Genomic DNA, 461,373 nt, shown 5'->3' on the forward strand with positions numbered 1-461,373 from the left:
TGGACGAGAGCAGCAAGCTCGGCAAATTGTTGCTGGGGCAGGGCGTCAGCAAGAAGGCCCTGGAAAATGCCATTAACAACCTGCGCGGCGAAGGTGCCGTGAATGACCCGAACGTCGAAGAGTCGCGTCAGGCGCTGGACAAGTACACCGTCGACCTGACCAAGCGTGCCGAAGAGGGCAAGCTCGACCCGGTGATCGGTCGTGATGACGAGATTCGTCGCACCATTCAGGTCCTGCAGCGCCGCACCAAGAACAACCCGGTGCTGATCGGCGAACCTGGCGTGGGCAAGACCGCCATTGCCGAGGGCCTGGCGCAGCGCATCATCAATGGCGAAGTACCCGATGGCCTGCGCGGCAAGCGCTTGCTGTCGCTGGACATGGGCGCGTTGATTGCCGGTGCCAAGTACCGGGGTGAGTTCGAAGAGCGCCTCAAATCGCTGCTCAACGAACTGTCCAAGCAGGAAGGCCAGATCATCCTGTTCATCGACGAGTTGCACACCATGGTCGGCGCCGGCAAGGGCGAAGGCTCGATGGACGCTGGCAACATGCTCAAACCTGCGCTGGCGCGCGGCGAGCTGCATTGTGTGGGGGCTACCACGCTCAACGAGTACCGCCAATATATAGAGAAGGATGCGGCGCTTGAGCGTCGATTCCAGAAAGTCCTGGTCGACGAGCCAAGTGAAGAAGACACCATCGCGATCCTGCGTGGCCTTAAAGAGCGCTACGAAGTGCACCACAAGGTCGCCATCACTGACGGCGCGATCATCGCGGCGGCCAAGCTGAGCCATCGCTATATCACCGATCGCCAGTTGCCGGACAAGGCCATCGACCTGATCGACGAAGCGGCCAGCCGTATTCGCATGGAGATCGACTCCAAGCCTGAAGTGCTCGACCGCCTTGAACGTCGCCTGATCCAGCTGAAAGTAGAAGCTCAGGCCCTCAAGAAGGAAAAGGACGAGGCAGCGATCAAGCGCCTGGAAAAACTTCAGGGCGAAATCGAGCGTCTTGAGCTTGAGTACGCGGATCTTGAAGAAATCTGGACCTCGGAAAAAGCCGAGGTCACCGGCTCGGCACAGATCCAGCAGAAAATCGAACAGTCTCGCCAGGAACTGGAGGCCGCGCGCCGCCGGGGCGATCTGAACCGCATGGCTGAGTTGCAGTACGGGATCATTCCCGACCTGGAACGCAGCCTGCAAATGGTCGACCAGCACGGCAAGCCGGAAAACCAGTTGCTGCGCAGCAAGGTGACCGAGGAAGAAATTGCCGAGGTCGTGTCGAAGTGGACCGGTATCCCGGTGTCGAAGATGCTCGAAGGCGAGCGCGACAAGCTGTTGCGCATGGAAACCCTGCTGCACAACCGGGTGATCGGCCAGGAAGAAGCGGTGGTCGCGGTCTCCAATGCCGTGCGTCGTTCGCGTGCCGGGCTTTCCGACCCTAATCGTCCGAGCGGATCGTTCATGTTCCTCGGCCCGACCGGCGTGGGCAAGACCGAGCTGTGCAAGGCGCTGGCCGAGTTCCTGTTCGACACCGAAGAGGCGATGGTGCGTATCGACATGTCCGAGTTCATGGAGAAACATTCCGTGGCTCGCCTGATCGGTGCGCCGCCAGGCTACGTCGGTTACGAAGAGGGCGGCTACCTGACCGAAGCCGTGCGTCGCAAACCGTATTCGCTGATTCTGCTCGACGAAGTCGAGAAGGCGCATTCCGACGTGTTCAACATCCTCTTGCAGGTGCTTGAAGACGGACGCCTGACTGACAGCCACGGGCGTACGGTGGACTTCCGCAATACCGTGATCGTCATGACCTCCAACCTCGGCTCGGCGCAGATCCAGGAACTGGTCGGTGATCGTGAGGCGCAGCGTGCTGCGGTAATGGACGCGGTCGGTACGCACTTCCGTCCGGAGTTCGTTAACCGGATCGACGAAGTGGTGATCTTCGAACCGCTGGCGCGTGACCAGATTGCCGGTATCACCGACATCCAGCTGGGCCGCCTGCGCAAGCGTCTGGCCGAGCGCGAGCTGTCGATGACCCTGACCCCAGAGGCGCTGGACAAGCTGATCGCCGTTGGTTACGACCCGGTCTATGGCGCACGCCCGCTGAAGCGGGCGATCCAGCGCTGGATCGAGAACCCGCTGGCGCAGATGATCCTCTCGGGCAGCTTCATGCCCGGCACGACCATCACCGGCAAGGTGGTCGACGACGAGATCACGTTTGTCTGACAGCGCTCGTCAACGCTCTATAGAAGGGCCCTCGAACCGAGGGCCTTTTTTTGAGGCGTGGTCAGCAGTAGAATCAGGCCCGAGAGGCGATCTGAAAAAAAATCGCAAATCATTGTCTTAAAAAGCAATTTATAGGGTTGACAGGTGTTTTTAAAATTGTAGAATAGCGCGCCTCAGAGACGTGAACGCAACGATACAAACGAAGCGCAAAGGTCGATGAGATTGAAATCAACGAGTTAACAGCAAGCTGGTTTCAAGGCAACAGGTTGTAAAGTTGAATCTGAAATCGATAGTTCCGCGATAGCTCAGTTGGTAGAGCAAGTGACTGTTAATCACTGGGTCCCTGGTTCGAGTCCAGGTCGTGGAGCCAGATTTCGCAAGGTTCAATGCAGTTTCAGTCGGGGTATAGCGCAGTCCGGTAGCGCGCCTGCTTTGGGAGCAGGATGTCAGGAGTTCGAATCCCCTTACCCCGACCATATTTGGGTCGTTAGCTCAGTTGGTAGAGCAGTTGGCTTTTAACCAATTGGTCGTAGGTTCGAATCCCACACGACCCACCATTTTTGGTTCCAAGGTTCACCTTGGAGCCGAATCTTAAAGATCTGATGCCACTCGTATCAGGTCGCAGGCAGCTGGTTGAGGTGCCTTGATTTACCGGGGTATAGCGCAGTCCGGTAGCGCGCCTGCTTTGGGAGCAGGATGTCAGGAGTTCGAATCCCCTTACCCCGACCAAACACTGTTGTGGCTGTATCTTTAGGACCTTGATGGGTGTTCATGTCTCAGTTTGAGGCAGGCTTTACCGTATGAGGGGTCTTATACCCAAACAAGCAGCCGTCTGTCGCGAAACATAGCGCCAGCAAGCTGTGATGTCAAATTGGAGCGCCCCGTACCGAGCAAAAGCTTGTGTACGGGGCGTTTTTTTTGGCAAAAAATGCTGTGCTGCGCGTGTATCGGCCCATATGAAGCAGTCATTAGGCCTGATAACTAAATAATCGGCAGTGCGAAGCATCTGCTGATAATGGCAGATTGAGTATTTTTGAGTTTTCTCTCAAGCCCAGCTCAGCATCCGAACACAGGTGAGCGTGCCAGTCAGCAAGCCTCAGTGCACCTACCTACCGAACTGTGCATGATTGACTGCCAGCATCCGCCCGCTATGCATACCACCATCCAAGCCATATGCTGCTTATATTCACGTCGGAGAGCAGAGGCGCTTCTGCAATAGAGGCTGCGAGGCTCTGCCGATCAATTATTTTGCATAGAAGTCTGTAACCTCTTACACCGGACGGAAGCAACAGCTCACCGGCGCAAGTCGCGCAGGCGCGATTAACACCACTCCCCCACATTACCTTGGCTTCATCATTGCTTAAAAGGATATCGGCATGGCGAGCATTCAGTCGGAGTACCATCGGTTCCTAACATATCTGTCCCAGCGTGAGGTGCACGACGACGTGCGCCGGCTCGCGCTCCTGGTGCTCAATCATCTTGAGCCACTTGCCGCGGTCGGTGCGGCACGCCGAGGGCGGTCTACACGTCTGGCACCTTTAGCTATTGCGCATTTGGCTGAGATGCCAGTCGCTTACGAGGAAAATCCTCGCGAGGCAGACGCTGTTTCAGAGCTTGGGCGTCTGCACCAGCTACAGGTCGGACCGTTCCGTGGTTTTATGCGTCCGGAGGCCTTCGACCTCAGCCACGACATTACACTGGTATACGGAGCCAACGGCACCGGTAAGAGCAGTTTTTTCGAGGCGCTAGAAGTTGCGATGCTAGGGTCCATCAGCGAAGCCCAAGTCAAGCGCCTAGACCAACGGCAGTATTGCAACAATGCTCGCTTACGTCGGCATATCCCACCGGTGCTCTCGTCCAGAGACGCAGACGGCGATAGGGTCGTGCAGCCCGATGAGGCGAAGTACCGTTTCTGCTTTATCGAAAAAAATCGCCTTGATGACTTCGCCCGCATAGCAGCACGCACTCCCGGAGATCAGCGCCAGCTTATCGCGACACTGTTTGGTATGGAGCAGTTCGCCGAGTTCGTTCGTGGCTTCAATCCTTCACTTGATCAGGATCTGATGCTTGTCGGCGCTCAAGCCTCTCAATTGACATTGCGTCGACTTCAGCTTTCTAGTTCTGAGCAGGGCATCGCTGCTTATCCTCAAAGAATTGCGGGCATCGAGGAGCAAGAGTGCTTGCTCGCGCAACGCATGTCGCCAGGCTCCACGTATTTGTCCTGTGTAGAATGGCTGCTTGGTACGCCCCAGAAGCAGGGGCGGCTGCCTTATGTTCAAGCGCAACTCAATGCCGTTTCGCCCACGGTCCATGGGATAAGCCGAGACAGGCTGCTCGCGTTACTTGCAGATTCATATCGCGCTCAGGACTTGTGGAAGGAGGCATCTGGCCAGCTCTCCGCTCGTGCAAGTGAGGTGTCATACGCCAAACTTTACGAAGCGGTGCTGGCCTTAGCCGAAGGGGCTACTACCTGCCCAGCATGCGGGACCGGGTTGGCCACGGTCGCCCAAAATCCTTTCACGAAGGCGCGCGCTGGCATCGAGCAACTCGCTCAACTCGCCACCCTTCAGCAGCGTGAGAGCAACCTGCGCGCTGAGTTTAGCGACGCAGTCCGAACGCTATGGGAAGAGATGCACAGGGTAGTAAGCGTCGCAGCAACCGTATGTTTACAAGATCTAAGCGCGCATAGTCTGCCTTTATTGCCCTTAGCTTTTGGCGGTTCCTGGTTGGCCGAATGGGTTGAGGGTGAGCAGCTCGCATGGAAGGGCTTACTTCGCATTGCCGAGATTATCGAGGGGCTTGATACCCAAGCTCGTGAAGCGAACGCGCAACGTATTGCACTTGCCGAGGAGCGAGAAAGGCTTGACCAGAATCGATTGGATGTCGAACGGTTAAGGACGTTGCGAGCAGCAGCTGACCAAGACTTGGCGGCCGCCCATCAGACCGTAGCCCAATTTGATGAAACGAACCTCGAACTGATCCAAGCTGCAACTCAAGAAGTGTCAGTTGTCGCGAAACATCACCGTATCAAAGCAGCCTATGACGGTTTTCTGCCGGTGATCCAGGAGTACGTGGCTGCACTACCGGGAGTTCTTCTTCAAGGGATGGGGGAGCAGACCCGAAATTTATACAACGCATTCAATCGTGGTGATTCGCCCGGTGATTTGCTGCATGCACTTTGGCTGCCAGTGGCAGAAAACGGCAGGATCGATGTAGAGTTCGGCTCCGAACCAGGCACCCGATATGACGCACTAATCGTTTTGAGCGAAGGTCACATCAAGTGCTTGGGCCTAGCGATTTTGCTCGCCAAAAATATCGAACAGCGATGCCCTGTTGTTATCTTCGACGACGTCGTCAATGCGATCGATGATGAACATCGCGACGGTATATGGCGCACTTTCTTCGAGGACGGTGTTCTAGATGGCAAGCAAGTCATCCTTACATCCCATGCCGAAGAGTTTCTGCACCGCATCCAACAAGAGCTTGGTGCTCGGCGTGCTTCGGCCATAAAGCGTTACAAGTTTCTTCCGCACCATGGTGAGCATCAGCTTCGCGTCGATAGCGATCCGCCGGTAAAGAATTATGTGCTGCTGGCCCAACAGGCGTTTGCGGCGGACGAAAAACGGGAGTCGCTGCGTCAGGCGCGCCCAGCGCTGGAGAGCCTGACTGACCGTATCTGGAATTGGCTTGGCCGACGCGCTGATGGTCGCATTGAGCTGAAGCTCGGAGGACCACGCGCGCAGTGGGAGCTTAACAATAAATGTACCAAGCTGCGGTCGGCTTTGACCCGCCTTGCGGGGCAGTACCCTGGCACCACAAATGTCGTAACCGCACTTGACCGATTATTAGGCGTGGGTGCGGGGAGCATTGAGTGGGGTTATCTCAACAGCGGAGTGCACGATTCGCAACGAGACCATGAATTTGATCGCGCTACAGTGCGAACAATTATCGAATCAATCACCGAGTTTGACCTCGCATTGGAGTTACTAATCGGTCGTTGACGGTTTTGCATAATCCCCCTGACGCGAAATCGCGCCGTAGCAACTCGTCCTATCCCGACGATAGTCTCGGCGCGGCACAGCCTGTCCGAATCACTGTGCTCTAAATAGTGGTTGATTACATAGACTCAAGTTCCTGACCTGCCGATCCATCCGGCCAATTCCAGCATTTCCGGGCGTAGATGCCGAGCATCCTGGCTTGGGACAGGTCTTTCCTCGATCACTGGTTCAGCACCAGCTCCTCCGCCGGCAATGTTGTTCTGTACCCACCTGGTGAGTTCCCCCAAGCTTCTCAATAGATCTTCTGGACTGGAGCAGCCTAACGGTAGCTGGCTGACTGCGGTGTCGCGGTCACTAGCGGGTGAGGGCGTTTCGTCGCGGTTCACTGTCCTGGTATCTGGAGCAGTTGACGGGCTCATTGTCGAGACCGGTGTAGGCAATGCGCGGGGCCTGGCCAAGGCCCGGCCAGCAGAGCTTTCGGCTTCTGCAGTTGTTTCGCGAGCCGTAGTCAACGGAGTCAAGTCCTTAACTGGAGCAGATATTGATCGGTGTCTATCAGCACGCAGGGTCGCATCCGGTTTTGCCATGTAGCTGATTTTGGCCGGCCGCTTTCCTCGTTCATTCATCACCTCCCGCATCATGTCGTAGTCGGGTTCGATGTAATCCATCGTGGTAGCTATATTCGAGTGGTTCAGCAATTTCTTGGTCAGATAGATGTTGCGCTCCGGTAGCGTCATCAGCTCACTGGCGATCGTGTGTCGGAAGCGGTGAGGCGTCATCCGTATACCGGTCATCGCAGTGAGTTTTTTATACATCGCCTCGACTTGGTTGGAGTTCATCTCATGGCGGCGGTAGTGGCCTGAAAATCTGTTTACGTTGAACAACTGGTCGCCAGGCTGGAACCTCAAGGCCTTCGCTGCGTGCATAAGCGTTTCTAGCTGAGCCATCAGACCGTCCGGGATAGGAATCAGGAACTCACGATGAGTCTTCTCCGTTTCGCCTCTAACTCTGATCAGCCGGTCGCGCAGGTATACATCCGCATATCTCAGGCATAGCAGCGCGTTGAGCCTGATCCCCGTGTAGTAGAACGTTTCGAACACGCTCAGCCAGAACCAGGCAGGTGTAATTTCCGTCCGTTTTGCGGTGGCACGCTCCTCTGCGGTCAGCATCCTCAACCAGTTACGGGCGCGGACGCTTGCGTCGTTCGCAACTGTCTTTTTTGGGCGCTTGGGCGGCATCACACGCGTGTTTTTAAGTGGGTTAACAACCAGATCCAGCAGACCGTGCTCGATTGCATAGCCGTATATGGTGCGCAAATGGCTGGAGTACGTGTTCCAGCTGCGCTTGGAGATCCGCTCGAGCTCAGACCTGCGCCAGTCAAGCATGTCGCGGTGGGTCGTCTCACAGGCAAGGCAGTCGCCGAAGAATCTGACGTAGGATTTTGTGGCAGCCCAATAGATCTTGACGGTGTCGGGCCTAAGGTCATGAGTGAGTATGTATTCCTGGGTCAGTTCCGGAAGCGTCATCGGTTTCATTCAGATGTGTCCTTGTCTACCAATTCTGCCAAGCTGATGACCGGGTTGTCATAGGGCACCTCGCTGAAAACGTCGGTAGGTTCTATGAGCAGATAACCCCGCAGTTGCTTGCTTTTTCGTGGTCCTTTGACCAGGCATGTCCAGATGTTCAGGCCTGCGCCAGTCTTGCGATGTTTTTTCAGCTTCTCAAAAGAACGCTGAACGACCTGCCAAGCTTCTAGATCTCGCTCTTTAGCCTCACGCTCTATGTCTGGGTGCTCAAGTGCGTAACGTTTGAATATGTCCGGGCTTACCAGGAACGCAGTGCCATCCACGGTATGCACACGTGCCTTGGCGTCATTGATGATGATCCTGTGGGAGATCACGCCCCCCTTCAGCCAGGTGAGGAAGTTCGAGCCGTGGCTTGAGCTACCTTCCGGCGAGACTTTTGCCGGCTCTTCGACTGGGGCTGTGTGGTTTTCTGCCTTGTTACCCACAAGCTGCCGAGGTTGGCTAAGACGGGTAGCTGCCGGAGGAGGGGGCAAAAACGGAATCTGGTCATCATCGCCCACCGGCTCGGGTGCTGGTTGAGTCGATGCTGTCGCTACCGGGTCCGGGAACAGATCGAGCAGCTCGTCCAGCGCATCAAAATCTTTTGCTGCAGCAGGTGCTTGCTTAGGTGCAGGGCGCGCTTCTGATGCTGATGCTGCAGGCGTATTTTTGCTGTTCACCGGTTGAGATTCGTCGCCTCCAGCAGGAACTTGCTCGTTGTCATCCGCCATTGGCGCAGATTCCACGGTCAGCGTGCCGGTATACGTCTCAGGTCTATCAGTGGTGTTTGGCCAGATCAGTGCCGGCGCTATTTTCAGCACTGTGAACGTGTTCTTCCAGCCGCGACCATTATCGATGCTGGCCTTCCAAATGGCTTTTCCCTCTCCGTTGGGCTGAATGATCGCTTGATCCTGGAGCAGATTAAACATTGGGGCGTTGGAGGTGGGGATGTGTTCGATACCCTGAGACAATAGAAGAGCTCTGAGCTGATCTACGGCTGGCTTGCTGACAAGCCACAAGCCTTCCTGAGTCAGCCATCCGTCCGAGGGGCCGTCGGGCTGGTTCAACTTGAATTTATCCGCCACGAGCATCCTCAAGCCTTCAGCCAACTGCCGTTGGATAGACTGTTTGGGCGCTGACATAGCCCTACCAGGATTGCCTCCGAGTTCCTGTGCCACGGAAGCCTGGTCTGCTTGGGAGACAATTTCACCAAGGATATCGGCATGCTCATACTGACCTGCGAACGCGAACACGAGTTGAGACCAGAGCTCGGGAAACCCGCTGAGCCAGTCCAGTGCCTTTGCCGGAATTACATTGGAGTAGATCAGCGACGAAGCGGCTCCATGTAACCGATAGTCTCGACCTTTCACGTACTTGAATCGGTATGGCTGATCCAGAGGCCCATGCCATGGATGCCAGATAGTGCCATCTGCGAGCTCAACCTTGACGTCTACTGCAATCTTGCCCAGGTCGTGGACGAGCGCACCATAGGCCGATGCTGCAGACCATGCTTCCGACTGGGCCGCCTGCGACTCGGGCGGTGCTCCGATGGGGAGCAAATACATTTGCCGTATCTTCAATGCGTAGGCGACGATTTCGAGACCGTGATCCAGCATGCCACTATGATATGCATGGTGGTGATTCTCAGAGGCAGGGAGATGCTGCACCAAGGCTGCATAGCTCTTGAATGCCTGCATGTAAAGGGTCTCGAACTGCTCACGCGGCAGAGAGGTCCGCTGCCAGATGTTTTCAATCAACTGGCGCCGTCGGGAAGTTGACAGCAACGCGTCGGGAGATTCTGGTTTGAAAAAGCCTGCAGCAGCATTGGACGATATCGGAGACGCTTTTCTTCGCGTGAAGAAACTGAGCATATAGGCACCCATGATGAAGTCATTGGTGGGCCTTTTGCTCTATATGGCTCAGCGTGACAAGTCGAAACCTATATCCGTCCTGGAAAGGTTATATGCATAAGACGCCACCTGATTGGGCGGGATCCAAGTAGTGTCAGTAATCGGATGTTGCCACGCTTGCGTGGAAAAATGTAGCCTCCAAGTATCTGTTAAGTAACATTTTTTATAAGGTTCATTTTTATGGAGGCCGCCTCTCGTACCCTTTTGGCATCCATTTCCGGCGGACTCGCCGGCCTTTTCGGGTAAGGCACTTACCCTTATTCCCCCATTCCATTCAAACCCTTCGCTTTGCCATTTGCTTCAGCCCATTTCGCCCCTTTCGGTGCGGACGACGTTCGGCAGACGAAGACGGACAGCCCCTGGTCGAGTCGAAGTCAAAGGCATGGGGCAGTCAAAGCCCGACAGGCTGGATGAGCTCCGGTCCTTGATTCCGCACGTTCCCCACTGCGCGATCAACCGGGAACCATTCAAAATCGTCAACAATCCTGCAGTGCTCTTTTGCCAACGCTTCGGCTTTCTGCGGTGCTGTTTCGGAATCAAGCCATGCCCGCGCATCTTCTGCTGTCAGTACCACCGGGCGGCGATCATGAATGTCCACCATTCCCGAGTCGCTTGCCGACGTGATGATGACGAACCCGTCACCATCATGCGGTTCAAGCCCTCTGTGCACCTGGGCCAACGCCGCGAAGAACATGGGCTTTTTACTCTTAAGGCGGATGAAGTAGGCCTGCTTTTTCTTGGGGTCATCCGGGTCCTTCACCCATTCAAACCAACCGTTCGCTGGTGCAACTGCCCGTCCGTTAGGCCATAGCTCCTTGAAGAATTTTCCCGTCATCACGGTTTCGACTCGCGCGTTGATTGGTGCTGGTCGTTTGCCTTTTGCCCAGAAAGGCTCCCACCCCCACCGAACCTTGTCGACACTCAGGCCCTCCTCGGTGGGACGGATGATCTCAACCCGGGTACTAGGGGCCACGTTGTAGCGCTCTATGGGCCTTAGGTCGTACCCATTGATCACGAGCTGCTCTGGGGCAAGCTCCTTGAGGTAGTGGTCCATGGATTCGTAGATCGAGTAGCGTCCGCACATGATGTCACCCCTAATGTCACTCGTCGAAAATGCCTTTCAGTACGATTGACCGCGCGCGGGCCAAAGAGTTAACTGTATATCTATACAGCTAGCTTATCGAAAGGTCTTCATCATGAGCGTAGTCATTCTTGGTCCGTTGTCTGAAGGGGGTATCAAGCTACCGCTCTACTCATTTCAGGTGCCAGCTGGGTTTGCTTCTCCCGCTGTCGATTACATCGAGAAGCACGTGTCTCTGGACGAACTGGCCGAGGTACGGGCACCGCATGTCTACCTGGCGAAAATTCTCGGAGACAGCATGATTGGGGCAGGTATTTTTGATAAGGATCTGATCGTCGTTGATCGCAGCCGCACTGCCGAGCATGGAGAGATCGTTGTGGCAGCGCTTAATAATTCGGAACCGATTTGCAAGCGGCTCTTCATGATGGATGGGGTTGTCAAACTTCAATCCGAAAATAGTGCCTACCCGTCCAAGCACATCCTGGAGGGTGACAACCTCGTCATCTGGGGCGTAGTGAACTACAGCATGCGCCGTCATGGAAAAGCATGAGGCTGTCTTCGCGCTTATCGATTGCAATTGCTTCTATGCCAGCTGCGAGCGTGTTTTTCGTCCAGATCTGGAGAAAACGCCCATCGTGGTACTCAGCAATAACGACGGTTGCGTCATCGCCCGTAGCTACGACGCCAAGCCATTTGTGAAAATGGGCGCTCCCTATTTTCAGATCAAAGAGGTGTTGCGCCGCAACGGCATCAAGGTGTTCAGCAGCAACTATGCGCTCTATGGCGACATGAGCGAGCGTGTCATGTCGATCATCGAGTCGATGGTGCCAGCCTCCGAGGTCTACAGCATCGATGAGGCGTTTGCAGACCTCACCGGCGTGCCTGGCGATCTCACAGCGTTCGGTCGACGCATCCGGGCGAACATTCTCAAATGCACTGGCATTCCTGTGGGTGTGGGTATCGGTCCTACGAAAACGCTCGCCAAGCTGGCAAACCACACTGCTAAGCGACTGCTATCCCATACAGGCGGTGTTGTAGACATTTGCGACCTGCATAACCGCAACTGGGTACTGCGTAATACGGCGGTCTTAGAGGTCTGGGGGGTAGGGAAGAAGATGAATGCCCACCTGGAGGCTATGAACATCCGCACCGCAATGGACCTTGCAACGGCCGACCCGCGTACTCTGCGCGACCGGTTCAGCGTGGTCATTGAAAAGACCGCACGTGAACTGGCAGGTACTTCGTGCCTGGAGCTGGGCGAAGCTGCACCACCCAAGCAGGAGATCTGTTGCAGCCGAATGTTCGGAAAACGGCTAACCACCATTCAGCCTATCAAAGAGGCTGTGGCCACCTACACTCAGCGTGCGGCCGAGAAGCTCCGTTCTCAAAACTCGCTGTGCAAGAAGATCCGCGTCAGCATCCGTACCGGCATGTTCAATCCGGAAAAAGCCAAGTACGCCAACGGCGCTTTGGTTGAATTGCCATATCCCACCAACGACGTGCGCTTGATGACCAGGGCGGCGACTGAGGCAGTGAATCGTTTGTTTCGACCGGGGTTCAAGTACAGCAAAGCTGAGGTTCTGTTGCTGGATCTGAGACAGCCTGGAGAATTTACGGATGACATGTTCGCTGCTTCGCAGCCAGCATCTTCGGAGAAGGTGATGGGAGTCCTGGATGAGATCAACACACGCTGGGGCAGAGGGACTTTACGAGCTGGGAGTGTTCCGTTCAATCCGGAATGGGCTATGCGTCGCGAGCTGATGAGTCAAAGTTATACAACCAGGCTCGATCAGTTGTGGGAGGTGAAAAGTCTCTAGTAGCTCTGTAAAGTGCGTAATCGCATGGACTTGACCACCCATTTGTATTCGACTTGACCAATTGTTTGCATCGGATCTGACCCGCGCAATGGGCGCGCCTTGACCGGCAGGAATCGGCCGATAGCAGCCGCTCTCTTCTTGAGGGACAATCCAGCGCATTACCTATTTGCCTCCAAGGAACGGACGTGGCGATAACTATCAGGATTTCCCCTATGACCCTGAATGGCCCGACCGCCTCCAGCAGACAAGTCACTCATTGCCTCAGCCTTTGGCGATGAATTTAACGACATCCACCACGTCAGGAGCACAGCTGTTCCAGGGCTCGCGGCCAAGCCTGGGATCGATGTTCTCATCGAGGATGGATTGCATCGCAATGAGCTGGCGCGAGACGAGTTTTTGTTGGCGTTGGGGTATGTTCGAGGCAGTGATCTATCGGAAGGGCATCATTTCTACCGGCGCAACGTGCATGGGGTCCGCACCCACAAGCTCCACGTTTCCAGGCGTGGACACCTTTCGATAAACCACATGCTGGGGTTCCGGGATTTGCTCAGGAACGATGCATTGATCCGCCTACTATATGAGGACTCCAGAGCACTGCCACGATGCGCGCAACATCACTCCTCCGGCTGCTCTTGAACCCCCAGATCTCGATACCTTTGCTTACCCCACACGCTAGGATCTGGAGTCACCTCAATCACCCTGGTCGGCGGAGTATTGATACGAAACCCAGGCTCCATTTTTGCCCGCATTTCGAGGTACTGGCCGAGGAAGGCGTCGTACGCCAGGCGGGGCGCGTACTGCACGTTTCCTTTCTGGTCCACCGCCTCGCCATGATAGAAAAAGTCCACACCCTGGGCGAGTGGCAGTGACAGACTGGCGATAGGCTTGTAGTCACCCTCATAAAGCGTGAGTCGCAACTTGGCCCCGGTCCCGTACAGCAGCCCCATCTGTTCGGCGAACCAGTTGATGTATCTGTCGCCGTTGATCCGTGTCGGTTCGACAGGCAATGTATAAGCACTGTCCAGGTCACGGTTTTTACGCAGGCGGCTGGCCATGCCATTCAGCTCCAACCCTTCACCGAACTTGATGTCGACCTGTTCTCCAGCCTCGATCTTGATTGGCTTGTTCACTGAAAGCGCAGGCCACAGCAAGTTTCTAAAGCCGAATGAGCCGCCGCCCTTGGACAGATTTGTCGCCTGCAATATCTCCCACTTGGCTGCTGTCAGGACAATGGGCGCCGCCGTGATGTTCGTCGCGCGCACGGACAAGAAAACCTGCTCGTTAACGGATTGCTTGTCACCGCCGGGTCGTCCGAATATCGGAGTCGGGCTAAGCCAAGCCTCTGCAACAAAGAGCCTGCGGCCCTGGCTCGCGGCAGTGATGTTGGTCAGGCGTTCCAACGCTTCTTTGGTGATACCGATGCAATAACTTGTCCCCGATGCGCCCGCACCGGTGACGATGGACGAGCATGGGCCCGTGGTCTGCATATTTGGTGACTGCGCCAGGGCCAGCGGATGCATCACCAGCACCGAAAGCATCATCGCCGCACGGCGAAGTTTAGCCCCCCTCATGGCCGGGTATCGACTGTGGACTTAACCACAGCGCCTTGCCCGGTAACGATCGGCGAGGCCGCTCCGTGGGTGGACATTCCGTCCTTTACAGGGGTTTGTGCATGCGCCGATTTAGTTGGCCCGGTGACGTGGACCTCGACCTTCGCGTCAGGTGCGGTAACGATGGGAGAGCCGGCGTTGTGGGTGGCAATAGAGGGGGCAGGTTGCTCCGCCGGATCGAGTTTCACGCCGACTCCATTGCCCTTTGCATCAATCTGTAGTCCGCGATTTTGAACCAGCGCTGCAGCGACCATTAGTGCGACCACAATGACCAGCGAGATAGTCACAATCGATCTCTTGCGGCTGCTCCGCCCGCGCGCGCGCGTTTTCTGCGAGAAGTTGTTCAACTCCAAACTCCTGTAAATGATGTGTGCGGTATCCGTACGGCCGCTGCACGCAGCGGCGGTTTCAAACTACTTACGAAGCTCACGAGTGTACATGAGCACACTCATTGGTGTTCTCTAAATCTTCATTGCTCAGCTTGCAAGCCTGCGGCCAGGAATTAGGCAGGATGGGTTATAAACAGAGGGCGAGAGCGACTCGTTGTCGCCAAACCTTTCTGATCGCGACCGACTGCTTCTGGCCGATTTCTGCCGGTCAAGGCGCGCCCATTGCGCGGGTCAGATCCGATGCAAACGACTGGGCAAGTCGAATGCAATTCTTCAGTAAAGGTAGGGATCAAGGTGCGGACGCACTTGGATTACTGGAACAGTATTTCATTTGAAAACACTGTCGAACCGAAGCGCTATACGGTTTGAAACAGTCGGCCGGCTGTTTGTCGGAAGGTTGATTTCTAAGGGAAAGTAGGTTGAATATGTGAGTTTATAGGTCTATAAATGATGTCAGAACGATATGTTGGTTGAGTCACGAGGTGGCTATGAGCACAGTTAAAGTACAAGGTAACGCTGCAATGCGGATCGGGCAGGGCCTGGGCCGTGGTGTGGCTGCAGTTTTGCGCCTGGAAAAAGCTTTGTGGTCATCGCTAGGCCGTGCCGGTATACCTGCATTCATTGTGACCGCTGTGAAGTGGAGTGCTCGGGCGGCTGTACTCGGTGCTGGAGCGCTGCTCGCAACTTGGGGCTTGCTACAGCTTCTTGGATTGCTTGCCATCATCGCGATCGGAATCGGTATCTTTAGCAGCCCTTCGATTCAGCAGGGGTCGCAGAGCGTCGACTTCGACCTGGATGCCAACAAGGCAGCGAAGATCGAAGTCCGTGAAGGCTTGGATGGTTATGGGACTTATGTTGGTAGCCACCGGGTCGAGTAAGTGCGCCAGGTAGCTGTTTCAAACCAGTACCACGCACATTTACGCAGTTGGTCAGATCTTCCCTTTGGCTGCTGACATAGCCAACTGTCCACCTTTCCCTCCAGCGTCCTGAGCCCCACTAGTGCCAGTAGCCAATCCGCTCATCAAGCTTCCTAGTTTTGCACCACTCCAGCCCAACGCGACTATCCAAAAGCTGGGGAGCACGATGAACATCGCTCCCATCACGAAGTCCAGCAGCAGATCTCCTTGCGCATTGCTCGCTCCAAATACCGGGTCAAAATTGGTGTGAGGAACGTTGCTGCCGATCCCGTTGCCGTAGAGGGCATCGAGAATCGTACTGTCTACCCATCGTGCGAGCTGGAACCAGAAGTCCACGAAAATCAAGGCAAATGCTGCGAAAGTCACCGTCATCACGACTTTCAAGTCGAACGCCCCAATCAGCAGTACAAACGGAATGCTAATGATGAGAGCCATCTTTAGGAAGGCCATCACCATGGGCGCTGCTTGCCTTACACTGTCCATGGCTGGATACATCACAAGAGATCCTGCTGCCTGACCAGCTGTAGCTGCAAGGCGTGTGAAGTCATTTAGCACAGAGCCACCGACTTGACCGCCATAGTCTGAATAAACCTGACCCTGGGTCAGTTGCTGCTTCCTCGGAGAGACCAGATCCCGGATGACCGAGTCGCTCACTTCGGTCTGGGTCATGAATTTTGCCCACTGAGCAAGCTTGCTCAGCAGATCTGGACTGACCTGTTCCAGCAGCCTGGTTCTGAGCCCGACGCTTTCATCCGACCACCATTGAGTGCATGTAGGAAACCCACCACCACCAGTGGTTTGTGGCAGGCCCGCGTCCCGGGTTGCGTCATAGGGCCATTTGGTTCGGGGAGTGTGTGACCTGAACCCAGAGAAACCATCGCTGTAATAGCCGGATGTTTGCAGAAAGAAGTGCGAACCGATCCAGTTGACGTCGTTGAGTTGATCATTGCTGAGGGTAGGCTGGGTCATGAACAGCTTTGCGCGCGCACGTGCGTAGCAATCGTTCGTGAAGTCAGCGACCTCCTGGGCAAGCAGCGGATCATTGATGCGGGCTTTGTTGACGTCCATCCGGACCTGTTGCAAGTCCACTCCACAGGGAATAGCTGCGACTGAGGCCGCAGTTGCTGCCTTGGACATCGCATGCACAAACAGCCACCAGACGGGCACTGTGGCGCTTTTACCGTTCAGCGTACTGAAGGATGTTTCCCAGCCTGTATCAGTTGGATTGGGTATTGAGTATTGGCATTGCTCTGAGCGGCTTCGGTCGAACTGGATGGTATCAATGCTGACGTTTACCAGAGGCATGCAAGCCAGGATGATGACTAGGATTGCCGTGTAGAACCGGTTTTCTACTCGGGCCAACGAGAGTACGCCCTTGTTGCCCTCATCAGCTCCCTCACCGCGGGCTCTGAGCCATTCGCTGATGACAATGGCGGCAAAGGGGGCTGCGAAGAGCCCGCTGTCCTCGATCATGTTCCAGATGCCGCCGTTTATGAGCCATCCGACCAACGTCAGGTAATACTCAAGGTAGTCATTCGTGTGCAAGATCATGGCAGGTCAACTCCCGCTACAGTGGCGGCGCGCCGAAGCTCGAAAAGGAGAATGACGAAGATGGCCATGACCTCGCAGCGACGAAGTCCCGATGGGAATAGATTTGTGTCTGATGCTCGCTGTTTAAGGGTGCGCCTTAGCCTGTACCAGCCGAGCCCTATCGCTGCATAAAGCGACAGCCGCCAGGCCAGCATGTAGTTGTAGTGTGCTTTTTGCCATTCCCTGAACTGCTCAACATCCCCAAAGAAATGTGCGATGGCTGTCATGAAAGTCACAGCCAGAACAATGGTCAGCAAGACCGGCCAGGTGAATGACACGAGCGCTTTCACGCCCCTACGCAGCCACCCATTGGCAACCGGCAATGAGTTCATAGTCAGTTACCTTTTGCAGGGTTCTGCAGCTGATCGAGGCGGTCGGGCGTTGGATCCCCTTGAAAGATACCTTTGGAGCTGTCCTTGCGGCTCTGAGCCCTCTGTAGGATGGCTGTCGGTGAGTTGCTGGCCAAGCTGCGACGCATATCCAACTCGGTCTTGAGGTTGTCAATTTCCTGTTGCAGGCTGCTGTTCTGCTGACTGACCGCCTGCAGGGCCACATCGTTGGCGGCAATGTTCGGTTCTTTGCTGCCGGTGAACATAGTGCGCTGAAGCAGTAGCGCTTTGCCGAGAACCTCAGATAACGCTACCTCTGAAGCAAGACGTTTTGCGAGAATGTCCTGGTCATGCTCAGTCCTGAGTGCCTCGACCACTCCACGGGTAACAGGCAGAGAATCGCTGCTCGCTGCAGTCAAGTTTTCTGAAGTGAGGGCCTTGCTGCCCGAGATCAATTCCTGCAGCGCCTTGAGCTTGGAGTCGTAGGATTCCTGTATGAGAGGTGTGAGGCCAACGCCGGCAGTGGAGGTTGTTTTGGTGCAATCCTCACAAGTGCGTTGTTGTTGCTCTCCCAGTACCCGATTGGCGAACGTGGTAGCTGCCTGAGGCGAGGACCAGGTGGAACACACCATGCCGTTGTTGCAGGCCGAAGGACTAATGGACGATGTATCGGCAGCGCCTCGTCCGTTCAGCAAGTTGTATCCCGCTCGGGTAACGTCGCCTACGACTTTGATAGGTTGCTGGCCAGATCCGCCGGCCTTATTCCCTCCGAGCCACGTAATACCGTCATTCCCTCCCTGCTTTTCGACCTGTGCAACGGCTGAGACAGCATCTGTGTTCCCGTTTTTCACCGCCTGACTCATAGCCTGGCCCTCGGCGATCTTGTTCCAGCCCATCTGTCCTCCGGCGACATCGAGCATCTTGTCAGCAATGGCACGGCAAGTGCCTTTGGAGCGGTCGAAGTCAAGACGACCCTGCAGAATGCCGTTGGTGAGCAGGTTGTACAAAGCCGGATTAGCCCGCTGGATAATCAGGCCTGGCAGTGATGAAACGGCGCTGGTAGCGTTTGAGATCATCGACCCCATGATCGTCTGAAATCCGGAAGTTGCTCCATTCAACTGATTTTGAAGCGTGTTGTTCATGCTCATGTTTCCGCAGACCAGATTGCTGTTCCAGCCTCCGCCGATGCTGATGCTATCCATGTTCCCCGCCGTACCCATAGTCACTGCGTTGCCGCCTCCGACGCTGTACAACACATCGTCACCGATCACACTGCCTGCCGAGCTTGCATTGATTCCCGGCGTCTCAGCGAAAGCACTGTGGGCTGCCAGAGTGCTCATGAATGCAATAGTCAGGAAAGCAGCGCGGCGCATAGTTGAAGTGCTCTTGATCATCATTGAAAGTCCGTACTGCCAAGAAAGGTTTGTCCTTCCCGCTTGCAGCAGGAATACGGGCGCCATAACGCCCAGGCGTAACCACCATCGGTTGCCTGCACACGGGACTGGGAGTTTGGAAATACCGCACAGCTTTGACTGAGGGTCGGCGTGAGCTCTTGCCACTTACCGGTGGTAGCGTCGGTCTCCATCAATTCTCCTGCAGGCCAGTAGCCTGGCTGGGGCTTTGCCAGGAGCGGTTGATAGACATGAACCTGACCGCTGCGAGTGACCACGTCACCTACACGCTGCGCGATCACTGATGCCGCCTTGTAATCGTCGGCTTGATGGATAAAACCACTGCGAGGGTAGACGCTTCCCCACATATCCCCCGACGTGAGACCACCCACCTCTCGACGGCCGGGAATCAGGGCTTCTGGATACACTGATTCTGGAACTCCGTAACGCCAGGCGACGGTGTCCAAGGTGCTCAGCAGGTAGGGCATATAGGGCGTTGCAGCGCCTTGACAGGCATAGCCCGAGGCGCTGGCAAACTTACTGAATGTTGCTCCCCCGGGGTGGCCTATGACGTCAGCGTTTTTGAATTTTGCCAGGCTATTCTCGTTATTGTGATTAGTGGTTCCGTCACCGCCATCCTGGGCGAATGAAGTGGGTGAGCTCAACGAAGAGACTTCCACCCAAGGGTTTTCACCGGTATTCGAGTAGCTTGAGACCACGGCGTCTGGAACGAAGTGACGAACCTTGGTCGACGTCTTCACCTTGCATCCAAACGGAGTGCAGAGCAGCCAGTAGCAGATCCCGACCACCTTGTACTCCAGGCAGTCAGGTGACAGGGTTGAGGCGACCAGGTTGGCAGATGTCACCGTGCCCGCTGCTGCCGGCCAGGTTGTGATCGACAGTGCCAGGGCTGCCCATGCTGGAGGCTTTGGCAAGTTCATCGCGGTGCCTCCCCCCGGCCAGTTGCATTTTGGTATTTGGCGGCGGCGCGCCACTGGGCAATCCGATATTCAGCGGCCGTAGCGTTGGTTTCCCCGTACACAACAAACTTGCGGTCGACCACCACTGCAGGGACCTTCGTTACCCCCATGCTCCAGGCGTCTACGAGGTTTTGTTGAGCCAAAGCCAGATCTCGTTGCAAGCGCTGTGCATCGCTGCTCATGAGGCGTTGCTGCATGATCGCGATGGCTTGTTGCTGGTTCGCCGGCAGTCCTTCCGACAGCTTGGCTTCGAGCCGTTCGGATTCGTCGAGGAGGATCAGCCGGACATGTGCCGGTGCCTGAACTGGGTGGTTCCGGTCGGTAACGATCCACGTCTCTGCGTTCGCGAGGGGGACCTGTATGGCCGCAATCAAGATCAGTAAGGCCATGCGGTTCTTGCCGCTGAGGCGGTAGGGGCTGGAGGGTGGCATTAGGCAGTACCTGCAAGTGGTGTCAGGTACAGAAAACGCGATTAATGAACTGTCGTCAGTAGGAAACCGTTATCGGGACGGTTGGGGTTTGGTGGCGCCTGTATGGACCGTGCGCCTGCCATCGAGCAGCAGGCACGGTAGTGGTGTCGGTAAACAGTGCAGCAAGCGGGCCTGCAAGCTTACGGTCGAGCTTTTGCTGCGAGCCGGTTATCATGGTGGAGGATGTTTCGGGTGCTGTCTCGCTGGACCACTGCACTGTTGTTACGGAGCACACAGTTGCATCGGAAAAGACCTTTCGCACCCAGTGCCGACCGCCAATCTGGCTGCCGCACAGCTTCACTCCAAACCTCGCTTCGTGCGGGGCTTGGCAATTAGAAATACACGACTTTTGCATCGAAAAGACAGAAGGAACGTCTTATGAAATTAGCAGTGGCTCAATTGATTGCGGTTTTGGCTTCTATAGGTCTGGGGGAAGCAGGGCAGCGCACTGCAGATCTGGCGTACAGCGAGGCATGTATTATTGCTCTGCTATTGGGGTTTGTTCTGATGATGGCAGCACTTGCGCGCGAGGTCTTTGAAGTGCTGCGTGAAAAGTCATTGATAGGTCAGAACAGAGCGGAAAATCTACGATGAAAGACAATGATCCAAGCGTCCAAATCATGGAACGTGCCCGTCAACGCATCGAGAACGTGGCCATAGCTGGCGACTTGGAGGTGATGCTCCATGTTGCAGCTCAAGCTCAGGGGTAGATCGGCGCTCTGCAGGCAGAGAGTTTGCTGGGTGAAGAACAGTGCGAAACGCTTGACGTAGAGCTGAAGTCTGCCGTTTCCAATTGGAATGGTGATCCAGCATAGGCCATATAAGCAGCCTATTGCCGCGAGGCCCCATCAGGATAGGAGATTTAGCCATGACCGATCTCAGCGGAGCTCTGCGCGCAACTGCCACTAAGTGGCGAGATCTCAACCAGGATCACCATGGCGGCATTGTGCTGATCTGGCAAGGCGAGGTATACGGTTGGAAGGATTCATTGCGTGACGCGAGCCATGAGCGCCCGGGTGTATTCGCTGTGGATGAAACTGGCCACATTTTCATCGCCGAAGGAGGTGATGAATATAATGGTGCAAAAGGCTGGGTAGCGGCTGACCTGGACAAACAGTAGGTAATGCGATGAAAACATTTCTGCTTTATTTATTGCTCATTTTTGGCGGTACGGCTGCGGTCGTAGCCGGTACGGTGGCTTTGGGGTATGACTCGCTTAGCGCATTGACCGGCTGGGACAGTAGAGGGACTCCGGAGCTCGTATTCATGGCGATCTGCGCTGTAAGTGGCCTTGCATGCTCAGTGAAGATTTGGAAAACCCACAAGCAACTTGGCTGGTACTAAAACCTTTCGAGGATAGCCCGGCGCTACCCATAAGGTAGGCCGGACGTTTTCAAGCCGCCATCACACCTGCCGGTGTGGCAGTTCTGTGCAGCTTCGTTATCAACTTTCCTACAGCGGCCGCTATCGCTTCGAAAGCGGTATAGATGACAGATTGACCCAGTATTTCGTGGGCTGTGGTGTTGGATACTCCTTCAACGATCTCAACCGGTATGGTTTTGACGCGAGCATGTTCGCTTACCGTCAGAAGCCTGCTGAGCGCCGGGTTTCTTGGGTGTCGAATAAATGGTTCTGTCGATCTTGCCTTCGCGTACCCACGCCCAATACAACCGCATGAGGTTGCTTCAGGTGTCAGTAATTGCCTGCGAAAGCCCTTGCCGCTAGCAATGTCGCGCTCCTCTTTACGTCCCAGGTAGTCATAACACTTCCAGCTTTCATCTGTTTCTGGCACAGCGTCCATGAGATCCTTGAGTGAGCGCTCTTTTGTGCGAAGAGGGGTGATCTGATCCAGTCTCAAAGGCTCAAAAGCCCCCTCCGTGTATGCAACCAAAGCCATCCTGGACCTGCTTTCGAAAGCCCCGAACACGGCACCGTCGAGGATGCACTCGAACAGCCGGTAGCCCAATGACTTCAACACAGATCTGATCACTTCCATCGAAGTGCTGGTCTGGTAATCAGGTACATTTTCGACGATTGCCATGACTGGGTTGGAGTACCGGACAAAGTCCAGAAAGTCTATGAATAACGAGCCCGCGGACGGATGTTGTTCGGCTGAATTGAGTTTGTTTTTGGCCTTGCCTGCACGGGAGGCTCCAGTACAAGGAATGCCCGCAACAACCAAATCACATTCTGGTGTGCCCGTGCCGCGCTGTACGTCCCGGACATCTGCACAGATTGCGAATGAAGTGTCTCGCCAAAGCATTGGGTTGTTGCGCAGGCTGGCGTCCAGGTACTGATCTTCAACCTCAATACCTATCCTGACAAACGTATCAATTCCTGAACGCGCCAGGCCGGCGTGTATCGCACGATCCAGCACGCCTCCACCGTGAAACAGACTGCATACCGCCAGTGGTTCTTGGGCATCGAGCTTGCGCTTCATTCGCGCCAGACGCTCTTCAATCCTCTTGTCATTGTCGAGGGGGGTGATGATGATCCTTCCCAAACGAATGACAACTCGGACTTTCTCTGCGGTCTTGAACAAGCTTCTGAGTAAGGCTGTCCGGATCTCGATGAGGGGTGTCGTGATTCCATTTTTAACCCGCCTGGAGACCGTGACATCGCCTGTGTTGAACTCTGGTGATGTGGCTGGCACGAGTTCCAGCCTAGTCTGTCCTTCTAGGCGGATGAGTGAAAAACGAGTTCCTATTTCGATGCCGGCATTTAAAAGCTTTTGGCCCTCAAGCCAAATACGTGGGACGCCGCGGGCTTCCCCTATCTTAGGGGTGATGAGCAGTGAGAAGGTATTCATGTAGGGTTCTCAAAAAGGGAACCCGGCCCAATGGGAGGATTCCCATTGGGTTGATGAAGTGAGGAGTGTGCAGCCACCAACGTCAGTTGGCCGCTCGCGCTTCCGGTTGCTTTGCGAGCTTTGGGGATGTTCACGCAGACAGCTGCGTCGAGGCCACTAGTAGGTAGCCCTCATTACGGGTTTGAAGCTGAAGTTACCTATCCAGGCTCTTACAAGTTCGCCAGTTGTGTCAAGGGCGGAATCGGTACGTTCGGCACCGTCTATCAACCCAGTTCATGAAACGCTGGCAAGGGCGCGCGCGTTTTTCTCCAAAGCTACGATGGTTTTCATGCGCAGCGTGCATGCGTCCGCTTTGGCCAAGCACCTGTCGCAAGGCTGCACATGCTCCCTACTAGCGTTATTCAATCGAGCCTTGCATAGTGCATCCGAATCTTGCTGTGCAATTCCACCCTGGCCAGCGTTTTGCTCGAAACCACAACTATAACGGGTGCTTCAAAGGATTGAATATGGACACGCAGGATCCGGAATTCGGCCCATACCAAGTGGATTATGGCTCATTACTAACTGAGATGGCGAAAGGATTCGGCCAACAATCTCTCGGTTCGCTAATGGCAGCTTGTTCGCCACTGCCTAAAAAGTTGGACGGTTTTTGCCCGGTGAAAAGTGCGGCGGCGTTCGGTGGGCTGCTGCTTCGTGCGGATTGCCAAAAACACTGTCTACGTATTGAGCTTTTGATTCACATGGCCATCGCGGCGGGCAATGGTAAACGATCGTTGCCTCCAGAAATGATGGTGCACGGTTTTCACGTGGCAGGTAGTGCGGTGGGTGTATTGGAGGATCCTCCGGAGGACGTACTGGTCCAGAACATCAGCTCCAGACGCGGTAACTACCGAATCCTCTCTGGCATCTGGGAGGGCGCAGGCTTTTATCTGCAACGTTTTGTCAACTTACTTGACGAGATGCCTGTCGAGGGGAATTTCAAAGTCATAGCCGATACGGGGCACGCATTGTTGAAGGTGTCGGATCTGCTCTGCTCAAGGGCGGGACTTAGCCGTAATCTGCGCGGCGCCGAAATGGGCCTCACTAGCCTGCCTTTGCGAATGGCGTCTAAGGCAGCGGAATTACGTAATGGGGTCGGACTTACTGCCGCAGACTTGCGGGCAATTGACGTAGATGTCGAAGATCTACGCCCATTCATGTTCACTCCCCAGCTCAGGCAGGGGCTGAGCGAGCAATCATTCGGCAATACTGATTTGGAGCGTCGCCCATTGGCAATGGTCGGCGATACCCTGTATCTCGTGTTGCCGACCGCAGTGTCTCTAGCCATCCGTTGGTGGTGTCTGCGCAGCTTTAGCGTTCCTTATTTGCGCGCATCGCTGCGATACAACCTGGCCATCGAATACGTCCAGTTACTACATGATGCCGTGCCGTTGACCTCCAGGCAGCCGCTGTCATTCACGAATGAACAGGCAGCGCCTTTGGCGCACCTGACTCGTATGGTAGACGCTGGCCGCTGGCTCAACATGGTGTTTGTGCTAGATAGCCTCCAGAATTTTGCCGATGGCGGTTTCGCCGGCGTTGACAAGATGACCGAGTTAGTCGCGCCCGATGTTTCTCGGATCGTGGAGCAAGCCCAGCAACGGGCGAGCGAGAGTGCGGGGTTTGAAAGCGGCATCACTTTGCTAGTTTGCTGTGGGGTCGGGCGTGGCATGGGCATGTCGTTCGTCGCACCGCCACGAGCGGACTGGAAGATCGAGGCGATCGCCATCCACGATCTTTGTACGCTGAGCCATATTAATGGTTTCAAGACACTGGATCTGTGGCGGTTGTGGGAATCTGAGATGCGGCTGCAGGGCAGCAACGTCTGGCTGCAGAACGCCAACGGACTCCTAAATATGTACGCGTGGACGGATGCGCTCAATGGCCACATGATTCCGCATGCCGAGATCCCGGTCGAGGCTAGTGTAACCAGCCTTGTGGTATCAATCACACAAAACGGTCTTCTGGATCTTCGTCATCGGGCGCTTCTTGCCACAGACGAACACGCGCGGGAATACGTGGATGGCTCCTGGTTTATCATCCGAAAAGAGGAGTCTAGCTACTTCGACGAGGATGACCTTCAACCGCTGTACGGTAGCGTCAATGCGCCAGGGCGGCCTAAAGGGGCGTTCTTGACTACCAAGCGCTGCTGGTGGAGTGAGTTAGCGTCTCCCATTGGGGGACCGGACACGGAAAGCTATGATCGCTGGAAGATGGTGGCCACCTGGTTGGTCCGATGCGCGCCGGTGCTGGAACGTGTGCTGGCGCAGCAACTTGGCCATGGGCCTATCTTATGGCGGTGCGTCTTTGTCTACCCGCCTCTGGCCGCAGATCTGTCCGAGTGGGGCAACGAAGCAGATGCCAAGGAAGCGATCACCTGTCGGCTGGACCCACAGTTGCGGACGGTCGAGCTGTTAATCGACCAAGGCCTCGATCAGGCTATCTACCATCCCGAGAACATCGCCGAGCGCGCATTGGTCCGGGCATTTGTAGAAGGCGTGGTCACCCTTGCCGGTGCGGCGTCTGAACTGGTCGAGTCACTTGTGGCACAGATCGTGCCGAACACTAAGGCGCGGCATGCCCATGTATTTCCGGTGCGTAGCTATCGCGATGCAATTACCGAGCTTGCAAGTCGTTCCCTGATCACTATTAGTCGGCTGGACGACGCAGCGGACTGCTTGGGTATGGGCTGGGCAGTGCGCGGGCGCGAGCTCGGCGGGCGGATAACAGGCAAGGCGGAGTGCCTTGCCTACTTTGGGCAGTTAGTCGGGCAACTGCAGCGAGATCTTTGTGAGCAATTACGACGCTTCGACAGGGAGAGCGTGGTGCGCGCAGTGCTAGAAAATCATGAGGTGGCGGGTGTTTCGCGGGATCGCTGGCACCGTACAGCCGCAGCAGTCCTGGCCTTGCGCGAGAACCAGACGGGGGCGTTGAGTGCTATGCGCGATCATGAGTACACGCTCAATGCCGTCTTCCAGCCAAGCCGAAACCTGCTGGAAATGGCGCTGTGCGAATCGCCTCTGGGCACGTGCAAGCCACTAGGCAAATTGGACTTGGCAAAATTGCTGGCTAAGGCGTCGCGGCTTTACCACATTGGAGGCTGGTCGGATTTAATCCGCTGGGACCTGATGAAGCCGATTGTGATCATCCGGCCGCTCGGCGATGTTCATGTGCAACAGGATTTTATCGACACGGTGATGGAAGGTTACGGCTCGGCAACCAGCGCCTATCGCTACCAGGCATCGGTGCGACGCTATGACAAGAACCTACAACAGCCAAAGGTCGCGGCAAGCGTGCAACAGGACATCGACACTCAGTTTAACCAAGCCTGGCTGGAGGAATTTGGCGTTGATCTGGATGCTTACCGGCGATTCTTAGATGCCCTCGAGGATTATGGGATCGACCAGCAGCAGGCAGTGCTGGATATACGGCGCTCGCAGGTATTGACCATGGCGGACTCGATCGAGACGGGGCTAACGATACTCGAGCACTTCGTGCTGGCTCCCCGCCGAGCCTGGGCCGATGTACCGCATGGGTACGATCAAAAGGATATCGATCCTTGGCGCTTCCGTCGGCGGCTAAGCGCATTACGTCGACCGATCTTCCAACTCGACCTTGAGGACGACCCTGTGCTGATCCTTGCACCCGGCCTGGTGCGTGAAGGGTTCGCCGCGACGGTGCAGAGCTACTACAGTGGCAGCTACCCAGACCGGCATTTGGGGAGCGCGATGAGACGCTACGCAGGCTATGCGCGTAATAGAGATGGCATGGCCTTCAATGCGAAGGTGCTGGCTCGACTGACGGAGCTAGGCTGGCAGACGGCAGCCGAACTCAAGCTTACCAAGATCCTGAAGCAAAGCCTGGACCGTGACTATGGAGATGTTGATGTCCTTGCCTGGAGCCCGGAGCAAAAGCGCGTCCTCATCATCGAGTGCAAGGACCTGCAGTTTCGTAAGACCTACGGGGAAATTGCCGAACAGCTAAGCGATTTTCGCAACGTAGAAGTAAACGGCAAGCGTGATCTGCTCAGAAAGCACTTGGACCGAGTGCGTGTACTGCGGGAATATCAGGGCCGAGTGGGTGCCTTTGTTGGCATCGCAGGAGATTTTACAGTGGAAAGCGTAGTTGTCTTCAGCTTCCCGGTCCCAATGCAGTTTGCCAGCGGGGCCATCCGCGAACTAGCTCAGCTGCATACCTATAGCTCCTTAGACGACCTCACAGAACGCTTACGGTAGTTTTGCAGGAGTTTTATCGGAAGGAATCAAACCAGCTTCAGGTATGGAATGTCCTGCCAATCTGCGTGGAACATCCAGTATCTGAACTCTTCAATGCTTTGACCACTTCTTGATTGGAGGTTGGCCAACCGTCCCGTCAAACGCTGGCACTGCGCCGGCTGATCCTCGTTATCTGGATCTTCCTCGCGCCACTCCAGCACATAGTCGCTATTGAAGCTGTCTGGATCGAATACCTTGTATACGTGGGATCTGTGCGCCCAGTTAAGGTAATCATGATCGCGCCATCCTTGGGGCAGTCGCATTGCGAAATCGCGACTGTCGGTGATTCCATAATAGTCGGGGTAGTTGCAGTCGCCGTTCCAGACGAAGCTCCAGTACACTCTACCTAGGACTGGGTGGCATGAGCTGACCAATACTTCGCTCTTAAAGACGTTTGTGTTCACTGGTGATCACCAGCGGCCGGCCTCGCAGCTAGCCAATCTATTGCGGAAAGAAGCACGTCACCGTCAGGTGCTCCCTGCAGCTTGATCGAGCGGCCAGATTGTTTGTCCTTGATGACTAGCGTAGGTGTGGCCGTGATGCCGTCCTGGCTTGCCTTGTGAGCCTGGCTAATGACTGCCTGTTGCACGGACGGGTTGCTCGCAGCACAGGTATCGATCAAGTGCTGTCGATCTTCAAGCCCGGGGATCTGCGGATTGCCCGCAGTTCCGTTACCGTTTGACCGAGTACGCTGATAAATGAGCTCGACTGCGAGCCAGAAGGCGTCATTGCCTCTCTCGATCCCCGCGCACTCGGCCCACCGAGCTTCATAGCTCGCTGCAGGCTCATGCATCGACAGGGGCAGATGGTGCCACTGAAGATTCACGTCCGAATGCTGATCAATCCAGGCTTTGAGGCGTGGGAAGTAATCCTTGCAGTAGGGGCATTCCAGATCTGCATATTCGACGATGGTGAAACGGGCCTCACGGCTCCCGTAGACCCATCCGCCACTTTGTCTTTTCTGATCGGCTGCCGGCGCCACGGGGCCACCTGTGACGCCAGGCTTATTCTGCAGCTCGGTCAGCAGAAAAGGTGAGATAGCCAAGGCGACCGCACCGATGCAGTAGAGGATTTGCCGGCGCGTCGGTCGCTTCATGCGGAGGCCTCTTTGTCGAGGAGCTGTTTTGCCAGCAGCTCCTGATCCAGCAGCGTCAGAAGAGCTTTCTGGGCGCTTACAGGCTGAGGGTGATGCTCAAGCCACTGATCCAAAGCTTTGTGCAGTTGAGACTGAATCTCTCGGCGATCTACCGCTACATGTTTGACGACTTGTAAGTGCTCGATCAGTACCGGCGCGCAGATTTTCAATGCGAGCAGGGAGTCTTCCTGCGGGCACTGAAGTATTTGAGTCAGACTGTCGATCAGGTTTTGAGTCAGGGCATCCATGGCTCTCATGCCAGGTTCTCCAATGCACGGGGTGTTGGGAATGTAATGTTCAGGGGTTCAATACCTCGTTTCCGGTCGAGATCTGCAGCTACTTCCAGGGCAGCTCCCAACTCGTCGACACCCATGGACTGCATCAGGTCGTAACGCTGTTTTTTCTCTTCCGGCTCGGTCATGGCCAGTGCCAGGTACAGGCTCGGCGGAACTGCGCGAAACAGGACTTCCATCGATTTCGAAAGAACAACGCCTTCGGTGTATTTACCGCTCTCTTTGCGTGCTGACAGCATCAAGCCCTTCTGGGCAGGTGTGAGCTCACGGAAACGGGAGATCTTTTCCACTTCGTCAGGCGGCATGTTCAAACAGATCCACCACTCGATCATGTTGAGCATTGGTGCAGTTGAGGGAGGAAAGTCATCCATGTTCTGTGTTGCCAGCCAGAACCAGGCTCCGAGCTTTCGCCACATTTTGGTGATCTTCATAATGTAAGGGGCGAGGAGGGGGTTTTTGGTAATGATGTGGCCTTCGTCTGTCACGTTGACCAGAGGACGGCCCTTGTACTGATCACGCTCCGCTATGTTGTTCACGGTGTTGATCAGTGAGATGTAAGCGATCGACAACTGGGCGTTGTAGCCCTCACGTGCGTAGGTGGCCAGGTCGACGATGGTCAGATCTGCCTCAGGCCAAGGCGTACCAGTACGGTTGAACATCTCCCCGTCGGCGCCCATGCAAAACATGTCCATGGCTTCGGCCATTTCAAGCATGCGATTGCGTCTCCCCTCAGGAATGGAGGTGTCTTCACCGGCCGCGCGCAACGCATTGCGGACATCTTCCGTCAGGACGGTGCGATCGGCGTCGGAACAAATTCTGGCCGCTGCAAGGATGCACTGTCGGATTACGCTGCGGTCAGCCCGGGTCAGCCGAGCTTCCTCTTTTTCCTCACCGCCGGTGATCATCAAGCGAGCTACGATTTCCATCTCGCCGAGGACATCCCGTTCATCATCGTCCTCATCGGGCTTGGCATTCATGTCCTCGTCAGAGCTTTCTAGGTCATCAGCGTCCAAGGTCTTGACCTGGCTCGGGGTGTTTACCAATCGAATAGCGTCGGCGAACGGAGCCAGGCTAACGCCCGAGTTCGGGGCCAGCTTGATCCTGTTGACCGTCAACCCAAGCTTTTTCGCGAAATCCCCTAAGAGGCCGAAACTGTTACCCGCCTCGACGATGAACAGGCGGGGAGCGTAAACCGCAATGAGCTGGTTGAGCAGGTTATTCAACGTGGCAGACTTACCTGCCCCTGTGGGGCCGAACAGAAACATGTGGGCATTCATCTGACGGTCCAGCTTGTTGAATGGATCAAATGTCAGTGGAGCCCCACCACGGTTGAATAGCGTGATGCCAGGATGCCCAGTACCACTGGAGCGACCCCACACCGGGCACAGGTTTGCAACATGCTGGGCGAGCATCATCTGCACGTACCAGTCCATGGCTCGCTTTTGATTGACGTCGAAGTTCCCGGGAAGCCAACGCAGGTAGCTGTTGAGCGGGGCCACCTCGTCGTCAGATGCTACGGGTTCCATACCGGCACCCAGCAATGCGTTGGTCAATTGCATGCTGCGCGCGGTGAGCTGTGCTTCGTCATTTCCCTTGAGGTAAAAGGCGATGCTGCCTCGGTACAGCTTGTGCTCACGACCGATCAGTTTCCTGGCATCGTTTACCGCTTCGCGGGTCAGTAGTGAAGCTTGATTGTCACCCACCGACTTGCGTGCCAGCTTTTCAAGATGAGCCTCCAGCACGTCCTGAGGGGTGATGACCAGGGTGATGGCCAACACAGTGTCCTCAGGCAACTTGTCGAACAGGGCATGCAAGGCATCACCGCCTTTACGTGTTTCGCCAGTCAGGTGGCCGGTCTTCGGGGCTTCGCGCAGCCGATCCAGCATGATGACTCTGTGAGGCTGGCCATCGAAGTACCACAAGCCTTTTTGACTGTCGGATTTTGGCTCTCGATAAAAGAGTCCCTGGGCGAAGTCGTCGCCAGTGACCAGTGGGAGATCCTCGCCGGCATCCTCTGTGCGTTTGTTCACCAGTTGAAAGAAGCGATCAAAGTCTTTGAGCGTCGTTCCCAGGTGATCGGGGTGAGGGTTGAACCACTGCAGGAGCCAGTGTCGGATGTCGTAGCCGTCCATCCGTTTGCTTTTAATGCCGGCGTTGGCCAGACCTCCTGTGAAACGCTGACAAATGTTGTCCAGGTGCATGGCAGGGGTTTGGCCACGGAACGCTGCATCACCGACTACCCGGCGATACACGACAACCCGCACGCGGCGTTGCTGGCCACGCCAAGGCAATTTTGAAACTGTGGTGTCTTCAAAAAGACCACCAGGTTTGGCGATTGCATCGAGGTGATGTTTGAAAAGATCCAGGTACAGCTCCGAGAACGGGCTGCCTTTAGCCTGTGGTCGGATGTATTCACGCAGGTTCCGAAGGTAGTCATCCCAGCTGGTTTCGTCCTTCGCGTAGAACTGTACAACCCAAGGTGAGGTATCGAGCTCGTCAAAACTGTTTTGCAGCGCGTTCTCCAAGGCATCGCGCACCTTGCGAAGCCATTCGGGATCACGGCCTTCAGTGCCGATCGGAGTCAGTTCGAAGAATGCTGCCAAGGATTTGCCATCCTCAAGCAGCATCGCTTGCTCAGCTGGCAGGTACTCAATCCATGGAAGGAGGTCGACAAAGCTCGGCTTGACGTCGTACAGCGCGGCGACGTCGCCAACTGTGGCAGGCTTCTGCTTCGGGTTTCTCCAATCGCCTGGCGCGGGTATGCCCTGATCCTCCAGTCGCTTCAGGTAACGTTCAAGGGCAGCATCCACATCGTTTTGATCTGAAGCTTTCAAATCCTCAACCAGATCACCCTCAGGCTGTTCAAGTTCGACCGCTGAAGGCTCGCTCAGCAGAGGGTCGCCCGCTATATCCGTCTGCGTAGCTGAATTGAGGGACGCGCGGCTTTTGAGCCGTTGAAAAAAAGTCATCAGTAGTCCTCGACCCGCTCGCCAGGCATGGCGTACTGCACACGCTGATAGAGAGGGAACACAGTGGTGTAGCCAGGGACTGGTGCTGGATCGGAGCCCGCAAGGTGCGGAAACACATACATGACAAGATCCGGATTGGGCAGTCGTTTGAACTGGCTGTAGATCTCGTTTTGAGCGGTACGGGTGTACGCCGCGCTGTCCTGCAAGGGCTGGGTAGCGCGTACATCGATTGGACGGCGCAACTCCGAACGCGCATCGAGCAACTGCCGGCCACTAGCGCTCCCGGCCGAACCGCTCGTGCCTTGATTCCAGGCGTCCATCATGGTGTTTTGACCATGTGGCAGCATTTGCTCTTTGTTTGTCGAGCATCCAGCCAGCAATCCCGCGGTGAGAACGCAATACAACAGCGCGCTGCGCGCTGACCCCAAGTGATCAATCCAGGTTGGCATTGGCATGGTTCGCTCCTGAGGCGTACTTGACCTTGCGGCCTTTGAGTTCGTAGTCAATTTCCAGCTCTTGATCGATGTGCAGCGAGACTTGCGCACCAGGCAGTACATAAATGGCCGCGAACGCTTGTCCATAGAGTTTGTTAACCCAGCTCGAAACGTCCGTGACTCCTTGGGTCAGGATCTTTCCCATCGCCTCGTTACCAGACAAACCGGTGCTACCCAGCGTCCCAGAAGCGTTCGAGACGTAAGAGGAGGTGCTTCCCTCGGTCTTGATCAACGATGCTGCTCCAGCACCGGCTGCGGTAATGAGGGCTTGTGAGCCGATGTACTGCTGAGCATTGCTGCGTCGCTCGCCCGCGATACAGGGAATGCCGTATGGATCACTGATCCAGCCCAGACCACCCTGGATGGGTTGTTGGTCTCCAGAGTTGTTCTGGTTGTTGTTCTGTTGATTCCCGCCCTGAACCGGTGCTGGCAGCGTGCGGACCGTGCCGTCGGTAAACACGAAGGTCAGACTTTTGATCTGCCCCCGCACGCATGAGAGGGTCCAGTCGCCGGATGCTGTACCGCTGGCCACGGCACCCGCTACGTCGGGAAGGTCGATGCCATTGGCGGTCAGGTTGTCGGGACCGATCAGGACCTTGAACGGGTAGGGGTCATTAACCGTCCCATCAACAGGGACTCGCCCAATCAGCGCTGACATGGCCACAGATCCCATCAACGTCGAGTTCTGAGGCAGGGTATAGGCACGACGTACCTTCTTACGTTCCTGTTGCTGGCCACCCATGTCATCGCGGACAGACTGAGCGCCTGTTGTGAGCGCTTTCTGGCCTCGGTCTACGGACTCGCCGAAGGCTGTAGGAAAGCTGTAGGCGCTGGCTGGGACGCTATTGCCGGCAGTGATCGGTTTACCGTTACTGTCCAGGGCCGTCGCGTCCTGTGGATCAATCCACACGATGTCTGAACCGCTTGTTTCCGATTTGAACTGTTGGCCATCACCAGGCTGAACACCCAAACCAATCGGTAGGTCCGAATTGGAATTACTGTTTTGTCCCATTCGGGTCAGTTCATCCATCTGTTTGCGCAAGCCCTCCAGCACGCTCTGCTGTTGCTGCTGACTATCCAGCTTGAACTGCTCCTGTGCGTTTTTAAGGCGCTGTTCGACGTTCTGGTCAACGTTTGCCAGTCGTTGTTTGAGCGTCTCGTTGTCCTGCTTGTAGGCATTGTTCTGCGCAATGACGTCTGTGATCTGTTGCTTGAGCTCGCGTCCTTCAGCGACGACCGTGCGCAGCGTGTCGCTCGGCGTGTCGCCTTCCACACCAAGAGCTTTGGCTTGCTCAGCCGTCAGTTTTGGAGCAGGGGTTTCGGTAATTGGTGCGGGGGCACTTCCCAGTGATTTGATGCCGACGAAAATCACAATCAGGAGGAATGGAATCACCAGGTACTTGAGCAGCGGATTACCTTTCATGCTTCGCTCCTTGCGCTGCACGCGGATCTGCTTGGGTCGCCGAGAATACAGCCGCCTGTGTCAGCCCGTGTCCTCGCGTGACCAAGTACAAGGTCGTGGTGTCACTGGCATCGCCGCGTGATCCAAGGTAAGGATGTTGAAACGCTGCAGTGACGAATTCACCCATGAGCTCGCGAGGGTCAAGCGTGATGCGCTGCGTCGTCTGATTCTGCAGCTTCACAGCAGTCACCCAATAATCATCCAGACGCCATGCACCTAAGGGTGTGGACTTCACAGGTAGAGTGGGAAGCAGGGTGGCCAGATCAAGGTTGCGCTCAACCTTCACCTGGGCGATGCCGTCTACAGGCTCAACGGTGCGCAATGGCGCATAGAGCATCTGGGCTGCATAGCGGGTGAGGGCGACTGGGACGGGAGTTTCTCGCTTGACCACTTCCTCTGGTTCATCGTCTTCATCGCTTGAACGGCTGGATGAGTCCGTGCTCTTCGTAGTGGCTTTGGCTGAGCGTGCTGTAGCAGCCCCTCCATAGCGTGCGGATGTTGTTTCACCTTCCACAATCTTCACCGGCTCCAGCGCTGGTTGGCCCGTAGGGGCCTCTGTAGCAGCGATGTCGACCAGAATGATCTCGCCGGTCTTGGCGTTCTGCAGCTGGAGCCGTGTGGGCTCAATCGCTTCCTTCGCAAACAGGTAGATCGCGCCGCCCGTACTCTGCACCCGCAGTTTTTCAGTCAGCGAGCGCGGGAGTCCAACACGAACATTCTGATCAACGAAGACGATGCGTTCCTGATTGATGCGCAGTGGAATGGCCAGTGGCAATCGCTCCCAGCGGAGAATCTCGACCGCCGAGGCGACTTGGGCGTTACCAGCCACCACCGCCAGTAATGTCGAGCATGTGATTACTCGCAAAACACTCATTTGAAGACTCCTTTCGACGGAGTTGCGGGAGCTTCAACATTGCCCTCGATGCGTTGTGGTGCGCCGTTGTAGCAGTCCCAGACCAAACCGAAGGGATTGGTTTCAGGGTCGACGTCCATACGTACAACGTGGAGCGGATATCTCGCGAGGGCACGCTTGACCAACTGCCCGCCGTAATACTCGTCTGCTGTGATATCGAGCGTGACAGTCCAATCGTCGATAGAGTTGGTCACTGTCCTGATCTCTGGCGAATCTCCATAGCCTCGACCTGGAATTTCGTACACGCCTCGCACGCGCTTGCGTAGCTCACCGCTAGACCTGCGCAGTTCAAAATCACTCTGCAGGTAATGCTTGCAAGATGGCGTGATGTAAGCATCCAGACGGGTGATATTTGCTTGGTAATCCTGCTCGCCGTCGACCGGCCACCGGTTCATCTGCTGAAAGATGTACAGGCCGAATGTGTATACAGATTGGGGAGGGACATCCCACCACATTCGCGTGCTTCCAGACCGCAGATCTGGCGGAACGTGAACGGTCAATTGCTTCGGCGCACTCCACCAGCCGAAACCAAGGCCTGCTGCCACCAGCGCGATCAAGACAATCGCTATCCTCAAGCTGTTGATGTGGGCACGCTGGGAGTCGGCCAACTTCAAGAAACGGCTCATTGTTGCTCGCTCCGGCGGCAAGTCCAGTTGCCTGATCGAAGGACCAGGTTGGCTTTGTTGAATGAGGTCGGGCCTAGCATTGCCGTCTGGAGCTGGACCCTGCGGTAGATCCATGTCTCCGGTCTACCGCGTTTGAGGCGTCGCAAGACCCGAGATGCGATGAGCAGTCCCAATACTCCTCCTATCAGGGCGCACACCACGGGCATTGATGGTGTGATGATGAAGGCCAGCGGCAGACCAATCACAAAGCCTATGCCGCTGCAGCCGAATACGGTTGCCCACATCTCATCAGCCGTAAGACCACCAATCACCACGGGCTGGTTATTCAAGCGACTGGGCAGAAAACGCAGGGTGCCGTCTTCATGCTGATCTTGCTGGAGCTCAGTCATGGGAGCCTCTGCGACTTAAAGGATGTTGGTAGCGGTGGTGACCAGGTAGATCGTGACGCCAATCAGGCAAACACCGACGACGGCGGTACTGCCCAAGTCAGCCCATTTGGCCTTGCCCATGTGGATTTCGTGGTAGACGCCCAGCGCATGTCGCCCCACCAGAACGATGCCGAACGCGCACAAACATAGACCCAGTAGCATGAAGCCGTCGTAGGCATAGTTTTGGAAGGTCTGAAGAAAGCTGGTCCCAGTGCCGCGCGTGGGGGCTTGTGCACCCGGTAGGGCCGCAAAACTACTGCCAGGGGTAGCGGCCATCAGCAGGGCCGAAAAAGGCCGGCGTTTCAAAAAGGCACGTGCCTGAGTGAACAATGAATGCAGCGTCATCTTTATCTCCTTGGAAAAAATCAACTCAACAACATGAAGGTCATGATCATGAACAGCACTGCCCAGCGAGCTGCGGAGGCAGCAGCAACCATTCGGTCTAGGTTTTGGGTCGCCCACCCCCGATAAATGCTTAGGAAGACCCAGACACCCCATAACGTGAGGATGCCCATAGCGATCCCCGTCCACAGCGTGTTGCTGTTGGCCGGTGAAAAGCCGGCAGCGGCCTGAAATGCACTGATTTGGGTGGAGGACATCGTCATGGCGTGTGTTCACCGCTGACGTTGTAATGGCCTGATAGCTCCACGGGGTCGCGGGGCTGAGCTCGGGAGGGTGACAGGTAGTCCTGCAGGCCCTGGCGGATGCGAGCTATGTCGCTGACTAACCTGGAGTAATCCAGGTGATAGCGCTGAGCCGATTCACTTGGCAGGTCAGCGCTGCGCTGCGCAACGGCCTCTAGCGCATTGAGCTGGCGAATCATGACTTCCACATTGGCTTGCTCGGAAGCCGTACCGGCTGCTCGGGCATGCGAGGAAAGCAGCGGTGTGCATATGAGGACTGCAGACAGGCAGATCTGCATGCTTGAAAACGCTGGTTTGATCGCGGGGAGTTTGATTTTCACGTCGCGGGCCTTGGAAGCTGTAGGAATCTATGCCCACAGCATGACCATCGGCCCGGATGGAATCAGTACGAAACCCTTTTTAGGTCTGAGGGGGTTTGTCCAATGAAGTTAAAGATGCAGTGCTGCGTTTGAAGAAGAACAAAAATCCGGTGCTGATCGCGTAACCGAACGCCCAGCCCTGTGCGTTTTGGTTGCCAATTTGTTCATGGCCACGATTGATCTGCTGAACGCTCACCAGCTCCCATCCTTCTCTACCGTGGCGATTCAGTACGGCCAGCGTTTCAGGGTTGCTCAAATATCCGTGGATGTCCGGTTCGGTAGTGTCGTCCGTCGACTTGAACATCAGCACGCCGCTGGTAACGGTTTTGTAGGGGAGTGGGACGAAGGTCTGGGTGTATTCAAAAGTGGTCATGGGTCAGCCTCACGCAGTGGCCGCGATTACGGATCGGTTGTCTTTGAAGCGCTGCATGATGTCGATCACCAGCGAGTTGACAGCCAGAATCTTCATGGCTCGTGTGACAGCTACGTACAGAAGGTTCAGCTCATCGTCGCGTTTGCCGGCGTCGATGTCAGGGGAAAGCGGATCAGCAGAAAAGTCGTCATAAAGTCCAACGAAGTCCCACTCCAGACCTTTGGCTCTGTGCGCAGTGGTAAGGGTCACGGTTGCATCGAGCTCGGACGACACAGACGCAGCACGCAGTTGCTCGATTCGTTGGGGCAGATCTGCATAGTTTTCGATGATTTTGATCGACCGCAGCATCTCAGGATCCTGCGTGGCCTTCGCGATCACGACATACTGGTCGTAATCGGCATAGTCGGTCAGCAATTTGCGCTGTTGGACCTGGTCATTCATATGCCGGCTGAAATAGAACAGGTCCTCCAGATCGCGCAAGGAATAGCTGTCGATCCCTCCGATCCACTGCATGCGGTGGTTTTGGTTGACCAGGCGCAGCGCGTTCTCGATCACACCGCTCACAGTGCGGTGCAGGTAGGTGCGGTGAGGGAGATCGTCCGGTAAGGCTCGTTTCACCAACGTCGGCTGTCCCAGGCCTTGCAGGGGGATCTTTTCACCCTTGAAGGAAAGGATGACGTTGGCCACGTAGGCAACAGCCGGTCCAAATCTGAAGCTCTGGGTCAGGAAGTGTTTCTCGGCGTCCTTCATCGCCGGGCTGTTTAAAGCATCCACAGCGCCTCTGAACCGATACAGCTGCTGATGCCGATCACCTACAGTGACTTGAGTTATTGTTTGGATCTGGACCAGGTTCGCGATCACCGGGTTCACGTCCTGCCCTTCGTCTAGCAGAATCGCACCGAAACGCTGGCTCAGATCTGGCTGGCTCATCTGGTACAGCTTCAGATAGCCATCGTGCGTCATAGGGACTGAGCGATCGTTGATATCGACCATTTTCTCCCAAACGTCTCTGGTCAGGTTGAGCGCTTTATTCATGTACTGCTGCTGGACCGACGTCAGTCTGCGGTTGCTCTGGAATCGCACAAAGTGATCCTCCAGCAGCTCCAGATCCTTGCTGGCCATAAAGGAATTGAGGGTCGAAACGATGTCTTTGGCCAGCTCCCAATCCTGCGTATTGATCGTCCTCGCAATGTCGGTCAAACGCAGATTGCCAGCCTGCTTGTGTTTGTACTGGCTGCCATAAACAGCGTAGGCCAGGCCGTGAGCTGTTTTGCAGGTCACGTTGCGTGGAAAACGGTTCTTTGCCGCGATCTCAACGGCTTTGTTGTAGCAGAGGTAAAGCATTTTGACCGACGAGTTATGCGTGGCGTAACCGACGAGTGTTGTTGTCTTCCCGGTACCGGCAAACGCCTGGACCAGTAGCTTCTTCGCGAAGGAGTGAATAGCTGGCAGTTGTTCTTCTGTCCATTGCATGGAGGGCACCTAAAGGTATTTTTTGAAGCTGGACGCCGTAATGCTGACCGCCAGGCCGAGCAGTGCCGCGCATGGCAGGAGCACTAGCAAAGGGCTCACGCTGAATGGCAGAGCCAGATAAAGGCTCCAGGGGATGATCACCAGCGGAACCATCGTTGCTCGAGCTTTGTGATACAGGTAGCTGGACTCGCGGCCGGCACCGAACCGCCGCAAATCTCTGCGCACCAGCCCGTCCACAAAACCAACAAACGCCGTCATCACAAACAACGGGATTGCGAGGGTCAGGATCACCAGGCGCACGCAAAACACCAGTGTCGTGTAGAGCGCAGCAAGACCGTAATCCTGAAACTTGCTGACTCCCACACCGAGCATGTAGCGCATATCGAAACCGCGTGATCGTTGTCCTGTCGCAGCATAATCTGAGGTGTGTTGAACCCAGTCCTGAAGCCCAGTCTTCACCACCAGCCAGTCATACATGGTTTGAACCAGCCATGTCGCTGTTCGGCCAGGCTCTTGAACAACCACACTCTGCAGGAACCCCTTGGAGAGCCAGCTGAGTTCATGATCGAGCATTGCACGAGCATGCTGCCAACCGGCCTCCGGCCAGAAAAAGTACATGCAGATCCATTCGACGATAATGGCTCCCCCCAGAGAGAGGAACATTACTGCCGCGAATCGGAAGGGCAGGGTGAATAGAGATCCTATGAACGACTGTTCGTGGTCTTGTTGCTGTTTCGCGCGATCGGCAACGTCAGCCATATCAGATGCCCCCTTGCCGATCGCTCAACCCGCCGAGAGTCATGCCGCATCCTCAGGTGCAACAGCGATTTTTTTGAAGTCGTCGAGCAGATCTGCAGGCAGGGACTCGTTGAGCGTCTGATAACCAGGCGCTGTCCACCAACCCGTGTCGTCGACCTTGCCCACCTGATAGGTCTGACGCATGCTTTCCGCCAAGGCCTGCAGATCTGCCGGCATCACCTCATCAGGATCATGCCCAGGCAAAGGCATTCTGACTTTCCACAGATTGCCGCCTTCCATGAGCGCAAAGCATTGGCCCTTGGGCAGGCCGACGACATGCGCTGGCTCAATCATTGGCACGCTGACCTGTTGCACCTGGTCATGACTGGAGGACGTGAACGCGGTATTGCCCGTTGCACTGTCATTCGCCGAGCTGGCCGGAGTGGACGTGAAAACCTGAACCTTGGGCAACTGGTTTGTCAGGAGCTCGGCGGTGGACGTTTCGCGGACGCGCAGCATGAACACGTTGTTGAAGTTGCCGATCACCTGGCCGGCCTTGGCTTTGTTGCCTATCTTTGCTTCGATATCGCTCATGGTCTGGGTGTACGCAGTCACCTGCATGCCGGCACCGCCGCCCTTGTTGATCATCGGAATGAATTCCTCACCCATCAGCTCGTTGAACTCATCGGCGTGGAGGTTGATAGGCACCTTGGTGCCAGGGACGCCGCCCGGTAGTCCGTCGTCGACGCCGAACTTGTAGATATGGCCTGCGACCGAGACCAGGTCGGAGAACATCGAGTTGCCGACGGCAGCGGCGACCTCCGTGTCCGACAAAGCGTCCAGGCCGATATAGACCACGGCCTTTTTGCGGACCACCTGCATCCAGTCAAAGATCGGTCGAGGATCGTTCACGTCCTGATAGTCCGGCGAGATCAGTTCCGCCATGCGGCCTGTTGTCAGCTTCTCAAGCAGTGGCAGCAGCGAGGCGACGATCTTGTCGAAATAGGTCTTGTCGTAGCGGACCGCGCTGCGCAGTCCATCCATCACTGGATCTGCCACGCGCGTCTGAGACAGGTATTGATCGATGGCCACCACACGGAACGGCCGGCCCTTCATGTTAAACGGTACGTTTTTTTCGTTGAGCTTGCCCTCAATAGCGACGATCGCCTCCCAGGCCTTTGGATCATATTCATCAAAGTATTTAGAGGCATACTCCTGGAAGATCCCTTCGATGTTGATCACGTGCTGCTGGATCTGCAGGTAGTCAGGTCGACGGCCCAGCGCGACGAGGGCTCTTGCGATGATGTTCACGAAACGCCAGGCGAATTCACGGAATGCTGCTGAGTTACCTTCCCCGGAGAGTTGCCCAGCGATCCTGGTGGCCACCTCCGAGATCCGCCCAAAACGCCCAACGGCGTTGTAGCGTGCCGAGTGATCCGGCCAGCCCAGGTGGAACACATAAAATTCGTTCAGGCGGCCGGCGCGTTTGGCTTCGAGATACATGCGCTTGAGCAAATCTGCATCGCCCTTCGGATCAAAGACGATGACGACCTCGTGCTGGCCGTGCTTTTTCCGCCGAATGTCCTGAGTGATGAACAATTCAGCCAGGCGCGTTTTTCCGACACGGGTGGTGCCCAGAACAATCGAATGGCCTACTCGCTCACCCAAAGGGAGGGAGACGTTCTCCTCGTACGGCTCGATGCCGTGCAGCCGTGGCAAGCCACCGACGGGTGGCAGAGGTCGCACAGGATTGATGGGCACGTCCCATGATGTGGCTCTGGCCAGAAGTCGGACAGGGTATGGGGCGAACTCAGCTCTTTCCTCAAAACGACGCGCTGCGCGGAACAGTGGGGTGGCTTCAACGTAGCTGGAGTACTTCGGCAGGTAAGTGTCCATCAGCCGCTGGGTATGGCGCTGCTGCCAGCGAAAGCCAAGACCGATGAACAGACGTTGATTGCTCACCGGCACTTCTTTACTGGTCATCGTGTAATGAGGCAGTCGACGGATGTTTCGACGATAGCGCAGCACCTGCCAAGCTTGTTTCAGACGCACTAAGCCCAAAGCGAGAAAGCCCGCGGACGTCACGATGCCGAACAGCGGAGTAAGCGCAAACGCCCAGGGAGCGAACACGCACAGGAATGCACCTGCAGCGCACACGTACACGGTGTACAGCTCTACGGCGGGTCTGAGAAGTGATTCAATGGCGTAATCCTGAGCCATAACCCGACCTCCTATTGCTCGATTGCGGTTGGGGTGATCAACACCGGATAGTGATTCAGGCCGAGTCGTTGAGAAAGCTCGTCACCTGATGCGGGGGACACGAGCGCGTCGGGCAACCAACTCCTGACTACGGCAAGTCGTTGTTGTGTGGCCACGTTGACCACCAGTCCTACGGCCTGCATCTGCTTCAGCACCGCACCGCGTTCTTGTAGCCATCGGCGTGAAGTTTCGTCGTCACCGATCAGGAACAAAGGCTGCAGGCCTGGCGCGTTGATGATTCGGCCCTGAACTGTCCCCGGAGTCATTCGAGTGGTGCGTACCGGCAAGCCCTGTGCTGCTACAGGATCCAGTTGCGAGGTCAGGTCATTTGAGACAGAAGAGGACGGCTCGGGATTGAGAGATCGATAGTAAGGCAGCGCTGAGTCACCACCTTTGTCTTCAACCACGGTGAGCTCTGCAGCTTGGCAGATCATAAATGGCAGGCAGAGCGCTGCGCCGAGGATCACTGATCGGGTCATGGATTGGTCACCAGCATTTGAATGCCGGTTACCCGGCTGAGATGTTTGGCAAAGGCCTTGCGGTAATTGGCGGCTGGAGCGCCGCCGGCAGGCCGGTGATAGCGTCCGGCTACGGTGATCCAGTCACCGCCAAGCGCGCGCAGTTCGGCGAGCATCTGTGCAGCTACATCGAGGTTCTTGTAGGGATTGAGCGCGTCGCACGGATTGCTTGATTTAAATCTCTGGCCGTTCCAGCCCATGTTGACCTGACCTAATCCGACGTCGACCCGCTTGGGACCCGCCTGCGCGAGTGCGATGATAAGTGCGGTGCAGGCATCGGCACGGGTTGCAAAACGATAACTAGCGCCGGCAACGTTCAGCGTCCAAGGCCACGGGACCAGTTGGCCCCGCAGTGGCGTCCCGCTTTCCTGCAGTGCCACCGAGTAGAGCACTTCCGACGGAATGTTCGCGGCGTGGGCAGCCAACTGATAAGCCGGTGGGGGAAGTTCGGCTGCATGGCTTGTCAACGCGAAGCACAGCAGGGCAAGGCCTGCCCACGTCACTGACGCAGCCATTGCCCATTCACCTCTCGCACAACGGCCGGTAACTCGCCACCCAAGCTCAGGCCAAGCCAACGTCCACCGTCATGGTTGAGGGTGATTTGTCGGGATCTGACATTCGCAGGGTCGATCCCCGAGACAATCGCCCAGTTGCGAATTCGCTCATCGTCGTTCTGGCTACCCACCATGTAAACGTCAAAAGGCTGCTTCTGAGCTTGAAGGGCCTTAACCCGAACTGAGCACTCCGGGCAATCGTCCTTGACGAACACTGCCAATCGGCCATTGCCCTGGTTAGCAGGGCTCGCGGTCGCCCCTTGAGATGCCGAACTGGCGATGGGCATCAGATTGGGATAGAGGCGTTTAAAGGCATCGTCATATGCGCGTTGATAAGCCAATTCTTTTGCCGTGCGCTGAGCCTCGGCTTTGACCTGGAGCTCTGCATACCGCCGGCGCTCTTCATCATTGCGGGCTTCGATACCCAACGCAGTCAGCGGATCCAGCCCGGGGGAATACACACCTCGTGAACCCTGCATCAGCGTTTGATAGCGCTGCCATTCTTGAGGGCTGAGGTTCCAATCTGGTGCCAGCATCTCGTCGCTCGATTGCGATTGGCTGTCTAGCAAGGCGCTCTGCTGCTCTCTACTGGTGGACTGCGCTGAACTATTGCTGGCGGCGTTGGCCATGCCAGTTGCTGAGAGCAGGATGACTCCCGTCAGTGTGAACATTCGCAAGTTGTAAATGGACATGTGAACCTCTAAGGGCGCAGGGGCAGAATGCGGGTGGAGCCGTTGATGCTGAACAGGGCGCGCGAGTCATCCAGGCTGTTGAGCTGCCAGTTGCTCCCCGCGACCACGTCGCCCGGGCGTACCAAGTTCAATTGACTCAGTTGAGTGCTGCCAAGCGGGGCAACTGACAAGAAACGTTCGCCCCCGCGATACTCCACACCCACGACCGAAAACGGTGGAGGTGCCTCCGGTGCTTTGGTTTGTGCTGTTGTTTTGCGGGAGGGTGGTGAAGTCTTTGGCTTGGCTGCCGTGACTTGAACAGATGCTGGTTTGGCCGCACGCAGGTCTTGGAGTTTCACCTGCAGCTCCTCGATACGAGCGCCCATGACCACAACTTCTTCCATTGTGGCACCCTGCTGGGCAGCGTCCTTCGCCGCCTCCTGCACCTGCTTCAGGAGGGCTTGAACGGCATCGATGCGGTTTGACAGCGCCTGCTGGGCGGCCCTGAAATCATCGATGGTTACGGACTTCAGCTGGCTGGCGGCATCGAGCCGGTCATCCACGCCATTAATGCGTTGGGTGATGGCGTTGACGGTTTCCAGGTTTGCAGCTGACTCAAAACCTGTTTTCAGGTGGAGAATCTGCCACTGCTGGTAGACCAGCATGCCGATCAGGACGATCAAGGCAAGGATTTGCAGTACGTTGAAGCGGGAAAGAGAAGGGCGCAGTGGCAGCTTCATGGAGGACCTCACTCAAGATGTGAGGCACGTTCGCAAAAAGTGTGATCAGAAGCAGTAGGAAACCGTTTTTCGATTGTGATGGGTTTCCGAGTGAGGAAATCTCAAGGATGACCTCAGGATTTCGGGCCGATCTACGAGGCTACTCAACCGGAAGGAGGTGAGTCTTGTTGCGCGAAAGTTTGTTAGGATGATATCGTACGATACAGCGCTACGCTCCACGCCTTCCGGGCTGCTGAATCCAACACGTTGGACACCGGCCTGGTCATCGACTGATGAATGCGTTGCCAATAGCTGGGAAAGCACCAGAAACGACTTGTTTCAGAGCAGCAATCTCTTCTATTGACGGTGAGGGTGGAATAAGCGATAGGCTGCAGGAAAGGGGAATCAATTAATTGATTCCCCTTTTTTTTTGCGATCAAAAAAAGTCGTTCATGAACATGTTCAAGTGCGATGTTTTAGTGACATCACAGCTCTCATTATGGCAATTTACAAATGCCCCCTTAATCGATGGGTTCCGCCCTGATCCGCGGTTCACGTTGAAGTGCCTGCGAGGATCATCCACTTTTCTGCCAAACCTGAATCTGCCGTTGAGGTCACAAGACTTGGTGTGAGGTTCTCCTGTTTCGAAGTGTGAGTGATGCTCGGGCCCATATAAAAAATGTTTATCATCATCATCTATAAAGAAATGTGTCCTGTCCTTGTTCTTACGCCTGGGTTTCCGCCTTTTTCTGCGAATGTCTGCCAGTAGAATTTCTACCTCTGGGATGAAAGTGTCAGTGTGTGTTTCACAACGCACTTTATTGAGGAGTTGGCGCCATTCGTCTGCATCAAAGTTCATGGCCGGCAGGATAGAGACAAGGTAGTTTTCACCTCTTGCGTTGAGCTGCTTGAATGCGCTGAAATGATTGAGCAGACGAGACAGGTGATGTTTCAGAAATGGGGTAGGACTCTCGACTCGCTTGGGAATGTCCAGTCTGTAGCTGAAAAGTGCCGTTGGAGTGAAATCGATTTTTGTTGCGCAAGCCTGATCCGTCAGTACAAGCAGCGCGTCATTGCAAGCTGATTTGGCGTGGAAATAGTCTTCTAGGGTCTCCCAATGCTCAACTTTTGGAGTACCCAGTTCAAGTTTTATCGCTTGTTCACTAAGGTTGGCGGGAAGGGCGACCCCATTGCGGAGCTTTAAGAATTCCTTTCGAAGAAAGTCGTTCGTGGTTGCCAGCGCAATGAAAACGTTCATGACATGCGGTGCAATTTTGCCAGCACAGAGACTGGTATATTAAGGTTTACTAAATCCTGATCATCAAGCTTGCTGAGGATGTCGAGCAGGCGGACTGCGTGGCTGTCACCGGAGAACTTCTGCTTTTGCTTCACAGCATTCTCATCTTGCAGAAAGTCGTAAGACTCTTCGGCAGGAATAAGCCCGATCTTTGCGCGGTGCTGCGGGTGAGTTACAACTTTGAGGTTGCCTTGGTTGGCTAAAGTGCTGACAAAGGACTTCAAGGAAATGTTTCCAAGGATGGACTTATAGTCTGCTATTCCTTTCTCAGAAAGAGAGTTGGGTAGGTTGCTCAGCAGCAACGGGCTGCCGCAGGCTGCCCAAAAATCTTGCGTCGCGTTGATCAAAGCTTCTTTGAGTTGGTCTTCGTTCATCGTAGGTCCCTCCAAATGAGGGCACATATTCTCCTTGTAGGATGCTTAAGGCAAGTGGCCATTTGGCATACCCCTCTAGATAAAGATTAGGAAAAGCGTCCGTTTACATGACTAGGGCCCCATGGCTTTTGGCATTGAGGCAGCAAGTGTGTTGGTTGGAAGCACCCGCAGGGTTTTAAAAAAAGGCCACCCGAAGGTGGCCATGGTCAAGCGTTGATGAGTTGTCTGGCGAGTGCCATCTCTACGGAATCACCATCCTGATTCAGCGAATCCAGTCCGGACTCTGGAACATCCCCTGAGGTACTCTGCGATACGGCGATCTTCTTGGCCATCAGCTGCAGGCAGGTGATCTGAGAACTGCCGATGTAGCCGAAAAAGATCACCCTGACGTCCTGCTTCTGTCCGATCCTCCATGACCGCCTCGCCGCCTGTTGCACCGTGTAGACGTTGTAACCCGTCTGCATGAACGCAATGGTCGGAAAGTCGAGCAGATCCAGACCTGTTTTTACGAGCTCCGGGTTGGTGATTAGCACGTCGACACCTCGATCAACCTGGTCGAGGATCCAGTCCTCGCGCCTGGCGGTGTCCACCGATGCACGCAGCACTGCCACCTTCAGTCCCGATTGCTCGAGCACCCGCTTCATGCGGCTCGTGGTGTCTCTGGTGCCCGTGTAAACCGAGTAGGCCAGAACCTTGCGGTTCCGGGCTTTTTCAGCAAGACATAGGTCCAGAAGGGCCTGTTCCTTCGGCATGAGCTCGTCGTCATCGAAGACCGACGGCACGAAAGCCAAAGTGTCTCTGGATCGAGGATGTTTCACGACTTCAGGTCGAAAGCAGCAATCCGGCCACGCCAGTAGCACGTTCAACACAACCCCTAGAAGCGTGGTGTCTCTTCTGGCCAGCGCCTGCCGAAGCTCGACGGTCAATGTCTGGGCAAGCTTACGGTGAGCCGCCTCCTGGTCTGGAGACATCGGTACGTCAATGAACTCCTCCCGGTAACCGGGTAGTACGTTGCCGCCGATATCCTTGAGTTTCAGGAACACAGTGAAGGGTAGAACGAAGCGGTGAATGCCTTTCGGGCCGAACCCCGGAGCTTTGACCGTCCGCACTGAGAGTTTCTTGCCTTTGGCTGTCTTGTGAGAACTGCCATCACGCTCGGTGTAGATATCCTTCAGTACCCCGTGATCCCGCATAAAAGACATCGCCGCCGGCGCCATGCTTCCTCGCGCGTTGGGCTGATAGCCGTCCTCGATCATACGTCTGGTGAGGATTCTGAACAGGAGGTAGAACAGATCGTCTGCATACCCGCCCATCAGAGTGCCGGTCAGCAGCACAGTCTTTCGTGCTTTGGCTGCGAGCACGCCCATAGCCTGACCTTGTGCCGATCCACTGTTTTTATACTCGTGCCCCTCGTCCACGACCAGTAGGTCGAAGCATCCATCAGGTAGGTAGCGTTTGATGAACTCGGTGGGTTGGTAACCCCCCTCGCCGAACCCGAACTCGATGTTGGCCATCGCACGCTCCATGCGCTTGGCCTGGCGGTCGCTGAAGATGAAATTGCCTTTGGCGTCCATCAGATTGATGAACTCAGAGACATTGTCCAGAAGCATCGAGGCGAGAAAGTCTTCGCCGAAGTCAGATAAAAGCCGTTCTGCACGAACAGGTCCGATCGTAGGGATGCGACACATCGACTTAAGGATCGTGTTACGGCGGCTGCCGCCATCCAATTTGCCCGGACGCATCAGCGTCCATAAAGCGGCATCACAGTGGTCGCAGCGTCGACGTCGCTCTTCACGCTGAAATTCCTCAGCGGTGATCAGATTGCCTTCCTGGTCCTGGAGCAGACGTCCACAATCTGGACACGCTGCCAGGCTCCTTCCACCGCCGGCGCGTCGTTGCCAAAAGGCCAGACGCCAGTGGAATCCCATCCGCATCCGTACACGGCCGAGAATAAAGAACTCCTGACGTCCGTCGTAGGTATCACCCAGTTGATCCCGCAGTTTCAGCAGCTTGACCAGGGTATCCGGTCCGTTGAGCACCCAGACGCGAGCGTCAGGGATGGTTTTGAGGATCTCGCGCCGCCACTTGTAGACCAGGTGCGGAGGCGCGATGACCATCGTCCTGCGATAACCAGCTCCATGCATGACTGCAGCGAGAGCGATGGCCATCATTGTTTTGCCGGTACCCATCTCGGCATTGATGATGCCAGCCTGCTCATTCTGATCGAGCAAAAGCGCGGCAATTGCCTGGACGACTTGAGCTTGGGCAGGGAAGGGCTGTCGTTTGAGGCCCTCCAGCACCCACTGCCGAGCCAGATTGTCGATGCCGGCATAGACCGGTGGATTGGAGCGGTTGAGTGACTCCAGGAGTTCGTCACCAAACTCCTCGATAAACTCAGTGAGCCCAATGTTTAAAGTTGGCGCACTAGGGTGGTCTACTGGAGCAGCCAAAGGCAGGTCGTTCATGATGTTTTTCCACTAATAGGTTAAACAGGGCATGCACGACACCACCAAGGGTATTGTTCATACCCTGTGGTGCGGTTAGATGAATAAAAGGTCTTTATAAAGTTTTGTTAGTAGTCAGATGGCAGCATCACTGTTGTTATTGAGCGATCAGACTCGGTGATGATCCAGAGCCTGGTCTCATCCTCAGCGTCGATGTCGTACCCGGAAAACAATCGGCCATCAGCACTCAGTGCTAGCTGGTTGCTGTCCCAGTCGTCTTTCGAAATCTCGCCCCAATCGCCCGCCGCGTGGCGCCATAGGTACTGCCTCACATCGAGAGAGCTGTTTTGGAGCAGACTTTGTACGCTGTGCGTGACCATCACACGGCCCAGTTCAAATGAAGCGTCCTGACTATGTGCAGCAGTGTTTGAGGTGGTTTCGTGTGCAGCTGGTGTTGTTGCATCCGAGCTGATGGTCAGTGCGCACCCTAGATAGGGTGAGCCTGGCGTCATATCCCATGCCCGAATCCTGGGCACAAAACGGTCAGTCAAGATCCGAGTCTCAAAAACGTTGCCGTCCTCGTCCTCGGTGAATTCGGTCTTGGGAACCTTATCCTTGTAAGTGTCGCCCTTGAGCACCAGGACACGTCCGGAACGAGAGGTGACTACACCTGTTATGGCTCCGGCAGCGAGTGCCAGTGCCAAGTGCCACCGTGAAAGTGCCTTCACGGGCGCGCGCGGTTGAGCGCCAGTCTGGCCAAAGTGCAGCGTGAAATCAGGCCATAGGCCTCTCAGACGAAGAACCTCTTCACTGAATTGCTCTGGTTCAAGAGTGATTCGGTAGAAGTGTTCCAGATCATTGGCGATCGGCAGGACAGCGTATTGCTCCCATGGCCAAGTGGCCGGTAGCAGATCAGCAGCTTGCTCCCCAGATCCGATTGCTCGCAAATGCTCACGCATTGCTGCCACTTCCCGGGGCCTTGCCAAATCCTGACGGCGTACCCTGATCCCGAATATAACGACCTGTTTGAACGTCCGGTCTACCGCGGCGCAGATCCGCAGCCCGGTAAAGTGATTGGTAAGCCAGCCAGACAGCTCGTCGTCCAGCACGTAGTGAGGAACGATGAATACCATCACCCCTCCGTACTGAAGCAACGGCAGTGACCTTTGGTAAAACGCCTTCTCAAGCCTTTTGCGCCCGCTACCCTGGTACTGTGAGGCGCCAGAGTGGTCAGCGACCAGATCCCCGTAGGGAGGGTTGAGCCAGAGCAGTCCGAAGGACTGTCGAGAGATCATGGTGTCCATCAAGTCACCCTGCAGCACTCGGTCCAGCAACGTTTTCGAGTGATCAGCGCGCTCTTTGTCGTACTCAACCGCATACGCCTCGGTTCGGTCGCGCTCCAAGCGGTGTGCGACCTCAGCCAAAGCCACTCCTTCTCCCGAGCACGGATCAAGAATCCGCATCCGTCCCGAGGTCGCCGGCAACAATGCCTGCAGAGTGCGCTCCAGAGTCAGTTCGTCAGTCGGGTAATAGCCGTTGCGTGCAAAATTACGGGCAAGCCGTGAGAACATCAAAGCCATGGTTGGCTCCTTAGACTGTAGGACGTGAATTACGCCGTAACTTCAGTGGTGAGTTTTCCTACGCGAATGAGTTCGCCCAGGGCTTTTTCGAGCACGTCCAGCTGCAGCGACAAACGCCAGGCAGTTACTGACCCAATAGCTCCTGGTAGCGGACGCAACATGTTGTGCGCAGTAAGGACCTCCATCACCGGCTCGCGCCAATGTGGAAGGAAGGGAAGCGGACAAGTATCTACGACCAGCGGCCACAATCTGTCGAACGGGTCGTGGGCTTGATTGATAAGTGCGTAAGCAGAGTGGTTTGCTCGATCCGGCTGCGAGCAACGCTGATCGAACAGCCATAAGTGCAACAGGCTGCCGAAGAGCGTTCCGCGAAGCTGGCGAGTGGTCCGTTTTTCCAACTGATCCGTATCAGGGAATACCGGGATGCGTTGGTTATTCATGACGATGTGAAACTGGTCCAGGCCGTTCTCGGTAGTCCCGAGTGTGAGTCTGGCCAGAAACTCCTGCATGGCCGTGTCGCGGCCCCAGGCAGAGAGGAATATCAGGTTTCTCTGCTCGTCACAGATGCACGCGTCGACATACAGATCCGGGCATTCTTCTATGCGAAAGAGTTGAGTGTGGTTGGCCATTATTGCCTCCAAAAATGGAGGGGAACCCACCCTAAGGGCGGTGAAGCCCCTCAGGATTTATTGTGTTTTATGGATAAAACTGGTTGCTCGATTGCCACCAGGAAATGATCAGTTTTGGAGCAGGATTAGGGTGTACTGAGATTCCAGATCTGTAGCTTGAAGTCCAGCTCATATCCGAGCTCGCCGAGGCGTACACATTGTTGCCTTAGTCGCTGACGGTCTACGGTTGTATCCAGCTTGACTGAACTTCCGATAGGCCAGATCGTGCCAAACAGATCTGCATCAGCTTCAAGTGTCGTGGATTGTTTCTTCGGCTCTGCTTTCGCCATTCCGAAGGGAGCGTCACTGTCAGTAGAAGGTGAACGTTTGGACGTTGTGTGAACGGTGCGACGAGTTTTGGCTGGAGATGAGTCTCCCGAAAGCTCTTCATCTATCGGGTCTGTTTCATTGTTGGACAGCCTCTCAGCCTCATCTGCGCTCAGGTTGGCAACATCTTCTAATGACATGCTGTCCAGCTTGGCACGGATTTCGACGACTAATCTGCCGCCGTTTGTGTAGTAGGAAGGACGAATTTCAGTGATAACGAAATCACCTCGATATTTACCTTCGTGATGCTGATCCAGCAGTGCGTCCTTGATAACGAACTCTCCTATGGACGTCGAAAGTCGTCCAACGTTGAATTCGCCGTTACGGCCGCTGATTGTACGTATGGCCAAATAGCCGGGCAGGGTGATCATGAGCTACTCCGGATTATCGGGCTGGCCGCGTATTTCGGTACCCGAAAAAAAGCCCGAAGATTCGGGCTTGTTCGTGGTTTCAGGTTGACGACTGGGTCAGAAGAGGTTGAGAGGCTGTTCAGCTCTAAGCGAAATGCAAAGGTAGGAATTGCCGTTCAGCGCATCCATCCGATGAAGTCTCAGTTCGAGCCAATGACGCCCCGAGCGGTCACCGTTGGGCAGAAAACGATAGATACCGAAGTCGATCTGAAGCTCATCGGGTTGCAGATGCAGCTCGCGATAGGCTTCGAGTACGACTTCGCCAAGACGAGTGCCGACCTCCGCAATGTGTGATGGTTGTTCCAAATGAACCGATTCTTTCCAGGCGGAAGGAGTCAGCACAACAGGCAGTTTCAGCAAAGTGGATGGCAAGTGATTTATGGTGATGGACATAGTAGTTCTCCAGGTGCGGGTAACCACCTGGCCCGACCGGGAGGTGAATTACCCGGTCAGGTTGGTTTTCGTTCTTGAGAACGTTTGGTTAGAGTCTTTCTGTTACAGCGGATGGGCTATCAGGATATATATCTATCCCGCACCATTCCCGAAGAGTCCAGTAAGACCTGAGGAGTGCAGCATCTTCAATATACGAGCTGTGGTCCGGTGTGAAATTCTCAACGTGGTCCAATAGGGCCAAGTCTTCGAGCTTGTCCAGTACATCCTCCCAATACAAACTGGAAAAGCGATCCGGCGGCGTATCTTTGTTCAAAACCTTTTGATAGATACTATCTTGAGTGTGTGCTTTTGAGATCAGCAAAGCGAGCTCAAGTCGCAAGGTTAGTCTATTAGTATTACTGTCCATAGGAGCTCCAATATAAGGGGCCCGGTCCCTTAAGGGTGGGGGCCTTAAGGGTAAAGTTGAAGGTTTTGTGTCAAGAAGTGATCACCATACCTGTCATTGCAAGAAAAGTGGCGACCAGTCCTCCTGCGCCGATCTGTGTCAGTAGTCGAGCGGAGAGCTGTTGTCCAAATTCCAGAAAAAATATGCTTAGCACTGTAAGCACGAGTGTAGCGATAGCGAATTTCATGAAGTCGTTACCTACTTTGTGGAGAAAAGAAAAGGCGCCTGCAGGGCGCCTTGAGGTTGTGAAAGATCTATCAAGCGGCTTGTTTATCCCCTTTTCCAGCGCGAGCGGGTTTCGCTCGTGTCGGCTTAGAGGGAGTAGCAGCTGGAGCAGCTGTTTCAAATTGCTCAACAGGGGCCGGGGCCTCAGATTGAACTACTGGTGCTGTCTCAGATGCTGTGCTTTCAGAAGAGGCAGATGCTTCTTCTTTCTGCGGAGCCTGGTAAACGTACTCACCTTCAACTTTGATCCAGGAAAGGTACAAGAGACGGCCTTTCAGGCTAGCACTTGTTTGCCCTTGCTTGGCACCACTGCTGTAGGTGAAAACATCAGCCCACATATCACCGATGCGGAAGTGCACAAGAACTTTCTTGCCGGCACCAACTGCTTCTTGGCAACGGCGAATCAGCTTGTCAGCTTCAGCGCCTACCACGTTGCAATCGATGTATGAATACTCAACAGAGTCTGTGCTGCCTTTGAGGGCAGCAATGGTGACAGCCATGAAAGGGTCACCCTTGCGAGGCTTCACTTCACGAATGCGGTTGAGATAGCCAATGCCGACGGTGTGCAGGTCGAAGTATTTGGTTTCGTTGGTAGAATTGCTCATGATGTATCTCCAGTTTTGAGTGTTCAAAGCGGAGATACACTTCGCCCAGGGGGAAGGTATTCCCCGCGTGGGTGGTAGAGCGAAATTTTACGACAATCAATGCATGAATCTGAACGCAGTAAGCATAACGCCTACAGCAGCAGTCAGCATGACAGCCATACGAATGGTGAGTTTCAGTTCGAGTCTAGACTCAAGATTGTCGATGTCGGCTTTTGTCGCGAGTTGCGTTTGCATATCCGACTCCAGAGCATCTACGACTGCAGTGGCGCGGTCTTCCGGAACATCGATTGAAATCAATGCTTGGTAAAGCGCAAGACTGCTTTTCATGAAGGTCTCCTGCTAAGCACGAGACCATCCCTACGGGAAAGGTCCCGATGGGTTGTGAGAATCATTATGCATCCATCAACCAGTCAAACTGGCCAACCGTTCGCGCTTCCGAATGCTTTGCGAACTTGGGGTTGGATTAATGCGTAGAACGCATCGTAGTCATGAAATCCAGACTACCTCGGGCATGTTGCTGACAACGTCAGCGGTACATGGCTTTAGAATCCTTCAAGGGAGATTCGCTTGTCAACCCTCCTGATAAAAAAAGCCCCTCAATGAATGAGGGGCTTGTCGGGGAGGGGAATATCAAGCAATGAGCTGATCCAAAGAACCCATGACAGGGTCCTTAACTGATGGTTCAGCATTCTGCTTTTTGGACGCCTCAGGCACCTTCGATGCGCGAGATTTACGGGGTTTCTTCACCGGTTTGGTCTGAGCTTCTTGCGTATTAGCCTCATACCAATCATGAAGATTGATCCCTTTGCGACGCACTATGGCTGGAACGCTGCAGTAGTTTTCGCACTCGTCGTGGGTCATCGCAGGTTCAGGCATTCTCCTGCACTGCGCTGTTACCACATGGACTGCTGAAGGTCTTGGCTTTTGGTTGACCGCACGGATGCATTCACGCAATGCAGTGCCGACCATCACGCCAAAACGAAAGCTTGCTGTACTCATGGTGTTTCTCCAGGGAAATTGCGGAGAACACCGCCCGAGAGGGGAGTGATTCCCCGCTGGGTGAGTGACGCGTTTAGTGTGCATCCATCGGCGTTTAAATCACCGATCGTTCGCGCCTCCGGAAGCTTTGCGAACTTTAGGTTGGATCAATGCATAGAACGCATCGTAGTCATGAGATCCAGACTACCTTCTGCGTGTTGCTGACAATCGCAGCGCCACATTCCATTGGTAAGATAGGTACGAGAGAAAACCCCGGATAAGCGTGGTTTTGGTATGGGTAGAGACCCACACCATTTTCGCTCCGCTAGGGCCCGAAATTTCTTGTATGACGAGGTCTGGATCATCTATCAGGTCACATTCCTGAGGTCCGTAGTCCTCATAGACCTCTAGACCCGTGAACTCAAAACAACCGCATGGGCAGGTGTCTTTAGTAAGGCCGTGGCTGCAGATGCCATGGCTTCGATTAACTTCCCTTGCCGCTATAATTTCTGAAGGCGAAAGATAATCATAGTCCGAGCGTGCATAGCTAAATGCATCTGCCGCTTCTGGCGCCAGTTCGCCATCGCCGAAAGTCTCAATCATCTGAGAGCAAAAATGCTCAAAGACCATTGTTTCGTATGTCGGAAATTGACCACATGCCTCGCCGTAAAGCATATCAACGCGTTTAGTGATCTCAGCATTTTGGGATGTTGAGTTTGCAGCCGTGTGATCCGACATAGTCTGTCTCCGTTCAAATTGCAGAAAACGGAGACACTTGTCCCTAAGGGAAAGTATTCCCCGAGGGCAGGTCAGTGATATGACATGACTCAGCCAGGCTGAGTGCAGCGTTGTGCGCGATGTTGAATATGCATCCATCGGCAATCGATACCGATCGTTCGCGCCTCCGGAAGCTTTGCGAACTTAGGGTGGGATCAATGCGTGGGGCGCATCGTAGTCGCGAGATCCTGACTACCCGGGCATGTTGCTGACAACGTCAGCGGTACATGTCTTGAGAATGTGAATTCTGTGAAGGCTTGTCAAGCACGAGCTGTCGGGTTTGGCCACGATCAGCGTGAGATGCTTGTTTCAGAGCTCTCTACGACAGTATCTCCCTTCGGCTTGACTAGGTTCGCAGGCAGCAATCACGGCATTTGTTGCATCGATCACGGACTGCAGTCGCCTGGTGATCATGGGGATTTCGTCATACTCCAAGGCTCCGCCTACCCTGAGAATGGCGGCGAGTTCTAACGCGGCCTGAGCTGCGTGGTTTTCAACTGTTTCTGGTCTTACTGGAGACTGCTTTGACGCCAGCTTAGTGACCACCCAGTCAAGCACTCCCTTCAATACACTCATGTTCATTCCTAACATTGACGAACGCTAGATCGAGCGTTCCTTACTGACTTAGCCCCGCAAAAGCGAGGCGTGCTTACAGCTTGTCTTATTCATATCGCTTAACTATCCGCTTGAGGATTTTGACGCGAGAAGGCATTTTGATCCGGCTGAAGCAACAATGCTTTTAGATAGTGGACTCTTTGGGAATCGTGCTGAGAACTATCGCATTCAAGGACAATAGCTCTCAGCCGATGTGTACTTTGCTACAACTTGTAAAGTTTGCCACCTGTGAGCGCTAGCTCAGCGAGGATCCCTGGGCATTGATCGCACGCGTTGCTACATCGACATCACCCGGCCCATTGTCGTGGCTGGGGCCAGTTATCAAAAGGCACGCATTCGCGCACAAAGGGAACCCGTTTTTTCACCGGTGGGCGCCGGCAGTGAAAAGTGGCTACCTCGGAAGGTAACCTGGTCATCCAGCGTTGCGAGATGACCAGGTTACCTGCCGAGAGAGTCGGAAGCGTTTTTAAAAAAAAGTGGACCGCAACACCAGTGCGGCCCTGAGACGATTATGCATCGAACCTTGTGTGAACTCTGTGTGCCTATGAACCCGCTTTCACGAGTTAGACGGCTGCGTGTCTGCTACTGAACAGGGAGACACAGGGAGAATTCACAACAAGATCTGTACGCCCCTCCCGATGCTTTGCGTACTTTGGGGGAGGAGAATGAAGGCAAGGCCGACTTCTCCAGGGTGTCACTGATGACCGTCAGTGACCAGCGGGGTGGAACTGGTAGTAGCCCCATTGTGGCACATCATTTGTAACCCCGCTATCACCAGCCTCTCAGCTGCTCTTGGCATTAGTGGCTTTGGGCTTGGCTGACTTGCCAGGTGATTTTTTCTTCCCTGTACCAATGTTCACCGTCCCTTTGCATTCGGGGTAACGGGAGCACGCCCAGAACACGCCTGAGGATCCTTTACGTTGCGAGGTTTTCGCGTTGCACAAAGGGCACTTGGGACCTTCGGGCACCTTGATAGACAAGGTGGTGCCTTTGTATTGGTCGACGAGCCTGGTGATCCAGCTCGATTGTCTGGCGATAAAATCATCGAGCGTCAGGCTGCCTTGCTCGATCATCGTAAGCGCTTGCTCCCATATCGCAGTTGTGCCGGGATCGGCCACTGCCGGCGGGACCGCATCGATCAGTGAGAACGCTGCTTCAGTGGCCCGCAGCGCGCTACCTTTTTTGATGAGTGATCCTCGGTCTATCAAGCCTTGAATTGTGCCTGCGCGGGTTGCTTCAGTACCAATACCGGTGGTTTCTTTGAGCTTTTGAGCCAGCCGTGGATCCTTGACCAGCTTGGCAATGGTTTTCATCGCTTTGATCAATGTACCTTCGGTGTAAGCCTTGGGCGGCTCGGTTTTCAGCGATTTGAGATGCAGGTCCTGAATGTCACACCGAGTGCCAATTTGCAGCACTGGTAGGATCTGAGAGCGCCCACCGCTTTCATCAGCATCCTCTTCGGACGATGTAGAAAAAAGAGCCTTCCATCCCGGGACCACAATTCGCTTGCCCACTGCTTGCAGTGAAACTGAGTTGGATTCGAAGTTGGCCACGGTCCGGTCGTACTCATGGGTAGGCAGGAACTGCGCAAGGAAGTGAGCGCGGATCAGTTCATAGACCTTGCGTTCCTTCTCAGACATGGCTGAAAGGTTTGCTGGTTCAAGCGTGGGGATTATCCCGTGGTGGGGACCAGTGATTTTTTTGTCATTCCATGCCCGGGAACGTTGCTCCGGGTCGATCAGTTGCAGCGTCTTGCCGATGGATGGATCAGTTCGGTTCAGAGCATCGAGGACCATCGGCACTTCATCAAACATGCTCTCCGGCAGGTACCCGCAATCGGTCCTTGGGTAGGTCGTCGCCTTGTGAGTTTCGTAAAGTGACTGTGCTACGTCCAGCGTCTCTTGCACACCCATCCCAAACTTTGCAGAGCACACCTCCTGCAGGGTGCTCAGATCGAACGGGAGCGGAGCTGGATCCTTGCCACGCTTTGTATCAACAGAAACAGTCGTTGCAGCTTGACTATTTTTCAGCGCGGCCAGTGCTGCAGCTGCAGCGGCTTGATCAAGGCAACGGCCTTCCTCATCTACCACGTACTCGTCTGCGACCCATTTCGCCAAGAACGATTGTCCTGCAGTCCAGAGCTGAACCTCGACACTCCAGAACGGTTTGGGTATGAAGTTTGAGATCTCCCGGTCGCGGTCCACCACCAGGCGCAGGGTCGGTGTTTGAACTCGGCCGACGGAGAGCACACCGGTATACCCGGCCTGCCGGCCCAGCAAGGTGAAAAGCCGCGAAAAGTTCATGCCGATGAGCCAGTCCGCTCTGGAGCGAGCGAGCGCGGAGAGATACAACGGATAGGTTTCAGAGCCTTGTCTGACGGTGTTGAGTGCCTGGCGGATGGATGCTTCATTGAGCGCAGACAGCCATAGCCTTTGAATCGGTCCCCGGTACCCACAATACTCGATCAGTTCGTGCGCGATCATCTCCCCCTCGCGGTCAGCGTCTGTCGCAATGACGAGCTCGGTGGCCTGCTTGAGTAGCTGCTTGACGATCTTGAACTGACTAGCGGTTTTCGGCTTGACGAGCACTTTCCATTCCGCAGGCAGGATTGGGAGTGTGTCCAAGCTCCAGTTTTTCAGGTGCTCGCCGTAGGCATCGGGCGGAGCTGTTTCCAGCAAGTGTCCAATTCCCCAGGTCACGGCCACACCGTTGCCTTTGATGCAGCCGTCACCTCGTGTCTTGGCTCCGAGAACGGCTGCGATGTCTTTACCCTGGCTGGGCTTCTCGCACAGATACAAACGCATAAGGCCTCCGATGAAAATCTAACTCAAAGGAGAACATTGCCTAACACGGGCAAGACATGCCTTAAAAAACCCGATATGGATCGTTTTGGGTTTAGTCGACCACGAGTAATTTCCGGCTACAGCATTTCTGTTGAGTCGATGGGCGCGCCAGCTACCCCCACCAAGGACACTTGCACCTTCGATGCGAAGATCATGTCTGCATTGCCCAAGTCTTGGGTCCAGTCACCAGTGAGGCCGATTTCGAATCGTTGGCCCTGGGCGTCCGCTTCCACATCCTTGAGGTAGGTGCGGTCTAGGTCGTGGTTGTAAACCGTCTTCAGCGTAGTCCCGTTGCCGCCTCCGAACCCCGTGTAACCCAGTGCCGGCCCGTCGATCTTGTCGTTGTTGTCGGCGAACCGGGTAATCAGATCCACAAAGCTCTGCCTGTCCGTGCGGTAGCTGTCAGTGGCCGCCACGAAAGCGCACTTTCACGTAACCAAACTGGCGTTTGATCACCCGAAATGGATGCTCGACCTTGGCCCGTGTCTGAGCTTTGCAGTACTCGATCTTGCGCTTGGCTTTGTAAAGCACAATGCTTTTATTCAGCTTGAAATACGTGCTACGGCGCGCTGCTATTTGCCAGATGACGTCACGATTTTCATGCTCTTCACAGTTTCTCGATGCCGGTATATCCAGCGTCTGCATAAACCGCGTTTTCTTCGCCGTGCTACAGCTCGGCCACCTGCGTGACATCGGCCACATTGGCGGCAGTGCTATGAACATGATGAACCAGCCTCGACTCGGCATCGGCGCCGATATGCTCCTTCATTCCGAAGAAGTATTGGTTACCTTTCTTCGTCTGATGCATCTCGGGATCACGCTTTCCTTGCTCGCTCTTGGTCAAGCTGGGGGCATGAATGATGGCGGCATCGACGATGGTGCCTTGGCGCAGGGGCAGGCCTTTTTCCTGCAAATAACCGTTGATTACCGCGAGGATCGCAGGGGCCAGTTAATGCTTTTCCAGCAGGTGCCGGAAGTTCATGATCATGGTGTCTTCAAGGGTCGGGGCGCTCAGGGTCAGGCGCGCGAACTGGCTGATGGGCGTGATTTCGTAGAGCGCTTCTTCCATGGCCGGGTCACTCAGGGAGAACCAGTTCTGCAGCAGATGAATCCGCAGCATGGTTTCAAGGGGATAAGGTTTTCTGCCGCCGCCGGCTTTGGGGTTGAACGGCTCGATCAGGCCCAGCAGACCTGTCCAGGGGCACGACTTGATCCATTTCGGCGAGGAAGCGTTCGCGGCGTGTCCGCTTGCGCTTGCCGGCATATTCGAAATCGGAAGAGCTCATCTGGCTCATGGGCGGCTCGAATCAGGTAATCAGACGTGTTTCATCACATTTGGGGACTTGTTCGGAGAATCCCTAGGAGTGCATGACTTGTGCGCGACCGCGGCGACCAGCGCCTTGGAACTTGAGGCCGATATCGCCAAGGCGCAGATGTGGGTGGTACACGCGAGCATCAGCACCACTCGCCTCTACGACCGGCTCGGTTAGCGGCCGGAGTATTTGCCAACTCTCAAGGGAAGTAAAAAGCTGACCCCAAACCTTAGATTAACAGCTCGCTCTCGAGCGTATATTTAAGCTGCGAGTTTGAAGTCAGCTCAAGGTGCGGTGTTATTGCGTCAGCCGATGGATGTCAGTCCCTCCAGTCTTGACAGACCAATACAGCGCATTTAATCAACGCAAAAAAATCACTAAGCTGGGAACCAAACTCATGCGATGCGCCACTTACTGCACAGGATCGCGACTATTCCGCTCGCGAACCACACACCACTACAACCTTCTATATAGTAGTAGCCATCATGCCAATCGTATCCAATGCTGCCTTAATCCAGCAAAATCCGGGCATCCGGGATGTTACCGCGCCTACCGGATTCACCTCAATCCCTTCCGTGGGCGAAAAGCTCGGAAGCGGAAGTCAAAAGGATGTTTATCATTCTCGGCAAGACCCAAGGCAATGCATATGCCTTATCCGGCCAGGCACGACCGGGATTATTTCCGAAGATGAATGGGCGGCCAAAGAGCTAAGGATGACAAAACACTTGATAAACCTTGGTTTTCCTGTCGTTAATGCGCATTTGTTAGTGAAATACGATAATAAGTTCGGGATAGCAAAAGACTACATTCATCATGCTCTGGACTCCGAAGACATCATTCATAACCGCAAACATATTCCTACTGACCTGGCTTTCAATAAAAACATTATGAAAGATTGTGATGACATCATTTTCCGACTCAAAACTCACAGTTTGCACGTTGAAGACTTACAGTTCCTGATCGATGAGTATGGTCGGGTGAGAATCAATGACCCAAGAGATGTAAAACGTTCTTCGCCAGAGAAAAGCATTTCTAAAGTTCGTGAGCTACGAGCCATTGCATTGAACAACCTATTGGACGATAGCGATTAAAAGCCGCTGAACAGAATAGTTTTGACACTTTTCTGTGGCCATCGGGAGGCTGTGAATTCCATTTTGGTCAGGAAATTGGCGGCAGATGGATTCGTTCGGACATTTTTTAACAGCCCGGGCCGTAGCAAGGTGCTCAGATAATGCTGATCGGCATTAGACAATGACAGTAGCGCTAACCGTAGGATTTTGGTTAATTAAAGACGGATTAGTAAAGCAGCATGGTGAGCACATTACTTCTATACTTTACGAATACCGAATTGGGCTACTTTAGCCGTCGATTCTTCGCGATTTTGAGGATAGGTTTTTGAGTGGGCGTTACAGGTCGTAAAGCGCCTGCAACCAGCTCTCATTCAGCTTCGCAGATCAAGTCGATGTGCATCGACACGTAAGCGGTGATTGAATATTAGATATCACTAATAATGCTTCCTACCTACAGGATCAAGGGGGGGCTGATGCTCAAAGGGATCAGCTGGCAACTAGCAAGCCACAGCTGTGCTTTGCTGTGCTGTTTTGGAGAATAGTATTGTTCTGGCGAACCATTCTTCGACGCCCATGAGTTTCGTGCTCGCATGGCCCCGGTGATCGCTAAACCAAAACCGTTGCTGAGAGCGCTGGTCTTGGATTAAGCCAGTGCTGAGGCTCAACTGCCTCATTTCTAAGCCTGCAGAAGTCCATTATGCGTAGTGATTTACTAGCAGGTCGTATGGGCATTGAAGTCTTAGCAACTGGGTCAATTTGGCACTGGCGCCAGCAATCCATGACAGCCGCGAGGTAACGTTATTTGCCTTGCACCCCTACGGAAGTGACGTGGCCACACCAGACTCGATCAGGCGGGGAGAGGGGACTGGCATCGAACTCCCGATTCAAATATTCGGAATCTCGGGCCGCTCCGCTGTCGCATTTTATAAGCATACTAGCCCGATTTATGCTGACAAATTCCAGTTCTAGCATCAGGCTTCGCACCTTTAACCGACCGATTTGCTAGCCGTGTTCCTACATCATCAACACGATACTACGGCTGTCGGCAGCGCTTCGACATTGTCCGAGCAGCTCATTGACCCGGCTTGGTAAACGAACCCGCTCGAAGTCCAGAGTCAGGCGCCGCAGGCAATAGTCGTAGTAGCACGAGCGAGGTATCTCGAACACTTCGCGTAGCAACTCGATTGCCATCCTTCGGCCGGAGGCTGGATGATGCCCCATCGGCGCATTGCCAAAGGCTCTGCGAATAACCTGGGGTAATACGGTAGAGCAGTTTTCGACTGGGGCTGTGAAAACGCAACGCAAGGAACTGGCTTCGCAGCGTTAGAGATTGACGACCCTCAAGGCTAGTGGGGAGATGCCCTCCCGGCCTTGATTAGTTGGTTAGATATCCATCCAGAGCAGTGGTTTCTTCTCATCGTCCATTTCGTACTTTCGAACGAATTCAAGCTTACCGTCTTCCTTGATCCTGAAAATGGCGAGGTTGGAGCGGATCTTTTTCAGCGTGTCGCCATCCTTGACCCACAGTGTCTTCTGATTCGCTACTACCAGCATTTTTCCAGATGGATCGACCTTCATCGTGCGTCCTTCAATGCCTTGGCCATCAATGATCTGGATTAATTGCGGCTCACCGGTTTTAGCATCGAGCTTGAACACCGCGACGTTGTTCTCCCCGCCAGCGCTGATCTGTTTCCCATCCTGTTCAACCGTAGCGTCTGCCCGATTGGTCACATACAGGTATTCACCGTTGGGGTTGACCTGAATCACTCCGCCTCGTTGGCGTGGGGTTTCAAGATTGGCCTTGTTTTCAAGGGTGTCTTTACGGAAAGCTGGTCTGGTCGCCAGGGTTCCACTGCTTTCCAACGGGTACATGTAGAGCTTGCTGCCGCGTTCCATGGACACATAGGCCCGAGGCTGGCTGGGGTGATAGGCCAGGTGGCGAGGCCCAACACCCGGATCGATGGCAGAGGTCATCAGCTTCGAAAGATGGCCCTGGTCATCGATAGTAAAGGTGTTGATGCTGCCTGGCTGATCAGGAATGTTGCCGACCGCATCATTGCCACGTGCCAACGCCACCACTCTCTTGTCAGTCGGCGTAAACGTCACCTGATGAGTAAAGATGCCGGCTTCCGGAACTTGATTCTGAGCCACAGCGGGGCTGACGCTGCCGTCTTCTTTAATCGGATGAACACTGAGCGTGGCGGATTGATTAAAAGCTACTACTGCGAAGTGGTTTTGGTGATCCAGCCCTAGGTTGATTGGCCGCTCTGGTAGCGCAATGGCCGCTCCGAACTGTTTTAGCGCGCCTGTTTTGGTGTCGATCCTGTAGCTGTTCAATACGTGCGTATCACCCTTGGCGCCTAATGTGCCGCTGCCTGCGTTGCTGGAGACAACGTATAAAACATCGCCAGCACTGTTTTTGACAGCGAACTGCACATTTGCCGGGGCAAGCGTTGCACCCAGGTAAGTAAGCGATTCACTCGCGGGGTCAATGCTGTAGCCCAGAAGTTTTTCTCCCACGCCGGCGAACAGCAACTTCGCATCCGTGTGTGGCGAGGGTGATGAGGTATCTGCCAAGGCTATGCCAGGGATAACAGCGGCGAGGAACAGAACGCGAAACGTCTTCTTCATAGTGACTTCTGCGGTGTGTGGTGTGGAGATAAGGGGGGCTGCAGGCAATGGGGGCAAACAACAGTCGGTCAGAATCCGTACAGGCGTGCCGGGTTCTCAACCAGGATCTGGTTGACCTCAGCTTGTGTCCGAGTCCAGACGCTGAGCAAATCCATCATGCCGGCGTCATCAGGCATGGGTTGACGTTTAGTTTGCAGGCTAGGGTGGGGCCAGTCGGTGCCCCAGATCACTCGGTTAGGCGCGAGTTCGATCATGGTTTGAGCTAGGGATTTCACGTCTTCGTAAGCAGGGCCGCCTAATACCGAGTCCTGATAAGCCCCAGAAATCTTGACCCAGGCTCGATCTCGCTTAACCAGGTCTGCGATGAGTGTGTAGGCGGGATGATTGATTCCAGCTGGGTGAGGGATGCGACCAAAGTGGTCAAAGACGATCTGAACGGGCAGATCCGACAGAACTTCTTTCATGCCAAGAAGCTCGTCAGCGCGCATGTGAATCTCCACATGCCAGCCTAGTTCTGCAATGCGACGGGCCAATGGCTTGATCATTTCGGGCGTGGTGACGCTTGCCACCCCCAGATTGAATCGCAGCCCGCGCACTCCAGCCGCGTCCAGTCTTTTTAGTTCCGCGATGTCAACTTTGTCATCCACGACAGCAATACCGCGTGACGTTGAGCCCAGTTCGGAAAGAGCTGCAACCAGGCAGCGATTGTCCGTGCCATAAGAGGAGGGTTGAATGGCGACGCTGCGACCAAGCCCCAGTCGGGAGCGCAACTTCAGGTAATCCGCGACGCTGGCTGTCGGCAGGTTGCGGTCATCCACATAGGGGTAGGCCCTATCGTAGATATGGTGGTGGCAGTCGCACGCCAGGGGTGGTGCTTTTAGCGTAGGCCGACCAGACCCCGCGCTAAAAGGGTATACCTCGTCGGCTCTGGAAAACGGCACATGAGCACCCGTCAGACCCGCACCTGCAATAACCGTCATTGCTTTCACAAAGGCACGGCGACTTATTTCCATACTGTTCATTTTTTATCCTTGTTATCAGTACGCTTCATTTCCCGATCCAGGCGAGACCCTGATACCGGGCCTCGCCTGCACCGACTAACTTTCCAGCCTTTTTCTTTGACTTGTCGTGCGCAGACGAATGTTCAGCGCTTCCACGGCCAGGGAGAAACCCATCGCGAAGTAGACGTAACCCTTCGGAATATGGAAGTCGAGGGACTCACCAATCAGCACTACACCCACGACGATCAGGAATGCCAACGCAAGCATTTTCAGGCTCGGATGCTTTTCGATGAAATCACTGATAGGGCCGGCGGCCAGCATCATGAACAGCACCGCAACGATGATGGCGGCGATCATGACCGGCACATGGGAAACCATGCCGACGGCGGTGATCACCGAGTCCAGCGAGAACACGATATCGATAATGGCGATCTGAACGATTGTGCTGAGGAATCCCGCGTGTTTTTTTGCTGGAGCCTCAGGATCATTCTCGGCGCCTTCTTCGTTCTGATAGATCTCCGTGCTGCTCTTCCAGATCAGGAACAGGCCGCCGAAAAACAGGATCAAATCACGCCCTGAAACCCCTTCGCCCATGACATGGAACAGATCGGCGGTCAGGCGCATGATCCAGGTGATTGAAAGCAACAACAGGATTCGGGTAACCATTGCCAGAGCGAGACCGAATAGTCTTGTCTTGGGCTGCATGGCCTTAGGCATACGACTCACCAGAATCGAGATCATGATGATGTTGTCGATGCCCAGGACGATCTCAAGCACGGTCAGGGTAACGAACGCGACCCAGATTTCTGGATTTGTAAGCCATTCCATAATGCACAAGTCTCTTGGTTGATGCGTTTAAAAAAACAGGCTTAAAGCCCAGAGGTGTCGAGAAAGAAAGGGCAGTCCGCAAATGCATATGCCCGGTGCTCAGTGGAGCAAACGACCGTGTATCAACATCGAAAAGCAGGGATAAAGACCAACAATATCGCCTGCCTGCCGGTGCTCTGACGACGCCAACTGTCGATCAGTCGAGGAGCAGAGATTGGCCCTCCATCTCTGCGGGAATGGGTAGCTTCATAAGGTGCAACAAGGTCGGAGCGATGTCGCAAAGTCTGCCATTACGAAGCTGGCAATCCTGCGCGCGATCGCTGACGTAGATCAGCGGGACGGGGTTTAACGTGTGAGCTGTGTGTGCCTGCCCAGACTCGGGATCCAGCATTTGTTCGACGTTGCCGTGATCTGCCGTGATCAGGCACTCGCCACCACTTTCGAGTGTGGCTTGCACGACCCGTTGCAAGCAATCATCCAGCGTTTCGACCGCTCTTATGGCGGCATTGAAATCCCCGGTGTGACCCACCATGTCGCCGTTTGCATAGTTGCAGACGATCATGTCGAAAGCGTCGCTACGAATTGACTCAACCAGCCGGTCGGTGAGCTCGATCGCGCTCATTTCCGGTTTTTGGTCATATGAAGCGACATCGGGAGAAGGGATCAAAATCCGTTCTTCTCCTGGGAATGGCTGCTCACGCCCACCGTTGAAGAAAAATGTAACGTGCGCGTACTTTTCTGTGGCTGCGATTCGCAGTTGAGTCTTACCCAACGTGCCCAGGTATTCGCCAAGGCTGTTGTTGATCGACTCTGGCGGGAACGCACACAAGCAGCCCAAATCCTGGGAGTACTGAGTCAACGTTAGAAACTGATCCTTGGCGACTGTTACCGGGCGAGAGAAGTGATCAAACACCGGATTGATCAGTGCCTGGCTCAACTCACGCGCCCGGTCGGGGCGGAAGTTCAAGAACACGACGCCATCCTCCGGCTCCATGTGCACCGTGTCGCCAATCACCGTTGCATTGACGAATTCGTCGGATTCATCTCGCTCATAGGCAGTCTGCAGCGCTTCGGCGGTTGAGCGGTACTGGTGCTGCGCTTCCCCACAACTGACCAGTTTGTAGGCGGTTTCAACACGCTGCCAGCGGTTGTCCCTGTCCATGGCGAAGTAACGACCGACCAGTGTCGCTACCCGGCCTGCACCCAGCGCGGCGAGCTCACGCTCAAGTGCTTCGATGGCTTGCGAAGCGCTGCGGGGAGGGGTGTCTCGGCCATCCAGAAAAGCATGAACGTAGAAGCGTTGAACCCCTTTTTGCGCAAGGATCTTGCAGGTTGCGATGATTTGGTCGACGTGGCTGTGCACGCCGCCAGGGGAGAGCAATCCCATCAGGTGTACAGCGCCTTGGCGCGCCTTTACACCGCTGAGCAGGGCGTTGAGTGATTCATTGTTGGCGAGTTCACCGTCGGCAATGGCTTTGTTGATCCGCGTGAAGCTTTGGTACACCACCCGCCCGGCACCCAGGTTCACGTGCCCGACTTCGGAGTTGCCCATTTGCCCTTCTGGCAGGCCAACAGCCATGCCAGAGGTGGCGATTTGCGCGTTCGGATATTGCGTGAGCAAAGCGTCGAATACGGGCGTGCGTGCCGCTGCGAAGGCATTGGAATCCTTCGCATCGCGCAAACCTACTCCGTCCAGAATAATCAGTGTGCGAGCACTCATTGTTTAGCCACTCAGAATATGTAATCAGTGGTCAGGAAGCTCGATTGCCGATTACGGATAATCTCGCTGATCAGCGCCTTGTTGCTTTCCTGAAATTTGGTAGCAATTAATGTACGAATCGAGAAGACCCGCAAGGCGTCGTCCACCGACAAGGTGCCTTCGGCCGAGTTTTTGCGGCCATTGAACGGGAAAGAGTCCGGGCCGCGCTGGCACTGGGCGTTGAGGTTGATGCGGCCTACCTGGTTGGCGAAGGCATCGATCAGACGGCCAACTTGCGCTGCGTTGGTGCCGAAAATGCTCAACTGCTGACCGAAATCAGAGTCCAGAACGTAATCGATCACGGTTTCCAGGTCGCGGTAAGGCACGATTGGGACAACCGGGCCGAACTGTTCTTCCTGATAAACACGCATGTCCGACGACACCGGGTACAACACAGCCGGGTAAAAGAACGATTCACGAACTGACCCGCCACCCGGATTCACAACCTTCGCGCCTTTTGCGACGGCGTCGGCAACCAGGCTACTCAGATAGTCGGTTTTGCCAAGTTCGGGCAGTGGCGTAAGGGAAACACCTGATTCCCACGGCATGCCGGGCTTGAGAGCAGCCACTTTGTTGTTGAACTTCTCAACGAATGAATCCACCACATCATCATGTACGAAGAGGATTTTCAGCGCGGTGCAACGCTGACCATTGAACGACAAAGAGCCGGTCACCGCTTCGTTGACGGCGTTGTCCAGATCGACTTCCGGTAGAACGATACCCGGGTTCTTAGCATCCAGGCCCAGTACTGCTCGCAGGCGATGAGGCGTTGGGTGCAGCTTCTTGAGTGCGCTGGCCCCCTTGTTAGTGCCAATGAAGGCGAAGATATCAATCTTGCCGCTCGCCATCAGGGCGCTGACGGTTTCGCGTCCACTGCCGTAGATGACGTTGATTACGCCGGCGGGGAAGCTGTCGCGGAACGCTTCCAGCAGCGGGCGGATGAGCAACACGCCGAATTTGGCAGGTTTGAATACCACGGTGTTACCCATGATCAACGCAGGAATCAGGGTGGTGAATGTTTCATTGAGTGGGTAGTTGTAAGGGCCCATGCACAGGGTGACACCCATCGGAACGCGCCGAATCTGGCCGAGCGTATCCTGTTCAAGCTCAAATCGGCTGGAACGTCGATCGAGCTCCTTCAGTGCGTTGATGGTGTCGACAATGTAGTCGCACGTGCGATCAAATTCTTTTTCTGAATCTTTGAGGTTCTTGCCGATTTCCCACATCAACAACTTCACGACGTCTTCGCGTTGAACGCGCATGCGCTGTAGGAACGCTTCGACATGCTGAATGCGCTCGGCAACGCGCATCAGCGGCCATGCGCCGTGACCGTTGTCGTAGGCTTTCACGGCGGCGTCCAGAGCGACCAGTGCAGTCTCGGCGTCCAGTTGTGGCGTGCTGCCCAGGATGACCGGCTCGTCACCGGTACGTGTGTTGATGAACACCGGGCTGCGCACCGAGGCCAAAGGGCCTTGCCATGTCTGCAGAACGCCGTCGACCAGATATTCACGCTGCTCAATGACTTCACCGAGTCGATATTGCTCGGGGATATCGGCAGCTGCCGGGAACAAATTTTCGAGAAGACTTACGGTGCTCATGCTGTGCCTCTTGGAGTTGTTCTTGCGGCATCACAAATGGAGATAAACGAGGACGCGTCCACAGAGGCTCCGCCTATCAATCCACCGTCAATGTCGGGCTGGGGGAAAAGGGGTTGGGCGTTGTCGGCTTTCGCGCTGCCGCCGTAAATGATCTGAAGATTGCTTGCCGCTTGCTGGTTGAATACAGCAATCACACGTCTGATGTGTTGATGCACGGCCTGGGCTTGTTCCGGGGTGGCAGTTTCGCCGGTGCCGATGGCCCAGACGGGTTCGTAAGCGATCACGCCACGTGTCAGCTTTACAATCCCGGAGTGCTTGATGACGGCTGTCATTTGGCTGGTCACGATGCTGTTGGTAATGCCCGCGCGGCGCTCCTTCAGTGTTTCTCCAACGCAAAGCACGGGAATCAGTCCCTGATCGAGGGCCGCCGCAAACTTCTGTGCAACGACTTCGTCGGTCTCGCCAAACAACGCTCGACGTTCGGAATGGCCGACCAATACGTAACGGCAACCGATATCGAGGAGCATGGAAGCGCTGACTTCGCCGGTGAACGCGCCGTAAGTCTCGGGGCTGAGATTCTGCGCGCCCAGTGCAATTTTGCTGCCTTGCAGGCGCGCCGCCGCCGATGAGAGGTACGGGAAGGGCGGGCACACCGCAACTTCGAGGTTTCCCTCGTCGCTCATGCCGGCAATGAGCGCGTCCAGTAATGCCTCGTTGGCCTGCTGAGCACCGTTCATTTTCCAGTTACCTATAACAAGGTTCGGCTTCATGGCATGAGCTCCTAAACGTTGCGCTTGAGCAATGGATCAGCGCTGTAAGGGGCGGCGTCCTGTAGGGCGTTTTCGATTCGCAGTAGTCGGTTGTATTTGCCGACCCGGTCAGAACGGCACAGCGAACCTGCCTTTATCTGGCCCGCGCAGGTGGCGACTGCCAGATCCGCAATCGTCGTATCTTCCGTTTCGCCGGAACGGTGGGAGATCACGGCGGTATAACCGGCGTCCTGCGCCATGCGGATTGCATCCAGCGTTTCGCTGAGGCTGCCGATCTGGTTGAATTTGATCAGAATCGAGTTGGCGATCTTTTTATCGATGCCCTCTTTCAGGATTATAGTGTTGGTCACGAACAAATCGTCACCGACCAGTTGAACCCGCGAGCCCAGCTTTTTGGTCAATGCCGCCCAGCCGGCCCAGTCGCTCTCATCCATACCGTCTTCAATCGAGATGATCGGGTACTTGTCGCAGAGTGATGCGAGGTAATCCGCGAACCCTTCGGAGTCAAACGTCTTACCTTCGCCGGGGAGCACATACTTGCCGTCTTTGTAGAATTCGGACGCTGCGCAATCCAGCGCCATGGTGATGTCTTTGCCTAGTTCATAGCCCGCGCGTTCAACGGCCTCTTTAATTACCACCAGCGCTTCTTCGTTCGAGCTCAGCGATGGCGCAAAACCGCCTTCATCGCCCACCGCAGTACTGAGGCCGCGTTCGGTCAGTACCTGCTTGAGGGTGTGGAATACTTCAGCGCCGATACGCAAGGCCTCTTTGAATGAAGGCGCGCCGACTGGCTGAATCATGAATTCCTGGATGTCGAAGTTGTTGTCCGCGTGCTCGCCACCGTTGATGATGTTCATCATCGGCACCGGCATGCTGAAACGGCCCGCCAGGCCGTACAGCGCCGCAAGGTGTTGGTAGAGAGGGATCGACTTGAACTCGGCAGCGGCCTTTGCAGTGGCCAGAGAAACAGCAAGCACGGCATTGGCACCCAGGTTGCTTTTGCTGTCCGTGCCGTCGAGCTCGATCATCGCGGCATCGACCGCCCGTTGGTTGAGGGCGTCCATCCCCACAATCTCATCACGGATGGCGGTATTCACATTAGCAACCGCTTTGAGTACGCCTTTGCCTTTGTAACGTGAACCGCCATCGCGAAGCTCCAGAGCCTCTCTGGAGCCTGTGGAAGCTCCCGAAGGCACGCTTGCCGTCGCCTTGATACCGCTTGCCAGCGTCACAACAGCTTCGACGGTCGGATTGCCGCGAGAGTCCAGAATTTCATGTGCAACGACATTTACGATCAGGCTTTTGTTAGTCATTTTTATCTTTACCTTGCAAAGGGATGTCGCGTTGCTGGGCTTCATCGACCATTGGAGAGAACTCAGCAGTCAGCAGCTCTTGTTGCTCGGAATATTCGGCGCGTATGTCGAACCCCCGGGGCTAGGTCTCGTGCTCTTGAGTATTCAGAGTGCTCTGGTTTTTCATAACCACACCTCTCAGCGGATCGCTTCGCCGACACGAACCACTCGCAGGGAGTTAGTGCCGCCCTGAGCGTTGGCGTAGTCACCCTTGGTAATCAGCACGTGATCGCCATCGGTGACGACACCGCGACGGATGAGCTCATCGACTGCGCGGTGATTCACTTCTTCGTTGGGGTAGTTGTCGGAGTCGAACGGGATCGTGGTGACGCCCCGGAACATCGTGACCCGATTCTGCGTGCGGGCATTTCTTGAGAACGCAAAGATTGGCAGGTGTGAACGGATGCGAGACATCAGGCGCGGAGTGTCGCCGCTCTCGGTCATGCAAATGATCGCTTTTACGCCGTGCAGATGGTTCGCCGCGTACATGGCGGACATGGCGATCGATTCATCGATCTTATGGAATACTTCGTCGACGCGGTGTTTGGAGCGGTGCGCCAGGGGGTGCTTCTCTGCGCCCATGATGACGCGGTGCATCGCATCAACCGTCTCGATCGGGTAGGCGCCGGCAGCTGTTTCGGCAGACAGCATGACTGCGTCGGTGCCGTCGAGCACGGCGTTCGCAACGTCGAACACTTCCGCTCGGGTCGGCATGGACTGGGTGATCATTGTTTCCATCATCTGGGTTGCAGTTATAACGACGCGATTGAGCGCGCGAGCGCGGTCGATGATCAGTTTCTGCACGGCAACCAGCTCGGCATCGCCAATTTCTACGCCCAGATCCCCGCGAGCCACCATGACTGCTTCCGACGCTTCAATGATGGCGTCCAGAACTCTCACGTCATTGACGGTTTCGGCACGTTCGATTTTGGCCACCAGCCCGGCTTCGCCACCGGCTTCGTGCAGCAGTTGGCGGGCCAGGTGGATATCAGCCGCATCCCGGGGGAACGACACTGCCAGGTAATCCACTTGCATCTTGGCAGCGGTTTTAATGTCGATACGATCCTTCTCTGTCAGAGCGGATGCAGACAGACCGCCGCCTTTGCGGTTGATGCCCTTGTTGTTGGAGAGCGGGCCACCGATGACCACCTCGCAGAGCAACTGGGTCTTTTCGACGCGCAACACTTTGAGCTCGATCCGGCCATCATCCAGCAGAAGGATGTCATCTGGACGGCTATCGGTAATCAACGCTTCATAGTCGATACCGACTCGGTTCTGGTCGCCAGCGTTTTTGTCCAGGGACGCATCAAGAACGAATTGCTCGCCTTTCTTGATGACTACTTTGCCCTCTGCAAAACGCGCAATGCGAATTTTTGGCCCCTGCAAATCCGCTAGGACGGAGACGAACCGACCGTTCTTGGCGGCCAATTCACGCACCAGCTGTGCACGTGCGATGTGATCCTCAGCGCTGCCGTGAGAAAAGTTAAGACGTACGACGTCAACACCGGCCTTGATCAGTCCTTCGATGGCCTCCCGGGTTTCGGTGGCTGGGCCGAGCGTGGCGACAATCTTGGTTCTTCTCTGCATTACGGGTTCCTTGAGGAATTTTGTGGGTAATGGTTTGAAATCAACTTTTACGCATAAATAGCCAGATTGATAATCTGGTGGCTAATTCGTCCTGGGCGTCGTCTTGAGCTGTTTTGAACGTTTTTATGGGTGTTTTTCTCAATGAATGCTTGGTTTCTTAGCTAAAGTAATACAGGCTTGGGCCGATCCGAGAATGACGCGGCAGAAAAAGATTCGCATATTGGCGTATAAAAATGCAATGTTATTTTGGTGGTGTAATAGGGTTTCTCCATATCTACTGCGTGACCGGTGGTGCGTGTACTGACATTGATCAGTGAGGGTTTTTCAGCGCAGCACGCCACCAAAGGGGCTAGCTTCAACATCAAAACAAGAAAGCGCGGCTTGAACGGCCAAGCGCACCTACTTCCAACACGGGGATGCAAAAAATGGTTATCGAGAAAATCTGTGGTGCCTGGTATCGGGATGCGGTTGAACCTTGTGGTGCTTTTTCCGATGCGCAGCTTCTCCTGCTGCTATCTGCCTCGAGTGTAAGCCCATGCTGCTAAGGAGAATCCGGATTGCACCCCGGGCGTTCATCGGGTTCGCAGCCATCGCGTTGCTCAGCGTGTTTCTGGGGTTGTTTGCGCTCAAACAAATCCGCGATGTGCAGACTCAGGCCGCCGATATTCAGGACAATTGGATGCAGCGGGTGCGAGCGTTGGGGGCATCGAACGCTTCGTTGAACCGGTACCGTATGGGCTCCATGCAGCACATCCTGTCGACGACTGAAGATGAGATGCAGTCCTACGAGGACAAAACCGCTGGGCGATTGAAAAACGTGCGTGAGCAGATGGCGGCCTATGCCAATCTGTTAACGACAGCCGAGGACAGGGGGCGGCTGGAGGCCTTCAACCGTAGCCTCGACACGTATGCCAGGAATCACCTTGAATTACTCAGGCTCTCTCGTTTGGGCGACAAGGCAGGTGCGCGCGCTTACCTCATGACGATCCGAGACTCCTACGATCAGATGACCAAAAACTTCGATGATTTGATTGATCGTGCAAACCAGGGCGCGGAGCTGGCGAGGCAGCACTCCGATAGCGCTTATTCAGATGCGGTCAATGGCATCAGTCTGGTCATCCTGCTCGTAGGTGTCGGTACGATACTGGTGGCGTTGCTACTCACGCGCAGCATTACCTTGCCCATCATGGACGCTGTCCGCGTCGCAGAAACCATTGCCAAGGACGATCTGACCAAGCCCATTAATCCCGATGGTAACGATGAGGCCAGTCGTTTGCTTGAAGCATTGGCCATCATGCAGGCCAGTCTATTGACCACCCTCAAACAGATCAGCGGTTCATCAACCCAATTGGCTTCTGCTGCGGAGGAGCTGAACGCCGTGACATCCGAGGGCAGCAGATATCTGCAACAACAGCATGGGGAAATCGAACAGGCGGCCACCGCAGTCACTGAAATGACGGCTGCTATCGAAGAGGTTGCGCGAAATGCCGCATCGACTTCTGACCTTTCCCAAGAATCTCGTGCTATTGCCCTCAAAGGGCAGCAGCGAATGTTGGAGGCAGTGGCTTCCATTCAAGGGCTCACGCGAGGTGTAGCGGTCAGCTCCGAGCAAGTAGGAGGGCTTGCAGATCAGGCTCAGGGTATCGGCAAGGTGCTAGATGTCATCCGCACGATTGCAGAGCAAACCAATCTATTGGCGCTCAATGCTGCGATTGAAGCGGCGCGTGCAGGGGAGGCGGGTAGAGGATTCGCGGTAGTTGCTGACGAAGTGCGCGCTTTGGCTCACCGCACTGCGCAATCGACCCGGGAAATCGAGGAAATGATTGGCAGCATTCAGAAAGGCACTGCCGATGCTGTTGGCACCATGCAGAGCAGCAGCAGCATGACCCAACAAACCCTGGAGCTCGCCGAACTCGCCAGGATTGCACTTGAGGAGATCGTCGCGGCGAACGACGAGATCAATGACCGTAACCTGGTCATCACTACCGCTGCCGAGGAGCAGGCTCATGTGGCGAGATCCGTCGACCAGAATTTGCTGAACATTAGGGAGCTTTCCATCCAGTCCTCTGAAGGTTCCAACCAAACAACGGCTGCGTCTCAGTCGCTGGCGAATCTGGCGTCAGAGCTTAATACGATGGTCAGGCATTTCCAGATCTGAAATGCGCCAAGAACCTTTCGCTGGCCGTATACTCCGGCAGTCGCTGTCTAAGCCAGCGAAGGTTTATTGTTCAGGTTTTTGACAAGTCAGTGAGTTGAGAATGGCTGCAAGCGCTTTAGTCCAAAGGATTGTTGCAGAAATCCGCCAGAAAATTCAGGTTCGCGAACTTGAAGTGGGCGCGCACATGAGCGCCCAGAAAGTGGCGGATGAGTTCAAGGTGTCGCGGTCTCCCGCCCGTGAGGCATTGCTCACGCTGGCCAATGATGGCTATCTGGAGCAGTTTGCCAATCGGGGGTTCTTTGTACTGGAGCGCGCGCACGAAACGGTAGCGCTCAATGATGAGGTGCGATCACTCGAAGAACCGGAAGAATATTATCGGCTCTCCGAAGACTGGCTGAACAACCTGATCCCTCAGGAAGTTACCGAGCAATTCCTGCGCACCCGCTACAACCTCACTAAAGTTCAGGTTATCGATATTCTCAATCGTGCGGCCAAGGTCGGTTGGGTCGAGCCCAAGCCTGGTTACGGCTGGCGTTTTCTGGATGTTGCGAAGACCCCGGAAACCCTGGAGCAGATTTATAAAGTCAGATCGCTAATCGAGCCTGCAGCCTTACTCGAACCGACCTATCAGCACGACATGGACATCCTGCGTCGCCTCAAGAAAGAACAGCAGGACATGCTGGACGGGGGCATCGATACATTGCCAGCAGATGTGCTGCTCAGGAACGGTATCCGTTTCCATGAGGAGTTCATCAAACTCTCCGGAAATCCGCTGTACCTGATGATTTTGAGGCAGATGAACAACATGCGCCGCCTGCTGGAGTATCGCTCAATGATCGATCGCAAGCGCCTGTACAAACAATGCGCCGAGCATATCCAGATGATCGAACTGGTGGAGCAGGGAAACAACCTCGAAGCGGCGCATTTAATGAAGCGCCACCTCAGCGGCTCGTTTGCCCATAAATCTCCGATTCTTCGGTTGCGAGTTGAAGATCAGCTAGCCGCACACGTCTGAGGGCACACCGCTGTGCGGAGTGCTCACAGGGACATTTGAAAACACCGGCCAAGGCCGGTTTTCACTTTAGGGGGCTGACTTTCAATCCACTTTTTCCCTTTCTGGAAGCGCACATCGCTTCACCCATCGATCGTGTATCGGCTCAGCGCAGAGCATCACCACCACCAAGCGCATGATCTGCATCGCTGTGACCAGACCGACCGCCAGGTGCAGGGCCTCGGCTGTGAGGTACATCTCGGTACTGCTGCCCGGCATCATGCCAAGTGCCAGGGTTGAGGTCGGGAGGTCGATGACATGGCTCAAAAGCCACGCGGTCAGAACCGTGAAGCCGATCATTGATAGGGTGAACGCCGCCACCTTGAGCAGGTAGGTCGGGGCTGACCTGAAGAATTGCCGGTCAAAATGGGTACCCAGTGCACAGCCAATCATCAACTGGCCGTAATGGCTGAGCTCTACCGGCAAGGCCATTTGCAGGTTGAACATGGCTGTGCAGAACGCGCAAAGGACCATGGGCCCGAACATCCAGGGATTTGGCCAGCCCAGACGCTTCCATCCCATCGCGACCAATGCGCCTCCCAGCAGCATAGGTGCCAGCCAATGCCAGTCCGCCGGCAGCCTTGCATAGGTCGCATTAGGCAGTACGTGGGCCAGATAAAACATCGTGGGCGGCACACATAAGACGATCAATGCCAGCCTGACGCTGTGTGCGGCTGCGATCTTGCCCACATCTGCTTTATGACGCATGCCCAACTGGATCATCTCGGCGAAGTTGGCTGGCATGAAGGCAAAGTAAGCAGTGGTGAGATCCATCCCTCGGCGGTGCATGAAGCTGATGCCAACCAGCGCGATGCCTAGGGGCAGGAACGCTACCAACAACATCATCGGAAAGCGTTGGATGATCTCGTCCAGTACCAGGGGTGTGAAGTGCAGGCCGATGGATGTGGCAATCATACATTGGCCTGAAATGCGCCCTTTAGGTATTTCGCCAATCCTCCAACCGATACACCGCACGGCGATCACCGCCAACATCGAACCGATGATCCACGGCAACGGCCAATGCATCCAGGTTGCTGCCATGGCTCCACATACTCCCACGATGGGGGTGCCCCACCAGGAGCGAAGTCCCTTTAGAAAGGATTTCATGCGCTGAAGTCGCGACGGTCAGCGAAAACCATGCAAACGGGGCTCCCTGTCTCGATAACCTGGCCTGTCGATTTCAGTCGACCTGTCTGTGAATCTACGGAAAACGTGACAATGGTGTCGGTGTCTTCATTGGCAGCGTAGAGAAACTGTCCGGACGGGCTCAGCGCGAAGAAGCGTGGTGTTTTGCCTTCAGTGGGGAAGGCTTCGACAAAGGTGAGCAGGCCGCTTTGCTGGTCGATGCTGAATAGCGCGACGCTGTCGTAACCGCGATTGGACGCATAGAGAAAGCGGCCGGTTTTATCAACTTCGATTTCTGCCGCCCGGCTGTTGCCGACGAAGCTCTCTGGCAGCGATGACAGTATCTGCAGGGGCGTCAGTTCGCCGGTTTCGCTATCAAAATCGTATGTCGTTGCGGTCGAGTCGAGCTCGTTGATCGCATAGAGGCGCGCAAGTGAAGGGTGGAAAGCAACGTGGCGAGGGCCCGAGCCTTCTCGCGCGACGACAAGCGGCACTTTGGCAGGCTTGAACGTGCCTGTTTGCGCATCGAATTCGAAACTGAAAATTCGATCCAGGCCTTTGTCAGGCACGATAACGAAGCGACCACTCGGATCAAACGGGTTGAAGTGTGGTTTCGGGATGGTTTGCTCTACCCGATGAGGCCCTATTGGCCCTTCCATTGTGGTGCACTGCAGCAGTTCACCCAGCGTTCCATCAGCCTCTATCGCTATCACCGCCATCGAGCCGCCTATGTGGTTGCTGACCAACAGATAGCGATTGTCAGGATCGATGGCCAAGTGAACCGGGTTCAGCCCGCCAGTCGTGACGGTGTTGAGCAACAACAATCGACCGTCGGCATTGACGGCAAAAGCACTGGCCTCTTCACGATCCCCGTGAACGCAGTACAGAAACTGCTGATCTTTGCTCATGGCGAGAAACGACGGGTTGGTCAGGCCTGCAACAAGCTGCAGATGGGTTAGTCTACCGGTCGCTTGGTCGAGTTTATAAACATTGATTCCATCGCCGCGAGCGTTTCTGTCTCGTGTCGTGCGACATCCTACGTATGCGTACATGCTCAGCTCTCTTGTTCCATAAAATCAGGCAATTAATCCTGCGTTCGACGCGTCCACGACGAGTACACCGTCTTCATCAGCCACCACCAGGTCGCCAGGCTGAAAAGTGATACCGGCGAGCGTGACGGCAATTCCCGCCAGTCCCTGGCCTTGTCGGTTTGAGCCTTTGGGCACAACCCCAAGGGCGCGTACTCCGATGTCCATCGAAGCAATGGTCGTCACGTCACGCAAACAGCCGTTGATGATCACGCCTTCCCACCCGTTATCCATCGCAATTTGGGCGCTCATATCGCCAAACACCGCACACCGCTCACTGGCGCCCGCATCGATGACCAGCACTTTTCCCTGGCCGGGAGTCGCGATGGCTTCTTTGATTCGCGAACTGTCTTCGTAGCATTTGACTGTGACGGCCTCGCCTCTGAATTGAGTGCGTCCACCGAAGCTTTGGAAACGAGGAGGGAGGAACCGGGCTCGATCCTTTAACTCATCGCAGATTTCAGTGGTGTTCATGGCTGGTAGCCTCCTTCAACGGTTTTGTCTGGGCCACAACCTTGCGCACGACGTAGGGAAGAATGCCGCCTTCGCGCAGGTATAGGGTTTCCTGGGTGGAATCTATTTTCAGGACAAGTTCGAAGACTCGCTGTTCGCCGTTTTGAGTAATCAGCATACGAATCGGGTTGACCCCCACAGCCAGACTGTCCAGTCCTTCGATATCAAGTTGCTCAGAACCGTCCAGGGCTAGATCTTCGGCGCTTTGGCCAGGTTTGAACTCGATGGGGAATACGCCCATGCCGATCAGGTTGCTACGGTGGATCCGCTCAAAACTCCGAGCCACCACGGCCTTGACCCCCAGGGTTGCTTGAGCCTTTGCGGCCCAATCGCGACTTGAGCCCGCGCCATAGTTGAACCCGGCGACGATCAATAGCGGGATCTTTTGCTCGACATAGGTCAGCGCGGCGTCATAAACCCGCATCACGTCGCCGGTAACGTTCTTCGCCCAGCCGCCTTCTGCCGGCTGCTCTGCCAGAAGCAGATTCCTGACTGACCGGTTCACGAAAGCACCGCGCATCATCACCTCGTGGTTGCTGCGGCGGGTCGAGTACTGGTTAAGATCGTCGATGGCCTCACCACGATCCAGCAACCATTGGCCAGCCTGACTTTCGCTTGGAATGGCACTGGCCGGTGATATGTGGTCGGTGGTGACGTTGTCACCTAACACCATGAGCGGACGAGCGCCTTTGATCGCCAGGGATTGAGCGGGCTCAGGATTGACGCCCTGCAGATAAATCGGGCGACGGAGGTAGGTCGATGCAGGATCCCAAGGGAACTGGACACTCCCCACTGCTGACAGTTGTTGCCAATGATGAGTGCCATCCCACAGTGTCGCATTGCGTTTGCGGAACAGCTCTGGCAATACCGTGCGCTCGACCAGTGCGTTGACTTCGTCCTCTTGCGGCATCAACTCGTGGAGGAATACATCGTTGCCTTCAGTATCCTGGCCTAGTGGCTGACGCTGAATATCCGTATCAATGGTGCCTGCAATGGCGTAAGCGACGACCAGCGCAGGTGAAGCCAGATAGCCGATCTGTACTTTTGGATTGACCCTGCCTTCAAAGTTTCGATTGCCAGAGAGCACGACAACGGTCTTCAAACCTTCGTCGGCAAAGGTTTCCATGTGCGGTTCTAGCTTTCCGGAGTTACCGATGCAGGTCATGCAGCCAAAACCTGCGAGGTCAAACCCGAGTGCCGAGAAGTCAGCCATCAGATCGGCATGTTCAAGGTAATCGGCAACCACCTGGGAACCAGGCGACAGCGAGGTCTTGACCCATGGTTTGCGCTTCAGGCCTCGGGCTCGGGCTTTACGTGCAAATAAGCCGGCCTGAATCATCTGGCTCGGGTTCGCGGTGTTGGTGCAACTGGTGATCGCCGCGATCGAGATCACTCCATGCGTAACAGGCTCGCCGAATGAAGGCTCAAAGAAACTCGCGGTCTTGTCGGTTGAGGTGGCAATGACTTGTGCACCTTCACCCAGGATGTCATGGCGGAAGGAGCTGGCTGTGTCAGCCAGCTTGCGCCATTGATGCGGCTGATGCGGGCCCGCAACGCTGAGTTCGATTGCATCCAGATCCAGCTCAATGACTTGTGTGAATTGAGGCTCAGGGTCGCTGTCATGACGCCACAGCGATTGCACGCCGAGGTAGGCGTCAATTCTCGCCAATGTTTCATCGTCGCGGCCGGTGAGACGCATGTACTGCATGGTCGTATCGTCGAATGGGAAAAACACCACCGTCGCGCCGTACTCAGGGGCCATGTTAGACAACGTGCCCCGAGCGGCCCAGCTCAACCCTGATAAACCCGGGCCGCAGAACTCTACAAATTTACCGACCACGCCACGGGCCCGCAGGATTTGAGTCATCCGCAATGCCAGATCGGTGGCCGTCACTCCGGGCCGCAACTTGTTTGTCAGGCGAATGCCGATGACTTCCGGAAAGCTGATAGGGATTGGCTCGCCGAGCATGGCTGCCTGGCCTTCAAGACCGCCAACGCCCCAGCCGAGGATGCCGATGGCATTGATCATCGGGGTGTGGCTGTCAGTTGCCACCATGTCGTCCGGGTGCAGCAATGGCTCATCGTCGGACGTGCGGCTTTCCCATACCACCTTGCCCAGTGATTCCATGTTGACCTGGTGAATGATGCCCGTGCCTGGAGGTACGACTTTGAAGTTATCGAGACTTTCCTGCGCCCACTTGATGAAGCGGTAGCGCTCGGAGTTTCGGCGGTAGTCGATATCCAGATTGCGCTCGACCGAGTCGGCGTGGGCGTAACTTTCCACGATCACGGAATGGTCGATGGTCAGAACAGCCGGAATCATCGGGTTCATGGTGGCAGACGCACCACCCATTTCGCTGACCATGTCGCGCATTCCGGCGAAATCTGCGAGCGCGGGCAAACATGTGGTGTCGTGAAACATCAGGCGATTAGGGAAGAAGGGCACTTCACAATCGGCACGGTTGGTTTCAAGGCATTCCAGAAAATCGGGCAGCGAGGCAGGGGAGCAGCGGGCTACGTTCTCCAGCAGAATTCTCAGGGAATAGGGAACGCTAGCCAACCGTTCTGCAGTAACGACTTTTTTGAGATCTACAAAAGCGTATTGACGGTTGCTCACATTCAGATGATTGAGAAACCGAGGGTCGATGGTTGAGATCATATGACCTTCAAGATGTGTTCGTGAGTCGAAGTGGCGGTTCCACTGCTTGATAGGATGATCCTAAGCAACCTCTGACCAGGCGAAAATTGATACTTGAAGAAAGAAACGTTCGCCTCAGGAGAACGTCAGGCAGTGAGGTGCCCGACAAAGGCCTTGGCGGTGGGAGCCAATGCCTCAAAACTGCGGGAGACGATGTTCAGTTGCCGATGCGCCCACGACTCCTCCAAGGCGATGGCATGCAGATGCAAGGGCTTGAGGTACCGTCTTAATACGTCGCGCGGGAGGATGCAGATCCCCAGATTGGCTGAGGCCATCTGGCACATGCATTCAAAACTGCTAACCCGGATCCGTTGGCGCACCGTCGTGCCCAGCTTGCCGGCGTGCTCAGTGAGCAAGTTGTGGACAGAGCTTTCCTGATGAGGCCCGATGAATTCGTAGCCCAAGGCCTGCTCGAATCTGACGCCCGTGAATTGCGCCAAGGGGTGGGTTTCCGAGACGGCTACGACCAACTCATCGGTTCGGTAGGCGATCGATTCAAGCCCCATGGCAGGTGTCTGCTCGGCAATGATGCCCAGATCGGCGCGCCCGTCTGCGACTGCTCTGACGATCGCGGCACCCACACGCTCTTCGATGTCGAATTTTATTTCAGGATAACTGTTCAGAAAGCGGCCGACGTCGATGGTGAGGTGCTGTGCCAATGCAGAAGTAATGGCGTGTAGACGAATATGGCCCTTGGTGCCCGAGCCATATTCTTCCAATTCCGAATCCATTTTGCCCAGCGTTTCCATGAGCTGCACGGTGTAGTGCCTCAAGGACTGGCCCGCCGGAGTCAACTCCATCCCGCGCGGATACCTGACAAACAAGCTGGCCCCGACCTTGGCTTCCAGTTCGCTGATGCGTTTGCTTACAGCAGACGTCGCCAGGTGGCAGCGTTCAGCTGCTCTGGTGAGGTTTCGCTGCTCAGCAACTGCCATGAATATTTCAAGGCTCAGCAGGTCGTGGCGCATTGGCTGTCTCGCTTAGCGCTGTGGATACCGTCGATGCAGATCGGCAATCTGATCGGGTGTCAGCGTCTTGAATTTATGTTGAAAAATCAGCAAGAAAAGCTGGGCTGTTGCTTCGAGCTCTTCCGTGGCATCCACAGCCGCGCTCAAATCAGAACCCGCGACAAGCGGCCCGTGGTGCGCCAACAGCATAGCGTGGTGTTTGCCGGAGAACGAACGCACCGCGTCCGCCAGCGCTGGATCACCTGGAGCGTAGTACGGAACGAGCGGCAGCTTGCCGACACGCATGGCGTAGTAAGCCGTGATAGCGGGCAACAAGTCGTCCGGATCCAGCCCATCGAGTACTGACACCGCAACCGAGTGGGTGGAATGCAGATGAACCACCGCACCACTGGTTGGCCGCTCCTCGTACATGCCGAGGTGCAGCAGTGCTTCTTTGGAGGGTTTGTCACCACTGATGTGGCGCCCGCTCCAGTCGAGCTTCGACAATCGCGCAGGGTCAAGTCGGCCCAGCGATGATCCGGTAGGGGTCAAAAGCCACCCATCGTCTACACGTGCGCTGATATTGCCTGTGCCGCCATGAGTCAGCCCACGGTCATACATGGACTTGCCCAACAGAACTATCTCTTCGCGAAGTTTGTTTTCGCTCATCGCACCCGCCCCAACGCCTTCTCGAAGAAGTCGACAGTCCCGAAATTGCCGGACTTCAAGGCTAGCGCAATCGGAATATCTCTAAGCCCGACCGTCCAAGGTACACCTGGATCAATGGTCGCCCCGACGCGAAGGGCCTCAAAATCAAGCGCTTTCACCACGGCACCGGAGGTCTCACCACCGGCAACAACCAGCTTCCTCACTCCGAGGTCGACCAAGCCGATTGCTATGCGTGAGAGGGCGTCTTCGACGATCTGGCCCGCAGCTTCCACGCCGAGCAATTCCTGGGCGGCTTTTACAGTTTCTGGTTTGGCACTGCCATAGATCAGGACGGGCTCGGTCTGGATCAGGCTTTTCGCCCACTCCAGTGCCTGTGCCACTTGATCTTCACCTTTGGCCAGGGTCAGAGGATCAATCTGGAAACTCGGCCTGCTGGTTTGCCAATGCTCGACTTGCGCGTTGGTCGCAACCGAGCAACTACCGGAAAGCACCGCCCCAAGACCACCGACTGGCGGCAGTTCGGAGGCTGCTTCGTTGCGCACCAGCAAACCTTTACGGCCGAAATTGTCCGGCAAGCCCAGGGCAATTCCTGATCCACCGGTGACCAGCTTGTGATCCTGGATGACGATGGAAATGGCCCGCAAGTCGTCGTCGGTGACGGCATCAACGATGGCATAGCCGCAACCGGATTCCTTCACTTGAGCCATGGTCTTCTTAAGCAGGCCGTTGCCCTTGGATACCGCGCTGTGAGGGATCAGGCCAACTTTCTTGTTGGTTTGCTGCTGCAATACATTGACCAGGTTTGAGTCGGTCATGGGAGTTAGCGGGTGATGACGCATGCCTGATTCGCTGAGCAGTACGTCGCCCACGAACAAGTGACCTTGGTAGACGGTGCGTTTATTTTCAGGGAAAGCAGGGCAGGCGATGGCAAAGTCGATACCGAGGGATTCCATCATGACATCGGCGACCGGGCCAATGTTGCCCTTGGGGGTGGAGTCGAATGTGGAGCAGTATTTGAAAAAATACTGGCGACATCCGAGCGTTTTTAGCCACTCCAAGGCCTCTAGCGACTCTTTGATCGCGTCATCAGCAGGCAAGGTGCGGGTCTTGAGTGCGACCACGACGGCCTCAATATCATCCGGGATTGGCGCCTTGGGAATGCCGATCACCTGCAGCGTGCGCATACCGCCGCGCACCAGTGTGCTGGCAAGGTCGGTGCCGCCGGTGAAGTCGTCGGCGATGCAGCCCAGCAACAATTTAGTCACTGTTAATCCTCCCCGATTCAAGCATCGCGATCGGTGCCTGCGATGTTGAACGTTGAATTCTTGTTGGTATGGAATTGCCTGGATACAGCAAAAAGAGCAGCACTAGGCGTGCTGCCCCTTCTTCAGTCAGCCCAGGATGACCTTGGCTACTGCTTCGCCGAACGCTTTGGTGCCTAATTTGCCACCCAGATCCGGGGTGCGTTGCTCCGGGTTTTCCAGCACGATGTCGATAGCCCGATCCATCTCGGCTGCGGCGGCCACGAGGCTGGAGTTGTTGCGTTGCTCGCCCATCCACTGCAGCAACATGGCCACGGAGAGGATCATCGACACCGGGTTGGCAATATCCTTGCCCGCGATATCCGGGGCCGAACCGTGCTGGGCCTGCGCCGCGCAGTGAACATCGCTGGCCATGATCGAGCCGGCCAAGCCGAGGCTGCCGGACAGCTCGCTGGCCAGGTCGCTGATGATGTCGCCGTAGAAGTTGGTCGCGACCAGTACGTCGAAGCGCTCCGGGCTACGTACCAAATGCGCAGTGGAAGCATCGACCAACAGATCATCCAGCTGAACTTCGGGAAAGTCCTTGGCTACGTGACGTACGGCTTCCAGGAACAAGCCATCGGTCATGTGGAAGCTGTTGGCCTTGTGGATTGCGGTCACTTTCTTGTTGCGCTTCATCGCCAGTTCAAAAGCGCGACGTGCAATACGCTCGCTGCAATGACGGGTGATTTTACGGGTCGAGAGTGCCATGTCCGGGCTAGGCATCACTTCGCCCCAGCCACGGCTCATGTTGCGGTCTGGATAGAAGCCTTCGGTGGCCTCACGCATGATCACCAGATCCATGGTCTTGCCTTCCTTCATGTTCGAAGTCAGGAAAGAGCGAGTGCGGGCAGGGCGCACGTTGGCGTACAGGTCGAGGCCGATACGGAAGCCGGCGGAGACGTTACGGCCGCCTTTTTCAGGAACCGGGTAGTCCGCATGAGACTGGGTGCCCAGGATGATGCCGTCGTATGTCTTGGCCTTGTCCAGAATCTCATCGCGCAGGGTAGTGCCGTGCTTTTCGAGGCTCTTGAAGCCGACGTCGTCATAATCGAACGTCAGGCCGAGGCTGAATTTTTTATTGACTGCGTGCAAAACCGACATCGAAGACTCGACGATTTCCGGGCCGATACCATCGCAGGGAAGAACAAGAATACGCATCACACTCTCCTAAATTTTTTATTCGAAGCTGAGGCAGGCCGTAGGGTTGCCAGAGATTTCATGTACCTCATCTGGGCGAAATACAATACCGTCAAGACGTTCACCTGGCCGTTACCGTCTGGCGACTGCATCGCGTTTCGGTCTCCAGTCGTCAATATGTCGCCCTGATAGATTGCATTTTATTGCATCAATATCCAGATTGTGCAACCTTTGTTTCCACAGTTTGCTATCTCCCCGACAGACCGGAGTGTTTATGTCTTACAAAACGACTGACCTATGCGACGAATTTGGCAACAAAGCCCGAGTGCTTGCGCCCATCTTTCAGGATCTTGGTGGCAGGAAGGACTTCACCGGCGAGGCAGTGACCGTCAAATGCTTCGAGGACAATTCGCGAATTAAAGAGCTGAGCGCTGAGGCGGGCGCAGGAAAAATTCTGGTCGTGGACGGCGGCGCGAGTGATCGCTGTGCATTATTAGGGGACGTCATTGCCGAAGATCTGGTGAACAGCGGGTGGGCGGGCGTGTTGATCTACGGCTATGTCCGGGATCGAGCTGTGCTTGAAAAACTGCCAATCGCGATCAAGGCGCTGGGTTCGTCTCCACGCAAATCGGTCAAGCGCTCCGAAGGCCAAGTAGGCGAGGCCGTGACCTTCGCAGGCCAGACAATCGCCAACGGTGATCGGCTATATGGCGATGACGATGGCGTGGTGATTCTCAACGAACCTGTGCATGTTGTTTAAGTCGCCGCCGAGGTCTCGATGATTTTCTGCTGCTCCAGCTCATCCCTGGCTTCCTTGGCTGTCTTCAGGCGGCCAACGATATCGAGGTGGGTGCGCAGAAAGTCAGCAGCTTCTTCGCGTCGGCCAGACTGGATGAGATCAAGCAAATGAATATGTTCTTTGCATTGGTTGATAAGACGCGGTCTGTCGACGTTGGCCTTATACCCCATGAAGCGTCTCAGCTGATTCTGACGCCGGATGGCTTCAAGGAAAAACGCATTGCCCGAGCAGCGAATAATCAGCTCGTGCAGTTGCGCCCCGACCTGAAAGAGCTGAGAGCGAGAGAGCTTGAATATGTCACCATTCAGCAGCTCCTGCTGGACTTGTCTGGCCTTGGCAAACGCCACCTCGTCCACCTTGTACCCAGGTTCAAGCAGGGCTGCCGGTTCAATGGCCATCCGAAACCGATAGCTTTGAATATGGGCATTGGAGTCGTGGAGAAAATTATTGATCTCCCATCCCTGGCCTGGTTTGCGTTCAATCATGGATTCGTTCGCAAGGCGGTTCAGCACCTTGATGAGCTGTCCGCGAGGCACTCCATAACGCCGGATCAGCTCTGCTTCAAAAAATGTGGTTGGAACGTCACCGCGCAGCACGTCATCCACGACGCGCAGGTAGAAATCCTCGAAAGGGTCGGCATCCAAAAGCAGATTGCTGATGTCGATCGCGCTGGCGTCACAGGTCAGGTAGTACCCGCGATTGGGTTCTTTGGTCGCCAGGCCAAGCTCTTCGAGCAAGGCAAAGCCGCGTCGGATGGGCGAGCGGGAAACGCCGAGCTCTTTAGCGAAGGCTTCTTCGCGCAATGGCTCACCTGCATGCATGGAGCGTGCACGAGCCATATCAATGATCTTTGGTGCCAGTTGCTCGGCAAGATCTTTTCTTATCACTGGCTTCATCGAGTGTTATCGCGCCTGAACTACACGTTGCGCAGTGTCATCGTGATTGCACTGCGTTTCACCAAAATACCATATCAACGCGTTCTGGCTACGGCACGGCCTTCTGATGGAATTGCCGTATCAAGAACGACAAAGCAGGTTTTTCCATGACAGCAAAAAGCATTTTTCTCATTCACGCTACGCCAGTCGCCATTGAGCCGATTAATCAGGCCTTTGCGAAATTGTGGCCCGAAGCACAATTGGCCAACCTGCTGGAGGATTCCCTTTCTAGAGATCTCGCAGCTGCAGGTTGTATTACCGAGGCACTGAAACTCAGATTCCTGGCCTTGGCTCACTACGCCGTTCAGGCAGGTGCTGACGCAATACTGTTCACCTGCTCGGCATTTGGCGACGCTATTGATCTGTGCAAAAGTGAGCTTTCCATTCCTGTACTCAAGCCTAATGAAGCGATGATTGACGAAGCCATATGGCAGGCGTCTCGCATCGCCATCGTTGCGACATTTGCGCCGGCTATTGAATCATTGGTCGACGAGTTCACTGAGGCCGGCAAGGCGGCCGGTCGTCCTCTTGAACTGAGCAGTTTCACCTGCCCCAAGGCGTTGGAAGTGTTGCGCTCAGGTGATGCAGAGCTGCACGACAAGCTGATTGGCGAGCTGGTAAGCGGTATCGAAGGTCAGGATCTGATTTGCTTCGCGCAATTCTCGATGGTGACGGCCGCCACTTCAGCCAAGCAAGCAACAACGCTAAACATTTTGACAACCCCTGACAGTGCGGTGCTGAAGCTCCGCGCCTGCCTGGAAGCCTGACGTCATCGTTTGCTTTTCTTCAGATGGTATGTAGATGCTCAATTTCAACGCGCACTTAGGTTTTCAGTTTACGGAGAAGACTTTTCTCAAACGGTTCGAAACGGCCGCATCGGCGGGATTTTCGGCCGTGGAGTTCCCCACACCCTATGACCATGAAGCGTCGCTTCTTTCGGACTTGCTGCAAGAGCACCAATTGACCATGGTGCAGTTCGCCGCTCCCGTCGGGTTGACCAAGGGGCTGGCCGCCGCAACATCACGAGACGCCGAATTCAAGGCAGGGCTCGCTGATGCAGTGGATTACGCGAAACAGCTCAAGTGCAGCAATGTTCACCTGATGTCAGGTATCAACATTCCTGGTGCGCTGAACACGGATGGGCAAACCTACCTCGGCAACCTCCGTTATGCCGTCGATTATTTGGCTGACAATGGTCTTAATGGCCTTGTCGAGGTCATCAGTGCGAGCGAGATGCCAGGTTACTATCTGAGCAACTTCGATTTGGCCGCCCCTGTACTGGACGCTATACCCGAGCTGGGGTTGATTCTGGACGTCTACCACGCGCAGTTAGTGTCGGGGGCCGGTTCAAGCCTCTTGAAACAGTGGATTGATCGAGTTCGGCACGTTCAGGTCGCGGATTGGCCAGGCAGGCATGAGCCCGGTACCGGGCATCTTAAGTACGCAGAAATCTTCAGTTTCCTTGAAAACGTGGGCTACAGCGGCTGGATTGGCTGTGAGTATCGACCGCTCATGGCCACCAATGAAGGGCTTGGTTGGCTTAACAAGTGGGGCGTCGTCCCTAAAAGTGGTTCGCGTTCTCCAAAGGAGAACAGCATTTAGGTGCATGTAAATGCAAGATTACCGAAAGTGCGAGTATCGGCAAATCTTATGGGTGATTGAGCCAGCGTTTCATGCGCTTTTACTCGAGTACTAAGCCAAACCTCGTTCATCGGGGTTGTTTTCCTACGAAAGCGTTGCCCTTTTACGAATTGTACCGCATCACATTGCAAAACAATTTTGAGTGGCGTCTAGTAGGTTCAGTGGCCAAATGGCCCGCAAGTCGTACTCCCAACAAAAAACAAAACAGGAGTGTTCGTATGTCTAAGCGTATTGCTTATGTGACTGCTGGTATGGGCGGTTTGGGTACTGCCGTATGTCAGCGTCTTGCCAAAGACGGCTTCACCGTCGTTGTGGGCTGCGGCCCCAACTCTCCGCGCAAAACTGCATGGCTCGCAGAGCAGAAGAAACTCGGTTACACCTTCATAGCCTCTGAAGGTAACGTTGCTGACTGGGAATCCTCAAAGCTCGCTTTCGAGAACATTACCAAAGATGTTGGCCCCGTTGATGTGCTCGTCAACAATGCGGGTACAGCCGTCAATGTGGTTTTCCGCGATATGCAACCAGGCGATTGGCAAACAGTCATTGATACCAACCTCAACTCGCTCTTCAACGTTACCAAGCAGGTCATCGACGGCATGGTTTCCCGAGGCTGGGGCCGGGTCATCAATATCTCGTCCGTCAATGCCCAGTTGGGCCAAGTAGGCCAGGTCAATTACTCTACGGCTAAATCCGCAATTCGTGGATTCACCCGTGCGCTGGCCAAGGAAGTGGGTTCGCGTGGCGTCACCGTCAATACCGTCTCCCCTGGTTATGTGGCAACTCCGAGACTCAAGTCCATTACCACTGTAGATGCGATGGATCGCATCATCAACGAAATTCCGTCCCGGCGTCTGGGTAACCCGGAAGAGATCGCGGCAATTTGCTCCTGGCTGGCATCTGAAGAGTCTGGTTACGCCAATGGCGCTGACTTCTCGATCAATGGCGGTTTGCATATGAGCTAACAGCCGTCGTCTCGGTACTAAATGACTGAACACTGCTGTAGCCAAACTGATTCTCGACAGCGCATACGCGCTAAATCATAAAAACAATTGTACTTTTAACCGAGGACATACAAATGCTGTCTTTGCTTGGTTACGGCATGATCGTGACCTTTATGGCCCTGATCATGAGCAAGCGGCTCTCGCCCTTGGTCGCACTTACGATCACTCCTATCGTCTTCGCCTTGATTGGTGGCTTTGGCCCCGATATGGGTGACATGATGATCGACGGCCTGAAGAAGGTCGCACCCACGGCCATCATGGTAATGTTCGCCATTCTGTACTTCGGGATGATGTTCGATACCGGGCTATTCGACCCCATCATTCGCACCTTCCTGAAAATCATCAAGGGCGACCCGGTCAAGGCCGTGATCTTCTCCACGCTGCTGGCGGGGATGGTTTCACTGGATGGTGACGGCTCAACGACTTACATGATCACGGTCACCGCCATGCTGCCGTTGTTCAAACGGCTGAGGCTTAACCCGCTAGCTTTAACCTGTGTGGTGATCCTGGCGGCGAGTGTTACGAACCTCTTGCCTTGGGGTGGGCCGTTGGCGCGTGCTGCCGCATCGCTGCAGGTGGATACATCGGATCTCTTCATCCCGATTATCCCGTCGATGATCGTCGGATTCCTGGGCGTGATGGCTCTGGCCTACTTCATCGGTCTGCGCGAACGCAGTCGTTTAGGCAAACTGGTGTTGCCTTATGATGCCGAGGTGGCAGTCTATGATGAGGATGTTACCGGCCTGCCCTCCATGTCGCAGGAAGACGAAGATCTGCGCCGTCCGAAGCTGTTCTGGCTCAATGCGATGCTTACCGTAGGTCTGATGACTGCGCTGGTCCTGGAGCTGTTGCCACTGGCCGTTCTGTTCATGGTCGCGTTCTCGGTAGGTCTGGTGATCAACTATCCGCATATGGCGGATCAACGTCGCCGTATCGCCGCTCACGCACCAACAGCCCTTAACCAGATCGCGATCTTCCTGGCTGCTGGTATCCTCGCTGGCATTCTTTCGGGTACCGGTATGGTGAGCGCGATGTCTGCAAGCTTTCTGGCTGCGCTTCCAGACACATGGGGCCCTTACATGGCGCCGATCACTGCGCTGGCAAGTATTCCGGGCACGTTCTTCATGTCTAACGATGCTTTCTACTACGGCGTGCTGCCGGTACTGGCAAAGGCTGCTGAAGTGTATGGCATTACCCATGCCGAGATCGGTCGCGCGTCCCTGGTGGGGCAGCCTGTCCACCTGCTGAGTCCTCTTGTGGCTTCTACTTACCTACTTTGTGGTTTGGCTGGCGTGGAGTTCAGCGACCATCAGAAGTACACCATGAAATGGGCATTTGCCCTCAGCTTCCTGATCATGGCTGCGATGATAGGATTCGGAGCGTTCCCGATAATCCCGGGTCAGTAAGACGCGTCGCATTAAAAAAACCGCCTCGGCGGTTTTTTTGCTTTGAAAAGTTTTTTGGCATGCCATCAGAAGCTTAATGGCCTGTCCTGTATTACCCGTTTCATTACCAGGGTCGACGTCAGTCGTTGCACATTGGGTAGTGTAGAAAGGCTCTCGTCGTAGAGCCTTTGGAAGGCTGGGAGGTCTGGAGTAATCACGTGCAGCAGATAGTCCGGCTCCCCAAACAGTCTTTGCGCATTCACCACTGGTTCTATGCCCGAAAGCGCTGATTCAAAAGCCTCGACTGCTTTTCTGTCTCCTTCTCTCAGAGTGACAAAGACTATTGCCGAAAAATTGAGGCCCAGTGCGCTGGGATCCAGTTGGGCTCTGTAGCCGAGCAAGACACCGGACTCTTCCAGAGCGCGCACTCGCCGGTGGCAGGGCGAAAGGCTCAGGCCCACCCGTTCGGCCAATTCAGTGACCGAAAGTCGACCGTCTTTCTGTAATTCAGAAAGAATCTTTCGATCAGTTCTGTCCATTTGGAAGGATCTCCCCATGATTGAGGTTTGAGTGGTCATCTTTGAAAGTAAATTCTAACAAAAATTCATTATTCTTCTTCGCAATTTTAACGTTCGCGGCATTACAAAAACACAGTGTTGCGCAAAGTTCTGAGGGTAAGAAATGCAAAAGTTGGTGTTTGCAAAAAACGAGAGGGGAGCAATGTGAGCCTGAGCGTTTTCGCTGCCTTCTGGGCAGTATCAATTCTGTTCGTTATTACGCCCGGGGCTGACTGGGCTTACGCAATATCGGCCGGCCTGAGAGGGCGTGTGGTAGTGCCTGCGGTGACTGGACTACTTTCTGGTCACTTGATTGCAACAGTGATTGTTGCCGCAGGCGTGGGCACCCTGATGACAAATCATCCGTTTGCACTGTCGGTGCTGACCGTCATTGGGGCGGGATATTTGCTGTGGTTGGGGATTAACATGCTTGCCCGACCCTCCACTCCGCATGCTGATGACACTCAGGCCACGGGCTCATGGGGTCATTGGGCCTTCAAAGGCTTTTGCGTAAGTGGCCTCAACCCCAAGGTGTTCTTGCTGTTTCTTGCGTTGTTGCCTCAGTTCACTGATGCTGCGGCTCCTTGGCCGGTGCCGATGCAAATGATCGCCCTGGGGCTGATGCATACTGTCAGTTGCGGGGTCGTTTACTTTATGGTCGGCTTCGGTTCACAAGCAGTTTTAGGCGCACGTCCCTCCGCCGCACGTCTTGTTAGTAGACTGTCTGGCGCGACAATGATTGTTATTGCGGCGATTTTGCTGATTGAGCAGCTACTGCGTTAATTCTTTTTCGGAGAGACTCTATCGATGAACGATCAACCTTCGCCCTACGGCAGCCCAAGTCAGGCTCAGCCAGTGACTCGGATCAGAATCCCTCATCTCAAACAGATGAAGGTGGAAGGTCGGAAATGGGCCATGCTCACTGCGTATGACATGTACAGCGCAGCTATTTTTGCAGAGGCGGGAATACCCGTCCTGCTGGTGGGCGATTCTGCCTCCAATAATGTCTATGGCCATGACTCAACGTTATCGGTCACCGTTGACGAACTCATCCCGCTGGTTCGTGCTGTTTCTCGATCTGCACAACGAGCGCTTGTGATTGCCGATCTGCCTTTTGGCTCTTATCAAGCCTCGGCAGAGCAGTGCTTCCATACAGCCGTCAGGTTTATGAAAGAGGGCGGTGCCCATGCAGTGAAGCTTGAGGGCGGCATCGAAATGCTGGCGCAGGTTGAAAAGCTTACCCAGTCAGGCATCCCGGTTATGGCTCACATTGGCTTCACCCCGCAGATGGAGCATCAGTTGGGGGGTTACCGTGTACAGGGGCGAGGAGAGGATTCGCAGCGACTAATTGAAAGTGCCATAGCATTCGAAGCCGCAGGTGCATTTGGTATTTTGATAGAGATGGTGCCCGCTGACGTAGGCCGAGCGATAACAGAAGCCGTTTCTATTCCCACGGTCGGCATCGGCGCAGGCAATCAATGTGATGCTCAGGTGTTGGTCTGGCAGGATATGGCAGGTTTACGCAACGGCCGGCTGCCCCGTTTCGTCAAGCAATACGCTGATCTGCGTTCGGTACTTAGTAACGCTGCCAAGGACTTTGCGTCCGATGTGAGCAATGGTTCTTTCCCGGGGCCGGAGCATAATTTTTAACTGTGGAGAGTGGGTGACGAGGAAGGCGGAAATCTGCTGGCCTGGTTCAGAAGCAACCCGACCGAAAAGCTGGTGCCATTTACTGTCTACGTAGCCACAACCTAAGTCCGAGAAATCTCAGCAGTTGGGGCAATCCTGCGTCAGCGGCCGCAGTCTGACTTCTGCCAGTCAGGGCCACACAATGTGCTGCTCAAATCCTATCTGAATGACGGGGCAAGTCGAATGCAAATGAGCGGGCAAGTGCAGCGTAAATGAGCGGGCAGGTGGAGAGCAATTACCCAGCAGGTGACAGCCAAGGCGACTTGTCACCTTTTCCTCAGTGGTAGGCGACAGCTGCTCCAGTTGGAACTGCCGCGGGCAGCGTGACCCCCACATACCCTGAGCTTGGTGTGAGCAGGCTACCGGAGGACGCGGTGCCGATGGCCAGGGAGCCCCCAGTCAAATTCATCATCTCTGAAACAAGACCAGGAGGAGGGGATCCGAAGAACGCGTAACTTCGTCCAGCATCGATCACTCCCTCCACCCCAGGGTAACGCGCGTACCAGCTGGGCAGTGCCAACTGGTTATCGGCCACCGTTCCTGATGCAGCTTTGTGAGCGTTGGCATACTTGGCCAGAGCATTTCTGTAGACGAGGACGTTATGAGCAATCAAGGAGATTTCTACGGTCTGGGAGCTCTGTTCTGCCTGGTGTGACTTCTCGTAAACCATTCCGAGCACTGCTGTAATCACCACCATTGCAAGCCAGTAAATGTTCACTCTACTTCCTCGATGACTGCTATGCGCCTGGTCAGAACTGGCAACAGAAAATGGTGGCGTAGTCGTTCTGGCCGACCACGATTCCTGGGGTACTGCTGAATCGTTGGCCGGAGCCGGCCGTGTCCCAACCAACTTTCGTGTAGCCGACTGGGCATGCATAGGTAGTGACGTCATTTGCGTCGTAGCCGGGGATGGTTTTTGCCGTACAGGTAGGGGCACTGGAGCCATTCACCACCCAGACCTGGTTATCACAAGAAAGCGATCGCCCCGTGTTGGTACGTCCAACCATACCGTTTGCAGCACAGGCTGTGCCGGCAGTTGCCACCCCATTGAGCTGCAGGTATTCACCGACGGTCGCGCGACCTTCCGAAGTCACTGTCCCTCCTCGGATGTTCCCGGCTGTGTAGACGTTCTTGTCGCCGTAGACCCGAACCCAGTCCGAGTCACTCATGTACCAGCCACCGCCCCATTTTTCGTTGTACCAGCCGGTGTCGCCCTGGGTGCGAAACCAACCGCCTGTGACAGTCTCTCCTGATATTCGGGCAGCAGCGCCCCTTAGGTTGGCCGAGGCATTCACCGACTGTGCGTATACATCGCCTGCAGCGACAACGTTGCTCTGGGCTGTGACGCTCCCCGACGCACTCACATTGCCCTGGGCTGTGACGGATCCCGACGCACTCACATTCCCAGTGGCGTTGACTGATCCAGCAGTGTCGACATTCCCTCCAACCGTCACCGCTCCAGAGGCGTTCAATGCAGCCACATCGTTGACATCGTTTCCTCCCATACTGAGCGCCGTGTTCATGCGATTGAGTTCAGGCTTTCCTGGGATGGCGTTGCGGTACAGGTAGTCGTTGGAGAGCGTGCCATCCTGGAGAAACAAGGCACTCGCAGTGTGGCCAACGCCTGGGTTGATCCCATAGTTGCTCAGGGCAAGTTGCCAGCCGCCTCGTACTCCTTGGATAACGCGGGTGTTGTTGAACGGGATGAAGCCACCCGGCGCACCCATATTTTCCGCAATCGTCCGGGTACCGATCTCATCGATAGCCTGTCCACCGGTAGTGATCACGATGGATTCGAGCTGGTTGACGTTGACCCTTCGGGCAAGCACCACGAAGCTCTGACCGAATGCATTTGTGTCACTGAAGCTGGCTGGCAGATAGTTGGTGTTGCGTAGCATCTGAGGGGTAATCGTAGCGGGTGTGGTTGTGCCCGCCGATCCATAGACCGTTGAGAAATTGTCCTTCAGGTATTTAGAAGCGGCCTCTGCGATCTGCTGCTGTTGCTGAGCTGCGATCTGATAGTTCTGCGCATCCATCCTGTCTGCGACCAGCGAAACGCCTATGGCCGACGCAATGGCAAAAATGATCAAGCCGAAGAGCAGCTCGACTACCACGAAACCGTTTTTTCTGGTCCGGCCGGGCTTGAGAAGATTCATCCCCAGAGGCTCCTGTTCGATTGTTGATCGACATCCTGGCTAATCATTGCTATTTGATTTGATCGGATCTTCTCGCGAATACCAGGGCCGTCAGGTCCAGTCAGTGAAAGGCTCTGGATCTTCAGATGTCGCATTTCGCCTTCACCTTCGAGGGCAAGCGCAGCTACAGCTACCAAACCCTGTGACAGAATTGATCGGACGTTGCTGATGGCCGGCTCCGCAAGCGTCGCTATTCGCTCGATCGCCTGCGGTACGGTTCCCGCGTGCACTGTGGTGATGATGAACAGGCCATTGATCGCAGCTCGCACTGCCTGAACTGCCGTCGGGGTGTCTCTGATCTCACCGATAAGCATCATGTCCGCGCCAGAGCGAAGTCCCCTCATCAGAGCCTCCTCATACCCCCCATTGCGTCTTGAAACCTGCATCTGGATGCAACGACCAGGTCCGTGACGACCGTTCAAATCTGTCTCAGCCGGATCCTCTGCAGCCAACGCGATCCCACCGCACGCAATTAGCCTGGCGATTATCAGCGAAGCCGCGCTTGAGGTTTTGCCGGTGCCCATCTCGCCGCAAAAGATCACCAAGCCGCGCACATGCTTCGTAAGCAACGATTCGACGAGGTCTTCCGGAAAACCCAGCTGGTCGAACTGCCGTACTTGCGCATTTGATTTGCGGACTACGAACACAGCCTGGCCGAAGGCATCTGGGATCTGAGTGACGCGAAGCACGGTTCCATCTTTGATCAACGAAAACTCAGGATCCTGATGCGCTTCAAAGTGCTTGGAGCATTCCTCTCGTAAAAGCTGGGCGCTTTCTCTCCAGCTTTCCGGAGCCTCGACACGTCCGCTTTGGCCGTCCAGGCCTTTAACGTCCGTGAAATCCGGCCCCAGATAGAGGTCCACAAAGGGCGTGTCGATAATTGGGCTCATTTTCAGTAGGCCGTCCAAGCCAACGTGTTGCTGTCTGTAGAGCAGCTACTGGTAGCAGCAGCTGAACTCACCTCGCCGCTCACAGCCGTGCCGCCATTGATCGAGGTGGTGACCTTCTGCCCGCGACCAATCTTCGTGGCCAGCGTCACACAGGCATCTTGGGGCAAGCCCGATTCGGTGACTGTGAAGGTCATACCATTGGCAATCACAGTGACCTGCCCACTCCAGGCGTTGTAAAGCTTGCCGCCGGAGAATGACATATTGGGAAGGCCTCTTATCGAGTTGAGCTGGGCGATCAGATCGGTCCCTGATGCTCCGTAACCGGCGCTGCCTTTGAGCTTGCGAGTGTTGGCGATCAGTTGACCGACGTTACCTTGCTCGTTGTTGACGTCCGAACTGCCTATCGCGCTCCAACCGTTGTAGAGGGCATAGCCCATCCCGATCAGGATAACGATGAGAGCGAATAACAATTCAACCGAGATATAACCGGTCTGGTTCGCCCGGGCCGAGTAGGTGGTGTTGTGCATGTGTGTAGTCCTGGGTATGTGGATTGCGGTGTCGTGTTCAGTGCTGCATGCCCTGAGTGGCATTGCCGGTCATGCTGTAGGCCCCGACCATGACCAGAATCATCAACAGGCCGATCAGAACCATGGATACGAGGGAGAGTGTCTTGGCGTAACGCTCGACCTGTTTCAGTGATATCTCCAACCAGCGAAGGCTGTAGCGGTGCACTGCAGCCGAGAAGCTCTGCGTGGTGGAGAGAACAATCAGAAATTGAATCGCTTCGTGGTCTGGAAACTCATGCCCGGAAAGATCCAAAGCCTCCCCAAAGTTTTTACCCATCCGAACCCCGTAATGGGCAGCTTCCAGGCGTTCACGCAGCCACGGATTTGCCCCACGCTTTAACGTGTCCAACGCTCCGAGCGGATCGATGTTTGCTCGCAGCATGACCGCGATATTGAGGAGGAACGTTGAGCCGTGGAGCGCTTTGTAGATTGACCAGGGAGGAAAGATCTCCAGCCGTGTCCGCCAAGGGCCACGGAAATAAGGCAGAGTGACGACACTGGTGACAACCAGGACCACCACAAGGCACAAAGTCAGAAGTCCCCAGTTGGTCACAAAGGTGGCGATCATGTGCAGAACCATGGGTGCGCCGGACCAGGCTTCTGGGTTGGATGAGCGGCTCATGGCCGGTACCACCCGGGTGGCGATTACGTTTAGCAAGTAGGCCATCAGGCTCCAGACAAAAACCGGGTACGAGGCCGTGGAGACCACCAGCTTCATCACTTTTTGCCGAGCCTCGATGATCCGCACGCAGTCGCTGAATGCCTGGATCAAGTTCCCTGACTTCTCGCCGGCGCTGATAACGGCGTGCTCCTGATAAGGCACCCAGCTAAGGCAGGCCTGGGCCAGGGTCTTGCCGCCGTCCACAGCTTTGCCTATGCCATAGCTGGCAAGCGCGATCGGATGTCGAGCACGTCGGCCTCCATCACTGTAGATCGATCCAATACGATCAAGAGCCAGGTCGAGCGGTACGCCGTTCTCCAGCAGAGCGGTCATGCTCTCGTACAGGCGGATACGCTCATTGCCTCCGAACTGGTTTCTGTAAAAACCATCTACAAGCCCAGACCAGGCATCCATCACCTTACTGAGCATGGACTTCTGCCTCAGGCGCTTCGGCATCCAGCATGTAGCTGTCAAAATCCAAAGGACCGACTACGGCCTCTGCCATGCGCGGGTCAATCAGCCCTGCATTGATCTTGATGAGCGTGTGGGCAACCTTCGTGATACCACCCATGTGCTTGACCCAATACTGGCGTGCAGCGCTTGGGCCATTCTTTCGGATCTCCTCCATGAACCGGTGGGTAGGGAGAAGAATCTCGGCGACAGCGGCCCTGCCGTTCACCCCGTCACGGCATAGAGAGCAACCCGGCCCAGCCAGATAGACCTGATCCAGCACGGTCATCTTTTCGAGCCGCTCGACCAGCTGCGGATCCAAGGTACTGATCTGGCTGCGCGCAGGCACGCGACACTTCTTGCACAGCGTTGGCAGCAGTGACTGGTTGATAAGGCCGACAATGAGTGTTGGGTCGGTGACCAGGCTTGTATCAGCCCCCATGTCGATCAGGCGAGGAATTGCTGCTACAGCGTTGTTGGTGTGCAGAGTCGATAAAACCAGGTGGCCGGTCATTCCCCCTCGCAGTGCCCCCTGAGCTGATTCAAGGTCTCGAATCTCCCCATACATCAGTATGTCGGGGTCGAGTCGCACGGAGTTTGTAATGGATTCTCCCCATGACTCATTGCTGCCAAGAGGGGACTGATTTGCACGCATCGGATATTCGGGCGGGTCCTCAACGGTCAGGATGTGTTTTGTGCCTTTACACTCTTCAGCCAGAAGGTTGATCTGCACCTGGAGCGACTTCGATTTCCCTGATCCAGTCGGACCGGTCAATATGATCACGCCGTAAGGAAGACTTCTAAGCCGCTTGAACAGCAAATTCTGTTCTGGCAGAAACCCCAGATCGTCGACGGACTGTTTCTCCTGATCGTCATAGATCAGCCGCAACACCATCAAAGGCCCTTCGACCAGAGGGCGCGTAGCGACACGGGCTCCGGACAGTCCCAATTGGTCGAGGAAGGTGCGAGCCATGCGCGCATCTTGTTTCAGTTCCGGTTGGTAGTAGCCCTCAGATTTGACGTCACACATCGAGTTGAATAGTGAAGAACAGAGCTCGTTTCCTACGGCGCTCTGGATCTGCCCGTACTCCCGCAAGAGACCGTCCTCACGAAACTTGATGTAGGTGATTTCGTGGCCAACGATGAAGTGAACGTCGGAAGCACGTCGTGCATGGGCCGCGCCGATGATACGAATCACCTCTTGTTGACGCTGGGTACTGTCTATAGATCCCGCGAAAGCTTTGCCCGCATTCTGATACAGCGACTTGATGTCGCTGAGCGTGCTGCTGATGGTTTGAAACGGCACGCCGGCTCGGTCCAGGCGGTCCATAAATGCCATCACATAAGGGTCGTGCATGTGCTGAGACGACACGAGCAATTCTGCTTCTTCAGCCTCTGGGGCAGGTGCTAACAAGGCAACGAGCTGACGCAACTCGCTGGTGATGTCCCCCCACCGCTGTCCCTCCGCAGTCAGGACGGCTCCGACCACGTCAGATTGCATGGCGATGGTGATCGGTTGCACGACTGCGGTCGGCCGGGCGACCTGGCGTGCCAACGGATCAGCCTCAATGTCTGGCTCAATTCGTACCGCGCCGCTCATCGCTGCAACTCCTGCGACACGCTGGACAGCGGACTCATAGCCGAGGGTTGCCCCGGAGCTACAGGCTTGAGTGTCTGCAGTGACATTTGGGGCGCGTCAACCGAGCCACTTGGTGCCCGGGTCGAGAAACCTAATGGATATCGGCGTCCGTCATGGCCCAGTACCACGCTATCGAGGGACACGCTGATTACCTTGAACCCTCCTGGCAGCTCAGAATTGCCCACTGATGCATCGACCTCGAAACCACTTCCGTACAGTAACGTTGCATACAGAGCGTTATTCATCCTGAACACGGTCTTGACCACCGGCAACTGCGGTGTGCTGTTGCTGGCCGGGGCGGGCGTCGTGTAAGCGCTCTGCGTTACCTGAACCGGCGCAGACGTAGATGTCGATGTAGACGTCTCGCCACCGTTCACGATGTCTTCCTTCGCACGAGCTCGCGCCGCCTGTGCTGTGAAGAGCAGGGTTTCACTCTGCACTTGGGACAACTCACCAATGTTGATCCGGCTCAGGTCGTTGGGAGATGGGTCGGCAGCGACGGCCATGTTGCCGGCAGCCAGGCACGACAACAGAAGTGTCAGCAAAATGGAGGCGCGAGTGTTAATGCACATAGAGGTCACCTATGACGTTCCAGGTTAATTTGCCGTCTTGAAAGTCGGTTTTGATTTCACGCAGGCGCATTCCCGTGCTTTCCACGCCTTGAAGAACAGTCGCTGGCGGTAACAGGCTCGTGTAGCGGATCTCGAAGTGTCGATAATCCGGAGGCGGTGGTGGTGGAGGGGCTGGCTGGCCAGGCAAAGCTGGTGGCTGGACAACCGTCACAGGTACTTCCGTGATCTTGGGCTGGACGTTCTGGGCTTGCAGCCATGAAGTGATGCTGTCCAAGGCCTGCGTTGCCGGGCTCAGAACGTCATCACCCGCCAGCGGCAGCTCGAAGGTGAGCTTCACCGCGGCCATGTTGCCTTCGTCGTAGAACGCGGGCGTATCAGCAAAGTAGCCCGCCGTAGCGGCGCTGAAAGCGAGCGTGGTGCTGTTGCCGGTGCGGTTGTAGTTGGCCGACATCAGCGTTCCGTCGCATTTAGCTGAGACGAATAGCCATCCTTCGATTGCCGGTGGTAACTGGTCAATTGCGCCGTTACAGCCTCTAAGAAATACTGGGACAGAAGGCTGTTTTACCCACGGATGTACAAGCGCCTCGATCACAACTGGGGAGTTTGTTCGCTGGTTCAGGGCATCCAATTCGGCTTGCCTTGCCGCCTCTGCCGCTTGCTGCGCATGACGAGCAAGTTGCAGCTTATGTTCATTCCACTGGTGCCACCCAATCAGGCCGGCCACGACCAAGGCACCAATCACCCCGGCTTTCAGCAGTTCCTGTCTGGACAGGCCGAATGCCAGCGGTGTCAGCTTGTATTCGCGCTTGAGATTAGATGGCTGCAACAATGTTTCAGCGTCGAATTGTTCGCCACCGCGACCAAACTCCGGCGGGAGAAAAATCTTGTCGAAGCTCATCGAGCGGCTCAGTTGCTGAGCCACCTTCTTTTTTATTTCCTCACTGCTGCCTACCAGGTCTGCACCGGGTATGACCGCACCTCGGTACACTGCGACCAAGGCGTATCTATCCTCGGCGTCCTCGATCTTCCAGGCCGCCAGCCACGATGCGCCCAGCTGCCCGGCGAGTGCAGCTGCAAGGGAATACATACCTTTGACGGCACCGTCATTCTGCGAAACAAATCCAGCCTGAATCACCGACTCGGTATGCCTGATGGCCACGATGTCCATTTGCTGGGTGCGACCAAACTGGCGTGCTTCCTTCATGTAGCCGGTAAGGCTACCCAACGGGTGCCACAGCAGGCCTGTAACGAAAGATCGCCCGTGATAAGTCAGAATCTGAACTTTGCCATCGCTGGGCGTTGGGGGGCGCGTAGCGCGGTTTCGTATCAGAGAGAGCAGGTTCGCCATGTCAGTTGGTCACAATCGGGGTGATCAGCACTACCAGAACGCTTTTTGACGAGGTGCGCTTACGCCCACCTCCAAGCCCGAAGAATCCGGGGGAACCTGTGCCGATCTTGTCCGTGTTGTCGCTGAGCTCCTCAAAGCCCGACAGGATCAATGTCTGACCGCTGCGCAGCTTCACCTTCGGTGACAAACTTTTCGCATCGTAGTTGGGGATCTGGACGCTGGAGCCGTTGCTCGTGAATGGCTCAAAGGTAGGTTTGGAGCTCATATTGATCGATACCATGAGCAACATCTCGTCATCGTCCATCAAGCGAGGCTGCAGTGTCATGTTGAAGCCAGAGGTGATAGTGCCCGGAGTAATTGCCGTGCTGGAGCCCACTGACGCCGTGGTGTTGGTCTGAACCGATGGGATGTAGCCTTGGACGTTGCCGATCTGCAGCGGAGCAGGCTGCAGATTCAATGTGGTCACAGACGGCGATCGAACATTCGAGATCCGGGCCTGCTCTGCGATTGCCTGGATGATCGCGTTGGAACCTGCCCAGGCGGAGTTGGCCGTATCGACAATGCCGACAGAGCCAGAGATAGCGCTGGAGCTGATGCCTGGCACAGTATTCGACAGAGACAGGCCCCACTTTGTGCTCAGAGAGTTGTAGACGGCCGCCCAGTTCAAAGCCAGTTGATCGGTGTCGGTCAGCGTCGCCTCAAACACCTTCACATTGAACAGCACCTGTTGGGTGATCGCGTGGTTGGTCTTGGCCAGATAGGTCTCAACGTTCGAAAGCACGTCTGGCCGGTCAGTCACGGTCAACGTCCCGGTCGACGGTGACAGATACATGCGACCAGGCGGCGAGGTACTCAGCATGGCACTCACGTTGCTCTGGATGTCAGTCAGGATCGATGTGTTGAGCGTGACGGTCGTGCTCTGGTTGCTGCCCGAGTCACCCGAAACGCCTGAAGAGCTGCTGCCCGACGACGATCCGCTCGACGAGCCACTTCCCGAACCTGAGGAGGTGGTCATACCGGATCTGACGGTGCTTTTGATTTCCTGCACGTCTCCAAATGCGTAGACGTCAAACACCTTGGTGTCGAAATAGCTGACCTGCACTGACCGTGAGGTGGGATTGAATCGATAGGTGAGTCCCAGCCGCGCGGTGACCTCATCCAGCAGGCCCGAGGCTTTCCCTGTGAAGCGCAACCCACTGACGAGGTTTGGTGTCAGCATGGAAGCGAAGTCAGAACTTCTCCCCTGAGAGGCCTGCGCCAGGTTGGAGCCGCCCGTAATACCTGCAGGCAGCAACCCGGCCAGGCTGTCAGGGTTGGGGGCCGTGCTGATTGGAGGCGCATGGTTGCCCTGAGCAGGTGCATTAGCGTTCAGCAGGCCAGGATTGAGCGCGTCCGGCGAGACTAGGACAGGGATCCCGCACTGCCTGGAAATGTACTGGGCAATTTCAGCAATTCCGACACTGCCAGCAGGCCGGTAGGCGACCTCACAGTCATACTTGGATGGGATGCCTCGTCTCGCAGCAACTGGCTGCGTTGAAACCCAGGGTTTGTCGCTGAATATCACTGTGTCCCGACGTTCCTGTTGCTGCTTGCTACGCTGGATAGCCGCGTAACGGCCGGCAGAATCGGCGGTAGCCTCTGCCCTTGCAGCGGCTTCATCCACCCGTTGGACTGAGCAGGCTGATGCCGATAGAACAGCGAGACTCAGAGCGGTCTGACGCATGAAGGGCATGCTCATTTTTTCCTCTCCGATACGTGCAGAACCTGCTGACCATTGCCCTCATTACCGTCCACCACAAAGGACCGTTTGGCGTTGTCGTACAGTGGGAATATCTGCCTGACCGCCGAGCTGAAGGATCCTGTAAAACTCAACGGTGCTTCGATGGGGTAGTCCAAGTCTTCCGGCACCCAGATCACCTGCCAGCCGGCCCGTTTAGCCCAGTCCTCGACCGATTGACGCAAGGTACTGCCCACAGGCGCGTTCCACGTTTGCTGTGGCGCAACGGTTGCTACGGGTTTCGCTGCTGGTTCAGGTTTCGTCGGAGCCTGGCTGGTCGAAGCGATGCTCTTGGTGAGGGTGGTCTGAGATGTGGCGTTCGCTGGAGCCGCGCTGACAGGAGTCGGCTTTTGCTGTGTAGGGGTGCCTTCCTTGGCGGGGGTGCTGATGGATGCAGCTGGTTGCGCTTTTGCCTGCGTGAGGACCGTGGTTTGCGGTTGCCCTGCAGGCAATGTGTTCTTGCTGAATGGGGTTCCGGTTGCCGGGGCCGTTACAACGGTAACGGCTGGGGAGGTGCTGGCTACCGAGGTTGATCCAGTGCTGGACGGTTGGGTAGGTTGAGCCAGTGCCACAGGCTTTGACGACTCCGGCAGTTGGTAACCAGGCCGCAGTACAAAACAGACACCGCGTGTGACTTCGTTGACCTTGACCTGCCATGCCGGACCGGCAAGGACCTGCAGCGTGTTGCGCAGGCTCATTGGCCCAAGCTTATACTGGGCAGCAGGAAGAGGGCGTGTGAACAAGATGTTTACGTGACCCGTGCTCGGTGGGCACAAGGTGTAGCCTGAGCGGCTGACCACATACTGCATTGCATCCTGGACGGACGGATGCATGTTTGCGGGAATGCTGACGTCGATGATTTGGGCCATCAGATCGCGTTGCTCAGCTTCCGGAGCAGTATTCACCAGAGCGTAGCGACCATAGCGCACCATCGGCTCCTGGCCGGCCTTTGCGCCACTTGAGTACAGGTCTGGCGAGAGCAGCTCAGGATTCTGGCTGCTGTCGAAAGCAGGTCCAACCGGTTTGTCCGCTACAGACGTGCATCCTGCGAACAGCGCGAGTATGGAAAGTGTGAAAAGCTGCCTGATCATGTGTGCCTTGACCCCATTTCTTGATGGTGGCCAAGGTGCCAGCGCTTAGATTGCAAAGCACTGCTAAACCCTTAACGGATCGCTTCAGGTTATCCATGGTAGAGATGCATGAGGACGGAAGCGGTCCTCAATTACGCGACAACTCCACAGCTCAATGCATGCCTGTACCCATGCAGCACTTTTTGTATTTTTTCTTCGATCCACACGGACACGGGTCATTACGTCCGACATCCGCGCCAGAATTGGATGTTTGGATCACTCTTTCTGAAACGTGATCGAGGATGTGTAAGGTCTTCATTGCATGCTGAGCCATCTTTCGGCCCTCGCTTGTGAGGGGAACACTCGCATCAACGGCGATGATTGTCTCAGATGCAACTTGGCTGCGTTTTGTGTCAGCTCCGAAAATCAATATTTCCCTCGCCTTCTGATATTTGTACATCGCCACGCTTGCGTACAATTGCATGCAATCCCTCCGTGCCTCACGGTATTCCTGATATGACGCAAAGCTGTCATCCCAAGGGAAGAACAGGAATATGTACAAACGGTCTGGCTTGGCAGTGGACGGTGCTGTTCGCGCAGAGCGCATGCCTTTGGGCACCTGGTTGAACTTCTCGAACAAGGAAGATGCTAGAAAGCTGCTTGAATATAGGTTCTCAGAAGCCAGGATTTGAAGAGCATCTGAATGCCCAAGCAAAGGAACATCCTTGGCCTCTCCCACACATGCACCAGTAATGGCATCAGCGAACCGAGCAATGATCTGGTTCCAGAGCTTTGCGTTTTTCTTGTGGGCATGGCGGAGCGCGTATGCAACAGTCTGCCTGTAATATTTCCATTCCCCTTCTGGGATCCTGAAGCAGTGGCCTTCATAGCCAGCTGTTACCCTGAGATCGCCGAAGCCGTGTTCACTTTCTTCTTGCAAATACGACGCGAGCGTCTCCTCCTCCCCAGCGCTGGATAATAAGGCTCCACTTCGGATAACCCGTTCCTTGGTGTCTAGGAAGTGGATGAAATCCTCCGGTGTACAAAGCTCCTCAAACAGTAGCTTCAGACCGCTTTCATCGAGTACATGGACAAATGTTTTTCGTGGATCAACATCTCCTACTAGAAACGGCTTCTTCAGCAAATAATCTTCATCTGCCTGGTAGCTATACACAAGTGTTCCCCTACTACCGGCCCCTAGTGAATCATAGTAACGCTGGGCGTGCTGACCAATCCCGCCAGTGACCGCTACCAGATGGATCTTCAACCCTGGTTTAGTCAAATCGAACGGGAACGGATCCTCCAGCTTACTGTTGAGAAAGAGCTTGTCGGGATGGTTTCTGACCAAACTCTCAGCCCCATGCAGCTGCTTTGCAGACTCCTTGACTGCAGCCCGGTACCAGCGGCTCCAGGCCAACTGGATATCATTGTGCTCCTGAAAGTTGACATGGCCTTTGTCCGAGAAAATGACGAGAGTGTTGTTGAAATAAATCGTCAGGTCGGCGAACTCTTTACCCTTGCCTGTTGAGCGGAACAGGCTCGGATAACACCAGAGACTGAAGAACGTATTTGACACAATGGCAGACAGGACCCTCTCACTCTCGTTGACACTGGGTTCTTTCAGAATTGGTTTCAGCACTCAGATCGTCCTTTTTCTTTGGCGCGCTTTGAAGGGGCATGGCATGTAACGACTCCACGCGGCTTGGCTAAGCAACATAGCTCGAAGTCATGGCCTCCTGCCACAGCCGATTAAAGAATCTCGGCAAGGGCTTTTTTGCTCGACTCCTCCGCTTCCGGATCGATCAGATCGCTGGCCAGGGCGCGCTTCTCCATAAGCATCTGCCACAGCTGCTGGTCGATGGTGTCCTCAGCTAGAGGGATTTTGACGACAACCATGCGCAACTGCCCGTTGCGATACGCTCGATCTTCAGCTTGGTCCTGAAGCCCCGGTGTCCATGGAAGCCCCAGAAAAAAGACATAGTTGGCCGCAGTGAGGTTGTAGCCTGTGCCGGCGGCCGACCTGGTCCCGATGAACACTCTGCAGTCCGGATCCTGCTGGAAAGCATCAATCGCTTTCTGTCGTTTCTTGGGCGAGTCACTGCCTACCAACGTCACGCACCCGACGCCCATCTTCATGCAGTGCTCACGCAATGTGGCTACAGATTCCTGATACTCGCAGAAGAGGATAACCTTGTCGTCGACGTCCAGCTCGGCCATCAGATCCGCCAGGATCCGTACCTTCACGCGTTCGAGCAGTTGACGCAGTGCGCCCAGCCTTGCGAATCGGTGCTGGTCGCTCCGCATGATCTGGTTGTACTCGTCACGTTCTACCTGGCTGAGTATCACCGGTACAGTCTGCCGCTGCTTCCCCTTCAGGTTGGGCAGCACATCCTTACGGCGACGAAGCATCCAGTCGGATATCTCATCTCTAAGCGTCTTGCGAAACTCAGGACTGCCGGCGAATCGCTCGCAGAACTCATTGAGGGGCAGTTGTCCGATTGGATGGCCTGAAAGCCTGAGGAGTGTGTGCAGCTCGGCTTCGCGATTGAGCACAGGCGTGCCCGTCAACAAGTAGCGGTTTTGTACCTGAGCCGCGATGTCGAAGCCGTGGCGTGTCCATGCTGCAGTGGGTTCCTTGAGTCGGTGAGCCTCGTCAATGACCATCACCGCGAAGCGATTCGCGTGCATGACAAAATCACCCAGCCTCTCGTAGTTCACGATGATCCAGCCAGCGTTCGCATCAAAAGTTTGCATTGCGATTTGAGCCTGTGGAAACACCATCAGGATCTCACGCTGCCAGTTGATGATCAGGCTGTTGAGCAAAATCACCAGAACCGGCTTACCTTGGGCCCGTATGCCAGCGGCAATCACCGCCTGGCGAGTTTTGCCCAGTCCCATGTCGTCGGCCAGTAGCGCGCTCGTGCGCTGCAACAGGTGCTTGATACCTTCTGGTTGATGATCCATCAGCGAGAATCCTTCCAGCGCCTCATCGATATCGCCACTGGTCAACTCGGTGTTTCTGATGGATGGGACAGATGCCAGGTAGATACCTGAATCTGAAACTTCCTCTTCGCTTTTGGTCGACTCCGGAGAGTGGCCACCCAGACTGATACTGGTGACCTCATTCACCGCCTTGACCGACCCGTCAGCGAGCAACTCCTGCAGCGTGTCCAGAATTTCGAACTGATCTTCGTCCAAGCCCAGTTCCAGAATCAGGTTGCTGCGAACCAATTCTGGTGTGCCCTGCACCCGCCAAGCTTTGCCCGCTGAGAGGAACACCCCACGCATGCGCTTGGCGATTGCTACCGCACCAGGATGAAAATCACCCGACAGGATCACACCACCTTCTGCCAGCGGCGCTAGCCGGAACTTCATCCCCCAGGTGAATGCTTCACGGTGCACGTCGGACTGGGCAGAGGTGATCCTGTCTCTGAATGCTTGCCAGCTCTCGATGTGTTTGCCGTCTGCGAGCTCTGCCAGCTCGCGGTACAGAACATCAAGGTCGTCGAGCAACTTGTCTTTGGGCACACGCCAAAACTGGTTCAGCGGGTGATCAGACCTTCGTATGAAAAAGCCCCTCCGGCGAAGCAAAAGCTTGTTGGCACCTTGGAGGTAACTGAGCGACAGCCCGAAGTCGTAGCCATCGAAAATGGCTTTGCGCAGCAGGACCGGTCGCTTGTTCATCAATCGAGGCGATCCCATCTTCAGAGCCCCCTGTCCAACAAGCTTTTAGCCCAGCCCACGATTTCCTCACCAAATCGGATGTTGAAGATCGAATTTTCGTCAGCATAACGCGCCATCTTCATCGCCATATTTGGCCATTGCAGGAGCACGGGAATACGACCGCTCCTGACTGCTGCCATGAACATCTCGAATGCGTTCATCACAGGCGAGTGAGCATCCGGAGTCGCGTTTTTGTGGTCTCTGATCTGAGTGATATGCAAATGCTGAAGTGTAAAGTCGCCATTCACTCGCTCATTACGGCCTGCTCTGAGTGTGAGCTCGACCGATGCCAGCGGCAGTTCGCCAGATCGGATGGATAAGAGTCGGCAGTTGCCCGAGTATGCACGGAAGTCGTATGTGTCGATGCAGTGACCCAGAGAGCGATGCTCCTGGTCTAAGTCTGCTGGGCAGCGTAATTCGACAATCTGCAAACCGGTCACACTGCAGGTGATTGGATCACTGCCCAGCAGCAGCCCCGGCCACCTTGTGAAACAGTCAGATGGCTCAGGTGGGTAATCCCGCTCCAGCCTCGCTCTGATGTCTGCGAGTGCTCCATGGAACGCATCGACTACATTGGAAATTTGGCGGAAGTTTAAACCGCTTAGGAACGCGTACAGCCGGCGCTTGGTGTTACGAGCCTCGCAACTTCCAGCGCGTTCTAGATTGTCGAACAGCTCTCTGAAATCAACAAGTTTGGCCGCCATGCCTGACCAGGCAGGGTCTGCCCAGTCGGTAGGGCAGCCCACCAAAAGATTGTTCATGTCACGCAAGGGTCGAAGTAATTGCCATGGAATAGCTGACCGGAACGCATAGAAAAAACGCCATTCTGCTTTCGTTCTCGGGCGACGATTGCCTAGCACAGAGCCCGCGATCAAATGCTCCCAGCCTGCCTCAAGGCCCTCAGAATTCAAACGCCTGAGCGCGCTGCCGGTGTCGTAGACCCGCTGCTGGCCAAGGAATCGGATCGCGGACGTCGGGACTGAGAACAACCATGCTAAGACCCTATTTAAAGGCAAGCCTGTGTCTACGGATCGCCCTAAGAACCCAGCCCCATCCATGACGGTTTCACCCTCCCATGAACAGCAAAACTCCTGAAGTTCGCGCCATGGGCATTCCTCCAGTAGTCCACCTGCAATCATGGGCCAAGGCATTCCAACCCCGACGATCAATACCGGCACCAACACCGGTTGTGCTTTCAAGGCCTGTAGTCGACGTGTGCGATCGCCTTGAGCGAGCCAGTTGTAAAGTTTGGCTGAAGGGCACTGTACGGAGCGCACTGCATGCAGCAGCTCCTGGTCGAGACTCTGACAAAACCTCTTCACTGCGGCGCCGATACTGGTGATGTAAAATCGGCCGCGTGGGGCGTAAAAACGTTTGTTCCTGCCCTCTGAACTAAGCGCGCCCAAATTGTACTTCGTCAGTGGTCTTATACTGAGTTCCGCTTCATCCCGCGCCAGATCCCGTGCTGGTTTGCAGAATGAAGTCAGAAGAGCATTAGCGCTATCATGGGTAATCAACTCATGAGCCAGCTTCAACGCTTGGCTTGGACTCGGTGCGCGGCCCGGGACTTTTCTCTGATCATCAAATCGTACAGCTGAAATCAGCTGGCCATCGAAGTATTGCAGCTGCCTGCCGAGCCGCGCCACAGTTGGACGTGCCACCGACTCCTCGTTGTGAAGAGCAACGCACCAGCATCGAGTTGATGAGGTGTGAGTCAGGTAGTGCAGTATGAACTCGTCACGCCCTTCCGCCGGTACGTCGAAATGATCAGCCCATGTATTGGCAACAGCACGATGACGCTCTGGGAATTTCGCAATATCGAGAAGAGTTTGGACGAAAGTTGTTTCGCAAATAGGCTCGGCGGTCATGAATCAATGAGCTCAAAGTGACTTGAGGCAGCACTGTCCTAGACCTGATCTGCGCTCGCCATGCGTAACCGTAAATGGGGGGGGAGGGGTTAATCGCCCTGAGTCAAAACTTGAAGCTTTGCTGTTGCTCCTGGGCAAACCCCTTTAGCCACGATGCGCGCATGGCTGGATGCCGGTAGGGGCATTCGTGGAGAGGGATGCCTTTAAGCGCCGCTTCAGCACCCGCGAGCATCACGGCATGGTGAGGGTTGTTGAATCGACGCCGATCCGAAGTCTCGTGCGTAGCTGTAGGGGCTGTTCTCACAACTGAGGATTCCCGTGGAGTAAATCGGATACATCCAAGGCTTCACGAACGAGGCGAATTTTTCAATCTTCAAGGTATTCAGCTGCCGCCAGCTCCCTAGCTTCCCGCCGGGCTTCTTGGGCATCCAGGTCGTTCATCCGTGCTTCAAACAGCTCATTGAGCGTAACTTCATCCTCTAGTGATTTTCCGGTCAACTCCCCTCCATTCCTGATAACCGCCTCATTCAATTCAGTAGTCAGAGCGGTCCTTGATGCGGTGTCGTCCGGCATGCGGATGACATAGGTTACAAAGTTGTTGAGAATCATCAGATTCGTCCTGTAAGAGATTTATCGTAATTAGGGATTCACGAGGTGTGACCTTGCCCCCGAGAAACGTATCCCTTAACCCGGCGTCGGGGTTGAGTATCTAAGGTTGTTGCCTTTGCCAGTTCTGCTCGTATTGCATCGGACTTACGTAATGAAGCGTCGAGTGCAGGCGCTCCTGGTTGTACCACAGCAGCCAGTTAATGACCTCGTCCTTGGCAGCGCGTCGGGTTTTGAATTTCAAGCCATGCAGACGTTCCACCTTCAACGAGCCGAACACGGTCTCGCTGCACGCGTTATCCCAGCAATTGCCCCGTCGACTCATCGAGCTGACAATCCCGTAGCCCTGAAGGACATGACGAAAATCAAAGCTGGCGTACTGGCTCCCGCGATCACTATGAAACAGCAGTCCGGAGGCCTTATGTGGATGACGCTTGAACCAGGCCATGCGCAACGCATCAATCACCAGGCTGCTTTTCATGCGCTCGTCCATCGACCAGCCCACGATCTGGCGACTGAACAGGTCTACCACTACCGCCAGAAACAGCCAGCCCTCATCTGTCGGGATGTAGGTGATGTCGCCCACCCAAGCTCTGTCAGGCTCCATCACGGCGAACTGGCGATCCAGCAGGTTCTCCGAAATGGGTAAGTCATGAGCGCTATCAGTGGTCACTTTGAAACGTCGTTTGCCCTTGCCGCAAATACCATGAAGCTGCATCAGCTTTTGCACACGCTCTTTGCCGACGCGAACGCCGTCAGCCAGCAAACCGTGCCAGATCCTGGGCCAGCCGTAGCTGCCACGACTGCGGGCATGAGCGGCGCGAATGTGGACGAGCAATGCTGCGTCGCTTAAACCTCGTTGAGGGCAATTAACTGCACAGCGAGCTTGGTGGCAATGAAAGCCGGTCGCACTGACGCCCAGCACCCGGCACTGCACACCGATAGGCCAGAGACGGCGATGAGTAAAGATGAACGCGTACTTCAGCTGGATGCTTTTGCGAAGTACGCCGTCGCCTTTTCCAGAATGTCGCGCTCCATCTTGACGCGTGCCAGCTCGGCTCGTAGACGGCTTATCTCCATCTGCTCGGGAGTGACAGACTTGATGTCAGCGCCGGTCAGCCTGCCTTGGCGATGCGCCTTGACCCAGTTGAACAAGGTCTGGTCGGATATACCCAGAGAGCGGGCAGCGGCAGCAAGCGTCAGGCCTGTATCGACCAGTCGCACGGCCTCAAGTTTGAACTCAAGGGTGTATTTAACGCGATCTGTCTTGGGCTTAGTCATGTCGTATCCTTGCGGCTATTGAGGCACCTGGCAAGGGATACGTTTTTCAGGGGCAAGGTCAGTGAGGCTTCTTTCACCAACTGATCCACGTAAAGGGCGTTTTTTTGATCCGGGGCGTAAACAGTTCAGAAGGAGCTGCTTGCTGGTGAAGAACGACGCTGATCAGTTTCGTTTCCACCAGCAGCATCACGCAGAGGGCGCGATTTTTTGGGGAGGCGTGCTACACAGGAATATCGTCGTCGAAATCCGGTGGTGCGTCGTTGCTGTTGTTCTGCGCCGGTTGCGCCGGCTGAGAACGCGTCGCCTGTTGAGGCTGGGACTGCGTTAAATGCACGGCTTCAATTCTGGCTGGAAGGATCGCCACGCGCGAAGCCTGCACCTTCATCGCCGAAAAATCCTCACCATCCTTGGTCCAGCTATCCATGATCGCCCGGCCTTGGATCAGCACCCTCATGCCTTTCTGATAAAGGTTGGCATAGTGCTCTGCTTCTTTGTGCCAGAACTCGACGTTGGCCCAGAATCCGCCCCGGTCCTCATAGCCTGATCCATCGGCTTTCGGAATCGAGTTGTCGAAGTAAACGTTCAGCCGTAGCAAGCGGCGTGGATCCTTGTTGCCGTTGGCAAACTCCTTGAATTCTGGAGCAGAGCCGATGTTGCCTTCCCAATCTACTGATGTGCCCATGTTAGGACTCCTTCTGGGTGTGTGGGGTAGTAGTGCCGCTGGATTGTGAGATCTGTTGCAGCCGTCCTGTGTAAACGGCATCTGATTGGGCCATCTTCTCGGCGCACTCTGCGGCCTGTCGGCCGATGGTATGGACCAGACTTATTTGCATGTTTAAAGCAACGCGCTGCTGTTCCATGGAGTGCAGATCCTGGAGCAGTGATTCGGGTGTTCTGGGATCGGCCAGCAAACTGGACCAGACATTGACTCCCATCTGCCGAGTGCCCATCTCCTGCCAGCGAAGAAAAACTGTGCCAGCGCTTGTGCGTTGCCGAACCATCCGCACAGGTAGAAGGGTGTAGGGATGCCTGTTCGCCTGGGCCAGCACTTGATCTTCAGCCAGCGCATTCAGATCGGCTTCAAGGGACCGGCATAACTCTGCCAACTGGAGCATCCCCCCCTTACCTTTAAAAGGTTTTAAAAGGCCTTTTAGGAAGGGTGCGTGTTGCAGTCCGATGAAGGCATCCTGTTGCAGGGGTTGGAAGGCACCCTGTTGCAGGCTGTGGCTCTCCTGAGTCTGGTGCGCGGTGTTGGCTGTCACGTTGCTCACTTGTCTGACTCAGGATCAGGCGTGTCTTGGTGCGGCAGGCCCAGGACGATGGCCTCCTCGAAGCCGCCCTCATGATCGTCATCATTGATCGTGCCAGTTGATGTCGCGGAGGGGGACGGCGCGAAGCTTGATTTGCGCGTTCCCTCCAAGATGTCCTGAGGGATCTCGCCAAACGATGCGTACATCTCACGAGCTTGCTCAGAGCGTGCGTTCTTGGCCGCAAAATCATCTCGGCTTGCTCCCGAGAATTTCCAGCGCTGACTCAGGCCGAAAAGACGACGTAGGATCGCAGCCCCCTCATCGAGCCACTGGCCTTTGGCATTGTTGTCTATCAGACCGACGTGGCTGGCCAGAAGAATGCGCCGTACCAGCTCGTCATAGGAAGTAAGCAAGAAGACCGCTTTGAACGCCAACGGCGTGGACAGGAAAAGCGGCAGTGTCACTGGCTGCACGGACAGGTTTTGACCTATCGAGAGCATCGGGGGCAGTGAGGCCATTACCTGGTCCAGCCTGGCGTCGATATCTTTCATTTCCTGTTCAGAGTCGGCGATCTTCTCTTCTATAAGGATCAGAAACCAGTCTGAATAAGGATCGTCCTGTTCGCAGCCACGCTTGATGCGATTGAGGATGTTGGCAAAGCCGCTCAGGCCGATCATGCCTGGCTTGCCTTCGGTGCGTTGACGCCCGAACCAGAGGCGCGAGGCATGGTGGGTGTGCAGCGTCAGGTTGACGCTGCTTCGCAATGAACCGAGGTTGAGCTGAAAGTTGTCAGCCATGCTGAGCGCTTCCTTTATAAGAAATGATTGATAGGGCGAGGCAAGACTGCCTGTGCGTACAACACAGGGTCAGTAACAAACCGTTTCTTGATCGGAATGGTTTTTTGACGGAGACCCTGATTTTCGTGGGCTTGCGTGTGGAATGATTCAGAGCGGTGCTGGAAGTGATTCCAGTGGAATCACCCCGATCGGCGCTGAAAGTGATGCCAGTGGCATCACCCCGGTCGGCGCTGAAATTGATGCCAGTGGCATCACCCAGACCGGTGCCGGTAGTGATTCCAGTGGAATCACCCTCATCGGTGCTGAAAGTGATGCCAGTGGCATCACCCCGGTCGGCGCTGAAATTGATGCCAGTGGCATCACCTTGGTCGGTGCAGGAAGTGATTCCAGTGGAATCACCCTGGTCGGTGCAGGAAGTGATGCCAGTGGCATCACCTTGGTCGGTGCAGGAAGTGATTCCAGTGGAATCACCCTGGTCGGTGCAGGAAGTGATGCCAGTGGCATCGCCCTGGGCGGTGCTCAAAGTGATTCCAGTGGAATCACCCTGATCGGCGCTGAAAGTGATGCCAGTGGCATCACCCCGATCGGTGTTGGACGTGACGCCAGAGGCATCTAAGTGCTTGCCCGGATGGCAGCATTCAGCTGAACTGTTCAACCCTGTGATCTCGGTCGAATTATCCGCTTGATGTCCATCATTGAGCTGCGCCCGGCAGCCAGTGAAGACTCGTCACGATTTTGCGGCGAGACTTTTTTGACGGGAGGCGGGGGAGTTGGCTTTGGTTGATCAGGCGCGTTGCTGAGATGTTTCGGCTTGGGGGAGTGCGCCTGTGAATTTTGAGCTGACGCTCTTGGAGCCTGCCACTGGGCGTTGAATTCCCCACTCAGGGCTTTCTGCATGCAGCTCAACAGATAACCGAATGGGTTTTTCACGGAACCGCTATTGCAACGATGGCGCCATTGATCAAGCAACGGTTCTCGCAGTGTTGGCTCGACGCTCTGCAATGCGGTCATCGCCCTGAAGCGTTGATCCTCAGTAAACCTTTCAAATCCTAGAGGTAGATCAACTGGAGCGCTCACTGCCTCGCGCGGTACAGAGCTTTTACATACAGATGTATTTGTATTCGTATACGTACTATATGAGTTCGGAATCCGAACTGTACCGTATGACGCTGATTTTAGACTGAGTTCGGATTCCGAACTCGGTGTATCGAGATTCACTTTCTCACTGATTTTGCTGAGTTCGGAATCCGAACTCAGTACCTCAGGCTCGCTTTCTTGCCGAGTTCGGATTCCGAACTCAGGTTGGTTTTCTTTGCGATCCACGGTGTTCGAAGCATCATGCCAACCCTGACTCCGCCATCTACTCTCAATGACATCAAGCCGCGTGGGCAGTACACCTGTCGATTGATTCGGGTCGGCTGCGAATTCTTTGAATGCCAAATCTGCCACGGTCCTGACAGCTTTATTCGCATGCTCGAGGGAATGGCCTACAAGCAGCAGGTAATCGCGATCAAGCTCCATGGCCTCAACACAACCGACCGGTTCGTCATGCAGGATGTAGACGTTCCCCTGCATTCGACCACTCAGTGAGTCTCTCACTCGCCGCCCGAGACTAAGCCAGCGCGTCAAGCGGAGCACCGTCAGCGCCTTCGCTACAGTCTCTCTGGATGCGAATTTTCCTGGGACTGAGCCAAGGTAGGGACGCAGTTGTTCATAAGTTGGAAAGGCTGTGATGCCGTCTGCGTTGATAAGCAGTCTGAAGACTTGCCAAGCGTTGCGTTCAAGCGGTGAAAGCCGATCATCAAGCAGGAGGCTTCGCGGCACTGTCTCATGTGGATTTCCACTGAAAACGATGCCGTCGAGTGTCTCTTCAGTTTCTGAGCCAGCAACCGACTTTCTATGATCTGAGCCAGGGTTCTGCTGTTGGGCCAGCTTTAATTGCTGGAGCAGCAGATGATTTTGTAGAGCCCCGGCAGCGGCATTAATGGCTCCCCCCAGAGAAGGGCGCCGGTTCATCCTTATCACATCCGGTCGCCTTCTACCTTGCCCACGGGCTTGTTGGTCTGGCTTTGACCTGGCCGGCTCCGATTAGCGTTTGCTTTCGACTGTTGACGAGACTCCCCCAGCATTACGAGGCTTGCCGATTTACGCTTCTTGCCAGTGGGGTATAGGTCCTGAGCCAGCCATCCTTGAATCTTGTTCCAGACGAGGCCCAGAGTGATCTGGTCCGGAGGCAGGCTGTGGGGCTCTTCAGGAGGTACGTTAATCTCCTCTGTCAGCATCATCGCGATATCAAGTAATGCGACACCGTCCGTATGATCCACGCTGTACTCTTCCATCAGCTGCACGAACCTATGCCAAAGAGGTGCGTCATCAGGAATGTCTCTGAATCGTCCAGGGCGTCCAGGAACACCTACCAGTACCCGTTGCAAAGACACTTCTTGAGGGGACATGCCGAAGAACTCCTGCAGCATTGGTGTAGTCGCCCCTAAGCGAAGCGCGCGCTGCACGATTCTGTTTTCCTGATCGGTGCGCTCCTTGTTCGCTAGCAGACGCTTCACCATGTCCGGATCAACTGCCACTCGGCACCAGATAACTGCAGAGTTAAGCAACACACTCTGTGATGAGGGATGCTGGAGCAGTGCCAGAATTTCTGGGTCCAGTCCCATATCAAGGCAACGCCTCACTTCACCATTGCGCAAATGATGCAGAATTTGCGCGACCATGGCTTCGTTGAGGGGGTTATGTTTTTTCGACATGACCAAACTCCTGTCTCACAACGTCGGAAAAAAACCTCACGGGGTCTGAACCACGCTGACGCTTCCCATTTCCAGCTCAACCAGCCGTCGGCCAAGGCGAATGAGTCGGAAGAGCTTCACGATGCAGGTATCGTCCAAGCGTCCCTGGAGAATTGCTTCACGGTCTTCGTATCTCGGGCTACCTAACAGCAACTGGGCCAGCGCGGCGGTGAACTGAAACTCGGACACATCCAGTGGTTGCTCGGGGGACTCTTTGATCAAGGCAATTGCGTACACCCCACTAATCGACTGGAGAAGGGTCAGTACGTTATTGGCCAGATCGCTGAGGTCTACATCTTCAGGAGGGTCTTGGCAGAGGAAGCCCAAACCACCTGGGACATCAATCACGCTGTCTGGATTGATGTCTGACAGGTGGGCGATTTCCCGGGCGAGCTGAGCGATTACCGGCCGCAATTCATCCGGCTGATCGAGGATACGTTCGATGTACCAGACGTCAGAGATAGGATGTAACCCACCCGCTTGGACGGGTATCGAAATCAGCGCATTTTTCTTGAAGTCGGGCAGATTTTCCCCATCGAGGGCTGCCAACTGCCGCTTTACATCCTGCACACGTTCAGTGGTGGATATCGGGCTAACGATATGTCCGGCAAGCCTTGCTGCGCGCTCCTCCTCGCTCTGTTCAGGAGCCTGAGGCGGCGGCTTGTCAGCTTCGTTTTTTGAGGACTTCGGTGATACGTCCTGTTTGCCCTTGGTTTTTTCAGCCTCAGATGGGGGAGCCTGAATGCCTGGTTCCTGTTGCTGATCGCTACCCGGATCGTTACCCTCAGGCGGAACACCCCCAGGCCGAGGCTGTTGAGCTGGGGTCAAACTCACTGGCGTATCGATCACAGATGAACGCCGTGCTTGGTTCTGATTTTCACTCAGTGTGAGCAGGAGCTGCTCGTAAGATAGCCCCGTTCCCGACTGCATGTGACTGATCAGCTCATCCTGAACCCGCTCGTATACAAACTCGCTTGCCTCTCCATCGAACAGCGAAAGTACGTCCTGGAACAAACCTTCGAAGTCAGGGATGTGTTCTTTCCCCTCTGTATGCGTGAGCCAGGTCTGGCCAGCAGCCTTGCGTAGCGAAAGGAGACGCTCGATCTGAGGCTTTCCTAAACCTGAATAAAGCGCACTGGGTATCACTGGAAGAAGGCAGCGAACTGTCTCTTGCATCTTGCTGATATGTGGCTGAGAAACCGGATAGCCGTCTGCAGTTAGTCTCCGAACCAGCTCTCTTTGAGAAATGGGCTCACCAGCTTCTTTCTCATAAATGGCACGAGCACTTTCTATACCCACCGCTCGTTCGATGAACATCAGAGAACCGCGAAGATCGTTCTCCGAAAGGTGACCTGTGAGCGCGATAATCTCCCCTCGTGCTGAGTCCCAAGGCCGGAACAGGACATTGTGCCGATAGAAGCGGTCTTCGCCGGTTTCGCTGTATAGCTCCCGGAGAATCTGCAGGCGTGTGTTGCCACCGTTGTTGATTGTGAATTTAATTTCGCCAGGTCGACGCGTAACTGTAGGGCGATGATCCAGGCCGCGCTGCCTGATGGAATCTTTGATCTCTTTGTACTTCGCATTGGTGACGGTGCGCGGGTTTTGCTCGAAAGCTTTCATCTCGTCCAGGGTGAGAACCATGGGCGTATCTACAATCGGATCCGGCAGCTGATCGACCGCGGGGCCAGATCGACTGAATGAGCCTTGTAACAACTTCCCTGATATTTGATCTGCTGTGAGTTTGTTAGCCATGATTATTGGCCCACCTCAGGAAGTTGGATGACGTTGCTGGTAGGTGTTCCGCCTTTGAGCAGTACATCGATCACAGCCGTAAGCCTCGCAATCTCCTGCTCGTGACGAAGCGTTGCTTCAATACGGCTTATGATTTCTGAGTTCATTGAGCGATGGTTTGCTTTCGCAGCCCCACGGACCCGGCCCCTCATTCCGGTAGGTAGGCGGATGACGAATTTCTCGTCTTTGTCGTCCTCACGAATATTCACAGCTTCGTTATTCAGCATGGCGATCTCCAATCTGGCTGTGGGTTTGTGCGCGGCGCAGTTGAGCGCGAGCATTGAGGCCGGCCCTGTGGTCGCTGGGTGTGAAAGAAGTGAAGATGGGTGAACACCCACCTTTGGTGAACTTGATATGCCCACCATGAGTGCGATGCACTGCCCATCCCTGTGAAATGGCGAATTCAGCCAAGTCCTGCAGGGACTTTTTCCTGCCTCGAAGAGACGTGGATGTATTGCTCATGACCGCGCCCTCGCTTTTGTAAAAGCAGCAGAGCGGAAGGGGATCTGATAGCGACGAGCTATTGCTTCACAACGTTTCCGTGTTTGATTGAGCGTCGCAGCGGCGGACGCCAGTGATGCCCCTGCTGTGCAGTGCGCTTTCAGCAGTCGCGCCAGCTCTGTGTCGGTCAGATCGTTTGTTTTTTTCCGCCCACGAGTGGTGGTATCCGCCTTCAACTGTGCGGTTTTTTCAGAATTGATAACGAACGAGCTGTCATTCGAGCGCTGGCTCGCTTCAACCTGGTTGATAGCGCCTCCACGACTTAAGTAATCAGCCATGGCCTTCTCGATATCGCTCCGGAGGCGCTCTTTTTCCCGGTCCGACTGGATCGGCAAATCTTCTTCAGTGGTGTGATAGGGCTGCATGTCACTGGCCTCCCGAACCGCTGAGCTTGTCACCCGACTGGATCTCGAGGATTTCAACCTCGTGGTCGGCAAAGGTGTCAGTGAGTTTTTTCATGAAAGCCTTTCTGGAAGTACCTGGGCTCATGCGGAACACGACGGTGTACTCCTTGCTGTCTGGTGCCTTACTGGAGGCAACGACGCTCCACTGTGGGTGCACCAGCTCCAGTTCGACGACTTCACCGCTGTGGCACGAAGGGCATTCGGGCGCACCTTTTCCTGCTGGCATGACCGCAGTGAAAGGGTGGTGGTGGTCGCAAGTGCGACACTCATGAGTTATGCAAAGAGGTTTATTGCGCGCGCTCATGATCAAGCTCCTTGCCATGCGGCGGCCGAGAGGTTTTCGAAGCGAGTGTGTTGGGGGATGAAGGCCGTTCGGACGGTGCCGAGCGCGCCGTTTCGATGCTTGCTGAGAATGAGCTCGGCGATCCCTTTTTGCTCGCTGTCGGGGTTGTAAACCTCGTCCCGATAAACGAATAGAATCAGGTCAGCGTCTTGCTCAAGCGCGCCAGACTCACGGAGGTCTGCATTGATAGGTCGCTTGTTCGGACGCCGCTCAAGTTCTCTGTTGAGCTGAGAGAGCGCCACGACAGGACAGTCGAACTCTTTGGCTAAAGCCTTGAGTGACCGAGATATCTCACTGATTTCATTGGTCCGATTTTCCTTACCTGGACATTTCATCATCTGCAGATAATCGAGCAATATCAGGGCTGGCTTACCGAAACGCCGTGCGCCTCTGCGAGCCCGAGCACGGATTGCCGAAGGAGTGAGGTCAGCTTGGTCATCAATTACAAGACGATCGCCATACGAGTTGATCTTTGCCACTGCCATGGTGAGCTTCGGCCAGTCCTCATCCTCCAACTGCCCACGTATCAACTTTTCCAGGTTCAGGTGCCCCAGGATCGAGATGAGCCTGTAAATAATCGCCTCGGCCGGCATCTCCAGGCTGTAGATCTGAACGGTGGACTCAGCATCTTTTTGAAGCGCAGCGTCCACCAAGTTGAGCGCCAGACTGGTTTTGCCCATGGAGGGCCTGGCCGCAATGATGATCAGATCCGCTGGTTGTAGTCCGCCCGTCAATTCGTCCAGATCGGCAAGACCAGTGGGCAATCCAACCACCGACTCCCCAGCGTTGAAGCGAAGATCTATCTTGTCTACTACCCGAAAAAGCATTTTGTTTACGTCTACAAAGTCAGAAGTCTGCCGACCTTGTCCCAATGCAAACAGCTGCTGCTCGATAATGTCCTGTACCTCAGACGCATTCGCTTGAGGATCTGACGCCTCCCGGGTGCATGCATAGCCATGTGAAATAATCCGGCGTAGATGAGCTCGGTTACTCACTGTTTCTGCATAAGCCTTGATATTGGCCACAGAAGGAGTGTTTTTGGCGAGCTCACTGAGGTAAGCCAAGCCCCCAGCAGCATCTATCGCCGCAATGGAGTCAGAAACCGTGACCACGTCAAATGGCCTGTTCGATTCAGCCAGCCCAGCAATGCTCTGGAATATCAGACGGTGCTCGGCTCGGTAGAAATCATCGGCTTTGATACGGTCTGCGATCAGGTCCCAGGACTCGTTATCAAGCATCAGTCCGCCAAGCACAGCTTGTTCAGCTTCCACGGAGTGGGGAGGTGACATATGAGAAATGTCCATCAAGCCCTCCCGATTCTTGCCGGGGACTGGGAGCGCTGATCGACGCCTCTGTGCAACGCGGCTCTAGAACCTTGCGTCCAGCCCTGATGTTGAGATTTCAGGTCGTGGCCCTTCACAGAGGTGGGCTCAAGATCTTTTTCGATCAAGGTCGGGTGATGCAAACGGAGGTAAGCGCTTATCGCTTGTTGAGTTTCAGCGTTTTGTCGACCGGCGAATTTGTAAACGTTGCTGGCCACCGCATTGATCCATGCTTCGGCAAAAATCCGTCCACGTCGTCTTTTGGTGGTTGGATTGCAGCGTTTGAGCTGCGATACGTGCTGACGACGCGCCGAAACAAGCTGCAGATGAAGCGCGGAATAGGCATAGCACGCCAGATCGGGCGAGACACCCAACCCGACGAACTTGAAATGCCAATCTCCAGGCCGTGAGGGGAAAGCAAAACAATCGCAGTCGAAGGCGCTCGCGCACGTGCCTGCCAGGCTGTGCAGCCAACTCGCTGGCGCTCGCTTTGTACCGGCAGATACTGACGCCTCGCGCGCGAGGTGGGCGTCCACCTCCAGCTCTTCGAGCTGGTACTGCTCCATAAGCTTGCGGCCTTGCCGCAGGGCTGTCTCAGCCTCATTAGGAGAGGCACCCGCAGAACGGGCCAGTGCGAAGCATTTGATGACTTTGTCGATTATCCGTTGGCGGTCAATGCTCATGGCCGTACCTCCGGTACTGCCTCAACTGCCAGAGCCTCTCTCCAGAGTCTGAGGGTCTCACTTTCATCAGCAGTGAGCTCAGCTTTAGCCCGCTCTTCCCGGGCTTTTGACTTCAGAGTGGCAAGCCGGTCCTCGACATCAGATCCATCGTCGTAAGAGATGTTATTAGTCAGAGCTTCAACGAGCTGGTGACGAAGTGAGTCCAGGCAACTCACTCGATAAGCTGTCAGGCTGGTCCAACCTATCAGTTGGCTAAACGGTGTCAGAAGATCGCGTCTGATTCTGCTATTGAGCTCGACTGTGGTGTAGAAACCGTCGTATGCACCGGTGCGGTTGAATAAAAGCACTGATTTAAGGAGATCAAGTTTCTGGTCCAGGCTCTCAGTGGGCAGAGGATATGTAGCAGCAATCAGTTGTTTCGCTCTTGCGTTTCGCGCGTCCTGCCGACGTTTGGCCGTTTTCTCGTCGCCGACACGTTTTTCCTTAGCATGCTCTACATGAGAGTTCACTGATTCAAGGAGCTGCGCGGCCTGTGCGAGCAGTTCACGCTGTTCCACGCTCAAGTAGTCACCCAGTCGGCTAGTCAAGCCGCGGGCCATCTTATGGCTGGAGCTTAAATTGCGGAGCTCACGTGACGTGTTCGTAAGCTTGGTCTGAGCGGCGCGCAGTTGCGATGAGTTGTACTGATCGTTGAGCTTGCCCATTAATTCAGGAGTAATGCCGGATGCGTCGGTGAGATGTGGCGTCCCCATTTCAGCGATCCTCTTTGACGATTTTCGCTACAGCCGACTCTGTCATAGCTTCAAAGAGGTCTTTCCATTGTGGGAAAGCCTCTATCGCCAGTTCACGGATGATCTGAAGCGCACTCGGGGCTCGACGGTTGGACGGTTGTTTGTATTCGATCCGGTGCGCAGACATACCCGACGTCGATGCCTGCCGGAAAACTACAGAAGCAGGGACGGTGCTTTGAAGTACCTCGATCTCTTTGCTATCAGCGAAGGTCACTCTGATTGCGTCATGGATCTGGCGAGCGTCAACGGTCTGGTCGAGGCAGTTGACTACAACCTTGATTTGAGGGACGTGCAGGCCAAGCCTCGAGTAAGGACGCAGTCCGTCAAGCATTTGCAGCGTCCCACGGTTAAACTCGCGGGCGCTGAGCATGTTCGGTGGCAACGGGGATACAGCAAGATCTGACGCTAAAACCACCATCTCCAACATGACGCTTCGTGCGCCCTGGGTGTCAATGAGAATCAGGTCGAATTGACCCTCGAAAGCTTTCAGCAGAGAAGCCAATCGCAGACGACCATCCGCAGCCTGAAGCAGGAGGCTAATCAACTGGTTGTTGGGGTCGTTCGACAAGATCAAGGACAGGTTCGGTATGCTTGTCCTCGATATGATTCGCTCTGGATCAGTCAGGTTATGTGCGATGAGGTCGAATATGCCACCGCTGACTTCCTGTGCCATTGGGTAATAGGAGGACAGTGAAGGCTGTACAGGGTCCATGTCGATGAGGAGGACCCTCAAGCCGGCGTCGGCGCAGAAGCCGCCGATGTTGGCAGCCAAAGTGGTTTTACCGACACCACCTTTGGTGGACAAAAGCGAGGTTATGTACATGATTTAAAGCCTCTAATGGGGACATTAGAGACTGCGGTTTGGGATACTGAACGATCTCAAGCGGGGTCCTGCCTCAGCGTTTCGACCAATTGGCTTTTAACCAATTGGTCGTAGGTTCGAATCCCACACGACCCACCATTTTTGGTCAGTTTGTATCTGGCTGGATCTTAGGGAGTGACGCCACAAGCGTCACCCAAATAGAAAACGCCTCCTCGGAGGTGTTTTTTAGCATCATCGGGGTATAGCGCAGTCCGGTAGCGCGCCTGCTTTGGGAGCAGGATGTCAGGAGTTCGAATCCCCTTACCCCGACCATTTTCGCCCAGCTGTATCAGGGTTGAAGATCAGGACTCAAGAACAGTCGTTTTGAGTCCAACAGAAAAGGCGTCCTTAGGGACGCCTTTTTTGTTGCGTGCATTTTCAGGTGAGACCACGCTCAGCCGCCGCCTGATGCGAAATATGGGTAAGCGCTCCATAAACCCCATCTTTAGCCAAGTGGGGTCTATGGAGCGCTTACGATTGATTCAGGTTATTCGCTGAGGCATTGGGAAGCAGGGAGTGGGAGGAGTGCCGTCGCGACAACCCTCCTGATCAAGGCTCCACGCCGGCTAATAGGTGATCGCTAAACCGGATGACGATGAAGGCTGGCAAAGTCAGCCTCCTTGGTTGTTATAAAGAACGACAGTCTTTTTTTGAGGTTCCGCGGCCAGGCACCTATTTTTGTCGCTTTGTTCAATTTTGTTAACACGTAGATAGTTTCGGCAAGAGCCTTTTTGCTCGACGCCTCCGCCTCTGGATCAATGGGATCGCTGGCCAAAGCGCGATTGTCCATGAGCATCTGCCACAGCTGCTGGTCGACGGTGTCTTCAGCCAAGGGTTGACGCCGTGCGCCCAGTCTTGCGAATCGGTGCTGGTCGCTGCGCGTGATTTGATTGCTCTCCTCTTGTTCTGCCTGGCTGAATATCACCGGCACAGTCTGCCGCTGCTTACCTTTCAGGTTACCCCGACCATTTTCGCCCAGCTGTATCAGGGTTGAAGATCAGGACTCAAGAGCAGTCGCTTTGAGTCCAATAGAAAAGGTGTCCTTCGGCAGCGCTATACATCGGCCGATAATGGCAGATTGAGTATGTCTACAAAGCTCTAACGCAGTTGATTAGCCTGACCTGCCGACCCATCCGGCCAGTTCCAGCATTTCGGGGCGTATATGTCGCATACATTCATTCTCAGCGAAGTGAGCAATGAGGATAGGTGGGCTTTATGATGTATTGCAATTGTCATATTAAAGCGCAGCTCTGTGGTAGCTCTGATGGACCACGCGGTTTCCTGATGCTACGCGATGGGCAATTGGCAGCCGCAGGCTGACTAGTTCATAAATGGTATGCAGTACATACCCGAAAATTGTAACATTGCCAACGTAGATAACCGTCTCAGTACGTTGACGCAACGTCATCCATAGAATCAGACGAGGAAAAGTGAAGTGAAATTAATCACAACAGTAACCACAAGTCTGCTACTGCTCATGAACGGTGCTCACGCCGAAGGACTGACCACCTCGGTAGATGGTAAAGAACTCACGGTTAGCTTCGGTCAGCCCACCATTAAGCAAGTGCTGCATTACCGTAAAATGTACGACAAAAAACCGTTCCCCGATGCCGAAATTTATTATTACGATAACGGCACCTACAAACTGATTTCGCAGGGTGAAAACCACTATGGCGTTTACTCCATAGAGGGCAATGTAGATGAGGAAACGTTCACTGTGCGTTTCATTTCTCTGCCTTCTAGCGACTGGGGGAATAAAACGGCCTTTCATCAGTTAACGTTCGTTCGTGGAGACAAGCAAAACATATTCATCCAGAACGCTATTGTTGATACCGGCGAGGCCCTTGCCCAGCAGAACGGCACTTATACCCAGGAAAAAAATACCGTCACGAATCCGGTGTCTACCACGTGGAAAAATAAATAATCTTCATGGAGCGTCTGGTCGTGGAGCTACGTCTATATCCAGCCGCCAGGAAAATTCACCATGACATCCGTTGCGCATCTCTCAAAAACGGAAACTTGAGGACGATTTCAACGAACGGTTGAGCCAATATTGCCTGTATTGAGCGGGCGAAATCCATTTTAAAAAAGCCTTATTATAAGGGCTTCCCCATTGCGCAGAAGCCCAACAAAAAATTAGACGTCGGCCCAGCGAAGCTTCAGGTAATCAACCACCTGCTGTGTCTGCGAAGCCCGCAGAAACATATGTCGAAAAAACATACACCCGGATACTTCAGCCAGAGAATCATTCAGGTCAAGCTGACGAGTCATTTCAGGCACGCCCCCCTCAACAGTCCAGTCGGGCTCGGCTGCTGATGCCGTTCCCACTTTATACAGAGCCATACCAATATATAACGCTGTGCCGGTACCCCTGACGGTATCCGCCCACCACTGGGTGATGACGTCATAGCGGGCAACCTCCCGGGCAAACGGCCAGTAGACCTGCGGGGCAATATAATCAATGATGCTGTCAATGACCCATTTCCGCGTGTCTGCATACGCGAAATCGTAATTAGGTGCACCGGCCTGCGTATCAGACCCCAGCGGGTCGTCAGATTTATTCCGCCAGACGCCTGCCGGGCTGATACCAAACAAGACATCCGTGTTAACGGCGGCTATTTTTTTATGACATGCATCAACCAGCGAATACGTGTTATTCCGTCGCCAGTCGGCCTTTGTGGTAAAGGTCGTATTGTATGTCTGGTAGGTCGCGTCATCATTGAGCAGGGAATCTGCGGATTCATAATAAAAATAATCATCGAACTGAATGGCATCCACATCGTATTGAGTGACAATTTCTTCAACAATACTACTCACCCACGCCTGAACTTCAGGTATGCCGGGATCGAGAACAAAGCGCTTCGCTGAAGTGCCTGTCCATTCAGGATGCAGTTTAAACACACTGGCCGGCGAGTCAGAGGATGAGTTACTCAGCTCTTCTATTGTGGCATCGCTGGTGTTCATTGATACGCGGTACGGGTTCACCCATGCGTGCAGCTCGATATGACGAGCGTGCGCCTGCTCAACGGCATAAGCCAGCGGGTCGAAGCCGGGATTTTCCCCAAGCGTCCCCGTCAGGTATTTCGACCATGGAAGCAGGTCTGATGCGTAGAATGCATCTGCGCAGGGAACAACCTGGAATATAACCGCAGTCATTTTCATGGCCACAATGTCATCAAGAATGCGGGTCAACTCTTCTTTCTGTGTACTGACACGTACAGCCTCATCAGTGATGGCCAGAGATGAGACTGACGGCCAGTCAAGATTCGTAACGGTTGCGACCCAGGTCGCCTTGAGATTTTTGTTCGCGGTCGCCATTGCGGTTTCTCCTGTGTGCAGGGTTCTGAGGAAACGAAATACGCTGTCCATGCATGGGCATTTTGAAATGCCTGTTCATTAACGAGTACGACACCTTCCAGGACGCTGGTAGGTAGCCATGGCCGAGCAGATCATCGCGATGAGCGAGTTGCTGGGCTGAACGCCTGAAGAGCGCCTGCTTGCACAGGCGTTCTTCAGGCATCGTACGTGGACGGCGTGTCAGCTCAGTTGCACGTCTTTCATCGCAGGAATGTAACCGTAGTCATATTCTTCCTGCACGAACGAGCGATCCCCCTTCAACAGGATTCTCACCGTCGGCGCCTCGGTGCCGCCGATACGATAATCCTCACCTTCGGTGGGCACGCTGTCGATGAATGAAGTCACCAGGCCGTTCGGCATGACGCAGTGGGAATACGTCTGGAAAGGCTGCTCGGGCGGATTGCCGAGCACCAGGCCGGAAGCGTTCATTGGCCGGTACGGGCCGAACAAATGTTCGCCGACAAAACCGTAGACACCGTCTGGTCCTGTAATACCATCGGCATACGTAAACTTGTGACTGATGGTGAACAAGTAATACTTGCCGTCCTGAAAGACATAGTGCGGACGCTCGGTCTGATCGTTCACGCCGACGGCTGTCACCAAGGGCGGAAGTATTTCCCACTCTTCACCAGTGAGATCTTTTGCGACCGCCAGGCCGATACAACCTACCTGGAATCTGGCCCCGCCCACGTCTTCATGACCTGGTGGCACAGGACCCAGCTCGACACTCCCTACTGTGTGCGAGCCGCGTTCACCGGCGACGTTGCCTTCAAACACCATGTACAACTTGCCGTCACGGGGGTCAATGAACGGGCTGGGGTCGCGAAAGTTCCAGCTCGAGTTCTGCGCTTCGGTTTGATAATAGGTGCCGTCGGCCTCGAACAGCTTTTTGACCTGGGTAAAGTCTTTCAACTCCACGCCCTGATCGGACGTCACAATACGACCACGTACTTTGGCGATCGCTGCGCCGGGCGTGACGCAGGTGTAATAAAGATCGATATCGCCTTTGTCATTCAACAGTATGGGTGTGCCCGCCCACTCTCGTGTGGTGGGCGATACCCCCTCGGCCATTACACGACCACCAAAGATCCAGTCCTTGCCGGTACGCGAGTACCAGTAGCACATGCGTGCGCGGCCATGACGATCTTCCCAGTCACGCTTGATGTCATAACGGCCATTGGCGTCGAGGTATTGCGGATCATTGGGGTGGCGGTCAGCCGTCAGGGTCAGGATGACCGACCAGCCGTTGACCGAAACCACCGTGCCATCCAGCTCGCGCAGCGGCATGGTGTCCCAGATGAATACCGTATCACTCATGACCGGGAAGTCCGCACTGACCAGTGGCTGCCTGGTGGTCGGGTCATTTTCATTGACCTTCAGCGCATCGGCCCGGGACCAGACAGTGGGTGCGTAGTTGATGTGACCTGCTAGAGGACTATTTTTGAGCTGGCTTACAGCAGAGCTGCTAGTGGACATAATTGATACCTTTAAATAGCTTTGGGAGGCAGCAGCGACGCTGCTGTACCTCTTTCGCTCAAAGGCGATAACTCAAGGCTCGCGGCCTTCACATGATTCAGCGTCCCGCAGCGGGAGCACTTGATTTGGAGTTCGGTGTAGTCACCCATGCGAGCCAGCAGCTTCTTGCACTGTCCGCATCGGTAGTCTTTCAACATTTGCACGGGTCTCCTTGTATTTCGCCCAATGAAAAACCCCGCCGAGGCGGGGTTTGGGGTGGATCGCAATGTATCGGTTGGCGCTGTTAGAAAGCCCGTATCCGATGGCTGCCCTGAGGCGCAAATCGCATATCGTGGTGTCTTTTTACCCGCATCCGGAAAGTCTGGAAAGAAGCCATTTCGGAGTGGGTCGAGTCTGGCCGGAGTTCAACAAGAGTTCGACCACAGCTGCGCAATCGACCCGGATAAACGGTGCGAGACAGCGCTTTGATTGGAGGCGCGGTGCTTCAGGCGTGTACAAAGTCAGTTGATTCCAGAGCACGGACGCAGCCATGAATGAAGCGACCAGCTTGAGGTGATTGGACGTTTGACGGGGGATAGATTTGCACTGGGAGGCGGGGACTTCTGCATCATCGAATCGGCAGTATGGCGCGTGGGGTGATGCTTCTGGACAAGGTGGGTGGTCAGGTTGTCTGCTCGAGCAGGAGCAGACAACCATTCCGGAAAACCTTAATCCACAACGCCGATACGCTGTTCATCCGGCCAGAATAACGCGGCTTGCCCGCACGCCTGGCCCTGCGAATTCAATAAGGTCCACACCACACCTGCGTAGATCATGAACGGTTGATCATTCGCATCCACTCGCCAGCCGCTGTAGCCCTCAGCGATGCCATTGGCGGTGACTTGCTCCAGCAATACCTGACGCTGAGCACGATCGAGCTCCGAGGCGCTGAAACGTGAGGGCATGCCGATGAAACTGTCGTGCGGGTACTTGAAGCATTGCAGCGCGCATTCGTTCACGTAGGTAAAGCGCGGATCCGCGGCGCCATCGTGGGCCAACAGGCTATAGGGAGCTTGTGTATGCAGCCAGGTGAGGCGTTGTTGCGAGTCCAGTTGCCGAGGGGACGGCAGTCCGTGACCGGTCCAATGTCGGTAGCTTTCATCGAGCATTTGTATGAACTGTTCTTGAGACACCTGTCACCTCGCAACGAGCACGCAAAGATGCTTTTATCAGAGACTTTATTTCTGAAATAGCACGCTATATCCAGGCGGCAATGGCAAGTTGATGCTGTTTTGCCATCTTGGTCGCCTTGCTTACATAAAAGGGTGCGTTACCGAAGAGCATATGCTCTGGGTTTACATCATAAGCTATTATGATATATTTAACGCGCATGATATTTAAAGATTGATAAATTAAATTTAATTATTATTTGTCGGTCAGTGAAGGTAGTCTGGTTTGACTTTTGCTAGAGGGCAAGAATCAGCGTTCTTGCGTCAAGCACACAGGAATTAATGTAATAAACTGCCCGCTAATATGAGTGACTGTCATGAGTGATATTCTAAACAAAATAAAACATTACAAACTTCAGGAAATAGAGGCGGCGAAAGCTGACTTGCCATTCAGCCGCCTCGAACAGCGTGCCCTCGAACAGTCCAGCCCACGCGGTTTTTATAAAGCACTGAAAGCAAAAGAGCAGCAGGGTCTGATAGGCTTGATTGCAGAAATAAAAAAAGCCAGTCCATCAAAAGGTCTGATTCGCGAAGACTTCAACCCGCCAGAGCTGGCGAAGGCTTATGAAACCGGTGGCGCTGCCTGTTTATCCGTTCTGACCGACACGCCAAGCTTCCAGGGCTCGCCGCAGTTTCTTATCGATGCGCGAAACGCTTGCGCCCTTCCTGTGTTACGAAAAGACTTCATGTTTGATACGTATCAGGTGTATGAGGCACGTGCCTGGGGCGCGGACTGCATATTGCTGATCATGGCCTCATTGAGTGATGACCTGGCTGCCGAACTTGAAAGTGCCGCCATGACGCTGGGGATGGACGTCCTTGTGGAAGTGCATGACGAACATGAAATGGAGCGTGCGCTTAAACTGTCTTCCCCGCTGCTTGGCGTCAATAATCGCAACCTGCATACCTTCGAAGTAGACCTCGGCACAAGCGAGCGACTGGCATCCATGGTGCCCGCAGGCAAACTGCTGGTCGGCGAAAGTGGTATCGGCAACCATAACGATTGCCTGCGACTCAAGAAGTCCGGCATCACTACCTTTCTGGTCGGCGAAAGCCTGATGCGCAAAGAAGATGTTGTGGCGGCGACAAGAACACTGCTGACCGGCAGTGCTGACTGACACGTATCAAGCTCCCGGGTCAGAGGGGCGGTTGTGCGCTCCTCTGATGCAGCCTGCGGATATTCCGGACGTAAGCAGTTGTTTGCTCTGAATGCTGTGGAATCACTATCCATAGCATCCCCAACGGTCCGACATGAAGCAATAGGCAACCTTTAAAGCGACAACGTCGCCACCAGCTTGCTCATCCCTATGGCCAGCGTTTCGAAGTTGAAAATCAGAACTCAAGAGCCGACGCTTTTATTGGGCTCGTCCCGCGTGACGACTCGATGCGTGGGCTATCTCGCGCAAGGCTTCATAACGATTCTCTGACCACCAGCGGGCAGTCCACAGGCTGGGAGCCCGACACTTCAATGCTGTCGATCAAGTGCCGGGCGGCGTTGCGACCGATCTCGTAATACGGCAGTTGCACCGTGGTCAGCGCAGGGATGAAAAGCTCGGCGATGCCGATCATGTTGTCATAACCCAGTACGGCGACATCGCCGGGGATTTTCAGGCCCTGGCCGAGCAGCAGCTGGTAGGCACAAAAGGCAATGCGGTCATTGCCGCAGATCAGAATGTCGAACTGTGGACGGCCATCCAGCATATGCCGGGCGAGGATGGCGGCGGTTTCCCAATAGGCGTCGTGTTCGGACAGGTTGTATTGCAAGAGTTCGTCGCGAGCCAGACCGAATGCCTCGCAGGCACGCTGCATACCCGCCTGGCGGATTTCCCAGGCCAGGCTCTGTTTTGGCAGGTTGATGAACAGCGGGCGTCGATAGCCCTTGCTGAACGCGTGGTGCAAGGCACGGTACTGACCCATTTCGTCGTCCGGCACATAACTGACAAGGCTGCTGTCATCGGCTACGCAGTTGGCGAGCACCAGCGGTTTGCTCTTCAAGCGCTGCGGGATACTCACTTTGCGCAAGCCCATGGCGCTGAAGATCAACCCGTCTGGGCGATGTGAGAGCATCAGGTCAATGTTCTGGTCGGTGGGCGGGTTACTCAGCAGGTTGAGGATAAATACGTTCCAGCCTGCCTGCTGCGCGGTCTGTTCGATGGACAGCAGCAGCTCGACCGCAAAAGGCGTCGTTGCGGTGTCCAGGGCGAATACGCCGATGGTCCGGGTCTGCAGGTTGTCGCCGCGTATCCGGCGAGCCGACAGGCTGGGTACGAATTGAAGCTCATCGATCGCGTTGCGCACTCGCTGATAAGTCTCCGGGCTCAGCTTTCCCGGATCATTGAGCGCCCGAGACACCGTCATCAGAGACACACCGGCCAGTTTTGCAACGTCTTTAACTGAGGTCATGCGGGTCGGGGCCTGTCGGGTTGACTGATGATTATCATGCTACAGAGAGCTGATTTTTTTCGCGACTTCAATGATTTACCTTACAGGTATCCGGAGGAGAGCTGCCATGCGTTGGCAATGCAGACTCGGCCTCCTGTGCCGTTGGCAACAAGCTTGACCCCCAGGCTGTCGGTCTGTGGATAAAGGCGGCTGCTGAAGCTGAAACTGCCGTTTTGCTCGAACACCTCAATGGACGAGCGATCAAGGAAGATCCGCAGTTCAAGCTGATTCTGTTGTGGATCTATCGCTACGCTGCGCTGACCGCTGACGTGGGTGCCCGACTGAGTACGGTCGAGGATCAAACGTTTTAGCGACGCATCGTAGCAAAGCAGAGTCTGCTCCTGGCCATCCTGACTGCAACGCAATGCCACGCCCAAGTGCCCTTCGATGCAGTCGAGCAGGTCCAGCTGCACGTGGATTTCCAGCATGTCGCCGTGTATGTCGGTCAGCCACTGGCTACCCGCGTCGCTCCACCAGGCAGTGCCTGGCAAGGCTGCGTTGCGCAGCGCTGTCAGTTCGCGTGCGGGCTGCACGCAAAGGCGATCGGCGCGCACTTCAAGTTCTCGCGGCAGGCCGAGCATGCCGCGCCAGTGATGCGCCTCGGTGGGTGTCGGGCTTTCCCACATGTCGATCCACGCCCACAGCAGACGTCTGCCATCTGCCGCCACCAGCGTCTGCGCCGCATAGAAGTCGTGGCCGCTGTCCAGCTCGATAAAAGGCCCGCCGGTGAACTGCCATTGACTGTCGACCTGGCCCACTCGATAGCCGGTGTGGAACCTGTTCAGTCGCTCGTAGCGCTGTGCCGGCATGCCCTGGGGGGAGTAAAGCAGTACGTCGCGTTCATTCAGGCCGAACAGGTCCGGGCATTCCCACATATAGCCGTCGCCTTCCTCGCCTGAGGACACATAGCTGACGAATTCCCACGCGTGCAGGTCCTTGGATCGATAGAGCGGCAGCAGCGGTTTGTCGCCCAGGCGTGCGCCGGCAATCAGGTACCAGTGGCCGTCCTGTCGCCAGACCTTCGGGTCACGGAAATGAATCATCCCGTCTTGCGGCGGGGTGTCGATAACGGCCCCGTGTTTGACGAAACTGATGCCATCGGTGCTGGTGGCCAGGCACTGCACCTGACGGATAAAACGCTCGTCGCCCACGTCACCCAGCCATGTGTGCCCGGTGTAGATCAGCGCCAGGGTGTCGCCACACACCACTGCACTGCCGGAAAAACAACCGTCCCGATCGAAGTCATCACCGGGTGCCAGGGCAATGGGCAGGTGTTGCCAATGGACCAGATCGGCACTCTTTGCATGGCCCCAGTACATCGGGCCCCATTTCGCGTCGAACGGGTGGTGTTGATAGAACACATGATATTCGCCACGAAAGAACACCACCCCGTTGGGGTCATTCATCCAGCCTGCCGGCGGGGCCAGGTGGTAACCGGGCCGATAATCGTGGATGAGCTGCGACAGGCCCTCTTCCAGCGCATGGTGCGCGCGTTCGAGGGCGGGGGACATCGGGTTGCTCATGGCATTCACGGAAAAACTCATAGGGTGCCTGCTTGTACGAGGTGCGGTGTGGTGCCGGGTGTCAGGTGTTGACTGGCGTCTGTGTGGCGCTTCAGGGCCAGGCCATCGGCGTCGAACAGGTGCAGGTTGCTGTCGTCGAATTGCAGCGCGACCTGGTCACCCACCTGCCAGCCAGCCTTGGCATCGCAGCGACAAATCAAGGGCTCGCTCGCCCCGGTAGCCAGGTGCACATAGACCTCGCTGCCCAGGTATTCGACACCGGATACCGTGACGCCAACGCCGTTGTTCGCAGCATTGAGGGTGATGTGCTCCGGGCGCACACCCAAGGCCAGTTGCGCATCCTCGGTCAGATTCGAGCTGTCGAAGGGCAGGGATTTCATGCCCAGTGCCGGGATATCGATCAGGCTGCTGCGACCCGGTGCCTGCAAGCTCACGGGCAGAAAATTCATTCTTGGCGAGCCCAGAAAACCGGCGACGAAGAGGCTGGCAGGACGCTCGTAGAGTTCGCGTGGTGAGCCGACCTGTTCGACCTGACCGCCGTTGAGTACGACAATCTTGTCCGCCAGGGTCATCGCCTCTACCTGATCGTGGGTGACGTAGATCATCGTCGAGCCCAGACGCTTGTGGAGGCGGGCGATTTCGTTGCGCATCTGAACCCGCAACGAGGCATCCAGGTTGGAAAGCGGTTCATCGAACAACAGGATGTCCGGTTCCCGCGCCATGGCTCGGCCCATGGCCACACGCTGGCGCTGCCCGCCGGACAGTTCCCTGGGCTTGCGCTGCAGCAGTTTGTCCAGTTGCAGGATCTGCGCGGTTTTCAGCACGCGTTCGCGCAGGCTGCTTTTTTCCGTCTTGGCCAGCTTGAGGCCGAAACTGATGTTGTCGTAGACGCTCATGTGCGGGTACAGGGCGTAGGACTGAAAGACCATACCGACACCACGCTCGCGTGGTTCCAGGTCATTGACCCGTCGTCCGTCGATCAGCAGGTCGCCAGCACAGATCGAATCCAGTCCGGCGATCAAGCGCAGCAGCGTCGACTTTCCGCAGCCCGACGGGCCGACGAACACAACGAACTCACCGGCAGCGATCTCCAGGCTGACGTCGCGCAGAATACGCGTGCCGCCCAATTGCTTGTTGATGTTGGCTAGCTTCAATTTCATCACGATGCTGTTCCTTGTCAGTTGTGTGCATCAACCTTTCAACGCGCCGGCGGTGAGGCCGGAAACGATGCGGCGCTGGAAGATCAGCACCAGAATCACCAGTGGCACGGTCACCAGCACCGACGCCGCCATCAACAGGCCCCAGGGCAATTCGTGGGAGCTGCCACCCGAAATCAGGGCGATGGCGACCGGGACCGTTCGCTGGGCGTCTGTCAGGGTGAAGGTCAGGGCAAACAGGAACTCGTTCCACGCGGCAATAAATGCCAGCAGGCCGGTCGTGACCAGGGCGGGCCACAGCAGCGGCAACAGCACGCGGGTCAGCGTGACCCAGGGCGATGCGCCATCCATGATTGCCGCTTCTTCCAGTTCATGCGGCAGTTGCCCCATGAACGTGGTCAGCACCCAGACGGTGAAGGGCAGGGTGAAAATCGTGTAGCTCAGGATCAGCGCCCATGAGGTGTTGTACAGACCCAGTGCGCGGATCACTTCAAACAGCCCCGACAGCACCGCGACCTGAGGAAACATGGAGACCCCGAGCACCATCATCAGTACCGTGCCGCGGCCTCGGAACTTGACCCTGCCCAAGGCATAGGACGCCGTCAGGCCGAGGAACAGCGCCAGCATCACCACACTCAGCGCAACCACCAGCGAGTTGGCGATGGCCTGCAGGAATGAAGCCTGGCTGAGGACCGCTGCGTAATTGGAGAAGTCGGCTTCGGTGATCCAGTAGCTCACTTCAAACAAGGCGCTGGACGGTTTCAGCGAGGTCAGGACGGCGTAATAGAAAGGGAAGATCGCGTACAGCAGCACGACCCCGACCAGGCCCCAGAAGGACAGGCGCAGCAGCGCTTTCTTCAGCGGGCGCAGGTTCATGAGCGCACCTCCAGCTGGCGACGTCCGAGGTACAGATAAAGCATGGCAATCACGGCCACGACCAGAAACAGCAGGGTGGAGGCGGCGCTGCCGTACCCGACGTCCTGGAACTCCACCAGGTGCTGGCGGGCATAGACCGACATGCTCATGGTGCTCGAAGAGTTGGAGGTCAGGACGTAGATGACGTCGAAGACCCGCAACGAGTCGAGGATGCGAAAGATTGCGGCGACCAACAACGCGGGCATCAGCAACGGCAAGGTGACACGCCAGAACACCCGCACCGGATGAATGCCGTCGACCCTGGCGGCTTCGTAGCAATCGCTTGGCAGCATCTGCAGTGCCGCGAGCATCAGCAGGGTGACAAAGGGCACGGTCTTCCAGACATCGACGATGATCACTGCCCACATCGACAGATCCGCATCTGCCGTCCAGGCCAGTGGCGCGTCAATCAGGCCCAGGCTCAGCATCATGTGGTTGATGATGCCGAACTGGTCATTGAGCATCCACGACCAGATCTTCGCCGAGACGATGGTCGGAATCGCCCAAGGGATCAGAATCAACGCACGGACCAGCGCGCGGCCGGTGAACTTGACGTTCAACAGCAACGCCACCATCAGTCCCAGGACCATTTCCAGCCCGACCGACACCACGGTGAAATGCAGGGTGTTGCGCACCGCGTTCCACCATTGCGGATCGACCAGAACGCCGGACCAGATGACGCCGTCGTAGAGCAGATAATTGCTCAGGCCCACGAATGAGCCACTGCCGGTATCCGACAGATCGGCGTCGGTCAGGCTGAACCAGAATGTGCGCAGCAATGGCCAGGCCGCCACCAGCACCAGGCACACCAGCATCGGCGTCAGAAACAGCCAGGCGGCGCGTAGCCTGCGACGTTGTACAGGCGTTTCCCGGGTGACGAGTTCGTCGTCTCCGGGGTAGTCGGTAGAAGAGACAGGCATGTTGATTTCCTTACGTGTGGCTTACCAGTTCCGGCGTTTGATGCGGGTCAGTTCGCGTTCCAGTTCGACCAGTGCCTGATCGACCGGAATATCGCCCGCCAGCACGCTATGCACCCGATCGAAGAAGGCGTTGGAGACGCGTGGGTAGCCGTTGGCCGTGATGGCGGCGGGGCGCATGACCCCATTGCTGAGGATGCTGTGCAACTGGGGGTAGTAAGGCATCGCCGCGAGCAACTCGGGGTCGGCATACAGCGACTCGATGACCGGGTTGTAGGCACCTGCCAGGGCACGCTGTTTTTGCTGTTGGGCGCTGGTCAGGTAGGCAACCAGTTCTGCCGCCAGCTTGGGGTTGCGGCTGTAGCGCGAAACCGCCAGCCCCCAGCCTCCGAGCGTTGAAGCATGGGTGCCGTTCGCGCCGCCGCTGGGGAGGGGCGCTACGCCAACCTTGTCTTTTATCGCGCTGTCCTTGCTTTGCACCAAGGCCCACACGTAAGGCCAGTTGCGCATGAACAGCGCATTTCCCGACTGGAACACGCCACGGCCTTCTTCCTCGGTGTAATTGAGGACGCCGGGCGGGGAGATGTCGCCGACCCAGCTTTTGGCCAGGGTCAGCGCGACTCGTGAGGCCTGGCTGTTGACCACGATGTCTCCGCGCGGGTTGACCAGTCCGCCGTCCGGCTGGCTGCTGATCCATTCCAGGGCGTTGCATGTCAGGCCTTCATAAGCGCGCCCCTGGAACACATAGCCCCACATCGTGGCGTTCCCGGCATCGCGCTCGGCTTTTTGCACTTTTTTGGCGGTAGCGGTCATGTCCTCCCAGGTCTGGGGGACCGGCTGTTGGTACTTGTCGAGCAGATCCTTGCGGTAGTACAGCAGCCCCGAGTCGGTAAACCAGGGCATCGACACCAGCCGGCCGTCGACGGTGGCGTTGTCCACCTGGGCCTGGAAATAGCCTTGTGTTGCATTTGCCGGAAGCAGTTCGCGCAGGTCCGTCAGGTGTTTGGCGAGCATCCCCGGCCACACCATGTCGATTTGAATGATATCGATGTCGGTGGACTGGGCACTGAGGATCTGCTGGTAGAACGACAGGCGCTCGGTCGCAGAGTTAGGCGTGGAAACCACCTGAACGTTGTTGCCGGTCTGTTTTGACCAGCTATCGACTGCTTCCTTGCACAGTTGCAATTCAGCACCGACGGCCCCGCACGAGATCGTCAGATTGGCGGCGTTCGACAGCGCAGGAAACCCTGCAGACAGGGTGAGCAGCGCGGCGGGAAGAAGAGATTTCAGCTGTTTCATAGAGCCCTCTTTATTTTTGTTTTTATAAAAGTTAACGTTAACATCGTCAATGTAGCAGCGTATTTTCGATGTGGCACCCTTTTTTCTTCGATTTGCACAATTTTGTGTTGAGGGAAAAAGGCCCGGCCAACGTCACGAAAACAATAAAAACAAAACAGGAAGTCCACATGCAGAACGCATCAAGATGGCTACTCGCAGGGGTACTCGGCACCTCGACAACCGTCTCTCAGGCCGCGACGCTGGAAGAACGGATGGCCGCTTTTGAAGCCCGTGCCAGCGCTGCGGAAAAACGTGCAGCCGCAGCCGAACAGCAAACCCAGGCGCTCGCCAGGGAACTGCAGCAACTCAAACTCGCCACCCCCGCTGCGCAGCCTGCCGCGCCCACTTCCGCGCCGACGGTGGCAGCCAGTCCACAGCCCGCTCTGGATGATCGCGTAGCAAAACTCGAAGCCCGCCAGCAAAGCATGGAGAAGCCAGGCGGTGTCGGACACCTCACCGACGGGTTCAGCTTCAAGGGCTATGCTCGCTCCGGCCTGTTGATCAACGACGGATTGGGCGGCGGTCGCGGCGGGCCTTATACAACGCCCGCGGGTTCAGTCGGTGGGGCGGTCGGGCGCCTGGGTAACGAAGACGACACCTACATGCGCTTCGATCTGTCGAAAGAGATCTACGCGCAGAACGGCACGCGCTCCAAGTTCACCGTCTCCATCGCCGATGGCGTTGAAAGCTATAACGACTGGACACCCACCGAAAGCAGCCTGAACGTGCGTCAGGTATTTACCGAACTCGACCACATCGCCGCCTTCAAGGGTAATTCAGTGTTCGAGAACTCCACCCTGTGGGCCGGCAAGCGCTTCGACAGGGATAATTTCGATATCCACTGGCTGGACTCGGACGTGGTCTTTCTGGCCGGGACCGGTGGCGGTATCTACGATGTGCAGATGACCAAGGACTGGCGCTCGAACTACTCCCTGATCGGACGTAACTACGGAGATTTCAGTGAGGGCGGCGTCGATGCCGATGTGGAAAGCTACATCCTGACCTCCAACCAATTTTTCGACAATGGTCAGTGGCAGTGGATGTTCAACGCCATTGGCGCAAAGAAAAACGACGTCGGTACGCGCACCAATCAAGCCGGTTTTGCACCCGCAGATTCAGGCCTGCACACCATGTTGGCCAATCACCAGAAAGACTTTTTCGGCCGCGAAGGCTTCTTCAAGACGGCTTTGCTCTATGGGCAGGGCCTGGGTGCACAGGTCAAGGATATTGGCGCCGATGGCGAACTGCTCGACGACGCCCGCGCGGTGCGTCTGGCCATGTATGGCGAGACGCCTATCGCGCCGGGATGGCGCATCGGCCCGAGCCTGCTGGCCGAGCAGAGCAAAGACCGCTATGTCAAAGGCGACGATTACCGCTGGCTCACGCTGAACATGCGCCTGGCCAACGAGATCAACAGCAACTTCGAGATGGCCTACGAGCTGAGTTGGCAAACCATGGACCTCGACCCCAAAGGCTACCTGCAACGCAATGCCGTCGACGGTAACTTCTGGAAGTTTACGGTGGCGCCGACCTTCAAGCCGGACATGGGTGACCTGCTCACACGTCCCGAACTGCGAGTGTTCGCAAGCCTCATGAACTGGTCTTCGGACCTGGACCGCTACAGCACGACCGGCAACTTCGGCAAAAGCGACTTCAATTCCGGTGGTGTTTGGCAGTTCGGTATCCAGATGGAGACCTGGTTCTAGACTCTGTACGAAAAGTGGCTGCGCTCGGTGATGCTTCGTTAAAAACAGGCTCGGATGCGAGTCCAATCGGAATGCTCATTTACAACACGTAGACTCCGCTTCCTCGCCTGTTTTTGCCTCGCCTGACCTTCGCTCGCCGACTTTTCGTACAGAGCCTAGGCATCGTATTCAAAGCCCGGCGCCGTGTGCCGGGCTTTGAATCGGTTTACTGCTACCCGATGAGCATCGGGACAGTCCGTCCTACTGACCAGCTACGCCCTTCATCACCTGCACCCTGAGCACCTTGTTGGCAGCGGTAATGTACGCCCAGCTTGCCTGCTCGCTGGAGCAGAATGTCAGGTTGCTGGTATCGGCCGCCGCGACCAGCAGTTTGCCCAGTGGCTTGCCTGCTGCGGAAAACACCTGAATACCTTCCTTGCTGCTGCTCCACAGGTTGCCAAGCGCGTCGACTTTGATCCCGTCAGGGATGCCGGGCTCAATGTCAGCGAACACTTTGCCGTTGATCAAGCGACCGTCGCGCACCTGATAAACCATGATGCGATGTGCCAGCTTCTTGTTGGTGAAGTCGTGGGCCATTTGTGAGTCGGCCACATAGAGCAACTGTTGATCCGGCGAGAAGGCCAGGCCGTTGGGCGAGTGGACTTCGGGTGTGTCGAGACGGGTGATCTGCCCGGTGTCGGGTACGTAACGATAGATGAACTCACCGCCTTGCTCGGGCTTGCCGCCATAGCCTTCGCTTTTGCTCAGCACCCCGAAGGTCGGATCGGAAAACCAGAGAGCGCCGCTTTTATCTGCCACGACATCGTTCGGGCTGTTCAGCCGTTTGCCCTGGTAGGTGTCGACCAACGTATGCCACTCACCATTGGGCTCCTGTCGCACGATGCCACGCTTGCCATGCGAGGCCGCCACCACACGGCCCTGGCCGTCGAGCGTATGCCCGTTTTGAAAGTCGGCCTTTTCCAGCCAAGTGGACACGCCATCCTTTGCCTGCCAGTTGCTGACCTTGTTGGCCTTGATGTCACTCCAGATCAAACGGCCATCGGCCAGGCACAGCGGGCCCTCTGCCCACTTCGCCTGATCGGTGAGCAGCTCGACGTGGGCCTGAGGGGCAACCAGTTGGCTGAAGGCCGGATCGATAACCACTTGCCGGACAGGGGCGACGGCGTCGGTTGCGCCTGCTGAACCTGCAGCCAGGAGCGCACCGCCCAATAACCATGAGGAGGGGCGCAGAAAGTGTTTTTTACGGGTCGGTTTCATGTGTTCAGGTCCGAAGGCGATCAGTAGGCACAGCTGCCGTTGGTACGTTTGTCAGCCGCACTTGGTTTAAGTTTGATGATCAGTTGAACATTGGGTTGATCACCCACGGTGCGTGTCAGGTGGCCTACACGCTCGTCATCCGGACGCGGCCGGGACCGGGTGTCGGCATTGAACTGCATCTCTCCCGGTCCTTGCACCAGCACACTGCCATCGGTGGTTTCCACTGACCATTGCCCCTGCAGGGTGATCACCCATTGTGGCCCCGGCGCGTGGTGCCAGTTGCCGACGTATCCCACTGGCAGCACCGCGTAGGCGATGCTTTCAATATCGTCAGGGGAGACGCCGACCCATTGCGGCGCGGCTGGCGGGGCATAGCTTTTGAACTCCAGGCCTTCCAGGCGGCAGTGGCCCACATGCGTGGCACCTTTTTCGTCAGCCCACAGCGTGGCATATGAAACAGGCGGTTGCAGTTGACCGTTGCTGTGAGTCATTTGCGTAGACTCTTTCGGCACCGATTGCACGTCGGCATGGGCACTCGCCATGCCCGCGCAGGCGGCGCAGGCCAGAGCCAGGGTGTATAGAGATTTCATCGGGTCACTCCGTTTACAGGGAAATTCCAGGTGCCGGTCGCAAGGCAGCGCGCTACTCAGACCGATTGGCTGTGAGGCAGCCAGCGCTGCTGCAAATCCCGCCGTATGACTTCGATCACCCACATCCACAGCAAGTGCCCGAACGTTTCAGATAACAACTCCGAGGCAGGCAACTCCCACAGCGGCGGTGCCCAATGGAACGCCGGCAGGATGACGCCGTGAAAACCCAGGGTCACCAACAGGCCGAAACCCAGACCCTGCCACAGGGCGGCGCGCGGATACCGGAGTACAAGCAGGCAATAGAACATGGCGAAGAAGATGGAAAAGCCATGGTGGACCAGGGCACTGCCGTAATTCACCACATGCTCTGAATACACATAAGTCAGTTGCTGAGCGTTGATGCCCAGCGAATCAAGCATCTCCACAGGCGGGACCGGGCGGTCCGGCGTGCGAGGCGGGAAGGGGATCTCTGTACCCCATTTGATGAAACTGGAAACATTGCCTCCAACAAAGCCGGCCAGTGCGGCGACACCATACGCTCGCGTGTTCAAATCAGCGCCCCTTCTTCATAGACCAGGCTGTGAGCGATCTCGCCCTAGCCGTTGAACCATGAAGTATGTGCAACGCTCATTTATTTGTAACATACTAATTTGATAGCTCATTGATACTAAAAAAATATCAGATGATTGATTTGAAATTGATGCGTCAGTACGTGGTGGTCGCTGAAACCCTGAATTTTCGCAAGGCCGCGCAACGCTTGAACATGTCACAGCCGCCCCTGAGCGTTGCGATTCGTCGTCTGGAAGAATGTCTGGGCGTGCAGTTGTTGCAGCGCAGTACGCGCTCCACGCAATTGACCGCTGCGGGCGTCGTGTTTCTGGCCGAGGCTCGGCAGACGTTATTGCAGGCCGAACGGGCCTGCGAAATGGCACGTCGCTCAGCGGCAGGCATGCTCGGTACGATTCGCCTGGGCTTTGTCGACAGCGTGGTCGATGGTTTACTGCCGGCGCTACTGCGTCGCTATCAGGCAGCGAACCCGAACGTCGATATTCAACTGCAGGAGGCCACCCCACCCGAGCAGCTTGAAGGCCTGCGCAATGACCGGCTGGACGTCGGCATTCTGGTGTTGCCGGTCATAGACCCCGGCAACATCCAGATCGAGCCGTTGTTCGAGGACCGCATGGTTGCGGTGCTGCCGCAGGATCATCCCTTGGCCGAGCAGACATCCATCGGTCTTGCGGCGTTGGCAGACCAACCGTGGATTCTGTTCGCCCCGCATCATGGCCCGGGCATGCACTCGCATATTCTGCTGGCCTGCGCCAGTGCAGGCTTTACCCCTCGGGTCGTGCAACAGCCTCGCCAGATGCAGACCACGGCTGCGCTGGTGGCTGGTGGAATGGGCGTGGCGCTCATGCCGCAGCGTTATGCCCGACGTCAGCCTGGACGGCTGGCGTGTCGGGAGATAACTGGGCCAGGCACACCTGTTGCCTATGTGCTGGCGCTGGCGTATCGCGAGTTGTCTCCGTGTGCGCAGTCATTGCGCGAAGTGGTCATGGAGCTGGTTCAGTCGCCGGCGTTCAGGCTGTCGTCCGCCGAGTCATGACGCCGTCGCCTCAACTCGGGCCGGAACCCGCAACTCGCCCCTCCCGGCAGGTGCCGGTTCAAATGCACTGAACGCCTTGCAACGGCCTGACTCCAAATCTTGCCCCGGCGCTCAAACCCATGCATCACGTCGATGGGTGTTCGAATCCTCTGCCAATCAAGGAATTCCCATGACCGATCCACGTAACGTCGCCCACGACAAAAAAGTCCAGCAAGAGAAAAAGAACCACGGCGAAGAAATCGCGCCGAATGCCGAGCACGCGCCTCAGCCAGGTATGAAGCCGGCACTCAAGCATGATGATGACGAGCAGGAAGAGCAGGCGTAAACCAGTGATCTGATCGTGACCTTTGGCGGTGCTGGCTGATGTCAGCACCGCCAGGTGGCGCATTCGATGCCATCACTTCAGGCACCCAGCCCGATGTGATCGGTAAAGATGTTCAGGATGTCGCCATGAAACTCTGCGCAGGTAAGTTTTAGCGCTGATTCCTCACTTGAACGGTATGACCGATATCTCGCCGTTCCTTTCAATGATCGCGTACCTGATGTCCTTCATCTCCACGATCCCTTGCGTGGTTCGTGCGGCCTCCATCACATCGGATTCACTGATGCGCGCCTCTCTCATTCGTTTGGTCAGTGGCTTGCCGTCTTCGACGATAACCGTGGGGCCGCCATCCAGAAATTTGGCCAGCCGCTTCGATCGGCGTTTGGCCAGGGAAAAGCCGACGTCTATGGCGATAAGGGTGGAGATGATCAGTATCGCGTTGGTCACCGAAAAATCATCGCCCAGCAGCGCTTGCTGAGTGGCCTCGCCAATGATCAGCAACAAGACGAAATCGAAGGTGGTGAGGTCGGTAAGGGAGCGGCGTCCGGCAACACGAAACAAGACCATCAAGACAAAATAAATCGCTGCTGCTCTGAGCACTGCATCCATAAATCGCTTTCTCTCTACGGGTAGATAAACCTGGGCATCGGCAGCGTTTCGCCACCCAGCATATGCATTTGCCCTCGGTACAGTCCCACCCCGTTACTGCGAACAGTCAGGTACAAAGTGGCTAAACCGTCCTTGTCAGCCTGCATCGGAATGACCAGATCACGGCCTTCGCTGCGAAGGGGCGCGGGCTGGGGGTTGAGGTTCTCGATCGATACGCCTTCGAGCAGTCCACTGCCGACGACCAGATAACGCATTTCGGAGGGGGCGCCTCTGGACGTGACAATCATATCGTCCTGACTGCCGTTGCGGCTGAAACGCTCGTAGCTCACCTGCAGTTTGCCATCTGCCGTTCGAGGCTCGACCTGGCTCAATGGCCCTTTGGAAAACAAACCGGCAAGGGTCAGCACTATCAGTACAATCAGGCCTGCCCAGCCGATGCGCTCAAAGCGCCAGACTCGACGCTGCTGCGCCATATCTTCCTGGACGGGATATGACCGGCTGCGGAACTCATGGTCGTCCGCTTCATCACCGCGTAGTGCCATTAACGTGCTGTCCATTAGGGAAATTTTGTAGGCACCTTATTACGCGTTCAACCCGTCCGCTGTCCAGAACGGTTTACATCCTTGTCATGGCTATGCACGTTCCAGGTGAGTGGCTGCCTTGCGCAGCCGGTTTGAATGTGAGCCAAACGAGTGCCGACGAGGAGGGCTATGAAGGGCTGGTGAGAGTATCTTGCGTCAGTCGTTCATCGGCGCGTGCATGACTGTCCAGTCTTCGATCAATCCGGCATACAGTTCGACGCATTGCTGAAGTTTGTCGACTTCACAATACTCATCGACCTTGTGCGCCATGCCGGGCTCTCCCGGGCCGAGAATAAGGGTGGGCGGATAGCCGATGGCGGGGAGCAGCACGGCAGCATCGGTAAAGTAGGGCACCGCCTTTTCCTCCAGGGGGGCGTCATGCAAGGCCTGACAGCGTGCAAAAACCTGTTGCACCCACGGCTCGTCGGGGCTGGCACAAATACCAGGCAGATCAATCAGGGTGCTCAGTTCCGCGCCGCTGCCCAGATGGGCCGCCAGTCGTCCGCGAATCTCGTCGTGGTCCAGATTCGGTGCAGTGCGCAGGTCCAGGGTGAACGCTGCGTAGTCCGGTACCGAGTTGATGTTCAGGCCGCCGCTGATAGTGCCGACGTTCAGCGTCGGCTTGCGCATGAGCGGATGCGCAGGGCCTACTTCAAAGGTCTGCGCGCGGCCAATGTGTTCGGCGGCCAGATAGATAGCGTTCACGCCTTCTTCCGGCATGGCGCCGTGGGCCGTCAGGCCATGGCTGGCGCAGCGCAGCCATAGCGCGCCTTTGTGTCCGAGTATCGGGTAGTTGGCCGTCGGCTCTCCGATCAGCAGTGCGCCCAGTTCACCGAGCAAATGGGGCGCGTCACTGCACAGGGCCTTGGCGCCGTCACAGCCGGTTTCCTCTCCGCCGGTGAGTATCAGGCGAACGCCGGGCCCGCGTCGAATGGAATCACGGCTGCGCTGGCAGGCCACGATGAAGGCGGCAATGCCCGCTTTCATATCGCTGGATCCTCGCCCGTACAGCCGGCCTTCGACAATCTCACCGGCAAACGGCGAGTGACTCCAGGTGGCATTGCCGAGTGGTACGGTATCCAGGTGGCCGGTGAACCCCAGCGGTTTGCCGGGGCCGTCGCCCTCAAGCCAGGCGACCAGATTGAAACGGCGCTCACCGAAACGCTGCAGCTCGCAGACAAATCCGTGGCGGGTCAGCTGTTCGGCAAGAAAAGCCGCACACGCTTCTTCATCGCCCGGCGGGTTGAGGGTCTGGAACGCCAGCAGGGCTCGGGTCAGGGCTATCGGGTCATCGAGCATCGGAGCCTCCGGTCAGGTACGGCGGGTCAGCCAGTCGAGGCTGTTGATCCAGAAGCGGCGATAGCCTTCCCAGTCGAGAAACACTTCCGGCAGCCAGTGTTCGGAAAGGTCGCTGGTCCACGCCAGCGTGCGTCCGGCACCGACTTCACGCGCGGCGAGCAGCGGGTGCCGAGAGCCTTCGACGGTGGCCAGCAATTGAGCTTCGGGATGTAATTCAACTTCGTTGTAGCCAAGCAGGTACGGCCATTCGCCGCCCAGGCCTTGCAGTATCGGGTGATCGCTGTGGATCTGCGGCAGAAAGCCTTCCGGCACTTCGACACGGTCGTCGTAAGGCAGGCAGCGCACGGGCAAGACTTCCTCGACAGGCGTTCCGCGATAGCGCGCGCCGCCGTTGATGCCTTGGAAACTGAAATAGCCACCGACCATCATCAATGCGCCGCCCTGCAAGACGTATTCGCGAAGGGCTTTGAGGCGGTTGGGCGTGCGCTTGCCACGCAGCCAGGTGTCGGGGTGCAGCAGCAGGGTATTGGCACCGATGTCGGAGAGGATCACCGCCTGATACTGACTGAGTGCCTCGACCGTGGCCGGAAAGTCGGTCTGGGCCTGATCGGCGCACATCTGCGTGATCTGATAGTCGCTGTCTGCCATCTCCGCGAGCAAGCGCCGCGCGCCATTGTGCGCAGTGACGCTGTCGAACTGATCGAAGCCTTTGATGTGGGTTGACGTGCTGACCCATGATTCGCCAGCCAGCAATACGGACTGTTTCATGACGTTGCATTCCTCTGCGATGAAAAAGGAGCCTGGAAGCCGCGCTGGAAGACCCGGCGCGGGTTGTCGATCAAAAGGTTTTCGAGTTGTTCGCCGGTAACGCCATGACGGCGCAGGCGCGGGACAAAGTGTTTCAGCAGGTAGCCATAACCATGACCGCCATAGCGAGTCAGCATGGTTTTCAGAAAGACGTCCTGAGACAACAGCACCTGCGAGCCGAAGCCGTGCTCGATCAGGGCGACGATGGCCCGTGCGTTTTCCTCATCGTTGGGCGACTGCGCGTGCTCGTCGGCGAAGTAGTAACCCATGCCGATCATGTCGTATTCCAGAAACGCGCCGCGTGCCGCCAGCGCATGCTGATACGCCGGATCGCTGTGGCTCGGGTTCATGTGGCACAGCACCGTGTGGCGCAGGTCGGCGCCTTCTGCCTCAACGATGTCCAGTACCCGGTGGCCGAGACGCTCCCAGCCTGGCAAGTGCACTGAAAGCGGCACGCCGGTCGCGGCACTTGCACGGGCTGCGGCGCGCAGTGATTTCTCTTCGTCAGCCGTGAACGCGGCGGAAACACCAATCTCGCCGATCAGGCCGGCAATCACCTCGGGCTTCTCTGCACCGCCGCCCACGTCATGAATGATCTGCTCCGCCAGCTGTTCCACCGAGCGTTCGTGCACGTAATGCGGGTGCGAGGGTTCCAGATAGAAACCGGCACCCATGATGATATTCAGGCCGGTCAGACGGGAAATTCGCTGCAATGCCTGCGGGTCGCGGCCGATGCCCAGATTGGTTGGATCGACCACCGTTTCCCCGCCCAGCGCCCGGTACTTCAGCAGTTCTTCGCACGCGAGGTCGACATCGAACAACTGACAATTGTCGCGGCTGACCAGCGGGTTCATGTGCAGTTCGCCAAGCAGCTCAATGCTCACCGGGCGCTCGGCCAGGTGTCGCTCGCCGCAGCAACTGGGTGCCACCCACTTGCCCGAAGCGTCGAGCAGAATGTGTTCGTGCATCAGGGTGACGCCAAGGCGCTCGACCGGCACCGGCCCCAGCACCGTCATGGCATGGCCGCTGTCGACCCCGAGGGGCAGGGGTGAAGGATGACGAAACAGGCTCATGCTCCAGCCCTCCCGAGTGGACGGCCGGTACGTAGAATGCGTGTGTTCAGCCAGATCGCCAGCAGTACGATCAGGCCCGTGGCGATTTGCGTGTAAAACGGTGAGACGTGGGCCAGAATCAGCCCGTTCTTGATTGCAGCCATGGTAAGCACCCCTAACAGTGTGCCGACAATCGTGCCGAAGCCACCGAACAGGCTGGTGCTGCCGAGGACCACGGCAGCAATCACTTCCAGTTCGAAACCTTCGCCCTGATTCGAGGAACCACTGCCCAGCCTGGCCGTGACGATCATGCCGGCCAGGGCGGCCGCCATGCCGCTGAGCATGTAGACCCGCAGCAGCACACCGCGATGATTCACCCCGGCGCGGCGCACGCTTTCAGCGTTGGCACCGATACCCGTGAGGTAGCGGCCAAAACGCATTTTGCCGAGCACCAGCACCCCGCCCAGCGTGACCAGCAAGGCCAGCCAGGCGGTCAGCGGCACGCCGAGAAACCAGCCGCGACCGAGGGCCAGAAACGCCGCTTCCTCGCGTGGAACGGGGATCGAATAGCCTTGCGTCAGCAGCATCGCCAGGCCACGAATAATGGTCAGGGTGGCCAGGGTGACGATAAAGGCCGGGATGCCCGCGTAGGCGATGAAGTAGCCGTTCAGCGCCCCGATCATCGCGCCGACCGCAAGCCCGCCGAGCAGAACCAACGGCCAGGGCAGGTGCCAGGCATTGAGCGCCATGGCCGCCAGCGCACCGACCAGCGCCAGGGTCGAGCCGACCGACAGGTCGATGCCGCCGGTGGTGACCACCAGCGTCATCGCCACCGCGACAATCAATAACGGCGCGTTTTGCCGGATAACGTTGAGCAGATTGGCACCGCTTAAAAAGTTATCGGTCACCAGTGCGAACAGCACAAAGCACAGGGCGAAAAACAGGCCGATGCTGACCACGCCGGGAAAATCATGCAGCAGGCGCTTGAACAGCGACTGCGGCAGAATGCGTTGGCGCGTGAGATCGAGCGTTTTCATGGCGTCACATCCTTTCAGGCGCTAGCGGAGCGGGCAGTGAATTTATGCCCGACGATGAGTTCGACGACCTCGTTGAGGTCGGTGTCGGCGATCCTTCGCTCGGCCAGATTGGCGCCGTCATACATCACCATGAGGCGGTCGCAGACCAGAAACAGGTCCTGCAACCTGTGGGTGATCAGAATCACGCTGACGCCCTGGCGGCTGATGGTGCGAATCAACTCCAGCACCGCTTCGACTTCGGCTACCGCGAGGGCCGCGGTGGGCTCGTCCATGATCAGAACCTTGGGCCCGAAGGCTGCCGCGCGGGCAATCGCAACGGCCTGGCGCTGGCCGCCGGAAAGGTGTCGTACCTGCGCGCGGGTATCCGGAATGGTGATGCCCAATGCTTCGAGAATCTGCCGTGCTTCGCGGTGCATGCGCGTCTCATCGAGCAACGGCACGCCGAGCACGCGGCGCATCGGTTCGCGGCCCATGAAGAGGTTTCCGGCCACATCGACGGTGTCACACAGTGACAGGTCCTGGTACACCATCTGGATATGGCAGCGCTGCGCATCTGCCGGGCCGTTGAAACTGACTTCCTCGCCATCGATGGCGATTCGTCCGCTGGTCGGTATCACGGCACCTGACAGAATCTTGGTCAGCGTGGATTTGCCCGCGCCGTTGTCGCCCACCAGCCCCAGCACTTCACCGGGCTGCAACAGCAGATCGACACCGCGTAACGAGGCTATCGATCCGTAGTGTTTGGTGATGGCACTCATCTGTACCCGAGGCACTTCGCCAGGCGTCTGCATGCTGAGCCCCTTATTTGAATTCGGCGCGATAGGCTGCCAGGTTGGCTTTGGTCACCAGCGTGACGGGAATGCTCTGTTCGCGAGCCACGGTCTTTCCGGACAACAGCGCCAGCGCCGACTCCACCGCCGTCTTGCCCATGGCCTGGGTATTCTGTTGCACCACCACCGCGACAGAGCCGTCATCCAGACCCTGCACTGCCTGAGAGGACAGGTCCCACCCGAAAATCCTGACCCGCTCGCCGGCACCTTGCGACACGCTCGCGGCAACCGAGCCAATCAGGGCGGGTTCGCCAGTGGCATAAATGATCTGCAGATCAGGGTTGGCGGTCAGCAGGTTTTCCGCCGCAGCCTGGGCGGTGTCCTGCACATTGTTACCGTCGACGGTATTGACGATCTTCGCCTGGCTGGCGGTCTTCGCCAGACCCTCGCGGAAGCCGTCCAGACGCAGATTCTGCACATAAGAGCCGAGGGCTCCGACAACGCCGATGCTGGCTTTGCCCGCCAGTTCGCGGTTGATGTATTCGCCGGTGTACTGGCCGATCTGTCGGGCTGCCTCACGGTTATCCACGCCGACCTGCACGGCATTGTCGCCATTAATTACGGCATCGATTGCCACCACGGGTATTCCCGCCTGCGCGGCTGCGGTGACTGCCGGCTTGATACCGTTGACGTCGATGGCGCAGACCAGAATGGCGTCGACCTTGTCCTGAATATAGGCCTCGATGGCGTCGTTCTGGGCTGACGGATTGTCGTTGGCGTTGAACACCACCAGCTCTGCTCCGGCAGCGTTCGCCGCCGCCTGTGCGCCTTGGGTAATCTGGGTGAAATACAGCGCCTGTTGGTTGACCTGTACCAGAGCCAGACGTTTGCCGGTCTGGGCCTGAATGATGGGTGACAACGCCAAGGCCAAAACAACGCCAAGGGTCAGGGTGAAACGCTTGCTCAAACGCAGCATTGCCATCCTCCTAGCCTGATCGCCGATGTGGCAAATCAGATCGGTAAACCGGTTTACCAGTCGTCTCAAAAAAAAGACAAATGAGCTTTGTCTTCAGGTTTGAGAACTAGAGAAAGCAGATTGTGTGCCATTTTTTTCACGGTGCCTGCCAGTGACCGTACAGCCTTGATGCGCCACAGTTTTCCGCAATCATCGGCTTTTCAGGAGACAAACGGCAGTGCACCGATTTAATGCCGGGTGTTACCTGTTGCCCCGCAATCAGTCACTGCGCGTTGCTACCGTGCCCCGGCAGACCAGCTCTACGGGTACGCGCATGACGTCCTGTGCACAGTCACCGCCCGTCATTCGCTGCAGCAGCTGCGCCACCCCGAGACGGCCAAGCTCTCTGGAGGATTGACGGATGGTACACAGCGGCGGGGTCAGCAGGCTGGCGTACACGGCGTCGTCGAACCCCACCAGCGACATGGCGCCGGGCACGCTGATAGTGCGCTCACGCAGGACATCGAGCACGCCCAGGGCGATGAAGTCACTGGCGGCGAAAATCGCCTCCGGAGGGTCGGGCAGGGTGAGTAGCTGTGCGGTCGCGATACGCCCGAACTCACGGCTGTAATCCCCAAAGCACAGGTATTCCGGCACCTCTGCGATGCCCGCCAGCGCGAGCGCTTCCCGGTAGCCGGCATAGCGCTCGCGAGCACTCATCAAGGCCGACGGCCCGGACACATGAGCGATGCGTCGATGGCCATGGCGGATCAGATAGTCAGTCGCCAGGCGACCGCCCTGATGGTTGTCAGCGAAGACTTTGGGCTGCGAGGTGCCGGGAACGTCTTCGTCGAGCAGAATGATATTGCGGTAGCTCATCAGCTGACTGGCCAGCGTGCCGTCGTCCGGACGGTTGCTGACCAGTAGCAAGCCATCGACGTTACGTGAATCCAGCCAGCGCACAAACGTACTTTCGCGCTCAAGCAGGTTGCGGGTGACACACAGCACCAGGTTATAACCGTGTGCGGACGCCTCTTCCTCGGCCGCGTCTGCCAGCTCGGCAAAAAACGGGTTGGCGATGTCCGGCAGCACCAGGCCGATGGTCTCACTGCCGCCTTTGCTCAGGCGCCGGGCCAGACTGTTGCCCCGGTAGTCCAGCGCCTTGATCGCCGTATCGATACGCTTCGCGGTCTCCGGCGGCAGGCTGATGCTTCGGTTCAGATAGCGCGACACCGCAGCCTTGGAAAGACCTGCATGGTTGGCAACATCCTTGAGCGTTACGGGTCTGGTCATGGCGGTCGGCTTTGTGGCCTGAAAAACGAAGTATTGAAGTGAGGTGCCGGTATCTTCTCATGCGTGCCCGAACAGCCCGACGATTTTCTCTGCGGGTGACGTCGAAAAAATCCAGGCCGGGCATTGGTCGGCCAGCTATCGTTGACCTTCTGCACGTTTGCGACACGCTCTGCTTGAGCGAATGTGTGCCGTCTTGAGCTGTTGGTACGTAACTAAATATGGTGCATTATTTATATGTTGTCGTATGACTTATGTCTGATCACTTCATCACACACCACGATCATGCAAGTAGTCCAGATATTCCTTGCATTGGCTCTAAGACATTCGCCACGAATGTCGATCACTTACAGTGATAATTGTCCATTAAAGAAGCCTCTCTTGTTTGCTTAATGGAACCGCACAGCACACTGCGACACTCATTTACTCCATTTTCCAGTAAATGCAGGCGATGGGTGTTTGCGATGAATGCCATTCAGCCAATTATAAGCTCGGCTTATTTTCAATACTCTCTCGGTGATAGCAATTGGCTGCTTTCTTGGGGCTCTTCATTATCAACAGGCGTTATCCATGATTGGATCAATCCGAAAAGTGGCTATTTGCCTTGCGAGTATCGGCTGATCGCGTTCGAGTCTGATAAAGGTCCTGATGCCTGTAATTCCAGGGACGAATGTTCATCGCGAGCCCCAAGACGAACGTTCAGGAGTGCTTAATGATAAATCCCGTAAAACACAATTTTAGTCACCTTGGGTTTTCAAACGCTCAAAGTACCTCGGCACTGGGGCCTGCCAGTAATAAAGTGCCCAACTTTGTTTCGCGAGGGCGAGGCAAGGGAGTTCCAGTGGAGCAATTCAATACTGCCGAAGAGTGTCGTTTGGCGGGTCGGCAGGACAGCGTACTGGATTCGATAGACGGCAAAGAGTTCATGCGACTGCTGCAGAAGTACACGGCCTCTGAAACAACCGAAGAAGAATTTGCGGACCTGAGAGCCTCCATACCGCGCTACTCCATTGAGTTGGCCAAGTCGGATCAGCCTAAAGTGCTTTATCGGGGGATATCTCTGGATGATGAGGCGGCGTCGCTGTTACTGAATACCTCCAAGGGTTACCGCAGTCGCGAAATAGCCCATGGTCTTATTCACGGCCTGCGCGTGGTTAAAGGCGTTTACACCGCGACCGGGGTGGCCAGTGCCTCGACAGTGTCAAACGTTTCGCAAGGCTTTGCGCTGGTGAACGCGAAGAGGAAAAAAGAAACACCGGTTCTTTTTGTACTGAAAGCGATTCCTGCCGTTCCCGCGCTCAACCACAGTGGTGCAAAGGGTGTGACACTCAGTGAGAGCCGGTTGCCGTTATCGGCGGCCAGCAAGAGTGAACACGAAGTCATTCTGGATATCACCAACCGGTACGAAATTACGCAGGCTCGCCGGAGCGGTGAGTTTATTGTCGTCGACATGACGGTTTTAGGGCGGTCCAAGAGGGGAGGTGAATTCGCCCTCGTCGAGACTGACAAATGGAAACAACTTTCTGGCGCCAAGGGCTCTAATCCAGGTGGATTGTTTCAAGCGCCCAATGGCGTTAAGTGGTATGTGAAAACCAACCCGTCTGCCAATAGACTTCGAAACGAGGTGCTTGCCTCCAGACTGTACCGTGCCGCAGGAATCGATGTTCCTGACATAGAACTGGCGTCCCGCAAAGGCAAGCCCGCACTGATTTCAAAACTGATAGTAGGGAACCCCAAAGACCTCGATACGCTGGCAAAAAATAGTCAGTTGAAGTGCGGCTTTGCTGTGGATGCCTGGCTGGCGAACTGGGATGTCATCGGTCTGACGGGGGACAATGTCATCTTCAATCACCGTAACAAACCCGTGCGCATCGACCTTGGCGGTGCGCTGGTCTTCCGCGCCCAAGGGGAGCACAAGGGTAATCAGTTCGGTACCACGCCCATGGAGCTGGTCACGATGCTGTCTCGTGAAGACAATTCGTCCAGTCGTGCCTTCCGGAAAATCGAGCGTAATGACATCCGCGAGGGTATTGCAGCGATAGAAAAAATACCGGATGCGCGTATTGCCGCACTTTGCGCAGAACACGGCCCTGGCAATCACAGCGAACGCATTGAGCTCGGCAAGAGACTGATCAGTCGGAAGAAGTGGCTTGTCGATATGAAGCAGACGCTTCCTTATATTCATCGCCGAAAGAACGAGCGCGGCGATGTTGTCACTGTTAAAAAACCCACGTCACCCAGTGCGGCGGATACGTGGCGTGATCGATACGCAACCGCCGTTTTTGTACCTCACAGCGCTGTCCGTGGCAGCATGAACAACCTGCCGTTCAGATCATTTACACCCCCAGACACGATGGATGGCTGGCGCCGATTTACAACCCGGGCGGTCAACTTCACAGAGCCGGAATTCAAGCGTTCTCAGCACCTTGCTCCCGCCAGTGGAGCGATCATTTTTGAGCCCGACGGCAGGGTATGGATCACCGAGCCGACCAATCACCCGTTCGGCGCAACGCACGCTTTTCCCAAGGGAAAGCAGGAAGCCGGTCTGAACTTGAGGACCAATGCACTCAAGGAAGTCTACGAAGAGACGGGGCTTCTGGTGGAATTCCACGGCTTTATCGGTGACTACGACCGAACGACATCCCGTACTCGTTATTACCTTGCCAAACGCATAGATGGCATACCGTCCGATATGGGTTTTGAATCTCAAAGCGTCAAGCTGGCAAACATTACCGAGGCCAAAAGACTGCTACCCAACGCCGTGGATATTGCCATCTTGCGAGACGCAGAACGGGCTTATCTAAAGGGCCCTTTCAAATGAATTTCATCTGCTTGAACGCGTAAAGACGATAAAGAGGATTTCTGAAACCCTGTACAAAAAACCGTTCACCCAAACGCGTTACCTCCACAAAAAAGGAGTAATGAAATGAGTATGAATACCTCTGTAAACAACAACAGCCCGGGGTGGTCGCCTGTCTCGTCGGGCAACCTGGCTCCGAGTCCGGACTATTCAGGTAAGTCGTCGAGCAATGCCGTGCACTTTCTTCCTCCGGAAAGTACCCAGCGCTCGCCGAACACGGTGAGTTGGGGGAATGGCGCGCCGACAACCGCCACCGCCGGGAATGGACAAGCACGAGGGGGCGATCAAAGTGACTTGATCGAGGCGTTGACGACGCTGATTCAGGCGCTGCTGAAACGCTTGCTCGGTGATTCTTCCGCAAGTAACTCTTCTGCAAATAACCCTTCCGAGAACCCGTCCCCTGCTTCGTCCGGGCCAGGTCGGGCTTCTGCTTCTCCCGGCGGTGCTGCCAGTTCGACGCCAGACTCAGGACTGTCTGAGCAGTCAAATCAAGCCCAACCGTTCAATAACACTGGCTTGGGTTCTCATGGCGGCGCGAATACGGTTCCTGACCGGATTGCGTCTCCTGAGGCAGCGCAAAAAATGGTCGAAGACGTGAAAAATGCCGGAGGGGGAACACTTCGCATCCAGATGACCCATGACCAGATCAATGACCCGGCGCAAATGGCCAAACTCAAGGCGATGGTCGATGCCGGCGACAAACAAGGGGTCAAGATTCAGTTTACGTTTCGTGACAACGCCAATGGCGGCGGTGGCAATGTCTTGTCCGGCGACAAGCTCCAACAAGCCGCCGACGATGTCAAAAACGTGGTTTCTGCCCTTGGAAACCATCCGAGTTTTGTACTCGATACGTTCAATGAGGGCGGCAAGAGTGCCACTCAGGGTTGGGCCGATATGCAGAGCACGTTGATCAAGTCAGCCCGCGACGCTGGTTACAAAGGCGACATCGTGGTGGAGGACAGCAATTGGGGTGGTGGTCTGACGGCCGGCGGGGAAAGCGGGCTGGTCAAATACGCTGATCAGCTGAAAGCCGCCAACGGCAGCAACAACCCTGGCCTGATCGGCAGCATCCATGAGTACGCCAGCGGTGCTGATGCCTCTTCGCGTTTGTCATCGGAGATCAAGGCGCTTACGAGCGCGGGCTTCAAGCCGCAAATCGGTGAAGTCGGTAACGCCAACTGGACCGGGGGCGGTAACTTCGAACAGCGCGACGGCGCCAACCAGGCCGTGAAAGACAACATGGGCGCCCTGAAAGCGGCCGGGGCCGATGTGCTGCCATGGATGGACCAGTTCGAGAACGGCAAGATCAAACACGATGTCGGGTTCTCGAAAGGCGATCAGTTTTCCTGATCCTGCTTCATGGAACCTGTTTTACCTGTCGACCGCTCAGCGGGCAGCTATCTGCGAGGTCGTCAACGAGCAGTGCAGAGCGGCGAGTTGAAGAGGTTGCGCAGATGCTGCGCTATCTGCGCAACCCCCTTTTTCATGACCGATAAGTAGCAGGTATAAAAGCTATGCCTATCAACAGACCCGCCTTCAATTTAAAACTCAATACGGCAATTGCCCAGCGGACTTGAAGAAGGATGCAGGTGCGCAATTGCGCCGTTTGAATCAGAGCGAAGTGCGTGCCAATACACCGACACGTTTCGCCGTTCACCATCGTGCCCCCACTTATGACGTCGCACAAAGCGCGTTGGGTGAAAATCACGGTGGCTGGACTGCCGCCAATCATTTCAAGATGACGGGGTCTGAGGTCTTCATCCATATGGATCGCCTGGAGCCGAACTGCAAGGGGGAGTTTGCCGGAGACAAGATCCACCTCAGCGTTGCACCTGAGGATGTACCGCATGCATTCAATACTGCAGGCGAGCGACAGTCCGGTTGACTCGTGGAAAGTGACTGACATGAAATGCCTGCAAGCAGAGATGCCGGCGGCAAAGCAGCGCGTGGCGCTGGGCGCTCAGTTCACGATCTACGCCAAGCCCGACCGTGCAGACAACACCTACAGCCCAGAGTACATGGGCAAAATGAGGGGGATGATCAGCAGTATCGAACAGGAGTTGAGCGCCGCCGGTGTAAGGCAGAGCAGCCATCGCCCGGACTCCGATGTCTCCCCGGGGCACTGGAGCTATGCGTCTTATCGCAATGAGCATAAAAGCAACAGATCAGGGACTTCCAATCAGCACAGGAACCTGGAGGCCGAGCTTTTTTTCCAGTTGGTCTCATTCTCTGATGGGGCTTCAGGGTCATCGAGGTCCAGCGCTGACCATCAGGCCTTGCTGCCGCCGCCGTGGGCCCGGTAAGGCTGTTTTTCTGAGCATTGCCGTGCGACCGGGGTTTGTGTCGTGAAACGTGGGTGTCGAAAGAAACGCTGGCTGCACGGCGACAGCTTCGGGTTCACCGGTGCAGGATCGCCTGATGAATCTCCTGCAGCGGAATGATCCGCTGCGCCGCGTTCAGTTTGATCGCTTCCTTGGGCATGCCGAACACCACGCAGCTGGCCTCGTCCTGAGCCACTGTCGCGCTGCCGGCGTCGAGCATTTCCTTGAGCCCGCGTGCGCCGTCGTCGCCCATGCCGGTCATGATGATGCCGGTGGCGTTCTTGCCGGCGAATTTGGCCACCGAACGGAACAGCACGTCCACCGAAGGACGATGGCGGTTGACCAGCGGGCCGTCGATGACCTGGACGTGATAATAGGCGCCGCTGCGCGTGACCATCATGTGTTTACCGCCGGGGGCGATCAGCGCGAGGCCGGGCAGGATGCGGTCGTTGTTTCTGGCCTCGCGCACCTCGATCTGACTCAGGCTGTTCAGGCGTTCGGCGAACGATGCGGTGAATTTCTCCGGCATGTGCTGGACGATGACCATGCCGGGACAGACGCGGGGCAGGGCAGTCAGCACCGCTTCGAGTGCCTGGGTGCCTCCTGTCGAGGTGCCGATGGCGACGATACGTTCAGTGGTCTGCGCCATGGCATGGCCGCTGGCAGCTGGCAAAATGGCATCGGCGGTCAGTTTGCTGGCTGGGGTCAGCACCGGGGCGGCGGTGCGCTTGCCGAGGTTTCTGACGTTGGAGTTGGCTGCTGCGCGTACTGCTGCAACCAGCTCGGCGGCCGAATCGATGAGGAAGTTCTTCAGCCCGGTGGTGGGCTTGGTGATGATTTCCACCGCCCCGGCAGACAGCGCCTGCAATGAGGTTTCGGCGCCTTTCTGGGTCAGCGACGAGCAGATCACCACCGGCGTCGGCCGCTCGCTCATGATCTTCTTGAGAAAGGTGATGCCGTCCATGCGCGGCATCTCCACGTCCAGCACAATGACGTCCGGCCATTCCTGAGCGAGCTTGCTCATGGCAAATATCGGGTCTGACGCCGCGCCCATCACATGAATATCGGGGGTGTCGTTGAGAATGGCCACCAGTACCTGACGAACTACAGCCGAATCATCGACCAGCAGTACGCTGATTTTTTTGTTTGGCATCTTTTTCCATTGCTTCCATTGGTTGGTGCCTGACCCATACGTTTCCGTCCCACAGGTCGAAGATGATGCTGCGATGGCCGGTGCTGCCCAGGTCCTGAGCCATCAGTTTCAGGCGGTTCTGTTCGGCCAGTGCAAGCGCCGCGTGAACGTTGCTGTCAGCGACGTTACGCATGTGCGGGTCATGGCGATGAGCAGGAAACATTTCGCCGCCGCCAAACAGCTTGACCTGATATTCCTCCGGCAGCGTGCCATTGGCCAGTGCATGACGAATGAGTATTTCCATCGCTTCGTCAGCGTACCTGCCGTCCAGTGGCTGATGCCGGCGTATGCGCCCGGGTAGCATGAAGTGGCACATGCCGCCAATACGCCGCCACGGGTGCCAGAAGGTAATCGCCACGCATGAACCCAGCAACGTGCGCAGGCGAGTCGGCCGGGTCTGAAAGACCACTTCGCCAGGCCCCAGCACTATTTCGGCTACACCGACAGGCGTGTTCATGGTTTGCGGTAAATCGAAGGGGAGACCATTTTCAACATGTCATTCACACCGTTCAGGCTTTCCGAGTGGCTGATGATGAAATAGCCTCCTGGCTTGAGACGCGGGATCAACCGCGCGACCACTTTGCTTTTGGTTTCCTGATCGAAATAAATCATCACGTTGCGCAGGAAGATTACGTCGAACTCGCCCAGATCCGGCAGGGTGTCATTGAGATTGACCTGCACGAAACTGACCCGGCTGCGCAACGACTTGTCGATCAGGAAGGTCCCTTCCTGGCGACCTGTGCCTTTCAGACAATATTTGAACAGCAAAGGTTGCGGCAACGTCTCGGTACGTTCCATAGGGTAGTGACCGCTGCGCGCCTTGCTCAGCACGCGGGTGCTGATGTCCGAGCCGACCACTTCCCAAGGGGCAGTACCCAGTTGCTCGGCCAGGGTCATTGCCAGGCTATAGGGCTCTTCGCCAGACGAACTGGCGGCGCTCCAGATGCGGAATACCTTGCCGGGTGTGACCTTGGTCAGCACCTGCTGACGCAGAAAATCGAAGTGCTTGGGTTCGCGGAAGAAATACGTTTCATTGGTGGTCAGCAGGTCCAGCGCCACTTGCAGCTCGCCGTTGCGCTGATCGTTCATGATTAGCTTGAAATACTCGCCATAGCTGTCCAGCTCGTAATGCTTGAGACGCTTGAACAGGCGGCCGGCAACCAGCGCTTTCTTGGCCAGCGTCAGTTTGATGCCCGCAGCGTTGTACAGCCAGTTCTGGAACTGGCCGAATTCGCGATCGGTGAGCGACGCTGTATCAGGCATGTGCAGACCTCACGTCGCGTCGACGTCGGGCGGCAGCGACTGGCCTGCTTCGGCAAGGCTGGACATTTCATCGATGGACAACACGCGGTCGACCTCGAGAACGATCACGAACTTGCCGTCGACCTTGGCCATGCCGCTGATGAAGTCGGCGCGAATTCGCGCACCGAAGTTCGGCGGCGGCTCGATCTGCGACGCCGGAATCTCCAGCACCGCCGAGACATTGTCGACCAGCAGGCCGATGTCCTGCGGCTGGCCGTCCTCACTGTTGGCCTCGATGATGATCACGCACGAGCGCCGGGTGATGGCCGAGTTCTGTCGCCCGAAGCGCGCCGACAGATCAACCACAGGCACCACAGCGCCGCGCAGATTGATCACCCCGCGCACGAAGGCGGGCATCATCGGCACCACCGTCAGGCTGCCGTACTCGATGATTTCCTTGATGCCCAGAATGCCGATGGCGAACATCTCGCCACCGAGCATGAAAGTCAGGTACTGCGCCTCTTCTTCGACCGTCGCTGCGGTCTGCCGAGTCGTGACCAATGAGCCCATGTCGTTCTCCCCTGGAGTCTCTATCGAAGCCGGCAATCAGAAACGGGTAAATTCCGATTCGTCCGGGGCGCCCGCCATGCTTTGCGCAAATGCCTTGCGCGGAGCCTGTTGCGGTGGCCGCGGAGGCTGACGGTTCGGGCTGTTGCGGCTGTCGAAAGTAGCGCTCTGTGCGACGGCCCTTGGCGATGCGTCGAGGGTGAAGAAACTCATGGCCTGTTGCAGTTGTTCGGCCTGGCTGCTCATTTCTTCAGCCGTAGCTGCCAGTTCTTCGCTGCTCGATGCGTTTTGCTGGGTGACCTGGTTGAGCTGGGTCATGGCGGTGTTGATCTGCGCTACACCGGCTGCCTGCTCTTCCGACGCTGCACTGATTTCCTGCACAAGGTCGGAGGTTTTGTTGATCGAGGGCACCATTTCGTCCAGCAGCTTGCCGGCCTTCTCGGCCATGTCCACGCTGCTCGACGACAGCTCACCGATTTCCTGCGCGGCCACCTGGCTGCGCTCGGCCAGCTTGCGCACCTCGGCGGCCACTACCGCGAACCCCTTGCCATGTTCGCCGGCGCGCGCGGCTTCGATGGCGGCGTTGAGAGCGAGCAGGTTGGTCTGGTAAGCGATATCGTCGATGATGCTGATGCGCTGGGCGATTTTCTTCATCGCCACGACGGTCTGCTGCACCGATTCGCCGCCATCGGTGGCTTCCTTGGCGGCCTTGCTGGCCATGCCATCGGTGACTTTGGCGTTCTCGGTGTTCTGGTTGATGCTGGCGCTCATCTGCTCGACCGATGCGCTGGTCTCTTCGACGCTGGCGGCCTGCTCGCTGGTGGCCTGGCTCATCGACTGTGCAGTGGCGCTGACTTCTTCCGAAGCGCTGGCCAGGTTGTCGGCGGCATTACGCACTTCGCCGATGATGTGCGACAGCTTGCCGACCATGTTGCGCATGGCGTTGAGCACCATGCCGGTCTCGTCCCTGGAACCGTGGCCGATGTGGGCGTTGAGATTGCCCTCTGCCAGTTGCTCGGCGGCCGTTGCGGCCTCTTTCAGCGGGCGGGAGATTATCCGGGCGATGAACAGCGCCAGACCCAGGCCGATCAGCAAGGCTGCAATCAGTACCACGATGATCGAGATGCGGGAGGTTTCGTACAGGCTGGTGCCTTTGTTGCCAGCGATAGTCGCGCCAGCTTCATTCAGCTCGACCATTTTTTGCAGCTGAGTGGTCACTTCATCGAAATGCGTCTTGGATTCGCCCTTGAGCAATGCCCGCGCCTGAGCCTCCAGGTTTTGGCGTGACTGATCGAACAGGTCGTTGCTGACCTTCAGGTAGGCGGCCCATGACGCGCTCACGCTATTGAACAACTGACGATCGTCATCACTGGAAATCAACTTGTCGTAAATGGCCAGGCGGGTTTCGAACTGTTTGCGAGAGTCCGCTGCTTCCAGCTCCATCTGCGCCTTTTCCTGGGCGGTGTCGGCTGCAATATGGCGGTTTTCCTTCAGGCGGTAATTGGCGGCGAAGAAGCGCATGCCCGCGGCCGCCCGCATGGACGGCATCCAGTTTTCCTTGATGTCCTGAGCGGCCTGGTTGACCTGGCCGAGCTGGATGATGGCAAAGACTCCCATGGCCGCGGTCAACGCCAGAACCACCAGAAACGAGGTAATCAGCTTGGTGGAAATCTTCAGATCGTAGAACCATTTCATTGAAGTAACTCCTTGGGAATTGCGAATCCGTCAGCGAGAAGTGGGCAGCAGGAATTGAGGCGCCTGGGTCGAGCGGGCCTCCATGTGTACGATCTGGTTGAGCAGGGCGGGAATGTCGAGAATCAACGCCACCGCGCCACTGCCCAGGATCGTCGAGCCGCTGATGCCGCGCAGTGCGCCGAACAGCTTGCCCAGAGGTTTGATAACGGTTTGGAACTCGCCCAGCAGGTCATCGACCACCAGCCCGGCCTTGTGCTCGGCGTAACGCACCACCACCACGTTCTGACGCCTGGCGGCCGGGCCTTCGTGATTGAAGTGGTCGCGCAGGTAGACCAGCGGCAGCACTTCGCCACGCAGGTCCAGGTAGCCGCTGTCGCGGGTCAACTGCCGGTTGTGTTCGTCCAGCTCGATGCATTCCTGCACCATGTCCAGCGGGATCACGTAAGTCGACTGATCGATACCGACCAGAAAGCCGTTGATGATCGCCAGCGTCAGCGGCAGGCGGATGCGCACGATGGTGCCCTGACCGGGCTGACTGTCCAGATCCACCGTGCCGCGCAGCAAGGTGATGTTGCGCTTGACCACGTCCATGCCGACACCACGCCCCGAAAGGTTGGTGACGGCCTCGGCAGTGGAAAAGCCGGGCTCGAAAATCAGGTTGTAGATTTCCTGATCGGTGAGGCTTGCGCCGGCCGCCACCAGTCCGCGTTGCTGGGCCTTGTCGAGGATGCGCTCGCGGTTGAGTCCGGCCCCGTCGTCGGCGATTTCAATGACGATGCTGCCCGAGTCGTGGTACGCGTTGAGGCTCAAATGACCTTTGGCCGGCTTGCCTGCCGCGCGACGTGCTTCGGCGCTCTCGATGCCGTGGTCCATGGAGTTACGCAGCAGGTGCATGAGCGGGTCGCCGATCTTTTCGACGACGGTCTTGTCCAGTTCGGTCTCCGCACCATTGATGATCAGGTCGATGTCCTTGCCCAGTTCCTGGCTGACATCGCGCACCACGCGGCGGAAGCGATTGAAGGTGTCGCCGATGGGGATCATGCGCAGGTGCAGCGCGCCATCCAGAATCTGCTCGACCAGCCCCGACACCGTCGAGCTGGCTTCCTGAAGCGGGTCGTTGTCGCACGACTTGGCCAGCAGGCTGGCGCCGGCGCTGGCAATGACCAGCTCGCCGACCAGATTGATCAGCTCGTCGAGCTTGTCGGCGTTGACGCGCACATAGCGGCCATCCTTGTTTTTCTGCTCGCTGGCCGAGACGGGGCGCTCCACAGCCGTTGCCGTTGCCGTTGCCGGCGTACGTGGCACTGCGCGCTGATCGCCCAGCAGTTCGCCGCTGGCCACCACATGGCTGTGCTCGGGCTGCGAGACCAGTTCGGTACCGGTAGGCCCGACGTGGTCTGGCGTCTCGTTCACCGGGGTGATTTCCACGGCGCAGTCTTCACGCACGAAATCGAAGACTTCGTTGATCGCGGCGTGACCGGCGGCCGAGCGGAAATCTATTTCGAAACCCAGGTGGCAGGATTCCGGGTCCCACGCCTCAACTGTTGGAATACTGTCAGTCAGCGTCGTGACCTGGACCATCTGCCCCAGGGTATTGAGGTAGCGCAGGAACGACAGCGGGTCCATGCCGTTGCGAAACACATCCACGCCAAAACGTAGCGAGATATGCCAGAGCACGTCGGCTGACTGTTCATCATCGCTGACGACCTGCGCACTTGCGATGTCAGCGGCGCTGGCGCTGGCCGGTGCCTGGAAGACCTGCAACGCCTGACGCAGCGCTGCCTCGCGCTCCAGTGCAGGTTGCTGCAGTTGCTCGCCACGGCTGGCGACCACGTCGATCAACTCAAGCATGTGATCGCCGGATTTGAGCAGCACGGCGATCAGCTCGGCGTTCACCGAAACACTGCCTTCACGCAGGCGATCCAGTACGTCCTCGACGATGTGAGTAAAACTGACGATAGGCGTCAGCCCGAACAGTCCGGCCGAGCCTTTGATGGTGTGCGCTGCGCGGAAGACCGCGCCGATCGCGTCCAGGTCGCCGGGCTCGCTTTCGAGTTGCAGGAGGGATTCCTCCATGGCCTGCAAAAGCTCTCGCGCTTCAACGATGAACGTCTGCTGTGCCTGATCGAGATTAATACTCACGATGACTTCCTTGATCGATCACTGGGCAGTACTGCAAATGGACGCGCTACAGCACGACACCCGGATTACATAACTCGAAGGTTTCACTGACTGCCTTGCTTTGCCCGGTCAGGTGCAGCGAAGTCCCGGTCTTGCCGGCTTCACGCTGGATCACTGCCAGCAGTTGCAGGCCGGCGCCGTCCATCTCGGTGACCTGTGAAAGGTCAACTTCCAGGCGTGCCGCAGCGCCGATCTGTGGCAATAGCCTGGCGGCCAGTTCGGTCACGGTGTAGATCGTCAACTCGCCGTCGATCTGCACGCGTGCAGTGTCGTTGGCGCTCTCGTCTGGCGTGGGCATGCTGGCCTCCAGGGACCTGGGTCTCAGGGCAGGATGAGCTTGGAAACCGCTGCGAGCATTTGTGCCGGCTGAAACGGTTTGACGACCCACGCCTTGGCGCCTGCGGCCTGACCTTCGGCCTTTTTCGATTCCTGGGATTCTGTGGTCAGCATGATGATGGGCGTGAACTTGTAGCTGGCCAGCTTCTTCACTTCCTTGACGAAAGTAATGCCGTCCATGTTCGGCATGTTAACGTCGCTGATGATCAGGTGCACTTTCTGCCCGGTGAGCTTGCCCAGTGCATCCTTCCCGTCACAGGCTTCGATAACGTCGTATCCGGCACTCTTCAGCGCGATACCGACGACTTGCCGGACGCTGCTTGAATCGTCGACCACCAATACACTCTTAGCCATGATTTACTCCTAGAAAAACGTGATTTCCTGCGAATCCTGCTGTGCTGCCGATTCACCTCGGTGAGTGCGACGTTGCTCGTCGGTCGCGTAGGTGGACTCCATGCGCGCCAGCCATTGCCGGGCGTCGATGGCGACCGCCTCATCAGGGGATTGGCTAGCCTGCAGAAGGTGCGCGTGCAGCGAGTCGATGTTGTCGCGTACGTGGGCGAGAATCTGGCTGACCCGGTCCTGAAACTGCAGGTTCACCAGGACCTCGGTCATTTCGTCGCGAATCCCGTAGCTCTCCTGCTTGAGCAGGTCGGCGGACTCGGCCAGACGACCGGTGATGCTCTGGAAGCGCTCCAGTACGTTCTGAATGCTTTGTTCGGAAGCGGCCACCGAATGGCTGTCCTGATCGGCACCGCTCGATGCGGCCTGCACCAGCTGGGTGATGGCGTTGTTGATGATGTCGACCTTGGCGGACATCTGCTGACCGGTTTCGCTGGACTTGCTCGACAGGCTGCGCACCGCGTCGGCCACCACGGCAAAGCCGCGACCCGCTTCACCGGCACGCGCCGCCTCGATGGCCGCGTTGAGGGCCAGCAGGTTGGTCTGTGCGGCAATCGCCGCAACGTCGGCGGCCATGGTGCGCAATTCGCCGGTGTAGGCGGTGAGGCTGCGCACCTGGGAGAGCGTCTGGTCGCGGCTGGCCTGAGTGGATTTGAGCGAGTCGATTACCCGGCTTAGTTCGCTGTCGCTTTGCGACAACACTTTCAGCGCACCATCGGCATTCTGACCGTCCAGCTCACCGGCAGCGTGCTGCGACGCCTGCACGGTTTCCTGCAGGCGCTCGGAAATGCCCATGAAACGCGTGCTCAATTCGACAATCGCGGTTTCGGTCTGCTGGCGCGAGCTCTCGACCTGCTTGGCCCAGATCGGCATGGCACCGAGGAGGATTTCATTGAACTGGACATTGGACGCCATTGCGCTGCTTTGAGCGCTATGCGCCTGGTGGTGATCCAGCGCCTGAGCCACGGCGCGGCGCACTTGGGTCTGTTGGGAGCGGGCGGCCAAGGCACAGGCGCCGAGACCGATCGCCAGCAGTGCAGCACACGCCACCAGATTGGCCGTACCCGTGCCGAACTGCGTGAGAATCCAGGCAATGGCGGGTATGACAGGAATGAGTGAGAACCAGATGAAACGCGGATGATTTTCTGCAGGAGCACTACTGTATTGATTCGACATCATGGGTTCGATCCCTGAACAGTGCAGCGTTGTACACGACTCAATGGTTATCTGCGCGCCGCAGACAAACTTGATACCAGTACGAGAGCCTTCCGTCCGGTCGCTTGGCGCACAACCCGATCCTGTTAAAAATAGCGGGTATTCGGGGCATCGCAAGTCGGCGCAGCGAACGCGTTGGCAGAACAGCCGGATTCACTAGGGAGAGGACGCAGAGCGTCCGGAAAGGCATGCGACGCAGAGCGCCGCACGATAGTGAGATGATCGTTCCGCACGCTCCAGCGTGTGAATGCAGTTCACGACGCTCCGCGTCGCAAGAGGACGCGGAGCGTCCGGAATGGCATACGACGCAGAGCGCCGCACGATAGTGAGATGATCGTTCCGCACGCTCCAGCGTGGGAATACGGTTCACGACGCTCCGCGTCGCAAGAGGACGCAGAGCGTCCGGAAAGGCATGCGACGCAGAGCGCCGCACGATAGTGGGGTGATCGTTCCTCACGCTCCAGCGTGGGAATGCAGTTCACGACGCTCTGCGTCGTCAAGAGGAGGCGGAGCGTCCGGAATGGCATGCGACGCAGAGCGCCGCACGATAGTCGAGATGATCGTTCCTCACGCTACGGAGCATGGGCACGATAGTGTTTTCCCGTACGCCTCTCGTCTGGTGTGGCTTAGTGCAGCTTCATCCGCGGCTCGGTGCCTTTACCGATCTTGCTGCCCAGCATCAGCATCAGGGTACGGAAGGTGCCGTACAGCGCCATCTGGTGCATGCGGTACAGCGACACGTAGAACATCCGCGCCAGCCAGCCTTCAAGCATCACGCTGCCCATCAGGTTACCCATCAGATTGCCGACGGCCGAGAAGCTCGACAGCGAGATCAGCGAGCCGTAGTCCTTGTAGGTGTACTCCGGCAATGTCTTGCCTTCAATCCGCAAGCGTAGCGATTTGACCAGCAAGGATGCCTGCTGGTGGGCGGCCTGAGCGCGCGGCGGGACGTTGCGGTCGGTGCCTTTTTGCGGGCAGGCCGCGCAGTCACCGAAGGCGAAGATATTTTCGTCACGGGTGGTTTGCAGCGTCGGCAACACTTGCAACTGATTGATCCGGTTGCTTTCCAGGCCATCCAGCTCATGCAGGAAGGCCGGGGCACGAATACCTGCCGCCCAGACCTTCAGGCTGGCCGGGATGACCTGCCCGGTAGCGGTGATCAAGCCATCAGCCGTCACTTCACTGACTGCTGCATTGGTCAGTACCGTCACGCCGAGCTTTTCCAGCGTCTTGTGCACCGGCGCGCCGATGCGCTCGGGCAGCGCGGGCAACACCCGTGGCCCGGCTTCGATCACCGTGATGCGCAGGTTTTCCGGCTTGATCTGACCCAGCCCGTAAGCCGCCAGCTCATGTGCCGCGTTGTGCAGCTCTGCCGCCAGCTCGACACCGGTTGCACCGGCACCCACGATGGCCACGGTGATTTCCTGCGCGCTGTCGGCCTGGCCGGCGTGGGCGCGCAGGTAGTGGTTGAGCAGTTGCTGGTGAAAGCGCTCGGCCTGTTTGCGGCTGTCAAGAAACAGGCAGTGCTCTGCCGCGCCCTTGGTGCCGAAGTCGTTGGTGGTGCTGCCCACGGCGATGACCAGCGAGTCGTAACCCAGGCTGCGTGCCGGAACCAGTTCTGCGCCGTTTTCATCCAGCGTCTCGGCCAGATGAATCTGGCGGCTGGCGCGGTCCAGACCGGTCATGCGCCCGAGCTGAAACTGAAAGTTGTTCCACTTGGCCTGAGCCACGTAGTTCAGCTCGTCCTCATACGAGTTGAGCGAACCGGCAGCCACTTCGTGCAACAGCGGTTTCCAGATATGCGTCAAGTTGGCATCAACCAGCGTGACACTGGCCGTGCCTTTCTTGCCAAGGGTCTTGCCCAGACTGGTAGCCAGCTCCAGACCGCCAGCGCCTCCGCCAACGATAACAATACGATGCGTCATAAGGATTACTCGGAAGGTTTAAGGAATTCGGGGGGAGCTCGATCTTCGCGAGCGCAAGGCAGCTCATAGCGTCAGAAGGCTCAATAAAGGGTTCATCACCACACTGCCCGGGTCAGGAGCGGCCTGCGCTCGACTGGATGCCGGTGTGCCTGAAGGTACTCTTCGACACACCTTTGCGGTTCCGGGTTCAGGTGTCTGCTCAATTTATCCCTTGTCTCAGGCGTGCTGTCGGGCAGGGGGCCAGGGATCGGTGATTTCCAGCGGCTCGACCTGCAGCGTATCGTCCAGGCGGATGATTCCGCTTTGTAACACTCGCGCAGTGATTCCACCATGCCCGCGCACCGCCTGGAACGTCCCGTGACCAAGACGCTGCTCAAGTCGCGCACACGGCTGACACCAGCCGGTGGTTTCGAAAATCGCCTGACCGATCCGGAAACGTCGATTCTTCAGGCTGAACAGGTTGATGCCGCTGATCACCAGATTGCGCCGCAAATCCTGCGGCACGATAGGGTTATCCGCCGCGCGGTTCAGCAACGAGCCAACCACTGCCAGATGTTCCCACTGGATCAACGTCACCTGCCGCGCATTGCGCGGGCCGGGCCGCGAGTGATCGCCGGTCAGACCTGCTTCACGACGTGCTTCCACGGCATCCAGCTCGATCATCTCGACCCGCGATTGCGGACGCACGCCGATCCAGCGCACACGACCTTGTTGAGGCACATCGGCCAGCAGTTCCTGCAAGGGGCTCATAAACTGATTCCAACATCGAAAACGACACTGCGCCCCAGATTGGTACGCAGAAAATCCGGAGCGCCCGGATGCGCGAACAATACCCGAGCGAAGGTCGGCCCCACCAGCGACAACGAGCGCCAGCCCTGACGCAAGTACTCGGTCGGTGGTGGAAAGTGACTGTTGAGGTCCAGCACCTCGCGCTTGAGGCTGGCGAAGGCGATGATATCCAGCCCGCCCAGATCAATGCCGCGTTCGCGATAGTTGGTGGATTTCTTGCGCAGGGTAGGGGCGAGTCGGTGCAGCAGGTCAGAGGCCGGAATCCGCTTGGGCTTGGCCTCCCGACGTACCAGTTGGCTCAACGAGAACGCGCTTCGTCGTCGCGCCAACTCCTCGCGCCACTCGTCATTAAGACGCCGCCCCTCATCCAGCACGAAAAACACCTCGAAGCGCCCGTCACGAAACAGCACATCCGGCGGCTCCTGAGTGGCAGGCGTGAAGTCCTCATTGCGATGGGCAATGTTCAGCCCCTGCAACAGGCGCTGACAAACCCAGCGCTCACGCTCCCACTTCCGCGCATTGGAAAGAAAGGCGTTGGCTTGTTCGGCCTGGATCGTCAACAGGCGCAGGTAGTCTGAGTCATCCATAGGGCCAAGCTTAGCGTTCAAGTTGCCATGACTGGAAGAGTGAATGCAGGGGTGTAGACTGGCAATTCATTTTTTGATCGCGTGCGATAAATGTCCGCAGGCGCTGCTTTTATCGAGGATCGACCTGTGAAGCTCCTGCCCATCCTGCTGCTGGCCTTGCTGCCCCTCACCGCCAATGCGCTGCAAGTCGGCGAGCGCCTGTCCTCCTGGACACTGCTCGATCAATACGATCAACCCTACACCCTGAACAACCAGACGCAAACCCTGCTGGTCGCACGCAGCATGGACGCCGCCAAGTTGGTGAATGCCGCCCTTCAGGACAAGCCAAAAGGCTTTCTGGAATCACGCCACACGGTGTTTGTCGCTGACATCCAGAAAATGCCAACCATCATCGCCAACATGTTCGCCATCCCCAAAATGCGTGACTACAGCTATCGCGTGATGCTTGATCGAGACGCGCGCATCGTGCCGCAGTACGCAGGCGATGACGATAAGGTGCTGTGGTTACAGTTGCGCGACGGGCAGTTGGTCAGTCAGCAGCAGTTTGGCAGTGCTGATGCGTTGACGGCTGCGTTGGACCGTAAATGATCGCGAGACATGAGCGTCGTGGGAGCGAGCTTGCTCGCGAAAGGGCCATCACAGGCGTCCTGAGATGCGGCTGAAAGATAGCCCTCGTAGTTGCGTATAAGCGAGTTGCTTCACATCGACCTGTTATCAATGCCCCCTGTGCGGAGCCTCCAGATCACCCGAGAACAACTCGTCCTCAGCATCCGGGCTAACCGGAATTGCATGCTCTTCAGAAGCCCAGGCTCCCAGGTCGATCAGTTTGCAGCGCTCGGAGCAGAACGGGCGGCTCGGACTGGCTGCGCTCCATTCCACCGGGGCGTCGCAGGTTGGGCATTGAACGGTCATTGGTTGGCTCATGATTGGCCTCCACGCAAAGTAAGGTAAAAGTGGTGCAGCCGCTCGACTTCGCTGCTAAGCCAGGCGTGATCGCGGTCGTTGACCAGCACATCATTGGCATGACGCAGGCGGTCTTCACGCTGGATCTGCACCTTGAGAATGGCTTCGACCTGCTCCTGGCTGGAGCTGTCGCGCAGCATGGTGCGTTCTATCTGCAGGTGCGCCGGAGCATCAATCACCAGCAGCCGCTGGACCATGCGGTATTGCCCGGACTCGACCAGCAGTGGCGAGACCAGAATGGCATACGGTGATTTGGCCTTGGCCAGATGGCTGACGATTTCCTGATTGATCAGCGGATGCAGCAGTGCTTCCAGCCAGCGCCGCTGCTCGGGGTTTTCGAAGATCAGCTTGCGCAGCGCGCCACGGTCCAGCTCGCCGCTGGTCTGCAACACGCCTTTACCGAAGTGCGCCGCTATCTGCTCCAGCGCCGGGCGCCCGGGCTCGACTACCCAGCGGGCGGCATGATCGGCATCCACAGTGTCGACGCCAAGGTCGCTAAAACACTTCGCCGCTGCACTTTTACCGCTACCGATGCCGCCAGTCAGGCCAAGAATCCAGGGTTTTTCATCAGGGTGAGTCATCTGAAACCGGCAAACTGCATGTAAGAGTCGGTTATTTGACCACCCCAGAGCAAAGCGATCCACCCCGCAATGGCCAGATAAGGACCAAAGGGGATCGGCGTACCGCTTTCGACCCTGCGCACACGCATCATGATCACCCCGAGCACTGCGCCCACCAGCGACGATAACAGGATGGTCAACGGCAAAATCTGCCAGCCGCCCCACGCGCCCAGCATGGCCAGCAACTTGAAGTCGCCATAACCCATGCCTTCCTTGCCGGTCACCAGCTTGAACAGCCAGAACACCGACCACAGCGCCAGATAGCCGGCCACCGCTCCCCACAGCGCATCGTTCAGCGAGGTAAACAGCCCGAAGGCGTTGACGATCAGGCCCAGCCACAGCAGTGGCAGCACCAGAGAATCAGGTAACAGCTGGTGATCAGCATCGATCAGACTCATCGCCAGCAGCCCCCAGCCCAATACCAGCATCGCCGCCGCCTGCCAGCCAAAACCGAAATGCCAAGCCACATAGGCCGACAACACTGCGCAGGTCAGCTCGACCAGCGGGTAGCGTTTGCTGATCGGCGCTTTGCACTGCGAGCATTTACCACGCAGCAGCAGATAGCTGATCACCGGCAGGTTCTCCCAAGGGCGGATTTTGTGTGCGCAATGCGGGCAGCTGGAACGGGGGCGGTTCAGATTGAAGACGGGTTGATCGGGTTCAGCAGGCAGGCCGAGCAGTTCTCGGGATTGGGCTTTCCAGTCGTGCTCCATCATTATTGGCAGGCGGTAGACGACCACGTTGAGGAAGCTTCCGATGATCAGGCCGAGGATGCAGCAGGTGGTGACGAAGGCCAGGGGGGAGCTGGCCAGGAGGTCGAGGAGGGGCATGTCAGACAATGCTTCCAAGTTTGAAGATGGGGAGGTACATGGCAATGACAAGGCCGCCGACGATCACTCCCAAAAAGGCCATGATCATCGGTTCCATCAGGCTGGTCAGGTTGTCGACCATGTTATCGACTTCATCCTCGTAATAGGTTGCTACCTTGTCGAGCATGGTGTCCAAGGCGCCGGATTCTTCGCCAATGGCTGTCATCTGGATCGCAAGGCTTGGGAATACTCCCGTAGATCGCATCGAGAAATTCAATTGCATACCTGTGGAAACGTCTTGCTTGACCTTGTTGACTGCATTTTTGAACACTACATTGCCCGTTGCTCCAGCAACCGAGTCCAACGCCTCTACAAGCGGTACACCAGCGGCAAAAGTCGTAGCAAGTGTGCGTGCATAGCGAGCTACCGAAGATTTGAAAATAAGAGGCCCGATGAGGGGGGCTTTTAGCAAAAGACGATCAAGGCCATCGCGAAATTTTTGAGATTTTTTGTAGGCCCGCTTAAATAAAAAAAAACCTGCAAACAATAAACCGACAATTATCAGCCACCATTCCTGAACAATGTTTGATAGACCAATAACCATCAGAGTAAACGCAGGTAAGTCAGCACCAAAGCCAGCAAATACGGATTGGAACTGCGGTACCACCTTGATCAACAAAATACCTGACACAATAATCGCTACGATCAACACGGCGATTGGGTACGTCATAGCTTTTTTGATTTTTGCTTTGAGTTTTTCGGTCTTCTCCTTGTAGCTAGCGACCCGGTCCAGAAGACTTTCAAGTGCCCCCGCTTGCTCGCCGGCATCTACCAGATTGCAAAACAGGTCATCGAAATATTCCGGTTTCTGTCGCAACGCCGTCGCAAAGCTGTTGCCTGCCGACACTTCCTGCTTTAACGAGCTCACAAGTGTACGCATGTTTGGGTTTTCAGCGCCCTCGCTGATGATGTCAAACGACTGCAGCAACGGCACGCCAGCCTTCATCATCGTTGCCATCTGCCGAGAAAAAAACGCGATGTCCAATGGCTTGATCTTCTTGCCTTTGCCGAAGATCGATGCGGACTTCTTGCGCACCTTGGTGGGGTTGATGCCTTGCTTGCGCAATTGGGCTTTTACGAGTGCCATATTATGGCCGCTCAGTTCGCCACTGGCTTTAGTGCCCTTCTTGTCCACACCTTCCCACGTGTAAACGATGACTTTGACTGCCTTGCTGGCCATGCTTAATCCTTGGTCACGCGGTTGACTTCTTCAAGGCTGGTGATGCCCTGCATGGCTTTTGACAGGCCCGAGGTTCGCAGATCATTGAAGCCGTCCTTGCGCATCTGCCTGGAAATCTCAAGTGAGTTACCTTCTTCCATGATAATGCGCTCCAGCTCCGCTGTTTTCTTGACCACCTCATAAATGCCGACTCGGCCTCTATAACCACCATTGCAATGCTCGCAGCCCATCGGCCCATAGATCTTGAACGTACCGATCTTCGCCTCTGGAAAGCCTTCTTTAATCAATGTCTCGCGAGGAATATCGAGCTCTTTCTTGCAGTGGCTACACAGCTTGCGCGCCAGTCGCTGCGCAATAATCAGGTTTATTGCGGTGGCAATGTTGAACGCTGCAACGCCCATATGATGCAGTCGAGTCAATGTTTCTGCTGCGCTGTTGGTGTGCAGCGTTGAAAGCACCATGTGGCCGGTTTGCGACGCCTTAATAGCGATTTCGGCGGTTTCCAGGTCGCGAATCTCGCCGACCATGATTACGTCGGGATCTTGACGCAGGAACGCGCGCAATGCCTGAGAAAAGTCCAGCCCTTGGCGCGGGTTGACGTTGACCTGATTGATACCTTCCAGGTTGATCTCTACCGGGTCTTCGGCTGTGGATATGTTGATGTCCACGGTATTAAGAATATTCAGGCCGGTATACAGCGACACTGTCTTGCCGGAGCCTGTCGGGCCGGTCACAAGAATCATACCTTGCGGCTGCTTCAACGCTTCCAGATACAACGCCTTTTGTTCTGGCTCGTAGCCCAGAGCATCGATGCCCATCTGTGCGCTGGTCGGGTCGAGGATCCGCATCACGATCTTCTCGCCCCACAATGTGGGCAGGGTATTCATACGAAAATCGATGGCCTTTGTTTTCGACACCCGCAACTTTACCCTTCCGTCCTGCGGTTTGCGTCGTTCCGAAATATCGAGGCTGGCCATGACCTTCAGACGCGCAGCAATACGGTTTGCCAAATGAATCGGCGGTCTGGCGACTTCGTGCAGGATGCCATCGGTACGCAAACGTACGCGGAAGATCTTTTCGTAGGGCTCAAAGTGCAAGTCGGATGATCCTAATCGGATGGCATCCATAAGCATTTTGTTGACGAAACGTACCACTGGAGCGTCATCCGCGTCGTTCTGCGCAGCGAGCGAGGTCTCCTTGCCATCCGCGGGCTCGATGTCCAGGCCCAGATCGACATCTTCCAGATTGCCTAGACCGGTATCACTGTCAAAAAAGCGATCTATTGCAGTGGTCAGCTTGTCATCTTCTACCAGAATCGCTTCGGTGTTCAGGCCAGTGCTGAACTGAATATCAGTGACTGCCTGATGATTCGTAGGGTCGGAAATCCCGATAAATAGCTTATTACCGCGTCGCCACAGCGGCAGGGCGTGATGCTGTCGAACCAGCTTTTCACTCACCAGGCCTTTAGGCAGGCTTTCCTTGTCCAAGCTGGCGAGGTCCATGAACGGCACGCCGAATTGATCGGAGGCCAATTCTGCCAGCGTCAGGCTTTTGACCAGTTTGTGCTGAACCAGATAGCTCACCAACGAAATCTTGTCGCGGCGCGCCTGCTGATACGCTTGCTGCGCAACAGGTTCAGTAAGTAGCTCGGCTAGGACCAATTGTTTGGCCAGGCCAGTGAGGACAGCATCAGTCATAAAACCACCAGACACGGACAATGGGTGGGTTATAGCGCAGTCGGGCGGTGCTGCCAAATGGCAGAGAGACATGTGACGAAAATTGTCAGTTTCTACGAATTTCTGAGCCTTCTGTAGTCGTGTATTTCGCATATTTTTGCTGCGATCAGGGTGGTGGTATTGTTGGCACGACCTATGCTTGCTCGTTTTCAAGGCACCACATAATTGACGCCTCGGAGAAGTAATAATGAAAGCACAAAAAGGTTTTACGTTAATCGAACTCATGATCGTAGTTGCGATCATCGGCATTCTGGCTGCCGTCGCAATCCCTTCATACAATACCTACACATTGAAAGCTAAGGTTTCTGAGGCCTCTGCAATTTCTGCTCCGGCGCAGCAAGCACTTGCGCTGGCTTTCAATGACGGTAGTCTATCGGCTGCAACAACAAATGCATCTTTAGGTTTGCCGGCTGCTGCTAGCATAACTAGTAAGTATGTTGCTTCTGTTACTGCTGTTGGTACGTCAGCAACGCAGGGGACTGTTACAGTTGTGATGCAAGCTACCGGTAGCGCTGACGTAGACGCAAAAACCGTGGTATATTCAATGATATGTGTTACAAGTGCTCAGTGCACATGGAGTGTTGGTGGTACGGTTACAGCCGCCTACCTTCCTAAAACTTAATGGTTAAATCCCCTTTTGTCAGGGGTATGGAATAGCCTAGCCGTAGGCTGGGCTATTCTTTGCGTGCCACACGCTATGAATTTTTAAATGCCATGTCTTGCTATAAGTATCCACGATAACTTACCAGATCTTACTTGGTGATAAAGGTTCTGAAGTGGTGTTGGTTGTTGTAATTGGCTCTTCGCGGTATCTTAGTTTCGCTATTGGCGTTTTCAGCTAGTATGATGGTCTTCTTGATGCTGACGTCACACTAAGGCCAGTCACTGTTTCAACTGTGGTTTACCACCTGCCAATTCAACCATTTCATTCCTCCGCTCCAACCTAAGTTTATACCCAATCTCCGCAATCGCCTCAATCGCAGGCAGCAACTCCAGCCCCAACTCCGAAAGACTGTACTCCGCAGAAGGCGGCGAAGTCGCCAGCACCGTCCGAACAACCACACCTTTCTCCTCCATTTCCTTAAGCCGTACCGACAGCATCTTTGCCGAAATGCCGGGAATATCAACGCGCAGTTCGCCAAATCGTCGAGGACCGGCACTCAAACTCCACAGTAGATTTGGAGTCCACACTCCGCCCAGCAGCCACATGCACGCCGCCACCGCGCATTCCGGGACGGGATGGTTGACTTTGCTTTTGCGCATTTTCAGGGACATGGTGGGTTGTTCCTTTGTCGAGTCGCGAGTTTCCAGCGCGTAACCATGTTACAGAATGGTAACCGGAGAATGAGAGTAACCTTAAGTTACCAGCTATACAAAAGTTATCTGGGTGCTAGGATCTGGTCATTCTCAACCACCGGAACAATCACCTATGAAGTTCTACTACTCTCCCGGATCCTGCTCGCTTGCCGCTCATATCGTGTTGCACGAAGCGGGTGTCGCTCACGAATTGGTCAAGGTTAATCTGCGGCAGCACACGCTTGAATCCGGCGATGACTATTACGCGATCAACCCCAAAGGTGCTGTTCCTGCGCTGGGGTTGGATGACGGTGCTGTTCTGACTGAAGGCGCTGCCGTGCTGCAATATCTGGGTGACCACTTCGTACCAGCGCTGGTGCCAGCCAACGGCACGCTGGAGCGTGCACGGCTGCAGGAGATACTCAATTATCTGGCTGCTGAGTATCACAAGGCCTGGACACCGCTTTTCTATCTGGCGAAGGGGGCTGATGCCACCGACGCTCAGCGTCCGGTCATCGCTCGACAAACCTACCTGAATGGCCTGCTGACGGATGGTCGTGATTACCTTCTGGGTAACGATTTCAGCGTTGCTGACACCTACCTGTTCGCGGTAACACGCTGGTCTGTCAATTTTGGCATTTCGCTGGAAGCGCAACCTGCTTTGCAAGCGTTCATGGCCCGAGTCGAAGCACGTCCATCCGTCAAGGCTGTACTGAAAGCGGAAGGTTTGCCCGAACTGTTCAACAAGGCCTGAGCCTGCTAGAGACTCAGGTTAGACTCACCTGTTGAAACGATAACGCCCCCGGCGGATGTGCTTCGTTGGGGGCGCTTTGATTCGATTGCTTGGTGTTATGCGATGGCATTGTAGGACATTTCAGCTTTTGCATTAGGTCACTTCCTGATCCGCTTCGGTTACCAAAACGTTCGTTGATTGATATCCGAATCAAGCCCAGAATTACCCACCTGATTACTCCACACATGAGAAGAGAGGGGCTATGAACACCACCGCATTACCCAGTCGCCTCCTCGGTGTGGGCCTATACACCCCAGCAGAAGCGTCCTCATACACTGGCATTCCGGCGAAAGACATTCGCAGATGGATGTTCGGCTATAGCGCGGCAGGTGTAGATCACCCCGGCCTCTGGACGCCAGAGGTCGCATTTCTGAACGACAAGCTGCTCGGCTTCCACGATCTGCTGGAAATTCGTTTTGTTCACGCATTTCGCCAGCACGGCGTCAGCTTGCAAGCGATCCGCAGCGCCTCGTTACAAGCCAGAGAAATGTTCGGTCAGCGCTACCCGTTTACGTGCAGACGTTTTCAGACTGACGGACGAGATATTTTTGCAACGGTTCTGGATGAGACGGGTGATGAGGCTCTGCTGGATCTGGTGAAGCGGCAATATGCCTTTAAACAGGTCATTACACCTTTCCTATATGAGGGCATTGATTACGCAGGTGAAGAGTCGGCAAAGCGCTGGTATCCGGTCAAGCGAAGCAAGGCAGTCGTTTTGGACCCGGCAAGGAATTTTGGCAAACCGGTGTTGGCAACAACGGGGATCGACACAGCAGCGATCTATCATTCTTATCTGGCTGAAGGTCAGAACGCGAAACGTGTGGCTTTACTCTATGAGATTCCGCCTGCGGCAGTGGAAGCCGCAGTTAATTTTGAGCACAGGATCGCGGCTTGAATTTTTTGATCGATAACAACCTGCCGCCCGCCATCGCCAGAGCGCTCAATGAGCTGACCAAGAGTGAAGGTCACTCAGTGGTATCGCTGCGTGAAAGATTCCCTGCCAACTCCGCTGATATTGAATGGGTGACCCATCTCAAAAAAGAGGGCGGTTGGGCGGTCGTGTCTCAGGACAAGTTTTCCAAGGGAGACGCTGAGCGTCGGGCATTCCGGGAGTGTGGGATGCCCATTTTCTGTCTTGCCAGGCAATGGGGGAAAATGACCTACTGGAACAAGGCAGAAAACCTGGTCAAGTGGTGGCCTTCAATTACCGAGCAGGCTTTGTTAATCGAAGGCGGCGCAGCCTTTCGTGTGCCATGGGCGTTTTCTACCGCCCGCAAGTTCCAGCAGCTCCATCTATAGCCCGATCATAGACCGGGCTTTTCGCAGTATCTAAAGTACGAAAGTTACCTCACAACCCCATCAACCCGCGCCCGCCCTTTAAACCTCCTCCTAACCCCAACCACAACCATCACCACCAGCAACCCCACCACCACAAAAAAGATCGTGTTAAAAATCGGAAACGGCTGATCACGACTCGTCACCGCTTCAACTTCGGTCACGTTGGGAAACATCGACAGGATGGTTATCCGCCAGCCGTAGTAGCGAATCAAAGCCAGTTGCTGGGAATCACGTGAGTAGCCTTGGGCTTTGGCCTGGATGTCGGCGGAGTCGAATTTGAAGTACCACGGGAAGCTCCAGCCGGTGTCTTCGTTGCGATAGACCACGACTTTCTTGCTGTCCGGGTCTTCGGTATTGATGAAGTACACATCGCGGGTCGGGCCGTCTGCCGGGTTTTCGGCGTTAATGACGCCGTCGGCGTCCATTCTTTTGACTTCCACGCCGGTGATCATCACGACATCATGGCGCGGCAGGACGTAGTAGAGGCTTAATGCGCCGATCCCCAGTGCAACGAATACCACAAGCCAAATCGACCTTCTCAGCCACTTCATACCAGCGTCCTCTGTTTAAAATTGCGTGACTTTGCCCTAATCCGAACATTTCGAAGCAAAACAGTTATTACAAAATTCGACAAGGCCGTTGCTGACGGCGTTGTCTCCTGGAGATTGACATGATTTGGTTCCTTGAAGGGCAATCCAGCCAGCGTGAAGTGATCATAGGCGCGCGCGATGCGCTGCCTGCGTCGGTGCAGATCATCGCTTCGCATCGCCAGCAACGTTCTGAAATCACCGGGCAGGCCGATGTGGCGCTGCAAGAGCCGGTCGATAACGAGGAACGTGTCGACTGGGTGCTGCACACCGCTCGCTCGCTGGGCGTCAAGATTATTGTCGCCGGGCGTATAGGCAGCTTCTACGAAGCGCAGCGTGACCGTTTTGTCGCTGAGGGGTTGGACCTCGTTACCGGCGGAACGTCCCTGCAGACCTTCATGGATGTCGATGACAAGAGTCGTTTCACGGCGGCGGCCGAGGCGGCGGGGCTGGCGTGTATTCCGGGGATTGCCGTCAGCAATGCCGAGGAGTTGCAGGCGGCTTACGATGCGTTGGCGGTGTCTGGCGAGGTGTGCATCAAGCCGGTGGTCGGGATTTACGGCCGCGGCTTTTGGCGCTTCAAGACCGACGTTGACGACTTTCGTTGTTTCGCCAACCCGGATGCGCGTGAGACGACCTTTCAGGCGTACCTTAATGCTTATCGTCAGGCTGATGATGTTCCCGCCATGCTGCTCATGCCGTACATGCCGGGCAGTGAGTGTTCGGTAGACATGGTCTGCGAGCACGGCAAGGCGGTTGCTTTCGTCGGGCGGCGCAAGGTGGGGCTCAATCAGACTTTCGAGCGTGACAGCGAAGCGGTACAGCTCGCGGTACGTGCGGCGGAGCATTTTGCCTGCGACGGGCTGATCAATGTTCAGACCCGCGACGACGCGGATGGCAAGCCGCGCTTGCTGGAGATCAACCCGCGTTATTCAGGGGGCATTGGCTACACCCGTGAAACCGGCATCAACCTGCCGGGTATTTTCGCGGCCCGGCGTCTCGGCTTGAAAGAACCGGAAACACATTGGCTGGAAGATATCCGCGTCAAGGCCATCACGGTCGCTGTACGGGCCTCGGTTTGATCGTGATAATAGATTTTTGCTATCACTAATCGCTCTTATCAGGGAGGATCGGGCATGAAGCTTCTTGCGCCAGGTGCAAACACTGCTTTAGCTAACGCCCACTGCCCCTGGAACCTGGAGAGCGGTAAGTCTTCGGTTTTTGGTGAGTACGCAGCGGTCGCCTTGCTGGCGGTCAACGACAAGCGCCAGCCGATGGGTGATCCGGCGCTGCTGCATCAGGAGCAGGGCTGGATGGAGTGGAGCGGCGGCCCTCAGGACGTTGGCTGCACGTTAAGGCTGGACAGGTTGCCGACAGGCAGTGATCGCGTGCTGCTGATGGTCTATGTCTATGCGGCCATGGGGCCGATCCGTGATATCGGCAGCCTGCACCTCAAAGTGGATAGCGACATCGAGCACCGCCTGGACCTGCGCGATAACGGCGAAGCGGCGATCATCATCGGCGAGTTTTACCAGCGCAATGAGCAATGGAAATTCCGCGCGCTGAGCGAAGGCTCGGCGTATGGACTGTCGGCATTCGGGCGCAAGATCGGACTGGACGTGGATGATCGCCATCCTCGTCGTCCGTCTGGCGGATCCTCGGGTGGTCCTCGGCATGAGTCGGCGACCGGCACGGCGTTCGTGGTCGGCCCGGCGCACGTCATGACCTGTGCGCATGTCATCGAAGACATGGGCGTGTTCTACATCACTTCACTTGAAGGCCGTTACAAGGCCGAGCCAGTGGTCATCGACCGTCGCAATGACATCGCGCTGCTGCGCGTGCAGGGTGCGCCGCCGTTGTCTCCGGTTACATTCCGGGACGGGCAGGGCTGTGAGCCGGGTGATACCGTAGCGGTTTTGGGCTATCCACTGGCATCCATTTCAGGTGGCGGGTTGCAGGTGACTCAGGGCGGTATCTCCGGTCTGTTCGGCCTGCACAACGATGCCAGCCTGTTTCAGTTCACGGCACCGATACAGCCGGGGTCCAGTGGCAGCCCGTTATTCGACAACGGTGGCGCGGTGATTGGCATGGTGACCTCAACCGTACCGGACGGGCAAAACATGAACTTCGCCGTGAAGTCCGCATTGCTGCTGGCCTTTCTGCAGGCGTGCCGCATCGACGCTGCGCATGCCCGCCCGGAAAGGTCGTACACCACCACAGAAATCTCGCGCACCGCTCAGTCGTCGTTATGGCTCGTTGAAGCCTCTCGCCAGTGAAGTCGGTGTTGCCTGCCTGATCCGCAGGCGTCAGGGGCTGCGGCCCCGTTAATCAGGAATTTATCGATGGACAGCAGCGCAGCTTTTTCCAACCCTACAAAGCTTCGTGCTGATCTGCTTCGTGGTCGCCTCGATGTCAGCGTCGATTCGTCGACCATCGCTCCGGATTCGCTGTTCGGCTTCGCTGAGCGGCGTAACCCCAAGCGCGCGTTTCTCTTCGTGTCCCGAGTGTTGGGACGCCACATCCCTGCGCGCCCGAGCGTGATGCTGAAAAGTTTTCAGGACCTGGCGCACAAGATCCCCGCAGATCTGCCCGGTCCGGTGCTGGTCATCGGCATGGCCGAAACGGCTGTCGGACTCGGCGCTGGCGTACACCGTGCCTACAGCGCAACGCGCGCGGATGCCTTGTACATGGTCAGCACCCGCCATCCGACCGGCAGCGCACTGTTCGCCCGCTTTGAAGAAGAGCACAGCCATGCCAGCGCTCATCTGATCCACCTGCCCGTTGATCCAACGCTACGCGAGATGATGCTCGGCGCGCGTTCGCTGGTGCTGGTCGATGATGAGGCGTCGACGGGCAAGACCTTCATCAATCTGCATCAGGCGCTGGTCGATGCCGGGTTGAGCAAGCTCGAGCGGGTGGTGACCTGCGTGCTCACTGACTGGTCGGCGGGCGCGGTCAGTACCTCGATGGGCGCAGTGGCAGAGCAGGTCTCGCTGCTGCAAGGCTCGTACTCCTTTGATGAAGACGCAAGCGCGCCGCTGCCGGAGATGCCGGAAGTCGGCACCGTCGCCATGGGTGACTGGCCGCTGGTCACGGCCAACGACTGGGGGCGCATGGGTGTGCTCTCGGTGGCCGATACGCTGGCACCCGGCATCACCGTCAAAAAGGGCGAACGCATTCTGGTAGTTGGCACCAGTGAATTCGTCTGGCGTCCGTTCCTGCTCGCCGAGCGTCTGGAGAAGGCCGGAGCCGACGTGCATTTCAGTTCCACCAGCCGTTCACCGATTGCACTCGGCCATGCCATCGACCATGCGCTGTCGTTCTCCGACAACTATGGCCTGGGCATCCCCAATTTCCTCTACAACGTGCGGCCGGGGCAGTTCGACCGGGTGCTGATCTGTACCGAAACGCCAAGGCAGGCCGTGCCTGCCGAGCTGATCGAAGCACTGAACGCCGAGGTCATCTGCGATGAGTAACGACCGCCCGCTGATCTTCGTCGATCTGGACGACACGCTGTTCCAGACCGCGCGCAAAACCCCGGCTGGCATTGAAAAGCACGTCGCAACCCTGGACATCACGGGTAAAGCCAACGGCTACATGACCAACGTGCAGAAGTCGTTCGCGCACTGGCTGCTGGCGCATTCCGACGTGGTGCCGGTGACGGCGCGCAGTGTCGAGGCCTACAGCCGGGTCAAACTGCCGTTCACCTCAGGTGCGATCTGCTCCCATGGTGGCGTGATGCTTGATGTCATGGGGCGGCTGGATCATGACTGGAACGAGCAGATGAAACGGACCCTGGCCAGCTACCAGTCACGCCTGCATGAGCTGTCGGCGACGACACTGGCGATCGGTCAGGAGCTGGGGTTTTCACTGCGCGGCTGGGTGGTCGAAGAGGCGCAGCTGTTCCATTACGTGGTGACCAAGCACAACGAGAGCGATGACAGCATCCTCGGCAAAGTACTGGCCGAAGTGCAGGCGCGGGGCTTGCTCGACGGTATGCATATTCACGGCAACGGCAACAATCTGGCCTTCCTGCCCGAAGGGCTGGCAAAGCGTTACGCAGTCCAGGAGTGGCTGCGGCGCGACAAGGCGATCAATGGCGAACGCCCGGTGCTCGGTTTTGGCGACAGCATTACCGATCTGGGTTTCATGGACGAGTGCCACTGGTGGGCGACACCTGCCCGCAGTCAGTTGGCGAAAATGTTTGTCGGAGCAGCGCATGAGTGATCCCGTTCACGGGCTCGATACGGTCGGCAGCGGCAGTTACCTGCATGACGACGTGCACTTTCTGCTGCGCGGCGTGGCGCTGCAGACCACCAGCGTCGAGGAGAAGGAGCGCCTGATTCAGACGCGACAGAAGCACTATTCGGAAATGATCAGCGAAGAGTCGGCCCCCAGCGCTGCCCATAAGGCGCTCTATGAGCGGGCGCTCGAGCAGAACGGCGCGCGCATGGCCGACGATGTACAGGTCCTGGCCCAGGCGCTCGCCCGCGAGTGCGCAGGTGCTGAAATCATTCTGGTGTCGTTCGTGCGCGCCGGTCTGCCGCTGGGTGTGCTGTTGCGGCGGGCGCTGATCGATCTGGGTCGCGAAGCGCACCACTACGGCATCAGTATCGTCCGTGATCGCGGCATTGATACGGTGGCGCTTGAAGCCATCATTCAGGCCCACGGTGCGCAGAACATCGTGTTCGTCGACGGCTGGACCGGCAAGGGCGCGATATCGGGTGAGATCCGTCGCAGTCTGGCGGGCGATACGCGCTTTCCGGATCAACCTCGGCTGGTGGTGCTGGCCGATCCGTGCGGCAGCGCCTGGCTGGCAGCGTCGGCAGAAGACTGGGTGATTCCGTCCGGCATTCTCGGTGCCACGGTGTCGGGTCTGGTGTCGCGCTCTATCTGGCCGACGGACGGCGGGCTGCACGGTTGCGTGGTGTACGAGCAGTTGCTGGACCACGACGTCACGCAGTCTTTTATTGAACAGATCGACAGCCAGCGTCGTCAAAACAGTTCTACGCTCACACTGACACCCTGGACGCTGCCTCAGCGAACCGAACTCAAGGCCGCCGCATCACAGGTGGTCGACCGTCTGGCCGAGCGCTTCAGGATCAATAACTTCAATCGCATCAAGCCGGGCATTGCCGAAGCCACCAGAGCGGTCATGCGCCGCGTGCCGGATCACGTACTGGTGCGCAACCTGGCTGACAGCGACGTGCAATTGCTGTTGCACCTGACCGAAAAAGCGGGGATTCCCGTCGAAGAAGTGGGCGATCTCCTGGGGCCCTATCGGGCCGTGACCATCATTCGGAGTCTGAGCTAATGGCCTTATTCTCGCCTTATGCGCTGGGGGCAACGCTGTACATGCCCGCGACCCGGGACGATATCGTCGATGTGGTGTTCGGTGAAAAGATTCCCGAGCTGCGTTCGCTGGTCGTCTGTCTGGAAGACGCCGTGGCACTGACCGATGTCGACACGGCACTGATCAATCTTCGTCAGGTACTCACCCGTATCCGCGATCATGGCGGTCGTCCGGCCAACGGTCCGCTGCTGTTCGTGCGTCCGAGAGACGCGGCGATGGCGCGAATTCTCAACGACTGGCCGCTGATGGCGCACGTCGACGGTTTCGTTGTTCCTAAGCTCTCGCTGAAAAGTCTGACGAGCTGGGAGCAGGCCGTCACCAACCCGGCGCTGGCGTTGATGCCTACACTGGAAACTCCGGAGGTGTTCAATCCGGCAGCAATGGTCGAGCTGGGGGAAGCCTTGAAGGCCAGCCTGTACGAGCGGATCATTGCGCTGCGCATCGGAGGCAATGACCTGATGGGCTGTCTGGGGCTGCGCCGCAATCCGGCCATGACCCTGTATTCGACGCCAATGGGGTATGTCATCCCCATGCTGGCAGGCGTCATGGGGGCGCAGGGCTTTGCGCTCACCGCACCGGTCTTCGAGCAACTGGCCACTCCGGACATTCTGCAGCATGAGCTGGCGCTGGATATTACCAATGGATTGGTCGGCAAAACGGCAATTCACCCCTCGCAGGTCAATATCATTCAGAATGCGCTACGCGTCAGTCTGGAGGACATGAACTCCGCCCGGATGATTTTGAACTCTGTGGCGCCCGCAGTGTTCAAGTACAACGATGCGATGTGTGAACCGGCTACCCACTATAAATGGGCAACCCACATCATGGAGCGCGCCAAATGGCATGGAGTGTTATCCGCACCCGCTTCGATCATGGATGCCAGCATTCGACTCGCTGAGGCAGTTAGCTAGATGATAGAACCTGACCTTCAAAACGCAGGACCCGATCTTGAGCCTGTAGGGCCCGACCTTGAAATCGAAGTGGAACAGCGCCTGCTGGCGGTCTTCGATTTCGACGGGACCATTACCCGCCACGACAGCTTTGTCCCGTTTCTCAAATTCGCTTTCGGGCAACGTGCCTTTTCGGTGCGCATGGCGCGGCTGGTGCTGCCCAGCATCGGCTACCTGGCCAAGCGCCTGACCCGTGATGAACTCAAGGGCCGTCTGATCAAGGCTTTTCTGAGCGGTGTTGAAGTGCAATGGCTGCAACAAAAGGCCGAAGCTTTCTGCCAATCGCACTGGAAGCGCCTGATGCGCCCCGCAGCGCTGGAGTCCATCGCCGCTGAAATCGAGAAGGGCGCCATTGTCACGCTTTGTTCAGCATCGCCTGCTATGGTCCTGCAACCCTTCGCTGATCGTCTGAAAGTAGAGCTGATCGGTACCAACCTGGAAGTGATCGACGGCAGGTTGACCGGTTTGATCGAAGGCAGCAACTGCCGTTGCGACTCGAAAGTTGCACGCCTGGAGAGTGTCTACGGGCCACTGACCCAGTTCCGGGTTCGCGCCTGGGGCGACACCCGGGGTGACCACGAATTGCTCGCCGCTGCTCAGGATGCGCACTGGCGTTTGTTCCATCCGACGTGGCGTCGAGGCCGCTATAAAGGCCCCGTTAACGCCAAGTTACACAATCCTGATGGCAAAGACGGGCCAACACGGTAAGGCTGTAACACTTTTATCCGAAATCCAACGTCACATGGAGCGAAAAATGGCACTCACTTTGGCAAAGAACCAGACGATCTCACTCGAGAAAACTGCTGGTACAGGCCTCAAGAAAGTCAGCATGGGACTTGGATGGGACCCTGAAAAAGCCAGCGGTTTCTTCGGAAAATTGCTCGGTGGTGGCGGTGGCGACATCGACCTTGATGCCTCGTGCATCATGCTTGACGCCGCCAAAGGGCGCCTCGATCTGGTCTGGTTTCGCCAGCTGCAATCGCTTGACGGTGCCATTCAGCATTCGGGTGACAACCGGACCGGCGAAGGCGCGGGCGACGATGAAACCATCAGCGTCGATCTGGAAAAACTGCCTGCCAACGTCAAATACCTGGTGTTCACCGTCAATTCGTTCACCGGTCAGAATTTCGAAAAAGTCGCCAATGCCTACTGCCGTATTGTCGATCTGGGCAGCCGTAATGAACTGGGCCGCTTTGATCTGTCCGAAAAAGGCCAGCACACCGGCGTTGTGATGTCCTACCTGACGCGCACGCCATCGGGCTGGGATTTCACCGCAGTCGGCCAGGTCACCAACGGTCGCACTGCTGATGATCTGGTCGAGCTGGCGATCGGGGCTATACGCGTATGACCCAACTTGTCCCGGGCGCCAACGCGCCGGTCGCTGCCGGTCCGCTGACGGTGGAAATTATTTACGCTCCGCTCGCGGACGCGGATATCGACGTGTCTGCGTTCCTGCTGACCAGTTCCGGCAAGGTCCGTGGCGATCAGGACATGTGTTTCTACGGCCAGAAAAGCGTGAACGGCGGTGCGCTGCAGCAGACGGAAGCCTCAGTCGGACGCGCGGTATTCAGTCTTGACCCGAGCCGTCTGGATTCGGTCATCGAGAAGGTTGCCCTGACGGCGACCATCTATGAGAACAAGGCCAGTTTCGGCAGCGTGTCACGCCTGGCATTGAGCATCACCGGCGGTATCGAAGCCGATATCCCGACCAGCGGCATGAAAGAAACCGCGCTGATTCTGGGCGAGTTCTACCTGCGTCAGGGGACATGGAAATTCCGTTGCGTGGCCCAGGGTTTTGCCGGCGGCCTTGAGCCGTTGGCGAAAAACTTCGGTGTTGAAGTCGCTGCGCCGCAGGATCAGCCTGCACCTGCACCTGCACCTGCACCTGCACCTGCACCTGCACCTGTTCCCGCGCTTGCACCGAAGTCGACCGTCAGTCTGAGCAAGATCACGCTCGACAAGACCCGTGCGTCGATCAGTCTGGAAAAATCCAGTGCCGGTTTCGGTGAGATTCGGGTCAATCTGAACTGGAACCGTCGTAACGACAGCAAGGGCGGCGGCTTCTTCTCTATGAAGAAGAGTAATGCCATCGACCTTGATGTAGGCTGCCTCTTCGAAATGCAGGACGGTCTCAAAGGCGCTGTTCAGGCGCTGGGCAACTCGTTCGGTTCGCTCAACACCGAGCCTTTCATCAAGTTGATGGGCGATGACCGTACCGGCTCGATCAGCGACGGTGAGTGGCTGCATATCAATGGCGCGCACTGGAGCAAGATCCGTCGCATTCTGGTGTACGCGTTCATCTATGAAGGTGCGCCGAACTGGAAGGAAACCGACGGGGTGGTCACCATTCACGCGCCGGGCCAGCCGCCCATCGAGGTTCGCCTCAATGAAGAGGGCGGTCGTCAGGGCATGTGTGCCATTGCCCTGCTGGAAAATGACAACGGTGCGGTCAAGGTGACGCGTCGCGTGGATTTCCACAACGGCCACAGCAACATGGATAAAGCCTACGGCTGGGGTATGCGCTGGGCTGCCGGTTCCAAGTAAACAATACCGTGGTATTTCTGGGCTGGCTGTGCCGCCTCATGGGAGATAGACATGCTGGACTGGTTGAAAACAAACGCAACAGCTGCTCGCGACAAGCTGGCTTCGGAAGTCTCGAAGTTCAAGAATCGCGAATTCATGGAGGCTGTGGTTTCCGGCTGTGCTCTGGTATCGGCCGCAGACGGTGATATCAGCTCCAGTGAAAAGCAGAAAATGGCCGGCTTCATTCAGAACTCTCAGGAACTGAAAGTTTTCGACATGAAGGACGTCATCCAGGGCTTCCAGGAAGCCTGCTCCAAGTTCGAGTTCGATTTTGAAATTGGTCGCGCCGAGGCCTTGAAAACCATCGGCAAGATCAAAAAGAAAGAAGATGCAGCCCGTTTGCTGGTGCGCGTCTGCTGTGCTATCGGTGGCGCCGATGGCAGCTTCGATGAGAAAGAGCGGGAAGTCTGCCGCACGATCTGTCGAGAGCTTGGCCTCAACCCGTCCGATTTCGACCTGTAATTTTTTACCCTAAGGAACGCAGTTAAATGGAAAGCACCTCTCTAGGCTTCCCTCCACTCACGATGGCGGTTTTCGTCGGTCTGGCCGTTACGGCCATGGCTATCGACATGTTTTCCCACCGGGGAAACAAGCCAATCACCCTCGCGCAAGCCTCGGCGTGGTCGATTTTCTGGGTCGCCATTTCGCTGGCGTTTGCCGGTTTCCTGTATGTCCAGCACGGCTCTGAAGTCGCCACGCTGTTCGTCACCGGTTATGCGCTGGAAAAAGTGTTGAGCGTCGACAACCTGTTCGTGTTCATGGCCTTGTTCTCCTGGTTCAAGATTCCGGATGGCCTGCGCCACCGCGTTCTGTACTGGGGCATCATCGGCGCCATCGTCTTCCGCGGCATTTTTGTCGCCATCGGTACCGGCTTGCTGGCGCTGGGTCCATGGGTCGAAGTGGTGTTTGCGGTCATCGTTGCCTGGACAGCCATCATGATGCTCAGAGCAGGCGATGACGACGACGAAGAAGTCGACTACTCGCAACACATGGCTTATCGCTTCGCCAAGAAGCTGTTCCCGGTGTGGCCAAAACTGCACGGCAGCAACTTCTTCGTCAGTCGCTCGGTGCTGGAGCAGGAAGTCAAAAAGCCTGAAAACGCCGGTATCACGCTGGCGGCCAAAGGCGCTCTGTTCGCGACCCCGCTGTTCCTGTGTCTGGTTGTGGCGGAAATCTCCGACGTGCTGTTCGCGTTCGACTCCGTGCCTGCAATCATCGCCGTAAGCCGCGAGCCGCTGATCGTATTCTCGGCCATGCTCTTCGCGATCCTCGGCCTGCGTACCCTGTACTTCGTTCTGGAAGCCCTCAAGCGTTACCTGGTGCACCTGGAGAAAGCGGTTATCGCCTTGCTGTTCTTCATCGCCGTCAAACTGGGCCTGAACGCAACCAACCACCTGTTCCATCACGGTTACGAGATCAGCGCCAACACCAGCCTGCTGGTTGTGGTCGTCGTGTTGATCATCGGTATCGTTGCAAGCCTGCTCTTCCCGGGCAAAGACGAATCCGCGGAAGAAAAAGCGTAAACACTGGATAAAGGAGATAAACGAATCATGGCTTTGACTCTGCAAAAAGGTGGCAACCTTTCGCTGTCGAAAACCGACCCGACCCTGACCAACGTATTGATCGGTCTGGGCTGGGATCCGCGAGCCACTGACGGACAGGATTTCGACCTGGACGCCAGCGCATTCCTGTTGGACGCCAATGGCAAGGTCCGCAGTGAAGCTGACTTCATTTTCTACAACCAGCTCAAGAGCGCCGACGGTTCTGTCGAGCACACCGGTGACAACCGTACCGGTGAAGGTGATGGTGATGACGAAGTGGTCAAGGTCGATCTGACCCGTGTGCCTGCTGACGTCGACAAGATCGCATTCGTGGTGACCATTCATGACGCAGAAAGTCGTGGCCAGAATTTTGGCCAGGTGAGCCGCTCTTTCATTCGCGTAGTGAATGAAAAGTCGGGCGCGGAAGTCGTCCGTTACGATCTTGCTGAAGATGCCTCTACCGAAACCGCAATGATCTTCGCTGAGTTGTACCGCAATAACGGCGAGTGGAAATTCCGCGCCGTTGGTAGCGGTTTCAAGGGGGGGCTGAAAGCATTGGCCAACTCTTTCGGCATGAATTTCTGATTCACGCCCAACCACTTTTCTGTAAAGGATCAAGAACATGGCAGTAAGTCTGAGTAAAGGCGGTAACGTTTCCCTGTCCAAAGAGGCTCCGGGCCTGACAGAAATCACCGTAGGCCTGGGCTGGGATCCGCGTGTTACCGATGGCACCGAGTTCGACCTGGATGCGTCGATCTTCATCGTTGGCGAAAATGGCAAAGTGCTGGACGACAACAGCTTCATTTTCTACAACAACAAGAAGTCGGCTGATGGTTCGGTCGAGCACCTTGGCGATAACCGTTCAGGCGCTGGCGAAGGCGATGACGAGTCGGTAACGGTCAAACTCACTGGCCTGGCAGCCGCAGTGAAGAAGCTGGTTTTCGCGGTCACCATCCACTCCGCCGAAGAGCGCAAGCAAAGCTTCGGCCAGGTTTCCAACGCTTACATCCGCGTTGTGAACAAGGCTGACGGCAAGGAAATCGCTCGCTACGACCTGTCGGAAGATGCATCCACCGAAACCGCGATGATCTTTGGCGAGCTGTATCGCAATGGCGAAGAGTTCAAGTTCAAAGCCATTGGCCAAGGCTTTGCCGGCGGTCTGAAGCCGTTGGCAGAAGCTCACGGCGTGGCAATCGGCTAAACCCGGGCAGCGCCCAATAAAAACCCCCGCCAGCGATGGCGGGGGTTTTTTATTGGGTGTTAGAGCGTCTCGTTCCTCAAGCTCCAGCGTGGGAGTTCAGTTCCCGACGCTCTGCGTCGCCAGAGGACGCGGAGCGTCCGGAAATGCATGCGACGCAGAGCGCCGCACGATAGTCGGGATTTCTCCAATCTAATGACGTAGTGCTGAGGTCAGCGTTCGCTTCTGCCTACGCCTGCCGGCCCTGCGGCCAGCATGCGCCCGGCCAGTCGAGAGAAGGGCAGGCTTTGCAGCCATACCGTGCCGGGGCCGGTCAGTCTGGCGAAGAATACCCCTTCACCGCCGAACAGCATCGACTTGATGCCGCCACCGACCATGCGGATATCGTAATCGACCGTCTGGGTCATGGCTGCCAGGCAGCCGGTGTCGACATCCAGCGCTTCGCCTGCCGCCAGTTCGATCTTGCGCACCGTGCCACCCATGTGCACGAACACCCAACCGTCGCCTTCCAGTTTTTGCAGGATGAAACCTTCGCCCCCGAACAGGCCGGTGAGGATTTTCTTCTGAAACTGGATACCGATGGAGACGCCTTTGGCGCCGGCCAGGAAACTGTCTTTCTGACAGATCAGCTTGCCGCCGAAGTCGCGCAGGTTGAGCGGCAGGATCGTGCCGGGGTAGGGCGCTGCAAATGCCACGCGGCCCTTGCCCGAACCCTGTTGCGAAAACACCGTGGTGAACAGGCTCTCGCCGGTCAGCATGCGTTTGCCAGCACCGAACAGCGAACCCAGCAGCCCGGACGATTGATTGCTGCCGTCGCCGAAGATGGTTTCCATCTGCACGTCGCAGGTCTTGTACATCATCGCCCCGGCTTCGGCGACGGCGCTTTCGCCTGGGTCAAGTTCCAGTTCGATGAACTGGGTTTCCGTGCCGTACAGTTTGAAGTCCACGCCATCGGTGGTCTGCGCCAGGCCATAGCCGCCCGAGGCGTTCGGATCAGGCGTAAACGAAGGGCGTCTGGCGGGTACAGAGGCCGGCGCGGGTATCGGGGCTGCCTGCGCGGGCAGCCCCGACGGCTTGGGCTGGATCATGTCCGGCGTCGGCTCAGGGAAAGGCGTCACACCGTCCTTCTTCATGGCGCGCACCTGCGGCACCTGATAGATCGGCTGCCAGTCCGGCATGCCTTGCTTCCAGCACCACGCACCGGGCGACTCACGGGCAATCAGCCGTGCAGCATCCGCGTCCATCGGGCCGAGTTGCTTGCCCGCGTTCATCACAAACCATTGTTCCAAAGTGTCTACTCCCGAGCGAATAGTGACAGTTGGCTGTGCGCGATGGGTCAGAGGCTCAGGCGCATGGACAGGTCCACGGCTTTCACGTCCTTGGTCATCGCACCGATGGAAATGTAATCGACACCCGTTTCGGCAATCACCCGCAGGGTATCGTCGTTGATGCCGCCGCTGGCTTCCAGACTGGCACGGCCCGCGGTGAGGCGCACGGCCTCGCGCATGTCATCAAGGCTCAATTCATCGAGCATGATGATGTCGGCGCCTGCGTCCAGCGCCTGCTTGAGTTCACCCAGGCTCTCCACCTCGACTTCCACAGGCTTGCCGGGTGCAATCCGGTGCGCCGCTTCCACTGCCTGGGCGATGCCGCCACAGGCTGCGATGTGGTTTTCCTTGATCAGAAACGCGTCGTACAGCCCGATGCGGTGGTTGTGACAGCCGCCGCAGGTGACTGCGTATTTCTGCGCCATGCGCAGGCCGGGCAGGGTCTTGCGGGTATCCAGCAGTTTGACCTGAGTGCCTGCGACCATGTCCGCGAAGTACTGCGCCCGCGTGGCCACTCCCGAGAGCATCTGCAGGAAATTGAGCGCGCTGCGTTCGCCGGTCAACAGCGAGCGGGCCGGGCCTTCAAGATGAAACAGGGCCTGATTCGGGCTGACTCGATCGCCATCGGTCACTTGCCAGTGCACGGCGACGCGCGGGTCCAGTTGCCGAAAGACCGCATCGACCCAGGCAGTACCGGCGATCACCGCTGCATCGCGGGAAATGATGGTGGCCTTGGCCAGTCGCTCTGCCGGAATCAATTGAGCAGTGATATCGCCGCTGCCGACATCCTCCAGCAACGCGCGACGCACATTGGCCTCGATCTCGGCGGTCAGGTCGGCAATTCGTAAATTCGGCATAGCGGGCTCCAGTAGCAAAGTCGTTCGAGTATAAGGCACCGCATCCCGCTTACCCACCTGCGCCAATGCCAGGGTGTTACCTCCGGGAACGTGCAGTTGGTCGGTTTGGCAAATTCGTTTGCGATGGAACGCGAATATCGCGGTCTATCGCTGCACATGAATGTCTTGCCGCTTCCTTTGCGAAAGTGAAAGAAAAGTCTGACTGGCGCTGATGACAAGTTTTGAAAGATAATCCGACTTGTAATTGACGCCATGGGTTTGACGTTGCGCAAGGCCAAGGGGGTCGCTTCACAGTGCGAGGGTAGCAAGCCACGTTTGTGATGGGGTTCAGGTTGTTTCCTGTCAGGGGGTGTAATGCCGAACGACGAAAAAGTAGTGCCGTTGAGCAAATCGTTCCCTTTACAGGGGGCGGGTACTCCTTTGGCCCGATTACCTGTTGTGTTGTTGCAGGTTCGCGACAAGGCTGCCCAGCAGCTCAAGGACGCATTGCAGGCGTTGTTCGATAACGCCGACGACACGCTGTTCGAAATGGCTGACCGCGCCCGCAGCAACACTGAGCAGAACATCTTTTTTGAAGCCATGCGTGACCTGCGCCTCAAGCGCAAAAGCATAGAACGGGGTTTCCTCGACAAGTTCTACGAGTCCTTTCTGGTCCTGGGTCAGTATCAGATTCAGGAACCCGTGCTTCCGGCCGCTGTGTCTTTCGACAAGCTGTCGCTGGTGCACAACGATGATCTCGAGAAGACCGTGGCCGTGGATGCCATGGTCAGCAAGGTCATGAGCCGTGACGCCCTCGCCCTGGGCCAGCTCACTGCCCGCCTGAACGTCCTCATTCCTCAAGCCATTGCCGAAGACTCCAACCCGCTGGGGCCGGCGATGCTCTGCAGATTCTTTCTGGAGGCCGGGCGCAGCCTTGGCGTCGAGATCAAGGTCAAGCTGATCATTCTCAAGCTGTTCGAGAAGTACGTCCTGGCCAATACGGACGATCTGTACAGCGAAGCCAATCAGTTGCTGATTGCCACCGGTGTATTGCCGGACATGAAAGCGTTGCCGGCCCGGCGCTCATCCGACCGGGCAGCGCCGAGAAGTCGCGTCGCCGAGATGTCCGACCCTGTCCTGAACGAAGCCGCCGACAAGCTCGACAAGGGTGTGCAGGAGGTTTTCTCGGCCTTGCAGGAACTGCTGCTGCACGTTCGCGGCAACCTCGCGCCGCGCCATGAACCCAACGCCGAAGTGCGTCCGATTTCCAGCCGGGACTTGCTGCGCCTGCTGTCTCACCTGCAGCAATATGTACCGTCGCAGGACACTGCAGACGATTTCGACCTGCGCAACCAGCTGGAACAGCTGCTGACGCGCGTCAACGTCAAAACCGGAAAATCCAGAATCGTCGGTGTCGGTGATGAGGATGTCATCAACCTGATCGCTATGCTGTTCGAGTTCATTCTCGATGACCGCAACCTGACGCCGTCATTGCGCGCTCTGATCGGGCGCCTGCAGATTCCGATGCTCAAAGTGGCGGTCATCGACAAAAGCTTCTTCAGCCGCGGCAGTCATCCTGCCCGTCGCCTGCTCAACGAAATTGCCACTGCCGCGCTGGGCTGGGGTGGTCGTGACGACTATCAGCGCGACTCGCTGTATCAGCGCGTCGAGCAGATCGTGCAGCGCCTGCTCAATGACTTTGTCGATGACCCGGCAATCTTCTCCGAATTGCTGGCGGATTTTCTGGCCTTCACCAGTGACGAACGTCGCCGCAGCGAGTTGCTCGAGCAGCGCACCCGCGATGCCGAAGAAGGCCGCGCGCGTGCCGAACTGGCCCGACAGCAGGTACAACACGAACTGAATCAGCGCCTGCTGGGCAAAACCTTGCCTGAGGTTGTTGTGCGGCTGTTGCAGGAGGCCTGGAGCAAGGTCCTGCTGCTGACCTGCCTCAAGCATGGCGAGGAGTCCAGCGAGTGGCAGGCCGGGCTGGAGACCATGGACGAGTTGATCTGGAGCGTCGAACTGCATGATGACCCGCACGCCCTGCAGCGCCTGCTGGATCTGGTGCCGGGACTGCTCAAGTCGCTGCGTGACGGTTTGACCAGTGCCGCGTTCGACCCGTTTGCCACCAGCGATTTTTTCAGCCAGCTGGAGTCGCTGCACGTCCAGGCGTTCCAGCACTTCTCGCGCTTGCAGGAAGGCGAGGGTGGCACCGCGCAAGGCGATACTGCGCAGGCAGACGGCCAGGCCGTCGAAGGCCCGCCGATGATGGCGGTGGTTGAAGAAATCGTCCTCATCACCCCTGAAGAGCAGATGCTCAATGAGCCGGTGGTCCAGTTACCTGACGATGACGCAGGCCTGCAGATGGTCGACAAGCTGCGGGTCGGTTGCTGGGTCGAGATTCAGGAAGATGAAGAGCACAAGCTGCGTTGTAAATTGACCGCGATTGTCGAGCCGACCGGGCGTTATGTGTTCGTCAATCGTACCGGCATGAAGGTTCTGGAAAAGACCCGCACCGGCCTTGCCGTCGAATTTCGTCGCGGCGCGGTACGTATTCTCGACGACGCGCTGCTCTTCGACCGGGCCCTGGAGTCTGTCATCAGCAATCTGCGCAAGCTCAAGGGCGCCTGATCGGCGGCTGTGCCTGTCGCCAGGCACCTGTTTGACTAAGGTGCCGACGCCCCGCGTCGGCTTGCAGTCCACGCCGCTGAGCCAAGGTTCCTTGCTGTCTACAGTGTGTTTCCTACATTGCGGATCCGTACCCAAGCCCCCACATCGGCTCCTGCCACGGGCATAATCAGCGCTACTTATTTTCCCCCGTTCAAGGAGCATTCATGCAACTGGACTCCGCAAGCGGCTGGTGCGACGGCGTGCAGCATTGTCCTTCGCCCAACTTCAATGCGCGACCTGAAGGCGAGATCTCGCTGCTGGTTATCCACAACATCAGCCTGCCGCCAGCGCAGTTCAAGACCGGCAAGGTGCAGGCTTTCTTTCAGAATCAGCTCGACATCAACGAGCATCCCTACTTTGTGGGGATTGCCGATCTGCGCGTTTCAGCGCATTTTCTGATCGAACGTGATGGCGAGGTCATTCAGTTCGTCTCTTGTCTTGATCGTGCGTGGCACGCCGGTGTTTCCAGTTTTCAGGGCCGGGAGGGGTGCAATGACTTCTCTGTGGGCATTGAGCTGGAGGGGACGGATGACCAGCCTTTCACCGATGCGCAATACGACGCGCTGATCGACCTGACGCGACAGTTGCGTCAGGCGTTCGAGGCGATCACCCCCGAGCGTATCTGTGGTCACAGTGACGTGGCGCCGGGACGCAAGACTGATCCTGGGCCCTGTTTTGACTGGGCCAGGTTTCGAGCGGCTTTGCTGGATTGATGTGAGGGACGAACAATGAGTTTTCTGGTGCTACTGCTGGCCGTTCTTATCGAAAAGTTTTCTGCGCTGCGTCAGCGCGTTCAGCGTGACGGACCGTGGCTGAAAGAACTGGCAAAACTCGAGGCCAGCCCGCGGACCTCGACACGTCCGTGGGTAATGCTGGCGCTGCTGGTGCTTGTGCCCGTGCTGATCCTGCAACTGGCGCTGACCATCGTCGGCTCGGTGGCCTATGGCTGGCTGCTTCTGCCCATTCACCTGCTGGTGTTGATCTACAGCCTTGGCCGGGTTGACCTGATTGCGGTGCTCGGGCCGTTTCGCGATGCCTGCCGACGTGGCGATGCGCAGGCGGCGGTGCATGTGGCGGAGCGCGACATGGGCGTGCAGGCGGACAACAGCGAGCAATTGCTGCAGGGTGTGCAGGGCTACCTGCTCTGGCAGGCGTTTCAGAGTTTCTTCGCCGTGATTTTCTGGTACTTCGTACTCGGCCCGGTGGCTGCGCTGGCCTACAGGCTATTGGCACTTGCTGCCGAGCACGGCAAGACACCCGCACTGGTGGAACGCGCAGGGCAGTTGCGTCATGCGTTCGACTGGGTACCGGTCAGGTTGCTCGCCGCCAGCTTCGCATTGGTCGGCAATTTTGTGGCGGTCACCCGGGTGATGCTGCATGAGCTGCTGAACTGGAACATCAGTGCTGCACAACTGATCACGCGCGTCGGCTGCGCCGCCAGCGAGGTTCCGCCGCCGATGATGGGCGCGCAGGGCGTTACCGGCCTCGACATGCTCTGGGAGCTGCTGGTACGTGCTGCGGTGGTCTGGTATGCGGGGTTCGCCCTGTGGACCCTTCTGCTCTGATTCGATACTGGCCGCGCAGGTTCAGGCATGTGACATCAGGTGTGTGACAGGCGAGGCCAGTCGAACAGTTCGCAGGCATTGTCCGTGCTCGCCTGGGCCAGGCGCGCGGGGCTGATCTTCATCAGCCCCGCGAGGGCCTCGCAAATGTCGGGCAGGTGCTGCGGGCTGTTGCGTTGATAGGGGTGCATGGCGGGCGCCATGTCCGGTGAGTCGGTTTCCAGCACCACGCTGTCCAGCGGCAGTTCGGCGATGACCCGATGCATGCGCAAAGCCTGCGGCCAGGTCGCGGCTCCGCCCAGACCCAGTTTGAACCCCAGCCTGATGTATTCGCGCGCTTCTTCGCGGCTGCCGGCAAAGGCATGAATGATGCCGCTGCGCTGTGGCTTGTGGCGCTTGAGCGTCGCGATCACATCGGCATGGCTGCGTCGCACGTGCAGCAAGGCGGGCAGGTTGAAGTCGTTCGCCAGCTGCAATTGCGCGTCAAAGAGCGCCTGCTGACGCACCTTGTCCGGCTGCTCGACGTAATAATCCAGACCGATCTCACCTACCGCACACAGCTGCGGATGGCCTTGCAGGCGCGTCAGCCAGTCGCCCAGCTCGGTCAGGTGTGCAGTGCGGTGCTCATCGATGTACACCGGATGCATGCCGAACGCTGCGTGCAGGGCGGGGTTGGCCTCGGTCAGCTCCCAGAGCCGCTGCCAGTTACGCTGATACACCCCGAGCACCACCAGGCGCTGCACGCCGAGCGCCAGGCAGTTTTCCAGCACCTGAGTGCGGTCGGCATCGAAGTCCGGAAAATCCAGGTGGGTGTGGGTATCGATCAGCGTCACATTCACGCCTCGTGAATACGTTGCTTGAAGGCCCTGGCAATCGCATGCACGCCTGGCTGGTAGTCATCCTTCTCGATAGCCGCCAGCGCCAGTTGCAGGGCCTTGTCGGCGATCAACTGGTGTTGCTGGGCCATGGCGTTGACGGGCAGCGGCAGGAAATCCAGCAATTGAGTATCGCCGAAAGTGCCCAGATGCAATTGGGTTGATTGCAGTGCCTGGCTCTGCAGTACATCGAACACGCCTTGCAGCAGCACGTAGGACGTGGTGATCAACGCGTCCGGAAGATGTCCCTGGCGCTGTAGCATCTCGGTCATCAAACGCTGACCACACTGGCGGCTGAACGCTTCGCCGTGCTCGATGATGGTGGCTCCGGTAAACCCGTCGAGTGCGTGTTCGAAGCCGGCGGCACGCGCGCGACTGATGCTCAGTTCAGGACGTGCGCTGATCAGGGCGATGTGTCGCGGTCGGGTTTGCAGGAGGCTGTGGGTCAGTTGCTGACAGGCGTCGTGGTCGTCGCTGACCACCGAGCAGAAAAACTCGGGATTCATTTCCCGATCGATGGCGATGATCGGCGTGCCCTTGAGCTGCAATTCGCGGTAGCTGTCGTCACCGGTCGGCAGGCAACTGGCGACCAGCAGTGCATCACAACGGCGTGCTCGGAACAGCTGCAGAAGCTGCAGCTCGCTGGCGGGGTCGTCATCGGAACTGGCGATAAGGAGTTGATAACCGAGTCTACGCGCGCCTTGCTCGAGCAATTTGGCGATACGCGCATAGCTGGGGTTTTCCAGGTCGGGCAGGATAAAGCCCAGTGTCTTGCTATGACGGCTGCGCAGGCCCGCCGCTTGCGGGTTGGGCCGGAAGTCGTGCTGCTCGACCACGGCTTTGACACGCTCGACCGTTGCCGGGCTGATACGCTGTTTTTCGGCCTTGCCATTGATGACGTAACTGGCCGTAGTGACAGAAACACCTGCCAGACGTGCGATATCGCTCAGTTTCACCCCGGAATTTCCTTTTATTAGGTACGCGGCTCAGGACAATCGAGTTATTTTTTTCATGGCGCTGATCTTTACACCAGACCGTAGGAAATTCCCAAGTACTTCACGTATTTTAGGAATTGTCCCACAGTGATCGCACCGTCCGGGCTTCAATGAATCCCCAGAATCGAGTAACGTGCCGGGCAATTCTAGATTAAACGATTCAGCACGCCTGTTGTCTGCTGCAATCGAGATGAAAGTGATGTCCGATACGATGCTCGGACAGATATCACCTTCATCCCCCCTACGCTGTCGATCACATGATCGCCATTAAAACAAGAATCAGGTGGCGCCTTGGCGCTGCACAGGAGTCAAGGCAATGCTCGAACTCACTCTGGAGCAAATATCCATGGCCCAGTCGGCTGTGGATAAAACTGCCGCACTTAAACTGATTGCCGACCACCTGGTCGCTGATGGTCTGGTTGCCGAGGGCTACCTCACCGGGCTGATGAACCGTGAGCAGCAAGGCTCGACCTTCCTCGGTCAGGGCATCGCCATCCCACACGGTACACCCGAAACCCGCGACCTGGTGTTTACCACCGGTGTGCGTCTGATGCAGTTCCCCGAAGGGGTGGACTGGGGCGACGGACAAATGGTTTACCTGGCGATTGGTATCGCTGCCAAATCCGACGAGCACTTGCGCCTGCTGCAACTGCTGACGCGCGCATTGGGTGAAGAGGATCTTGGCCAGGCACTGCGCGAAGCGAAGACCCCGGAAGACCTGCTCAAGCTATTGCAGGGCGCTCCGCAGGAACTGGCGCTCGACGCACAGATGATCAGCCTCGGCGTATCGGCCGACGATTTTGAAGAACTGGTCTGGCGCGGCGCACGCCTGTTGCGCAAGGCCGACTGCGTGAGTAACGGTTTTGCCGCCGTGCTCCAGCAAGTGGAAGCCTTGTCGCTGGGTGATGGCCTTTGGTGGCTGCACAGCGAGCAAACCGTCAAGCGTCCCGGTCTGGCGTTCGTCACCCCCGACAAACCCATGCGTTATCTGGGCCAGCCGCTGACCGGGCTGTTCTGCCTGGCCAGCCTCGGTGAGGCGCATCAGGCGCTGCTCGAGCGTCTGTGCCTGTTGCTGATCGAAGGCCGCGGCCACGAGTTGGGTCATGCCACCAACAGCCGCGCCGTGCTCGAAGCGCTGGGCGGCGAACTGCCAGCCGAGTGGCCGACCCGGCAGATTCAACTGGCCAACGCCCATGGCTTGCACGCTCGCCCGGCGAAGATACTGGCGCAGCTGGCCAAGGAGTTTGACGGCGAGATCCGCATGCGCGTGCTGGAAACCGGCGAGGCCGCCGTGTCGGCCAAGAGCCTGAGCAAGCTGCTCAGCCTCGGCGCCCGCCGTGGTCAGACGCTGGAATTCATTGCCGAGCCGACCATCGCCGACGACGCACTGCCAGCCCTGATCGCCGCCGTCGAGCAAGGTCTGGGCGAGGAAGTCGAACCCTTGCCCGCCGTCTCGCAGACCGAGGCAGCGCCAGCGCCGGCCCCGGCTGCTGCCAAACCGCTCAGCGCTCCGCCAGCAGGCAGCGTGTTGCAGGCTGTGTCTGCTTCACCGGGGATTGCCATGGGGCCGGCCCACGTTCAAGTGCTGCAAAGCTTCGATTATCCCCAACGGGGCGAGTCGGTGGCTGCCGAGCGCGAGCGCCTGCACAAGGCGATCGGCGAGGTGCGCAGCGATATCGAAAATCTTATTCAGCGCAGCAAGTCCAAGGCCATCCGGGAAATCTTCATCACCCACCAGGAGATGCTTGAAGACCCGGAACTGACCAGCGAAGTCGAAGCGCGCCTCAACAACGACGAAAGCGCGGCCGCGGCCTGGGCCACGGTTATCGAGACCGCTGCGGTTCAGCAGGAACAACTGCAGGACGCACTGCTGGCCGAGCGCGCCGCAGACCTGCGTGACGTCGGTCGCCGCGTGCTGGCGCAGATCTGTGGCGTCGAAACCGTTGCAGCTCCGGACGAACCCTACATTCTGGTAATGGATGAAGTCGGCCCGTCCGACGTTGCCCGTCTCGACCCGGCGCAGGTCGCCGGCATTCTTACCGCACGCGGCGGTGCCACCGCGCACAGTGCCATCGTGGCGCGTGCGCTGGGCATTCCCGCGCTGGTCGGGGCCGGTGATGAAGTGCTGCTGCTCAAGCCGGGCACCGTACTGCTGCTCGACAGCCAGCGCGGAAGGCTGACCGTCGCGCCTGACGAGGCGACCCTGCAGCGCGCAGTACAGGACCGTGACGCGCGTGAGCAACGTCTCAAGGCGGCCGCCGCAGCGCGCATGGAGCCCGCTGTGACGCGCGATGGTCATGCCGTCGAAGTCTTCGCCAATATCGGCGACAGCACCGGCACACCGGCTGCCGTGGAGCAGGGCGCGGAAGGCGTCGGTCTGCTGCGCACCGAGCTGCTGTTCATGGCGCATTCCCAGGCGCCGGATGAAGCCACGCAGGAAGCTGAATACCGCCGCGTGCTGACCGATCTGGGCGGGCGTCCGCTGGTGGTGCGTACGCTGGACGTCGGTGGCGACAAGCCGCTGCCTTACTGGCCGATCGCCAAAGAGGAAAACCCGTTCCTCGGCGTCCGCGGTATCCGTCTTACCCTTCAGCGTCCTGATGTCATGGAAAGCCAGCTGCGCGCCCTGTTGCGTTCGGCAGACAGCGGCCCGCTGCGCATCATGTTCCCGATGATCGGCACGCTCGAAGAGTGGCGTCAGGCGCGGGACATGACCCAGCGCCTGCGCGAGGAAATTCCGGTCAGCGACCTGCAACTGGGGATCATGATCGAAGTGCCATCGGCTGCGCTGATCGCCCCGGTGCTGGCGAAGGAAGTGGACTTCTTCAGCATCGGCACCAATGACCTGACGCAATACACCATGGCCATCGACCGCGGCCACCCGACACTGTCGGCCCAGGCTGACGGGCTGCACCCGTCGGTGCTGCAACTGATCGACATTACCGTACGCGCAGCGCATGCCAACGGCAAATGGGTGGGCGTGTGCGGCGAACTCGCTGCAGACCCGCTGGCGGTGCCGATTCTGGTCGGCCTGGGCGTGGATGAATTGAGTGTCTCGGCGCGCAGCATTGGCGAGGTCAAGGCTTGCGTGCGTGAACTGACCCTGAGCAGCGCTCGGGAACTGGCGCAAAATGCGCTGACGGCGGGCAGCGCCGCCGAAGTCCGCGCGCTTGTGGAGGCTGTGTAATGGCGAAGATTCTTACCCTGACCATGAACCCGGCGCTGGACCTGACTGTGCAGTTGGGGCAGTTGGAGCTGGGCCAGGTCAACCGCAGCACGGCGATGCTCACTCACGCCGCGGGAAAAGGCCTGAATGTGGCGCAGGTGCTGGCTGACCTGGGCCATGACCTGACCGTTGCCGGCTTTCTCGGCGTCGACAATCAGCAAGCGTTCGAAGCGTTATTCGAGCGTCGTCAGTTCGTCGACGAGTTTGTGCGGGTGCCGGGCGAAACGCGCAGCAACATCAAGCTGGCCGAAGGCAGTGGCCGTATCACCGACCTGAACGGCCCGGGGCCGCAGGTCAGTGAAGAGGCGCAGCAGGCGCTGTTTACCCGCGTCGAACAGATCGCACAGGGTTTCGACGTGGTGGTCGTGGCGGGCAGTCTGCCGCGCGGCGTCACCCCGGAGTGGCTGCAAAAACTGCTGCTGATGCTCAAGGACCTCGGTCTGAAAGTGGCGCTGGACAGCAGTGGTCTGGCCTTGCGCGCGGGTCTGAAGGCCGGGCCCTGGCTGATCAAACCCAATACCGAAGAGCTGGCTGATGCGCTCGACGCTCCGATCATCTCCATCGCGGCGCAAGCCGAGGCGGCCGCGCGTCTGCAGGCGCAGGGCATCGAGCATGTGGTGATCTCTCAAGGCTCCGAAGGCGTGCACTGGTTCAGCCCGAGCGTGGCGCTGCATTCGCTGCCGCCCAAGGTCACCGTGGCCAGTACGGTCGGTGCGGGCGACTCGCTTTTGGCGGGCATGGTGCATGGCTTGATCAGTGGCCAAGAGCCGCACAAGACCTTGCGCACTGCCACAGCGATTGCCGCCATGGCGGTGACCCAGATCGGTTTCGGTATCACCGATGCCGCGCAACTCAAACGGCTTGAAGGCGGCGTCACTGTACGCAGCCTTTCAGAACAATAAGAGAGGATCGTCATGAAGTTAGCCATAGTTACGGCCTGCCCGAACGGCAAGGTCAGCAGCGTACTCAGCGCACGATTGCTCGAAGCGGCGGCCCTGCGCCAGGGCTGGGAAACCAGCGTCGAAATCATCGATCCCAACAAGGCCGATCAGCAGTTGTCCGCCGAGGATATCGAAGCCGCCGATCTTGTCCTGGTGGTCAATACCGGTCCTGTGGACTTGAGCCGCTTTGTCGGCAAGCGTCTGTTTCAGGATTCGCCTGCGCATGCGTTGCAGGATGTCGACAGCTTTCTGCAGCGCGCCGAGCGAGAAGCGCAGGTGCATGCAGCGTCCGAAGCAGCGGCGCCTCAGGCAAGCGGTGGCAGCGGCGGGCAACCGCGCATTGTTGCAATCACGGCCTGTCCGACCGGTGTAGCCCACACGTTCATGGCGGCCGAAGCGATCCAGCAGGCTGCCAAGCGTCTGAATTACGACCTGCAAGTCGAAACCCAGGGCTCGGTAGGCGCGCGTAACCCGCTCAGCGCCAAGGCCATCGCCGATGCCGATGTGGTGCTGCTGGCGGCGGATATCGAAGTCAACACCGACCGCTTTGCCGGCAAGAAGATCTACCGTTGCGGCACCGGGATCGCGCTCAAGCAGTCCGAAGCGACTCTGAAAAAAGCCCTGGCGGAAGGGCAGGTGGAGTCCGATGAGGCCGCCGCCAAGTCACCTGCCAGACAAGAGAAGGCGGGCGTCTACAAACACCTGCTGACCGGCGTGTCGTTCATGCTGCCGATGGTCGTGGCGGGCGGGCTGTTGATCGCTCTTTCCTTCGTATTCGGTATCACCGCGTTCAAGGAGCCGGGCACGCTGGCTGCGGCACTGATGCAGATTGGCGGGGAAGCGGCGTTCAAACTGATGGTGCCGTTGCTGGCCGGGTACATCGCCTATTCGATTGCTGACCGTCCGGGGCTGGCCCCCGGCATGATCGGTGGTCTGTTGGCGAGTACGCTGGGGGCCGGGTTCATCGGCGGTATCGTCGCAGGCTTTCTGGCTGGTTACAGCGCTGCGGCGATCAACCGCTACGCACGTCTGCCGGCCAGCGTCGAGGCGCTCAAGCCGATTCTGATCATCCCGTTGCTGTCGAGCCTGTTCACCGGTCTGGTGATGATCTACGTGGTCGGCAAGCCGGTTGCTGGCATGCTCGAAGCGTTGACGCACTTCCTCGACAGCATGGGCACCACCAATGCGATCCTGTTGGGTGTGGTGCTGGGCGCAATGATGTGCGTCGACCTCGGTGGGCCGATCAACAAGGCGTCCTACGCCTTCTCGGTCGGTTTGCTGGCGTCCCAGAGCTACGCGCCGATGGCCACCGCCATGGCTGCGGGTATGGTGCCACCCATCGGTATGGGCATCGCTACGATCCTGGCTCGCCGCAAGTTCGCCCAGAGCGAGCGTGAGGCCGGTAAGGCGGCGTTCGTGCTGGGGCTGTGCTTTATTTCGGAAGGTGCCATTCCCTTTGCCGCCAAGGACCCGTTGCGAGTGATTCCGGCCAGTGTCGTGGGTGGCGCGCTGACCGGTGCGCTGTCGATGTACTTCGGCTGCAAGCTGATGGCACCGCATGGCGGCCTGTTCGTGATGCTGATCCCCAACGCCATCAACCATGCGCTGCTTTATCTGGTGGCGATCATCGCCGGTAGTGTGCTGACCGGCGTGATCTACGCGCTGATCAAGCGCCCGGAGCCCGCTGACATGGAAGTGGTGCCCGCAGCCGCCTGATGATGCAAGGCGCGGGCTGCCCCGCGCCTTCTTCCTGCTCTAGCGTTCGAGTGCCAGAGCAACCCCCTGACCACCACCGATGCACAGCGTGGCCAGGCCCTTCTTCACATCGCGCCTGATCATCTCGTGCAGCAGTGTTACCAGCACGCGGCAGCCCGACGCGCCAATCGGGTGACCAAGAGCGATAGCGCCACCATTCACGTTGAGCTTTTGCGGATCCAGCCCCAGCTCCTTGCCGACCGACAGGGACTGTGCAGCGAAGGCTTCGTTGGCTTCGATCAGATCAAGCTCGGCCAGCGACCAGCCAGCCTTGTCCAGGCAGCGACGCGTGGCACTGACCGGCCCGATGCCCATGATGGCCGGGTCGACACCGGCGTTGGCATACCCGGCAATGCGCGCCAGCACCGGCAGGCCCAGTTGCTCGGCTTTAGCGGCACTCATCAGCATCACGGCGGCCGCTCCGTCGTTCAGCGAAGAGGCATTGCCGGCGGTGACCGTACCGTCCTTTTTGAACGCGGGCTTGAGCTTGGCCAGCGTCTCGGCAGTGGTGCCGGCGCGGGGCTGCTCGTCTGTTGCAAAGGACAGCGGATCACCCTTGCGCTGCGGGATCAGGATCGGGGTGATCTCATCGACGAAGCGTCCGGCTTCAATCGCAGCCATCGCCTTCTGCTGAGACAAAGCGGCGAACTCATCCTGGGCTTCACGGCTGATGTCGTACTGCTGCGCGAGGTTCTCGGCAGTGATGCCCATGTGGTAATCATTGAATGCATCCCACAGGCCGTCAGTGATCATCGTATCGACCATGCTGGCGTGGCCCATGCGCAATCCGGTGCGCGCGCCCGGCAGCACGTAGTTGGACAGGCTCATGTTTTCCTGGCCACCGGCGATGATGATCTCGGCGTCGCCGCAACGAATCGCCTGGGTCGCCAGGTGCAGGGCCTTGAGGCCGGAGCCGCAGACCTTGTTCAGGGTCATGGCCGGTACCGAGAAGGGCAGGCCGGCCTTGATGGCTGCCTGCCGCGCAGGGTTCTGGCCAGCGCCTGCGGTCAGCACCTGACCCATGATGACCTCATCGACCTGCGCGCCGTCCACGCCGGTGCGGGCAAGCAGTTGACGAATGACCGCTGCGCCGAGGTCGACTGCGGCGACAGAGGCCAGTGAGCCCTGAAAACTGCCCACGGCGGTACGCGTGGCGGCGACGATAACGACGTCGTGCATGGTGCTGATCCTCATTGTTATTGAGTGCTCATGGTGGCACAGATAGGCAGGCAGGTTCCAACCGTGAACCGCCCGGTCACGGTTTGCCGAAAACCTTCATGTCACGTTCAAACGCCCATGCGGCGTCTGGCTCGTTGCGCCGATCCGTCGCGCACGGCCCAGCGCAGAATGGGCGCAGTATTGTTGACGCCCAGGCGGATCATCCGGCGCTTGAAGGGGCTTTGCGTGACGTCGAGCATGTCGCTGGCCCAGTCCGGCAGCAGCTCGATACCGGCGCGCATCATCAACACGCCAAAAGGCTTGGCCAGCCAGTTGGGTGCGGGCGCATCGAGCAGCAGGCGCAGCACTTCGCGGCTGCGCGCGTCACAGACCAGTTGGCCGCGTATGTCGGCCAGATAGTCAGCAATGGCCTGACGGGAGCGCGGAACGTTGCGCGCGCCGAGTCGCTCGGCGACCAGCGCCGTTTCCGCGTAGTACGCGTCCTGATCGGCGAGCGACATGTCCGGGTTGAGATAGCGCACATGCGCTGCGAGGAAGCTGCTGACTTCGGCCACATGCACCCAGGTCAGCAAATCCGGGTCGCTGGCGGCATACGGCCGGCCATCGGGCGCGGTGCCGACAATGTTCAGGTGAATGTTGCGGACCTTGTCGATCAGCCAGTTGGCATCCCGCGTAGAGCCGTAGGTGGTGCCGGACAGAAACTGCCCGGTGCGCCGCAGGCGGCCGAGCATGTCCTGACGAAAGTTGGAGTGGTCCCAGATGCCCGCCAGTGCCAGCGGGTGTAACGCCTGCAGCATCAATGCGCTGATGCCGCCGACCAGCATGCTGGTGAAATCGCCATGCACCTTCCAGCACACCGCCTGAGGGCCAAACAGACCCGGGTCGCCCTTGGGGGTCTCCAGATCCAGTTGACCCAGGGCCAGGCCGGTAAGGCTGATGACCTGGGTTTCGATGCGGGTGCGGATGAATTCCATGTCGGGCTCGGGCATCTGGGAGGGAAGTACGGCAAAGAGACTTTTGTGGTAACGGACCGTGCGACCCTTCGCTTGCTTGCGAAAGGGCCGGTACATCCGCTAAAGATGTATCACTCGAAATAAAGCTTTCGCGAACAAGTTCGCTCCTACAAGGAGAGCGTACATCCGCTGATGATGTACAGGGCTTCTGCCCGCAGGGCGTGGGAGCGAACTTGTTCGCGAAAGGGCCCTGTGCAGCCGCAGAAGTTTCTGCGTCTGACATAACGCCTTCGCGAACAAGGCGGATCGCCGCCCCGGTCGCTCCTACAAAAGCCCCGTTTCCCCTACTCATCAAGACTTCTGCGTAACGCTGAGCGCAGAGCGTGGGAACGAGAGGGAAACAATCAGCCGCGGTGACGGCCGCGGAAGTAGTTGATCAGGCCTTGGGTCGATGCATCGTCAGCCGGCTCTTCGGTGCCGCCGGTCAGACGCTGGTACACCGCCTTGCCCATTTCCTTGCCCAGCTCCACACCCCATTGGTCGAAGGCGTTGGTGCCCCAGATCACGCTCTGCACGAACACTTTGTGTTCATACATGGCCACCAGCGCGCCAAGACGACGCGGGCTGATGCGCTCGACCACCAGCGTGTTGCTCGGACGGTTGCCGGGGATGACCTTGTGCGGTGCCAGCTTCTGCACCTCTTGCTCGTCCATACCCTTCTCGCGCAGTTCTGCTTCGGCTTCTGCGCGGGTCTTGCCCATCATCAGTGCCTGGCTCTGCGACAGACAGTTGGCGTACAGCCACTGGTGATGGTCGGCAACCGGGTTGAAGCTGACGATCGGCACAATGAAGTCGGCCGGAATCATCTGCGTGCCCTGGTGCAGCAACTGGTGGTAAGCGTGCTGACCGTTGGCACCCACGCCGCCCCAGATCACCGGTCCGGTGTCGGTCGACGTCGGCGTACCGTCCTGACGGACGCTCTTGCCGTTGGATTCCATGTCCAGTTGTTGCAAGTGCTTGGTGATGTTGCGCAGGTAGTGGTCGTACGGCAGGATCGCGTGGCTTTGTGCGTTCCAGAAATTGCCGTACCAGACGCCCAGCAAGCCCAGTAATACCGGCATGTTCTGTTCGAACGGTGCGCTCTGGAAATGCTGGTCCATGGTGTAGGCACCGGACAGCAGTTCCTTGAAGTTGGACATGCCGATGGCCAGCGCGATAGGCAGACCGATGGCCGACCACAGCGAATAGCGACCGCCGACCCAGTCCCACATAGGGAAGATGTTTTCTTCACGGATGCCGAAGGCCACGGCCGCCGCGTTGTTGCTGGACACCGCGATGAAGTGGCGATGCAGTTCGACTTCCGAGCCGCCCTGCGCCAGGTACCAGGCGCGTGCAGCCTGCGCGTTTTTCAGGGTTTCCAGCGTATTGAAGGATTTCGACGAGACGATGAACAGCGTGGTCTCGGCACGAATCTTCATCGACAGCTCATGGAACTCGCTGCCGTCGATGTTGGCCAGGTAATGGCAGCGGACACCTTTGTGCGCGTAGGCCACCAGCGCTTCGGAGACCAGCTCCGGGCCGAGGAACGAGCCGCCGATGCCGATGTTCACCACGTCGGTGATCGGTTTTTCGGTATAACCGCGCCACAGGCCGTCATGGATGCGGCCGACCAGTTCGGTCATCTGATTGAGGACGCGGTGTACGTCCGGCATCACATCGACGCCGTTGACTTTCAACTTGTCGCCGACCGGGCGGCGCAGAGCGGTGTGCAGGGCAGGGCGGCCTTCGGATGAGTTGACCAGCTCGCCATCATACTGAGCCTTGATCGCGTCCTTGAGGCCCACTTCGCCCGCCAGGCTGACCAACAGGTCGCGGGTCTCGGTGGTGATCAGGTTTTTGGAATAATCGAGAAACAGACCGGCGCTGCTGAGGGTGAATTGGCTGAAGCGCTGCGGGTCGGTGTTGAACGCTTCGCGCATGCTGAAGTTCTGCATGGCCTGGCGGTGTTTGTTCAACGCTTGCCAGGCGGGCAGAGCGGTCACATCGGAAGGAGTGCGGTAGTACGCCATCGCTGCGGGTTTCCTTTAACTGGTTCTGTCTTTGGATATTCTTGGAGCGAGGTCGCAAGCTTTCTCACGGGCTACACATCGCAGACTACCCTTCGCGTACCTGTTTGTCTGCGCCTCGCCTTACATGACCCCGGTACTTTTTCACACACAGGCAACCGGGGCTTTGTCACGAATACGGTCGGTTGTGGTTCAGGCAACCTGTACCGGTATGGCATTGCCGGTGTGCCTTAGTTCATTGCCGGCGCACATCCTGTCAGCTTCTGGTCAGGTGCAGGTTGTCGATCAAGCGGGTTTTGCCCAGGAATGCCGCTGCGAGGATGACCACTTCGCGATTGTCGGCAGTCGCCGGACGCAGGCTGGTGGCATCGCGTATCTCCAGATAGTCGATGCGAAAACCGGCAGCCTCCAGTTGCTGCTTCTTGCTCGCCAGCAATGCGTCGAAATCCTGTTCGCCGGCACTGATCACGTCGGCGGTCTGGCGGATCGCTTGATACAGCGCGGGTGCCGCGGCGCGCTGATCGTCGCTCAGATACCCGTTGCGCGAGGACAGCGCCAGACCATCGTCAGCGCGTACCGTCGGTTCGCCGATGATCTGGATCGGCATGTTCAGATCACGCACCATGGCCCGAATCACGGCCAGTTGCTGGAAGTCTTTTTCACCAAAAATCGCCAGGTCAGGCTGCACCATGTTGAACAGCTTGCTGACCACGGTCGCGACACCTTCGAAATGGCCGGGACGGCTGGCGCCACACAGGCCTTGCGACAGGTGCGGCACGCTGACCAGTGTCTGGTCGGCCATGCCGTGCGGGTACATTTCTTCCACGCTGGGCGTGAACAGCAGATTGCAGCCGGCCTGCAGGAGTTTTTCTTGATCGGCAGCCAGCGTGCGAGGGTAGGTGGCGAGGTCTTCGTTGGGGCCGAACTGCAGCGGATTGACGAAAATAGTGGCGACCACGAAATCGGCACGCTGCGCCGCCTTGGTGACCAGCGCGGCGTGGCCGCTGTGCAGGTTGCCCATCGTCGGGGTCAGCGCGATCCGCTTGCCTTCGCTGCGTGCCCGCGCAACGGCGGCGCGCAGGTCCTGTACGGTTTTTACTGTGTTCATGCCGAGAATCCGTGTTCAGTGGCCGGAAAGCTGAGGTCTTTGACGGCGGCCACGTAGGCCCGGATAGCCGACTGGATATCGGGCTGGCCGGTCATGAAGTTTTTCACGAACTTGGGCACGCGCCCGGTGATGGACAGGCCGAGCATGTCGTGCAGCACCAGGACCTGACCATCAGTGGCGCTGCCTGCGCCAATGCCGATGACCGGGACCTTCACCGCCTGGGTGATTTCCTCGGCCAGTTCGCTGGGCACGCACTCCAGCAGGATCATCGCTGCGCCCGCCTGTTCCAGTGCGATGGCATCGGCGCGCATCTGCCGCGCCTGCGCCTCCAGCCGGCCCTGAACCTTGTAGCCGCCCAGCACGTTGACTGCCTGCGGGGTCAGGCCCATGTGCGCGCACACCGGAATGCCGCGCTCGGCCAGCAAACGGATCGACTCGGCCAGCCAGGCAGCGCCTTCGACCTTGATCATGTGGGCGCCCGCCTGCATCAGCGTCGCGCTGTTGATCAGGGTCTGCTCCAGCGTTGCGTTGGCCATGAACGGCAGGTCGGCGAGAATCATCGCGCCCTGGTTGCCGCGTTTCACACAGGCAACGTGGTACGCCGTTTCAGCCGTGGTAACGGGCAGGGTGCTGTCGTGACCCTGCAGGACCATGCCCAGCGAGTCGCCTATCAGCAGCACTTCGACACCCGCCTGGGAGGCCGTGTGGGCGAAGGTTGCGTCGTAGCAGGTCAGCATGGTGATCTTCTCACCCTTCTGCTTCATGGCCAGCAGCGACGTAACGGTTATGTTCGGCATGTAAAGTCCTCCATCAGGCGCTGTGAAGACGGGTGCTCAGCGCGTGAGAGTCATCCTGGAAAAGCAGGCACACCGTCGTGTCGCGGTGTTTTGCAAAGGCCTGTTTCGCGCCCGTTCGCCTGTGGTGTGGCGGCGGGAGGCCTATCTTCGTGAGGAGGGGGCGTGAAGTCAATTGAAGGTGTTACCTGTGCGTCGGAGCGGTTACACCGGCGCGGTGACAGACAGGCTTCATGCCTCGGCGGGCAGACGCTCAAGACCTGTGAACGGGCATTCATCGAGCAGACGATTCAGTGGGCGCCCGTCGGCCAGTGTCAGCCCCGGAGCCAGCTCTGCCAGCGGGTACAGCACGAATGCCCTGGCCTGCATGTGGTAATGCGGCACCTTGAGGCGTGGCTCATCGATAAGATGGTCGCCGAACAGCAGAATATCGAGGTCCAGCGTGCGTGGTCCCCAGCGTTCGTGGCGTTCACGGCCCTGGTCCAGTTCGATGGCCTGTAGCGCATCAAGCAGCGTCAGGGGCGCCAGAGCGGTGTCGACAGCCGCGACGGCGTTGGTGAAGCGCGGTTGGCCGGGCAGCAGCGAGTCGCTGATATAGAAGGACGACACGCCGCTCAACTGACAATCGGGTAACTGCGCAATGGCCTTGAGGGCGCTGCGCAATTGCTCGGCAGGGTCAGCCAGATTGCTGCCCAGACCGATGTACACGCGTTCAGTGGCCAACAGCGGTTCATTCACCGCTTTGCGCCTCGCCCGTGGTGCGCTTGCGTTTGGCGCCGCTGTTACGACGCCGCTTGCGCGGGGCTGTGCCGGCCGCCTCGGGCTTGTTGCTCAGGTCGCGAATCATGTCGCGGCGTTCGCTGTCGTTGCAGTCCTGATAATCGGTCCACCACTGGCCCAGGCCATCGGTTTGCTCGCCCGCCGTTTCACGCAACAGCAGGAAGTCGTAGCCGGCGCGGAACCGCGAGTTGTCGAGCAGCAGGTCGGCACGTTTGCCCGAACGGCGCGGCAGGCGCTCCTGCATGTCCCAGATCTCGCGGATCGGCAGCGTGAAGCGCTTGGGGATAGCGATGCGCTGGCACTGTTCGATGATCAGTTCGTGAGCGGCTTCCTGCATGGCTGCGATCGGCGGCATGCCACGTTCCTGGGCACGCAGCACCTTGGCCGGCAGCGCAGGCCAGAGCAGGGCAGCGAACAGGAACGCCGGTGTGACCGGTTTGTTCTGCTTGATGCGCAGGTCGGTATTGATCAGCGCATTGCTGATCAGCGTATGGGTGTAGGTCGGGTTGTATTCCAGGGCCTTGGAGCTGGCCGGGAACAACGGTTCGAACAGTTCCAGGTCCACCAGCATTTCAAAGGTGGGGGCGGCATGCCCGGAGAGGAACAGTTTGAGCACTTCCTCGAACAGGCGTGCCGACGGAATGTCACGCAGCATCGGCGCCAGTGCACGGATCGGCTGAGCGCTGTGCTTCTCGATACCGAAGTCCAGCTTGGCAGCGAAACGCACGGCACGCAGCATGCGCACCGGGTCTTCCTTATAACGCTGCTCCGGATCGCCGATCAGGCGGATCAGGCGATTGCGGATGTCGTGCACGCCATTGGCGTAATCCAGGACGCGTTCGCTGACCGGGTCGTAGTAAAGCGCGTTGATCGTGAAGTCGCGACGCTGGGCGTCTTCTTCAAGCGTGCCGTATACGTTGTCACGCAGGATGCGTCCGCTTTCGTTGCGCGAGGACTGGTTGCTGTCCTCTTCTTCGTCATCCTGGGGATGATTGGCGCGGAACGTCGCCACTTCGATGATCTCGCGACCGAAGTGGATGTGCACCAGCTTGAACCGGCGGCCGATGATCCGCGCGTTGCGGAATTCGGCACGCACCTGTTCGGGCGTGGCGCTGGTGGCGACGTCGAAATCCTTGGGCGTGATGTTGAGCATCATGTCGCGTACGCAGCCACCGACCAGATAGGCCTGGTAGCCGGCGTTCTGCAGGCGCTCGACGATATTCACGGCATAGCGGCTGAACTGACTGCGTTGCAGCGAATGTTGGCTGCTGTTGAGCACTTCAGGCGTGGTGCGCGTATGTTGCTGCGGTTTGCGCAGTGGGGAACGAAATGACTGGAACAACTTCTTCAGCATGGGATGCACTGTTTGAAGGAATATTCGGCCAAAAACGTGGAATGACCGCATGATGGGCGGGGATTCTAGCATTTAGTCGAGGGATGGTGTAGGAAGCTGTCGCGGAAGGGTAAACGATGGCGCGGATCAAGGCGGGGAAGCTACTGGGGGAGCCGAAGCTCCCCCAAAGTGTGTGCTCTTTATTATTGTTTTCTGCCTGGACTTCTTGTTTTTGTTGAGTGCCCATTCACGAGACCTGCGTCTGTGAAACCTCCCAGTCGGGAGTCAAGAGCAAACGGATTGCTTTGGTCGCTGCGTTGCAATGATCATTCGATCCAACCAGTTCAGGCGCTACCTAAGGGTAGTTTTTGTTGTTCTCGGCCTGGTTGCGGGGCAAGCCCCAAATACAACTCCTCTCCAAAAGAATCAGTTAGCTGCGCCTCCGCCGTGTTGTTCTTGTTATGCGTGAGTCGATTCGTATTGTTTTTATTGTGGGTGTCGTACTGCTTGTTGTTCTTCTTGTACTAAACATATAGCAGAAGCTGTGCCAACTTTTTCCAGGTCCCGTAAACCGGGGCTTTGCGGGAAGCAGGGCGTTTTTGCGCACACAAAAAAGCCGGGCCTGCGTTACCGTAAGACCCGGCTTTTGTTACGTGAAACGCTTGAGGTAACAGTTTGTCCCCGCCCTGCGCACCGCGTGCCAGAGCCCTGGGCCGGTTTTATGTCTCGCTGGCGACGCCCTTGCGCCGCGGGATGCCCAGACGCTGACGGCGTTCCCACAGACATTTGCGACTGACGCCCAGCTTGCGCGCCAGCTCGGTTTCAGTCATGTGATCCTGATGCTCCAGAACGAAGTGCTGAAAATAGTCTTCGAGTGACAGGTCTTCGGCGGGCTCGTTGCCCGACGAGCCGGAAGAGCCCGGTAACGGCGCCATGCCCATGTACTCGTCGTCATCCAGACCGTCGAGCTCGATGTCGATGCCCAGCAGGTCAGCGGTGATTTCCGGGTTCTCGCACAGAATCACCGAGCGTTCCACAGCGTTTTCCAGCTCGCGTACGTTACCCGGCCAGCTGTAATGGCGGATCGCTTGTTCGGCGTCGTGTGCAAATTTGAGGTCGTCGCGCCCGACCTTGCCGCTCTGGCGAACCAGGAACGCATGGGCGATTTCCAGGATGTCGTTGCCACGTTCGCGCAGCGCCGGGAGCTTCAGGGCGATGACGTGCAGACGATAGAACAGGTCTTCACGAAACTCGCCATTTTTGGCCAGCGTTTTCAGGTCCCGGTGGGTCGCGGCAATCAGGCGTACGTCGACCTTTTGCGATTGCACCGAACCGACCCGGCGAATCTCGCCTTCCTGCAATACGCGCAGCAGGCGAGCCTGGGCTTCCAGCGGCAGCTCGCCGATTTCATCGAGAAACAGCGTGCCACCGTCAGCAGCCTCGACCAGACCTGCGCGGCCTGCGCTGGCCCCGGTGAACGCGCCTTTTTCATGACCGAACAGTTCGGACTCGATCAGCGATTCGGGAATGGCCGCACAGTTGACGGAGATCATCGGCGCCTTGGCGCGGCGTGAGAGGTTGTGCAGGGCGCGGGCGACCAGTTCCTTACCGGTGCCCGATTCCCCTTGAATCAGGACGTTGGAATCAGTCGGGGCGACTTTGCGGATCTTGCTGTAAAGATCCAGCATGGGCGGGCATGAGCCGATGATGCCGATCTCGCCATTGTGGTTCTGTGCCGGGCCTTTTTCAGCGCTGCTGGTCCGGGCGGTGGCGCCGCGTTCGTCCTGAAGGTGCTTGACCGTCTGCCGATCACGCAGGATCCGCGAGACGGCCTGGAGCATTTCATCGTGATCGAAGGGTTTGGCGATGTAGTCCACCGCGCCCATCTTCATCGAATCGACTGCCGAGCGCAGGCTCGCGTAACTGGTCATGATCAGCACCGGTTTGCCCTCGCCGAGCTTGATCAGCTCGGTGCCGGGTGCGCCGGGCAAGCGCAGGTCGCTGACGATCAGATCGAACGACGGGATGCTGAAGCGTTCCTGAGCCTCTTGAACGGAGCCGGCTTCACTGACTTCATACTGGTTGCGTTCAAGCAGGCGACGCAGGGCTGAGCGGATAATCGTTTCGTCTTCGACGATCAAAATATGCGGCATTGATTCAGTTCTCTCGACGGTCTCAGTTCGCGGTGGACGTCGCGTCGACATGGCGTGGCAAGGTCACCCTGATTCGGGTTCCACGCTGCTGCTCGGGATCGGCCGGGCTGTCGATGGTGATTTGTCCATAATGCTCTTCAACGATGGAATAGACCAGCGCCAGGCCAAGTCCGGTTCCCTCGCCAGGATCCTTGGTGGTGAAGAACGGCTCGAACAATCGGTCCATGATTGCCTTTGAAATCCCACTGCCTTCGTCTTCGACGATCAAGTCCACAGTGTGCTCGGATACTTCGCTTCTGACCCTGACTGCGCTGCCTGCCGGGGAGGCGTCGCGGGCGTTGGAGAGCAGGTTGATCAACACCTGCGCCAGCCGTTGCGGATCGCCAACCGCCCAGTGCTCGGGGTTACACAGGTTGTAGAAGTGTACTTCGAAATTGCGCCGGTTCAGTGCCAGCAGACCAATAGCATCCTGAGCCACCACGGCCAGACAAACGGCTTCGTCGCTATGCTGATGAGCGCCCGCGTGAGCAAAGCTCATCAATGACTGGACGATGCGCGATACGCGTTTGGTCTGTTCGAGGATCTGGCTGCTGATTTCCTTGAGCTCGCCGTCTTCTTCACGTTCTTCGCGCAGGTTCTGGGCGAGGCAGGCAATGCCGGTGATCGGATTACCGATTTCGTGCGCCACACCGGCGGCCAGGCGGCCGATGCTTGCCAGGCGTTCCGAGTGCACCAGCTTGTCTTCGAGCATCTGCGTGTCGGTCAGGTCCTCGACCAGCACCACCAGGCCGCTGTTGCCCGGCGCCAGAGGCTCGTTGATGGCTGCCTTGTGCAGATTGAGCCAGCGTGTCTGGCCGTCCAGACCGAGCTTCTGCTTGTGCAAATGCTCATCGGGCAGGCTGGTAAAACCGGTCAGCAGGCTCTTCCACGGCTCGGCAATGGTTTCCAGTCGCGAGCCGACCACACGCTGCGCGACGATGCCGGTCAATTCTTCCATGGCCCTGTTCCACATCAGGATCTCCTGATCTTCGGCCAGCGAGCAGACGCCCATCGGCAGCTCCTGTAGGGTCTGGCGGTGGTAGCGACGCAGGGCATCGAGTTCGGCGGCAAGGCCGGTGAGGCGCGAGTGGTAGTCCTCAAGCCGGCTTTCAATGAAATGTATGTCTTCGGTGACGTATTTTTCGCTGCCTGATTTGTACGGCAGAAAGGTTTCCACCATGTCCTGGGCAACGCTCGGCCCCATCAGCCCGGACAGGTTGGCCTCGATGCGGTCGCGCAGGCGACGCAGGGCATAAGGGCGGCGCTCGTCGAAGGGCAGGTAGAGATCGCGCAGCGCTTGCTCGACCTCCTTCTGCGCGGCTTTCGCGCCCAGCGGCTTGGCCAGTTGGGTGGCGAACTCCTGCGGCGACACCGCGTGCAGTTCCCGGCGTTGCGGGCGGCGCACGTTGTCGACTGCGCAGGCCTCGGCGGCCCCGGCTTCTTCAGGGCTGGCATTGGTGAACAGCGAGATCAGGGTGAACAGCAACACGTTGGCGGCGAGCGAGGCGATGGCTGCCATGTGCCAACTGGTGTCGTCCAGCACATAGATCATGTTCAGCCAGGGAATGTAGAAGCCCTGCAGGTTGCCGATCAGCGGCAACAGCATGCTGACCGCCCAGACTGAAATGCCGGCCAGCAGCCCGGCGATGAAGCCGCGTCGGTTGGCGGTCGGCCAGTACAGCACCGACAGCACGCCCGGCAGAAATTGCAGGGTTGCAACGAAGGCGACGATGCCCAGGTTGGCCAGATCCTGCTGCGCGCCGAGCATCAGGTAGAAGCCGTAACCCAGCGCGATGATCGCCACGATCAGTCCGCGTCGTGTCCACTTCAGCCAGCGGTAGATATTGCCCTCGGCGGGTGGCTGATACAGCGGCAGCACCAGGTGATTGAGTGCCATGCCGGACAACGCCAGCGTGGTGACGATGATCAGCCCGCTGGCCGCCGACAGCCCGCCGATATAGGCGAGCAGGGCCAGAGACTTGCTGTTGGCGGCGATACCGATGCCGAGCGTGAAGTATTCCGGACTGGTGGTGGCGCCGAGTTTCAGCCCGGCCCAGAGGATCAACGGCACCGCGAGGCTGATCAACAGCAGAAACAGCGGCAGACCCCAGCTGGCGCTGACCAGCGAGCGCGGATTGAGGTTTTCGGTAAAGGTCATGTGATACATGTGCGGCATGACGATGGCCGAGGCGAAGAACACCAGCAGCAGCGTGCGCCACGGGCCTTCCTGCAAAGGCGTGTGCAGCGAGGCGAGGGCGGTCTGGTTCTGCAGCAGCCACAGTTCCAGTTGTTGCGGGCCGTCGAACACACCATACAAGGCATACAGCCCGACGCCGCCCAGGGCAATCAGCTTGATCAGCGATTCAAAGGCGATGGCGAACACCAGGCCCTCGTGTTTCTCGCGGGTCGCGATGTGCCGTGAGCCGAAGAAAATCGTGAACAGGGTGATAAGTGCGCAGAACGCCACGGCGACCCTGTCCTGCACGGGCTCGCGGGTCAGAATGCCGATGGAGTCGGCGACCGCCTGAATCTGCAAGGCCAGCAGCGGCAGCACGCCGATCAGCATGAATACGGTGGTCAGTGCACCGGCCCAGGTGCTGCGAAAACGGAACGCGAACAGATCGGCCAGTGATGACAGCTGGTAGGTGCGGGTAATTCTGAGGATCGGGTAAAGCAGCACCGGCGCGAGGAGGAAGGCCCCGGATACCCCCAGATAACTGGACAGAAAGCCGTAGCCATACTGATAGGCCAGACCGACCGTGCCATAAAACGCCCAGGCGCTGGCGTAGACGCCCAGTGACAGGGTGTAAGTCAGCGGATGACGAATGATCCAGCGCGGAATCAGGCCGTGTTCGCTGACCCAGGCTACACCGAACAGCACCAGCAGGTAGGCGGCGCTGACCAGCAGCATCTGCGTCAGACTAAAGCTCATCGGCATCTCGCTGGCTCTGCAGAATGAACGTCACCACAATCAGGATCAGCCACAACATGTAGGGCCGATACCAGGCACCGGTGGCATCGATCCACCAGTCCATGATGGCTGGAGAGAACAGATAAATGCCGACCACCAGAAGCAAAACCAACCGGTATATGTACATCTGGTCTCCCTGCGCTGGTAGATGAGGAGCGGCATGTTAACGGATGCCGGGCAACCTGCAAGTATCCTTGCGTCGCAGTTTGTGGCGACCGCTCTGGATCAGTCTATCCGGGCTTCTTCAATATTGCGCAGTCGGGGTATCAGGTCAGCGTTCCAGTGACGGATGCCCCAGGCAAGCACTTCCTGTGCAGGGCCGTCGGCCATGTGCGTATCGAGCGGTTGCCCCAATGCGCGCAAGGCCCGCAGCAGCAGCGGCGTGGCCTGATCGGCCGGCAGCGGTGGGGAGCGATAGGACTTGCCCAGCTTGTGGCCATCCGGCTGGGTGATCAACGGTACATGCAGGTAGCGCGGTTGGGGCAGGCCCAGCAGTTCCTGCAGGTACAGCTGGCGGGGGGTCGAGTCGAGCAGGTCGGCGCCGCGGACGATATCGGTGACGCCTTGCCAGGCGTCGTCAATGACCACGGCCAGTTGATAGGCATACAGCCCGTCGCGCCTGCGGATCACAAAGTCACCGCTTTCGCGGCCCAGGTGCATTTTGAAGGTGCCCTGAACCCGGTCGTCGAAACGATATTCCAGCTCCGGTACGCGAATGCGGATCGCCGCGTTGTCTGGCGAATGTCCGGCATTGCGGCAGAAACCCGGATAAATACCCTGAAAGCCTTCGAGCTGTTTGCGCGAGCAGGTGCAGGCGTAGGCCAGGCCATGATTGAACCAGCGCTGGAGGATCTCGGCGTAGGCGTCATGGCGCTCGCTTTGCCGGACCATCTGGCCGTCCCATTCAAAACCGTAGCGCTCGAGTGTCTCGAGAATCCCCGCCTGCGCGCCGGCCACTTCACGCGGCGGGTCGAGATCCTCCATGCGCAACAGCCACTGACCGTCTGCCGCGCGCGCATCGAGATAGGAGGCGAGGGCTGCGACCAGCGAGCCAAAATGCAGGTAACCACTGGGAGTCGGCGCAAAGCGCCCGATACAGGCCGGTTTTTTCATGGGCGGGATGTTACGGGTGACGGGCTTGGGCGGGCAAGTGGAACGCAGTGGGTGGTTATGCAGAGTCTTGTGCCAATGCTCCGCGTTGGCATGCAGTTCGTGACGCTCTGCGTCACACGGCGGTTCTGCGATTTCAGGTGGCTGGGGGTTCGACTCAAGTCACCTTTTCGCCCCTCGGCGACTCACTTTGAGGGACCAAAGTGAGCAAAGTCCCCGCTCCGGTTTCCGGCCCGACTTCGTCGGGTTCCTTCGCCCTGTCACTGATCCGGGGGTCGCCGCAACGCGCCATCCATGGCGCGGTGCGGCTAGCCTGGCGTCCTGCCAGGCTACCCCCGGATCAGTGGCAGGACTCAGCCGTCACTAACGTCGCACTCTGCGTCGTCAGTGCCATCGCGATCAAAGAGCGCATGGGAGTCAGTTGGGCTGTGGACAGCGATGAGCAAGGAGTGGGAGCAAGATTCGCTGTCATAGTGCTTCAACAGGCACAAAAAAAGACGCCGAAGCGTCTTTTCAGTCAAAGGCGGCCCCAGGTCATTTACCGACCTGTTTTTCCTTGATTTCTGCGAGGGTCTTGCAGTCGACGCACTGGTCTGCAGTCGGGCGAGCCTCAAGACGGCGGATGCCGATCTCTACGCCGCAGGATTCGCACCAGCCATATTCTTCGTCCTTGATCAGTTGCAGCGTCTTGTCGATCTTCTTGATCAACTTGCGTTCGCGATCGCGGGCACGAAGTTCAAGGCTGAACTCTTCTTCCTGACTGGCACGGTCGGCCGGGTCGGGGAAGTTGGCAGCTTCGTCCTTCATATGGTCTACCGTTCGGTCGACCTCTTGCATCAAGTCCTGCTTCCACTTGTTCAGGATCTTGGTGAAGTGCGCGCGCATCGGCTCGCCCATGTACTCTTCACCCTTCGTTGGCACGTAGGGCTCAAAGCCGCTGATTAGATGGTTCTGTTGCTTTTCTGGGGTGGGCATGTCTGGACCGCCTCTCACTCTTCTAATCTATTGCGCAGGATTGTTCCATCACCGACACCCGTCGGCCCTGCAGCTGCAAGCGGGCGAACTTACCAGATCAAATCGGAGTGCGCTACTCCCGGTTGTCGAGCATGACGACGCCGTCTTCTTATGGAGATGGCCATTTCGCATCTGCCCTGCATCTAAATGAACTCTAGTCGCTGCGCACCGTCGTAGCTTTCTTTTATTCAGCGTTTGGAGACCGCGCTTTTCAGTCCGCAAATGCACCGTCGGGCGGGTGGTTGGGTAGAATCATGGCGCGCCGTGATGACAATCATGTTTTAACATCCGCCCTTTAAAGGAATATCCATGAGCCAGCCTTACAGTGCGCGCAGTCGCGCCATAGAACCTTTTCATGTCATGGCGTTGCTGGCGCGTGCCAATGAATTGCAGGCGGCGGGTCATGATGTGATTCACCTTGAAATCGGCGAGCCCGATTTCACCACTGCAGAGCCCATCATAAAGGCTGGCCAGGCGGCACTGGCGGACGGCAAGACGCGTTACACCGCCGCGCGCGGTCTGCCGCAACTGCGTGAGGCCATTTCCGGGTTTTACGCTCAGCGTTACGGCGTCGACATTGATCCTCAGCGGATTCTGGTCACGCCGGGCGGTTCAGGCGCCTTGTTGCTGACCAGCAGTCTGCTGGTCGATCCGGGCAGGCACTGGTTGCTGGCCGACCCTGGCTACCCGTGCAATCGTCACTTTTTGCGCCTGATAGAAGGCGAGGCGCAACTGGTGCCCGTCGGTCCGCAACAGCGTTATCAACTGACCCCTGAGCTGGTGGCCACGCACTGGAATCACAACAGTGTCGGCGCTCTGGTGGCGTCACCGGCCAATCCGACCGGCACCCTGTTGAGCCGCGACGAACTGGCAGCCTTGTCTCAGGCACTGAAAGCCCGCAATGGCCACTTGGTGGTGGACGAGATCTATCACGGCCTGACCTACGGTGTGGACGCCAGCAGTGTGCTGGAGGTGGATAACGACGCTTTCGTTCTCAATAGTTTTTCAAAGTATTTCGGCATGACCGGGTGGCGTCTGGGCTGGCTGGTCGCGCCGCAGGATGCCGTGGCCGATCTGGAAAAGCTGGCCCAGAACCTCTACATCAGCGCGCCAAGCATGGCGCAACATGCCGCGCTTGCCTGCTTTGAGCCGCAGACACTGGCCATACTCGAGCAGCGGCGCGCCGAGTTCGGCCGCCGCCGGGACTTTCTGCTGCCAGCGCTGCGCGAACTGGGTTTCGGTATTGCCGTCGAGCCGGAAGGGGCCTTTTATTTGTATGCCGACATCTCCGCGTTTGGCGGCGATGCCTTTGCCTTTTGCCGGCACTTTCTGGAAACCGAGCACGTCGCCTTTACACCAGGCCTCGATTTCGGCCGTTTTCAGGCCGGGCACCATGTGCGCTTTGCCTACACGCAGAGCCTGCCGCGCCTTGAGCAGGCGGTCGAGCGAATCGCTCGTGGTCTGCGTAGCTGGGGTGTCTGATGCGTTTTTCTCCGCAGCTTGAACAGGGTCGTCTGCTGGTGCGTTACAAGCGCTTTCTCGCTGATATCGAAACCGATAGCGGTGAATTGCTGACCATTCACTGCCCTAACACCGGTTCGATGCTCAACTGCATGATGCCCGGCGGGCGCGTGTGGTTCAGTCGCTCGAATGACCCCAAGCGCAAACTGCCGGGCACTTGGGAAATCAGCGAAACCCCGCAGGGTCGCCTAGCCTGTATCAATACCGGACGGGCCAATACGCTGGTTGAAGAGGCCTTGCGCGCCGGGGTCATCAGCGAACTGACGGGGTTCACGGCGCTCAAGCGCGAGGTGGCCTACGGACAGGAAAAAAGTCGTGTGGACTTTCGTCTGGAGTACCCGGATGGCTATCTGTATCTGGAAGTTAAAAGTGTCACTCTGGGATTCGATGGTTCCAGCGTGGCGGCATTCCCCGATGCGGTGACCCAGCGCGGCGCGCGGCACCTGCGCGAACTGGCGACGCTGGCGCGCGAAGGCGTGCGCGCCGTGCTGTTGTATTGCGTCAATCTCACCGGTGTCGACGCTGTGCGGCCGGCGCAGGAGATTGATCCTGCCTACGCGGCGGCGTTGCGTGAAGCCATTGATGCCGGTGTGCAAATTCTCGCCTACGGTGCGCAACTGACGTCGGAAGAGATTTTTATCGACCGGCGCCTGCAGGTGCACGGGCTGGATTGAGGCGTCTGGCTACAGGCGGCTCAGACTTCGTCAGGCCTCCAGATGCAGCGACACCCAGATGCCCTCGGCGTCTTCACGGCTTTTGATGACGGTCAAGGATTGACCTTCGCAAGGCCCGGCAACGCATTCGCCATTCTCGATCAGAAACAACGCCCCATGCGTCGCGCACTGGATCAGGCTTGCACTGCCGTCCAGAAATTGATCGGGTTGCCATTCCAGTTGAATGCCGCGATGCGGGCAGCGGTTCTTGTAGACAAACACCTCGCCCTGACGACGCACGGCAAACAGCGCATGTTCGCCCAGCTCGAAGCCTTTGCTGTGGGCTTCGGGCAGGTGGCTTGAAGTGCAAAGGAATATCAAGAAGCCTCCATAGGCCCATTCTTCGGGTGCCAGTTGTCGGGTCGATGCCTGATCGGACAAGTCTGGCATTTTCTTCGGATTGATGCGCTGCGTTACGTTGAAGTCATCACAGGATGCGTCGGTTCTTTCCTGTCTTTTTGTAGCTTTCGTCTCTAAGCACGTCACTCGTGCCTGTAAGCGTGGCAGCCGTATATCGTCCGCTCATGTCTTGCAGAGCGGAAACACTATGAAAGAGATGACAGCAGATGATGAGCGGCTGGCGCGTCAGGTCATCGGGCTGCTTGAGCTGTTTGCCCTCAATACAGACGACACTGAGCAGCGCATTGTCGGCATCTGTCGGCGCGCATGCACGCCTGTGGGACCGGTTGCAGCGGTCAGCGTCCAGCAACGTTTCGTGTGTCTGGCACGCACCACGCTGGATCGCTTACAGGCTCGTCATATCAAGGTCGTCGCCGTGGTCAATTTCCCTCATGGCAGCAGCAATGTTCAGTCCGTCATCGCTCAGGTACGTGCTGCGCTGATGGCTGGCGCGGATGAAATCGACGTCGTGTATCCCTTTCGCGCGCTGCTCGGCGGAGACCGGCAGCCCGGCCTGGCGATGATCTCGGCGTGTTCGGCCTTGTGTGCCGGGCAGGTGAGGCTTACAGCGACGCTTGAAACCGGTGACTTGCGTGACTCGCAAATGATCCTCGACGCTTGCCGCGATGCGATTGTTTCGGGCGCTGACTTCATCAAGACCAGCACCGGCAAGGCCGCCAGGCATGTCACGCCGCAGGCTGCACGGATCATGCTGGAGTCCATTGCCGACGTAGGCGGGCAAGTAGGGCTGAAGGTTGCAGGCGGGATCCGTACGTTCGAAGAGGCGCGTGTTTACATGGCACTGGTCCGCGCGCGATTTGGCCTGCAATGGATCAACGCCGGGCGCTTTCGGCTGGGCGGCTCCAGCGTGCTGGACGACTTGCTGGCAAGGCTCGGCCTGCTCGAGTCGCATGGTGGTGGCGATGGCTTTTGAATGATCGATGGCTTTGCGCCGGACAAAAAAAGACCCGGCAAAGAGCCGGGTCAAAAACCGTGATTAGCCTGATGAGGAGATAATCTGAAAGTCCGAACCAAGGTCTTTCAGGCTACCGTCCAGTCTCGCGACCGGATGTGATAATCATAACGATTCTCATTTGTAAGTCAACATTTCTTTTGGTCGCACGCGTGCCTGTGCCTGCGGGTGATTCAGGCAGGATATTCATGGATTAAACGTGACGGAGTACAGCGTAGCCTCAGTGGCGAGCGGGTTGCGCATGCGAGGGAAGAAGGGGTGAAAGCAGGGCGCTACATCGCCAGCCTGCTGTGCATTGCGCGTGCAGGCTGCAACGTTTTTGCGGTATCAGTGGGTACGGTAGCGCAGGCGCGTGCCGAAATTCACCGACATCAGAATCTCGTCAGCCGAGAGTTCAGCCGGGAAGAACACGCCTGAAATCTGTGCATGAGCGATGCTCGCACCTTCCATCGGCGTATTGCGCAGGTCCAGGCCACGAAGGTCGGCAGAGCGAAAATAGGCGTCGGTGAAGTCGATATTGGCGGTGTCCAGCGCGCGCAGGTCCAGCCCCCTGAAGTCGCCCCCCACCATGTCGATGGTGCCGGTTCGCGGTTTCTCTTGATTGAAACCTTCGACGTCATCTTTGCGCAGCAGCATATAAAGCGGTGAGTCGATCTGTTTGGGGTGGCTCATGATGGCCTCCGACATGTCATTGCGTTGGAATTGTGGCGCCAGTATATCGCCATCATTGTAAGGCCGTGAAGCGCTAACCGCTCAACGGCCATGTGTCGTTTTACAGACCCGGCAGGCGCTGACGCAGGTTGTCGATAAGGCTGTCCAGATCGCTGCTGACGTTGGTTGCAACCTTCTTGCTGCGCAGGATTTCGTCGGCGCCGAGCGGCTCGCGACTGGCCTGCTGAGCCTCGATGACTTCCAGTGTCGCGTCAGAGGGGTCGTTGTCCTGTGCCTGACGCTGCGCAAGCCAGCCAGCGATCACCGCCTGCGGTGCTTCGCAATCCAGAATCAGGAACGGGACGCCGGTGTTTTCGGCAATCTTTGCCGCCGCATCGCGCTGCTCGCGCTTGAGGTAAGTGGCATCGATTACCACCGAGAAGCCTGCGCGCAGGGTTGCGGTGGCCAGCTCATGCAGGCGTGCATAGGTTGTGCTGCTGGCTTGCGCGTCATACAGATCCTGACCCTGGCCGGCAAACAGGCGCTTGCGCTCTACGTCCGAGCGCAGGCGGATGGCGCCCAGCGATTCCACCAGACGCATCGCCACGTGGCTTTTGCCAACGGCAGAGACACCGTGGGTGATCGTCAGAAACGGTGAAGGGATGGCGCTGTAGCTCTCGGCCAGATTGGCATAGTTGCGGTACTGACGAAGCGTCGCCGCGCGCTGCAAGCCGTCGGCATCGGCCGGCTGGCTGAACAGTGCCACCTTGGCGCGGACCATTGCGCGGTAGGCCTTGTAGAAATTCAACAGCTCCAGGCCCGCGTAGTCGCCGGTGACTTCCAGGTACTGACTGATCAAACGCCGTGACAGCGACTTCAGGCCACGGTCTTCAAGGTCCATTGCCAGAAAGCCGATGTCGGCATAGACATCGGTCTTGCGGAACGGCTCGTTGAACTCGATGCAGTCGAACAGCACGACCTTGCCATCAATCACCGTCGCATTGCCCAGATGAATGTCGCCATGGCACTCACGGATGAACCCATCGGCCTTGCGGTGGGCCAGCAACGGCTTAAGTCGCGCAAAGCTCGACTCTGCCCACGCGTGCAGGGCATCAAGCTGTGCCAGGTCGGATTTTTCGCTGATCAGCGGGCGAATCTGCTCGAAATTCTGTACCACCGGGGCCATCACGCTGTCAGCCGAGCCCAGTTCGCTTTCAGCTCCGACCTGCGGCGAGGTCAGGTGAAAACCGGCAATCTGGCGCGCCAGTTCGTCGATGTGCGCAGTCGTCAATTCACCGTTGGCCTGCAGCGTGCTCAGCAGGCCATCCTGCGAGAACTGTTTCATCTTCAGCGCGTATTCGATCGCTTCACCGTCGCCGCCCAGTTGCGGCGTGTCCTCTGTGCCAGTGATTGGCAGGACTTCGATGTAGAGATCGTCGGTCAGACGCTGATTCAGGCGCAACTCTTCTTCGCAGAAGTGCTTGCGCAGGGCCAGCGTGGTGAAATCCAGAAAGCCGAAGTTCATCGGCTTTTTGAATTTGTAGGCATACGGACCCGTCAGCAGCACCCAGGAAATGTGCGTTTCGATGACCTGGAAACTCTCCACCGGATGGGGGAAGAGGGCAGGGTTCTGCAGGGCAGCAATCAAAGACTGGCTCACGGTCGATCCTTCAGGAATGTGTTCAAAATGTAAGTACACGATGCCGCCATTATGGCCGCTTGGCGCGAGGCTGCAAACCGCTGACTCGGGCGTCTGTCGATCCTCGGTAAAGTGCGTATAATCCGCGCCCATGACTCGATCCCGCACCTCTCGTTCTGCAAAAAAACAACCTCCCCGCAGCCTTAACAAGTGGCTGGGCTGGGCGTTGAAGCTCGGTATTGTCGGCCTGGTTCTGCTCGGCGGCCTGGCCATTTATCTCGATGCAATCGTCCAGGAAAAATTCTCCGGCAAGCGCTGGACCATCCCGGCCAAGGTCTATGCACGGCCGCTGGAGCTGTTCGTCGGACAGAAGCTGAGCCGCGATGACTTTCTCATCGAACTCGACGCCCTGGGCTATCGCCGCGAAAGCGTGGCGAATGGTCCCGGCGCCGCTGCGGTGAACGGCAATACCGTCGACCTCAATACGCGTGGCTTTCAGTTTTACGAAGGCACTGATGCAGCGCAGCAGGTGCGCGTGCGCTTTTCCGGTGACTATGTAGCCGACCTGTCTTCGGGCAATGGTGCCAAGCTTGCGGTGGCACGACTCGAGCCCTTGCTGATCGGCGGCCTGTACCCGAAGAATCTGGAAGACCGGATCCTGATCAAGCTGGATCAGGCGCCGCCCTATCTGCTCGACGGGCTGGTAGCGGTCGAGGACCGGGATTTCTATCACCACTTCGGCGTGTCGCCCAAGTCCATTGCCCGGGCGATCTGGGTCAATACCTCGCAGGGGCAGATGCGCCAGGGCGGCAGTACGCTGACTCAGCAGTTGGTCAAGAACTTCTACCTGACCAATGAACGCAGCCTGACCCGTAAGCTGACCGAAGCCATGATGGCCGTTCTGCTGGAGATTCATTACAGCAAGCAGGAAATCCTCGAGGCCTATCTCAACGAAGTGTTCGTCGGGCAGGACGGCCAGCGTGCCGTTCACGGTTTCGGTCTGGCCAGCCAGTATTTCTTCAGCCAGCCGCTGTCCGAGCTGAAAATCCATCAGGTGGCGATGCTGGTCGGACTGGTCAAGGGGCCTTCCTTCTACAACCCGCGGCGCAATCCGGAGCGTGCTCTGGAGCGTCGGAATCTGGTGCTCGACCTGTTTGAGCAGCAGGGCGTCGCCACGCCGGAAGTGGTTGCCGCTGCGAAGAAAATGCCACTGGGTGTGACCAAGACCGGGACTCTCGCCGACAGCTCGTTCCCGGCGTTCCTCGATCTGGTCAAGCGTCAGCTGCGCGAAGACTATCGCGACGAAGACTTGACCGAAGAAGGGCTGCGGATCTTTACCAGCTTCGATCCGATCCTGCAGATGAAGTCCCAGGCGGCCATGGACGACACGTTCAAGAAGCTCGCCGGGCGCAAGGGCTCTGATGAAGTGGAGTCGGCCATGGTCGTCACCAACCCTGAAACCGGCGAAGTGCAGGCGTTGATCGGTGGGCGTGAGGCCGGGTTCTCGGGCTTCAACCGGGCGATCGACGCGGTGCGTCCGATCGGCTCGCTGGTCAAGCCGGCTATCTACCTGACGGCACTTGAGCGGCCAAGCCAGTACACCTTGACCAGCTGGATTGCCGACGAACTGTTCCAGGTCAAAGGCGCCGATGGCCAGATATGGAAACCGCAGAACTACGATCACAAGTCACACGGCAATATCTTCCTGTATCAGGGGCTGGCGCACTCTTACAACCTGTCGACCGCCAAGCTGGGCCTTGAACTGGGCATTCCAAACGTGTTCAAGACACTGGCCAAACTGGGTGTGACGCGCGAATGGCCGACCTATCCGTCGATGCTGCTGGGTGCGGGTGGCTTGAGTCCGATGGAAGTGGCCACCATGTATCAGACCATCGCCAGCGGCGGGTTCAATACGCCGATGCGTGGTATTCGCAGCGTGCTCACCGCGGAAGGCGAGCCACTCAAGCGTTATCCGTTCCAGATTGAACAGCGCTTCGATCCGGGTGCCATATACCTGGTGCAGAATGCGATGCAGCGGGTCATGCGCGAAGGTACGGGCAAATCTGTTTACAACGTATTGCCGAGCTCGTTGAATCTGGCAGGCAAGACCGGTACCAGTAACGACTCGCGTGACAGCTGGTTTGCCGGGTTCAGTCAGGACCTGCTGGCGGTGGTGTGGATGGGGCGCGACGACAACGGCAAGACACCGTTTACCGGTGCCACCGGTGCCCTGCAGGTCTGGACCAGTTTCATGCGCAAGGCCGGCCCGCTGCCGCTGGACATGGCGATGCCGGACAACGTCGTTCAGGCGTGGGTCGATGCGCAGACCGGTCAGGGGTCGGATGCAAGCTGCCCGAATGCCGTGCAGATGCCGTATATTCGCGGCAGTGAGCCCCAGCCCGGCGCGACATGCGGCGGCGCTCCGGCACCTGCCACTGAGGTGATGGACTGGGTCAAGGGTTGGTTGAACTAGGCAATCGAGGTTTTCAAGTGAATAAATGGTGGATTCCAGCTTTAACGGCACTGGCCTTGCTGAACGGCTGCGCCAGTGTGGAACGCGGCTCGATTCCGGTCGTGGATTCGAGCTCCAAGGTGTCCAATGGCGAAGGTGCGGCAGCGTCGCGTAACGGTACTTACCGGACCAACACGGCGCCTGTGCAACAGCAGCCGCAAGCCGTGCCGCAGGACTCGGGCGTCGTAGTGATGGTGCCGGGCGCGGGTGGCGCCGATGCAGGACAGAGTTACTCTGCGCCCGCCAGTCAGGCGCCGTTCAGTGTCAACACTCCGCCTGTCGATGCTGCGCCGGTCACCCAGGCCCCGGTCAGTCAGGCTCCTGCAAACAACAGCTACAGCATGCCAGCCGCTTCTGCCCCGACCGGGATCCCGTCCAGCGGTGGCGGTCTGTCGGAGGACGAGCAGCTAGACGGGCCTGTACTGGCATTGTTGACCACCGCCCAGCAACAGCAGACCAGTGGCGATCTCAATGGCGCGTCGTCCAGTCTCGAGCGTGCGCAGCGGGTTGCACCGCGCGAGCCGCAAGTGCTCTATCGTCTGGCTCAGGTGCGTCTGGCTCAGGGCGATGCGGCCCAGGCCGAGCAACTGGCACGTCGTGGTCTGACTTACGCCAACGGGCGTACCAGCCTGCAGGCCAGTCTGTGGGGATTGATCGCTCAGTCACGCGAAAAGCAGGGTGACGCGGCCGGTGCTGCCCTGGCTCGTCAAAAGGCTCGCTGATGGACGGACGTTTACCTGAGGTTGCCGAGCAACTGTTGCTGATAGAGCGCGAGTTGCGCGTGCTGGGCTGGTGGGATACCACGCCGCCCAGCGAGCAGGCGCTCGCCAGTCAGGAACCGTTCAGCGTCGATACCCTGGAGTTCGCCCAGTGGCTGCAGTGGATTTTCCTGCCGCGGATGAAGGTCATCCTCGAGCGCGACCTGCCGTTGCCCAATGCTTCCGGCATTCTGGAAATGGCCGAGATGGTCTATGCCGGGTGCATGAGTGAAACCCGGCAGCTGCAAGCGCACCTGGCGCGGTTCGACCAGCTGATCACAGCAGCGCGCTGATCGGCGCGCTTCTAGCGGCAGTATTCGCTGATCGCCTTGTTGGTTTCTTCGATACGCGTCTTGCGGTTCTCATCCGTAAGGCGCCTTGATTCTCCTCCAACCTGCTCGCGCACGCGCGGATTGTTTTGCAACTGCGCAAGATTGGTGCGCAGGGTCTCGCAATTTTCCGCGCGCTTGGCTTCCTGAGCCTTCACCTGGCTTTTGACTTTCTGGTCAATCTCGCGTTGTTGCGCAGCCCCGTCGTCCGCAGGCATGCCCGGCGCGGCGGCAGGTGGCGGAGTCTGCACATTGATTTCCTGCACCGGCTGGCCAGTGGGGGGCTGGGCATCAAAGTGCGTCACGCCCTGGGCATCCACCCACTTGTAGATCGAAGCGGCCTGGCTGGTTGCGCTGATGGCCAGCGCGGCGGCGAGAATCATCCAATGCATGTCGGGTCCTTGAAAGTCTGTGCATGCAGAAAGCTACCATAACAGTGCATTTCAGTCCGAAACGGTGCGATTTCACTTGTCGGGTGTCAAGAAAGCGCACGGATCGCTTGACTTGAAGGGGGGGAATCACAACAATCCAAAGTTCGCTGTAGAAGGACTGCCAGAAGCAGACCCTCTCGGTAGATCATGAGGCGCACACCCGCGCCGACCTGTAACACCCGCAACGCGTTACCTCGCGCTGGGTGGGAATGTTCCGCAACACTCAGGGACCTCCCAATACTTGCTCAGTCAGTGCTGACGTAGTCGGCGACCACCGTCGCTCATGCTCTGCTGGCAGTAAACCTATTAAGACCCGTCCCGGAGTGGGCGGTATTCTGGCGTTTTAGAGGTGAACAACGTGGAGCTTTTATCTGGCGCTGAAATGGTCGTCCGCTTTTTGCGTGACGAAGGCGTTGAGCATATCTATGGGTACCCCGGTGGTGCCCTCCTGCATGTCTACGATGCCCTGTTCAAAGAACCGGCGGTGAGCCACATCCTTGTTCGCCACGAGCAGGCTGCCACGCACATGGCCGATGGCTATGCGCGGGCTACCGGCAAGGCAGGTGTGGTGCTGGTGACCTCGGGTCCTGGTGCAACCAATGCCATTACCGGTATCGCCACGGCGTACATGGACTCCATTCCGATGGTGGTCCTGTCCGGTCAGGTAGCCAGTACGCTGGTGGGCACCGATGCGTTCCAGGAGACCGACATGATCGGTATCTCCCGGCCGATCGTGAAGCACAGCTTCATGATCAAGCACCCGTCGGAAATCCCGGACGTCCTGAAAAAGGCTTTCTACCTGGCACAGTCCGGTCGTCCGGGCCCGGTGGTCGTCGATATTCCGAAGGACATGACCAACCCGGCCGAAAAATTCGAATACGTCTTCCCGAAAAAAGCCAAGCTGCGCTCTTACAGCCCGGCGGTTCGTGGCCATTCCGGTCAGATCCGCAAGGCCGTCGAGATGCTGCTGGCGGCCAAGCGTCCTATCGTCTACGCCGGTGGCGGGGTGATCATGGGCAATGCTTCGGCGCAACTGACCGAACTGGCGCAACTGCTCGATGCACCGGTAACCAACACCCTGATGGGACTTGGTTGCTATCCGGGCACTGATCGCCAGTTCGTCGGCATGCTCGGGATGCACGGCAGCTACACCGCCAACCTCGCGATGCACCACACCGATGTGATCCTGGCCGTCGGCGCGCGCTTCGATGACCGAGTCATCAACGGCGCCAGCAAGTTCTGCCCGAACGCCAAGATTATCCACATCGATATCGACCCGGCTTCGATCTCCAAGACCATCAAGGCCGACGTGCCTATCGTCGGTCCTGTCGAAAGCGTGCTGACCGAAATGGTTGCCACCTTGAAAGAGATCGGCGAGACACCCGACAAGGCATCCGTTGCTGCGTGGTGGAAGCAGATTGACGAGTGGCGCGGTACGGGGGATCTGTTCCCGTACAACCGTGGCGATGGCACAGTCATCAAGCCGCAGGCCGTTATCGAAACGCTGTGCGAAGTCACCAAGGGCGACGCTTATGTCACCTCGGACGTCGGTCAGCATCAGATGTTCGCTGCGCAGTACTACCGCTTCAACAAGCCGAACCGCTGGATCAACTCGGGCGGCCTGGGCACCATGGGCTTTGGTTTTCCGGCAGCAATGGGCGTGAAACTGAGTTTCCCGGACGAGCACGTGGCCTGCGTGACCGGCGAAGGCAGTATCCAGATGAACATTCAGGAGCTGTCGACCTGCCTGCAGTACGGCCTGCCGGTGAAGATCATTCTGCTCAACAACGGTGTGCTGGGCATGGTCCGCCAGTGGCAGGACATGAGCTACGGCGCGCGTCACTCGCATTCCTACATGGAGTCGCTGCCTGATTTCGTCAAGCTGGTCGAGGCCTATGGTCACGTCGGCATGCGTATCACTGACCTGAAGGATCTGAAGCCGAAGATGGAAGAAGCCTTTGCCATGACTGACCGGCTGGTGTTCATGGATATTCAGGTCGATGTGACCGAGCACGTCTATCCGATGCAAATCAAGGACGGCTCCATGCGCGATATGTGGTTGAGCAAGACGGAGCGGACATAATCATGCGCCATATCATTTCCCTGCTGCTGGAAAACGAACCGGGTGCACTGTCGCGCGTCGTTGGTCTGTTCTCCCAGCGTAACTACAACATCGAAAGTCTGACGGTTGCGCCGACCGAAGACCCGACCCTGTCGCGTCTGACGCTCACCACCGTAGGTCATGATGAGGTGATCGAGCAGATCACCAAGAACCTCAACAAGCTCATCGAAGTGGTCAAGCTGGTCGACCTGTCGGAAAGCGCTCACATCGAGCGCGAACTGATGCTGGTCAAGGTCAAGGCCACCGGCGCGCAGCGTGCGGAGATCAAGCGCACCACGGATATCTTCCGCGGGCAGATCGTCGACGTGACCGCCAGCGTCTACACCGTGCAACTGAGCGGCACGAGCGACAAACTGGACAGCTTCATTCAGGCCATCGGCACCGCCGCTATCCTGGAAACAGTACGCAGTGGCGTAACGGGCATTGCCCGTGGCGACAAAGTGCTGAGCATTTAAATCAATTAAGCAAATGGCCTGCGTGGCCAAGATAACAGGGGATTTCCATGAAAGTTTTCTACGACAAAGACTGTGACCTTTCGATCATCCAGGGCAAGAAAGTCGCCATCATCGGTTACGGTTCGCAAGGCCACGCTCAGGCGTGCAACCTGAAAGACTCCGGCGTTGATGTCACTGTCGGCCTGCGTAAAGGTTCGGCCACTGTCGCCAAGGCCGAGGCTCATGGCCTGAAAGTGACTGACGTCGCTTCTGCCGTTGCTGCCGCCGACCTGGTCATGATCCTGACCCCGGACGAGTTCCAGTCCCAGCTGTACAAGAACGAAGTCGAGCCGAACCTGAAAAAGGGCGCAACACTGGCGTTCTCCCACGGCTTCGCGATCCACTACAACCAGGTTGTGCCGCGCGCTGACCTCGACGTGATCATGATCGCGCCGAAGGCCCCGGGCCACACCGTGCGTACCGAGTTCGTCAAGGGCGGCGGTATCCCTGATCTGATCGCGGTTTATCAGGATGCTTCCGGCAACGCCAAGAACGTTGCCCTGTCCTACGCTTCGGGCGTTGGCGGCGGCCGTACCGGCATCATCGAAACCACCTTCAAGGACGAGACTGAAACCGACCTGTTCGGCGAGCAGGCTGTTCTGTGCGGCGGTACTGTCGAGCTGGTCAAGGCTGGTTTCGAAACGCTGGTCGAAGCTGGCTACGCGCCGGAAATGGCTTACTTCGAGTGCCTGCACGAACTGAAGCTGATCGTTGACCTCATGTACGAAGGCGGTATCGCCAACATGAACTACTCGATCTCCAACAACGCCGAATACGGCGAATACGTCACCGGCCCTGAAGTCATCAACGCCGAATCCCGTCAGGCCATGCGCAACGCTCTGAAGCGCATCCAGGACGGCGAATACGCGAAGATGTTCATCAGCGAAGGTGCTACCGGCTACCCGTCGATGACTGCCAAGCGTCGTAACAACGCTGCGCACGGTATCGAAATCATCGGTGAAAAACTGCGCTCGATGATGCCTTGGATCGCGGCGAACAAAATCGTCGACAAGGACAAGAACTAAGCTTTTCCGGTTCACCGCCGGACTACAGCTGGTTTACAGGAAAAGGCGCGACCCATCGGTCGCGCTTTTTCGTTCTGGGTCAGGCTCTGGTATAAAGCTGCATCGTTTGCTGGCGAACCGTCGCCGCAGACCTGTGTCGAACCTTTTCATACCGCTGCAAGGTAATCTCCATGAGCGAACGTCCTGAAGAGCCCGTCAAGGCCTCTGACGCTGAAAGTCTGCTACCTATCGATGAACACGTGGAAGAGGGCCATGACGCCGAAGGCCGGCAGGTCCGGCATCGGGGTATCTACCTGCTTCCCAACCTGTTTACCACGGCGAATCTGTTCGCGGGTTTCTACTCCATCATCAGCTCCATGAGTGCGCAAAGCGCCATGAGCGCCGGTGATTTTGCCGGGGCAAGCAAGTATTTCGCATTCGCTGCGATTGCTATCTTCGTGGCCATGGTGCTCGACGGCCTGGATGGCCGTGTGGCGCGCATGACCAACACGCAAAGCGCGTTTGGCGCCGAGTACGATTCGCTGTCCGACATGGTTGCCTTTGGTGTGGCCCCGGCGTTGCTGGCATTTGGCTGGGCGCTGGGCGACATGGGCAAGGTCGGCTGGATGGTTGCCTTCATCTATGTAGCCGGCGCTGCATTGCGTCTGGCGCGCTTCAATACTCAGGTCGGCAAGGCTGACAAGCGCTACTTCATCGGCCTGGCCAGTCCGGCAGCGGCAGGTGTAGTGGCTGGCACGGTCTGGGCATTCAGCGATTTCGGGATTCAGGGCTCCAAGCTGTCGTTTCTCGTTGCGTTGCTGGTCGCGGCCGCCGGTATGCTGATGGTCAGTAACATCAAGTACAACAGCTTCAAGGAGCTGGACTTGAAGGGCCGCGTGCCGTTCGTTGCGATTCTGGCGGTGGTCTTGGTGTTTGCTGTCGTATTCAGCGACCCGCCGCGCATTTTGCTGCTGATATTTCTCGCTTACGCTCTGTCCGGCCCCATTCAGTATCTGCTACGTCGCCGCAAGGCCTAGTCAATGATCTAATTTCCACCATACTCCGTAGTCTATTGGTGCATCAGTTCCCTGGCCTGCGGAGTCATCATGTTAATCAAACTTCCTTCTGCGTCCGACTCCAAAGAGTCGGACGTCACGCCTGAATCCATTTATCTCTCGCGACGCACATTGCTCGCCAGCTCGCTTGCAGGTCTTGCCGTCACGGCAATGCCGCGCTGGGCGGGGGCCGCAGATGCTTCGCGGTATGCCGATGTAGAGCCAGGCAAAGCGCCAGGCTGGTTCGCGGAAAAACTACCCGCCACGAAATGGCAGGCGGTCAACGTCCAGGACGAGGCGATCACGCCGTTCAAGGACGCAACCCATTACAACAACTTCTATGAGTTCGGTACTGACAAGGGCGATCCTGCCAAGAACGCTGGCTCTCTGCAGACCGAGCCCTGGAGTGTCGTGATAGATGGTGAAGTCGCCAAGCCTGGCCGCTATGCGCTCGAAGACTTCATGAAGCCTTACCAATTGGAAGAGCGGATCTACCGTTTGCGTTGCGTCGAAGCCTGGTCAATGGTCATTCCGTGGATTGGTTTTCCGATCGCTGCGTTGCTCAAGCAGGTAGAGCCGACCTCCAAAGCCAAGTACATCCGGTTCGAAACGCTGGAGGACGCCAAGTCCATGCCGGGTCAGCGCTCGGACTTTGCCCTGATCGACTGGCCTTATGTAGAAGGGCTGCGTCTGGATGAGGCGATGAATCCTCTGGCGATTCTGGCGGTGGGCATGTATGGGCGTGAGCTGCCTAACCAGAATGGCGCACCGTTACGCCTGGTGGTGCCATGGAAGTACGGTTTCAAGAGTGTGAAGTCCATCGTGCGTATCAGTCTGGTCAGTGAGCAGCCGAAGACCACTTGGCAAAGCATTGCGGCAAACGAGTATGGCTTCTATGCCAACGTCAACCCGACTGTCGATCACCCGCGCTGGACGCAAGCCCGCGAACGCCGCTTGCCGAGCGGTCTGTTCAGCCCGAATCTGCGCGACACGAAAATGTTCAATGGCTATGAGGAAGAGGTGGGTTCCTTGTACGCCGGCATGGATTTGCGGAAGGACTATTGATGCGATATCCGTTTTTGCGTCTGGCTGTATTTCTTGCCGCTTGTATTGCGCCTGTGTGGTGGTTGTACCAGGCATGGATTTTTGCGCTCGGACCTGATCCCGGCAAGGTCCTTGTGGAAAACTTCGGAGTGGCGACGCTGGTCATGCTGCTGATCACGCTCTCCATGACACCGTTGCAGCGCCTTACCGGTTGGTCCGGGTGGATTGTGGTGCGTCGCCAGCTGGGCCTGTGGTGCTTTGCCTATGCGTTGCTGCACCTGAGCATGTACGCACTGTTCATTCTGGGGCTGGATTGGGGGCAGTTGGGTGTCGAGCTGGTCAAGCGTCCTTATATCATCGTCGGTGCGCTGGCGTTGCTGGGGTTGCTTGCGCTGGCGCTGACTTCCAACCGTTATAGTCAGCGCCGTCTGGGAGCACGCTGGAAAAAGCTGCATAGGATCATCTACGTAATTCTGGGGCTGGGCCTGCTGCATATGTTCTGGATTGTCCGGGCCGACCTTAAAGAGTGGGCGCTGTATGCGGGGATAGGTGCATTCCTGTTATTGCTGCGCATTCCCGTGTTTGCTCGGCGAATCCCGCGTCTGGGCGGCGCAGCGAAGGCCAGATCGGTAAAAGTTCAAAATAACGGTTGACGCCCTCGCTGAGGTGTCTATAATTCGCCCCACTTCCGGCGCAGACGGAAACGAAAAAGCCTTGTAGATCAATAGCTTGCAAGGATTTGGAGTGAAGAGTCAGCGAGGAAGGAGGTCGGGTCTGAAGTGATCGACAGCGGTGAGAAAAAAGAGTTTGACATGCGGTTGTAACGCTGTAGAATTCGCCTCCCGCTGATGAGCAACTCAAGAGTTGATCGCAGCGCAAGTGGTTGAAGTTGCAAAGGAAACTTTGAAAGCTTCTTGAAATAACCGCTTGACAGATACAGAGGACGCTGTAGAATGCGCGCCTCGGTTGAGACGAAAGGTCTTAACCCACCGCTCTTTAACAACTGAATCAAGCAATTCGTGTGGGTGCTTGTGGTGTCAGACTGAAGTCAAAAGATTATCAGCAACCCAAGTTACTCCGCGAGAAATCAAAGATGTAACCAACGATTGCTGAGCCAAGTTTAGGGTTTTCTCAAAACCCAGTTAGATGTTTGAACTGAAGAGTTTGATCATGGCTCAGATTGAACGCTGGCGGCAGGCCTAACACATGCAAGTCGAGCGGCAGCACGGGTACTTGTACCTGGTGGCGAGCGGCGGACGGGTGAGTAATGCCTAGGAATCTGCCTGGTAGTGGGGGATAACGCTCGGAAACGGACGCTAATACCGCATACGTCCTACGGGAGAAAGCAGGGGACCTTCGGGCCTTGCGCTATCAGATGAGCCTAGGTCGGATTAGCTAGTTGGTGAGGTAATGGCTCACCAAGGCGACGATCCGTAACTGGTCTGAGAGGATGATCAGTCACACTGGAACTGAGACACGGTCCAGACTCCTACGGGAGGCAGCAGTGGGGAATATTGGACAATGGGCGAAAGCCTGATCCAGCCATGCCGCGTGTGTGAAGAAGGTCTTCGGATTGTAAAGCACTTTAAGTTGGGAGGAAGGGCAGTTACCTAATACGTGATTGTTTTGACGTTACCGACAGAATAAGCACCGGCTAACTCTGTGCCAGCAGCCGCGGTAATACAGAGGGTGCAAGCGTTAATCGGAATTACTGGGCGTAAAGCGCGCGTAGGTGGTTTGTTAAGTTGAATGTGAAATCCCCGGGCTCAACCTGGGAACTGCATCCAAAACTGGCAAGCTAGAGTATGGTAGAGGGTGGTGGAATTTCCTGTGTAGCGGTGAAATGCGTAGATATAGGAAGGAACACCAGTGGCGAAGGCGACCACCTGGACTGATACTGACACTGAGGTGCGAAAGCGTGGGGAGCAAACAGGATTAGATACCCTGGTAGTCCACGCCGTAAACGATGTCAACTAGCCGTTGGGAGCCTTGAGCTCTTAGTGGCGCAGCTAACGCATTAAGTTGACCGCCTGGGGAGTACGGCCGCAAGGTTAAAACTCAAATGAATTGACGGGGGCCCGCACAAGCGGTGGAGCATGTGGTTTAATTCGAAGCAACGCGAAGAACCTTACCAGGCCTTGACATCCAATGAACTTTCCAGAGATGGATTGGTGCCTTCGGGAACATTGAGACAGGTGCTGCATGGCTGTCGTCAGCTCGTGTCGTGAGATGTTGGGTTAAGTCCCGTAACGAGCGCAACCCTTGTCCTTAGTTACCAGCACGTCATGGTGGGCACTCTAAGGAGACTGCCGGTGACAAACCGGAGGAAGGTGGGGATGACGTCAAGTCATCATGGCCCTTACGGCCTGGGCTACACACGTGCTACAATGGTCGGTACAGAGGGTTGCCAAGCCGCGAGGTGGAGCTAATCTCACAAAACCGATCGTAGTCCGGATCGCAGTCTGCAACTCGACTGCGTGAAGTCGGAATCGCTAGTAATCGCGAATCAGAATGTCGCGGTGAATACGTTCCCGGGCCTTGTACACACCGCCCGTCACACCATGGGAGTGGGTTGCACCAGAAGTAGCTAGTCTAACCTTCGGGAGGACGGTTACCACGGTGTGATTCATGACTGGGGTGAAGTCGTAACAAGGTAGCCGTAGGGGAACCTGCGGCTGGATCACCTCCTTAATCGACGACTCAGCTGCGCCATAAGCACCCACACGAATTGCTTGATTCATTGAAGAAGACGATTAGAAGCAGCTTTTGCTTTTGCACACCCTATTTTGGGTCTGTAGCTCAGTTGGTTAGAGCGCACCCCTGATAAGGGTGAGGTCGGCAGTTCGAATCTGCCCAGACCCACCAGTTACCTGGTGAAGTTGGTCAGAGCGCGTACGACACCCGGATACGGGGCCATAGCTCAGCTGGGAGAGCGCCTGCCTTGCACGCAGGAGGTCAGCGGTTCGATCCCGCTTGGCTCCACCACTTACTGCTTCTGTTTTGAAAGCTTAGAAATGAGCATTCCATTGATCCTGATGATCAGTGCCTGAATGTTGATTTCTAGTCTTTGATTAGATCGTTCTTTAAAAATTTGGGTATGTGATAGAAAGAAATATAGACCGGGCACCTCTTTCACTGGTGTGTGTCCGGGCTAAGGTAAAGTTTGTGAAATGCAAACTTTCGGCGAATGTCGTCTTCACAGTATAACCAGATTGCTTGGGGTTATATGGTCAAGTGAAGAAGCGCATACGGTGGATGCCTTGGCAGTCAGAGGCGATGAAAGACGTGGTAGCCTGCGAAAAGCTTCGGGGAGTCGGCAAACAGACTGTGATCCGGAGATGTCTGAATGGGGGAACCCAGCCATCATAAGATGGTTATCTTGTACTGAATACATAGGTGCAAGAGGCGAACCAGGGGAACTGAAACATCTAAGTACCCTGAGGAAAAGAAATCAACCGAGATTCCCTTAGTAGTGGCGAGCGAACGGGGACCAGCCCTTAAGTTGTATTGAGATTAGCGGAACACTCTGGAAAGGGTGGCCATAGTGGGTGATAGCCCTGTACGCGAAAATCCCTTTGCAATGAAATCGAGTAGGACGGGGCACGAGAAACCTTGTCTGAATATGGGGGGACCATCCTCCAAGGCTAAATACTACTGACTGACCGATAGTGAACCAGTACCGTGAGGGAAAGGCGAAAAGAACCGCGGAGAGCGGAGTGAAATAGATCCTGAAACCGTATGCGTACAAGCAGTGGGAGCCCACTTTGTTGGGTGACTGCGTACCTTTTGTATAATGGGTCAGCGACTTATTTTCAGTGGCGAGCTTAACCGAATAGGGGAGGCGTAGCGAAAGCGAGTCTTAATAGGGCGTCTAGTCGCTGGGAATAGACCCGAAACCGGGCGATCTATCCATGGGCAGGTTGAAGGTTGGGTAACACTAACTGGAGGACCGAACCGACTACCGTTGAAAAGTTAGCGGATGACCTGTGGATCGGAGTGAAAGGCTAATCAAGCTCGGAGATAGCTGGTTCTCCTCGAAAGCTATTTAGGTAGCGCCTCATGTATCACTGTAGGGGGTAGAGCACTGTTTCGGCTAGGGGGTCATCCCGACTTACCAAACCGATGCAAACTCCGAATACCTACAAGTGCCGAGCATGGGAGACACACGGCGGGTGCTAACGTCCGTCGTGAAAAGGGAAACAACCCAGACCGTCAGCTAAGGTCCCAAAGTCATGGTTAAGTGGGAAACGATGTGGGAAGGCTTAGACAGCTAGGAGGTTGGCTTAGAAGCAGCCACCCTTTAAAGAAAGCGTAATAGCTCACTAGTCGAGTCGGCCTGCGCGGAAGATGTAACGGGGCTCAAACCATGCACCGAAGCTACGGGTATCATCTTAGGATGATGCGGTAGAGGAGCGTTCTGTAAGCCTGTGAAGGTGAGTTGAGAAGCTTGCTGGAGGTATCAGAAGTGCGAATGCTGACATGAGTAACGACAATGGGTGTGAAAAACACCCACGCCGAAAGACCAAGGTTTCCTGCGCAACGTTAATCGACGCAGGGTTAGTCGGTCCCTAAGGCGAGGCTGAAAAGCGTAGTCGATGGAAAACAGGTTAATATTCCTGTACTTCTGGTTATTGCGATGGAGGGACGGAGAAGGCTAGGCCAGCCTGGCGTTGGTTGTCCAGGTTTAAGGTGGTAGGCTGAGATCTTAGGTAAATCCGGGATCTTAAGGCCGAGAGCTGATGACGAGTGTTCTTTTAGAACACGAAGTGGTTGATGCCATGCTTCCAAGAAAAGCTTCTAAGCTTCAGGTAACCAGGAACCGTACCCCAAACCGACACAGGTGGTTGGGTAGAGAATACCAAGGCGCTTGAGAGAACTCGGGTGAAGGAACTAGGCAAAATGGCACCGTAACTTCGGGAGAAGGTGCGCCGGTGGAGGTGAAGCATTTACTGCGTAAGCCCCTGCCGGTCGAAGATACCAGGCCGCTGCGACTGTTTATTAAAAACACAGCACTCTGCAAACACGAAAGTGGACGTATAGGGTGTGACGCCTGCCCGGTGCCGGAAGGTTAATTGATGGGGTTAGCGCAAGCGAAGCTCTTGATCGAAGCCCCGGTAAACGGCGGCCGTAACTATAACGGTCCTAAGGTAGCGAAATTCCTTGTCGGGTAAGTTCCGACCTGCACGAATGGCGTAACGATGGCGGCGCTGTCTCCACCCGAGACTCAGTGAAATTGAAATCGCTGTGAAGATGCAGTGTATCCGCGGCTAGACGGAAAGACCCCGTGAACCTTTACTATAGCTTTGCACTGGACTTTGAATTTGCTTGTGTAGGATAGGTGGGAGGCTTTGAAGCGTGGACGCCAGTCTGCGTGGAGCCAACCTTGAAATACCACCCTGGCAACTTTGAGGTTCTAACTCAGGTCCGTTATCCGGATCGAGGACAGTGTATGGTGGGTAGTTTGACTGGGGCGGTCTCCTCCTAAAGAGTAACGGAGGAGTACGAAGGTGCGCTCAGACCGGTCGGAAATCGGTCGTAGAGTATAAAGGCAAAAGCGCGCTTGACTGCGAGACAGACACGTCGAGCAGGTACGAAAGTAGGTCTTAGTGATCCGGTGGTTCTGTATGGAAGGGCCATCGCTCAACGGATAAAAGGTACTCCGGGGATAACAGGCTGATACCGCCCAAGAGTTCATATCGACGGCGGTGTTTGGCACCTCGATGTCGGCTCATCACATCCTGGGGCTGAAGCCGGTCCCAAGGGTATGGCTGTTCGCCATTTAAAGTGGTACGCGAGCTGGGTTTAGAACGTCGTGAGACAGTTCGGTCCCTATCTGCCGTGGACGTTTGAGATTTGAGAGGGGCTGCTCCTAGTACGAGAGGACCGGAGTGGACGAACCTCTGGTGTTCCGGTTGTCACGCCAGTGGCATTGCCGGGTAGCTATGTTCGGAAAAGATAACCGCTGAAAGCATCTAAGCGGGAAACTTGCCTCAAGATGAGATCTCACTGGAACCTTGAGTTCCCTAAAGGGCCGTCGAAGACTACGACGTTGATAGGTTGGGTGTGTAAGCGCTGTGAGGCGTTGAGCTAACCAATACTAATTGCCCGTGAGGCTTGACCATATAACACCCAAGCAATTTGCGTCGAACGACCAGATTGCGGTGACTGTGAAGATGACACGAACCGAAAGTTTGCGTCACGAACGACACCTGAAACAGCTTGCTATCACATACCCGATTTGCTGAAGCGCGCCGCAGGGCACGATTCGGTACCCGAATTTCTTGACGACCATAGAGCATTGGAACCACCTGATCCCATCCCGAACTCAGTAGTGAAACGATGTATCGCCGATGGTAGTGTGGGGTTTCCCCATGTGAGAGTAGGTCATCGTCAAGATTGAATTCCAGAAACCCTCTTCGCTTACGCGTTGAGGGTTTTTGTTTGTCTGGGGTTTATTGTTCGATGTGCGTTCCCTGCCTGACTCACCCCGCTGCAATGCAGCCAGAGACTCCGCGAGGTTTAGTGGAACGCCCCCATCCCTGCCAGTCTGCTGCCGGGTCGCAGGTGGAAGCTGCGCAGCACCGGCAGGCTTCCGTCTGACTGACGCGGCGCATCCCACCCCGTATCGGAGACATCCTCAAAGTCTGCGTCGGTTACCGGCGTTGGCAACGTCCAGGAGTTGTGTGCCATATCCAGTCCTTCGGTGTTAACGGTCAACCGTCCCTTGTAGGCGATATTGTTGGACAGGTTGCCGAGAGGGATCAGCGAACCATCCGGGGCGATACCTGCCATGTTGTAGTTCACGCCATTTGCAAAAGCCGTGTTGTTGATGAAGTCCAGTGCCAGGGTATGGTGATTGGCATAGAAACCAGCGGACTTATTGTCAAAGGCAACGGAATTACGGACGATGTGTTTCACGCCGTCAGGCACATACTTGCCACCGTATCCACCGGCTTTGATGCCATTGCCGTTACCTGCTTCAAGTTTTGTGCGCGTGCCAGGCAGGTAACCTTGCTGCCATGCCCATGAGCTTTCGATAGTGACTGGCGAGAAGGCATTGATCAGGTCAAAGCCGTCGTCGGAATTGGCCCATGCTCTGCAACCGCGGAATACATTGCCTGGATGGCCCGCTTTGATATGCGCGCCGAAGCCGTCTGCACTCTGACCTGCGCCGTTCGAGGTGTAAGGATCATAGTTGTGGTGGGAGTCGGTATTCAGTACCAGGTTATAGCCGCCGTTTTGAATGAACAGGCCGGGTCCCATGTTGTGATGCAGATTGAGTTGCTCGAAGGTATTGTGGCTGCCGCTGTTCCAGATGCCCCATGACTCGTGGTTGAGATGGTTTTCCGGTTGTTGCGGCATGCCGGTCACCTCCAGCCCCTTCAGGTGTAGCCAGCTACCGGTAACGTTGAAGCCTTTGACGCGACAATCGTCTTTCATGGCTGAGAAATCGAAAACCGGTGTTTCGCCTGGATAGGCCCAGTAGCGTATAGGTTTGTTTTCGCTGCCGCTGTTGTTCAGGGTGATGGCATTGACGGTGTCTGTACGGGTGGCGCAGCGGTTGATGCCGGCTGTGTAGGCATAGAGGCCGCCGCGAAAGTACACCGTGTCGCCGGCTTTTGCGGCTTGCTGTGCTTGCATGATGGTGCGTAACGGTGCGCCTTTGCTACCTGCAGCGTGATCATCGCCATTGGGGGCCACGTAGTAGTCAGTTGCATGCGCTGTTGCAGCACCGACCAGCAAGACCGTCAACAGTATCGTTCTCATGGGGTCACTCCAAGCCTGCCTGGTGTAATCGTATGCGTGTTTACTGCACCTCATTATGAATTCGATGAATAAAGAGTCTGCTCGCCTGAGGCCTGCAACAGGGCCTTCTCAATTCAAAGACAATAAAAAAGGCCGCACTCACATGCGGCCTTCTGATTACGTCAATCAGCCCTTAAGAGGCCAGTTCCGGAACCTCTGGTTTCACATCGTCACGACGCTGAATGTATTTCCAGTCCGCTTCATCAATGTAAATACCATTGGGTCCGCTGCCGCCTTCCAGGTCGATGGCGACGTGGGCCGAGACCTGTGGCTTCACACTGGCCAGAATTGGAACGAAGCCCAGTTGCAAACTCGTTTCCAGCAGGGCTGCCTGATTCTTCTCGTCGATGTCTGCGGCTTCGTCGAGGTAGTAAGGCAAACGCACCCGACCGGCCTGATCGCGATCCATCAAGTGCAACAGCAGGTACATGTTGGTCAATGCCTTGATGGTCATCGTGGTGCCGTTGGAGGCTGCGCCATCGATATCGGTGTGGATAACCGGCTGGCCATTGACCTTGGTGATTTCGAAGGCCAGCTCGAACAGGTCTTTCAAGCCCAATTGGTTGTGGTTGGCAGCCACAAGCCGCGCCAGATATTCCTTGGCTTCTTCGTTCTTGTTGTCCTGCTCTGCGCTCTGGCTCAGGTCAAAGACCGACAGCGTTTCGCCTTCTTCGTACTGCCCGGCACTGTGGATGATCTGGTCAATGTGCTTGAGCGCTTCCTTGTTAGGAGCGAGCACGATACGGAAGCTTGCCAGGTTCGAGACCTGACGCTTGTTGATCTCGCGGTTGAACAGCGCCAGTTGATGCTCAAGGCTGTCGTAGTCGCTACGGATGTTGCGCAGGGTACGTGCGATATCCGTGACCGCAGCGCGACGAGCCTTGCCCAGCGTAAGCGCTTCGTCGGTACGGTGCGCATAGGCATTGATCAATAACTGCAGACGACGCTCCATGTCGTCCTCGCTGTCGAACTTGGCCACACCCTTGAGGCGAACCTGTGCATACAGCGCTTCGATCTGCCCATCGCAGCGCAACAGACCCTGCCAACTGTCCTGATAGTCGTTGAGCAGCGGCAACAGGTTATCCATGGAATCATCGATAGGGTCCATGAACGGTGTGCCGAACGGCAGGTCTGCGGGCAGCAACTGACGGCGACGTAGCGCGTCGTCCAGCGTGCGTTGCTTGGATTCCATATCGCCGATCTGACGTGCGATCAATTGCAGCTTGGCGGACAGTTGCTGCACGCGCTCGGTGAACGCGTCGCTGGAGCGTTTCAGTTCATCCTGAGCGGCTTCCATCTGCGCCAGCTCTTCCAGCTTGGTGGATTCCTCTGCGCTCAAGGTCTGGCAACGGCGGAAGTCTTCAAGCGCCTTTTGCGCATCCAGCACCTGCTGATACAACGCTTCGGTCTGGGTCTTGCTCGCCGAACGGTCGGCAGCGACAGCCTGCTGGGTTTTCAGTTGTTTGAGTTCTTTCTCCAGTCGCTCTTTCTGATCGCGCAACGCGGCACGATCGGCCAGCGCCTGCAGGGCAGGAGGCTCGATGCTCGACAGGTTGATGGTCAGCCCCGGTACTGCAAACTGATCGCCCTTGAAACCGTCCAGAATGGTCTCAAGCGACTTGACCCACGCATCGCTATCATCCAGCGCAATACCTTGCTCACCCAACGGCAAGCTGAACAGTGCGCTATTGAACAGGCGCATCAGACGTTCTACATCCGGCTGGGAAAACTCTTCACGCAGACGGGCATAGCTGTTGTTGTCCGCATGGTCGAGCTGTTGCTTGACCGACTTGAGGCGTTTTTCCAGATCGCGCAGACGCTCGTCCAGGTCTTCGGCGCTGAACTGCCTGGACTGGGCCAGCGCACCGGCCAGCTCATCGTGAGCGTCCTTGGCGGCGAGCAGCTGTTGCTCCAGCACCTTGACGTCATCGACCAGTGCAAAACGATTCTTCAGTACCGACAGCTCGCCGACCCAGCGCTGGATGCTGCTGATCTCGCGCTCCAGGCGCATCAGCTCCTGAGTGCTGCTGCGCTGATCGTTCTGCATCTCATCCTGCTGGGTACGGTAATGCTCAGCCTGAATGACCAGCTCTTCCTTGCGCGCACCGGAGTAATCCGACCAGGTGCCGAGCAGTGAATCGAGGATCGGTGAGAGACGATGCAGCTTGCCGCGCAACACATCGCGCTGCTTGACGCCAGCGGCCAGCGCCTCGACCAGCGGACCGGCCAGCACCAGCGAGTTGTAGTCCTGCTCCATACGCCGCACATCGCGGAAGGCCTCTTCGCAGGCGGCAATGTAGTCGACGCTGCCCGAGCGCAGGCTGTGCTCGAAGGCATCCAGAAACAGCTGCTTGAGTTTGGCGGCCGTGATTTCGCGCATGTGCAGCAGGTTGATAAAAAGTGCGCGGAAGGTCTTGAGGCTCTGCTCGCTGGTGGAGCGCAGCGGGATCAAGGTCAGGTCCAGCGGAATCGACGTGTGACCGCCGACCAGCAGACGGCGCAGTTCGTCAGGCTTCAGCTCGTAGGCTTTCAGGCCCTGGCTTTCCAGGTTGCTGAACAGCTCTTTCTGACGCAGGCAGGTGTCGTTCTTCTGGTAATGACCCAGATCCAGCTCGCCGGCATAGGCGAAGAACTGGTGGCCGAAGCCGCCACCCGGACCGCGACCCACGACACCGATGACATGTGGGCCGTGGGGCAGGGAAACTTCCACCAGAATGTAGCTGGTGTCGGAGGCGAAGTAGAAGCGCCGCGACTGCTCCAGGCTGTACTTGCCGAAGCTCATGTCCGACATGCGCGCCAGAATCGGAAATTGCAGGGCGTTGATCGAGGCGCTTTTGCCGAGGTTGTTCGCGCCATACACCGACAGCGGGTTTTCCAGCGGGAACAGGCCGAGGCTGTAACCGGCAGTGTTCAACAGGGCAAAGCGGCGGATGCCATAACGTTCCTGGCTCATGTGTCCATCTCCTGTCGTTGCTCATCGGCGATTGCCCGGGCCAGCGCCTCTTCCTCGGTCTCTTCGCCGAATTCGGCCAGGTCCAGCGGGTCATCGGTTTCCAGCAGCTTCTCGTCGCTGTCGTCATCGATGAGCACAGGCGTTGGCAGGGGCAGGGCGCTATGCAGGCTGGCTGCCAGATCGCGGTCCTGTTGCACCGACAGGCACACATCGAGAAAACGGTGCATCGGCGGCAGGAAGCGGTAGATACCCACTTCCTCACTGGCAAAGCCCAACTGCGTCATGCGGCGCATGATCTTTTCTTCAAGCTCTTCAGGGGTCTGTACTTCAGCCTGGAGAAACAGGTCGCGGTACTTTTCCAGCATCGAAGGCAGCTCGTCGCGGCCCAGGCTGCCACCGTCGAGCACCGACATGGGGTCACGGCCCTGATCTGCCAGGTGTTCAACGAGGATGAAGGTGAACAGCGCCAGACGCTGGGCGGTCTTGTTGACCTGTGCGGCAGCCAGTTCAGGCACGAAGTAATAAAAGCCACGCGTGTCGCAGACCAGTTCGAAGCCCAGTGCCTTGAACAGCGTACGGTACTGGTCCTGGCAGTTGGAGAGCTGGGCGTACAGCTCCGGATCGCGGCGGCTGATGTGATAGCCCTTGAACAGCTCGCGAAAGATCGGCGCGAGCTGGGACATTTCGGATAGATCAAGATGCATGAACGGTGCTCTCGGAATGCTCGGCCTGCTCGTCTTTTGCAGCGAGCAGGGCAAAGGAGCGCAGGCTGACGCGGTGCTCCCGGGTGAAATATTCGCGACGCTCGAGGCGTTCACGGGCGAAGCGCTTGTCCCGCGACAGGCGCGAGAACCAGTAGAGCAGCTCGTCGGTTTCGCCGGTCGGCTCCTGCTCCAGCAGCCAGACCATCAGGTCAGGCATCGGCAAGGCGTCTTCACAGCGTTCGAGCATCTCCTTGACCGTCCGCGGTGCGCGTGGCGCCTGGCCCTTGCGGGTGCCGCTGGCCTTGGGGAATCTCGCGGGTTTGGGTTCAAAGCGCGCCAGCGCATACACGTAGGCCTCGACCTGACTGGCACTGCCCAGGAACGTGCTTTGCGGACGGGTGAACATCGGCATGGCAGCCTGCGGCACCGCATCCAGTCCCTTGCGGCGAATGGCAGACAGGGCCAGCGCTGCGCCGCGTGTCACCGCGTTATGGCGACGCGCTTCTTCACGCAGTGGCAGCAGCAGCTCGCGCGCATGGCGCAAGGTCAGTTGGGCGCTGGTCTGCATTTCCAGAATGCGCGCGTGGGTACGCAGCAGCATGTCGTCGTCGACCAGGTGACCGAGACGTTGTTGCTCGGTCAGCAGGCGCAGCAGGACGTTCTCGACCTTGCGCACGCCCTGTTCGAACGCGCCATCCGCGTTGACCAGCTGAATCATCGGCTCGACGTATTCGTCCCACGTCGCCAGCACTTCGGCATAACGCTGGCGCAACGGGATCTGCCGGTCGCTGGTCTTGGCCCGGTCGGCCACGGCGACCAGCGCCTGTTCGTCGTTGGCGAGCTTCTTGAGTACGTCGCGCACGCGCATGTCCAGCAGCCGCAGCTGTCTGGCCAGGTCGTTGGCGTCGCGAACCTCGAATGCGTCCTGAATGTAGCCGGCCAGTCGCTCCAGGTGGCGCAGGTAGGCCTCGATTTCCAGGCACAGGCCCAGACGGTGCTCGCGGCGCAGGTACGACAGGAAGTCATGGATCTGTGCGTTGAGCTCGAAACGGTTCGGGCTTTTCGCGACGGGCACCAGAATGTCCAGACGGATCCACACGTCCAGCAGATTGGTGATGTCTTGCGGAGTGCTGTCCTGCTGCTGAGCGCCCAATTGCAGGCGCAGCTCGCTCAGGCTCAACGTACCCTGGTCGAAATGTTCGCATAAGGGCTCAAGAAGCGCCCAATGCTCGGCAAGGGCGCGCAGAACGCGCTTGGGTTCGATCATCGTTAGGCCGACTGTTGGCAAGTGAAAAGCGGCAATTGTACTGCATCAGCCGACTGATATTTCACCTGCGGGCGATATGCTGCAGCGCAAAAAGGCGAACAACGCTAGAATTGCGCGCTTAACTTATCCACAGGTGGCTGACCCTTGCTCAACGAGTCCCGTCGCCGCGCTTATTTGACTGCCATGCAGGTGGTCAACTGGCTGCCGCGCACAGAACTGCCATTCGCCGCGCCGTCGCGTCCGCAACTGCTTGTGCCGTTGCCGCCGCCGGTCGAGGTGCAACTTGTCGCGCCTGCTGCTTCGCCAGCGGAGCACGCTGCGCCTGCCGAAACGTCGAACGTCGAGCCGATTGCCCGGCAGCCCGAGCGCCCGAGGGTCGAGGTGCCGCGCCCTTCACTGGCCAGCACGCGCACAGCGCCCCCGGCCGCCGAAGAAGCCGAGCCGGCGCCGCCCAAGGCGCCGGTGGTACCGCCACCGCGCTTTGCCCTGCAATTGTTGCGCGCCGGACGCTGCCTGTTACTGGTCGAACTGACCACCGGTCAACCGTTTCAGAGCCGTGATCCTTCCTACCTGCTGCTCAAGGACATGCTGCGCGCCGCCGGTCTGCCCGACAGCCCGCAGATCATCGGCGAGCCCGTGCGCTGGCCGTTGCTGGTCCGCGGCCAGATGGACCAGGGCCCGGAAGCGGCGCGTGATTTCGTGCAGGGCTTCGTCGGCGCGCGGCTCGAGGACGAGCCCTGCGCCTGCCTGTGGCTGATCGGTCTGCCGTCGATGAAATACGCCGGTGAAGCCGATGCCGAGTCTTACCACCGTGAACTGCAGATCGAGGGTCTGGGCACTGCCTGGGCGCTGCCAGGTCTTGAATTACTGATGGACGAGCCTGAGCGCAAGGCGGATGTCTGGAAAGCCATGCGTCGGCTGATGACGCGCTGGAAATCGATCGATGAGTGATGCCGTAACCTTCCGCCGTATGACCGAAGCCGACATGGACGCGGTGCTGAAAATCGAATACGCGGCGTTCAGTCATCCCTGGACACGCGGCATCTTTCTCGACGGGCTAAAGTCCTACGAGATCTGGTTGATGTTCGAGGGTGCGCAGCAGGTCGGGCACGGCGTCATTCAGGTCATCATCGACGAAGCGCACCTGCTCAACATCACGGTCAAACCTGAAAACCAGGGGCGTGGTCTTGGCCTGCTGCTGCTCGACCACCTGATGAAACGCGCTTACCAGCTCAATGCACGGGAATGCTTTCTGGAACTGCGTGACAGCAACCGTCCAGCCTATCGTCTGTATGAAAACTACGGTTTCAACGAGATAGGCCGGCGTCGTGACTACTACCCGGCATCCGACGGCGGCCGTGAAGACGCAGTGGTCATGGCCTGCACGCTTTTCGAGTAGTACAGCACTGTCAGCGCTGGGTGTTGCCGTCCAGCGGTTCGACAATGGCCAGTTCTTCTTCGTCCAGGCCGTTGCCACCGCCAATGTCATCTTCATCGACGACCGTAACATCCAGGTCGGCCGGGACGTCTTCGCCTGGCTCGTTCGGTGAGCGGGCGCCGTCTTCATGGATCAGGGTTTCCGGAGACAGATCATCGTCAGTCGAATGATGGTCATCCGTGGAAGCCCCCGTCAGGCCTGCCTCACGCACGCGTTGATCCGGAATTTCATGTTGCAGCTCGCCTTCAGGGATAAGATCGCCGATACGGCCCGGTTCTTCCTCGTCGAAATCGAGTGTTTCCATGGAGCCCATGCGGTCTTCGTTATCGTCGATGGGTTCCGGTTCGGTAGCACCGAAAGGGCGGCGTGAATCATTCATGGGAAATCCTCATTTCAGGTGGTCGTAAAAAGTGGACCGGCCATGACTTTGAAGATTCCTTTTTTGTTGACCGTGACTTGAAGGATCTGACACCAGTCCAAGGCTGGGCATCATTATCGAGGCGTCAAAGCATGAACGAGCTACAAGACCTGATTGATAACAATGCACGTTGGGCCGATGCGATAAAGCAGGAAGATCCTGAGTTCTTCGCCAAACTGGCCCGCCAGCAAACTCCTGAGTTCCTGTGGATCGGTTGCTCCGATGCACGCGTGCCGGCCAACGAAATCGTCGGCATGCTGCCGGGTGATCTGTTCGTGCACCGCAACGTGGCCAACGTCGTGCTGCATACCGACCTGAACTGCCTGTCAGTGATTCAGTACGCAGTGGATGTATTGAAGGTCAAACACATTCTGGTCACAGGCCACTACGGTTGCGGTGGTGTGCGGGCGTCCATGCAGGACCGCCAGTTCGGCCTGATCGACGGCTGGTTGCGCACGATTCGTGACCTGTATTACGAAAACCGCGAGTTGCTGGCCAAGCTGCCGACCGAGGAAGAGCGCGTCGACCGCCTGTGTGAGTTGAACGTGATTCAGCAAGTGGCCAACGTCGGTCACACCAGCATTGTGCAGAACGCCTGGCACCGTGGGCAGAGCCTGTCCGTGCATGGCTGCATCTATGGCATCAAGGATGGCCGCTGGAAAAGCCTCGACGTGACCATCAGTGGTTTCGAGCAATTGCCCCCGCAGTACCGTCTGCGTCCGCAGGACTGACAGCTGCTTATCGTCAGCCAGCCTGTGGCGCAGGCTGGCTGGCGAGTTTCAACCCATCACAGCACGAAACGCTGCACCATCAGGTTCAGATCAGTCGCCAGCATCGACAGTGCGTTACTCGCGACGGTGGTCTGTTGCGCGCCCGATGCGGTCTGGCTGGACAGGTCGCGAATACTGCTCAGGTTGCGGTCCACCTCAGTCGCCACCTGGGCCTGCTGCTCTGCGGCACTGGCAATCAGCAGGTTGCGGTCGTTGATGGTGGCGGTTGACTGGATGATCACTTGCAAGGCTTCGCCGGTCGAGGCGGCCTGTTCCATTGTCAGATTGGCCTGCGTCGCCGTGTGGCGCAGCGAGCTGGCGGTTTGTTGGGTGCTTTGCTGCACGCCGCTGATCAGCCCTTCGATTTCCGCGGTGGATGCACTGGTGCGCTGCGCCAGTGAGCGGACTTCATCGGCCACCACGGCAAAGCCTCGCCCGGCTTCGCCTGCACGAGCCGCTTCGATAGCCGCGTTCAGCGCCAGAAGGTTGGTCTGATTGGCGATTGCGCGAATCACATCGAGGATGCTGCTGATGCTCTGGGTACGTTCGGCCAGCCCTTCAGCCTGATGCGACGAATCCAGCACATTCTCGGTCAACGCCTTGATCGACAGAATGGTTGCCGACAGCTTTTCCTGCCCTTGTGCCGCCGCCTGGGTCGACGCCTCTGACTCGGTCACGGTATTGCTGGCGTTGCCTGCCACTTCGATGGCCGCCTGGCTCATCTGATTGACCGCGACAGCGGCCTGCTCGATTTCAGTGTTCTGCAGCTGCAGATTGAGCGCACTGGCTTCGGCGATGCTGCCCATTTCCTGAACCGACTGCGACAACTGCGTCGCCGCTGCGTAGATCTGGTCGATCGTACTGTGCAGGTTGGTACGCATGCGCCCGAGCGTGATCAATAATTGTGCGGTCTCGTCCTTGCCGTCCGGTATCGGGTGTTCGCTCAGGTCACCATCGGCAATGGTGCTGGCGATGTGTAAGGCCTGCCGCACCGGATGGATGATGCTGACGCTCAGGCGCCAGGCCAGCAACAGGGTCAGTACCAGAACCAGGCCGATGGCGCTCAGCGCGATGATCCGGGTCTGTTCATAGCTGGCACCTGCGGCCTCTACAGCGGCGGCCGCACTCTGCTTGTTCAGTTCGCGCAACAGCTGCACCTGCATGTCCATCAGGTCACCCTGCAGCGAGAGCACGGTGTTGGCCAGCGTCCTGGCCTCGTCCAGCTTGTTCTGCTCGATCAGCGCGATCTGATCCTGCAAGCCGGGCATGAAGGCCTTGTAGGCATCCTGCAACGCGACAATCGAGTCATGCTCAGTGCCCGACTGAACACGCGCCAGGTATTCCGAGAAGCCTTTCTCGACCTCGTTCCTGAGTTGTTCGACATTGATCTTGCTGTTGATAACGGCACCCGGATCGTCGGCGTTGGCGATCAGACGGGTGGTTTCGCTGCGCAGTTTGACCAGGCCGATGGCGATGGCATCGGCGGTGGCGATACTGGGCAGGGCGCCGCTCTCGACCGCCTCGCCCTGGGTGCGGATAGCCTGCATCTGCAACAGGCAGAATGCGCCAAGCGCGACCATCAGCAGGGAAGTTATAGCGAAGCAGATCACCAGGCGCAGCGTGATTTTGAAGCGGCGCAAGAGTGTTGGCGTTGTGGCTTGCCGACGTAGGAAACGAGGCAGAAATCTTTTCACGGCACACAACCCCTATAAACACACGGACCTTCTCGGAGAGCCGTTTATAGGGCAATTGTGTGATGTCTTTATGACATCTACTGAATGATGGGTAGGCAGCCGACGATTCATGGCTGAGGGGTCGCAACTTCCTCCATCAGCTCATCCAGGAAGCGCTTGAGCCGGTGGTGCCGGACTTTCGCCAGCTGTGCGCCGGTATCGGTCTGAAAACCGTCAGCCAGGTGCAGCAGCTTGGTGTGGAAATGATCGACGGCGAAATTCAGGTCGTCATAGGGGCGCCGGCTGGCATGCGGGTCATACGGGTCGTAGAGCGCTTTGCCGAGCCGCCCTGATACGTAAAATGTGCGTGCCACACCGATCATGCCCAGCGAGTCGAGGCGGTCGGCGTCCTGCAGTATTCTGGCCTCGAGGGTCAAGGGGGTGATCGCCGCCGAGAAGCTGTGCGCTTCGATGGCGTGGGCGACGGAGGCGATGCTTTGTTCATCCCAACCCATCTCGGTCAATAATTCGCTGGCCCGCGCCGCCGCCAGTCGCGATGCGCTGGCGCGAAACGGCGAGTCTTTCTCGACCGAAACGCAATCATGCAGCAGCGTCGCGGCAATCAGGACGCGGGCATCGCCGCCTTCACGGTCACGAATGGCGCAGACGTTCTTCCAGACACGCAGCAAATGCGAGACATCGTGCGAGCCGTCGATTTTCTCTGCATGAGTGTGGGGTATCAGCAGGTTGGCCAGATCCTCGAAGGGGGTGAAGCTGGCGGCGGTCATGCGGTGGTCCTCGGGCGTCTGGTCAGGCATCAGCATTACAGACAATGCCGCCCGATAAAACCCTGTCACTGATCAAGAATATGGCTGATCTGGCCGACAAGCAGCCCCGCACCCCGGGCGTTGAGGTGGTTGAAGTCCTTGTAGTACGAATGCAGGTCGCCGATCAGGCATTGCCTGTCCTTGCAGAACGCGTCATCCAGCGTGATCAGGCTGATGTGTTTCGATTGGCTGGCACGCAGGAACAGCTGGCGGGTGAAACGCTGCAACAGGTCGTGTTTGTCCATCGGCACCGACAGTTCGCTGACCCGCTTCAATGCCTGCTCATCGCTGTCCGAAGCGTCGCGCGCCAAGCGATAGTAGAGACTTTCAGGGTTGATCATTTGCTGCGGCACCTGCGCAACGATGAACACCTCGGCGCCGATACTGCGGTAGGCCTCGATCGTGTGTTCAAGGGCCTGGCTGAATACCCTGCGCGAGGTTTCCCGGCTTTTCTGCGGATCGGTGCGCGAGGTCAGGAAATACTTGCTCATCGTCCTCTCGCTGTAGTCGTCGCCGGTATACAGCGTCCAGCGCGCCACCAGCACGACCTTTTTGATCCGCTGCCGCTTCACGTAGTCGAATTCCCGATCGGCCAGCGCTTCGCAGACCCCGGCAGCGTAGTTGCCGTTGGCCACGTCCACGCCGAGCAAGGGCAGGCAGCCGCCCAGACCGATGTGCGCGAGGGTTCTGCCCTGATCCCGGGCGGCGGCGTCGAACGTCGATAACAGCGCTTCAGAATGGCTGTCGCCGAACAGCGCCATGTCCGGCGCGGCCTGATCGTCAGCGAGTCCGAACAGGCAAAAATCGACTTTGCCGCCTTTGCCGGCCAGTGGCTGGTCGCATTTGTCGCGTATCAACGGGTCGGCGAATGCCTGATGCAACTCCGGATCGACGGCGAAACGCTGGGGAAAGCCGTTATTCACATAGCCGAGCAGCCCCAGCGCGACAAAGAATGTGGAGGCGGCGCCTGCCGTGGTGAAAATCTGACCGCGATTGAAGGTGCCGGCCTTGCGAAACGGCTGCTCGACGAAACGCCAGCTCAGCCAGGCCAGCACCAGAGACACAAGGGTAAGCGCCAGCATGAACGGCAGGCCCGGCTCAGTCAGGTTGTACTGGCGGGCAAAGGCAAAGACGGGCTGATGCCACAGGTAGGCGCTGTAGCTGAGCATACCGATCGCGACGGGCACACGTGAACTCAGCGCTCTTCCAACCCAAGTCTTGCCATGGGCGAAGACGATGATCAACACCGCGCCCAGTACGGGCACCAGTGCATTAAGGCCGGGGAAGGGCGTGCTGCTGTCGAAACCGATCACGGCATAACCGATCAGCAAAAGCCCCAGTAAAGTCGCCGCCTGATCTACAGCGCTCGCGCGCCCGATGCTGCGCGGTCGCCATGCAAAATAGAAGGCGATAAACGAGCCCGCCAGCAATTCCCAGGCGCGTGCCGGCAGCAGATAAAACGCGTTGCTGGTGTCTTGATGGGCGCCCAGTTGCGCCAGCGCCAGGCTGGCCAGGGCGACGGCCATCAGCAGCACGATCAACCTCTTGCGGCCCAGGCCCCAGGCCAGCATCAAGAGCAGCGGGAAGAACAGGTAATACTGTTCCTCCACCGCGAGCGTCCAGGTATGCAACAGCGGTTTGAGTTCTGCCGTGGCGTCGAAATAGCCGCTTTCCAGCCAGAACAGCACGTTGGATGAAAAGGTCGGCACCGCCACCAGACTCTTGGCGAAGTATTTCAGATCCGACGGATCGAGCGTCAACCACGCGACAGGCAGGCAGATCAGCATCACCACGAACAGCGCAGGCAGGATGCGCCGCGCGCGTCGTTCATAAAAGTTGATCAGCGAGAACCGGCCTCTGATCTTCTCCGCGAGGATGATCGAAGTAATCAGATAGCCGGAGATCACGAAAAAGATGTCGACGCCCACGAATCCGCCGCTGAACAGCGGCAAGCCCGCGTGGAACAGAATGACCGGGATGACCGCGAGCGCGCGCAGGCCATCGATCTCGGGTCGATAGCCGAGTGCCGGGTTGTGAGGGATGCCCATGTGATGTGCTCATGCAGTAAGTGGCAAGAGACGGTAAATGCACGCTGCAATAGCTACCGCCAACGCGAGGCGCAGGGGTCGTGTACGAAGAGGGCGAAGGGGAGTTGCCAGACAGAGCGTGCTGTATTTTTTAGTTCAGGTCTTCGCTTCTGTCCAATGACTGAAGCAGGTTTATGACGACAGATCAGTCTCTTCCCACCTGAAACAGGAAAAGCCCCTTATAATGCATGGTTTTACCCCTCCTCGATGCGAGAACCATTGTGAGCTTACCGTCCTGCCCGAAATGCAATTCCGAATACACCTACGAAGACGGCAGCCTGCTGATCTGCCCGGAATGCGCCCATGAATGGTCTGCCGACGCCGCTGGCGCCGATGCATCCGACGACGTGAAAGTCATCAAGGACTCAACGGGCAACGTGCTGCAGGACGGCGATACCATCACCGTGATCAAGGACCTGAAAGTCAAAGGCTCCTCGCTGGTGGTCAAGGTCGGCACCAAGGTCAAGAACATCCGCCTGGTCGATGGCGACCATGACATCGATTGCAAGATCGATGGCATCGGCGCGATGAAGCTGAAGTCGGAGTTCGTCCGCAAGGTTTGATTCTGCCGGGTAATGGCTTTAGCCTGAACGCCTCGCCGGTCCTTCGACTGGCGGGGCGTTCATGTTTCCGGGCGCGCCAAGGCTGTTTTTCCTGAACAGGTGAATACCGTGCCGAAAACCCCCGCCCCCTATCTGAAGCCCGATGAATGTGTCGTGCTGTTCGATGGCGTCTGCAAGCTGTGCAATGGCGTGGTGAAGTTTCTGATTCGCCATGACCCGCATCAACGTCTGCGCTTGGCCGCAGTGCAGTCGGAACAAGGTCAGGCATTGCTGAAGTGGGCCGGGCTGCCACTGGACGATTTTCATACCATCGCGGTCATCGTCAACAATCGGGTGTTCGTGCGCTCGGATGCCTTTCTGCACATCATGGGGCTGTTGCCTGCGCCGTGGCCGCTGCTCAAGGTGCTGGGGATTTTTCCACGCTTTCTGCGGGACTGGGCCTACAACCGCATCGCGCTCAACCGATATCGCCTGTTCGGGCGCTATGATCACTGCCTGTTGCCATCACCCGAGGACCGGCGGCGCTTCCTGGGTGACTGACGACCGGCGGTCATTTGTAAAGTCTGTCAGGCACGCACGGGTTGTGATCCACTCTGGCGGTCCGTAGAATTCGAGTCATCTGGCTTCACTCCCCATATCCACAATAATCCACTTTGCACACTGCGCCCGATTCAGAAGGTCGAGCGGAGCGTTTTTGCGTTGGTTTTTCAGTGGGGCGAGCCGCGGTTTTGCATACAGGTGTCAGGCGTGGTGTTCATGCGTGGCGATCGGCCTTCGGGTCGGAACATTTTCAGGGCGTTGTGATTCTTGATAACTTCACCTCCAAACGAGCAGGCAGGTAGCTGGCTTGGCGTATTCGCGCTGGCCTTGGCGGCCTTCATTTTCAATACCACCGAGTTCGTGCCGATCGGTCTGCTGAGTAACATTGGCCAGAGCTTCGAAATGACCCCGGCCCAGGTCGGGCTGATGCTCACGATCTATGCCTGGGTCGTGTCGCTGATGTCGTTGCCGATGATGCTGGCGACGCGCAACATCGAGCGCCGCAAGTTGCTGATGTTCGTGTTCGGCCTGTTCGTGGTCAGCCACGTCCTTTCCGCGATTGCCCCCAGCTTCGCGATCCTGCTGGTAAGCCGGGTCGGTATCGCGTTTGCACATGCGGTGTTCTGGTCGGTCACGGCGTCGCTGGCCGTGCGCATCGCACCGCCCGGCAAGCAGGTTCAGGCGCTGGGCCTGCTGGCAACCGGTACGTCGCTGGCGATGGTATTGGGTATTCCGCTGGGCCGCGTGCTGGGTGAAGCCTTGGGCTGGCGCACCACCTTTCTGGGCATCGCCGCCATCGCTGCGCTGGTAGTCTTCCTGCTGGTTCGTGCGCTGCCCTTGTTGCCCAGTCAGAACTCAGGCTCGTTGCGCAGCCTGCCGATCCTGTTCAAGCGCCCACGGCTGATGGCGATCTACCTGCTGACCGCCATCGTGGTGACCGCTCATTTCACCGCCTACAGCTATATCGAACCGTTCACTCAGACCGTGTCCCTGCTCAGCGGCGAAATGACCACGATCCTGCTGCTGGTCTTTGGCGGGGCCGGGATCATGGGCTCGATCATCTTCAGCCTGTTCAGCGATCGCTTCCCCAACGGGCTGTTGATCACGGCCATTGGCACGCTGACCCTGTGCCTGCTGATGCTGTTGCCGCTCTCCGGTGATGCCGTGACGCTCGGCACGCTGACCATTATCTGGGGCATGGCGATCATGTGCTTCGGCCTGACCTTGCAGGCGCGCGTACTGTCGCTGGCACCCGATGCGACCGATGTGGCGATGGCGCTGTTCTCGGGCATCTTCAATATCGGTATCGGCGGCGGCGCGCTGCTCGGCAGTGTGGTCAGCAGCCATCTCGGGGTTGCCAATGTCGGCATCGTCGGCGGCCTGCTGGCCCTCGGCGGGTTGGGGCTGTGCTGCTACACAACGCATCACTTCGGCAAGGTCCGGCCTGCTGCCGAGATGCAGGCCGAGAGCAAATAGGGCACGCATAAAAAAGCTCGCTGACGCGCAATGCGTTCAGCGAGCTTTTTGGTCTGACTTGAGGGTCAGGCTTTAAGACGACCCAGCCACTCCAGCGACGTTCTCCAGATACAAATCCCCAGGAAATACGCCGACATCGCCAGCCACAGACCCATGACCACCGGGCCATTGTGCGGGTGGTTGATGATCAGCAGTGCGCTGGACAGCAACCATACGGTGGTCACCGCGATATTGAGCGGCATGAAGCGGCGCACGCGGAACGGGTGCAGGAACTTCATGCGGGTCATGGTCAGCAGCGCCAGGGCGATGATGGTGATGAACGTCAGCCATGGGGCCGGTGACAGAATGTACAGGCACAGTGCAACCACGTTCCAGGCAGCGGGGAAGCCTTGAAAGTAGTTGTCCTTGCTTTTCATGTCGACGTTGCAGAAACAGAACAGCGACGAAACCAGGATGACCGAGACGCTCAGCAGCAGCGTGTAATCCGGCACCGGTATGTAGCGGTAGATGAACAATGCCGGGATGAACACGTAGGTCAGGTAGTCTATGACCAGGTCCAGTACCGAGCCGTCGAAGTGTGGCAGTACCGACGTGGTGTTGACCTTGCGAGCCAGTGAGCCGTCGACTCCATCCACGATCAGGGCCGCGCCCAGCCACAACAGGCAGGCTTTGGGTTCGTTGTTGAACAAGGCAATGGTCGCCAGGAACGCAAGGACTACGCCGGTGGCGGTGAAGCCATGCGCCCCCCATGCGTTGAGTCTGGCTATGCGTTGATTGGTTATCACGGGGGCGCTCTCCAGGAAGTAATGCTTGCCAGGGTGTGCCGCAACCTGACCGGTAGCAACTATCGACCCGGCAATTGCCGATAAGTTTAGCGGTGACTATCCCTTGTTTCCCGGTTGTTTTCCAGAAAGCCACGCTCTGGGTCAGATCGCTGGTCTCTGTATTCTTCCGGTTCGACGAAACAGGTAGGCGCATCACCGTTGGCATTGAGTTGGTTGATCAGGGTCGGCTGGCCCTGTTCATTGAACAGTACCTGCCCGACACCCGCCGAGTTCCATAAGCGTTCACCGACCTTGCTGTGCTCGGGCGTGCGCGGAACAACCTTCATCAGGCGGCGCTTGGTGAACCAGTTAAGAGGTGAGCGGGGAGAGTATAACCAGCGATTCAGCCGATCAAAAGTGTCCAGCAGACGACGGGGGAATTCATTCTTGATGCCACTGCTGGTGATTTGCCAGATATGAGGCCCGCCACTGCGTTGGCGAATCAGGATTTCGTAGACGAACGAGTAATGCACATCGCCCGACAGAATCACGTAATTGCCCGGGGTTCTGGAATGGCGAAAGATGTTCAGAATCACGTTGGCGGCACCGCGATGTGCCATCCAGTTTTCTGCATCGACCAGTAACGGATAGCCGCACCAACTGAAGATGCGTTGTATCGCCTCGATCAACTTGACGCCGAACACCGGGGCAGGTGAGACGATGATCGCTGATTTATGGTCGATCAGCTCCTGCTGCAGTTCGCTGAGCGCTTCCCAGTCGAGCAGGCCGGACGGGTGATTGAAGTTCGACTCGCTGCGCCAGCGCCGGGTGCGGGTATCCAGTACCACCAGTGCCGGGCTGGTGGGTAACACGTAATGCCATTGCTGAAACTTCAACAACTGATCAATCAACTGGTCCTGGGCCTGGCTGTCCAGCCAGTTGTCGTTCGACACGGCGTCGGTGCTCAGGGCATGAGCCTGCTTGACCAGACCGTTGAGCGCATCCGGGTTATTGCCCCAGCCCTGGCACAGCAGGTAGGCGAGCAGGGCGTTGCCGATGATGCGTTTGGAGAATGGATGGCCGTACGCGGTTTGTTCCCAGTTCGCCGACAGGTTCCAGTCATCGGTGATGTCGTGGTCATCGAAAATCATCATGCACGGCAGATGCGCCATCGCCCGTGCCACGCCGCTCAGGCCGGCGGCAAACGCCTCGACCAGCTGCTGTTCCCTGGCGTAGCGCTCGACTTCCCCGTCTTCCAGTTGCGGCCTGCCGGGTTCGATCAGGGTCCAGGGCGTGGGTGACCAGACCAGCAGGTACATCGCCATGACTTCCGCCAGGGTAACCAGATGGTTATCCGCTGTGCTGCTGGTGAATACCGGTTTGCTGGTGCCGCCGAAGAAGCGCTCGCGCAGTGTGTCGTTGCTTTTCAGGGCCGGCAGCAGGTCGGCACGCTGGTAATAGCTGGCCGGATGCGCATAGAGACGAGGACTGTCATCGACGATGGCACCGTCGAGTCGCTCGTCGAACAACCCCAGCCGTTCGATCAAGACATGGATAGCGCGCAGCATCGGCCCGGCGACATCGTCGGCGTAGATCTGATCGCCGCTCATCATCAACAGCGCAGGGCGTTGCAGCGGTTCCTTGATATCAGCCAGCAGGCGGTCCACGCAGAGCAGACCTTCGGCTGCGCTGTGGTGCGGCTTGCGGCACGAGCCATGCAGCAGGTGATCGATGCTGCTGCGCACCACGAAGTTCGGGTAGCGTTTGCCCTCGTACAGCAGGTGCGGCGCCCACTCGGCAATACCGCCTTCGCCCTCCACCCGCAGGTCGTAATCGATCCAGGTGTCGCGGGGCAGTTCGGCTTCCAGTTGCAGGTCGATCAGGTGAATGAACGCCTGGCGCCCGACTGCAATGACCTGACATTGACTGTCGTCGAGTACGTAATCGTTGAAGCCCGCAGAGGGATCATCAGTAGCGGCATGGCGTAGGCGCACGGTAAGGCGCAACCGACGGGACCCTACCAGCCACAACACCAGGCGGCCGGCTTCCTGACGGCGCAATAACGGGCCGGCAAGGATGGACGGCAGCGAAGTGAGTTGTTCGATGGAAGAAGCGGACATCCTGGCTTATGGCTCTGGCGGGACACAGGCGGGGATGGTAACGCAACAGGCCCGGAAAGTTCTTGTTACACCACGCGAGCGCATGTTTCCGGACATTGCAGACAATGCGAAACGGTCCGCTCAGCCTTGCTCATATGAAGACTTTGTTAACCGCCTGCAGAGTGCTCTGAAAATGCCGATATACACCTATGCAGAGGGCATCAGAATTCCATAAAGTTTTATGGCGTTATGCCATATTCGCTTATGAGGGTTCCCGCTATGAAATGGTTTTACAACGCAAGGCTGTCCGCCAAGCTTTTCATGTCTTTTGCGCTGTGTGCGCTTTTCACCCTTGGGGTGGGCGTAATAGGCAGTCGCGGCATCAGTGCCTTGTCCAGCAGCCTGGATAACGTGTTTACCAACAGCCTGCTGTCGGTCACAAAATCCGGAGAGGTCACGGTCTCGGTCATTGCTCAGAACCGTGATCTCTATCGTTTATTGGCCGCCATGGCAGGCAATGCGCCGCAAAGCGTCAAGGACGATATTCTCGCGAGCATGAGCGTCAACAAGACTCAAGCTGAAAAAAGCTACGCCACCTACCGGGCTACGCCGCTTGACGATGATGAGCGCGCTGCCGGTGATCAGATGGACAGAGACTGGCCTGGCTATCAGGCACTCATCGAGCAAGCCAAAAGCGTTGCCCTGTCCGGGGATATTGCCGGGGCAAGAGCGATCATCGACGGTGATGTACGCAGCGGTTACCTGAAGGTCATGGATCAGCTGACCACCATCGTCAACTCCAATAATCGTCAGGCGGGCGAGGCCGCTGTGGCTTCTGACCAGACACAGAACTCTGCGCAACGAAACCTGTACATCGGCATCGGCTTGTCATTCTTTGCCGCGTTTGTGATGGGCCTGTTCATAAGTCGTGCCATCAGCACACCAATCAACACTGCGGTGACCAATGCCCGGCGAATTGCCAGCGGTGACCTGACCCTGCCGATTGCCAGTCAATATCACGACGAAGCCGGCATGATGCTGGTCGCTCTGAGCGATATGCAGGACAACCTGAAAAGCACGATCGGGCAAATATCCAGTGCTGCCGACCAGTTGGCCTCGGCTGCTGAAGAACTGAATGCCGTGACTGAAGAAAGCAGTCGCGGTCTGATCCGTCAGAACGATGAGATTCAGCAGGCCGCTTCGGCTGTGAACGAGATGACCGCTGCGGTCGAAGAGGTCGCGCGTAACGCCATGTCGACGTCGGAAGCGTCCCGCCAGACCAGTACCGACGCTGCCGCCGGTCGTGATCAGGCCCGCGATGCGGTGAATGCGATCAACACCGTCAGTGCCGAGATCAGCAGTTCGACCACCATGGTCGAAGAGCTTGCCGGGCGCGTCCGTGAGATCGGGCAGGTGCTGGACGTGATCCGTGGGATCGCCGAGCAGACCAACCTGCTGGCCCTCAACGCTGCCATCGAGGCCGCGCGTGCCGGCGAACAGGGGCGCGGCTTTGCTGTGGTGGCAGACGAGGTGCGGGCGCTGGCCGCTCGAACCCAGGCGTCCACTGGCGAAATCGAAACCATGATCGGCAGTGTTCAGGCCAGTGCCGATCAGGCCGTGCGGGCCATGGCCAACAGCCGCACCCTGACCAGCAACACGCAAACCCTGGCTCAGGCCACAGGGCAGTCGCTGGAGCGCATTGCGCAGAGCGTCGCCGAGATCAACGACCGCAACATGTTGATTGCGACGGCCTCCGAAGAGCAGTCCCACGTTGCGCGCGAGGTGGATCGCAACCTGGTCAACATTCAGGACCTCTCCGCCCAGACTGCCGCAGGTGCTCATCAGACCAGTGCTTCAAGCCAGGAACTGTCGCGTCTGGCCATTTCCTTCAACAATCTGGTAGGCAAGTTCAAGGTCTGACGTAAGTCTCAGGCCGTTGTGTTCGGCAGGCGCTTCTGGAAAAAGAAGCGCTTGTTGCCGGGTGGATAGTCGTCAATCTGGCCGAACTCGGTGTAACCGTGGCGGCGATAGAAATCGGGGGCCTGGAAGTCGAAAGTGTCCAGCCAGATCCCCGTGCAGCCCTTTTCGACCGCCAGATCCTCGGCCATCTGCATCAAACGCGAGCCCATGCCTTGCCCGCGGGCTTGTTCGGGAACGACCAGCAGTTCGATGAACAGCCACTCATAAAGAATGCGAGCGTGCAGCCCGCCGAGGACTTCCCGGGTTTGATCATCGCGAATGAACATCGCCACTTTCTCGGACTTGCCGTCGCCCGCCTGCTCGGCGTTGAAACGTTTCAGTGGTTCCAGAATCGCCAGACGATCCTCTTCCGTAGGGTTGGTGCTGACGTCAATGTGAATGCTCATGCGATGGCTCCCAGCCTGGGTGTGCGCCGAGATTAAAGTGGCAGGGGCGCGGCGTAAAGCAGGATCCTGCGGGGTGTCATTTCACGCGAAGCACACGCAATTACGTCCGGCGCGCTTGGCTGCGTAGAGGGCATTGTCAGCCGCGCCAATCAGGTTCTCGGCACTGGTCAGAGGCGCTGTCGCACAGGCCACGCCGAGGCTGATGGTGACCAGCGCGTTTTCGCCCAGCACCGGATGCGGCAACTTGAGCTCGGCAACCGCACTCTGCAGGGCCCCGGCCACTTCCCTGGCCTGCACGACATCGCCGATCATCAGCACCAGCACCTCTTCGCCGCCGAACCGGAACGCCACAGCACCATGGTCATGCGCGCTTTGCTGGAGTTTCTGACAGAGCAATCTGAGGCAGGTATCCCCTTGTGGATGACCGTAGTTGTCGTTGTAGGATTTGAAGTGATCGATGTCCAGCAGGATGATGGCCACGTTCGCCGGTGTATTGCGAGCGTGTTCCCAGACTGACGCCATCACTTCGTCTTGATAGCGTCGATTGAACAGTCGGGTCAGCCCATCGGTACGCGCGGACTCCATCAATTGCACTTGAAGCAGGCGTCCGCGAAGCGCAAACAGGTAGCTCATGCGGCTTGCTCGCTCCAGAAAGTAGGAGGCCATCAGCAACAGTGCCACTGTCGAAACAAACAACACGGCATTGGCCTGCCAGATCACAAAATCGGCGAAGTCGGCAATGTAGGTGGTCACCAACTGGATGATCAGCATGCATGACATGGCGACAGCGGCATGGCGCAACGGCAATTGCTGGATCATGGTGCAGTAGACCATGATCAACAGCATGCCGAGTTGATAAAAGATTTGATAAGGGCTGTCGCTGTGAATCATGACCAGCATTGGCATGAGCGAGCACACTACCGTGGCGAATGCTGCAATCGTTTCCATCGCCCAGCGCGTAGCAACCCGTTGGGCCAGCATCAGCAGCGCGATAAACATCGGCGTAATCAGGCACAGACGGCCCACCGCGACATAGGCAAAGACATCCCGCAATATCAACCAGTCGCTGATCAGAAACAGGTTGTAGACCAGACTGCCGCCAATCCCTACCGCCGTCAGGAACTCGCGCCGCGGCAGCCGGGTTTCTTCCTGATAGCGTTGCTCAAGAACACGGCTGAAGCGTAACGAGCCAACACCTGAAGTGATCGTCTGCTCGACCTCGGCAAGGAGTTGCGCATCTTCAAGGCTGGGACGTTCAAGGGCAGAAACGAGCATGTGACACCGGGACATTAACATCGAGAGACGTAAGACATCATGAGTGATGTCTTAGTGCTATCAATGTATCTTGCTGCCATACCAAAGTCGACCGATGGTGGCTGCTGCCTCTATGGGTAAGGCTGCAACCAGCGTTCTGCATCTTTGGTCATATCGTGCAGGAGAACGGTGGGTTTCTCGTCGCAACATCAGCCGGCAGCAGGGCGAGGCAGAGGTATCTGAAAAATGACTGCTTGCACTTCAGATTCCGCATCTATAGTGGTCTTATGCTTCGACTCAAACAAGGTGGGCTGCTTTCGAAGCGGGCGCGTCGGGATGCATGAATTTATCTCGGCATAATAAATGAAGCCAAGCGAACCCAGATCGAGCTCCTATTTATGAATACACCTGAAGAATCTGTAATTATCACGGGCATCACTGGCCAGGATGGCGCGTACTTGACTCAACTTCTGCTGGAGAAAGGTTATAAGGTTTACGGCACCTACCGCCGCACCAGCTCGGTCAATTTCTGGCGTCTCGAAGAGCTTGGCGTAGCCAGCCATCCGAATCTGCACCTGGTTGAACATGACCTGACTGATTTGAGTGCCAGCATTCGCTTGTTGCAAAAAGCCGAACCTACCCAGATTTACAACCTGGCGGCGCAGAGTTTTGTCGGTGTTTCCTTCGATCAACCGATAACGACTGCCGAAATTACCGGCTTGGGGGCAGTCAACCTGCTCGAAGCGATACGCATCGTGGACCCGAAGATACGTTTTTATCAGGCATCGACTTCCGAAATGTTCGGCAAGGTGCAAGAAGTCCCGCAGGTCGAAAGCACATCGTTCTATCCGCGCAGCCCTTATGGCGTTGCCAAGCTTTATGCCCACTGGATGACGGTCAACTATCGGGAGTCTTATGGGATTTTTGGTGCCAGCGGCATTTTGTTCAACCATGAGTCTCCGCTGCGCGGCAAAGAGTTCGTCACCCGCAAGATAACGGATTCTGCCGCACGCATTTCACTGGGTATGTCGCAACTTCTGGAGTTAGGTAACCTGGACGCCAAGCGTGACTGGGGGTTTGCCAAAGAGTACGTGGAAGGCATGTGGCGCATGTTGCAAGCCGACGAGCCCGACTCATTTGTACTGGCGACCCACAGATCCGAAACGGTTCGTGACTTTGTGGCAATGGCGTTCAAGGCTGTCGACATAGATCTGGAATGGAAAGGTAGCGCGGAGAACGAGCGGGGCATCAATGTGGCGACGGGCGAGACGCTCGTTCAGGTCAATCCCAGGTTCTACCGCCCCTCCGAAGTCGAGTTGCTGATAGGCAATCCGGAAAAAGCCAAGCGGGTGCTTGGTTGGGAAGCAAGCACTAACCTTGAGCAGCTCTGTCGGTTGATGGTGGACGCAGATCTGAAGCGTAATCAGCAAGGTAGATCGTTTTGAGCAACCCTTTCCATACTGTCCGACTCGAGCCTTAGGTGCTACTGATCACCACGGCACGTGCAACGGGGCCTGATGAATCAGGCCATTTCAGTTACCTCATCGCGCCAGTAATTCAATAGTGTTGCGAGCGTATCCTGCAGCTTGGTAGCAGGCTCCCAGTCAGTCGCCCTGCGGATAGCGGAGTTATCGCCGAACGCGCTGGGTATGTCGGACGGCCGCATTCGGTCAGGATCGTTGACCACCTCTATCGTGCTTGAGCTCAGAGCCGCGAGTTGATTGAGTATGGCCTCCATACGTATGGGCTCGCCGCGGCAAATATTCAGGCACCGAGGGTGGGCTTGTTGCGTGTCGGCCATTTTCAACAGGGCGACGTACGCATCGCACACATCACTTACATCGAGAAAGTCTCGCGCTGCTTGCAGGTTGCCGACTTTCAACTGTGGTGCCTGCCTGCCTGCTTCTATCAAGGCGATCTGACGAGCAAACGAAGCGGTTGCGAAGTCGGCTGATTGCCCGGCGCCAATATGATTGAAAGGGCGTACGACGATACCTCTCTGTCCGCGACGAAAGTTCTCGTGGAAGGCCGTTTCAGCAGCAAGTTTGCTGGCGGCATACGGGTTCATAGGCCTGCAAATGCTGTTTTCGTCGAGGGCAATACCCTGCTTGAATGCCTCGCCATAGACCTCCGATGAGCTCACAAACAGCACAAATGCCTGCGGAGTCTGGCGTTGCAATGCCTGCAGAAGATTCATACTTCCCATGACATTGGTTTGCCAGGTCATCAAGGGGTCCTCAAAACTAGTGGGTACGTGAGTGATTGCAGCCAAATGTACAACATGAGTGAGGTTTGATCGGGACACTGCACGCTCTAAGCCAGAGGCATCGCGAATGTCACAATGCAGCGATTCGGTAGCATGAGCGGACTCAGGAGACTCAGGACTCACCAGTGCAACCACATGATGTCCTGCCTGCTGTAGCTTTCGACACAGCATCTGCCCGACGAAACCGTTTGCACCAGTGATCAGAATGCGTTGCATCGTGTGGCCTCCTCATGGGCATGCTGCAAGTAAGTGAGTTTAGCAAGGGCGGGTCGATCCGTTTGACCTGCTGCGCATGCCCTTTGTTTCGCCTTCAAGGCGCTCTTCAGTAGGCTGGTATATTCCAGGGTTTTGCCGTTACAGCCCGCACGTGCCGGGACAACATACACCAACCCCATCTGCCACCATCAGACGAAATGCCTTAATCCCGTCTACGCTTGTGTCGATATATACGTACAACCTCACTATGGGTGCCGTCATGTTCAACACTCGCTTGAAAAAGGAATTACAGGCACAAAAGGCCGAGTTATCCATGTACCGGCAGATGCAGAAAGGGATGGATGCGCAAATGGTCTGTCTGACTCTGGACGCCAACCACCACATCGTCCACGCCAACGAGAACTTTCTCAATACGCTTGGCTACTCGCTCGAGCAATTGCTGGGTAAGGATCTGGACCACTTGGTGCCCACTTACGTCAAACAGCTTGATTGCTACCGCAGTCTCAAAGTGGCGGTGCAGAAGGGCGAGTCGGTCATCGACAGGTACCGTTTTCTGCATGCCGATGGCCGGCTGATATGGATTCGCGCCCTCTGGCAGCCGGTGCTGGATGAGCAGGGCAGACTGATGACGTTGCAATGCTACGGATCGGACATCACCCAGATCGTCGAGACCGCTGCCGAGAACTCTGCGTTTATTCAGGCATTGTTGCGCTCCACCGCCGTGATCGAGTTCAACCTGAGCGGCCAGGTACTGACTGCCAACGATCAGTTCCTGCGTGGCATGGGTTACAGCCTGGCGCAGATCAAGGGTAAGCATCACAGCATGTTCTGTGATCCGGCAGAAACCTCTCAGGCGTCGTACCGGGAATTCTGGGCGATGCTTAACCGTGGCGAGTTCGTGGCCGGACGCTTCAAGCGTATCGATAGCAACGGGCGTGAGGTCTGGCTGGAAGCAACCTACAACCCGGTCCACGATGCTCAGGGCAAACTCTACAAGGTGGTCAAGTTCGCCACGATGGTGACCGACCAGGTGGCGCGCGAAGAAGAGGTCAGTCAGGCCGCCAGCGTGGCGTTTGAAATCTCCCAGCAGACCGACGTCAGCGCCCAGCGCGGCGCGGATGTGGTGCAAAACACTGTCCAGACCATGCGCAAGATTTCCGAAGAAATGCAGACGGCCTCCTCGGGCATTGAAGCGTTGGGCAAACAGTCACTGCTGATCAATTCTATCGTGCAGACCATTGGTGGCATTGCCCAGCAGACCAACCTGCTGGCGCTCAACGCCGCCATCGAGGCCGCGCGTGCCGGTGAGCAGGGCCGTGGCTTTGCCGTGGTGGCTGACGAAGTCCGCCAACTGGCAGGCCGCACCAGCGCCGCAACCGAAGAAATCGTCAGCGTCGTGCAGCAAAACCAGACGCTGGCCGATGAGGCGGTACGCGGCATGGCCAACAGCCGCACTCAGGCGGAGCAGGGATTGGTGCTGGCCAACGAGGCCGGTGCAGTGATCGTCGAGATTCAGGAGGGGGCCAAGCAGGTGGTGGGCGCCGTGGGGCGGTTTGCCAATCAGTTGAAATGATCCTGCTGTGCCTCCGCTGCATGGCGCAAACGCCTAAGGCCCGTCAATGCGGGCTTTAGGCGTTTCAATGTTGACTCATGTTCAGGCGTCACACCGCAACAGCCCCCGCCTTGCCAGCCTCCACCACAAAACGCTTCAGCGTCGACAAGCTCGCCGCAGGGTCCAGCACATCCGACACCACTTGAAAGCGGGTCTGCATGTGCTGTTCGTTCAGGTCGACTGCCACTTAGCCGCGTTGACGGCTGTCGAAGAACTTCACGTGTGGGTTGAGGCCGAGAATGCTGTTGAAGGCGTCGAACGGTGGCCCGCTGGAGGTTACCGAAGTGCCGACGAATTCGGTGGCGACGATGGCTGAATCCGGATTGCCGGCGTCGGCGTGCAGGTCGGTGGTCCAGAACGAATGGATATCGCCACCCCAGAACACCGGGTTGCGGGTCTGGTGGCGTTGCAGGGAGGCCAGCACGCGCTCGCGGGTGGTCATGTAGCCGTCCCAGCCGTCGGTCCAGTGGCCCTGCGCCTGGGTCTTGAGATCGCGCTGTTCCAGTGGCGCGACCAGCAAATCCTGGGCAATGACATTCCACTGTCCGGGAGACTCGGCGAAGCTGCGGTCCAGCCAGGTTTCCTGTTCCCAACCGAGCATGGTGCGTTTCGGGTCACGCAGATCCGGGCAGTCGCTGGGCGCGACGTGACCTCGACGGCTGCCGTTGGCCTGGATGCAGGGTTGCTCGGAGCGGTACTGTCGACCGTCCAGCACGTGAAAACGTGCCAGACGCCCATAGTCGAGGTTGCGGTAGATACGCATTTCCTGTCCTTTGGGCAGGCTGCTGGCGCGCAACGGCATGTGTTCGTAAAACGCCTGGTAGGCGGCGGCCCTGCGGCGCAGAAAGCTGTCCACCGGCACGTCGGGGTCCTGGGACCACTGGGCGGCGTAGTCATTTTGCACTTCATGGTCGTCCCAGGTGGCGACGCTCGGCGCACAGGCATGCAGCGCTTGCAGGTCGGGGTCGGTCTTGTACTGCGCGTATCGGTTGCGATAGCCCGCCAGGTCCATGGGGTCAGGTGTCGCGTGGTGACGCGGGAACCGAGGGCTTTCCGAGGATACGTTCATCTCATAGATGTAGTCGCCAAGAAAGAACACCAGATCCGGGCGCTCCGCGGCCAGGTGTCGATAGGCGCTGAAGTATCCGGCTTCCCAGTGTGAACACGACACGAAGCCAAACCGCGCCGAGACCATCGCGCTTGCCAGCGGTGCAGTGCAGGCCTGACCGACAGCGCTTTGCGCCCCCAGGCTCTCGAACTGATACCAATAAGGACGCCCAGGCTGCAAGCCGCTTACTTCGACATGCACCGAATGGGCAAGGCGCGGGTGGGCGGTGGCCTGTCCTGTGCGGACTACGTGAACCATGGCCGCATCGCTGGCGATCTTCCAGCGCACCTCAACGGGTTTGTTCAGCCCGCCATCACCCGAGGGCGTCATCACCTTGGGGGCCAGGCGTGTCCATATCACGAAGCCGTCCGGCAATGGATCGCCAGACGCCACGCCGAGCGTGAACGGATAATCGACCCCCGCGCTGCGCGCAAACGGGCTGAGGATCGACAGCAATGTGGCACCGGCCACTCCGGTGATGATGCGTCGACGGTCCGGGTTGAAATCGGTCATGACGTGGCCTCCGATGATGCGTATTCGGAGCGCAACAGTCCGAACAGCAGCATGTTCTTGAACACACCGTTTTTCAGAAATGCCTCTCTGGTACAGCCCTCATACGATAACCCGCACTTCTCCAGGACCCTGGCGCTGGCCGGGTTGTCGCTGAAGCACTGGCCGGCGATGCGGTTGAGGTTCATGTCCGTGAAGCCATGCCTCAGCAAGCCTTTAGCCGCTTCGCAGGCATAACCCTGATTTTGGTATTGGATTCCTGTCCAGTAACCCAGATGGCCGCTGCGATGCGACAGCGAAAGGCGTAGCGAGACGATCCCGGTCAACGCTCCGCTTTCCTGAAGGTGAACCCCGAGGCTCACCGTCTGACCGGCGGCGTACTGGTCATGGGTCTGTGCGATGAATGCCCGCGCATGCTCAAGGGTGTAGGGGCTGGGCAGCGCAGAGGTCATGGCCGCAATGGTCGGTTCGTCGGCCAGGTGTGACAAGGTGAGTGCTTGTTCAGGCTGTAACGCAGCGAGCAGCAGACGCGAGGTTCTGATAGTGGGCAGCGGGTGACTCATCCGTATTTTCCGTCGGGTTGAATGCTCAAACGCTGGCGCGTTGTTATGGCATTTCCGTGACGGCCTCAAGAATCATTTAAGTGTCATGAGATGTACAGGTAACAGCCATGTAACAGTCATGTATCGGTCTTGTAAAACCAACCGATCGGTCATGTTCGGTTGCTAGATTCTCGGCCTCTAACAAGAAAGCGAGAGGCTGGCATGAGAACGTGGGACGAACCTAAAAAGCGCAAGGCGCACATCGAACTGATCCCCATGATCGACGTGATGATGTTCCTGCTGGTCTTTTTCGTATTGGTAAGCCTGAACGTGATTCCAGCGTTGGGGATGAAAACCCAGTTGCCGAGTGCCAGCAGTTCACAGCAGCTCAAGCCGCAGAACAAATCGATCCTGACGCTGGGGCTCAACGGCGAATTACAGCTCGACGGCAAGGCGACCACGGTCGACGCCCTGGTGCCTGCCTTGAAGGCGCTGGAAAAACCCGACAGCAAAACCACGATCATCGTTAACAGTGACAAGGGCGTGGAAGTCGCCCGGCTGGTCGAGATTATGGACACCCTGCGTCTGGGTGGCTTCACGTCAGTCTCCATCGCCACGCGCAAATCCTGACCATGTATTTTCTGTTTCGTGTACGTCAGTGGCTCGGCGGCCTGCCTGCGCTGGTGGCGCTCATCGCAATCGTGATCGGTGTGCAGACCCGTCCGCTGAAAATGGAGCCGGTCTACGACGAGTCGGCCGTGGAGCTGGCGCTGATCGAGCCCGAGCCGCCTGCGCCCGAGCCCGTCGTGCAGCCCGAGGCGCCTGCGGTACAGCCTGACGAGCCGCCACCTCCGCCACCTGTAGTCGAAAGCGAAGAAGCCGAACCGGCGCCACCTCCACCGCCGCCCAAGCCCGTTCCCAAGCCAAAACCCAAGCCGGAGATCAAGCCAGAACCCCGGCCTAAGCCCTTGCCCAAACCGGCAGTGGCAAAACCCGTCGAGCCGGTTCAGGCACCCAGTAAGCCGATCGCCAGCGCCCCGGTTGCGCCGCCGTCACCGCCTGCGCCACCCGCACCACCGAAGGTCGACACCCAGGGTATGGAAGGTGGCTACCTCAAGGGGCTGCGCAGTGAACTGGACGGTTACAAACAATACCCGACTGGCCGTCAGGCCTCACTGGAGCGCCCGAGCGGCGAGGTTGTGGTGTGGTTATTGGTCGACCGCCAGGGGCGAGTGCTGGACTCCGGCATTCAGACCCAGGCCTCCAGCATGCTGCTCAACCGTGCAGCCGCCAACAGTCTGCGACGCATCAAGCAGGTCAAGCCGTTTCCCGAGCAAGCCTTTGGTGGACGCAGCGAACAGCGCTTCACCGCCACCTTCAACTACAGCGTGCAATAGCACTGACAAGGAACAAAGTGATGAAGTTTTCCAGAATTCACCTTGCGTTGGTCGCCGCGGGCATGAGTCACGGCATGGTTATGGCCGACTCGAGTGGCAGTGACGTCGGCACCATTGGTGTGCAAGGCAGGGCGACGGTTGGGGGTGGCTACATGGTGCAGGAGGAGAGCATCAAGGCGCGCTCCACTGTCACCAAAGAAGCGCTCGACAAGCAGACCGCAACAGGTAACGCGATCGACAAGCTCAAGTACACACCGGGCCTGAACATCTCCAGCGAAGACGCCACGGGTCTGTCCGGCTTTCGCTTTACCATGCGCGGTCTCAACTCCGATCAGGTCGGCATGTCGGTGGACGGTATGCCGATCAACGACTCCGGCAACTACGCGCTGTACTCCAACCTGCTGGGGGACCCGGAAAACATCGATCAGATTTTCGTGACTCAAGGCTCTGCCGAAAGTGACGGCCCGCACATCGGTTCCAGCGGCGGCAACATCGGTATCGTCACCATCCGGCCCACCAAGGAAACCGGCGCATTCGTCAAGCAGGTGGCGGGCAGCAACGGCACTTACAAGACCTTCGCGCGACTCAACACCGGAGAAATCAACGGGCTGAGCAACTGGCTGTCGATGTCTCACACCGAAGGTCAGAAATGGCGCGGCGATGGCGCGGTGCGTGCCGACAAGGTGGAGTGGAACAGCTTCTTCGACATGGGCTCGGGCAATACCGCCAACCTGATCCTCAAGTACCACGAGCAGGACAACAACAGTTACAGCCAGCTCACCAAGAGTCAGTTCCAGCAGAACGGGCGCAAGTTTGACCCTTATCCTTCGACGCCTGCACTGGGCAGCAACGGCAAATTGTCCAGCTACTACGAGCTGGCGCAGAACCCGTTCCAGACGTTCACCGGCGTGCTCAATACCCAATTCAAGCTGGCCGACAATCTGTCTCTTTCAGTCATCCCGTATTATTTCTGGGGTAACGGCAGCGGCGTGAACAGTTCTTCCTATGCGCTCAATCGCGGCTCGAATCAGAACGGTGTGTTCGACCTGAGCAACCTGCCGACGGCGGCGGCTTATAACGCAGACGGGTCATCGACCACTGGCGTGTATTACCGGCCGTCGCGCACGCAGACCTGGCGTCCGGGCATCACCACCAAGTTGAACTGGGACGTCAACGACGAGCACAGCGTACAGGTCGGCTACTGGTATGAACGCGCGCGCCAGTCGCAGACTCAGCCGTTCATCCGCCTGAAGAGCAATGGCAAGCCTGAAAGCATCCAGCCGGATTCGGACTACATGGTCGATGCCAACGGCAACGAGATCCAGGGCCGTGACCGCTATACCGTGACGCCTGCACAAAAAGTCTGGGCTCAGGACACCTGGTATTTCGCCCCGGACTGGACGCTGGTCGGCGGCCTGGCCTTCATGAACGTCGAACGTGAAGGCACCAACCACGGCAGCCTGACCGAGCGGCCGGAAAAGCGCGACCAGACCTACAACAAGCTGTTGCCGAACCTCGGCCTCAAATACCAGCTGGATGAGCGCGACCAGTTGTTCTACAGCCTGTCACGCAACATGCGCGTGCCGCAGAACTACGTTCTGTATGACCCGGGCACCGGCTCCATCGACAGCAAGCCGGAAACCAGCTGGAACCACGAACTGGGCTGGCGCTACACCGAACAGGACATGACGCTGGCGGCCACACTGTTTTACCTGCAGTTCAAGGACCGTCAGGTGTCATCAAAAGACGTTAATGGCGACTTTGCCGACATCAATGCCGGTGCAGTCGACAACAGCGGTCTGGAACTGGAATGGAGTGGCCTGCTGCCGCACCATTTCAATTACTACACCTCGTACACCTACACCCGCGCCAAACAGAAAGATGACCTGACCGTCTTCAATAACGGTACCGCCATCGAACTGCCGACCAGTGGCAAGCAGTTTACCAACGTGCCGAAGAACATGCTGGCCGCCAACATCGGCTACGACGACGGCAGTTATTACGGGACCTTTGGCGCCAAGCTCACCAGCAAGCTGTATGGCGACCTGACCAACGACGAAAGCATTCCGGGGCGCACCATCTTCAATCTGGGCGCAGGTATCTACCTCCCGGTGGACAAGAAAATCGTCAAGGACGCCACCTTGCGTCTGAACGTCGACAACCTGTTCGACAAGGAATACCTGGACGGCGTGTACACCACCAAAACCAACGCGGGCACTTACAGCGGTTTCCGCGATGGCGACCCGGCCTACATCGTCGGGGTCGAGCGTACCGTCACCGTTTCTCTTGAAGCCAATTTCTAATTTCATTGACCAGAGGTCCGTGCCATGGACATGAATCAGCTTCACGACATCACCTTCTATGTGATGTACGCCGCCATCGCGATAGCGATCTTTGTCGCGATCGAACGAGGCATCTACTTCGCTTACGTGCGTCGCCAGTCGCGGGCGCTGCAAACGGCACTCGGTGCTTCGGTGCACAGTGAAAAGGATCTGCCGGAGACGCTGACACGCCGGACCAGCCTGCCACTGGAAATGGTCCTGCCGGTGCTTGCGCAAAAAAATGCGCAGGGCTCGCGCAGGGATCTGGATGACGTCATCGAAACCCAGTACCTGAGCACGCGCGCACCGCTGGCCCGTAGCCTCTGGCTGATCGAAACCATCACTACCGCTGCGCCACTGTTGGGCTTGTTGGGGACGATTCTGGGCATCATCGACACCTTCAAGGCCCTGGCCAGTGCCGGGGTCTCCGATCCCGGGCAGATTTCCGCCGGTATCGGTACAGCGCTGTTCGCGACCGGGCTGGGTATTGCCATTGCCTTGTTCTGCGTGGTCTTTCACAACTACTTTCAGGACAGCCTGGAACGCATCAACGACCAACTCAAGATCCTGCTGATCCGTGCTTCCAGCGGAGCACGTGTGCATGACGAGGCCGAGCATCCGGCTGTTTCGGCTCAACCGAAATACCGCACGGCCTGATCCAAATAGCGGCGCGTGCTCTGGCATGCGCCATCTTGTCTGTGTCTGGCGATGAGGCTCGCAATGCCCTTTTACCCTTCATATCGTCGACTGTCCCTGAGCTACCGCGCCGTGATCGCAGCGTTACTGCTGGGCAGTTCGTGCGCGCAGGCAGATTTCGCCATCCCGGGCTTCGAGCTGGTACATACCGTGCCGGTCGGGTCTGACCTGCAGACGCCTGACCTGCGAGCACCCGGCGAGGTCTGGCGCGAGCTGTTTGACGGGGCTCGCGAGCGTATCGACATCGAACAGTTCTATGTCGCAGACCACGCAGGTTCGGTCATGGACAAGGTGCTTGAAAGCCTGACGGCAGCCGGGCAGCGCGGAGTGAAAATCCGGTTTCTGCTGGAAGAAAAAGGCCTGAAACTTTCCGACCCGCAGACCCTTGAGCGACTGCGCGCGATCCCCAACCTCACCTTGCGCGTACTGCCCTACGCAAAACTCACGGGCAGCGGCATCATTCACGCCAAATTCCTGATCGTGGATGGCCGACAGGCGTTCATCGGCAGTCAGAACTTCGATTGGCGCTCACTGGAGCACATTCACGAAACCGGCCTGCGCATTGACGAGCCGACCGTCGTGGGCAAGACGCAGGCCATATTCGATCAGGACTGGCTTGCCCAGGCTGCCATTACCGAGGGCAAACCGGTGCCGTTGCCGCGCCCGATCAATAGCGCATTGCCTGACGGCAACTACCTGATCGCCAGCCCGCAGCGCTATAACCCGCCAGGGGTCGTCGACTCCCAGACCGAACTGCCGCGTTTGCTGGCGCAAGCCAAAAGCGAGGTGCGTGTCCAGTTGCTGGACTACGCGCCCCTGTCCTACGGGCCCGACAAAACCCGGCCTTACTATGCGGTCATCGATAATGCCCTGCGCAGCGCAGCCGCCCGCGGTGTGTCGATAAAACTCATGGTGTCCGACTGGAACACCGGCATGCCCGAAGTCGCCTACCTCAAGAGTCTGGCCCTGGTGCCCAACGTGCAGGTGCGCATCGTCACACTGCCGATGGCCGATCAGGGTTTTATCCCCTATGCACGCGTGATCCACAGCAAGACCATGGATATTGATGATCAGGTGGCCTGGGTAGGCACCAGCAACTGGCTGGGCGGCTACCTCGACAACTCGCGCAATCTGGAAGTGGTGATGCACGATAGCTCGATGGCCAGGCGCATCGGCCAACTGCACGAGCAGCTTTGGGATGGACCGTACGCCAAACCCATCGACATCAATCGCGACTACCCGGAACCGCATCCGGGCCAACCTTGACCGTAAGCAGATGGTTAGCCGAAAGGGTAGCGTTAGTGAGGGGGCTGACATGAGCTTGATCGTCCGTGCCATGGCAGACAGTGACTGGTCTTCGCTGGCTGATATGTTTGAACAACCGGTATTCCGTTGGTGGACGCTTCGCATGCCGTACCAGTCAATCAACGACATAAAAAAGCTTGTCGAAAGTCGAAGTGCTTCTGGGCTGTCCCTCGTTGCCGAGCGCGATGGCGTGGTTGTCGGCTGCGCCATGCTCTATCGTTTTCAGGGGCGCAGGCAGCACGTAGCTGATTTCTGGATGGGGGTTGCAGACAGTCATCATCGCCAGGGCATTGGTGACTTGTTATTGAACGAGCTCACCGCCACTGCCTGTCGATGGATGAATTTAAAGCGCCTGGAGCTTACTGTTTTCGTTGATAACAAGGCCGCTATCGCGCTGTATGAAAAGAATGGCTTTGTCATAGAGGGCACGCACAGGAAATTCGCCTATCGAGATGGCGAATACATAGACGCTTTCAGCATGGCAGCAGTCTACTGAGATCTTTTAAAAGAGCCTCGGAATGCAGCCTGTTTGTTATGAGGTCCGAAGTCGGGTCCGTGCAGCTCGTCCCTGACACTTAAAGCGGTGCGAACCAAGGGCGCCCATAAACCGTTTGAGCTATTCCACGCAGCACCGGCCCAACGCGTACCACTCATGAGCGCTGACTTGCTCGACTCCATCTTTCTCCTACGCCGCGTCTCCACATCATCCTGGCTGACTTTTCAGACAAACCCTAGGCCCCTCTGCCCGCTTCAGCCACAATGACACCTTTCACCCACCAGCCTGCTGCAGGCTGTAAACGGATTGGTGCTACTGATGATGCTCTCTTTCAAGCCATGGTTGCGGGGCCTGGCGCTGGTTTTGCCTCTGGCTGCGTTGCTGACCGCGTGTGACAAGTCCGACAAACCGGTGACGCCGTCTGCGCCGCCGCACACCACGTATAGCCAGGCTGGCTGGGACGCGCTGCCGGCGGTGTCGGACGCGGATTTGCAGGCCGGTTTTGCCTCGTGGCGCAGTGCGTGTGTCCGTTTGAAGGCCGATGCGGTGTGGGGGCCGACGTGTGCGGCGGCTGCGAGTCTTGCGGCTGCACCGGATGTTGCGCAGATCCGCACCTTTTTGCAGGAGCAGTTGCAGGTCTACAGCCTGCGCGCCGACGGGGGCAGTGCCGATGGTTTGATCACCGGTTATTACGAGCCTGTCTATCCGGGCAGTCTGACTCAGACCGCCACGGCCAATGTGCCGGTGTATGGCATTCCGGACGATCTGATCGTGGTCAATCTGGACAGCATTTATCCCGAGCTAAAAGGCAAGCGTCTGCGCGGTCGGCTTGAGGGGCGGGTGCTCAAGCCTTACGACGACGCTGCAACGATCAGCACGCAGGGCTTGAACGCGCCGGTGATTGCCTGGCTGACCGACCCGATGGATCTGCAATTCCTGCAGATTCAGGGCTCGGGGCGCGTGAGTCTGGAAGATGGCTCGCAGCTGCGTCTGGGCTATGCCGATCAGAACGGTCGTCCGTATCGCGCAATTGGTCGCTGGCTGGTAGAGCAGGGGCAGCTGAAGAAGGAAGACGTGACCATGGGCAGTATCGCGGCCTGGGCCAAGGCGCATCCGGAGCGGATCAACGAGCTGCTGGCGAGCAATCCCAGCTACGTGTTTTTCGCCCGTAACCCCGACAGTAATGAAGGCCCGCGCGGCTCGCTGAATGTGCCGCTGACCCCGGGCTATAGCGTGGCCATCGACCGCAAGGTGATTCCGCTGGGCAGTCTGCTCTGGCTCTCGACGACGCGGCCGGATGGCAGCAGCGTGGTGCGTCCGGTCGCTGCTCAGGACACGGGCGGTGCGATTGCCGGTGAAGTACGCGCCGACCTGTTCTGGGGGACCGGCGACGAGGCGGGCAAGCTGGCTGGCGACATGAAGCAGAAAGGCAATATCTGGCTGTTGTGGCCCAAGGGCATGCCGTTGCCTCAGTCCGCAGAAACAGCTCCTGCAGCCACCCCGGCTGCTGTCAGTCACTGAAATCCCTTCACCTCGATAGCTACCGTCCTGCTCAATGGATAGGTAGCTATCTTCTTCATGCACCCGTTTTCCTTCCAAATACGCTTGAGATAGCGAAATGCAATGGGGCGAGAGTGCTGCCAACAGCGCCGCCAGAGCCATCGGTTTGCAGGTGGAAAAAGCCGGCATTCAGGCCACTTCACAGCGTCAATTCCAGATTTAGACGTTACGCATTGCCGAGTGCCCCGGCGGACTCGACTGGTTGCCGTCGTCATTACAACCTGCGCCGTAAAGCGTGGCCGCCACGCAGATCACCGAGCTTGCCAATGAATCGACGGAGACAGCAAGCTGCCCAACGTCGCGCTGATCGGCACGTCGTTCTCGCGCAATTCGGGTTTTGTCGGTTTTCTACAGCGCGCACTCGGCGCCCCGATTGGCAACGTTGCCAAGGACTGCGGCGAGCTCTTGGCAACGTTGCCAACCTTTACTTTGACAACCCGGCCTTCCGCCAGACGCCGCCCAAACTGCTTATATGGGAAATTCCCGAGTGGGATCTGCAGACCATTTATGGGAGGGTCGACAAGTTAGATGTACCTGTAAAATAAAGCTCGGGCATACCCTGTTCGAGACAGGGTTACGATTATCAAGTCTCAGATGGAGGAACGCCCGGCTGAAGCCGGGCGTTCTTTAAATAGTGTAACTTTTATTCAAAAGAATATTTTTTTTCGGCGATGAAAGCGGGCTCCTTCCAGCTGGGTCCTTTAGACGTGCGACCATTTGCATCTAAAGCCAGAATGCCCTCACGGAAAAGTCGGGTGTAAGTTCCCCAAAGCTCACCGGACTGAAGCGCCTCAAATTTATAAGTGGTGTACAGTCTGTCTATCCGTGGTTGGGACGTAGTTAGAGCCAGGACTGCCAATACATCTGCCACGGTTTCGTTAATGATAATGTCTCTGATGTGGGTCATTTCATTGGCCTCTCAATGCGTCAGCATGATCTTGTTTGTCACCAGCCGATTGAGCCGCTTCGGTGTAAAGAAAATCACGATTTTCGTTAATTCTATAATCCTCAAGGGCTGCCGTATGAGCGTTATTCCATACGTTACCTTGCACGCCATCAGCCACCCCCAGTGCCCTGTAACGTTCTAATTCCCTGAGCTCGTGGGTGTAAAATCTTTTATCAGTATCCGTCACGGCTAACTCGCCGCGCAAAATTTTTTCCAGACGATCAATCATTATAGTATTTGCATCTGATGAGCCGAATCGGCCTGTGTGCAGCTTAACGAGATCAATGCCGTCCTGAGTGACTGAGGCGGTTGTCCAGTCAAGGTTTTGGGTGGGGCCGCCCGCTTTTTCAGGATCGTACATTCGACCGCTATGCTCTCCTTTGGTTGTTGCCCCTTCATAGGGGCTGTTGAACACCACATAGACCGGAGGCAAACCCGAATTTAACGGATAAACGTAAATGGCGTCCCGAATGTCCATCTGGCCGGTGGCGGGTAAAGGCTCGGCTTTCACCTCGATAGGTTCCAGTGTAATTCCAGCGTACGCCGGAGTTTCGACTGGTTGCGCCACCGTCGTCGTTGAGCTGTTTCCAGGTGCTGCGATTGGAAACGTCAAGGTGATGGGCGGGGTGTCCGAAGTGGTAAAGGTGTAGGCGTTGGCCACTGGGTCCAGTATCAGAGCCCTCACAGGCACCTTGGGAGAAAATCCGCCTTCGGCTTGTGTTGCCACGACTGAATACTTCGACTGATCGCCGTAAATTCTATAGGGCATATCGACCGTTCCACCCGTTGCCGCCACGTCATTCAAGGCGTCGGGCAGATCAGGCATCAGAACTCTGGCCGGAAGGTCCAGCATTCTTCCCGGTAACTCTCCATTGCCAAGCGAAGGGGAGTACAGCAACGTGCCGATGCCTACGGCTGTGGTAGAGCTGACAGCCGTGCCTGCGAGAGCCGTTAATATTTCGATAGCGGCTTGAACGGTAGCGTCCAGAAAGAGACCGGATCCTGCTGTAACGGAAATGACTCCTGCAACTGCACCCAACTGCGGTGTACCCGCTTCCGGGAGCCTGAGCGTCTTGCCCGCTTCTAGCGCTTGAGCTTCTGCCGTCACGCGCGCGTGCTCGTCAACGTCACGCTGGGCCTGCGTCTCTGCCTCCATACGAGCTTGTTCAGCCGCTTCGGCAGCTACTCGGCGAGCTTCTGCTTCGGCAGCAAGAAGAGCCTGCTCATCCGCTACTCGCTTGGCTTCAGCCTCCACTGCAACTCGGGCTTGTTCAGCGGTTTCGGCAGCAAGTCGAGCGTGCTCTGCAGCTTCAACGGCAAGCCTCGTCGACTCGGTTTCTGCCGCGATACGTGCGTCCTCCCTGGCCTGCGCCGCAGCAATAGCATGGCTCAGTGATACAGACCTCTCTGTGAGAATCCTGATTTTCTCTTCAAGAATTTTTGCTCTGTAGGCTGCTGTAACTGAGGCTTCCCAGCTTTTATAAACGTCAAGGGGAGAGCCCAAGTCTCTTCTTGTTTGAAAGATATTTAAAAAATCCACAGCGTTTTTTTTAATATCTACCGCCAATACATGCCTGCCAAAGAAAGCATGAGCGCCTTCGTTACTCTTGGCTAACTCAGCAGCGCGCTGTGAAATCAGGCTGTCCACCACGTTTTTTTCAATCGTAGACTTTTCTAACTCAGAGAAGGGGTAATCTCCTACGCCGGCAGAAATTTCCGCGTCAACGTCAGCCGGAAGGAGGGGCAAAAAGTCTATGTAAGACTGATGGATGTTTTGCTGTGTTGAAGAGGCCGTCACGATAATGGATATCGTGTACTGCTCGTTTCTTATACCCCTTTTACTGAAGAATGCATCCAGCTCATGGTTTGCAGGAATAGTGCCGTCCCATCGCAGCGGTCTGGCGATTACTCCGGCTCCTGACAGCGGGCCTAATGGCCTGGGCAACGGCTGGCCAGGTGTTACGATTGTGGGTGGAAGAGTAATGACGTTTTGCGGCATGTGCTTATCCTTAAGGTTTAAATCGCCCAATAATATCTCCTTGATATTAGGTAGTATTAATAGGCACGAAGTGCGGTACATAGGTATAGGTAGTTGTTTTTTTGTTCAGGCTTTCAGGCACGCAATTGAAACGCATGCTGGTGTAGGACTGGTCAGCGGCCGCACGTAGTGTTGCCGGTTTTGTAATCCATCGCAGTGTTAAGGCGTTACTTCTGGTGCTGAATGCATTGGTCGCGGCGTACGTTGCTTTGAACCCATGGGACAGCAAGAGCCCCCCATAATCGAGCTAACCGTTCAGCCAGTTCACCCCAAACGCGGATCAACCACAAAATCCAGCTCTTTGGCCGTCGCCACAACCGCCCTGAACTCCGGGTGCTGGACGTTGAGCAGGTAGTTGGACTCGCGCGGGATGATCACGCTGGGCACTGCCAGTGCCAGGCTCTGAGCGGAGGACAGCCAGTCGTCGCCGAACGAGGCGGTTGCCGGTGGTGCAGGCTCTTCGCGCCAGTCGCGGGGCAGGGTGTCCGGGCGTGCATTGAGGACGTGCTCCTCGGCAATCTGCAGTTCAAGCATCGTGTAGTGCTGAGCCACAGTCGCGTTGTTCAGGTGCACCAGCACTTCCAGCAGGGCCAGTGACTCGCTGCCCGCGCAGTACACGCAGGCGTTGCCCTTGCTGTTCCAGCGTCCGCCATAGAGCTTGGCGCCTTCGCCGTCGAAGGCCTGCGTCAGCCATTTGCGCTTGACCAGTCGATAGACCGCTATCACGCCACGACCCCGTGTTCCAGGCGGCCGATCAGGTCAAGCACTGCCTGAGCCTCTGCCGAGGTCGCGAGCATTTCCAGCGGCCTGCGAGTACCCAGCCCGTAGACCGGGTTGGCCAGCCACAGACGAGTCGCTTCGGCGTCGTTTTCGAACAGATCCAGCGCCGCCTTGTACACCGCTGCCAGGCGGAACAGCCGATCGCTTTCCTCGGCATTGAAGCGGCGCACCTTGAGACGTCGCTGCAAGGTCGCCGGAGCGATGCCCAGATGTTCGGCCAGGGTCGAGCGGTTCAGGTCGGTGTAATGCGCCAGACGTTCGAAGACTTCATACGGCAAGCCGTCATGCAGCGCCGAGTACAGCCGCGCGCCTCGTGCGGGAATGCCCAGGTGTTGCCAGAAATCGTCCTGCCGGGGCAGGGCTGGATGATAGTCGCGTATGGGCAGAGACATGGCACACCTGTCTATCGAGTGATTGCTATTAAATCTATCAATTGATAATAGGCACGTTTCCGACGTCGCGACAGTGATTTACAGCAACGGATAGCGAATAAAACTACAGAAACTCCAAAAATCACCGACTTAAGCTATAGGTTTAGTTTGAATGTTGCTGATCTCGCGTTATAGGCTCGAAGTCAGTCGCTTCCGATGGTGCCGTCAAACGTATACGTGCTGTCCGCCGTGGTCAGCCTGATTTTCCTGCAGTGAGAACCACAAGATGTCCACGCTTGCGCTATTGATATGCGATGACTCGAACATGGCGCGAAAGCAGCTGTTGCGCGCGCTACCTGAAGACTGGGATGTGTCGGTCACGCTGGCCACCCAGGGGCAGGAAGGCCTGGAAGCGATTCGTAAAGGTCAGGGCCAGGTGGTCCTGCTCGACCTGACCATGCCGGTGATGGACGGTTACCAGACGCTGACGGCGATTCGCGCCGAAAACCTCGACGCCAAGGTGATTGTGGTGTCGGGCGACGTGCAGGACGAAGCCGTCCGTCGGGTCATGGAGTTGGGCGCGCTGGCGTTTCTGAAAAAACCTGCCGACCCGGACGAACTGAAAAGCACGCTGGAGCGCCTGGGCCTGCTGGGCAAGCCTGCGGTGTCGCCGGTTGCACTGCCGGCCCTCAACAATAAGGGCGGGGTGATCAGCTTTCAGGATGCGTTCCGCGAAACCGTCAACGTCGCCATGGGCCGTGCAGCGGCGTTACTGGCCAAGGTACTGGGTGTCTTTGTGCAGTTGCCGGTGCCCAACGTCAACATGCTCGAAGTTGGCGAGCTGCACATGGCGCTGGCCGATGCGCACAGCGATCAGCGCCTGACTGCGGTGTGTCAGGGCTACATCGGTGGCGGTATTGCAGGCGAGGCGCTGCTGATTTTCCACGACTCGGAAATTTCCGGTATCTCGCAGCTGATGGGCGGCGATCACTCCGACAGTTCCGACATGGAGATGCTCCTCGACCTGTCCACGATCCTGATCGGTGCCTGCCTGAGCGGGATTGCCGAACAGATTGACATTGCCTTTTCGCAGGGCCACCCGCAATTGTTGGGCGCGCAGGGCGGCATCGACGAGCTGATTCGCATCAATCAGCAACGCTGGAAAAAGACCCTGGCGGTCGAAATCAGTTACAGCGTGGAAGGCCACAATCTGCATTTCGATCTGCTGATGCTGTTCACCGAAGATTCGGTCGAGCTGCTTACCAAAAAACTCGCCTACATGATGAGCTGACCCATGAGCAACGCTATTGAAATCAACGAGCTTCATTGGTTGCTGGCCGTCACGCAGAACATTGACGTAGGCATCGTGGTGCTGGACCTGAACTACCGCGTGACGGTCTGGAATACCTTCATGGAAAACCGCTCGGGTGTGGTGCCCTATGTGGCCATCGACAAGACTTTTTTCGAGATTTTCCCGGAGGTCAACGCGAAGTGGTTCAGCAAGAAAATCGATAACGTCGTGACCCTCGGCACGCCGGCGTTCACCATCTGGGAGCAGCGGCCGTATCTGGTGCGTTTCAAGAATTACCAACCGATTACCGGGCAGGAGGAGTTCATGTATCAGAACACCACACTGTTCCCGCTGCGGTCGACCACCGGTGCGATCAGCCATGTGTGTCTGGTGATCTATGACGTCACCGACGTCGCGGCCAACCGCAATCAGTTGCTGGCGGCCAACGACAAGCTGCAGCAACTGTCGGGCTCAGTGAAAAGCTGACCCGCGCCCGGGCTTGGCGATGAATGAAACCGGCACTGCGGGCTTGATCCCGCTCGTGCTAGGATCGCGATTTTTCCGCTGACGCTCAGGGACATCATGCGATCTCAAGCCACCCTCACTGTTTTGCCTGTCGAGCGCCCGTTGGTCGGGCGTGTCAGCCCGCCGGGCTCCAAGTCGATCACCAACCGTGCATTGTTGCTGGCCGGGCTGGCCAAAGGCACCAGCCGCCTGACCGGCGCGCTGAAGAGTGACGACACGCGCGTGATGTCCGAAGCCTTGCGTCTGATGGGCGTGCAGGTCGACGAGCCGGATGACAGCACCTTCGTGGTCACCAGCAGCGGGCACTGGCAGGCGCCACAGCAGGCGCTGTTCCTCGGCAATGCCGGAACTGCGACACGCTTTCTGACCGCGGCACTGGCCAACTTCGAAGGCGACTTCGTGGTGGATGGCGACGAATACATGCGCAAGCGCCCGATCGGCCCGTTGGTCGATGCCTTGCAGCGCATGGGCGTGGAGGTCAGCGCACCCAGTGGTTGCCCGCCGGTGGCCATCAAGGGCAAGGGCGGTCTTGAGGCCGGTCGTATCGAAATCGACGGCAATCTGTCCAGCCAGTATGTGTCGGCACTGCTGATGGCCGGTGCCTGTGGCAAGGGCGCTGTGGAAGTTGCATTGACAGGCAGCGAGATCGGCGCGCGTGGTTACCTCGACCTCACGCTGGCGGCCATGCGGGCGTTCGGTGCCGAGGTTCAGGCCATCGGCGACGCCGCCTGGAAAGTCTCGGCTACCGGTTATCGCGCTACGGATTTCCACATCGAACCGGATGCCTCGGCGGCCACCTACCTGTGGGCTGCGCAGGCCCTGACCGAGGGCGCTATCGACCTGGGCGTGGCCAGCGACGCGTTCACGCAACCCGATGCACTGGCCAGCCAGATCATCGCCAGCTTCCCGAACATGCCGGCCGTGATCGACGGCTCGCAGATGCAGGACGCGATTCCCACGCTGGCCGTACTGGCCGCGTTCAATCGTCAACCGGTGCGCTTTGTCGGCATCGCCAACCTGCGGGTCAAGGAGTGCGACCGCATCTCGGCACTGTCCAACGGCCTGTGCGCCATCGCACCCGGCCTGGCGGTCGAAGAGGGTGACGATCTGATCGTCACCGCCAACCCGGCGCTGGCAGGCACTACGGTCGATGCCTTGATCGATACCCACTCCGACCATCGGATCGCCATGTGCTTTGCGCTGGCGGGCCTGAAGATTGCCGGCATCCGCATTCTCGACCCTGATTGCGTCGCCAAGACCTACCCGGGGTACTGGGATGCGCTGGCTTCTCTGGGTGTGAGTGTTCAGCGCTGATAGATCAGGTTTATCGGCTCGGGAAGCCTGTAGGATTTCGAGACATCTTGAGCTGGCAGTCTACGGTTGTAGATACTATGTTTATACGTTGGGGTTGCATGCCTCGTGTGAGGTATCTACAGTATTGCTACGTTATGAGGTGTCTTTATGGAAGTGAAAATTCAGCAATGGGGCAATAGCGCTGCAATTCGTTTGCCCGCAAACGTGCTCAAGCAGATGAGCCTGTCTAGCGGCGATGTCCTTACGCTTGATGCGTCTGCAGAAGTCATCACGCTCAAACCCGCTAAAGCAAAGTTGCATTATCGATTGGCTGACTTGATGGCAAAATGTGATTTGAGCGCGCCTGAACCCACAGAATTGGCCGAATGGAACGCCATGCAGCCAATTGGACGTGAGGTTTGAAACGGGTCAAATTCAACCGGTCGGATATCGTGCGACTGAACCTGAATCCAACCGCAGGCCGTGAACAACAGGGCGATTTTCGTCCAGCGTTGATTCTGACGCCTGCGGCTTATAACGCATCGGGCCTTGTAATTATTGTACCCATCACGCAGGGCGGCGACTTCGCTCGGTATGCCGGTTTCGCGGTGCCTTTAAGCGGTTCAGGTACCGAAACGCAGGGTGTCGTTCTTTGCAACCACATTCGAACCGTTGACCTTGAGGCTCGTGGCGCAAAGCGTGTTGAGTCAGTTCCCGAGATGATAATCGACGATGTGCTGGCTCGCGTTCAAGCCCTTTTTGAATAGCAGGTTCTGCTAGTTGCCTGGCTCCTCAATCTGCTCGCAGCCGTTTTTCAAATCCCGAAAAACGGCTGCATCATCCGCGCCAGCAGCCCCTGAAAACGCAGCTTCGATTCAGTGGCCAGCACGCAAATGCATTCCCGGTCAGGGTAGGCAATGGGCTGGTGATGGATATGGCTGTCCAGATCGGCCACATCGTTGAGTCCGAACTCTCCCTGTACGTCGTAATACGCGCCCTTGAGGACCATGGTCATCTCGCCGCTTTCGTGGCTGTGCACCGGCATGCTCACGCCGGGGGCGATTTTCAGCAGCATCAGGTTGCCCTGTTCGATGCCTTCAGCGCGTACACGTTTTACGCCGGGGATCAGCGTCTTCCACTTTAATGTGCTCAGGTGTCGACCAAAATGCGCCTGCATGCAGACCGGCATCAGGTCCGGGTCCTGATTGGCCGCCGGCATCGAATGCATAGCGGGTACGAGCCCCGCTTGCTGCTCGTCAAGCCTCGCCAGCATGGCCGATCGGCCCTTGAGTGGCACCACACTGCTGGTGTGCTGCTGCATCAACACACCGCCAATGGCCTCGGCCTGCCTGAGCCGCGCCCGGCACTCGGCGCAGCGCTCCAGGTGCGCGGCAGTGACCAGCGAGATGACCTGCGACAGCGCCCCTGCGGCATAGCTGACCAGCGTGGCGTCGTCCGGATGATGTTGTGGGCCCATCATGATTCCTCTATCCGCGAGCGCAATTTTTGAAACGCCAGGCGCAGGCAGGACTTCACCGTGCCGAGCGGCATACCCAGGCGTTCGGAAATCTCCCGGTGGCTGAGCGCTTCGAAATAAGACATTCGCAACACTCGGGCCTGATCGGCGGGCAGGTTCTGGATGGCGATATTGAGTTGTTGCTCCTGGCGCTGGCTGTAATCGAGTGTTCGATCTACCGGAGCTTCCAGACGCTCGAGTTGTTCCAGCGAATTCTGCACCTGCACCCAGCCACGGTCCTTGCGCACACTGTCGATGTATAGGTTGCGTGCGATGCGAAACAACCATGTCCCCAGGCTGGCCTTGGCCGGGTCGAACGAGTCTGCCTTGTGCCACAGTTTGAGCAGCACTTCCTGCACCAACTCTTCGGCCTGACCTTCTGGCACATTCAGCCCGGTGAGGTAGCGCAACAGGCGCGGAGCGAAGTGATCGTAAATGCGCATGAAGCTGTCGCGGTCCCTCTGGCGGGCCACGGCGGTGACTTCATCGATCCAAAGTCGGGTGATTGTCGATTCGCTGTGAGAGGGGGACAAGTGACAGAAGGTCCTGAGACTGGCAGTTATGCGCATGATCCACCTTCTGATCACCATTGTGTGGGTTTGGTTCGCGATGCAGAGGTGTTACGTAACGGGGTGGGGGGTGGATCATAGGATGTGACGAGCGGCGTGGAGGCATTTTACAGGTGCGGCCATGACAATGACCACGGGCCGGTCATGCAGACGGTCACTGTCATTTCTGCCAGTAGCCCAATGAGCGCTGGCTGTTTAATGTGTGATCTGGATGTTATCAAGGTCAGGGAGACCATTATGGACACTCACGTTGCACATGCTTCATCTACGCTGGCCAGGCTGGCCGGTGTGCTGCTGGTCATCGTTAGTATGGGTTTTTTTGCGCCTGAGCGAGCTCAGGCTGAGGCTGTAAACCTGGTTGTCTGTACAGGAACTCACACTGGAACTTTTTCGCCAGGCCTGACCAACACCAGCCAGCCAATCAATGTGACGACGACAAGCAGCTGGGGGACTTGTGTGTTGCCTCTCGGCACAAGTGCGTCGTCCAGCCAAAGCTTTCAGGCGCCCTTATCCTGCAACGCTCTGCTGCAGAACACGACCGATGTAACGTGGATCATAAAGTGGGGTGATGGAGAGACCAGTACCTATAATTTCGACGCGACTTACAACGATACCGGTGGTCTGAACAAAACCGTAGTGGGTATCGGGGAAATTGTGGCTGGCCGTTACACGGGCTCCACGGCAATAACGACCTATGTGCTTTTCAATCTGGAGCTTAACGCGTGCGCCACGACCACGGGTGTCACCAGCTTGAGCGGCCCTTCTACATTGACGATTATTCAGTAACCTGTGGCTGGGGAGCGCATGGATAAAGCTTGCTAGATTTTTTTGTACTGCATACTGACCCTCAACCCCATCGACTCCCCCTGCCGCAACAGCTTCAACCCCGGATGCCCCGGCAAATGATGGGCATTGACCGGGTGGCTGACGGGCTCAAAACCAAGAGGCGTTGCAGATATAGCCTTGAGGTCATTGGCTTACCCAGTCTTCTACCCTCAGCCCCTCGACGCGTCGGAATTCACGCTGGTTGTTAGTGATGACAACCAAGCCTAGAGAGCGGGCGTGTCCTGCAATCATTTGATCGTACGGGCCGATCGGCGTGCCCGCTCTGGCCAGTTCGGCTCTGATCATGCCGGTATGAGCCGCCGCGTCGCTGTCGTAAGGGAGCACTTCAAGACGCGCCGTGAAACCCTCAACAACGGCAAGATTCCTTTCGGGGCTCAAAGACTTTTCTGCGCCGTATACAAGCTCCATCAATGTGATCGCGCTGATACATAGCTGTCCGTGATGGAGGTTGAAGGCTTCACGCACCGAAGCTGGCTTGTTTTTTATAGTGAAAATGCAAATGTTGGTGTCAAGCATGTACTTGAGCATCAGAGCGATTCGCGCTGCTGTTCGGCTGGTTGTCCGCGCTCTGCCATGAAATCATCACTGACATTTTCACCATCGAACCAGCTGTTCCACATTTCACCGGCAGGGGAAATAATGCGGGTTCTGCCCACGGCTACGACATCGACACGTTTCACGTCGTCGGGCAAGGCCACCGCTTTTGGCAGTCGGACAGCCTGGCTTCGATTGCTCTTGAAGACTGTGGATTGTTCCATGAGTGATTCATCCTTGGTTGATGTATCGGATGAATAAGAATATGTTTTTTTGGGGATATGTCAACGGGATATCCCAGTCCGTTCTGTAACTTGAAATGCGTCACCCGCACACTTATTCACAACCCCCGCTTCAGGTCCTTGTAACGAAGACTGAACTCCAGCGTCACTGACTCCCCCTGCCGCAACAGCTTCAACCCAGGATGCCCCGGCAAATGATGGGCGTTGACCGGGTGGCTGACGGGCTCGAAACAGAAGAAATCCAGCCCCGGCGGGCAGAACACCAGAAAGTATTCGCTGCCGGTGGCCTGGCAGTGCAATTCGTAGCCCAGGTCCGGCTGGCTGATGATGCTCTGGCCATCCCAGCCGGTGAAACCGTTGTCCAGACGTGTGTCGGGCAGCGCGTTGCCGTGCCGGAAGTCCCACTCGGCGGCCAGGTCCTGCAAGGCGCGGGGCAAACCGGCTTCGTCGCATAGCCAGACCTGTGCAGCCCTGGCCTGCAAGCGAGTGTGGGCGGTGCGTGGCAAGTACGGGTGCAGGCCCAGCCCGTGCCAGATGGCGCGGCTGTCCTGATGGGTGGTGCTCAGTTGGATGCTCAGCGTGCCCTCGTGCAGGGTGTAGCGCAGTTGCGCGCGGTAGGCGAAGGGTGTCTGGCTGTCGAGTTGCAGGCAGATCTGCCGAGGCTTCTGCTCGATGACCGTCCATGGCTGCTGCCACGCACTGCCATGGATCGGCAGCGGGTCGTTGGCGCTGTTTGGTTCCAGGGCCAGCCAGCCGTCTGGTGTCTCGAAACCGCCGTTGCCGATCCGGTTCGACCACGGCGCCAGCGGGTAGCAGGCCAGCCGACGGGGCGTCCCGGCCGCCAGAGCCTGTTCGTCGCTAGGGCGCAGCAGGGGTTGCCCGCTGGCCAGGACGCTCCAGTTGACGATACTGCCGCCGATGTCGGGGGCCAGTGTCAGGCGGGTCAGGCCATCTTCAAGGGTCAGTACGTTCGTGGACATGCTTCAAAGCCTTTCTGGATGATTGAGGGTCAGGCGACCGGGCGCGACGCCAGGTCAGCAGCACGATGCCGCTGACCACGATCAGCCCGCCGACCACCTGACCGCTGCTGAGCAATTGATCGAGAATCAGCCAGCCAAACAGCAGGCTGGCCACCGGCTCGATATTCATCACTGGCGCGTTGCGGGCGATGTCCAGACGCGCCATGCAGATGAACAGCAGCGAAAAGCCCAGCCCGTACAAAACCACCAGACTGGCCAGTGCGGTCCAGCCGACAGAACTCGTCGGCAGACCCACGCCGCCGGGCAGCACGCCGCTGCTGCCGGCGATGGCCGCGACGACGAACACCACGGCCATGGTCAGCATGCTGCGTACGCTGCCGCGCATGCCCGCCAGTTTGTTATCGGTAATCCACAGCGCAAAGGCGAACACCACCGCAGCGGTCGACGCGTAGGCGACGCCCTCCAGCCATTGCGGCTCGCTGCTGCCGGGGTTCGACAGGCGCTGTGGCACGTCCAGCGCCAGCGTCAGGCCAAACAGGATCAAGCCCATCAGGCCTGCTGCGCGCCGTGTCGGCCTGGCTCCCCCCAATGCCCAGGTCAGCAACGCCAGCAAGATCGGCGAGACATTGACCACCAGCAAGGCCAGGGCCACCGGAATACGTGCCACCGCCGAGTAGATGCAAAAGCTCTGAGTGGCGATCAGCAACCCCAGAAGCAGCTGCCAGCGCCAGGTGCTGGCGGGCAGACTGAGCCTTTCACGCTGCCAGAGCACCAGGCTGACCAGCACCAGCAAGGTGACGCCGGAGCGACAAAGGATGGCCAGCAGCAGGCCGGTGTCATGATCGAAGGCAATGCGCGCCGCGATGTGGTTGCCGGCAAACGAACAGGCCAGCAGCGCCAGGATCAGCACGGCAATGTGGCGCGGAAACAGGGCAGGGGCAGACATACGCAAACCAGCCTCCTTGGCTGGACAACAGAGGTGCATGCCGGAGCGCTTTCAAGCGCTCCGGCAGCCTTGCAGCTGGAGACGTCAGAGCACGACGCTCGGCAGCCACAACGAGATGGCAGGAATGTAGGTCACCAGCATCAGCACCAGGAACAGCGCGACATAGAACGGCACCAGTGCTTTTACCGTGGCTTCGATGGTGACCTTGCCCACCGCAGCACCGACGAACAGCACCGCGCCTACCGGCGGGGTAATCAGCCCGATCCCCAGATTGACCAGCATGATCATGCCGAAGTGCACCGGATCGATACCGACACCGACGATGACCGGCAACAGAATCGGGGTCAGGATCAGAATCAGCGGCGCCATATCCATGACCGTGCCGAGCAGCAGCAACATCACGTTGATGCACATCAGGATCACGTAGCGGTTGTCCGACAGGGTCAGGAACGCGGTGGTGATCTTCATCGGGATTTCCATCAGCGTCAGGATGTAACCGAAGCTGGCGGCAAAACCGATCAGAATCATCACGATGGAAATGGTGCGTGCCGCCCGGTGCATCAGTTTGGGCAGATCGCGCCATTTGTAATCGCGGTAGATGAACATGGTGACAAAGAACGCCCAGAGCACGGCAATCGCCGCCGACTCGGTGGCCGTGAAAATCCCCGACAGAATGCCGCCGAGAATAATGACCATGGCCATCATCCCCCAGAGCGCTTCACCGGCGATTTTCAGCGCCTGACGCAGCGGCACTACTTCACCCTTGGGGTAATTGCGCTTGCGCGCGAAGATCATGCACAGGCCCATCATCACCGCGCTGAGCAGCAGGCCCGGCAGGATCCCGGCCATGAACAGCGACGCGATCGACACCGTGCCGCCTGCCGCCAGCGAATAGAGCACCGAGTTGTGGCTGGGCGGAGTCAGCAGCGCCTGCACCGAGCCGCTGACGGTCACTGCCGTCGAGAAGTCGCGCGGGTAGCCGTTGCGTTCCATTTCCGGGATAAGCACCGAGCCTACCGAGGCCGTGTCGGCCACCGAGGAACCCGAGATCGCGCCGAAGAAAGTCGAAGCCACGATATTGACCAGCGACAGCCCGCCACGCACGAAGCCCACCAGCACCGCAGCAAAGGCGACCAGACGTCGCGACATGCCGCCTTCGGCCATGATCGCGCCGGCCAGCACGAAGAACGGAATCGCCAACAGCGAGAATTTGTTAACCCCGCCCGCAATCTGGATCATCAGCGCATCGGCCGGGATGTCGATCCACCAGGCGCCGATCAGGGCTGAAAGGCCCAGTGCGTAGGCCACCGGCATGCCGATCAGGATCAACGCGATAAAGCTGCCCAACAGTATAAAAGCGTCCATTTATGCAGCACCTTCGCTTTCTTCAATGACGTCGAAGCGCATCACTGCGCGATGACTCTGGTCACCCAGAAACAGTCTTTCCAGGACGAATACCAGCGTCACGAGGCCGCCAATGGGGATCGGCAGATAAGAGATGCCGACGCGCAGAAACGGCAGTTCGCCGACGAATTGATTCCAGGTGGTGGCGCACAGCTTGAAGCCCTTGAAAATCATGAACAGGGCGACGATCGCCATCAGGATCTGCACCACTACACTGGCGACTCTGCGCACCTGCTGCGGCATGCGGTCCACGGCCATCGACACGGCCATGTGCGCACCGGCCCGGTAACTGGCGGCGGCGCCGAAGAAGGTAAACACCACCATCAGCAGGATGGCGGTGGGTTCAGGCCAGCTGGAGCCGCTGCCGAGGATGTAGCGGGCAAAGATGCCCCAGGGAATGATCAGGGTCATGATCAACACCGACAGACCGGCAATGCCGATGCAGACCCGATAAAGCGTGTCGTTGATGCGCAATAGCGTATTTTTCATAAGGCTCACCACTGCGGCGGCGAACGAGCTGGTGCTCGTTCCCGCTGCGTAATCGGACAGGCTTATTGGGCCGCTTGGGGGTTGCTCGCCGCCAGTGCCGGATCGGTCTGGACCGCTCCGATGCGGTCGATCAGACCCTTATATTTCGCACCGTATTTGTCGCGTACCGGCTGGGTCGCGTCGTAGAAGGCTTTCTTCTGCTCGGGCGTCAGCGTGATGAACTCCACGCCAGCAGCCTTGAGCTTGGTCTCGGCATCGGCTGACGACTTGTCCCACAGCACGCGTTCTTCCATCTGCGCTTCACGTGCGAGCTTTTTCACCAGTGCCTGCTGCTCGGGGTTGAGCTTTTCCCACGTGGTTTTCGACATCACGATGGGCTCGGGCAGGATCAGGTGTTCGGTCATGGTGAAGAACTTGGCGTTCTGGTAGTGGTTATGCTGGAAATACGTCGGCGGGTTGTTTTCCGCACCGTCAATGACGCCGGTCTGCAGGGCGCTGAAGATCTCGCCGGTGGCCATGGCGATGCCGTTGCCGCCCATATCGTTAATGGTTTCGATAAACACCGGGTTGCCCTGAACGCGGATTTTCATGCCTTTGAGGTCGGAAATCTGGCGTACCGGCTTCTTGGTGTACAGGTTGCGGGTGCCGCCATCCATCCACGCCAGGGCGACCATGTTGAATTCGGAGTTGGTGATCTTGTCGAGAATTTCCTGACCGATCTGGCCATCGATGATGGTGCGCATATGCGCCTGATCATGGAACACGAACGGCAGGTTGAAGACGTTGACGTCCGGCACTACCGGGCCAACGATGCCGAGGCTGACGCGGGTCATCTGCACGGCGCCACTCTGGACCTGCTCGACGACTTCCTTCTCGGAGCCGAGCACACCGCCAGCGTACATTTTGAAACTGATCTCGCCCTTGGACTGTTCTTCGAGTTTCTTGCCCATGTTCTGCTCTGCCACGACCGGCGCATAGCCAGCAGGGTGAACCTCGGCGAACTTGATTTTGATGTCAGCGTGGGCCATGCCTGATACACAGAAGGCCAGCGGAAGTGCTGCGATGAGGAGCTTGCGTTTGAAATCCATGGATATCTCCGATTTTGTTATTTTTGGTCGAGCTACGGGATTTTCGGTAGGGCGCTGTCAGCCCTGAAACGTGGGTTCCTCCAGGCCCTGCACGCCAGGTCGCAGGGCGAAAACGCCACCGGCCAGCGGCTGATCGCCGATGTCGCCACCCGGGCGAATCGACGTCACGAACAGGGTGTCCAGATTGGGGCCGCCAAAGGCACACATGGCTGGCTTTTTCACCGGCACGACCAGCGAGCGGTCGAGTTTGCCGGTGGGAGTGAAGCGGTGAACCAGGCCTGCGTCGTTGCCACAGATCCAGTAGCAGCCGTCGGCGTCGATCGCTGCGCCGTCAGGGCGACCCAGGTGATGGTTCATGTCGACGAACAGGCGGCGATTGTGTGGCGTGCCGCTGTCGGTGTCGTAATCGAACGCCCAGATCTGCTGCACGCTGGGGTGCGAGTCGGACAGGTACATGACCTTGCCGTCGGGGCTGAACGCCAGGCCGTTGGGGACGATGAAATCCTTGAGCTGTGCGTCCAGTGTCTTCTGGCCGGCACTGTAGCGATACAACGCACCCACCCTCGCACCGGCGGCCATGTCCATGAACATGGTGCCCGCCCAGAACCGACCCTGTCGGTCGCAGCGGCCGTCATTGAAGCGCATGCCTGTCTGCGCGTGTTCGACGCCGGCCAGAAGCGTGCTGATCAGGCTGCCGTCTTCGCAGGGCTGCAAATGAAAGATTCCGTTCTCCATCCCCGCCACCCAGCCACCCCGGCTGTCGGCGGCGATACAGGCGAGCATTTGCGGCGCTTTCCAGCTGCGCGTGCTGTCCTGATTGAAGTCCCAGCGATGCAGCTCGCCCTTGGGAATATCCACCCAGTACAGCGCTTGATCACGCACGCTCCAGACCGGGCTTTCGCCGGTGGCGTTCTGTGCATCGACAATCAGTTCGGCATCCATGACGGTTCGTGTCTCCAGAGTGCTGCGAGAGGAAAGCGCTGCTTATTGGTCGCCGAACGGTCCTGAAGCGACAAAGGCACCGCCCTGGTAGAGCATTGCCGGGTCATCGGCTGCCGGCAGCGGCTGGGCGTCGACCTTCTCGCGGAACACTTCCGAGCTGTCCTTCGGGGTGTAATCCAGTTTGCTGGCCAGGCGGTTGTCCCACCACACGGTCTTGTTGTCCGAAACGCCGTAGACCACGGTGTGGCCCACGTCTGGCGTGTACAGCGAGCGTTCGATCAACTGGGTCAGGTCGCCAAAGCTCAGCCAGGTGCTCATCATTCGGCGGTTTTGCGGTTCGGCAAACGAGGAGCCGATGCGGATGCTGACGGTTTCGATGCCGTAGCGATCGAAGTAGAAGCTGGCCATGTCTTCGCCGTAGGACTTGGACAGACCGTAGTAGCTGTCCGGACGGCGAGGGGAGTGCGCGTCGATGGTCTCGGTCTGCTTGTAGAAACCGATCACGTGGTTGGAACTGGCGAAGATCACGCGTTTCACGCCGTGCCGGCGGGCCGCTTCGTAGATGTGGAACACGCCGCAGATATTGGCACCGAGGATCTCTTCGAACGGTCGCTCGACCGACACACCGCCGAAATGCACGATCGCATCGACGCCTTCGACCAGTTGGTGTACGGCATCCTTGTTGGCCAGATCGCAGACCTGAACTTCTTCACGGTCGTCGACAGCGGGTGCCATCTCGGCAATGTCGGAAAGCCGCAGCACGTTTGCGTAAGGGCGCAGTGTTTCGCGCAATACCTTGCCCAGGCCGCCTGCCGCGCCGGTCAGCAGGAGGCGATTGAAGGGAGTTTGAGTGGTATGAGCCGATGCCATGAGAGAAGTCCCGATTGTTATTTTTGTCATCTGTTGTCGTATGACTTGCCGGATTATCGGCACCGCATACGCTGATTGTCAACGCGGCCAAGGTCTAAAAACGGGCTGGGCACGCCCTTGGCCGGATACATTTGTAACAAGGCAAAACCTGCCGTCGCCGACAGGCTCTGCCACCGCTTTCAGAGCAACGAAATAGGGTAGCTGACGAACACGCGATTCTCGTCGAATTCGTTGGTGCTGAAATCGCGACGCAGGCTGGAGTTGCGCCATTTGACGTTCAGGTTCTTCAGCGCACCGCTTTGTACGGTATAGGCCAGTTCGGATTCCCGGCCCCATTCCTTGCCGTCGGTGATGTTGCCGGTGTGCACATTGTCGCCGCTGATGTAGCGGTTCATCAGGGTCAGGCCGGGTACGCCCAGCGTCGCGAAGTTGTAGTCGTGGCGCAGTTGCCAGGATTTCTCTTTGGCGTTGTCGTAGCTGGAGTTGTAACTGTCGTTGGCCAGCGTACCGCCACTGGTGCCGTTGACGCGCATCCACGCGGTGTCGCCGGTGAGTTTTTGCAGGCCGACATAGAAGGTGCTGCCGCCATAGCGGGCCGAGAGCAGCGCGTAGGCCGTCTTGTTATCCAGGTCGCCGGCCAGTTTGTTGCCGTCTTCCTTGCCGATGAAGTAACCCAGATTCGCGCCCAGGGTCCAGTCGCCGAGCGGCTGGCTGTGCAGCAGGTTGAAGAATTGCTGCTGGTAGATGTCCTGCAGTTCCGAGTACCAGACGCCTACCTGAGTAAGCTTGTCGTTGAAGACATACTCGCCGCCGCCGAAGTTGAAGCGGTCCGAAGTGAATGCGCCTCGCCCGTTCAGCGACATGTCTTCCATGCTCGCGTCGTTGCGCGGGCTGTTGCCGCGGAATTGCCCGCCATACAGGGTCAGGCCGTCGATCTCCTTGGACGTGACCTGACCACCGCGAAACGTCTGCGGCAAGGAGCGACCGTCATCGGAGCGCAGGATCGGCAGCACTGGCATCCATTCACCGACCTTCAGTTCGGTCTTGGAAAACCGCGCCTTGCCTGCCACGCCCAGGCGCCCGAAATCATCGGCCGGCCGCCCGTCGCTGTGGATCGGCAGCAACTGAGTGCCACCCGTACCCTTGCCGCCATCGAGCTTGACCGAGTACAGGCCCAGCACGTCAACCCCGAAGCCCACCACGCCCTGGGTGAAGCCCGACTTGGCGTCGAGAATGAAACTTTGTGTCCATTCCTCGGCCTTGCCCTGCGGCGCGGCGCTGCTGGGATAGGCAGGATTGGTGAAATTACGGTTGAAGTAGGCATTACGCAGGTTGAGCGTGGCCTTGGTGTCGTCGACGAAACCCTCGGCCATGCCGAGCATCGGGAAAATCAGCGTCATGCCGCCGACGCCCAGCAGGATGCTTGAGCGGGTAGTGTGAGATGTCATTATTGTTGTGCTCCCTTGTTTAGTGAAACCGTCCCCTTTCCTGGCCGCGCGCAAGCGGCGGCCGACACCTTCGAGGATTACGTGATGCCTGTCGCCAGGCATGGCCTCGACCTGCAGACGGCCGAGTACCGTTCGCTGTGTTTCAGCGAATGGTGTGAATCGAGAAGGGTGTCTGGTAGTGCGAGTGTTCAGTAAACAACGAGGTATCACCGATCCAGGCTTCGATGATTGAGCCCTTGCTGATCGAGCGGGCAGGCGCGGCGTGAGTGTTCATGATGGACAGGCCTCGGTGTTGTTTTTATTTTTGGCGTTATAGGTTGTCGTACAACTGCGAGGATTATTTGCAGACCATCGCCGCGTTGTCAACGCACCCATGGTCGAGGTTTAACGATTCATCAGTCATTTACAGCGCCACCGAAAGCAAAATCAAATGCGAGTGAACGCTGCAGGCGGGTGTGCAGTCCACCCGATAATCCCGTTCATTTTTAGGAGACTGCCGAATGAATCGTTTCACCCAGAAAGTCATCGTCGTCACAGGTGCCGGTTCCGGAATCGGCGAAGCGACCGCCAAACGTTTTGCCGAGGAAGGCGCAAGCGTGGTGCTGGTCGGCCGCAATCACGACAAGCTGGCCAAGGTGGCCGCGCAACTGAAGGGCGAAGGGCACTTGGTCAGAGCCACGGATGTGGCCGACCCGAGCGACGTGGAAGCGCTGTTCAAGGAAGTGGCGACCCGCTTCGGGCGCCTGGATGTTCTGGTCAACAATGCCGGCATCGTCAAGTCCGGCAAAGTGACCGAGCTGGGCATAGAGGACTGGAAAGAGCTGATGTCCGTGGACCTGGACGGCGTGTTCTATTGCACCCGCACCGCCATGCCGGCACTGATCGCCAGCAAAGGCAACATCATCAATGTCTCGTCGGTGTCCGGTCTGGGCGGCGACTGGGGCATGAGCTTCTATAACGCGGCCAAGGGTGCCATCACCAACTTCACCCGTTCGCTGGCCATGGACCATGGGGCTGACGGCGTGCGCGTGAATGCCGTTTGCCCCTCACTGACCCGCAGCGAGCTGACCGAAGACATGCTCGGCGACAAAGCGTTGATGGCCAAATTCATGGAGCGCATCCCATTGGGGCGCCCGGGTGAAGCCGAAGACGTCGGCGACGTGATTGCCTTTTTGGCCAGCGATGACGCGCGCTTCGTGACCGGCGTCAACCTGCCGGTAGACGGTGGCCTGTCGGCGTCCAACGGGCAGCCGCCGCAGGCCTGATTGTCACGGGTGCAGAAACAATCAAGCCCGGTAAAGACCGGGCTTGATGTCAACGCTGGGTGATCAGATGCGGAAGCGGCTGACCATCGTCTGCAGTTGCCCGCCCAGGCGTGCCAGTTCGACGCTGGACGCAGCGGTTTCTTCGCTGGCCGAAGCAGTCTGCTCGGACACATCGCGGACATTGACGATGCTGCGGCTGATTTCTTCAGCGACCGCGCTTTGCTCTTCAGCGGCGGCGGCAATCTGCTGGTTCATCGCCTGAATGCTGGAAACCGTTTGCGTGATGCTGCCCAGCGACGTACCTGCCTGACGGCTGAGGGTCACGCTGCTGACGGTCAGTTCGCGGCTGTTGAGCATGATGCTGGACACCTGGCGCGTACCGCTTTGCAGCGCAGCGACCAGTGTTTCGATCTCCACGGTGGACTGCTGCGTACGTTGTGCCAGGCCGCGAACTTCGTCGGCAACCACGGCAAAACCACGTCCGGCTTCACCCGCACGAGCCGCTTCGATGGCGGCGTTGAGCGCCAGCAGGTTGGTCTGTTCGGCCACCGCCTTGATGACGTCCATGACCTTGCCGATCTTGTCGCTTTCCTGCTCCAACTGAGTCATGGCATCGACCGAGCGGCCCACTTCATTGGCCAGACGCTCGATCTGGACGATCGCTTCACCCACCACCTTGTCACCGTCACGCGCTTCGCGGTCGGCGTTGGACGCGGCCTGCGAGGCCTGTTCGGCGTTACGCGCAACTTCTGCAACCGTCGCCGACATCTCGTGCATGGCGGTGGCGACCTGATCGGTTTCGACTTTCTGGCTGTTGACGCCAGCGCTGGTCTGTTCGGTAACCGCCGACAGCTCTTCGGCGGCACTGGCGATCTGTACGACGCTGTCGCGAATACCGCCAATCAGTTCGCGCAGAGTGGTGCCCATGCGCTGGATGCCTTGCTGCAGAACGCCGAGCTCATCACTGCGTGTCACCGCGAGGGTCTGGGTCAGGTCACCGGACGCAATACGGTCGACCACTGCCAGGGTTTCCCGCAGGGGACGGGTAATCTGCCGGGTGATGATCACTGCGGCGATAATGCCCAGAATGATAGCCAACAGGGTGCAGGTGATCTGCGTGGTACGTGCCTGTGCGCTTTCCTGATCGCGGCGATCCAGTTGCAGCTTGTACATGTCCTCGCTGATCTTGACGATATCCTGCCCTTGCGTGGTCATTTCCTTGCGCGCCTGGACAATCGTGCCCGTGGCGGCCTTGAAGTTCTGCAAGGTCGTCCGGTAGGCCATCAACGAGGTTTCCAGCTGCCTGAGCTGATCGGCCTGAGTGCCGCTGAAGGTTGTCTTGAGCGCGTCCAGATCCTTGATGGCCGCATCCAGTTTCGAAACAGCTGCCTGCTCGGTCTCGGGCGTGGCATTGGTGGTGTAGCCGCGCACTTCATAGCGTGCGAGTCTCAAGTCATCTTTGGCATCGGTGACGAGTCGGTACTGCTCGAACCGGTTGGCGTCAGCCGGGTCCATGTTTCTGACTTCAGTCACAAGCTGCTCGAACACCGCGAGGCTTTTGACCGCATGGGTCGTCAGCTCATCACGCGCAGCGGTGCTGGCCTTGTAGCCACTGCGCATGTTGTTGAGGGACTTCTGGTAGTCAGCGATCACGATGCCCAACTGATCGAGCATTTTCAGGTTTTCGGGACTTTTGAACGAGGCGCGCAGTTTTTCCTGATACGCCTTGAAGCTGTCCAGCGAGGTCTGCACGGTTTCGGCTACCTTCTCGTCGCCGTCGGCCACCATATATTGCAGGCGCGTCACGCGCAGTTTGGTCAACTGCGCATTGAGTGAAGTAATGTCACTCATCCAGTTACTGCGGTTGATCAGCCCGCTCATGCTGGTCCAGCCAGTCAGTGCAAGAATGGCTGTAAAAACAAGTACCAGACCGAAGCCGAGGGCCAGTTTCATATTCACGCTGATGTTTGCAAACCAGCTACTCATTGAATTCTCCAACAACTGCCATTGAAACGGTCTTATCCCTGAAAGGTATGGCATACAGGTCAGGGCGGGGTGAGGTATACAGACACTATCGGCAGGAACTGGCCAAGCTGAAATAAAAAATAAAGAAAGTTCCACGACGCCTGGAATATTTTTTCCAGGCATATCATTTGCGCCAGCACACCGTTATAAAGCACCGCCGAAGTCATTAAAGTAGAGCGCCGAATTCCAGAGGGAACGGCACACCGTCGGCAGTGTTTGCGAGACCAAAACCCTATCCGTTGCAGGTTCATTGTGTGTGCAGGGCATGACATTTTTTGTGTCGCGACTTGCTCTGGCCTCCGAGCCTTCTTCCAGCAGTCCTGTTGAGATGCCTTGTCATGAATTTAAAGTTTCGTCATAAGATTCTGCTGGCCGCGGCCGGTGTAGTGGTGCTGGCGTTCGCCTTGTTCACTTTGTACAACGATTACCTGCAACGTAAGACGATCAACCAGAACCTCGAGTCCTCCGTGGGTCAAGCGGGTCAACTGACTGCCAGCAGCGTCCAGAACTGGCTGAGCGGGCGCATTCTGGTGCTGGAAAACCTCACCCAGAACGTAGCCTTTCAGGGGGTCAATTCCGACCTCAGCGGACTGGTATCGCAGTCTGCGCTGGTATCGACCTTTCAGTTCACCTATGTCGGTGACAGCAAAGGCACATTCACCCAGCGGCCCAATGTGGACATGCCCGCGGGCTACGACCCTCGCCAACGGCCCTGGTACAAGTCCACCGTCGACGCAGGCAAGACCATTCTCAGCGCGCCGTATCTGGCTTCTGTGGGTGGCCTGGTGGTAACGATCGCCAGCCCGGTCAAGGCGGCGGGCCAGGTCACGGGCGTCGTCGGCGGCGACCTGAGCCTCGACACGCTGGTCAAGATCATCAACTCGGTTGAATTCGGCGGGCTGGGTTACGCCTTTCTGGTCAGTGGCGACGGACAGATCATCGTCAGTCCGGACAAGGAACAGGTGATGAAAAACCTCAAGGACATCTACCCCGGACAGACCATCAGCCTGGACGCGCGCCTGCGTGAGGTGACCCTCAATGGCCAGCAACGGCTGCTGTCATTTACCCCGATCACCGGGCTGCCCTCGGCTGACTGGTACATTGGCCTGTCGATCGACAAGGACAAGGCCTATGCGCCATTGAGCCAGTTTCGCAGCTCTGCGATGGTTGCCGTGCTGATTGCAGTGGCCGTGATTGCGTTGCTGTTGAGCCTGCTCATTCGTGCGCTGATGCGCCCGCTGACCGACATGGGTCGTGCTATGCAGGACATCGCCCAGGGCGAGGGTGATCTGACCCGGCGCCTGAGCATCCAGGGCAAGGACGAGTTCGCAGCGCTGGGTGGCTCGTTCAATCAGTTCGTGGAGCGCGTGCACGCGTCCATCGTCGAAGTGTCCTCCGCAACGCTTCAGGTGCATGACCTGTCGCAACGGGTGGTCAACTCCTCCAACTCGTCCATTGTCGGTTTCGATGAGCAGAGCGCCCGAACCAACAACGTCGCTGCAGCTATCAACGAGCTGGGCGCTGCAACCCAGGAGATTGCCCGTAACGCATCGGACGCCTCTATCCAGGCCAGTGAGGCCCGCAACCAGGCAGAAGATGGCCAGGTAGTGGTCGAGAAAACGATACATGCCATGAGCGCGCTGTCGGCCAAGATCAGTGATTCCTGCACGCAGATCGAGCAACTCAACGCCAGCACCGAAAATATCGGTCACATTCTTGATGTCATCAAAGGCATCTCGCAGCAGACCAATCTGCTGGCCCTCAACGCCGCCATCGAAGCCGCCCGCGCGGGGGAGGCCGGACGCGGTTTTGCGGTAGTTGCCGACGAGGTGCGCAACCTTGCGCATCGTACCCAGACCTCTGCCGACGAGATTCACAAGATGATTGGCAGCCTGCAGAGCGGCTCTCAGCATGCCGTACTCAACATGAATGAAAGCCAGACGTCGAGTCAGGAAAGTGTCGAAGTTGCCAATCAGGCGGGCAGTCGTCTGCGTGATGTGACACGGCGCATTGGCGATATCGATGGCATGAATCAATCCGTTGCTGCGGCGACAGAAGAGCAGACTGCCGTTGTAGAAACCCTCAATATCGATATCAATCAGATCAACACGCTTAATCAACAAGGTGTGGCCAACCTTAATGAAACGCTCAAGGACTGTGCTGCGCTTTCGCAACAAGCCGGGCGTTTGAAGCAACTGGTCGACAGTTTCAAGATCTGACCGTACATCCAGTAACAGAGGCCGGGCCACTTATACGTAGCCCGGTCTTCAAGAGTGAGGGCTTGCAAGGACCAGTGAGTGGGGGGGGGCAGCAAGCCCGCTGGACCGTCCAGCATCATCCGCCCATTAAAAAAGCCTGCTCGGTGGCAGGCTTTTTGGTCAGAGATCCTTTTTAACCTCTTTATCGATGTGCTTGTCAGCCTTGTGACGTTCCCTGTCGTCATGCTTAGCACCTTTGTCGACCTCGTCAGCGTCGTGCTTCACGCCCTTGTCCACTTCCTTGGCGTCATGATCGACGCCTTTATCCAGTTCACGGTTATCGTGTCGGACACCCTTTTCCAACTCACTCTCTGCAAAGGCGACGGGCGCTACAGCACCCGTCAGGAAGAGGGCGGCAGTCATTGAGAGTACGAGTTTACGCATGCTTTGCTCCTTCATGAGAAATGCTGGCTCTTCTTGAGCCATCACTTTCGAGCATAGACCAGGCATGCAGAGTGAAAAATGCAGTTCGTCGAAAGGCCGACCCGGATAACGATTCAGTCCAGCCCCGGCCTTCAAGCAACTGCTTTAACCAGAATGCTTTCGTCGATCTGCTCAATCGATGTCACCCCGGTCAACGTCATCGCCACATGCATTTCCCTGGCAAAAATATCCAGCATATTCTCGACGCCACGCTGCCCATCGGCGCCCAGCGCATAGGCCATCGAGCGTCCGAGCAACACGCCTTTGGCACCGAGGGCGAGCATGCGCACCACATCAAGACCCGAGCGAATGCCGGAGTCGGCCAGCACTGTCAGGTCACTGCCGACCGCCTGAACAATCGGCGGCAAAGCCTTGGCGGTGGACAGCACGCCATCCAGCTGACGTCCGCCGTGGTTGGATACGACAATGCCGTCCGCGCCAAAACTCAGCGCATCCCTGGCATCCTGCGGATCGAGAATACCCTTGATGATCATCGGGCCTTGCCAGAGCTCACGAATCCACTCCAGATCCTTCCAGCTGATGGACGGGTCGAAGTTGTTCGCCAGCCAGCCCACATAATCTTCCAGCGTGGTGGCCTTGCCCAGGTATCTGGAGATATTGCCCAGATCATGAGGGCGACCGAGCAGGCCGACATTCAGTGCCCAGTCCGGCTTGGTCATGGCTTGCAGAATGCGTCGAGGCGCGGCATAAGGCCCTGACATGCCCGAGTGCGCATCACGATAACGCGCGCCGGGCGTTGGCATGTCGACGGTAAAGACCAGCGTCGTGACGCCCGCCGCCTTGGCACGCTCCAGAGCGTTTTTCATAAAGCCACGGTCTTTGAGTACGTAGAGCTGAAACCAGATTGCCTGCTTGCTCTGCGACGCTACCTCTTCAATCGAACACACCGACACCGTCGACAGACAGAATGGAATCCGCTTGTTCGCCGCGGCCCTGGCTGCCTGCACTTCACCGCGGCGCGCATACATTCCGCTCAGGCCTACGGGGCTGAGGATAATCGGCATCGCCAGGGATTCGCCAAACAGTCTGGTTTCAAGACTCACGTTATCGACATTTTTCAGGACGCGCTGGCGCAGGCTGATATCGGCCAGGTCCGAACCATTGGCACGCAGCGTGTGCTCTGCATACGCACCGCCGTCAATGTAATCAAACAGAAAACGCGGGAGTTTGCGTTTGGCCGCTGCACGGTAGTCGGATGCCGAAGAAATAATCATGACGTTTTCCTGAGCGAATAAATCTACGAAGCGAGGCCGCCAAGGGAGAGCGGCAGATTCAGATTACGGAAAAACCGACTATGATCAAAACAACTAATACAACTTGAATTCAGTCGGAAATCGAATACTTGTGAACCTTCGAACATTACGCACTTTTGTCGAAGTGGTACGTCAGGGTAGCTTCTCCCAGGCCGCTGACGTGGTGTCGCTTACCCAGTCCACCGTCAGCAAAGCCGTCAAGACCCTTGAAGACGAATTGGGCACGCCGCTGTTGAGCCGCATTGGCCACCGCAGCGAACTGACCGCCGCCGGCGAAATCGTCTACCGCCGTGCTCTCATCCTGTTGGCAGAACGCAACGATCTGCTGACCGAGCTCAACGAGCTGCGCGGTTTGAAGGGTGGCGTGCTGCGCATCGGTCTGCCCCCCGTCGGCAGCGGTGCGCTTTTCGCCGCCATGTTCACTCAATACCGCGCCCGCTATCCGAATATCGATATTCAGCTCACCGAACACGGCGCGAGCAAACTGCATGAGTGCCTGGCTTCGGGAGAAGTCGAGCTGGCAGCACTGTTGAAGATGAACTCGTTCAGCGAAGAGTTCGATTACCAGGATGTGCGTATCGAGCCAGTGGTGGTGGTCATGGCAGAGAACCACCCGTTGGCCAAGCGCAAACGGGTCGTCATTGAAGACCTGGCCGAAACGCCGTTTATCCTCTTCGAGGCCGGATTTGCACTGAATACCATGATCAAACTGGCCTGCGACCGCAAGGGCGTGACGCCCAAAGTGACTGCACGCAGCGGTCAGGTCGACTTTATTGTGGATCTGGTCTCGGCAGGGCTGGGTGTCGCGTTCTTGCCGAGGATGCTGGCGCAGAAGCACTATCACGACGGGATTCGACTGGTTGCGCTGAACGAGCCGGATACCGATTGGCATATGGTGTTGGCATGGCGCAAAAACGCGCACTTGTCACCTGCGGCCGAGGCCTGGTTGGCGCTTGCCAGGGAAATCCGTCTCCCGACGACGTCCTGAAATCCCGGAGGCGTGCTTTAAGCACACGCAGGGGGGCTGGGAGGCATAAGAGGTGTGACAAAACAGGAAGGCCAGAAACAAGAAAGCCCGCACGAGGCGGGCTTCTTGTTGATTCACAGTGATCATAAGAAAACTGTGAATCGGTACTTGGTGGCTACACAGGGACTTGAACCCCGGACCCCAGCATTATGAATGCTATGCTCTAACCAACTGAGCTATGTAGCCAAGTGGCGCGCATTATTCTCGGAGAACGCATATGTGTCAAGCGTTGTTGTGAAAAATAATTGCGTGCGATCAACCGGTTAGGTGGCAGCCCTCGTCGGTACGTCGTTCCGGGCGCTTACCGGAACAGGGTGTCGAGCATCTCCAGGTCATCGAATTCTTCTGCCCTCTCCAGCATCTCGGCCATCTCCCTTCGCTCCCTGAGCCAGGCTTTAAGGCTTTTCGGGGTGGTCAGTGCCTGCAGTTCGTCCTGTTCCTCGTCGAGGTGCTCCCGTATGGCTTTGACCTGCCTGGCACACTTTGTGTTGGCGGTCTTGGGTTTGAGGTCCTCGTACGGGTCCATCAGGAAGCGTTCACGGATCAGCATCTTGCGGTCGTGGATCTCGTCCTCCAGCTCTCTGAGTTGTTCGCTCAGGATCCGGTTGAAATGCTTGAGGCGCTTGTCGGAGATGCTGTCGATGTGGCTCTGGTCGATTTGCTCGATCTCCATTTGCATCTTCAGTAGCGCCAGCAAGTCATCACCTTCGTACGCTTCGTTGACCCTTTGCATGAGCGCTGTCTTGCGATCGCGCTCATCGGCGTCCTGCTCGCGGTCCGGGTGCAGTGCGCTGGCCAGCTTGCGGTAGATTTCGCGCAAGGACTGGCTGCCTTCAGCCTCTTCCTGCTCACGACGCAGTTCGCTGGCCGTCGGCTTTTTCGGCTTCTGTGCGCCTTGCGCCTGCTCGGCCTGCTCTTTGAGCTTCTCTTCAATATGCCGAGTCACGTCCTCGAGGGAGTCCAGGTCGACATCGTCGTCCAGTTCCACGCCCAGATTTTCTTCCAGTGATGCTTTGAACTGCTGGTTTTGCAGGCGCTCCTCCTCGTCGTAGTCGTTGCCGGTGTATTTGAGGTAGAGCTGCTTCAGTTCTTCATCGTGTTCGCCGCCCATGAGTGACATGGTCAGGACGCAGATAATCTCGAGCACCGTATGTCTGTCTTTTTTGGCCAGGCGGAACTGATCGAAAGCCACGTCAAGCAAGCGCAGCTTGTTCATCTCGTTCGCTGCCTGCTCACGGAGCATCGGAACCAACTCTTCGATCCACAGCTTTTCGCAGGTTGCTGAAATCGCGAGCCACTGCTGCAAAAGCTTGCGCCTGGTTTCGAGCTTTTCCATCAGCGTGTTGAATTTCTTCTGACCGGCGCTCAAATGCGGCTTGGACGGTTGCGTGACGATGCGTGGCGAGGCGGGTGGGGTGGTCATGAAGACCTCCTTGATGGGGGAGCACTGCTGCGTAGTGATTGATTGTCGTTGGCCAGTTTACTTTTTCTGACCTTTTTGCGGGATGAATAAATGGCTGCCGTAAAGCACTTCTTCTTGTCTGCTGAGCGGTCCGCTTCTTGCTTGCATGTGCCTGATAGCTCGTTTGAGAAGCTTTTTGACGCCAAAAACAATGAATGGCGACACTTTGCGTACCAATCTGAGGCGATGTGTATCGCCATTGAAACAAGAACATGGCATTTTGCTGTTAGTGTTTTTCCAACAAAAGGCATCGCCTCTGTTTGTGCAGATCTGGCAGGTGTTCACCGGGAGTCGCAGGACATGAACAGTCTTTTGTCACCAGGCATGCGCCTGATGGGACATTTTGGTTTTGCTCGCAAGTTTCAGGTCTTGTTCCTGCTGTTCATGTTGCCGCTGGCGGGCAGCGCATGGGTCATCACCAAGGAATACAGCAACAAGCTCGATGTCATATCCGGGGAGCAATCCGGCGTGCGTCAACTGCTGGCCCTCGACGATCTGAACATCGAGTTGTCCGCCCAGCGCGATCATGCCGCACGCTGGAAAGCGGCCGACATTCTGCGCGAGCCAACCCCGGCGGCGAAGGCGGCGATGGCCAGCGTCGATGCAGGGATACCTCGAATTGCCAACGCGCTGCAGGGCGTTCAGGCCGTATTGGTTGAAGAGAAAGCTCCTGCCGACACCATGAACCGTTTCAAGGCGCTTCAAGCTGCGGTCACCGGTCTGGACACGGCATCATTGCGCACGGTGGGCTGGTGGCCTGATGGCTACGACCGCTTCACCACGGTGCTGAATCTGGTCCAGGCGCTGCGTGAGCAGATCGCGATGGACAGCGGTTTGATTCTCGACCCCTGGCTTGAAACCTACATGCTGATGCAGCTTTCCACCCAGCAAGTGCCGGACCTGATCGAGCGTATCGGTCGTCTGTCGAGTGTGGGGCAGACGTCGGTGGCATCGGGGCAGTTCAGCCTGCAGAGCCGCCTGCAAATGCGCGACCTGCGTGGCCGCATCGATGATTCCAAGGACCAGATGCAAAAGGCTGCCGGCCTGCTGCTATCCAAACTCCCTGAGCAGTTGCAGCCGTGGGCCGACAAGTACGCTGCGGTGATGCAAGTGCTGGAAGCACAGCTGAAGGTCATTGACGAAGGTGTTTTCGGCGGCAGCATCAAGCTCAAACCGGAAGAGTTCGAAAAGAGCATCGACACGCTGACCAGCAGCACGGCGGATTTGCGCAGGCAATCGCTTGACGCGCTCAATGGACGCCTCGATTACTACCACGAGAACTCCAACACGGAGTTCATCCCGATGGCGGTGGTCTTCTGTGTTCTGGTGATCATGGCGATCTATCTGTTCGCCTGTCTGCAATCCTCGATTCGCAACAGCGCCAGAGGCATCACCACGCTGGCTGAATCCCTGCGTGACGGCAATCTGTGTGTGGAAGTGGCTGTGCAGGGCCGTGACGAGCTGGCTGCCATCAGCCGCGCGCTGAACGTCGCGGTAGTGCAGCTGCGTACCAGCCTGCTGGGTGTCAATCAGGAAACCGTACGTGTCGGCGATGCGGTCTTGACGCTGAATGCCCAGTCCAGCGGGACGCTCACCGAAGTCGAAGACCAGCAACAACAGATCAGCCAGATCGCCGCAGCAGCCACCGAACTGGCTGCCACTTCCCAGGGCGTGGCCAGAAGCTGTGAGCAGGCATCGGAGAGCGCCAGGCAGACGCGTCAGATTGCTCAGCAAAGCAGCCAGGACAGCCAGCGCACCACTGACAGCATCCAGCAACTCAATCAGCGGCTGACCGAAACTGCCGCTGCGCTGGGCCGCGTCAGCGAGCAGGGCCAGCAGATCCAGTCGGTGGTGGATGCCATTCGCGGCATCGCCGAACAGACCAACCTGCTGGCCCTCAACGCAGCCATCGAGGCGGCGCGCGCCGGTGAGCAAGGCCGCGGGTTCGCGGTGGTTGCCGATGAAGTGCGCAGCCTGTCCCAGCGCACCCAGGCCTCGACCGCTCAGATCGCCGGCACGGTCGACAGCTTGCGCTCCACCGTGACGCAGGCGGTCAACCTGATGGAAGCGGCCTGCGGGCAAGCCGTCAACGATGCGCAGTCGGTAACCGGCCTGGGCATCCGCCTGGGCGAAATCGCCACGGCAGTGCAGGGTGTGACCGATACGCTGGCGCAGATATCGACCGCCGTGGAAGAACAGGCAACGACCGCTGATGAAGTGAGCAGTAACATCCAGCAGGTCGATCAGGCCGCAGGACGTTTGCTGGAAGGCGCCCGTGCGGTCAATCAGGCGGCGGATACCCTGAGTCAGGGTAGTAGGGCGTTGAATGACAATACGGCGCGGTTTCGCTTGGGGTGATTGGGCAGTTTGCCGCATCAGACCGAAGAACCGGCGTGGTGAAACCCGCCGGACTATCCGTTTTTGTGGGAGGACGTGTAAAAGTTGGATCAACGGATATACATTCAATCATTTGATAACTGACGGGAGTCGACACAAGGCGTAAAATGCGCGGTTTTTGCAGGCGAAAGGTTTCTTGAGAACGCAGCTCCCCGAAAAACACAGGGCAGACGGTGCCAGCCCGCTACGGCGTCGAGGTTTATCCGACGCGTCCGGCCGCCCACGCGTCGCCATTTTGATGTGCACGTACAACGGGGCTGTGTACCTTCGTGAGCAGCTCGAATCGTTTTTTGCTCAGACCTTTCGCAATTGGGTGCTTTATGTTTCCGACGATGCATCGACTGATGACACCGTTGGCATACTTTCCGAGTACCAGGCCCGCTGGGGGCGCGAGCGGTTAGTTATTTTCAGCGGGCCTTGCAAGGGCTTTGCGGAGAACTTTGTCTCGCTGGTTCGACGCCCTGAAATAGACGCCGACTATTTTGCGTTCAGTGATCAGGATGACGTCTGGTTCAGCGACAAGCTGGAGAGAAGCGTGGGGCGCCTTGAGCTATTGAAGCCCGATAAACCGGCGCTTTACTGCTCCAGAACCCGGCTGGTCGATGCGGACTTGAAGGTAATCGGGGTTTCTCCGCTGTTCAAAAAAGAGCCGTCTTTTAAAAACGCCCTGGTTCAGAGCCTGGCAGGTGCCAATACCATGCTGATCAACCAGGCGGCGCGAGATCTTTTGGTCAAATTGCCTGAACACGCCCCACTGATCGCCCATGACTGGCTGACCTATCTTCTTGTTACGGGGTGCGGTGGTCAGGTTTTCTATGATGCCGACCCCTGCCTCTACTATCGCCAGCACCGAGGAAACCTGATCGGGGCCAATGCGAGTACTCGAGAAAGGCTGGTACGGTTTCGTAAAATGCTCTCGGGGCGATTTGTAGAGTGGAACGATGCGAACGTGGCGATCCTCAAGGCCATGGAGTGTCTGCTCACTGAGGAAAGCCGCTATGTGCTGGAATGTTTTGAAAACGGTCGCAGGCAGCCTTTGTTCAAGCGTGTATCCACGCTTCGAAAGGCTGGCATCTACCGGCAGACTGTGCAGGGCAATCTGAGCCTGATCCTGGCGGCTTGTTTGGGCAGGGTTTAGAAGACGGAGAGTTTTTTGATGACCGTATGACCACGTCACTAGCGTGCTCAAGTGGTGCAGAACGAGTTTGAGAGTTCTCTATTGAAAGAGGACAGCGCCACGGTACGTCACTCACTCTTTACGCGTTCTCTCGCCCACCCGTTGCTCGTCAATATCTCAGGCTTGAATCTCTACACTTATATATTGAAGTCTGTTTTGGCGACAGGGTTTACAAGAAAAGAGGCTACGTTCGTTTATATGCGTTTAAGACAGGCTTAAACAAGCGCTCGGAGCGTTTCTCGCCTGTTTTAGCCTTGCCTGACCCTTGATCGCCCGAGGGGCGAAGGTCAAGAGACATTGTTGACGAGGCACCTCGCCAACAATGCGGGTGAACCAGAATATAACGTTGCGGTGATACCGAATGCTCGCGGGTTCAGTGCTCTGGTCGTGCTAATGAGCAATTAGCTAAGCTGAGGAATGAGTGAGGCGTCGTAAGAGTCTGCTTTCAGCCGGGTTTTTATGTGCTGAATATCTTGGCGGTTCGAGTTTTTAACGACTTCGAATTTCAGGAATGGGAAGCCTTCGTCTATTAGCTTTTCCCAATTAAAAATGGTGGCGTTATTTTCTCCTGCTTGCTGGAAAATGCAATCGGTGCTAAGTCCGCAGGACTGGAGTCTGCTGGTAAACGTTATTTCATAATCGCGAATGACTTTGCTTTTGTCGGCGTGGTTTATGACGGTTGACCAAAAGTTTTTAAAGTCTCTTGATTGAATTGCTTTCTCGCGAAAAACTAAAAAGAAACTTTGCAAGTGTCGAGCATGTTCATTGTTCTCAACCAGTCCGATGACGTCGGCATGACGTGAGCGTATTTTTTCCATAAGCCCTGATCCACTCATGCCGATAGGGCCAATGATGCTGTCATTTGTCAAAATTATTTCTTTGCAGTCCTGTATCCATGGATGTATTTTGATGGTGTGTGCCCATGCCGCGAAATCAAACCCAATGTTTTGTCTTGCGATGATATGAGCGCACGTAGCGTTAAGATTTTCGGGTATCACGACGTCGTTAGCGTCCGATGCTATTATCAGAAATACAGACAAACCGCCGAGCGTAAGCTCTGTTGCATAATTGTATACGTGCGGTTTGATTTTTCCATCGGGACTGTGTGTGACCAGCAAAGCAACTCGCTCGGAAGGACCTGAGTTTTTTAGCACAGTGATGGACGCCGACTCTACTTCTTCATGCGGTTGCAGGGGTTCCGCCCGCACTAAAGGAACGCCTGCCTGCATGCCCGTCCGCAGATAATGCTTCAGTGGATTTTCAGAACAACCTGTGGCCTTTATATAGGCTGCTGCATCGAATCTTGGCGAGGGATTAAAGCCTTCTTCGCCGTGTTTTATGAAATGTGCCAACGGCTCGTCAAAGCCGATTTGATCCTTGTATTTCGCCAGATAATACTCAGGCTCGAAGAAAGGGTTCGGCTCATACCCTATCCGACTGCCTATTTCCGAGTAGTGAAACAAACAGTTTTTGGGGTGTGATTTTGACTCCGGATGGCAATCCATATACCAGTCAGAGCGAAAGAAAACACTCGCCCATCGGCCTTCAGCACATCCGCTTGTCAAAAAATGCTCCGCTGGATCGAGACCAGCGTTGGCGACGTCGGGGTAGTGGCTCATGTAAAAGTCAGGATCAAAAATCCCCAGCCTCAACAGTTGCTGCTTGTCTACAGAAATATCTTGGTATTTCCGTCCCTCAGCGCGGCCATAATCCAGATAATGTTGGGCCGGGTGCATACCTGACGAGGCAACATCAGGATTCAAGCGTAGGTATTCTACGGCAGAGAAATCAAAAGGGAGGGTGCTCATAATCATCCTGTGACTGTCATTTATTTTCGGATGCTACACAGGCCGCTCCGTTCTTTGCAAGGCAGGAAGGGTGCAGGCTGTTGCAGAGTAGATCGACAGATGCAAAGGGTCTCGACCTGCGACTCAAGGGTAAAATTTGTCGCCACTGCCACCCTGTGGTGTCGGCTTTATACAAAAGATTACGTGTGTGAGGCCGCTTCCTAACCAACTTCCCATGGCTAAGAAAGGGTATGTGCTCGGATTCTAATGGTCGTCAGCTCTCGTGTTTGAAAGACGGTTTTCACAGTCAACACTTTTATCTTCTTTCATGCGATTCAAAAGCGGGCTCCGTCCAAAAAATGCGCAGCCAGCATCGTTTCCAACAATTACTTTTTGTGAAACTCGTTCACAGGTAGGCTTGTGTACAACCGTAAGAAAGCAGGGGCTGCTATCACCGTTCAATCTGTTACCCATGCCTTTGAACGCAGAAAATCAGTACGTAGCATCTCGAATGTCGGTCTTGATACTCTGCCTACCCATGGCGCTGTCATCGTAAGCGCGCCGACTGAACGCTCCGTTGTCTGCGCCTCTTTTGGTCAAGATGCGTTGCGATGAGTGCCATGGACAGCTGGATTGAATCTGGCACGTACCGATTGCAAGGGGCTATGCGCTTTTGAGGGGTTCAGTCATGCGCCTGTCGACGCCTCGGGTGAGTGAGTTTGATCAACGGCTTCCGTCCATGAAAATCGACTGATAATGCGCGCCCCAATGCCCGGACGCGGACGTTACTCGAAGCCTGTGAGTCATCTGAGCTTTTAAGGATCAAGCGTGGGGTGTGTACGATAAAATCACTTGGAATTTTTCGGGGATCATGAACGCGCGGCGTATTGGCTATGCTTGGTTTTGGGAAAATTTTGGATCAGGCGGGCGCATTCTCCTGTAGTGAGTGGGCACGCCAGAGGTTCGCAGTGCCGGTTTCCTCTCCGGTGCCATCTTGGGGCGGTGTCGATCAAGATCGCTTGAAATTCTGATGTTGTTGATAGGGTCTCATAAGCTAAACCGTCACAGACAAGTCGTGTAATATACGGAGTGTCGAAAGGAGTGCGAGTGACCGTATTGCCGTAAGAGCAACGTGGTGTATTCGGAAGAATTTAAAGAAATTACGAGGTCATCGAGTCATGCTTAAGCGTCTCCGCCACGAGAACTCGCTTCAGAAAAAGCAATCTTCTGCTGCCATAGAGAAGCTGCAGCGAGAGCTGGTTTTAGAGCAGCAAAAACTGGCCAGAAAGGAAGCAGTGTTCACGGCGGCTTTGATCGAGCGAGATACGCATATCCATAATCTGAATCTGACCATTATGGAGCTCCAAGGCTCGACCAGCTGGAAGATAACATCTCCGCTTAGAAAAATAGTTGCTGCCATTCGACGCGCGCGCAGCGGAGAGCAGGCAGCTGCGCCATTTCCTGCACATGGCTCGCTTCCGCATACCGTGGAGCCAGAAGAGACAGAGCTCATTCACTCTGAACACGTGCCAGATCATGTCGATACGTACACGCAATGGGTCGAAGAGTTTGACACCATTGACGATATTGATCGCCTTTGCATGTATGAGGAAATGGGAGCTTGGAAAACCAAGCCGCTGCTGTCGATCATCATGCCTGTTTACAATCCGCCTATCGACATGCTGAGAGAAGCCATCGAAAGCATAAAAACCCAAGTTTATTTCAACTGGGAATTGTGCATAGCCGACGATGCGTCAACCGATCACCGTGTTCGGCTGTTTCTTGAACAGAGTGTCAAATCAGACCATCGGATAAAAGTCACCTATCGTGAACAGAATGGTCACATTTCGAAGGCCAGCAATTCTGCACTCGACGTCGCAACAGGTGAGTTCATTGTCCTGATGGATAACGATGACACGCTTCCTGAGCACGCCTTGTTCTGGGTGGCCAAAACAATCAATAACCATCCTGATGCGGCTGTAATTTATTCGGATGAAGACAAGATAGACGAGCAGGGCATCAGATCGGCTCCCTATTTTAAAACCGACTGGAACCCTTACCTCTTCCGCTCGCACAACATGATCAGCCATCTTGGCGTGTACCGGAAAGAACTCGTTGATAGAGTCGGGGGGTTTCGGATCGGTATGGAAGGATCCCAGGATTATGATCTGGCGCTTCGTTGCGTTGAGCAAGTCGAGGCTGCCCAGATCATTCATATCCCTCGCGTACTTTATCATTGGCGCATGCATGCAGGCAGCACTGCAATGTCCACCGATGAAAAGCCCTATGCACAAAATGCCGGGCAAAAGGCACTTGATGAACACCTGAAAAGATCTGGAATAGCCGGGCATGCCGAGCTACTGGATTTTGGCATGTACCGTGTTCACTACGACTTGCCTGCTGTGAAGCCTTTGGTGAGTTTGATCATTCCGACGCGGAACGCTTACGCGTTGGTGAAACAATGCATTGAGAGCATTCGTCACAAGACGCTCTATCCCAACTACGAAATCATTCTGGTTGATAACGGTTCTGATGATCCGCAGTCGCTGCAGTATTTCGAGATGCTCTCACGCCTGACGGGTGTCACCGTGCTTCGTGACGACGGTGAATTCAACTACTCCGCACTGAATAACAACGCGGTAGAGCACGCCAAGGGTGAGCTTATCGGGTTGATCAACAACGATATCGAAGTCATCAATCCTGAGTGGCTGGATGAAATGGTGTCCCTGGCGTTGCAGCCTAACGCTGGAGCTATTGGTGCACGGTTGTGGTATCCCGATGAGCGGCTACAGCATGGTGGCGTCATCATGGGACCACTCACCCTTGCCGGGCATGCTCATAAAATGCTGCCCAGAGGGCATCATGGCTATTTCGGAAGAGCATCTTTGATTCAGGGAATGTCTGCGGTGACAGCAGCGTGCCTGGTCGTGAAGAAATCAGTCTTCCAGGAAGTAGGTGGGCTCAACGCCAAGGATCTGAAGATTGCCTTCAATGATGTGGACTTGTGCCTGAAGATCATGCAGGCCGGGTATCAGAATATCTGGACCCCGAATGCAGACCTTTACCATCATGAGTCCGCGACGCGTGGCTTTGAGGATACGCCTGAAAAAATTAAGCGGTTTATTAGCGAAGTCGAGTACATGCAGAACAAGTGGCGTGCGATTATCAAGCACGACCCTTACTACAACCCTAACCTGACTATATCTGCGGAAGACTTTTCGGTAGCGTTCCCGCCGCGTGTTACTGATCTGGCGGGTGGTGTGTAGCCTGCTAAGAGCTATGGTTGAGGCAGGTGGCGGTAGTCACCGACACCTGCCTCATACTGATCAAGCAAGACGTTTGTCCCGCCGTGACCATGCAGGTTACTGGCTCTTCTCGGCCTTGGCGGCGAACGCAAGTTTTGACAGGATGAACGTCACAGGCAGAGTTAATGCAATAGCGGCCAAAGGCGCAAGTCTTTCGTCAAACTGCAGCTTTTCGACCCAGCACCAGAGTATGACCAGACTCAAGCAATACTGAATCGCGTAAATAAGCGGCAGCAGGATCACAGAGCGCAGGCCCTGATGGCTCTTGAAGACAAAGAATCGATTCAGAACATAGGCCAGCAATATTCCGGTCACATAAGAAATCGTGTAACTGATTTTATAGGACAGGAACATCAACAGAATGAGATAGATTCCATAGGTCAGGGCGGTGTTGAAACCGCCTGACATCAGGAATCGAGCAAAATCCTGTTTTAAGAATTTTGAAAAAGCCCGATTCATCATGGTGCCGTTATTCAGCGTTTGCGATCAGGGATTTGAATTCTTCGTAGTTACGAATGTAGTCCCCGGCATCATAGTAATGCGATGCAAACACCAACAGTACGGCATCCTGTGAATAGCGATACTGAATACCCCAGGTCATCGGTGGCAGGTGGATGCCCTGATTCGGCTTGTCGAGAATAAACTCTTCACGATTGACACCATCATCCGCTACAACATGAACCGAGCCCTTCACTGCCACCAGAAACTGGTGACAGATACGGTGCGCGTGTTCGCCCCGCGTCTCGGCAGTCGGTACGTCGTAGACCAAGAAGTAACGTTCGGACTTGAAGGGTACCGAACGCTCGAATTCGCCCGCCGACAAACTACCGCGAATATCCGCGACTTCATTCATGGTGTGCAAGGTTACGTTCTTCACTGACGTGGCGGTTACGCCTGGCGCAGCCTTTTCCGGGCGTGTCTCGCTACTGGCGTTGACAGGCTTGGCGTCCACGTAACCAATGATCTTGGCCGGGTTACCTACGACTATAGCGTTAGGCGGTACAGAGCGGGTCACGACAGCACCTGCGCCGACCATGGCGTTGATGCCGATGGTAATGCCCGGAAGAATCGTGCAGTTAGCACCCAGTGAGGCGCCTTTTCTGATAATGGTACGCGCGAAACTCTGTGGATAGACTTTGCTGCGTGGGAACAGGTCATTAGTAAATGTGGCGTTAGGACCGATGAAGACATCGTCCTCAATGGTAATGCCGTCCCATACCTGTACACCGCACTTCAGCGTCACTCGATCGCCGATGATAACGTCGTTCTCGATGAATACGTTGTCGCACACGTTGCACTCACTGCCCAAGCGTGCGCCTGGCAGGATATGGGCGAACGCCCATATCCGCGAATCTTTCCCGATAGTCTCGGACTCGCACAGCGCATGACTGTGGACAAAGAAATCCTTACCGCTGCTCATGTGTTTCTCCAAATCCCTCGATTCGCATCGGGATGGCCAAGGGTCTATTCTTTGTATTTTCGTAAGTACGCCATGCATAAGAACCGACGATGCCCAATCCCAGCAGGTTCAAGCAGCCGAGGAAGGTAATGGCCAGCATGATCATTGCGTAGCCGGGTACTTCAATTCTGCCTTCGAGCTTGGCGATGAGTGTGAACACACCGAACAGCGCCGCAAATGTAGAGCCGAACGCGCCGACGCGGGTCAATATACGTATAGGCATATCCGTGAAGGAGAATACGCTGTCCATCAAGTAATTGACTTTTTTACGCAGCGTCCATGCAGACGTACCGTGAACCCGTTCCTGCCGGGTATAGGTAACTACTTCGCGGCGATAGCCCATCCAGAAGATCTGCGCGATGAGAGAGCTGTGACGCTCTTCAAGAGTCAGCAGAGTATCCCGAAAAGCCTTGTTGCAGGCGAACATATCAACGCCGCCTGGCGGTATTTCAGGGATGACATAGCGACGGTAAAAGCCCCAGAAAATCTTTGAAGCAGTCCGCGTTGCCCATGGGTCCTGACGACCTTCACGTACACCAACCACAACGTCGATATCGCCGCGCATCAGTACCGTATTCATTTCCAGAACCAGTTCCGGCGGCTCTTGAAGATCTGCAGCCATTACCGCAAAACGGTCGCCAGTGCCATGCTGTAAGCCCGTGCGGATCGCCATGAATGATCCGAAGTTTCTGGACAGCAGGATCAGCTTGGACTTGAACGATTGTGACGGTAGTTGTTCCCTGAGTAGTTCGTAACAGCGGTCAGGGCTGCCATCCACAACGAACACAACTTCCAGGTCGTGTCCGAGCTGCTTATCAAGCGCCGTCACAGCAACGAGCAAGTCTGGAAGATTGCTCTCGTTGCGATAGACGGGAATGACCAACGTCAGCAAAATCATATCTCCTTGGAAAAGTGCGCAGTGACCGCAGCGATGACGCGATCAACCTCGTCGTCACTGAGGCCTGGGAAGCAGGGCAGGGAGATGACGGTATCGCACGTACGCTCGGTTACGTCCAGAGCCACGGAAGGGACTGCCGAGTAAGCCGGCTGCTTATGGTCGGCAATCGGGTAGTGGATATCTGTGCTGATGGACTTCTCTTTAAGCGCAGCGGCAAGTGCAGTCCTGTCTTTCGCACGAATCACATACAAGTGCGCAACGTAGTCTTCCGACACCGAGGATGGAAGTTCAATGTCCAGACCGGCAAATGCTTCGTTGTAACGCTTGGCGATGGAGCGGCGCTGCTCGTTCCAAGTGTCCAGATGAGGCAACTTGATGCGCAAGATTGCAGCTTGCATCTCGTCGAGCCGGCTATTGCGACCGCCCGGGATAGCAATGCGGTACTTCTGGTCCCAGCCATACTGGCGAAGCTGGCGAATGCGCGCTGCCAGAGCGTCATCCCCGGTAACCACTGCGCCGCCGTCACCGAGAGCGCCCAGGTTTTTAGTCGGATAGAAGCTGAAGCAGGCGATGGTGCCAAAGCTGCCTGCTTGCTTGCCATTGCGTCGAGCGCCGTGGGATTGCGCGCAATCTTCAAGAACCGGAATGCCGGCGGCGGAGGCGATCTGAACGATCTCTTCGATGTTAGCCAGTTGGCCGTACAGGTGCGTAACAATGATGGCCGTCGGCTTTTCCTTGGCAATTACGGTTTCCAGAGAGTTTTTGCAAAGGGTCAATGTTGCAGGATCGACATCTGCGTAAACAGGCGTTGCGCCTACTGCGTGGATCGCTGTACTGCCATAGAAACCGGCATTTGCCACGGCGACAACCCGGTCGCCTACAACAACGTCCAGGCCTTTGAGGGCGAGTTCCAATGCATCCGAACCGTTAGCCACGCTGATGCAATGCTGCACACCTACGTAGGCGGCAAACTCTTCCTCGAACAGCTTCACTTCGTTACCCAAAACGTACCAGTGGCTGTCCAGCACGGCCTTCAACGGCGTCGCGAAATCAAGTCCTGCGTTAGCTTTGATGGCCGAGAAAAGCGGAATATTTTCCATTGGGGTTTCCATGATCAGTGAGACGAACGGCTGATGAACTCGCATACATCAGGCATTGCGAAAATTTTGAATGAAGAGCTGACAGTGTATAGCTTCAGGTCGCACTTGTCGGGTTGGGGCGCCACAGTTATAACGCCTTCGTAGCCGCTCCGAAGCGCCGCTTTGTCGGCGAGCGCATCAGCGACATCGGCCCGCTTTACCTCGACTTTAATAGCGCCGATTATCTTACCTGCCTCAGCCGCTATCACATACTCTGGTGACCCTCCGTTTGCAGGGGGGACGCTCCAACCTCTCAAGAACAAGCCATCAGGCGTTTGTCTGATTTCGTCGTACGTACCAGTTGCATTGGGCTGGCCGAGAGGAGCCTTGATAAAAAAATCACCATTGGTTATGGACAATCGTTCTGTCAGCTGCGCAGCACTAAAAGAGAGATTTCCTGTATTTTTGGTTGCGTCGCTTGTCATAACTGCTTCTGTCACGGAACGGCCGATAACCGACTTCTGAATATTCATTGGGCTCAAGGCGTTTTCTTTCCAGGCCACTAGGTTTGTCCACGCCATCCAAACAACTACCATAAGTAACCACTTCAAGTGAAATCGGCTTGACCTCGCATCTCTCGCAAATGATGCAGCGTTTTTGGCGCGAGCGTGGCTCATGCTGGCAAACGCCAAGAGTATTGATAAGAAGGGAATCGTTACAAATAGATAACGGCCCTGTGGTTGGGGTAATGAGTTTTGCGACGCCAGCAGGCTGAGTATTATGATCGAAGGAAATAGACCCAAAGTCATGATAAGCGGCAGCAAGTAGTTTAAGAAAAATAATCTTCTTTCATCACGTGCATAAGCTCGCCCTGTCTGTATTAGGCTGGCTATTACAAGCATAATGAATATTATAGCTGCACCCATATAATAGGTCGAAGGCAGAAATATATTCATCCAGCCGGAGGTAGAGAAATAACTCAGCAGTGTAAGGTTAAGCCAAGGCGTGATGGTTTCCATGTTGAATAGATACCCGGGACACCTTATGTAGCAGGTGCCAAATCCCGCGGCAGAATTATTTTTATGCAAGGCCACAAAATCAATCTGGCCGGAGATTCCAGTTATTTCGCCAAACTTAATGTAGGTGATAAGCAGCATGGGCACGCAAATAATAGCTGCAAAAATTATCATTGTTGTGAAATATGATGTAAGCGATTTGCGGCCAAGAAAATGATGCGCGGTCAGCATAACTGCAACAAAAACTAGTGCCGGCAATAGATAGAGTTTTGCTAGGAACATCAGCCCGATAGCGCACCCTAGGCAGATGGCCGTAAGTTTGTTAGTGGATCTCAAAAAGCCTAGAAGTGCACTGATCAGCAGTGCTACGCTCATCACTCCGAATGCATCACTGTTGAAATACGAGAATACAAAAGACACTTGCGGCATCAATGCAACCGCTAGAGCAGCCAGGGTCGCGGCTTTTTTGGGCATTCCCATGCGGTGTGCAATACGGAACAGCGCGCAGATAAAAACTGCGCCCAGTATCCAGTTGAAGCATCTGGCAGCAAGATAAGCCAGTTCAGACGGCAGCATCCAGCTGAAGCTGTATGATGTGACAAGTGCGCCGAGGACGTGAGGGAAAGGAAGCCCGTGATACCAAAAAGCACCTTGTTGCCAAGTATGACCTGAGATCGACCCTGTAAACGCTTGAACAGGCTCTGTCGCGTTTGGTATGGAGTGAAACGTCTTTATATATTCCAGTAGAAAGAAGTGAGTCGCTTCATCGGGGGCGCCGTTAAATGGAGTGCCTGCTGACCATATAGCCAAAAGTAAGAAATACCCCAAAGCCAGTATGAGCTGGTATGGGATGTCTTTTGCACCTGTTTGGCGGTGTGAGTAATTGTTCTCAAACACGTACAGCTCCTTGGCTCTTAACGTCCATTGTTTTCTTATGCGCCTTTTTGTAACTGAGCATTCTCAACTATTTGTCCTCGGAGGCCACGCCATACTAAAATCTTCATAATCCAGCGTCAGGTTCGGACTATAGGCATAGTCAGCTTGAATATCAGGCCAACGCGACTTGATGTATTCGATTTCTTTCGTGAAGCGTGCCTGTTTTTGCGGTGTGTCTTCCAGCCCACGCGTGGCGGACTCGTGATGGTAGAGCTCTGCAAAGGGCGTCCAGACGTTTACATAGCCTGCCTCTTTGACTTTCAGGCAGAAGTCCACGTCGTTGAAGGCAATTTTCAAATGCTCCTCTTCCAGACCACCGACCTGTTCAAAAGTCGATTTTCTGATAATCAGGCAGGCCGCCGTCACCGCTGACAGCTCCTGAATCAGCTCCGCCCTGCAAAAATAGCCAGGTGCGCCTTTGGGCAGATTCTTGTGGGAATGGCCCGCTACCCCACCCAGGCCGGTGATAACGCCGCCGTGCTGCAAGCGGTCATCTGGATACCAGAGACGCGCACCCACGGCGCCCACACCCGGTTGCAGGGCTATCGATACCATTTCGCTCAGCCACTCAGGCGAGCTGACCTCAATATCATTATTGATAAGCCCGATCAGTTCGCCATTCGCAATGCGTACCGCTGCGTTATTGAGTGCCGAGTAATTGAATGGGCCTTCATCGCGCATGACGCGAATGTTCTCTTCCTGATCAAGCTGAGCAAAATACTCAAGCGATTCTGGCTCGTCAGAGCCGTTGTCGATCAGAATGATTTCGTAATGCGTGTACGTAGTGAGTCGCTTGATACTGTCGATGCACTGTTTGACCAGTGCATGGGCATTTCGAGTCGGGATTACCAGGCTGACCAGCGGCTGGGAAGCCGGGAGCTTGTAGTGAACACGGTACATGCCCAGAGAGGAGAGCTCGGCAACGCCGACGTCCCCTTTACGTTGCAGGTGCTCATCCAGTGCCTTGACCCCGGCCAGCGCTGCATAAGGCTTTTCGTCACCTGCCATGGCGGTGCTGCCGGCGTGTATCCGCCAGTGGTAGAGCACGCGCGGGATATGAATAATCTGATTTCGCTCAAGCTTTTCTATGCAGCGCAATGCTAGGTCATAATCCTGTGCACCTTCAAAGCCGACCCGGAATTGCCCGACTTCGGTGACAAGATCTCGACGATAGGCGCCCAGGTGGCAAACCATGTTCTGCGAGCGGAACAGGAACTCATTCCAGTCTGACTTGAAGTGAGGCGAGCTGCGCGTACCGTCTGTGCTGATCTTGTCTTCATCGGAATAGATGAGCCCCGCGTCGGGATTCTCACGAATGGTGCGTGCCACCCAGTAGAGCGCATGCCTTGGCAGCAAGTCATCGTTATCCATCAACGCGACGAATTCGCCCGTGGCGACCTCCAGGGCCGAGTTACTGGCCGCGGATATATGTCCGTTGTGTTCGCGGAAGACGACTTTGATCCGCTCATCCTGAGCGCTCAGAGACTTCAGGTAGTCGATCACGCCCTGATCAGTCGAGGCGTCGTCAGCCAGGCAAAGCTCCCAACGCGGATATAACTGGGCGCAGACACTTTCTACCGCTTCACGCAGTAACTCCAGCGGCGGGTTGTAGACGGGCATGATGATGGAGATAACCGGCCCGCCACCCCAACCAACGATGTCGTCGTTGATACGACTGATTTTTGCATCGTCCAGGGTGTCGTACTTCTGAACCCAGAGTACGTAATCATGCCTGTTGCCGTGCAACGCTTGCGCTGCGTCACCTTTGGCCCATCGTGCTTGAGCAATGACGCCAGCAACCCCCCGCACCTGCCATACCTGATAGGCTTTCCTGGCGGTGCTGAGCAAACCACCACCGCGTCGAATGATCATCGGTAGCGAGGTGATGTTGCTTTTCGCTCTGTAAAGCGTCCTTGTCACTTTCCTGAGTGGCGCTGTTACCAGCCAGCTATAAGAGGACTGCATAGAGATGATATTCAGATTCAGGTTATGAACATGAGTATCTTTGGCTTCCAGCTCAAGCCGATGATTCTCCAACAACGTCAGGTTTTTGCTTTCAAGCCCCGTCAGTTCACGGCGCTGGTTCTGTTTCAGAGCCAGCGTTTCCGTTTCAAGGCTTGTCAGTGCCAGGTGATGGCTTTCTTTCAAGGACAGATTTTCGGCTTCAAGCTCCCTGATCGCGGTGTGGTGAGCGTCCAGCGCTGCCAAACGCTCGCCTTCGACCTCGATTAACTTGAATCGAAGATTTTCCTGCAGAGCGAGGTTTTGAGCTTCCAGATCCTCCCGCTCTTGCTGGTGAGCTTCTTGCGCAGCCAGCCTTTCAGCTTCAAGAGTCGCCAGCACCTGGCTATGACTCTCCTGAAGTGCAGCATTCGCAGCCTCGAGTTCCTGGACGGCCAGACGATAACTTTCCTGAAGCGTCGCGTTTGCGGCATCGAGCTCCATCACTTCCAGGCGATGGCTTTCCTGAATGGACAGGTTTTCATTTTCTATGTGAGCCAATGCCTGGCGATGGCTCTCTTGCTCGGCCAGATTTGCCGCCTCGATCGCTTCCAGCGCCGAGTGTTCCTTGAGGTTCTGATCCGCCGTCGTTTCAAGTGCCTGTTTGAGCTCTTCTTCCTGTTGAAGAAGTCGTTCAGCGACCTGACCTTCTGTGAGCAAGGTGAACGATATCTGGACTTTGAATGATTTACCGGTAATCAGCATATTGAGATCGGCAGGTAACATCACGTGCGGATCATCATTGAGCGCCATGAACAACGTGCCATTGGCATCGCTGGAAAATGCTGTGATACCTGCGGCGGCAAGGGGGGCATGCGTATTATCGTGCCACGCCCACAGTTCTGAGTTCGCGCTGTAGACCTTGATGACGCTGATCGAAAATGACTGTCTGACGTTCGTTGGATCGAAACGTAACGAGGCGCACCGGGCTGAAGCGGGGACGTCGAAAATAACCGTCTGAAAACCATCATGAACACGCTGGTTTTTTGTTCGGTCTTCAGAGAACGCGCCTGCGGTATCGCCCAGATAAAGCGTTGCCATTTTAGGCGTTTCGTTTAGTTGAGAACCGGTTTTCTGGATCGTCGCATCGGGCGCCCAGTTCAGAAAGCTGGCGGCCTCACGACCGGTGACCCTTTCCTGGAAGAGGGCTTCCAGCGCGGCAAAGCGATTGAGGTCTTGATCCGTCACAGTAAGGCCGACGCTGGCCATCAATTGAATGATGAAGTCGCGCCTGCTGATCATGGTTGCTGTGGGATGGAACGGAACTGCGCTGGCAATCAGCAGCAGCAAACCACGCATCAGCAAATGCCCCAGCTCCACACCTTCGACCATTTCCCATTCGATGTCGATCAGGTGCGGCTGGCCTTCGCTGTCAAGGATGATGTTCTGTGCAACGGCATCGATATAGTGGCCTGGCAGACGTTCGTCTACATGATCAAGTGCAAGATCATGGCCTTCTGATGCAAGCAGCCGTTTGAGGCTGTTTACATACAGTGAAAGGTACGGTGTGAAGGTGGCCACGTCCCAGTTGTGAGTTGACGCAGCTTCATAGAATTTCAGGCTGAGCAGCGAGCCTTTGGCGTAACCATGAGCGTCCGGCAGAATGAACCGATGCGCATCTTCCGGGCTTTCCGGAACCGGGTTATCACTAAGGCGGTGGTAGCGAACCTCGATACCTTCTGGCGTCTCGACGAACACGGTCGCTTTACAATATTCGGCATTGCGCCCTGTGCTGTAGTGGTACGCAAGGGTATTACCTGGCACTACCTGTTCCGGCTTGCATGAAGCGACGACGAGGAAAGAGTTGGCGAGGTCCATACCCAGATGGTTATCAATGACAACGGGCCAGGCTCTTTCCAGGTTGAACGTCGTGTTCGCAGGCAGTTGTGGATCTTTACGAGTGTTCTGGCAGGCCAGCGCAGCCGCGTCGAAGTCTTGAGACCTGAAGCCGCTTTCAGTAATGATCGAGTTCGGAATCTTGTAATCGGGGTAGGGCGATAGAAAGTCCGACGCCATGAACCCTGCGCGGGCAATAAGCGCTTGTAGCTCTTTACGGCCAAATGTTTTCGGCTGCCGGTCTACATACCGTCCTTCGATGCCATACATGGCGACGCCGACATGATCTTCCGGCGCGCCTGCAAAATATTTCAGACCCAGCTGGTTCTCGATGGCGATAAACAAATGGCCGTCGGGCTTCAGCAGTTTTCGAACGCGATTCAACATGCCGAAGGCTGGATCGGCATCTGCGCTGAACATACTGGCGTATTCAAGAACGCCGATGAGTGTTACGACGTCGAACTGCTGATCAAGCTTGAAATCATCAAAGCGTTCAGCCAGTACCGTAACGTTATCCAGATCTCTGGTTCTGCTGGAAGCAATCGCGGCGCGGCGCGGGCTACCCTCTAAAGACAGAACCGTGGCGCCTGCTTCGCCGAGGTAACGGCTGATTGCGCCGCATCCGGCACCTATTTCAAGAATCGATTTGCCTTTGATAAGGCTCTCGAAGGGGCGAAAGATATTTCCACGGCTGGAGGTCAGGTGATAAAGCTTCGGCCAATCGGTGCAATATTGCGGAAGCTCGCTTGACAGGACTGATACGTCCTTCGCCTCACGTACGATTTTCGCCAGTTCGTTCTCGGAGTTGTCGCCATCGCTATAGGCGATGCCCTGGTAATCGGAACGCACCCAGACACCTGTGTCCGCATCCAGGTTATAGCCGTATTTATCAAGCTCAAACATCAACAAGTACCGGTTCAATTTCCATGGAGGCGCCCAGGTCTATCAAGCCCAGAAGCTTCGGAGTAGGTTCTACGACGAAATGTATCGAATCATAGCGCCGGTCGTGAGGCACGATGTCTTCGCTTTGCCGAGAGGCGATACCGATGGAAATGAAGTAATCACCGGTCGCCAGCGCGTTTCTGAATTTCACTCGCGCTTTTGCCTGTTTGCCAGCGCTGCCTATCAGGCCTGCGCCCTCGCAATCCTGCATGTAAGAGTTGGTGCCGTATACGGTGACACCCTCTTTGGTCTTGATCGTAAAGCCGATAATCGGGTTGACCACAGTGCGATTGAATTGCAGGGCCAGATCAAGAACGATTTCCTCGCCTGATTCAACGCTGTTGGGAAACTCCCTACCCGATGCATTCATATGGAAGTCGAGCAGTGTTGCAGCTCCATCCCCCCAACGGTACTCATGAGGGTTGTAACCAGGCCTGCTGGCGTATACGTCTTCATCAAAACGCAGCGCTATCTTGTCGGTTTCGACTGGGGCGGTTTCCACTCGCTCTGCTTCGGCGAGGTCCAGGCTCTTGTCGGTGATAGGGCTCTTCTCACGCCCGAACAGAAGGTCCGTGTAGCGGTTGATGACCGGGCGCGATTCGCCAATCATCTCGATCCTGCTCTTTTCCAGCAAAATCGCGCGATTACAGTGGGTGACCACTTGTTCGCTGGAGTGCGTGACCAGCAGGATACTGGTGCCATTTTCTTTCAACTGCCTGAGGCGCTCAAAGCACTTGGCCTGGAATCGTGCATCGCCAACGGAAAGTGCCTCATCCACGACAAGGATTTCCGGATCGACCTGGGCCTGGACTGCAAACGCCAGGCGTACGGCCATGCCGCTCGAGTAGGACTTGACCGGCTGATCGAGGAATTCGCCAATGTCGGCAAAGCCGGCGATCGCGTCAAAGCGCTCGTCCACTTCGTCACGCGTCAGCCCAAGCACAGCTGCGTTCAGATAAACGTTTTCGCGGCCGGTAAACTCGGGGTTGAAGCCAGACCCCAGCTCCAGCAAGGCCGCTACCCGGCCACGTGTGTGAATCTCGCCGACAGTCGGGTTCAATGTTCCGCAGATGATCTGCAGCAAGGTTGACTTGCCTGAACCATTGCGGCCCACGATGCCGACTGTTTCGCCTTTGCCGACGTCGAAGCTGACGTCGCGCAGGGCCCAGAACTCCTTGCCATAAGTAGTGGTCGGCTGTCCTGACCAGCGCTGAATTCTAGGCACCAAGGCTTGTTTCAAGCGGTCGTGGGGCTTGTCGTACGTGTAAAAACACTTCGAGACGTTTTGTACGCTGATAACCGGTTGATCAGATGACATCAGCGAATCCTTTACGTGTTTTTTGGAAGAACCAGAACCCCATGGCAGCAATGACTGCGCCAATCACAATGGCGATACCCAGGCTGTCCCAGTGCGGGAGGTTGCCGAACAGCAGTACGCTACGGCTCTCTTCGATAATGTAGGTAAGCGGGTTCATCTGCAGCCAAGGGCGATAGACCTCAGGAAGCGCCGCCACCGGGTAAAGAACCGGCGACAGAAACAGCAGGACAGTGGTCAGAACCGTGATGACATGGCCGACATCGCGTAAGTAGACGCCCAGGGATGCGAGAAACCAGCTGATACCCAGTGTGCCCAAAATCAGCGGCACCAGAATCAGCGGGAACAACAGCGCCGTCCAGAAAAGCGTATGCGAGATCAGCAACTGTGCGATCACCAGCACTATCAGGCTGATGCAACTGTGGAAGAGCGCCGAACCCAAAGTGATAACCGGCAGAATCTCCAGAGGAAACACCACCTTCTTGACGTAATTGCTATTACTCATCACCAGCGAAGGTGCTCTGTTGGCACACTCTGCAAACAAGCCATGCACGATCATCCCGACGAACAGCAGAATAGCGAAGCCGCCTTTGCCAGTGTCGACTCCGACCCAACGCGCGCTGAAGATTTCAGAGAACACGAAGGTATATACCGCCAGCATCAACACCGGGTTGAAGAATGACCACGCCAGGCCCATCACCGAGCCACGGTAGCGCCCGATGACTTCTCGCTTGGTCATTTGCGAGATCAATGAGCGGTTGGTCCACAGGCTGCTGACGAGCCGCAAAGGGCCCGCCGAGGGGGTTTTATGAGGGTTCATTAAGCGAACACCTCGGCGTCTTCGAGTACGACGGCTTTCTGATCTTTAGCAGACAGGGAAGGTGCTTCGCCGAATGGCCAGTCGATGCCCACGGTGGCGTCGTTCCAGGCAAGGCTGCGTTCATGTTCCGGCGCCCAGTAATCGGTGGTCTTGTAAAGAAATTCGGCGCTTTCGGACAGAACAACGAAGCCGTGCGCAAAGCCTTCCGGAATCCACAGTTGTTTTTTGTTTTCGGCGGTGAGATGCAGTCCCACCCATTTGCCGAAGGTCGGGGAGCTCTTGCGCAGGTCGACCGCAACGTCAAAGACTTCTCCGACGGTGACTCGGACAAGCTTGCCCTGTGGCTGTTGAATTTGGTAATGCAAACCGCGAAGAACGCCCTTCACCGAACGCGAGTGGTTGTCCTGAACGAACTTCACAGGCCGCCCAACCACCTCTTCGAATGCCTTCTGGTTGAAGCTTTCAAAGAAAAAACCGCGATCGTCGCCGAAGGTCTTGGGCTCGAATACGATGACGTCTGGAATGGCGAGGCGTGTTGCATTCATAGGTAACGTATCTCCGGGATGCTCATCAGGGTCTGCTCATAAGGCCCTGGCAGGGGCAGGCATGTGTTGAAAAAAGCCTGCGCCATGGAATTTGATTGCGCCATTAAAACGCGTTTCACGATATCGAGGCTCATGGGCGTCGGGTGCGCCATAGGCTGTCCACCTGGGCGGAAAATGTCTGCGCTGGATAAGGGGGTAGTTCTGTTATGACTGTGGGGCGCGGGGCATGCATCGTCTATTTGTAGTTTTCCGACGTAGGTTCCGACGATGAGCAACACAAGGTCTTCATTGCAGGACGGTTTTACGAATTGAAGCGTGTCCGGTATCTGAGCTCATGGCCGTATGGGTGACTCAAACTCTGTCATCCTTGGTTGGGCGGTACAAGTGACCCCACCTTCCGAGGCTGGTTCCGCTCACCCCGGTTACACCGGCTTCTTTGTGCTTTTGATACCGAAAACAAAGGCCTGCACATTAACATAAGCCGCCGCCGGAGAACATTCGGTGCCCTGCGAAATTAAGCGGTTTCGGTACTGTGACCGATGCCCGGCCATGCGGCGGCTAAAGTTCTCTGTGGCTTTGGGCGCAGATGTTGAAAACCCGTATTTTCAGAAGGTTGCGATGCCTGATCATCGGTTTAATCAGGCAGCATCGCTGTGGCTGGGCCAGAAGGGCGCGAGTGGCTATCTGGCAGTCAACGCTTGCTTAGCATTGCTGTAAGGCAGGCAATAATGAAGAAGATCTTGTCTCTCGGTCTCCTGCGGCATTGCGCTGCCTTGAACGCGAGCTTCAGGAACGACAGCCGCGTACTCACGTGTTTCCCCGCAGGATGCAGTTGGCTGTCTCCGATCAACTGGCCAATCAGCACTACCTGCTCGGCCCACCAACCGTCAGCAATCTTTTTCAGTCGACTGATGAGTGAGGCAAGCCCGGTGTTGGCGCCAACCTGATTGTTGGCGTGTTGACGGTAGTCCATGCCGGGAACCGGATCGATAAGCCAGCGGAAGCCGTGACTGCGAGCAAATGCGTAACAGTACCAGTCGTGCAGGCTGACGGCCTGAGCTGCATCCCAGTGGGAAAGGAGGGACGACTTGAAGGCATCTGCAAGCCGGCGATTCATCACATAGGTGCAGCCGGGGCCCGCGGCTTCGAACAGATAGTCCCACTGGACCTGAGGCTGAGCCTTGTCCAGCAGTACACGCTGACCATCCGGCCAGAATGCGGTGACATTGCTGGAATAGGCATCATGATGACCCTGCGCCAAAGCCGCTACGGCGCGCTGAAGCTTGTCCGGATGCCAGATATCATCTTGATCGGAGAACGCTACGTAATCGAATGTCGAGAAGTCGACATCCCGGATCAAGCGAAAGAAGTTGCGTGACGCTCCGCCAAATCGTCCGGCAGGCGGCAGCAGGGAGATACTCGCATGGTGCTGAGCGTAGTCGGCACACCATGCTTCAGTGCCGTCCGTGGAGGTATCGACACTGATGAACACGCTGACGCAGACGTTTGTCTGCTTCAGGATTGAATCAAGTTGCGCCTCTATCCACGCCATACCGTTATAGGCTGCCAATAGCACGGCTACCTTGGGAAAAACAGATGACATACTGTTCGCAGCCTTGCGGTATGGGATAGAGGTTTGCAGTCTTAGAACGAGCCCAGATCCAGCAGCTTCTGCAGATACTGGCCGTAGCCGGTCTTCTTCAGCTTCTGAGCCTGTTCACCCAACTGAGCGGCGTTGATCCAGCCGTTGGTGTAGGCGATCTCTTCCAGGCAGGCAACTTTCCAGCCCTGACGCTGCTCGATGGTGTGCACGAAATGGCTCGCTTCCAGCAGCGACTCATGAGTGCCCGTGTCCAGCCACGCAAAGCCACGACCGAGAATTTCTACGGTCAGGCTCTTCTGCTCGAGGTAAGCACGGTTTACATCAGTGATTTCCAGCTCGCCGCGCTCGGAAGGTTTGATATTCTTTGCGATTTCGACGACCTGATTGTCGTAGAAGTACAGGCCGGTGACTGCATAGCTCGACTTCGGTGCTTCAGGCTTCTCTTCGATGCTCAAGGCGCGACCGGTTTCGTCGAACTCGACAACGCCAAAGCGCTCAGGATCGGAAACGTGGTAACCGAAGACCGTAGCGCCGCTGGTCTGCTGGCTGGCCGAGCGCAGGTTGTCGGAGAAGTGCTGACCGTAAAAGATGTTGTCGCCCAGAATCAGGCAGCAAGGATCTTCACCGATGAACTCTTCGCCGATGATGAACGCCTGTGCCAGACCGTCAGGTGTAGGTTGTTCAGCATAAGTAAGCTGAATACCGTACTGGCTGCCATCGCCCAGCAGTTTACGGAAGCTTGGCAAGTCTTCTGGTGTCGAGATGATCAGGACTTCACGCATCCCCGCCAGCATCAGCACTGAAAGAGGGTAAAAAATCATCGGCTTGTCGTAGATAGGCAGCATCTGCTTGGATACGCCAAGGGTGAGCGGGTGCAGACGAGTGCCCGAGCCGCCGGCCAGGATGATGCCTTTACGATTAATGGTGGTCATTTGTTCAAAGTTTCCATGAGCATTCGGGCTACACCACTTTGCCAGTCAGGCAGGTGCAGAGAAAAATTGTGGCGCAGCTTTTCTGTGTTCAGACGCGAATTCAGAGGGCGTTGCGCGGGTGTAGGGTATTCGATCGTGCCGATGGGATTGATCGTTTCCACCGCCAGGGGTTCCCCGTTGGCGCGGGCGAAATCAATCACATATTGCGCGTAGGCATGCCATGACACTTCGCCGGCCGGTGCCAGGTTGTAGATGCCACACAAATCCGGCTTCGCCAGCGTTTGAAGCAGGGCAGCCGTCGCTATGTCGGCCAGCAACTCCGCACCTGTAGGCGCTCCAATCTGATCGGCAATCACATTGAGCGCCGGGCGATCTTTTGCGAGGCGCAACATGGTTTTGGCAAAGTTGTTGCCACGTGCCGCGTAAACCCAACTGGTACGGAAGATCAGGTGCTTGCAGCCTGAGGCAGCGATAAGTTGCTCGCCTTCAAGTTTGGTCGCGCCGTAATAGTTGACCGGCGACACCGCATCGCTTTCTTTCCATGCGGTGTTGCCTGAACCGTCGAACACATAGTCGGTCGAGTAATGAACCAATAGCGCGTCCAGCGTGCGCGCTTCTTCTGCCAGGACCTGACTGGCCAAGGCATTGACCTTGTGCGCGAGCTCACGCTCGGTTTCGGCCTTGTCGACAGCGGTATAGGCTGCGGCGTTGACGATAACCTGAGGTTTAACGCTGCGAATGGTCTTGCGCAAGCCATCCAGATCAGAAAGATCGCCAGAAAGCTCGCCATAAGCCGTCGATACGCTATGGCGGTCAAGAGCGACAACTTCACCCACTACAGCGAGTGAACGTTGCAACTCCCAACCCACTTGGCCGTTTTTGCCCAGCAGAAGAATTTTCATCATTTATCGGCGCGCGCTGTGTAGTTCTTGTCGATCCATTGCTGGTAGCTTCCGCTCTTCACGTGAGCAACCCACTCCGGGTTATCGAGATACCATTGCACCGTCTTGCGGATGCCGGATTCGAAGCTTTCTTCCGGCACCCAGCCCAGCTCACGCTGAATCTTGCTGGCATCAATCGCGTAGCGCAGATCATGGCCCGGGCGGTCCTGCACATAAGTGATCAGGCTGGCATGCGGGCGATGGGCTGAGTCCGGACGCAGTTGGTCGAGCAGGGCGCAGACAGTGTTGACCACTTCGAGGTTCTGCTTCTCGTTGTGACCACCGATGTTATAGGTTTCGCCGATCTCGCCTTCGGTGACGACTTTGTACAATGCGCGGGCGTGGTCTTCTACGTAGAGCCAGTCACGAACCTGATCACCTTTGCCGTAGATAGGCAGCGGTTTGCCTTCAAGCGCATTGAGAATGATCAGCGGGATCAGCTTCTCTGGGAAATGGCACGGGCCGTAATTGTTGGAGCAGTTGGTCACCAGAGTAGGCAGGCCGTAGGTACGGCTCCAGGCGCGTACCAGGTGGTCAGAGCTGGCCTTGCTGGCCGAGTAGGGTGAGCTTGGCTGGTAAGGGGTGGTCTCGGTGAAGAGATCTTCCGGACCTTCCAGGTCGCCATACACTTCATCGGTGGAAATATGATGAAAGCGGAAGTTGGCCTTGCGTGCTTCGTCCAGTTGGCTCCAGTAGCCACGCGCAGCTTCAAGCAGCGTATAGGTGCCGATGATGTTGGTCTGGATAAACTCCGAAGGGCCTGTGATCGAGCGATCGACATGCGATTCGGCCGCCAGGTGCATCACGGCATCGGGCTGATGTTCTTTGAAAGCCCGATCCACGTCATCACGGTTGCAGATATCGACATGCTCAAACGCATAGCGCTCGCTTTGATCGGCTGACTGCAGCGACTCGAGGTTGCCTGCATAGGTCAGCTTGTCGACGTTAACGACGGAATCGGTTGTGTTGGCAATGATGTGCCTGATGACCGCCGAACCGATGAAGCCAGCACCGCCTGTTACTAAGATCTTCAAAAGAGTATCTACCTTGGGTTGTGACAAGGCTCTGCCCGGTCCGTGGAAACAATCGCTGATCGGCCTTCGTCTTTCAGACATCTGCTGCGTTAAACATGAATGTTTAAATGACGTGGATGAGCGATGGTTAAAAAACGACATTTTACATATAAAAACAGACATCCCCATCAAAAATTTGAGGGTGTCGGCGATAGTGTGGAGCGCTTGAGCATGGCGGTCCATAAAAACGCGAAAGCCCCGGATAATGGGGCCTTCGCGGTGATCGGAGCGCGCTCTTGCCGAGCGCCCTCTGGGTATGCGTGATGCTTACACGTTAAACCGGAAATGCATCACATCACCGTCCTTGACGATGTATTCCTTGCCTTCCAGACGCCACTTGCCGGCTTCCTTGGCACCTGACTCACCCTTGAACTGGATGAAGTCGTCATATGCCACCACTTCGGCGCGGATGAAGCCTTTTTCGAAGTCGGTGTGGATCACGCCTGCGGCTTGTGGTGCGGTGGCACCGACGCGGACGGTCCAGGCGCGGACTTCTTCGACGCCAGCGGTGAAGTAGGTCTGCAGGTGGAGCATTTCGTAGCCAGCGCGGATCACGCGGTTCAGGCCGGGTTCTTCGAGGCCCAGGGCTTCGAGGAACATGTCCTTCTCTTCGCCGTCATCAAGCTCGGCGATTTCGGCTTCGATCTTGTTGCAGACCGGCACCAGCATTGCGCCTTCTTCTTCGGCGATGGCGCGGACCACGTCCAGCAGCGGGTTGTTCTCGAAGCCGTCTTCGGCGACGTTGGCGATGTACATGACCGGCTTGGTGGTCAGCAGGTGGAAGCCACGGATGGTGGCTTTCTCGTCGTTGCTCATGCTCTTCATCAGGCTGCGTGCAGGCTTGCCTTCGCTGAAGTGTGCAATCAACTGTTCCAGCAGGCCTTTCTGGACCACTGCGTCCTTGTCGCCGCCCTTGGCGTTGCGGGTGACCTTTTGCAGTTGCTTCTCGCAGCTGTCGAGGTCGGCGAAGATCAGTTCCAGATCGATGATCTCGATGTCGCGCTTGGGGTCGACGCTGTTGGAAACGTGAATCACGTTCTCGTCTTCAAAGCAGCGCACCACGTGAGCAATGGCATCGGTCTCGCGGATGTTGGCGAGAAACTTGTTGCCCAGGCCTTCGCCCTTCGAAGCGCCTGCCACGAGGCCGGCGATGTCGACGAACTCCATGGTGGTCGGCAGGATGCGTTTCGGGTTGACGATGGCAGCCAGGGCCGCCAGACGCGGGTCGGGCATCGGCACGATACCGCTGTTCGGCTCGATGGTGCAGAAGGGGAAGTTCTCGGCCGCGATACCAGATTTGGTCAGGGCGTTGAACAGGGTGGACTTGCCGACGTTAGGCAGGCCGACGATGCCGCAATTGAATCCCATGGTGTTTCCCCTCGAGTGATGTCAGGCCTTCTGGCTGTGCAGGTTTTTCATCGCCCGGTTCCATTCACCGGCGAAGATATCCGGCAGCACGCCGAGGGCAAAGTCGATACTGGCGTCCAGTTTTTCCTGTTCGGCGCGTGGCGCTCGACCCAGGACAAAGCCGGATACCTTGCTGGCATCGCCCGGGTGGCCAATGCCAAGCCGCAAGCGATGGAATGTGTTCTGGTTGCCGAGCTGCGCAATGATGTCGCGCAGCCCGTTATGACCGCCATGGCCGCCACCCACTTTGAGTTTGGCAACGCCCGGAGGCAGGTCCAGTTCGTCATGCGCCACCAGAATCGACTCGACCGGGATGCGATAAAAGCCCGCGAGTGCCGCGACAGCCTGGCCGCTGCGGTTCATGTAAGTGGTGGGAATCAGCAGACGAACATCCTGACCCTGGTGCGTGAAGCGCCCGGTCAGGCCAAAGAATTTGCGCTCGGGAACGAGGTTAACTCGTTGCGCCGCAGCAATACGCTCAACAAAAAAAGCCCCTGCGTTATGCCGGGTCTGTTCGTATTCGGCGCCTGGATTTCCCAGGCCCACGATCAGTTGTATGGCGGTCACGACAGGGGCTCTTCCTTTGGAGTTGAGGGTTGAACCGCTGACGACAGCGGCAATGTGGGCGAAAACTGCTCATTTACCATGATGTAAACTCAGCGATCTCGCCCGCTTTGCCTGCTATCGCTCGCGATGTCTCCTGAGCAACTCCGACGTTACCAAGTAATGAATTACTCGGCAGCGCCTTCTTCAGCTTCACCTTCTTCTTCGTCTTTGACGATACGCGGTGCGTGGACGTTGGCGATTGCCAGGTCAGTACCGTGTGCCAAAGCGACGAACTCAACGCCTTTAGGGGCTTTCAGTTCGGACAGGTGAACGTTGTCACCTACTTCCAGCGCGCCCAGATCGACTTCGATGAACTCAGGCAGGTCTTTCGGCAGGCAGGTCACTTCCAGTTCAGTGGTAGTGTGCGAGATCTCGCCGCCTTTCTTGACCGGAGCTTCTTCGTTCAGGAAGTGGATCGGCACGATTGCGGTCAGTTTCTGGCCGGCAATAACGCGCACGAAGTCAGCGTGCATCACGTGGCCTTTGGCCGGGTGACGTTGCAGCGCCTTGATGATGACGTTTTGCTTCTTGCCACCAACGTTCAGCTCGATGATGTGGCTGTAGGCCGCATCGTTTTCCAGCAGTTTGGCAACTTCCTTGGCCAGCATGCTGATGGACTCGGGGGCTTTGTCGCCACCGTAGACGACAGCTGGAACCAGGCTAGCGAGACGACGCAGGCGGCGGCTCGCACCTTTCCCCAGGTCGGAACGCTGTTCTGCATTCAGGGTAAATTCGTTCATGTTGTATCTCCAAATTAACCACATCCACCGTTGCGTTTGCGACCAGCGCTCGGATGGTATGGGCAAAAAAGCCCCGCCCTGACCGGATGTCAGGGCGGGGCGCTTTTCGTCTGCGTGATGTCAGTTAACGGAACATCGCGCTGATCGATTCTTCGTTGCTGATGCGGCGAACCGCTTCGGCGACTACCGGGGCAATATCCAGTTGACGGATACGGCCACAGGCTTGAGCAGCGGCGGACAACGGGATGGTGTTGGTCACCACCAGTTCGTCCAGCACGGAATTTTCAATGTTTTCGATCGCCCGACCCGACAGCACAGGGTGTGTGCAGTAGGCGAAGACCTTGGCAGCACCATGCTCTTTCAGGGCCTTGGCCGCGTGGCACAGCGTGCCGGCGGTATCGACCATGTCATCGACCAGAATGCAGGTACGCCCTTCGACATCACCAATGATATGCATCACTTCGGAGTGATTGGCTTTCTCACGGCGTTTGTCGATGATACCGAGATCGACACCCAGGGATTTGGCGACAGCACGTGCACGCACGACACCACCGATGTCCGGGGAAACGATCATCAGGTTTTCGAAGCGCTGATCTTCGATGTCATCCACCAGAACGGGGGAGCCATAGATGTTATCTACCGGAATGTCGAAGAAGCCCTGAATCTGGTCAGCATGCAGATCAACCGTGAGCACACGGTCGATTCCCACTACGGTCAGCATATCAGCGACAACTTTTGCGCTGATGGCAACACGTGCGGAACGCGGACGGCGATCCTGGCGGGCATAACCAAAGTAGGGAATCACAGCAGTGATTCGGGACGCTGAGGAGCGACGGAAGGCATCAGCCATCACGACGAGTTCCATCAGGTTGTCGTTCGTGGGTGCGCAGGTCGGCTGAATGATAAAGACGTCTTTACCGCGGACGTTTTCATTAATCTCAGTGCTGATTTCGCCGTCGGAGAATTTTCCAACAGAAACATCACCCAGTGGGATATGCAGCTGACGTACTACACGCCGAGCGAGATCGGGGTTTGCATTCCCCGTAAAGACCATCATCTTGGACACGCGCAGTACCTAGAGGCTGAGGGTAACCTGGATGAGTATAGAAAATGGCAGGGGCGGCTGGATTCGAACCAACGCATGGCAGGATCAAAACCTGCTGCCTTACCGCTTGGCGACGCCCCTGTATTGAATCAATCGAGTGCCTGGCACTCAATTCCTGCTACAGAATTTGCAGCTTGCGATGCAACATCGAGATGTTGCTTCCTTTCGCTACGAACCCCGTAAGGGTCTCTGTAAGAAGGGCCGAGACTTTATCAGCTTCAGCTTTGTTTGGGAAGGCCCCAAACACACAACTTCCAGTTCCGGTTAATTTTGCTTCGGTAAATTTACCTAACAAATTCAAAGCGTTACGTACTTCTGGGTAACGCCTCTCTACAACCGCCTTACAGTCATTTCGACTGTTTCCCTTGGGAACGGGGCGCACTTTAATGGGCGGCGTGTCGCGTGTCAACAACGGATCTGAAAAAATTTCTGCTGTACTTACAGATACTTGCGGGACGAGCACCAAATACCAGGGTTCTTCCGGGTCAACCGGGGTGAGAATTTCGCCGACGCCCTCAGCAAAAGCGGCATGTCCACGTACGAAAACCGGTACATCGGCGCCCAGTGTCAGCCCCAGTTGCGCCAGACGATCCTCATCCCAGCCGAGCTGCCATAAATGATTCAGGGCCAGCAGGGTGGTCGCTGCATCCGAGCTGCCGCCGCCGATACCGCCACCCATGGGCAGGCGTTTTTCCAGCCAGATGTCCATGCCCAGTGTACAACCGGACTGTTGTTGCAGGGCACGGGCGGCTTTGACGATCAGGTTACTGTCATGCGGGACGCCGGGAACGTCGGTCTGCAGGTGAATCTCGCCATCTTCGCGAACGCTAAAACCCAGTTCGTCGCCGTAATCGAGAAACTGAAACAGCGTCTGCAGTTCGTGATAACCGTCAGGACGACGTCCGAGAATGTGCAGCATGAGGTTGAGTTTTGCCGGGGCAGGCAAAACCAGTTGTGGCGTGCTCATGCTCATTGCCCCAGTTTGCGAGGCTGCCAGTCCTTGATGACCAGCGTTACATCCAGATCCTGCCCGTGCAGCTTGACGCGCTCCGGCAGCCAATAGCCGCTCTGTTCGACGTAGCTGAGGTATTCCACCTGCCAGCCATCCTGTTCAAGGCTGGCCAGTCGGCTGTCGCCATCGAGTGTCACGTTGCTTTTGCTGTCCGGTGCCGGTAAACCGCGTACCCACCATACGAGGTGCGACACGGGCAGTTTCCAGCCCAGTTGATCCTGCAGCAGTGATTCTGGCGAGGTGGCTTCGTAGCGGCCCTGATTGGCGACTTCGAGCACCACGGCGCCTGGCCTGCCGGTGAGTCGCGCTGCACCACGACCGAGCGGGCCGGACAGGCGGATATCGTAGTAATCCTGGCGCTGCAGCCAGAACAGGGTGCCGCTGCCGGAATCTTTCGGCGCGCGGATACCGACCTTGCCGTTGATCTGCCAGCCATCGAGGCTGCTCAGTTGCTGTTTGTGCTCGCGCCATTGCGCGGGGTCACCCTTGCCCTGAACGGCTTCGCGGGAGGTGAGGCCGGCGCAGCCGGTGAGCAGGGCGATGAGGCTGAATACGATTACGTGGCGCAAAAACATAACGTCAAAGGGTCTCTGATCCGGTCAAGCGTCGCAATGTGCTGCGCAGGACGGTGCTGTCGGGTTGTTGTTCAAGGGCCTTGGCCCAGACTTTTTTGGCTTCGCGCTGCTCGCCCTTGGCCCAGAGTACTTCGCCCAGGTGGGCGGCCACTTCGTGGTCGGGGAAGCGTTCGAGTGCCTGACGCAGGTAGCGCTCGGCATCGTCCAGATTGCCCAAGCGGTAGTTCACCCAGCCAAGGCTGTCGAGCACTGCCGGATCGTCGGGGCTGATCTTGTGGGCTTTTTCGATCAGGTCGCGTGCCTCGCTATAACGCGTCGTGCGATCGGAAAGGGTGTAGCCCAGCGCATTCAGCGCCATGGCGTTTTCCGGTTCGCGCTTGATGATGGTGCGCAGGTCTTTTTCCATCTGCGCCAGATCATTGCGTTTTTCAGCCAGCATGGCGCGGGTGTACAGCAGGTTGGCGTCGTCCGGGTATTGCTTGAGCGCCTGATTCAGCACCTGCCAGCCACGGTCCAGTTGATCATTGCTGGTCAGGGTTTCGGCTTCGATCAGGTACAGCTGGATTGCATAATCGGGCTCTTCGGCGCGCGCTTCGGACAGCCGTTTGGCGGCTTCGGCACCGTTACCGTTGCTGACCAGAATATCGGCCTGGCGCAATTGCGCCGCCAGGAAGTCCGGGCCGGGACCGACCTGAGCGTATTCGTTGAGCGCGCTTTGCGGGTCATCGCGCTCTTCGTGGATGCGGCCCAGATTCAAATGCGCCGAATCGACATGCGCGCCACGGGCGATCAGCTCTTCCAGATAGCCCGCTGCTTCGTCCCAGGCCTTGGCTTCAAGACACACCAGGGCCAGCGAAAAGCGCAGCTCGTCGTCATCCGGATACTGCTGCAAGAGCGCGGAAAACTGCACTTTGGCATCTTCCATGCGGTTCTGCTCGACGAGCATGCGCGCATAGGTCAGGCGCAGGCGCTTGTCGTCGGGGTATTTCTTGATGCTTTTTTCCAGCAGGGGCACCGCTTCCTTGCCTCGATTCATGCTTTGCAGCAGGCGGGCGTGCAGCAGGATCGGCGCGATTTCACCTTCTTTCGGCGGGTTGTCTTCAAGCAGTTTCAGCGATTGTTCGGAATCGCCGTTCTGCTGCAGCAACAGCGCCTTGCCGAAAATCAGCTGGCCGTTGTTCGGGTATTTGCCCAGCAGTCGGTCAAAGCTCTTGAGCAGACCATTGCGGGTGTCCGAATCTGTTTCGGCCGCCGACAGGGCCAGAAAATCGAAGTGCGTGTCGCCCTGGCCTTGCAGAACTCTCTCCATGTACACAAGGGAATCGTCGTAACGCCCGGCGCGCGCCAGTTGAATGGCGGCAGCTCGTTGCGCTTCAAGATTGCCCGGCGCGTTCCTCGCCCAGATCAGTGCGGTATCCAGCGCCGATTGATCGGCACCCATGTACTCGGCGATCTGATAAGCGCGCTCCGAGACCCCCGGATCCTGAGTCTTGATCGCCTGGGTCACGTAGTTGTCCAGGGCGATGTCGAAGCGGTTGCGCTGGCCAGCCAGCTCCGCACTCAACAGGCTGACCAGGGTGTCCTGAGTGAACGAACCATAGACCTGTGGCTTGGCTTCAGGCGCTGGCGGGGCGTCCTTTTGAGCGGGCACAGGCTGTGACGAGGCGGGAGTCATGGACTGACAGCCACCCAGAAAGGCGAGAGCAAGGAACAACGCGGAGGATCTATTCATATATAAGAAGGGCGGCTTACCTGCGGTGGGAGCATCATGACACAAGGCTGTTGGCAAAACCCACAGCCGTCGGAAAAACTGATGCAATGCGTGTGTTTGCAGTGTCGCGGAGCCGAAAGCACGGTCTGCGACGAGCGATTGTAGTGGGACAATAATATGTGGTGGTTGTTCTGAGCTTATCGAAGTAGGACAATTACCGGCTTCACGTCACCACCTGCGACCCTGAATGGCCTTCCTTGCACTCGGTATCAACCATAAGACCGCCTCGGTCGACGTTCGCGAGCGTGTGGCATTTACCCCGGAACAGCTGGTCGAGGCATTGCAGCAGCTCTGCCAACTGACGGAAAGCCGCGAGGCTGCGATCCTTTCTACCTGCAACCGCAGCGAGTTGTACATCGAACACGAGCACCTTGGCGCGGACAGTATTCTTGCCTGGCTGGCCAATTATCATCACCTCAGTCTTGAAGAATTGCGTGCCAGTGCTTACGTGCACGAAGATGACGCTGCCGTGCGGCACATGATGCGTGTCGCCTCGGGGCTCGATTCGCTGGTGCTTGGCGAGCCGCAGATTCTCGGTCAGATGAAGTCCGCCTACGCGGTTGCCCGCGAAGCCGGCACGGTCGGGCCGTTGCTTGGTCGACTGTTTCAGGCGACGTTCAGCGCTGCCAAACAGGTACGTACCGACACTGCCATTGGCGAAAACCCGGTCTCTGTGGCCTTTGCTGCAGTCAGCCTGGCGAAACAGATTTTCAGTGACCTGCAACGCAGCCAGGCCTTGTTGATCGGTGCAGGCGAGACCATTACTCTGGTCGCCCGGCATCTGCATGATCTGGGCGTCAAGCGTATCGTGGTCGCCAACCGCACGCTGGAACGCGCCAGCATGCTTGCCGCCGAGTTCGGTGCGCACGCGGTGCTGTTGTCGGACATCCCGGCGGAACTGGTCAACAGCGATATCGTGATCAGCTCCACCGCCAGCCAGTTGCCGATTCTGGGCAAGGGCGCCGTGGAAAGCGCGTTGAAGCTGCGCAAGCACAAACCGATTTTCATGGTCGATATCGCCGTACCGCGGGATATCGAGCCTGAAGTCGGCGAGCTGGACGATGTTTACCTGTACAGCGTTGATGACCTGCATGAAGTGGTGGCAGAAAATCTCAAGAGCCGCCAGGGCGCGGCGCTGGCCGCCGAGCAGCTGGTCAGCGTGGGTGCCGAGGACTTCATGTCGCGCCTGCGCGAACTGGCCGCAGTCGACGTGCTGCGTGCCTATCGTCAGCAAAGCGAACGGCTGCGTGACGAAGAGCTGAGCAAGGCGCAACGTATGCTGGCCAACGGCAGCAATGCCGAGGACGTACTGATCCAGCTGGCACGTGGTCTGACCAACAAATTGCTGCATGCACCCAGCGTGCAGCTCAAGAAGCTGTCTGCCGAAGGTCGCGTCGATGCGCTGGCCATGGCCCAGGAACTTTTTGCCCTCGGTGAGGGCTCGACGGATAAACCCCCGCAATGAAAGCTTCACTGCTCAATAAGCTGGATGTGCTCAGCGACCGTTTCGAGGAACTGACCGCGCTGCTCGGCGACGCGGAAGTCATCAGCGACCAGACACGCTTTCGCGCCTATTCCCGTGAATACGCTGAAGTGGAGCCAGTCGTTGCGCTCTACGCGCAGTTGCTCAGGGTGCAGGGCGACCTGGAGGGCGCACAGGCGCTGCTCAAGGACAGCGATCCGGACATGCGCGAAATGGCCGTCGAGGAAGTTCGCGAAACCAAACAGCAACTGGTCGAGCTGGAAGCGCAATTGCAGCGCATGCTGTTGCCGAAGGACCCGAACGACGGTCGTAACGTGTTTCTGGAAATCCGCGCAGGCACCGGTGGCGATGAAGCGGCGATCTTCTCCGGCGACCTGTTCCGCATGTATTCGCGTTACGCCGAGCGGCGTGGCTGGCGCGTCGAGATTCTTTCCGAAAACGAAGGCGAGCATGGCGGCTACAAGGAAGTCATTGCACGTGTCGAGGGGGAAAGCGTCTACGGCAAGCTGAAATTCGAGTCCGGTGCGCACCGTGTGCAGCGTGTTCCGGAGACCGAATCCCAGGGCCGCATCCATACCTCAGCCTGTACGGTTGCGGTGTTGCCGGAGCCTGACGAGCAGCAGGCGATCGAGATCAACCCTGCCGACCTGCGTGTCGATACCTACCGCTCTTCGGGCGCTGGTGGACAGCACGTCAATAAAACCGACTCGGCGATCCGCATCACCCACTTGCCGTCGGGTATTGTCGTCGAGTGCCAGGAAGAGCGTTCGCAGCACAAGAACAGAGCCCGGGCAATGTCCTGGCTATCTGCCAAACTGAATGATCAGCAGACCAGCGCGGCGGCCAATGCCATTGCCAGCGAGCGCAAGCTGCTGGTCGGCTCGGGCGATCGGTCCGAGCGCATACGTACGTATAACTTCCCTCAGGGGCGAGTGACGGATCACCGCGTGAACCTGACTCTGTATTCGCTGGATGAAGTTCTGGCGGGCGGGGTCGATGCAGTGATAGAGCCGCTACTCGCTGAATATCAGGCTGATCAACTTGCGGCACTGGGTGAGTAAATGACCATCATCGCAAGTGTACTCAGAAGCGCCGAGCTTCCCGATTCACCGACTGCACGGCTTGATGCCGAGCTGCTGCTGGCGGCGGCGCTGGGCAAACCACGCAGTTTTCTGCACACCTGGCCCGAACGCATCGTCAGCACCGAAGCCGCCGTGGCATTCGCCGGCTACATGGAGCGCCGCAGCAAGGGCGAGCCGGTCGCTTACATCCTCGGCCAGCAGGGCTTCTGGAAGCTGGATCTGGAAGTCGCCCCACACACGTTGATCCCGCGCCCCGAAACCGAAATGCTGGTCGAGGCGGCACTGGAACTGGTGCCTGCCTTCGCACCCGCTCAGGTGCTGGACCTCGGCACCGGCACCGGCGCAATTGCGCTGGCGCTGGCCAACGACCGCCAGCAATGGAAGGTCACCGCGGTTGACCGTGTGCCAGAGGCCGTCGCCTTGGCTGAGCGTAACCGGCAGCGCTTGCAACTGAACAACGCCGAAGTCTTTGAAAGCCACTGGTTCGGTGGCCTGCAAGGTCGACAGTTCGACCTGATCATCAGCAACCCGCCGTACATCTCTGACGCAGATCCGCATCTGTCGGCTGGCGACGTGCGTTTTGAGCCGAGCAGTGCGCTGGTGGCCGGTTCCGACGGGCTGGATGACTTGCGCACGATCATCGAACAGGCGCCTGCACATCTAAATGCGGATGGCTGGCTGCTGCTGGAGCACGGCTACGATCAGGGACCTGCGGTGCGTGAGCTGCTGATTCGCCAAGGCTTCGAGCGTATTCAGACGCGCCGTGATCTGGGCGAGCATGAGCGCATCACGTTCGGATGCAAGCTGTGCTGAGTGATCAGGAGCTGCTGCGCTACAGTCGCCAGATTCTGCTGCAACATGTTGATATCAATGGCCAGCTAAGACTCAAGCAAAGTCGTGCGCTGGTCGTGGGCGTCGGCGGGCTTGGCTCGCCGGTGGCCCTGTATCTGGCCGCCGCTGGGGTTGGTGAGCTGCATCTGGCGGATTTCGATCACGTCGACCTGACCAACCTGCAACGCCAGATCATCCACGACACTCAGAGCATCGGGCAGGCCAAGGTAGATTCGGCCATCACCCGGCTCAATGCGATCAATCCCGAGATCACCCTTGTCGCTCATCGTACAGCGCTGGATACCGACTCACTGGATGCGGCGGTACAGGCTGTCGATCTGGTGCTCGATTGCTCGGATAATTTTGCCACTCGCGAAGCGGTCAATGCCGCCTGTGTCGCTGCCGGCAAGCCGTTGGTCAGTGGTGCGGCCATTCGGCTTGAAGGGCAGTTGTCGGTGTTCGACCCGCGTCGTGCGGACAGCCCTTGTTACCATTGTCTGTACGGGCATGGCAGCGAAGCCGAACTGACCTGCAGCGAGGCCGGTGTCATCGGGCCGCTGGTCGGCCTGGTTGGCAGCCTGCAAGCGCTGGAGGCGTTGAAACTGCTGGCCGGCTTTGGCGAACCCATGGTCGGTCGACTGTTATTGATCGACGCCTTGAGCACGCGTTTCCGTGAACTGAAGGTCAAGCGTGACCCGGCGTGCAGCGTCTGTGGTCCGGCCAGTGTGCAGGGCGAGCATGCGTGACGTGCATATGAGCCATGGCGGCGATGCACCGGTCGGAATCTTCGATTCCGGGGTCGGTGGTCTGTCGGTGCTCAATGAAATCCGCCAGCTGTTGCCCAGCGAGTCGCTGCTGTATCTGGCGGACTGCGGGCACATTCCCTACGGTGAAAAGACTCCCGAATTCATCATCGAGCGATGCCTGACGATTGCCGGGTTTTTCCGCGAGCAGGGGGCCAAGGCGCTGGTCGTCGCCTGCAACACGGCTACTGCCGCAGGTGTGTCGCATATACGTCAGCGCTACCCGGACTGGCCGATTGTCGGTATGGAACCAGCGGTCAAACCGGCTGCCGAGGCGACCCGCAGCGGCGTTGTCGGCGTGCTGGCGACTACCGGAACGCTACAAAGCGCCCGCTTTGCGGCCTTGCTGGACCGTTTTGCCAACGATGTGCGGGTCGTGACCCAGCCGTGCCCCGGGCTGGTCGAACTGATCGAAACCGGCGACCTGGTCAGTCCGCAAATCCGTCAATTGCTGCAGCATTATGTCGAGCCGTTGCTGGCAGCGCGCTGTGACACGATCATTCTGGGCTGTACTCATTACCCGTTTCTCAAGCCATTGCTGCGCGAAATGCTCCCCGAATCGGTCACCCTGATCGATACCGGAGCCGCAGTGGCGCGGCAGCTGCAGCGTCTTTTGGCGCGGTCCGGCCTGCTTGCCAGTGGTGTCGCCCGAGACACTGTGTATTGGTCTAGTGACATACCGGACAATTTCAGAAAAATCCTACCTTTTTTGTCGCAAAACGTCGGCAATGTGAGAAGCTTCCGTTTGTAAAAAAAACGTGAAAAAAAGCGCTTTTGGGGTGAACTTACGTCGCCTCCGCGGCTTCTATAAAAGCGGCTGATGAATTCCAACACTTTTCGTACAATTTAATATATTTAGGACGTTTCTCATGAAGAGACTCTTTTGCCTGGCCGTGATTGCGGCCGCTTTGGCAGGGCAAGCTTCAATCGCGCAGGCTGATGGTGTTGAGTTTTCGGTCGGTCAGACCGGCGAGTCGACCATGACTTATCGTCTGGGCGTGCAGTTTGATTGGGATAAAACCTGGCTGCAAAGCGACATCGGCCGTCTGACCGGCTATTGGGATGGCGCTTACACCTACTGGGATGGCAAGGACTACAAGGATAACCACAGCCTGTCGTTCTCCCCGGTTCTGGTCTACGAGTTCGGCAACGGCAACGTCAAGCCATACGTAGAAGCCGGTATCGGCGTCTCGGTGTTCTCCAACACTCAGGTTGAAGATCGCAAGTTCGGTTCTGCCTTCAACTTCGAAGACCGTATCGGTTTCGGTCTGCGCTTCGCGGGCGGGCATGAAGTCGGTATCCGGGCGACCCACTACTCCAACGCCGGCATCAAAGAGCCGAACGATGGTATAGAAAGCTACGCACTGCACTACAAGATGCCGTTCTGATAAAACAGCTGCCTCTCATGCCAGCGCCCCGCGTTGGCATGCATTTCGTGACGCTCCGCTCCGGACCATCCCCCCCCCCCGCAGAAGAGCCCGGGTGACGGCGCTTTCAGGCTTCTGCCCGCAGGGCGTAGGAGCGAACTTGTTCGCGAAAGGGCCGGTATATTCACCGAAAATACTTCGTCTGAACTGACGCCTTCGCGAACAAGCGAAGCGTCGCCCGGTCCGCTCCTACGGCCTTCGGCCAGAATCAAGAACAGATTTGTGTATAACGCTTAGCACAGCGCGTGGGGACGATAGTGATGAATCAAAGATAAGCCGTCGCAATCCCTTTGCGTTCGTTCAGGCAGTCTTCCGCACCCGCTTCGAATTCACGACAGATCAACGGGCGTTTCTCGTAGATCGTGCACATCATCGTGTTGCGATCCAGCGCAGCGCACCAGCCGTCATCCAGGCGCAACATGACCTCGCCACCCCACTCATCGGTATCGATGTAACGCTCAGGCACGCCCGTGTCGGTGATCAGCATCACTTCCAGTTGGCAGCAGCAGGCTGCGCAGGTCGAACAAGTGACTGCCGGTTCGCCGTGGACCTCGGCGAGCGGAATGAGTGTAGCGTTCAGAGCGTTTCTCCCGAGTGTCTGGCGGCGCGGGCTGCCAGCCATTGCAGCAGGGGAAATATACCCGCCCAGACCAGCCCCAGCACCAGCATGCCTGGCCACACTCCGAGGGGAAGGTGGACCTGGGCCAGTTGCGAGCCGGCATAGTACGACATCGGGCCGCCAATAGCGCCCAGCACGACTGCACGCCATAGCGGCTTCGCCGTCCAGGCCAGGCAATGATTGAGCGTGGTGCCCAGCACCGCCCACAACAGCGCCAGCCACAACGGCAAGAGGTAGCCGCCCGTGCCGAAATCAAAAACGCCGAGTGTCATCAAGGTACTGTCCAGCACGATACCGATCAAGGTCACCGTCAGAATCAGCCGGCCTTCCGCTGCCCATGAGCTGATCCACAGAAAATGCACCGCCAGCACGCCCACGGCGATCAGCAGCCAGAAGCTGTTGCCGCCCAGTACGCAGGCGAACCAGCCGATCTGAAACAACAGCGCGTTGGCAATGGATTTACGCATTGAAGCGCCCAAGCAGCGGTTCGCGCAGCGCTTCGGGCTTGGCGAGCAGCAGTTGCGCGGTGCCGATGGTCCGCTCCAGGAAGCCGCCTTCGCAGTAGCACAGGTAAAACTCCCACAGGCGCAGGAAATGCTCGTCGTAACCCAGCTCGGCGAGTTTGCCGTGGGCGTTTTTGAAGTTGTCGTGCCACAGGCGCAGGGTGCGCGCGTAGTGCAAGCCGAAATCTTCCATGTGCAGCAGGTTCATGTCGGTATCGCTGCCGACGATGTCGAGCATCTTCGCCACCGAGGGCAGGGCGCCACCGGGGAAAATGTAACGCTGGATGAAGTCCACGGTGCGCTTGGCCTGTGCGTAACGCTGTTCGCGGATGGTGATCGCCTGCAGCAGCATCATGCCATTGCTTTTCAGCAGGTTCGCGCATTGCTTGAAGTAGGTGGGCAGAAAGCGATGGCCGACCGCTTCGATCATCTCGATGGACACCAGCTTGTCGTACTCGCCGGTCAGATCCCGGTAGTCGGTCAGCAGCAGTGTCACGCGATCCTTCAGGCCCAGTTCGATCAGCCGTCGCTCGGTGTAGGCGAACTGTTCCTTGGACAGGGTCGTAGTGGTCACCCGGCAGCCGTAGTGCTGCGCTGCGTAAATAGCCATGCTGCCCCAGCCGGTGCCGATTTCCAGCAGGTGATCGGTGGGTTTCAGGGCGAGTTTCTGACAGATGCGCTCGAGCTTGTTCAACTGCGCCTGTTCCAGCGTGTCGTCTTCGCTGAGGAACTGTGCGGCTGAGTACATCATGGTCGGGTCGAGAAACTGCTCGAACAGCGTGTTGCCCAGGTCGTAGTGGGCCGCGATGTTTTTCTGCGAGCCTTCGCGTGTATTGCGGTTGAGCCAGTGCAACGCGTGAATCAGCGGGCGGGTCAGGCGCGCCATTCCGCCCTCCATCGCATCCAGCACATCCAGATTGCTGACAAACACCCTGATCACCGCCGTCAGGTCTGGTGTCGTCCAGTAGCCATGAATGAAGGCCTCGCCCGCACCGATGGAACCGTTACTGGCGACCATGCCCCAGGCTGCCGAATCGAGAAGGTGGATTTCAGCCTGAATCAGCGCGCCGTTCTTGCCGAACACATGGCGCTCACCCCGTTCGACAATCACCAACTGGCCGTTGCGCAGTCCGGCGAGTTGCCGCAGCACGCCTCGGCGCAGGAGGTTGGCAGTCAAACCATTGGTGCCCAGATTGGCAGAAAAACTACTGCTACTGCTTTTCATGGAGTGAGTCCTTGGATTGCGCGGCGGCAGCACGGTACTCGCCGTCAGCGGCCTGATGGGAAAAGATGGGTATGCGTTTGACCAACAGGCGCATGGCCTGCCAATAAATGGCCAGACAGGTTTTCGCGGTCATCCATGGATAAGCGATCAGATAGCGATGCAGCGTCTTGCGGTTGAGGTTCTGGCGAGTCAGATTGAGCGTGGCATCAAACATCTTCAGCTCGCCTTGCCAGTCAGCCATGTGTACACCGATCCGTTCGGCGGGCTGGCTGAAGCTCATGCGGTACTCGAGATCACGTGGCAGAAACGGTGAAACATGAAAGGCCTTGGCCACGGCGAAATGCTGATGGCCTTCGCCGGTGGCGGGCAGCACATAGCTGTAGCGCTCGCCCCACGGGGTATTGGTCGCTTCACACAGAATGCCGGCCAGTGTGCCGTCAGCCTCGTGGCAGTAGAAAAAACTCACCGGGTTGAACGAAAGGCCCCAGCTGCGTGCCTGGGTCAGCAGGCAGACGCGACCCGAGGGAATGCGCCCCAACGCTGTGCCGACCCGCTCGCGGACCGCCTCGATGAGCGTCAGTCCTTGCCCGGTCAGCTCTGGCAAATAGTCTCGCTCACGAAACGAGAACGGCGCAAAACGCCCCCGGCCTGCCAGTGGGGAGAGCCCCAGCACGCTGTCCTGTTCATCCAGATCCAGATAGAGCAGGCCTATCCGATAGGTGAACTCATGGGCGCGCGGTGCAAACCGCCGGTGGCTGATCCAGCCACTGTAAAGGGCGCTGTTCACAGCGTTTCACCAAAGGCCTGGGCGACACGCAGGCCGCTGACCACGCCGTCTTCGTGAAAGCCATTGGCCCAGTAGGCGCCGCAGTACCAGGTGTGATCGACACCGTTGATTTCCTCCCAGCGCGCCTGTGCAGCGATCGCATCGAGGCTGTATTGCGGATGGGCATAGCGGTAGCGGCCAAGGATTTTGGCCGGGTCGATGGCCGCAGTCTGGTTGAGGCTGACGCAGAACGTCGTGTCGCTCTCGATCCCTTGCAGAATGTTCATGTCATAGGTGACGGCGGCCGACTGCTGTTCGCCGCCGCCCAGGCGATAGTTCCAGCTCGCCCAGGCCAGTTTGCGCTTGGGCAGCAGTCGCGTGTCGGTGTGCAGCACCACATCGTTTTCGGCATAGCGCAGGGCGCCGAGAATCGACTGCTCGGCACTCGATGGCTGTGCCAGCAGGGCCAGGGCCTGATCGCTGTGACAGGCAAACACCACCTTGTCGAAACGTTCGCTGCCCATGGCGCTGTGCAGCGTCACACCTTCGCTGTCACGCTCGACACGTGTGACCGGGCAGGACAGACGAATGCGCTCGCGGAACGAGGCTGTCAGCGGTTCCACATAACTTCTGGAACCGCCTTCGATCACGCACCATTGCGGCCGATGAGTGACTGAGAGCAGGCCGTGATTCTTGAAAAAGCGCACGAAGAACTGCAGCGGGAAGCCGAGCATGTCGGCCAGCGACATCGACCAGATCGCCGCGCCCATGGGCACGATGTAATGATCGATGAAGCGCTGGCCATAACCGCCGTTCTTCAGGTACTCGCCCAGCGTGGTGTCTGCCGCGATGCGCTGGTTTTCCAGATCATCGACCGATTGACGATTGAAGCGCAGGATATCGCGCAGCATGCCCCAGAACCGCGGCGACAGCAGGTTGCTGCGCTGGGCGAACAGGCTGTTGAGGTTGTTGCCGTTATATTCCACGCCAGTACGCGGATCATGTACCGAAAAACTCATTTCCGCAGGCTGGAAGCCGACACCCAGCTGGCCTAGCAGGCGAATGAAATTGGGGTAGGTCCAGTCGTTGAAGACAATGAAACCGGTGTCGATCGCGTAGGCGCGGCCTTCGACCTGCACATCCACCGTGTGAGTATGCCCGCCGATCCAGTCCGAAGACTCGAACACGGTCACCTCATGCGCGCGGTTGAGCAGGTAGGCACTGGTCAGGCCAGAAATCCCGCTGCCAATGACTGCGATCTTCATTGCGCGTCCTTATTCGACGATTCGCTGCGCGCCATGCGTTTGCCGAGGGCCAGTCGGGCGCGTGCCGGGAGCAGGGCCAGTAAGCTCATGCTGAAGATGAACAGCGCCGGAAAGGCGATATCCAGCGGACGTTTGTTGCGCCCCAGTTTGCTGGCGATATGTTTGGCTGCCTTCTCGACAGGCCAGCGCATGGGCATGGGGAAATCATTTTTCTGCGTCAGCGGCGTGTCGACGAACCCGGGGCTGACCACTGTCACGTCGATGTTTTCGCTGGCCAGGTCCAGGCGCAGCGCTTCGAGCAGATAACGCAGGCCGGCTTTCGACGCGCCGTAGGCTTCGGCGCGGGGCAGGGCCAGGTAGGTCACCGCACTGGCCACGCCGACCAGGTGCGGCTGATGACCTTTGCGCAGCAGCGGCAACGCGTGCTCGATGCAGTAACTGCTGGCCAGCAGGTTGGTGCGTACCACGCGTTCGACCATGGCCGCTTCAAACTGTCGGGCGTCGATGTATTCGCAGGTGCCCGCGTTGAAGATGGCCGTGTCCAGGGCTCCCCATTGCCGGGCGATGTCGTCGGCAATCGCCTTGACTTGCTCGGGGTCGGTGATGTCACCGGTCACCAGCAGCACCTGCGTGGGATAAACGTTCGCAAGGTTCTGCAATGGCTCAAGCGTGCGGGCGGTCAGCGCCAGCCGGTGACCGGCGTTGAGCAGTTCTTTGGCCAGCGCCAGGCCAATGCCGCTGCTTGCTCCGGTCAACCAGATGCGTCGTGCAACAGGAGTGCTCATCCCAACCTCTTCTTCAACCAATGGATGACTCGACCCATGATGGGCAGATGTTCGTAGAGCAATGCACCGGCATCGAAATAGTCCCGGTGTCGATAAACCTTGTCGCGCCACTTCAGGTGCGAACAGCCTTCTACCCGAATCGTCCGGCCGGCGGCCAGACGCGGGTGCGAATAACTCATGGTCCAGACCAGATAGCCCTCGCCGGGGCGCACCTCGTCGAAGGCGTGGAAGTCGAAATGCAGGTCCTGGACGTTGGCGTACAGCTCGCCGAAATAGCGGCGCATGGCGGCAAGGCCATGGATATCGTGCATCGGGTCGCTGAACGACACATCTTCGCTGTACAGCTCGGCAACCTGGTCAAGGTTGTCCTTGTTCAGCGCGGCAAAACCCTCGGCGAAGCGATGCAGGAAATCAGCCATGTTCGACTCCTGCGGCCGGCTGTCGAGCCGGGAGCGCCTTGAACGCTGCCAGGGCGCGGGCGCGGCTCTTGCTCAGGTCGACGATGGGTTTCGGGTAGTCGGCAGCGCCAAACAGGTCACCGATTAACGACGGGTCGTGAATCTGCTTTTTATTCATATCCGCCAGTTCCGGCAGCCAGCGCTTGATGAACACGCCCTCGGGGTCGAAGCGTTCCGACTGCGACAGTGGATTGAAAATACGGAAGTAGGGCGCCGAGTCGGTACCAGTGGACGAGCTCCACTGCCAGCCGCCGTTGTTGGACGCCAGATCACCGTCGATCAGGTGGCGCATGAAAAAGCGCTCGCCCTCACGCCAGTCGATCAGAAGATTTTTGGTGAGAAACATCGCAACGACCATCCTTAGCCGATTGTGCATCCATCCGGTTTCCAGCAACTGGCGCATCGCTGCGTCAATGATTGGCAGCCCGGTCCGCGCTTCTTGCCAGGCGCGCAGTTCTTCTGGGGCATCGCGCCACTTCAACGCCTCGGTTTCCGGGCGAAAGGCGCGATGACGCGAGACGCGTGGGTAGCCGACCAGCGTGTGTTTATAGAACTCTCGCCATAATAGCTCGTTGATCCAGGTCACGGTGCCCACGTCGCCAGTCTCGAACTCACCCTGATTGCTGGCCAGGGCTGCGTGCAAGCACTGGCGCGGCGAAATCACCCCGGCCGCCAGATAGGCCGACAACTGGCTGGTGCCAGGCTTGGCCGGAAAGTCGCGTTCGGTCTTGTAGTAGCTGATCTGCTCGTCGGCGAAGGCGTCCATGCGCCGTCTGGCTTCCGCCTCACCGGCCGGCCACAGGTCACGCAAGGCTTTCGAGGGCGTGGCAAAGCCCTTGACCTGCTCGGGAACCACATCGCTTTTCATCGACTGTGCCGCCTGCGCTTGCGGGGTGCGCACCGGGTGCGGCATGGCCTCGTGCAGTCGGGTGTAGCAGACCTTCTTGAACTGGGTGAATACCTGAAAATAGTTGCCGGTCTTGGTCAGGATGCTGCCGGGCTTGAATAACAGCTGATCGAGGTAGCTGTTGAAGTGCACACCGGCTTTTCCCATTGCCTTCTGCACCGCCTGGTCGCGGCGGGTTTCGTTGATGCCGTATTCCTGATTGAGGTGCAGGCCCTCGACCTTGAACTGTGTGCACAGTGTTGCCAGCACTTCAGGCGCCTGATCCCAGGTATCCGCCTCGCGGATCAGCAAGGGAACATTCAACTCGCCCAGCGCCTTCTCGAGCTCGACCAGATTGCGCAGCCAGAAGTCTACCTTGCAGTCGGCATCGTCATGGCTGCGCCACTGCGCAGGACTGAGCAGGTAGACCGCCAGCGTCGGACCGCGCTCCATGGCGGCGGTCAGGGCAGTGTTGTCTTGAGCGCGCAGGTCGCTGCGCAGCCAGATCAGTTGCATGAGAAGTCCTTAGATAAGTCCGAGCTTGCCCAGCTCGATCTGAGCGCTGAGTACGTCGTGGGCAAGGGTCAGTCCAGATATCTCCTTGGCCTGTACGAGCAACTCGGCATTATGGATCTGCACCGTTGGTCCGCCCAGCACGACAGGGCAGGTGATATTGGCCAGCAATCGGGGCAGATGGAGCACGTTCAGCGACTTGCTGGAATACAGCACTATGCCGCGTGGCTTCAGGTATTCGGCTGCCAGCGCCAGCTCGCCGACCGGCAACGGCCAGTCGAACACCTCGACCGGGCAATCGGCGCTGCTCACCAGCCAGGCCGCCAGCCACAGGTGCGGTTCCAGCGGCAGATCGGACTGATTGACCAGCAGCAACGGGCTGCCATTGAGCTGACGATTGTTGTGGTAGATGCGTGCGCCAAACTTGCTGCGCAGCCAGGAGTAGAAAAACGTGCGCTCCAGTTGCGCGCCGAACTTGCCTTGCCAGCGCTGTTCCAGCTCGGCCAGCAGCGGCAGCAGCAACTGCTCACACAGCGTGCGCGGCGGGTACAGCGACATCGCCTGATTGAACACGTCATCGACCCGGCGTTCGGCCAGCTCGCCGATCGCGACCAGCAAGGTCTGACGCAATGCGTCCCAGTCGTTGGTCGGCGGCAGGGCGTCCTGGCGATTGTCATCGATCAGCCCCTTGACCTGACTGACCGACACACCGCGGTTGAGCCAAGTCAGAATCTTCATGACGCGCTGCACATGCTCGTCCGAATACAGCCGATGACCTTTGGCGGTGCGGTGCGGGACGATCAGCCCGTAACGACGCTCCCAGGCTCGCAGGGTGACGGCGTTGACGCCTGTCTGCCGTGCAACCTCGCGGATCGGCAACCAGTCGCCCGGCACCTCTGTGTCTGTTTCATTCATGAGTCAAATCGCATTGCGCAGGCTGAGGTTTTCCGGGTGGGGCTGCATGTACACCTGCAGCGCCACATACGGGTCCGGATGTTGGCGAAAATGATGCTTGAGCAGCGTCAGCGGCACGATCAGGGGCACGATGCCCTGGTGATACTGGGCGATGACCTGCTGGATTTCCTGCTTGTCTTCACTGGTAATGGTTTGTTTCAAATAACCACACAGGTGCTGCAGGACGTTGGTGTGAGTGCTGCGCGTGGCGCACTTTTTCAAGGCTGCCATCAATTGGCTGAAGTACAGCGGCGCGATTTCGTTCGGGTCGGTGCGGCCCATGCTGCCGAGCATCTTGCCCAACGCCTTGTATTGCACCGGGTCGTTGGCCATCAGCTGGTATTTGTAGCGCGAGTGGAATTCGGTCAGGGCGCGCCGGGTGACGCCTTCTTTCAGCAACTGTTGCCAGGCCGCGTAGGCAAACACGCGGGTGACGAAGTTTTCGCGCAGCACGGCATCGTTGAGCCGGCCGTCTTCCTCGACGGGCAGATCGGGGTGACGTTCGCAAAAGGCCTGCGCATAGATCCCGCGACCGCCGCCATCGACCGGGGCGCCGTTTTCGCGGTAGACCTTGACCCGCTCCAGGCCGCATGACGGGGATTTCTGCATGAAAATGTAGCCGCAGATATCGCCGAGCTCAGCGGCCATCTGTATGCCGTAATCCGCCAGGGCCTGGGTAACGTCCAGGTCACGATTGACCGTGCCAAGCGCCTTGGGATTTTCTGCGTCGCCCACCAGCCTGATCGGCTCGCGCGGGATGCCCATGCCGATAGCGACTTCAGGACACGCCTGGACGAAATCGAAGTACTTGCTCAACGCCTGCGTACACAGATGAGATTCCTTATGTCCGCCATTGAAGCGAACCTCGGCACCCATCAGGCAGGCACTGATGCCGAGTTTGGGTTTTTCGATTGCGGGCATGGGTATCAGTCACCTCTACAGAAGCCTTGTACAGATAGTTCATGCTGTACAACTTGTCTTCATCATAGGGGTGTAACTGTACAAGTCAAATTCTTTGTAGAGGGCGGTAAGGGCTGATTCCAGCTACTTCCAGCCCATCCGCCATGTATCTGACTGTTGCAGCACTTGCCACGGCAGTCGCTCGCTGCGCTGGGTCAGCACGGCCTGCAGCTCTATTTCCAGGACGGTGCCTTCTTCGTCCTTGAACAGCTCGGTGACCAGAAAGTGTTTTTCCCGGTTGAGCGGGGTGGCTGCTGTCCATTTCGACAGCAGCAGCTTGCGCGGGTTGATCTGATTCATTGCACGTGTTCCAGCAATCGACGCGCGGCTTCCTGACCACTCAGCCATGCGCCTTCCACGCGTCCGGACAGGCACCAGTCGCCGCACACGTAAATGCCCAGATCGGCATCCGACAGGGCGCCCCATTCGTGAGAGCCGGCAGGCCGTGCATACAGCCAGCGGTGGGCGAGGCTGAACACTGGCGCGGGCATGGTGCAATCGATCAATTCCGCGAAGGCGCCGTGCAACTGTTCGGTCACCTGTTCTCTGGAGGCGTCGATATTCTGCTGGCTCCACTGGCTGGTGGCGTGCAGTACCCAGGTATCGAGCGTGGCGTCGCGCCCGGGTTTGCTGCGGTTGCGGGCCAGCCAGTCCAGCGGGCTGTCCTGCACGAAGCAACCCTGCATGGGCGTCTGCAACGGGGTTTCGAAGGCCAGCGCCACAGCCCAGGTCGGGTCCATCTTCACGCCTGCCACGACGCTTGCCAGTTTCGGCGCGGCAGCCAGCAGGGCAGTGGCCTGAGGGGCCGGGGTGGCGATGATCACATGGCTGAAAGGGCCGTGGCTTTCGCCTTCGGCATCCAGCAGGTTCCAGTGTTGTTCGCCGCGAAACACTTCAGTGATCCGGCACGAGAACGACACTGGCAGATCGCCGCGCATCGCCCGGGTGATAGCGCTCATGCCAGGCGTACCCACCCAGCGCACTTGCTCATCCGGTGAAGGGCTGAGTCTGCCGCCATGAAAGTTGTAGAGCGAGGGTGTCCACTCGGCGACGTGGCCCTGGGTTTGCCACTGCTTGACTGCAGTGGCAAAGCGCCGGTCACGGGCGGTGAAATACTGTGCGCCCATGTCCAGCGAACCTGCGTCGCTGCGCTTGCTGGACATACGACCGCCGCTGCCGCGGCTCTTGTCGAAAAGGTGCACCTGATGCCCGGCGGCTGTAAGCGCCTGGGCTGCTGAGAGTCCGGCGATACCGGTACCGATGATTGCGATAGGGACAGTCATAGGGGCCTCGTTACCTTGTCTGTACAGACTACGCCGTAGTTAAAACCTGTACAATCTTCTTGTTTGGTATAACTTGCAGTGGTTTTGCAATTTAGCGATTGAGTCACACTGCCACTGGCAAGGTCGAACGGTTCAGCGACTCGGGCGAAGGCCTCGAGGCTGCGCTTCATTCTGCTGTGGCCTATGGTTCAGCTGACAGTTTCGTTTTCCGGACCAACGTCACGGACAGCGTCACTGGTAAAAATAAGACTACTCAATTGTCACCTACGCCACGCGAGGTTATCTGCCATGCACATATTGCTGACCGGTGGTACTGGTTTGATAGGACGAGCGCTCTGCCGTTTCTGGTCTGCTCAAGGCCATGAATTGACGGTATGGAGCCGAACACCCGCCGATGTCGTCGAGCTGTGCGGCCCCTCAGTGCGTGGCATTGCCAGCCTTGATGAGCTGGGCACGCAGCCGGTGGATGCAATCATCAATCTGGCAGGCGCGCCCATTGCGGATCGTCCCTGGACCCGCAAGCGCCGTCTGTTGCTGTGGGAGAGTCGCGTCGGCCTGACCGAGCAACTGCTGAAATGGCTGGGCACTCGCACGCAAAAACCTGCGCTGATGATTTCCGGTTCCGCAGTCGGTTGGTACGGCGACAGTGGCGAGCGCGAAATCGACGAAACCTCGCTGCCTGCCAAGGAAGACTTTGCCAGCCAGCTGTGCAATGCCTGGGAAGAAACCGCGCAACGTGCCGAGGCGCTGGGTGTGCGGGTGGTGCTGATACGCACGGGGCTGGTGCTGTCCGATCGCGCCGGTTTTCTGCAGCGTCTGTTGCCCCCTTTCAAATTCGGCATGGGCGGGCCGATCGGTAACGGCAGGCAGTGGATGCCGTGGGTTCACCTCCAGGATCAAATCGCCGCAATTGATTTTTTGTTAAATCTGAATGAAGCAAAGGGTCCTTATAATGTTTGCGCGCCTTCACCGGTGCGCAATCGTCAGTTTGCCAAGACCCTGGCCGGCATTCTGCACCGACCGGCGTTCATGCCGATGCCTGCGCTGGCCCTGAAGGTATTGCTGGGTGAGCTTTCGGTATTGCTGCTCGGTGGTCAGCGTGCGCGGCCGGAGCGTTTGCAGGAAGCTGGTTTTACATTCAAGTACACCGAACTCGACACCGCCCTGCAGGATTTGCTGGGTCGCCACTGAACGCTGTTGAAATGAATAGGATGTTGCATGACCGATCACGCTTTGTTGCTGGTCAATCTGGGTTCGCCTGCCTCTACTCAAGTGGCAGACGTGCGCAGCTATCTGAACCAGTTCCTGATGGATCCTTATGTGATCGACCTGCCGTGGCCAGTGCGCAGGCTGTTGGTCTCGCTGATTCTGATCAAACGGCCAGAGCAGTCCGCACACGCCTATGCGTCCATCTGGTGGGATGAAGGTTCGCCTCTGGTGGTGCTGAGCAAGCGTCTGCAGCAGGCGATGAAAAAGGAGTGGTCGCACGGGCCGGTCGAGCTGGCCATGCGTTATGGCGAGCCGTCCATCGAAACCGTGCTGACGCGCCTGGCAGAGCAGGGCTTCAAGAAGGTCACCCTGGCGCCGCTGTATCCGCAGTTCGCCGACAGCACGGTGACCACGGTCATTGAAGAAGCCAAACGTGTGGTGCGCGCCAAATCGTTGAAAATGCAGTTCTCGGTGCTGCAGCCGTTCTACGATCAGCCCGAGTACCTGAGTGCGCTGGTGGAAAGCGTGCGGCCGCATCTGGAGCAGCCTTACGACCATTTGCTGCTGAGCTTTCACGGTCTTCCCGAGCGGCATCTGCACAAGCTCGACCCGACCGGCAAGCATTGCCTGAAGGACGACTGCTGCATGACCGCCCCCGCCGAAGTGCTCGCCACCTGCTATCGCGCGCAGTGCATACAGTCGGCGGCGGCATTCGCCAAACGTATGGGCATTGCTGACGGCAAATGGTCGGTGTCGTTCCAGTCACGTCTGGGGCGTGCCAAGTGGATCGAACCCTACACCGAAGCGCATCTGGACGAACTGGCGGCGAAAGGTGTGAAGAAGCTGCTGGTCATGTGCCCGGCGTTCGTGGCTGATTGCATTGAAACGCTGGAAGAGATCGGTGATCGCGGTGCCGAGCAGTTCAAGGAAGCGGGGGGAGAGGAACTGATCCTGATCCCTTGCCTGAACGACGACCCCAACTGGGCGAAAGAGCTGAACAGACTGTGCGAGCGTGCGCCGTTGATGTTGTAGTGCTGCGAACGCCAGGGTGGTGATGATCGTTCCTACGCTCCGCGTAGGAATGCATTTCGTGACGCTCCGCGTCACAAATCTGCGCTGCACCGCACATTCAGGATCGGACGCAGAGCGTCCAGAACTGCGTGCCAACGCGGAGCGGTGGCACGATGGTCAAGCCCACTCCGGGCAGGATTACGGCAACTGATCATCCATTTGCTTGTTCTTCCAGCTGTCATTGCCCGGCAGGATCAGGTTCAGGGCGATGGCGGTCACGGCGCACAGGGCAATGCCCTTCAGGCCGAAATCGTTCGGGCCGTTGCCGGTGCCGATCAATACGCCGCCGATCCCGAATACCAGGGTGACCGAGACGATCACCAGATTGCGCGCTTCGGCCAGGTCGATCTTGTGGCGGATCAGGGTGTTCATGCCCACCGCAGCAATCGAACCGAACAGCAGGCACAGAATGCCGCCCATTACCGGCACCGGAATGCTCTGCAGCAACGCGCCGAACTTGCCAATGAACGCCAGCGTGATGGCAAAGAACGATGCCCAGATCATGATCTGCGGGTTGTAGTTCTTGGTCAGCATCACCGCGCCCGTCACTTCGGCGTAGGTGGTATTGGGCGGGCCGCCGAACAGACCGGCAGCGGTGGTAGCGATGCCGTCGCCGAACAGCGTGCGGTGCAGGCCCGGCTTTTTCAGGTAATCGCGTCCGGTCACACTGCCGACTGCAATCACGCCGCCGATGTGCTCGATGGCCGGGGCCAGGGCCACCGGAACAATGAACAGAATCGCCTGCCAGTTGAATTCCGGTGCAGTGAAGTGCGGCAAGGCCAGCCAGGCGGCGTCAGCGATTTTTTTGGTATCGACCACACCAAAGTAGAACGACAGCGCGAAGCCCACCAGCACGCCGGAGATGATCGGCACCAGACGGAAAATGCCTTTGCCGAACACCGCCACGATCAGCGTGGTCAGCAAGGCGGGCATCGAAATCAGCATGGCGGTCTGATAAGGAATCAACTGCACGCCATCGCCGGACTTGCCCATCGCCATGTTGGCTGCAATCGGGGCCATGGCCAGGCCGATGGAGATGATGACCGGCCCGATCACCACGGGAGGCAGCAGGCGATCAATGAAACCGGTGCCCTTGATCTTCACCGCCAGACCGAGAAAGGTATACACAAAGCCTGCCGCCATGACGCCGCCCATGGTCGCGGCCAGACCGAACTGGCCCTTGGCGAGGATGATCGGGGTGATGAAGGCAAAGCTCGAGGCCAGAAAGACCGGCACCTGACGCCCGGTGACGATCTGGAACAGCAGCGTGCCCAGGCCTGCGGTGAACAGCGCCACGTTCGGATCGAGCCCGGTGATCAGCGGCATCAGCACCAGCGCGCCAAAGGCCACGAAGAGCATTTGCGCGCCGGATAAAATCGTGCGCCACAGTGGATCGTTGAACTCCTGCTGCGTCATCGGGTTACGCGTCCTTCTGTTTGGTGCCGAAAATCTTGTCACCGGCATCGCCCAGGCCCGGAATGATGTAGCCGTGTTCGTTCAGGCGCTCATCGATGGAAGCGGTGTAGATCATCACGTCCGGGTGCGCCTTCTCTACGGCAGCGATGCCTTCGGGCGCCGCGACCAGAACCATGGCGCGGATTTCCTTGCAGCCGGCCTTTTTCAGCAGATCAATGGTGGCGACCATCGAGCTGCCGGTGGCCAGCATCGGGTCGATGATCATTGCCAGGCGCTCGTCGATTTCCGGGACCAGTTTTTCCAGGTAGGTGTGCGCCTGCAGGGTTTCTTCGTTGCGAGCCACGCCGACTGCGCTGACCTTGGCGCCCGGGATCAGGCTGAGCACGCCGTCCAGCATGCCGATACCGGCGCGCAGAATCGGCACGACAGTGATTTTCTTGCCCGCGATCTTCTCGACTGACACCGTACCGGCCCAGCCTTGAATGTCGTAGTTTTCCAGCGTCAGGTCGGCGGTGGCTTCATAGGTCAGCAGCGCGCCGACTTCCTGAGCCAGCTCGCGGAAATTCTTGGTGCTGATGTCGGCGCGGCGCATAAGGCCGAGCTTGTGGCGGATCAGTGGGTGACGGATCTCACGAATGGGCATGGGGAAAGGCTCCAGCGGGGCAAAAATCGGTCTAGGTTAATCTATTCAGCTGTTACTGTCTTAAAGCGCGTGCAGTATCGTCTCGAAGCTTCGACGTTCGCGGCTTTTGCAAGACACTCGCAACGTTAGTCCAGAATCACTTGCTCTGGCTTGAACGGATGCGTACCTTTGCCCGCTTTTCTCAAACTGCCTTACCTGGAGAGCGTCATGTCCGCTGATCTCGAGCATATCCGTCAAGTCATGCGCGAAGCTGACTGCCTGTACACCGAGGCCGAAGTGGATGCGGCCATTGCCCGCGTCGGCGCGCAGATCAATGCCGAACTGGCCGAGCGCAATCCTGTCGTGTTCTGCGTCATGAATGGCGGCCTGATTTTCTCCGGCAAGCTGCTCACCCATCTGAACTTTCCGCTGGAAGCGTCCTACCTGCACGCGACGCGTTATCGCAACGAAACCACCGGCGGCGATCTGTTCTGGAAAGCCAAGCCGGAAGTCTCGTTCATGGACCGTGACGTGCTGATCATCGACGACATCCTCGATGAAGGCCACACCCTGGGCGCCATCATCGACTTCTGTAAACACGCCGGTGCCCGCGCTGTGCACACGGCCGTGCTGATCGACAAGGACCACGACCGCAAGGCTCGCCCGGACCTGAAAGCCGATTACGTCGGCCTGCCGTGCATCGACCGTTATATCTTCGGCTTCGGTATGGACTACAAAGGTTACTGGCGTAATGCTGCCGGTATCTATGCGGTCAAAGGGATGTAAGGCATTCTGACGGCCGCTTCTGCGAACAGGGGCGGTCGTCGATTGGCAATTATATGGAAACCCTCAATGAAGCTACTGATTCCCGGCGCCGTGGCGTTGGTGCTGTTGTCTGGTCTGGCCGTTGCCGCACCTGCTGCGCCGGTATCGGCCAGCCCCATGCACGATCAATACCTGCCGCCTGACGACCTGAGCCTGCGCGATGGTGTGCCCGAGCAGCAACAGTTGATGCGGGTCACCGAGTACACCATCGTTGCCGGTAACCAGCGGCAGTCGAGTCAGCAGCCGATTCCGGTCACCTCGCCCTTGTCGCTGCGCCTCAAGGGCAAGTCGCTGAACAAGGGCGCATCCATCTCCCAGGTGCTCGTGCACTTCGATGGCGGTGATAGCAAAAGCCTTAAAAAGCCGACCTATGATGAGCCATCGCGCACGTTGACGCTGTATTACCCGCTGTCCCAGTACCGCGTGCTGGTGGACTTGCTGCGCAACGAGAAGGTCTATTGTCAGTTCCTCAGTTATGCCAATGGGCACATCTGGGCTGATCTGCACACCACCTCTGCACGTGCGCGTTGAGCGCGGCGCTCGCCGGAGGGTAAACTGCCCGCCCGTGAAAGTGTCTGCGACCTGCTGGAGCCTGTAATGCGTAAAGATAAGAAGCAGTTGATTGGCGATGAGATCGGCGATGAGCAGATCAAACTGTTCCTCGACTTCGAGCCGTATGATGCTACCTCGCCGTCGCTGCACAAGCTGATCAAGGCTTATCGTGGGCTGCGCATCAACGATTTCGAACGCTTTCTGGTGTTCTTCAAGGAAGCGGGCCATGACTTCGATGGCAAGGACGAGCACGGCAACGACTTCATCGCCCTGATCAAGGATCAGCGCAACGCTGACGAATACATCGAACTGATCGAAAAAGCCCGCAGTTGACTGTCGTGCCAATGCTCCGCATTGCCAGAGCTGGACGCAGAGCGTCCGGAACTGCATTCCCACGCGGAGCTCTCAGTCGTTATACACACGTCCTAGAGCGCCCGGAATAACGGGCTTCCGAGCTTCTGCCCAGAGGGCGTGGGAGCGAACTTGTTCGCGAAGACGGTGTTTTAGGCGATGCATTTTCGGCGATTATACGACCCCCTTCGCGAACAAGTTCGCTCCCACGGCCTTCGGCCAGAATCAAAAACAGACTTGCGTATAACACTGAGCGCAAAGCGTGAGGACGAACGCTGCAGTTATTTGCGCGCCTGATACGCCTTGCCGTAATGCCGCTCCAGTCGTGACTGCAACAACTCCAGCCCGATCGACATGATCCAGTACAGCACCGCCGCAGTGGTGAGCATTTCGATGTATCGATAGCTGGAGCGGCCGTAAGACTGCGCGAGAAACATCACTTCCCAGACGCCCATCACTGAAATCAGGGAAGAGTCCTTGAGCATGGAGATGAACTGGTTGGTGGTCGGCGGAATGATCGTGCGCATGGCCTGGGGCAGGGTGACGCGCCAGAAGATCTGCGTCGGGCGCAGCGCCAGGGCCAGTGCGGCTTCACGCTGCCCGACGGAGACACCGATGATACCGGCACGGAAAATCTCGCTCAGGTACGCCCCGTAGTTGAGCGACAGCGCGATCACTCCTGCCGTGATGGCTCCGGGCACGATGCCAAGTTGTGGCAGACCGAGATAGATCAACAGGATCTGGATCAGCAGCGGCGTGCCACGAAAGAACGAGGCGTAGAAGCTGGCGATGCCGAACGCCACCGCGCTGCTGGAAAGCCGCGCGAGTGCCGTGACAAAGCCAAGCACCACCGAGACCACGATCGAGCACACTGACACGAACAATGTCAGCGCCGCGCCCTGCAGAAAGCCGTTGGGGGCCAGATGCAGCCCGATCAGGTTCGGCAGCTTGTCGAGGATGATCGACAGCTTCAGATCGAAGCTCAGGAAGAAGCCGGCGAACAGCACGAACATGACCAGCCAGGTCAGGTAAAGCCGCGTACGGAAGCCGAAAACTCGCTTGAGCAGGCTCTGCTCGGCCTGCTCGGGTGGGCGCTGGGGCTGAAAGGAAGTCATTTGCTGATGTCAGCACCGATCCACTTTTGCGACAGCTTGCTCAGGGTGCCGTCGCTCTTGAGTTCGGCGAAGACTTCGCGAACCTTGGCGTCCCATTCCGGATCGTCTTTTTCGATGGCCACGGAATTGGGTTCCTCATACAGCGACTCGCCCGCCAGTTTGAAGCGCTTGTCCTGATCCAGACGCGGTTTTGCGGTCACCAGATTGGTCAGTATCGCGTCCAGCCGCTTGCCAGCGCCCAGCCCAAGGTCTTGAAAGGCCACGTTGTCGTTGTCGTACGGGGCGATCTGTACGTCTTCGAACGGGTACTGCAGGGGCTTGTCTTCGGCGCCATCGATGACCAGGTTCTTGTTCAGGTAACTTTCGTAGCTGGAGGCGCTGGTCAGGCCGACTTTCTTGCCGCTCAGGTCCTTGGCCGAATGGATACGATCATCCGAGGCGTTGACCACGATCACTGCAGGCGAGGCGTAGTACTCGACCGGGAAGTTGAACACTTCGGCGCGGGCCTTGCTCGGTGTCATCGAGCAGACGCAGATGTCATAACGTCCGCTCCAGTGGCCCGCGGCGATCACGTCCCAGGACGGTGTTTCGAGGCGCAACTTGACGCCCAGTTTCTGCGCCACGGCCTTGGCGACGTCGACATCGAAGCCGTCCAGTTCATTCTTGTCATTCAGGAAAGAGAAGGGCGGGTAACTTTCCATGAGGACGTTGACCAGCTCTTTGTTTTTCTGCACGCGATCCAGCGTGGCGCCGGCCAGAACTTGCGTGGAGGCTGCCAGAGTGACCAGGCCGATGCCCAGCAGAGCGCGATAATTCACAGATATCCCCTGAAAAAGTGTTTGTAGTTTGATGAAAGGGCCGTATTAAATACGTTATACAAGACTGACTCATAATGAGTTTTTTTCATATACATATAAGCAGATCACATATGACGCAAGGCACAACTGTAATTCTCGATGGCGGCATGGGCCGTGAACTGCAGCGTCGCGGAGCCCCGTTCCGCCAGCCTGAATGGTCGGCTCTGGCATTGAGTGAAGCACCCGAAGCGGTGAGTGCGGTACACGCCGCTTATATCGAAAGTGGTGCTCAGGTCATCACCAGTAACAGCTACGCCGTCGTGCCGTTTCATATTGGCGAAGAGCGTTTTGCCCGCGAGGGTCAGGCATTGGCAGCGCTGGCCGGGCAACTGGCGCGCGAATCGGCCGATGCTTCTGGCGGACGCGCCCGGGTAGCGGGCTCCATTCCGCCGCTGTTCGGTTCCTATCGCCCTGATCTCTATCAGCCGCAACTGGCTGCCGACGTTCTGAAACCACTGATTGCCGGGCTGTCGCCGTATGTCGATCTGTGGCTGGCCGAAACCCAGAGCTGCATTCTCGAAGCGCAGACCATCCGCGCCGGGCTGCCCAATGACGGCAAACCGTTCTGGCTGTCGTTCACCCTGCAGGATGAAGATACTGACGAGGTCCCGCGCCTGCGCTCAGGTGAGCCGGTCGCCGACGCCGCCAGGGCTGCCGCAGCAATGGGTGTCGCCACGCTGCTGTTCAACTGCAGTCAGCCAGAGGTGATCGGTGGCGCAATCGATGCAGCGCGTGAGGTGTTCACGTCGCTGAACGTCGACATTGCCATCGGCGCCTATGCCAACGCCTTCCCGCCGCAACCCAAGGACGCCACCGCCAACGACGGTCTGGATGAGCTGCGTGAAGACCTTGACCCGCAGGGCTATCAGCAGTGGGCGGCAGACTGGGTCAAGCGCGGCGCCACGCACATTGGCGGCTGCTGCGGGATTGGCCCCGAGCACATTGCCGTACTGTCCAGAAGCCTCTGACCGTCACCTGCAATAAACGCAATAAAAAGCCCCGTGGCTGGTAAAGGCTCACGGGGCTTTTTGTTACAGCACAGCAGCGACCGGATCAGGCGAAGCTGTGTTCCTGGCTGCTTTTCTCGACCAGTTCCAGCGCCTCGTCGTTCTGCGCGCTGATACGCTCGTAGAGCGGCGCATCGGTTTCGAGGATCTTCTCCCGGGCCGGGAAAATCTCTTCGAGCTTGGTCGCCCATTCCGTGCGGGTTTTCTCCGGGAAGCAGCGCTCGAGCAGCTCCAGCATGATCGACACAGTCACCGAAGCGCCTGGCGAAGCGCCGAGCAGTGCGGCCAGCGAGCCATCCTGTGCAGACACCAGCTCGGTGCCGAATTGCAGGACGCCGCCTTTTTTCGCATCTTTCTTGATGATCTGCACGCGCTGACCGGCGATTTCGAGACGCCAGTCTTCGGCTTTCGCTTCCGGGTAGAAGCGGCGCAGCGATTCCAGGCGTTGCTCCATCGACTGCATCACTTCGCTGACCAGGTACTTGGTCAGGTCCATGTTGTCGCGCGCCACCGCCAGCATCGGTTTGATGTTGGCCACGCGTACCGAGAGCGGCAGGTCGAGGTACGAGCCGTGTTTCAGGAACTTGGTGGTGAAACCGGCATAAGGTCCGAACAGCAGGGATTTCTTGCCATCGACCACGCGGGTGTCCAGGTGCGGCACCGACATCGGCGGCGAGCCCACGGCGGCCTGGCTGTAGACCTTGGCCTGGTGGTGCTTGACCACTTCCGGGTTGTCGCAACGCAGCCACTGGCCGCTGACCGGGAAGCCGCCAAAGCCCTTGCTTTCTTCGATGCCCGACAACTGCAACAGCGGCAACGCTGCGCCACCGGCACCGAGGAACACGAACTTGGCATCTATCTCACGCGTGCCGCCGCCATTCACGTCCTTGACGCTGACGGTCCAACCGGCGCCGTTGCGGGTCAGGTTGGTCACACGGCTGCGGTACTTGATCTGCGTGCCTGGAGCGCTGGTGAGGTGGCCGAGGAGTTGATTGGTCAGCGCGCCAAAATTGACGTCGGTGCCGTTCATCATGCGCGTTGCGGCAATTTTTTCGTCCGCAGGCCGGCCAGGCATCATCAGTGGCATCCACTCGGCCAGCTTTGCCTTGTCCTCGGTGTATTCCATCGAGGAGAAGGCGTGATGCTTGCTCATGGCTGCAAAACGGGTCTTGAGGAACGAGACGCCTTTTTCGCCCTGCACGAAGCTCAGGTGCGGAACCGGGTTGATGAATGAGCGGGCTGAACCGAAGGTGCCCTTGCGTGCCAGGTAGGCCCAGAACTGTTTCGAGACTTCGAACTGGGTATTGATGTGCACCGCTTTCTTGATGTCGATGGAGCCATCAGCCGCAGGCGGCGTGTAGTTCAGCTCGCACAGACCGGCGTGGCCGGTGCCGGCGTTGTTCCACGGGTTGGAACTCTCCGCAGCACCGGAATCCATCAGCTCAACGACTTCCAGCGTGATGCCGGGGTCGAGCTCTTTTAGCAATACCGCCAGAGTGGCACTCATGATGCCCGCTCCGACCAGTACTACATCGACTGCTTCGTTATGCGCCATTAACGCGTCTCCAAAATCTGCAGCACCAAATTGACGGCATACGATCCTGAGGCTGGTTGCCAGGTGTTCGCGGGCTGGATCAACTCTCTACCCTCGCTTGCCTGGCCAGGATCGCCTGACCGATTCTTCGCAATTTTTCGCATCCAAAGCGCAGGTCCCGGTCAGGCCCGGTCATGGTTCATCAATGCTTCATGAACGCATTTCCAGGCCCGCGAGGCCATTCGACCATCGTCAGGGAGCCCCTTGTGCAACGGGCTCCTGTCGATGGCGTCAGGCTCCGGTCATGGAGGCGCGGCTGCGGTCAGTCCTGTTCAAGAGAGCCGGTTCAGACGCTGATGGTGCATTTACAAACGCGTACCTATTCATTTGCTCGCCACACTCTTGTGAAGTAGTGAAACCCGTTTTTCACGTCCTTTTGGGAACGCGAACCAAACCTCGAAATGGCTGCGATGACAGCGCTGGCAGGTCAGGCGCATAAAGAGTGAGGCGCTGGCCGGCGAGAAAGGTTCGATACGATTCGAGCATTCTTCACCTTTCATCGAGCACACTCGTGCGCAAATGACCTGTGTGGGCGGCTCTCTGTGGGCATTACGAAGGCGCTAATACGGCGATTAGCAGTGCTGCGAGGCCCGATCAGGAGACGTCCTTATAATCGGGGGGAGATTATAGCGATGAAATGGCAGGAATTGATCGCTTTAAATGACTTTTATTCGCTCCCCGGTCAGGCGGTGAGCAACTGGCCGCGCGGTGAGCGTTCGCTACGCTGCGTCACGCGGGCGCTGGCGGGCAGGGGCTGATTCAGCCAGCTGAGCCGTTGCTCGGTCACTTCGACCCATTCCACGCCGGTCGGACGTTGCGCGCAGTGTTTGAACGCACGGCAGACGCCTGCCTGATCGATACGCGCGTAGTGGCGATGCTGTGGGCGTGCAGTGAACAGAGACCGGAACAGATTCATGGCGCAGCTCCTGTGACTTTAATGAGCGTCTGGGCGATGGAGGCGAGTCTGCCGCGTGGATGTGACGCCCTGATTACACCGTGCTGGATGAATCTTGCCCTGCGTTGCTGCGTGAACCCCGATGCGTGTCGAATGTCCGAGGCTTAACGGTCAGTGGCCTCTGGTTAGCGGCTGTTACAGGCCGCTATACTGCGGCACATTCAGTGTCTGGCCCATGGAGAAATGAGCATGCTGCGTCGCATTTTGTTCGGTTTGCTTGCTGTAAGCAGTTTGACCCTGGTGGGCTGTGCCCACAGTCCGCAACAACTCAGCCCCACGCCCAAGCTCAACGCGCAGCTGGCGGCCGTAGGGCGTGGTCAGCCTGTGGTGGTGCGTGTCGTCGACGGCCGTCCTGGGCCGACGCTGGGTACGCGCGGTGGCATGTACCCGGAAACCAGCGCAATCAGCGTCAACGGTGCCGATATCGTTCCCAAGCTTCAGGCACAGGCTGAAGCGGCCGTGCGCCTGCTGGGCTTCACGCCAACCCAGAGCGGCAACGCTCCACAGCTGACCGTGACCCTGGCAGACTTGAAGTACCAGTCGCCGAAGGAAGGTCTGTACGTGACTGAAGCCACCATCAGCTCGACGTTCCGCGCTGACGTGCGCAATAACGGTCGCACCTACAGTGGTCGTTACGCCGCATCGCTGGACCAGCGTTTCGGTATGGCGCCGAACCAGGAAACCAACACCAAGCTGGTGAGCGACGTGTTGAGTGACGCGCTGACTCGCGTCTTCCAGGACCCGACCATCGGTTCGACCCTGTCGCAGTAAGCCTCTAACCGTCGCGATAAAAAAAGCCCGGCCCTTGTTGAAGGGGCCGGGCTTTTTGCTGTTCAGGGTTTGCTATCAGGCTGCCTGCTGGTAGAAGTCCAGGAAACTCAACCCCGTATCCTGATCCAGATCCGGCAAATCATGATGAACATGCCCGCCCAGTGCGCAGTAGACCAGCCAGTGGCGGTCCTGAACATTGAAGGCCAGGCCATCGATCAACTCCTGCTGCTCATCGCTTGGGGCAATGAGATAAAGGCGATCCTGATTTTTTGCATGCAGCATGACAAGCTCCAAAGAGAGGGAAGTCCGTTTCTCGAGGAGCCACACAATGCAGGCGAAGTATGACGCTGGGGTGACAGCGGCAGAGAATTGTCATGCAGAATGTTTCGGAGGGCGTATGACCACGCGGAGCCTGAGCAGGATGCGTGCTCGCCCGCACACCTATCGTTCCTCATGCTGACGCGCCCACGACCGGAGGCAAAGCGCCCGCAACGGCGTACCCACGCGGAGCATGGGTACGGTAGGCATTCTCGCGCAGGTCTTAAAGCGCCAGCCCTGCCTTGACGCGGTACTGGTTGCGCACCGGTGTCGCGTATTGCTGAATCATGTAGGGGCGGTGCTCGATCGGCGTGCCTGCCAGACGACTTTCCCACTCCTCCCTGGCACGTTCGAGTTCATCGGCCGGGAACAGGGCTTCAGCCTTCGGCACTTCAAGCGCCGGATCGGCATCGCTCCACTGTGCGTACGCCAGGTAATGCACCGGGAACAGCCGATAGCCGCCGAGAATCTGCCGGTCCATCTCGATGGCCAGTTGCTTGGTGTCCTCGAAGTGCTCGGTGATCGGCGGTGCAAAGTTCACATGCACACGGCCTTTATAGCCGGTGATCCCCAGAGCAATGCTCACGTCGTCTTCGCCTGGCGTCTTGGTGTAGGCGCCGGTTGTCGCACGAATGTACAGCTCGCGGGCCTTGGCGCTGTCGCACGGATCATACTCATAGCTGATCGACACCGGGATCAGGTTCAGCGAACGAATCACGTCGCCAAACGGCTCATCCTTGCGGCTCATGTGGAACATCTTGAGGATCGCCGACTCGGTACGGTCGTCACCGTCCTTGGCGCGGCCTTCGGCCTGAGCGATCCAGATCGACTGGCAGTCCTGGGTGATCGAGTGATTGATGTACGCCGACAGCAATTGATAAGCCGCCATCTTCTCGCGCCGCCCGGTGATCGAGCGATGCACGATGAAGCTCTTGTTCAGGCGCATCAGGTCGCTGACGAATGGCTTTTGCAGCAGGTTGTCGCCGATTGCGATGCGCGGAGTGGGCAGGCCTGCGTGGTACACGGCATAGTTGACGAACGCCGGGTCCATGACGATATCGCGATGGTTGGCCAGAAACAGGTAGGCGCAACCGGACTTCAGCTGTTCGACGCCGGTGTAGGTGACCCCGTCGGTGGCGCGTTCGATGGTGTGATCGACATAATATTCAACCTTGTCCTGCAGCGTGGCGACCGAGTCGATACCGGCAAATTCGCGGCGCAGCTTGCGTGCCAGGGTTGGCTGCAGCAGCCAGCCGAATGCGCCCGCCAGGCGGGGAAAGCGGAACCGGGTCAGAATGGCGAGAAAGGCTTTGTCGCTCAGCAGACGTGCCAATACGGCGGGGACTTCTGCATCGTTGTAAGGTCGGATGGCATCAAATTCGCCCATCATGCTCTCTTGTTTGAATCGAATAGGGTAAAAAGAAGACGGATTTGTTAAAACTGCCTTCTGAAGAATGGGTCAATTATACGCATAACTGATCCCGGAGACCGTGATGCAGGAATTACAGAGTTACGACTGCCCTTATTGCGGCGAACCTGTCGAAGCCGTACTGGATATTTCCGGCGGCGATCAACAGTACATTGAAGACTGTCCGGTCTGTTGCCGCCCGATCGTTTTCGACCTGCAGACCGACGGCGAAGACTGGAATCTGGATGTTCGCAGCGAGAACGAGTGATGCAGAAGATCTACGAGCCCGAGAACCTGATGGAGGCCGAGTTGCTGCTGGCAATGCTTGCCAGCGAAGGCATCAACGCGCATCTGGCCGGTCGTGATCTGCTTGGGGCGATGGGCGAGCTGCCGGGGCTGGGGCTTCTGGCCCTCAAGGTCGAAGATGCGCAGGTCGCTCGCGCACGAGCGTTGATCACTGCGTACAATAGCGCCTCGCCCCTGTCTGGCGATGAGCCGGACGACTTCCCCGATGTACTGGTGTGCTGAGCACCTTCAAACGAGTCTGATTAGCCCCCATGTGTGGACGCTATGCCCTGTTTCGCTGGACCCCTGCCTTTGCCGCCTTGCCCGGTTTCCCTGCCGATCAGCAGGCGCAATGGAATATTTCGCCAGCCGACTGGGTGTTGATCATGCGTGCCGCCGACAACGCGGAGGGCATCGAGCTGGTGCGCGCGCGCTGGGGCCTGACGCCGGCCTGGCTCACTGACCTGTCGAAAACGCCTGCCCATGCCCGCGCTGAAACGGTGGCCGAGCAGCCGATGTTTCGCGATGCCTTCACCCATCGCCGCTGTCTGCTCCCCGCCAACGGCTTTTACGAATGGCGCGGCACGGTACGCAAACGCCCGTTCTGGCTGACGCCGGGGGAGGGCGCCGCGCTGTTTTTCGCCGCGATCTGGGAAGCCTATCCGGTGCAGGGGCATACGTACCTGAGCGTCGCAGTGGTTACCCAGGCCGCGGCAACCCAGCGCCGGCCATTGATTCTGGACGCCAAGGGCCAGAAAGACTGGCTGGCCGCCGACACGCCGCTGCCGACCCTGCAAGCGTTGCTGGCTGCCCCGCAGACGGCGCTGCGCGAGCGGCCACTGGCCAATCTGGTCAATGATCCCAAGCTCAATGCCCCTGAGTGCCTTACGCCTCTGAGCTAGTCGGGCCAGGCAAAAAACGCCGAATCGGACAAATCCGATATCCGCGTTGAAGTACATCTGATACAAACTGGACACACCTGCGGGAACCATCAGCCCCTGTGCAAAGACCAAGATGCCAGCTGGCCGGTATCTGGCGCAGAGGTCTGCCCCGGGAATGACCGTTTCATACACTAGGAGATACACCATGCGTCCTTCATTTGCCTTCTGTGCCTTGAGCGCTGCGTTGCTGCTCGGCGGGTGTCAGGCAGTCAATACCACGAGTGGCGACTCGGTCGGTGTGGAGCGCAAACAGTACATGTTCAGCATGCTCTCGACGGATGAAGTCAACAAAATGTACGCCCAGTCCTACCAGCAGACCGTTGGCGAGGCGACCAGCAAAGGGGTACTGGACACCACCAGCGCAAATGCCAGGCGGGTTCATGCAATCGCCGATCGACTGATTGCCCAGGCGCCCAAATTGCGACCTGATTCGGCGCAGTGGCAGTGGGAAGTCAACCTGATCAAGAGCGACGAGCTGAACGCCAACTGTGGTCCTGGCGGCAAGATCATTGTCTACAGCGGCCTGATCGATACCCTCAAACTGACCGACGATGAAATCGCTGCGGTCATGGGCCACGAGATCGCCCATGCGTTGCGCGAGCACGGGCGTGAAGCGATGTCCAAGGCGTACGGTGTTTCGATGGCCAAGCAGGGCGCAGGCGCCTTGCTGGGATTGGGTCAGGACAGCCTGGCGTTGGCAGATACCGTGGTCAACTACAGCCTGACGCTGCCCAACAGCCGCAGTAACGAGAACGAAGCTGATCTGCTCGGTCTGGAACTGGCCGCACGCGCCGGTTACAACCCTAATGCAGCGATCACCCTGTGGCAGAAGATGACCCAGAACTCCGGTGGTTCGCAGCCTGAGTTCATGAGCACTCACCCGGCCTCGGAAAGTCGCATCGCCTCGTTGCAGGCTGCCATACCGAAAGTCATGCCGCTGTACCAGAAAGCCGCTAAATCCTGAGTGGATGAGTCGCCCGTAGCGTTGCGAGTGTTTTCGCAACGCTACGGGCCGGCATTACACCCAGCCGCTGACCTGCATTGCCTTGTAAACCGCCACCAGCGCCAGCACGAAGAACGCGCAGGCAGCCAGTCGGCGGATCAGGGTCAGCGGCAGCTTCTCGGCGGCGAAATTGCCCGCCAGCACCACCGGCACGTTGGCCAGCAGCATGCCCACCGTGGTGCCCAGAATGACCAGCCACAGGTAGGAATACTGCGCCGCCAGCATCACCGTGGCGATCTGCGTCTTGTCACCGATTTCAGCGATGAAGAACGTGATCAGCGTGGTCATGAACGGGCCGAACTTGCGTGCCGTGCTGGCTTCGTCGTCGTCCATCTTGTCCGGAACCAGTGTCCACAGCGCCGTGGCGGTAAAGCTGGCGGCGAGGATCCAGTGCAGCACTGCGTCTGACAGATAACTGCTGAACCACGCACCCACTGCGCCGGCGGCTGCATGGTTGGCGAGGGTTGCGGCAACGATGCCGGCAATGATCGGCCATGGCTTGCGAAAGCGCGCGGCGAGAACGAGCGCGAGCAACTGCGTCTTGTCACCGATTTCGGCGAGCGCGACCACTGCGGTAGGGACTAAGAATGATTCCAGCATCAGGCTTCCTGAGGGGCGGGTCGACACGGCTATGACACGTACGACCTCCCCGCCCCGGGTAAGGTGTTCGTGTCATAGGTCTTGTCAAACCACCGATCCGTCTGAGCGGATTCCGGGTCGCACGTACCATGGTCTGAGGACCAAGTATGTTGATACGTGCCGGACGAGCATGGCGCTCGTGGGAGACTACTCCCCTAGGACGGAGCGGATTCTGCCTCCGCGAAAACGTTTCGGCAAGTGCTTATTTCAGGGGCGTTTGGCGCTGTAGATTTTGAAACCGTTACCCTGAGCCCTGACTTCGCACTGCCCGACATGCTCCTCGATCAGCGGCTGATAACGCAGGAAGTTATTCGCGACCAGGCGCAGTTCGCCACCTGATTTAAGATGTTGGCGTGCTTTTCTCAGCAGGTTTTCCGTTGCCATGTAATCGGTATGAACCCCGACGTGGAACGGCGGATTGCTCAGAATCGTGTTCAAGCCCATCGGCGCTGCGTCGATGCCGTCACCGGTCAGCACCTGGGCTTGCAGGCCATTGGCGGCAAGGGTCAGGCGCGAACTGGCGGTGGCGAAGGCATCGACATCGAGCATGATGACTTCGTTATGCGGGTAACGACGCTTGATCGCCGCGCCCAGCACGCCGGCGCCGCAACCGAAATCGAGCAGGTTGCCGCTGGGCAGCTTGTCAATGTTTTCCAGCAACAAGGCTGAACCACGGTCGAGCCGGCCATGGCTGAACACACCGGGCAGGCTGACGACGGTGAGCGGGCCGTCCTGCAATTCGATCTGGTAGGGCCTGGCGAGGCTGTCCAGGCTGACGGCTTGCGGTGCGTGCTCGACGGTGACCTGCCACAGTTGGCAGTGGCGGGCGCTGTCCAGCTTGCGCGCGCGGCCGAACGGGCTCAGTTGCTTGGCAGCCGCTTCGATGCCACCACGTTTCTCGCCGACCAGAAACAGCTCGCGTCCGGCCAGTCGCGAGGCCAGTGCATTGAGCAGGTAGTCGGTCAGATCACGTGCCTTGGGCAGGAACAGCACGGCGGCTTCGAAGCCAGTCTGTGGCGTCTCGACGCCGAAATCCACGCGCCCTTCAAAACGCGCATCCAGGGCCGTCTGATCACCGGCGTGCCAGCACCAACCACGCGCGTCCGGCAGTTTTCCGAGCAGGTCATCGGCGGGCAGCCCGACCAACAACAGCGAGCCCTGAAACAGCTCGGCCTGACGGAGTAACACTTCACTGCGCGGGTCCATGGAATGGCTCCTGAAAAAGCGCGCAGTCTAACAGGATATGGGCCAAGAGGACGCAGAGCGTCCGGAACGGCATGCGACGCGGAGCGTCGCACGATAGTTGCGATGATCGTTCCGCACGCTCCAGCGTGGGAACGCAGTTCTCGACGCTCTGCGTCGTCACGAGGACGCGGAGCGTCGCACGATAGTGGGGTTATCGTTCCGTACGCTCCAGCGTGGGAACGCAGTTCGCGACGCTCTGCGTCGCCAGGAGGGCGCAGAACGTCGCACGATAGTTAGAGCACGCCCAGCGCCGCGCCAATGCCGGCATCTGTTGCGAAGACATCAGACAGCGTAATCTGCCGGGTCAGACGTCAACCCTCCAGGAGGTCCCACATGTACTGGGCAGAATTTCTTACCGTTGCGCTGATTCACTTGCTGGCGGTTGCCAGCCCCGGTCCGGATTTCGCGGTGGTGGTGCGTGAGAGCGTCACTCATGGGCGCAAAGCCGGGACCTGGGCGGCGTTGGGCGTCGGCTCGGCGATCTTTCTGCATGTGGGCTATTCGCTGCTGGGGATCGGGATTATCGTCTCCCAGTCCATCGTGCTATTCAACGCGCTGAAATGGGCAGCCGCGGCCTATCTGCTGTACATCGGCATCAAGGCGTTGCGCGCCAAGCCGGCCGCTGCAACGGGGGATACCGCCATCAAGGCCACTCCCGGCGAGCGCACGGCACGCGGTGCCTACATCAGCGGTTTCGTCACCAATGGCCTGAATCCCAAGGCGACGCTGTTCTTCCTCTCGCTGTTCACCGTGGTGATCAATCCGCACACGCCATTGCTGGTGCAGGGCGGTTACGGCGTGTACCTCGCATTGGCGACGGCGGCGTGGTTCTGTCTGGTGGCGCGACTGTTCAGCCAGGCCCGGGTGCGCGCAGGATTCGCGCGCATGGGGCACTGGTTCGACCGGGCCATGGGCGGCGTGCTGATCGCGCTGGGCATCAAACTGGCGCTGACCGAAGTGCGCTGAAACCTGAGTTCAGTACGCCGCTAACCGAGCACATGCAGCAGTCCGGACGCCCCTTGCAGACAGCGCGGGGCGTCTCGAAAAATCATCCCTTTTACTGATTTCACTGGCAGCCCGAGGCCCTAGAGTGCATATTTTCAGCACGCTTATGGACTTTGAAAAAGGGCTTCATATGTTACAGACTCGCGTTCTTCCGCCCGCCGATGGCGCGTATCAGTGCCCTCTGTTGATCAAGCGCCTGCTGCTGTCGGGCGGTCGTTATGAAAAGACGCGCGAAATCATCTACCGTGATTCGGTCCGCTACACCTACGCCACCCTCAACGAACGCATCTGTCGCCTCGCCAACGTACTGACAGCGGCGGGCGTGAAGGCTGGCGATACCGTGGCGGTGATGGACTGGGACAGCCACCGCTACCTGGAATGCATGTTCGCCATCCCGATGATTGGCGCGGTCATCCACACCGTCAATGTGCGACTTTCTCCCGAGCAGATCGCCTACACCATCAACCACGCCGATGACCGTCTGGTGCTGGTGAATAGCGAGTTCACGGGACTCTATCAGGCGATGTCCGGACACCTGAGCACGGTCGAGAAGACCCTGTTGCTGACGGATTTGCCAGACAAGAGCGCCGAGCTGCCCAACCTGGTGGGCGAGTACGAGACCCTGCTGGCGGCGGCCAGCCCCGAATACGTGTTCGAGGATTTCGACGAAAACTCGGTCGCCACCACGTTTTACACCACCGGCACCACAGGCAACCCCAAAGGGGTGTATTTCACCCACCGCCAACTGGTGCTGCACACCATGGGCGTGGCGACCATCATGGGCTGTATCGACAGCACCCGGCTGCTGGGCACCGATGACGTCTACATGCCCATCACACCGATGTTTCACGTGCACGCCTGGGGCATTCCCTATGCGGCAACCATGCTCGGTCTGAAACAGGTGTACCCCGGCCGCTACGATCCCGAGTTGCTGGTGGAGCTCTGGCGCAGGGAGAACGTCACCTTTTCCCATTGCGTGCCGACCATTCTGCAAATGCTGCTCAACGCCAAGTCTGCCCAGGGCGTCGATTTCGGTGGCTGGAAGATCATCATTGGCGGCAGTTCCCTGACTCGCAGCCTGTATCAGGCCGCCAAATCCCGCGGCATCCAGCTCACTGCCGCCTACGGCATGTCTGAAACCGGACCACTCATATCCGTAGCGCACATCAACGAAGAGTTGAAAGCCGGCAGTGAAGACGAGCGCATCACCTACCGGATCAAGGCCGGCGTGCCGGGAATGCTGGTGGAAGCCGCCATCATCGATCAGCAGGGCAACTTCCTCCCGGCCGACGGCGAAACCCAGGGAGAGCTGGTGTTGCGTGCGCCCTGGCTGACCGGAAGCTACTTTCGCGAGCCCGAAAAAGGCGCCGAGTTGTGGGCGGGCGGCTGGCTGCACACCGGCGATGTGGCGACGCTGGACGGCATGGGGTTCATCGACATTCGCGACCGCATCAAGGACGTGATCAAGACCGGTGGCGAATGGGTTTCCTCGCTGGAACTCGAGGACTTGTGCAGCCGCCATCCGGCAGTGCGCGAAGTGGCAGTGGTCGGCATCGCCGATCCGCAATGGGGAGAACGGCCGTTTGCCTTGCTGGTGATTCGCGATGGGCACCAGCTCGACGCTAAGGGTTTGAAGGAGCACCTCAAGCCGTTTGTTGAGCAAGGTCACATCAATAAGTGGGCGATTCCCAGCCAGATCGCGCTTGTTACCGAAATTCCCAAGACCAGCGTCGGCAAGCTGGACAAGAAACGCATGCGCCTGGACATCGTGGAGTGGCAAAGCAGCAACAGTGCCTTTCTCTCGACCCTCTGACACCTCGGGCATGGCGTATCCGTTGGCGACGGCACGTGTCTGCGCTGCAGGTCCTGCTCTGTGACTTGCCAAATTTGCAAATTACGCCATCCTCCCCGCCACATGTTTTTTGGCGGCTTCCCGGAAACGGTCGGTCCAGAGGCGTTGGTCGTGCAAATCACACTTTAGAGGGATCTAGCGTCAGAGCGTGCTGGCTATAGTCAGCACCGGGAATGGCAAGAACGGACCTGGCGCGTGTGTTGATTCGATGACTGATTCGTTTCTGGATTTCCCCACCGCCATAACAATAAAACACAAGGAGTAGCGTCGATGACAAGCACATCCCCCTTCTGGCGTCGGGCCAGGCTGCCTCTGGCCGTCAGCCTTGCCTCGTCGCTCGCCGGCCCGGCCTTTGCCGTGACCTTCAATGTCGGCGAGATCGAAGGCAGTTTCGACTCGTCGCTGTCAGTGGGGGCGAGCTGGTCGACTGCCAATCCCGACAAGAACCTGATCGGCGCCAACAACGGCGGGCGTGGTCTGTCGCAGACGTCCGATGACGGTCACTTGAACTTCAAGCGTGGGGAGACGTTTTCGAAGATCTTCAAGGGCATTCATGATTTGGAACTGAAGTACGGCGATACCGGTGTGTTCCTGCGCGGCAAATACTGGTACGACTTCGAACTCAAGGATGAAAACCGCGAGTTCAAGGACATCAGCGACTCGGGCCGCAAGGAGGGCGCCAAGTCGTCCGGGTTCCAGCTGCTCGACGCCTTCGTCTATCACAACTATTCGATTGCCGATCAGCCGGGCGCGGTGCGCTTCGGCAAACAGGTCATCAGTTGGGGGGAAAGTACCTTCATTCAGGGCGGCATCAACAGCGTCAACCCGGTCGATGTTTCGGCCTTCCGGCGACCCGGTTCGGAAATCAAGGAAGGCCTGATTCCGGTCAACATGTTCTACCTGTCCCAGAGCCTGACCGACAACCTGTCTGCCGAAGGTTTCTACCAGCTGGAATGGGACCAGACGGTCGTCGACAACTGCGGCACTTTCTTCTCGCAACCCGATGTGATTGCCGATGGCTGCAACAACAACCTCGCGGTCTTGCGCAGCCGCAGCGGCCTGAACAGCTCGCTGACGGCGGCCGGTCTGCCAGCCGGGGCGCGCGGTGCGGTGTTCAATTCGCTGTCGCAGCAGGGCGTGGTGTTCGGCAACCCGGATGAGGGCGCGGTGGTGCGCCGAGGCCCTGACCGCGATGCGCGCGACAGCGGCCAGTTCGGTTTTGCCTTGCGTTACAACTTCGAACCGCTGGACACCGAGTTCGGCGCGTACATGATGAATTACCACAGCCGTGCACCGATTTTCAGCGGGCGCGGCGGCTCGGCTGCTTCGTTCAGCCCGCAAGGGCTGGTCGGTTCGCTGGTGCGCAACGGCATTCCTGCCAGCACTGCCGCCGCGCTGGCCCCCAGCCTGCTGCCGGTGGTGGTGGCGGGCAACTCCAGTTACTACGTCGAATACCCCGAAGACATTCGTCTGTACGGCCTGAGCTTCTCGACCACGCTGCCCACCGGCACGGCGTGGAGCGGCGAGATCAGCTACCGCCCCAACGCGCCGATTCAGGTCAATACCACCGACATCCTCTATTCGGGCATTTCGCCGCTCAATCCCAACGTGTCGCTGCTCAGCGGGCAGCCGAATACGGATCAAGCCGGTTATCGCCGCAAAGAAATCACCCAGATGCAGACCACATTTACCCAGTTCTTCGATCAGGTCATGGGCGCCGAGCGTCTGACGGTGGTCGGTGAAGTGGGCTGGACGCACGTGGGCGGGCTCGAAAGCACCTCCAAAATCCGTTACGGCCGCGATCCGGTGTACGGCCCCGGGCCGCTGCCTGGCGGTCAGTGCGCAACGTTGAACGCCGGCACGCTGACCGGTGCCGAGCAGAACAACCTGACCCGCTATTGCGAAGACGACGGCTTTACCACGGCCAACTCCTGGGGTTACCGCGCCCGCGCCATCTGGGATTACAACAGCGTGTTCGCCGGGGTCAACCTCAAGCCGAGCGTGGCCTGGTCGCATGACGTCAAAGGCTATTCACCCGGCCCAGGCGGCAACTTCGAAGAGGGGCGCAAGGCGGTCAGCCTGGGGCTCGATGCCGAGTACCAGAACACCTACACCGCGAACCTTTCCTACACCAACTTCTTTGATGGCAAGTACACCACGGTCGATGACCGGGACTTCGTGGCGCTGAGCTTCGGCATGAACTTCTAAGAACATGGTTTTCAGGATGACGATGAACATGAAAATAACAAAAAATCTGTTGCAGGTCGGGGTTCTGGGTATGTCGCTGCTGGCGACGGGTGTGATGGCGGCGGTGTCCGAGTCCGAAGCGGCAAAGCTGGGCACCTCGCTGACGCCGATGGGCGCGGAAAAGGCCGGTAATGCGGCCAACACCATTCCGGCCTGGAGTCCGATGCCGAAGAACGCCGGGGCGGTGGACAGCAAGGGTTTCCTTGCCAACCCCTACGCCAGTGAAAAACCGCTGTTCATCATCACCGCGGCCAACGTCGAGCAGTACAAGGACAAGCTGGCGCCGGGCCAATACGCGATGTTCAAGCGTTACCCGGACAGTTACCGGATTCCGGTCTACCCGACCCATCGCGGTGCCACCGTGCCGGATGATGTGTTCGCCGCGATCAAAAAAAACGCCACCACCAGCAAGCTGGTCGGTGGCGGCAGTGGTCTGGAAAACTTCGATACGGCCATCCCGTTCCCGATCCCGGCCAGTGGCGTCGAGGTCATCTGGAACCACATCACCCGTTACCGGGGCGGCAGCGTCAAGCGTCTGGTCACCCAGGCCACGCCACAGCCCAACGGCTCCTACAGCCTGGTGTATTTCTCCGATCAGTTCGTGTTTCGCGACAAGATGAGGGATTTCGACCCGAAAAATCCGGGCAACGTGCTGTTCTACTTCAAGCAGGAAGTCACCGCTCCGGCGCGTCTGGCCGGTGGCGTGTTGCTGGTACATGAAACCCTGGACCAAGTGGCCGAACCGCGCTCGGCGTGGCTGTACAACGCCGGTCAGCGCCGCGTGCGTCGTGCGCCGCAGGTGTCCTACGACGGCCCCGGTACTGCCTCCGACGGCCTGCGCACCTCCGATAACCTTGACATGTACAACGGCGCGCCGGATCGCTATGACTGGAAACTGATCGGCAAGCAGGAAATGTACATCGCCGCCAACAGCCACAAGCTGGACGATCCGACGCTCAAGTACGCCGACATCATCAAGGCCGGCCATATCAACCAGGACCTGACCCGCTACGAGCTGCGCCGCGTCTGGCACGTGACCGCCACCCTCAAGGAAGGGCAGCGTCATATCTATGCCAAGCGTGACTTCTTCATCGATGAAGACACCTGGCAGGCCGCCGTCATCGACCATTACGACGGGCGTGGTCAGCTGTGGCGCGTGGCCGAGGCGCACTCGGAAAACTACTACGACAAGCAAGTGCCGTGGTACGCGGTAGAAACGCTGTATGACCTGCAATCGGGCCGCTACGTGGCGCTGGGCATGAAAAACGAAGAGAAGAAGGCCTACGAGTTCGGCTTCACGGCCGGCACCAGCGACTTCACCCCCAACGCGCTGCGTCAGGAAGGGGTTCGTTGATACCTGACCGATACACGTTGTAGCGCAGCGACTGCCTCGTGCGCCTGAAAAGCCCCTTGATCGGGGCTTTTTCGGTTGTGGAAAGGGGCCTTATAAGCTGTAGGAATTTTGTTACAGTCTTTTCGGTGATGGCCTTTTAAAAGTAGCGATTTACCCGCTAGTCTCCGAACACCGCGATGCCGAAACAACGATTCCTACACGAGCCGGCCATGACTGATCTGTCCCGAATGCAAGGGTTTGCAGACGGCGCGATTCCTGCGTTGGAAGGGCGGTTTTTCCGTCCACCTCTGCCTGAGGGTTATGTTCCCCGTTCGCGCCTGTGTCAGCGTCTCGATGCCGGGCTTGGCGGCCGACTGCTGCTGGTCTGCGCCCCGGCCGGGTTCGGCAAGAGTTCGCTGGCTGTCGAGTTCTGTCAGGGGTTGCCGGACAACTGGCAAAACGTATGGCTGGGTCTGAGCGCGCGGGACAGCGACCCGGGCCGTTTTCTCGAGCGTTTGCTGGCCAGCCTTCAACAGTTCTTCCCGCAACTGGGCGTGCAGGCGATGAGCCTGCTGAAGATGCGCCAGCGCCACCAGCCGTTTGCCTTCGAGGAGTGGCTCGACGGCCTGCTCGACGAGTTGGCCATGCACTTGATGCTGAGCAAGCCGCTGTTGCTGGTGCTCGATGACTATCATCTGGCCCAGGGGCCGGTACTCGATCGTTGCCTGCAGTTCCTTCTCAACCATTTGCCGGCCGGGCTGGTGGTCATGGTGACCAGCCGACAGCGCCCGGACTGGCATCTGGCACGCTTGCGTCTGACGCGGCAGTTGCTGGAAATCAACGAACAGGACCTGCGCCTCACGCACGCCGAATCCATGGCAGTGCTGGGGCGGCACAGCGGCTCGCTCGACAGCGAGGTGTTGCAAAGCCTGATTCAGCGCAGCGAAGGCTGGGTCGCCGGGCTGCGCTTCTGGTTGCTGGCGGCGTCCGAAGCCGGTGATGAAAGCGCCTTGCCCCAGACGCTGCGCGGCAGTGAGGTGCTGATTCGCGAGTACCTGCTGGAAGAAGTGATCGACTGCCTGCCGGCCGATGTTCAGGCGTTTCTCTACGACACCGCCTGCCTGGAGCGTTTTTGCGCCGAGCTGTGCGACGCCGCGCGGGATGGTCACGACAGCGCCGAGATGCTGGGTTATCTGCAGGCGCATCAGGTCTTTCTGGTGCCGCTGGACGAGCAGGGCCACTGGTTTCGCTATCACCATCTGTTTTCCGATCTGTTGCGCGCTCGGCAGGCGGCCGGTGCACCACCGACCCGCCTGCACCTGAATGCCTGCCGCTGGTTCAGCGCTCAGGGCCAACTCGACGAAGCGGTCGAGCAGGCGTTGCGCGCCGGGCATCTGGATGTGGCCGCCAATCTGGTGCAGAACCTCTCCGAAGAACAGCTGCTGGCCGAACAGAATGTCGGCATGCTGCTGCGCTGGAAGATGGACTTGCCGGACGACCTGCTGACCAGCACGCCACGCCTGATCGTGCTTTACGCCTGGGCGCTGGGGCTGGCCTGCCAGCTGGATGCCGCCGAAGAGCTGGCCAATCAACTGAGCCGCTTTCTGCCGGCACCCTCGGCAACCGCTCAGAAATCCATGCTCGCCCAATGGCTGGCGCTCAGCGGCATCATCGCCCGTGGCCGCGGAGACAGTGAAAAGACTCAACATTATTGCACCGAAGCCCTGCTGAGCCTGCCGGAAAAACGCTATGGCCAGCGGCTGGTGTGCCTGTCGACACTGGCCAACCTCGCGGTCGCCAACGGTGATCTGTGGCGCGCCCGCGTGTTGAATCGCGATGCGCTGGAGCTCGCCCAGCGGGTCGCCAATCCGTTGTTCGAGGCGCTGGCGCATTACGACCGCGCCAGAGTTCTGCAGGCGCGTGGCGAAATTCTTCGCGCGCTCGAGGAAGTGCGGCAGGGGCAGCAACGCCTCAAAGGCTTGTCCACCGTTCGGCTCTACGCGGTCCGCGCGCGCCTGATGCTGTATGAAGGCTACCTGCTGACCCTGCGTCTGCAGATGGACGAAGGGCGGGTGTTATTGCTGGCCGGTCTGGCCGAGGCGCGCGCCTGTCGCGACATCAGTGTGCTGATCGGTCATTGCGTGATCGCCACCATGGAAGGCTGTGCCGGGCGGTTTGCCGAAGCCTTCGCCGAACTCGCCGAGGCCGAACGGCTGATGCACATCTGGGACGTGCCGCCGATCTACTACCTAGCGATGATTACCTTGGTCAAATGCGAGCTGTGGCTGTTGCAGGGGCGCATGGACCTTGCCGAAGCGTGGCTGCTGCGCCTGACGCAGACCTACAACGGCGGTCTCGGTGCTGCGGCCCCCGAGTGCCATCCGCAACTGCCGCAACACATTGAGTTGCAGCGTGCCGTACTCGAACGACAGCAGGGTGACGGCGTTGCCTGCGAGCAGCGCTTGCAGGCGCTCGAGCGGCGCGCTCAGGAGGTGGGGGCAAAACTGCTTGGGCTGATCGCCATGAGCCAGCAGATCGGCTTGCTGCTGAGTCAGGCGCGACGCGACGAGGCGCGGGCATTGTTGCTGCGCAGCCTGCCCGCAGCGTCCGGCGGTGCATTGATGCCGTTCAAGGCGCTGCTGGGCGAGCACCCCGAGTGGCTGCATGAGCAACTTGTGCAACTGCCACCCTGCCGGGTTCAAGCTGCATTGCTGGAAAAGCTTCCGGCCTGTTGCACGCCGTCGCCCGAGGCGGCACATGGCGGCGATTGCCTCAGCGTGCGCGAACTGGGTGTGCTGCAACTGATTGCACAGGGCTGTTCCAATCAGGAAATCAGCGAGCAGCTGTTCATCTCCCTGCACACCGTCAAGACTCACGCCAGTCACATCAACAGCAAACTGGGGGTCGAGCGTCGCACTCAAGCGGTGGCGCGGGCCAAGACACTGGGCTTGCTGGGTTGACGTCAACGGCGTTCACCGGGGCACTCAGGCCGGGCTGCCCGCCCACAGCGTATCGACTTCTTCCAGCCCCCAATCGGTGGTTTTTTCGATTCTGGCGATCCTGTCCGGGTCGGAAGGGCAGTCCAGGTCGATGACTTGTGCGGCGAACGTCTTGCCGGTGCGCGCTGACATGAAAACCTTCACTTTCGGTTTCAACAGCGACGCTTGACCTTGTTCGACCACCACGCCGAGGCGCCCGCTTTCCAGGCGTACCAGTGTGCCGATCGGGTAAATACCCACGGTCTTGACGAAGCTTTGAAACACCACGTCGTCAAAATGTCCCTGCCACGACGCCATCTCGCGAATCGAATGGGCAACGCCCCAGCCCTTTTTGTAGGGGCGGTCGGAGGTGATGGCGTCATACACGTCGCAGACCGCGCCCATGCGCGCGAAGATGCTGATCTGGTCGCCTTTCAGGCCGTGCGGGTAGCCCGAGCCGTCGACCTTTTCGTGGTGATGCAGGCAGACGTCAATCACCGACGCGGCCACGGGCTGCGTGTCCATGAGGATCTTCACGCCCAGTTCGGGGTGGGCCTTCATGATCTCGAATTCGTCGCGGGTCAGGCGACCCGGTTTGTTGAGCACCGCCGGGGCAATCATCATTTTGCCGACATCGTGCATCAGCCCGGCCACGCCAGCCTCACGGACCTGATCGTCAGGCATGCCCATGCGTTTGGCCAGCGCGACCATCAACGCGCAGACCGCCACCGAGTGCATGTAGGTGTACTCGTCGGACGTTTTCAGGCGTGACAGGCTGATCAGCGCGTGCGGATGGCGCAGGATCGAGTTGGAGATTTCCTCCACCAGCAACTGCACATTGTCGACATCCATGGCCCGGCCCATGCGCGCTTCGGTAAACATGCACATGACCGCATCCCTGGCCCGTCCGCAGATCAGCCTGGCGCGCAGCATTTCCTTTTCGAGGCTGGCCGGCGTTGTATCGTCGCTGGCCGATGGCGCTGAGGCCCGGGGGGCCAAGACGCGGCTTTTGCCGGTTTCGATCCAGACTTCTTTGGTACCTGATTGCTGAATGCGCTCGAGCACTTCAACGTCATCGAGCATGACTTCGACCAGGCCTATCCAGAATGGGTCATTGGTCCAGCGGCGGCAGATCTTATGGATGTACATGCCCAAGGCAAGATCAGCCACCGGTATTTTCTTCAGCATGCTCAGCCACCTGCGTGCGTAGGCATGCCAGGTGGCGGGTAAGCGCAACGAGCATACGATTGACTGCTGGCGGCTATCAGCAGAATGCAGGCGCTGTTGATCGACATGACTTCACCTCGTTGACTGCAAGGATTGTTCTGATCTCACAGTGCCAGTATACGGAGCTGTCGCAAAAAATCATGTCTATTTGGTACATTCCGGCGGGCTCATTCTGGCTGGTTCATTCTGCAAGTCTGCCAGTCAACCGGCAAAGCCCTCAGGCCGCTGGCGTTTCGCTCGGCAGGTGATGATAGCGACGGCCGAAGTAGACCAATGCATCTGCGCCGCTCTGATGCCTGATATCCACCACCTCGCAGAACAGAATGTCATGTGTGCCGACGCTGACTGACTGGCTCACTTTGCAGTCGAGCGCCAGTTTTGCACTGTCCAGGACCGGTGCGCCGGTCACGCCGGCCTCCCACTGCCCGCCGGCAAAGCGCTCCTGCTGGGAGCTCTTGCCGCCGAACAGGTTGGACAAGTCCTGCTGACCGTTGCCCAGCGTATTCACGCACAACGTGCCGTTCTCGATGAAGGCGTCATACACCGACGCACTGCGGTTGATACAGACCAGCAGCGTCGGCGGTTGATCCGTCACGCTGCACACGGCGGTCGCGGTAAAGCCGGCGCGTCCGCCAGGGCCGTCGGTGGTGATGAGGTTGACGGCGGCGGCCAGGCCGGACATCGCATCGCGAAACGCCAGCTGGCTGACAGCGGCGATGGGCAGAATGGCGGGAGTTGCAGAGGAGGTAGGCATTGGAAGAGTCCTTTCAGGGTTGTGTGTCAGGGTTGTGTGCTGAGAAAAGCACGCAGGGCGCGTTGGAAGGGCAGTGGATCGGTAATGTTCGAGGCATGGCCGCCATATTCCAGCAGCACCAGCGTTGCATTCGGCAGGGCGTTGGCCAGGTGCCGGGATTGCTGCCAGGGCACCAGCATGTCGTCGCGGTTGGCAATCAGCAGGGTCGGGGTGTGAATGCGTGAAAGCTCGGCCGCCACGTCAAAGGTTTCCAGCGCATGGATGCGCCGCAGCAGGTTGTCGGTGTCGGGGAAATGCGCCAGAGCGTGGGCTTCGTCGTCGGCCAGCCGCGGGCCGTTGGCGGCGATCCAGTCTGCCGGGTAGAGGAACAGCGCCTGAGCCTGTACGTAGGCCTCCGGTCCGCTGTTCAACAGCAGTTTTTTGCGCACTGAAAAGCAGCGCGCGCTGTGCGGGTTCGGACTGCTCCAGGCATTGATCAGTACCTGGCTTTGCAGCAGTTCCGGGCGCAGCAGGGCCAGTTCCAGACCCACCAGGCCGCCCAGTGCATGGCCCATGAAATGGCAGCGCTGGATATCGAGTGAGTCGAGCAGGGCCAGCAACTCGATAGCCATGTGCCGGATCGAGTAATCCGCCGGCAACACCGCAGGGCTGCGCCCGGTTCCGGCATGGTCATAGACGAGCACGCGGTAGTCGCGGGTCAGCAGTGCCAGGTCATCCGCCCAATAGCGGCCAGACCCGCCCAGCCCGGAACTGAGCACCAGGGTCGGTGCATCGGCATGCTGGCAGGCATGAAACTCATGGAACATGGGTTTTCTCCGGGTGGGCGTCAACTGCCCACGGTCGCGATTCAGCCGATGTGGGCGATGCTGGCGATTTCGATCAGCGCCTCGGGTTTGACCAGGCCGCACTGGATGCAGTAACGGGCTGGCTTCTCGCCCGCGAAATACTCGGCATACACCTCGTTGACCTTGGCGTAGTCGGCCCAGTCACGAATCATGATCATGTTGAAGGTGACATCGTCCAGCGTCCCGCCCGCGGTCTCGACCACACTTTTGATGGCTTCCAGCACGTGACGGGTCTGCGCAGTGGCGTCGCCGACGTGTACCACGTTGTTGTCCTTGTCGAACGGCAGCGTGCCCGAGACATAGAGCACGCCGTCGGCCATGGAGCCCGGTACGAACGGCGCGATGGGTTTGCTGGTGCCGGCAGGGATGATCGCTTTCTTGGTCATGCTGGTGTCCTCACGAAGGTTGCCCGACAGGGCTGAAAGTGGTGCAGAAGTCATCGACGCTGGAAACCCAGCCAAAGAAGGTTTCGATGTTGAACAGCGCGGCTTGCTGAGCGAATTCGGGGCCTGCCTGATGGGTCGCGTCAGCCAGCACCACGCCGAAATATTCCAGGTGAAAGCCGTCGCGCAGGGTCGACTCGACACAGACATTGGTGGCGATGCCGGTGAACACCAGATTGCGAATGCCGCGGCTGCGCAGCACGCTGTCGAAACTGGAGTTGAAGAAGCCGCTGTAGCGGATTTTTGGCACCACGATGTCGCCAGGCTGTGGCGTCAGTTCGTCTACCAGCTGGTAATCCCAACCGCCCTTGGCGAGCAGTTGCCCTTCGAGTTCCGGGCGCTTGCGCATGGTTTTCAGGGCGTTGGACTTGTGCCAGTTCGGTGAGCCGGGGCCTCCGGCTTCGACATAGGCCGGGTCCCAGCCATTCTGGAAAAAGATCACCGGAATGCCTGCTGCACGCGCGGCGGTACAGGCCTTGTTGATATTGGCGATAACCGGCCCGGTGCTGCTGACATCGAACCCGGCCAGGTCCAGATACCCACCGAGCGAGGCGTAGGCGTTCTGCATGTCGACCACCACCAGTGCGGTTTCGCCGGGTTTCATGCGCAGCGGCTCGGGACGGGCGGGCAGCTCGCGGGCGGGCTGCAGGTCCGGCAGGTCAACGCCTGCGACGGTTGTCGGGGTTGTCATCAGACCACCTCCCTGAGCTGCGCGATGTGCTTGCGGCTGGTCATCAGTGGCTGGATCTTCTCGCCGAAATCCTCGACCCCTTTGACGAAATCATCGAACGTCAGCATTACGCCCTGAGTCCCCGGCACACTGGCCACCTCGTCGAGCATTCTCGCCACCGTGGCCCACGAGCCCACCAGCGTGCCCATGTTGATGTTGACCGCCGAGGTCGGGTCGGCCATCTGTCGCAGGTTGGAGCCGGCACTTTTATCCGCCGAGCCTTTTTCGCTCAGCCAGGCAATGGCTTCTTCGTCGGCACCGTCCTTGATGTGCTCCCAGCGAGCGCGTGCGGCTTCGTCGGTATCGTCGGCGATGATCATGAACAGCACGCAGGAGGTGACATTGCGGCCGGTCTTTTCATTGGCTTCGAGCAGTTTCTGTGCGGTTGGCGCGAAGGCCGTGGGCGTGTTGACGCCTTTGCCGAAGCAGAAGTTGTAGTCGGCGTATTGCGCCGAGAACGCCATGCCCGCTTCACTTTGACCGGCGCAGATCAGCTTCATGTCGGCCTGTGGGCGAGGGCTGACGCGGCAGTCCTGCATGCTGAAATGTTCGCCCTTGAAGTCGCTGCTGCCGGTGGCCCACAGGTCGCGCAGAACCTGAGCGTACTCGGCCAGGTATTCATAGCGGGTGTGGAAGAACTCGTCGCCCGGCCACAGCCCCATCTGCTCGTATTCCGGCTTCTGCCAGCCGGTGACGAGGTTGATCCCGAAGCGGCCATTGGAGATCGAGTCGATGGTCGAGGCCATGCGCGCGGCAATGGCGGGCGGGATGGTCAGGGTGGCAACGGTGGCGAACAGCTGGATCCGGCTGGTGACTGCGGCCAGGCCGGCCATCAGCGTGAACGACTCCAGGTTGTGTTCCCAGAACTGCGTCTTGCCGCCGAAGCCACGCAGTTTGATCATCGACAGCGCAAAGTCGAAGCCATAGCCCTCGGCCTTCTGCACGATCTGTTTGTTCAGCTCGAAGGTCGGCATGTACTGCGGAGCATTGCTGGAAATCAGCCAGCCGTTATTGCCGATGGGGATGAAGATTCCAATGTCCATATGAGGCCTCTCTGCGTGGGTCGATGCGTGCCAAAGCGCGACTGGCGGCACTTGAATCGCCTTTCAATCGTCTCTCAATAAGCTTTTGCATTAAGCGGGCCATAAATTTTTATTGTTTTTATTCAATAGCTTGTGAATTTTTACTGTTTGTTTCAGACCATTTGGTCCGAATCAGAGCGCTTGGTTTGTGCGCGGCGCACGCAGATGGGGCAGGGCGGACGGCGCAGGCAATCCGTATCGACAAAACAGCTGCGCCCGTTAAGATGCCCGCTCATTTCGGCATCACTGGATGGATGTGCGTGAACAAGAAACCTCCCCTGGCTGACCCGGCGAACAAACGCGTACGCAAGGCCAAGCCAGAGACTGTGGTCAAGACGACCCGCGAACCCAGTGCGACGTCCCTGAAGCGGCGCATGCGCCTGATGGAAGGCAAGCGCACGCTGATTCTCGATGCGGCGCTGGAGATATTTTCCCGCTATGGCGTGCATGGCAGCAGCCTGGATCAGGTCGCGAGCCTGGCGGACGTCTCCAAGACCAACCTGCTGTATTACTTCAGCAGCAAGGACGACCTGTACCTGAACGTGCTGCGCCAGCTGCTCGAGGTATGGCTGAGCCCGCTGGTGCACTTCACCGCCGACAAGGAGCCGGTGCAGGCGATCAGCGCCTACATCAAGGCCAAGCTGGAGATGTCCCGCGATCACCCGGCCGAATCCCGGCTGTTCTGCATGGAAGTGATGCAGGGCGCACCGCTGATTCAGGGCGAGTTGCAGCACCCGTTGCGTGACACGGTGCAGGCCAAGGTGGCGGTGATTCAGCACTGGATCGACAGCGGTCAGCTGGCCCCCATCAATCCGCACCACCTGATTTTTACGCTGTGGGCGACCACCCAGCATTACGCCGACTTCCGTACTCAGGTCGAGGCCGTGACCGGCAAGACCCTGGATGATCCGGCGTTTTTCGACGAGGTGCTGACGAGCCTGCGCAGCATGGTTCTGGACGGGATCCTGCCGCGCAAGGCGTGAATGGACCTCGCCGGACCTGACCCGCGCACCCCGCTCGCGCAGTGCGCGGGCGTCCTGCACAAACCAAGTGCTCCGATTCAGACCATTTGATCTGCTTTCTTCATCTCGATGGCGTCAGGTCGTTGTTCCATAGCGCTTTTCCTGTACTGGCATGGATGCTGCTAATGCCTGCCTGTGCGGTCCTCATCGGCCATTACCCTCAGGAAAACGTCTATGTACAAGAAACTGTTGCCCGGGACATTGTGTGCGGCCGTAGCGTTGGGAACGGTCAGCCTTGCTCAGGCTGAAGGGTTGACCCTCGAAGGGAAGCCGAAAATCGCCATGGTGTATATCAGCCCGCGCAATGATGGCGGCTGGACTCAGGCCTTCGACGAAGCGCGCGTGAAGCTGGAAAAGGATCTGGACACAAAAATCCAGTACGTCGAGAGTGTGCCTGAGAACGCGGCAGCCATTACGCCGGTGGTCGACCGACTCATCGCACGCGGTGCCAACATCATCGTCGGCACTGCATTCGGCTATTCCGACACCTTTCTTGCACTGGCCAGGAAATACCCGAAAGTCGCGTTCCTGAATGGCTCGGGCACCACCAATGCGCCCAACCTCGAATCGTTTTACGGGCGTACCTACGAGAGCCAGTACCTGTGCGGTATGGCCGCAGGCGCGGCCTCGAAGACCGGCAAGCTGGGGTTTGTCGCCGCCAACCCGTTCGGCCAGGTCAACTGGACTATCAACGCCTATGAACTGGGCGCCCGGCAGATCAATCCGAAGGCCACCGTCACCGTGGTCTATACCGGTGCCTGGAACGACCCGGTCAAGGAACGCGCAGCAACCATGGCGCTGATCGACAATGGTGCCGACGTGGTCGGTCAGCACGTCGACAGCCCGACACCGCAGATCGTCGCTCAGGAGCGCGGCATTCATGGCACCGGCCACCATCGCGACCTGAGCGAGTTCGCCCCCAAGGCGACGGTCTGTTCTTCGCTGTGGGTCTGGGATCGCTTCCTCGGGCCTGAGCTGAAGAACATCATTGCCGGCAACTGGACGCCGCCCGCCAACGGCGCGCTGCTGTCGATGCAGCAGGGCGGTACCGATATCAAGCTGACTGCGGACACGATCATTTCCGATGCGGACCGCAAGAAGATCGAGGCCGAGCGCGCCGAGCTGCTGGCCGGCCGGAAAATCATCTACAGCGGCCCGCTGGCCGATCGTGACGGCAAGGAGCGGGTGGCGGCCGGTCAGCAGTTGTCTGACCCGGATCTGTGGAAAATGGACTGGTTCGTCGAAGGCGTGAAGACTCAGCAATGAGTCAGGTCAATGCGCTGCAACTCACCGGCATCAGCAAATCGTTCGATGGCTTCAAGGCGCTGATCGACGCCGACTTCACCGCCTGTTGGGGGGAAGTGCACGCGCTGCTGGGCGAGAACGGTGCAGGCAAGTCCTCGCTGATGAACATCGCCGCCGGGCTGTATGCACCGGAAACCGGCACCCTGCTGCTGGACGACAATCCGGTTCAGCTTCAGGGCCCGAGGGACGCCAGCCGCTACCGGATCGGCATGGTTCACCAGCACTTCAAGCTGGTGAAACCGTTCACGGTGGCGCAGAACATTCTCCTGGCACTGCCCGAGCAACCCGGTGAAGGCAGCTATCGCAAGCGGCTGCGTGCGCTGGAACAGGAAATTGTCGGCAAGGCCGAGACGCTGGGTTTTGCGATTGACCCGGCGCGCACCGTCGACAGCCTGTCGGTCGCCGAGCAGCAGCGCGTCGAGATTCTCAAGGTGCTGCTGGCCGGTGCGCGGATTCTGATCCTCGACGAGCCGACGGCAGTGCTGACCGATCAGGAAGCCGAGCGTCTGCTGCTGACCGTTCAGGCATTCGCCCGGCAGGGTGCGGCGGTGGTTCTGGTTACGCACAAGATGGCTGACGTCAAACGCTATGCCGACCGGGTAACGGTCATGCGCGGCGGGCGCACGATACAGACCCTTGATCCGCAGCGTGTCAGCGTCGAGCAACTGGTGCAGTTGACTGTGGGCGAATCGGTGCCGGTTGCCGAGCATCAACCGGCGACACCCGGTGAGGTGCGTTTGCAGGTCAAAGAGTTGCGCAGCGTCGGCAGCAGTACGCTCAACGGCGTCAACCTGACCCTGCACGCCGGGCAGATTTACGGCATCGCAGGCGTGGGTGGCAATGGTCAGGCCGAGCTGGCCAACGCGCTGATGGGGCTGGCGCAAGCGACCGAGGGTGAAATCCACATGGCCGGGTTTGGCGATTTGCGCGACGCGTCGGCCGATCAGCGTCGGCAGTTGCGCATCGCCTCGATCCCGGCCGACCGCTACGGCGCGGCGCTGGCCGGGTCGCTGTCGGTGGCCGAGAACTTTGCTATCGGCAATATCCACAGCGGGCAGTACGGCTCTTTCTGGCGTCTGGGCTACAAGCGCCTGAAACAGGATGCACAGCGCGCCGTGGCGGACTTCGACGTACAAGGCGTGCGCTCTCTCGATCAGAAAGCTGCGCTGTTGTCGGGAGGCAACGCACAGAAACTGGTGATCGCCCGCGAATTCAGCCGCGACCCGCAATTGGTGCTGGTGCACAGCCCGAGCCGCGGCCTGGATGTGCGTGCCACCCAAGCGGTGCACGCCCGTTTGCGAGCAGCACGGGACGCGGGTGCTGCGGTGCTGGTGATCAGCGAGGATCTGGACGAGGTATTGGCCCTGGCTGACCGTGTCGGCGTGATGAACGGCGGGCGCATCGTCGCCGAGTTCGCGCACCCTGCCGACCGGCAAGCCATCGGCAAAGCGATGGTGAGCCATGACTGAATCAGTACAACCGATGACATCCGCACGGCAACCCTTGCTGGCGCGGCGCTACACCCTGGAGCTTCGTCAGCAGACCGGCTGGCTATTGCAGGCGCTGATCATTGCTCTGGCGTTGCTGATCGGACTGACGATCTGCACCGTGATTCTGATTCTTGCCGGCGTGCCTGCTGACGAGCTGCTCAACGAGTTCGTCGTGCAGACGGTGTTCGATGCGCAAAACTTCAAGGCAGTGCTGTTTCAGGCATCGCCGATGATCATGGTCGGGCTCGCCGGGTGCATGGCGTTTCGGGCGCGTTTCTGGAACCTGGGGCTGGAAGGCCAGATGATCTGGGGCGCGATTGGCGCCACGGCGATTTCGCTGTTTCAGGTGGGCCCGGAGGCTTTGCGTCTGCCGCTGATGATGGCGGCAGCCGTGATCTGCGGATTGTTGTGGAGCCTGGGGCCGGTGCTGCTGAAGCTCAAGTGGCAGGTCAACGAGATCATCTCGACGCTGATGCTCAATTACATCGCCGCCAATTTCCTCCTGCACCTGGTGTACGGCAGTTGGAAGGACCCGCGCGACAACTTTCCCTATTCCCCCGCGTTCCAGAGCTTCGAGCGGCTGCCCGACCTGTTTGCCGGGTATAACGCGGCGATCCCTCTGGCGCTGCTGGTCACTGGTCTGACCCTGTGGTTCGTCGGTGTTTCGCGGGCCGGGCTGTACCTGCGCTTTGTCGATGCCAACCCGAAAGTTGCCGGAGCGGTGGGCGTACCGGTGCGCAAGATGATCATCGGCACCGTGCTGCTGTCGGGCGCGCTGGCCGGGCTTGCAGGTTTTGTCGTGACCTCGGGGCAGGAAGGGCGCCTTACTCAATCGTTCTATCAGGGCTACGGTTTTTCCGGGATTCTCATCGCCTTTCTGGCCCGCAACAACCCGGTGGCCGCCACCGTGGTCGCGTTGCTGATCGCCATGCTGTTCGTGGCCGGGCGCAACCTGCAGGTGTTCTATCAGATTCCGTTTTCGATGGTGCAACTGATCCAGGCGATTCTGGTGATCTGCGTCGCGTCGTCGGACTTTTTCATCCGCCATCGCCTGCGACGCATTCAGGCAGGAGAACGTTGATGGAGCTTATTTCCCACTGGCTGGGCAGCGCACCGGATTTTGCCGTGCCGTTCGCCCTGGCAGCGCTGGGCCTGATCCTCATCGAGCGCAGCGGTGTACTGGCGCTGGGCGTCGAAGGGCTGATGCTGGTCGGCGCACTGGCGGGCATCGGCATGCAGTTGAGCCTCGGCTCGCCGGGCCTTTCGCTGCTGGCGTCGATGGCGGCGGCAGGTCTGGTGTCGTTGCTGTTTGCGCTGATGGTGCTGGTGTTGCGGATCAACCAGGTGATCGCCGGGCTGGCGCTGGTGTTCTTTTGTCAGGGCTTGACCGGGCTGCTGGGCACGCTGCTGGGCTGGACCAACCGTCCGGTCAGCGGCCTTCAGGCGGTCGAGCTGTGGCCGTTGTCCGAGCTGCCCGTGGTGGGCCGGGTATTTGTGCAGAACCCGCTGGTGTACCTGACCGTGGTGATTTTCATCGCGGTGGTCTGGCTGCTCGATCGCACGCGCACCGGGCTGCGTTTGCGCGCGGTGGGCGAGAACCCGCAGGCCGCCGATGCCGCAGGTATTTCCGTGCTCGGTTACCGCCTGGCGGCGATTGTCGCCGGCTCCGCGTTGATGGGGCTGGCCGGCGGTTTCATTGCCGTGCTCAGCACCAAGATGTGGATCGCCGACATGACCGGCGGACGCGGCTGGATCGCGGTTTCACTGGTGATCTTCGCGCGCTGGTCGCCGTGGCGTGCGCTGGCCGGTGCCTTGCTGTTCGGCGGTATCGAGGCGCTGATTCCGCAGTTGGCGGCAACCGGCGTGCGCCTGCCTCAGTATTTCGTCTTGATGACGCCCTATGCGGTCACCCTGTTGGTCATGGTCTGGGTGGCGAGCGGCAAGCGTCAATCGAGCAGCCAGCCCGGTGCGCTGGGCGAACCCTACATTCGCGAGGAGCGCCGCTGAGCGCAGAAGCCCGCAAGACGGGCGGTTCAGCACGGGTTAAGGAATTTTTGATAGCGGGTATGCTCTAATCCGGTTACCAGCGTTCGTCAAAACCAGGAGCAACTGAATGTTTACCTCGCGTCGTTTGATCATTGTTGCCACCGCCGTAGCCATGCTTTCCGGCTGTGCAACATCCAATCCCTATGACAATCAAGGCCAGGCGCAAAGTTCCGGTGGTATGAGCAAAACGGCCAAGTACGGCGGACTCGGCGCATTGGCCGGTGCGGTAGCCGGCGCGGCCATCGATCACAATCATCGCGGCAAGGGTGCCCTGATTGGCGCAGCAGTGGCAGGTGCCGCATCGGCGGGTTATGGCTACTACGCAGACAAGCAGGAAGCTGCGCTGCGCGAGAGCATGGCCAACACCGGTGTCGAGGTACAGCGTCAGGGTGACCAGATCAAACTGATCATGCCGGGTAACATCACGTTCGCGACGGACTCTTCGGCCATTGCCAGCAGCTTCTATTCGCCGCTCAACAATCTGGCCAGCTCGCTCAAGCAGTTCAACCAGAACAACATTGAAATCGTCGGTTACACCGACAGCACCGGCAGCCGCCAGCACAACATGGACCTGTCGCAACAGCGCGCCCAGAGCGTCGCGACTTACCTGACCTCGCAGGGCGTCGATCAAGCGCACCTGTCAGTGCGCGGTGCAGGGCCTGATCAACCGATTGCCAGCAACGCCGACGTCAACGGCCGCGCCCAGAACCGTCGCGTAGAGGTCAACCTCAAGCCGATTCCGGGTCAGCAGTACTGATCGACACCGCTGCGTCCACCTGACAGCGGACGCAGAGTATCAGCACGATAGTTGAGATCATCGTTCCTCACGCTCCAGCGTGGCAATGCAGTTCGCGACGCTCTGCGTCGCAAAGAGGACGCAGAGCGTCCAGAACGGCATGCCAACGCGGAGCATTGGCACGATGGATGGCTGAAACGTCAGGCTTGCGGCGGCCTTGATGGCCTCTTCGCGAGCAAGCTCGCTTCCACTTCCCACAAGTCAATATCAATGCGGCGCCGGATACTGCTCATGCAGCCTGTCCAGCAGCCGGTCTTTTTCTTCCCACAACGCATTGATCCACTGCTGGAATTCCAGGCGGTATTCGCCGTCCTGGTCGTAATTTTTGCCGAGAAACTGTTGCGGGATTTTGATCTCTTCGAAGTGGGCGACCACTTCCTTCACGTTGCCGCACAGCAGGTCCCAGTAGCCGGGCTGCCCGGCCGGGTAGTGGATGGTCACGTTGACAATCGATTCCAGCTGTTCGCCCATCGCGTCGAGCACGAAGGCAATGCCGCCAGCCTTGGGTTTGAGCAGGTGGCGAAACGGCGAGTTCTGTTGCGCGTGTTTGCCGGCCGTGAAGCGCGTACCTTCTGCGAAGTTGAAAATCCCCACCGGGTTATGGCGAAACTTCGCGCAGGTGCGGCGGGTGGTTTCCAGGTCCTTGCCTTTCTTTTCCGGGTGTTTGGCAAGGTACGCCTTGGAGTAGCGCTTCATGAACGGAAAGCCCAGCGCCCACCACGCCAGACCGATCACCGGAACCCAGATCAACTCCTGCTTGAGGAAAAACTTCAAGGGGCGAATACGTCGGTTGAGCACGTACTGCAAGACCATGATGTCGACCCAGCTCTGGTGATTGCTGGTGACCAGATACGAGTGCTGGTAATCCAGCCCTTCCAGGCCGCTCAGGTGCCAGCGGGTGTGGCACAGCAGTCTGATCCAGGCATTGTTGTTGCCGATCCAGGTTTCATGGATGTGGCTCATCAGCCAGTCGGTGAAGCACTGTGCCGCAGAGAAGGGCAGGCAGATCTTGAGGATCGTGACCGCGAACAGCACCGTGCAGCAGACGATGGTGTTCAGCGCCAGCAACAGCGAGGCAATGACGCCGCGTAACGGGGCAGGCAGGAAATCCATTAGGAAGATGGCTCCGCAAGTTATCGGAAGCCGCAGACTGCTCTGCGGCACTCGGGTCAGGTATCAGGACAGCGTGTCGGCCTGTATGGCTGTCAGCGCGATGGTGTAGACAATGTCGTCGACCTGCGCGCCGCGCGGCAGATCGTTTACCGGTTTGCGCAGGCCCTGCAGCATCGGGCCGAGGCTCACACAGTCGGCACTGCGTTGCACCGCCTTGTACGTGGTATTGCCGGTGTTCAGGTCCGGGAACACGAACACGTTGGCGCGTCCTGCGACCGCGCTGTCTGGAGCCAGCTGCCGGGCGACCTGTTCGTTGGCGGCCGCATCATACTGCAGCGGCCCGTCGATCAATAGATCGCGGCGGGTTTCGCGTGCCAGTTGCGTGGCTTCGCGGACCTTCTCGACTTCTTCGCCGCTGGCTGAATTGCCGCTGGAGTAGCTGATCATCGCCACACGCGGCGAGATGCCGAACGCAGTGGCCGAGTCGGCGCTTTGCAAGGCAATCTCGGACAGCTCGCTGGCACTCGGATGCGGGTTCATGATGCAGTCGCCGTACATCAGCACCTGCTCGGGAAAGAGCATGAAGAACACTGAAGACACCAGCGTGCAGCCTGGCGCGGTCTTGATCAGTTGCAGGGCCGGGCGGATGGTGTTGGCGGTGGAGTGAATGACGCCGGACACCAGCCCGTCGACCTCGTCCAGCGCCAGCATCACCGTGCCGATGACCACCGGGTCTTCGAGCTGTTGCTCGGCCATGGGCGCATTCAGGCTTTTGCTTTTGCGCAGTTCCACCATCGGTGCAACATAGCGCTCGCGAATCAGGTCCGGGTCAAGAATTTCCAGCCCCTGCGGCAGCTCGATGCCGTGCGCCTGCGCAACGGCATGCACTTCCTCGGGCCTGGCCAGCAACACGCAACGCGCGATACCGCGCGCCTGGCAGATGGCGGCAGCCTGAATGGTCAGCGGTTCGTTGCCTTCAGGCAGCACGATGCGCTTGTTGGCCGCCTGCGCGCGCTGGATCAACTGATAGCGAAACACCGCGGGCGACAGGCGCAGCTCACGGGGTGTGCCGCAGCGCTGGTGCAGCCAGTTGGCGTCCAGATGACTGGCAACGAAGTCGGTGATGTTTTCCGCGCGCTCGCGGTCATCGATGGGGATTTCCTTGTTCAACTGATTCAGGCGATTGGCCGTGTCATACGAACCGCTGCTGACCGACAGCACCGGCAGCCCCGCCTGCAGTGCGCCGCGACACAGCTCCATGATGCGTGGGTCGGGCACGGTATCGCTGGTCAGCAGCAGGCCGGCCAGCGGTACGCCGTTGATTGCCGCAAGGCTCACCGCCAGGATGATGTCGTCGCGGTCGCCTGGCGTCACCACCAGCACACCCGGCTTGAGCAGTGGAACCGTGTTGAGCACGGTCCGCGCACAAATGATGATTCTGGTCATGCGGCGCTGATCGTAGTCGCCTGCGTTCAGCACCTGCGCGCCGAGCAGCTCGGCCACATCGCGGGTACGCGGCGCGTTGAGTTCGGCGCGATACGGAATGCAGCCCAGCAGGCGAAAGTCGCCGCTGCGCAGCAACGGGGAGTGCTCTTTCAGGCGCGAGGCGAAGACTTCCATGCTTTCTTCGGTGCGCACCTTGTTGAGTATCACGCCCAGCACCTTGGGATCCTTGGGGCCGCCAAACAGCTGGGCCTGCAATTCGACCCTGCCCGACAGATCGGCGAGCACTTCGTTTTCCGGAGCAGAGACCAGAATGACTTCGGCATCCAGGCTCTTGGCCAAATGCAGATTGACCCGTGCGGCATAGCTCGCGCTGCGGGTCGGGACCATGCCTTCGACGACCAGCACGTCCTTGCCGACCGCTGCCTGCTGATAAAGATTGATGATCTCTTCGAGCAGTTCATCCAGTTGACCATCACCGAGCATGCGCTCGACATGCGCCAGCCCCAGAGGCTTGGGCGGCTTGAGGCCATGGGTGCGAGCCATCAGTTCGGTCGAGCGCTCGGGGCCCAGATCGCCGGGATGTGGCTGGGCGATCGGTTTGAAAAAGCCTACTTTCAAGCCAGCGCGCTCCAGCGTGCGCACCAGTCCCAGGCTGATGGAGGTCAACCCCACGCCAAAGTCAGTGGGGGCGATAAAAAAAGTCTGCATACTGGCTTCTCGATTGAGCAGTGCAAGGGTCGCAGCACATAGGGAACCGCTGCCGACCGAAAAAGTCCGGAAACCGTCTAACGCGATTTCTCTGCCGCAAGACTATCGTTATCCGCAGCGTTCGCACACCAGCCGCAACGAAAGGCTTTACCGGTCATCTGTTGACGCTGTGCAGGATCCAGTACCCACGCGCGTGACTGCCAGGGAGGCTGATGACGCAGGTGCTGAGTGTGGCCGCAGGACAGTAGCGCAATCCAGTGCCCTTCTTCATCCTGGCTGAAACCGATAACGGTTGAACTTTCCAATCAGGGCCGTCCGTCAGAGTTGCGTTCGCTTTCGGGCGATTGCTTGGTTAAACTTGCCCGTTCTTCAATCTTAAGCAAAAGGTCTTGTCCCCATGCCGATCGCCGCCAATAAGGCTGTCTCCATTGACTATACCCTGACCAACGACGCTGGTGAGGTCATCGACAGTTCTGCCGGTGGTGCGCCGCTGGTTTACCTGCAAGGTGCAGGCAACATCATCCCGGGCCTGGAAAAGGCACTGGAAGGCAAGGAAGTAGGCGAGCAGGTGAAAGTCGCCGTCGAGCCCGAAGACGCCTACGGCGAGTACTCGGCCGAACTGGTCAGCACCTTGAGCAGCAGCATGTTCGAAGGCGTCGACAAGCTTGAAGTCGGCATGCAGTTTCACGCTTCCGGCCCGGATGGCGGTATGCAGATCGTGACCATCCGTGATCTGGATGGCGACGACGTCACTGTTGACGGCAACCATCCGCTCGCGGGTCAGCGCCTGAACTTCGACGTGAAGGTTGTGGCCATCCGTGATGCCAGTGAAGAAGAAATGGCTCACGGCCATGTTCACGGCGAAGGCGGTCATCAACACTGATTTGTGCTGCTAAGCTCAGGCACTGAAAAGGCGCCCTGGCTGTTCTGCGATGACGACTTTCGTTACGCGTGCGGTCACGGTGCCTTTTTTCGGGTTGTAGCCTGGGGCGACTTGTTTCAAAAGGGGTTCTCATGAGTGCTTTTCACGACATCAAATTGAAAGCGCTGGGTGGCCAGGAACTGCCGCTGGCGAATTTCAGAAAAAAAGTGGTTCTGGTGGTCAACGTCGCGTCCAAATGCGGGCTGACACCGCAGTACGCGGCACTTGAAAACCTCTATCAGCAGTACAAGGACCAGGGCCTGGAGATACTGGGTCTGCCGTGCAACCAGTTTGCCGGGCAGGAACCGGGTACCGAGCAAGAGATCGCCGAATTTTGCCAACTCAACTATGGCGTGACGTTTACGCTGGGTGAAAAACTCGACGTCAACGGCCCCAACCGGCACTCGCTTTACCGTTTGCTGGCGGGTGAGGGTGCCGAGTTTCCCGGGGATATCACCTGGAACTTCGAAAAGTTTCTGGTTGGCAAGAACGGCGGTGTAAGCGCACGTTTTTCTCCGCGTACCACTCCGGATGATCCTGCGGTGATCCAGGCCATCGAAAAGGCCCTGGCGCAAAGCTGATCGTAGAGCCGGGGTAGCATTTAGCATTCGCCCGGCTTTCTTGCGCGCTCGTCGCTTCTGAACTCAAATCAGCCAGATCAATAGTACTGGGCCACTGCTGACGCCCGGCGATATTCTGCGCGCCTGATGGCAATCGACCATTTCACAGGAGTTGCGCATGTCGGCAGAAGCCTTGTTCACGCCTTTCCGTCTGGGCAGCCTGGAGCTGTCCTCGCGTGTGGTCATGGCGCCCATGACCCGCTCGTTCTCGCCAGGGCACGTGCCTAACTCGAAGGTCGTTGAGTACTACCGGCGGCGCGCTGCGGCAGGCGTCGGGCTGATTATCACCGAAGGTACTACGGTCAATCACAAGGCCTCCAACGGCTATCCGAACGTCCCGCAGTTTTTCGGTGAAGCGCCACTGGCCGGTTGGCGCAAGGTGGTCGAGGCGGTGCATGCGGAGGGCGGCAGGATCGTCCCGCAACTCTGGCACGTCGGCGCAGTTCGTCGTCCTGGCACCGAGCCGGACGGCAGCGTGCCTGCCTACGGGCCGATGGAGAAGGTCAAGGACGGTCAGGTGCTGGTGCATGGCGTGAGCAAGCAGGACATCGATGAGGTCGTTGCGGCCTTTGCCCAGGCTGCCGCCGATGCCAGGGCGATTGGCATGGACGGTGTCGAAATTCATGGGGCTCACGGTTACCTGGTCGATCAGTTCTTTTGGGAGGGCAGCAATCAGCGTAGCGACGAGTACGGCGGCAGCCTCGCCAACCGCTCACGGTTTGCTCTTGAACTGATCAAGGCCGTGCGCGGCGCAGTTGGCCCGGACTACCCGATCATTTTCCGTTTCTCACAATGGAAACAGCAGGATTACACCGCGCGCCTGGTGCAAACGCCCGAGGCGCTGGGCGAGTTCCTGCAGCCTCTGGCTGATGCAGGTGTGGATATCTTTCATTGCTCTACCCGGCGTTTCTGGGAGCCTGAGTTTGAAGGCTCCGACCTGAACCTGGCGGGCTGGACGCGCAAGCTGACCGGCAAACCGACCATTACTGTCGGCAGCGTCGGACTGGACGGCGAGTTCCTGCAATTCATGGTCAACACCGACAAGGTCGCTCAACCGGCCAGCCTGGAAAATCTGCTGAAGCGGCTGGGCAACGACGAGTTCGATCTGGTGGCGGTGGGGCGCGCGTTGCTGGTCGATCCGGATTGGGCACTGAAAGTGCGCGAGGGGCGCGAGCAGGACATCCTGCCCTTCAGTCGAGACGCACTGACGACACTGGTCTGATTTTCTTGCTGGCTACCGACCTGATCTCTTTGACGCTTGCAGCGTTCTGGCTCGGGCAGGCCTCGCGCAATTGACGCTCGAACTGATCGATGACCGCTGTCCAGCCCTGGCGGCTGGCATGCTGCCGGGCGTTGAGACGCACGCGGCGCAGCGTCTCACTGTCCTCCAGCAACCAGCGTGCCGCGTCGATGAACGCCGCCTCGTCACCCGGCATGGCCAACGCACCGTTGTGGCCATGGCGGATATGCTGCCCGGCTGCGGCTTCATCGTAGGCGACCACCCCCAGGCCTGAGGCCAGTGCTTCGAGAACCACATTGCCGAAGGTTTCGGTGAGGCTGGGAAACAGAAACATATCGGCCGAGGCATAGTGCGTCGCCAGCACCTCGCCGCGCTGCGTCCCGCAGAAAATCGCCTCCGGAATTTGCTGCTCCAGCTGCGCGCGTTGAGGCCCGTCGCCAACGACTACCAATTTCAGATTACGCTGCGGGTAACTGTCCTTGAGCGCCTCGAAACAGGCTTTGAGCAGGCTCAGGTTTTTTTCGGGGGCAAGGCGGCCGACATGCAGGACCGCGACATCATCGGCTTGCAGACCCCAATTCTCGCGCAGAGGCTGCGAGCGTCTGGACGGGCTGAACAATTGGCTGTCGACGCCTCGCGACAACAGCTCGATCCTCTCAAAGCCACGCCGCTCCAGCTCGACCTTCTGACTGATGCTCGGCACCAGCGTCATGCGCGACCGATTGTGGAACCAGCGCAGGTAGTGCGTCAGCAAACGGGTGATGAAACCCATGCCGTACTGCTGCGTGTACTGTGGGAAGTTGGTATGGAAGCCACTGATCACCGCAATCCCCAGACGCCGCGCTGCGCGCAGTGCCGAGAGCCCCAGCGGCCCTTCCGTGGCGATGTACAGCACATCCGGCCGACGCCGCTGCCAACGCCGCAGCAGCTTGTGCATCGAAGACTGACCCCATTGCAACCCCGGGTAACCTGGTATCGGCCAGCCCCGGCAGAGCAGCAGATCCTCTGCAGTGCCCGCGCCGATCTCGTCGTTCTGACGTGGCCGGACCAGCTCGACCCGATGCCCGCGCAACCGCAACCCTTCACACAGCCGCCCCAGGGTATTGGCGACGCCGTTGATCTCGGGAGTAAAGGTTTCAGTGATCAGGGTGACATTAAGAATTTGGCTCATGAGAGCAGTGTCGACTGATTACATTTCGGTTATGTGGCGGTTGTGTGATGGATTGGTGATAGGGCGTCGGTAAGGTGAGCAAGTTGGCGTGAGACTGCGCGGAATAGTTAATAGGTAAACGCATAGGCTGTACAACCCAATGGGGTTACATTAGGAAATGGCGAAACATTGTCGGTATGGGTCATTTGAAAATCCCTCGCGCACGTTCCATTGCCGCAGGCATAGGCACGAAGTCTTTATCCTCCACACTGGATCTGCGTTGTTCGATAGTCATGCTATCCATGAAGCGAGTCGAGCGGGGCATTGCCGAGTGTTGCGGGTGCTGCGGCTGGAGGTTTTTTCTCTGTCTGTGTGATGGCATCGTTCAACAGGTTTGCAAACCGACCTGAACGGTTTTCCGGTAGTCTTTCGAGGGATGCCGGTCGGTAGGAGGAGAGTTGTTCTGCGACAGATTCTGTTTTTATTTCCATAGCGATTACTCCTGTTTTTTTTAATCAGGAGAGCAAGGATGATGCCATATTTAATATATTGCTTGTTCCTGCACCGTTGCGATCTTGTATTAGAGGTCGGGAAGATATGTCCTACGCAATATTCCTACGTGTAATGTTTTTTCATATCTCGGCAAACAGTGTCTGCTTGCGGCAAGCTGTTGCCGTTACACGGAATGGAGTTATATAAGCTGGTTGTGGGAATACTGATATATAGCTGTAAGAAGCCTCCCTTTTAACGCCGAAGTGCCGAACAGATAACTCGTTATCTGTTCGGCACGCTCTCAGGCGTAGTCGTCACTCAGCCGGTCAAGCGGGGCACTCAGCCCAGATCACGAACCAGTTGGCCGATCACTTCGCCCACTTTGGCCAGATCCGGTGCCGCCAGACGATGTTCATCGGCATACGAATACGCCACGGTGAACAGGCCGGCGGTGCGGGTGGAGTAGGCAGGGGCGTCTTTCTCGAAAACACGGTTTTCAGCTTCGGCAGTCAGCGAAGTGGAGCTGATGACGATGCGCTCTTCGGGGTCGTTCACACCGTTGATGTACACGTTGTCCGGGTTGATCGACCATTCGGCCAGTTCACTGACCAGAAAGGCGCGGATCTTTTCCTGAACGGTAGCGTTGTCAGCGGCCAGTGCAGCAGGATTTACTTGAGCATTCATGATTTAACTTCCTTGTTAAGTTCATGTGTCGCCTGGTTTCATGGAAGGTGGCTTCACATGAACGGGTTGGTTGAGGCCCCATTTAGCCCCAACTGGCAGGTTGAGTTGCGGTGCATATTTATATGTGTGTGATTTTTTTCTTCGGGTGTGCCGAACCGCATGGCGCGGTCCGGCATGTCTTCATTCAGCCGCGTGTCAGCCGCGTGCGTGAGTCACCGGCAACGCATCCGCGCCGCGCTCGCGCACCCAGAACAGCGTTGCACCGGCCACTGCAGCAGGCATCATCAGCAGGTTGACCACCGGGATCAGCAAGGCAACGTAGACGATGCCGCCGAAGCTCAGGCTCTGCCAGCGTTTGCTCTTCAGCCAGCCGAGCATTTCGTTCCAGCCCAGTTTGTGGTTATCGGCGGGGTAGTCGATGTACTGGATCGCCATCATCCACACCCCGAACAATAGCCATAGCGGGGCGGCGATGATGTTGGCGACCGGGATGAACGACAGGATGAACAGGCCGAGCATGCGCGGCAACATGTAGCCCAGCTTGCGTGCTTCGCGGGCCAGGGTGCGGGGCACCATGGCGACCAGTTCGGCCCAGCTGAAATCGGGCGATTCGTCTACGCCACGAACCACGGCTTCGACCTTTTCGGACAGAAACCCGTTGAATGGCGCGGCGATGATGTTGGCGACTACGGTGAAGGTGAAAAACACCATCAGCAGCACCAGCGCCACGAACAGTGGCCAGAGGATGTAACTGAGAAAGCTCAGCCAATGAGGCAGGGTCGGCATGAAGGTGTCGACCCACAGCTCGAACTGATGCACCGCCAGATAGATCAGGCCGCAGAACAACACCACATTGATGCTCAATGGCAGTAGAACGAACAAGCGCAAGCCTGGGCTGAGGACCAGTTTCAGGCCCTCTCTCAGGTATTGCGGGCCGGTAAGGGCGGGAGCGGGCATGGGAGTCTCCGAGTGCTTGAAAGGCGTGACCTTACCGGCTTTGTGATGGCCATGAAAGAGCTGAGCGCCGACGGTTTTTGAGCATGCCAGACTTGTGGCGTATCCTTGGCGAAGGAAGATTATCCGAATGGCTCGTCACCCATGCGCTGCTTTCAGGCGCCCACGCTATAGAAGTGACCTATAGGGTGGATTGTGAAACGATATTTCCTTAACCTCTGCGGCCCCGATAGGCTGTTCGGCAATCCAGGACCTGTCCTTCAGGTCAGAATTTTCAGGACCCGCCGAAGCAAATGACGCTTCCCCAAGCGTTTCGGTGGTCCTTTTTATCCAGCCGTCCCGACCGCGGCGTAAACGGTCGGTCGATAGGAGTGTGTCATGTCAGACGTACGTCATTCCCGAGTGATCATTCTCGGTTCCGGCCCTGCCGGTTACAGCGCTGCGGTCTACGCCGCTCGCGCCAACCTCAAGCCTCTGCTGATCACCGGCATGCAGGCTGGCGGCCAATTGACCACGACTACAGAAGTTGATAACTGGCCAGGCGACCCGCACGGCCTGACCGGTCCTGCACTGATGGAACGCATGCGTGAGCATGCCGAGCGTTTCGAGACTGAAATCGTCTTCGACCACATCAATTCGGTTGATCTGGCCGGCAAGCCGTTCAGCCTGCAGGGCGATAGCGCGACCTACACCTGCGACGCCCTGATCATTGCCACCGGCGCCAGCGCCCGCTACCTGGGCCTGCCTTCGGAAGAAGCGTTCATGGGCAAGGGTGTTTCTGCCTGCGCCACCTGCGACGGTTTCTTCTATCGCAACCGTGAAGTCGCGGTGGTCGGTGGGGGTAACACCGCGGTGGAAGAGGCGCTGTATCTGGCCAACATCGCCAGCAAGGTGACCCTGGTTCACCGTCGCGAAACCTTCCGTGCCGAGAAGATCCTGATCGACAAGCTGCACGCGCGTGTCGCCGAAGGCAAGATCGAACTCAAGCTCAATGCCACGCTGGACGAGGTCCTGGGTGACAACATGGGCGTGACCGGTGCGCGCCTGAAGAACAACGACGGCAGCAGCAGCGAGCTGAAAGTCGACGGCGTGTTCATCGCGATCGGCCACACGCCGAACACCTCGTTGTTCGACGGCCAGCTGGCCTTGAAGGACGGTTACATGGTTGTGCAGGGTGGCCGTGAAGGCAACGCCACAGCGACCAGCGTCGAAGGCGTATTCGCTGCCGGCGACGTGGCCGACCACGTGTATCGCCAGGCCATTACCTCGGCCGGTGCCGGCTGCATGGCGGCACTCGATGTCGAGCGCTACCTGGACGGGCTGGCTGACGTATCGTTCTGATCGTTGCCGTCTGATTCACTTCGTGCCAATGCTTTGCATTGGCACGAAGTTCGCTGCGTTCTGCTGGATATATCTGCGCCGCGCGACAAGGAGCAGCGGTGCTCAAGCTCTGATCAAGCCTTGCGCTTGAGCGGCTCGCCTGCAAACTTCACACCCGCCAGACCATTCGCCATCAGCGCACGGATATTGCCGTGGTCGCTGCCTTCAGGTGTGGCTTGCACCGAGCGGTAATGCTCGCCGAATGCCAGCAGTGCCTCTTCGTCAGTCAAGCCTTCCAGCAATGCCAGGCCCAGGGTCTTGCACGACCCTTCGTTTTGCCCGGCAGCATTGTCGACGTCGCCGTTTCTGAAGGCCTGAGGCTGATACTCATAGCCGTCGGCGATGAATGCCAGGGTGTCGGCAAACGCATGCTTGCCGCTGCTCAGGCTGGTGCGCAGGGAATTCAGATCAGTCATGTTGTTTGGTTTCCTTGACGAACGCCGCCTGTTGTTCGGCGTTCGCTTCTTTCTGGTAGCGGGCTTTCCACTCGCTGTACGGCATGCCATAAACCACTTCACGCGCATCATCGAGGCTGAGGTCGATCTGCTTTTCGTCAGCAGCGGCCTTGTACCACTTGGACAGGCAATTGCGGCAGAAGCCGGACAGGTTCATCAGGTCGATGTTCTGGACATCCTTGCGGCTGTCCAGATGCGCGACCAGTCGGCGGAAGGCTGCGGCTTCGAGTTCGAGGCGTTCTTGCTCGGTCATGACGGGCTCTTTTCAGTTGACGGTTGAGGTCATGATAAGAGTTTCAGCGTTGACCGGCGAGCGTGATCGATACGGATTCGGCAAAGCGCAGGGCATGCGGCTTGTCGACTTCCACTTCAGCGTAGGTTACCGCCTCGTGGCTCATCACCAGGTCCAGCACTTCCTGGGTCAGTCGTTCCAGCAGGGCAAAGCGATTACCCTCGACATGCTGGATGATGGCCTTGGTGATGGTGCGATAGTTGAGGGCATGCTCGATGTCGTTATCCCGCACGGCTTCCTGAGCGGCATACAGAATCGTCAGGTTGATCAGCACGTCCTGTTTGTTGAGGATTTCGTCCTCGTTGATGCCGATGAACGTGCGCAGGCGCAGGTCCTTGACGCGGATGCGTGCGGTGCCAGGTTCGAGTCTTGCCATTATTGTCTGCTCCGTCCGATCAATTGCAGAAACTCCATGCGCGTGGTGCTCGAGTCACGGAAGGCGCCGAGCATCACTGACGTATTCATGGTCGAATTCTGCTTTTCGACGCCGCGCATCATCATGCACATGTGCTGGGCTTCGATGACCACCGCTACACCGGCGGCTCCGGTGACTTTCTGAATCGCATCGGCAATCTGTTTGGTCAGATTTTCCTGAATCTGCAGACGGCGGGCAAACATGTCGACGATGCGTGCGATCTTCGACAGACCCAGCACCTTGCCGGTCGGAATGTAGGCCACATGCGCCTTGCCTATGAACGGCAGCAGGTGGTGCTCGCAAAGCGAGTACAACTCGATGTTCTGGACGATGACCATCTCATCGTTATCGGAGGCGAACAGCGCGCCATTGACGATTTCTTCGACGCTCTGGGTGTAGCCATGACACAGGTACTGCATGGCTTTGGAAGCGCGTTTCGGCGTGTCCAGCAGACCTTCGCGGTCTGGATCTTCACCAAGGCCGAGCAGAATGTCTCGATAGTGCTGGGGCAGGGACGAACTCATCAGAATGATCCTCGGGGCGGCTTACTTGACGTGCCGTCCGCCGTTTACGGTCAGTGTTGTGCCGGTGACATAGGTGCTGTCCAGAAGATAACGCAGGCTCTGGTAAATCACCTCTGCACCAGGCTCTATGCCCAGGGCCGATTTGGCCAGGGCGTTGGCGCGGTAGGCCGCATCATCCTTGGGTTGAAACATCAACAGCGCCGGTGCTATGCCGTTGACTTTGACAAGCGGGGCGAACCTGGCAGCGAAGGACAGCGTCAGGCTTTCCAGGCCGGCCTTGGTTGCGCAGTAGGCGATGTGCTTGCTGCTGCCCTTGCGGGTCACGTCATCGCTGATATGCACGATGTCAGCGACCTCACTGGCGGTCAGCAACGACTCGCAATGCAGGTTGATCAGGTAGGGCGCCAGCATGTGCACGTTGAACATGCGGGTGAAGTTGTCGGCTTCATCGCCCGGTGTTTCTGCCAGCCACTCGGAAGCATTGTGGACAATGGCCCGCAGGCTTGAGGTCTGGGTTTTCAACAGCTCGACAAAGGCCATGATCCCGGCCTCGCAAGAAAAATCCCCGTGGATGGCCACCGCTCCAGCCTGGCGCAATTCCGTCACACTTTCGTGCTCGGTGCGGTAACTGATGATCACCCGTTGCCCGTGTTCGAGCAGACGCAAGGCGCAATGCAGACCTACGCGCTGGCTGGCGCCGGTGATCAGGATAGGTGCAGAAGAGATTGCCATCGACAGCTCACGTATCGGTTATCGGGAGTGGACGGGGATTGTACGGTCGATTGTTTCTTCCGGTTTACAGGCAAAGTTATACCAGAGAATTTTTTTGTACAACCCTGGGCATCATGAAACTCGTCAAGCCAGCGCGCGCAGCCGCTGGGCACGGGATGGCCGGGGAAATGAGAGGGAGCGAGGAGCGACCAAGACCTGTACCGAAGGGTAGGGGGTGTACAGGTCTTTATGAGCTTAGCGAGGCGAAGGTGATTGCGTCGGGCGTGCCGGTGCCGGCGTGCTCTGTAGCCAGGGTGCCAGCAGGCGCGTGGACAGCGGGATGAACAGGTAGACCATCAGCGGGGTGAGCACCGCGGTGCTGATCATGATGCGCGGCAACAGGTCCAGATGATTGAGCAACGGGCCCAGCAGAAAGTTGAAGATCAGCGACACGGGGAAGAACGCCAGCCAGATCGCGACGGCCTGTTTCCAGCGTGGCGGGCGCTGATCGATTGCGCCGAACCAGCCGTCGATACCGCTGACCCGATGCTCCGAGGGTTGTGCGAAAAGACCGCTGCCGCGCACCAGCCAGGAGCGCCGAGAGGCGGAATGCTCCCAGGCGTGCATGGTGTGCTCATCGGTGAAGCGGAAAATGATCTGAAATTCGTCATCGCCGGGCGGGGGAGCCAGTACCCCTGAACCCAGATACCCCGGAAAGTCCGTGGCCAACTGTTCGCCTTCGTGCAGCCAGGCCATCATTTCATGGTAACGACCCTGCGCCACGCGGCGGGCAACCATCAAGGTGACGGGTGAGGTAGACATTGTATATCTCCGGTAGAGGCGTGAAATTCCCGGGTAGGGAGGTCACATGCCGCGATCCGGGATGGTGGATAGCGACAGCTTCACGTGAACAGCAAGCAAGGATTATTCCTGAAACGCTGAGAGACCGGTAGAGCGTTGCCGGGCAGGCGGGTTACTTGTGCAGGGACGGATGTTTGCGACGATGCTCTTGCAGGATGTACTGACGCAGGCGCTCGGCATCGTCCTTGCCATGCTTGCTGAAGTGATAGGCACCGACGTTTTGCCCGATCATTCGCTCCAGCTTGCCGCGCATTGGAATAGGCGCTTGACCCGGCGGGTTGAACCAGGCTGAAAAGTTTCTCGGCAGCTTGCCTTCCTTGCGGTACTCGAGCAGTACGCCCTTGAACGACAACTCGTGGACCCACAGCGCTCTCAGTGCGCCCTTTTCGGTTTCGAGAGGGATCGGCTCTTCCAGCACGAGTCGCCATGGGCGGATCTTCGGACCTTCTTCGAAGATACTCGGCGCGCCGAGCTCCAGATGCAGTGCGTGGAATTCGTCCTCGACCAGATGCAGAGGGAAATTCATCTGCTGATTCTCGAACTGCGCATGAATCGTGACCTGCTCATGAGCGGCCAGCTTTGTCAGCAGATCCTGAATCTGGATGCCGCCATTGACCAGCAGACTGCGCGTACTGTCACGTACGTTCAACTGGGGGTTGCGCTGCATGCTCTGGATAAAATCCAGCTCAGCCTGGGTGAGAAGTGAATCAGGTTGCATGGGCGGAGGCTCGGTCTAACCGGTTATTGAGAACACAGACCATTGATTCCGCAAAGTGTTCTGGCCATCCGTCATATTTTTTCATTCAAGTGTTTCAGCTCTGCTGTGCTTCTTCGGGCAGACCGAAGGCAGAATGGTCCGTAGAAAATTCAGACGGCATTCTAAGGCATAATGTTTCACTTTTTTAAGCTGCTGCAGGAATAACCATGAAAGTCGCCATCGTGTGTGGAACGGTCTACGGATCGGCCGAGGAAGTTGCCAGACACGCCGCCGCGCTGTTGCGTGCCGCCGGCCATGAGACCCTCGTCAATCCGCGCCTTATGCTGCCGGATCTGCTCGCCTTCGAGCCTCAGGCGCTCCTTGCTGTGACGTCGACCACCGGGATGGGCGAGTTGCCCGACAACCTCATGCCTCTTTATGCAGCGCTGCGCGACGGTCTGCCAGGCGAGCTGCGTGGATTGCCTGGTGGGGTGATCGCACTGGGCGATGCCAGTTACGGCGACACCTTCTGCGCAGGCGGTGAGCAGATGCGCGAACTGTTCGCTGAGTTGGGCGTTAGCGAAGTGCAGGACATGTTGCGTCTGGACGGAAGCGAAAGCGTCACCCCGGAAACCGACGCCGAGCCGTGGCTGGAAGCGTTCATCAAGCATCTGGGCTGAAAATATCGCGCTCCTTTATGGGGAATGATTCAGCACAGCAGGTGTTGATTGTGGCTGTGCAGGGCGTGGACGACACTCATCGCAACGTCTTTCTGAGGCATGGAGCCAGCGATGAGCGAGTCAGTGCGTTTTGACGATAAAGTCGTGATTGTGACCGGCGCAGGGGGTGGGCTGGGTCGGGCTCATGCGCTGCTGTTTGCGAAACACGGTGCGCGAGTGGTGGTCAACGATCTGGGCGGTTCTGCGCATGGCGAAGGGGCCAGCGCGTCTGCCGCCGATTGCGTCGTGGCCGAGATTCGCGCGGCAGGCGGCACTGCAATAGCCAACCATGATTCGGTGACCGAGGGCGGCCGCATTGTGCAGCATGCGCTGGACGCATTCGGGCGCATCGATGTGCTGGTCAACAACGCTGGCATCCTGCGTGACAAGACCTTCGCCAACATGGAGGACGTCGACTGGGACCTGGTCTATCGCGTCCATGTCGAGGGGGCCTATAAGGTCACCCATGCCGCCTGGCCTTATCTGCGCGAGCAGAATGACGGATGGGTGATCTTCACGTCATCGACGTCCGGTATCTACGGCAACTTCGGGCAAGCCAATTATGCGACGGCCAAGCTGGGGCTTTACGGGCTGACCCGCACCCTCGCGCTGGAAGGTCGCAAGCACCGCATCTTCGTCAACGCCATAGCGCCGACGGGCGGTACACGCATGACCGAGGGGCTGATTCCCGCCAATGTCTTCGAGCTGCTCAAGCCCGAGCTGGTCAGCCCGCTGGTGGTGTACCTGTGCAGCGCACAATGCCAGAGCAGTGGCGAGCTGTTCGAAGTGGGCGGTGGCTGGATCGGCAAGGTCCGCTGGCAGCGCAGTCAGGGAGCCTGTTTCGACCCGCAGGCAGGCTTCAGCCCGGAAGACGTCGCGGCGCAGTGGCAGGCGATGGGTGATTTCGCCAACGCAGCGCACCCTGCCGACACTGGCGAGGCGCTGAAGGAAATGATGGCCAACCTGCAGAAGTACGTTAAATGAACAGCCTCTGGCAGTTGCTGCAAGACCGCGGTTATCGGTTGCGCGTGCGCGCTTATTCACGCTGACGGCTTGATTATGTGTGAGAAGTTTCACCGAGTTATGTAAGTGCTGTCTTGTGGCACTGTAGGGCAGGTATGGATTTTTGCACGCCTATCAATCATGCCGTGCTGGCCCCGATATGAAGTTCGAACACATTCATATCTGGAGTGACACATGGCCAAATCAATATGGGGCGACTTTCCGCCGGTAAACATCGCGGCGCCTCCTGAACGCGTCAAGGTCAAGAAAGCTGCGGCACAGGTGACCCAGGTGCTTCAGGAGGTGGGCGAAAATTCGATTGCGCTCAATTCCCTGGCGATGGAAAAACGCAAGATGAAACCGCTGTTCAAGGGCTTCAATCCTGAACAGATAAGCCCCAAGGATCTCAACAGAGCGGGGATGATCCTGTACAAGTTCGGCATGATCGATAATCACACCGCTGAGTTGATGAGTCGCGCAGGCGACGAGTTCGACAAGAAAGGCAAACTGGTCGACCCCAGCAAGGAAATCAATGCGCTGGAGTTTTTTGCCAGTCGGATCATCGACATGAAAGAGAAAGCGCTGAGCGGTGATCCATACGCCAACGCGCTCTTGCCTGATTACATCAAGACCATCCATATCCTGCAGAATCTTCAGGTGTTTGCCGAGTCGGGTGACAGCTACGAGATGCGCAAGATCAAGGACATGGAAAGCAAGGGGCTGATCAAAAAAACGCCGAATGCCAAGGGCTGAGGCACGCAGTACGCATGAAGGCTGAAGGCGTTAAACCTGCAGGCAATAAAAAAGGCCGCTGCGCAGAGACCTGCACGGCGGCCAAACAAAACGCAGGATCAAGGGAGCTTGCAAATCCACGTCGATTTAACGCGCGCAGGTTAACCGCCATCACGCGTCTGAAAAATCCCCGCGCAGGATATGCAGCATTACCCGGCAGGTAACAATTCGCCGCGAATGAGCAGGATGCTCAATGAACGCGGTGGTTTACCGATAAATGGCTCAGGCGCTCGGCAAGCTGGAGTCTTTGCAGTGGGTCTTCACTGAGCAACAGCGCGCGTTCCAGATCGAAACGTTCGGCCTGCGGGCATTCAAGAAACTGATACAGACTGGCGCGAGCCAGGTGATCGCTGCTGGTGGCCTGGCCCAGTTCGACGATGCGGTCGGCATCCTTGAGCGCCGCGAGGGCATTATCGTTGATCTGGTGCAGGTGCCGCAGGTTGCGCGACAACCGTTGCAGCATGCTGGTCGGGGTGGCGCGTGTCATATGTTCGGCGCGCAGCTGCATGGTCGGGCCGAACTGCCGGATCAACAGCTCGCGGCAATCGGCGGGATAGAGCCTGCGCCCGCTGCAGGGGTCGAGCAGGTGATCGGCACCCGGCACGCGCAGCAGGAAGTGACCCGGGAAGTTAACGCCTTCCAGTGCGATATCCAGGCGCCGTGCGATCTCCAGCGCGATCATTGCCAGCCCCAGTGGCTGGCCTCGACGCTGCCGCACGATCTTGTGCAAAAGGGCCGAGTCGGGTTTGGGAGGGTTCCAGTCATCCTGCTGAAAACCCAGGGCGTTGAGATGCCGCAACAGCGGCTGGGCAAGTTCAGGCGCAGGCAGGACAGGCAGCGCTGAATTTATCTGGCGCTGCAACTGGTCCATTTCGCTCATCACCTCATGCCAGGCGAAGTGCGCGTCATGTTCGGTCGACACCCATAACGCAGCTTCAAACACCGCGGGCGGTGTCTGTTGCAGGCAGGCCAGGCAATGCTGACGTGGCGTCATTGACCACTCCGTGCGGCTCGAAATCCAGTACGAAGACTCTTTGTAGCCCTGTGCGCGAATTTCGTCCAGCGCCACTTGTTTCTACTTGTTCAGAGCTTCTATCAGGTCGGGTGTCACATAGTGCGGACCGTCGAACAGATACAGCGGATAGCCATCGAATGCGGCGATCTGCGGTTTCAGTTCGGCCGCCGTTGCCGGGCGGAAGCCGCCGCCTACCTGCGGACGAAAGGCTTCGACGATGATTCTTACGCGATTCTTGCCCAGCCTGTTGCGCAAGGCATCGGCATAGGTTCGGGCAACCGGGGCGGTGCGGGCATAAACACCCACACCATCCTGAAAGAACACGCCGATATCGTCCGGCAGCCAGGTTTTCAGCCAGTCTGCCGTGGCGGCGGGCCCGATATTGCCGCCATCGTAGACGCTGATCCATAACGGTCTGGGCAGTTTCGCCAACAGTGCGGGTAACTCCTTGGCCCGACTCCAGCTGGGATCGACCTCGGCGGGGAAGTACCAGCCGGTGACATTGAGCGGCGTTTTCACCTTGGCCAATTGCGCCGAAAGCACCGCCAGTTGCTCGATATTGTCCCGTGAGCGGGCTTCGCTGAAGTACCCGGCCAGCCCGAGGATCACCTCCTGCGCCCACGGCTCCTTGCCGATGCGTGTCCAGTCCGGCAACACGGGCACACTGGCCATCGGCGTGCCCGGTATGAACGCCTGATCATCGACCGCCGTCCACTGCACGAGCAATTGCCGTGCGCCGAGTCTGTCCCAGTTGCCGCTTATGCCTACGGTTGCGTTATCCGGTTGCCAGACGATGCCGACCACGCCCGGGCCCTTGGGCTGGATCAGCAGATACAGCTCGCTGGTGCCGAAGGCGATCGCCCCCACCAGCAGGGCGGCCACCGAGGTCTTGATCAATGTTGCCTGTCGCAGCAGTGCGGCCAGAGCCTTCAAACATTACTCCCTGATGGGTGACGGGCGCGGGTCACCACGAGAACGTCATGCGTGCGAAAACGCCTTCTGCGCGGTCATCGCCAAACACTTTCTCGCGATACTGCACGGAGAAGTCGACATACGACTGCGGCGCCTTGTACTTATCCTCGCGGAACCAGTAACGCACGCCCGTACCGACACCAAGCCCGCCAGCATTACCTGATGATGTGCTGCTACGGCCGAGACTGTCGACCTCACTGCGCATCTTCGAATCGTAGTCCACTGCGGCGACCACATGGGGAAACACCACCAGCCGCGGGCTGATGCTGTCCAGACGGAAGCTGCGTCCGACCTGCCACTCGCTGTTGAAATAGTTGCGCTTGTCCTGCAGATAGCGCCCGCCTTCAGCGTACAGCTGCGACGTCCACCAGCTCGGTACATCGACGCGCAGGTCGGTGCCGATGCTCGAGCCGTAGCCCAAGCGCACCAGCCAGTCGCCGTCGGCGTTCGAGTTGCCCAGCGGAAAGGTGCGTTCGAAGGCACCGATCACGTTGACTGCGCTGAACGGCTTGACCCGGATACCGAGCGCGCCCTGCAAAGCGTCCGCGCCTGTGTCGGAGTCGCCTTCCTTGCTCCACAGCGTGTCGGTGACGCGTCCGTAAAGCTCGACGAAGCGCGCATTGCGGTAACCGAAGGGTCGCCAGAACACTTCGGTGCTGTTCTGCACGCTGTCATTGCTGCCGCCGGGTGCGCCGCTCAGGCCGCTGCTGGTGCTGGCACCCCGATAAGTCGTGGTGTTGGTCAATCCCCATTCACGGGACAGATCAGAGACGGCGCGTCGGGTGTCGAACACCTGTTGCGCGGGCATCTGCAAATCGCCGGTCTGCTGATAATCGAGCACGCGTTTGAAGTAGGCGATGGCCTGCGCATCGTTCGACGTGCGCATCGCGCTGTAGGCGGCATCCTGCACTTCGCGTGGCTTGAGGCCGGACTGACGGTCAACACGCTTGAACGTATCCAGCGCACCTTGATCATCGCCCGCCTGGCTGAGGAAATAGGCTATCTGCACTTCATCGCCGGGTTGCAGTTCGCCCGCGTCGCGTGCTTTCTGCAAGCGTTGCAATGCCTCACTCGGCTGGCCCATGGCGGCGTACAACGAGGCCTGTTCACGCAGCGGCAGGTTGCCGACCGCCATGGCCTGGGCGAAGTCCTGACGCGCACCGTCCTGATCGCCCAGGCGCTGACGCATTTGTCCGCGCTGGACGAGCAGGGTGGCGTCGTTGCCATTCAGCGCCAGCGCTTCGGTGGCCGCAGAGCGCGCTTCGGCATACTGCCCTTGGGCAATCAGGGCGCTGACCAGTAATTTCCGGTAGGCCATCTGCTTTGGGAAACTGCGGACAGCCTCCCGCGCCTCGCTGACCGCGGTGTCGTTATCTCCGCGAGCCAGTGCCTTGTAGCCGGTGGCCGCCTTGTTGACCGCCACCTGCTCCTGAATCGCCTGCCGACGACGCGTCAGCACCTGTTGCGGCCCCAGTGCCTGCTCGGCATCGTTGATCGCTGCCTGTGCTTCATCCAGATGCTGCTGACGTTGCAGCGCCTCGATCAGCATCATGCGGTAATCGAGGTTCTTCGGTGCCTGGGCAATGGCCTTGCGCGCATGACTGGCCGAGCCGTCGTAGTCGCGGTTGGCGTAGGCGCGCAGCGCCTGATTGCCTTCCAGATAGCCAGGTTGCGGACGTGTCTTGTAAGCGCGTTGCGGATGATCGCGGCGGTACTTGTCGCGTTCGGCCAACGTAATGAGGTCACGCAACTGCTGAGCGTCACCGCGCTGACGCAACGCTTCGTTCGCTTTGGCGATGGCCAGGTCGTAATCCTTGCGGTTGTAGGCCATGTAGGCTTCGTTGGCGATGGCATACGCCGGGCCGGTCAACGGCAAAGGCAGGGTTTCTGCCTGGCTGAACGGCGAAGAAAGACTCAGGCCGGTCACCAGCAGCGACAGGATGAAGGGGCGCTTCATAGTGGCTGCTCCGTTTGATCGTCAGATCGGTAATGGTTGTGCTGACGTGCCACAGCCTGTTCGATGGTTTCTCTGGGCAGCACGCCAATGTCGACCAGGTAGTCGCCGATCCGGCCATGCACATGCGGGCGGTAGCCGAGCATGGCTTTCTGGAACACTTCGCGGTCCAGCAGGCCTTGCTCGATCAGCAGATCGCCCAGCAGTGGCGCTCTGGCTGGAAGCGGCTGACCCTCGACCACCTGAAGCTGACGCAACTGCGCGACGATGTCGCTTTCACGGGCAATCAACTGCACCGGCTCGGCACCCAGCTGTTCGCTAATCTGCTGCAGACCGTCAGGCGGCAGCGGGCTGGCCACTGCGATTTCCTGGCGGCCCAGCGCATTCATTTGCAACGGCACGACACGCCAGCGCAGGCAGAACTCATCCGCCAGCACACTGTTGTCGGCACGCTTGCTGGCGATGTCGAACACCCGCGGCAGGTCATTCTGGAAGGCGATGGCCTCAGCCAGGGTTTCATCGTCGAGCCAGCCGTGGCTAAGCAAAATCCTGCCCAGGGGCACCTGACGGGTTTGCTGTTCAGTCAGTGCGGTCTGCAGTTTTTCGTCGTTGATGGCTTGCCAGGACAACAGCACGCTGCCCAGACGGCGGGGCGCGACGGCAATCAGGTCGGAAGACGGGAAGTCGTGCATGGTCTTGTCCCAGACCAGCTTGCGGTTGAGCACCTTGCCCACCAGAAACATCCGCCAGGCCCGAGCCGCAGCCATGAAGTTGACGAAGTTGCCGACCACCATGCGCGGTATCGACAGCAAACCGTGCTGCCAGCCGTAAAGCACGGTGGTGAAGTAGCAGCGATGCAGGATCCGCCACAGCAGTGCGATGCCGTTGGCCACCAGCAGATACTGAATCAGTCCGGTGGTTTCAAACGGTGTCGGGAAGCTGGTATTCCACAGCCCGCTGGAGCGCAGAACGATCAGTGCCAGCAGCTGGATGAGGATCAGGTAGGCAATGATGCTGATAAACGATGTCACCACACCCTTGCGGTCGCGAAACAGCAGGTAACGGTTTGCCAGCGAGCCGGTCCAGCCCATTTGCTCCCAGCCTTGCAAGCCGATACCCAGCGTCCAGCGCGCTTTCTGGCGAAAGGCAGTGCGGAAGGTGTCCGGGAAGAATTCGCGCACGCACAGCGGCATTTCCAGCGTCGATTCGTAAGGCTTGCGGAACCACGATTTGCGCAGCACCCGAAATTGCACCGGGAAGCGTACGAAGATCGCCTGCATGCCGTACTTCGCCAGTCGCGCGCCGACGTCGTAGTCCTCGGTCAGGCTTTCGGTATTGAACGGCTGGTTCTGGTTTTCATCCGCCAGCACCATCAGCGCACGTCGCGAGAAGCAAGTGCCGACACCGGCCGAAGGCACGGTGTCAGTCATGCTTTCGCGTACCACCAGGTCCTTGCCGTGCCATTCGGCGAACTCGTCCATGTAGGTGCCGGCTACCCATTCGTACCAGTTGCGTTCCAGCGACACGACCGGCAACTGGATCATGTCCTTGCGCGGCAACAGGTAATTGAACAGGCGCAGTTCAAGCGGGTGCAGCACGTCTTCGCTGTCGTGCAGGATGGTCCCGGCGAACTGTACGGCGTGGGTCTTCTCGTACAGGAAAATCGCCTGGATCACCCAGTTCAGGCAGTCGGCCTTGCAGGTCGGGCCGGCGTGCGGCACCTCCACACGGTGCAACTGCTTGTAGCGGCGACGCATGCGCTCCACTTCATCGATGGTGCGCTGGTCGTTGATGTAAGTGCCGACGAACACCACGTAGTTCTGATAGTCGAGCGTCGACACCATGTTTTCGATCATCGGCGCGATGACGTCGTATTCCAGCCAGGCCGGGACCATGATTGCCAGCGGCTGCTCGTCACGGGCAGTCAACTGCTCGGCAGTCAGTGGCCGGTAGCGACGTTCGGCGGTGAACTTGCGGTACAGCCGGCGCGACCAGTACCAGATATCGATGAACAGGTCATCGATACTCGATACCAGGATGATCAGCCCGACAACGATCGTCGCGACTTCCAGCACGCTGTAGTAATGGGCCAGCCAGTAAGGCCAATAGAGCGACGTCATTGCGGCGGCCTGTTACGAGCGATTGCGACGGGCGCTACGGCCAGCCAGCAACAGAATGAGAAAAAGTACGATGCCGGCCGGGATCAGCCACAGCAGCGATGGTTTGCGCCAGGCCTCGATGCCGGTGCTTTCCTCCTCCTCGATCATCTGGCTGCCGGTCGGGTCCTTGGCGTCGAAGGTGGCGATCGGGCCGCTGTCAGCCAGCAGCGCGGCGTTGCCACGTTCCAGCAGTAGCGGACGTTCGAACACAGGAGCCTGACCGCCCAGCGAGCGATAGACCATGCCGTGCTGGCCGCCGGCTTCGATCACTTGCAACGAAGCCAGGTGGTTGAGCGACTTGAGGTCGAGCAGCGTCTGCTCTTTATGGTTGATCAGCAGATGCCCGTCGCTGCTGGCCTTGACCGACTCGGCGCCGTCCTTGACGGGCAGTTCGAAGGCCAGGAACGCCTTGGCAGGTGTCACGGCTACGCTGGCGTCATCGCTGACGCTGAGCTGTGCGCGCAGCGGCGAGACGCCGGAGGCGCTGGCGATGCGGATGACTTGCGGCAGGCTGCTGGCCGGGCGCTCGAGGTAGCCCTTGGGCACCATGATCTGCGTGTCGGTGGCGAAGCGTGCCGCCATGCCCGAGAAGTTTTCGTCAGGCGTGACCTTGTCCAGCACGATGTGGCTGGTCGGCAGTACCGAGATCGGGAACGCCTGCGGCGTTTCCAGGCACTGGTTGCTGACCGGCTGACGCTGGAAGGACACGCGCAGGACGTTCTGCGCCGCCAGTGCGTATTGCGGAATGCGGGCTTCGATGCGCTCTTTCTTGCCATCGGGAGTCAGTTGCATCGCACCGATCAGGTAATCGTTGAGGAACAACGTGGCAACCGGCGGGGTACCCGATGCACCGGGGGCGGCAGCGATATCGATCATCGCAGTCACCGGTACGCGACCGTCATAGGCAACGCTGCCCAGCGGGAACGAGGCGCTCCAGTCGGTTTTTGCCAGCACGTCCACCGTGCCGGGCTTGCCGCCCAGACGGGTCAGTGCGACACGACCGTCTTCGCTCAGAGGCATGGCGGCTTCTTCGCCAATGGTCAGCTGGCGATTGCGCGCCAGTTTATTCCACGCCGAGCTGAACAGGCCGATGGCTTTGTTGGCCGACTCCGGCTTGATCATCAGCAGCGCGCGATTGCCCAGCAGGGCCAGACTCACGTCATCCCCGGTGCTGTTGGCGAGCGGCTTCTTGATATGGCGTTCGCGCCATTGGCTCAGTGCGCTGGCCGCCGAAGCATCCAGACCCTGCACCTGCGCCTGGAGAGCGTCCATGGCGTCGTCGATAGCCTTGAGCAACTGCGGATCGCTGATCGCCAGGTCGGCCTGCAACGCAGGTGTCTGGCCGAGCATCAGCAATGCACCGATTTCCGCCGGGTCGCGCAGGGTGTACTGGCCCTTGCCTTCGAGCCCTGCAAACGCCGGAATCTGCTTGAGTTCCGCCGGAATAGTCAGGCCGCTCAGGTCTACGCTGTCCTGCACCGCAGGGAACGGCAGGATGCGTGCCTGCTTGCCGATGCGCTCCAGCGCTACGCCCAGACGCCAGGCGGCATCGTAGCTGGCGTTCGACAATGTGCCGGGTGCGACCAGCAGGCCGGGTTTGCCGGGCAGTGCGTTCCATACCGCGCCGACGTCCTGCAACTGGCTGGCGTCATAGCTGTAAGTGAGGCGTGTGTGCGGATCGATGCGCAACACGTTGCCGATCGCGCGTTCATCCTCGCAGAGCGCTTTCGAGATCACCGACGACCAGGCAATCCCCAGCCGCACCGAACCGCTTTCCCGCGCTGCCTTGTCGACGCCCAGCGTTGCACTGGCGTTGCCCTGTTCTTCATTGAGGCCCAGCGCACGTACCGGATAACCGTCCAGCGACAGCAGCAGCGTGTTGCGGCCGGCCTCGCCGTTCAGGTAACTGGCATCGAAATTCAGCGTGGCCTCGGTCAACGGCACATTGGCAGGCACCGGCAGATACAGCTCGCGGCGGGCATCGGAGGCATTGAGGATGATCGGGCGATCGATACCCAGCTCCCTCAACTCGATCACGCGCTCCTGGCGATTGTCGGCAGTGATTCGGTTGATCGCCTGGGTCAGCGGGCTTTCGGCAGCCAGGGCGAATGCAGGCATCAGCGCCAGCAGGCTCATCCCGCAGGCAAGTACGCCAAACGCGCCCATGTTTACGGCAACGGAAGATTTCATCGTGCAGATCTCGGTAAAGGCTCAAGGCCATTGGGTCTTGATACAGGCTGCCGGTCTGCTACAACGTTTTTCGGGCACTCGGTCTGAACCGGGTGCCCGTATCGTTTGCGGACTGCTTCCTGCGGATTTTTTTGGGGTTCGTTTGCGCTACCTGCGCGTCCTTTTGGCTAACTGGCCATCGAGCGCAACTCTGCATGTTCATGCTGGGGCTTGATTCGTGTATCCAGGTGTCTGTCCACCGGGTCCTGGCGCTGACGCGGCAGCTCGGCGACAAACTCATCCACCGGACGGCCCATCAGGGCATCGACGATCCGTGAACTGGCTTTGCCGTCGCCATAGGGGTTGGCTGCACGGGAGGCGTTCTGCCACAGCGCATCATCGTCAAACAGGGCGTTCACACCGCGAATGATGGCGTCCGTCTCGGTGCCCACCAGGCGCACAGTGCCCGCCGCGACCGCTTCCGGGCGCTCGGTGACATCGCGCATGACCAATACCGGTTTGCCCAGCGACGGCGCTTCTTCCTGCACGCCACCGGAATCGGTGAGGATGACGTGAGCGCGTTGCATCAGGCGCACGAACGACAGGTAGTCCAGCGGTTTGATCAGATGCACGTTGGGCAGGTCGCCCAGGTGCTCGGTCACCGGCCCCAGTACGTTGGGGTTCAGGTGCACCGGGTAGACGATCTGTATGTCGTCGCGTCTGGCAAGCTCGCCCAGCGCTTTGCAGATATTGAGGAAGCCGTCGCCGAAGTTCTCGCGACGATGACCGGTCACCACCAGCACCCTGCGCTCGGGCACCAGGAACGAAAACTGGCGATCAAGGGCATGGCGCAGCTGACGGTTGCTGTCGATTCGTTGCGCGGTCAGGTGCAGGGCGTCGATCACGGTATTGCCGGTCACGAACGAAATGCCCTGCAAACGCTCGCCCAGCACGTTGCGGCGCGACTCGGCGGTGGGAGCGAACAGGTGATCGGAAATCAGATCGATGCAACGACGGTTCATCTCCTCAGGCCATGGCTGACGGATGTCACCGGTGCGCAGACCTGCTTCGACGTGGCCGATGGGGATGCGGCGATGAAAGGCCGACATGGCCGCCACCATGGCTGATGTGGTGTCGCCGTGAACCAGCACCTTGTCCGGTTTCATCTCGTCCAGAATCGGGTCGATCGCCGCGTAAAGCGCAGCGGTCAGCGAGTTCAGCGTCTGATCCGGGCGCATCACATCAAGGCTGTAGTCGGCTTTGAGCTCGAACATGTCCAGCACCTGTTGCAGCATGCTTTGATGCTGCCCGGTAATGCAGATTCTTGAGTCGATACCTGGCTCTGCAGCCAGTGCTCTGACCAGGGGAGCCATTTTGATGGCCTCCGGACGAGTACCGAAAATGGAAAGGACCTTCATTCTGGGGTGCAGACCAGCCATTATTTCCTCCCGCGCCCTTAGCGCGTCGCACAGCAGCAAAAACCAGACTGAGAACAGCTTGGTCAGCTTGCGAGTTGATGAGTTTCTCGGGCGGAAAGATCGGAGTTTGTGGCTCGATGTTCACTTCAGTGTGAATGTAGCAATATGCCTTGTTACCCGGATTTGTCGGAATTATTAACAGAACAGGATAATAAAGCAAAACGTTTTATTAAGTATTTTTCAAAGTAACAATGAGTAGGAACTTTAGAATTTCACCACGGTCAGTACAGGGTTAAATTTTTTGAGAGCTGCCGTTTGGGTCAATGAATACGGGGTTTTCAAGGGCTTCTGAAACGCTTTTTCAGCTGTTTTGAATGCCGGCTCGCCACGCGTAGTTATGAGTGATGGCAAAAAGTTCCAACAAAACTAGCAGCGCTGAGGTGTGCGTCACTACAGCAGAATCCTGACGCCTGTTTAATGACAGGAAGAGAGAAGGGGTTCACAAAAATGACGCTGATATAATGACGGTTGGGAACTTTGATCATGTATCGAGTTTGACACGCTGACGGGAAGACGGGATGTTAGGAAAGGGTTTAGATGCTGTTCAAGTTGTGCGGCATATACAGTATTGAGTTGTAGCAGCAATACGGGTGATTGCCCAGCCATTAAATGAGAATGATTGGCGACCCCCTCGCAATGAGGGGAGTCGCAGCCCACAACGGAATCAGTCTTTCGCCTCGGCCGGCTCCGACAGTTCGCTGAGTGCGCTCGCGTTGTTCTTGAACGCCGCTGCGAACACGGCGCGATTCTTCGCCATGTAAATGCTCGCGTCCTCTGCATGCTTCTCCGAGATCCCCGGCACGTTCTTGATCAGGACGTCGGTGAGAAGCTCGGCCAGCTCGAGCATTTGGTCGTGCGCATCGGCGAGTTTACGGTCCACGAAAGTAGTCTCCAGATCGCGGGTACTGCGGTAAAGGGTTTCAACAGCCATTTTGGCCTCGTCGTCTTATCCAGTGTTGAAAGGGCTAGACCCGGACGTTCAGCGCTTTGTGCTCTGACCAGCGGGTATGCAAAGCATTGATCGTGCATGACCAGCGCGCCGGTCAGGTATAGCGGGGCACTGCGTGAAGGCCTTTAGGGAAGCTGGCCTGCGACGCAACAGCGAAAGCGATTTCTCGATTACTGTGTTTTTATACAGTAAAAGCCATGTGCCAATCAAGCCCCGCCTGAATAGTGGCGTTTACGCATCTTTTTTGCGCTGCAAATGTGCCTTGCGACAACCCGCCGCGCTCTCAACCATAGCCTATGGCCCTGTTCCTGCTTTAAAAAGCAGGCCACAACAGTGTCACGCGTACCCGGCATCATCCGGTCGGCATAAACGAAGGTTCAGAGGTAGCGCTTCATGGGAAACAAATGGGCAGTAAAGATAAGACACCGCGTGCATGCGCAGGCCGAGTCGCTGGGCAACCTGTGTGTGGAGAGCTTCCACTTTCTCGCCCTGTTCGCGATCGGCGCGATCACTGCATGGGCGTCAGTGGTTGCATTCCTGGGGATGGTCGAGAAAGGCAACGTCACGGTCGATGACATCCTGCTGCTGTTCATCTATCTCGAGCTGGGGGCGATGACCGGGATTTATTTCAAGACCAACCACATGCCCGTGCGCTTCCTCATCTATGTGGCGATCACTGCACTGACGCGGCTGCTGATTTCCGACGTGTCCCACCACAACCCGCCGGACATCGGCATCATCTACCTGTGTGGCGGCATTCTGTTGCTGGCGTTTGCGATTCTGGTGGTGCGCTATGCGTCTTACAAATACCCTTCAGCGAAGATTCCCGACTCGTCCAGCACCGTCAAAGGCGCGGTGACGGAAGAGAAGGGCGAAATCTGATCGAGGCAATGGCGGCATCTGTGCAAGATGCCGCCAGCACGCTGCTTATAGAAGAAGGCAATCAGTTCAGCCAGACCCCGGCACGCCAGTGCCAGCCATCACCAGCGCTTTCCCAGTGCGGATGCACATAGTGATAGCCGGGTCGCTCGGCTTCCCAGTGGCCATGCACCGGCACGAAACGCTGGCCGTTCCAGTGCCAGTAACCGCGTGCCCATATATAGCCGGGGCGAGGGGCCGGTTCCACCTCGACGACGCGTTCGGGTGGCGGTTGCGGCGCGATCACTTCTTCGACGTATTCATGATGGACGTGCGGTCGTTCATGGACCACACGCTCCTCGACACAGCCTGACGCGATCGCAAGTGATGCGATCAATAACCCATAACGTAAATACATGTTGCCTCCTCGGAATAACCCGCAGGTGCAGTGGCGCTGAACTCAGTGCCCAGTCGCTCGAATGTTTCTGCGCAAGGATTGTTGTAGCAGGATGTATCTGTACTTTTGCTGAAGAGGAGGGAGGGGGGAATGATAGCTAAAGGCCGGTTTTACGGGGGGAGGAGGTCATTCAAGCCGTCTGGAGACGATGGCGTGGCATCAACATATTCTGGCTCTGTGCAGCGCCATTAACGGCGCTGCACAGAGGGGAAGGGCAGGTGTCCATCAAGCTCCGGCATTCACCGTTGCCTGACTCTGCGGCCATGGACCATTGGCCGGGGCAGGTGTCTTTTTCAGGGTCGCGCCGTCGGTCAACGCCGCAAGGATCTTGATCGCGCTGTCGCCACGTTCGATGGCGATGCCAAATTGCACGCTTTCTATCAGCTTGCGCAGGCGTTGTGGGTCATTGCGTTGGGCGGCGCTGATCAAGCGCTTGGCAACGACGCCGCATTCGTTGGACAAGGTCAGCATGATGCTGCCGTCCAGCCCTTGAATGCTCAGATTCACCCGATAGTCGGGGTGAAACGTGTCCGTGATCATTTGAAAAGGATTGTCCATATCATTCACCTGCTCAATGGTCTGCATAAGTTGACCGGGTCGTAGTCCTTTTGGTTCTCGACGACTGATCAGCGGTTGCGTTACTCCTGCGCCTGCTGCTGACCGTTTTGCTGTCGTCTTTCGCGTTGATGACAGGTTCGTTTAAGACGCTTTAACGCACTCTCGACGTGAGTCAGCGCCAGGAAGTGGCCGTCCTGATGGCCTGCCTCGTGGTGCGTACTACAGGGCTTTGCATGGTTCGGGCCATATTGCCGGGGCGATACGCTAAAAGCTGCCGAGCGGGAGTGCTGCGCAGCCGCTTTCTGGCTTGCTTTGCGGCAAGACAAGCCAGTCAGTCCGGTTGAAAAAAGCGCTCTCCAAAACGTGCCGGGGGTGCGTCCCGGACATGATCTGGTTGTCTCGCGAATGACGTTTTGCAGGGTTTTTTCGAGTGATTGTCTGACACTCGGACAACCGATTCTTGACGCCAGAGATTCGTAACGGCGGGGTCGAAACCGTCCTCGCGTGCTGTTCAGGTTCCGGTGTTGAGCGCGGTGCTGCGGAACGGCGAGATGCATATTGAGCGCTTGTGGGGATGCATGGCTGACCAGCACACTCACAGAGGTGAGCGGCGTGCTTTTTTTGCTCGCCGATGGCTTTGCGGTGCCGCTCGACGGGCGCCTGGTGCGGCGTGTTAAATTCGATGGACGGCAACCGGCGATCGAAACGGCTGCAAGGCGAGCGGTGGATCAGGGTGGCCAAAGCTGTGCAGCGACCTTTTGTGGTGCGCACCGATTGGGGCATACAGACGTGTGTCGGCCACGCTGTCGGTGTGCACTGCGCTTGCCGGCCTATGGCGAACAAAAAGGGCGAACCGTTGCCGGTTCGCCCTTTTTTTGCAAAACGTGTCAGTGGAACATCAGGTCAGACGAGCGGCTTCTTTCTCCTGCTCTTTTTCCAGAAATTCTTCTTCGAGCAGCGCGTCCGGGCTGACCGGATCTTCATCCTGTTCGGCGATGGTCGGTGCGGCGCCTCGTTTGCCGCGCAGTTTGCCAAACAGATGCTCGAGGGCGTGATCGAGTTTTACAGCAGCGCCATCCACAGCCTGATCTACCGTATCGGCCTTGTGGGAAACAGAAATGGGTTGGTGTCCTTTGGGGCGAGCTTCCATCTGGCACTTGATGTCGTGTGGGCCAGGCTTGTCGCCGTTTTCATCGCGGATGTGGACTTCCACGCGGGTCAGGTTTTCATCGTAGTGTTCGAGCGTGCTTTCAACGGTGGTACGAACCCACTCCTCCAGTCGGATACTGCTTTCGATGTGATTATCGCTATTGACCTGGATTTGCATAGTTAATCCTTATTAGGGCTTGCTCGTGCGAGGCTGGACTGCATGATTCCTGTCGGAATCGTTTTCGTTTGCGCTCATTCACAGTGTTGGCGGCAATCGCCTGACAATTCAACCCCAATGTGTAAGAAATATTTCGCAGCAAAAAATTGCTTCCCTGGCGCGAGGTTACGAATCAGGAGCGGACGCAGAGCGTCCAGAACGGCATTCCCACGCGGAGCGTGAGGAACGAGAGGTGTCCGGGAGAACACTGCTCTCGCGCTCTGGCGTCCGAAACTAGAACGCGACCGATGTCTGTACGTACACCGTGCGTGGTTCGCCGACGTATTTGCCGCGGTTGTTGTCGTCGAACGAGCGGGTGTAGTACTGGCGGTTGAAGATGTTCTTCATCCCGACCGCAACGTTGAGGTCAGACAATTGCGGGCCGAAGTCGTAGTTGGCGCGGGTGCTGAACAGCATGTACCCAGGGATCTTGCCGGTGCTGCCGTCGGCGCTTTCAGCCGAGGTATTGGCGTTGTCGGCAAACTGGTCGCTCTGGAAGGCGCTGTCGAAATTGAGCTTCCACGGCCCTTCGGTGTAGCTGACGCCCATGGTTCCCTTGTGCTTTGACGAGAACGGCACGCGATTGCCCTTGTTCGGGCCGTCTTCGCGAATCGTGGCGTCGACGAAGGCGTAGGTCGCGTAGACATCGTAGCCGGCCAGCACCGGACTCAGGCCCTCCAGCGCATAGTTGACGCTGGTCTCGATGCCCTGATGACGCGTCTCGCCGCGTGCGATCACCGTGTCATTGGTCTGGTTGCTGTCGTACTGGTTGTCGAAATTGATCAGGAACGCGCCGATCTCGGCCCGCAGGTTGCCGTTGTCGTAGCGTGTGCCCAGTTCCCAGGTGCGGGCTTTTTCCGGTTTGACTTCATCGCCGGTGACGCGGTTGGGCATCTGGCTGTACTGCACACTGCCGAACGAGCCTTCGGTGTTGGCGTACAGGTTCCAGGTGTCGGTCAGGTGGTAAAGCACGTTCAACGCGGGCAGTGCGGTGCTGTAGTCGCCCTGGTAGCGGGCGTTGGTCAGGTTGTTGTTCTGCGCGGTGTCGATCATCTCGTAGCGAATGCCCGGCGTGATGGTCCACTTGCCGATATCGATGCGGTCGTCGATGTAGAACGCATGCGCTTCGGTCGCGCCGCGTGTGTCGCGGTCGTTGCGACTGGCGGTGGTTGGCAGCTCGCCCGTCACCGGTTCGCGATAGCGCAACTCATGACCGGCCTCGTTGACGTAGCGGTAGCCAACGCCGACTTCATGCCAGGTCTCGCCCAGCGCAAAGCCTTGCGAGAAGCGTGTTTCCAGGCCGCGCACCCAGTATTCGCGGGGCGACAGGGAAACGAAGCTGCCCTGATCCAGATAGCCGCTGCGCAAGGTCTTGGTGAAGAACGTGTTGGCGGTGAAGACGCGCGCGTCCTGCTCATAGCGATAGCCGAAGTTGAACAGGGTGCGACGGCCCCAGAACTTGTCCTTCAGGCGTGTCGACTGGTACGGGTCGGCATCGTAGTCCGCGACGCTGAGGCCTCCAGGCATCTGTGCTTCGCCATCGTAGTACTGCGCCATGGCGTTGAGGCTGTTGGCGTCGTCGATCTGGTATTTGCCCTTGAGAATTAGGTCGTCGATTTCGGTGTCGCTGTGCTCGCGCCAGTCGCCGCCGCGCACGCCGGAATACAGAATCGCGCCGCCCAGGCCGTTGTCCGCGGTACCGCCTGCCAGCAGGTTGCCGGTGGTCTTGAAGCCGTCGTGGCTGGACGACGGGCTGGTCTCGGTTTGTATGCCGCCCTTGAGAGTGGGGGCGTCGGGGATCGCGCGGGTCACGAAGTTGACGATGCCACCCACGTTCTGCGGACCGTAACGCACTGCGCCACCGCCACGTACCACATCGACTGCGTCCATGTTGCCCATGCTGATCGGCGCAAACGACAGTTGCGGCTGGCCATAGGGCGCGAACGGCACCGGGATACCGTCCATCAGCACGGTAGAGCGCGACGCCAGGCGTGGATTGAGGCCGCGAATGCCGAAGTTCAGCGCCATGTCATGGCTGCCGGTGCCGTTGTTGTCCGGCGCATTGACGCCCGGAATGCGATTGAGCACTTCACGCGCCGATGTCGCACCGACCCGCTCGAATTCCTCACGACGAATCACGTCACGCGCGCCCGGATGCTCGAAAACGTTGGTTTGCTGCGCAGCGCCCAGCCAGTCACCGACCACCGTAGAGACACCCAGTTCGATCGGCGCGCCAACGGTATTGGCCGGTTGCAGGGTAAAGCCGTTATTGCCATCGGCCATGGCCTGCAGGCCGGTGCCTTCGAGCAAGGCATTCAGGCCCTGCTCGGGCGTGTACTGACCTTCCAGGCCACGGCTTTTCAGGCCGCTGGTGATCTGCGAACCATAGGAAATCAGCACGCCAGACTCACGACCGAACTGGTTCAACGCCGCTTCAAGCTCGCTCGGCGCAATGTGATACACCTTGGGTGCGACCTCGGCGGCCTGCGCCATCGACAGGCTGCCGACCGAGAGGCTGGCGCCGAAAATGACATGGCGCAATGTACGCACCAGCGGCGAAAGTTGGGTAGGGCGGGCTGACATGCAGGAGTCCTTTGACCGGAAGGTTGAGAGAGGCTTTCCCTGTCTGTCACGCGAGGATCAAAAAACGGCTCACGCTTTTTGAAAAATTTTAGCCGGCCAGTGCAAATCTACCTGACATCCCCAAACCGCTGTGTGACGCAGAGCGTCACGAACGGCATTCCCACGCTGGAGCGTGGGGACGATAGTCAAAATCGCGTTCACTACCATCGAAATGCTTTTCGACCACGATGGCACTGACGACGCAGAGTGCGACGTAAGTGACGGCTGAGTCCTGGCGCTGATCCGGGGGTAGCCTGGCAGGACGCCAGGCTAGCCGCACCGTGCCATGGATGGCGCGTTGCGGCGACCCCCGGATCAGTGACAGGGCGAAGGAACCCGACGAAGTCGGGCCGGAAACCGGAGCGGGGACTTTGCTCACTTTGGTCCCTCAAAGTGAGTCGCCGAGGGGCGAAAAAGTGACCTGAGCCGAACTCCAATCTACCTGACATCGCATAACTGCTGTGTGACGCAGAGCGTCACGAACTGCATTCCAACGCGGAGCGTTGGAACGATAATCGGCGTAGTTTCAATCCTCTATCCGGGCTCTTCAGGACGCGTATGTCACCATGAGCACCGGGCGTGGAAACGAGCAATCACGATCAAACCCGCGCCTGCACGTTCACCCAATACCGCGTGAAGCGCTGCACGCGTACCGGGAGGGCGAGTTCGAGCATGTCGAGGATGCGCTCGCTGTCGGCCAGCGGGTAGCTGCCGGAAATCAGCAGCCCTGCAACCCTCGCATCGCAATTCAGACGACCGCGGCGGTAGCGACTCAACTCTGCGAGAAAATCCGTCAGCCTCATGCGCGACGCCACCAGCATCCCGTCCGCCCAGGCACCACTGCCTGCGTCCAGCGGACGAACCTTGTCCCAGGCATCGCGGCTGAACGTCACCTGCTGGCTGGCGCGCAGCATCAAGCCCGCTCCGCTCTTGCCGGCAGGGGCTATTTCAAGGGCTCCGGCAAACACGGCCAATTGCGTACGCCCATCCAGCTGACGCAGGTTGAAACGACTGGCGCCTGTCGACGCCCTGACCGTGCCTTCCGCGCTCAACAGGTTCAGCGAGCGCGTGTCCGCCGAGGCCGTCATGAGGATTTCGCCCTGCAGCAGTTCAATCAGGCGCTGCTGCGCATCAAAACGCACATCCACCGCGCTGGCAGTATTCAACTGCACCTGACTGCCGTCGCTCAACGCCACCTTGCGCTGTTCGCCCACACCACTGTCGTAGTCGGCCAGCAAAGGTTGCAGGGCAATCTGTTCGCGCAGGCTCCAGCCCGCTGCCGAGCCTGCGCCGAGCAGCAATAGCAGTTTGAGCGCATGCCGACGGCTGGCGGACTTCGGCGCATTGAGTGCCGCATGCGCCAGCGGCGAGGACAGTCCACTCAGGCGCTGGTTGACCCGCTGCATGTGCGCCCATGCCCGTTGGTGCTCGGCGTTGCCATTGAGCCACAGCTGCCAGGCGTGCTGACGGCGGGCATCCAGCGTGCCTTCCTGCATTTCCAGCAGCCAGCCAACGGCCTGCTGTGCCACGGCAGGCGAGATGTCGGATTTGTTCAGGGACTCGCTGTTCGGATTCATAGGGCGAAATAGCAGCGCAGGGCGGCCTTGTGCAGATGACGCTTGACCGTGGCGATGGAGATACCCAGTTCGGCAGCGATCCGGCCATGGCTCAAGCCGTCGACCTGCGACAGCAGAAACGCCCGCTTGACCAGTGCTGGCAGGCCGTCCAGCAGTTGATCGAGTTCGACCAGGGTTTCGAGAATGATCGCCCGCTCTTCTTCCGAAGGCGCCACGCGCTCCGGCAGTTCGGCCAGTGCCTGATAGTAGGCATGCTCCAGGTCCTGACGCCGGTAGTGATTGCACAGCACACGCTTGGCAATCGTCGTCAGAAAGGCTCGCGGCTCGACGATTTGCGCTGTATCGCGTGCGCCCAGCACCTTGATAAAGGTGTCCTGCGCCAGGTCCGCCGCGCTGTGCGGGCAGCCGAGCCTGCGCCGCAACCAGGTCGTCAGCCAGGCGTTGTGAGCCCTGTACAGGCCTTCGACAGTGTGATTGAGAGCGGAGTGGGCGACGGGCATCACGGGGAACAATCCACGGGGACTCATTGGTGGCGTGGATTCTGGCAGACTCTTTTGCGTATGAGAATATTTATCATTAATATTGCGGTTCATTTGTCCCGTTCAGGATCAATGGCGCATATCGCTGGGTTTCGTTGCGACCGGCTTCCCAGGTTTTCTGAATCAATGCAGGCCCGCTGATGGATGTCACCACCGCAAGCCGCCCGCTGCCGGAAAAATGCACGGCAAAAGCCAGAAACAGGTGCGTAATGCGGGGCGAGAGCAACTTCGGCTGGGCGGCAGTTGATGAGCATGGGCAGCGGCGAGCCAGCTATTGGCCTAAAGCCGTTCTGTACTCACCCGGTGTCGCCCCGGTGGCCTGACGAAAACGGTTGCTGAAATGGCTGGCGCTGGCGAACCCGCAAGCCAGCGCGATCTCGCCAAGCGGCTTGCCGGTACTGCGCAGTAACTGGCGCGCCTGCTCGATACGCCGCGCCAGCAGGTACTGGTGCGGCGGCAACCCGAAGCTTTCGCGAAACATGCGTGCGAAGTGGTATTCCGACAGCGCACACAGGCCGGCCAGTTGGCCAAGGCTCAGCGGGTCGGCGAGATGCATTTCGATGAAGTCCACCAGATGTCGGCGCAGATGCGGCGCCAGGCCGCCTTTCAAGCGCAGCCCGTCGCGCAGGCCTGCCTGATTGAGCAGCGCATGGCTGACCATCTCGTGCGCCAGGCTGCTGGTCAGCAGGCGCTCGCCGGGTTCTGCCCAGTTCAGGCGAATCAGCTGCCGGAAGCGTGCGGCTTGTGCGGGGTCTTCCAGAAAGGTGTTTTCCCGCAGTTGCATCTCGCGCGGCTCGCGATCCAGCAGGGTCACGCAGCCCAGTGCAAACTGTTCCGGGCTGAAATACAGATGCGCCAGGCGGATCTCGCCGTTCACTACCCAGGCGGACTCATGACCGGCGGGTAATACGCACAGCTTGCCCGGCGCGCCTTTCTGGTCGGGTCTGCCGCGGCGAAAGGTCCCGGTACCGTCCTCGATATAGCACGACAGGGTATGGTGGGTCGGTGCGTGATATTCCTGCGAGTCGTGCCGATTGTTCCACAACGCCGCCACCAGCCCGTCGCCCAGCGGCGCGCTCTGCTCCAGATTGGCATTGGGTGAACTGTTCAGGGCCTGAAAGACCTGGATGGATTCAATGGCGGACATGACGATTCCTCTAGGATTTGTATCCTACTCGCTGGCGACGCCGCTGCCAGTAGCGCTTGAATCAAATGCGCAAGATTGTGCAAGCGATGGCAGGCCGGCACGCCGCAGACTGATGGCTCATCAAGGAGCCTGCACCATGAACCTCTCGCTTTATCTGCTGACCGTGCTGATCTGGGGCACCACCTGGATCGCCCTGAAACTTCAACTCGGCGATGTCGCGATTCCGGTATCGATCGTCTATCGCTTCGCATTGGCGGCCTTGGTGCTGTTCGCGTTTTTACTGCTGAGCAAGCGGCTGCAACCAGTCAATCGTCGTGGCCAGTTGATCTGTCTGGCGCAGGGCGTGTGCCTGTTCTGCGTCAACTTCATGTGCTTCTACACGGCCAGCCAGTGGATACCCAGCGGCCTGATCGCGGTGGTGTTCTCGACCTCGACGCTGTGGAATGCACTGAACGCGCGGGTGTTCTTTCGCCAGAAAATCGCTGGCAACGTCATGGCCGGTGGCGCGATGGGCCTGCTTGGGTTGGCGTGTCTGTTCTGGCCCGAACTGTCCGGGCACAGCGCCAGCCGCGAGACCCTGATCGGGCTGGGTTTGGCCCTGCTGGGCACGCTGTGCTTCTCGGCGGGCAACATGCTGTCGAGCCTGCAGCAGAAAGCCGGTCTGCGTCCGCTGACCACCAATGCGTGGGGCATGTTCTACGGGGCGACGATACTGGGCATGTATTGCCTGCTGAGTGGCACGCCGTTCAGCTTCGAATGGAACACGCGTTATGTAGGCTCACTGCTGTTCCTGGTGATCCCCGGCTCGGTGATTGCATTCACTGCCTACCTGACCCTGGTAGGACGCATGGGCCCGGAACGCGCGGCTTACTGCACCGTGCTGTTCCCGGTCGTGGCGCTGAACATCTCCGCTTGGGTGGAGGGTTATCAGTGGACCTTGGCTGCCTTGTCGGGGCTGGTACTGGTGATGGTCGGCAACGTGCTGGTGTTCAGGAAGGTCAGACCGGTTGCCGTCGTGGTCGGCGGCAAACTGGCCTGAGTCGGTGGTGATCGTGCATTGCCTGCAGATCGGCAGAGGCGTGGCCTCAGCCTTTCCACACCTGCGGGTTGACCAGATCCTGCGGTCGTTCACCGAGCAGCGCACTGCGCAGGTTGCCGTAGGCGCGGTCGGCCATGGCCTGGCGGGTTTCGGTGGTGGCTGAGCCTACGTGCGGCAGGGTCACCGCGTTCTTGAGCTGGAACAGCGGCGATTCGCTCAGCGGCTCTTTTTCGTAGACGTCCAGACCGGCGCCGCGAATGGTGCCGTTCTGCAGCGCTTCGATCAGGGCGGGTTCATCGACGATCGGGCCGCGGGCGATGTTGACCAGGATGGCACCGGGCTTCATCAGGCTCAGTTCGCGGCGGCCGATCAAGTGCTTGGTCTTTTCGCTCAGCGGTACCACCAGGCAGACGAAATCCGCTTCGGCCAGCAACTGGTCCAGGCTGCGAAATTGTGCGCCCAGTTCCTGTTCGAGTTGGGTCTTGCGGCTGTTGCCGGCGTACAGAATCGGCATGTTGAAGCCCAGACGCCCGCGGCGGGCAATGGCTGCGCCGATGTTGCCCATGCCGACGATACCCAGCGTCTTGCCATGCACATCGGTGCCGAAGTGCGGCGGTTCGATGCTGCGCGTCCACTGTCCGGCCTTGGTATAGGCGTCCAGTTCGGCGACTCGGCGGGCGCTGCTCATGATCAGCGAGAAGCCCAGGTCGGCGGTGCTTTCGGTCAGTACATCCGGCGTGTTGGTCAGCAGAATGCCGCGCTCGCTCAGGTAGTCGACGTCGTAGTTGTCGTAGCCCACCGAGATGCTGGACACCACCTCCAGCCTGGTGGCGCTCTGCAGTTGTTCGCGACCCAGCTTGCGGCCTGCGCCTATAAGTCCGTGGGATTCAGGCAAGGCTTCTGCAAACTGCGCGTTGATATCACCCTGCTTGGGGTTGGGCACGATCACGTTGAAATCTTGCGCCAGGCGCTCGGCCATTTCAGGAGAAACACGGCTGAAGGCGAGTACGGTTTTTTTCATTGGGCAGTCACTCTCGAGCGGTTGAATGAGTAGCACGCTAACATTCCTCCCCGCTCTTTGGCAGCCGCTTTTTGCAGTTGTACGATGTCAGTACGAGGACTTGAGCGCCTGCACATGCAGATCGGCTTCGTCGGCTGCGAGAATTTCCGGCAACGAACCGCGCAGGTATTCAACCCAGGTTCTGATCTTTGCATCCAGATACTGGCGGGACGGGTAGATGGCGTACAGGTTCAGCTCTTGCGAGCGGTAATCGGACAACACGCGCACCAGGGTGCCGTTGCGCAGCCCCTCGATCGCCGAGTAGATCGGCAGGATGCCGACCCCCATGCCGCTGGAAATCGCGGTTTTCATCGCATCCGCAGAATTGACCAGCAGCGGCGAGCTGTTGATGGTGACCATCTCCTGACCTTCCGGGCCATCGAACAGCCATTTGTCCAGCGGGAACACCGGGCTCACCAGACGCAGGCATGCATGATTCAGCAGGTCGGCAGGCTTGTGGGCCATGCCGAAGGTTTTCACGTACTCGGGGGACGCGCACACGATGCTGTAGGTAATGCCCAGGCGCTGAGACACAAAGCCCGAGTCGGCCAGTTCGCTGGCGAGCACGATCGACACGTCATAGCCTTCTTCCAGCAAGTCCGGCACGCGGTGGGTCATGGTCAGGTCGAACGCCACGTCCGGGTGGTTGCGCCGGTAACGGGCAATGGCGTCGATCACATAATGCTGGCCGACGCCCGGCATCGAATGCATCTTGAGCTGCCCGGCCGGGCGGGCATGAGCGTCGCTGGCTTCGGCCTCGGCTTCTTCCACCGAGGCGAGAATCTGCTCGCAGCGCAACAGATAACGCTTGCCTGCTTCGGTGAGGGCAATGCGCCGGGTGGTGCGATTGAGCAGGCGCGTCTGTAAATGCGCTTCAAGGTTGGAGACCGCACGCGAGACGTTGGCGGTGGTGGTATCCAGCACGGCGGCGGCAGCAGTGAAGCTGCCCGCTTGCGCCACGCAGCTGAAGGCACGCATGTTTTGCAGGGTGTCCATGGGTACTTCTCTGAGTAGATGGCAAATTGTGACATGAAGTAACGGATGCATGTATCCAGACCAAAGGATTATCGCCGTTTCAGTAACAAAGATTCACAAATCTCCCTGCTTATCGCCGCATCGAGCGCCGCCTAGAATCGCCGCCATTCAAGGTGTGTCACCTTCTTTCGGGAACTTGCAGCTGTGCCGCGTCGCATCATCAGAGGGCTCTGGCCCGTCGGTATTCTGGCTTTTACGCTGGTCATCAGCGGCTGTATCGGAACACATGGAATCAAATCGCAGGGCAGTCTCCTGCACGCTGACAGCCTGGTCACCGATCAGGCGATTCAGAGCGCTGCCCTCGACGCCCATTGGCCCGCAGCGCAATGGTGGCGTGCCTACGGCGACGCGCAACTGGACTGCTGGGTCGAGATGGCGACGCTGGGCAGCCCGAGTCTGGCACTTGCTGCGGCTCGTGTGCGCCAGGCAAGGGCGATGGCGCAGGTCGCCGAGTCTGCCGAGTCCGTGCAGCTGCAGGGCAACGCCAGCCTGATGCGTCACGACTGGCCCGAGGATCAGTTTTATGGTCCCGGAGCGCTGGCCGATACTCGCACCTGGGACAACAATGCGTCGCTGGGCTTGAGCTACGCGCTGGACCTGTGGGGACGTGAACGCAACGCCAGCGAGCAGGCCGTTGATCTGGCGCATGTGAGTGCTGCCGAGCAGCGTCAGGCGCAGCTCGAATTGCAGGAAAACGTGGTCCGCGCCTATATCCAGCTGTCCCTCGACTACGCCCGACTGGATATCGCCGAAGCGGCCCTGGCCCAGCAGCAACAGATACTCGACCTGGCGCAGCGCCGCCTCAAGGGCGGGATCGGCACGCACTTCGACGTCAGTCAGGCCGAAACCCCGCTGCCTGAGGCGCATCGGCAGATCGATGCGCTGCAAGAGGCCATTGCCCTGAGTCGCAACCAGTTGGCCGCGCTGGCAGGCAAGGGGCCGGGGCAGGGCGCGGCCTTGCAGCGGCCTGCGCTGTCGTTGCACACCGCACTGACATTGCCCTCGGCACTGCCTGCCGAACTGCTGGGTCAGCGACCTGACGTGGTGGCTGCGCGCTGGCAGGTGGCGGCGCAGGCACGCGGTATCGACGTTGCACATGCCGGCTTTTATCCCAATGTCGATCTGGTCGGCAGCCTGAGTTACATGGCCACGGGCGGCGGCGTGCTGGAGTTTCTGACCGGCAGCAAGCTGGGCTACAAGGTCGGGCCGGCCATCAGCCTGCCGATTTTCGACGCTGGACGCTTGCGGGCGGAGCTGGGGCGGGCGTCGGCTGCTTATGATCAGGCCGTGGCGCATTACAACCAGACGCTGGTGATGGCGCTGAAAAGTGTCTCCGACCAGTTGATTCGGCGCGCCTCGATGGACAAGCAGCAGGCACTCGCCGCCGAGTCGGTGGCGTCGGCGCAAAAGACCTACGACATTGCCCTGATCGCCTGGCAGCGCGGCCTGACCGATTACCTGAACGTGCTCAATGCGCGCACGCAACTGTTCCGCCAGCAACAGGTTCAGCAACAGGTCGAGGCCGCGCGACTGGAAGCCTACGCCGGGCTGGTGGTGGCGCTGGGCGGTGACGGGTATGGCAATGGTCATTCCGCACACACCGCCGAGTCCGGGGGCGGGCAATGATCGCCGCTCTGCAACGCATCACCGACCTGCCGTGGCGTCGCGAATTGCACAGTTGGGCGCGCAGTGACGGAGTGACCTGGGTTTACATCTTCAAGGTGCTGCTCGCCGCGTTTCTCACCTACTGGCTGGCACTGCGCCTGGAACTGCCGCAGCCGCACACGGCGATGATCACTGTGTTCATCGTCATGCAGCCGCAGAGCGGACAGGTGTTCGCCAAGAGTTTTTATCGCCTGCTGGGGACGCTGGCCGGATCGGCGATGATGGTGCTGTTGATGGCCCTGTTTGCGCAGAATCCGCTGCCGTTTCTCGGCAGTCTCGCGCTCTGGGTCGGCCTGTGTTCGGCCGGCGCGGCGCGCTATCGCAACTTTCGCGCTTATGGCTTTGTGCTGGCCGGGTACACGGCAGCCATGGTCGGGCTGCCTGCGCTGGCGCATCCGGAAGGTTCGTTCATGTCGGCGGTGTGGCGGGTACTGGAAATCACCCTGGGGATCCTGTGTTCCACGGCCATCAGCGCCGCGGTGCTGCCGCAGAGTTCCAGCGCTGCGATGCGCAATGCGCTGTATCTGCGCTTCGGCGGGTTCGCGCGCTTCGTGGTCAACGGCCTGCGCGGCGACATTTCACGCGCTGAATTCGAAACTGGCAACGTACGCTTTGTGGCCGAAGCCATCGGCCTGGAAGGGCTGCGCAGCGTCACGGTATTCGAAGACCCGCACATGCGTCGCCGCAACGGTCGACTCAACCGCTTGAACAGCGAATTCATGACCGTCACCACGCGCTTCAATGCCCTGCACCAATTGCTCGAGCGTCTGCGTCTCGAACAGGCCGATCAGGTGTTGACGCATATCGATCCCGGCCTTGAACACCTTGCAGAGCTGCTCGACGGATTCGCCGACCGCGCCTTGACCAACGATGACGCGGCGCTGCTGGTCACGCGTCTGGAGTCGTACAGGGCGCAGTTTCCCGAGCAGGTCAGAAGCCTGCGCGCCGAACTGGAGCGCACCCTGCCGAGCGACGCCGAACGACTGGATTTTCACACCTCGTTCGAGCTGCTGTACCGGCTGCTCAGCGAGTTGCTCGACTACGCACGAACCCACGCATCGCTGGCCGACCACAGCCATGAGCGTGAACAGTGGAAGGGCTCGTTCGTACCGCGTACCCACTGGATGACCGCGCTGGCAGCCGGCGCCCGGGCGACCTGCGTGGTCGGGCTGATGAGTGTGTATTGGGTGCTGACGGCGTGGCCCAGCGGCGCGAGCATGGTCCTGGCCTCGGCGGCCACCGTGGCGCTGTCGTCGACCACCCACAACCCCAGGCGTATGTCCCTGCAGATGGCCGGCGGTACATTGCTCGGCGCGCTGTCGGGCTTTCTCGAAACGTTTTTTCTGTTCCCGCACATCGACGGTTTTCCGCTGCTGTGCCTGCTGTTGACCCCGATGTTCGTGCTCGGCGCGTACCTGGGCTCACGTCCACAGTGGACGGGATACGGCCTGGGGTTGCTGATTTTTTTCAGCCTGGGCTCGGTGCCGGACAACCTGACGGTCTACGACCCCTACACCTTCATCAACAATTACATCGCGATGGTCATCGGCATGCTGATCTGTGCCGCTGCCGGGGCAATTATCCTGCCGCCCAACAGCCGCTGGATGTGGCGGCGCCTGGAGCAGGCCTTGCGCAATCAGGTGGTGTTTGCGATCAGCGCGCCGCTCAAGCGTCTGGGCTCAAGCTTCGAAAGCCAGACTCGCGACCTTATGCATCAGGCGTACGGCCTGGCGATCGGCAAACCGCTGGTACAGCGCGAGCTGTTGCGCTGGATGTTCGTGGTGCTGGAAATCGGCCACGCCATTATCGAGCTGCGCCATGAACAGGCGCTGCTGCCGATTCACCCTGCCTACGCCGAGTACCAGCCCTGGCGCATCGCGCTGCGAGTCATGGGGCGCGCCTTGGTGCGGCTGTTCATTCAGCCTGATGCGGTCAATCTGCAGCGCTGCCTGTCGGCAGTCGACCAGGCCATCAAGCGGGTGCAGGAGGCTGATGAACCCTTCGCCTCGCATTTCGATACGTCGGTGCTGCGCCGGGTAAAAAGCTACCTGCACTTTATCCGCACGTCGCTGCTGGACCCGCAATCGCCGCTGGCCGCTTACAGCGTTGCGCGAACCGCTTCAGGAGTCGTCCATGCCGCCGCGTGAAATAGCCTTCCACGGCCTGTACATGCCGACCCTCACGCTGATCTTTCTGCTGGCCGTGGTTCTGGCATGGGCGCTGGATCGACTGCTGGCCGGTTTTGACCTGTATCGGCATTTCTGGCACCCGGCCCTGCTGCGTCTGAGCCTGTTTATCTGCATCTTCGGCGCGTTGGCGCTGCCCCTTTATCGTTGACGCCTGAGTCGGGAAAAATCTCTGGATGAAAAAGCTCTTCAGTCTGTTTGCCACGTTGCTGGTGCTGGCAATCGCGCTCTGGATCGGTCGCGCGTTATGGGTCGACTACATGGATACGCCCTGGACTCGCGATGGTCGGGTACGCGCCGACATCATCAACGTGGCTGCCGATGTGTCTGGCACCGTGGTCGATGTCCCGGTACATGACAACCAGTGGGTGAAACGTGGCGATCTGCTGATGCAGATCGACCCGGAGCATTACCGGATCGCCGTGAAGCAGGCGCAGGCGTTGCTGGCTTCACGCAAGGCGACCTGGGAGATGCGCAAACTGAATGCCAGGCGGCGTGCCGATATGGATGAGCTGGTCATCTCGGCAGAAAATCGTGACGACGCGAGCAACGTTGCCACCTCGGCCCTGGCCGATTACCAGTTGGCCCAGGCGCAACTGGAGGCGGCCGAACTCAACCTGTCCCGCACGCGGGTACTGGCGGCGGTGGACGGTTACGTCACCAACCTCAATGTGCATCGTGGTGACTATGCGCGCATCGGCGAAGCGAAGATGGCCGTGGTCGACATGAACTCGTTCTGGGTCTACGGCTTCTTCGAGGAAACCAAGTTGCCGCACCTGAAAGTGGGCGACCCTGCGGATCTGCAACTGATGAGCGGCGAGGTGCTCAAGGGCCATGTCGAAAGCATCGCCCGCGGCATCTACGACCGTGACAACCCGCAAAGCCGCGAACTGATCGCCGACGTGAACCCGACCTTCAACTGGGTGCGCCTGGCCCAGCGCGTGCCGGTGCGTATCCATCTCGATCAAGTACCGCAGGATGTGTTGCTGGCGGCGGGGATGACCTGCACGGTGATTGTCAGGCCGGTAGACGGCTGATACTTGAGGACGCAGAGCGTCCAGAACGGCATGCCAACGCGGAGCATTGGCACGATAGTGACAAGGCTCGGCTACAGATCAGCGTTCAGCCCAAAGCGTTTTCTCAGGCCCATATCCAGCAGCCCTTTGGGCAGCAACCACGCCATCAGCGGCAGCAGGCGTGAGCCGTTGCCCAGGCGCAGCAGGCGCGGCGGATGGGCGTGTTGCACGGCCTTGAGCAGGTCGCGAGCGAATTCGGTGACGGGAGTAGGATTGTCCAGAGAAGCCCTGGCGCGTGCACGAATGCCTTCGCGAATCGGCCACCACGGCGATTGTTCGCTGATCAACTGCTCGGCTTCGTGGCTGGCGTTCTGTGCAAAGCTCGACGCGATCGCGCCGGGCTGAACCTCCATCACCTGTACGCCGAACGGCGCCAGTTCCAGACGCAGTGCATCACTGAGCGCATGCACCGCCGCCTTGGAGGCGCAATAAGCCCCCGCGAACGGCGTGACCAGCACACCGGATACGCTGCCGATGTTCACCACCAGACCCTTGTTGCGGCGCAGTGCCGGAAACAGCGCCCGGGTCACCCCCACCACGGAAAACACATTGGTTTCGAACTGCCGCTGCAAAGCCCGCACACCGCCGTCGAGCAGGGGACCCATCGCGCCATAGCCCGCGTTGTTGATCAACACATCCAGGCCGCTGTGCTCCAGACCGGCGGCCAGTTGCTCCAGCGCCAGGCTGTCGTTGACGTCCAGTTGTACGGCGATGAAACCGGCTGCACTGAGTGCCGCGACATCGTCGGCCTTGCGCGCAGTGGCCCAGACTTCATAGCCGGTGGCCTTGAACGCGTCGGCCAGAGCACGGCCGATTCCGCTGGAACAGCCTGTAATCAAAGCGATGGGCATGGGAGATCCTTGTGGTCAGTCCGAGAAACTGCCTTGTAGATGTTCTGCGCGAAATTCCAGGGTTTGCGGGCGGTACCCGTTACGCAGTGCCGGCACCGGCACGCAATCCTGCCACGTGCCATTGGCCTGAAGTTCACCGGGGCCGCGATAGCGTGCGGACGCGTAGGTGTTGTCGGTCAGATTCACCGAATCCCCGGGCGCATAGGCCGCGATACGCCAACGCAGTTCCTGCAGGGTGACCTGATTGGTATTGGTGATGCTGACCTGCAACGGACGATCTGCCGGGCAGCCTTGCGGATCGTAACTCAGGCGGATATCCAGACGCTCAAGCTGGCGTGTTTCCCGACTGTCCTGCCAGATGACGATGGCCGCCACCGCGCCGAGCGCGACCGCCGCAGCCAGCGAGACGGGCAGGGCCTTCGCCGGATAACGGAGCAGAAGGATCAGCCAGGTGAGGATTAACAGGATGCCGATCAACATGCGGCGGGTCTCCAGCAAGATGCAATGTCAGAGATACTACAGACATTGGGCAGGCGTTGACCAATGGGCAAGGCATCGGCGCGGAGAGCGCTGCAGTCTGCCCTTGTTGTGCCACTGTCATAAGTGTCAGTAGGCGCTACGGCGCCACTTATCTAGAGTGTGGGACAGCGCGGAATCTTCCAGCTTCGTCGGACTTATGCAGGTGCCAGTCATGGTTGAACGCTCGATTGCCCTTCATCAGCACACGCCTGCATTACAGTTGGTGGACCCGCGCGGCTTGCCTGTGGCGTCGATTTTGCTGCATCGCTCGAGCATCGACCACGAGCCGGAACTCCGTACCAGCCAGGCGTCATTCGACCTTGCCAGTCGACCTGTCAGCCATTGGGATCCGCGCCTGTGGGCTGATCGGGCACCTGCCAATCTCAGCGTCATTCATTCGCTCGGCGGTCGGGTTCTGGCCAGCGACAGTGTGGACGCTGGCTGGCGAGTGTTGCTGGCGGGGGAGGCCGGGCAGGTAGTGGAAGCCTGGGACGCTCGGGGCGTTGTGCGACGTACCCAGTACGATGCGCTGCTAAGACCCACCGAAGTTTTTGAAGATGAGCTCTGCGTTGAGCGCTTGCTTTATGGCGGCGCTGATTCGACCGTGTATAACCAGTGCGGTCAGTTGATTCGTCATGATGATCCGGCAGGCACGCGGCTTGATGATGCGTACGGTCTTTCGGGAAGTGTTATTCGTCAAACGCGGCGCTTTCTGCACTCTGCCAATGAGCCTGACTGGCCCGAGTCGCTGACCGGGCGTGATGTCTTGCTGGAACCCGGCGACGGCGCAACCACCTGCTGGCACTACAACCCGTTGAACGAAACAATTCGGCAAATCGATGCGCAGGGCAATGTTCAGTTGCTGGATTACACCGTTGCGGGGCAGTTGAAAAACAGTCGTTTGCAACTGAACTGTCAGGCTGAACAGGTTTTGGTCAGTGCCATTCAATACGACGCGCAGCAGCGGGTGGTGTCGGAAACGGCTGGCAATGGTGTGATCAGCACGGCGCTCTATGCCACTGAAGACGGTCGTCTGCTGGCGTTGAGTGCCAGACGGGCCGATGGGCTGATGCTGCAGGACTTGCTGTACGACTACGACCCGGTCGGTAATGTCATCCGTATCGAGGACCGCGCTCAGTCAACGGCTTATAACCGCAATCAGCGCATTGATCCTGTTTCGGCCTATGGCTACGACACGCTGTACCAACTGATCGAAGCCACAGGTCGGGAATCAGCGGTCGTCAATCACGGTCCGGTGTTTCCGGGTTTTCAAAGCCCTGCCGACCCTGCGCAACTGGCCAATTACACCCAGACCTACCGCTACGACGCGGGTGGCAACCTGCAACAGCTTACCCATATAGGCGCGCAGTCCCATTCGCGAACGCTGGTGACTGCGCGTTACAGCAACCGCAGTCTGCCGGTGATCAATGACCATATACCCGATGAAGCAGAAATCGCTGCAGCCTTCGACGCCAATGGCAATTTGCTCGCCCTGCAAGCCGGGCAAAACCTGAGCTGGGACCGGCGCAACCAGTTGCAGCAAGTGCGTCCAGTGGTTCGCGATGACGCTGCGGACGACAGCGAACGCTATATATACGACGCCAGCGGCCAGCGCCTGCGCAAGGTGCGTACCACGCAAGCCAAAACCATTACCCATACGGCCGATGTGCGTTACCTGCCCGGTCTTGAAATCCGTACCGATACGGCCACTGGCGAAACCCTGCATGTTGTTGTGGCCCAGGCCGGGCGTAATAACGTGCGCGTGCTGCATTGGGCGTATGGAAAGCCCGACGCGCTTGAAAATGATCAGACTCGCTACACAGTGAACGACCACCTGGGGTCCGGCACGCTGGAACTGGACGGGCAGGCGCAGCGTGTCAGTCAGGAAAGTTACTACCCGTTTGGCGGAACATCATGGTGGGCAGGTCGAAATGCCATCGAAGCGAACTACAAGACCGTGCGTTACTCGGGCAAGGAACGCGATGCGACAGGGCTTTATTATTACGGGATGCGGTATTACGCGCCGTGGTTACAGCGCTGGATCAATCCGGACCCGGCCGGGCTTGAAGACGGGCTTAATCTATACGGTATGTTGAGAAACAATCCGCTCACCTTCATCGACGCTGCGGGAGGAGTCGCTGAAATCCCCAAGCATATTCATTACATCTGGTTGGGCGCTGCGGAACCACTGATGAAGCACCTGGGAGGGATTGAAAACACTTCTGTGCTGAACCCTGACTATCAATTGACGCTGCATCTGGACCTGCGAACGGGTGATGAAACGGAAATAGTTGCAGCGCTGCGCGGGCGAAGGAACGTCCATATTTCCGATCTCAGGGAAGAAGAATTTTTCAGAAAATTCCAGAAAACCCCGTCGTCCGAGATTTATAAGGATTTGTATGGGGATGACCCTCGACACTACTCGGCAGCCAGTGACGTGCTTCGCTACAGCTTGATCAACCATTATGGCGGTATTTATTCGGACACGGACGACATGTTCAAGCGCGGTGTCAGGGATACCGATTTCATTCCCAAGCCCAAGAGGATTTTCACGATGCGCCCGACGGACACACCTTGGAACCGGGATGAAATCGTGATTAACAATAATTCGTTCGCGTCACCTGCCAACAATCCGGTGCTGAGCACCTTGGAAAAGGAGATCGTCGACCGGTACAGCGTTTATCGTGAGACGGGCCTTGGCGCAGTGCTCAGTAGCACCGCCGATGTGAATGACAGGATGAGAATCGTTTCTGCTGTCACGGGGCCCAGGGTGTTCACAGAGGTATTGCTTAAAGAGGGGCGCGGGCTGAGCAAGCTGTTTTCAACGATGATCGATCACCATATTAAAGGTAAACCATTAAAAAACCCGAAGCGTTATCAGGCAGAAGCCCAAAAAAGAATGCCACTCTCGAACTTCATAAAAGTGGGAGGCAGCCACTCATGGAAATAGCGCCGGTGAGGCCGTATGAGCAACCTGAATATGAGAACCATCTGTTACAGGGCAATGATGGTCTGGATCTCACGATAAAAAGCCCTCGACAACACGTTGCGGGTAAGGCTACGCAACGTGTTGCCGAGGGCTGTTTCACTTGCAGCTAAAAGCGTCTGTCAGCGAGCGATAGTCTGGGTCTTCACACCCGCTTCAAGCGCGTTCGAACGACCATAGATGTCTTCGAAACGCTCGATGTCGTCTTCGCCCAGGTAGCTGCCCGATTGCACTTCGATGATTTCCAACGGGATCTTGCCCGGGTTGCGCAGGCGATGGACCGAGGCGATCGGGATGTAGGTGGACTGGTTTTCAGTGAGCAGGAACACGTTCTCGTCACAGGTGACCTGCGCAGTACCGGATACCACGATCCAGTGTTCGGCGCGGTGGTGGTGCATCTGCAGCGACAGGCAGGCGCCCGGCTTGACGGAGATACGCTTGACCTGGAAACGACCGCCCATGTCCACCGAATCGTAGGAGCCCCACGGACGGTACACTTCGAGGTGGTTCTGGGTCTCGGTGCGGCCCTGTTCGTTCAGGGTGGCGACCATCTGCTTGACGCCCTGGACCTTGTCCTTGTGGGCAATCATCATCGCGTCCTTGGTTTCGACGACCACAATGTTGTCCAGACCGATCACCGACACCAGTTTACCGTTGCCGTGGATCATGCAGTTGCGGCTGTCCTGGATGACGACGTCGCCCTTGGTGACGTTGCCGTTGGCGTCCTTGGCGTTGACTTCCCACAGCGACGACCAGCAGCCGACATCGCTCCAGCCGGCCGACAGCGGCACAACGCAGGCGCGCTGGGTTTTTTCCATGACCGCGTAGTCGATGGAGTTGTCCGGGCAGCAGGCGAAGGTCGAGGAGTCGATTTCAAGCGCGTCGCCGTCCTGCACGCTGCGCTCGAGGGTCAGCAGGCAGGTGTCGTAGATGTCCGGATCATGCTTTTTCAGCTCTTCGAGGAAGCGGCTGGCGCGGAACAGGAACATGCCGCTGTTCCAGTAGTAACCACCGGCTTCAACGAACTCCTTGGCGCGTTTTTCGTCAGGTTTTTCGACGAACTGCGACACGCGGCTGACGCCTTCCGGCAGCAGGGCATCGGCGGTGGACTTGATGTAGCCGTAGCCGGTTTCAGGCTTGTTGGCCGGTACGCCGAACAGCACCATTTCGCCGCGTTCTGCGGCGACGGTTGCCAGTGCCAGTGCACGTTGCAGGGCTTTCTGGTCTTCGATGACGTGGTCGGCTGGCAGCACCAGCATCAGGCCGTCATTGCCTTCATTGACCAGCTTCATGGCGGTCAGTGCAACGGCGGGTGCCGTGTTGCGGCCGAACGGTTCCATGAGGATCGCCTGGGTTTCCAGGTTCAATGCAGCGAGCTGCTCGTTGACGATGAAACGGTGGTCCTTGTTGCAGACCACGATAGGCTCCTGCATGCCCTCGAACACCAGACGCTCCAGGGTTTGCTGGAACAGGGTGTGCTCGCCGGTCAACGCCAGGAACTGTTTAGGGAATTGTTTACGCGAAAGCGGCCAGAGTCGTGAACCACTACCGCCTGACAAGATAACTGGAATCATTTTGTTTCTCCAAAAGCATTCAATTAGGGCTGTACGAGGTGTCTGTCGTTTCTGTCTTGTTCTTGTTCCGCGCGGGCCGGTTCAGTGCTGATGCCCTGAACCGGCCGGCATAATCCGTATTAGCGGGTTGCGACCGGTGGCTTGACCCACACTGGCGAGAGGCTGCTGCCACTGCCGGTGATGTAGAGCACGGCGGCTTCGCCACGCTCCAGCGCCACAGGTTTCACATCGGTGACTTTCTTGTCGCCGTCGTACAGCGCCAGGCTGACCTTGACCGGGTTGATTTCACGCTCGCCGATGCCTTTTGCCGCTACAGCCTTGACCACATCGGTCTTGCCGTCAGCGGTTTTCAGGGTCAGGGACTTGTCGCTCAGGTTCTGCACACGAACCAGGGATTTCTGCTTGTTCTTGAACGGTGGCTCTTCGACCAGCTGTGGTTTGCCGCTGGCGTTGTTGACGATGGTGTAATAGTGATCACCGGCCAGTTTCACCGGCAGGCTCTGGCTGCCCAGCTTGGCGGTGTAGTCGCCCTGCGGCATGAAGCTGAACGCAGTGCTGCCCAGTGGCGCCACTTCGTTGAGGTTGGTGTTGCCGACGGTGGCGTTGATTTCGGCGTTGCTGGCGTTGTAGACACGCACGAAGGTCGAGCCTTTTGGTGCGGTCGGGCCGTACAGGGCGGAGTCGCCGGCGAAAGCCTGCAGGGACATCAGGCCCAGACCTGCGGCCATTGCGCAGGTTTTGAACAGGCGTTTTGCGGCCGAACGGTTGGCAGTAGTGTTGAAAGTCATGAGTCAGTCCTCTCAGTTTTGCGCCCGGTTGGGCGACTCGGATTGTTTGGCGTTGAGCGCCACGTTTTCTTGGGTGTCACGCGATTTCTTCAGCTCGGCGATCCACTTCGGATCGAACTCGCCAAGATCGTTGTGTGCTGGCAGGTAGCGCTCCGGGAATTCCCAGATCACCACTTGCGGCGGGGTGTTCTTGAAGGCATCGGTCTGCAGGTACTTGAGCATCGGCAGGATCGGGCCATGGCCGTCTTCGGCGTAGTTGACGACATCGCTGCGCAGCGCTTCTTTCAAGGCGCCGACGAAGTTCCAGTTAGGGTTGGCGCTGTAGCTGGTGCCCACCAGACCCACCGGGATGTCGCTGTCTGCGAACAGCGCGTCACCGCCTGCCGCTTCGCCTGCTACCGGATCGGTACTGCGTTTCTGCAACTCGTCCGGCTTGGGCAGCATGTTGCTGAACAGCGGATCGAGCGGCAGGAATGTAGTCAGGTCACCCTTGTAGGCTTCGGTTCCCTTGGCTTGTGTGACGAACTGCTCAGGTTCGCCTTCCAGTGGCGTTTTCTGGGCAATCGCGGCGCTCAGTTGCTGCGCGGCGACTTCGGCACCCATTGGCGTCCAGTGCGTGTCGGTACGCAGGAAAACCTGGCCCTGTTGCTTGGCAGCCTGCAGCGGCGCCAGCAGGTCCGGGGCAAAGATCCCGGCCTTGGCGACCTGAGCGTGGAACTGCTGATACAGGTCGGCGTGCAGGCTGGCAGGCTTGCTGTCACCGATGTGCTCCGGGTACAGACGGGTCTTTGCCGGAACGATCGCCAGGACCAGCTTGGTGCCCTGTTTTTCCAGCGCGTCACGCACACCCTGAATGATCGCCAGGTTGTCGGCTTCGTTCTGCTCGCCGTTGGCAACCGCGTCGAACTCTTCGTCGGTGTACAGCCACTGGTCCTTGCCGAGCACCACGCCCGGACGACCTTCGTTGAACAGTTTGAAATCCAGCGCCGCCCAGAGGTTGGTGCCCAGGCGCTTGATCGGGAACTCATCGTCGTAATGAGTTTCCGCCGCCTTGGTCCACTTGCCGTTGAGCACAGTGGTTTCCGCCGACGTCGAGAAGGTGCTGAAACTGCGCAGCGACCAGATCCCCAGGACCAGCAGAATGCCCAGAAAGAGGGCGATATAGAGGATTCGTAATGAACGGGTCATGTCAGGCTCCTCAGAACTGGAAGTAAAGGAACGGCGAGAAGCTTTGCGCCGAAAGTTTGAGAATCGAAGCCACGAACAGCAGCAGGATCAGTGCGCGCATGGCGTAACGTGGCCAGTCGGCTTCCCAATAGGCCGGTTGCACTTGAGCTTCGCTGCCCACGGTGTAGCCAGGCATATGCAGGCTGCCAGGCGCGTCGCCAGGAACTGCCTTGATGGTGCCCGGTTGAGCGGTTGCAGGACCGTCGGCCTTGGTGCTCTTGCCGGTGTCTTTTTCGCGGTTCTGGTAGAAGTCGCGCAGACCGAAGAACGCCAGCGTCAGATAAGCCACCACCAGCGTTGCCACTTGCAGACCGGTCAGGCTGGCGCGGTTCAGTTCCGACAGCTGCCATTCGCCGAAGCTGAACATGGCGCCGTACATACGACCGGCAACGTGCAGGTTTTCAGCGCGGAAGATGACCCAGCCGATGATCACCAGCAGGAAGGTCAGTGCCCAGCGAATTACATTGAAGCTGTAAGGCTTGGTGTTGATACCGACCGCTTTTTCGATCGCCAGCCACATGCCGTGCCAGGCACCCCAGATGATGTAGGTGACGTTGGCACCGTGCCACAGACCGCCGAGCAGCATGGTCAGGAACAGGTTGCGGTAGGTCGCGACCTTGCCGCCACGGTTGCCGCCCAGGGTGATGTACAGATAGTCACGCAGCCAGGTGGACAGGCTGATGTGCCAGCGACGCCAGAACTCGGTGATCGACTGGCTGATGTAAGGCTGTTTGAAGTTTTCCATGAAGCGGAAACCCATCATCAGACCCAGGCCGATGGCCATGTCGCTGTAACCGGAGAAGTCGAAATACAGCTGCGCGGTGTAGGCCAGCGCCCCCAGCCAGGCATCGCCGGTGGTCGGGTTCTGCAGGGCGAAGCAGTGGTCGGCGACCACGGCCAGGGTATCGGCGATGAACACTTTCTTGATGAAGCCCTGCATGAAGCGCGTGGCACCTTCGGAGAACTTGTCCAGCGTGTGGGTACGGTTGTTGAACTGGTCGGCCAGATCACGGAAACGCAGTACAGGGCCGGCGATCAGGTGCGGGAAGATCGCGACGAATGCAGCGAAGTCGATCAGGTTGCGCGTGGCCGGGGTGTCGCCGCGGTACACATCGATGATGTAGCTGATGGACTCGAAGACATAGAACGAGATACCGATCGGCAACAGTACGTGAGTCAGGATGAACGGTTCCAGACCCATCGAGGTCATGGCTGCGTTGATGCTGTCCACGCCGAAGTTGGCGTATTTGAAGTAGCCCAGAATGCACAGGTCCACAATCACGCCAAGCAGCAACCACTTCTGTGCCGGCTTGGTCCGCACGCCTGCTGCGCCCACCTTGAGACCGATCCAGTAGTTCCAGACGGTCACGCCGATGAACAGCGCCAGAAAGTCCACTCGCCACCAGGCGTAGAAGATATAGCTGGCAATCAGCAGCAGCAGATTGCGATAGCGTTGCCCGCTCAGATAGTACAAGCCGAGGAAGATCGGCATGAACAGGAACAGGAACACGTTGGATGAGAAAACCATCCTTATCTCTCCGTTTGTCCAACATTCAAGGGCTCAAAGCCCCCCCAAACCCCCCGTTGAAATTGGGGGGTAAAACACGTCGCGTTACGGCTTGTCGGTGAAGCAGCTCAGGCGAGGTCCGGTCTTACGGATTTAGCGCCTGGGCGTGCCTCTTCGCGAGCAAGCTCGCTCCCACAAAGAACTCTGTGAATCACGAACCGTCGTTATCGCCCTTGTCGCCTTTCTCGTGCGAGGGGTCGTAGACCTTGGTCAGGTCACCGCCCAGGCGGAACGTCTTGAACGGCTGCTTTTCGTGTTTCTCTTCCAGCACATCCGGGCTGCAGGTGTAGAGCGAGCAGTACGGTTCGAGCCAGGCGAATTTCGGATCTTTCTTCAGGTCCGTCATGTCTTGTTTCTCGCCGTTGTGTTCAGCGAATATCGAAGGGTCTTTGACGCCGGCCAGAACCCGGTCACCCAGACGCTTCAGGGCGCCATTGTTTTCCGGACGCAGGTCCACGCCGTTGGCCTGGGCGAAGCTGGCAATCATCGCGAGCGGTGGCAATGCGTAGTTGTGATACGACAGTGCACGCTGACGACGCTTCATCTCGTTGGGCAGGAAACCGTCCTTGTCCACTTGATTGGCAGCGACCTTGTATTCCTTCACGGCCCAGTCGAACAGGTCCTGACGATTGGTGGCGACAGCGGTTGCCATCACTGACCAGGCAGCCCAGTACGAGTGGTTGTTGATCTTGTCCAGCGGCAGATTGCTCCAGTCGCTGACCACCTGATCGGCCAGCTTGCTGAACCAGGCTTCGATGATCTTCGCGTCCTGCTGACGATTGGCGAGCGGGTGCGACTCGGAGAACTTCAGGCGCAGGTAGGCGGAGGACATGCTGCCCAGAGCCCATTTGCGCATGGATTTACCGGTGTGGTTGAACTCGCGCGACTCCAGCGCATCGGCCTTGGCCCAGGTGGTCATCATGTTCAGCGCGCAATCGAGTTGTTCCGGACGACCGTCGCGCATGTACTGCATCACGACTTTGCTGACGCCACGCTCAAGGGTGGTGATGTCCTTGGTCGCATCACGGAACGCTTCTTCGGATACCGCATTGAGCGTTGCGCGTGCCTTGTCCGAACCCTCGTACTTGCTGCGGAACACCAGCTTGTCGGTGTAGGGCTTTGGAATGGCTTCACAACTGAAGTTGTGATCGCCAGTCTTGATTTTTTCGATCGGGGCGTCATAGCCCTTGGGTGGAACCAGTGCGGCGGATGCGCCCGTGGCCCAGGCCATCGATGACAGGATTGCCATCGACAGCAGGGTAGGGCGTATCAGTTTAGGAGTCTGCATAAGTCACCTCATAGTCCGGCTTGAGCGGTGTGTGTCGCAGCGCTCGGGAACACGTTGCGTTTGCATACTTTGGCTTCGACTTTTTGTGGTGCCGTGCCTGCTTCCGGTCCCTGGATTTCCAGCGCCAGCAGTTGCTGGTTGGCCCAATCCTCATCCTCGCGCAATTCAAAGGCGAAGCGTCCATCGGTGTCTGACGTTTCCGGTTTCTCGATTTTCAGATCCTCGTGGCGACCGTTCATGTACCAGAGCCTGGCCTGAAGGACTTTCACCGAGGTGTCGTCAAACTTGATGTCGATCTGATTGCTGCCGTTGCGAATGTCCTTGATGCCATTCTTGCCGTTGACCAACACTTCGTTGGTGCCCGGCTTGAGGGTGGTGCTGGCGCTCATCACGGCAGGCTTGCCTTCACAGCCGTTGTCCAGCAGCGACATCATCTGGCGATAGATGGTCTCCTGATCCAGGCGATACAGCGGCGAGAATTCCCAGATGAGAATTTTCGGCGGACGCTTCTGGAAGTCTTCACTGCCCAGGTACTGGAGCATCGAACCTTCCAGGCCACCACCAGGGAACGCCACGTTCAACACGTCAGCGCCCATGTATTCCTGGAGGAAGCCAGCGAAGTTGTAGTTCTTGCCGCTGTGGCTGGTACCGACCAGGGTGATTTCCGGGTTACCGGAATCGCCGAACAGGTCGCCGTCGCCCGCCTCACCCTTGGGCTCGGTGGTGAACTGGTCCATGTACTGGATCGCGTAGCTGGTGCCGCACAATTGACCCGCCATATTGTGCAAAGTGCCCGTCTTGCCCATGCGCCCGGAAATATGGCTTTCGAACTCACGCTTGGGGATGTCGCTATAACCCGGAACTTTCTTCACGGTTTCGGCAACGATCTTCGCCGTACGCTGCGCGCCATACGGCGTCCAGTGCTGGTCACCGCGGAAGTAGAAATCATGCGCCTGCTGCTCGTTGGTCAACGGCGACAGGTCAGGCACCCAGTAGCCCATCTTGCTGAAGCGGCCGAGCATGGCCTGATAGTTTTTCAGCGCCTTGTCGTAGTCGAACTTGTCGCGTTCGGCCGGGAACAATTTGTTGCGATCCACCAGACCACGGGTTGGCTGATAAACCACGACCAGTTCGACGCCTTTGCTCTTGAACGCATCGTGCAGTTCTTTCATGCGGCGATAGCCGGCAGGCGTGGTATCGAACTCGGTGCGCAGGTCTTCCTGAGTCCGGAACAGCCAGTCGCCCTGAGCCTGGACCAGCGTGGTGAAGTTCTGCTGATAGCGCGTGGTGTAGTTTTTCGCGTCATGCGCGGCCGGGCACAGCGAGCAGCAAGGCTCGGCCTTGAACGTCGGCGCTTGCGAGTCGTCTGCCCGAGCGACACCCGCGGCGGCCATCAAGGCGGCGGTGAGGCTGGACAGGCTCAACAGCTTGATCAGATGTGCGTGCATAACAATACCCTTCCTCATTCCCGCAGCTCGGTCTGGCTTTCGACGGGGTCGATCAATACGGCTTTTTTCTGGCGTACCAGCAGGTCGAGGATTTCGTCCTGGCGCTCACCGAGGACGCCGTTGAGGCTGATGCCGACTTCTTTGGTAGGCATCAGCATCGAGACGCGATACAGCTCGACACTCAGTGGCGAGTCGATGGACAGCGGGCCGGAGCCATTGCTGGACAGTTCGCCGCCAACCATGATCAGCGATACCTGAGCGTCGAACGGGTCAAGCTCGATGTCGCGGTCGGTGTCGCTCAAGTCCTTGATGTGGCCGTAAACGCCCATCAGGCCGTTGCCCATGGCGACGTTCTCGTACAGCTTGATGTTCACACTGTTACGTACGCGGATACCGTGGCGGCGGTTGGCGATCACGCGATTGCCCCACAGCAGGTTGTTGCCGCTTTCGTACAGGGTGATGCCGTCGGTGTGGTTCTGGTAAATCTCGTTGTAGGCGACGATGTTGCCGACGCTGTTACGGTCCAGAACCACGCCGGACAATTTGTTGTTGTGGCTCTTGTTGCGGAAGATGAAGCTGTTGTCCACTTCCCGGGAAATGATGATGCCGTGCTTCTTCTTGGTCCCGTAAACGTCGTTTTCGGCGATGATCAGACCGTGCGAACGGTCGTGCGGGTCAATGCCGTAAATGATGTTGTCGCGGTAGGTGTTGCCCTTGACCACGAAGTCGCGGGTTTCATAGCAGTAGAAGCCGTACCACATGTCCGAGAATTCTGAATCGATGATCCAGCCGGTCGGTTCGGGACGCTTGAGCACCTTCGCGGTGTTGGGCGTGTACTGGGAAATACTGATGCCGTAGGACTTGCTCTGGTCGTAGCCCAGGCTCGCCATTTTGGTGTTGGCGATCCAGGTTTCCGAGCCACCCCAGGTCAGCAGGAACGGGCGAAACTCGTCAGGCTTGCGATAGGTCGCCAGGCTGTTGCGGGTTTCACTCCAGGCGTTGACCTGGGTGTGAGTGATCAGCATCTTGCCTTCACTGACGATGAACGAGCCCTTTTCCTGAGACAGACGCAATTCCTTGGTCTTGCTGTCGATCTCGAAGGTCCCGGTTTCCTTGATCAGGATCGGCAGGCGCGCCACGTAGACACCTGGCGAGACTTCGTTGAGGAACTGCTTGGGCACCTTCCTGGCCAGGTCCTGCAGGTTCACGTAGCCGTCGGAAATCATGATGGCCTGGGGGATACCGCGCTGACGGTTGACCCATTCGGCCATCTTGTTGTCACCGCCGATGAATTCCTTCAGGCCGGTTTCTTCCATCATCCGCGAAACAGTGACCTTGCCCGGCTTGTTGCGCACGATCTTTTTCAGCGCCGCTTCAGCGGTATAGCCCTTGAGGTCGGGCAGTACCGGCTTGGCCATTTCCAGCGGCGCGGTGGGCGGGCTGGTGATGGTGTAGGTCTTGGCCTGGTGCAGCTCCTTGACCACCGCCTTCTGTGTGTCGGGTACGACAGGCGCGTTGGCCAGCGCCACACCGCTGGCCAGCAGCAGGGCGCTGGTCAGCAGTGCGCTTTCGAGCAGGGCGTGCGGCCAGTGCCGGCTGCGCCCGTTGCTTGTATGACTGTTCATCTCTGGCACTCCTTTGGCGGTTCGCATCAGAAGCGCCAGATGACGTCGACAACAGCGCGGTGCATGTAGCTGTCCACGTTGTTCTGATACGCGTCGCCTGGCTTGAAGACACCTGCGCGCAGGCGCACCAGTGCCGAAGGTTCATCGAACGACTGGCTCAGCGAAGCCGGCAGCAGGCCTTGCTTGAAGTACTTGGTCACGACCAGGTCCATTTCCTGACCCAGGTCCTTGCTGCCGTCTTCCAGTGGCAGCGAGCTGAACGTACCGTCCTGGTTGTCGTTCACCGCGTTGATGCCCGAGCCGCCGATACCGGTGTTGCCGTCCACGCGACGGAACTTGTGGTAGATCAGCGATGCGTCGTATTCCTCGTTCATCTGCCACGAAGCGAACAGCGAGCCGGTTTCCACGTTGGCCATTTCGCCCTGGAAGGCCTCGCCGAAGCGATGGATGCGCGAACGCGTGCCGGTCCAGTTGGAGCGGTTACTTTCCAGACCGTTCTGGACGTAGTCCTTGCTGGCGCGCGAGTAGGCGGCGCCGACTTGCCATTGCGGGTCCAGGCGCAGGCGCAGGCCCAGGTCGGTGGCCCAGCCATTCATGTCACGGCTGTTCTTTTCGCCGGCGATGAACTGGTCGTTGGGAGCAGAGGTCACGCCGATTTCGTCGCGCGTTCCGTTCAGCCAGGTCAGGCTGCCCCAGTAGTTGAGCTGATTGGTGTTGCTGCGATAGTTGTAGGCATCGCTGTCAGCCTGCAGGCCGACCCAGGTCAGATCGCCATTGGAGGTCTTGTCCAGATCATCCAGCACCTGGCCCTGCGACTTGAGCTTGCCGTCGTCAGCACTGTGGTGAGCGCGGATACCGGCCCAGTTGCCCGGTGTCCACTGATAGCTGACCGAGCCGAACAAGTGCTTGCGATCTTCGTCGTCAGGTGCCAGTTCGGTCAGGTCGGTGCGGTATTCGCTGAAACGCTGGGCAGCACCCAGTTCAGCGCGCAACAGTGTGGTATCGAACGACCAGTTGATGGCCTCGATGTTGGTGTCGTGCCATTGACCGTCGTCGTTGCGCAGACGCTGACGACCGACTTTCAGGATCTCGCCAGGGTAGGGTGTGAAACCGCTGTAGCCGATCCAGAACTCACGCAGTGCCGCGTAGGTCTTGTCGGCTTCGCGCTCGCTGGCAGTGCCACGCGAAGTCTGGGTGCCGCTGCCGTCGCTGTTGCTCTGCTCCAGCGGGTCGGTCTGAATGATGTCGGTGGCGGTGACCACCTGGCCCATCGCGTAACCGCTCCAGTCGCCGCGCTCGCCATAGACCCAGGGACGCAGGTCCAGGCCCACACCGTTGACGTCGCCGCCCGAACGGGTGCCCAGATCGCGATCATCCTCGGCCTGCGCCGTGGCTTTGATTTCGATACCGAAATTCTGCGGTTGTTCGGTCAGCGCTGCCAGCGTCGGGCAGGCCCACAACAGGGTGAAGCCAAGGCCCATGCCGGCGGCCATCAGGGGATTCAACTTCATAATGCTTCCTCACCGTCTTTTTCTTCTTGCAGGGCCTGCAATGCCATCGCGTTCTGAGTGGCAGTAGCGCCCCGGACTTTTTGCTCGCGTGCCAACAGGTCTTTGGCGGTGGCGAGCTTTTCAGGCGGCAGTTGTGTGTTGAGGGCCTCGGCAAGCTCGGTCGCTTGCGGGGTCTGACTGGCCAGCGCCAGTTGCGCGAACACCCAGGCGTTGACCGGGTCGGGCATAGTGCCCTTGCCCTGCGAGAACAGCTGCGCAAGGGCGAAGTCGGCGCTGTTCTGGCCACCACGGGCGGCGGTCAGCAGCTCGTCCACGGCTTTTTGCGAGTAGACCTGGCCCAGGTAGCCGCGACGGTAGATCTGACCCAGGTAGTAATGGGCAGAGATTTCCGTTGCGGTGGCTTTCTTCAGGTGCTCCTCGGCCTTGACGGCATCGGGCGTGACCCATTTTCCCTCGTAGTACAGGCGTCCGAGCAGCAGCTCTGCGCGTGGCTGGTCCGCCGCGCGGCCGTTGTTCAGGTATTCCATCATCTTGTTGACGTCGCCCAGTTCGGGGAAGTCGTAAAGCAGTTTGGCCAGCGTGACCCATGAGATCGGGTAGCCCGGCGCAACGCTTTCCAGCAATTGCTGAGCGGTCTTTTCGTCCGGCGTACCGATGGTGGAGTCACCCAGTACGCGCGCGACGCTGTCCACTCGTTGTGCATTGACGCGGCCAGCGGCGTATTCGCTCTTGAGCTTTTCGATCAAGGCCGTGCGTTGCTCGGCCTGGCCGCGTGTCTGGTAGACAGTGGCCAGTTCGACGTAGCAGATATCCGTGGCCGACAGTGCCTGTTTGCAGATGCTCTCGACCTCGTCGAGGTGTTGAGCATAAGTGCCCTGGGTGCGATACAGCAGCACCTGAGCCAGACCTGCTTCCGGATAACCGGCGGCGCGCCACTCGCTGATCTTCTGCTGCGCATTCACTTCAGGGAAGGTGTGCGGGTATTGCAGATACAGCATGGCCAGCGGGATCAGCGTGCCGGATTCGCCATTGGCGAAGGCCTTCTTCAGCAGGCCTTCGGCTTCGCGGTGTTCGGCTTCGGTGGCATCGGGCTTGGCCGCCAGCAGACGGCCCAGGCGCGACTGCGCACGAGGCGACGTCTCTGCTGCAGCACGATAAGTGGCCTCGGCCTGCTTGAGCTGAGCGGGGTCGCGAGTCGCGACCTGAATATCGGCCAGGCCGACTTGCGCGTCGCTATAGCCCAGGTCCGCCAGCTGCCGATAGTTCTGCTCCGCCAATGCCGTGTCGCCGTTTTTCAGGGCTTCATTGGCAAGGCGTTGATCAGGCAGGCCGGCACAGCCGCTCAGGCCGAGCGCGACGGCGAGGCTCAATAGCGTGGGGGTCGACAGGCGTCGTAGTGGGCTGTTCATGGTTACAGACCCGCAGCCATGGCTTTATCGATCAGCCAGTTCACGGACGGGCCGCGATCGCTGACCACTTCGACAGGGCGACCGGCAAGCGAGCTGCTCAGGCTTTCGTCAGGCTTGATCTGCACGCGGATGTCGGTAGACAGGTCGGCGTCGCTCAGGTTGGTGCTGCTGACGATCTGGCCGGTGCGCAGTTTGTCTTCGCCAGCGATCTGGAAGCTGACACGTGTGCCTGGCTTGACGTCGTTGAACTGGCGATAGGTGAAGCGTGCTTCAACCGTGGCCGGCGCGTTGCGTGGCACCAGTTGGAAGATCACCTGACCCTTGGACGCGAACTGACCGTCGGCCACCAGTTGGCGAGCCACGACGCAATCGCACGGGCTGGTCATGGTGCCGCTCATCTGCTTGCCATACAGCTCTTCGATCTTGGCTGGCTGCAGGTCTTCACCGGTCAGGCTGCCCTTGAGCATTTCCAGCATGCTGGTGTTGAAGGACGCCAGTGGTGCGCCTTTGGCGGCTTCGCCGTTCGGGGCGACCAGGCTTTGCACGGTACCTTCACGCGGCATGGTCACGTCCATGCTTGGAATGGTGACCAGGCCGGCCGATGCATGGCTGACGAAGTACAGGCCATAGATTGTCTTGAAGATGAAGCCGAAAGCGGCCAGACCGACAATGAACACGCCCAGGCTGAACGTTACGGCGCGCAGGCGACCCATGGCGCTCATGCCGCCGTCCTTGCCCTTGACCTTGCGTGCCTTGGTGAAGTTGTCGCGCTGCAGCGTGGCCAGCACTTCGCCCAGGGTGACGACTTCGCCGGACAGGTGCGAGGTGATCAGGTGGCGCAGGGTTGCGATGTCCTGAGGTTCCAGGTTCTGGAACTGGCAACCGATGCGGTTGCTGGCGTTGTCGATCGAGCGCACTTGCAGATCGACGTCCATGGCCAGGCCAAGGTTGTCGATGATGAATTGCAGGCGTCCCTTGACGATCTGACCTTCGCTGAATTTCTGCCCGGATGGAGCAACGAAGCTCAGGCCACCGGCCGACAGGTCTTCGACACGTACCAGTGGCGCGTTGGGCTGATCATTCAGCAGGCGCAGCTTGGCAGGGATCTTGATCCGCGCGTGTTGGCGCTGGGCTTCGGATTCATGTACGACGTTCGCATTCACGGCTGTATTCATGGCTATTTTTCCTATTTAAGCGATTAATCCGTTGGCCCGGTCAAACCATCGTCAACAGCACAGCGACGAAGATGGTGCCAGCCGAGAAAGTCATGGTTCGGGACGACCACGTGTTGAACCAGCCCTGAAAGCTGGCCATGTCGCGGCTTAGTTTGGTGTCCTGGCGAGTCCAGGACTGGCGGTCCAGGCGGAAGAAGACATAGATCTTCATCAGCGCACCGACGATCTGGTTGTAATAGAGAATGATCGGGTAGGCAGGCCCGATCCTGTGTCCCGAGAGGGACAGCAGCAGGGTGAGGATCAGGCGGGTCATGCCGATCCACAGCAGATACATCAGCAGGAACGCGCCGCCATACTTGAAGCTGGCGATCAGGGCGACGGTCAGACCGAGAATGGAGGTCCACATCGACACACGCTGGTCAAACAGCACGATGCTGGTGAAGATCCCCAGGCGACGTACGCCCAGACCCAGTGCACGCGAGTTCTGACGCAGGTTGTTGCCGTACCAGCGATACATCAGCTTGCGGCTGGCCTTCAGGAAGCTCTTCTCGGGCGGGTGTTCCACGGTGTTGATCGCTGCGTCCGGCACGTAGAACGTGTCGTAACCCAGGCGCATCAGGCTGAACCAGCTGGACTTGTCGTCGCCGGTCAGGAAGCGGAAGGTGCCCAGACGCCAGTGATTGAGCGAGTCGCTTTCCACGTCGGCAATGAACTCGGGGTCGGTTACCACGGTTGCGCGGAACACCGACATGCGACCGGTCATGGTCAACACGCGTTTGGACAGGGCCATCGAGCACATGTTGATGTGACGCTGAGCGAAACGCAGCTTGTGCCACTCGCTCATGATGTAGCCGCCACGCACTTCACAGAACTCGTTGGTGGTCAGGCCGCCGACATTGTCGAACAGCTGGAACCACGGTACGGTCTTGGCGACCACACCTTCGTTGAGCACGGTGTCGCCGTCGATCACCGCAACCACGGCACGGCTGTCAGGCAAGTGCCGCGAGATGGCACGGAAGCCATAGGCCAGGCCATCGCGCTTGCCGGTGCCCGGGATACGTACGAAGTCCAGCTTGACGCGCTCCGGCGGATTGAACTTGGCCCACATGCTCTTGACCAGCAGCTCATCGGACATTTCCACCAGCGAGCAGACGATCGTCGTCGGCAGGCCGCAGTCGATGGCTTCGCGGATAACCGAGTTGTAGACCTGTGCGGTGGTCAGCGCGTCGATACGAAAGCTGGTGACCATCAGAAACACATGGGACGGGTCTGCTGCGCTGCCCAGCTTGCGAACCTTGCGGCGCAAGTGCGGGTAGACGATGTACAGGAAAATCATCCCGCGCACGAAGTGCGTGATCCCCATCGAGTAGCGCCAGATGCCAACGGCGCCAATCAGGAATATAAAGTTCTTCGACTGTGAGTCGAAGATACTGGTAGGCAATGCCGCGGCAAGGCCCATGAGTAAACTTAAATAGAACAGCCAACCTGCGGCCTGTAACAGGCCGTGCTTGAGCCTCTGCATAATCGTATCCCTAAGTCAGTTGCGAGCCTCAAGCCCCAGGCTGCAAGCACATTGCTTGAGCCTGTGGCCTGGAGCCTGGCGCTTGTGGCTTGCGGCTGATTTACCAGCAGATACCTTCGGCACGACCGTCTTCGCTGGTGGCGTTGGCCATGAAGCCCACCAGATCGATGACGCGCTTGCCTTCAGGGGTCTTGTTGGCGAGGGCGCGGAAACGCTCATCGCGGTTGCCGAGGATAATGACGTCGGAGTCATTGATGACCTGGTCGAAGTCCGAGTTCAGCAGCGAGGAAACGTGCGGAATCTTGGATTCGATGTAGTCCTTGTTGGCACCGTGAACGCGTGCATATTCAACGTTGCTGTCGAAGATGCTCAGTTCGAAGCCCTTGCCGATCAGCATTTCGGCCAGCTCTACCAGCGGGCTTTCACGCAGATCGTCAGTGCCGGCCTTGAAGCTCAGACCCAGCAGTGCAACCTTGCGGGTGTCGTAGCTGGCAACCATGTCGAACGCGTTCTGCACTTGCGAGGTGTTACTGCGCATCAGCGAGTTGAGCAGGGGGGCTTCAACGTCCAGGCTGCTGGCGCGGTAGGTCAGGGCGCGAACGTCTTTCGGCAGGCACGAGCCGCCGAATGCGAAGCCAGGGCGCATGTAGTACTGGGACAGGTTCAGCGCCTTGTCCTGGCAGACCACGTCCATCACTTCACGGCCATCGACGCCGACAGCCTTGGCAATGTTGCCGATTTCGTTGGCGAAAGTAACCTTGGTGGCGTGCCACACGTTGCAGGTGTACTTGATCATCTCGGCAACGGCGATGTCCTTGCGGATGATCGGTGCATCGAGTTCTTCGTACAGCGATTGCAGAACGTCGCCCGACGCTTTGTCGAACTCGCCGATGACGGTCATTGGCGGCAGGTCGTAGTCCTTGATCGCAGTACTTTCGCGCAGGAACTCAGGGTTGACGGCGACACCGAAGTCAACACCGGCTTTCTTGCCGGAGCAGTCTTCCAGAATCGGGATAACGACGTTGGCAACAGTGCCCGGCAGTACGGTACTGCGAACCACGATAGTGTGGCGGGTGGCTTTGTCACGCAGGACATAACCGATTTCGCGGCACACCGACTCAATGTAATCCAGTTCCAGATCGCCGTTCTTCTTGCTCGGCGTACCGACGCAGATCATCGACAGATCGGTGGCGCGAATGGCTTCGGCGAAGTCTGTAGTGCCGCGCAGTTTTCCGGTAGTGATACCTTTCTGCAACAGCTCTTCCAGACCCGGTTCAACGATAGGTGATTTGCCGTTGTTGATCAGGTCGATCTTGGTGCTGGAAATATCCACACCCACTACTTCGTGACCGCGGGCAGACAGGCAACCGGCACAGACTGCACCGACATAACCCAAACCAAATATGCTGATACGCATCGTATTCTCCTCGATTTTTCACGCCATAGATTGGCTGGATATTAATTTTGGCCAGCAGATGTCACGCGCTATCCCTTACGGCTAACAACGCCGTAGAACTAACGCAGGCATATTTAATGAGTGAGTGCCCAAAACAAGTAAGGCGAACTCAAATGACACTAAGTGCAAGCGGCAAGTAACCTGTCCTTTCGGTCAGGGCCCTGCTCTCCTTGGATGCAGTAAACCACTCCTTGTTGGACGATTGACGGCGGACCTCTGTGAGACTGCCTCTGGCGCTAGCCAGGGCCGTCCTGTTCGAATCCTGCGCGTCGCACCGGGCCGGCGCTTCGCCTGTCTACAACATCAACTAGTGATGTGAGTTTAGTTCTGGTACCTGACACCAGGGTCACGTGGACCTGGCTTCCTTGT

The 461,373-nt window shown here is 57.9% G+C and carries 411 protein-coding genes, 9 tRNA genes, 3 rRNA genes, 16 pseudogenes and 1 riboswitch (1 of these 440 running past the window's edge); of the genes and pseudogenes, 148 read left to right on the forward strand and 291 right to left on the reverse strand.

Going from position 1 to position 461,373, the window contains the following annotated elements; translation table 11 throughout:
* The 6 genes from clpB to AC54XV_RS03765 all read left to right on the forward strand — a co-directional run.
* Positions 1–2,219: the 3' portion of an ATP-dependent chaperone ClpB gene (gene clpB, locus AC54XV_RS03740; protein WP_058399559.1), read on the forward strand. 346 nt of this gene lie to the left of the window's left edge; the window shows 2,219 of its 2,565 coding nt (coding positions 347–2,565); the start codon falls outside the window, past its left edge; it ends in the stop codon at positions 2,217–2,219.
* A gap of 294 nt (positions 2,220–2,513) precedes the next feature.
* Positions 2,514–2,589: transfer RNA gene (locus tag AC54XV_RS03745), tRNA-Asn, on the forward strand.
* A 29-nt stretch (positions 2,590–2,618) separates the two neighbouring features.
* Positions 2,619–2,695: transfer RNA gene (locus AC54XV_RS03750), tRNA-Pro, on the forward strand.
* A gap of 5 nt (positions 2,696–2,700) precedes the next feature.
* Positions 2,701–2,776, forward strand: a tRNA-Lys gene (locus AC54XV_RS03755).
* Positions 2,777–2,871: 95 nt separating this feature from the next.
* A tRNA-Pro gene (locus AC54XV_RS03760) sits at positions 2,872–2,948 on the forward strand.
* Between the two features lie 647 nt (positions 2,949–3,595).
* Positions 3,596–6,220, forward strand: a complete 2,625-nt coding sequence (locus tag AC54XV_RS03765) for an AAA family ATPase (RefSeq protein WP_496717915.1) — start codon at positions 3,596–3,598, stop codon at positions 6,218–6,220.
* A 125-nt stretch (positions 6,221–6,345) separates the two neighbouring features.
* Here AC54XV_RS03765 and AC54XV_RS03770 read toward each other — a convergent pair whose 3' ends face one another.
* The 3 genes and pseudogenes from AC54XV_RS03770 to AC54XV_RS03780 all read right to left on the reverse strand — a co-directional run bounded on the left by AC54XV_RS03770 (position 6,346) and on the right by AC54XV_RS03780 (position 10,776).
* On the reverse strand, positions 6,346–7,752 hold the full coding sequence (locus tag AC54XV_RS03770) for a site-specific integrase (RefSeq protein ID WP_496717917.1): 1,407 nt from the start codon (positions 7,750–7,752) through the stop codon (positions 6,346–6,348).
* Positions 7,749–9,560, reverse strand: a pseudogene (gene mobH, locus AC54XV_RS03775) (MobH family relaxase); the annotation flags it as partial. The pseudogene mobH and the gene AC54XV_RS03770, both read right to left, overlap by 4 nt.
* A gap of 523 nt (positions 9,561–10,083) precedes the next feature.
* The gene (locus AC54XV_RS03780) at positions 10,084–10,776 is read right to left on the reverse strand and encodes an SOS response-associated peptidase family protein (protein ID WP_103736482.1); all 693 of its coding nucleotides are present in this window, start codon (positions 10,774–10,776) and stop codon (positions 10,084–10,086) included.
* Between the two features lie 112 nt (positions 10,777–10,888).
* Here AC54XV_RS03780 and AC54XV_RS03785 point away from each other — a divergent pair, with 112 nt between their 5' ends.
* From AC54XV_RS03785 to AC54XV_RS03795, 3 genes are all read left to right on the forward strand, one after another.
* A complete protein-coding gene (locus tag AC54XV_RS03785; protein ID WP_003318766.1) occupies positions 10,889–11,323 on the forward strand; it encodes a LexA family protein in 435 nt (144 codons plus the stop codon).
* Positions 11,310–12,590, forward strand: coding sequence for a translesion error-prone DNA polymerase V subunit UmuC (umuC, locus tag AC54XV_RS03790; protein ID WP_496717920.1), 1,281 nt, complete (start codon positions 11,310–11,312; stop codon positions 12,588–12,590). The genes AC54XV_RS03785 and umuC overlap by 14 nt, the downstream gene beginning before the upstream one ends.
* A gap of 222 nt (positions 12,591–12,812) precedes the next feature.
* A complete protein-coding gene (locus tag AC54XV_RS03795; protein ID WP_496717922.1) occupies positions 12,813–13,226 on the forward strand; it encodes a GrpB family protein in 414 nt (137 codons plus the stop codon).
* Here AC54XV_RS03795 and AC54XV_RS03800 read toward each other — a convergent pair.
* Both AC54XV_RS03800 and AC54XV_RS03805 read right to left on the reverse strand, forming a co-directional pair.
* Complete coding sequence (locus AC54XV_RS03800; protein WP_240035494.1) at positions 13,205–14,131, reverse strand: hypothetical protein; 927 nt, start codon at positions 14,129–14,131, stop codon at positions 13,205–13,207. The genes AC54XV_RS03795 and AC54XV_RS03800 overlap by 22 nt on opposite strands.
* A gap of 26 nt (positions 14,132–14,157) precedes the next feature.
* Complete coding sequence (locus tag AC54XV_RS03805; protein ID WP_496717924.1) at positions 14,158–14,547, reverse strand: hypothetical protein; 390 nt, start codon at positions 14,545–14,547, stop codon at positions 14,158–14,160.
* A 530-nt stretch (positions 14,548–15,077) separates the two neighbouring features.
* Here AC54XV_RS03805 and AC54XV_RS03810 point away from each other — a divergent pair.
* On the forward strand, positions 15,078–15,467 hold the full coding sequence (locus AC54XV_RS03810) for a DUF3742 family protein (RefSeq protein WP_122529218.1): 390 nt from the start codon (positions 15,078–15,080) through the stop codon (positions 15,465–15,467).
* Between the two features lie 51 nt (positions 15,468–15,518).
* On the opposite strand, the gene AC54XV_RS03815 is transcribed toward AC54XV_RS03810, so the two are convergent.
* The 5 genes from AC54XV_RS03815 to AC54XV_RS03835 are packed head-to-tail and all read right to left on the reverse strand — an operon-like array spanning position 15,519 to position 20,227.
* Positions 15,519–17,057 carry a conjugal transfer protein TraG N-terminal domain-containing protein gene (locus AC54XV_RS03815; RefSeq protein WP_496717926.1) on the reverse strand — a complete coding sequence of 513 codons (1,539 nt, stop codon included), beginning with the start codon at positions 17,055–17,057 and terminating at the stop codon, positions 15,519–15,521.
* A complete protein-coding gene (locus AC54XV_RS03820; protein ID WP_496717928.1) occupies positions 17,054–17,428 on the reverse strand; it encodes a hypothetical protein in 375 nt (124 codons plus the stop codon). The genes AC54XV_RS03815 and AC54XV_RS03820 overlap by 4 nt, the downstream gene beginning before the upstream one ends.
* 2 nt (positions 17,429–17,430) lie before the next feature.
* The gene (locus tag AC54XV_RS03825; protein WP_496717930.1) at positions 17,431–18,822 is read right to left on the reverse strand and encodes an integrating conjugative element protein; all 1,392 of its coding nucleotides are present in this window, start codon (positions 18,820–18,822) and stop codon (positions 17,431–17,433) included.
* On the reverse strand, positions 18,819–19,757 hold the full coding sequence (locus AC54XV_RS03830; protein WP_496717932.1) for a TIGR03756 family integrating conjugative element protein: 939 nt from the start codon (positions 19,755–19,757) through the stop codon (positions 18,819–18,821). Before AC54XV_RS03830 ends, AC54XV_RS03825 begins: the two co-directional genes overlap by 4 nt.
* A complete protein-coding gene (locus AC54XV_RS03835) occupies positions 19,754–20,227 on the reverse strand; it encodes a TIGR03757 family integrating conjugative element protein (protein ID WP_496717934.1) in 474 nt (157 codons plus the stop codon). Before AC54XV_RS03835 ends, AC54XV_RS03830 begins: the two co-directional genes overlap by 4 nt.
* Before the next feature lie 417 nt (positions 20,228–20,644).
* On the opposite strand from AC54XV_RS03835, the gene AC54XV_RS03840 reads away from it, so the two are divergent.
* The 3 genes and pseudogenes from AC54XV_RS03840 (at position 20,645) to AC54XV_RS03850 (ending at position 21,386) form a co-directional block, all read left to right on the forward strand.
* Complete coding sequence (locus AC54XV_RS03840) at positions 20,645–20,860, forward strand: hypothetical protein (protein WP_087672712.1); 216 nt, start codon at positions 20,645–20,647, stop codon at positions 20,858–20,860.
* Positions 20,857–21,081 (forward strand): annotated as a pseudogene (locus AC54XV_RS03845) (hypothetical protein). The gene AC54XV_RS03840 and the pseudogene AC54XV_RS03845 overlap by 4 nt, the downstream one beginning before the upstream one ends.
* Before the next feature lie 53 nt (positions 21,082–21,134).
* Positions 21,135–21,386, forward strand: coding sequence for a hypothetical protein (locus AC54XV_RS03850; protein WP_176394376.1), 252 nt, complete (start codon positions 21,135–21,137; stop codon positions 21,384–21,386).
* Positions 21,387–21,659: 273 nt separating this feature from the next.
* Here the strand turns inward: AC54XV_RS03850 and AC54XV_RS03855 are convergent, their stop codons facing one another.
* Entirely contained in the window at positions 21,660–23,075 is a 1,416-nt protein-coding gene (locus AC54XV_RS03855) for a DNA cytosine methyltransferase (protein WP_496717936.1), read from the reverse strand.
* 506 nt (positions 23,076–23,581) lie between these two features.
* Here AC54XV_RS03855 and AC54XV_RS03860 point away from each other — a divergent pair.
* Positions 23,582–27,349 (forward strand): anti-phage protein Upx-like protein, encoded by a 3,768-nt coding sequence (locus AC54XV_RS03860; protein ID WP_496717938.1) that lies wholly within the window; start codon positions 23,582–23,584, stop codon positions 27,347–27,349.
* A 26-nt stretch (positions 27,350–27,375) separates the two neighbouring features.
* Here the strand turns inward: AC54XV_RS03860 and AC54XV_RS03865 are convergent, their stop codons facing one another.
* The 35 genes and pseudogenes from AC54XV_RS03865 to AC54XV_RS04035 form a co-directional block, all read right to left on the reverse strand.
* Positions 27,376–27,792: a hypothetical protein gene (locus AC54XV_RS03865; RefSeq protein ID WP_103392881.1), complete on the reverse strand. Its 417-nt coding sequence runs from the start codon at positions 27,790–27,792 to the stop codon at positions 27,376–27,378.
* Positions 27,789–28,484: a DsbA family protein gene (locus AC54XV_RS03870; RefSeq protein ID WP_496717940.1), complete on the reverse strand. Its 696-nt coding sequence runs from the start codon at positions 28,482–28,484 to the stop codon at positions 27,789–27,791. Before AC54XV_RS03870 ends, AC54XV_RS03865 begins: the two co-directional genes overlap by 4 nt.
* Entirely contained in the window at positions 28,481–28,780 is a 300-nt protein-coding gene (locus AC54XV_RS03875) for a hypothetical protein (protein WP_496717942.1), read from the reverse strand. Before AC54XV_RS03875 ends, AC54XV_RS03870 begins: the two co-directional genes overlap by 4 nt.
* Positions 28,777–31,785, reverse strand: a complete 3,009-nt coding sequence (locus AC54XV_RS03880; protein WP_496717944.1) for a conjugative transfer ATPase — start codon at positions 31,783–31,785, stop codon at positions 28,777–28,779. The genes AC54XV_RS03875 and AC54XV_RS03880 overlap by 4 nt, the downstream gene beginning before the upstream one ends.
* Positions 31,785–32,240, reverse strand: a complete 456-nt coding sequence (locus AC54XV_RS03885) for a TIGR03751 family conjugal transfer lipoprotein (RefSeq protein ID WP_496717946.1) — start codon at positions 32,238–32,240, stop codon at positions 31,785–31,787. The genes AC54XV_RS03880 and AC54XV_RS03885 overlap by 1 nt, the downstream gene beginning before the upstream one ends.
* Positions 32,218–33,702 (reverse strand): TIGR03752 family integrating conjugative element protein, encoded by a 1,485-nt coding sequence (locus AC54XV_RS03890; RefSeq protein ID WP_148193545.1) that lies wholly within the window; start codon positions 33,700–33,702, stop codon positions 32,218–32,220. Before AC54XV_RS03890 ends, AC54XV_RS03885 begins: the two co-directional genes overlap by 23 nt.
* A complete protein-coding gene (locus AC54XV_RS03895; protein WP_148193546.1) occupies positions 33,692–34,615 on the reverse strand; it encodes a TIGR03749 family integrating conjugative element protein in 924 nt (307 codons plus the stop codon). Before AC54XV_RS03895 ends, AC54XV_RS03890 begins: the two co-directional genes overlap by 11 nt.
* A complete protein-coding gene (locus AC54XV_RS03900) occupies positions 34,612–35,280 on the reverse strand; it encodes a PFL_4703 family integrating conjugative element protein (RefSeq protein ID WP_148193547.1) in 669 nt (222 codons plus the stop codon). Before AC54XV_RS03900 ends, AC54XV_RS03895 begins: the two co-directional genes overlap by 4 nt.
* Positions 35,277–35,669: a TIGR03750 family conjugal transfer protein gene (locus AC54XV_RS03905; protein ID WP_003435722.1), complete on the reverse strand. Its 393-nt coding sequence runs from the start codon at positions 35,667–35,669 to the stop codon at positions 35,277–35,279. The genes AC54XV_RS03900 and AC54XV_RS03905 overlap by 4 nt, the downstream gene beginning before the upstream one ends.
* Positions 35,670–35,684: 15 nt before the next feature.
* Positions 35,685–36,053: a TIGR03745 family integrating conjugative element membrane protein gene (locus tag AC54XV_RS03910; protein WP_003435724.1), complete on the reverse strand. Its 369-nt coding sequence runs from the start codon at positions 36,051–36,053 to the stop codon at positions 35,685–35,687.
* 20 nt (positions 36,054–36,073) lie between these two features.
* Positions 36,074–36,313 (reverse strand): TIGR03758 family integrating conjugative element protein, encoded by a 240-nt coding sequence (locus tag AC54XV_RS03915; protein WP_005895397.1) that lies wholly within the window; start codon positions 36,311–36,313, stop codon positions 36,074–36,076.
* Positions 36,310–36,672, reverse strand: coding sequence for an integrative conjugative element protein, RAQPRD family (locus AC54XV_RS03920; protein WP_003435727.1), 363 nt, complete (start codon positions 36,670–36,672; stop codon positions 36,310–36,312). The genes AC54XV_RS03915 and AC54XV_RS03920 overlap by 4 nt, the downstream gene beginning before the upstream one ends.
* Before the next feature lie 79 nt (positions 36,673–36,751).
* Positions 36,752–37,084: a DUF4177 domain-containing protein gene (locus tag AC54XV_RS03925; RefSeq protein ID WP_060400885.1), complete on the reverse strand. Its 333-nt coding sequence runs from the start codon at positions 37,082–37,084 to the stop codon at positions 36,752–36,754.
* Between the two features lie 9 nt (positions 37,085–37,093).
* A complete protein-coding gene (locus tag AC54XV_RS03930) occupies positions 37,094–38,557 on the reverse strand; it encodes a UvrD-helicase domain-containing protein (protein ID WP_496717951.1) in 1,464 nt (487 codons plus the stop codon).
* A 9-nt stretch (positions 38,558–38,566) separates the two neighbouring features.
* Entirely contained in the window at positions 38,567–39,316 is a 750-nt protein-coding gene (locus AC54XV_RS03935; protein ID WP_496717953.1) for a TIGR03747 family integrating conjugative element membrane protein, read from the reverse strand.
* A 39-nt stretch (positions 39,317–39,355) separates the two neighbouring features.
* The gene (gene traD / locus AC54XV_RS03940; protein WP_496717954.1) at positions 39,356–41,515 is read right to left on the reverse strand and encodes a type IV conjugative transfer system coupling protein TraD; all 2,160 of its coding nucleotides are present in this window, start codon (positions 41,513–41,515) and stop codon (positions 39,356–39,358) included.
* Between the two features lie 11 nt (positions 41,516–41,526).
* A complete protein-coding gene (locus AC54XV_RS03945; protein ID WP_496717956.1) occupies positions 41,527–42,033 on the reverse strand; it encodes an integrating conjugative element protein in 507 nt (168 codons plus the stop codon).
* Positions 42,030–42,587 (reverse strand): lysozyme family protein, encoded by a 558-nt coding sequence (locus AC54XV_RS03950; RefSeq protein WP_016567471.1) that lies wholly within the window; start codon positions 42,585–42,587, stop codon positions 42,030–42,032. The genes AC54XV_RS03945 and AC54XV_RS03950 overlap by 4 nt, the downstream gene beginning before the upstream one ends.
* Complete coding sequence (locus AC54XV_RS03955) at positions 42,572–43,318, reverse strand: TIGR03759 family integrating conjugative element protein (RefSeq protein ID WP_496717958.1); 747 nt, start codon at positions 43,316–43,318, stop codon at positions 42,572–42,574. The genes AC54XV_RS03950 and AC54XV_RS03955 overlap by 16 nt, the downstream gene beginning before the upstream one ends.
* Before the next feature lie 8 nt (positions 43,319–43,326).
* Positions 43,327–44,037 carry a hypothetical protein gene (locus AC54XV_RS03960; RefSeq protein ID WP_496717960.1) on the reverse strand — a complete coding sequence of 237 codons (711 nt, stop codon included), beginning with the start codon at positions 44,035–44,037 and terminating at the stop codon, positions 43,327–43,329.
* 415 nt (positions 44,038–44,452) lie between these two features.
* Positions 44,453–45,274 carry a hypothetical protein gene (locus AC54XV_RS03965; protein ID WP_496717962.1) on the reverse strand — a complete coding sequence of 274 codons (822 nt, stop codon included), beginning with the start codon at positions 45,272–45,274 and terminating at the stop codon, positions 44,453–44,455.
* A complete protein-coding gene (locus AC54XV_RS03970; RefSeq protein ID WP_496717964.1) occupies positions 45,271–45,687 on the reverse strand; it encodes a hypothetical protein in 417 nt (138 codons plus the stop codon). The genes AC54XV_RS03965 and AC54XV_RS03970 overlap by 4 nt, the downstream gene beginning before the upstream one ends.
* A 206-nt stretch (positions 45,688–45,893) precedes the next feature.
* On the reverse strand, positions 45,894–48,152 hold the full coding sequence (locus AC54XV_RS03975) for an SNF2-related protein (protein WP_496717966.1): 2,259 nt from the start codon (positions 48,150–48,152) through the stop codon (positions 45,894–45,896).
* 107 nt (positions 48,153–48,259) lie between these two features.
* The gene (locus tag AC54XV_RS03980; RefSeq protein WP_496717968.1) at positions 48,260–49,711 is read right to left on the reverse strand and encodes a DUF6094 domain-containing protein; all 1,452 of its coding nucleotides are present in this window, start codon (positions 49,709–49,711) and stop codon (positions 48,260–48,262) included.
* Positions 49,712–49,740: 29 nt separating this feature from the next.
* On the reverse strand, positions 49,741–50,340 hold the full coding sequence (locus AC54XV_RS03985) for a hypothetical protein (protein WP_129449942.1): 600 nt from the start codon (positions 50,338–50,340) through the stop codon (positions 49,741–49,743).
* A gap of 125 nt (positions 50,341–50,465) precedes the next feature.
* A complete protein-coding gene (locus tag AC54XV_RS03990) occupies positions 50,466–51,077 on the reverse strand; it encodes a DUF3275 family protein (RefSeq protein ID WP_003435748.1) in 612 nt (203 codons plus the stop codon).
* Positions 51,078–51,173: 96 nt separating this feature from the next.
* Positions 51,174–51,509, reverse strand: a complete 336-nt coding sequence (locus AC54XV_RS03995; protein ID WP_164990108.1) for a hypothetical protein — start codon at positions 51,507–51,509, stop codon at positions 51,174–51,176.
* Positions 51,510–52,211: 702 nt separating this feature from the next.
* Positions 52,212–52,784, reverse strand: coding sequence for an STY4534 family ICE replication protein (locus tag AC54XV_RS04000; RefSeq protein WP_003435755.1), 573 nt, complete (start codon positions 52,782–52,784; stop codon positions 52,212–52,214).
* Positions 52,785–52,880: 96 nt separating this feature from the next.
* Positions 52,881–53,111 (reverse strand): hypothetical protein, encoded by a 231-nt coding sequence (locus AC54XV_RS04005; RefSeq protein ID WP_003435757.1) that lies wholly within the window; start codon positions 53,109–53,111, stop codon positions 52,881–52,883.
* 303 nt (positions 53,112–53,414) lie between these two features.
* Positions 53,415–53,783 (reverse strand): hypothetical protein, encoded by a 369-nt coding sequence (locus tag AC54XV_RS04010; RefSeq protein WP_032609819.1) that lies wholly within the window; start codon positions 53,781–53,783, stop codon positions 53,415–53,417.
* Positions 53,784–53,966: 183 nt separating this feature from the next.
* Complete coding sequence (locus tag AC54XV_RS04015) at positions 53,967–54,500, reverse strand: regulator (protein ID WP_129449938.1); 534 nt, start codon at positions 54,498–54,500, stop codon at positions 53,967–53,969.
* A gap of 348 nt (positions 54,501–54,848) precedes the next feature.
* Positions 54,849–55,115, reverse strand: a complete 267-nt coding sequence (locus tag AC54XV_RS04020; RefSeq protein ID WP_096105437.1) for a hypothetical protein — start codon at positions 55,113–55,115, stop codon at positions 54,849–54,851.
* Between the two features lie 821 nt (positions 55,116–55,936).
* Positions 55,937–57,958, reverse strand: coding sequence for a DNA topoisomerase III (locus AC54XV_RS04025; protein WP_187598725.1), 2,022 nt, complete (start codon positions 57,956–57,958; stop codon positions 55,937–55,939).
* A gap of 116 nt (positions 57,959–58,074) precedes the next feature.
* Positions 58,075–58,413 (reverse strand): hypothetical protein, encoded by a 339-nt coding sequence (locus AC54XV_RS04030; protein ID WP_496717973.1) that lies wholly within the window; start codon positions 58,411–58,413, stop codon positions 58,075–58,077.
* Positions 58,409–59,292: pseudogene (locus tag AC54XV_RS04035) on the reverse strand (IS5 family transposase); the annotation flags it as partial. The gene AC54XV_RS04030 and the pseudogene AC54XV_RS04035, both read right to left, overlap by 5 nt.
* A gap of 503 nt (positions 59,293–59,795) precedes the next feature.
* Between AC54XV_RS04035 and hopBF1 the strand changes: the two are divergent.
* Positions 59,796–60,401: a T3SS effector protein kinase HopBF1 gene (gene hopBF1 / locus AC54XV_RS04040; RefSeq protein WP_129449203.1), complete on the forward strand. Its 606-nt coding sequence runs from the start codon at positions 59,796–59,798 to the stop codon at positions 60,399–60,401.
* Positions 60,402–61,181: 780 nt separating this feature from the next.
* Here hopBF1 and AC54XV_RS04045 read toward each other — a convergent pair.
* The 9 genes and pseudogenes from AC54XV_RS04045 to pyk all read right to left on the reverse strand — a co-directional run.
* Positions 61,182–61,574 (reverse strand): annotated as a pseudogene (locus AC54XV_RS04045) (transposase domain-containing protein); the annotation flags it as partial.
* Positions 61,575–61,763: 189 nt separating this feature from the next.
* Positions 61,764–63,011 carry a lactonase family protein gene (locus AC54XV_RS04050; RefSeq protein ID WP_368984559.1) on the reverse strand — a complete coding sequence of 416 codons (1,248 nt, stop codon included), beginning with the start codon at positions 63,009–63,011 and terminating at the stop codon, positions 61,764–61,766.
* Positions 63,012–63,079: 68 nt separating this feature from the next.
* Positions 63,080–64,033 carry an amidohydrolase family protein gene (locus AC54XV_RS04055; protein ID WP_129449199.1) on the reverse strand — a complete coding sequence of 318 codons (954 nt, stop codon included), beginning with the start codon at positions 64,031–64,033 and terminating at the stop codon, positions 63,080–63,082.
* Between the two features lie 75 nt (positions 64,034–64,108).
* The gene (locus tag AC54XV_RS04060; RefSeq protein WP_187598803.1) at positions 64,109–64,840 is read right to left on the reverse strand and encodes a TerC family protein; all 732 of its coding nucleotides are present in this window, start codon (positions 64,838–64,840) and stop codon (positions 64,109–64,111) included.
* Positions 64,841–65,036: 196 nt separating this feature from the next.
* A complete protein-coding gene (gpmI, locus tag AC54XV_RS04065) occupies positions 65,037–66,560 on the reverse strand; it encodes a 2,3-bisphosphoglycerate-independent phosphoglycerate mutase (protein WP_129449154.1) in 1,524 nt (507 codons plus the stop codon).
* 11 nt (positions 66,561–66,571) lie between these two features.
* Positions 66,572–68,197, reverse strand: a complete 1,626-nt coding sequence (locus tag AC54XV_RS04070) for an NADP-dependent glyceraldehyde-3-phosphate dehydrogenase (protein ID WP_129449152.1) — start codon at positions 68,195–68,197, stop codon at positions 66,572–66,574.
* On the reverse strand, positions 68,194–68,967 hold the full coding sequence (tpiA, locus tag AC54XV_RS04075; protein WP_496717977.1) for a triose-phosphate isomerase: 774 nt from the start codon (positions 68,965–68,967) through the stop codon (positions 68,194–68,196). The genes AC54XV_RS04070 and tpiA overlap by 4 nt, the downstream gene beginning before the upstream one ends.
* An 11-nt stretch (positions 68,968–68,978) precedes the next feature.
* A complete protein-coding gene (eno, locus tag AC54XV_RS04080) occupies positions 68,979–70,280 on the reverse strand; it encodes a phosphopyruvate hydratase (protein ID WP_129449148.1) in 1,302 nt (433 codons plus the stop codon).
* Positions 70,281–70,457: 177 nt separating this feature from the next.
* Entirely contained in the window at positions 70,458–71,906 is a 1,449-nt protein-coding gene (gene pyk, locus AC54XV_RS04085; protein WP_187598735.1) for a pyruvate kinase, read from the reverse strand.
* A 535-nt stretch (positions 71,907–72,441) separates the two neighbouring features.
* Between pyk and AC54XV_RS04090 the strand changes: the two are divergent.
* The 3 genes and pseudogenes from AC54XV_RS04090 to AC54XV_RS04100 form a co-directional block, all read left to right on the forward strand.
* Positions 72,442–73,206 (forward strand): annotated as a pseudogene (locus AC54XV_RS04090) (MCP four helix bundle domain-containing protein); the annotation flags it as partial.
* Entirely contained in the window at positions 73,201–74,064 is an 864-nt protein-coding gene (locus tag AC54XV_RS04095; protein ID WP_420850705.1) for a methyl-accepting chemotaxis protein, read from the forward strand. The pseudogene AC54XV_RS04090 and the gene AC54XV_RS04095, both read left to right, overlap by 6 nt.
* Before the next feature lie 100 nt (positions 74,065–74,164).
* Complete coding sequence (locus tag AC54XV_RS04100) at positions 74,165–75,079, forward strand: GntR family transcriptional regulator (protein ID WP_129451613.1); 915 nt, start codon at positions 74,165–74,167, stop codon at positions 75,077–75,079.
* 81 nt (positions 75,080–75,160) lie between these two features.
* Here AC54XV_RS04100 and AC54XV_RS04105 read toward each other — a convergent pair whose 3' ends face one another.
* The 8 genes from AC54XV_RS04105 to AC54XV_RS04140 form a co-directional block, all read right to left on the reverse strand.
* The gene (locus AC54XV_RS04105) at positions 75,161–76,156 is read right to left on the reverse strand and encodes an AbrB family transcriptional regulator (RefSeq protein WP_496717980.1); all 996 of its coding nucleotides are present in this window, start codon (positions 76,154–76,156) and stop codon (positions 75,161–75,163) included.
* 62 nt (positions 76,157–76,218) lie between these two features.
* Positions 76,219–77,292: a lactonase family protein gene (locus AC54XV_RS04110; RefSeq protein ID WP_129450608.1), complete on the reverse strand. Its 1,074-nt coding sequence runs from the start codon at positions 77,290–77,292 to the stop codon at positions 76,219–76,221.
* Between the two features lie 24 nt (positions 77,293–77,316).
* Positions 77,317–77,802: a ribonuclease E activity regulator RraA gene (gene rraA, locus AC54XV_RS04115; protein ID WP_129450606.1), complete on the reverse strand. Its 486-nt coding sequence runs from the start codon at positions 77,800–77,802 to the stop codon at positions 77,317–77,319.
* Positions 77,789–80,500 carry an aconitate hydratase AcnA gene (acnA, locus tag AC54XV_RS04120; protein ID WP_129450604.1) on the reverse strand — a complete coding sequence of 904 codons (2,712 nt, stop codon included), beginning with the start codon at positions 80,498–80,500 and terminating at the stop codon, positions 77,789–77,791. The genes rraA (AC54XV_RS04115) and acnA overlap by 14 nt, the downstream gene beginning before the upstream one ends.
* Before the next feature lie 125 nt (positions 80,501–80,625).
* On the reverse strand, positions 80,626–81,507 hold the full coding sequence (locus AC54XV_RS04125) for a LysR family transcriptional regulator (RefSeq protein ID WP_129450602.1): 882 nt from the start codon (positions 81,505–81,507) through the stop codon (positions 80,626–80,628).
* 12 nt (positions 81,508–81,519) lie between these two features.
* The gene (gene otnC / locus AC54XV_RS04130; protein WP_496717984.1) at positions 81,520–82,155 is read right to left on the reverse strand and encodes a 3-oxo-tetronate 4-phosphate decarboxylase; all 636 of its coding nucleotides are present in this window, start codon (positions 82,153–82,155) and stop codon (positions 81,520–81,522) included.
* Positions 82,152–83,420 carry a 3-oxo-tetronate kinase gene (gene otnK, locus AC54XV_RS04135; RefSeq protein WP_496717986.1) on the reverse strand — a complete coding sequence of 423 codons (1,269 nt, stop codon included), beginning with the start codon at positions 83,418–83,420 and terminating at the stop codon, positions 82,152–82,154. Before otnK ends, otnC begins: the two co-directional genes overlap by 4 nt.
* 126 nt (positions 83,421–83,546) lie before the next feature.
* Complete coding sequence (locus AC54XV_RS04140) at positions 83,547–84,617, reverse strand: isocitrate/isopropylmalate dehydrogenase family protein (protein WP_129450595.1); 1,071 nt, start codon at positions 84,615–84,617, stop codon at positions 83,547–83,549.
* 253 nt (positions 84,618–84,870) lie between these two features.
* Between AC54XV_RS04140 and rraA (AC54XV_RS04145) the strand changes: the two genes are divergently transcribed.
* Positions 84,871–85,356 (forward strand): ribonuclease E activity regulator RraA, encoded by a 486-nt coding sequence (rraA, locus tag AC54XV_RS04145; protein ID WP_129450593.1) that lies wholly within the window; start codon positions 84,871–84,873, stop codon positions 85,354–85,356.
* Here the strand turns inward: rraA (AC54XV_RS04145) and AC54XV_RS04150 are convergent.
* Complete coding sequence (locus AC54XV_RS04150) at positions 85,353–86,282, reverse strand: GntR family transcriptional regulator (RefSeq protein ID WP_129450613.1); 930 nt, start codon at positions 86,280–86,282, stop codon at positions 85,353–85,355. The genes rraA (AC54XV_RS04145) and AC54XV_RS04150 overlap by 4 nt on opposite strands.
* 155 nt (positions 86,283–86,437) lie before the next feature.
* On the opposite strand from AC54XV_RS04150, the gene AC54XV_RS04155 reads away from it, so the two are divergent.
* From AC54XV_RS04155 to AC54XV_RS04170, 4 genes are all read left to right on the forward strand, one after another.
* On the forward strand, positions 86,438–87,097 hold the full coding sequence (locus tag AC54XV_RS04155) for an aspartate/glutamate racemase family protein (protein WP_129450591.1): 660 nt from the start codon (positions 86,438–86,440) through the stop codon (positions 87,095–87,097).
* 34 nt (positions 87,098–87,131) lie between these two features.
* On the forward strand, positions 87,132–87,932 hold the full coding sequence (locus AC54XV_RS04160; RefSeq protein WP_187598743.1) for a hydroxypyruvate isomerase family protein: 801 nt from the start codon (positions 87,132–87,134) through the stop codon (positions 87,930–87,932).
* 257 nt (positions 87,933–88,189) lie between these two features.
* On the forward strand, positions 88,190–88,933 hold the full coding sequence (gene phbB, locus AC54XV_RS04165) for an acetoacetyl-CoA reductase (protein WP_129450587.1): 744 nt from the start codon (positions 88,190–88,192) through the stop codon (positions 88,931–88,933).
* A gap of 113 nt (positions 88,934–89,046) precedes the next feature.
* Positions 89,047–90,378, forward strand: a complete 1,332-nt coding sequence (locus tag AC54XV_RS04170) for a CitMHS family transporter (RefSeq protein ID WP_129450585.1) — start codon at positions 89,047–89,049, stop codon at positions 90,376–90,378.
* Between the two features lie 65 nt (positions 90,379–90,443).
* Here the strand turns inward: AC54XV_RS04170 and AC54XV_RS04175 are convergent, their stop codons facing one another.
* Positions 90,444–90,896, reverse strand: a complete 453-nt coding sequence (locus AC54XV_RS04175) for an Lrp/AsnC family transcriptional regulator (RefSeq protein WP_129450583.1) — start codon at positions 90,894–90,896, stop codon at positions 90,444–90,446.
* A gap of 183 nt (positions 90,897–91,079) precedes the next feature.
* Here AC54XV_RS04175 and AC54XV_RS04180 point away from each other — a divergent pair, with 183 nt between their 5' ends.
* The gene (locus tag AC54XV_RS04180; RefSeq protein WP_129450610.1) at positions 91,080–91,697 is read left to right on the forward strand and encodes a LysE family translocator; all 618 of its coding nucleotides are present in this window, start codon (positions 91,080–91,082) and stop codon (positions 91,695–91,697) included.
* Positions 91,698–91,721: 24 nt separating this feature from the next.
* Positions 91,722–92,564 (forward strand): 3-methyl-2-oxobutanoate hydroxymethyltransferase, encoded by an 843-nt coding sequence (gene panB / locus AC54XV_RS04185; protein ID WP_129450581.1) that lies wholly within the window; start codon positions 91,722–91,724, stop codon positions 92,562–92,564.
* 316 nt (positions 92,565–92,880) lie between these two features.
* Here the strand turns inward: panB (AC54XV_RS04185) and pilM are convergent, their stop codons facing one another.
* The 19 genes from pilM to AC54XV_RS04280 all read right to left on the reverse strand — a co-directional run bounded on the left by pilM (position 92,881) and on the right by AC54XV_RS04280 (position 113,296).
* Positions 92,881–93,321, reverse strand: a complete 441-nt coding sequence (pilM, locus tag AC54XV_RS04190) for a type IV pilus biogenesis protein PilM (protein ID WP_496717991.1) — start codon at positions 93,319–93,321, stop codon at positions 92,881–92,883.
* A gap of 31 nt (positions 93,322–93,352) precedes the next feature.
* Complete coding sequence (gene pilV / locus AC54XV_RS04195) at positions 93,353–94,759, reverse strand: shufflon system plasmid conjugative transfer pilus tip adhesin PilV (RefSeq protein WP_129450576.1); 1,407 nt, start codon at positions 94,757–94,759, stop codon at positions 93,353–93,355.
* Positions 94,756–95,688, reverse strand: a complete 933-nt coding sequence (locus tag AC54XV_RS04200) for an ATPase, T2SS/T4P/T4SS family (RefSeq protein ID WP_116893350.1) — start codon at positions 95,686–95,688, stop codon at positions 94,756–94,758. Before AC54XV_RS04200 ends, pilV begins: the two co-directional genes overlap by 4 nt.
* 2 nt (positions 95,689–95,690) lie before the next feature.
* The gene (locus AC54XV_RS04205) at positions 95,691–96,215 is read right to left on the reverse strand and encodes a type 4 pilus major pilin (RefSeq protein ID WP_054988318.1); all 525 of its coding nucleotides are present in this window, start codon (positions 96,213–96,215) and stop codon (positions 95,691–95,693) included.
* 37 nt (positions 96,216–96,252) lie between these two features.
* Entirely contained in the window at positions 96,253–97,344 is a 1,092-nt protein-coding gene (locus AC54XV_RS04210; protein ID WP_496717993.1) for a type II secretion system F family protein, read from the reverse strand.
* Positions 97,334–98,965 carry a GspE/PulE family protein gene (locus AC54XV_RS04215; protein ID WP_129450572.1) on the reverse strand — a complete coding sequence of 544 codons (1,632 nt, stop codon included), beginning with the start codon at positions 98,963–98,965 and terminating at the stop codon, positions 97,334–97,336. Before AC54XV_RS04215 ends, AC54XV_RS04210 begins: the two co-directional genes overlap by 11 nt.
* The gene (gene pilP, locus AC54XV_RS04220; protein ID WP_129450570.1) at positions 98,962–99,576 is read right to left on the reverse strand and encodes a type IV pilus biogenesis protein PilP; all 615 of its coding nucleotides are present in this window, start codon (positions 99,574–99,576) and stop codon (positions 98,962–98,964) included. Before pilP ends, AC54XV_RS04215 begins: the two co-directional genes overlap by 4 nt.
* The gene (gene pilO2 / locus AC54XV_RS04225) at positions 99,566–100,924 is read right to left on the reverse strand and encodes a type 4b pilus protein PilO2 (protein WP_129450568.1); all 1,359 of its coding nucleotides are present in this window, start codon (positions 100,922–100,924) and stop codon (positions 99,566–99,568) included. The genes pilP and pilO2 overlap by 11 nt, the downstream gene beginning before the upstream one ends.
* Before the next feature lies 1 nt (position 100,925).
* On the reverse strand, positions 100,926–102,662 hold the full coding sequence (gene pilN, locus AC54XV_RS04230) for a PilN family type IVB pilus formation outer membrane protein (protein ID WP_129450566.1): 1,737 nt from the start codon (positions 102,660–102,662) through the stop codon (positions 100,926–100,928).
* Positions 102,659–103,792, reverse strand: a complete 1,134-nt coding sequence (gene pilL2, locus AC54XV_RS04235; RefSeq protein WP_129450564.1) for a PFGI-1 class ICE element type IV pilus protein PilL2 — start codon at positions 103,790–103,792, stop codon at positions 102,659–102,661. Before pilL2 ends, pilN begins: the two co-directional genes overlap by 4 nt.
* Positions 103,793–103,943: 151 nt before the next feature.
* Positions 103,944–105,410 carry a YecA family protein gene (locus AC54XV_RS04240; RefSeq protein ID WP_129450562.1) on the reverse strand — a complete coding sequence of 489 codons (1,467 nt, stop codon included), beginning with the start codon at positions 105,408–105,410 and terminating at the stop codon, positions 103,944–103,946.
* A 110-nt stretch (positions 105,411–105,520) separates the two neighbouring features.
* The gene (locus AC54XV_RS04245; protein WP_496717997.1) at positions 105,521–107,473 is read right to left on the reverse strand and encodes a DEAD/DEAH box helicase; all 1,953 of its coding nucleotides are present in this window, start codon (positions 107,471–107,473) and stop codon (positions 105,521–105,523) included.
* 2 nt (positions 107,474–107,475) lie between these two features.
* Positions 107,476–109,362 (reverse strand): hypothetical protein, encoded by a 1,887-nt coding sequence (locus tag AC54XV_RS04250; RefSeq protein ID WP_129450557.1) that lies wholly within the window; start codon positions 109,360–109,362, stop codon positions 107,476–107,478.
* Positions 109,363–109,465: 103 nt separating this feature from the next.
* A complete protein-coding gene (locus AC54XV_RS04255) occupies positions 109,466–109,666 on the reverse strand; it encodes a CrpP family ICE-associated protein (RefSeq protein WP_074594578.1) in 201 nt (66 codons plus the stop codon).
* A gap of 62 nt (positions 109,667–109,728) precedes the next feature.
* Positions 109,729–109,971, reverse strand: a complete 243-nt coding sequence (locus AC54XV_RS04260; protein WP_129450555.1) for a hypothetical protein — start codon at positions 109,969–109,971, stop codon at positions 109,729–109,731.
* Positions 109,972–110,071: 100 nt separating this feature from the next.
* Positions 110,072–111,249 (reverse strand): IS3 family transposase gene (locus AC54XV_RS04265; protein WP_162886835.1). Its coding sequence is split into 2 segments (ribosomal slippage): positions 110,072–110,979 and positions 110,979–111,249, totalling 1,179 coding nucleotides; the frame shifts between segments, so codons are not numbered across the junction.
* 220 nt (positions 111,250–111,469) lie between these two features.
* Positions 111,470–111,931, reverse strand: coding sequence for a single-stranded DNA-binding protein (locus AC54XV_RS04270; protein WP_129450553.1), 462 nt, complete (start codon positions 111,929–111,931; stop codon positions 111,470–111,472).
* 1 nt (position 111,932) lies between these two features.
* Positions 111,933–112,520, reverse strand: a complete 588-nt coding sequence (locus AC54XV_RS04275) for a DUF3158 family protein (protein WP_129450551.1) — start codon at positions 112,518–112,520, stop codon at positions 111,933–111,935.
* A complete protein-coding gene (locus tag AC54XV_RS04280; RefSeq protein WP_129450549.1) occupies positions 112,517–113,296 on the reverse strand; it encodes a PFL_4669 family integrating conjugative element protein in 780 nt (259 codons plus the stop codon). Before AC54XV_RS04280 ends, AC54XV_RS04275 begins: the two co-directional genes overlap by 4 nt.
* 142 nt (positions 113,297–113,438) lie before the next feature.
* On the opposite strand from AC54XV_RS04280, the gene AC54XV_RS04285 reads away from it, so the two are divergent.
* Positions 113,439–113,912 (forward strand): mucin 17-like protein, encoded by a 474-nt coding sequence (locus AC54XV_RS04285; protein ID WP_496718000.1) that lies wholly within the window; start codon positions 113,439–113,441, stop codon positions 113,910–113,912.
* Positions 113,913–113,947: 35 nt separating this feature from the next.
* On the opposite strand, the gene AC54XV_RS04290 is transcribed toward AC54XV_RS04285, so the two are convergent.
* The 11 genes from AC54XV_RS04290 to AC54XV_RS04340 are packed head-to-tail and all read right to left on the reverse strand — an operon-like array spanning position 113,948 to position 122,752.
* A complete protein-coding gene (locus AC54XV_RS04290) occupies positions 113,948–115,312 on the reverse strand; it encodes an STY4528 family pathogenicity island replication protein (RefSeq protein WP_496718002.1) in 1,365 nt (454 codons plus the stop codon).
* Between the two features lie 5 nt (positions 115,313–115,317).
* Positions 115,318–116,055, reverse strand: a complete 738-nt coding sequence (locus AC54XV_RS04295) for a DUF2857 domain-containing protein (protein ID WP_016567507.1) — start codon at positions 116,053–116,055, stop codon at positions 115,318–115,320.
* 36 nt (positions 116,056–116,091) lie between these two features.
* Positions 116,092–117,846, reverse strand: a complete 1,755-nt coding sequence (locus AC54XV_RS04300; protein WP_496718004.1) for a ParB family protein — start codon at positions 117,844–117,846, stop codon at positions 116,092–116,094.
* A gap of 2 nt (positions 117,847–117,848) precedes the next feature.
* Positions 117,849–118,112 (reverse strand): Arc family DNA-binding protein, encoded by a 264-nt coding sequence (locus AC54XV_RS04305; protein WP_080266280.1) that lies wholly within the window; start codon positions 118,110–118,112, stop codon positions 117,849–117,851.
* Positions 118,102–118,347 carry a hypothetical protein gene (locus AC54XV_RS04310; protein WP_081019329.1) on the reverse strand — a complete coding sequence of 82 codons (246 nt, stop codon included), beginning with the start codon at positions 118,345–118,347 and terminating at the stop codon, positions 118,102–118,104. Before AC54XV_RS04310 ends, AC54XV_RS04305 begins: the two co-directional genes overlap by 11 nt.
* Positions 118,344–118,751 (reverse strand): hypothetical protein, encoded by a 408-nt coding sequence (locus tag AC54XV_RS04315; RefSeq protein WP_129450541.1) that lies wholly within the window; start codon positions 118,749–118,751, stop codon positions 118,344–118,346. Before AC54XV_RS04315 ends, AC54XV_RS04310 begins: the two co-directional genes overlap by 4 nt.
* Position 118,752: 1 nt before the next feature.
* On the reverse strand, positions 118,753–119,094 hold the full coding sequence (locus AC54XV_RS04320) for a hypothetical protein (protein ID WP_129450539.1): 342 nt from the start codon (positions 119,092–119,094) through the stop codon (positions 118,753–118,755).
* Between the two features lie 2 nt (positions 119,095–119,096).
* Positions 119,097–120,437 carry a replicative DNA helicase gene (gene dnaB / locus AC54XV_RS04325; protein WP_187598747.1) on the reverse strand — a complete coding sequence of 447 codons (1,341 nt, stop codon included), beginning with the start codon at positions 120,435–120,437 and terminating at the stop codon, positions 119,097–119,099.
* Positions 120,437–121,138, reverse strand: a complete 702-nt coding sequence (locus AC54XV_RS04330) for a DUF2786 domain-containing protein (RefSeq protein WP_187598750.1) — start codon at positions 121,136–121,138, stop codon at positions 120,437–120,439. The genes dnaB and AC54XV_RS04330 overlap by 1 nt, the downstream gene beginning before the upstream one ends.
* Entirely contained in the window at positions 121,135–121,890 is a 756-nt protein-coding gene (locus tag AC54XV_RS04335) for a hypothetical protein (RefSeq protein WP_496718008.1), read from the reverse strand. The genes AC54XV_RS04330 and AC54XV_RS04335 overlap by 4 nt, the downstream gene beginning before the upstream one ends.
* A gap of 1 nt (position 121,891) precedes the next feature.
* Positions 121,892–122,752, reverse strand: a complete 861-nt coding sequence (locus AC54XV_RS04340; protein ID WP_016567513.1) for a ParA family protein — start codon at positions 122,750–122,752, stop codon at positions 121,892–121,894.
* Positions 122,753–122,987: 235 nt separating this feature from the next.
* On the opposite strand from AC54XV_RS04340, the gene AC54XV_RS04345 reads away from it, so the two are divergent.
* Positions 122,988–123,064 (forward strand) — tRNA-Pro (locus AC54XV_RS04345).
* Positions 123,065–123,371: 307 nt separating this feature from the next.
* Here AC54XV_RS04345 and AC54XV_RS04350 read toward each other — a convergent pair.
* Positions 123,372–123,626: pseudogene (locus AC54XV_RS04350) on the reverse strand (hypothetical protein); the annotation flags it as partial.
* Between the two features lie 600 nt (positions 123,627–124,226).
* Here AC54XV_RS04350 and AC54XV_RS04355 point away from each other — a divergent pair.
* Positions 124,227–124,715 (forward strand): hypothetical protein, encoded by a 489-nt coding sequence (locus tag AC54XV_RS04355; protein WP_024641445.1) that lies wholly within the window; start codon positions 124,227–124,229, stop codon positions 124,713–124,715.
* A 212-nt stretch (positions 124,716–124,927) separates the two neighbouring features.
* Here AC54XV_RS04355 and AC54XV_RS04360 read toward each other — a convergent pair whose 3' ends face one another.
* The 4 genes from AC54XV_RS04360 to AC54XV_RS04375 all read right to left on the reverse strand — a co-directional run bounded on the left by AC54XV_RS04360 (position 124,928) and on the right by AC54XV_RS04375 (position 128,772).
* Positions 124,928–126,109: a glycoside hydrolase family 10-like protein gene (locus AC54XV_RS04360; protein ID WP_058398835.1), complete on the reverse strand. Its 1,182-nt coding sequence runs from the start codon at positions 126,107–126,109 to the stop codon at positions 124,928–124,930.
* 219 nt (positions 126,110–126,328) lie between these two features.
* Positions 126,329–127,624: a glycoside hydrolase family 68 protein gene (locus AC54XV_RS04365; RefSeq protein ID WP_058398836.1), complete on the reverse strand. Its 1,296-nt coding sequence runs from the start codon at positions 127,622–127,624 to the stop codon at positions 126,329–126,331.
* Between the two features lie 11 nt (positions 127,625–127,635).
* Positions 127,636–127,821, reverse strand: coding sequence for a Com family DNA-binding transcriptional regulator (locus AC54XV_RS04370; protein WP_003403367.1), 186 nt, complete (start codon positions 127,819–127,821; stop codon positions 127,636–127,638).
* 510 nt (positions 127,822–128,331) lie between these two features.
* On the reverse strand, positions 128,332–128,772 hold the full coding sequence (locus AC54XV_RS04375; RefSeq protein WP_024641376.1) for an MEKHLA domain-containing protein: 441 nt from the start codon (positions 128,770–128,772) through the stop codon (positions 128,332–128,334).
* Between the two features lie 377 nt (positions 128,773–129,149).
* Here AC54XV_RS04375 and trpC point away from each other — a divergent pair, with 377 nt between their 5' ends.
* On the forward strand, positions 129,150–129,950 hold the full coding sequence (gene trpC, locus AC54XV_RS04380) for an indole-3-glycerol phosphate synthase TrpC (protein WP_003423144.1): 801 nt from the start codon (positions 129,150–129,152) through the stop codon (positions 129,948–129,950).
* Positions 129,951–130,242: 292 nt separating this feature from the next.
* Here trpC and AC54XV_RS04385 read toward each other — a convergent pair whose 3' ends face one another.
* The 6 genes from AC54XV_RS04385 to AC54XV_RS04410 all read right to left on the reverse strand — a co-directional run bounded on the left by AC54XV_RS04385 (position 130,243) and on the right by AC54XV_RS04410 (position 137,085).
* Positions 130,243–131,235, reverse strand: a complete 993-nt coding sequence (locus tag AC54XV_RS04385; RefSeq protein ID WP_011266608.1) for a LacI family DNA-binding transcriptional regulator — start codon at positions 131,233–131,235, stop codon at positions 130,243–130,245.
* Positions 131,236–131,315: 80 nt separating this feature from the next.
* Entirely contained in the window at positions 131,316–132,818 is a 1,503-nt protein-coding gene (locus tag AC54XV_RS04390) for a glycoside hydrolase family 32 protein (protein WP_024651682.1), read from the reverse strand.
* Entirely contained in the window at positions 132,815–133,960 is a 1,146-nt protein-coding gene (locus AC54XV_RS04395) for an ABC transporter ATP-binding protein (protein ID WP_275086861.1), read from the reverse strand. Before AC54XV_RS04395 ends, AC54XV_RS04390 begins: the two co-directional genes overlap by 4 nt.
* Before the next feature lie 27 nt (positions 133,961–133,987).
* Entirely contained in the window at positions 133,988–134,830 is an 843-nt protein-coding gene (locus tag AC54XV_RS04400; protein WP_058398838.1) for a carbohydrate ABC transporter permease, read from the reverse strand.
* Positions 134,827–135,789: a carbohydrate ABC transporter permease gene (locus tag AC54XV_RS04405; RefSeq protein ID WP_024659753.1), complete on the reverse strand. Its 963-nt coding sequence runs from the start codon at positions 135,787–135,789 to the stop codon at positions 134,827–134,829. The genes AC54XV_RS04400 and AC54XV_RS04405 overlap by 4 nt, the downstream gene beginning before the upstream one ends.
* Before the next feature lie 21 nt (positions 135,790–135,810).
* The gene (locus AC54XV_RS04410; protein ID WP_003403356.1) at positions 135,811–137,085 is read right to left on the reverse strand and encodes an ABC transporter substrate-binding protein; all 1,275 of its coding nucleotides are present in this window, start codon (positions 137,083–137,085) and stop codon (positions 135,811–135,813) included.
* A gap of 167 nt (positions 137,086–137,252) precedes the next feature.
* Between AC54XV_RS04410 and AC54XV_RS04415 the strand changes: the two genes are divergently transcribed.
* Entirely contained in the window at positions 137,253–138,830 is a 1,578-nt protein-coding gene (locus tag AC54XV_RS04415) for a carbohydrate porin (protein ID WP_058398839.1), read from the forward strand.
* A 240-nt stretch (positions 138,831–139,070) separates the two neighbouring features.
* Here AC54XV_RS04415 and AC54XV_RS04420 read toward each other — a convergent pair whose 3' ends face one another.
* From AC54XV_RS04420 to AC54XV_RS04430, 3 genes are read right to left on the reverse strand one after another with little or no spacing between them, the layout of a single operon-like run.
* Positions 139,071–140,087, reverse strand: coding sequence for an SMP-30/gluconolactonase/LRE family protein (locus AC54XV_RS04420; RefSeq protein WP_058398840.1), 1,017 nt, complete (start codon positions 140,085–140,087; stop codon positions 139,071–139,073).
* A gap of 20 nt (positions 140,088–140,107) precedes the next feature.
* Positions 140,108–140,677 carry a cupin domain-containing protein gene (locus AC54XV_RS04425; RefSeq protein WP_024638563.1) on the reverse strand — a complete coding sequence of 190 codons (570 nt, stop codon included), beginning with the start codon at positions 140,675–140,677 and terminating at the stop codon, positions 140,108–140,110.
* 56 nt (positions 140,678–140,733) lie between these two features.
* On the reverse strand, positions 140,734–141,228 hold the full coding sequence (locus tag AC54XV_RS04430) for a YagU family protein (RefSeq protein WP_003403346.1): 495 nt from the start codon (positions 141,226–141,228) through the stop codon (positions 140,734–140,736).
* A 131-nt stretch (positions 141,229–141,359) separates the two neighbouring features.
* On the opposite strand from AC54XV_RS04430, the gene AC54XV_RS04435 reads away from it, so the two are divergent.
* Positions 141,360–142,280 carry a LysR family transcriptional regulator gene (locus AC54XV_RS04435; protein ID WP_003403345.1) on the forward strand — a complete coding sequence of 307 codons (921 nt, stop codon included), beginning with the start codon at positions 141,360–141,362 and terminating at the stop codon, positions 142,278–142,280.
* A 169-nt stretch (positions 142,281–142,449) separates the two neighbouring features.
* Entirely contained in the window at positions 142,450–142,605 is a 156-nt protein-coding gene (locus AC54XV_RS04440) for a hypothetical protein (protein WP_003317799.1), read from the forward strand.
* Between the two features lie 162 nt (positions 142,606–142,767).
* Here AC54XV_RS04440 and AC54XV_RS04445 read toward each other — a convergent pair whose 3' ends face one another.
* From AC54XV_RS04445 to AC54XV_RS04485, 9 genes are all read right to left on the reverse strand, one after another.
* Positions 142,768–143,211, reverse strand: coding sequence for a DUF421 domain-containing protein (locus AC54XV_RS04445; RefSeq protein ID WP_003317797.1), 444 nt, complete (start codon positions 143,209–143,211; stop codon positions 142,768–142,770).
* 14 nt (positions 143,212–143,225) lie between these two features.
* Entirely contained in the window at positions 143,226–143,753 is a 528-nt protein-coding gene (locus tag AC54XV_RS04450) for a hypothetical protein (RefSeq protein WP_058398841.1), read from the reverse strand.
* 195 nt (positions 143,754–143,948) lie between these two features.
* Positions 143,949–145,091, reverse strand: a complete 1,143-nt coding sequence (locus tag AC54XV_RS04455) for a M20 family metallopeptidase (protein WP_058398842.1) — start codon at positions 145,089–145,091, stop codon at positions 143,949–143,951.
* A gap of 12 nt (positions 145,092–145,103) precedes the next feature.
* The gene (locus AC54XV_RS04460; RefSeq protein ID WP_058398843.1) at positions 145,104–145,859 is read right to left on the reverse strand and encodes a glutamine amidotransferase; all 756 of its coding nucleotides are present in this window, start codon (positions 145,857–145,859) and stop codon (positions 145,104–145,106) included.
* Positions 145,856–146,971, reverse strand: coding sequence for a phosphotriesterase family protein (locus AC54XV_RS04465; protein ID WP_058398844.1), 1,116 nt, complete (start codon positions 146,969–146,971; stop codon positions 145,856–145,858). Before AC54XV_RS04465 ends, AC54XV_RS04460 begins: the two co-directional genes overlap by 4 nt.
* Entirely contained in the window at positions 146,968–147,987 is a 1,020-nt protein-coding gene (locus AC54XV_RS04470; protein WP_003371220.1) for an ABC transporter permease, read from the reverse strand. Before AC54XV_RS04470 ends, AC54XV_RS04465 begins: the two co-directional genes overlap by 4 nt.
* Before the next feature lie 14 nt (positions 147,988–148,001).
* Positions 148,002–148,778, reverse strand: a complete 777-nt coding sequence (locus tag AC54XV_RS04475; protein WP_024638556.1) for an ATP-binding cassette domain-containing protein — start codon at positions 148,776–148,778, stop codon at positions 148,002–148,004.
* A gap of 10 nt (positions 148,779–148,788) precedes the next feature.
* A complete protein-coding gene (locus AC54XV_RS04480) occupies positions 148,789–149,733 on the reverse strand; it encodes a substrate-binding domain-containing protein (RefSeq protein ID WP_024638555.1) in 945 nt (314 codons plus the stop codon).
* 258 nt (positions 149,734–149,991) lie between these two features.
* Complete coding sequence (locus AC54XV_RS04485; RefSeq protein WP_058398845.1) at positions 149,992–151,005, reverse strand: LacI family DNA-binding transcriptional regulator; 1,014 nt, start codon at positions 151,003–151,005, stop codon at positions 149,992–149,994.
* Between the two features lie 709 nt (positions 151,006–151,714).
* Here AC54XV_RS04485 and AC54XV_RS04490 point away from each other — a divergent pair.
* The 3 genes and pseudogenes from AC54XV_RS04490 to ospF all read left to right on the forward strand — a co-directional run bounded on the left by AC54XV_RS04490 (position 151,715) and on the right by ospF (position 156,165).
* Positions 151,715–153,823: an NUDIX hydrolase gene (locus AC54XV_RS04490; protein WP_181134016.1), complete on the forward strand. Its 2,109-nt coding sequence runs from the start codon at positions 151,715–151,717 to the stop codon at positions 153,821–153,823.
* 105 nt (positions 153,824–153,928) lie between these two features.
* Entirely contained in the window at positions 153,929–155,212 is a 1,284-nt protein-coding gene (locus AC54XV_RS04495; RefSeq protein ID WP_011266625.1) for a cellulase family glycosylhydrolase, read from the forward strand.
* A 164-nt stretch (positions 155,213–155,376) separates the two neighbouring features.
* Positions 155,377–156,165: pseudogene (gene ospF / locus AC54XV_RS04500) on the forward strand (type III secretion system effector phosphothreonine lyase).
* A 94-nt stretch (positions 156,166–156,259) separates the two neighbouring features.
* Here the strand turns inward: ospF and AC54XV_RS04505 are convergent.
* From AC54XV_RS04505 to AC54XV_RS04560, 12 genes are all read right to left on the reverse strand, one after another.
* A complete protein-coding gene (locus AC54XV_RS04505; RefSeq protein WP_003423093.1) occupies positions 156,260–157,336 on the reverse strand; it encodes a protein-glutamate methylesterase/protein-glutamine glutaminase in 1,077 nt (358 codons plus the stop codon).
* Entirely contained in the window at positions 157,299–157,832 is a 534-nt protein-coding gene (gene cheD / locus AC54XV_RS04510; protein WP_003403301.1) for a chemoreceptor glutamine deamidase CheD, read from the reverse strand. The genes AC54XV_RS04505 and cheD overlap by 38 nt, the downstream gene beginning before the upstream one ends.
* A complete protein-coding gene (locus AC54XV_RS04515) occupies positions 157,829–158,638 on the reverse strand; it encodes a CheR family methyltransferase (RefSeq protein ID WP_024641241.1) in 810 nt (269 codons plus the stop codon). The genes cheD and AC54XV_RS04515 overlap by 4 nt, the downstream gene beginning before the upstream one ends.
* A gap of 9 nt (positions 158,639–158,647) precedes the next feature.
* Complete coding sequence (locus AC54XV_RS04520; RefSeq protein ID WP_003403299.1) at positions 158,648–159,187, reverse strand: chemotaxis protein CheW; 540 nt, start codon at positions 159,185–159,187, stop codon at positions 158,648–158,650.
* A gap of 36 nt (positions 159,188–159,223) precedes the next feature.
* A complete protein-coding gene (locus tag AC54XV_RS04525; RefSeq protein ID WP_024638550.1) occupies positions 159,224–160,879 on the reverse strand; it encodes a methyl-accepting chemotaxis protein in 1,656 nt (551 codons plus the stop codon).
* A 30-nt stretch (positions 160,880–160,909) separates the two neighbouring features.
* Complete coding sequence (locus AC54XV_RS04530; RefSeq protein ID WP_496718021.1) at positions 160,910–163,021, reverse strand: chemotaxis protein CheA; 2,112 nt, start codon at positions 163,019–163,021, stop codon at positions 160,910–160,912.
* Positions 163,022–163,067: 46 nt separating this feature from the next.
* Entirely contained in the window at positions 163,068–163,358 is a 291-nt protein-coding gene (locus tag AC54XV_RS04535; protein WP_003403294.1) for an STAS domain-containing protein, read from the reverse strand.
* 23 nt (positions 163,359–163,381) lie between these two features.
* Positions 163,382–163,750, reverse strand: coding sequence for a response regulator (locus AC54XV_RS04540; RefSeq protein WP_002553206.1), 369 nt, complete (start codon positions 163,748–163,750; stop codon positions 163,382–163,384).
* Positions 163,751–163,759: 9 nt separating this feature from the next.
* Positions 163,760–164,977 carry a methyl-accepting chemotaxis protein gene (locus AC54XV_RS04545; RefSeq protein WP_011266630.1) on the reverse strand — a complete coding sequence of 406 codons (1,218 nt, stop codon included), beginning with the start codon at positions 164,975–164,977 and terminating at the stop codon, positions 163,760–163,762.
* Positions 164,978–165,639: 662 nt separating this feature from the next.
* Complete coding sequence (locus tag AC54XV_RS04550) at positions 165,640–166,938, reverse strand: NAD(P)/FAD-dependent oxidoreductase (protein ID WP_003392712.1); 1,299 nt, start codon at positions 166,936–166,938, stop codon at positions 165,640–165,642.
* Between the two features lie 216 nt (positions 166,939–167,154).
* Positions 167,155–167,688 carry an MOSC domain-containing protein gene (locus AC54XV_RS04555; RefSeq protein WP_003317783.1) on the reverse strand — a complete coding sequence of 178 codons (534 nt, stop codon included), beginning with the start codon at positions 167,686–167,688 and terminating at the stop codon, positions 167,155–167,157.
* A complete protein-coding gene (locus AC54XV_RS04560; protein WP_060400845.1) occupies positions 167,685–168,314 on the reverse strand; it encodes a DUF1780 domain-containing protein in 630 nt (209 codons plus the stop codon). Before AC54XV_RS04560 ends, AC54XV_RS04555 begins: the two co-directional genes overlap by 4 nt.
* Positions 168,315–168,440: 126 nt before the next feature.
* On the opposite strand from AC54XV_RS04560, the gene AC54XV_RS04565 reads away from it, so the two are divergent.
* Positions 168,441–168,902: a hypothetical protein gene (locus tag AC54XV_RS04565; protein ID WP_164990145.1), complete on the forward strand. Its 462-nt coding sequence runs from the start codon at positions 168,441–168,443 to the stop codon at positions 168,900–168,902.
* Between the two features lie 126 nt (positions 168,903–169,028).
* Here AC54XV_RS04565 and yacG read toward each other — a convergent pair whose 3' ends face one another.
* Genes yacG through pilB form a run of 5 tightly spaced genes read right to left on the reverse strand, consistent with a single transcriptional unit; the run spans position 169,029 to position 173,643 of the window.
* The gene (yacG, locus tag AC54XV_RS04570; protein ID WP_002552020.1) at positions 169,029–169,238 is read right to left on the reverse strand and encodes a DNA gyrase inhibitor YacG; all 210 of its coding nucleotides are present in this window, start codon (positions 169,236–169,238) and stop codon (positions 169,029–169,031) included.
* Positions 169,235–169,858: a dephospho-CoA kinase gene (coaE, locus tag AC54XV_RS04575; RefSeq protein ID WP_004415092.1), complete on the reverse strand. Its 624-nt coding sequence runs from the start codon at positions 169,856–169,858 to the stop codon at positions 169,235–169,237. The genes yacG and coaE overlap by 4 nt, the downstream gene beginning before the upstream one ends.
* The gene (locus AC54XV_RS04580; RefSeq protein ID WP_129450350.1) at positions 169,855–170,727 is read right to left on the reverse strand and encodes a prepilin peptidase; all 873 of its coding nucleotides are present in this window, start codon (positions 170,725–170,727) and stop codon (positions 169,855–169,857) included. The genes coaE and AC54XV_RS04580 overlap by 4 nt, the downstream gene beginning before the upstream one ends.
* 1 nt (position 170,728) lies before the next feature.
* Entirely contained in the window at positions 170,729–171,946 is a 1,218-nt protein-coding gene (locus tag AC54XV_RS04585; RefSeq protein ID WP_024652511.1) for a type II secretion system F family protein, read from the reverse strand.
* A 2-nt stretch (positions 171,947–171,948) separates the two neighbouring features.
* Positions 171,949–173,643, reverse strand: a complete 1,695-nt coding sequence (gene pilB, locus AC54XV_RS04590; protein ID WP_024652512.1) for a type IV-A pilus assembly ATPase PilB — start codon at positions 173,641–173,643, stop codon at positions 171,949–171,951.
* 226 nt (positions 173,644–173,869) lie between these two features.
* Here pilB and AC54XV_RS04595 point away from each other — a divergent pair, with 226 nt between their 5' ends.
* Entirely contained in the window at positions 173,870–174,304 is a 435-nt protein-coding gene (locus tag AC54XV_RS04595; RefSeq protein ID WP_103378519.1) for a pilin, read from the forward strand.
* Between the two features lie 260 nt (positions 174,305–174,564).
* Here AC54XV_RS04595 and AC54XV_RS04600 read toward each other — a convergent pair whose 3' ends face one another.
* On the reverse strand, positions 174,565–174,957 hold the full coding sequence (locus tag AC54XV_RS04600; protein ID WP_103378520.1) for a winged helix-turn-helix transcriptional regulator: 393 nt from the start codon (positions 174,955–174,957) through the stop codon (positions 174,565–174,567).
* Positions 174,958–175,111: 154 nt separating this feature from the next.
* Between AC54XV_RS04600 and gstA the strand changes: the two genes are divergently transcribed.
* From gstA to AC54XV_RS04615, 3 genes are all read left to right on the forward strand, one after another.
* Entirely contained in the window at positions 175,112–175,732 is a 621-nt protein-coding gene (gene gstA / locus AC54XV_RS04605; protein WP_129450346.1) for a glutathione transferase GstA, read from the forward strand.
* Between the two features lie 241 nt (positions 175,733–175,973).
* The gene (locus tag AC54XV_RS04610) at positions 175,974–176,666 is read left to right on the forward strand and encodes a DUF433 domain-containing protein (RefSeq protein ID WP_032636592.1); all 693 of its coding nucleotides are present in this window, start codon (positions 175,974–175,976) and stop codon (positions 176,664–176,666) included.
* Positions 176,663–177,070: a PIN-like domain-containing protein gene (locus AC54XV_RS04615; RefSeq protein ID WP_024652517.1), complete on the forward strand. Its 408-nt coding sequence runs from the start codon at positions 176,663–176,665 to the stop codon at positions 177,068–177,070. The genes AC54XV_RS04610 and AC54XV_RS04615 overlap by 4 nt, the downstream gene beginning before the upstream one ends.
* 44 nt (positions 177,071–177,114) lie before the next feature.
* On the opposite strand, the gene AC54XV_RS04620 is transcribed toward AC54XV_RS04615, so the two are convergent.
* Positions 177,115–177,660, reverse strand: a complete 546-nt coding sequence (locus tag AC54XV_RS04620; protein ID WP_003317774.1) for a DUF1523 family protein — start codon at positions 177,658–177,660, stop codon at positions 177,115–177,117.
* 119 nt (positions 177,661–177,779) lie between these two features.
* On the opposite strand from AC54XV_RS04620, the gene AC54XV_RS04625 reads away from it, so the two are divergent.
* The 13 genes from AC54XV_RS04625 to AC54XV_RS04685 all read left to right on the forward strand — a co-directional run bounded on the left by AC54XV_RS04625 (position 177,780) and on the right by AC54XV_RS04685 (position 189,324).
* On the forward strand, positions 177,780–178,778 hold the full coding sequence (locus AC54XV_RS04625) for an ATP-grasp domain-containing protein (RefSeq protein ID WP_496718028.1): 999 nt from the start codon (positions 177,780–177,782) through the stop codon (positions 178,776–178,778).
* A gap of 54 nt (positions 178,779–178,832) precedes the next feature.
* Positions 178,833–179,972, forward strand: coding sequence for a trypsin-like peptidase domain-containing protein (locus AC54XV_RS04630; protein ID WP_011266639.1), 1,140 nt, complete (start codon positions 178,833–178,835; stop codon positions 179,970–179,972).
* Positions 179,973–180,038: 66 nt separating this feature from the next.
* Positions 180,039–181,172: a phosphoribosyltransferase domain-containing protein gene (locus tag AC54XV_RS04635; RefSeq protein ID WP_057456876.1), complete on the forward strand. Its 1,134-nt coding sequence runs from the start codon at positions 180,039–180,041 to the stop codon at positions 181,170–181,172.
* The gene (locus AC54XV_RS04640) at positions 181,165–181,923 is read left to right on the forward strand and encodes an HAD family hydrolase (RefSeq protein ID WP_011266641.1); all 759 of its coding nucleotides are present in this window, start codon (positions 181,165–181,167) and stop codon (positions 181,921–181,923) included. The genes AC54XV_RS04635 and AC54XV_RS04640 overlap by 8 nt, the downstream gene beginning before the upstream one ends.
* Positions 181,916–183,010, forward strand: coding sequence for a cysteine protease StiP family protein (locus AC54XV_RS04645; RefSeq protein WP_024643083.1), 1,095 nt, complete (start codon positions 181,916–181,918; stop codon positions 183,008–183,010). The genes AC54XV_RS04640 and AC54XV_RS04645 overlap by 8 nt, the downstream gene beginning before the upstream one ends.
* Positions 183,010–183,960: an HpcH/HpaI aldolase/citrate lyase family protein gene (locus AC54XV_RS04650; protein WP_011266643.1), complete on the forward strand. Its 951-nt coding sequence runs from the start codon at positions 183,010–183,012 to the stop codon at positions 183,958–183,960. The genes AC54XV_RS04645 and AC54XV_RS04650 overlap by 1 nt, the downstream gene beginning before the upstream one ends.
* Entirely contained in the window at positions 183,961–184,707 is a 747-nt protein-coding gene (locus AC54XV_RS04655; RefSeq protein ID WP_011266644.1) for an HAD family hydrolase, read from the forward strand.
* Positions 184,708–184,753: 46 nt separating this feature from the next.
* Positions 184,754–185,347: a TerD family protein gene (locus AC54XV_RS04660; RefSeq protein ID WP_003406588.1), complete on the forward strand. Its 594-nt coding sequence runs from the start codon at positions 184,754–184,756 to the stop codon at positions 185,345–185,347.
* On the forward strand, positions 185,344–186,543 hold the full coding sequence (locus AC54XV_RS04665; protein ID WP_496718032.1) for a TerD family protein: 1,200 nt from the start codon (positions 185,344–185,346) through the stop codon (positions 186,541–186,543). The genes AC54XV_RS04660 and AC54XV_RS04665 overlap by 4 nt, the downstream gene beginning before the upstream one ends.
* A 51-nt stretch (positions 186,544–186,594) precedes the next feature.
* A complete protein-coding gene (locus tag AC54XV_RS04670; protein WP_003371299.1) occupies positions 186,595–187,044 on the forward strand; it encodes a tellurite resistance TerB family protein in 450 nt (149 codons plus the stop codon).
* 26 nt (positions 187,045–187,070) lie between these two features.
* Complete coding sequence (locus tag AC54XV_RS04675) at positions 187,071–188,105, forward strand: TerC/Alx family metal homeostasis membrane protein (RefSeq protein ID WP_024643081.1); 1,035 nt, start codon at positions 187,071–187,073, stop codon at positions 188,103–188,105.
* A 27-nt stretch (positions 188,106–188,132) separates the two neighbouring features.
* Positions 188,133–188,708 (forward strand): TerD family protein, encoded by a 576-nt coding sequence (locus AC54XV_RS04680; protein WP_011266647.1) that lies wholly within the window; start codon positions 188,133–188,135, stop codon positions 188,706–188,708.
* Positions 188,709–188,745: 37 nt separating this feature from the next.
* Positions 188,746–189,324, forward strand: coding sequence for a TerD family protein (locus tag AC54XV_RS04685; RefSeq protein ID WP_003317757.1), 579 nt, complete (start codon positions 188,746–188,748; stop codon positions 189,322–189,324).
* A 209-nt stretch (positions 189,325–189,533) separates the two neighbouring features.
* Here the strand turns inward: AC54XV_RS04685 and AC54XV_RS04690 are convergent, their stop codons facing one another.
* Positions 189,534–190,610, reverse strand: coding sequence for a TIGR00266 family protein (locus tag AC54XV_RS04690; protein ID WP_181015060.1), 1,077 nt, complete (start codon positions 190,608–190,610; stop codon positions 189,534–189,536).
* 47 nt (positions 190,611–190,657) lie between these two features.
* Complete coding sequence (gene nadC / locus AC54XV_RS04695) at positions 190,658–191,506, reverse strand: carboxylating nicotinate-nucleotide diphosphorylase (protein WP_024641527.1); 849 nt, start codon at positions 191,504–191,506, stop codon at positions 190,658–190,660.
* Between the two features lie 354 nt (positions 191,507–191,860).
* Between nadC and AC54XV_RS04700 the strand changes: the two genes are divergently transcribed.
* From AC54XV_RS04700 to ampE, 3 genes are all read left to right on the forward strand, one after another.
* Positions 191,861–194,116 carry a DUF1631 domain-containing protein gene (locus AC54XV_RS04700; RefSeq protein WP_032654562.1) on the forward strand — a complete coding sequence of 752 codons (2,256 nt, stop codon included), beginning with the start codon at positions 191,861–191,863 and terminating at the stop codon, positions 194,114–194,116.
* A gap of 203 nt (positions 194,117–194,319) precedes the next feature.
* A complete protein-coding gene (gene ampD, locus AC54XV_RS04705; RefSeq protein WP_496718036.1) occupies positions 194,320–194,868 on the forward strand; it encodes a 1,6-anhydro-N-acetylmuramyl-L-alanine amidase AmpD in 549 nt (182 codons plus the stop codon).
* 15 nt (positions 194,869–194,883) lie between these two features.
* Positions 194,884–195,720 carry a regulatory signaling modulator protein AmpE gene (gene ampE, locus AC54XV_RS04710; protein ID WP_496718038.1) on the forward strand — a complete coding sequence of 279 codons (837 nt, stop codon included), beginning with the start codon at positions 194,884–194,886 and terminating at the stop codon, positions 195,718–195,720.
* Between the two features lie 35 nt (positions 195,721–195,755).
* Here the strand turns inward: ampE and AC54XV_RS04715 are convergent, their stop codons facing one another.
* A complete protein-coding gene (locus AC54XV_RS04715; protein WP_024639798.1) occupies positions 195,756–196,556 on the reverse strand; it encodes a TatD family hydrolase in 801 nt (266 codons plus the stop codon).
* A complete protein-coding gene (cra, locus tag AC54XV_RS04720; RefSeq protein WP_003406606.1) occupies positions 196,553–197,548 on the reverse strand; it encodes a catabolite repressor/activator in 996 nt (331 codons plus the stop codon). Before cra ends, AC54XV_RS04715 begins: the two co-directional genes overlap by 4 nt.
* 355 nt (positions 197,549–197,903) lie before the next feature.
* Here cra and ptsP point away from each other — a divergent pair, with 355 nt between their 5' ends.
* From ptsP to AC54XV_RS04735, 3 genes are read left to right on the forward strand one after another with little or no spacing between them, the layout of a single operon-like run.
* Positions 197,904–200,774, forward strand: a complete 2,871-nt coding sequence (ptsP, locus tag AC54XV_RS04725) for a phosphoenolpyruvate--protein phosphotransferase (RefSeq protein ID WP_496718040.1) — start codon at positions 197,904–197,906, stop codon at positions 200,772–200,774.
* Positions 200,774–201,715: a 1-phosphofructokinase gene (gene pfkB / locus AC54XV_RS04730; RefSeq protein WP_003406610.1), complete on the forward strand. Its 942-nt coding sequence runs from the start codon at positions 200,774–200,776 to the stop codon at positions 201,713–201,715. Before ptsP ends, pfkB begins: the two co-directional genes overlap by 1 nt.
* Positions 201,716–201,727: 12 nt before the next feature.
* Positions 201,728–203,470 (forward strand): PTS fructose-like transporter subunit IIB, encoded by a 1,743-nt coding sequence (locus tag AC54XV_RS04735; protein ID WP_024659553.1) that lies wholly within the window; start codon positions 201,728–201,730, stop codon positions 203,468–203,470.
* Between the two features lie 39 nt (positions 203,471–203,509).
* Here the strand turns inward: AC54XV_RS04735 and AC54XV_RS04740 are convergent, their stop codons facing one another.
* The 12 genes from AC54XV_RS04740 to dksA all read right to left on the reverse strand — a co-directional run bounded on the left by AC54XV_RS04740 (position 203,510) and on the right by dksA (position 218,970).
* Positions 203,510–204,688: an acetyl-CoA C-acetyltransferase gene (locus tag AC54XV_RS04740; protein ID WP_003406614.1), complete on the reverse strand. Its 1,179-nt coding sequence runs from the start codon at positions 204,686–204,688 to the stop codon at positions 203,510–203,512.
* Between the two features lie 107 nt (positions 204,689–204,795).
* Positions 204,796–205,662 (reverse strand): oxygenase MpaB family protein, encoded by an 867-nt coding sequence (locus tag AC54XV_RS04745; protein WP_024651889.1) that lies wholly within the window; start codon positions 205,660–205,662, stop codon positions 204,796–204,798.
* 383 nt (positions 205,663–206,045) lie between these two features.
* The gene (gene pgi, locus AC54XV_RS04750; protein ID WP_024639805.1) at positions 206,046–207,710 is read right to left on the reverse strand and encodes a glucose-6-phosphate isomerase; all 1,665 of its coding nucleotides are present in this window, start codon (positions 207,708–207,710) and stop codon (positions 206,046–206,048) included.
* Positions 207,711–207,963: 253 nt separating this feature from the next.
* Positions 207,964–208,815, reverse strand: a complete 852-nt coding sequence (gene panC / locus AC54XV_RS04755; protein WP_096127323.1) for a pantoate--beta-alanine ligase — start codon at positions 208,813–208,815, stop codon at positions 207,964–207,966.
* A complete protein-coding gene (gene panB, locus AC54XV_RS04760) occupies positions 208,812–209,612 on the reverse strand; it encodes a 3-methyl-2-oxobutanoate hydroxymethyltransferase (protein WP_058399304.1) in 801 nt (266 codons plus the stop codon). Before panB (AC54XV_RS04760) ends, panC begins: the two co-directional genes overlap by 4 nt.
* A 228-nt stretch (positions 209,613–209,840) precedes the next feature.
* Positions 209,841–210,347, reverse strand: coding sequence for a 2-amino-4-hydroxy-6-hydroxymethyldihydropteridine diphosphokinase (gene folK / locus AC54XV_RS04765; RefSeq protein ID WP_024639808.1), 507 nt, complete (start codon positions 210,345–210,347; stop codon positions 209,841–209,843).
* Positions 210,340–211,743, reverse strand: coding sequence for a polynucleotide adenylyltransferase PcnB (locus tag AC54XV_RS04770; RefSeq protein ID WP_003345072.1), 1,404 nt, complete (start codon positions 211,741–211,743; stop codon positions 210,340–210,342). The genes folK and AC54XV_RS04770 overlap by 8 nt, the downstream gene beginning before the upstream one ends.
* Positions 211,744–212,441: 698 nt before the next feature.
* Positions 212,442–213,875: a sigma-54-dependent transcriptional regulator gene (locus AC54XV_RS04775; protein ID WP_024639810.1), complete on the reverse strand. Its 1,434-nt coding sequence runs from the start codon at positions 213,873–213,875 to the stop codon at positions 212,442–212,444.
* Positions 213,876–213,897: 22 nt separating this feature from the next.
* Entirely contained in the window at positions 213,898–216,852 is a 2,955-nt protein-coding gene (locus AC54XV_RS04780) for a sensor histidine kinase (protein ID WP_011266662.1), read from the reverse strand.
* On the reverse strand, positions 216,836–217,012 hold the full coding sequence (locus AC54XV_RS04785; RefSeq protein ID WP_002552060.1) for a hypothetical protein: 177 nt from the start codon (positions 217,010–217,012) through the stop codon (positions 216,836–216,838). Before AC54XV_RS04785 ends, AC54XV_RS04780 begins: the two co-directional genes overlap by 17 nt.
* Positions 217,013–217,110: 98 nt before the next feature.
* Entirely contained in the window at positions 217,111–217,998 is an 888-nt protein-coding gene (gene gluQRS / locus AC54XV_RS04790) for a tRNA glutamyl-Q(34) synthetase GluQRS (protein ID WP_496718048.1), read from the reverse strand.
* Between the two features lie 531 nt (positions 217,999–218,529).
* A complete protein-coding gene (gene dksA, locus AC54XV_RS04795; RefSeq protein WP_003406657.1) occupies positions 218,530–218,970 on the reverse strand; it encodes an RNA polymerase-binding protein DksA in 441 nt (146 codons plus the stop codon).
* Positions 218,971–219,318: 348 nt separating this feature from the next.
* On the opposite strand from dksA, the gene AC54XV_RS04800 reads away from it, so the two are divergent.
* A complete protein-coding gene (locus AC54XV_RS04800; protein WP_060400833.1) occupies positions 219,319–220,491 on the forward strand; it encodes a pyridoxal phosphate-dependent aminotransferase in 1,173 nt (390 codons plus the stop codon).
* Positions 220,491–221,204: a DNA/RNA nuclease SfsA gene (sfsA, locus tag AC54XV_RS04805; RefSeq protein WP_024651885.1), complete on the forward strand. Its 714-nt coding sequence runs from the start codon at positions 220,491–220,493 to the stop codon at positions 221,202–221,204. Before AC54XV_RS04800 ends, sfsA begins: the two co-directional genes overlap by 1 nt.
* Positions 221,205–221,234: 30 nt before the next feature.
* On the opposite strand, the gene AC54XV_RS04810 is transcribed toward sfsA, so the two are convergent.
* Positions 221,235–221,564, reverse strand: a complete 330-nt coding sequence (locus tag AC54XV_RS04810) for a Rieske (2Fe-2S) protein (RefSeq protein WP_162496742.1) — start codon at positions 221,562–221,564, stop codon at positions 221,235–221,237.
* A gap of 226 nt (positions 221,565–221,790) precedes the next feature.
* Between AC54XV_RS04810 and deoC the strand changes: the two genes are divergently transcribed.
* Positions 221,791–222,576 carry a deoxyribose-phosphate aldolase gene (deoC, locus tag AC54XV_RS04815; protein WP_024660967.1) on the forward strand — a complete coding sequence of 262 codons (786 nt, stop codon included), beginning with the start codon at positions 221,791–221,793 and terminating at the stop codon, positions 222,574–222,576.
* Positions 222,577–222,942: 366 nt separating this feature from the next.
* On the opposite strand, the gene AC54XV_RS04820 is transcribed toward deoC, so the two are convergent.
* A complete protein-coding gene (locus tag AC54XV_RS04820) occupies positions 222,943–223,287 on the reverse strand; it encodes a pentapeptide repeat-containing protein (RefSeq protein WP_003371360.1) in 345 nt (114 codons plus the stop codon).
* 100 nt (positions 223,288–223,387) lie between these two features.
* Complete coding sequence (locus tag AC54XV_RS04825) at positions 223,388–224,926, reverse strand: bifunctional aminoglycoside phosphotransferase/ATP-binding protein (protein ID WP_003406690.1); 1,539 nt, start codon at positions 224,924–224,926, stop codon at positions 223,388–223,390.
* Positions 224,927–225,056: 130 nt separating this feature from the next.
* Here AC54XV_RS04825 and mrcB point away from each other — a divergent pair, with 130 nt between their 5' ends.
* From mrcB to AC54XV_RS04840, 3 genes are read left to right on the forward strand one after another with little or no spacing between them, the layout of a single operon-like run.
* Positions 225,057–227,378: a penicillin-binding protein 1B gene (gene mrcB, locus AC54XV_RS04830; protein ID WP_003427455.1), complete on the forward strand. Its 2,322-nt coding sequence runs from the start codon at positions 225,057–225,059 to the stop codon at positions 227,376–227,378.
* A gap of 17 nt (positions 227,379–227,395) precedes the next feature.
* The gene (locus AC54XV_RS04835) at positions 227,396–228,139 is read left to right on the forward strand and encodes a tetratricopeptide repeat protein (RefSeq protein ID WP_050427267.1); all 744 of its coding nucleotides are present in this window, start codon (positions 227,396–227,398) and stop codon (positions 228,137–228,139) included.
* A complete protein-coding gene (locus AC54XV_RS04840) occupies positions 228,139–228,468 on the forward strand; it encodes a YqcC family protein (protein ID WP_003406693.1) in 330 nt (109 codons plus the stop codon). Before AC54XV_RS04835 ends, AC54XV_RS04840 begins: the two co-directional genes overlap by 1 nt.
* Positions 228,469–228,479: 11 nt before the next feature.
* Here AC54XV_RS04840 and AC54XV_RS04845 read toward each other — a convergent pair whose 3' ends face one another.
* Positions 228,480–228,896 carry a DUF4124 domain-containing protein gene (locus AC54XV_RS04845; RefSeq protein WP_003406694.1) on the reverse strand — a complete coding sequence of 139 codons (417 nt, stop codon included), beginning with the start codon at positions 228,894–228,896 and terminating at the stop codon, positions 228,480–228,482.
* 397 nt (positions 228,897–229,293) lie between these two features.
* On the opposite strand from AC54XV_RS04845, the gene AC54XV_RS04850 reads away from it, so the two are divergent.
* The 11 genes from AC54XV_RS04850 to rrf all read left to right on the forward strand — a co-directional run bounded on the left by AC54XV_RS04850 (position 229,294) and on the right by rrf (position 241,050).
* Positions 229,294–231,018: an acetolactate synthase 3 large subunit gene (locus AC54XV_RS04850; protein ID WP_003406695.1), complete on the forward strand. Its 1,725-nt coding sequence runs from the start codon at positions 229,294–229,296 to the stop codon at positions 231,016–231,018.
* Between the two features lie 2 nt (positions 231,019–231,020).
* Positions 231,021–231,512, forward strand: coding sequence for an acetolactate synthase small subunit (ilvN, locus tag AC54XV_RS04855; protein ID WP_002552075.1), 492 nt, complete (start codon positions 231,021–231,023; stop codon positions 231,510–231,512).
* A 47-nt stretch (positions 231,513–231,559) separates the two neighbouring features.
* The gene (ilvC, locus tag AC54XV_RS04860) at positions 231,560–232,576 is read left to right on the forward strand and encodes a ketol-acid reductoisomerase (RefSeq protein WP_002552076.1); all 1,017 of its coding nucleotides are present in this window, start codon (positions 231,560–231,562) and stop codon (positions 232,574–232,576) included.
* Positions 232,577–232,746: 170 nt separating this feature from the next.
* Positions 232,747–233,592 carry a CDP-diacylglycerol--serine O-phosphatidyltransferase gene (gene pssA, locus AC54XV_RS04865; protein ID WP_003406703.1) on the forward strand — a complete coding sequence of 282 codons (846 nt, stop codon included), beginning with the start codon at positions 232,747–232,749 and terminating at the stop codon, positions 233,590–233,592.
* Positions 233,593–233,661: 69 nt separating this feature from the next.
* Positions 233,662–234,675, forward strand: a complete 1,014-nt coding sequence (msrP, locus tag AC54XV_RS04870; RefSeq protein WP_003406704.1) for a protein-methionine-sulfoxide reductase catalytic subunit MsrP — start codon at positions 233,662–233,664, stop codon at positions 234,673–234,675.
* Positions 234,675–235,307, forward strand: a complete 633-nt coding sequence (msrQ, locus tag AC54XV_RS04875; protein ID WP_057457682.1) for a protein-methionine-sulfoxide reductase heme-binding subunit MsrQ — start codon at positions 234,675–234,677, stop codon at positions 235,305–235,307. Before msrP ends, msrQ begins: the two co-directional genes overlap by 1 nt.
* Positions 235,308–235,806: 499 nt before the next feature.
* Positions 235,807–237,345: ribosomal RNA gene (locus AC54XV_RS04880) — 16S ribosomal RNA — on the forward strand.
* Positions 237,346–237,442: 97 nt separating this feature from the next.
* Positions 237,443–237,519 (forward strand) — tRNA-Ile (locus AC54XV_RS04885).
* Positions 237,520–237,563: 44 nt separating this feature from the next.
* Positions 237,564–237,639, forward strand: a tRNA-Ala gene (locus AC54XV_RS04890).
* A 243-nt stretch (positions 237,640–237,882) separates the two neighbouring features.
* Positions 237,883–240,776 (forward strand): 23S ribosomal RNA (locus AC54XV_RS04895).
* 158 nt (positions 240,777–240,934) lie between these two features.
* A 5S ribosomal RNA gene (rrf, locus tag AC54XV_RS04900) occupies positions 240,935–241,050 on the forward strand.
* Together the 16S, 23S and 5S rRNA genes with 2 tRNA genes alongside form the textbook arrangement of a ribosomal RNA operon.
* 123 nt (positions 241,051–241,173) lie before the next feature.
* Here rrf and AC54XV_RS04905 read toward each other — a convergent pair.
* The 4 genes from AC54XV_RS04905 to mksB form a co-directional block, all read right to left on the reverse strand.
* Positions 241,174–242,421, reverse strand: a complete 1,248-nt coding sequence (locus AC54XV_RS04905) for a right-handed parallel beta-helix repeat-containing protein (protein ID WP_058398311.1) — start codon at positions 242,419–242,421, stop codon at positions 241,174–241,176.
* Between the two features lie 172 nt (positions 242,422–242,593).
* Positions 242,594–245,413 carry an Mks condensin complex protein MksF gene (mksF, locus tag AC54XV_RS04910; protein ID WP_058398312.1) on the reverse strand — a complete coding sequence of 940 codons (2,820 nt, stop codon included), beginning with the start codon at positions 245,411–245,413 and terminating at the stop codon, positions 242,594–242,596.
* The gene (gene mksE / locus AC54XV_RS04915) at positions 245,410–246,117 is read right to left on the reverse strand and encodes an Mks condensin complex protein MksE (protein WP_003319438.1); all 708 of its coding nucleotides are present in this window, start codon (positions 246,115–246,117) and stop codon (positions 245,410–245,412) included. The genes mksF and mksE overlap by 4 nt, the downstream gene beginning before the upstream one ends.
* The gene (gene mksB, locus AC54XV_RS04920) at positions 246,107–247,384 is read right to left on the reverse strand and encodes an Mks condensin complex protein MksB (RefSeq protein ID WP_003404706.1); all 1,278 of its coding nucleotides are present in this window, start codon (positions 247,382–247,384) and stop codon (positions 246,107–246,109) included. The genes mksE and mksB overlap by 11 nt, the downstream gene beginning before the upstream one ends.
* A 144-nt stretch (positions 247,385–247,528) precedes the next feature.
* Here mksB and AC54XV_RS04925 point away from each other — a divergent pair, with 144 nt between their 5' ends.
* Positions 247,529–248,335, forward strand: coding sequence for an energy transducer TonB (locus tag AC54XV_RS04925; RefSeq protein WP_496718057.1), 807 nt, complete (start codon positions 247,529–247,531; stop codon positions 248,333–248,335).
* A complete protein-coding gene (rimI, locus tag AC54XV_RS04930; RefSeq protein WP_058398313.1) occupies positions 248,328–248,783 on the forward strand; it encodes a ribosomal protein S18-alanine N-acetyltransferase in 456 nt (151 codons plus the stop codon). The genes AC54XV_RS04925 and rimI overlap by 8 nt, the downstream gene beginning before the upstream one ends.
* Positions 248,784–248,793: 10 nt before the next feature.
* On the opposite strand, the gene AC54XV_RS04935 is transcribed toward rimI, so the two are convergent.
* On the reverse strand, positions 248,794–249,201 hold the full coding sequence (locus AC54XV_RS04935) for a hypothetical protein (RefSeq protein ID WP_003404712.1): 408 nt from the start codon (positions 249,199–249,201) through the stop codon (positions 248,794–248,796).
* 131 nt (positions 249,202–249,332) lie between these two features.
* Between AC54XV_RS04935 and can the strand changes: the two genes are divergently transcribed.
* Entirely contained in the window at positions 249,333–249,971 is a 639-nt protein-coding gene (can, locus tag AC54XV_RS04940) for a carbonate dehydratase (protein ID WP_003345939.1), read from the forward strand.
* A 56-nt stretch (positions 249,972–250,027) separates the two neighbouring features.
* Here can and AC54XV_RS04945 read toward each other — a convergent pair whose 3' ends face one another.
* From AC54XV_RS04945 to AC54XV_RS04960, 4 genes and pseudogenes are all read right to left on the reverse strand, one after another.
* On the reverse strand, positions 250,028–250,891 hold the full coding sequence (locus AC54XV_RS04945) for a methyl-accepting chemotaxis protein (RefSeq protein WP_374935935.1): 864 nt from the start codon (positions 250,889–250,891) through the stop codon (positions 250,028–250,030).
* Positions 250,886–251,704 (reverse strand): annotated as a pseudogene (locus AC54XV_RS04950) (MCP four helix bundle domain-containing protein); the annotation flags it as partial. The pseudogene AC54XV_RS04950 and the gene AC54XV_RS04945, both read right to left, overlap by 6 nt.
* Positions 251,705–251,811: 107 nt before the next feature.
* Entirely contained in the window at positions 251,812–252,471 is a 660-nt protein-coding gene (locus AC54XV_RS04955) for an HD domain-containing protein (RefSeq protein WP_024652551.1), read from the reverse strand.
* Between the two features lie 65 nt (positions 252,472–252,536).
* The gene (locus tag AC54XV_RS04960) at positions 252,537–254,558 is read right to left on the reverse strand and encodes an acyltransferase family protein (protein ID WP_058398315.1); all 2,022 of its coding nucleotides are present in this window, start codon (positions 254,556–254,558) and stop codon (positions 252,537–252,539) included.
* Positions 254,559–254,815: 257 nt separating this feature from the next.
* Here AC54XV_RS04960 and AC54XV_RS04965 point away from each other — a divergent pair, with 257 nt between their 5' ends.
* The 3 genes from AC54XV_RS04965 to AC54XV_RS04975 all read left to right on the forward strand — a co-directional run bounded on the left by AC54XV_RS04965 (position 254,816) and on the right by AC54XV_RS04975 (position 257,176).
* Entirely contained in the window at positions 254,816–255,160 is a 345-nt protein-coding gene (locus tag AC54XV_RS04965; protein ID WP_032656664.1) for a zinc ribbon domain-containing protein YjdM, read from the forward strand.
* Positions 255,161–255,268: 108 nt separating this feature from the next.
* Positions 255,269–255,700 (forward strand): thiol-disulfide oxidoreductase DCC family protein, encoded by a 432-nt coding sequence (locus AC54XV_RS04970; RefSeq protein ID WP_496718061.1) that lies wholly within the window; start codon positions 255,269–255,271, stop codon positions 255,698–255,700.
* A 267-nt stretch (positions 255,701–255,967) separates the two neighbouring features.
* Complete coding sequence (locus tag AC54XV_RS04975; RefSeq protein WP_003404729.1) at positions 255,968–257,176, forward strand: sugar transporter; 1,209 nt, start codon at positions 255,968–255,970, stop codon at positions 257,174–257,176.
* A 65-nt stretch (positions 257,177–257,241) separates the two neighbouring features.
* Here AC54XV_RS04975 and pcsA read toward each other — a convergent pair whose 3' ends face one another.
* Positions 257,242–257,961: a phosphatidylcholine synthase gene (gene pcsA / locus AC54XV_RS04980; protein WP_003404730.1), complete on the reverse strand. Its 720-nt coding sequence runs from the start codon at positions 257,959–257,961 to the stop codon at positions 257,242–257,244.
* A gap of 86 nt (positions 257,962–258,047) precedes the next feature.
* Positions 258,048–260,060: an alkaline phosphatase D family protein gene (locus AC54XV_RS04985; RefSeq protein WP_032656650.1), complete on the reverse strand. Its 2,013-nt coding sequence runs from the start codon at positions 260,058–260,060 to the stop codon at positions 258,048–258,050.
* 258 nt (positions 260,061–260,318) lie between these two features.
* Here AC54XV_RS04985 and AC54XV_RS04990 point away from each other — a divergent pair, with 258 nt between their 5' ends.
* Complete coding sequence (locus AC54XV_RS04990; protein ID WP_058398316.1) at positions 260,319–261,959, forward strand: methyl-accepting chemotaxis protein; 1,641 nt, start codon at positions 260,319–260,321, stop codon at positions 261,957–261,959.
* A gap of 8 nt (positions 261,960–261,967) precedes the next feature.
* Here the strand turns inward: AC54XV_RS04990 and AC54XV_RS04995 are convergent, their stop codons facing one another.
* Complete coding sequence (locus tag AC54XV_RS04995; RefSeq protein ID WP_003404734.1) at positions 261,968–262,405, reverse strand: GNAT family N-acetyltransferase; 438 nt, start codon at positions 262,403–262,405, stop codon at positions 261,968–261,970.
* Between the two features lie 81 nt (positions 262,406–262,486).
* Positions 262,487–263,680, reverse strand: a complete 1,194-nt coding sequence (locus AC54XV_RS05000) for a GGDEF domain-containing protein (RefSeq protein ID WP_058398318.1) — start codon at positions 263,678–263,680, stop codon at positions 262,487–262,489.
* Positions 263,681–264,057: 377 nt separating this feature from the next.
* Between AC54XV_RS05000 and gmd the strand changes: the two genes are divergently transcribed.
* Positions 264,058–265,104: a GDP-mannose 4,6-dehydratase gene (gene gmd, locus AC54XV_RS05005; RefSeq protein ID WP_003404737.1), complete on the forward strand. Its 1,047-nt coding sequence runs from the start codon at positions 264,058–264,060 to the stop codon at positions 265,102–265,104.
* 77 nt (positions 265,105–265,181) lie between these two features.
* On the opposite strand, the gene AC54XV_RS05010 is transcribed toward gmd, so the two are convergent.
* Positions 265,182–266,141 (reverse strand): GDP-mannose 4,6-dehydratase, encoded by a 960-nt coding sequence (locus tag AC54XV_RS05010; protein ID WP_058823303.1) that lies wholly within the window; start codon positions 266,139–266,141, stop codon positions 265,182–265,184.
* A gap of 349 nt (positions 266,142–266,490) precedes the next feature.
* Here AC54XV_RS05010 and AC54XV_RS05015 point away from each other — a divergent pair.
* A pseudogene (locus AC54XV_RS05015) lies at positions 266,491–267,129 on the forward strand (PAS domain-containing protein); the annotation flags it as partial.
* A gap of 150 nt (positions 267,130–267,279) precedes the next feature.
* Positions 267,280–267,714: pseudogene (locus AC54XV_RS05020) on the forward strand (methyl-accepting chemotaxis protein); the annotation flags it as partial.
* A gap of 88 nt (positions 267,715–267,802) precedes the next feature.
* Here AC54XV_RS05020 and AC54XV_RS05025 read toward each other — a convergent pair.
* Together AC54XV_RS05025 and AC54XV_RS05030 are read right to left on the reverse strand one after the other, a co-directional pair.
* Positions 267,803–269,374 (reverse strand): annotated as a pseudogene (locus AC54XV_RS05025) (alkaline phosphatase D family protein).
* Positions 269,371–269,934 carry a GNAT family N-acetyltransferase gene (locus tag AC54XV_RS05030; protein WP_024660594.1) on the reverse strand — a complete coding sequence of 188 codons (564 nt, stop codon included), beginning with the start codon at positions 269,932–269,934 and terminating at the stop codon, positions 269,371–269,373. The pseudogene AC54XV_RS05025 and the gene AC54XV_RS05030 overlap by 4 nt, the downstream one beginning before the upstream one ends.
* A 201-nt stretch (positions 269,935–270,135) precedes the next feature.
* Between AC54XV_RS05030 and AC54XV_RS05035 the strand changes: the two genes are divergently transcribed.
* From AC54XV_RS05035 to AC54XV_RS05070, 8 genes and pseudogenes are all read left to right on the forward strand, one after another.
* Positions 270,136–270,543 (forward strand): ExbD/TolR family protein, encoded by a 408-nt coding sequence (locus tag AC54XV_RS05035; RefSeq protein ID WP_003345964.1) that lies wholly within the window; start codon positions 270,136–270,138, stop codon positions 270,541–270,543.
* A 2-nt stretch (positions 270,544–270,545) separates the two neighbouring features.
* On the forward strand, positions 270,546–271,310 hold the full coding sequence (locus tag AC54XV_RS05040; RefSeq protein ID WP_032656645.1) for an energy transducer TonB family protein: 765 nt from the start codon (positions 270,546–270,548) through the stop codon (positions 271,308–271,310).
* A 20-nt stretch (positions 271,311–271,330) separates the two neighbouring features.
* Positions 271,331–273,613 carry a TonB-dependent receptor gene (locus AC54XV_RS05045; protein ID WP_003404752.1) on the forward strand — a complete coding sequence of 761 codons (2,283 nt, stop codon included), beginning with the start codon at positions 271,331–271,333 and terminating at the stop codon, positions 273,611–273,613.
* A 24-nt stretch (positions 273,614–273,637) separates the two neighbouring features.
* The gene (locus AC54XV_RS05050) at positions 273,638–274,288 is read left to right on the forward strand and encodes a MotA/TolQ/ExbB proton channel family protein (RefSeq protein WP_003404753.1); all 651 of its coding nucleotides are present in this window, start codon (positions 273,638–273,640) and stop codon (positions 274,286–274,288) included.
* 63 nt (positions 274,289–274,351) lie between these two features.
* The gene (locus tag AC54XV_RS05055) at positions 274,352–275,593 is read left to right on the forward strand and encodes a phospholipase D-like domain-containing protein (protein WP_024660596.1); all 1,242 of its coding nucleotides are present in this window, start codon (positions 274,352–274,354) and stop codon (positions 275,591–275,593) included.
* 49 nt (positions 275,594–275,642) lie between these two features.
* Positions 275,643–276,128 carry a GNAT family N-acetyltransferase gene (locus tag AC54XV_RS05060; protein WP_024641693.1) on the forward strand — a complete coding sequence of 162 codons (486 nt, stop codon included), beginning with the start codon at positions 275,643–275,645 and terminating at the stop codon, positions 276,126–276,128.
* Positions 276,129–276,446: 318 nt separating this feature from the next.
* Positions 276,447–277,649 (forward strand): murein transglycosylase A, encoded by a 1,203-nt coding sequence (mltA, locus tag AC54XV_RS05065; RefSeq protein ID WP_060409472.1) that lies wholly within the window; start codon positions 276,447–276,449, stop codon positions 277,647–277,649.
* Positions 277,650–277,740: 91 nt separating this feature from the next.
* Positions 277,741–278,233: pseudogene (locus tag AC54XV_RS05070) on the forward strand (alginate O-acetyltransferase AlgX-related protein); the annotation flags it as partial.
* Between the two features lie 363 nt (positions 278,234–278,596).
* Here AC54XV_RS05070 and AC54XV_RS05075 read toward each other — a convergent pair.
* The 3 genes from AC54XV_RS05075 to parS form a co-directional block, all read right to left on the reverse strand.
* The gene (locus AC54XV_RS05075; RefSeq protein WP_496718069.1) at positions 278,597–280,633 is read right to left on the reverse strand and encodes an S-type pyocin domain-containing protein; all 2,037 of its coding nucleotides are present in this window, start codon (positions 280,631–280,633) and stop codon (positions 278,597–278,599) included.
* 303 nt (positions 280,634–280,936) lie between these two features.
* Positions 280,937–281,398 (reverse strand): RES family NAD+ phosphorylase, encoded by a 462-nt coding sequence (locus tag AC54XV_RS05080; RefSeq protein ID WP_024660600.1) that lies wholly within the window; start codon positions 281,396–281,398, stop codon positions 280,937–280,939.
* Positions 281,395–281,844 carry a type II RES/Xre toxin-antitoxin system antitoxin gene (gene parS, locus AC54XV_RS05085; RefSeq protein WP_011266691.1) on the reverse strand — a complete coding sequence of 150 codons (450 nt, stop codon included), beginning with the start codon at positions 281,842–281,844 and terminating at the stop codon, positions 281,395–281,397. The genes AC54XV_RS05080 and parS overlap by 4 nt, the downstream gene beginning before the upstream one ends.
* Before the next feature lie 265 nt (positions 281,845–282,109).
* Between parS and AC54XV_RS05090 the strand changes: the two genes are divergently transcribed.
* The 5 genes from AC54XV_RS05090 to AC54XV_RS05110 all read left to right on the forward strand — a co-directional run bounded on the left by AC54XV_RS05090 (position 282,110) and on the right by AC54XV_RS05110 (position 285,699).
* The gene (locus AC54XV_RS05090; protein WP_003421645.1) at positions 282,110–283,114 is read left to right on the forward strand and encodes a response regulator; all 1,005 of its coding nucleotides are present in this window, start codon (positions 282,110–282,112) and stop codon (positions 283,112–283,114) included.
* A 3-nt stretch (positions 283,115–283,117) separates the two neighbouring features.
* Positions 283,118–283,600, forward strand: coding sequence for a PAS domain-containing protein (locus AC54XV_RS05095; protein WP_003404789.1), 483 nt, complete (start codon positions 283,118–283,120; stop codon positions 283,598–283,600).
* A gap of 96 nt (positions 283,601–283,696) precedes the next feature.
* A complete protein-coding gene (gene aroA, locus AC54XV_RS05100) occupies positions 283,697–284,953 on the forward strand; it encodes a 3-phosphoshikimate 1-carboxyvinyltransferase (RefSeq protein WP_024643175.1) in 1,257 nt (418 codons plus the stop codon).
* Between the two features lie 147 nt (positions 284,954–285,100).
* The gene (locus tag AC54XV_RS05105; protein ID WP_003404793.1) at positions 285,101–285,355 is read left to right on the forward strand and encodes an AbrB/MazE/SpoVT family DNA-binding domain-containing protein; all 255 of its coding nucleotides are present in this window, start codon (positions 285,101–285,103) and stop codon (positions 285,353–285,355) included.
* Positions 285,352–285,699 (forward strand): type II toxin-antitoxin system ChpB family toxin, encoded by a 348-nt coding sequence (locus AC54XV_RS05110; protein WP_024643176.1) that lies wholly within the window; start codon positions 285,352–285,354, stop codon positions 285,697–285,699. The genes AC54XV_RS05105 and AC54XV_RS05110 overlap by 4 nt, the downstream gene beginning before the upstream one ends.
* A gap of 47 nt (positions 285,700–285,746) precedes the next feature.
* Here the strand turns inward: AC54XV_RS05110 and AC54XV_RS05115 are convergent, their stop codons facing one another.
* Together AC54XV_RS05115 and AC54XV_RS05120 are read right to left on the reverse strand one after the other, a co-directional pair.
* On the reverse strand, positions 285,747–286,409 hold the full coding sequence (locus tag AC54XV_RS05115; RefSeq protein WP_011266695.1) for a ChrR family anti-sigma-E factor: 663 nt from the start codon (positions 286,407–286,409) through the stop codon (positions 285,747–285,749).
* The gene (locus AC54XV_RS05120) at positions 286,409–286,921 is read right to left on the reverse strand and encodes a sigma-70 family RNA polymerase sigma factor (protein WP_003345995.1); all 513 of its coding nucleotides are present in this window, start codon (positions 286,919–286,921) and stop codon (positions 286,409–286,411) included. The genes AC54XV_RS05115 and AC54XV_RS05120 overlap by 1 nt, the downstream gene beginning before the upstream one ends.
* A 240-nt stretch (positions 286,922–287,161) precedes the next feature.
* Here AC54XV_RS05120 and AC54XV_RS05125 point away from each other — a divergent pair, with 240 nt between their 5' ends.
* On the forward strand, positions 287,162–287,803 hold the full coding sequence (locus AC54XV_RS05125) for a hypothetical protein (protein ID WP_235592047.1): 642 nt from the start codon (positions 287,162–287,164) through the stop codon (positions 287,801–287,803).
* 32 nt (positions 287,804–287,835) lie between these two features.
* On the opposite strand, the pseudogene AC54XV_RS05130 reads toward AC54XV_RS05125, so the two are convergent.
* From AC54XV_RS05130 to AC54XV_RS05185, 12 genes and pseudogenes are all read right to left on the reverse strand, one after another.
* Positions 287,836–287,955: pseudogene (locus AC54XV_RS05130) on the reverse strand (aldose 1-epimerase); the annotation flags it as partial.
* Positions 287,956–287,986: 31 nt separating this feature from the next.
* Positions 287,987–288,391, reverse strand: coding sequence for a type II toxin-antitoxin system tRNA(fMet)-specific endonuclease VapC (vapC, locus tag AC54XV_RS05135; protein ID WP_024643178.1), 405 nt, complete (start codon positions 288,389–288,391; stop codon positions 287,987–287,989).
* Complete coding sequence (gene vapB / locus AC54XV_RS05140) at positions 288,391–288,621, reverse strand: type II toxin-antitoxin system VapB family antitoxin (protein ID WP_024640185.1); 231 nt, start codon at positions 288,619–288,621, stop codon at positions 288,391–288,393. The genes vapC and vapB overlap by 1 nt, the downstream gene beginning before the upstream one ends.
* A 116-nt stretch (positions 288,622–288,737) precedes the next feature.
* Positions 288,738–289,619, reverse strand: coding sequence for an aldose 1-epimerase (locus AC54XV_RS05145; protein WP_024643180.1), 882 nt, complete (start codon positions 289,617–289,619; stop codon positions 288,738–288,740).
* Positions 289,594–290,565 (reverse strand): EamA family transporter, encoded by a 972-nt coding sequence (locus tag AC54XV_RS05150; RefSeq protein WP_116866145.1) that lies wholly within the window; start codon positions 290,563–290,565, stop codon positions 289,594–289,596. Before AC54XV_RS05150 ends, AC54XV_RS05145 begins: the two co-directional genes overlap by 26 nt.
* Positions 290,566–290,649: 84 nt before the next feature.
* Positions 290,650–291,930 (reverse strand): TRAP transporter large permease, encoded by a 1,281-nt coding sequence (locus AC54XV_RS05155; RefSeq protein WP_003404808.1) that lies wholly within the window; start codon positions 291,928–291,930, stop codon positions 290,650–290,652.
* The gene (locus AC54XV_RS05160; protein WP_003404809.1) at positions 291,931–292,458 is read right to left on the reverse strand and encodes a TRAP transporter small permease; all 528 of its coding nucleotides are present in this window, start codon (positions 292,456–292,458) and stop codon (positions 291,931–291,933) included.
* A gap of 62 nt (positions 292,459–292,520) precedes the next feature.
* Positions 292,521–293,546, reverse strand: a complete 1,026-nt coding sequence (locus AC54XV_RS05165) for a TRAP transporter substrate-binding protein (protein WP_024652567.1) — start codon at positions 293,544–293,546, stop codon at positions 292,521–292,523.
* A gap of 57 nt (positions 293,547–293,603) precedes the next feature.
* Positions 293,604–294,488, reverse strand: a complete 885-nt coding sequence (locus tag AC54XV_RS05170; protein WP_011266702.1) for a glucurono-1,5-lactonase — start codon at positions 294,486–294,488, stop codon at positions 293,604–293,606.
* A 42-nt stretch (positions 294,489–294,530) separates the two neighbouring features.
* Positions 294,531–295,358, reverse strand: a complete 828-nt coding sequence (locus AC54XV_RS05175; protein WP_003404814.1) for an NAD-dependent epimerase/dehydratase family protein — start codon at positions 295,356–295,358, stop codon at positions 294,531–294,533.
* A gap of 179 nt (positions 295,359–295,537) precedes the next feature.
* Positions 295,538–296,806 (reverse strand): OprD family porin, encoded by a 1,269-nt coding sequence (locus AC54XV_RS05180; RefSeq protein WP_096126465.1) that lies wholly within the window; start codon positions 296,804–296,806, stop codon positions 295,538–295,540.
* A gap of 142 nt (positions 296,807–296,948) precedes the next feature.
* Positions 296,949–297,080: a hypothetical protein gene (locus AC54XV_RS05185; protein ID WP_257207041.1), complete on the reverse strand. Its 132-nt coding sequence runs from the start codon at positions 297,078–297,080 to the stop codon at positions 296,949–296,951.
* A gap of 226 nt (positions 297,081–297,306) precedes the next feature.
* On the opposite strand from AC54XV_RS05185, the gene budC reads away from it, so the two are divergent.
* Entirely contained in the window at positions 297,307–298,071 is a 765-nt protein-coding gene (gene budC / locus AC54XV_RS05190; protein ID WP_003404822.1) for a meso-2,3-butanediol dehydrogenase, read from the forward strand.
* 63 nt (positions 298,072–298,134) lie between these two features.
* On the opposite strand, the gene AC54XV_RS05195 is transcribed toward budC, so the two are convergent.
* Positions 298,135–298,998: a methyl-accepting chemotaxis protein gene (locus tag AC54XV_RS05195; RefSeq protein ID WP_370661162.1), complete on the reverse strand. Its 864-nt coding sequence runs from the start codon at positions 298,996–298,998 to the stop codon at positions 298,135–298,137.
* A 39-nt stretch (positions 298,999–299,037) separates the two neighbouring features.
* Positions 299,038–300,219 (reverse strand): annotated as a pseudogene (locus tag AC54XV_RS05200) (methyl-accepting chemotaxis protein); the annotation flags it as partial.
* Positions 300,220–300,434: 215 nt separating this feature from the next.
* Here AC54XV_RS05200 and AC54XV_RS05205 point away from each other — a divergent pair.
* A complete protein-coding gene (locus tag AC54XV_RS05205; RefSeq protein WP_011266705.1) occupies positions 300,435–302,315 on the forward strand; it encodes a methyl-accepting chemotaxis protein in 1,881 nt (626 codons plus the stop codon).
* Positions 302,316–302,474: 159 nt separating this feature from the next.
* Here the strand turns inward: AC54XV_RS05205 and AC54XV_RS05210 are convergent, their stop codons facing one another.
* A complete protein-coding gene (locus tag AC54XV_RS05210) occupies positions 302,475–302,738 on the reverse strand; it encodes a hypothetical protein (RefSeq protein WP_011266706.1) in 264 nt (87 codons plus the stop codon).
* A gap of 131 nt (positions 302,739–302,869) precedes the next feature.
* On the reverse strand, positions 302,870–304,012 hold the full coding sequence (gene lldD / locus AC54XV_RS05215; protein ID WP_496718077.1) for an FMN-dependent L-lactate dehydrogenase LldD: 1,143 nt from the start codon (positions 304,010–304,012) through the stop codon (positions 302,870–302,872).
* 130 nt (positions 304,013–304,142) lie between these two features.
* Between lldD and AC54XV_RS05220 the strand changes: the two genes are divergently transcribed.
* Positions 304,143–305,039, forward strand: coding sequence for a LysR family transcriptional regulator (locus tag AC54XV_RS05220; protein ID WP_496718079.1), 897 nt, complete (start codon positions 304,143–304,145; stop codon positions 305,037–305,039).
* Positions 305,040–305,187: 148 nt separating this feature from the next.
* On the opposite strand, the gene AC54XV_RS05225 is transcribed toward AC54XV_RS05220, so the two are convergent.
* Positions 305,188–305,264 (reverse strand) — tRNA-Met (locus tag AC54XV_RS05225).
* A 115-nt stretch (positions 305,265–305,379) separates the two neighbouring features.
* Positions 305,380–306,501 carry a J domain-containing protein gene (locus tag AC54XV_RS05230; protein ID WP_024641307.1) on the reverse strand — a complete coding sequence of 374 codons (1,122 nt, stop codon included), beginning with the start codon at positions 306,499–306,501 and terminating at the stop codon, positions 305,380–305,382.
* A 1,371-nt stretch (positions 306,502–307,872) separates the two neighbouring features.
* Here AC54XV_RS05230 and AC54XV_RS05235 point away from each other — a divergent pair.
* Positions 307,873–308,898: a methyl-accepting chemotaxis protein gene (locus tag AC54XV_RS05235; protein WP_373605093.1), complete on the forward strand. Its 1,026-nt coding sequence runs from the start codon at positions 307,873–307,875 to the stop codon at positions 308,896–308,898.
* A 277-nt stretch (positions 308,899–309,175) separates the two neighbouring features.
* Positions 309,176–310,075, forward strand: coding sequence for a glycosyltransferase family 2 protein (locus AC54XV_RS05240; RefSeq protein ID WP_496718917.1), 900 nt, complete (start codon positions 309,176–309,178; stop codon positions 310,073–310,075).
* Between the two features lie 440 nt (positions 310,076–310,515).
* Here AC54XV_RS05240 and AC54XV_RS05245 read toward each other — a convergent pair whose 3' ends face one another.
* The gene (locus tag AC54XV_RS05245) at positions 310,516–311,922 is read right to left on the reverse strand and encodes a rhamnan synthesis F family protein (RefSeq protein WP_003404882.1); all 1,407 of its coding nucleotides are present in this window, start codon (positions 311,920–311,922) and stop codon (positions 310,516–310,518) included.
* A gap of 1,157 nt (positions 311,923–313,079) precedes the next feature.
* On the opposite strand from AC54XV_RS05245, the gene AC54XV_RS05250 reads away from it, so the two are divergent.
* Positions 313,080–315,167 carry a glycosyltransferase family 2 protein gene (locus AC54XV_RS05250; RefSeq protein WP_496718082.1) on the forward strand — a complete coding sequence of 696 codons (2,088 nt, stop codon included), beginning with the start codon at positions 313,080–313,082 and terminating at the stop codon, positions 315,165–315,167.
* Between the two features lie 96 nt (positions 315,168–315,263).
* Here the strand turns inward: AC54XV_RS05250 and AC54XV_RS05255 are convergent, their stop codons facing one another.
* From AC54XV_RS05255 to AC54XV_RS05355, 21 genes are all read right to left on the reverse strand, one after another.
* Positions 315,264–315,668, reverse strand: a complete 405-nt coding sequence (locus tag AC54XV_RS05255; protein ID WP_024652604.1) for a GtrA family protein — start codon at positions 315,666–315,668, stop codon at positions 315,264–315,266.
* A gap of 7 nt (positions 315,669–315,675) precedes the next feature.
* Positions 315,676–316,626, reverse strand: a complete 951-nt coding sequence (locus tag AC54XV_RS05260; RefSeq protein ID WP_496718084.1) for a WxcM-like domain-containing protein — start codon at positions 316,624–316,626, stop codon at positions 315,676–315,678.
* Positions 316,613–317,563, reverse strand: coding sequence for a glycosyltransferase family 2 protein (locus AC54XV_RS05265; protein WP_003404893.1), 951 nt, complete (start codon positions 317,561–317,563; stop codon positions 316,613–316,615). The genes AC54XV_RS05260 and AC54XV_RS05265 overlap by 14 nt, the downstream gene beginning before the upstream one ends.
* Positions 317,560–318,663: a DegT/DnrJ/EryC1/StrS family aminotransferase gene (locus tag AC54XV_RS05270; protein WP_003404897.1), complete on the reverse strand. Its 1,104-nt coding sequence runs from the start codon at positions 318,661–318,663 to the stop codon at positions 317,560–317,562. Before AC54XV_RS05270 ends, AC54XV_RS05265 begins: the two co-directional genes overlap by 4 nt.
* A 14-nt stretch (positions 318,664–318,677) precedes the next feature.
* A complete protein-coding gene (locus tag AC54XV_RS05275; protein WP_053275740.1) occupies positions 318,678–320,555 on the reverse strand; it encodes a DUF2142 domain-containing protein in 1,878 nt (625 codons plus the stop codon).
* A gap of 63 nt (positions 320,556–320,618) precedes the next feature.
* The gene (locus AC54XV_RS05280) at positions 320,619–325,334 is read right to left on the reverse strand and encodes a glycosyltransferase (protein ID WP_496718087.1); all 4,716 of its coding nucleotides are present in this window, start codon (positions 325,332–325,334) and stop codon (positions 320,619–320,621) included.
* Positions 325,327–326,691, reverse strand: a complete 1,365-nt coding sequence (locus AC54XV_RS05285; protein WP_198699966.1) for an ABC transporter ATP-binding protein — start codon at positions 326,689–326,691, stop codon at positions 325,327–325,329. Before AC54XV_RS05285 ends, AC54XV_RS05280 begins: the two co-directional genes overlap by 8 nt.
* Positions 326,681–327,508 (reverse strand): ABC transporter permease, encoded by an 828-nt coding sequence (locus AC54XV_RS05290; protein ID WP_003404908.1) that lies wholly within the window; start codon positions 327,506–327,508, stop codon positions 326,681–326,683. Before AC54XV_RS05290 ends, AC54XV_RS05285 begins: the two co-directional genes overlap by 11 nt.
* A complete protein-coding gene (gene rfbC, locus AC54XV_RS05295) occupies positions 327,508–328,053 on the reverse strand; it encodes a dTDP-4-dehydrorhamnose 3,5-epimerase (protein ID WP_024660558.1) in 546 nt (181 codons plus the stop codon). Before rfbC ends, AC54XV_RS05290 begins: the two co-directional genes overlap by 1 nt.
* A 691-nt stretch (positions 328,054–328,744) precedes the next feature.
* Positions 328,745–329,656, reverse strand: a complete 912-nt coding sequence (locus tag AC54XV_RS05300; RefSeq protein WP_024660559.1) for a glycosyltransferase family 2 protein — start codon at positions 329,654–329,656, stop codon at positions 328,745–328,747.
* Positions 329,657–329,697: 41 nt separating this feature from the next.
* A complete protein-coding gene (gene rfbA / locus AC54XV_RS05305) occupies positions 329,698–330,588 on the reverse strand; it encodes a glucose-1-phosphate thymidylyltransferase RfbA (protein WP_024660560.1) in 891 nt (296 codons plus the stop codon).
* Positions 330,585–331,490 (reverse strand): dTDP-4-dehydrorhamnose reductase, encoded by a 906-nt coding sequence (gene rfbD, locus AC54XV_RS05310; RefSeq protein ID WP_024660561.1) that lies wholly within the window; start codon positions 331,488–331,490, stop codon positions 330,585–330,587. The genes rfbA and rfbD overlap by 4 nt, the downstream gene beginning before the upstream one ends.
* Positions 331,490–332,563 (reverse strand): dTDP-glucose 4,6-dehydratase, encoded by a 1,074-nt coding sequence (rfbB, locus tag AC54XV_RS05315; protein WP_058398332.1) that lies wholly within the window; start codon positions 332,561–332,563, stop codon positions 331,490–331,492. The genes rfbD and rfbB overlap by 1 nt, the downstream gene beginning before the upstream one ends.
* Before the next feature lie 306 nt (positions 332,564–332,869).
* Positions 332,870–333,970, reverse strand: coding sequence for a redox-regulated ATPase YchF (gene ychF / locus AC54XV_RS05320; RefSeq protein WP_003404927.1), 1,101 nt, complete (start codon positions 333,968–333,970; stop codon positions 332,870–332,872).
* A gap of 21 nt (positions 333,971–333,991) precedes the next feature.
* Entirely contained in the window at positions 333,992–334,576 is a 585-nt protein-coding gene (gene pth, locus AC54XV_RS05325; RefSeq protein WP_003317127.1) for an aminoacyl-tRNA hydrolase, read from the reverse strand.
* Between the two features lie 164 nt (positions 334,577–334,740).
* Complete coding sequence (locus AC54XV_RS05330) at positions 334,741–335,355, reverse strand: 50S ribosomal protein L25/general stress protein Ctc (RefSeq protein ID WP_003317126.1); 615 nt, start codon at positions 335,353–335,355, stop codon at positions 334,741–334,743.
* A 124-nt stretch (positions 335,356–335,479) separates the two neighbouring features.
* Positions 335,480–336,421, reverse strand: a complete 942-nt coding sequence (locus AC54XV_RS05335) for a ribose-phosphate pyrophosphokinase (protein ID WP_003317125.1) — start codon at positions 336,419–336,421, stop codon at positions 335,480–335,482.
* A 45-nt stretch (positions 336,422–336,466) separates the two neighbouring features.
* Positions 336,467–336,541, reverse strand: a tRNA-Gln gene (locus tag AC54XV_RS05340).
* Positions 336,542–336,578: 37 nt separating this feature from the next.
* Positions 336,579–337,427: a 4-(cytidine 5'-diphospho)-2-C-methyl-D-erythritol kinase gene (gene ispE / locus AC54XV_RS05345; protein WP_011266731.1), complete on the reverse strand. Its 849-nt coding sequence runs from the start codon at positions 337,425–337,427 to the stop codon at positions 336,579–336,581.
* A gap of 2 nt (positions 337,428–337,429) precedes the next feature.
* Positions 337,430–338,047 carry a lipoprotein insertase outer membrane protein LolB gene (gene lolB / locus AC54XV_RS05350; RefSeq protein ID WP_032656217.1) on the reverse strand — a complete coding sequence of 206 codons (618 nt, stop codon included), beginning with the start codon at positions 338,045–338,047 and terminating at the stop codon, positions 337,430–337,432.
* A gap of 4 nt (positions 338,048–338,051) precedes the next feature.
* Positions 338,052–339,779, reverse strand: a complete 1,728-nt coding sequence (locus tag AC54XV_RS05355; RefSeq protein ID WP_096134982.1) for a tetratricopeptide repeat protein — start codon at positions 339,777–339,779, stop codon at positions 338,052–338,054.
* 226 nt (positions 339,780–340,005) lie between these two features.
* Between AC54XV_RS05355 and hemA the strand changes: the two genes are divergently transcribed.
* The 6 genes from hemA (at position 340,006) to AC54XV_RS05385 (ending at position 345,405) form a co-directional block, all read left to right on the forward strand.
* The gene (gene hemA / locus AC54XV_RS05360) at positions 340,006–341,283 is read left to right on the forward strand and encodes a glutamyl-tRNA reductase (protein WP_003404937.1); all 1,278 of its coding nucleotides are present in this window, start codon (positions 340,006–340,008) and stop codon (positions 341,281–341,283) included.
* The gene (gene prfA / locus AC54XV_RS05365) at positions 341,280–342,362 is read left to right on the forward strand and encodes a peptide chain release factor 1 (RefSeq protein WP_010430223.1); all 1,083 of its coding nucleotides are present in this window, start codon (positions 341,280–341,282) and stop codon (positions 342,360–342,362) included. Before hemA ends, prfA begins: the two co-directional genes overlap by 4 nt.
* Positions 342,363–343,196, forward strand: a complete 834-nt coding sequence (gene prmC, locus AC54XV_RS05370) for a peptide chain release factor N(5)-glutamine methyltransferase (RefSeq protein ID WP_103754088.1) — start codon at positions 342,363–342,365, stop codon at positions 343,194–343,196. It begins immediately after the preceding gene.
* Positions 343,190–343,960, forward strand: a complete 771-nt coding sequence (locus AC54XV_RS05375; protein WP_496718093.1) for a molybdopterin-synthase adenylyltransferase MoeB — start codon at positions 343,190–343,192, stop codon at positions 343,958–343,960. The genes prmC and AC54XV_RS05375 overlap by 7 nt, the downstream gene beginning before the upstream one ends.
* The gene (gene murI / locus AC54XV_RS05380; RefSeq protein ID WP_032656221.1) at positions 343,953–344,768 is read left to right on the forward strand and encodes a glutamate racemase; all 816 of its coding nucleotides are present in this window, start codon (positions 343,953–343,955) and stop codon (positions 344,766–344,768) included. Before AC54XV_RS05375 ends, murI begins: the two co-directional genes overlap by 8 nt.
* A 118-nt stretch (positions 344,769–344,886) precedes the next feature.
* Complete coding sequence (locus AC54XV_RS05385; RefSeq protein WP_002552154.1) at positions 344,887–345,405, forward strand: acyloxyacyl hydrolase; 519 nt, start codon at positions 344,887–344,889, stop codon at positions 345,403–345,405.
* 304 nt (positions 345,406–345,709) lie between these two features.
* Here AC54XV_RS05385 and AC54XV_RS05390 read toward each other — a convergent pair whose 3' ends face one another.
* From AC54XV_RS05390 to AC54XV_RS05445, 12 genes are all read right to left on the reverse strand, one after another.
* Positions 345,710–346,066 (reverse strand): YkgJ family cysteine cluster protein, encoded by a 357-nt coding sequence (locus AC54XV_RS05390; RefSeq protein ID WP_046722219.1) that lies wholly within the window; start codon positions 346,064–346,066, stop codon positions 345,710–345,712.
* Positions 346,021–346,530, reverse strand: a complete 510-nt coding sequence (locus AC54XV_RS05395) for a DUF2878 domain-containing protein (RefSeq protein WP_096134979.1) — start codon at positions 346,528–346,530, stop codon at positions 346,021–346,023. The genes AC54XV_RS05390 and AC54XV_RS05395 overlap by 46 nt, the downstream gene beginning before the upstream one ends.
* On the reverse strand, positions 346,523–347,791 hold the full coding sequence (locus AC54XV_RS05400) for an SAM-dependent methyltransferase (protein WP_058398337.1): 1,269 nt from the start codon (positions 347,789–347,791) through the stop codon (positions 346,523–346,525). Before AC54XV_RS05400 ends, AC54XV_RS05395 begins: the two co-directional genes overlap by 8 nt.
* On the reverse strand, positions 347,778–348,578 hold the full coding sequence (locus tag AC54XV_RS05405; RefSeq protein ID WP_496718095.1) for a DUF1365 domain-containing protein: 801 nt from the start codon (positions 348,576–348,578) through the stop codon (positions 347,778–347,780). Before AC54XV_RS05405 ends, AC54XV_RS05400 begins: the two co-directional genes overlap by 14 nt.
* Positions 348,575–349,822, reverse strand: coding sequence for an NAD(P)/FAD-dependent oxidoreductase (locus tag AC54XV_RS05410; protein ID WP_024640153.1), 1,248 nt, complete (start codon positions 349,820–349,822; stop codon positions 348,575–348,577). The genes AC54XV_RS05405 and AC54XV_RS05410 overlap by 4 nt, the downstream gene beginning before the upstream one ends.
* Positions 349,819–350,607 (reverse strand): SDR family NAD(P)-dependent oxidoreductase, encoded by a 789-nt coding sequence (locus tag AC54XV_RS05415; RefSeq protein ID WP_004406947.1) that lies wholly within the window; start codon positions 350,605–350,607, stop codon positions 349,819–349,821. The genes AC54XV_RS05410 and AC54XV_RS05415 overlap by 4 nt, the downstream gene beginning before the upstream one ends.
* Positions 350,604–351,026, reverse strand: coding sequence for a nuclear transport factor 2 family protein (locus AC54XV_RS05420; RefSeq protein ID WP_024641571.1), 423 nt, complete (start codon positions 351,024–351,026; stop codon positions 350,604–350,606). Before AC54XV_RS05420 ends, AC54XV_RS05415 begins: the two co-directional genes overlap by 4 nt.
* Positions 351,019–352,467, reverse strand: coding sequence for a deoxyribodipyrimidine photo-lyase (phrB, locus tag AC54XV_RS05425; protein ID WP_058398339.1), 1,449 nt, complete (start codon positions 352,465–352,467; stop codon positions 351,019–351,021). The genes AC54XV_RS05420 and phrB overlap by 8 nt, the downstream gene beginning before the upstream one ends.
* A 9-nt stretch (positions 352,468–352,476) precedes the next feature.
* Positions 352,477–353,379, reverse strand: coding sequence for a MerR family transcriptional regulator (locus AC54XV_RS05430; protein ID WP_011266744.1), 903 nt, complete (start codon positions 353,377–353,379; stop codon positions 352,477–352,479).
* Positions 353,380–353,382: 3 nt separating this feature from the next.
* The gene (locus AC54XV_RS05435; protein ID WP_004406942.1) at positions 353,383–354,339 is read right to left on the reverse strand and encodes a YbgA family protein; all 957 of its coding nucleotides are present in this window, start codon (positions 354,337–354,339) and stop codon (positions 353,383–353,385) included.
* Positions 354,340–354,462: 123 nt separating this feature from the next.
* On the reverse strand, positions 354,463–354,678 hold the full coding sequence (locus AC54XV_RS05440) for a TIGR02450 family Trp-rich protein (RefSeq protein ID WP_004406940.1): 216 nt from the start codon (positions 354,676–354,678) through the stop codon (positions 354,463–354,465).
* On the reverse strand, positions 354,675–355,661 hold the full coding sequence (locus tag AC54XV_RS05445; RefSeq protein ID WP_011266745.1) for an NAD(P)/FAD-dependent oxidoreductase: 987 nt from the start codon (positions 355,659–355,661) through the stop codon (positions 354,675–354,677). Before AC54XV_RS05445 ends, AC54XV_RS05440 begins: the two co-directional genes overlap by 4 nt.
* 288 nt (positions 355,662–355,949) lie before the next feature.
* Here AC54XV_RS05445 and AC54XV_RS05450 point away from each other — a divergent pair, with 288 nt between their 5' ends.
* Together AC54XV_RS05450 and hemH are read left to right on the forward strand one after the other, a co-directional pair.
* The gene (locus AC54XV_RS05450; protein ID WP_024640147.1) at positions 355,950–356,852 is read left to right on the forward strand and encodes a TIGR01777 family oxidoreductase; all 903 of its coding nucleotides are present in this window, start codon (positions 355,950–355,952) and stop codon (positions 356,850–356,852) included.
* A gap of 27 nt (positions 356,853–356,879) precedes the next feature.
* The gene (hemH, locus tag AC54XV_RS05455; protein WP_004406934.1) at positions 356,880–357,902 is read left to right on the forward strand and encodes a ferrochelatase; all 1,023 of its coding nucleotides are present in this window, start codon (positions 356,880–356,882) and stop codon (positions 357,900–357,902) included.
* Between the two features lie 177 nt (positions 357,903–358,079).
* Here the strand turns inward: hemH and AC54XV_RS05460 are convergent, their stop codons facing one another.
* Positions 358,080–359,357 (reverse strand): uracil-xanthine permease family protein, encoded by a 1,278-nt coding sequence (locus tag AC54XV_RS05460; protein ID WP_024652621.1) that lies wholly within the window; start codon positions 359,355–359,357, stop codon positions 358,080–358,082.
* Positions 359,358–359,361: 4 nt separating this feature from the next.
* The gene (upp, locus tag AC54XV_RS05465) at positions 359,362–360,000 is read right to left on the reverse strand and encodes a uracil phosphoribosyltransferase (RefSeq protein WP_002552170.1); all 639 of its coding nucleotides are present in this window, start codon (positions 359,998–360,000) and stop codon (positions 359,362–359,364) included.
* A 207-nt stretch (positions 360,001–360,207) separates the two neighbouring features.
* Between upp and AC54XV_RS05470 the strand changes: the two genes are divergently transcribed.
* The 3 genes from AC54XV_RS05470 to AC54XV_RS05480 all read left to right on the forward strand — a co-directional run bounded on the left by AC54XV_RS05470 (position 360,208) and on the right by AC54XV_RS05480 (position 361,689).
* On the forward strand, positions 360,208–360,765 hold the full coding sequence (locus tag AC54XV_RS05470; RefSeq protein ID WP_003318214.1) for a hypoxanthine-guanine phosphoribosyltransferase: 558 nt from the start codon (positions 360,208–360,210) through the stop codon (positions 360,763–360,765).
* A 66-nt stretch (positions 360,766–360,831) separates the two neighbouring features.
* Positions 360,832–361,335: a hypothetical protein gene (locus tag AC54XV_RS05475; RefSeq protein ID WP_004406917.1), complete on the forward strand. Its 504-nt coding sequence runs from the start codon at positions 360,832–360,834 to the stop codon at positions 361,333–361,335.
* A 66-nt stretch (positions 361,336–361,401) separates the two neighbouring features.
* Positions 361,402–361,689, forward strand: coding sequence for a PA4642 family protein (locus tag AC54XV_RS05480; protein WP_004406914.1), 288 nt, complete (start codon positions 361,402–361,404; stop codon positions 361,687–361,689).
* 299 nt (positions 361,690–361,988) lie between these two features.
* Here the strand turns inward: AC54XV_RS05480 and AC54XV_RS05485 are convergent, their stop codons facing one another.
* On the reverse strand, positions 361,989–362,822 hold the full coding sequence (locus AC54XV_RS05485; RefSeq protein ID WP_057458246.1) for an amino acid ABC transporter permease: 834 nt from the start codon (positions 362,820–362,822) through the stop codon (positions 361,989–361,991).
* Complete coding sequence (locus AC54XV_RS05490; protein ID WP_004406910.1) at positions 362,819–363,640, reverse strand: ABC transporter substrate-binding protein; 822 nt, start codon at positions 363,638–363,640, stop codon at positions 362,819–362,821. Before AC54XV_RS05490 ends, AC54XV_RS05485 begins: the two co-directional genes overlap by 4 nt.
* A gap of 110 nt (positions 363,641–363,750) precedes the next feature.
* On the opposite strand from AC54XV_RS05490, the gene AC54XV_RS05495 reads away from it, so the two are divergent.
* The gene (locus AC54XV_RS05495) at positions 363,751–364,647 is read left to right on the forward strand and encodes a homocysteine S-methyltransferase family protein (RefSeq protein ID WP_058398340.1); all 897 of its coding nucleotides are present in this window, start codon (positions 363,751–363,753) and stop codon (positions 364,645–364,647) included.
* A gap of 85 nt (positions 364,648–364,732) precedes the next feature.
* Here AC54XV_RS05495 and mqo read toward each other — a convergent pair whose 3' ends face one another.
* From mqo to AC54XV_RS05510, 3 genes are all read right to left on the reverse strand, one after another.
* Positions 364,733–366,241, reverse strand: a complete 1,509-nt coding sequence (gene mqo / locus AC54XV_RS05500) for a malate dehydrogenase (quinone) (RefSeq protein WP_004406901.1) — start codon at positions 366,239–366,241, stop codon at positions 364,733–364,735.
* A gap of 362 nt (positions 366,242–366,603) precedes the next feature.
* A complete protein-coding gene (locus AC54XV_RS05505) occupies positions 366,604–366,780 on the reverse strand; it encodes a hypothetical protein (protein ID WP_154232346.1) in 177 nt (58 codons plus the stop codon).
* 182 nt (positions 366,781–366,962) lie between these two features.
* Complete coding sequence (locus AC54XV_RS05510; protein WP_004406900.1) at positions 366,963–367,196, reverse strand: hypothetical protein; 234 nt, start codon at positions 367,194–367,196, stop codon at positions 366,963–366,965.
* Positions 367,197–367,424: 228 nt separating this feature from the next.
* Here AC54XV_RS05510 and AC54XV_RS05515 point away from each other — a divergent pair, with 228 nt between their 5' ends.
* Complete coding sequence (locus AC54XV_RS05515; protein ID WP_004406899.1) at positions 367,425–368,006, forward strand: YajG family lipoprotein; 582 nt, start codon at positions 367,425–367,427, stop codon at positions 368,004–368,006.
* 75 nt (positions 368,007–368,081) lie between these two features.
* Here the strand turns inward: AC54XV_RS05515 and AC54XV_RS05520 are convergent, their stop codons facing one another.
* Entirely contained in the window at positions 368,082–368,288 is a 207-nt protein-coding gene (locus tag AC54XV_RS05520) for a hypothetical protein (protein ID WP_003346138.1), read from the reverse strand.
* A gap of 259 nt (positions 368,289–368,547) precedes the next feature.
* Complete coding sequence (locus AC54XV_RS05525) at positions 368,548–369,714, reverse strand: 1-acyl-sn-glycerol-3-phosphate acyltransferase (RefSeq protein ID WP_003421706.1); 1,167 nt, start codon at positions 369,712–369,714, stop codon at positions 368,548–368,550.
* A 103-nt stretch (positions 369,715–369,817) separates the two neighbouring features.
* Here AC54XV_RS05525 and AC54XV_RS05530 point away from each other — a divergent pair, with 103 nt between their 5' ends.
* The 4 genes from AC54XV_RS05530 to AC54XV_RS05545 all read left to right on the forward strand — a co-directional run bounded on the left by AC54XV_RS05530 (position 369,818) and on the right by AC54XV_RS05545 (position 371,922).
* Positions 369,818–370,000: a CPXCG motif-containing cysteine-rich protein gene (locus AC54XV_RS05530; RefSeq protein WP_004406898.1), complete on the forward strand. Its 183-nt coding sequence runs from the start codon at positions 369,818–369,820 to the stop codon at positions 369,998–370,000.
* The gene (locus tag AC54XV_RS05535) at positions 370,000–370,260 is read left to right on the forward strand and encodes a putative signal transducing protein (RefSeq protein WP_003318203.1); all 261 of its coding nucleotides are present in this window, start codon (positions 370,000–370,002) and stop codon (positions 370,258–370,260) included. Before AC54XV_RS05530 ends, AC54XV_RS05535 begins: the two co-directional genes overlap by 1 nt.
* Before the next feature lie 29 nt (positions 370,261–370,289).
* Complete coding sequence (locus AC54XV_RS05540; protein WP_004406897.1) at positions 370,290–370,919, forward strand: SOS response-associated peptidase; 630 nt, start codon at positions 370,290–370,292, stop codon at positions 370,917–370,919.
* A 184-nt stretch (positions 370,920–371,103) separates the two neighbouring features.
* Positions 371,104–371,922, forward strand: a complete 819-nt coding sequence (locus AC54XV_RS05545) for a M48 family metallopeptidase (protein ID WP_004406896.1) — start codon at positions 371,104–371,106, stop codon at positions 371,920–371,922.
* Between the two features lie 54 nt (positions 371,923–371,976).
* Here the strand turns inward: AC54XV_RS05545 and AC54XV_RS05550 are convergent, their stop codons facing one another.
* Positions 371,977–372,561 (reverse strand): TMEM165/GDT1 family protein, encoded by a 585-nt coding sequence (locus tag AC54XV_RS05550; RefSeq protein ID WP_003408669.1) that lies wholly within the window; start codon positions 372,559–372,561, stop codon positions 371,977–371,979.
* A gap of 69 nt (positions 372,562–372,630) precedes the next feature.
* A riboswitch (yybP-ykoY riboswitch) is annotated at positions 372,631–372,769 on the reverse strand.
* Positions 372,770–372,807: 38 nt separating this feature from the next.
* On the reverse strand, positions 372,808–373,806 hold the full coding sequence (locus AC54XV_RS05555; RefSeq protein ID WP_058398343.1) for a methyltransferase: 999 nt from the start codon (positions 373,804–373,806) through the stop codon (positions 372,808–372,810).
* Positions 373,807–374,178: 372 nt separating this feature from the next.
* Between AC54XV_RS05555 and AC54XV_RS05560 the strand changes: the two genes are divergently transcribed.
* From AC54XV_RS05560 to AC54XV_RS05580, 5 genes are all read left to right on the forward strand, one after another.
* Positions 374,179–374,811 carry a LysE family translocator gene (locus AC54XV_RS05560; protein WP_496718100.1) on the forward strand — a complete coding sequence of 211 codons (633 nt, stop codon included), beginning with the start codon at positions 374,179–374,181 and terminating at the stop codon, positions 374,809–374,811.
* 169 nt (positions 374,812–374,980) lie between these two features.
* Positions 374,981–376,663, forward strand: coding sequence for a fatty acid--CoA ligase (locus AC54XV_RS05565; protein WP_496718101.1), 1,683 nt, complete (start codon positions 374,981–374,983; stop codon positions 376,661–376,663).
* Between the two features lie 309 nt (positions 376,664–376,972).
* Positions 376,973–378,910 carry a DUF1302 domain-containing protein gene (locus tag AC54XV_RS05570; protein WP_011266754.1) on the forward strand — a complete coding sequence of 646 codons (1,938 nt, stop codon included), beginning with the start codon at positions 376,973–376,975 and terminating at the stop codon, positions 378,908–378,910.
* A 28-nt stretch (positions 378,911–378,938) separates the two neighbouring features.
* On the forward strand, positions 378,939–380,303 hold the full coding sequence (locus tag AC54XV_RS05575) for a DUF1329 domain-containing protein (protein WP_024660938.1): 1,365 nt from the start codon (positions 378,939–378,941) through the stop codon (positions 380,301–380,303).
* A 209-nt stretch (positions 380,304–380,512) separates the two neighbouring features.
* Positions 380,513–383,242: a winged helix-turn-helix domain-containing protein gene (locus AC54XV_RS05580; RefSeq protein WP_181004657.1), complete on the forward strand. Its 2,730-nt coding sequence runs from the start codon at positions 380,513–380,515 to the stop codon at positions 383,240–383,242.
* 24 nt (positions 383,243–383,266) lie between these two features.
* On the opposite strand, the gene AC54XV_RS05585 is transcribed toward AC54XV_RS05580, so the two are convergent.
* The 6 genes from AC54XV_RS05585 to rutA all read right to left on the reverse strand — a co-directional run bounded on the left by AC54XV_RS05585 (position 383,267) and on the right by rutA (position 388,302).
* Positions 383,267–384,448: an HD-GYP domain-containing protein gene (locus tag AC54XV_RS05585; protein WP_148192974.1), complete on the reverse strand. Its 1,182-nt coding sequence runs from the start codon at positions 384,446–384,448 to the stop codon at positions 383,267–383,269.
* 256 nt (positions 384,449–384,704) lie between these two features.
* A complete protein-coding gene (rutF, locus tag AC54XV_RS05590; protein ID WP_011266758.1) occupies positions 384,705–385,241 on the reverse strand; it encodes an NADH-dependent FMN reductase RutF in 537 nt (178 codons plus the stop codon).
* A gap of 26 nt (positions 385,242–385,267) precedes the next feature.
* Positions 385,268–386,047 carry a pyrimidine utilization protein D gene (rutD, locus tag AC54XV_RS05595; protein WP_057457499.1) on the reverse strand — a complete coding sequence of 260 codons (780 nt, stop codon included), beginning with the start codon at positions 386,045–386,047 and terminating at the stop codon, positions 385,268–385,270.
* Positions 386,048–386,088: 41 nt separating this feature from the next.
* Positions 386,089–386,472 carry a pyrimidine utilization protein C gene (gene rutC / locus AC54XV_RS05600; protein ID WP_003408714.1) on the reverse strand — a complete coding sequence of 128 codons (384 nt, stop codon included), beginning with the start codon at positions 386,470–386,472 and terminating at the stop codon, positions 386,089–386,091.
* Between the two features lie 10 nt (positions 386,473–386,482).
* The gene (gene rutB / locus AC54XV_RS05605) at positions 386,483–387,220 is read right to left on the reverse strand and encodes a pyrimidine utilization protein B (protein ID WP_004406882.1); all 738 of its coding nucleotides are present in this window, start codon (positions 387,218–387,220) and stop codon (positions 386,483–386,485) included.
* Positions 387,220–388,302: a pyrimidine utilization protein A gene (gene rutA / locus AC54XV_RS05610; RefSeq protein WP_054092400.1), complete on the reverse strand. Its 1,083-nt coding sequence runs from the start codon at positions 388,300–388,302 to the stop codon at positions 387,220–387,222. Before rutA ends, rutB begins: the two co-directional genes overlap by 1 nt.
* 293 nt (positions 388,303–388,595) lie before the next feature.
* Here rutA and rutR point away from each other — a divergent pair, with 293 nt between their 5' ends.
* The 6 genes from rutR to AC54XV_RS05640 all read left to right on the forward strand — a co-directional run bounded on the left by rutR (position 388,596) and on the right by AC54XV_RS05640 (position 394,961).
* Positions 388,596–389,324, forward strand: coding sequence for a pyrimidine utilization regulatory protein R (gene rutR / locus AC54XV_RS05615; protein ID WP_024640133.1), 729 nt, complete (start codon positions 388,596–388,598; stop codon positions 389,322–389,324).
* A gap of 213 nt (positions 389,325–389,537) precedes the next feature.
* A complete protein-coding gene (locus AC54XV_RS05620) occupies positions 389,538–390,629 on the forward strand; it encodes a BMP family ABC transporter substrate-binding protein (RefSeq protein WP_116865566.1) in 1,092 nt (363 codons plus the stop codon).
* On the forward strand, positions 390,626–392,137 hold the full coding sequence (locus AC54XV_RS05625; protein ID WP_011266762.1) for an ABC transporter ATP-binding protein: 1,512 nt from the start codon (positions 390,626–390,628) through the stop codon (positions 392,135–392,137). The genes AC54XV_RS05620 and AC54XV_RS05625 overlap by 4 nt, the downstream gene beginning before the upstream one ends.
* Entirely contained in the window at positions 392,130–393,239 is a 1,110-nt protein-coding gene (locus AC54XV_RS05630) for an ABC transporter permease (RefSeq protein ID WP_024652674.1), read from the forward strand. The genes AC54XV_RS05625 and AC54XV_RS05630 overlap by 8 nt, the downstream gene beginning before the upstream one ends.
* Positions 393,239–394,165: an ABC transporter permease gene (locus AC54XV_RS05635; protein ID WP_003316999.1), complete on the forward strand. Its 927-nt coding sequence runs from the start codon at positions 393,239–393,241 to the stop codon at positions 394,163–394,165. The genes AC54XV_RS05630 and AC54XV_RS05635 overlap by 1 nt, the downstream gene beginning before the upstream one ends.
* A 106-nt stretch (positions 394,166–394,271) precedes the next feature.
* Positions 394,272–394,961 carry a YiaD family glycine zipper/OmpA-like lipoprotein gene (locus AC54XV_RS05640; protein ID WP_003319364.1) on the forward strand — a complete coding sequence of 230 codons (690 nt, stop codon included), beginning with the start codon at positions 394,272–394,274 and terminating at the stop codon, positions 394,959–394,961.
* A 246-nt stretch (positions 394,962–395,207) separates the two neighbouring features.
* On the opposite strand, the gene yihG is transcribed toward AC54XV_RS05640, so the two are convergent.
* From yihG to AC54XV_RS05655, 3 genes and pseudogenes are all read right to left on the reverse strand, one after another.
* Positions 395,208–396,113 carry a 1-acylglycerol-3-phosphate O-acyltransferase, YihG family gene (gene yihG, locus AC54XV_RS05645; RefSeq protein WP_011266764.1) on the reverse strand — a complete coding sequence of 302 codons (906 nt, stop codon included), beginning with the start codon at positions 396,111–396,113 and terminating at the stop codon, positions 395,208–395,210.
* 63 nt (positions 396,114–396,176) lie between these two features.
* Positions 396,177–398,267, reverse strand: a complete 2,091-nt coding sequence (gene pta, locus AC54XV_RS05650; protein WP_003408730.1) for a phosphate acetyltransferase — start codon at positions 398,265–398,267, stop codon at positions 396,177–396,179.
* A 77-nt stretch (positions 398,268–398,344) separates the two neighbouring features.
* Positions 398,345–398,650 (reverse strand): annotated as a pseudogene (locus AC54XV_RS05655) (DUF3565 domain-containing protein).
* A 14-nt stretch (positions 398,651–398,664) separates the two neighbouring features.
* Between AC54XV_RS05655 and AC54XV_RS05660 the strand changes: the two are divergent.
* The 3 genes from AC54XV_RS05660 to AC54XV_RS05670 all read left to right on the forward strand — a co-directional run bounded on the left by AC54XV_RS05660 (position 398,665) and on the right by AC54XV_RS05670 (position 401,031).
* Complete coding sequence (locus tag AC54XV_RS05660) at positions 398,665–399,150, forward strand: FKBP-type peptidyl-prolyl cis-trans isomerase (protein ID WP_004406868.1); 486 nt, start codon at positions 398,665–398,667, stop codon at positions 399,148–399,150.
* Positions 399,151–399,281: 131 nt separating this feature from the next.
* A complete protein-coding gene (locus tag AC54XV_RS05665; protein WP_004406866.1) occupies positions 399,282–399,770 on the forward strand; it encodes a glutathione peroxidase in 489 nt (162 codons plus the stop codon).
* 157 nt (positions 399,771–399,927) lie between these two features.
* On the forward strand, positions 399,928–401,031 hold the full coding sequence (locus AC54XV_RS05670; protein WP_496718104.1) for an NADH:flavin oxidoreductase: 1,104 nt from the start codon (positions 399,928–399,930) through the stop codon (positions 401,029–401,031).
* On the opposite strand, the gene AC54XV_RS05675 is transcribed toward AC54XV_RS05670, so the two are convergent.
* The 4 genes and pseudogenes from AC54XV_RS05675 to cysZ all read right to left on the reverse strand — a co-directional run bounded on the left by AC54XV_RS05675 (position 401,000) and on the right by cysZ (position 404,332).
* On the reverse strand, positions 401,000–402,220 hold the full coding sequence (locus AC54XV_RS05675) for a glycosyltransferase family 4 protein (protein ID WP_024640127.1): 1,221 nt from the start codon (positions 402,218–402,220) through the stop codon (positions 401,000–401,002). The genes AC54XV_RS05670 and AC54XV_RS05675 overlap by 32 nt on opposite strands.
* A 181-nt stretch (positions 402,221–402,401) precedes the next feature.
* A pseudogene (locus AC54XV_RS05680) lies at positions 402,402–402,690 on the reverse strand (hypothetical protein).
* A 340-nt stretch (positions 402,691–403,030) separates the two neighbouring features.
* Positions 403,031–403,375: a hypothetical protein gene (locus AC54XV_RS05685; RefSeq protein ID WP_024640126.1), complete on the reverse strand. Its 345-nt coding sequence runs from the start codon at positions 403,373–403,375 to the stop codon at positions 403,031–403,033.
* Between the two features lie 195 nt (positions 403,376–403,570).
* On the reverse strand, positions 403,571–404,332 hold the full coding sequence (gene cysZ / locus AC54XV_RS05690) for a sulfate transporter CysZ (RefSeq protein WP_003408742.1): 762 nt from the start codon (positions 404,330–404,332) through the stop codon (positions 403,571–403,573).
* 375 nt (positions 404,333–404,707) lie between these two features.
* Here cysZ and trxB point away from each other — a divergent pair, with 375 nt between their 5' ends.
* On the forward strand, positions 404,708–405,670 hold the full coding sequence (gene trxB / locus AC54XV_RS05695; protein ID WP_003316986.1) for a thioredoxin-disulfide reductase: 963 nt from the start codon (positions 404,708–404,710) through the stop codon (positions 405,668–405,670).
* A gap of 113 nt (positions 405,671–405,783) precedes the next feature.
* Here trxB and AC54XV_RS05700 read toward each other — a convergent pair whose 3' ends face one another.
* The 7 genes from AC54XV_RS05700 to AC54XV_RS05730 all read right to left on the reverse strand — a co-directional run bounded on the left by AC54XV_RS05700 (position 405,784) and on the right by AC54XV_RS05730 (position 409,685).
* On the reverse strand, positions 405,784–406,125 hold the full coding sequence (locus tag AC54XV_RS05700; protein WP_496718106.1) for a HopJ type III effector protein: 342 nt from the start codon (positions 406,123–406,125) through the stop codon (positions 405,784–405,786).
* Positions 406,118–406,417 carry a DUF1244 domain-containing protein gene (locus AC54XV_RS05705; RefSeq protein WP_003346198.1) on the reverse strand — a complete coding sequence of 100 codons (300 nt, stop codon included), beginning with the start codon at positions 406,415–406,417 and terminating at the stop codon, positions 406,118–406,120. Before AC54XV_RS05705 ends, AC54XV_RS05700 begins: the two co-directional genes overlap by 8 nt.
* Before the next feature lie 43 nt (positions 406,418–406,460).
* On the reverse strand, positions 406,461–406,832 hold the full coding sequence (gene folX, locus AC54XV_RS05710) for a dihydroneopterin triphosphate 2'-epimerase (RefSeq protein WP_003316983.1): 372 nt from the start codon (positions 406,830–406,832) through the stop codon (positions 406,461–406,463).
* On the reverse strand, positions 406,832–407,395 hold the full coding sequence (gene folE / locus AC54XV_RS05715) for a GTP cyclohydrolase I FolE (protein ID WP_003346200.1): 564 nt from the start codon (positions 407,393–407,395) through the stop codon (positions 406,832–406,834). Before folE ends, folX begins: the two co-directional genes overlap by 1 nt.
* A gap of 21 nt (positions 407,396–407,416) precedes the next feature.
* Positions 407,417–408,127: a dihydromonapterin reductase gene (folM, locus tag AC54XV_RS05720; RefSeq protein WP_496718107.1), complete on the reverse strand. Its 711-nt coding sequence runs from the start codon at positions 408,125–408,127 to the stop codon at positions 407,417–407,419.
* 234 nt (positions 408,128–408,361) lie between these two features.
* Positions 408,362–408,928: a putative antibiotic biosynthesis monooxygenase gene (locus AC54XV_RS05725; RefSeq protein ID WP_003346204.1), complete on the reverse strand. Its 567-nt coding sequence runs from the start codon at positions 408,926–408,928 to the stop codon at positions 408,362–408,364.
* 151 nt (positions 408,929–409,079) lie between these two features.
* On the reverse strand, positions 409,080–409,685 hold the full coding sequence (locus tag AC54XV_RS05730) for a hypothetical protein (RefSeq protein WP_004406840.1): 606 nt from the start codon (positions 409,683–409,685) through the stop codon (positions 409,080–409,082).
* 206 nt (positions 409,686–409,891) lie between these two features.
* On the opposite strand from AC54XV_RS05730, the gene AC54XV_RS05735 reads away from it, so the two are divergent.
* From AC54XV_RS05735 to AC54XV_RS05745, 3 genes are all read left to right on the forward strand, one after another.
* Entirely contained in the window at positions 409,892–410,344 is a 453-nt protein-coding gene (locus AC54XV_RS05735; protein WP_024652336.1) for a flavodoxin, read from the forward strand.
* Positions 410,345–410,455: 111 nt separating this feature from the next.
* The gene (locus AC54XV_RS05740; protein WP_496718109.1) at positions 410,456–411,367 is read left to right on the forward strand and encodes an SDR family oxidoreductase; all 912 of its coding nucleotides are present in this window, start codon (positions 410,456–410,458) and stop codon (positions 411,365–411,367) included.
* Positions 411,368–411,580: 213 nt separating this feature from the next.
* The gene (locus tag AC54XV_RS05745; protein WP_024643037.1) at positions 411,581–412,138 is read left to right on the forward strand and encodes a hypothetical protein; all 558 of its coding nucleotides are present in this window, start codon (positions 411,581–411,583) and stop codon (positions 412,136–412,138) included.
* A gap of 229 nt (positions 412,139–412,367) precedes the next feature.
* Here the strand turns inward: AC54XV_RS05745 and AC54XV_RS05750 are convergent, their stop codons facing one another.
* The 7 genes from AC54XV_RS05750 to AC54XV_RS05780 all read right to left on the reverse strand — a co-directional run bounded on the left by AC54XV_RS05750 (position 412,368) and on the right by AC54XV_RS05780 (position 422,855).
* A complete protein-coding gene (locus tag AC54XV_RS05750; protein WP_024643038.1) occupies positions 412,368–413,171 on the reverse strand; it encodes a SirB1 family protein in 804 nt (267 codons plus the stop codon).
* Between the two features lie 81 nt (positions 413,172–413,252).
* A complete protein-coding gene (locus AC54XV_RS05755; RefSeq protein ID WP_024643039.1) occupies positions 413,253–414,125 on the reverse strand; it encodes an alpha-amylase family protein in 873 nt (290 codons plus the stop codon).
* Between the two features lie 31 nt (positions 414,126–414,156).
* Positions 414,157–416,121 carry a bacteriophage N4 adsorption protein A gene (locus AC54XV_RS05760; protein ID WP_024652339.1) on the reverse strand — a complete coding sequence of 655 codons (1,965 nt, stop codon included), beginning with the start codon at positions 416,119–416,121 and terminating at the stop codon, positions 414,157–414,159.
* Positions 416,118–418,238 carry a glycosyl transferase family protein gene (locus AC54XV_RS05765; RefSeq protein WP_011266778.1) on the reverse strand — a complete coding sequence of 707 codons (2,121 nt, stop codon included), beginning with the start codon at positions 418,236–418,238 and terminating at the stop codon, positions 416,118–416,120. Before AC54XV_RS05765 ends, AC54XV_RS05760 begins: the two co-directional genes overlap by 4 nt.
* 12 nt (positions 418,239–418,250) lie before the next feature.
* Positions 418,251–420,467: a cellulose biosynthesis cyclic di-GMP-binding regulatory protein BcsB gene (locus tag AC54XV_RS05770; RefSeq protein WP_032656253.1), complete on the reverse strand. Its 2,217-nt coding sequence runs from the start codon at positions 420,465–420,467 to the stop codon at positions 418,251–418,253.
* A 167-nt stretch (positions 420,468–420,634) separates the two neighbouring features.
* Entirely contained in the window at positions 420,635–421,885 is a 1,251-nt protein-coding gene (wecB, locus tag AC54XV_RS05775) for a non-hydrolyzing UDP-N-acetylglucosamine 2-epimerase (RefSeq protein WP_349345679.1), read from the reverse strand.
* Between the two features lie 703 nt (positions 421,886–422,588).
* Positions 422,589–422,855 (reverse strand): YebG family protein, encoded by a 267-nt coding sequence (locus tag AC54XV_RS05780; protein WP_004406827.1) that lies wholly within the window; start codon positions 422,853–422,855, stop codon positions 422,589–422,591.
* 411 nt (positions 422,856–423,266) lie between these two features.
* On the opposite strand from AC54XV_RS05780, the gene AC54XV_RS05785 reads away from it, so the two are divergent.
* Entirely contained in the window at positions 423,267–423,755 is a 489-nt protein-coding gene (locus AC54XV_RS05785; RefSeq protein WP_003316964.1) for a phosphate-starvation-inducible protein PsiE, read from the forward strand.
* A gap of 61 nt (positions 423,756–423,816) precedes the next feature.
* On the opposite strand, the gene AC54XV_RS05790 is transcribed toward AC54XV_RS05785, so the two are convergent.
* From AC54XV_RS05790 to AC54XV_RS05820, 7 genes are all read right to left on the reverse strand, one after another.
* A complete protein-coding gene (locus tag AC54XV_RS05790; RefSeq protein ID WP_004406825.1) occupies positions 423,817–424,149 on the reverse strand; it encodes a YXWGXW repeat-containing protein in 333 nt (110 codons plus the stop codon).
* Between the two features lie 264 nt (positions 424,150–424,413).
* Complete coding sequence (locus AC54XV_RS05795; RefSeq protein WP_011266781.1) at positions 424,414–424,746, reverse strand: DUF3509 domain-containing protein; 333 nt, start codon at positions 424,744–424,746, stop codon at positions 424,414–424,416.
* Positions 424,747–425,644: 898 nt separating this feature from the next.
* Complete coding sequence (locus AC54XV_RS05800) at positions 425,645–426,073, reverse strand: HPF/RaiA family ribosome-associated protein (RefSeq protein WP_003365451.1); 429 nt, start codon at positions 426,071–426,073, stop codon at positions 425,645–425,647.
* A gap of 273 nt (positions 426,074–426,346) precedes the next feature.
* Entirely contained in the window at positions 426,347–428,695 is a 2,349-nt protein-coding gene (gene fecA / locus AC54XV_RS05805) for a TonB-dependent Fe(3+) dicitrate receptor FecA (protein ID WP_496718112.1), read from the reverse strand.
* Between the two features lie 638 nt (positions 428,696–429,333).
* Positions 429,334–430,311, reverse strand: coding sequence for a FecR domain-containing protein (locus AC54XV_RS05810; protein WP_058822488.1), 978 nt, complete (start codon positions 430,309–430,311; stop codon positions 429,334–429,336).
* Positions 430,308–430,811, reverse strand: a complete 504-nt coding sequence (locus AC54XV_RS05815) for a sigma-70 family RNA polymerase sigma factor (RefSeq protein ID WP_004406806.1) — start codon at positions 430,809–430,811, stop codon at positions 430,308–430,310. The genes AC54XV_RS05810 and AC54XV_RS05815 overlap by 4 nt, the downstream gene beginning before the upstream one ends.
* Positions 430,812–431,121: 310 nt before the next feature.
* Complete coding sequence (locus tag AC54XV_RS05820) at positions 431,122–431,997, reverse strand: helix-turn-helix domain-containing protein (RefSeq protein WP_496718115.1); 876 nt, start codon at positions 431,995–431,997, stop codon at positions 431,122–431,124.
* A gap of 136 nt (positions 431,998–432,133) precedes the next feature.
* On the opposite strand from AC54XV_RS05820, the gene AC54XV_RS05825 reads away from it, so the two are divergent.
* Complete coding sequence (locus tag AC54XV_RS05825) at positions 432,134–433,036, forward strand: DMT family transporter (protein WP_103712979.1); 903 nt, start codon at positions 432,134–432,136, stop codon at positions 433,034–433,036.
* A 46-nt stretch (positions 433,037–433,082) separates the two neighbouring features.
* Here AC54XV_RS05825 and AC54XV_RS05830 read toward each other — a convergent pair whose 3' ends face one another.
* Positions 433,083–434,057 (reverse strand): 2-hydroxyacid dehydrogenase, encoded by a 975-nt coding sequence (locus AC54XV_RS05830; RefSeq protein WP_057457035.1) that lies wholly within the window; start codon positions 434,055–434,057, stop codon positions 433,083–433,085.
* A gap of 87 nt (positions 434,058–434,144) precedes the next feature.
* Positions 434,145–435,092 (reverse strand): LysR family transcriptional regulator, encoded by a 948-nt coding sequence (locus tag AC54XV_RS05835; RefSeq protein WP_004406777.1) that lies wholly within the window; start codon positions 435,090–435,092, stop codon positions 434,145–434,147.
* A 183-nt stretch (positions 435,093–435,275) separates the two neighbouring features.
* Here AC54XV_RS05835 and AC54XV_RS05840 point away from each other — a divergent pair, with 183 nt between their 5' ends.
* The 4 genes from AC54XV_RS05840 to AC54XV_RS05855 are packed head-to-tail and all read left to right on the forward strand — an operon-like array spanning position 435,276 to position 440,019.
* On the forward strand, positions 435,276–436,757 hold the full coding sequence (locus AC54XV_RS05840; protein ID WP_496718118.1) for an efflux transporter outer membrane subunit: 1,482 nt from the start codon (positions 435,276–435,278) through the stop codon (positions 436,755–436,757).
* The gene (locus AC54XV_RS05845; RefSeq protein ID WP_496718120.1) at positions 436,754–438,943 is read left to right on the forward strand and encodes an FUSC family protein; all 2,190 of its coding nucleotides are present in this window, start codon (positions 436,754–436,756) and stop codon (positions 438,941–438,943) included. Before AC54XV_RS05840 ends, AC54XV_RS05845 begins: the two co-directional genes overlap by 4 nt.
* Entirely contained in the window at positions 438,930–439,133 is a 204-nt protein-coding gene (locus AC54XV_RS05850) for a DUF1656 domain-containing protein (RefSeq protein ID WP_004406774.1), read from the forward strand. Before AC54XV_RS05845 ends, AC54XV_RS05850 begins: the two co-directional genes overlap by 14 nt.
* A 25-nt stretch (positions 439,134–439,158) precedes the next feature.
* Entirely contained in the window at positions 439,159–440,019 is an 861-nt protein-coding gene (locus AC54XV_RS05855; protein WP_024661098.1) for an efflux RND transporter periplasmic adaptor subunit, read from the forward strand.
* Between the two features lie 71 nt (positions 440,020–440,090).
* Here the strand turns inward: AC54XV_RS05855 and AC54XV_RS05860 are convergent, their stop codons facing one another.
* Both AC54XV_RS05860 and AC54XV_RS05865 read right to left on the reverse strand, forming a co-directional pair.
* Entirely contained in the window at positions 440,091–440,909 is an 819-nt protein-coding gene (locus tag AC54XV_RS05860; protein ID WP_103359642.1) for an SDR family oxidoreductase, read from the reverse strand.
* A 15-nt stretch (positions 440,910–440,924) separates the two neighbouring features.
* A complete protein-coding gene (locus AC54XV_RS05865) occupies positions 440,925–441,389 on the reverse strand; it encodes a hypothetical protein (protein ID WP_004406770.1) in 465 nt (154 codons plus the stop codon).
* Positions 441,390–441,600: 211 nt separating this feature from the next.
* Between AC54XV_RS05865 and AC54XV_RS05870 the strand changes: the two genes are divergently transcribed.
* Positions 441,601–444,378 (forward strand): RHS repeat-associated core domain-containing protein, encoded by a 2,778-nt coding sequence (locus AC54XV_RS05870; protein ID WP_496718121.1) that lies wholly within the window; start codon positions 441,601–441,603, stop codon positions 444,376–444,378.
* Positions 444,379–444,536: 158 nt separating this feature from the next.
* Here the strand turns inward: AC54XV_RS05870 and AC54XV_RS05875 are convergent, their stop codons facing one another.
* From AC54XV_RS05875 to AC54XV_RS05930, 12 genes are all read right to left on the reverse strand, one after another.
* Complete coding sequence (locus AC54XV_RS05875; protein ID WP_003415201.1) at positions 444,537–445,988, reverse strand: mannose-1-phosphate guanylyltransferase/mannose-6-phosphate isomerase; 1,452 nt, start codon at positions 445,986–445,988, stop codon at positions 444,537–444,539.
* A gap of 119 nt (positions 445,989–446,107) precedes the next feature.
* Positions 446,108–446,776 carry an alginate O-acetyltransferase AlgF gene (locus AC54XV_RS05880; protein WP_004406768.1) on the reverse strand — a complete coding sequence of 223 codons (669 nt, stop codon included), beginning with the start codon at positions 446,774–446,776 and terminating at the stop codon, positions 446,108–446,110.
* 12 nt (positions 446,777–446,788) lie between these two features.
* The gene (locus AC54XV_RS05885; protein WP_496718123.1) at positions 446,789–447,964 is read right to left on the reverse strand and encodes an alginate O-acetyltransferase; all 1,176 of its coding nucleotides are present in this window, start codon (positions 447,962–447,964) and stop codon (positions 446,789–446,791) included.
* 10 nt (positions 447,965–447,974) lie between these two features.
* On the reverse strand, positions 447,975–449,531 hold the full coding sequence (locus AC54XV_RS05890; protein ID WP_004406766.1) for an MBOAT family O-acyltransferase: 1,557 nt from the start codon (positions 449,529–449,531) through the stop codon (positions 447,975–447,977).
* A 190-nt stretch (positions 449,532–449,721) separates the two neighbouring features.
* A complete protein-coding gene (locus AC54XV_RS05895; RefSeq protein WP_024643138.1) occupies positions 449,722–450,858 on the reverse strand; it encodes a mannuronate-specific alginate lyase in 1,137 nt (378 codons plus the stop codon).
* 8 nt (positions 450,859–450,866) lie between these two features.
* Positions 450,867–452,306, reverse strand: coding sequence for an alginate O-acetyltransferase AlgX-related protein (locus tag AC54XV_RS05900; RefSeq protein ID WP_003408874.1), 1,440 nt, complete (start codon positions 452,304–452,306; stop codon positions 450,867–450,869).
* A 14-nt stretch (positions 452,307–452,320) separates the two neighbouring features.
* Positions 452,321–453,931, reverse strand: coding sequence for a mannuronan 5-epimerase AlgG (gene algG / locus AC54XV_RS05905; RefSeq protein WP_277249618.1), 1,611 nt, complete (start codon positions 453,929–453,931; stop codon positions 452,321–452,323).
* Positions 453,932–453,957: 26 nt separating this feature from the next.
* Positions 453,958–455,442: an alginate export family protein gene (locus AC54XV_RS05910; RefSeq protein ID WP_104723971.1), complete on the reverse strand. Its 1,485-nt coding sequence runs from the start codon at positions 455,440–455,442 to the stop codon at positions 453,958–453,960.
* The gene (algK, locus tag AC54XV_RS05915) at positions 455,439–456,851 is read right to left on the reverse strand and encodes an alginate biosynthesis TPR repeat lipoprotein AlgK (RefSeq protein ID WP_011266798.1); all 1,413 of its coding nucleotides are present in this window, start codon (positions 456,849–456,851) and stop codon (positions 455,439–455,441) included. Before algK ends, AC54XV_RS05910 begins: the two co-directional genes overlap by 4 nt.
* A 2-nt stretch (positions 456,852–456,853) precedes the next feature.
* Positions 456,854–458,026 carry an alginate biosynthesis protein Alg44 gene (locus AC54XV_RS05920; protein ID WP_011266799.1) on the reverse strand — a complete coding sequence of 391 codons (1,173 nt, stop codon included), beginning with the start codon at positions 458,024–458,026 and terminating at the stop codon, positions 456,854–456,856.
* A gap of 40 nt (positions 458,027–458,066) precedes the next feature.
* A complete protein-coding gene (alg8, locus tag AC54XV_RS05925; RefSeq protein WP_002552255.1) occupies positions 458,067–459,548 on the reverse strand; it encodes a mannuronan synthase in 1,482 nt (493 codons plus the stop codon).
* A 100-nt stretch (positions 459,549–459,648) separates the two neighbouring features.
* Positions 459,649–460,965, reverse strand: coding sequence for a nucleotide sugar dehydrogenase (locus AC54XV_RS05930; protein WP_024661232.1), 1,317 nt, complete (start codon positions 460,963–460,965; stop codon positions 459,649–459,651).
* Positions 460,966–461,373: the final 408 nt, after the last annotated feature.

The sequence above is a fragment of the Pseudomonas fragariae (ex Marin et al. 2024) genome, assembly GCF_059621105.1.

Coding starts and splice junctions, on each gene's coding strand:
- AC54XV_RS03765 (WP_496717915.1), top strand. CDS start 3,596: ATGGCGAGCATTCAGTCGGAGTACCATCGGTTCCTAACATATCTGTCC.
- AC54XV_RS03770 (WP_496717917.1), bottom strand. CDS start 7,752: ATGAAACCGATGACGCTTCCGGAACTGACCCAGGAATACATACTCACT.
- AC54XV_RS03780 (WP_103736482.1), bottom strand. CDS start 10,776: ATGTGCGGACGCTACTCGATCTACGAATCCATGGACCACTACCTCAAG.
- AC54XV_RS03785 (WP_003318766.1), top strand. CDS start 10,889: ATGAGCGTAGTCATTCTTGGTCCGTTGTCTGAAGGGGGTATCAAGCTA.
- umuC (WP_496717920.1), top strand. CDS start 11,310: ATGGAAAAGCATGAGGCTGTCTTCGCGCTTATCGATTGCAATTGCTTC.
- AC54XV_RS03795 (WP_496717922.1), top strand. CDS start 12,813: ATGGCCCGACCGCCTCCAGCAGACAAGTCACTCATTGCCTCAGCCTTT.
- AC54XV_RS03800 (WP_240035494.1), bottom strand. CDS start 14,131: ATGATGCTTTCGGTGCTGGTGATGCATCCGCTGGCCCTGGCGCAGTCA.
- AC54XV_RS03810 (WP_122529218.1), top strand. CDS start 15,078: ATGAGCACAGTTAAAGTACAAGGTAACGCTGCAATGCGGATCGGGCAG.
- AC54XV_RS03815 (WP_496717926.1), bottom strand. CDS start 17,057: ATGATCTTGCACACGAATGACTACCTTGAGTATTACCTGACGTTGGTC.
- AC54XV_RS03820 (WP_496717928.1), bottom strand. CDS start 17,428: ATGAACTCATTGCCGGTTGCCAATGGGTGGCTGCGTAGGGGCGTGAAA.
- AC54XV_RS03825 (WP_496717930.1), bottom strand. CDS start 18,822: ATGATGATCAAGAGCACTTCAACTATGCGCCGCGCTGCTTTCCTGACT.
- AC54XV_RS03830 (WP_496717932.1), bottom strand. CDS start 19,757: ATGAACTTGCCAAAGCCTCCAGCATGGGCAGCCCTGGCACTGTCGATC.
- AC54XV_RS03835 (WP_496717934.1), bottom strand. CDS start 20,227: ATGCCACCCTCCAGCCCCTACCGCCTCAGCGGCAAGAACCGCATGGCC.
- AC54XV_RS03840 (WP_087672712.1), top strand. CDS start 20,645: ATGAAATTAGCAGTGGCTCAATTGATTGCGGTTTTGGCTTCTATAGGT.
- AC54XV_RS03850 (WP_176394376.1), top strand. CDS start 21,135: ATGACCGATCTCAGCGGAGCTCTGCGCGCAACTGCCACTAAGTGGCGA.
- AC54XV_RS03855 (WP_496717936.1), bottom strand. CDS start 23,075: ATGAATACCTTCTCACTGCTCATCACCCCTAAGATAGGGGAAGCCCGC.
- AC54XV_RS03860 (WP_496717938.1), top strand. CDS start 23,582: ATGGACACGCAGGATCCGGAATTCGGCCCATACCAAGTGGATTATGGC.
- AC54XV_RS03870 (WP_496717940.1), bottom strand. CDS start 28,484: ATGAAGCGACCGACGCGCCGGCAAATCCTCTACTGCATCGGTGCGGTC.
- AC54XV_RS03875 (WP_496717942.1), bottom strand. CDS start 28,780: ATGAGAGCCATGGATGCCCTGACTCAAAACCTGATCGACAGTCTGACT.
- AC54XV_RS03880 (WP_496717944.1), bottom strand. CDS start 31,785: ATGACTTTTTTTCAACGGCTCAAAAGCCGCGCGTCCCTCAATTCAGCT.
- AC54XV_RS03885 (WP_496717946.1), bottom strand. CDS start 32,240: ATGCCAATGCCAACCTGGATTGATCACTTGGGGTCAGCGCGCAGCGCG.
- AC54XV_RS03890 (WP_148193545.1), bottom strand. CDS start 33,702: ATGAAAGGTAATCCGCTGCTCAAGTACCTGGTGATTCCATTCCTCCTG.
- AC54XV_RS03895 (WP_148193546.1), bottom strand. CDS start 34,615: ATGAGTGTTTTGCGAGTAATCACATGCTCGACATTACTGGCGGTGGTG.
- AC54XV_RS03900 (WP_148193547.1), bottom strand. CDS start 35,280: ATGAGCCGTTTCTTGAAGTTGGCCGACTCCCAGCGTGCCCACATCAAC.
- AC54XV_RS03905 (WP_003435722.1), bottom strand. CDS start 35,669: ATGACTGAGCTCCAGCAAGATCAGCATGAAGACGGCACCCTGCGTTTT.
- AC54XV_RS03910 (WP_003435724.1), bottom strand. CDS start 36,053: ATGACGCTGCATTCATTGTTCACTCAGGCACGTGCCTTTTTGAAACGC.
- AC54XV_RS03915 (WP_005895397.1), bottom strand. CDS start 36,313: ATGACGATGTCCTCCACCCAAATCAGTGCATTTCAGGCCGCTGCCGGC.
- AC54XV_RS03925 (WP_060400885.1), bottom strand. CDS start 37,084: ATGACCACTTTTGAATACACCCAGACCTTCGTCCCACTCCCCTACAAA.
- AC54XV_RS03930 (WP_496717951.1), bottom strand. CDS start 38,557: ATGCAATGGACAGAAGAACAACTGCCAGCTATTCACTCCTTCGCGAAG.
- AC54XV_RS03935 (WP_496717953.1), bottom strand. CDS start 39,316: ATGGCTGACGTTGCCGATCGCGCGAAACAGCAACAAGACCACGAACAG.
- traD (WP_496717954.1), bottom strand. CDS start 41,515: ATGGCTCAGGATTACGCCATTGAATCACTTCTCAGACCCGCCGTAGAG.
- AC54XV_RS03945 (WP_496717956.1), bottom strand. CDS start 42,033: ATGACCCGATCAGTGATCCTCGGCGCAGCGCTCTGCCTGCCATTTATG.
- AC54XV_RS03950 (WP_016567471.1), bottom strand. CDS start 42,587: ATGGCTGCGTCAGTGACGTGGGCAGGCCTTGCCCTGCTGTGCTTCGCG.
- AC54XV_RS03955 (WP_496717958.1), bottom strand. CDS start 43,318: ATGTCCATTTACAACTTGCGAATGTTCACACTGACGGGAGTCATCCTG.
- AC54XV_RS03960 (WP_496717960.1), bottom strand. CDS start 44,037: ATGAAGCTGCCACTGCGCCCTTCTCTTTCCCGCTTCAACGTACTGCAA.
- AC54XV_RS03965 (WP_496717962.1), bottom strand. CDS start 45,274: ATGAACGTTTTCATTGCGCTGGCAACCACGAACGACTTTCTTCGAAAG.
- AC54XV_RS03970 (WP_496717964.1), bottom strand. CDS start 45,687: ATGAACGAAGACCAACTCAAAGAAGCTTTGATCAACGCGACGCAAGAT.
- AC54XV_RS03975 (WP_496717966.1), bottom strand. CDS start 48,152: ATGAACGACCTGCCTTTGGCTGCTCCAGTAGACCACCCTAGTGCGCCA.
- AC54XV_RS03980 (WP_496717968.1), bottom strand. CDS start 49,711: ATGGCTTTGATGTTCTCACGGCTTGCCCGTAATTTTGCACGCAACGGC.
- AC54XV_RS03985 (WP_129449942.1), bottom strand. CDS start 50,340: ATGGCCAACCACACTCAACTCTTTCGCATAGAAGAATGCCCGGATCTG.
- AC54XV_RS03990 (WP_003435748.1), bottom strand. CDS start 51,077: ATGATCACCCTGCCCGGCTATTTGGCCATACGTACAATCAGCGGCCGT.
- AC54XV_RS03995 (WP_164990108.1), bottom strand. CDS start 51,509: ATGTCCATCACCATAAATCACTTGCCATCCACTTTGCTGAAACTGCCT.
- AC54XV_RS04000 (WP_003435755.1), bottom strand. CDS start 52,784: ATGAGCAATTCTACCAACGAAACCAAATACTTCGACCTGCACACCGTC.
- AC54XV_RS04005 (WP_003435757.1), bottom strand. CDS start 53,111: ATGAAAAGCAGTCTTGCGCTTTACCAAGCATTGATTTCAATCGATGTT.
- AC54XV_RS04010 (WP_032609819.1), bottom strand. CDS start 53,783: ATGAGTACAGCAAGCTTTCGTTTTGGCGTGATGGTCGGCACTGCATTG.
- AC54XV_RS04015 (WP_129449938.1), bottom strand. CDS start 54,500: ATGTCGGATCACACGGCTGCAAACTCAACATCCCAAAATGCTGAGATC.
- AC54XV_RS04020 (WP_096105437.1), bottom strand. CDS start 55,115: ATGAGTGTATTGAAGGGAGTGCTTGACTGGGTGGTCACTAAGCTGGCG.
- AC54XV_RS04025 (WP_187598725.1), bottom strand. CDS start 57,958: ATGCGTTTGTATCTGTGCGAGAAGCCCAGCCAGGGTAAAGACATCGCA.
- hopBF1 (WP_129449203.1), top strand. CDS start 59,796: ATGCCAATCGTATCCAATGCTGCCTTAATCCAGCAAAATCCGGGCATC.
- AC54XV_RS04050 (WP_368984559.1), bottom strand. CDS start 63,011: ATGAAGAAGACGTTTCGCGTTCTGTTCCTCGCCGCTGTTATCCCTGGC.
- AC54XV_RS04055 (WP_129449199.1), bottom strand. CDS start 64,033: ATGAACAGTATGGAAATAAGTCGCCGTGCCTTTGTGAAAGCAATGACG.
- AC54XV_RS04060 (WP_187598803.1), bottom strand. CDS start 64,840: ATGGAATGGCTTACAAATCCAGAAATCTGGGTCGCGTTCGTTACCCTG.
- gpmI (WP_129449154.1), bottom strand. CDS start 66,560: ATGAGTGCTCGCACACTGATTATTCTGGACGGAGTAGGTTTGCGCGAT.
- AC54XV_RS04070 (WP_129449152.1), bottom strand. CDS start 68,197: ATGAGCACCGTAAGTCTTCTCGAAAATTTGTTCCCGGCAGCTGCCGAT.
- tpiA (WP_496717977.1), bottom strand. CDS start 68,967: ATGAAGCCGAACCTTGTTATAGGTAACTGGAAAATGAACGGTGCTCAG.
- eno (WP_129449148.1), bottom strand. CDS start 70,280: ATGACTAACAAAAGCCTGATCGTAAATGTCGTTGCACATGAAATTCTG.
- pyk (WP_187598735.1), bottom strand. CDS start 71,906: ATGCAGAGAAGAACCAAGATTGTCGCCACGCTCGGCCCAGCCACCGAA.
- AC54XV_RS04095 (WP_420850705.1), top strand. CDS start 73,201: ATGCAGGCCAGTCTATTGACCACCCTCAAACAGATCAGCGGTTCATCA.
- AC54XV_RS04100 (WP_129451613.1), top strand. CDS start 74,165: ATGGCTGCAAGCGCTTTAGTCCAAAGGATTGTTGCAGAAATCCGCCAG.
- AC54XV_RS04105 (WP_496717980.1), bottom strand. CDS start 76,156: ATGGCAGCAACCTGGATGCATTGGCCGTTGCCGTGGATCATCGGTTCG.
- AC54XV_RS04110 (WP_129450608.1), bottom strand. CDS start 77,292: ATGTACGCATACGTAGGATGTCGCACGACACGAGACAGAAACGCTCGC.
- rraA (WP_129450606.1), bottom strand. CDS start 77,802: ATGAACACCACTGAAATCTGCGATGAGTTAAAGGATCGAGCCCGGTTC.
- acnA (WP_129450604.1), bottom strand. CDS start 80,500: ATGATCTCAACCATCGACCCTCGGTTTCTCAATCATCTGAATGTGAGC.
- AC54XV_RS04125 (WP_129450602.1), bottom strand. CDS start 81,507: ATGCGCCACGACCTGCTGAGCCTTGAAATATTCATGGCAGTTGCTGAG.
- otnC (WP_496717984.1), bottom strand. CDS start 82,155: ATGAGCGAAAACAAACTTCGCGAAGAGATAGTTCTGTTGGGCAAGTCC.
- AC54XV_RS04140 (WP_129450595.1), bottom strand. CDS start 84,617: ATGCGTATTCTTGTTCTTCCCTGCGATGGTATCGGCCCGGAAATCGTC.
- rraA (WP_129450593.1), top strand. CDS start 84,871: ATGTCTTACAAAACGACTGACCTATGCGACGAATTTGGCAACAAAGCC.
- AC54XV_RS04155 (WP_129450591.1), top strand. CDS start 86,438: ATGACAGCAAAAAGCATTTTTCTCATTCACGCTACGCCAGTCGCCATT.
- AC54XV_RS04160 (WP_187598743.1), top strand. CDS start 87,132: ATGCTCAATTTCAACGCGCACTTAGGTTTTCAGTTTACGGAGAAGACT.
- phbB (WP_129450587.1), top strand. CDS start 88,190: ATGTCTAAGCGTATTGCTTATGTGACTGCTGGTATGGGCGGTTTGGGT.
- AC54XV_RS04170 (WP_129450585.1), top strand. CDS start 89,047: ATGCTGTCTTTGCTTGGTTACGGCATGATCGTGACCTTTATGGCCCTG.
- AC54XV_RS04175 (WP_129450583.1), bottom strand. CDS start 90,896: ATGGACAGAACTGATCGAAAGATTCTTTCTGAATTACAGAAAGACGGT.
- panB (WP_129450581.1), top strand. CDS start 91,722: ATGAACGATCAACCTTCGCCCTACGGCAGCCCAAGTCAGGCTCAGCCA.
- pilV (WP_129450576.1), bottom strand. CDS start 94,759: ATGAATCTTCTCAAGCCCGGCCGGACCAGAAAAAACGGTTTCGTGGTA.
- AC54XV_RS04200 (WP_116893350.1), bottom strand. CDS start 95,688: ATGAGCCCAATTATCGACACGCCCTTTGTGGACCTCTATCTGGGGCCG.
- AC54XV_RS04205 (WP_054988318.1), bottom strand. CDS start 96,215: ATGCACAACACCACCTACTCGGCCCGGGCGAACCAGACCGGTTATATC.
- AC54XV_RS04210 (WP_496717993.1), bottom strand. CDS start 97,344: ATGCTCAGTAAGGTGATGGATGCCTGGTCTGGGCTTGTAGATGGTTTT.
- AC54XV_RS04215 (WP_129450572.1), bottom strand. CDS start 98,965: ATGAGCGGCGCGGTACGAATTGAGCCAGACATTGAGGCTGATCCGTTG.
- pilP (WP_129450570.1), bottom strand. CDS start 99,576: ATGTGCATTAACACTCGCGCCTCCATTTTGCTGACACTTCTGTTGTCG.
- pilO2 (WP_129450568.1), bottom strand. CDS start 100,924: ATGGCGAACCTGCTCTCTCTGATACGAAACCGCGCTACGCGCCCCCCA.
- pilN (WP_129450566.1), bottom strand. CDS start 102,662: ATGAGCATGCCCTTCATGCGTCAGACCGCTCTGAGTCTCGCTGTTCTA.
- pilL2 (WP_129450564.1), bottom strand. CDS start 103,792: ATGATCAGGCAGCTTTTCACACTTTCCATACTCGCGCTGTTCGCAGGA.
- AC54XV_RS04245 (WP_496717997.1), bottom strand. CDS start 107,473: ATGGGATCGCCTCGATTGATGAACAAGCGACCGGTCCTGCTGCGCAAA.
- AC54XV_RS04250 (WP_129450557.1), bottom strand. CDS start 109,362: ATGACCGCCGAGCCTATTTGCGAAACAACTTTCGTCCAAACTCTTCTC.
- AC54XV_RS04260 (WP_129450555.1), bottom strand. CDS start 109,971: ATGATTCTCAACAACTTTGTAACCTATGTCATCCGCATGCCGGACGAC.
- AC54XV_RS04270 (WP_129450553.1), bottom strand. CDS start 111,931: ATGGGCACATCAGTAGATTGGGAAGGCAACATCGGCTCTGCTCCAGAA.
- AC54XV_RS04280 (WP_129450549.1), bottom strand. CDS start 113,296: ATGGCTGACAACTTTCAGCTCAACCTCGGTTCATTGCGAAGCAGCGTC.
- AC54XV_RS04285 (WP_496718000.1), top strand. CDS start 113,439: ATGATTCAGAGCGGTGCTGGAAGTGATTCCAGTGGAATCACCCCGATC.
- AC54XV_RS04290 (WP_496718002.1), bottom strand. CDS start 115,312: ATGAACCGGCGCCCTTCTCTGGGGGGAGCCATTAATGCCGCTGCCGGG.
- AC54XV_RS04295 (WP_016567507.1), bottom strand. CDS start 116,055: ATGTCGAAAAAACATAACCCCCTCAACGAAGCCATGGTCGCGCAAATT.
- AC54XV_RS04300 (WP_496718004.1), bottom strand. CDS start 117,846: ATGGCTAACAAACTCACAGCAGATCAAATATCAGGGAAGTTGTTACAA.
- AC54XV_RS04305 (WP_080266280.1), bottom strand. CDS start 118,112: ATGCTGAATAACGAAGCTGTGAATATTCGTGAGGACGACAAAGACGAG.
- AC54XV_RS04310 (WP_081019329.1), bottom strand. CDS start 118,347: ATGAGCAATACATCCACGTCTCTTCGAGGCAGGAAAAAGTCCCTGCAG.
- AC54XV_RS04315 (WP_129450541.1), bottom strand. CDS start 118,751: ATGCAGCCCTATCACACCACTGAAGAAGATTTGCCGATCCAGTCGGAC.
- AC54XV_RS04320 (WP_129450539.1), bottom strand. CDS start 119,094: ATGAGCGCGCGCAATAAACCTCTTTGCATAACTCATGAGTGTCGCACT.
- dnaB (WP_187598747.1), bottom strand. CDS start 120,437: ATGGACATTTCTCATATGTCACCTCCCCACTCCGTGGAAGCTGAACAA.
- AC54XV_RS04330 (WP_187598750.1), bottom strand. CDS start 121,138: ATGAGCATTGACCGCCAACGGATAATCGACAAAGTCATCAAATGCTTC.
- AC54XV_RS04335 (WP_496718008.1), bottom strand. CDS start 121,890: ATGGGGACGCCACATCTCACCGACGCATCCGGCATTACTCCTGAATTA.
- AC54XV_RS04340 (WP_016567513.1), bottom strand. CDS start 122,752: ATGTACATAACCTCGCTTTTGTCCACCAAAGGTGGTGTCGGTAAAACC.
- AC54XV_RS04360 (WP_058398835.1), bottom strand. CDS start 126,109: ATGGCGACCGCGAACAAAAATCTCAAGGCGACCTGGGTCGCAACCGTT.
- AC54XV_RS04365 (WP_058398836.1), bottom strand. CDS start 127,624: ATGTCCACTAGCAGCTCTGCTGTAAGCCAGCTCAAAAATAGTCCTCTA.
- AC54XV_RS04370 (WP_003403367.1), bottom strand. CDS start 127,821: ATGTTGAAAGACTACCGATGCGGACAGTGCAAGAAGCTGCTGGCTCGC.
- AC54XV_RS04375 (WP_024641376.1), bottom strand. CDS start 128,772: ATGCTCGATGAAAGCTACCGACATTGGACCGGTCACGGACTGCCGTCC.
- trpC (WP_003423144.1), top strand. CDS start 129,150: ATGAGTGATATTCTAAACAAAATAAAACATTACAAACTTCAGGAAATA.
- AC54XV_RS04385 (WP_011266608.1), bottom strand. CDS start 131,235: ATGACCTCAGTTAAAGACGTTGCAAAACTGGCCGGTGTGTCTCTGATG.
- AC54XV_RS04390 (WP_024651682.1), bottom strand. CDS start 132,818: ATGAGTTTTTCCGTGAATGCCATGAGCAACCCGATGTCCCCCGCCCTC.
- AC54XV_RS04400 (WP_058398838.1), bottom strand. CDS start 134,830: ATGAACCTGCGCCCGCTGAAGAAAGCGCTGCTGCGCCTGTCCTTCTGG.
- AC54XV_RS04405 (WP_024659753.1), bottom strand. CDS start 135,789: ATGCCTGTCTCTTCTACCGACTACCCCGGAGACGACGAACTCGTCACC.
- AC54XV_RS04410 (WP_003403356.1), bottom strand. CDS start 137,085: ATGAAACAGCTGAAATCTCTTCTTCCCGCCGCGCTGCTCACCCTGTCT.
- AC54XV_RS04415 (WP_058398839.1), top strand. CDS start 137,253: ATGCAGAACGCATCAAGATGGCTACTCGCAGGGGTACTCGGCACCTCG.
- AC54XV_RS04420 (WP_058398840.1), bottom strand. CDS start 140,087: ATGAAACCGACCCGTAAAAAACACTTTCTGCGCCCCTCCTCATGGTTA.
- AC54XV_RS04425 (WP_024638563.1), bottom strand. CDS start 140,677: ATGAAATCTCTATACACCCTGGCTCTGGCCTGCGCCGCCTGCGCGGGC.
- AC54XV_RS04435 (WP_003403345.1), top strand. CDS start 141,360: ATGATTGATTTGAAATTGATGCGTCAGTACGTGGTGGTCGCTGAAACC.
- AC54XV_RS04440 (WP_003317799.1), top strand. CDS start 142,450: ATGACCGATCCACGTAACGTCGCCCACGACAAAAAAGTCCAGCAAGAG.
- AC54XV_RS04445 (WP_003317797.1), bottom strand. CDS start 143,211: ATGGATGCAGTGCTCAGAGCAGCAGCGATTTATTTTGTCTTGATGGTC.
- AC54XV_RS04450 (WP_058398841.1), bottom strand. CDS start 143,753: ATGGCACTACGCGGTGATGAAGCGGACGACCATGAGTTCCGCAGCCGG.
- AC54XV_RS04455 (WP_058398842.1), bottom strand. CDS start 145,091: ATGCTCGATGACCCGATAGCCCTGACCCGAGCCCTGCTGGCGTTCCAG.
- AC54XV_RS04460 (WP_058398843.1), bottom strand. CDS start 145,859: ATGAAACAGTCCGTATTGCTGGCTGGCGAATCATGGGTCAGCACGTCA.
- AC54XV_RS04465 (WP_058398844.1), bottom strand. CDS start 146,971: ATGAGCCTGTTTCGTCATCCTTCACCCCTGCCCCTCGGGGTCGACAGC.
- AC54XV_RS04470 (WP_003371220.1), bottom strand. CDS start 147,987: ATGAAAACGCTCGATCTCACGCGCCAACGCATTCTGCCGCAGTCGCTG.
- AC54XV_RS04475 (WP_024638556.1), bottom strand. CDS start 148,778: ATGCAGACGCCTGGCGAAGTGCCTCGGGTACAGATGAGTGCCATCACC.
- AC54XV_RS04480 (WP_024638555.1), bottom strand. CDS start 149,733: ATGCTGCGTTTGAGCAAGCGTTTCACCCTGACCCTTGGCGTTGTTTTG.
- AC54XV_RS04485 (WP_058398845.1), bottom strand. CDS start 151,005: ATGACCAGACCCGTAACGCTCAAGGATGTTGCCAACCATGCAGGTCTT.
- AC54XV_RS04490 (WP_181134016.1), top strand. CDS start 151,715: ATGATAAATCCCGTAAAACACAATTTTAGTCACCTTGGGTTTTCAAAC.
- AC54XV_RS04495 (WP_011266625.1), top strand. CDS start 153,929: ATGAGTATGAATACCTCTGTAAACAACAACAGCCCGGGGTGGTCGCCT.
- AC54XV_RS04505 (WP_003423093.1), bottom strand. CDS start 157,336: ATGCCAAACAAAAAAATCAGCGTACTGCTGGTCGATGATTCGGCTGTA.
- cheD (WP_003403301.1), bottom strand. CDS start 157,832: ATGAACACGCCTGTCGGTGTAGCCGAAATAGTGCTGGGGCCTGGCGAA.
- AC54XV_RS04515 (WP_024641241.1), bottom strand. CDS start 158,638: ATGCCTGATACAGCGTCGCTCACCGATCGCGAATTCGGCCAGTTCCAG.
- AC54XV_RS04520 (WP_003403299.1), bottom strand. CDS start 159,187: ATGGGCTCATTGGTCACGACTCGGCAGACCGCAGCGACGGTCGAAGAA.
- AC54XV_RS04525 (WP_024638550.1), bottom strand. CDS start 160,879: ATGAAATGGTTCTACGATCTGAAGATTTCCACCAAGCTGATTACCTCG.
- AC54XV_RS04535 (WP_003403294.1), bottom strand. CDS start 163,358: ATGCCCACGCCAGACGAGAGCGCCAACGACACTGCACGCGTGCAGATC.
- AC54XV_RS04540 (WP_002553206.1), bottom strand. CDS start 163,750: ATGGCTAAGAGTGTATTGGTGGTCGACGATTCAAGCAGCGTCCGGCAA.
- AC54XV_RS04545 (WP_011266630.1), bottom strand. CDS start 164,977: ATGATGTCGAATCAATACAGTAGTGCTCCTGCAGAAAATCATCCGCGT.
- AC54XV_RS04550 (WP_003392712.1), bottom strand. CDS start 166,938: ATGACGCATCGTATTGTTATCGTTGGCGGAGGCGCTGGCGGTCTGGAG.
- AC54XV_RS04555 (WP_003317783.1), bottom strand. CDS start 167,688: ATGAGCCCCTTGCAGGAACTGCTGGCCGATGTGCCTCAACAAGGTCGT.
- AC54XV_RS04560 (WP_060400845.1), bottom strand. CDS start 168,314: ATGGATGACTCAGACTACCTGCGCCTGTTGACGATCCAGGCCGAACAA.
- yacG (WP_002552020.1), bottom strand. CDS start 169,238: ATGAGCCAACCAATGACCGTTCAATGCCCAACCTGCGACGCCCCGGTG.
- coaE (WP_004415092.1), bottom strand. CDS start 169,858: ATGACTCACCCTGATGAAAAACCCTGGATTCTTGGCCTGACTGGCGGC.
- AC54XV_RS04580 (WP_129450350.1), bottom strand. CDS start 170,727: ATGCCCCTCCTCGACCTCCTGGCCAGCTCCCCCCTGGCCTTCGTCACC.
- AC54XV_RS04585 (WP_024652511.1), bottom strand. CDS start 171,946: ATGGCCAGCAAGGCAGTCAAAGTCATCGTTTACACGTGGGAAGGTGTG.
- pilB (WP_024652512.1), bottom strand. CDS start 173,643: ATGACTGATGCTGTCCTCACTGGCCTGGCCAAACAATTGGTCCTAGCC.
- AC54XV_RS04595 (WP_103378519.1), top strand. CDS start 173,870: ATGAAAGCACAAAAAGGTTTTACGTTAATCGAACTCATGATCGTAGTT.
- AC54XV_RS04600 (WP_103378520.1), bottom strand. CDS start 174,957: ATGTCCCTGAAAATGCGCAAAAGCAAAGTCAACCATCCCGTCCCGGAA.
- gstA (WP_129450346.1), top strand. CDS start 175,112: ATGAAGTTCTACTACTCTCCCGGATCCTGCTCGCTTGCCGCTCATATC.
- AC54XV_RS04610 (WP_032636592.1), top strand. CDS start 175,974: ATGAACACCACCGCATTACCCAGTCGCCTCCTCGGTGTGGGCCTATAC.
- AC54XV_RS04620 (WP_003317774.1), bottom strand. CDS start 177,660: ATGAAGTGGCTGAGAAGGTCGATTTGGCTTGTGGTATTCGTTGCACTG.
- AC54XV_RS04625 (WP_496718028.1), top strand. CDS start 177,780: ATGATTTGGTTCCTTGAAGGGCAATCCAGCCAGCGTGAAGTGATCATA.
- AC54XV_RS04630 (WP_011266639.1), top strand. CDS start 178,833: ATGAAGCTTCTTGCGCCAGGTGCAAACACTGCTTTAGCTAACGCCCAC.
- AC54XV_RS04635 (WP_057456876.1), top strand. CDS start 180,039: ATGGACAGCAGCGCAGCTTTTTCCAACCCTACAAAGCTTCGTGCTGAT.
- AC54XV_RS04640 (WP_011266641.1), top strand. CDS start 181,165: ATGAGTAACGACCGCCCGCTGATCTTCGTCGATCTGGACGACACGCTG.
- AC54XV_RS04645 (WP_024643083.1), top strand. CDS start 181,916: ATGAGTGATCCCGTTCACGGGCTCGATACGGTCGGCAGCGGCAGTTAC.
- AC54XV_RS04650 (WP_011266643.1), top strand. CDS start 183,010: ATGGCCTTATTCTCGCCTTATGCGCTGGGGGCAACGCTGTACATGCCC.
- AC54XV_RS04655 (WP_011266644.1), top strand. CDS start 183,961: ATGATAGAACCTGACCTTCAAAACGCAGGACCCGATCTTGAGCCTGTA.
- AC54XV_RS04660 (WP_003406588.1), top strand. CDS start 184,754: ATGGCACTCACTTTGGCAAAGAACCAGACGATCTCACTCGAGAAAACT.
- AC54XV_RS04665 (WP_496718032.1), top strand. CDS start 185,344: ATGACCCAACTTGTCCCGGGCGCCAACGCGCCGGTCGCTGCCGGTCCG.
- AC54XV_RS04670 (WP_003371299.1), top strand. CDS start 186,595: ATGCTGGACTGGTTGAAAACAAACGCAACAGCTGCTCGCGACAAGCTG.
- AC54XV_RS04675 (WP_024643081.1), top strand. CDS start 187,071: ATGGAAAGCACCTCTCTAGGCTTCCCTCCACTCACGATGGCGGTTTTC.
- AC54XV_RS04680 (WP_011266647.1), top strand. CDS start 188,133: ATGGCTTTGACTCTGCAAAAAGGTGGCAACCTTTCGCTGTCGAAAACC.
- AC54XV_RS04685 (WP_003317757.1), top strand. CDS start 188,746: ATGGCAGTAAGTCTGAGTAAAGGCGGTAACGTTTCCCTGTCCAAAGAG.
- nadC (WP_024641527.1), bottom strand. CDS start 191,506: ATGCCGAATTTACGAATTGCCGACCTGACCGCCGAGATCGAGGCCAAT.
- AC54XV_RS04700 (WP_032654562.1), top strand. CDS start 191,861: ATGCCGAACGACGAAAAAGTAGTGCCGTTGAGCAAATCGTTCCCTTTA.
- ampD (WP_496718036.1), top strand. CDS start 194,320: ATGCAACTGGACTCCGCAAGCGGCTGGTGCGACGGCGTGCAGCATTGT.
- ampE (WP_496718038.1), top strand. CDS start 194,884: ATGAGTTTTCTGGTGCTACTGCTGGCCGTTCTTATCGAAAAGTTTTCT.
- ptsP (WP_496718040.1), top strand. CDS start 197,904: ATGCTCGAACTCACTCTGGAGCAAATATCCATGGCCCAGTCGGCTGTG.
- pfkB (WP_003406610.1), top strand. CDS start 200,774: ATGGCGAAGATTCTTACCCTGACCATGAACCCGGCGCTGGACCTGACT.
- AC54XV_RS04735 (WP_024659553.1), top strand. CDS start 201,728: ATGAAGTTAGCCATAGTTACGGCCTGCCCGAACGGCAAGGTCAGCAGC.
- AC54XV_RS04740 (WP_003406614.1), bottom strand. CDS start 204,688: ATGCACGACGTCGTTATCGTCGCCGCCACGCGTACCGCCGTGGGCAGT.
- AC54XV_RS04745 (WP_024651889.1), bottom strand. CDS start 205,662: ATGGAATTCATCCGCACCCGCATCGAAACCCAGGTCATCAGCCTTACC.
- pgi (WP_024639805.1), bottom strand. CDS start 207,710: ATGGCGTACTACCGCACTCCTTCCGATGTGACCGCTCTGCCCGCCTGG.
- panC (WP_096127323.1), bottom strand. CDS start 208,815: ATGAACACAGTAAAAACCGTACAGGACCTGCGCGCCGCCGTTGCGCGG.
- panB (WP_058399304.1), bottom strand. CDS start 209,612: ATGCCGAACATAACCGTTACGTCGCTGCTGGCCATGAAGCAGAAGGGT.
- AC54XV_RS04770 (WP_003345072.1), bottom strand. CDS start 211,743: ATGCTGAAGAAGTTGTTCCAGTCATTTCGTTCCCCACTGCGCAAACCG.
- AC54XV_RS04775 (WP_024639810.1), bottom strand. CDS start 213,875: ATGCCGCATATTTTGATCGTCGAAGACGAAACGATTATCCGCTCAGCC.
- AC54XV_RS04780 (WP_011266662.1), bottom strand. CDS start 216,852: ATGCCGATGAGCTTTAGTCTGACGCAGATGCTGCTGGTCAGCGCCGCC.
- AC54XV_RS04785 (WP_002552060.1), bottom strand. CDS start 217,012: ATGTACATATACCGGTTGGTTTTGCTTCTGGTGGTCGGCATTTATCTG.
- gluQRS (WP_496718048.1), bottom strand. CDS start 217,998: ATGAAAAAACCGGCCTGTATCGGGCGCTTTGCGCCGACTCCCAGTGGT.
- dksA (WP_003406657.1), bottom strand. CDS start 218,970: ATGCCCACCCCAGAAAAGCAACAGAACCATCTAATCAGCGGCTTTGAG.
- AC54XV_RS04800 (WP_060400833.1), top strand. CDS start 219,319: ATGAGCCAGCCTTACAGTGCGCGCAGTCGCGCCATAGAACCTTTTCAT.
- sfsA (WP_024651885.1), top strand. CDS start 220,491: ATGCGTTTTTCTCCGCAGCTTGAACAGGGTCGTCTGCTGGTGCGTTAC.
- deoC (WP_024660967.1), top strand. CDS start 221,791: ATGAAAGAGATGACAGCAGATGATGAGCGGCTGGCGCGTCAGGTCATC.
- AC54XV_RS04820 (WP_003371360.1), bottom strand. CDS start 223,287: ATGAGCCACCCCAAACAGATCGACTCACCGCTTTATATGCTGCTGCGC.
- mrcB (WP_003427455.1), top strand. CDS start 225,057: ATGACTCGATCCCGCACCTCTCGTTCTGCAAAAAAACAACCTCCCCGC.
- AC54XV_RS04840 (WP_003406693.1), top strand. CDS start 228,139: ATGGACGGACGTTTACCTGAGGTTGCCGAGCAACTGTTGCTGATAGAG.
- AC54XV_RS04845 (WP_003406694.1), bottom strand. CDS start 228,896: ATGCATTGGATGATTCTCGCCGCCGCGCTGGCCATCAGCGCAACCAGC.
- ilvN (WP_002552075.1), top strand. CDS start 231,021: ATGCGCCATATCATTTCCCTGCTGCTGGAAAACGAACCGGGTGCACTG.
- ilvC (WP_002552076.1), top strand. CDS start 231,560: ATGAAAGTTTTCTACGACAAAGACTGTGACCTTTCGATCATCCAGGGC.
- pssA (WP_003406703.1), top strand. CDS start 232,747: ATGAGCGAACGTCCTGAAGAGCCCGTCAAGGCCTCTGACGCTGAAAGT.
- msrP (WP_003406704.1), top strand. CDS start 233,662: ATGTTAATCAAACTTCCTTCTGCGTCCGACTCCAAAGAGTCGGACGTC.
- msrQ (WP_057457682.1), top strand. CDS start 234,675: ATGCGATATCCGTTTTTGCGTCTGGCTGTATTTCTTGCCGCTTGTATT.
- AC54XV_RS04905 (WP_058398311.1), bottom strand. CDS start 242,421: ATGAGAACGATACTGTTGACGGTCTTGCTGGTCGGTGCTGCAACAGCG.
- mksF (WP_058398312.1), bottom strand. CDS start 245,413: ATGAGCCAGGAACGTTATGGCATCCGCCGCTTTGCCCTGTTGAACACT.
- mksE (WP_003319438.1), bottom strand. CDS start 246,117: ATGCATCTTGATCTATCCGAAATGTCCCAGCTCGCGCCGATCTTTCGC.
- mksB (WP_003404706.1), bottom strand. CDS start 247,384: ATGATCGAACCCAAGCGCGTTCTGCGCGCCCTTGCCGAGCATTGGGCG.
- rimI (WP_058398313.1), top strand. CDS start 248,328: ATGAGTGATGCCGTAACCTTCCGCCGTATGACCGAAGCCGACATGGAC.
- AC54XV_RS04935 (WP_003404712.1), bottom strand. CDS start 249,201: ATGAATGATTCACGCCGCCCTTTCGGTGCTACCGAACCGGAACCCATC.
- can (WP_003345939.1), top strand. CDS start 249,333: ATGAACGAGCTACAAGACCTGATTGATAACAATGCACGTTGGGCCGAT.
- AC54XV_RS04945 (WP_374935935.1), bottom strand. CDS start 250,891: ATGCGTACCAACCTGCACAGTACGATCGACCAGATCTACGCAGCGGCG.
- AC54XV_RS04955 (WP_024652551.1), bottom strand. CDS start 252,471: ATGACCGCCGCCAGCTTCACCCCCTTCGAGGATCTGGCCAACCTGCTG.
- AC54XV_RS04960 (WP_058398315.1), bottom strand. CDS start 254,558: ATGGGCATCCCTCACAACCCGGCACTCGGCTATCGACCCGAGATCGAT.
- AC54XV_RS04985 (WP_032656650.1), bottom strand. CDS start 260,060: ATGTCCGCTTCTTCCATCGAACAACTCACTTCGCTGCCGTCCATCCTT.
- AC54XV_RS04990 (WP_058398316.1), top strand. CDS start 260,319: ATGAAATGGTTTTACAACGCAAGGCTGTCCGCCAAGCTTTTCATGTCT.
- AC54XV_RS04995 (WP_003404734.1), bottom strand. CDS start 262,405: ATGAGCATTCACATTGACGTCAGCACCAACCCTACGGAAGAGGATCGT.
- AC54XV_RS05000 (WP_058398318.1), bottom strand. CDS start 263,680: ATGCTCGTTTCTGCCCTTGAACGTCCCAGCCTTGAAGATGCGCAACTC.
- gmd (WP_003404737.1), top strand. CDS start 264,058: ATGAATACACCTGAAGAATCTGTAATTATCACGGGCATCACTGGCCAG.
- AC54XV_RS05010 (WP_058823303.1), bottom strand. CDS start 266,141: ATGCAACGCATTCTGATCACTGGTGCAAACGGTTTCGTCGGGCAGATG.
- AC54XV_RS05030 (WP_024660594.1), bottom strand. CDS start 269,934: ATGAGTCACCCGCTGCCCACTATCAGAACCTCGCGTCTGCTGCTCGCT.
- AC54XV_RS05035 (WP_003345964.1), top strand. CDS start 270,136: ATGAGAACGTGGGACGAACCTAAAAAGCGCAAGGCGCACATCGAACTG.
- AC54XV_RS05040 (WP_032656645.1), top strand. CDS start 270,546: ATGTATTTTCTGTTTCGTGTACGTCAGTGGCTCGGCGGCCTGCCTGCG.
- AC54XV_RS05045 (WP_003404752.1), top strand. CDS start 271,331: ATGAAGTTTTCCAGAATTCACCTTGCGTTGGTCGCCGCGGGCATGAGT.
- AC54XV_RS05050 (WP_003404753.1), top strand. CDS start 273,638: ATGGACATGAATCAGCTTCACGACATCACCTTCTATGTGATGTACGCC.
- AC54XV_RS05055 (WP_024660596.1), top strand. CDS start 274,352: ATGCCCTTTTACCCTTCATATCGTCGACTGTCCCTGAGCTACCGCGCC.
- AC54XV_RS05060 (WP_024641693.1), top strand. CDS start 275,643: ATGAGCTTGATCGTCCGTGCCATGGCAGACAGTGACTGGTCTTCGCTG.
- mltA (WP_060409472.1), top strand. CDS start 276,447: ATGATGCTCTCTTTCAAGCCATGGTTGCGGGGCCTGGCGCTGGTTTTG.
- AC54XV_RS05075 (WP_496718069.1), bottom strand. CDS start 280,633: ATGCCGCAAAACGTCATTACTCTTCCACCCACAATCGTAACACCTGGC.
- parS (WP_011266691.1), bottom strand. CDS start 281,844: ATGTCTCTGCCCATACGCGACTATCATCCAGCCCTGCCCCGGCAGGAC.
- AC54XV_RS05090 (WP_003421645.1), top strand. CDS start 282,110: ATGTCCACGCTTGCGCTATTGATATGCGATGACTCGAACATGGCGCGA.
- AC54XV_RS05095 (WP_003404789.1), top strand. CDS start 283,118: ATGAGCAACGCTATTGAAATCAACGAGCTTCATTGGTTGCTGGCCGTC.
- aroA (WP_024643175.1), top strand. CDS start 283,697: ATGCGATCTCAAGCCACCCTCACTGTTTTGCCTGTCGAGCGCCCGTTG.
- AC54XV_RS05105 (WP_003404793.1), top strand. CDS start 285,101: ATGGAAGTGAAAATTCAGCAATGGGGCAATAGCGCTGCAATTCGTTTG.
- AC54XV_RS05115 (WP_011266695.1), bottom strand. CDS start 286,409: ATGGGCCCACAACATCATCCGGACGACGCCACGCTGGTCAGCTATGCC.
- AC54XV_RS05125 (WP_235592047.1), top strand. CDS start 287,162: ATGCAGACGGTCACTGTCATTTCTGCCAGTAGCCCAATGAGCGCTGGC.
- vapC (WP_024643178.1), bottom strand. CDS start 288,391: ATGCTCAAGTACATGCTTGACACCAACATTTGCATTTTCACTATAAAA.
- vapB (WP_024640185.1), bottom strand. CDS start 288,621: ATGGAACAATCCACAGTCTTCAAGAGCAATCGAAGCCAGGCTGTCCGA.
- AC54XV_RS05145 (WP_024643180.1), bottom strand. CDS start 289,619: ATGTCCACGAACGTACTGACCCTTGAAGATGGCCTGACCCGCCTGACA.
- AC54XV_RS05150 (WP_116866145.1), bottom strand. CDS start 290,565: ATGTCTGCCCCTGCCCTGTTTCCGCGCCACATTGCCGTGCTGATCCTG.
- AC54XV_RS05155 (WP_003404808.1), bottom strand. CDS start 291,930: ATGGACGCTTTTATACTGTTGGGCAGCTTTATCGCGTTGATCCTGATC.
- AC54XV_RS05160 (WP_003404809.1), bottom strand. CDS start 292,458: ATGAAAAATACGCTATTGCGCATCAACGACACGCTTTATCGGGTCTGC.
- AC54XV_RS05165 (WP_024652567.1), bottom strand. CDS start 293,546: ATGGATTTCAAACGCAAGCTCCTCATCGCAGCACTTCCGCTGGCCTTC.
- AC54XV_RS05170 (WP_011266702.1), bottom strand. CDS start 294,488: ATGGATGCCGAACTGATTGTCGATGCACAGAACGCCACCGGCGAAAGC.
- AC54XV_RS05175 (WP_003404814.1), bottom strand. CDS start 295,358: ATGGCATCGGCTCATACCACTCAAACTCCCTTCAATCGCCTCCTGCTG.
- AC54XV_RS05180 (WP_096126465.1), bottom strand. CDS start 296,806: ATGACATCTCACACTACCCGCTCAAGCATCCTGCTGGGCGTCGGCGGC.
- AC54XV_RS05185 (WP_257207041.1), bottom strand. CDS start 297,080: ATGAACACTCACGCCGCGCCTGCCCGCTCGATCAGCAAGGGCTCAATC.
- budC (WP_003404822.1), top strand. CDS start 297,307: ATGAATCGTTTCACCCAGAAAGTCATCGTCGTCACAGGTGCCGGTTCC.
- AC54XV_RS05195 (WP_370661162.1), bottom strand. CDS start 298,998: ATGGGCACCACTCTGCGCGAACTGATTGGCGGTATTCGCGACAGCGTC.
- AC54XV_RS05205 (WP_011266705.1), top strand. CDS start 300,435: ATGAATTTAAAGTTTCGTCATAAGATTCTGCTGGCCGCGGCCGGTGTA.
- AC54XV_RS05210 (WP_011266706.1), bottom strand. CDS start 302,738: ATGCGTAAACTCGTACTCTCAATGACTGCCGCCCTCTTCCTGACGGGT.
- lldD (WP_496718077.1), bottom strand. CDS start 304,012: ATGATTATTTCTTCGGCATCCGACTACCGTGCAGCGGCCAAACGCAAA.
- AC54XV_RS05230 (WP_024641307.1), bottom strand. CDS start 306,501: ATGACCACCCCACCCGCCTCGCCACGCATCGTCACGCAACCGTCCAAG.
- AC54XV_RS05235 (WP_373605093.1), top strand. CDS start 307,873: ATGGCGATCTATCTGTTCGCCTGTCTGCAATCCTCGATTCGCAACAGC.
- AC54XV_RS05240 (WP_496718917.1), top strand. CDS start 309,176: ATGTGCACGTACAACGGGGCTGTGTACCTTCGTGAGCAGCTCGAATCG.
- AC54XV_RS05245 (WP_003404882.1), bottom strand. CDS start 311,922: ATGAGCACCCTCCCTTTTGATTTCTCTGCCGTAGAATACCTACGCTTG.
- AC54XV_RS05250 (WP_496718082.1), top strand. CDS start 313,080: ATGCTTAAGCGTCTCCGCCACGAGAACTCGCTTCAGAAAAAGCAATCT.
- AC54XV_RS05255 (WP_024652604.1), bottom strand. CDS start 315,668: ATGATGAATCGGGCTTTTTCAAAATTCTTAAAACAGGATTTTGCTCGA.
- AC54XV_RS05260 (WP_496718084.1), bottom strand. CDS start 316,626: ATGAGCAGCGGTAAGGATTTCTTTGTCCACAGTCATGCGCTGTGCGAG.
- AC54XV_RS05265 (WP_003404893.1), bottom strand. CDS start 317,563: ATGATTTTGCTGACGTTGGTCATTCCCGTCTATCGCAACGAGAGCAAT.
- AC54XV_RS05270 (WP_003404897.1), bottom strand. CDS start 318,663: ATGGAAAATATTCCGCTTTTCTCGGCCATCAAAGCTAACGCAGGACTT.
- AC54XV_RS05280 (WP_496718087.1), bottom strand. CDS start 325,334: ATGTTTGAGCTTGATAAATACGGCTATAACCTGGATGCGGACACAGGT.
- AC54XV_RS05285 (WP_198699966.1), bottom strand. CDS start 326,691: ATGTCATCTGATCAACCGGTTATCAGCGTACAAAACGTCTCGAAGTGT.
- AC54XV_RS05290 (WP_003404908.1), bottom strand. CDS start 327,508: ATGAACCCTCATAAAACCCCCTCGGCGGGCCCTTTGCGGCTCGTCAGC.
- rfbC (WP_024660558.1), bottom strand. CDS start 328,053: ATGAATGCAACACGCCTCGCCATTCCAGACGTCATCGTATTCGAGCCC.
- AC54XV_RS05300 (WP_024660559.1), bottom strand. CDS start 329,656: ATGTCATCTGTTTTTCCCAAGGTAGCCGTGCTATTGGCAGCCTATAAC.
- rfbA (WP_024660560.1), bottom strand. CDS start 330,588: ATGACCACCATTAATCGTAAAGGCATCATCCTGGCCGGCGGCTCGGGC.
- rfbD (WP_024660561.1), bottom strand. CDS start 331,490: ATGAAAATTCTTCTGCTGGGCAAAAACGGCCAAGTGGGTTGGGAGTTG.
- ychF (WP_003404927.1), bottom strand. CDS start 333,970: ATGGGATTCAATTGCGGCATCGTCGGCCTGCCTAACGTCGGCAAGTCC.
- AC54XV_RS05330 (WP_003317126.1), bottom strand. CDS start 335,355: ATGAACGAATTTACCCTGAATGCAGAACAGCGTTCCGACCTGGGGAAA.
- ispE (WP_011266731.1), bottom strand. CDS start 337,427: ATGAGCACGCCACAACTGGTTTTGCCTGCCCCGGCAAAACTCAACCTC.
- lolB (WP_032656217.1), bottom strand. CDS start 338,047: ATGTTTTTGCGCCACGTAATCGTATTCAGCCTCATCGCCCTGCTCACC.
- AC54XV_RS05355 (WP_096134982.1), bottom strand. CDS start 339,779: ATGAATAGATCCTCCGCGTTGTTCCTTGCTCTCGCCTTTCTGGGTGGC.
- hemA (WP_003404937.1), top strand. CDS start 340,006: ATGGCCTTCCTTGCACTCGGTATCAACCATAAGACCGCCTCGGTCGAC.
- prfA (WP_010430223.1), top strand. CDS start 341,280: ATGAAAGCTTCACTGCTCAATAAGCTGGATGTGCTCAGCGACCGTTTC.
- prmC (WP_103754088.1), top strand. CDS start 342,363: ATGACCATCATCGCAAGTGTACTCAGAAGCGCCGAGCTTCCCGATTCA.
- murI (WP_032656221.1), top strand. CDS start 343,953: ATGCGTGACGTGCATATGAGCCATGGCGGCGATGCACCGGTCGGAATC.
- AC54XV_RS05385 (WP_002552154.1), top strand. CDS start 344,887: ATGAAGAGACTCTTTTGCCTGGCCGTGATTGCGGCCGCTTTGGCAGGG.
- AC54XV_RS05390 (WP_046722219.1), bottom strand. CDS start 346,066: ATGGCTGGCAGCCCGCGCCGCCAGACACTCGGGAGAAACGCTCTGAAC.
- AC54XV_RS05395 (WP_096134979.1), bottom strand. CDS start 346,530: ATGCGTAAATCCATTGCCAACGCGCTGTTGTTTCAGATCGGCTGGTTC.
- AC54XV_RS05400 (WP_058398337.1), bottom strand. CDS start 347,791: ATGAAAAGCAGTAGCAGTAGTTTTTCTGCCAATCTGGGCACCAATGGT.
- AC54XV_RS05410 (WP_024640153.1), bottom strand. CDS start 349,822: ATGAAGATCGCAGTCATTGGCAGCGGGATTTCTGGCCTGACCAGTGCC.
- AC54XV_RS05415 (WP_004406947.1), bottom strand. CDS start 350,607: ATGAGCACTCCTGTTGCACGACGCATCTGGTTGACCGGAGCAAGCAGC.
- AC54XV_RS05420 (WP_024641571.1), bottom strand. CDS start 351,026: ATGGCTGATTTCCTGCATCGCTTCGCCGAGGGTTTTGCCGCGCTGAAC.
- phrB (WP_058398339.1), bottom strand. CDS start 352,467: ATGCAACTGATCTGGCTGCGCAGCGACCTGCGCGCTCAAGACAACACT.
- AC54XV_RS05430 (WP_011266744.1), bottom strand. CDS start 353,379: ATGAATGAAACAGACACAGAGGTGCCGGGCGACTGGTTGCCGATCCGC.
- AC54XV_RS05435 (WP_004406942.1), bottom strand. CDS start 354,339: ATGCCCGCAATCGAAAAACCCAAACTCGGCATCAGTGCCTGCCTGATG.
- AC54XV_RS05440 (WP_004406940.1), bottom strand. CDS start 354,678: ATGAATCAGATCAACCCGCGCAAGCTGCTGCTGTCGAAATGGACAGCA.
- AC54XV_RS05445 (WP_011266745.1), bottom strand. CDS start 355,661: ATGACTGTCCCTATCGCAATCATCGGTACCGGTATCGCCGGACTCTCA.
- AC54XV_RS05450 (WP_024640147.1), top strand. CDS start 355,950: ATGCACATATTGCTGACCGGTGGTACTGGTTTGATAGGACGAGCGCTC.
- hemH (WP_004406934.1), top strand. CDS start 356,880: ATGACCGATCACGCTTTGTTGCTGGTCAATCTGGGTTCGCCTGCCTCT.
- AC54XV_RS05460 (WP_024652621.1), bottom strand. CDS start 359,357: ATGACGCAGCAGGAGTTCAACGATCCACTGTGGCGCACGATTTTATCC.
- upp (WP_002552170.1), bottom strand. CDS start 360,000: ATGCCCATTCGTGAGATCCGTCACCCACTGATCCGCCACAAGCTCGGC.
- AC54XV_RS05470 (WP_003318214.1), top strand. CDS start 360,208: ATGTCCGCTGATCTCGAGCATATCCGTCAAGTCATGCGCGAAGCTGAC.
- AC54XV_RS05475 (WP_004406917.1), top strand. CDS start 360,832: ATGAAGCTACTGATTCCCGGCGCCGTGGCGTTGGTGCTGTTGTCTGGT.
- AC54XV_RS05480 (WP_004406914.1), top strand. CDS start 361,402: ATGCGTAAAGATAAGAAGCAGTTGATTGGCGATGAGATCGGCGATGAG.
- AC54XV_RS05485 (WP_057458246.1), bottom strand. CDS start 362,822: ATGACTTCCTTTCAGCCCCAGCGCCCACCCGAGCAGGCCGAGCAGAGC.
- AC54XV_RS05495 (WP_058398340.1), top strand. CDS start 363,751: ATGACGCAAGGCACAACTGTAATTCTCGATGGCGGCATGGGCCGTGAA.
- mqo (WP_004406901.1), bottom strand. CDS start 366,241: ATGGCGCATAACGAAGCAGTCGATGTAGTACTGGTCGGAGCGGGCATC.
- AC54XV_RS05505 (WP_154232346.1), bottom strand. CDS start 366,780: ATGAAAGGTGAAGAATGCTCGAATCGTATCGAACCTTTCTCGCCGGCC.
- AC54XV_RS05510 (WP_004406900.1), bottom strand. CDS start 367,196: ATGAATCTGTTCCGGTCTCTGTTCACTGCACGCCCACAGCATCGCCAC.
- AC54XV_RS05515 (WP_004406899.1), top strand. CDS start 367,425: ATGCTGCGTCGCATTTTGTTCGGTTTGCTTGCTGTAAGCAGTTTGACC.
- AC54XV_RS05520 (WP_003346138.1), bottom strand. CDS start 368,288: ATGCTGCATGCAAAAAATCAGGATCGCCTTTATCTCATTGCCCCAAGC.
- AC54XV_RS05525 (WP_003421706.1), bottom strand. CDS start 369,714: ATGATGGGCGAATTTGATGCCATCCGACCTTACAACGATGCAGAAGTC.
- AC54XV_RS05530 (WP_004406898.1), top strand. CDS start 369,818: ATGCAGGAATTACAGAGTTACGACTGCCCTTATTGCGGCGAACCTGTC.
- AC54XV_RS05535 (WP_003318203.1), top strand. CDS start 370,000: ATGCAGAAGATCTACGAGCCCGAGAACCTGATGGAGGCCGAGTTGCTG.
- AC54XV_RS05540 (WP_004406897.1), top strand. CDS start 370,290: ATGTGTGGACGCTATGCCCTGTTTCGCTGGACCCCTGCCTTTGCCGCC.
- AC54XV_RS05545 (WP_004406896.1), top strand. CDS start 371,104: ATGCGTCCTTCATTTGCCTTCTGTGCCTTGAGCGCTGCGTTGCTGCTC.
- AC54XV_RS05550 (WP_003408669.1), bottom strand. CDS start 372,561: ATGCTGGAATCATTCTTAGTCCCTACCGCAGTGGTCGCGCTCGCCGAA.
- AC54XV_RS05555 (WP_058398343.1), bottom strand. CDS start 373,806: ATGGACCCGCGCAGTGAAGTGTTACTCCGTCAGGCCGAGCTGTTTCAG.
- AC54XV_RS05560 (WP_496718100.1), top strand. CDS start 374,179: ATGTACTGGGCAGAATTTCTTACCGTTGCGCTGATTCACTTGCTGGCG.
- AC54XV_RS05565 (WP_496718101.1), top strand. CDS start 374,981: ATGTTACAGACTCGCGTTCTTCCGCCCGCCGATGGCGCGTATCAGTGC.
- AC54XV_RS05570 (WP_011266754.1), top strand. CDS start 376,973: ATGACAAGCACATCCCCCTTCTGGCGTCGGGCCAGGCTGCCTCTGGCC.
- AC54XV_RS05575 (WP_024660938.1), top strand. CDS start 378,939: ATGAAAATAACAAAAAATCTGTTGCAGGTCGGGGTTCTGGGTATGTCG.
- AC54XV_RS05580 (WP_181004657.1), top strand. CDS start 380,513: ATGACTGATCTGTCCCGAATGCAAGGGTTTGCAGACGGCGCGATTCCT.
- AC54XV_RS05585 (WP_148192974.1), bottom strand. CDS start 384,448: ATGCTGAAGAAAATACCGGTGGCTGATCTTGCCTTGGGCATGTACATC.
- rutF (WP_011266758.1), bottom strand. CDS start 385,241: ATGCCTACCTCCTCTGCAACTCCCGCCATTCTGCCCATCGCCGCTGTC.
- rutD (WP_057457499.1), bottom strand. CDS start 386,047: ATGTTCCATGAGTTTCATGCCTGCCAGCATGCCGATGCACCGACCCTG.
- rutC (WP_003408714.1), bottom strand. CDS start 386,472: ATGACCAAGAAAGCGATCATCCCTGCCGGCACCAGCAAACCCATCGCG.
- rutB (WP_004406882.1), bottom strand. CDS start 387,220: ATGACAACCCCGACAACCGTCGCAGGCGTTGACCTGCCGGACCTGCAG.
- rutA (WP_054092400.1), bottom strand. CDS start 388,302: ATGGACATTGGAATCTTCATCCCCATCGGCAATAACGGCTGGCTGATT.
- rutR (WP_024640133.1), top strand. CDS start 388,596: ATGTGCGTGAACAAGAAACCTCCCCTGGCTGACCCGGCGAACAAACGC.
- AC54XV_RS05620 (WP_116865566.1), top strand. CDS start 389,538: ATGTACAAGAAACTGTTGCCCGGGACATTGTGTGCGGCCGTAGCGTTG.
- AC54XV_RS05625 (WP_011266762.1), top strand. CDS start 390,626: ATGAGTCAGGTCAATGCGCTGCAACTCACCGGCATCAGCAAATCGTTC.
- AC54XV_RS05630 (WP_024652674.1), top strand. CDS start 392,130: ATGACTGAATCAGTACAACCGATGACATCCGCACGGCAACCCTTGCTG.
- AC54XV_RS05635 (WP_003316999.1), top strand. CDS start 393,239: ATGGAGCTTATTTCCCACTGGCTGGGCAGCGCACCGGATTTTGCCGTG.
- AC54XV_RS05640 (WP_003319364.1), top strand. CDS start 394,272: ATGTTTACCTCGCGTCGTTTGATCATTGTTGCCACCGCCGTAGCCATG.
- yihG (WP_011266764.1), bottom strand. CDS start 396,113: ATGGATTTCCTGCCTGCCCCGTTACGCGGCGTCATTGCCTCGCTGTTG.
- pta (WP_003408730.1), bottom strand. CDS start 398,267: ATGCAGACTTTTTTTATCGCCCCCACTGACTTTGGCGTGGGGTTGACC.
- AC54XV_RS05660 (WP_004406868.1), top strand. CDS start 398,665: ATGCCGATCGCCGCCAATAAGGCTGTCTCCATTGACTATACCCTGACC.
- AC54XV_RS05665 (WP_004406866.1), top strand. CDS start 399,282: ATGAGTGCTTTTCACGACATCAAATTGAAAGCGCTGGGTGGCCAGGAA.
- AC54XV_RS05670 (WP_496718104.1), top strand. CDS start 399,928: ATGTCGGCAGAAGCCTTGTTCACGCCTTTCCGTCTGGGCAGCCTGGAG.
- AC54XV_RS05675 (WP_024640127.1), bottom strand. CDS start 402,220: ATGAGCCAAATTCTTAATGTCACCCTGATCACTGAAACCTTTACTCCC.
- AC54XV_RS05685 (WP_024640126.1), bottom strand. CDS start 403,375: ATGAATGCTCAAGTAAATCCTGCTGCACTGGCCGCTGACAACGCTACC.
- cysZ (WP_003408742.1), bottom strand. CDS start 404,332: ATGCCCGCTCCCGCCCTTACCGGCCCGCAATACCTGAGAGAGGGCCTG.
- trxB (WP_003316986.1), top strand. CDS start 404,708: ATGTCAGACGTACGTCATTCCCGAGTGATCATTCTCGGTTCCGGCCCT.
- AC54XV_RS05700 (WP_496718106.1), bottom strand. CDS start 406,125: ATGACTGATCTGAATTCCCTGCGCACCAGCCTGAGCAGCGGCAAGCAT.
- AC54XV_RS05705 (WP_003346198.1), bottom strand. CDS start 406,417: ATGACCGAGCAAGAACGCCTCGAACTCGAAGCCGCAGCCTTCCGCCGA.
- folX (WP_003316983.1), bottom strand. CDS start 406,832: ATGGCAAGACTCGAACCTGGCACCGCACGCATCCGCGTCAAGGACCTG.
- folE (WP_003346200.1), bottom strand. CDS start 407,395: ATGAGTTCGTCCCTGCCCCAGCACTATCGAGACATTCTGCTCGGCCTT.
- folM (WP_496718107.1), bottom strand. CDS start 408,127: ATGGCAATCTCTTCTGCACCTATCCTGATCACCGGCGCCAGCCAGCGC.
- AC54XV_RS05725 (WP_003346204.1), bottom strand. CDS start 408,928: ATGTCTACCTCACCCGTCACCTTGATGGTTGCCCGCCGCGTGGCGCAG.
- AC54XV_RS05730 (WP_004406840.1), bottom strand. CDS start 409,685: ATGCAACCTGATTCACTTCTCACCCAGGCTGAGCTGGATTTTATCCAG.
- AC54XV_RS05735 (WP_024652336.1), top strand. CDS start 409,892: ATGAAAGTCGCCATCGTGTGTGGAACGGTCTACGGATCGGCCGAGGAA.
- AC54XV_RS05740 (WP_496718109.1), top strand. CDS start 410,456: ATGAGCGAGTCAGTGCGTTTTGACGATAAAGTCGTGATTGTGACCGGC.
- AC54XV_RS05745 (WP_024643037.1), top strand. CDS start 411,581: ATGGCCAAATCAATATGGGGCGACTTTCCGCCGGTAAACATCGCGGCG.
- AC54XV_RS05750 (WP_024643038.1), bottom strand. CDS start 413,171: ATGACGCCACGTCAGCATTGCCTGGCCTGCCTGCAACAGACACCGCCC.
- AC54XV_RS05760 (WP_024652339.1), bottom strand. CDS start 416,121: ATGAAGCGCCCCTTCATCCTGTCGCTGCTGGTGACCGGCCTGAGTCTT.
- AC54XV_RS05765 (WP_011266778.1), bottom strand. CDS start 418,238: ATGACGTCGCTCTATTGGCCTTACTGGCTGGCCCATTACTACAGCGTG.
- AC54XV_RS05770 (WP_032656253.1), bottom strand. CDS start 420,467: ATGAAATCTTCCGTTGCCGTAAACATGGGCGCGTTTGGCGTACTTGCC.
- wecB (WP_349345679.1), bottom strand. CDS start 421,885: ATGGCTGGTCTGCACCCCAGAATGAAGGTCCTTTCCATTTTCGGTACT.
- AC54XV_RS05780 (WP_004406827.1), bottom strand. CDS start 422,855: ATGGCTGTTGAAACCCTTTACCGCAGTACCCGCGATCTGGAGACTACT.
- AC54XV_RS05785 (WP_003316964.1), top strand. CDS start 423,267: ATGGGAAACAAATGGGCAGTAAAGATAAGACACCGCGTGCATGCGCAG.
- AC54XV_RS05790 (WP_004406825.1), bottom strand. CDS start 424,149: ATGTATTTACGTTATGGGTTATTGATCGCATCACTTGCGATCGCGTCA.
- AC54XV_RS05795 (WP_011266781.1), bottom strand. CDS start 424,746: ATGGACAATCCTTTTCAAATGATCACGGACACGTTTCACCCCGACTAT.
- AC54XV_RS05800 (WP_003365451.1), bottom strand. CDS start 426,073: ATGCAAATCCAGGTCAATAGCGATAATCACATCGAAAGCAGTATCCGA.
- fecA (WP_496718112.1), bottom strand. CDS start 428,695: ATGTCAGCCCGCCCTACCCAACTTTCGCCGCTGGTGCGTACATTGCGC.
- AC54XV_RS05810 (WP_058822488.1), bottom strand. CDS start 430,311: ATGAATCCGAACAGCGAGTCCCTGAACAAATCCGACATCTCGCCTGCC.
- AC54XV_RS05815 (WP_004406806.1), bottom strand. CDS start 430,811: ATGCCCGTCGCCCACTCCGCTCTCAATCACACTGTCGAAGGCCTGTAC.
- AC54XV_RS05820 (WP_496718115.1), bottom strand. CDS start 431,997: ATGTCCGCCATTGAATCCATCCAGGTCTTTCAGGCCCTGAACAGTTCA.
- AC54XV_RS05825 (WP_103712979.1), top strand. CDS start 432,134: ATGAACCTCTCGCTTTATCTGCTGACCGTGCTGATCTGGGGCACCACC.
- AC54XV_RS05830 (WP_057457035.1), bottom strand. CDS start 434,057: ATGAAAAAAACCGTACTCGCCTTCAGCCGTGTTTCTCCTGAAATGGCC.
- AC54XV_RS05835 (WP_004406777.1), bottom strand. CDS start 435,092: ATGGACACCCTGCAAAACATGCGTGCCTTCAGCTGCGTGGCGCAAGCG.
- AC54XV_RS05845 (WP_496718120.1), top strand. CDS start 436,754: ATGATCGCCGCTCTGCAACGCATCACCGACCTGCCGTGGCGTCGCGAA.
- AC54XV_RS05850 (WP_004406774.1), top strand. CDS start 438,930: ATGCCGCCGCGTGAAATAGCCTTCCACGGCCTGTACATGCCGACCCTC.
- AC54XV_RS05855 (WP_024661098.1), top strand. CDS start 439,159: ATGAAAAAGCTCTTCAGTCTGTTTGCCACGTTGCTGGTGCTGGCAATC.
- AC54XV_RS05860 (WP_103359642.1), bottom strand. CDS start 440,909: ATGCCCATCGCTTTGATTACAGGCTGTTCCAGCGGAATCGGCCGTGCT.
- AC54XV_RS05865 (WP_004406770.1), bottom strand. CDS start 441,389: ATGTTGATCGGCATCCTGTTAATCCTCACCTGGCTGATCCTTCTGCTC.
- AC54XV_RS05870 (WP_496718121.1), top strand. CDS start 441,601: ATGGTTGAACGCTCGATTGCCCTTCATCAGCACACGCCTGCATTACAG.
- AC54XV_RS05875 (WP_003415201.1), bottom strand. CDS start 445,988: ATGATTCCAGTTATCTTGTCAGGCGGTAGTGGTTCACGACTCTGGCCG.
- AC54XV_RS05880 (WP_004406768.1), bottom strand. CDS start 446,776: ATGACTTTCAACACTACTGCCAACCGTTCGGCCGCAAAACGCCTGTTC.
- AC54XV_RS05885 (WP_496718123.1), bottom strand. CDS start 447,964: ATGACCCGTTCATTACGAATCCTCTATATCGCCCTCTTTCTGGGCATT.
- AC54XV_RS05890 (WP_004406766.1), bottom strand. CDS start 449,531: ATGGTTTTCTCATCCAACGTGTTCCTGTTCCTGTTCATGCCGATCTTC.
- AC54XV_RS05895 (WP_024643138.1), bottom strand. CDS start 450,858: ATGCAGACTCCTAAACTGATACGCCCTACCCTGCTGTCGATGGCAATC.
- AC54XV_RS05900 (WP_003408874.1), bottom strand. CDS start 452,306: ATGCACGCACATCTGATCAAGCTGTTGAGCCTGTCCAGCCTCACCGCC.
- algG (WP_277249618.1), bottom strand. CDS start 453,931: ATGAACAGTCATACAAGCAACGGGCGCAGCCGGCACTGGCCGCACGCC.
- AC54XV_RS05910 (WP_104723971.1), bottom strand. CDS start 455,442: ATGAAGTTGAATCCCCTGATGGCCGCCGGCATGGGCCTTGGCTTCACC.
- algK (WP_011266798.1), bottom strand. CDS start 456,851: ATGAACAGCCCACTACGACGCCTGTCGACCCCCACGCTATTGAGCCTC.
- AC54XV_RS05920 (WP_011266799.1), bottom strand. CDS start 458,026: ATGAATACAGCCGTGAATGCGAACGTCGTACATGAATCCGAAGCCCAG.
- alg8 (WP_002552255.1), bottom strand. CDS start 459,548: ATGCAGAGGCTCAAGCACGGCCTGTTACAGGCCGCAGGTTGGCTGTTC.
- AC54XV_RS05930 (WP_024661232.1), bottom strand. CDS start 460,965: ATGCGTATCAGCATATTTGGTTTGGGTTATGTCGGTGCAGTCTGTGCC.